Source organism: Lysinibacillus sp. NPDC093712, assembly GCF_050280025.1.
GTDB lineage: Bacteria > Bacillota > Bacilli > Bacillales_A > Planococcaceae > Lysinibacillus.
The window spans coordinates 167661-629033 of record NZ_JBNNUU010000002.1; the positions used below are offsets into that span (position 1 = coordinate 167661).

Consider the following 461373-nt stretch of genomic DNA (forward strand, 5'->3'; position numbering starts at 1 on the left):
ATGGTAAGGTTTATGGTAAATCGGCTTTTAATTCATCGGGAGCTGATTACGCTGAATATTTCGAATGGTTAGATAGAAATTTTAAAAATGAAGATAGAGTAGGATATGTTGTAACTTTAGATGGTGATAAAATAAGAAAAGCAAGGAATTCAGACGATTATATATTAGGTATAATATCAGTAAATCCATCTGTTGTAGGAGACTCCTATGATGACGAATGGCAAAATAAATATATTACTGATGAATTTGGCAGAATTCAATACCATCATATTGATGTTGAATACGAAGAGTTACTAGGAATTGAAGAAAATGAAAGTGATGAAGAGTTATCTTCTTCAATTTATCAATCTAAAATAAGACAAGATTATGTACCTCAATTAAACCCTAACTGGGATAAAAAAGTACAATATATACCAAGAAGTATTCGTGCTGAATGGGATGCTGTAGGACTGGTTGGTAAACTATTAGTTCGTGATGATGGTACATGTCAAATTAATAGCTTTGCTAAGGTAAGCGATATTGATGGTGTGCTTACAATCTCCTCAGAGCATACGAAAATGCGTGTAATTGAACGTACTGCATCTAATATTGTCCGTGTACTGTTAAATTAATAAATATTATAAAAATTACATAAAACAAGAATATTATTAAATATCACATTAATAAATATACACAATAGATGAATAAACTAGTTATATTATACAGTTTTCAGTATATAAATTAACTCCCCTTCCCTACTTCTTGATTGAGGTAGGGATTATTTATTTTAAGGAGGTGAATTGATGACAATACAGGTGGATTACACTAATTATGACGAAAATATTCAATCAGTAAAATTACCAATCGAAAAAGACATTTACCAACTAATCACTCCTATTGTAAAAAAGGTTGAGATTAATAATCAAACTGAAATTGAACGCTATGTTGAAATTGCTATTTATGATGAACGATTGAGTAACGTGATTACTAAACAGTACTCTCAAAAAGAAATTTTAGAAGTGATTCGCATCCTTCAAAGAATGGTGAAAGAGATTATGTCTGATGAGATATCAGGTAATTCAAGTTGCAAATAATAACAAAAACGAAAAGAGGATTTTATTTATGAAATTGAATATTGTACGTAATTTGGAAAACGGTATCTATAATGTGGAGGTTAAGTCAGTAACTCTAGATACAAGTGAACAAGAACTAATTAAAGATGCTGTACCTCAAAAGTTAGATATTGCAGGTGATATTACAAAAACTTCTATTATTAATGTGATTACTAAAGAACCTATTGTAGATGAACTAGGTGTACCTGTTTTAGATGAACTTGATCAGCCTACTTTTAAAGAAATTACAACTCCTACAGAAAAAGTAGAAGTGTTGTTACGCTTAGGATCAAAATTTAAAACATTTCCTATTGATATCCCCTTCTCTCGTAGCTTTAGCGTAGTTGATTTTGGAGAAATAAAAGCACAAGAACTAGCTGAATCTTATGCCGATACTATTCAGAAACGTATTGAAGAAATCATGACAAAACTACGTGCAAAACCAGATACATATAGTCGTGATGAAGAAATTATCATTTAAAAACATAATTTAAACGAATCAGGAAAATTCGGTTTAGAGTAGGTCTGAGTTCGATTCTCGCCTGCTCTTTTCTTATTTTTATAAGAAAGAGGAAAACATATGGATGCAAAATTTTTAAGTGACATTGCAACTTCGCAAGCAGTTTGGGCTATATGTTGCATCTTGTTAGTGGGATTCATTCTAAAAAAAGTTTATGAAAAGAATGATAAACAAGAAGATAGATTAATTGTCTTACATGATGAATATCGAACTGAATCTAAGGAACGTGAAAATAAATTGATGGAGCATTTAAAACGTTCGGATGAGGCACAAGAGAGGACAGCAAACTCACTGGAGGGTATTAATAATAGCTTGAATAAGTTAGAAGTTCGAGTAGATAGAATTGAAAAGAATAGTTTTAAGAATGGAGATGTGTAAATATGAAAATTAATTGGAAAGTACGATTAAAAAATCCTCAATTTTGGATTGCGATTGTAGTAGTATTTTTTGCTAACTTATTTGCTATGTCAGGAGTAACTTTTGAAGAAATAAATAGTTGGGATCAACTAGGAGTTCTACTATTAAGTGCATTAAAGAATCCGTATACGTTTATTACACTAGGAGCTTTTGTATATGCTACAGTTATAGATTTTACGACACCTAAAATTGGAGATAGCCCCCTAGTCTTAGATAAAAAGACTATAAAAAAGTAAGGAGGAATTGTAATGTCTTATATCTATAAACAACAACACGTATCTACAACAAAATATTCTATTAAATGTCCATTCACTATGAGTGCAGAGTATTTAACAGTACACAATACCTACAATGACGCTCCTGCTAAAAACGAAGCATCATACCATAACTCTAATAACAATCAAGTATCCTTTCATATTGCTATTGACGATGTAGAAGCTATCGAAGTAGTTCCGTTAAATCGTAACGCTTGGCATTGTGGAGATGGATCAGGTAAGGGTAATCGTGCATCAATAGGGATTGAAATTTGCTACTCTAAATCAGGTGGGGACAAATATAACAAGGCTGAAGCAAATGCTGTTATATTAATTGCTAAGATGCTCAAAGAACGTGGATGGGGAATCGACAGAGTTAAAAAGCACCAAGATTGGTCAGGTAAATATTGCCCTCATCGTATCCTAGATAACAAGTCTTGGGGAACTTTCTTAAATAGAGTTCAAAATGAGTTAGATATATTAAATGGTAAAAATAAAGGAGAATTAACTATGACACAATATAATGAGTTAGATGCTAAAATTACAGCTTTACAAAAAGAGTTAGATAAAAAGCAGGATAAATATGTTGAACGACAAGTAAGTGATTCTCATAAAGTTGCTTGGGAATTTTTAAAATCAGAAGGTATTACCGATGGCAGTAATCCACAAAATTTTATTACTAGAGAACAATTTGCAACAATGCTCAAACGTTACCATGATAAGTTTGTAAAATGATCAATACATACCTCACTCCTCTAGCTTAATTGTTAGAGGAGTTTTTATTATACTCAGGATTAATTCTATATCCACTTTGGCGTGTCTCTGGATGTATAAGCATTCCTTCATCTGCTAACTGCTTCATTATTTCGTTCAATTTATTGATGTTCATCTTAACTATTCCTCTTAACTCCCCTACTTTACATATCCCTGTTTCAAGAATAATTTTTCTTACTCGATCTAATTCAGTTTCTACTTCTTCGATTTCAGGTAACTCAACTGATACTTTTTCATTTTTAGATTGATTAGCTATATTTTTTATCAATCTATTTTCTAGATTCTCGTCATTTGGATCATCTACGATTAAACACCCCTGAAACCTTATATGCTCTTCAGATTGTCCCTCAAAGTCCATTATTCCATCACCATTACCTAATAAATCAAATTTAGGTGCGGTATTTAAGAATGTTAAATAACTACGCTTATTAGCACATCTAAAGCCGATTTTACTAGGTAGATTAGATTTAATGACTCCAGAAATGATGTCTACTGATGGACGTTGTGTAGCTAGTATTAAATGTATTCCACTTGCTCTTGATAGTTGAGTTAAAGATTGGACATATTCATCTATATCACTATTTCTATTTTTAAGTTCCGCATACTCATCAATAACACACACAATATATGGAAGCTTATATTTAACTCTCTTATTGTAGAGAGCAATATTTTTTACGTCTATGCTTTTAAACAATTCATATCGTCTATCCATTTCTTTAATTAATTGTTTTAATAAATGAGTCGCTTCATCTGCATTAGTTACTACTTTCTGAACTTGCTCAAATGATGAGAATTGAACCAACTCTACTTGTTTAATATCTATCATGACCATTTGCAATTCTGATGAATTTTTGACTATCAGCAACGTTAGAATTAATTGATTCAACCATACACTCTTTCCAGACCCAGTTGAACCTGCTACAAGTAAGTGCTTTATTTTACTTATACATTGATAAATAGGATTTCCTATTTCATCTACCCCAACTAGGAATGGTAAAGGATTATTGTTTACGAACTCCTTGAAAGGTTCAGTATCGATGTAATTTCTCAAGAACACTTTCTGTCTCTTATCTAAAGGTAAAATCACATCAACTTCACCTACATCTTCTCCTTGTTTTATTTGTAGCTGTTTAACTCCCATCTTCATCTGTACATCATTTATCACACTTACTTTGCTTATTTCTGAAAACTTTAATTGCTTTGGTAAATTAAATGTAATTTTTAATGTAGTTGATCCAGATTGATATCTAACTAGTTTCATTTCATTTCTAAAAGGCTTAATTTCCTTTAATGCATATACAAATTTATTAGCAATATCAGTACCATCAAATAAATCAATTTCATTTCCCTTTGGTAACAGTTCCATTAAACTACCATCTACTGATTCAAGGGACAGCCTTTTATCTTCAACGATATCTGAAACATTTTTTCTTGATACTTCGCTAACACTTTCTTGCAATGTTTGATTAATAGTAATGAACGGTAGTATTTCAGATGTTGATAAAACATAATTTTTGGACGGAAAATCTAATTTTCTCTTATTGAATAGTTCAGACATATCGTCAAAGTCTAATTTACTATCGGCTATCCAATGATTTGTGTATGAGAACTCGTTAATTCTTTCCGTTACTTTGTCAATTAAACTTATCCTTTCCTTCTTAGTACCCCCAATTAAAACTAAGCGTATATTAAAACGATACCCGTTCTCCTCTAACTTCTTCCCGACTTCCTTTATTTCAGAATGCTTTTGTTCCCATCTTAATAATTCATCCATCTTTTCTGTAAATGATCTCTGTACCTTTCTAAACATCCCATTATCAGAGGGATTTTGTACTCCATTTAAGTAATCATCATATTGATCAATTATTCGTTTTCTCCAATTATCTTGTCTGTATACAAGGAGTAATTGATACTTAATATTGATATGAGAAGGAATAATGTCAGTCAATAATTTCCAAAACGATTCTGTACAATTCATTTCAATTGGAAACATTGATGATTTTCTTAAATAGAATTGGGCGTAAATTGAATTATCTTTATTTATATTTATATAAAGACTGGATGTACTCTTATGTTTTGTGCCTTTTAATTGAAAAGGAGGAGGACAAAAAAATTTTATAGTTTGCTTATTTGCTATTCTAAAAAACTCAACCCCAAAAACTCCATCGATAAAGTTGGATGAAAGTATATCTTTTACTTGCTCAGGAGGCATTAAAGAAACGTCATAATTAGCATACTTCTCATTCTCCACAACACTAGGTTGAAAAATTCTCAATATACTCAATTAGCACTCACACCTTTAGATTTCTTTTTGAACAAGTTAGACTTTAATTTAAACGGTCTTAAAACTCTATATGCACCGTTCCACATAGTTTTTATATCACTACCTTTATCGCTGTATCGAGACATGATAGATGGTGGAGTATTCATACGCCATAGTCCTCCAATCACTATCCCCATTTGAATCATAATATCCCAACCGTTGTTAGGTAATTTTGTTCCAAATAACAAGGTACCGATTAAAAGTAGAAATATTGCATATACAATCTGGACTGAAGCACACTTCTTAATGTGATTCCACCACATGTCAAATAAATGCTCACATGAATCAAATACCCAACATGCCAATGCTAGAGGAGTCAATGCACCTAATGCGAGTAGATCAAACCAACGTCTAAAGTTTTGGAGGAGTATTGGGATTAAAATAGAAATTAGCGCAATATCGAACCCTACAAATCCCACTACCTGTAATAATGAAATATCATTTATATCTAATTGACTCATACCTTTATCCATCTGATGCTTTCCAAAATCAATTATTATGTCTGTTAGCTTATTAAGTCCTTTAAATACGTAGTAGAACAGGCTTGGTGCTAATGCAGAGCCAATTATAACTAAAGGAAACCTCTTTATGATTTTTTTAATGTCGGTAACTGTTTTATTTTTTATCAATTGACCAGACATTCTTTTAAAACCTTCATACATCGATAACACAATTACCATTGCAATTGACAGACCTGTAAACGTTACTATGTTACTTTTAAACCAATCAGAATCGAATAAAAAAGAAGGCGTATGTAGTACAACTTTTGTTAAGGTTTCGAAAATCCAAATCAATAAGTCTGTTGATAGTTCGATTATGTTTTCTTTTATGTTCTTGAACCATTCAAAGATTTTATAAACTTGATTAACTATACTTTCGTATTTGCTAACTGTTTCTTCAGATATTGGATTAAATCTGTCATACCATTTTGCTGAAGCTTCCATCTGATTAATCGTAAGTACAGAAAAGGGTACAGCGAACCTTAGAAGAATGCCTCTAAGATAGGAGTGTTTTTGAATATTAAACTTACTAGTTTTACTAATAACAGAATCGATACCGGAGCAAGTATTACTAACCCCAATCCCTTGATTATATCCTCTGTCCACTGCTTTGATTTTGTTTTGTTTCCCATCATCCAATAAATCCCTGATATCATGAGAAGAATGCAAGCTAGTGATACTGAAACTGTTCCGCAAGCTAATATTATTTGTTTCAGAATATCCGTTATTTCGGGTGGTAACAATTCTGATGTTGGCGGATTCTCCATTAACGGATACCCTTGTAAGTTCTGTGCTTGCACCTTCTCTGTAATGTGGAGCATAGGGATTAGTGAAATGCATATCACTTGTAAGTGCTTGATTATTTTCTTTTGATTGTTCTTTGTTTGACACTTCACCTCCTCCATCATATTTCTCATAAAAGGAATAATATTGTCATGCTCGATATTTTTAAATTCACTACCTAAAGGTACCCCATCTATCGACATGTTGCGGACTCCATTATCATAATTGAATTTTATTATTGATCTTGTCATTCTTCTTTCTACCTCCCCCATGATACCAATTAAGTAATTTTGACATCCCTACAAACCCACCTAATGCAACTCCAATTTGACCAACTAAAACAACAATTCCACTCATAATAAATTCCTCCTCTAAATTCAATTGAAGTATGAAAACAAATTTAATGGACAGATTGATAACAAAACATATAAGGAGAGATGTTCAATGATTAGGTCTTTCTACGAATGGTTACATCAACCAGAACCTGATTGGAAGATTAATTTAGAAAATTGTGATCCTAGAGTTTTTCGTGAATTAAAAATGGACAGAAGACAAGTTGAAGAAATATTAGAAGTACTACATGAGCATGGGGTATTTGAAAAAGTTTCAACTACAAGTGATTAAATCAAATTATCAAAATAGCAGTGTTAATATTTCGTGATAAATAGCTAATTATCGGGGATAATTTGATTATTTGATAATTAGGAAAGATAAAGTTTTTACATTGTTATTGCCATGTTATATAAAATAAATTAAAAATATACCTTAACTTTTAAAAACAGTTTTGAGTTTTTATCCTTTCTCATCGTTATTCGTTGGTTGCCGTAATCTTATCGTATTTGATTTATTTTAAATACTTTTGAACTTTTTTAAAGCTTACTTGTAATCTATGCAAATACCTAATGATAATTACAAATACTTTTAAATTTTTTAAAATAAATCAAACATAACTTGTCCACTCAAACATACAATATTATATGAAGGGAGTGGTATGTCTTGGCAATAGTCAGATCAGAAGAAGAAGCTGAAAAGATAATTGAAGAACTGATGCATAAAGGAAACGGAAAATACATCACTCAAAGCGTATTATTTAAGAAGGATAGCCCCCAACAAATTGAATTATTAAAGAATGTATTGATGCGGTCTACCTCTTTTGGCGAATATGTAAGAAGGGTTTTAATTAATAATCTTAGTAATGAAAGTAATAATTAAATAAATTAACTTTAAACCATCATCAACCTTTCAATTTTACCGTGGGTTATTGATGGTTTTATTATTCCCTTCCCTATTCAAAACAATATAAAATAATTTAAACCATTCACTGTCCTATTTTAAAAAGTTCAAAACAATATAAAATACATCAAAGTTTATTTAAAATTTTATTCATTTTTTAAAATGACGAACATAAATTGAATCATAATCAATTAAAATTGCACCAAAGAAAGGGGATATTTTTGACTGAAGGAATCTTAAGTGTTGCAGGTGTAGTTGCGATAGATGACGGAGGCTCTTCAACTTGTGTGGTGACTAAAGACATTAAAGAAAACTTTCCTAGTGTAAAAGGGTATTATGGGAAGCGCAATTTAACTGAAATAACACATAAGCACGATTTTATTGTTGAGTATAAAGGTCATTCTTATGTAGCAGGAATGTTAGCCAAATACGATTGTACAATGCCTCTTCAAATGCATACGGAATCTAAGCAACACGATTTTTATGATTTATCAGTTTTAATAGCGATTCATCAATACGGGTATGCTTCGAATAGTATCGTAGTGTCTACCCCTATCAAAAGTTACTCAATACAGGAAAGAGATGGTCGCCTGAAGAGATTAAAGGGATCTCATACTATTTCTGTAAACGGTGTATCTAAAACATTTGCAATTGCTGATGTAAAGGTCGCTCCTGAAACTGCTTCGGCTTTTTGGATTAATGAACCACAAGGAAAAACTAGATATATAGATTTTGGCTCAAGGACTATCGGAGTTGCCACGACTTTAAAAGAAAACGACATAGTTAGATTTATCGATACTGAAAGTGACACATTCTTCGGTAAAGGGATCGAAGCTTTAGAGGAAGATTACAACCCTAGAGGATTAGCTGATTAGGTATGTGGAAGGTTAACAAAAATGTGGGAAAGAGAAGATAAAGTGAATTTGCTTGGTGGCGGAGCTTTGGATATACAGTTAGTCACACATGTAAAAGAGTACTTTCCGAATGCAGAAGTAATGGTTAATCCAACAATGTGTAATGCAATCGGTATGTACAATTCTGGGAGGTCTGCTTATGGGTTATCTTAGATCAGAAGAAGAAGTTGAAGCAATGATTGAGGAAATGAAGAAGAAATCGAAAGGTAAATACATTACTCAAGGCGTAACCTTTAACAAGGAAAGTGAACGACATATGGAGTTATTAAAATATGCATTAATGTACACAACTTCTTTTAGCGGATTAGGTAAGGAATTGTTGGCAGATAAATTTGAAAAAGATATAAGTAAAAATAAATCGATTAACAAATCAGTTCAGGATTACAATTCAGCTATTGATACGGTAGAAAAGAAAAACACAGGTAACTTTCTTTTATAAAGTTTAAATATGATTAATACATTTTCAAACAAGATCATATACTACGAATAAAATTTAAAAGATATTCAAATTATTTAGAGTAATTTATACTAGGCTTCTTGTATAAATGCAAGGGGTCTTCCCATTTTAATTAGCTGTAAAATATGATATAATTCTTATGGTTGCTAAACTACACTACATAGAAATAACCCATTAACAAAACATGCTTTCTAAAAATAAGCATTGTATGGTTAATGGGTTATTTTTCATAAATTGGCTATTTTACAATTCCACTAATAAATTCTTTATTAGGATAGTACATATTTTTAACAATAATATTTGAGCCAAGACACTTAACAGATGGACAATGACAGTTGATACTATTAGAAATATTAGTATTTAGCCACTTGTCATATATGTCAGTTAGCTGACTTTCTTGAATATTACCCAATGATGCGCCGTCATCAGTAAAATCAGATACCGAAATATCGCCTGTAAAGATATTCAAGTTCATACGAGATCGACCATCTACGTCATTTCTTACTGTTATATTTGGTGTATTTTTAATTCTTTGCAATAATTCTAAATCACGTTTATCTGAACTGCAAGCATAAAATGGTAATGTACCGAATAGTATCCAAATGTCTTTATTTCTGATGTCGAGTATCTTATTAACTGTGTCTCTATATTCATCTAAACCTATAGTTTCCAAATTTTCAGCAAAATCACTTGAATACATAGGGTGAATTTCATGCCTTTTACATAACATTTCATTAGCTACTTCATTATGAATCTTTTCAAAGTAAGGAACTGTATTTTTATTTAACATCGTTTCCGCTGAAACAAACATTCCGCCTTTTGAAAGCTCTCTAGCATTATCTAAAATGTTTCTATATAATTCTGCTCTCTTTTGTACAGGTGGTTTTCTGTCCATCATTACAAATCCTGTTTCAACAAATTCCTCTTCATTACACCAATTATGTGAAATATGCATTACATCTAGATATGGAGCAACTAATTCATAATGATCCATAGGCAATGTTAAATTAGAATTAATTTGCGTTTTGATGTTTCTGCTTTTAGCATATTTAAGTAGTGGTAAAAGATTATCTCTAATCCCCTTCTTAGTCATTAAAGGTTCGCCACCAGTAAAGCTCATTGTACGCAGAGTTTCAACTTTATCTAATTGTCTTAGAATATTATCTATTGGAAGTGAATTAGCTTCTTTATTTGTTAGAGCATATCCAACTGCACAATGGGCACATCTCATGTTGCATAAATTAGTAGTTGTAAATTCAATGTTTGATAATGTAAGTTTACCGTATTTTTCAATGTCATGGTAACTTTCCCATTCATCATATGGTTTGTATATAGTATTCATGAATATAAAAAACTCCTTTTCTATATTGTATTTTCGCATAGGTAAAGGAGAATTTAAAGTACTAATCACTTATAATAAATATCAAAATCATTCTTACTTCTGTATACAATTTTTTCAATCAGCTTAAAAGCTTCGTTTCTACTAGTAATTTTAACTCCTTTTTGTTCGAACACCGCATCAATTAACAATTGTTCCTGTGGAGATTTAAATTTACACTTCTTTAAATTATACTGATTTCGTCTAGTTTTACATTCATAAGTTATCGGACAGGTACGGTTGATTTTCCTATATGATTTTTGACCACAAGCACAGTATATTAAGTCTTTAAATATTACATGTTGAAACTTATCTTCCTTACTGGTTTTAATTCTACTCGAATAAGTGTAAAGGATAGATTCTAACGCTTCAATATTTGTACATACAAGGTCGTTATCTTGATCGACTAAATATCTTAAATACTCATGAATGTCTGTGTCTGCAACCTTTAATATATCCCCTACGACTTCTAGTTTCATACTATCACCACAATAAAAGGCTTTATATGTCTTTTCACTGTAACCTACATTTTCCATAAAGTGTGCTCTTGTAATGTGTTTTCGTATTAATTCTTTGTCTTTAAATTTCTTTAAATTAACACCCTTCAATTCTGATAAATCTACCTCAAAGGCATAATCTGGATTAAATTTAGGATTGTAATCATAGACATATTGCTTTAAATTCTTAAAGAAGAATTTTGCTATCTCATTTTGGTATTCAAAATAGTTAAAGGATATTGTAAGAGCTTTAATCGTACTTCTTACAGATGTTATATTATTCATAACCATAGGTGAGCCAATGATGTCTAAGAAATCAGTTCAAAATTATGTACTACCCCTATTAAAATATGCACATGCTAGAGGAGTCCGCACACAAATCAACTCTAACTTAACTATCGAGCCAGAACGTTATTTACTCATTGCACCTTATTTAGATGTTTTACATATTTCTCATAACTGGGGTACGGTTGATGAATTTGTTGAAACAGGCTTTGCAATGATGGCGCGTAAGCCTACCTATGAGCAACGTGCAGCTCTTTTCCAACGCATGATTGATAATGCGCGAATGCTTGCCGAGCATGGCGTGATGGTCTCTGCTGAAACAATGCTCAACAAAAAAACATTGCCTTACTTAGAACACATCCACAACCAGATTATAAATGAGATGCAATGTGCTCGACATGAAGTACACCCTATGTATCCGTCTGACTTCGCAAGTTCGCTAACATCTCTTTCTCTAGAGGAAACACGCGCAGCTATCCATCATTTGCTTGATGTACGCGATGAAAATACTTGGATGCTCTTTGGTACATTGCCGTTTTATCCTTGTAGCACTAATGAGGAAGATCAAAAACTATTAAAACGGTTACGAGAGACCAAAAACGTCACAATGCGTAATGATCCAGATGGTCGTTCACGACTAAATGTCAATATCTTTACAGGTGATGTCATCGTTACAGACTTTGGTGATGCATCAGCTCTCGGTAATATCGTTCATGATAAACTTCCTGCAATTTTTGACAAATGGATGGCTACAGATTTAGCAAAATCTTTAAACTGCCACTGTCCAGCTGTGAAATGCCTAGGTCCGAATGTGTTAGTTAAAAATATGTATTATCAAGACACTACTTTTATGAGCGGCTCGGCGAAACTTTAACTATAAAAAATGTCCAATGCAACTGAATGCATTGGACATTTCTGCTGTAGATAAACTTTCATAAAATCGTTGATTTGCGTTCCATCCCCATCCTTTTTCGCAGACACATACAGGACGTAAGACGCTGGCACCTCGCAAGTTAGCGAGCGTTGCGATTTCCTGTATTGTGCGGACAACAACAGTACAGCAAAAAAGTGTTAGATTGATAGCAGTCAATCTAACACTTTTTCTCTTTTGTCTCAATTTATTTCTTAATATAGCTATTTGTTAAATCAATTCATTTGCCAGTAGTTTATAGCAATTCAAGCGACTTTCCTGCGCATATTGATTGCAGTTTAGCATCACTTCATCAAAGCCATATTGTTCCTGCTCTGCTACTAAAAATGCTGCAACGTCCTTCGGTGTGCCTACAATATTTGCTTTGCGGTTGTTAGCAATCATCATTTTATCCATCTCTGTTAAAGGATAATCCTTCGCCTCTTCTGGAGACATCGCCTGAATAATTTGCCCCTTCATAAGCTGAAGGCGTGTAATATCGATTGGCTTAGCTAAGTATTCCGCTTCCTCTAACGTATCAGCAACCGTTGTTGCATAGGTAACGATAATTTGCGGTTTTTCCATATAATAAGAAGGTGTAAAATAAGATTTATACGTATCAAAAATATCCTTGGACATATTGCCCGTAAAGAACTGAGCATACGAATAACCTACACCACGTTGCCCTGCCTGCATGGCACTTTGACCACTTGAACCGAGCAGCCACGCTTCTGGTAATTGTATGTTAGTAGGCGAAGCAATAACTTGATCATAGACAGACTCGCCCGTTTTTTGATTATTCATCAATTTTAAAATGATATCGAGCTTATCATATTGTTCATTAAAATGTTGTCTGCGTCCCTCTGCTAATGCATAGATTGATGCATGGTCTCCACCAGGAGCACGGCCAACACCAAAGTCAATGCGATTCGGTGCTAGTGCACTTAATGTTTTAAATACTTCTGCCAGCTTGTAGGGAGAATAATGCATCATCATGACGCCCCCTGTGCCAATCCGCAGACGTTTTGTTTTCGCCGCTAAAAAGGCTGCTGTAATTTCAGGTGCTGAGCTTGCTAGTGATTCGCTATTATGATGTTCTGCTAACCACATGCGATTGAAGCCCAGTTCTTCCCCTAAAAGCGCTAATTGTTCTGTACGCAAAAAGGCCTGTTCAGCAGTATGACCTTTCGGTACAGGAATTTGATCTAAAATACTTAATTTCAATGAAAACACCCTCTCTGTCTGTATGCTCTCCTTTCTACTGTAATATAGTCATCCCTTTTTACAAAGCAAAAGCACTTACTGATAAGCGAGCTGTTTCATTTTCCAAGTTTCATAAACAATGCCAACAAGCGTTCCTTTTTGTTCTGAATCGAGTACAACATCGTTAAACTTCATTGCAAAAAGCTTAAATTCAGTAGCTTCCTCATTCACGATGAATTGCAATATGGCATGTCCTTTTTCATCTGAAAATAGAATATCCCCTGAAAGCTCCACGACATGTTGACCCGTTTTCGCCTTATAATAACGCCAATATGGCTCTGTAAAAGCATAATTAAAGGCATTACGGACTTTCACGTCTGCAAAATCAACCAAATATCCTTCCTTTACTGTATCGATATATACATTATCCGTAATATCTTTTTTCGCATTATACACATAGCCTACGAGCACACCCATAAACACAACACAAACAAACACTCGAAAATGATTTCCTAAAGACAAATGTCATCACGTCCCCTTTACGCAAAAACACCATTTCCTTCATAATACATTAAAATAATTACATAAAGTAGAATATTTTTGTATTTTGTAGATTTTTATATTTCACAACAAATGATGCATACTAAACGTGGCTGTTAAAAATTATTACAGGCTATTTACAGTTACCCCGTGTTCCGCTAATATCAGATTATTATTTAGAGAAAAGAGATGACGTTAGTGCCCTTCGATTTAGACCCAAATATATTATTAATTCTTATTATTTTTGGCTTTTTGGCCGCATTTATCGACTCTGTAGTTGGTGGTGGTGGGCTCATTTCATTGCCTGCTCTCCTATTTGTAGGATTACCACCTTCCGCAGCTGTCGCAACAAATAAACTAGCTGGTACAATGGGATCTTTAACTAGTACCATTACGTTTTACCGCTCAGGGAAGTTAGATATTAAATCTGTCTATAAGCTGTTTCCTTTTGTTTTTTTCGGCTCCATGGTTGGTGCATGGATTGTCCATTTAATTGATCCAAGTGTTTTAAAGCCTTTAATGTTAATCATGCTAGCCGCTGTAGCCGTTTATACGATTTTCAAAAAAGATTGGGGTAGTATTTCCACATATAAAAAGCTAACACCTAAACGATATGCATTTTTCGTCCTTATTATTACTTTAATTGGCTTCTATGATGGTTTCTTAGGCCCTGGTACAGGATCCTTCTTACTGTTTGCCTTTTTAATCGTTGGCTTTGACTTTTTAAAATCAGCCGGCAATGCCAAGTTTTTAAACTTTGGAAGCAATATAGCAGCGCTTCTCATGTTTATATACTTAGGTCAGGTTCATTATACTTACGGCTTCGCTATGGGACTAGCTCAAATTGCTGGTGCGATAGTCGGTTCAAAATTTGCCATTAAACGCGGGAGTAGTTATGTGCGTAAACTATTTATCGTTGTAACCATCCTATTACTGCTGAAAAATACATACGACTATTTTTCGTGAAACAATTCTTATCTCTATTATGAGGTAAGTTTTTTTCATTCCTTCAACTTTTTCCCCACTTTCATACGTCTAGTAGTTGTATACAAATTGAAAATGTTAAAAAGGAGCTTCTTTGGACATGAAAAAAAGAAATGCATTTCAACATGAAGAGGTGTTTGTCCAGTTAATTCGTGAACAGAAAGAACGATTTTATTTGCTTGCCTACAGCTATACGAAAAATGAGCAAGATGCACTTGATATAGTACAAGACAGTATTCAAAAAGCGATGCTTTCTCTCGATCGATTAGAGCATGTGGATAACATGAAAAGCTGGTTTTACAAAATTGTTGTACGGACAGCTATTGATTTTTTGCGCAAGCATAATCGATTACAAGTGACGGACGATAACACTTTGCAATATTTAACTCCTGCTCAAGAAGATATTTACGAGAACATCGATTTAGAGCATGCTTTAGAGGAATTACCTCAAATGTACCGTGAAGTCGTGATTTTACATTATTTCGAAGATTTAAAGCTAGCTGATGTTGCCAACATACTGGACATAAAGCTAAGCACAGCTAAATCACGCCTATATAAAGCTTTAAAACTGTTAAAAATACAACTCCAAGATGTGAAGGGAGAAACAGCACATGGATAAAAAATTAGAAGAGTTAAAAAAACATTATAATGACGTTCCAATACCAAAGGAGCTTGACTTTGTAGTTGAAAGTGTACTAAGACAAGGGAAAAGGAAGAAAAAAAATCGAGGACCGCAATGGTTACTTGGAACAGCGGCAGCGGCTATGCTATTTACAGCTAGTTTAAATATCAGCCCTGCAATGGCACGTACATTGTCTGATATCCCTGTTGTAGGGAGTGTCATAAAAGTACTGACATGGACAGAATATGAAGTAGCTGAAGACACATATGACGCTACTATTAAAGTACCTTCAATTGAGCATTTAGAAAATACAGATCTTGCAAATGCTTTAAATGAAAAATATCGTTCAGAAGGAAAAGCACTTTATGATGACTTTATTGCAGAAGTTGGCGATTTGAAAGCAAATGGCGGTGGTCACTATGGAATAGATAGCGGCTATGACATTAAAACGGATAACGACCAGATTTTATCGATAGGACGTTATATTGTCAATACAGTTGGGTCATCATCAACCGTTATGCATTATGATACGATTGATAAACAAAACGAAATTTTAATTACGCTGCCAAGTCTATTTAAAGATGACAGCTATATTCATGCTATTAGTGAGAACATTAAAGAACAAATGCGTGAACAAATTGCTGCAACAAACGAAGATAAAGTTTATTGGGTTAAAGGAGCGGGCTTGCCCGATGAAGATCTAATGGAAGTGTTTACTACGATCAATAAGGAACAACAATTCTACATTTCTGAAAAAGGAAAACTCGTTATTTCATTCGATAAATATGAAGTGGCACCTGGCTATATGGGTGTAGTGGAATTTGAAATTCCAACAGACGTTCTTCAAAATAGTCTTGTAAGTAATAAATATATTCATTAATCGATGGCACTATCTCATTTAATGTGAGATAGTGCTTTTTTATGACTTATAATCTTTCAATTTTTTGTCAAAGCTAACTTGTATCAAAACATGTTAGAGGGTTTTCAAATGAAAGGTGTAGGATCAATTAGTATTTTACATGTTGTCTTCCTAGCAATGACCGTTATTGGCTTAAAAAATCACGTTACAATTATGCCTCCGTTATTGGAAACTGCAGAAAGAGATAGCTGGCTATCTGTAATTTTTACATCAATTTTAATGTTTCCTTGGCTCTTTCTTTTAGTTTATATTCATATAAAATCAAATCAAGAGCCATTAAAAGATTGGCTGCCACAAAAAATCGGAAAAATCGGTTCTAATATCGTCATTTATACTATCGCAATTTTTCTTATCATTATTGCAGCTTTTACAATGATTGAAACTTTACAGTGGGTAAATACCACTTTTTTACCTAAAACGCCAAGGTTAATCTTGCTTGCTATATATGTCGTTCTTTGTATCCTACTTGTTACAACTAGCTTACAAACAATCGTCATCGTCAATGTATTCGTTTTATTAGCTGTAGTCGTTTTTGGATTTTTTGTTGCCTTTACAAACTTACAAGTCAAGGACTATGACTTACTACGTCCTTTTTTTGAACATGGATTTACGCCTGTTTTACAGGGGCTCGTCTTCCCCGCCTCGGGATTTTCGGAATTAATTTTATTTTTACTCATACAACACCAAATTAAAGATCGTATGCGTTGGTATCACTTCGCCATTATGCTCCTAATTTTAGCAGGGCTAACAATGGGTCCCCTTGTTGGTGCCATTACAGAGTTTGGACCAGCAGAAGCCTCAAAACAACGCTATCCAGCTTACGAAGAATGGGGCTTAGTAACAATAGGGCGCTATGTGGAGCATCTAGACTTTCTTTCAATTTATCAATGGTTAACTGGCACATTTATTCGAGTCGGATTTATTTTATACATCGTAACAGATTTATTGGGCATGGTAGGAAACCACCAACGTATTTGGAAATTTATTGCATTCCCATTCTTTTTTATATGTCTACCACTAATGTTATTAAATGAACACATATTTCTACAACTTAAAGGAAATTATATGTTAGCAGGTACATTTATTTTCTTTTTCTTACTATCCATATTTTTAGTGATTGTAGCTTTCATGTCAGGAAAAAAAGGAAAAAAATCTAAAGCTGATACCCAAGACCCGGAAAGTGGTGACACTTGATGCCCTCAACAGAAAAGCCCTTAGAATTATCAACCTTAAAGCAGTTATTTGAAAAGTCTGCTGATATTCATTTTCAAGAATATGCATTTCAGCAACATAAGGTACAATTTGTCATCTGTGAGGCGATGATCGATCAACAACTTCTCAATGACGTCATTGTCATGCGTGTTCAAGCTCTTTTTGACAATTTAAAGGACGCATCACTGCAAGATGCTATTAATAAACAGTTACACATCCCTGGCCTAGAACAAGTTACAGATATGTCAGAAGCCATTACACTCATTTATAATGGCCATTTACTTCTTTTTTTTGAAACGGATGCGTTACTATATGCCAGTAATATTGCCAGAAAGCCTAATCGTAATCCTGAAGAAACTAGGATGGAAGTACTCGTTAAAGGACCTAGAGATAATTTTATTGAAGATATCTCTGTCAATATTGCATTAATACGAAAACGACTGCCTACGAATTCCTTATGTGTAGAAAAAATGGAACTTGGGAAACGCTCAAAGACAACCGTTGCTATACTTTATTTTGGCGACATTGCGAACTTGGAAATTTTAAATAGTATAAAAGTACAATTACAATCAGTCGATACGGATATTGTATTTAGCGGTGATTTACTAATGGAGCGTGTAAACAAAAATACAAGGTTCTTCCCAAAAACTGATTATACAGGACGGCCAGATTTTGCAATTCAAGCATTGATACGAGGACGTTTTTTAATTTTTGTAGATGGCGTAGCTTATGCTGTCATTACCCCTGTTAATTTATTTTTACTGTTAAAGTCAGGGGAAGATAATGAATACCCGATTGTTTTTAGTTCACTTGAACGTTTACTGCGTATATCTGGTATTTTTATCGGCCTGCTGTTACCTGCTTTTTGGCTTGCGTTAACAACCTATCACCAAAATCAATTACCGTTATTGCTTTTAGCAACTGTTGTCCAAGGTCGAACCGGCCTACCCTTCCCCTCTTCGCTTGAAATGCTATTGATGCTATTGATGTTTGAGCTGTTTAGAGAAGCAGGCTTACGTCTCCCATCCGTAATCGGTGGAACGATAAGTGTCGTTGGTGGTTTAATTATTGGCGATGCAGCAATACGTGCAGGTGTTACAAGTCCAGAGATGATCGTGATTATTGCCGTTTCTACCATTGCCTCCTTTACACTCGTTAATCAATCACTCGTTACGACGATCAGTATTTTCCGCGTTGGCTTCATTTTATTAAGCGGCTTTTTAGGTTTATTCGGCTTTTTTATTGCACTATACGTAACCCTTCTTTACTTATGTAATATTAGAATATTTGGTAACTCTTATATGCAAATTGGCGCTGATTTAGATTGGTCAACCATTAAAAAAACACTATTTCGCTTATCTCCAAAAGGTTATACCAAGCGTCCGAACTATATTGCACCACAAGATCAAACCCGTACGAGTGAGGATAAAAATGAATAAAAAAATACTCAGTATATTGTTGTTAGTATTCACTACGCTGCTCTCGGGGTGTTGGGATGTCACCGAACCACAAAGAATGTACTATGTCCATGCGCTTGGTATAGATTTTAAAGATGGCAATTATGAAACTTACATGCAAATTATTGATTTTGCCAATATAGCCAAATCCGAACAGCCAAATAATCCGCAAGTTCAACAGGCTGAAATTGGACATGCAAAAGGTAAAACAATTGAAGATTCTCTTTTCGATTTATATCATTCCATTGACCAAAAAGCGTTTTGGGGACATATCACCTATATTATACTTTCAGAAGAAGTAATGAAGAGCAACAAGGTAAATCAAGTGCTCGATTTTTTAACTCGTTATCGTGAAACAAGATATCAAATTTGGATATATGGCACAAAAGAGCCACTCGATAAATTACTTGTCGTAACACCGATCAATAATAAAGCTCTAACATTATCTAAACTCGGAGATCCGATAAATTCGTTTAAGCAAGAATCTTTTGTAAGACCGATTGATCTTCGAAAATTAGTGATAGGTCTAAATGAGCCTAGCCATGAAGTTTATCTTCCATTAGTATCAATTGATAGAGGATGGGTATCTTCCAAAGGACAGTCAGAATCAGTGGAAATAAAAGGTATTACACTACTATCTAAAGAAGGATTAAAAGGATTTCTCACCGAAGAAAACGCAAATGGTATTAAATGGATGAACAATGAAACAATTCGCAGTGAAATAACCGGGCAAATTGGAGAGCATAAACAATTCGTAACCGTTACATTAGATCATATAAAAGTTCTTATTTCTCCAGTCGTAAAAAACGAACACGTACAATTTGATATCGAAATAAAAATGGAAGCTAACGTTCTTGGTATTACAGAAGAAATTACGACCCATGAAATTCGTCAATTGGTCAAAAAACAGGTAGAAAAAGAAGTAAGGGAAACATTTAATGAATCCTTAGCATTGAATACAGATATTTACCGTTTATCTGAACAGCTATATCGCAAAGACGTTAAGACATGGAAAAAATTAGAGAATAACGGTAAAATCGACTTAACGGAAGATTCTATTCGCAACATAAAAATAAACGTAGTCAAAGTAAATCCTGGTAGAGAATCTTTTATTGAAACAATTGAAGAATAGCAAGTAAAATAAAACAAAGGCATCGAGTATTGAATTTACTCGATGCCTTTTGAATATGTTTAACATTATTGCATTACTTTTTCATTTTCTGTTTTACGAAATTGAATATGATGTAATTTTGCGAAAATACCTTCTTGTGCCACTAGTTCCGCATACGTTCCATCCTCTTCAATACCATTTTGTGTGACAACAAGTACCCGATCCGCATTACGGATTGTCGCTAGTCGATGCGCAATGATGAGTGTTGTTCGATTTTCAGCAAGTTCAGCTAACGATTGTTGAATAATCATTTCCGTTTCTGTATCTAGCGCAGAAGTTGCCTCATCCAAAATTAAAATCGGTGGATTTTTCAAGAACATACGTGCAATGGCAATACGTTGCTTTTGCCCACCAGATAGCTTTAAGCCACGTTCACCAATCTGTGTCTCATAACCATCCGGAAGCTCTGCAATAAATGATTCTAAATGCGCCCTTTTAGCTGCTTTTACAACGTCTTCATCACTTGCACCTAAACGACCATAGGCAATATTTTCTCGAATTGTCCCTGTAAATAAAAAGACATCTTGTTGTACAATGCCAATTTGTGCTCGTAGAGAGGCTTGTGTCATATTACGTACATCCAAGCCATCGATTGTAATCGCCCCTTTTGTGACATCATAAAACCTTGGAATTAAAGAACAAATTGTTGTTTTTCCAGCTCCAGATGGTCCAACAAAGGCAATTGTTTGTCCTGCATGCACATCAAACGAAATACCTTGTAAAACAGCTTTTGACGAATCATAATTAAAATCAACATCATTAAACGAGATGTCTCCACATAAATGTGTTACTTGCTTTGCTCCCTCACGATCCTGAATTTCTGGCTCCTGCTCTATCAACTCACGGAAACGCTTAAAGCCTGCCATCCCTTTCGGATACAGCTCTAACAACGCACTAATTTTATCGATTGGTTTAATAAGAACATTTGTATACAATACAAAGCTTACAAGCCCTCCATACGATAATTTCCCATTAAAACTTAACCAGGCTCCTACTACTAGGACAACTAACGTTAACAAACGCGTCATCATATAAATACTTGAATGTGCACCTGCCATAATCTTATAGGCGTATAGTTTTGCCGAACGGAAAAACCCATTTTGCTCCTTAAAACGTTCCATTTCATACGCTTCATTTGTAAAAGATTTCACAACGCGCACGCCAGAAACGCTATCCTCCACACGACCGTTTACATCTGCAATTTTAACGTACAACGTTTTCCATGCATTGTTCATTTTAATGTTACTAACAGTCACAAGCCACATTAAGAACGGCACCATAATCGCTGCAATTAATGCAAGTGTAGGATTGACATTAAACATAATGACGAAAGCACCCACAAACGTCATAATGGCAATGAATAAATCTTCTGGCCCGTGATGGGCAAATTCACCAATATCAAATAAATCATTCGTAATTCTGCTCATAATATGACCGGTTTTCGTATTATCAAAGAAACGGAATGATTGACGCTGGACATGATTAAACAGTTCTTGTCGCATATCGGTTTCAATATTTATCCCAAGTTTATGCCCTAAATAATTGACAATAAAGTTTAGTACGGTGCTAAGTACGTATACTAGCAATAGCAAAATACTTACTTTGACAATCATGCTCCACTCCCCTGTAGGCAGTAGTTTGTCAATAAACCATTGCACAGCTAATGGAAAGGCCAGCTCTAGAATTGCTACAACAATCGCACTAGAAAAATCGACAACGAATAATCGTTTATGTGGTTTGTAGTATGAAAAAAACTTTTTATACATATATGACTCCCTTCTAATGCTAAAAAATTTCACTTATCACCAATAGTACCACTTGTAATAATAATTCGGAAAATAATTTTTAAATATAAGATTACTTTTGATTTGCATTTAGTTCACTACATGCTATAATCTTTGTAAGAAGAATTGAATAGCTTTTGACATTTTTGTCAAAGGGGAGTAGCTAGCAGATGTGAGCGATACATCTGATTTCACATTCGTCATTACATGGCAGTCGCCATCGGGTGTGATAGCAAACTCATCTAATAGATGAGTGCTGTACCGATAACTTTCGGTACAAATTATTATTTGGAGCTTCCAAATAGTTGTGCTTAGCAAGACCTTTGCCTATTTTTTAGGCATGGGTCTTTTTCTTTTGCCTAAAATTAATAATAGGAAAGAGCATCATATTCATTTCTGTCCAAAATAAAGGAGGAAACACATTTGGAAGCCATTTTATTAGAATACGCATGGGTATTAGTTGTATTAATTGTACTAGAAGGACTTTTAGCAGCAGACAATGCAGTCGTTATGGCAGTGATGGTTAAACATTTACCAAAAGCGCAACAACAAAAAGCATTATTATACGGATTAGTAGGTGCATTCGTTTTCCGTTTTGCCGCTTTATTCTTAATTACTATACTTGTTAATTTTTGGCAAATTCAAGCTATAGGTGCTGCTTACTTGTTATTTATGTCGATTAAGCATATTTACGATTCAAGGAAAGCTGCAGGAGACTCAGATGAAATTAAAGAGCCTAAAAAACAATCTGGTTTCTGGATGACCGTTATTAAAGTTGAGCTTGCTGACATCGCCTTTGCAGTAGACTCCATTTTAGCAGCAGTTGCAATTGCGGTTACACTACCGCATATAGGGAATTTCGATGTTGGTGGCATTAACGCTGGACAATTCGCCGTGATGTTCCTTGGTGGTATTATTGGGGTCATAATGATGCGATTTGCAGCACGCTGGTTCGTACGTGTACTCGAAAAATTCCCGTCACTTGAAACGGCTGCCTTCCTTATCGTTGGTTGGGTTGGTGTGAAGTTGGCTGTCTTAACTTTAGCGCATGAAAAATTAGGGGTTATTCCGCATGAATTCCCACACTCAACAATTTGGAAAGCTACATTCTGGATTGTATTAGTTGCAATCGCGCTAAGTGGCTACTTAGTAGGTGTAAAAAACCAAAAGAAGGCAGCATAAACGCTTATAATAAAATTCGCCTAGACATAATGTCTTGGCGAATTTTTTATAATAGTTAATGGCGATTCGCTCGGGTTTAGTGGCGATTTGTCATAGTTTAGTGGCGATTTCATTTGATTTAGTGGCGATTCCCCTACTCTATCAGTGTTTGCTACTGTATTGAAGTGATTTGGCGATTAAAAAATGAATTTGACTAAATTTTCTAATTGAGAACGAATATCAATTTATTTTTGCACTATTTATGGCGAAAAAAATATTTTTCTGTATGATGGCCATCTTTCGCTATATACTATGAGAAGTAGTAGGTATTTACTGCAAAGGGAGGAACATTTATGTTATCTGAAAAACTACACACAGCGCTAAACGAACAAATGAATTTTGAATTTTACTCCGCTCATGCTTATATGGCGATGGCTGCATTTTGCACAGACCAAGATTACGATGGCTTTGCGAATTTCTTTTTAGTGCAAGCTGAAGAAGAACGTTTTCATGCAATGAAATTTTATAATTTCTTAAGTGATATGGGCTATCGTGCATCAATACACGGATTTGACAGTCCTGAAAACCATTTCGACTCTATTTTGCATGCCTTTAAAACGGCTATGTCTCATGAAAAAGAAGTGACTCGTCGTATTTACAACTTATCTGATATTGCATTAGATGAACGTGAGCACGCAACTATGGCATTTTTAAAATGGTTTATCGATGAGCAAGTTGAGGAAGAATCAACATTTGATACATTAATACGTAAAATTGAACGTATTGAAAATGATTCGAATGCTATCTTTATGTTAGATGCTGAATTAGCGAATCGCTCTTTCTCACCGGATACTGAAGCTTAATAAAAAAAGGGCTGTATCAAATAATATTTGATACAGCCCTTTTCATTTTCAAGATGTTTTCCCTACAACGGTCAGTTTGGCTCACGGATTTCGCCATCAAATGCAGCGCGGTAAATAGCAAAAATATCATCCCGATTTAATGGCATCGGACTTCGAGCTAAAATTCTTGTTTGCTTTGTTGCATCATCAGTTAATTGTTCAAGTGCAGTTTCTGGTATGTTAAAACCTTTCAAAGTCGAAGGAATATTTACATCGCATACTATTTGTTGCAATGCATCAACACACTTATAGGAAGCAGCTTCTTGCGATAAATACATAGAGGAAAGACCCATCGCATCTAATATATCTTTCATGCGTTTTTCACAACTTTGGCGAATATAGCCCATTACGTATGGCAATAGTACAGCGTTTGAATCTCCATGTGCAATATGGTACTGACCTCCAAGCGGATAAGCTAAAGCATGTACCCCTGCTACACCTGCATTAAAAAATGCTAAACCTGCTAAGTAACTACCATAACTCATATCCGAGCGTGCTTGCTTGTTATTACCATCGTGTACCGCTGTACGAATTGAGTTACTAATCAATCTAATCGCTTGCAGTGCAAGTCCATCTGTCACTTCATTTGCATTGATAGAAACATACGCTTCAATTGCATGTGTTAAAGCGTCTACGCCCGTAGCGGCAGTTACTTTCGAAGGCAAGGAAATCGTTAATTGTGGATCCACAATTGCTACATCAGCCAGTAAATAATCATGCGTCACGACATCCTTAGTTGTTTCTAACGATAAAACAGAAATATTTGTAACCTCTGAGCCTGTACCCGAAGTTGTCGGAATTAAAATTTTCGGAAGTCCTTTATTATCAAGTGTTTTCGTACCTGTTAAATTTAAATAGTCAGCCACCTGACCATCATGAGTAGCTAATACAGCAGCTAGCTTAGCTAAATCTAATGCACTTCCCCCACCTAATCCAATAACTAAATCAAATTGATGGTTTCGTGTATAGTCCACTAGTTTTTCACCAATTGCAAGAGGTGGCTCAGGAGCAATGTCAGTATAAATTGTCGTCTTATAGCCATTGTCCTGCAATGGCTTTTTAACCTGATTCACTAAACCTAAGTCTTGTAAAAATGGGTCCGTTACTATTAATATATTATTTACTTGGAATTTTTTTACTTCTACAAGAAGCTGTTGCAAACAACCCCAACCTGTATAACTTGTAGGAGTAAAGGTTAATTTATTCATTTTCAATCTACTCCTATCTATTCATAATAGCCTTCTGTGGATTTTCTAAATGATTTAAATTGTACAGGATCATGACCAAACCAAACTTGTGAATTCGTTTCATTTGCTAAGCGTCGAATTCGTTCAACTGTTGAATTATAGCCGACTGAATCATAAATAATACCAGGAGGCTTCACAGGAGGTCCAAAGCTTTCGGCTGTGTAAATGGCATCTGACGCTAAAATTATTCCCCCAGTTTCCGGCATATTAATGTGCAAGCCAAGCATACCCCAAGCATGGCCACTACCAAAATTCAATATATTAATGCCTTCTGCAAGTTTCACATTATCTTCACCACGTTTGATTAATCGCCACTGTAAATTGTTTTTAATCCACATATCAATATCACCCCAAACATAAGCGCCATCCTTAACATTTCTCGCATATGTTTGTAATGTGCCATTAAATTCATCTTCCTGCACAATAATCGTAGCATTCGTAAAAAGTTCTAAACAACCTGCATGATCTAAATGAAGATGTGAAGCAACAACATATTTAATATCTTCTGGGCGAACATTTAATTCTTCTAAGCGATGGTGTAAATAGCATTCTTCTGGCATATTAATAGGAAATGCTTTTTGTGTAAATTCACCCCAGCGTCCTTCAGGTCCCATTGAGTTCGGATTACATGCTGTATCAAATAAAATTTTTCCTTCTGGATGATCTATTAAAACTGTATAAACAGGAAATTCAACAAATTCATTAGGTTGATTTGGATGATCGATTGTTGCCGGATTATGCATTGCAATCATATAATTTTTATCCATCCGCATCGTGCCATTATCCATAACAAAAAGCTTAGCATGCTGATTTATCATCTTCATTTACAAACATCCCCATTTCATGATTAGTTGTTATTCCAAATAACCAGTTTCATCTCGGTCATTTCTTCTATTGCATATTTAATTCCTTCTCTTCCTGTCCCACTTTCTTTTACTCCACCATACGGCATATGATCTACACGATATGTAGGAACATCATTAATAATGACACCACCCACTTGCAATTTTTTTGAAGCTTTAAAGGCCGTTTCAATAGAAGGTGTAAAGATGCCAGCTTGTAAGCCGTAATTAGAATCATTTATTGCTTCGATCGCTTCATCTATTGTGGACACTTTGTTGACGATAACTACTGGAGCAAAAATTTCTTCACAAGAAACACGGCTATAGGATGGTACATTGTAAAGCACTGTAGGTAATAAAATATTGTTTTCAATGCGACCACCAGTAATTATTTGTGCCCCATTCTTCAATGCCTCTTGAATCCAAGTGAGGGCACGCTGTTGCTCCGTTTCTGAAATCATCGTTGTAAGATCTGTCGTTGGATCAAGTGGATTCCCTAGCGTCAGTTGCTTAATTTTTGCTGTTAATTGTTCTAAAAATTGGTCCATTACATTGTCCTTGACATAAATTCGTTGTAGTGAAATACAAACTTGACCTTGGTTTGAGAACGCTCCCATTACAATGCGGTCCATAATTTTATCTAATTGAACCCCTTCATCGACAATAACACCTGCATTGGAGCCAAGTTCTAACGTTACCTTTTTCAGACCTGCTCTATTCCGAAGTGAAATACCTACTGCTGGACTGCCTGTAAAAGTAATCATTTTCACATGTGGATGTGCTAAAAATGTATCTCCTATGAGCTTGCCTTGCCCTGTGATTAAATTAAAGGCACCTGCTGGCAAATCTGTTTGGGCTATTAATTTTGCAAGAAAGTGTGCTGATAAGGCAGTTTGTGTTGCCGGTTTTAAAACAATGGTATTTCCTGCTGCTAATGCTGGTCCGACTTTATGTGCGACAAGATTTTGAGGGAAATTAAATGGTGTAATTGCCGCTATTACCCCAATTGGTTCACGCAATGTGTAGGCAAAGCGTCCTTCTCCACTTTTTGCAGCGTCCATAGGAATTAACTCTCCTGCAAGTCGCTTCGCTTCCTCTGCTGCAAACTTATAGGTTTCAATTGTTCGGTCGATTTCTGCAATTGCATACTTTAGTGGCTTAGCTGATTCTAATGAAATGATGGAAGCAGCCTCATCTCGATGCTCAGCAAATAAATTCGATAATTGTTCCAAAATTTGTGCTCTCTGTAATGCTGTTAAAGATGCCATTTTTGAAGTAGCTTCTTGCGCACTTTCAATTGCATCTTGCACGTCAACCTCAGTTGCCATAGCGAATTTAGAAATTAATTCTTTTGAATATGGAGCATACACATCGGTATACCCTTCTGTCATACGCCATTCATCGTTAATCAATAATTCTTTCTTCAAGTCATCCTCCTCCTCTCTTATATGGTTACGTATTCATTTCTGAAAATAAAGAAATGAATACGTAACCATTTATCTAGTAAAAAAATAAACTGACGAATATCAGTTCATTTTTTACCTGTTGTGTTTCTTGGGAAAAGTTTAACAGATTCAGTTTGCTTGATGCAAGCACTTTTTTTCTCCATAACATCAAATAATTTTTCAATCGCTAGAAATCCCAGATTTTTTTCCGATTCAATGCCCACAGTAGTCAAAGAAATTGAATGGTGTTTACTTAACTCTACATTATCAATACCAATCACATTAAAATCGTTAGGAATAGCATATCCTTGCTCTAAACATTGGTTTAGAATTTCAATAGCAATAGCGTCTGTTGCAGCACAAATCGCTGTCGGTCTTGGGTTTACTAGCAAAAGATCTTCAAATGCTTGCTTAATATCGTCTTTGCTCGTATTTGTAAAAAATGTTGGCACAATATTTGTGTCAATTCCTGCCTCTGCTAACGCTCTTTTGAAGCCCTCATATCTACCAAAAAAAGTACTCATTTCATGTGGTCCACCAATCCAGCAAAGATCCCTATGACCTAAAGAAAGCATATGTTTAGTCGCTAAATAACCAGCCTCCACATTATTAATTTCTACAAAATGCTTATTTTCCTTATGCTTACGATTAAACATTATAAAGGGTATATCCAATTTTTCGAGCTTATAAAATAATGGATCCGTATACCCGATAGAAGATAAAATAATTGCATCCACTTTCGTTTCTAACACGGAATTATAAATTGTATGTAAATTTTCTTCCGTTCCAAAATGCACATTAACTTTATAGCCCCTGGCGTTTGCATAATTTACAATTGCAGTTGTTGTATCGACAAAAAAAGGATTATGCAAAGGTCCAGAAATTAAAGTAATAATCCCTGTCTTTTGTTGTACCAGTGATCTTGCAATATCGTTTGGAATATAGTTTAATTCTTCAATTGCCTCCATCACTTTTTTTATTGTTTTCGGCTTTACTAAGTCAGGTGTATTTAACACTCTTGAAACAGTCGTCTGAGAGACACCGGCAAACTTTGCTACATCTTTAGAAGAAACCAAAAAAACCCCCCACTTCATCTTTTATGCCTATTTTATATCATCAAAAGGATATTGTTAATAGGATAAATCTCTAGTTAAGCCATTATCGAAGTTGTTCCCATACATCCACACTTTCATGCTATATAAATAAAACAAAGCCCTAAAAGAATCCATCACTTTTAGGACTTTGACTAATAAATATTATGATTCATATTGTACTTCTAATTTATTTGGTATTGCTGGAATATCGTTAGACTTAACATCCGTCTCTGCAAGGCGTAAGGCTTGTAATGGATATTTACTGTCAACCTCAAAAGGAATCTCTATACTTTCCATTCTATTATTCATCTGACTTCTAGCAAGTAAGCCATTTTTCGATAAATCGATGTCAATGATACTGTCGATTGTTTCCTCCAGCATTTGTTGATCTTTTATGCGAAGTGGCATTTTATCTTCCATTAAAAATGGCTTTATATTATCTTTAATAAATCCTTGCGCTTCAATTAAACATGAAAACTCATTTAATTTAGCTGCATATAATTTTAGTTGCTTTTTCTCTTTTGCACGTTGCTGGTTAAGCTCTTTCACCCTTTTCTCTATTCGAGCTAAACGTTTATTCGATAACTCTATCAAATAGCTTTGAATTGATTGTATTTCTTCAATAATTGAGGCTTCCGCTTCTCTTACTTTCGTATACTGAGTAACACATTCCTCTTGCTGTTCATTTAAGCGAAGAACACGTTCTTTGAAAAATTCATTTTGGGTATGTTGACCAAAGATGGCTTTCATAAGTCCTTTGCCATGAATTTTTTTGTGCTGTGCATCTAGGCGCTCATATTCTCGCATATATTCGTTGTGCATATTTCGATATTCTCGTAGGGCTTGCTGATAGATTATCGCCTTTTCAGTAAACTGTTCTACTTGATCATCCTGTAAATAATCATTTTGGGAAATCGTTTGTAAGAGCTGATACAATGTTTGTACATTTTTGAATACATTCGCTACCTGTTCATACTCTTGTTCGTATTCTTGCACAATTGCTAAATCACGTTGGTAACGTGAAAATTCATATTGTGTATCGCCAGCAAATTTTTCTATATTTTCAACTGCTGATTGGAATGGGTCACGTTGTGGTATAACTGTTAATTCAAAACGGAAACGTTCTAGCCATTGTAAAAAACGAATAATAATTGCATACGTTTTTTTATCACTATTCATCGCAACACGTTGAATTTGCGCAATTAAATTATCATATTGGCTCTGGTGCCATAACTCTTTATTTTCTGTTTGTTGTGCTTCGAGGGCATCGATTGCCGAAACAGGAACAAAGTCGCTAATTAGATGACCAATTCGCTCTTTTTCAGAACTTATAAACGCTTCTGTATTATTATCTGTATCAATTGCATTGACAATACAAAGAGGCACAACCCCTTTATTTTTCAAAGCATCCATTAACAAAATTTCTGCGTCGATAGCCATTGATTGAGCGCGTAGCACCCAGAAAATTTCATCAACTCGATTTATCAATGATTCAGAGAAATAGGCCATTTCACCCCCGCCTGCTTCCAATGATACCGAGTCGATAATTGTAACAGATTTCAATAAATCATGTTTTATATATACTTCTAGATAGTCTAAATGTTCACGTAAAATTTGTGATGCAAATGTATCTCCTGTTGTGAGTAATTCTAGCTTACTCATATCAAATATTGCCACCATACCATCTAAAAAATAAGCTTTTACTTCCTCATTTTCCCCGTAACGTAAAAACGTGTTAACCCCTGTCGGATTTTGATCGCTAACATGTAAAATAGAACGACCAAGAAGTCCATTCACAAGGGTTGTTTTTCCTACACGTTGTTTCCCGACTATCAGTACCATTGTTTCATTGTTTGCATCTTGGATTATACGATTTAAGTGCTTAGCTGTATCTTTTACATATGTATTTTGTACAATAATGCTGTGCAGTTGACGTAAACGATCCACAAACTGTGGCAAAATATTATTCGCTGAGGCTGTATAGTCGATTGGCGTAGTGTCAATATTCGTCATCCTCAAAACCTCTTTCCTATGTATCTATAGTTTCATTATAAATGAAACTATTCTATTTCTTATACATAGTTGAAAATTAATAACAAAAAAGGACAAACTACTTAGTTTGGGATGTCACAAATAGGATTTACTTCTTAGTTAAATTTTCTATATTTTCTTTATTTATTGCATAACTAGGTAAATGAAATGAGATTTTCGTGCTAACATATTACGAACTTAAAACTAATCTTGAAGCGAAATATTTTCTATTCGTCAAAACCAGCCATTCGCGCATACACTTGGCTAAACGTTGGCATACCGCCTTGTGCGCCTAATTTCTCGACAGAAAGCGAGGCTGCTATATTTGCAAAATAAACAGCTTCATCCAATGATTGCCCCTCTGTTAATGCATACGCAAGCGCACCGTTAAATGTGTCGCCTGCTCCTGTTGTATCTAATGCTTTTGTCATATAGCCTGGAACATGAATAGGGTATTGTCCATCAAAATAACGAGCGCCATCACTTCCTAATGTAATAATCATTTTATTCGGATATTTTTCTAGTATACTGTCGAAATCGTCTCCAAATAACTGGGCACACTCTATCTCATTAGGTGTGATGTATGTTATATCCTTCATCCACTGCATATCAAAATTCGCCGTTGGTGCAGGGTTTAATAGCACGGGCACATTAGCATCCTTACATAATTTTAATGCATATGCCGTCGTTTCTTTAGGAATTTCTAGCTGTAAAATTACTATTTTGCTCTGCTCTATCACGTCTTTTACCGCATCTAAATGGGACGGTTCCAATGTATAATTTGCCCCCGGTACTACAATAATCCGATTATCATTATGATGAACTAAAATATTGGCTACTCCCGTCGGTACTGAAGCTGACATAAGCGTTTTCGTATTAACATGCTCTTGCTCTAAAACTGTTCGCAATGTATTACCAAAGTTATCATTGCCTACGCAACCAACCATTGTTACTTGACTACCGAGACGTGCAGCGGCAATAGCCTGATTTGCGCCTTTTCCACCAGGACTTGTTCGAAACGCTTCACCAAGCACTGTTTCTCCTTGCTGTGGAAAATTAGCCATTTGTATTACTAAATCCATATTTAAACTACCGATTACTGTTATCATTTGAATCATCCTTTCCAATCTTCCTTACCATTTTACCGAGTCCACAATAGAAAGACAAAGGCTTACTTGTTCTCATTCTTACGATGTATCGGCGATTCCACTAGGTTTATCAGCGATTTCTTACGATGTTCCGGCGATTCCACTAGGTTTATCGGCGATTTCTTACGATGTTCCGGCGATTCCACTAGGTTTATCAGCGATTTCTCGCCATGTTCCGGCGATTCCACTAGGTTTATCGGCGATTTCTTACGATGTTCCGGCGATTCCACCAGGTTTATCGGCGATTTCTCGCCATGTTCCGGCGATTCACCTGTTTCACCTGTGATGGCAAGCGTCCGATGTAATGGACAACAACGTTTACAGCAAAAAAGTGTTAGATTGAACGCAGTCAATCTAACACTTTTTTCTAAGCCACTTTTGCTAATTAGTAGGCTATTCGTTGCGCTTCATATGCAGCAATTTGATCTTCGTACTTAATTGTTAGGGCAATTTCATCCCAGCCATTTAATAATGTTTCTTTATAATAAGAATCGATATTAAATGTATAGACTTTACCATCTTCGCCCGTTACAGTTTGTGCTTCAAGATTTACTTCTACATGGTAAGGTTTGGCTAAACCCTTTTCTAAAATTTCATCGCACTCTGCTTCTGTTAGCTTGACTGGTAAAATACCATTTTTAAAGCAGTTATTGTGGAAAATATCTGCGAACGATGGCGCAATGACTACATTGAATCCATAATCTAGAATGGCCCATGGTGCATGCTCACGAGAAGAGCCACAACCAAAATTATCTTGTGCTACTAAAATTTTAGAGTCTTTAAATTCAGCTTTATTTAATACAAAGTCTTGCACTTCATTTCCTTGTGCATCATAGCGCCAGTGGTAAAACAAATATTGACCAAAGCCTGTGCGTTCGATTCGTTTTAAAAATTCTTTCGATATAATTTGATCTGTATCTACATTTTTACGATCAAGTGGTGTAATAACACTATTTACAATATTAATTGGTTCCATGTCAATCATCCCTTCCGTGTAAATTTAGCTTTTACACAGTTTCCTTCACGAATTCCCGTACATCAACGAAATGTCCTGCAATCGCTGCAGCTGCTGCCATTGGCGGTGATACTAAATGCGTGCGCGCGCCTGTACCTTGACGACCTTCGAAGTTACGGTTTGATGTTGATGCACAGCGTTTACCAGCTGGTACAACATCATCATTCATTGCCAAGCACATCGAGCAACCTGATTCGCGCCATTCAAAACCAGCATCAATGAAAATTTTATCCAAACCTTCAGCCTCTGCTTGTTTTTTTGTAGTATGTGAACCCGGAACAACGATTGCTGTAACGTTTTCATGTACTTTGCGGCCTTGAATAACGTTTGCCGCAGCACGTAAATCGCTTAAGCGTGAGTTCGTGCATGAGCCAATAAAGACGTATTGGATGTCGATTGAAGTTAATGGCTGGCCCTCTTCTAAGCCCATATAAGCAAGTGCTTTACGAAGAGCCGCTTTGTCAGACTCATCTTTATAATCTGCCTGCGTCGGAACATTTTGCGATACACCAGAACCCATCGAAGGATTCGTACCCCATGTAATAATTGGCTCAATTTCCTCAGCCTTAATGATGCGGACTTCATCATATGTAGCATCCTCATCTGATGCTAAACTTAACCAATAAGCTGTAGCTTCTTCAAATCTGTCACCTTGTGGTGCATATTTGCGGCCACGAATATAATCTACTGTAATTTGGTCTGGTGATACAAGACCAGCCTTTGCTCCCGCTTCGATTGACATATTACAGATTGTCATCCGTTCTTCCATTGACAGTTTGTGGATTGCCTCTCCAGTGAATTCCACAATATGCCCTGTACCAACGCCAATGCCAAATTTCGAGATGATTGCCAAAATAATATCCTTTGCCGCAACGCCAACAGGAAGCTCGCCTTCAACACGGATTTCCATTGTTTTAGGCTTGTTTTGCCATAACGTTTGTGTGGACATTACGTGCTCTACTTCTGATGTACCGATACCAAATGCAATGGCACCAAATGCACCATGTGTAGAAGTATGGGAATCTCCACAAACAATTGTTTTACCAGGTTGTGTTAAACCCAATTCTGGTCCAATAACGTGTACAATTCCTTGATCTGGGTGACCCATACCTGCAAGTTCAATCCCAAATTCAGCAGCATTTTTCGCTAATGTTTCGATCTGATTGCGTGCAATTGGATCATTAATAGTCGGTAAATTTTTCGTTGGAACGTTATGATCCATCGTTGCAAAACTTAAATCAGGACGACGCACTTTACGTCCGTTCATGCGTAAACCTTCAAATGCTTGCGGAGAAGTTACTTCATGAATTAAATGAAGATCAATATATAACAGGTCCGGTTTGCCCTCTTCCTGATAAACAACATGTTTATCCCAAATCTTTTCAATTATATTTTTTCCCATTGTCTTCACCTATTTCTTAAATATATGTTGTCATAATACTTTCCGATACAAAACTTGTATCAATTTCGTTTATTACTTTATCTGTCCATTCATTTGTAGATAACGTACGCCCACCATCGCGTGAAAGGTCAGCTGTAAAGTAACCATCATCAAACACAGCACTAACAGCACGTTCAATTTCAGCTGCTTCTTCTGCTAGGCCGAATGAATATTGTAACATCATAGCGACCGAAAGAATTGTTGCTGCTGGATTGGCAACACCTTGCCCTGCAATCTCTGGTGCTGAACCGTGTACTGGTTCATAAAGACCAAAACTATCACCACGGATGGATGCGGATGGTAATACACCTAGAGACCCTGTTATAACAGATGCTTCATCACTTAAAATATCACCAAACATGTTTTCTGTAACAACGACATCATAGTGAGCTGGATTTGTAATTAATTTCATAGCTACTGAATCTACTAAGTTGTGCTCGACTTGCACATCTGGATAATCCTTTTTCTTCGCTTCTACAACTTCACGCCATAAACGGCTTGTTTCAAGTACATTTGCTTTATCGACAGAACATAATTTGCCTCCACGTAAACGTGCTAATTCAAAGGCATTTTCAACGATACGCTCTACTTCTGCTGTTGAGTAAACTGTAGTATCAATTGCGCCATTTTCAGTACGCATACGTGGTTCCCCGAAGTATACGCCGCCTGTAAGTTCACGTACGATCATTAAATCGACGTTTTCGGCTACTTCACGTTTTAAAGGTGAAGCATCTAGTAAACTCGGGAACGCCTTTACTGGACGTAAATTTGCGAATAAGTCAAAGTGCTTGCGAATACGTAACAATCCTTTTTCCGGACGTAGTTCTGGAGGGTTATTGTCCCATTTTGGACCCCCTACTGCTCCTAATAAAATGGCATCACTGCCCTCACACATTTCAATTGTTTCATCGGGTAGTGGATTATTGTGTTGATCGATGGCAGCGCCTCCAATCGTTCCATAACCTAAATGGAATGTATGGTTAAATCGTTTGCCGATTACTTGTAATACACGTATAGCTGACGCAACCACTTCTGGCCCAATTCCGTCGCCAGGAAGTACTGTAATTTTTTTCTCCATTTATAAAACACCTTTCTTTTTATAGAGTATGGTTACGCTATTTTAGGAAAGACTCTCACCTATTAGGCAGGTGAGAGCCAAATCAAATTAAACGAGTTGACCTTGAGCTCGAAGACTTACTTGGATTAAATGTCGATTAATCGCATTTAAATAAGCTTTCGCAGATGCTTCTAATACATCTTGAGATGAGTTTCGTCCTGTTGTTGATACACCGTCGTAACGAATATTAATGACAGCTTCACCAAGTGCATCGCGCCCTTTGCCGACAGATTTCACACGGTAATCAATAACATTGATGTTACCTGGCACAAGCTGTTCTAACGTATTAAAAATAGCTTCTACTGAGCCTGAGCCCGTTGCCACTACATTTTTCACCTGGCCTTCTGGCGTCACAACAGTTGCAGTGGATGTCGGAATATTTTCTGTACCATATTGCACCTGAACCATTTTCAGTTCAAATAAAGGCACATCTTCAATTTGTACTTGTTGCTCCGTAAGAAGTGTTAGTAAGTCTTCTTCCGTAATTTCCTTTTTACGATCTGCGAGCTGTTTAAATTCAACAAAAGCTTTGTTTAGCTTTTCATCTGACAGTGTGAAGCCCATTGTTACTGCACGATCTCGGAAGGCAGCACGTCCAGAATGTTTTCCAAGGACAAGTGGCACTTCACCTTCGCCAATTAATGCAGGCGAAATAATTTCGTAAGTTTCAGGATTTTTTAGCACGCCGTCTTGATGAATACCTGACTCATGGGCAAATGCATTTTTACCAACGATTGCTTTGTTCGGCTGAATAACGACATTCGTTAGTTTACTTACTAATTGAGATGTACGCTTAATTTCTTGTAAATTCATGCCTGTTTCCACAGGGTAAATATCTTTTCGGATATGAAGAGCAACAGCAATTTCTTCTAGTGCAACATTCCCTGCACGCTCTCCGATACCGTTAATTGTTCCTTCTATTTGTGAAGCACCATTCTCGATAGCCGCGATTGTATTCGCCGTCGCCATCCCTAAGTCATCATGGCAATGTGCTGAGAATTTAACTTTTTCAGCACCTTTCACATTTTCTAGTAAAAATTTAAATAATGCTCCATATTCTTGTGGAGAAGCATAGCCAACTGTATCAGGCACGTTAATCGTCGTTGCACCAGCGGCAATAACATCATTCATAATACGTACTAAAAATTCGCGATCTGAACGGAAAGCATCCTCTGCAGACCATTGCACAAGAGGGAAGTATTTTTTCGCATACTTCACAGCTTCAATTGCTTGCTCTACTACTTGCTCTGGTGATTTTTTCAGCTTGTATTCCATATGAATTGGAGAAGTTGCTAAAAAAATATGAATATGTGGTTGCTCTGCTATTTTAATAGCTTCCCATGTTGTATCTATATCTTTTTGGACGCAACGAGCTAGCCCTGTAACGATTGAATTTTTCACAGTACCGGCAATTCGGTTAACCGCCTCAAAATCACCAGGAGATGAAGCAGGAAAACCTGCTTCAATAATTGATACACCTAGTCGTTCAAGTTGTTTAGCAATTTCAATTTTCTCTGCTGTATTTAAGTTAATACCTGCAGATTGTTCGCCATCGCGAAGTGTTGTATCGAAAATATCAATTTTTCGCACTTGTAGCCACTTCTCTCACAACTTTTTCCTTACCTTCATTAATGAATGGCATCATTGCACGTAATTTTGCACCAACTTCTTCAATTTGGTGGTTCGCTCCAGCTTCTTTGAACTTCGTATAGTCTGGACGACCGTTTTCATTTTCTTGAATCCAACGGCGAGCAAATGTACCATCTTGGATATCTGTTAATACATCCTTCATACGACCTTTAACAGATTCATCAATGATACGTGGACCTGCAACATAATCACCCCACTCAGCAGTATCTGATACTGAGTAACGCATTGTTGCCATACCACCTTCAAACATTAAGTCCACGATTAATTTTAATTCGTGTAATGTTTCGAAGTAAGCAAGTTCTGGTTGGTAGCCAGCCTCTACTAATGTTTCGAATCCTGCTTTTACTAATTGAGTTGCCCCACCACAAAGTACTGCTTGCTCACCGAATAGGTCTGTTTCTGTTTCCTCTTTGAATGATGTTTCAAGTAAACCGCCGCGTGCTGCGCCAATACCTTTACCGTACGCAAGAGCTAAATCTTTTGCTTGACCAGTTGCATCTTGATGGATTGCGAATAAACCAGGTACACCCGCACCTTGTTGGAATTGACGACGAACTAGATGCCCTGGACCTTTTGGTGCTACTAAAAATACGTCAACATCTGCAGGTGGTGTAATTTGACCGAAGTGAATATTGAAACCATGAGCGAACATAAGAGCTTTACCAGCTTCTAAATATGGAGCAATTTCAGCTTCATAAACTGCTTTTTGACGCTCGTCTGGAAGTAAGATTTGAATTACATCTGCTTGTTGAGCTGCTTCAGCAACTGTTTTAACATCTAAGCCATCAGCCTTTGCTGCGTCGAAAGATCCGCCTGGACGAACACCTACTACTACATCGAAACCTGATTCTTTAAGATTTAATGCATGTGCGTGACCTTGTGATCCGTAACCGATAATTGCGATTTTTTTCCCTTTTAATACGTCCTCGTTGATGTTTTGTTCATAGTACATAGTAGCCATTGTTTGTTTCCTCCTAATAGTGGGTTTATTTTTTTGCTTGTGATGATTACTACTTATTCAGTATGACAAATCACAAGTTTCAATTTTATATGCAAACTATTTTAAAATAGAGAGCTGTGTATTCATGATTTTTTGCGTTTCACGAACAGATGCTGTAGCACCCGTACGCGTTAATTCTTTAATACCATAGGGGCGAATAAGCTCAATAAAGGCATCAATTTTTTCTGGATGTCCTACCACTTGATATGTCACAACGTTTTTCGCTGTATCAATAATTTGTGGGCGGAACGGTTCAACAATTGAGTTCATTTCCAGACGTAAATTTGGTGGTGAAATAACCTTCACAAGTGCTAGCTCACGAAGCACGATAGATTTGTCTGTAATATCATTGACTTTTAGCACATCAATTTGCTTCGATAGTTGCTTCACAAGTTGTTCAATTTTTCGCTCATCTTCTACATTTACAACAAAAGTCATTTTAGAGAAGTTTGGCTGTTCTGTATGACCAACTGTGATCGATTCGATATTGAATTGACGCTTCATAAGTAAACCTGTTACACGGTTTAGTACACCACTTTGATTAATCACTGTTACGGTAATTACTCGTTTCAATTCTTTTTCACCCCAATCATTTCATGTAGCCCTTTACCTGGTGCAACCATTGGGTATACACATTCAAGCTGCTTTACGCGGCAATCGATTAACGCTGGCTCGTCATTAAGAAGAGCCTCACGGAAAATACTTTCCGCTTCGTCAATGGTGTTAATTCGATAGCCTTTAATGCCGTATGCATCCGCTAATTTTACAAAGTCTGGCTGAATCGGCATAAGTGAAGATGAATAACGCTCTTCATAGAATGTTTGTTGCCATTGGCGTACCATTCCTAAACAGCTGTTATTTAAAATCACAATTTTTACTGGTAAGTTGAATTCTTGTAATAATGAAAGCTCTTGTGCAGTCATTTGGAATCCTGCATCGCCTACAATCGAAACAACTTTTTTGTCTGGCTTCGCAAACTGGGCTCCAATTGCGGCCGGGAAGCCGAAGCCCATCGTACCAAGTCCACCAGACGTTACCCATCCATGATCATTGTTTAAGCGGTAATATTGCGCAGCCCACATTTGATGCTGCCCTACATCCGTCGTAACAATGGCATCTCCTTCAGTAATTTTATGCACAAGCTCTAGCGCTTCCTGCGGTAAAACTTCTGAGTCGCCAGCTTCTTTTGTATACCAAAGCGGATATTCATTTGCGTGATTATTTAAAAATTCTAGCCATTGTGCAGTATCTGGACCATCAAAGTCTTTTTTCAATAAAGATTTTAGCGCCTCTTTCGCATCCGCAACGATTGGGATATCAGTTGGTACGTTTTTACCGATTTCAGCCGGATCGATATCGATATGGACAATTGTCGCATTCGGTGCGAACGTAGCTAAATTCCCTGTTAAGCGATCATCAAAGCGAGCACCGATATTTAAAAGTAAATCCGATTTCGTAATGGCAATATTCGCTGTTACCGTTCCATGCATCCCTGCCATACCAATGAATAATTCATGGTCACCATGGATGGAGCCAAGACCTAATAATGTATTAGCCACAGGAATTCGATACTTTTCAGCGAATGTCGTTAATTCTTCACGTGCATCTGCAAATAGTACACCAGCTCCTGCTAAAATTACTGGATTTTTAGCTAATGAAATTGCTTGAATAGCCTTTTGAATTTGTAAATAGTTCGGCTTATAAGTTGGCTGATATCCTGGTAAATAGATTTCTTCTGGTTCTTTCGGTGGATTATCTACATCAAACAGCATTTGAGAGACGTTTTTTGGGAAATCCACAACAACTGGTCCTTTACGGCCTGTGTTGGCAATATGGAAAGCTTCTTTCACAATGCGTGGAATATCATTAACATCCTGCACTTGATAGTTATGCTTTGTAATCGGTGTTGTAATGCCCATAATATCTGCCTCTTGGAATGCATCTGTTCCAATAACAGATGTTGCTACCTGACCAGTGAAAACAACTAATGGAATCGAATCAATCATCGCATCCGCAATACCTGTTACTAGATTCGTTGCACCTGGACCACTTGTTGCGATAACAACTCCCGGTTTATTCGATACACGTGCATAGCCTTCAGCTGCGTGAATGGCACCTTGCTCGTGACGTGTTAAAATATGACGAATTGGGTTTTTGTACATTGCATCGTATATTTGAAGTACTGCCCCACCCGGATAACCAAAAATTATCTCTACATCTTGATCATGTAGCGCTTGGACTAAAACGTCTGCACCGTCTTTCGCTTGAAAAGTTTGCGCTACTTCTTCTGTCGCCAATTGTTCTTTTTCATTAATTGAAACATTCGTACTCATCAAAATATGCCTCCTTCTTGTCTTTCGATTCACAACAGCATACGACTACCTGTTCTAGTTAATGAACACTTTAATGATTTAACGTCGAAAAGGTTAAGCAATTTATGCTGGAAAACATAAAATAGAATATACTGTTTTTTTGAAAAAAAAATAAAAAGCCCTTTTCTCCGAACGCAAATAACTACCTTGCGTAGGGATGAAAAAGACTTTTCATGGTACCACCCTTGTTTATAGCAATAAAAATTGCTACCTCGCGAATAAATGAAAGCATTTATGCACCAATGTAAGTAAACTTACATCCAATACGGTGTCATAAATCATTTATTCATTAATAACGAGCACTTCGATTATGCCCGGAACTATCTAATGGCGATCACGCGTTTAATAGTTCACTCCGAGGGGATGTCGGATCTAGTTGTATCGCCGGCTTCCAGCACGACCGGCTCTCTGGTAGATACAAGGCTCTAGAACCTTTAACCTCATCAACGTTTTAACTTATTTATTTTTTAGTACTAAATCTTCATAACGCCACCAGTTGATGCACTTGTCACTAATTTTGAATACCTTGCTAACCAGCCACGTTTGATTTTTGGTTCAAAAATCGGCAGTTTAGCACGACGTTCTGCTAATACTTCATCGGAAACTTCTAAATTGATTGTGCGATTCGGTAAATCAATAGTAATAATGTCACCATCTTCAACTAAAGCGATTGGACCGCCCTCTGCTGCTTCTGGCGAAATATGCCCTATTGAAATACCGCGAGATGCACCTGAGAATCGACCATCAGTAATTAACGCCACTTTGGTACCAAGACCACGACCTTGAATCGCTGATGTTGGTGCTAACATTTCAGGCATCCCTGGGCCACCTTTTGGTCCTTCATAACGAATGACGACTACATGGCCTTCCTTAACAGTACCGTTATCAATATTTTCTTGTGCTGCCTCTTGTGATTCGAAGACAATAGCTTCCCCTGTAAATACTTTAATAGAAGGATCTACAGCACCAACTTTAATAACAGAACCATCTGGTGCAATATTGCCAAATAACACCGATAAACCACCGACTGGACTATAAGGATTGTCTTTTGTACGAATGACTTGATCATTCGTAATCTGATAATCTTTTACTAGTTCACCCATTGTTACACCTGCAACAGTAGGACGATTTGGATGAATAGCACCTGGAATAGATGTTAATTCATTGATGATGGCACTTACACCACCTGCTTTATTAATATCATCCATAGAAACATCTGAAGCTGGCATAATTTTTGCTAAATATGGTACTCGCTCTGCAACTTTATTAATATCTTCAATGTTATAGTCAATTTCAGCTTCATTTGCGATTGCTAATGTATGTAGAACCGTATTAGTGGAACCACCCATTGCCATATCTAGTGCAAATGCATCGTCAATTGCTTCTTTTGTAATAATGTCACGCGGCTTAATGTCTTCTTTAACCATTCGCACTAGTTGTTTAGCGGCTTCCTTAATAAGTTTATGTCGTTCCTCAGAAGTAGCAACGATTGTTCCGTTGCCTGGAAGTGCTACACCTAGCATTTCCATTAAACAGTTCATAGAGTTCGCTGTGAACATCCCTGAACATGATCCACATGTTGGACATGCATTATTTTCAATATCTAACAGCTCTTCAGCTGACATGTTGCCTGATTTATGAGCCCCTACCCCTTCAAAAACTGAAGTTAAAGAAAGCTGTTTTCCTGTAGCAGATGTTCCCGCCTCCATTGGGCCACCAGATACAAAAATCGATGGTACGTTTGTACGCACCGCTGCCATTAACATTCCTGGTGTGATTTTGTCACAGTTTGGAATGTAAAATACTCCATCAAACCAGTGTGCATTAATAACGGTTTCTGCTGAATCTGCTATAATTTCACGGCTAGGTAAGGAGTAGCGCATACCAATATGCCCCATTGCAATACCATCATCAACACCGATTGTATTAAATTCGAATGGAATACCACCCGCTTCAATTATTGCTTCTTTCACTACATCAGCAAATGTACGTAAATGAACGTGACCTGGAATAATGTCAATATAAGAGTTACAAACCCCAATAAATGGTTTCCCTAAATCTTTTGCTTTTACTTTGCCTGTTGCATATAAAAGACTTCGATGTGGCGCACGATCTACGCCTACTTTAATCATGTCACTTCTCATATTAAACGCCCCTCATTTATTGCTATGTTCGTTGATATATACAAAATGTTCTGTCTATTTTGTTTTTGCCTTAGCATATTGCCTTTGTTGGCAGCTAATTGTTGTAACGAACGTATTAAATTGTTGTTATCATAGTACGAATAACTATACTAAGTCAACAGTGTTTTTTGAATTGTTTAAAAAATTCAAATACTCTGCTAAATATGAAATCGTTTACATGCTGATTAAGCATCACTTTTATCTCGAATTGATAAATATTTTGACATTTCGTTCAAATTTTAATTTTTTTATTATAAACAATATTCAGTATGAATTAATTGTAAAAGTACTTATTGTTTTCCATCCCTTTTGGCAAGTAAATTTACGATTAATTCAAAATTTTATAATATAAATAATTGTTCTAGGTAATGTGTGAGAAATACTTTGTCAGGATCATATTGTGCACGTATTGCTAAAAATTTATCTACATTTGGATACAATGTATGGACATGTGCAGCAGTTAAATGATTTTGTTTTCCCCAATGTGGCCGTCCCTGATATTTTTGCATTAGCGTATGGATCCATTTAAAATAAGGCTCCTCCGACATTCCTTTATACATATGAAATGCAATAAACGCCGATTCCTGTCCCTGAGTTGGACTTAAATAACCGGATTCACCAGCTGTTGTTCGGCATTCCAGTGGAAAATGCACATTCAAATGTCCTTTTTTAAACGTTGCATGAATCTCTTCCATACATGCTTCAAATTGCGTTAAAGCTATCGCGTACTCGCTTTCTTGGAATTTCACACTGCGAGGAGAGGGAAAAATTTCATAGCTTATACCTATTTTCTCAGCCTCCACCACATTTGCCGCAGCTAATTTGCTCATCGCACTACTTAAGGCTGGCTTCCACTTACATAATTCCGAAATGGCAAAAAACGCACCATTTTCTACTATTTGAAGTTTTATATTTTCTACGACCTTACTCCATTGACTCTGATATACAGGAGCCATGGCATTCATCCGTTTAATTTGAATCGTCTCACTGCCTGGGAAGTAAAACCATTCAACATGACGATGCTGTCGTATATCTTTGGCGAATGTCGCAAGCCCATTTGTTAATGTATCCCTAGCACCAATATAGTGTAAACTATATAGCGGTAACACTTTAATTGTTACTTTTACAAGTACACCAAGCATGCCGAGTGAGACATGAAGCGTCTCGGATAATTCATCAGCATCTCTATTATGTTCGTGATATGTTCCATTTCCATCGACAAAACACCAGCGTGTCACTGCTGACGATAGCGAGCCTAACGTAACACCTGTCCCATGTGTACCTGTGGATACTGCACCAGCAATCGTTTGTTCTTGAATATCGCCCATATTAATGAGACCAAAACCATGTTTTGCGAGCTGTGGACCAATTTCGTATAAATATGTACCTGCCCATAATGTCGCCTCTTGTTTTTCCGCATCAATCGAAATAAGCCCTCGCATATTATGTAATGAAAGTGCAATATGCTCTGGCATTGCAACAGCACTAAAAGAATGAGCTGCACCTGTGACACGAATCGTTTTTTTTGTATCACGCGCATGCTTCACTACGTTTACGACTTCTTCTATAGAACGAGGCAAATACATCTCACTTGGATAAGAAATAATATTGCCTGCCCAATTCGTCCATTTTTCTCCACTTTTCCACTTCTCTATAGAAAACATTGGCCATCCCCCCTATATGTCGCAAAGCTTCCTTCATATTTGTCTCCCCTTATTCCATGTAATGCTTGGAATCTTTCGCATAGCTCCCCGGCTTTTGCATGACGAAAATAAATTGTGTCACCAATTGCGATTGTTTTGCCTTTTACTTTAATAGGTGTCTGCACCTCTCCAGCTCCTTCTAAACCGAGAAATGAAAAATAAGCAGGCTCATAAAATGTTGGATATCGATCAACTGCCATCGCTCCAGATGCTGGATAGCCACCACCATGACAAACAACAATATAATTTGTCGGTTTTCGCGTAACACGGAGTGCAAAACCTGCTGCTTTGTCAAGTTGCAAATGGGAAAACTGATCAAAAAGCGCTGGTGCATAAAATGCTGAACCAACTGTGATTTCCGTCACTTCTTTCTGTTCAGCCGTATACGTCATACTTCCTGTCCCACCACCATTGACAAAACGTAATTTTGGAAAATATGCTTTAATATGTGCAACTGCTAATCTACGAAACTGCGTCACTTGCTTTTTTGCTTGTGTTTGCATTAAATCGATTAATCTACCTTTTATAGCATTTGCAGGCCGATTACCTACACCCGCTATTTGCGCTTCATAGCCCATGACACCTACAACTTCTATATGCGATTGCTCTTTTATATATAATAAGAATGGTGTTATCGACTCCAACGAATGGAGAGAGGAGCGCTTCGTTCCAAAATAGAGCACTTTAAAATCAGTCGACAAATTGATATCAATACAAATAGATACTTTAATATCAAGCTCCGATCCTATTTTCTCTAAAAATGCTACATGTTCAAGTCTATCAACCATAAATGTGACCGTTCTTCCTTCTTTCACAAACTGTAACAGCTGTCGAACTGCTATTTCTTCCATAATTGGATAGCCAAGAAGGACATCATCAAAATGTTGTTCTAGTAAATATAATGTTTCTGCTGCAGTAAAAGTCATGAAGCCTACTACGTTTGAAAGGTTTTGCTGTACATAATGCAGCACCTCTACAGAACGGATTGATTTTGTGGCAACGCGGATTTTTTTTTGCCCGCATGCTTGTTGAACCTTTTTAATATTTTCATCTAGTGCGTCAAGGTCAAGCCATGCAAATGGTCGCTCTAGCCCATTGAATGCTTGCTGAAATCTTGTAGTCATCAAATCCCCCCCATATGCTTTATATATTTAACAATAGAAAGAAAAATTCACCTTTTAAAATAAAATGCTTGTCTACTTCCTCCTTGCAATACCAACCGAGCATGTCATGGTCTTGCATTCTAGCATTGCAATATATAGAGACAACAAAAAACAACCGTGGACTACGACGAAATTGCCTTCACGGTTGTTTTAGTATAGGTCAAGCATTGTACTCACCTTTCTATTGTATTTTTAATTACGAAGCAAATAAAAACTCCGCAGCTAAATTTAACACCACTACTAAATGTAACGCAGCGATTAAGAATCCTTGGCGATCTAAACGTTTCATAACAGACATATTCATAAACTATCACCTCTCCTTTTTTCACATTATACGCTCACATTCTCCAATTTTCAAACTATTCTTAATATTAAAATATGACTATTTTTCTGACAACCAAAACCAAATATGGCATGATAAAGAGTGAAATCATGCCTAAAGGAGTGGAGAAAATTTTGAAAAAAGCATTACTTGTCATTGATTACACAAATGATTTTGTAGCGGCGGACGGCAAACTATCTTGTGGAGAACCAGGACAATTACTAGATACGCCGATTGCCACATTAATTGAGCAATTTATTGCTGAGAAAAATTTAGTGGTCTTTGCAAATGACTTACATGAAGAAAACGATCCGTTTCATCCTGAAACAAAGCTTTTTCCTCCTCATAATATTCGGGACACGCTTGGGCGCAATCTATACGGACATGTTGGTAAAGTTTATGACTTGCATAAAGAAGAAGTAATTTGGCTCGATAAAACACGCTATAGTGCGTTTGCAGGAACAAATTTAGCCATTTTACTAAAAGAACGTGGCATAGAGGAAATTCATTTAGTGGGTGTTTGCACAGATATTTGCATTTTGCATACTGCTGTAGATGCTTATAATTTGGGCATTTCTACAGTTATTTATGCAAATGCTGTAGCTAGCTTTGACGCAGCTGGTCATCATTGGGCTTTACGTCATTTTGAACATACATTAGGTGCAAACGTTGTGAAATAATATAATGAAATCATAAAAAAAGAAGCTGTTTAGGTTTAATTATCTCCAAAAAGGTTATAACTAAGTAATGCCATTATAGAAATGCCATTATATCTTAACTTTAAGGAGATGGATAATTTTGATTAGTTTCATTTGGTTTTTAATTATCGGAGGAATTTTAGGTTGGTTAGCTGGAGTCATTTTAGGAAAAGATGTTCCTGGAGGCATTATTGGTAATATTATTGCCGGGATTGTCGGTTCTTGGATAGGTAGTATGGTTTTAGGAAATTGGGGTTGGAGAGTTAGTGATTTTTATGTATTCCCAGCATTAATCGGTGCAATCGTACTTATCTTCATTGTAAGTCTTATTTTAAAGGGTATGCGTAAAGCAGCCTAATTATGTACAAAAGAGCCATTCAAAAGAATGGCTCTTTTCGTTATTTTGAATTCATAAGAACTGCTGTTTTTAATTCATCATGGTAATCATTATACAAATTATAGTAATGTAATACATTGCTAACGTATTCCTCGCTATGATTATAATTAAAAACTGCCCGTTTTACATCACCTTTAGCAGCACCATACTTTGATAAATAATTTGCTGCACTAAACACTGCATCTTCAATATCATATGGATCGGCTACGCCATCACCATTTGCATCAACTCCGTAGCCACCATATTTTTTTATAAGAGCTGGATCCATTAGCTCTGCTTTTGAAATATTGCCCTTGCCCAGTCCAGAGCAGGTTGGATGCTTCCAACCTACAAATGTGCAGGGCATAAATTGCATATGACCTACAGCACCAGCCGGTGATACAAGAGATTTCATGGAGGAAAATCGTGTTTCAATGCGATGATGGGCTGCTAACAATGTCCAAGGCACTCCATATTTTTCTTCAGCGGCAACATATACAGGAATATATTGTTCTGGAATGTTCATATCAAAATTTTGCTGTATTTCTTCAATTGCCTTTTGTTGCGCAAGTTTTTCAAAGATAGGAAATGTTTGAAGTTCCCTCCACGCAAAAAAGGCGAGTACATACACAGTAATCGCTACGGGGATTAATAATGCTATCATCCCCATCTTTACAGTTGGTGATAGCAGTGGTTTCTTTTGTTTTTTTTTCGCCATATGTCACACCTAATCATTCTTTGTCTACTTCCATATTACCAAATTTACCGTTTTATGTTGTAGATTTTTTCTATTTTTATTTTTACTTTGTTATAATGAGCCAAATATAGTAAAATACAATTCGATTGTTTTATTGGATATTAGTAGGAGGATTTTTTTATGTGGAAAGACTTTAAGGAATTTGCTATGAAAGGCAACATCATTGATTTAGCGATTGCGGTTGTAATCGGTGGTGCTTTCGGTAAAATTGTTACATCTTTAGTAGAAAATATTATTATGCCATTAGTCGGTGTTTTAACGGGTGGCATTGATTTAACAAAAAGCTTTATGTTTGGTTCAGGTACAGCCCAAGTCAAGCTAGGCGTATTTTTACAGTCCATCATTGACTTTTTAATTATTGCTTTTGCCATCTTTTTAGCTTTGCGTCTAATGACTAAATTTACTAGAAAAAAAGAGGAAACTGTTGTAGAGGAGCCTACACCAGAGCTCGATGCAAAAGAGGAACTTTTAAAAGAAATTCGCGATTTATTAAAAAAACAACAAGCATAATAAACAAGGCTATAGAACAGTTCGTTAATTTCGAATGCTCTATAGCCTTTTTGTATGTGTTTACAGTTCCGTCCTCGACAATTAATCCCCTACTATTCCTACATGATTTAATTTCAATAATCTATGTAATTTTCTGAAATCATCTTGTCCTTCTGGACTATACATGTTAAATTGGTAACAATTATAGAGAATCTTGAAGATACTAATCAAATTATTCTATTAAGAAATAGAGTCCTAATTGGGCTCTTTCTATATTATTGATGAAGAAAAGAGTGACGATATGACAAACAATAGAACGATTGAAACAAAACTTGTACAGCTAGGAAATTTAAGTGACCCGAGTACTGGCGCTGTCAGCCCTCCAATTCATTTATCGACTGCTTATAAACATGCAGGTATTGGTGAATCTACAGGTTTTGACTATGCACGTACAAAAAATCCAACACGTGCCATTTTAGAGGCAGGAATTGCTGATTTAGAAGGTGGCGATGCTGGCTTTGCCTGTAGTTCAGGTATGGCTGCGATTCAACTTATTATGTCTCTGTTTAAGCCTGGTGATGAATTAATCGTACCGGATGATTTGTATGGTGGTACATATCGACTTTTTAACTTTTTTAAAGAAACATACAATATTAAACCGATCTATTCAAAATTTGAGTCTGTTGAGCAAGTAGAGGCTTTAATTAATGAAAATACTCGTGCCCTCTTTATCGAAACACCAACAAATCCACTTATGCAGGAATTTGATCTCAAAGTGTATGCTGAGCTTGCACATCAACATGGTGCATTGTTAATCGTTGATAATACATTTTACACGCCATATTTCCAACGACCAATTGAATTAGGTGCAGATATTGTGTTACATTCTGCTACAAAGTATATTGGTGGCCATAATGATGTTTTAGCTGGTCTAGTTGTCTCAAAAGGCGCTGAGCTGTCAGAACGTATCGGCTATATTCATAATGGTAGTGGAATGGTATTAGGTGCGATGGATTCTTGGTTATTGATTCGTGGATTAAAAACGTTGCATCTTCGCTTAAAACAACATGATGCAAATGCGAAGGCAATAGCTGCTTATTTAGAAGAAGAAGAACTTGTGACAGACGTACTTTATACAGGCAAAGGTGGTATGCTGTCATTCCGACTTCAAAAGCCTGAATGGATTGACCCATTCCTTCGAAACTTACAGTTAATTATTTTTGCGGAAAGCCTTGGTGGCGTTGAGAGCTTTATCACATATCCTGCTACACAAACACATGCTGATATGCCTTACGAAGAACGTGTAGAACGCGGTGTTTGCGATCGTTTACTGCGCTTCTCTGTCGGCATTGAAGAAGCTGAAGATTTAATAGCAGATTTAAAACAAGTGTTTGATACGCTGAGAAAAGAGGCATAAAAAATGAAGCAACATATTGAAACAGCCCTTATCCACGCAGGTGTGCGTGATGGCTATGAAAATAAAAAAGGGGCAGTAAATGTTCCTATGTATGTATCTTCAACATTTCATCAAGAGAGCATTGATGAGTTCGGCGAGTATGATTATGCACGTTCTGGTAATCCAACACGTGATGCATTAGAAAAAGCCGTTGCAGAGCTTGAAGGTGGCGTTCGTGCGCACGCCTTCTCTTCAGGAATTGCAGCTGTTTCCGCAGCATTAATGCTATTATCTCAAGGAGATCACATCGTAATTACTGAAGACGTTTATGGTGGCACATATCGCTTTGTTTCGAAAGTATTACCTCGTTTTGGTATCTCTCATACATTCGTTGATTTTACAGATTTAGCGGCGATTGAAGCAGCTATTACACCTGCGACAAAGCTTCTTTATATGGAGACACCATCAAATCCAACATTAGGGATTACAGATATTCGCGGAGTAGTTTCGATAGCTAAACAATATCAATGCTTAACGTTTTTAGATAATACGTTTATGACACCTTTGCATCAACGACCTCTTGACTTAGGTGTAGATGTAGTCATTCATAGTGCAACGAAATTTTTATCTGGTCACTCTGATATTATTGCAGGACTAACAATTACAGCCGATGAGCAACTAGGAAACGACCTTTATTTTATCCAAAATTCTTTTGGAAATATTTTAGGTGTACAGGATTGCTTCACATTACTGCAAAATATGAAAACAACGGATGTGCGCTTTAGTCGCTCGGCGGCATCAGCACAAAAGATTGCGCAGTTTTTAGATGCGAACCCACTCGTTGAACAAGTATACTATCCAGGTCTTGCGTCACATCCTGGTTACGAAATTCATCATAGCCAATGTACAAGTCCAGGAGCTGTATTGTCCTTCCGCCTACCTAACTATGCTGCCGCAAAAGCATTAGTGGAAGCAATGAAAATTCCTGTTTTTGCTGTATCTCTTGGTGGTGTGGAATCCATTCTTTCCTACCCAGCTAAAATGAGTCATGCTGCGATGGAGCCTGAAGAACGTACAAAACGTGGTATTACAGATGGCCTATTACGATTTTCAGTAGGGCTGGAGCATGTTGATGATCTAATTGCTGACTTCGCCCAAGCATTAGAAATTACTGCAAAAGCTTAAAATGTCAGAATTGTTTGAGTGACTGGCACTTCAAACCCACTTCGCTTTCCTGCGGGCAACGTGTAATCCGCGGGAGTATAGTGGGTTTTTACGTTGTTATTCAAAATTTAACAGCCTGAAGAAAATTCAGAATTGTTTGGGTGACTGGCACTCAGCCAATTGTCTATTATTTCATTAAAAAGAGCTGGATTTGCTAATGAAATACCATGTCCAATATCGGCTACTACCATTCCTTTACAATTAGCATTGCTTTTCACCAAGTCATTTGCAGATTTTTTCATGATTGATTTTTCTTTATTCCCAACGAGCACAAGCATTGAAGTTTTTACATGCTTAAAGTTTTCTGGGATTGAGAATGATAAATTTTCCATAAGTACAGTTGTTAACGTTCGTTGTGACATGCGACAACTTTCTTCATAATATTGCGCAAACTTTTCTTTAGGGATATAAAGCGTTTTAGCTTGCATTTTTGAAAATGTTCGATTCGAAATAAGTGGAGAAGTGAGTTTTATTGTAGGGGCAATCCATTTTTGTAAAGCAGGCATCGGCCTCACTAAAGCGCTATTTATGACAGCCATATCAATTAAATTGGGTCTCATACTTACCAATTGTACAATAATTTGAGCCCCTAATGAAAAACCGATAATCGTTATTTTTCGATTATTAGAAACCTGTTCTATAAGATCAATTATTTTCTGTGCAGCTTGTTTCATTGAAAAATATGTATCTTCACTATTTTTTCCATGTCCAGGTAAATCAGGAACTATACAATGATAATGTTGAGCAAAATATATTATTTGTTTTTCCCACATCCAGCCACTGACACCTCCCCCATGTAAAAACACGATAAGTGGTGCATTTTTGCCTCCATGTTCTTCATAATAAAGCGTCAAAATTCCTTCCTCCTTTTCATCTTCAACTAGTTGCACCTTTGTCTTTATAATAAAAATCCCTTCATCTAATGAAGAGGGATTTTATCGTTCATTCATAACACTTCCAAAAATCCGATATAAATAATCGCCATGGCCTTTCGCTAGCACAACAGCATCTTTATCTTCAATCCAATAAAATGTAAATTGTAAGTTACCTTCGTTTACGCCTGTCGGATTGTGTTGCCATGTCGGACGTGGATCATTTGATATTAAATGGTAAAAATAACGTTTTTGTAAGGCTCCTGAATAATGTTCGGCAAAATCCTGTGCGATTAAGCCTTTTACTTCTAAATTTGTTAAACCTGTTTCCTCCACCATCTCTCGTATTACTGCTTCAAGAGGCGTTTCTCCTTCTTCAACTGTCCCCTTTGGAATTTGGATACCAGCTCCAGCTGTATTTTGTTCAAATACAAGCACTTGGATTCGCCCCTCGTATTCCCTTGTAATATACCCAAATGCTTTTTCCAAAACTTGCATTAATTCATCCCCCTTTTGTAGAATTAAATGTTACAATATATAGAAATTATTGAAATTATAGGTGATAAGTGTTGACACTCATTATACGACAAATGAAAGAAGAAGACATCCCTTTTGTACAAGAAATTGCCAAAACAAGTTGGTATGTAACATATGAAGGAATCATTCCGATGCATATTCAGAATCGTTATCTGAAAGCTGCCTATAGCGAAGAACGGTTAATAACACGTCTTCAAACGAGCCCATTTTTAGTTGCCGAGTTAGATGAATCACTTGTTGGCTTTGCTAATTTTTCAACTGTTAATGACGATGGACAAGCAGAGCTATTCGCTATTTATTTACTTCCAGATGTCCAAAACAAAGGCATCGGCTCAGCGCTATTAGAAAGTGGGATTCAAAAATTACAGGGGATAACTTCACTAACTGTATGTGTTGAGAAGGACAATACAATTGGAAGTCAATTCTACAAGGCAAAAAACTTCCAACATGTTGAAGAATTCGATGATTTATTTGATGGGCATATTTTAAAAACGTTACGCTTGGAGCTTAGCTTAGCAAAAAAATAACGGAGTCACTTGCACCCCGTTATTTGCTCGTTTTATTCAAGCAAATCAATTTGCGTAGATTGAATAACGAGGGCTGTTAACCCTGTGTCACTTCCTGATTCATGTGCTTCTCCCTCTTGCCAAAAAACCCCCTCCCCTTGTTTTACAAGTAATTTCTCCCTATCTTTTCCACAGACCCATCCTTCTCCCTGAATAACAATGAATAGCTGTGGTACTGGTGCTTCATGTAATCCAACTACACCACCCGCTTCTATGTATATAAAACCAATATTTGTTGTCTCTACTGTTTTCATTATTTTAGTATAAAATGAATAAAGTGAGTTGTAATTGTGAATTGCATTGCCACTATCCTTTGAGAACTGATAAATTTTCATAGAAAATCCCTCTTCTTTTTCAAACGTTTTATAAAATTGCTCTTAAAAACTTAAACCATTTTGTACATTAACACATCATCAACATACTCATTATCCCTTACTTTAATTTCCTTAATCTTTCTACCTTCTTCAATAAAGCCCATTTTTCGATAAAGAGCAATGGCGCCTACATTTGTTGAAAATACACCTAAGCAAACTTTTTCAATTACTGGATTGGCAACCGCCCATGTCAGTAATTCCCCTACTAAACGTTTACCAATTCCTTGCCCCCGTTGATCTTTTCGAACCATCATGCCAAAACTACCAGTATGGGCTAAACGTTTTCGATTTGGCGACTGAAATACTAGCCAGCCAACGACTTCATTATTGCGTTCTGCAATTAAAATTGTTTCATGGTCATTTGCTAATTTTGACTGTATCCATGCTTGTTGTCCTTCGATCGTTTGCTGAAATTCTTCAGTTGTCGTTATTAAAAATAGTTCTTCCGCTATAACTTCTTGTTGGATCTCAAGCATTTTTTTTGCATCGGCAAGACGCGCAACACGAATGTTAATTTGATTGTCCATTTCCAATCCTCCTTCTAGTTCCCTATTACTTTTATTTTACTATAAATCAATTTCTTGTATATTCATTAATTTCCTTATAAAAAATACAAAAAAAAGCCCAGATAAAATATCTGAGCTTGATAACACTTATTGCTTCTAGCATGATTAAAACTGTCGGGCTTTCGCTTCACTTCTCAAGATACGGTTATGGAGAGTAATCTCCGTTTCACCATTTACTTGAGATTTCGAACGCTTAATCCTTGTCCAGTTACGGTGGATTTTTTGAGATTTCGGGTCTAGTTGTTCAGGCCTACTCATTTTACATCCTCCTCATCATTATAGACTTCATAAGTGAATCTATGTTAGTATGACCATTTTTTAAAATACTACACGTACATAGCCGTTATTGTGAAAATTTTATATGCCTGACACCGTTACCGCATAACAAAGTTATTTGCACCGTCATATACTCTTAGCATATTTCGACCACTTTCCTTAGCAACGTAAAGTGCCTGATCTGCCTTATCAATCAAATCGTAAAAGGTCGAAATGTCCTTACTATTGGAAAATTCTGCAATGCCAACACTCACTGTCATAGGAATACACTGTTCACCTATAGTAAAAGGATACTCTTCAACATTTTTTCTTATTCTTTCTGCTATTTTCACTGCACTTTCCAACGTCGTCACTGGAGATAAAATTACAAATTCCTCACCACCATATCTCGTAGTGATATCTTTTATTCGTACGGATTCTTTAATAATCTTTGCAACATGCTTTAATACCTCATCCCCAGTCAGATGCCCATATGTATCATTAACTTTTTTAAAAAAATCGATATCAATCGCTATACAAGAACAATGATACTCATTGTTTTTACAGTCTTGAAAAACAAGCTCTCCCTGCTCAATTAAATAACGGCGATTATATAGTTTCGTGAGTTGGCAAGTAACAGATAACTCCTTAAGTAATATCGTATCTTCTTTCACTTTCGCGCTCATCTCATTAAAAGAGGAACAAAGCTCCTGAAACTCTTTGGCATACGGTGCTAACTGTTTTTCATTAATTTTATAATCGTAGTGACCTTGCTCCACCTTACCAACACCTTTTAGTAACTGCTGAATCGGCTCTTCAATTTTTTTCGTTATCATTAACATAACTTTAATGGTTAAAAATGTGCCTACTAAAATACAAATCGCTAACAAACCAAATCTTTTAAGTAATGATGTATACGCTTCCAATAAATTGACTTCAGAAATAAAATACCATTTGCCTTGATTAATTGGCTTACTTTTTGCTAACACCCATTCGCCGTTTGCGTCCTTATAGGAGTTTATTGGTGATTGCATTTTATTAGATTGAGCAATCATCAAAATTCGTTCATCAATGTTATAATTTTGCGACAATATGTTTTGACTAGCTAAAGCCACTTCTTTCTTCTTGGAAACTAATTCTGTTAACAATGTTCCATCTTGATTGACTATATAAGCATGTCCCTTAAAACCCACTCTTGATTCATTTAAAAGCAAATCCACAGTATTAAAATTCACAGTGCCAAAAACAACACCATTAAATTGTTGTTGCTCATCAAGTATAGGAGATGCGAAAGCAATGATTGGCTCCTTTGTTACTTTACTAATTAATACATCTGTAATATATTGTTGCTTCGTTTTTTGGGCGACTTGGAAATACTCACGATTTTTTACATCAATGCCAATCCCGTTATGTTGATATTCTGTCACTGTATCGAACTGTACTATTCCTTCTTTGTTAACAAAGACTAAATCAGTAAAAACAGTTTGTTTTTTATATTCTTGAAAAAATGCTTGCGCTTGTTCATACTGATAGCCTTTAACAAAAGCTAAATTTGATATTGTATGTATATCCTCGGAACGCTCCTTTAACCAGCTTTCAAAAAAATAGGTTTGAGCATCTAAGTAATTGGTCATTTCTTCTTTTTGATGGTTAATTGTTTGCTGATATTCGATAAAAATTGTCGGAATAAAAATACATAAACTAATGATAAAAATAATAACAATATGCCCTCTTCGAAGCAAATTTCTTATCTTATTTTGCCATAAAACCTTTTTAATTATGTTCAAAACCTTTCCCTCCACAAAAATTAAATGGAAATTTTTTATTTTTCATATCAAAAATACCACAAGAAATAGATTGTGGCAGTGAGAAATTTAATAGTTGAAAGGTAAAATATAAGAATTCACGGATTTTTGTTACAATTCCCTAACAAAATGTTTAGTATAATATGTATATTAATTCAATTTGGAGGAACTTATGGAAATCAGAGAGTATCAATTAGAAGATGAAATAGGTTGGGTTCGTTGTAGAGTGTTATCATTTTTAAATACTTCTTATTTTGACAATGTTCTTCAGAAAAAGGAAACATATGCTAACCCAGCCATTGAATTAGTAGCAATTAAAGATCATCAAGTCATTGGTTTAATAGATGTTGAATACGAAGTGCAACCGCAAACTGTTTGTTCTCGAGGCGATGGGTTGGGAGGAATGATTTGGCACATTGCTGTTCATCCTGACTATCAAAAAATGGGAGTCGGTCATCAACTATTACAAGCTGCTGAAAAAAGAGCGAAAGGAAAAAAATTAAACCGTTTGGAAGCTTGGACAAGAGATGATAAGTGGGTAAACGATTGGTACATAAACAATAAGTTTTCAATTGTAGATTCCTATTTACACGTATTTATTGAAGGTGAAAAGGAAATGAAGCAAACGTTAACATCCGAAATACGAGAACTATACCCCGTTCAAGCGTTTGCGCACTATGTAGGAAAGGAAAAGGAGATGATAAAGAATCGCTATACTAGGGTTCATGAATGTTTTTGTTTTGAGAAAAAGTTGTTGTGAATAGCATAATAGAACAAAGTGCGACGCTCATGTAACGAGAGTCGCACTTATGTTGTGACCGTTTCTTAATCCTTTACTTTTTAAAGCGAGTTGCTGTGTTTACAAATATGAGTGTAAATACAGTGAGCCCTATAAATAGGAGGAGACTAACTATAAAGAGCCATTCGCTTTGGAATACCCCATCGAGTGCCCATAATAGTATACAAAAACAGTATCCATACATGATTTTGCCCATAAATTTAGCAAGTGCTTTTTCATTATAGGTCTCTTTCTCACTTTGAGCCATCGTGTGAAAGCCCGCAAGTAAAAATGTACCTTTGCCTTGCGATAAAACAATTGCAAATATTAAAAATGGAATCATAATGATCAAACATACAATGGCTTCCACGATAAATTTTCCTCCCATGTTGTGGCTCGCAACGACATTTTTAAAGAGCAACCGCGACTAACAACATACTAAAAGTTTGCGTCATACTGCTAGTCATTTACGATAAACTTGTGAATCGCAGGTAATAAGTTCGGATGCAGTGGTAATGTTGGGTCTGCATAGGTAGCTATATTCCCCTCTCGATTCTCAGGTGCGTTTTTGAGAATATGGTTCATGCCATCCATATAAATAAGCTCCGCTTTTTCATTGCTTTGCTTTAATGCTTCTGCATCTGTAGCTTTCACTTGGATATCTGTTGTTCCTTGAATAATTAATACGCGACCTTTCACTTTTTGAAGTTCATTAGCTGGATTATATTTAAGCCAAGATATCATATATGGCTGCACAGAAGGTCTAAATAATGCTTGTAGCTCAGGAGAGACATTTTTCACTTGCTCTCCTTTTTTGAGTGTTGCAAGAATTGTTGTTGCCTCAGTTGTTAGGGCAGGTGTTAATTGTCCTGTTAATTGCTCTAGCAGTAATGTATCAGCAGCTCTACCTGCACCTGCTATTGAAACAAATGATTCCACATTGGCTTTTTGTGCAGCGAGCATGCCTATTAAAGAACCTTCACTATGGCCAATAATATGGACACTTGAATAGTCCTTATTTGCTGCAAGTGCCTTGAGTATTTGAACTGCATCGTCAACATATAAATCGATGGAGATATCATCCTCTTTCGTTAACAAAGACGTATTATCACCGATGCCTCGTTTATCGTATCGAACACTTGCAACACCTTCTTGCGCTAATCCTTCTGCAAGCATTTTCAAGCTATTATTTTTTCCAGCAATTGCAGAATTACCATCTTTATCGGTCGGTCCTGAACCCGCAATAATGAGGACGACTGGTGACGGCTCCTTACTACTCTTTTGAAGTGCGACTGTTAAATCGCCATCCTTTACAGGAACTGTTAATGTTTCATAGGATACTGGCTCTGCAGGCTGTTCTTCATACGGTTTTAATAGCAAACGGAATTTCCCACCATTTTGATTAAACGTTGCTTCGATTTGTTCTCCCTTTAACGTTCCATTCACCTCAATAAGAGAACCATTTAAGTTAATGATAATTTGTATTTCATTCTCATCATACGTTACGCTTTTAAATGGATAATTACTTAAGCCTTGTGCAGGAACAGATAAAGATCCACCCTCTTTTTGTAAATCTACAATAATTGGTAGCGAGCCATTTGGAATTTCAATATCGCCTGCCCATTTTCCAATTAGTTGTTCATTCATAACTTGCCCCTCCTTTTTCGTGTCCACCTTTGTTGCCTTTTCTTTTTGTGAACAAGCAACTAATAATATTGCGATACAGCATAATACAAATAGTTTTTTCATCAAAGTCCCTCCTTATAAAAAATAGCGATCGTATAAGTATTATCCTGAATATTCAGGACCGTTCGTCGCTACTGTTTCATTTGTATGTAAATGCTCAAAACGTTAAGGATTTTCCAAATTAGGATTTGGAGTCCTCCATCTGTCATACTCAGAGTATAACAGTTGTGTTTGAAAATCAACTAAAAACAAAAAAGACCCAGAAAAATTCTGGGTCCGTGGACACTTATACCTTCTATTTGATTGTACAGTTGTGGTTTCTACTTCATCCTAAGATACAGTAACACAGAGAATTCTCTCATTACCTAACTCTTAAGATATGTGAAGTATCAACCTTATTCAGCTGTGGCGGACTTTCCTGAGATTCATTGTCTACTGGTGTTGAACTTGAACTACTCATTATGCATCCTCCTCATCAATTTCGATGATTAAGTGTATCCTTTAACAGTATGGGACACTTTGCAAAAATCTATACATGTTATTCAAAACTTTTTTTAATTGATGCTCGACTATCATGCAATTTAAACAAAAGTCTAATTTCGAAGCAATAGGTAATACTAAACCCCATATTAGATTGGACTATTCTACACTTCATTGCATGTCCTGAAATACTTGCTGAGCAACAGTTAACGCGTTTTGCACACGTGGAAAACCAATATAGGGCACTAATTGTAAAAGGGCTTCTACAATTTCTGTAGGTGTTAACCCTGCATGCAAGCCTCGTGTAATATGTGTTTTCGTTTGAGGAACGGCACCTTGTGTAACAACCGCTGTTATTACGACGAGTGCACGGCTTTTAGCATCAAGACCTGGCCGTGAATAAACATCACCATAGGCAAACTCGATTATCATTTTGCGCAAATCGGGTGCTATATCAGCCAGTGCATCGGCGTCGACCATGCGAGCTGCCTCTTCTTCCGTGACATATTGCTTTATCGTTTGTAACCCCTTTGTAAAACGATCCGTCAACTAACATTCCTCCCATTTAGAATATTTTATAGTTCTTATACAAAAACCCCAATTTCGCGTCTCCGAAAATTGGGGATTGTCCTTCATTTATGTCAGGTACTCTTTTTAGTTTCACCCTCTGGCTCCACAGAAAAAGGAATAATAAGGTTTTCATAGTGCCTCACTGGACAGCTTTAATGAATATCTATGCAAATGTCACTTAGGACTTGCACGCAAAATAGTTAAGAAAGACAAGCTTTTGCTTTCTCGATTTGAATAATGACTTGATCGAAACCTGTACCACCTAGTGAATGTCTACGACGTACAGCTGCTTCAGGTGCCAATACACCATAAATATCTGCTTCGATAAGCTCACTTTCTTTTTTCATGTCTTCAATTGGTAAATCTAATAAATAAATGCCCTTTTGAATACATGTAAAGACTAATTTACCTGTTACTTCATGTGCTTCACGGAATGGCATCCCTTTCGTCGCAAGGTAGTCTGCCAATTCCGTCGCATTAGAGAAGTCAGAGTGTACTGCCTTGTGCAAACGCTCTGTATTTACTGTCATCGTGCGCACCATACCTTCAAATATTTTTAAAGATCCAAGAATCGTATGCACTGTATCGAACATACCTTCTTTGTCTTCTTGCATATCCTTGTTGTAAGTTAACGGTGTTCCTTTTAGTACAGTTAATAAGCCCATAAGGTTACCGTAGACACGACCAGTTTTTCCGCGAATTAGCTCTGCCATATCGGGATTTTTCTTTTGTGGCATAATAGAAGACCCAGTTGAGAAGGCATCATCCAATTCAATAAATTTAAATTCATCTGTGGACCATAAAATAATTTCTTCGGCAAAACGAGATAAATGCGCCATTAACAATGATGAATTACTTAAAAACTCGACGATAAAATCACGGTCACTTACCGCATCCATGGAATTTGCATATACGTCACTAAAGCCAAGTAGCTCTGCTGATTTTAGACGGTCAATCGGGAAGGTTGTCCCTGCCATTGCACCAGCACCTAGTGGTAATATATCAATGCGTTTCATGGATTCTGTAAAACGTTGTTTATCGCGCTCAAGCATCCAAAAATAGGCCATTAAATGATGTGCAAAAGAAATCGGTTGCGCACGTTGTAAATGCGTATAGCCTGGCGCAATTGTTTCAACATGCTCCTCAGCTTTTTCTACTAACGTTTTTTGGAATGTCTCGATTAAATCGATTGCTTCCTTTACACGTTTTTTCAAGAAAATATGCATATCTGTTGCTACTTGGTCATTACGGCTACGACCTGTATGAAGTTTACCTCCAACTGGGCCGATGCAATCAATTAGCATTTTTTCAAGGTTTAAGTGAATATCTTCATTCGCAACAGTAAATTCTAGCTCACCTGCAATTGCTTTTTCTTGTAATTGTGCAAGACCGCCAAGAATCGCTTCTACATCAGCTGCTGGTAAAATTCCTGTAGCACCAAGCATCGTGACATGTGCGACACTACCTTCTAGGTCTTCCAAAACAAGTTGTTGGTCAAAGCCAATCGATGCGCCAAACTCATCAACCCATGCTTCTGCTGATTTTTGGAAACGTCCGCCCCAAAGTTTTGTCATAACAGCTCACCTTTTTCTACATTTCTTATCGAAAAGGTGCAGTACAGCGTCCATGCTACACTACACCCTAATTTAATAATTATTTTTTATTAACTGAAGAGTTAACCACTGTTGGCAGACCCCATAATTCGATGAAGCCTACTGCTGATGCGTGATTGAATTGGTCTTCTTTAGAGTATGTTGCTAATTTTTCATTGTATAGTGAATTTGGTGATTTACGTCCTTCTACAATCGCATGACCTTTATAAAGTTTCACACGTACTGTACCATTTACATATTGTTGTGATTCTGCAAGGAATGCTAGTAATGCATCACGTAAAGGAGAGAACCATAAACCATCATAAATTAGTTCTGATAATTTTTTCTCAATAACTGGTTTGAAGTGTGCTAATTCTTTCACAAGCGTTAAGTCTTCAAGCTCCTTATGCGCAGTTAAAAGTACTTTTGCACCTGGAATTTCGTATACTTCACGAGATTTAATACCAACTAAACGGTTTTCAACATGGTCGATACGGCCAACACCGTGCGCACCTGCTACTGCATTCAGTTCTTGAATTAAATCAGCAAGCTTCATTTCTTTACCGTTTAATGATACTGGTTTACCAGCAATGAATTCGATTTCTACATATTCAGCTTCGTTTGGTGCGTTTTCTACAGAAACTGTTAAGCCATAAGCTTCTTCTGGTGGTGATACCCAAGGATCTTCCATTACGCCCGCTTCATTTGCACGACCCCATAAGTTTTGGTCAATCGAAAATGGTGAATCTAATGTTGCAGGAATTGGAACATTATGTTGCATTGCATATTCAATTTCTTCATCACGGCTCCAGCCCCAATCACGTACAGGTGCTAAAACTTCTAAATCTGGATTTAGTGCTTTAATTGAAACTTCAAAACGAACTTGGTCATTTCCTTTACCTGTGCAACCGTGAGCTACTGCGTCCGCACCCACTTCGTTAGCGATTTCCACTAACTTTTTAGAAATTAAAGGACGAGATAGTGCTGATACTAATGGGTATTTTTGTTCGTACCAAGTATGCGCCTGTAACGAAATAAGTGCATATTGTTCAGCGAATTCATCCTTTGCATCTACCATATAAGATTCAATTGCACCAACTTGAAGTGCTTTATTTTTTACAAATTCAAGATCTTTACCTTCACCAACGTCTAGACAAACTGCAATTACGTCCCAACCTTGTTCTTTTAACCACGGAATTGCTACAGAAGTATCAAGACCGCCTGAGTATGCTAATACTACTTTTTTATTTGCCATACGAAATGCGCCTCCAATTGCTCTATATGATATGTATGTTTATACACTCACTTAAAAGTTTATACACGAATAGTAACATGTTATAAAAATAAATACAAGTGCATTTTTATAAAATAATGCACTTTTGTGAAGAATGTTAAAAGTCTGCAATAGCAATAATTATTACTAGTATTCGAACAGTGAATATTTTCACTCGGAAATACGACTTATTCCTATTTAGATGAATGTATACGATATTAAAAGGCGCTGGCTCATAAAACGAAAAAAACCACTGCGCTTTCTGCAGTTACATCGTAAGCCGCAGGAGTCTTAGTGGGTTTTCACTTGAATATTTATAAATTGTTTGAGTGAATGGCACTCAGCAAATGTACGTTTCTGTAGGAGTCTCTGTTGGTTTTAGCTTGAATATTTATAAATTGTTTGGGTGACTGGCACTGAAATTATTTTTTATTGAATAATGGTTTTGCTAAAAATTCGATGGTAGCTGGCGCTAATGCATAAAGCTTACTCGTCAACCCCATCATTCGTGGCAAGTTCACTTCTCGGACTGGACGTTCAATTGTTTTTACCGTCGCTTGCGCCACCTCTTCTGGTGTTAATAACAATCTACCTAAGGACTCTCGATAACCACTTTCATCATTTACTTTATCTAAAAATGGTGTATCAATTGGTCCAGGATGAATCGCTGTTACTTTAATATTGTATGGAGCTAGCTCCATACGCAGGCCATTTGTAAAGCCTACAATGGCGTGTTTTGTCGCAGCATATACACTTGCTTTAGGCGTTGCTACCTTACCGGCCTGTGAACCGATAAATATTAGTTGTCCTTGCTCACGCGCAATCATGGGCTTCGCTAGTCTCTTTGCTAAATACATCGGAACACGAATATTAAGCTCCACCATTTCGGTAATATCTTCATCCGATAACATCGGTGCAATAGCGAACTTTCCTACTCCAGCAGAAAAAATGGCTACATCAAGCTTAGGTAGTTGCGCACATACTTCATCAATTGCTGTTAGTGAAGTTAAATCCGCTTGTATCACGTTGGCACCTAAACGTTGTAATGTTTTTAAAGCTACTTCATTACGCCCTGTGGCATATACGATATGGCCTTGTGCAACTAACAATTCAGCAATTTTCAAGCCAACTCCACTCGTTGCACCTGTTACAAAGATTGTCTTTTTATTCATTTTCATGTATAAAACCTACTTTCTTTTAAACAAATAGACACCCTCATTATTCTTCTCTGAAACCACTAGGTTATTTGCCTCTAAATAGTCTAAATGTCCAAGTGTTTTTGATAATGTCAAGCCAAGCTGATGCTGATAAATCGATGGATATAGACGTTTTGTCATTTGTACGACTGTTAGCTCATCACGGCCAAATAACTCATACACCTTCATAGATTGATGATGTTGCCGTTCAAGACGTTTATCAATTAAATCTGGTATGTCTTCTAAATTTGCTCCATGCCCTGTGTACATAATGTTTACAGGCAATTGACGTAATATTTCAAGCGATGCATTATATTGCAACAATGATTTCGGGCGACTTTGAGAACGGTCTAAAGGTGGTTCGATTAATGGATTAGGTGTAATTTTTTCTAACAATAAATCTCCACCAATAACATTATGCGTTTTTTCATTCCAAAAAATGAAATGACTTTGTGCATGTCCTAATGTTTCTATTGCCTTTAAACCCGGATGACCGGGTACTTCATCCCCATCATGTAAAATTTGTGTCAATGGTCGTTCTCCAACTAGCTCTAATTCTCGACGAACATGGACACTCTGTTGAATATATTCTAGTGGGACGCCATGTTCGAACAAACGCTCACTGTAAAACTGCTCATGATAAAGTAAAAACTCTTCATCATGACGTAACCATTTATCGTTATAGGCATGACCTAAAATTTCTGCATGTGGAAAAGCATCAACCCATCCCGCATGATCAGGATGGTGATGGGTTAATACAACCTGTTCAATATCTCGTAAATCAAAGCCAGCTGCTCGAATACCCCATTTGAGTGCATCATAAGCTTCCATTGTTTTTGGACCAACATCAAATATTGTTAATGCATCACCTTTGACAACAAATGCATTGACGTCTCCTACTGCATAGGGTGTTGGAATTTCTATTTTATGTATCGACAAAGCTGTCTCCCCCTTTTTTGCACAACTAATGAATACTGATTCATCTATTCTACAAGTTTTTCTTTCTTAAGTCACCCCTCCTGTTGACAGCTAGACATATTATCAATATAATTTTGAATAATCAAATTATTTATGTGCGTTGAGGAAGCCAAGTATGTAGTTGGTGAAGGTGTCTAGAGAGTGTTACATTTGCTGCAAGTAACATCACCCACTCCCAATACAGAACCTACTTCTGAGCAGTTATGACAACATAACCGTCCCCCTTGCGATAAAAGGGCTAAGAGTTGTGCCAATTGGCAAACAAAGGTGGTACCGCGGAAACGAGAGCGTTTTCGTCCTTCTATGTAAGGACGAGAGCGCTTTTTTATTTTGAATCGGAGGTTTTTCCTATGAAAAAAATACTTTTTATTGGTGCAGGCTCGATGGCAGAAGCATTGATACAAGGCTGGATTAAGCAAAATGTATTTAAGCCACAAGAAATTTATGTCACCAATCGCTCAGATAAGCAACGGTTACAATTTTTACACGACACGTACGGCATTAATTGTAACGTTGAAGAGACGATTTATCAGCAAGCAGATCTCATCATTTTAGCAATGAAACCAAAGGATGCCATTAAAGCAATGCTAGAACTACAATCGAAAATAACAGAGCATACTGCGATTCTATCCATTTTAGCTGGTATTGCTATTAGCACTATAACAGAACAGTTAGGATTGCGCCCTGTAGCTCGAGTAATGCCGAATACATCTGCAACGATCGGTATGTCCGCAAGTGGTATAGCATTTAATGGGCAAGTATCAGCGACACAACGTACAATGTTTTTACAATTATTAGAAGCTGTTGGATTTGTGATCGAAGTTGAGGAAGACCAGTTGCATGCGGTTACAGCGCTATCTGGCAGTGGCCCTGCATATATTTATTATTTAATGGAAGCATTTGAACGAGTAGGAATCGAGGTAGGGCTTTCAAAAGATACTGTAAGATTACTTATGACGCAAACCCTCGCAGGTACAGCAGAAATGTTAAAGCAATCCGTTGATGAGCCTGATGTGCTTCGGCAAAAAGTTACTAGTCCAGGTGGTACAACAGAAGCTGGTATTAAAGCGCTCGAACAATATCAATTTAATGAAGCGATTGAAGCATGCATAAAAGAAGCTGAAGCTCGATCTCGCGCACTTGCAAAAAGTAAATAATCCATGCAAAATAGAGGTATTAACTAGGAATTAGGAGGGCTTTGCATTGACTAAATTATTTGAACCATATCAATTACAAACGATTTCGTTAAAAAACCGCATTGTCATGGCCCCAATGTGTATGTATTCTGCTAAGGATGACGGGTTGGTTACACCTTTCCACCTAGTGCATTATGCAACACGTGCCGCTGGACAAATTGGATTAATACTATTGGAGGCTACTGCTGTAGTACCCGAGGGGCGAATCTCTAGCAACGACCTTGGTATTTGGGATGACGCGCATATCGAAGGTTTGCAACAATTAGTAACAAATATGCAAGCTTACGGAGCTAAAACAGGCATTCAGCTTGCCCATGCTGGAAGGAAAGCGACTGTAGATGGTGAAATTTTCGCTCCTTCAGCCATTGCTTTTAGTGATGATTATAAAACACCGTCTGAAATGACACTTGACGATATTGAATATGTCATTGAAGCTTTTAAAAAGGCTGCCGTTCGCGCCCGTCAAGCAGGTTTTGATGTGCTTGAGATTCACGGTGCACACGGCTATTTAATTAGTGAATTTTTATCACCAGCAACGAATAAACGAAGTGATTTATACGGTGGTTGTCAGGAGAATCGCTATCGCTTGCTACGTCAAGTAATTGATGCAATTCGAAGCGTTTGGGAAGGCCCTTTACTCGTTCGTGTTTCTGCGGAAGACTACGCACAAGATGGCACAACGATGGAGGACTTTATCGTATTTAGTCGTTGGATGAAAACGCAGGGCGTAGATTTAGTCGATGTCTCAACTGGCGGTGTCGTACAGGCACATATTCATCCGTTCCCTGGCTATCAAGTTCCACATGCTGAAACGATAAAACTTGGGGCAAATATTCCTACTGGTGCAGTTGGTCTAATTACAACAGCGCAGCATGCAGAAGAGATTTTGCAAAATAATCGCGCTGACTTAATTTTCTTAGGTCGTGTTTTATTACGTGATCCTTATTGGCCACTCCATGCTGCAAAGGAACTTGGCGAAAAAATCGAACCACCTGTGCAATATGTTCGAGGTTGGTAACTCACTTCTCCTATAAGCACTTTTACACACGCTGATAGCTTGGTAACTTTTGAGCTATCAGCGATTTTTTGCATTTATCGGCGATTTGGCACGGGTTATCGGCGATTTAAGGCGTTCTATCGGCGATTTCCCTCGAGTTATCGGCGATTCATGCATTTCTATCGGCGATTGCTCATGTGTTATCACCTTTAAAAGAGCGGGTTTTGCTTGATTTCTTCATCAACCGCTTGTACTAGTGAAGGTGCGTCAGATGCCGTAATAATCTCGCCATTAACAATGGCAAAAATGCCTTGCTCGCAAATTTCACAGTGGGAAGTACAACCTGATTCTTCTATTTCTATATCTGATCGCTCTGCTAAAACATCGTAGGCATCAGCTGCACCAAGCGATAAATTTGTTATGCAAAACTCTACTCTATTGGTCATTTGCTGAGGCTTTTTATTTTTCTTAAACAATGAAAATACCATAAAATCTCCACTCCTTTTATCTACATTCTCCCAGTTTCTAGTGCACAGGTCCAATCCAAACGTCCATTTTCTTTACTTTTGTTGATGACCCCTAGCCGATTATAGCCAATAAGTACTTGCTCAATTAGCCAATGCTTTTGTTCTTTGCTAAAGATTGTGTAATTAGCGAATGGAGAACCAGACTCCATTTTGTGATAGATTGGTACCTCCTCTTCATAAGCTGGGAGACCGACGCTGCCAGGGTTAATAATTATTTTATTATTTGGAAGGTAGACGACTCTAGGGATATGGGTATGTGCACAAAAGATAATTTCTTGTTTAATATCCTGCACATATTTCATAATTTCTTCGGTTTTTTTCAACGTTGCACCATTAGCTCCAATGTTCTCTAACATATATGTTTCATCACTTGAAGGTGTCCCATGACAAAAATAAACATCATCTGTTTCGATTACTGCAGGTAAATTCGTTATCCATTGTAGATGCTTTTCCTCTAATAGATTTTGTACATAACGCACTGTTCCATTTTGTGTGTTTTCTAATAACATTCTATCGCAATTTCCCATTATACTTTTGACCTTCGACTCTACTAGCAAGTCGTATGTTTCTATCGGAAATAGCGGACCATACAAACTATCCCCTAAATTATAGATTGTTTCAATTCCCCTTCTGTGAATATCCGTAAGGACAGCTTGTAATGCATCCTTATTACCGTGAATATCCGCAATAACTGCCATTTTCATTATAATGTCGCTCCTTTCTATAAATAGTCCCTTGTCATAAATAATTGTAATAATTTCTGTGGAACTTGGACGGAATCTTTGTAAAAAAGGTAGACGGGGACGCTAGGTAATGCAAACTCTGTAAAAGGGACAATATTAAAGCGCCCCTCCATTCGCTCTCTTCTAACTATCATTCGAGGTAAAAATGACATACCTAAACCATCCTTGATTAATCGTTTTACAACATACGATTGTGAAATCGACACTTGTTTTGAATAGACATATTTATGATTAATTTGGTGTAATAAATCTTCCCAAATAGTTGGATGGTGATGGGTAAATAGTGTATATGTTTGGAATAATTCTTCATAATCAATATAAGCGCCTGTTTCGTCATCAAATGCATCTAATGGAATGACCAATTCTAACGGACTGTCTACTAGCAGTTCTTGACACCAATGTCGATAGCGGGTTGGAAATAAAGAAATACCGATATGTGCTTTGCCATTATGAATTATTTCCTCTATTTTGGATGATTCTTCTACAAGAATTGAAATTTCAATTGTCGGATTTTCATTTATAAACTGGTAAATTACATGTGGTAAAATCGTTTCCACCATTAACGGTGTCATCGCAATGATGATTTTTTCTTGAACTCCCTTCGTCACTAATTGAAAGCGCTCGATACTTTTCTCCCACTGTTGCCTGATTTGCAACGCTTCCGTTAAAAATAACTGCCCTGCCTCCGTTAATTGCACACGATTTTTCTCTCGATAAAATAATGAGACATTCAGAAACTCTTCTAACAGATGAATATGTACTGTAATACTGGGTTGTGATACATGTAATTCTTCAGCAGCCATTCGAAAATTACAGGACTTCGCTGCTACAATAAACGTTTTTATCCATTTATAATCCATACCGCCACCTACTTCAATTAAAAATTTTAATTAAATTCATTAAATATATTTAATTTACTAAATTGTATAACAATACTAAACTCAAGGCTAGATAGTTCATTTTAAAACAAAGGGGAGAAATAGAATGTTAGATCAATTTGGCAATCAGTTCCGCTCTTTCGCAAAAAATGAATGTAATAACTCAAGCCCACTATATGAACATTTAGCCTATCAAATTGCAGAAGATGAAGAATTATTGCTGATTGCAAAGGATGCTGCTAACGGACAGCCTGTGCCTAATTTATTATTTGCTGCTGTACATTATTTGCTATTGACGTATAAGGATGACGACTTAGCGGATTTTTATCCTTCGTTCACGACTACACCGAAGCCGCAAGACAGTGTATATCCGTTTTTTAAAAAGTTTGTTTTGTCCCATGCACATGAAGTAAAGACAATTCTTCAAGAATGGCTCGTACAAACAAACGAAATCCGTCGTTGTGCTTATCTTTATCCGATGATGACTGAAATTTATCAAAAGCATCGGATGCCATTAGCTTTTATTGAGATTGGAGCAAGTGCAGGACTACAACTTGCAATGGATCAATATAATTACTGCTATAACCAAACGTTGTCAGTTCGCAATTCCCCTACTAAACTAGTTTTAGCATCGGAGAACATGGGTGTTGCATTACCACCTTCCGTTACCCAGCAATTTGTTGTATCACAACGAATTGGTATTGATTTAAATCCAATGGACGTTACAAATGAAAAAGATGTTGCATGGCTTCAAGCATTAATTTGGCCCGAACATCATGAACGACGCACACTTTTAAATACAGCTATTCCAATCTTACAACAGCTTGATGTACAACTTTATAAAGGGGATGCAATAGAATGTCTAGCAAAGATTAGTAGGCAAATCGATCAAGATTTGATGATAGTTATCTATCATACCCATGTAGCTAATCAAATTCCTCTTAAGTTAAAGCATGCCTTAATCGAACGTTTAAAGGAAATTAGTTTGGAAAGGCCACTTTATCATTGTTATAATAATTTATTTGATTTGCAATTACATCAGGACTTTCTACACCAAGGAGAAATCAAATCCATTCGAACAATCGATCAACCAGATGGTCATGCAAAATGGTTTAAATGGGCAAATGAATAGGTTGACTACTGCCGTTGATTTCCATGCTAAGTGCCAGGCACTCAAACAATTTGCATGCTAAGCATGTATTTTATGATTGACCAAGTAAAAATCCACGTAGACTCCCGCGGGAATGCACGCAATGTCAGACGCAACAAGACTCGCGTTAGCGAAGGTTGCGGCTTACGTGTGCCCGCGGAAAGCGAATTGGATTTTTACGATTTAGGAGCCGATATTATGCTGGTACCCATGCTAAGTGCCAGGCACAAAAGCATTCACACTAGTTGATTGGAGTGAAGGGCGGCGACTCCTGCGGGAACAGCATAGAATGGAAGACGCAACAAGACGCGCATTAGCGAGGGTTGCGGCTTACGCTGTGCCCGCGGAAAGCGTCCGCCTGTAACGGAAATCAACAGGCAGTAGACTTCTAAATTTATTTAATGATGGAAGCAGACAACTATCCTATTTATTCATAAGTGCGATAATTGTACTGTATTTTAACTTCCCTCCGAAAGAGAGTATTGACACTTGTTGATTGGAGTGGAGGGTGGCGACTCCTGCGGGAACAGCACAGAACGTAAGACGCAACAATCCGCACGTTAGCGAGGGTTGCGGCTTACGCTGTGCCCGCGGAAAGCGTCCGCCTGTAACGGAAATCAATGGCAGAAGTTATCTATATAAAAAAAACACTGCATGATTACCATGCAGTGTTCCTATTATCCTCTTAGATTAGTAGTTTTCCCCTTAAAATTTGTGTTAAAAATCATACTCCGCATCTTTTTTAGCACGGATTTCAGCGAAGGCATCTGCTACCATAACTGTATCTTCTGCTAAACGCTCTAAGCGGAAAAGAACATCGTCATTGACAATTTCCTTGCGTAAGAAATCCTTTTCTTCTATAAAAACGTAGGTCGGTACAATATGAGCTTTCATATAAGCAAGAATTGGCTTTAATTGTTGTTCTACCATTAAGTAATGTTTAGATGTCCCCGCTGTTACTATTGCGCTGACCGTTTTATCACGAAAAGCATTAACAGGAAGTAAATCGAAAATATTTTTTAATGTTGCTGGAATCGAAGCTTGAAATGTTGGTGTACCAATCACTAATGCATCAGCAGTCATAATAGTTTCTGCCACATACTTCGTATCACCCTCGTAATCTACGTAATTACGGCCATCACTAAATGCAATAGTATACTGAGCTAGGTCAAGAATTGTTACCTCATGCTCTGGGTATTTTTCATTTAGTAGTTCAACAATTTTATGAATGGCTATTTTGGTTTTAGAGCCGACGATTGAACCTGCTAGTGCTACAATTTTCATGCTGCTCGCTCCTTATTTCGCTGTATATTTTTTAATTGCTGGTAAGATGTCATTGCCAATTATTTCGATATTCTTCATCAATTTATCGAAAGGCACCCCACCAAAATCAATTTGTGCCATAAAACGTTGCATGCCATAAAGTTCATATTGATACAGCAACTTTTCAATAATTTGTTCCTTACTTCCGACCATTAAGGCATCACGTGGATCAACTGCTTGGGCAAATTGTTGTTTTGGATAACCACCACCACGAATAGCTTGGAAGCCCCCATTTAGATGAGGATACATATTTTGCAAAGCTTCTTTTGATGTATCTGCTACATAAAACAAACTTGTAGTAGCAATTGGTAACTGCTCTGCATCAAAACCGCTTCTATCAGCTGCCTCACGATATGCATCAACTGAAGGTTTAAAGTTGATTGCTGGGCCACCTAATGTTGTTAACATCATTGGAATGCCCATATACCCTGCTTTTATAGCACTTGCCGGCGGACCTCCAACTGCGCGCCAAATTGGTAGTGAGCCATTTTTAGGCTGTGGTAAAATTTGCGCATTGTGTAAAGGTGCTCTATACTGCCCTTCCCACGTAACAAGCTCTTCTTCATTAATTTTTTTTAGTAGCTCTAATTTTTCCTCAAAAATTTCTTCATAGTCCTGTAAATCGACGCCAAGTAAATGATAGGCGCCAACGCGCGAACCTCGCCCTGCTACAATTTCAGCACGCCCATCTGAAATTAAATCAAGTGTTGCAAAGTCCTCATACACTCTTACTGGGTCTGATACACTCAACACGGTTGCAGAACTTGCTATTTTAATTTTTTTCGTTGCTTGTGCAATTGCGCCTAAAACAACCGTATGTGCCTGTGTTGTAAAATACGATTGATGACTTTCACCTACTCCAAATACATTGATGCCAGCTTGCTCCGCTAATTGGCTCATTTCAATTAGCTCCTGTATTCGCTGTTGGGCAGATATCCGTTCACCTGTTAATGGGTTTGGAATATGATCTCCCAGTGAATAAAGTCCAAATTCTAAACCTTGTGATTGATCGATACGATAATTTTCCATTGTGCTCTCTCCTTTAATCAAGTGGTTCTAAAATCGCTTCAATTTCTGCGCGTTTTGCTTCTAAAAATGGTGGCAGATCAAGTTCATTCCCCAAATCCTCAATAGCGGAATCTACTGTAAATCCAGGTCCATCTGTCGCCATCTCAAAAAGAATACCGTTACGATCTCTAAAATAGAGGCTTTGGAAGTAATAACGATTGACAACACCTGAGCTGTCTAAACCACGCGCTTTAATTAATTCATCCCATTTTTGAAGTTCTTCTACCGTCGCTACACGTAATGCAAGGTGATGAATACTGCCTCGACCGGGCTTTTCACTCGGTCCCTCCAATTCCTTAACGATGACTTCTCCGAACGTTTCTCCAGCAATTGATTGAAGTCGTACTTCTTTGTCATCTTCAGTGACTAATGTATAGTCAAAAAGTTCTTGTAATAAATTCACTGTACGCTGTAAATAACGAACGGTAATTTCAACGGTGCCCATGCCTAAAATACGATGCTCTGCTGCAATATCGGTACCATCCCATACTTGCCATTCGGCTGGTGTCGGCTGTCCATCGTGATTTATAAGCACCATGCGTAGGCCTTCATGATCCTCAAAAAATAAAGCATCTTTGCCCGCATATGTCGCTATGTCGCTATGTTTCACTTGTAAAAGCTCAAAGCGCTTTTTCCAATATAATAAACTATCATAGCTTTGTACTAATAAGCCTATTCGCGTAATCGCATTTGTTCCACGTACTGTTCGTCCTGCTACAGGCATTTCAAAAAATGTTAATTCTGTTCCAGCTGCTCCTGTACGATCACCATAAAATAAATGGTACATGGAAGGTGAATCTTGATTAACTGTTTTTTTCACTCGACGTAAACCAAGGATTTTTGTATAAAACTCATTATTCCGTTTGCCATTTTTTGTTAGCATTGAAATATGATGATGTCCGCTTAATTTATTCATGTAGAGTCCTCCTAATTCTCACTTGACTAAGCAAGTGATGTCGTAAAAAAAATCACGCCTAAGGTAATTTTTTTTCTCGGCTATGCTTTTCTAGTTTTGACATAAGTGTATATAAAGATTTCATTTCTTCCTCTGATAAAACTTCTTCAAAAAATGAGGATTGAAAGTGAAGCTGACTAGGTGTAGCCGCATCAATCAATTGCTCACCTTTTACAGTTAGTGATATTGTTTTTGTTTTCCAGTTTTGCTTACGCTCTATTAGTCCTTCTTTTTCAAGACGGGCAAGCATTCGTGATATACCACCTTGCGTTACTGTAACTTTTTCCGCTAGCTGTGACTGTGTTAACGGTGCGTATGTTTTAATTTGAATTAATACATCAAACTGTGCAGTTGTTAAGTTAAAACGCTTTAAAAATTCATTCGATAGCTGATTACTTTGATTGGTAAAGCGCATCATTCGTAGCCATGTTAGCGAGCCTAGTGTATGTTTTTCCATCACTTTGCCCTCCCTTCCTCGAACTGTATCATCACTTTACCACGCAAGTGACAAAGTTGCAAGGAAAATATCTCGAATTTGAGATATTTTAAATAGAGCCTATTTTATACTATAAAATCCCATCTGAAGTAATTGGGTGTAAGCTTCCATTAAAAGCAAAAGAAATTCTTCCGGTTTCTTCTGATATAACCATAATTAAAGCATCACTGAGCTCACTTAAACCTATCGCAGCTCGATGTCTCGTTCCAAGTTTTTTTTCGCCTGTATAAATGTCTGAAAGAGGTAGTACATTTGCTGCTGAGATAATTCGATTACTCTTAACTAACACAGCACCATCATGGAGAGGATTGCCTGGGTAAAAAATAGATTCTAGCAAAGAATGTGTTAATTCCGCTCCAATATGAATCCCCGGCTTTATAAGATGTTCAATTGGACTCTCTCTTTCAAAAACAATTAATCCACCATGACGTCTTTTTGACATATTTTGTACGCAAATCGATAGCTCAGGATATTTTTCAGTGAACGGAGACAAATAGCAATTTAAATAAAACGTGGCTGCCTGCATTTCAATCGTTACAAATTGTTCTTTAATTTTTTCTAAATCTGCAAGTAAGCAATCTTCTAGCGAATCCATTGCGGTTAAACTTTGCTGTAAAGACAAAATAACTTGACTAAGTTCTTCTTTGATTGTTTGTTTTAATGGAGCAGAATCACAATTTGGTTGATTCATAAACGGCACCTCAGTTCTTTACACTTTGTATTTTTAGTTTTCCTATATGATATTTTTTTATTCTCTTTCCATGCAATTCAACAATTTTCCGAGCTAGGTTTTACTTTCTTTCTAAAAAAAAACTCGTTGCATCCTTTAAAAGATGCAACGTGTTACTTTGTACGCTATTAAATCTGTTACATATGACCAGCGCGAATTTTTTTAACAATACTAAAGGTTGTATAGGCTGCTGCTGGTGCAAGGACTGCGATAAAAATTAGCCAAACCTTTAAGCTCTCTGTTGATTTTAACAAATCATAATTTGAAGTAACATAAATAATGAGTCCGCCTAATAATAAATAGCTTAACACGTTTGGAAAGATAACAAGTAAACGTAAAACAGCTGGTGGCATCTTTTGTTGATCCATACAACCACTCCCCTTTTACTTAATTATACGGAAATCATCTACTAATCGCACTATATTTCTACAAACGCCCTAACTTTTAACAATTCCACTTTATACTTACTAGTAGATTACGCTAGCTTTTCAACAGTACCCTATAACATATCAATAATGGCAGTCAGTTCATTTATCGCTGTTTGCTGTTAGCCTTTTGTGAAAGCATCTAAACGAGTTAAAGTGATCACTTGTTGGTCAATTATAATAATTTATCATGACCCCAATTAAATACCGAGTGGTCTGATGTGAGGAATGTTTGTGGAAAGATTGCTTGGGCTTCTGCTAAAAATACTGGTAAATCATGTGGTAAAAAACGTGCACTTAAATGATTAAGAAGTAAATATTTTGCACCTGCTCTACTTGCTACCATTGCCGCTTCGATATTTGTCGAATGACCATAGCTAGCAGCTAAATCCGTTGTGCTCCCATCAAATGTTGCCTCATGTACAATTACATCTGATTGCTTGGCCAATGAAATCGCTTCTTCACAATATTTTGTATCCCCTAAAATAGTGAGTGTAAAGCCTTTTTTAGGAGGGGCAACAACATCCTTTGCTCTAATAATTGTACCATTTTCAAGCTCGATGTCTTGTCCTCTTTTCAACTGACCAAGCAAAGGTCCTTTTGGTACGCCGAAAGATTGAACTTTCTCCATCAGTAACTCGCCAGGTAAATCCTTTTGCTCTATACGGTAGCCAAAACATGGGACAACATGACGTAATTCACTAGCATGCACTGTAAACTTTTCATCTTCGTAAATAATACCTTCGCGTACTTCTACAAATTGTAATGGGTAAGTTAAATGTGTTTTTGATAATGCAAAAGTCTGCTCTACCCATTGCTGTAAGCCTGCTGGACCAAAAATAGTTAGCGGCTCATCACCACCTTGAAATGAACGTGAGCTCAAAAATCCTGGTAAACCGAAAATATGATCGCCATGTAAATGTGTAATAAATATTTTCGACACTTTACGTGGCTTTAAGGATGTATGCAAAATTTGGTGTTGTGTTGCCTCTCCACAATCAAATAGCCACATTTCACCATTTTCATCTAGTAGTTTTACCATTAATGCGCTCGTATTACGTTCCTTTGAAGGCATGCCTGCGCCTGTTCCTAAAAAATGTAGTTGCACAACTGCCACCTCAATTCTTTTTCTGTCGTTCTATTGTACCCTATTGCTATACAGAAGAAAAACCTTTGGTGAAAGCTATCACCAAAGGTTTTTCTGTTACTTAGGTTCCCACGATACGAGTGCAGCATGGAAATCATGACGATAGTAATACCGACCGTTTTTTTCCTCTATAAACGGGGCAAGTGCTACCTCAACATGTGATCTATTAAAATCAGCACTCAATATTTTTTTGCTTTGTGTTGTCACTAACTGATCGTATGAGTCGTATTCATACGTTCGCTTTAACGGAATAATGTCACAATCTGCATATATATCCATTTCATATAGTAAATTCAGAAATTCTATATAATCTCTTCGTGGATATTTAATGTCATAACCGAACTTGTCATGTAAAACTTCATAATGTGGCTGAATTGGCCCCGTTGTCATGCCGATAATCGCTCGTTTTTTAGCAAGTCGATTCATGTGATAAAGTGCCGATTTAATTTCGTACATACGATAAAAACAATTTACGCCAATTACAATGTCATGTGCTTGTAGCTCATTTTCATCAAGCTTCTCCCACTTCGCATGAACATAGGATACACGGCTCTTTTCTTGCAAACAATGTTGTAAGTAATCAAGTATGCTGTCTGAGCTATCTACACACGTTAGGTCACGCACATATTCTGCAAGCGGAAACGTATAATTGCCCCACCCTGGACCAATTTCAACTACAGAATGTTCCGGTCGAATATATTTCTTTATTTCTTGAAAAATAAGGGCTGCATAAGGATCGGTTTGGCCAATTTTTTTGCGCGCTATCGATTGAGACCAAAACTGTTCCTCTAATTGATCATTGACCATGCGCTCTGGCATTAGACCTTGCCAATCCTTCATGCCTTCCTGCCATAATGCTTCATAATTAATAGCTAACGGTCCTTTTCTAGTCATCCATGTACCTCAATTTTTAACATCTCATATATTTTTTCCATATTTAAATTAGCACGCACATGTGATGCTAGCATATTGTAGGCATCTTCCCTGCGCTCAGCATCGCTTTTAACATCTGTCGGCAATGTTGCCAACCCTTTTGAAATGCGAATATTATTAACAAGCTGACGTGTAAAGTTACGATTATGGAATAAACCATGGAAGTATGTACCAATTACTTGCTCGTCCGCACTTACTGCTCCATCAACACGACCATCTGCTAATTGTAAAAATGGTGATACTTCATCTCGTAAAATTTTTGTACGACCAAGATGGATTTCATAGCCTGTCAGTGTCTCAGTTCCGCGCGTCCCCGACATTTGTACGGTTTTTTTATCTCCTACAAACACCGTTTCCATCGGTAATAAGCCGAGACCCTGTGCAGAGTCGCCATTTCCTTCAACTGCATCTGGATCGAGCAACACTTCACCGAGCATTTGAAATCCGCCACATATGCCAATGATTTTAGTTCCACGTGCACGTAAGTTCGAAATTGCTTGAGCAAAGCCTTGTGCCTTAAGCCATGCTAAATCATCCATTGTGCTTTTAGTGCCCGGTAGTATAAGCAAATCCGGTGTGCCAAGCTCTGCCACATTGCCGATTAAACGTACACCTACCTCTGGCTCGTCAAAAAATGGATCAATATCTGTGAAATTCGATATGCGAGGTAAACGAATCATCGCCACATCAACAGAAAACTCACCAGGCTTTGGTTTTTTAAATCGTAGTGCAGACAGCGCTAATGAATCTTCAGCTTCAATATTCACATCTACATAAGGCACAACACCTAAAACAGGGATGCCTGTCTCACGCTCTACCCATTCAATGCCATCATCTAGAAGCTCGCGCATACCGCGGAATTTATTAATAATGAGTCCTTTTACACGTGCACGCTCTGCGTCATCAAGCAAAGCTAGCGTCCCAATAATGGATGCAAACACACCACCGCGGTCAATATCAGCTACTAACACAACTGCCGCATCTGCTAAATGTGCCATACGCATATTGGCGATATCGCGATTCTTTAAATTAATTTCTGCCGGGCTTCCCGCACCTTCAAGCACAATGACATCATATGTATTTTGTAAAGTACGTACAGACTTCTCAACAATCGGCATTGCTTGTTGTACAAATTGATTGCGATAGCTCTTGGCATCCATATTTAAAAAATGCTTGCCATGTACAATAACTTCAGATACCATATCCTGCTTGGGCTTTAATAAAATTGGGTTCATATCTGTTGTCGCTACAACGCGGGCTGCTTCCGCCTGTACCCCTTGCGCACGGCCAATTTCTCCGCCATCTTCGGTTACAAATGAATTAAGCGCCATATTTTGCGACTTAAAAGGTACCACTTTTAGTCCATCATCTGAAAAAATGCGACATAATGCCGTACATATCATGCTTTTACCAACGTCAGAGGCTGTTCCTTGAATCATAATTGACTTTGCTGGCATTCTGATTTCCCTCCTTGATACTTAGGAAGGTAGCTTATATTCAGTGAATTTAATCATTCCTGAATATCCCCCCATTGAATATAAAATCGAAAATTGGACAGATGGATTTAGAATTCAAGTCCTTTGACAGCAGGAATTCCCTCTTCGTAATAATGTTTCGTTGCATCAATTGTTGAAACTAAATCAGCCATGGCAACAAGGGCAGGATTGGCACTGCGTCCTGTTACGACAAGATGCATTGTAGGAGGACGTTGTGCAATGGCTTCAAGCACTTCAGCTAATGGGAGAACGTCATCAATTGGGAATTTTGTAATTGCCAATGCATTATTAAGCTCATCTAAAACGAGTAAATCAATGCTATCATCTTGTAAGGCTTCCTTTGTTTTTTGCCAAGCTTTTGCTAATGCAACACGATGCTCCTCTGGTGTTTTTGTCCATGTAAACCCTATGCCCATTTGCTCCATTTCTACCCCCAGTTTCGATAGGGCAATTTGTTCACCGTACGTACGCTCTGGCGATTTTATAAACTGCATATAACGCACATTTAAACCACGTCCTACTGCGCGCAATGTCACACCAAGGGAAGCTGTCGTTTTCCCCTTGCCATCACCTGTGTATACTAAAAACAAGCCTTTTCTAGCCATTTTTCCTACCTCCTTAAAGCCAAGTTGTTTTCTCTTCAAATGATGTTCGTTTTTTGTCTTTAAGCTCTTGCTCTTCTGGGTAACCAATGAAAATAGTGCCGACAACCTTTTGATTTTCACTTGCACCGATAAATGTATGCATGCGTGCATCATGAACAAGTCCAACGCCTCGCGTACGCCATACGAATCCAAGCCCTAGCTCCTCTGCAGCTAGCCACATGGACATAATCGCACTGCATACAGCAAAAATATTATCTTCTGTTGCATCTTCATCATCTTCCACAATATCGGCTGTCACAACAATTGCAACAGGTGTTGTTTGAACAACCTTTAATGAACTTTCTACTAGATTAGGCTTCGTTGGAAAACGTTCTTGCAAATATGTACTAGCCATTGCTTCATAACGTTTCATCGCGTCACCTTGTATTACATAAAAATGCCAAGGTTCACGCATCCGGTCGTTAGGTGCATACGTTGCGGCTTGTAAAATTTGTGCTATTTTTTCCTTTTCAATAGGCTCGGTTGTATAGTTGCGAATTGCACGACGTTTTTTTAATGCTTCCATTACTGTCATGAAGTTATCCTCCTTTAAGTACATCTCTTTTGTCATTTGCCTGTCTATCTATTTAAATAAGAGAATAGCAAGGTGCCATAGCAACATTAGCTAAAAGCGAGCCCTTGCTCTTCAAACCATTGAATTTTTTCACGTACATTGACAACATCCCCTACGACTATCATAGAAGGATTATGATAACCTTCACGTTCAATAATACTAGCAATGTCGTTTAGTGGTCCTGTTATCGTACGCTGTTGGTCAGTTGTACCCCATTCAATTACGGCAACGGGCGTAGTCGCTGGGCGACCATTGTCAATGAGTTTTTTCGCGATATATGCAATATTGCCTACACTCATATAAAATGCGACAGTATCAATACCAGTTGCCAGTGCTGGCCAATTTAAAAAATCTTGTCCTTTTTCCTCTCGACCGTGACCTGTAACTAGTGCAAAACTTGTGGCAAAATCTCTATGTGTAACAGGAATACCTGCATACGCAGGAGCTGCAATTCCAGCTGTTATACCTGGTACCACTTCATAACGTATATCGTGATTTTTCAATATTTCCGCCTCTTCAGCACCACGACCAAAAACAAAAGGGTCACCACCCTTTAAACGAGTTACAACTTTACCTTCTTGCGCCCGCTCAACAAGCAATGCATTAATTTCGTCTTGAATTAGATGGTGCTTACCAGGCAATTTACCACAGTACACAAGCTCTGCATCTTTTTTTGCAAAATCTAATAATTTCGGATTCACTAGACGATCGTATGCAATGACATCGGCCTTTTGAATACATTCTAGCCCATACACTGTAATGAGCTTCGGATCTCCCGGGCCAGCCCCTACTAAATATACAATTCCCTCTTTCATCGCGTTTCTCCCGTCAATAGTTGTTGTAAATACGCCTCTCGTCGGTCAATCTCTCCACTACGTGTCCATGCTAATAAGTTTGGCTCAAGTAGTGCTTGTAACGCGGCACGTCTTTGATCACCCTTATCAAATTTTGCAGTAACCATTAGACGAGCTTGCTGTAAAAAGCATACGTAATCTTCATATACAGCATCAAATTGCTCTGTTAAATCTTCTTTTATTTTGCGTGCAAGTGCTGGGCTTGCACCAGATGTAGAAACCGTCAACACTAAAGGACCACGACGAACTGTTGCAGGTGTTATAAAGTCGCTTTCCCCCTGTGCATCTGCTCGATTTAAGAGCTGCCAATGTTGCGCCGCTTCTTGTACAGCATTGTTGACGTTTGTATCGTTCGTCGCTGCAATAATAAGTGTTGCATCATCTAAATCACGTGGCTCAAATTCTTTTTCACGCCATGTTATTTGCCCTGATTGTGCAAGTGGCTTTAATGTGTCGTGTAACGTCGGGCTCACTACGACAATGTTTGCTTTTGCCGGTAGCAATGAAGTAACCTTTTGCGTCGCTACATGACCTCCACCAACAATAACAACAGTTTTATATTCGATATTTAAGTGGATAGGAAAGTAATTAGTCATTTGTTTTCACCTTCTTACATGCTGTTAACCAGTTTTCAACAAGCTTAGGATTAGAAACAAAATGAAAATGCGTATAGCCTGCTACTAAATTCCCTGTTTGGTAACCTTCTTCTTTATTGCCAAAACGCCCTTTCGTTTCGTAAGCAGGAGTGTCATGGGTACCACTATATGATGAATAATGGAATTCATGGCCCTTTGCTTGTTCGTCCTTACCGATTAAAAAGTTAGACGCTGTCCCAAAAATTTCACGATAGCCAAGTGCCGCAAGCTTTGTTTGCATTGCTACTTCACCAGGAATAACTCCTAGCATTTCATGGCGTTCACCTTGACTATTCGTAATCGCCTCAGTCAAATACATAAAGCCACCGCATTCAGCTAATGTCGGTAAACCTTTCGCGATTGCTTCACGAATGGATGTTTTCACGTCAGTATTTTTTGCTAGCGTATCAGCAAATTCCTCTGGGAAGCCTCCACCAATATATAAACCATCTGCTTCGGCTGGCACAGGTTCATTTGCAAGTGGTGAGAAAAATTGCAATGTTGCTCCTTTTGCTCGTAAAAGTGCTAAATTTTCCTCGTAATAGAAGTTGAATGCAGCATCTTTTGCTACCGCAATACAAATATTTTTTGCAGGTTGTTCAGCAAATAGTTGACCTGTCTCTTGTAGAACTGGTGCCTTTGTTAATGACAGTAATAAATCCAATTCAATCGTCTCGGCCATTAAAGCACCTAGCTTGTCAAAAAATGAATCGAGCTCACCTCGTTCAATCGCAGGAATAAGCCCTAAATGGCGACTTGGAATATCAATGCCTGTTTCACGCTTTAAATAACCGATAACTGGAATACCACATTCCTGCTCAATCGCAGCTTTGGCAATTTCATAATGGCCTACACTACCTACTTGGTTCGCAATAACGCCGACAATGTTTGGCTGGTCAGATAGTAGCTGAAAGCCTTTTACAACTGCCGCTACGCTGCGAGCCATACTTGCACAATTAACGATTAAAATAACCGGACTTTCTGTCACAACACTAATGTCCGCTGCCGAGCCCTCGTCAGATAACGGACTTTTGCCATCATAAAAGCCCATTACGCCTTCTATAATCGAAACGTCTGCATCCATGCTCGCACGCGCAACAATATCACGTACCGCATCATGCGAAAACATCCAGCTATCAATATTACGCGACACACGTCCTGTCACAGCAGTATGGTAGCTAGGGTCAATATAATCAGGACCACATTTAAAGCCTTGCACGACTTTACCTTTTTCCTGCAATGCTTTCATAAGACCAATTGTGAATGTTGTCTTGCCAACACCACTACCTGTTCCTGCAAGTACAAAGCGATTTGTTTGCATAGGCTCCCTCCTTAAAATACTAATCTTGCTACAGAAATCGTAGCATTGCCTGACTTTTTCTTTGGTAATACGAGTGATTCGACCTGTGCATAGCGCATTGCAGCTGGTTCACTTACCCCATATGCCCCTGTATATTTAAATACCGTTTCAGATGGTGATGGGAAATTGATTTCATTTAACTGTTCTGGGGTATATGTTACAAACTCCCAATCATATTTTTTTGTTATTTCAATAAAACAAGTTTCGTCTTTTTTCAAATCAATTGTACAAAGTGCTTTTACACTTTTTTTCGATAGCTTCAGCTCCGCTAACGTTTCATCAATGACTTGTTCAATTTCTTCAACAGCCGTCCCGCGATTACACCCCATGCCAAGTACAATTGATTTTGGTCGATAAATAACGCCATTCTCTAGCAGCATTTCTTCCTCAGGTTCAATTATACGGTCGGTAATGAACAGCGTAGCATGAGGTTTCGCTTCAATCGCTTCGTGTGCTGATGCGTAAATTTTTATTTGCTCAGGCATTGGTGTATCACGCATCCACCAATCACGTTCCCCAGCCTCCTGTACAATTGCAACGTGTTCCTCATTGACAACAGAGGCACTAACAGGTGTTAGTTTATCTGCACTGTCCCAAACCCAGCCAAAACGTGCTCCAAATAAATCAACAGGAATTGTTTTTTGAACGTCAGAAGCTGTTGTAATAATAGGGTTTGCTCCTAGCGCCGCTGCAACCTCATGCGTTAGCTCATTCGCGCCACCTAAATGGCCCGATAGCACACTTATGACATTTTCCCCACGGTCATCAATGACAACCACACCAGGATCGGTCTTCTTATCCTGTAAAATTGGTGCAATCATGCGCACAACCGCACCAAGTGAAATAATTAAAATTAATCCTTTATACTGCTTAAAAAGCGTTGGCAGTAATAAGCGTACCGTACCTGTAAAAAGCTGAATATGCTTTTCATCTTCGTCGCCATGTTCAAATTTACTCATATAATATAAATCGCTTGCCGCAAATGTTTGCTGTAGTTTGCGTCCTATTTGAACACCATGCTTCGTAATGGCCACAACTGCATAAGGATTACGCTGATCAACTTCAGGAAGTACACCTTCTTGTAATTTAATCACTTGTCTTCACACCTTTTCGGAAGCCATGTGTAAAGGTCGCATCATATAATTTTGAACGATACTCATCTTTATCATGAATATTCGGGTCCAATGCCCAACCTGCTAAAATCATTGCATGCTTACGTATACCATTGACACGCATCGCCTCATCAAGTTCAACTAAAGTCGTACGAACAATTTTTTGATCGGGCCAAGTTGCACGCTGAATTACGGCAACTGGTGTATCATCAGACCATCCCGCACTTTGCAATTCTTTGACGATTTTCTTTGTTAGCGTTGCACTTAAGAACAGCGCAATCGTACAATGATGGCTAGCAAGATCACGTAGCTTTTCAAACTCAGGCACAGGTGTACGTCCTTCCGCACGAGTTAAAATAAGCGTTTGTGTTAAATCGGGAATTGTTAACTCTGCACCGATTGCTGCCGCTGAAGCAAAAACTGAGCTAACGCCAGGGATGACCTCATAGCCAATCCCTTCTTTCTTCAATAAGGAAATTTGCTCCATAATTGCACCATACATCGCAGGGTCGCCTGTATGCATACGTGCTACTACTTTACCAGCATTGACACGCTCTACCATGACCGCAACCATTTCTTCTAAATGCATGCCGGCCGTACGAATTACTTCCGCGTCTGGCTTTGCCTTTGCAATAAGATCTTCATTGACTAACGAATCTGTATACATAACAACATCCGCTGTTTGTAGCATATGTAAACCTTTGACAGTAATTAAATCCGGATCACCTGGGCCTGCACCGACAATATAAATTTTCTTCATTTATTTACGCACCACCATTAACGTTAAATATTCTAAATCTACACCGTCTAGTTCACGTACATCCCAAATAATTTCCTCATCAGATGTAACCTTTGTGACAACGGAAGCTTTATCAAGTAAGTCTAAATCACGCAGTACTTCTAGCATTAAATCAATAACCTTTGCTACTTTTATAAATACGACTGCATCATGACTTTCAATTGCCTCACGCATTGCATCATAATTATCATGAGCTGGAATAATTGCAACACGATCATCTCCATCAGCAAGAGCAATGCCTAGACGTGATGCAGAACCATTGAATGATGAAATACCAGGTACTGTACGTATTTCTACGTCTGGATGCATGTCCTGCATTAGCTTCATCATATGGATAAAAGTACTGTATAAAAGAGGATCACCTTCTGTCACAAATGCAACATCCTTGCCTTCTTTTAATTTACCATAAACAAGTTCAACAGATTTCGTCCATTCACGTTCTAATACTGCCTCATCCTTCGTCATTGGGAAAACAAGACCAAGCATATCTTTTTCCTCTGGATTAATGTAAACGTCTACGATGCGGTGTGCATAGCTTTTGCTACCCTTTAATTTTTTAGGGTAGGCAATAACTGGTGACTCCTGGATAACACGGAATGCTTTTACTGTAATTAATTCTGGATCGCCAGGGCCTACGCCTAAGCCATATAAAATACCAAGATTACTCATGATTTTCTTCCTTTCGATATGCCGAAATAATAAATATCGGGTTTAATGGGACAAAGCGAGTCATATCTAAAATTGGTTTACTACGTGCAAGTTGCGCCTGTAAAATTTCTACTGCAAAGCCACAAGCTTTAAACGCCTCAACTGCCTTATATAAATTTTCGATTGTAGCTGCATTTAAGACAATGCGACCATTGGGCTTTAAGCGCGCACAGCACAGCTGTAATAACTCCACCATTTCCCCACCTGTTCCGCCGATAAAAATCGCATCTGGGTCTGGAAAATGCTCTAGTCCTGCAGGAGCTTTACTATGAATAGCTGTTACATCGACACGGAACTTCTGTTGATTTTGTAGGCAATTTTCTAAATCAGGAGCATTTTTTTCCACTGCATACACTTGACCTTCTGGTGCCAATTTACCAGCTTCAATTGCCATGGATCCTGTGCATGTGCCGACATCCCAAATCGTGCTGTCCTTTTGAAGCTGCATTGCTTGCAAACTTAATACACGAATTTCCTTTTTCGTAATCAGTCCTTTATCTGGCTTACGTTGCGAAAACTCTTCATCATCAATACCAAGTGCATAGCGCTTTGGAGCTGATGTTTGCTGTAGGATGACAACATTGAGAGATGAAAATTCTACTTCTTCTAATTCATCAAGAGAATACCAGCCATATTTTTCATCAATACCTTGTATATTTTCTGCCACAAAAGCACGGTATTCTGTCATACCAAAATGCTTTAAATAACGTGCCAGCGCATTTGGATTATTGTCTGCATCTGTTAGTAATGCCACTTTCTTTTTACCATCAATACGTTGCGCTAAGCCTTTCATTGGTCGCCCGTGAATACTAGTTACATAGGCATCCTGCCAGCTTTCGCCCATTTTTGAAAACGCAAGCTGTACCGAGCTCATATACGGATATACTTCGATATTTAGCTTCTTTGCTAAATATCCCCCGATGCCGTAAAATAGTGGATCACCAGATGCTAAAATAACTGTCTTACGCGTTTCTTCGGATAGTTTTTCAACAAGCGTCGAAAGACCACCTTTAATGACTATTTTTTCTCCTGTAAAGCTTGGGAAAAAATCAAGGACACGCTCACCACCTACGAGCACCTCGCAGTCTTCAATCCACTGTCTATACTGTGGTAGTAAACTTTCCTGTCCGTTATCCCCGATCCCAATCAATTTCATCGATTGATGCAATGTCATCAGCCCTTCCTAATAATTGTCCCTGCATCGAATAAATCGATGTGGAGAGCGTCAAGCCCCCTCTAGTATGGTGTAAAGATGAATAACAGCATGCCTCGCATAGGTGATGAAAAAAAGCATCATAGCCTTTTTCAGCCATTATCTCACCAACTTGTGATGCGGTATTTGCCTCTCTTACTTGCGTTACTGTTTCTTCATCTGCCCCAATATCTATAGCTAACTGCGCTAAAAAATTAAAATCAATGGCTGCGCTTTTGGAGTGCACCATCATTACCCCTTGAGCCACCTTTGAAAATTTTCCCATCATCCCAACGAGCGATACTTTCTTAATGCCAAGTCGTTTACAATGCTTTAATGTAAAGCCGACAAAATCACCCATTTCAATAAACGCTTCCTCTGGTAATGTAGGATATTGGGCCATCCCAAACTTTTCACTACGCCCACCTGTTGTTACAACTACATGTTCACAGCCAGCTGCCCTTGCGACACTAATAGCTTGAACAATACTTGCCATATAAGCAGAACTCGAAAAAGGCACGACGGTTCCCCTTGTGCCTAAAATGGAAATGCCGCCAATAATGCCAAGCCGTCCATTTAATGTTTTTTTTGCAATTTCCTCGCCCTCTGGTACAGAAATAACAACATTAACGCCGCGATTAATTTGAAACTCTTCTAGCACATCTTGCACGGTACTATGTATCATTTTACGTGGTACAGGGTTAATCGCTGCTTCTCCAACAGCAACAGGTAAGCCGGGCTTTGTTACTCGCCCGACGCCAATGCCACCATCTAAATGTATCCCCGGTGTATCAGCCCAACTTACCGTGCCAATAATAAGGGCTTTGTGTGTTGCATCTGGATCATCACCAGCATCCTTAATCGTCTCACAGCTTACTTCGTTATTACCAAACGTACATTTTTCAATTGTAAAAGTTGCATCTCGCCCTATCGGCAAATGAATTGTACTCGTTTCTTGCTCTTCATTTGTTATGAGTGCTAGTAATGCCGCTTTCGTTACTGCAGTTGCACAGGCTCCCGTTGTATAACCGTGACGCATGTCTTTAGGATCCTTTTTTGGCTTCCGCTCCATTATTTTTTCGCCTGTTCGTCCGCTAGTAATGAAACGGCATTTAAAGCAGCAACCGTCACTGTACTACCGCCTTTACGTCCAACATTTGTAATATAAGGAATCCCCTCTAGCTTTAAAAGCTCTTCTTTCGACTCCGCTGCTGACACAAAGCCTACTGGCATACCAATAATTAAGTCCGGTTTTGCTAAGCCTTCTTTAATTAAGCGAATTAACTCTAGTAAGGCTGTCGGTGCATTACCAATCGCATAAATGCCACCTTCGTGTAATTTTGTCGCTTTTTGCATTGAGATAATAGCACGCGTTGTATTTTGTTTTTTCGCTTCAATAGAAACGTCTTCATCTGCGATATAGCAGTGTAAATCCCCACCATGCTTTTGGAAACGTTTTTTCCCTGATCCACTTTCAATCATTTGCACATCAGCAACGACATGACGACCTGCAAGAATCGACTTAATGCCCGCTTCAATTGCTCCTGGTGTAATAATGACACTACGTCCTAATTCGAAGTCAGCAGAAGCATGGATAATACGACGGACAATTTTCCACTCATCTTCTGTAAAATCATGTTCGCCCATTTCCTCTGCAATTATCGAGAAACTATAATCATAAATTTTGTCTGGGTCTACTGTTAATGGTTTGAAATCTGTTTTGAAATCCATGTGGAATGCCCCCTAAAGTATGTGTTGTACAGCTTGTAGTACTTCCTCAAATGAGGAGTATTGTTGGCCATATTGAATATTTGGTCGTGCGATTAAAATCGTTTCAATGCCACAGGCAAGTGCAGCGTCTAGCTTTTCATCGACTGAGCCCACCTTGCCACTTTCTTTTGTAATCATCAATGTAACATCGTATTGACGAAATAGTGCTTCGTTTAATTCTTTTGAAAAGGGACCTTGAATAGCAACAATATCTCTTTGTGCCACACCAAGTGCTTCACATTTTTCCATATTATCAAGGCGAGGAAGCATACGTGCAATAACACGTGTATTTTCTAAGCCTTGTAGTACCTTTGTAAACGTTGCAAGTGTTTTACTGCCAGTTGTCAGCATAATCACGCCTCGTTTTACAGCAGCTAACTGTGCTGCTTCCTCATAATCTTTAACAACTGTAATAAGAGGGTGTTCGTAATGTTCATTTGCGCGTTCATAACGAATGTATGGAACACCGGCACTCTTTGCTGCTGCCATCGCATTTTTAGAAGCTTCCTCTGCAAATGGATGTGAGGCATCGACAACTAAGCGATACCCTTGTTCTGTAAGTATTGCTGCCATCTCCTCAGCAGTTAGTCTACCAACTAAATGTGGTAGACCTGCCTGTGCAAGGCTTGTTGCAGCCGAATCTGTTACAACTGTAGCCGTAATAGCATAGCCCACTGATTGCAATTCAAGTGCTAGATTCCTTGCATCGCTCGTACCTGCTAACATGAAAATCATTTTACTAGCTCCTCGTCATGGTGATGGTCGTGCTCATGCTCGTGGTCGTGGTCATGATCATGGTCGTGCTCATGCTCGTGATCATGGTCATGCTCATGCTCGTGATCATGGTCGTGGTCGTGGTCGTGATGGTGATGATGATGCGCATGTCCATGTACCTCAGCATAAGCACGATAATTTTCTAAATCCTGCATACCTGTTGATGTACCATTCACAGCTTGTTCAATACGGTTTAACAACACATTTTGTAAACGATCATGGTAGCCAAAATAGTTAGCAATTTGAATATCACAGTCAGGATATTGCTCATTAAATTGCTTGCACATGCCATTCATACGTTCCATTAAAATACCTGTGAATAAAAAGTACGGTAGCATAATAATTTTTTTAGCACCGAGCTTGACACAGCGTTCAATGCCTTCATCAACACGCGGATCTGTCACACCCATAAATGCGCTTTCCACATACTGAACGTTTAGTTTTTCCCATAACAAACGTGTAATTTTATAAAAATCACCATTTGCAGCTGGGTCACTGCCACCTCGTGCAATTAATAAAATAGCAGTATCTTTATGTTCTTCCTCAGTATTGAAGTCGATTTCTGCTAAGCGGTCTTCTAAAATAGCAAAAATTTCGTCATGAATACCGATTGTTTGTCCATACGTGAACGTAATATTTGGATAATGCTCACGTGCATGTTCGATTTCTGCTGGAATATGCATTTTTGAATGACCAGCATGAAGTAAAATAATCGGGATTACATGTACTTCTGTAGCACCCTTCTTCACACAGTTCGTTATACCATCTTCAATGTTTGGCGAGGCAAACTCTAAAAAACATGTTTCTACTAAAAAGCTTTCATCGATACGTGGCGTCATTTGCTCTATAAACGTTCGTACCTCGTCATTTCCTGCTGCTAAACGGCTACCATGGCCAACAAATAAAATTGCTTTCATCTTTTATCTCCTCACTAGTCGCCGCACGGAGCTGGCTCTACTTTTATTTTTGACGACATATCTTGATACGTAAAATGCAATATTTTTTTCACCCGTTTGAAGTACTTAAATAAGCGTTCATTTGGATGTGCATTTGCCTTATATTCTTCAATAATGTCTGTAATAAGTGGAATAAGCTGTTCTGGCTCTAGCCCCTCTACAACTGGCTGTGCCGCATGTGCTGTACGCCCTACTGGTTTCGCACCGATAAAAACATCAAATTTACTTTTTCGATAGACGATACCTATATCGTCAAATACTGCACGATAACACGCCATGCCACAGCCATTAAAGCCAATATTCAGTGTTTTAGGCAACGACAACCCACCAAGCTTTGCTTGAATCTCCTCTGCATACGGAATTGAATCTGCCTTCTCGCCATAACAGAAGTCACAAGCCTTTAATGACAGCACATCCCCAATTGGTGCGAGTAAAAAGCCTACTTCTCTTAACTTTTCAGTAATAATTTCTGGCTCTGTCGTTGGAATTTTTAAATGAATTTGATGGTCTGGTGTATATTCCATCGTGCCTTCTTCTCCCACAACTTCAGCTAACGTCATCATTTGCTGTGGAGTGAAAAATTTATTTGCTACCCCAGGACTGACAGCAAGTTCAAAAATCGACTCCATTTTTTGCTGAACTAACTTCGTTGTTGCCTTTGTGACAGTTGTTCCTTTCACCATGGCTAGTGCAGTTGCTGCCATTTCTAGAGATGATTTTTCTTGTACCGATACAGGCGTAGGTGCTATCGCGTTACTACTTTTCAGACGTCCTGCATTTGGATCTGCAGCAAAGTCATGGCTAGCAGTACCTGTTTCTTGATTCATTGCCCACGGTTCATTTTCTTCTCTTAAACGCTGGTGTGGACGTAAAGGCTGTTTTTCTTCTCCAAGTGTATATTTGCGCTGATAGCCACGCGGTGTAATCATTTTATTGTCATAGAAAAATGTTGATGAATTACCAATAATAACTGTAGTTAACATGCCGATATCATGCTCAAGCATCTCTGCTAAAGTTGTCATCGTGATTTCCTGGCGATCTCGGTAGGCACTTTTCACAAGTCCTACAGGTGTATCAGGTGATCGATATTCTAGTAAAATCCGTTGGGCTTCTACAATTTGACGTGTACGGCGACCACTTTTGGGGTTATATAACGCAATGACAAAATCGGCCATCGCCGCAGCTTCCACACGCTTTGCAATTAAATTCCAAGGTGTTAAATGATCACTTAAACTAATCGTGCAAGAATCATGCATAATCGGAGCGCCTAGCAAACTTGCACACGAATTAATAGCAGAAATCCCTGGCACAATTTCGACTTCAACACCTGTTGCTTCCGTCCATCCAAGCTCAATTAGTACTTCATATACAAGTCCAGCCATCCCGTATACGCCGGAGTCACCACTCGAAATAACAGAAACGATATTTCCAGCCTCCGCTTGACGTACCGCTTCTTGTGCTCGTGACACTTCTTCTGTCATACCAGTACTAACAATCGACTTCGCACTTACTAAATCTTGAATGAGCTCAACATACGTTTTATAACCGATAATAAATTCACTTTGTTGTAATGCCTCTACAGCACGTGTCGTAATATGCTTGAAGTCCCCAGGTCCAAAGCCTACAACAAAAATCTTTCCTTTTTGCGCCATTTTTTACCCCTCTTTCACCTTGTCGATGCCTTTAATGGCTGTTGTTTGTGGAGTACGTTGCAACGTACCTTCTGTCAGTGTAAAAACATGCTCGCTATGTAAAGAATCATGGTTTAAATCTTGTACAAGTGTTCTACCATGCTCAACTGTTGGTACACGATACCAATTTCCCTGTGGATACGCGATCACAACACAAGCATCTTTACATCTGCCATTACAACGCGTTCTTGTCGTATGTATTTCCTTATCGAGTGCTAATTTCTCTATTTCGTCTCGTATTGCAAGCGTAATTTCCTCAGCTTCTTTTTTCATGCAACTACTACCATTACAAATAAAAAGATGGGTTTTCATGCCCTCTAAATTCCAAGTTGTCATTGCTTTTCTCCCCTCATTCTACTTTTAGGAAAAAGAAAAAACCTTTACTCGATATCGAAGAGTAAAGGTTTTATAGAAGCCAAAATAAAAACGAATATACACGTATCCGCTCTCGCTTCACTTCTCCCTCCGAAAAGTTTGCATGTCATCAACTAAGCAGGTTTCCTGACTTAAGCTTCCTCTTACTTTCGCGCCTTCCCAAATCTTCAGTGGCATTGCGATTTCATCAGCTATTACAGTAGCGGGGGCTGTACCGGGTTTACACCGATTTCCCTATTATCTCGAAGCATTTCGAGCACTTAATGATGGATTTATATTTAAATTTTGAAATGAAATGTTAATAAAACGAATATAAAACTGTTTCTATCATAGCCTATCATTTTTATATTTTTCAACATTTCTTTTTTATTTATTAGATTTTTAATAAAATTTCAACAAATATTTCATTGAAATTGATTGATTTTCTCTGACGTTTATCTGAATTTTCTAGATTTTTATTCTATAAAAAAATTTTTTACAAAAAAAGGATAGCTTATGATTAGAAAAACATGTTACACTTCTTCGTGAAAACTCACAACTTCATCTTTTTTCGGTGCGAAGTGTATACATTTTGCTTAAAAGGGAAGCCGGTTCAAGTCCGGCGCGGTCCCGCCACTGTACTAGGGAATTTTATAGAAAATGTCACTGTCCATAGGACGGGAAGACCTATAAAATGTTGAACTAAAGCCAGGAGACCTGCCGAGGAAATCGTGATCGTTTCAACCTACGAGGATAGGTGTGCGGCTTGGCAAATGACAATTCTATTTGCTTTTTCAGCTATGCACTTTTCCGAAACGGAGAAGTGCTTTTTTATTGCGCACGCTACATTCGAAATTTACTGTTGAGGAGGAAAGGTTTTGAAATTTTCTTTTTGGAAACTTAGTTATTTCTTAGTGGCTTTTTTACTAGTACCAAAACGAGCGTTTGCCATGCATATCATGGAAGGATTTTTGCCGATTGAATGGGCGATTTTTTGGTGGGTCATTTCGATTCCATTTATTATTTTAGGATTACGTTCTATTCGTAAAACAATAGACGAAAATCCTGAAACGAAAATGATATTAGGCTTATCAGGTGCATTTGCATTCGTCTTGTCGGCACTGAAAATTCCATCAGTAACAGGAAGTTGCTCACATCCTACTGGTGTTGGCCTTGGTACAGTTCTTTTCGGACCATTAGCCATGAGTGTCATTGGAACAATCGTTTTATTATTCCAATCATTACTTTTAGCGCATGGTGGTATTACAACTTTAGGTGCAAATGCTTTCTCTATGGCGATTGTAGGACCAATTATTGCGTACTATGTCTTTAAAGGTTCTCAAAAAATCGGTCTATCATTCTCTATTGCTGTCTTTTTTGCAGCGATGCTTGGGGACTTAGGTACATATGTTGTCACTTCAGTTCAATTAGCACTGGCTTTCCCTTCTGAAGTAGGAGGCTTTATGGCTTCATTCACAAAATTTGCAGGGATTTTTGCTTTAACGCAAATCCCTCTAGCAATTAGTGAAGGGATTTTAACAGTTATCGTTATGAATTTCTTAAAAAAATACAATGTGAGCGAATTAAAGGCACTACGTGTTTTCTCAGCAAAGGAGGCACATTAGGATGAAGAAAAATTTACTGCTACTAGCTGTCGTTGTACTTTTAGCAATTATCCCTCTTTTCGTACAAAAAGGTGCAGAATTCGGTGGTGCAGACGGAGAAGCTGAAGCTGCAATCGGGGAAATTAATGCAGAATATGAACCGTGGTTTGAAAGCTTATGGGAGCCACCAAGTGGTGAAATCGAAAGCTTATTATTTGTATTACAGGCTGCTATTGGTGCTGGCTTTATTGGCTATTTCGTAGGCTATATGCGCGGCAAGCATAAGGAAGGTTAAACGATGTTACTCATTGATAAGTATGCTTATATGAATAAACTAGCGTCCGTTCATCCGTTAGAAAAAATGACGTTTTCCTTAGGGTTACTGCTATTGTCGCTTATCGTGAGAGATGAACTTATTTCACTCATTACATTTATTGTAATGAGTGCTTTTATCATTTTAGGCGCAAAAATCCCTTTCCAATATTATGCGAAATTACTATTGTTACCAGGATTTTTTCTGCTATCCAGTTTACTATCTATTTTGATTTCAATTGCACCAAATTCAAGTAACCTCCCAGCACATTTCTGGGCATTTTCTCTTAGTAATTGGACTTTTTTCATCGGAAATGAAAGCTTGATCACAGCACAGCAGCTATTGTTCTCTGTATTAGGCAGTATTAGCTGTTTATACTTTTTAATTTTAACGACATCGGTCCAATCTATTTGTCACGTCTTACGTCAATGGCGTCTGCCTGCTTTATTTGTAGAATTAGTAGAGCTAACGTATCGATTTATTTTCATCTTTTTAAATAGCATGCAAAAAATTCATCTTGCTCAACAATCACGCCTTGGCTATCAATCACCTATGCAATGGCTACGGTCAATTTCCATGCTTATTGCAGCATTATTTGCGGAAATGTTTCAACGTAGTCGTGAATTAAATAATGCGATGCAAGCACGTGGTGGCGAATCTGTCTATTGGCAAGACAGTGTATGTTATAGCAAGAAAAACTGGTTTGGAATTGTTTTTACTTTTTTATTCCTCATATTATATGGAGGTTTTTTCTCATGACAGAGCTTTATTTTGATCTTAAACATTTATCATATGCCTATGCAGATGGTACCGAGGCACTTACAGATATTTCATTGCAAATTCCAAAGGGGAAAAAAATCGCCCTACTAGGTCATAATGGTGCTGGCAAATCAACACTATTTCAGCATCTAAATGGAATTTTAAAACCGACCGATGGCAGCATTTCGTTTTGCAACGAAGCGCTTAGCTATTCTAGAAAAGCATTATCAGCATTACGTCAACAGGTCGGCATCGTATTCCAAGATGCTGACAATCAACTTTTTTCAGGCACAGTAAAGCAAGATATCGCTTTCGGGCCATTAAATCTTGGCTGGTCTCAAGAAAAAATCGAGGAAAAAATCGCCTGGGCTGTCGCGCAAACAGAGGTTGAGTCATTACTTGATAAGCCCATACATTTTTTAAGCGTCGGACAGAAAAAACGTGTAGCCATGGCAGGTGTGCTGGCAATGGAACCTTCTGTATTACTATTAGATGAACCGACTGCTGGACTAGACAATTATTATGCTGCACAACTTTTACATTACTTAGCTAAATTAGAAAATGGAGAACGAACTTTTTTATTGGCGACCCATGATATCGCTTTGGCTTATGAATGGGCGGATCAATTAATTGTTATGGAGGCTGGGAAAATCATTTACAATGGGGATCCGGTTGAATTGTTCTATCAAGAGAAGTTACTTGAACTAGCCCATCTTGAACGACCTTGGGTTTTTGAAATAACGCTCGCCTTACAAAACAAAAAGCTATTTGACGGTAATATGTCGATGCCTCGATCAAAAGAAGACTTACAAAGACTTATCGAGCAGCTCTAAATTGTTTGGGTGCCAGGCACTCAAACAATTTTAAAACAATTGAAAAAAATTTATTGAGATATGAAACTTTTCTATTTTCCATCCGTTATAAATAGTGAAATGTCATATTTTACTCAAGGAGGAAAAACAATTGAAAAACTGGGTGATGAAATCAATCGCTGTCGTAGCATGTTCTGCACTAATGGTTCCTGCTGCTTCTGCCTTTGCCGAAGCACCACAGAACCCAGAATTGGTGACAAGTATGCTCGCTAGCAACAAAAGGCAAGCATTAAAGCAGTTCAACTATCAAACAGGAGGAAACGAATGGATTAGTGCCGATACTATTATCGTCAAACATTCGGGTCTTGCGAAGACCGTACATAGTAAAATTGGTTCAAAAGTAATTCGATCGATTCCTTCATTAGGTTACGAAGTAATCCAACTAAAAAAAGGCATAACATTAACAGAGGCTGTTTCGTATTATGCCAAGCAAAACGGAGTCAAAAGTGTATCTCCAAGCTACAAGTACCAATCCTTTAATAATGTAGTAGATCCAAAGAAAAAGGATATGTATCATTTAAATCTACTGCAAATTGATAGGGCTTTATCATTAGCAGGAAATCATGAGGTCAAAGTAGCAGTTATCGATTCTGGTGTAGATTATAAACATCCAGATTTGAAGTCTCAAATTCTTCCACCATATAATGCTGCAACACCTGCCAACACTACCTTTTCTGATCCACATGGGACGCATGTAGCAGGCATTATTGCAGCTACTAAAGATAATGGGCTTGGTGGACATGGTATTTTTCCGTCAGCAAAGATTCTTCCAATAGATGTCTTTAACGGCAAACAAACTGCAAATGATTTCGTTATTGCACAAGGTATACTTTACGCTATTGAACAAAACGCTGACGTTATTAATATGAGTCTCGGTGGCTACGGAGAATCTCCCCTAATGCAGGAAGCCGTTAAAAAAGCAATCGATAAAGGCATTACGATCGTAGCCGCTGCAGGGAATGATTCAACAGATCAATACTCCTTCCCCGCTTCTTTCGAAGGTGTCATTAGCGTTGGTTCTACAAATGAACGCAATAAACTATCAAGCTATTCCAACTATGGGCCATCAGTGGATATAGTAGCGCCAGGAGAAGAAATTTATAGTACCGTTTATGATGGAAAAAAGGGATCCTCCTTCACAGCATTTAGCGGGACTTCAATGGCATCACCTGTAGTTGCAGGTGTAGCAGCCTTACTAAAATCAAAATATCCTACTTTAAAGCCTCATGAAATAGAGGCTATACTCGAAATGACCGCAAAGGATTTAGGTGAAAGAGGCTACGACCTCATCTATGGACATGGCCTCGTCGACCCATTAAAAGCATTACACTTCGATTTAAACAACCTACCAAAGCGCTATTCTGAAACAAAAGATGAGCGCCTAACTAATGCCAAAGTGCTTAATAAAAATAGTATGAATACCGAAAAAGGCGAATTCAAGCTACCAGATGAAAAGAAATGGTATAAGATTGAATTAGATGCAGGGGAATATGTACAACTGTCATTAACAGGTGCTAACAACTATGATTATGCATTTGACTTATACTTCTACCCTACAGGTCAAAAAGATGAGTCTGAAACTATCAATGTCAATGATGTCCGCGCAGGAAAACAAGAAGGCTACCTTTATAAAGCAGAACAAGCAGGAACGCTTCTTATAGGCGTTAAAGATTATAATGGAAGCTATAGCTTAAAAGGTGCATCTAACTTCATTTTCACAGCTGAAACGACGAAGGAATTACCTATCGATTCATTAGCAATAGACAGTGCATACAATATTCAACAGTTCCCATTTAGTACGGCAGGGGAAAATTATACGTTACTTTCAGAGGATCAACAGATTGACAAAGATTACTTTACTTTTTTAGTAACTGAACCATCTACATTAAAATTTGATTTATCAGGTATACCAGGTGTTACAGCGGCAATGGAAATCTATCTAAAAAGTGATTTGGATAGCATCTCAACAGAACAAGTAGAGGATGAAGAACAGGATGAAAATGCCCCCTACCCAATACAATCATCTTTCAGCTCAGAAAAAGGTGAAAATGTAAGTATCGTATTTGATGCAATCCCTGAGGAAGAGTATGTATTAAGTGTATCCAATGACAACAGTGGCGTAATCTCAATCGATATTCTCCTTAGTGGCGGTATTGATAATGAGGAAAAGTCGACCATTAATGAATCCATTATTCCCTACACGTTAAAAGGAGAAATTGTTCATCTTCCTGAAGATGAAGACGGACTTCCTTTGAATGAGCCAATTGGTGAAGACGTTGTACAAAACAGTGAAAACGCGCCAGCTCCATTAAAAGGAAAGAAACGGGAACGAGTAAATAATTTTTTAAATATAACTATAGGTTCAGATTTTGAGGAAAATGGTATAGATGCTGACCTTATTATGAAAAATGCGATTCCTTACAATATCGGTGAAAGTCAAAAAGCATACTTTCAAACGGAATATGATGAAGATTATTTCGTATTTACCGCTCCAGAAGATGCGATTTATGGTTTCCAAATTAAAAAAGGATATAATCATATGCCATCCGCTACTTTATTAGAATATGACGAGGAAAAGAATGAATTGCTACCACTTTCTTCATTAACGAATGATCCAGGGCTAATAGGTCTACTTTACGGCATAACAATTGATGAAAACGATGCAAAAGCAATAGCATTGAAAAAAGATAAAACTTATGTTGTTAAAATTGTTAATTTTGGTGGCCGTTCCATCGAACCATATTCACTTACATCAAGTAAAATGGCAGCTATACCTGAAAACAAAAACAATGAAATTAATACAGACATCAATGCTCAAACAATTGAACCAGGTATCGATTATCAAAATCATCTCCTCTATAATGATGATAAAGATTACTACTACTATAAACATCGGGGCGAGGATACAGTGTTGAGTCTGCTGTTATCTTCCGTTCCATATACAAATAAACAACTCAATCAAATACCAAAGGAACTACAATTTGACTTGAAATTTTCTGGTTCAATTATTGAGGATACAAACGGCAATATGCAAATCGATGACGAAGAACTAGCGACAGAAATACCGTTTGGACAAGGTGAAAGTTTATTTGAAATATTTCTTGGTCTCTCAGGTACTTCAGAGGTCAACACATCTTTCCTAGCGAAAAGAAATCGCGGTTATTTTATTACACTTAACGGCACGGACATTGGGCTCTTATCGCTTCAACCATACACATTATCTGTATTTAATCATAAAAATGTGGATGAAGATGCAGATTCCACATTAGTGCATGGTGTGCCAACAAAACCAACGAAGCTAACGAAAAACGGCGATAAATATGTGGCTAACCAATATTTAAATGCTAGTGTGCCATTTGGCGATAAAGACTATTTCGAATTCTACAATGACCGCAGACGCGATGTGTTCTTCTCCTTACAAACTGAAAAAGGTTTAGATGGTGTAATTCGTATTATTGATGCAAATGGAAAAACGGTTGAAACATTAGATCTATACGGAGCCAAAGATACTGAAGTAGGTTCCGTTGAACTAGATAAAGGAACATACTATATAGAGGTTAGTGAAGTAAACGGCAAAGCTAGTACACAACCATATACGCTCGAAGTACAGTAACTAGCGACTGCTAAAGTAAAAAAAGGGCGAAAGGCATCGAGTTGAACTTTCTCGATGCCTTTTGTCTTTATGCCCAATAACTTCGTTCGAAAAATAGCTTTCATCTTAATCAAATAATGTTTTCTTTTCTGGTGTCCGTAAAAATTCAAAGAGTATATCTATTTGTGCCATAGTATTTCTATTAGTAGAAAGCGGCGGTAAATTGTGTTGCGAAAAAAATTGAACGTTATTCGTTTCAATACCTATAGTAGCTTCCCCTCCAATAATCTCACACAAAATAAATATCTTATAGTAATGATATGGTTCAGGAGGGTGCTGGTGTTTATTTTTGTCGAATAACGCAAGAAGTCTTACTGGCATTACATCATAACCAGACTCTTCTTTAATTTCCTTTACTACATTCTCTGAAGGAGATAATCCAATATCACAAAACCCTCCTGGTAATGCCCATTTATTATCAATATTCTCTTTTACCATTAATATTTGATTATTTTTAAAAACTACACCACGAACATCAACTTTTGGCGTTTGATATCCTGTTTCATTCGTAAATAAATCTTTAATTTTGGTCATTTCAAGTTCAGTGTGTTGTGACATAATCTCTGCACTAATGTTACGTAATTCCTCATAACGCTCGATATCATAGATATCCTTAGAAAAAGTTAAGCCCGCTTGAGATAATGCTTGTATTTTTTTTGCCCATTCCAACCATTGGTAACTCATAAAATGCCTACTTTTAAGGACTGCTTGAATTCTGTGACACTTTTTATGATTGAATTTGGTTGTTCGTTGAACTCTTCTGTTTGGTATTCGGGTAACCATTGTACGCCAATCGTATAGACATTCGCTTGAAAACCTGCAACGATATCAGCATCACTATCTCCTATATAAACCGCCTCAAAATTTTCAACCTCTAAAAGAGATAATGCTTTTACTAAACCCTCTGGATCGGGTTTAGGTTTTAATACATCATCACCAGTTATAATGACATCAAACAACCCTTCCATATCTAATGCTTTTAGAGAGATATCCAAGCTTCTTTTTGCCTTTCCCGTGAAAATTCCTATTTTTATATTTGACTCTTTCAAAGAGGTCAATAATTCACGAATTTCAGGATTAACTTCTACCAAACTTTTATGTAATTCGGAATATTGAGCATAGTAATATTCGATAGCTTCTTCCTTGTTAGGATCTGAGAGATTATTTCTAATAATACCTGTTTCAGAAGGACCAAACATTTCCTTAATCTCATTTGAAGTAAGATCCTTATTATCATAGTCTTTAAATACTTTTTGAAAAGCAGAATAACAAATTGGTAAAGTATTCGCCAATGTTCCATCAAAATCAAATACGATAGCTTTCATATTTTGCTCCTTTTAGTTTAAATAAGTTAGTAATTCCAAGCACATTGTATAAATAGTTGGAATCCCTTAATCCCTCTAGTTCTTATTATGATTGTTTGCCCTCCTTTAAAGTTATTAATATATATATTTTACAAATGTTTCTAAAACCCTTTTAATTATTTGAGACTTGCGTCTTTAAACCTATTACTCTATCGTAAATACAATACAAAAAAGCATCTTCATCCAAAATGGATGAGATGCTTATTCTTAATTAAAATACTTAACATAATTACAATATTGATCTTGTTTCATATTAAGATTTTCATATAACTTTCGTGCATGAACATTATCTGTAGCCGTTTGAAGTGTAACATACCGTGCATCTTGTTGCTCACAATATTGAAACACCTTCTCCATCAATGCTTTGCCCACCCCTTGGCCTCTAGCATCGTCAGTTACATATATATCATTTAATATATATGCACGCTGTAATGCGATAGATGAAAAAGTTGGATATAATTGTGCGAAGCCAATCGTTTTCCCATTTACTACAGCAATAAAAATAATGGATTCTTTCAAAGCCATTCGTAATTGGATAAATGCTTTAGCACTACTTCTATCTGATTCAAGTCCATAAAACTGGCGGTATTCATCAAATAGCACTGTTACTTCTTCTAATTCATCCATAGTCGCGTGAAGTATTTCCATTTCATTTTCTCTCCCCTTATGTCTACCCATGATTGTTAAAAATATGTAGCTATTGTTAATTATAAAGGAAATGCTGTTATAAAGATATTATGAATAGTACTTCAGAAATGAAATTAGCTAGCTTCTTTTGGAAATTAAAAGGCGCCGCTCTGAAGTCATTTCAGACTTCAAAACCAGCACCTATTGCCATATTTAGTGGAAATAATGATCTACACGTTGTATTACTTCATCAGCAGAAAGCCCAGCCGCATCGATAACAGGTCCTGCCATAATAGGATCGCTAATTCCCATAACATCTCTGTCTTGCCCTGTAATTACGCAAGCATCGCATTTTTTTGCATCCTCTTCATTACGAAGCTGAATCACTTCATAACCTTTTGCTTTTAAAGCATTTTCAACATTTGATAATGATTGTTCCACACCGATAATTTTAGACATTTTTCTTCCACCTCCTATATGTTAATGTGCCATATAGGTTTGCTAATTATTCACTTATTTCATTTTTTGTTATGAACAAAACGACATTATCGGAACAAAGATGTTAATTGTTCTAACAATTATTTTCTAGTAAAATACAAATTTAATTACCTAAAATATACAAAATAACCATTATACGTGTTATACTACTTTTTCATAGCATTAAATAACTGGAAGAATAGGAGGAATAACATGATTTATAGTAAAACTGAAAAAACACTAGAAACAGATCGTCTACTGCTACGTCTTTTTAAAGAAACGGATGCGCAAGAAGTCAGTAATTATTGCAACAATTACAATATCTACAAAAGCACGTTGAATTTACCATATCCATATTCATTAGATTGTGCTCTTACATGGATTGCAAATCATGAAAAGCACTATGACTTAGATAAAATGTATGAATTTGCAATTACAGACAAACAAAGTGGTCAGTTATATGGGGCAATCGGTATTTCAAATAATCAACAATACAAAAATGGAGAAATCGCCTATTGGATTGGTGAAGAGCATTGGGGCAATGGCTATGCAACAGAAGCAGCCAAGGCACTAATCGATTTTGTGTTTTCAGAGAAAAACTATCATCGTGTTTACGCTCGCTATTTTAAATCAAATCCCGCTTCTGGAAAGATTATGGGGAAATGTGGTATGCACTATGAAGGTACGCTTAAAGACCACATTTATAAAAATGACTCATTTGAAGATATTGTTTTTTACGGAATTATTAATCCGATGAAATAAAAGGCGCAGGTGGGGGCTTACGTACGTAATACCCCTTTCGGTCTTAGGTCCACTCCTATTCGTGATCGTCTAAAAAATCTTTGCTAAAGCTTGTTTGTGATTGATAAGAAGATCGTTTACCTATATCAACACCTCGTTTAATGATGCCTTTCCCAAAGCGCCCTTCAATCTCATCTACTACCTTTAAAATAGGCTCGTCTTTTACATGCTCTTCAAAATTGAAAATAGACAGCTGTTGACTATAATCTTTTCGATCAACTACATTCGAAACAGTTACACCGAGTAACCGAACAGGCGACTCGTCCCAATGTTTATCAAAGAGCGCACAGGCAATCTCAAAAATATCTTCAAAGCGATAAATTACATTCGTCATCGACTTTGAGCGAGTATGATTATGCCAATCAGAACCCCGTATTTGAATACTAACTGTGGAACCTGCTAGTCGTTTCGCATCGAGTCGTTCTGCTACTTTTTTGCACAGCCCATCAATGGTTTTATGCAGGAGTCGAATATCTGTTACATCTTGCGGTAACGTCGTAGAATTGCCGACACTTTTTGTATCATAAATGGCATTTGGGTCAACTTCTCTTGTATCGATTCCATTTGCTCTTGCACGCAGTCTAACTCCATTCTTACCTAAAGTATGCTTGATTTTATGTTCCTCAACCATAGCCAAATTGCCGATTGTAAAAATACCCTGGTCATTTAACTTTTTGGCTGTACTTTCACCAATACCATGCATTTTGACTACTTCAAGTGGCCAAAGCACTTGTTCTATATCCCGTAGTCTTAGCACTGTAATACCCATCGGTTTTTTCATATCTGATGCTGTTTTGGCTAAAAACTTATTAGGGGCAATACCAATAGAGCAAGGTAAATCCAACTCTGTTAATAATCGAGTTTGTATTTCCTGGGCAATTTGAAGTGCATGGCGTTCCTTACTTAATAGTGTAACATCCATATAGCCTTCATCAATTGATACTGGCTCCACCAGTTCCGTATAGCTTCGTAAAATAGCAAACATTGCTTTAGAAGCCTCACGATATTTTTGAAAATCTGGTGGTAGCAACAATAGATCTGGACATTTTCGTTTCGCTTCATGTACCGTCATTGTCGTATAAACGCCAAGCGCCCTCGCCTCATATGAACATGTCACTAATATTCCCCGACGCTCCTTTGGGTTGCCTGCAATTGCGATCGGTTTCCCTTTTAAACTAGGGTCATGCGCCTGCTCAACAGATGCATAAAAACTATTCATATCAACATGAAAAATAATCCGTCCTTTATGTTCCATCATTTCACCACACATACCATTATTATGTACTATCTATTTTAATCTATAAATGTATAGTCACCATCACTTTCGAGCAATTCCTTTAACACCGTTAAGGCTTGCTCTAGCTGCATGCTATTTTCAGGTGCAGTAATTGCCAAGCGGACTGCATTTACAGGTTTTGTATTGCCTACCGCAAAACGCTCTGCAGCATACACTTGTACGCCCGCTTTCGATGCAAGTAATTCAAACTGCACACCAGTAAATTTTCCAGGCAATATAAGCCACCTAAAAATGCATTCATCATTGCCTAAAATGTTGTATTCACCTAAATATTGATTAACTAGGGCATTTTGCTGTTTAGCATATAATCGGTGTTTCTCTAAGATTGTTTGTGCAACACCATCTTGAATTAATCTAGCAGTAAGTTCTACCATGACTGGTGATACAGATATATTAATATTATATAATGTTTCAATAATTTTCTTTCTTAAAGCACTAGGCGTTACAACAAAAGATAGCCTTAACCCAGGTGAAATTGTTTTGGACACACTTGCAATATAAACTACCTTTTCTGGTGCATAAAATGCGATAGGCGCAAGTGGCTGTTCCTGTAAAAAACTATAAATCGCATCCTCAATAACGATTAAATCTTTTTGCCTTGCCACTTCTGCAATCATTTTCCTAGTGTCGATTGACATTGTATGGGTAGTTGGATTATGAAAATCAGGAATAACATAAAGTCCTTTTATATGTTCATTTTTGCAAGCATATAAGAGCCCTTCTTTTGTCATCTCTCCATCTTTTTGCTGAATAGCCACTAGCTGTATGCCAAGCATATTGGCCGCCGTTTTTATCCCAGCATATGTAATCGGATCTGTTCCGATACGATCTCCTGGATGAAACAATGCTGCTAGTGTACCGACAATTGCATTTTGCCCCCCTGTCCCAAACAATATCGGCTGATCTGTTTGAAAGCCGACTTTTTCCAAAAGCTTTGCTACAGCCTCTGTTTGCCAGGCATTCGCCTCAGGTCGCCCATATTGAAATAACTTACTAAAATTAGAATCATTCAGCATTTTTTTCATATAGCGCGTTATTTCCTCATTGGCATAAGTTGCAGGCAATACTGAGCCCAACTCAATCATATGAGCAGAATGACTTGTAGGTAATAAAATTTTATTCGTGGCGGCATCAGATGAAACAAATGTACCGCTCCCTATTGAAGCATAAATGAGCCCTTTTTGTCCGCAAAGCTTAAACGCACGAGTAATGGTGCTTAAATTTACATCTAAAAAATCAGCAAGCTCTCGTTGTGGTGGCAACTTTGTACCTGGCAATAAAATGCCTTCTTTAATATCCTGTTCAAGCTGCTCAGCAATTGCAATATATATCGGCCCTGAAATATTGCGGATATTCGGCTTCCAGCTCATTGGGTATTCCTCAAATGAATTGAATGGCATTTTTCAAGCCCCTTTCTTTCGCATTTGCATACAATATTTTAATTGTCTTGCATACAATCATAATATTGTATGCAAATGATTACAATGATATAATTTTTAAAAAATCAGAAAAAAGGACCGATAAAATTATGCAATATTCTGAAAGAATCTTAAACACCCCATCTTCATTCATCCGTAATATTTTGAAAGTAACGGATGCCGAGGATGTCATTTCCTTTGCAGGAGGGCTTCCAAATCCAATCTCTTTCCCAATCGATGCATTAAAAGCATCTGTAGATCATGCCATCAGTGAAAATGGCAGTCGATTATTCCAATATTCATCTACACAAGGATATGCGCCTCTACGTGAATACATTGCTGCAAAATATCGCCGTGTTCATGGGCTAGATATCCATGCGGATGATATATTAATAACAACTGGTTCACAGCAAGCACTTGAACTCATTGGGAAAGTACTTATTAATAAAGGTGATGGCATTGTGATTGAGGAGCCAGGCTACTTAGGTGCTATTCAAGCCTTCACATTAAGTGAGCCTACTTTTTATGGTGTAACACTTGAAAACGATGGTCTCAACTTAGAAGAGTTAGAGAAAGCTTTACAGCAGCCTAACGTTAAATTCATCTATACTGTTCCAAATTTCCAAAATCCAACGGGACTAACGTATTCAAAGGAAAAACGTCAACAAATTTATGACATCATTTCTAAATATGACATAGCACTAATTGAAGATGATCCGTACGGAGAATTACGCTTCCAAGGTGAGCCATTACCTTATATCGGTGCCGGAAAACTCGAAAATAGTATTTTACTAGGTTCTTTCTCTAAAACAGTTACACCAGGTATGCGCCTTGGCTTTGTCATTACAAAAAACAAAGAGTTAATGAAACATATTGAAACAGCAAAGCAAGCGACTGACTTGCACACAAACATTTTCTCTCAATATGTCATTTATGATTATTTAGCGAATAATGACTATACAGAGCACGTGAAAAAAATTGTCTCATTATATAAAAATCAATCTGATGCAATGCTAGACGCGATGCAAAAATTTTTCCCTGCACATGTTGAATACACAAAACCCGATGGTGGGATGTTCATCTGGGCTACGATGAATAACGGAGCTTCCGCATTAGACGTTTTCAATAAAGCAATGGAACAAAAAGTCGCTTTCGTACCTGGTGACCCATTTTATACATCTAAAACAGGCGTAAACACATTGCGTCTAAACTATACAAATGCTACTCCTGAAATTATCCGTGAAGGGATTAAACGTTTAGGAAGTATTTTATAAAACAAAAAGAACCGTATAAGCGCTCTCGATAAGCACTTATACGGCTTTTATTTTTCATTAGGATAATAAATTGTCATACCTAACTTAGTCAATGTATTACTGGTATTACGATAGAAGTGAGGACGGTCCGCTTTAAATCGGATAGAATCGCCATTTTTTAATATATACTCATTGTCGTTAACCCGAATCATTAATTCGCCTTCAAAAACGGTAATAAACTCTTCTGTTCCTTCTTTATGAGCCTCTGCGCTTAATTTCCCATCTTTATCAATTTCAATCGTATAAATTTCAAATCGACTATCCTCTTGAAATGGAAAATTCGGATATACTCTATATTTTCCATTATCCTCTGACAATACTTGAATATCCTTTTTTAAAACGACTTCAGTATCCGTCTGCGGTTGATGGATTAGGGAAGTAAAAGATACTTTTAGCCCATTTGCAATTTTCCATATTGTTGTAAGCGTCGGACTGGACTCTCCTCTTTCAATTTGTCCAATCATTGTTTTACTAACACCGCATAGCTGAGAAACTTTTTCTAAGCTTAATTTTTCTTTTTCTCGAATTGCTTTTAAATTCCTTGCAAAAATAAGATGAATTTCCTCCATTACGATCACCTCTTATAATATGTACAATATAACGTACATTATGTATAATAAAAAGAACGACGTTATACTGTTTATTTCCGACATTATAACATACAAAATACAAGGAGGACTCAAATGCCTTACATATCTTTTTTAGTATTCGTTGTCATCACTAGCTTTACACCAGGTCCGAACAACATTATGGCCATGGCATTTGCCAATCAATATGGTTTGGGAAAAACGATTCAGTTTTGTCTAGGTGTTGGAATTGGTTTTTGCACAATAACTGCATTAAGCTGTTTTTTTAATATTGTCCTCATCAGCGTCATGCCCATAATTACCCTCCCATTAACCATTTTAGGGGTAGGCTATATGTTCTATTTAGCATATAAAATATTAACTTCTAAAGAGAATGATGAAAATAATCACCATTCTAAGGACAATAGACGTAACTTTTTGCTACTCGGAGCCTTCCTGCAATTTGTTAATCCAAAAGGTATCCTATTTGGCATTACAGTCGTTGCAACCTATATTCTTCCATATTATTCATCGTTTACGAGCTACATTTTTTTCGCCCTATTTTTAGGATTTGTTGGCATTACAAGTACATTTAGCTGGGCACTATGCGGTTCAGCTTTTCGTAAATTGCTCATTAAATATCGTCAACCATTTAACATTTTAATGGCTCTTTTATTACTTTATAGTGCCTTTTCAATACTCGTACACTAATAAAAATAAAGAGACCTCATCGTACGTTATTACGTACAACGAGGTTTCTTTAAACGTATTAAAGTATTATTTTGTATATGTTAAAACGGCATTCTTCTTAAATTTCGCTAACGCTGCTGTTGCCTCGTTTTTGTTTGTATATTCGAAAATACGAATATTTTTATTCTCAAATACTGTTACAACCCACATCCTAATCGCTCCTTTCTATTTTATTTTTGTAATATAACAATCACCGGAAATGTGATAAAAAGAACTAACTGTCTTATAACAACTTCTTGCTGATTCTTATTTTACGCTTTTTTTTAAAAAAATAAAGCTTTATGTGAAGCCCTTCACAAACTGTTCAATTTCAAAACGCTTACATTGAACAATTTGTGAAAACCTTCATATTTTAGGTATAAATGATGAACCATTTACTTGCCTACGATAACTTTACACAAACATTAGAAAAACCGTCTGTACGCCTTTTCCACGATGTACAGACAGTATTCCAATTTCAATCATCATTTAGTAGTAGTAGATTTTATTTTATAAAGATGATGAATTAACAAAGCACTTCTTCTTGCTTTTGTGTAAGTTCTATTTCAAAGCCCAAATCTTCGAGCATGCGATAATCACTATTCACTTCCTGCCCTGCAGTCGTTAAATAATCGCCGACAAAGATACTATTTGCTGCATACATTCCGAATGGCTGAAGAGAGCCTAAATTTACTTCGCGCCCTCCAGAAATGCGAATTTCCTTCGTTGGATTTATATAACGGAATAACGCTAAAACTTTTAAACAATAGCGAGGATTTAACTCCTGTGTTCCTTCTAGCTTCGTACCATCAATCGCATGTAGGAAGTTTACCGGAATCGAATCCGCATCCAATTGGTGCAGGGCACGAGCAATCTCCACGACATCCTCTTTTGTTTCTTTCATCCCAATAATGGCCCCTGAGCATGGAGAAATACCATGTTTTTTCACAACTTCAACCGTATTTACACGATCTTCATACGTGTGTGTAGTCGTAATATAAGAATGATGGCGTGCGGATGTATTTAAATTATGGTTGTATCGATCCACACCCGCTTCTTTTAGTTGTTGTGCCTGCTCTTCTTTCAGTAATCCAAGACATGCACAAACTTTTAAGCCGTATTGTGCTTTAATTTCTTCAACTGCTTCACTCACTACATTGACATCTTTACGAGTCGGTCCACGTCCGCTTGCTACGATGCAGTAGGTACCTATTTTATTTTCAAACGCGCGTTTTGCCCCTGCTAATATTTCCTCTTTTGTAATGAATGGATATTTGTCAATAGGCGCTGTCGACTTAGACGACTGCGAGCAATACCCACAATCTTCTGGACAATAGCCACTCTTTGCATTCATGATCATATTTAACTTTACTTTTTTCCCGTAATAATGCTTACGAATGGCAAAGGCACCATCCATTAGCTTTAAAATGTCATCGTCATCACTATTTAAAATGGCAAGCGCCTCGTCATTACTAATCATTTTGCCCGCAATCACTTCATTTGCTAACTGTAACCAATTCATTGAACATTCTCCTTTTCAACTCGCACAAGTTTTAAAGTTCTAGCGGAACGAAATACTTTATATAATCGTTCTGCTAAAAGGGCAGAGGCAATCGCTAGGCAAAAGTCTGCCACAATACTATTAAGAAAACCTACTAAGAAAACATGAGACCAGCTTGATTTCATGTTTAACCATACATTCAATGCCATATATAAATAAGGCACAGCTACAGCATAAATAATGATAAGCCCTACAATATTTGCACCGATGAAGTGTTTTTTCGTTGGCGCCTCTACTCGATTAATTAGAAAACCAATCACTAATGCTGCAAGTGCGAAGCCTATTAAGTAACCAAAAGTCGGTTGCAATACATATGTAATGCCTCCTCCTTGTGTAAAAACTGGCATGCCTGCTAAACCAATTCCTATGTAAACGAGCTGACTTAAAAATCCATTGCGACCTCCAAGTAAGCAACCTGCCAAAAAAACAAAAACAATTTGTAATGTAAACGGCACTACAGGAAGTGGTATTTTAATAAATGCACCAACAGCTGTTAAAGCAGCAAACATCGCTATCATTACAAGTGAGAGCGTTGATTGTCGTTGAAACATGCATTATTCCCCCGTTCTTCAAAAAATTGAACAATTGTTTCTTTTGTTGTTTGAATCATAAATTGCATTTCTTCGTCCGTTATAATATAAGGTGGCATAAAGTACAAAACATTCCCTAGTGGACGAATAAGTAATCCTTTTGTTAATGCTCTTTTATATATTTGATAGCCAATACGCTCCTCACTCGGTAATGGCTCTTTCATTTCGCGATTCGCCACTAACTCTATTGCCCCGACAAAGCCTACTTGCCGATATTCGCCAACAAAAGGCAAATCACTAAAAGCCTCTACTGCTAGCTTACGCATGCGTTCACCTTTTTCTTGCACAATGTCTATGTAATGCTCTTCTTCAAACATCGACAATACTTCGAGTGCAACACGACAAGCAAGTGTATTCCCCGTATAACTATGTGAATGTAAAAATGCTTTCATCGTCGCATAATCATCATAAAATGCTTGATACACTTCATTTGTTGTTAACACGACAGAAAGCGGTAAATAACCACCTGTTAAGCCCTTTGACAAGCACATAAAATCTGGCGAAATTTCAGCTTGTTCGCAGGCAAAAAGAGTACCTGTTCGACCGAAGCCAACCGCAATTTCATCTGCTATTAGATGGACATCGTATGTTGTACATAACTCCCGTAAACGCCGTAAATAAATAACTGGATACATTTTCATGCCTGCCGCCGCTTGAATAAGCGGCTCAATTATGACCGCTGTAATTTCCTTATGATGCATAATCAGCTCTTCTTCAACGAATTGAATACATTGGGCATCACAACTTTGCGAATTTTTATTGAAAGGGCAACGAAAACAATCTGGTCCCTGTGCTCGCACTGTATCCAATAAAAGTGGTTGATACACCTCATTATAAAGATCGACACCACCGACTGATAAAGCGCCAAGTGTTTCGCCGTGATAAGCATCTGTTAATGCTAGAAATCGCTTTTTCGTCGTTTTTCCTATTTGCATGTGATACTGAAAACTCATTTTTAATGCGATTTCTATAGCGGCTGAGCCATTATCTGCAAAAAATACTTTTTGCAAACTATGTGGCGTTAAAGCTACTAATTTTTGCGCGAGCTTAATCGCTGGAACATGTGAGAAATTTGCAAAGATTACATGCTCCAAAGTAAATGCTTGTTCACTTAAAGCTTGACTAATACGTGGATTGGCATGTCCAAATAAATTCACCCACCAGGAGGAAACAGCATCTAAATAGCGATGATTCTTTTCGTCATACAACCATACACCTTGCCCTTTTTTAATAACAATTGGCGGGAAGTCTTCATAATCCTTCATTTGTGAGCATGGATGCCAGACATGTTGCAAATCGGTTTCTTGTAACTCAGTTAATACTTGTTTCATGTTTTGACAGCCTTTCAAACAATGATGTATCCGTAATAGCTAAGTCAATAATATGCGATATATCTTTTAGCTTCGGTATAGTCGCAAACGGTAATGGGTGAAGCCGTAAAATCGTTTTAATATTGTCTTGCTCCATCCCACTACCCATGTCACCGTTAAATACAATGCCAAACACTTCAATTTTACGTTTACTTAATGCTTCTAACGTTAAAAGCGTGTGATTTATCGTACCGAGTGTTGTGCGAGTAACAACGACGACTGGTAATTTACTTTGCACAATAACATCCAAAAGTGTCGTTTCGCCATAAGAATCTAATGGTACAAAAAGCCCTCCTGCCCCTTCACAAATAACAGCATCCCATTTTTGTTGCAATAGCTGCATTTGACTCAATAATCGCTGTGTATTTATTTGTTGCCCCTCCAGCTGAGCCGCAAAATGTGGTGAAGCCGCTTCTTTGAACGAATAGCCATTTAAATTTTCTCGGTCAAGCAATTGTAAAGAATATTTTTCATACATAGCCGTATCGTAGTAATAGGATTGCTCACCGTCATGTACTTCACCAGTTTGTACCGGTTTATAAGGCGTCACGTGTAAGCCCTGTTTTTGCAAATTTCGCATTAATAATGTGGTAACAAATGTTTTACCAACATCCGTATCTGTGCCAACAACCCAAAAATGTTGCATCTTAACCTCCCCTTCTTTTGTGTTAACCAATAATAAATATTAAGTTAACACATATATTTTCATTTTGTAAATGCTCTTTTTTATTTTTTTACGAAAAATCATGCTTTGTTAATAGCAATTAAGGAGCGTTCTAATAGCGATTTGAATGGGTTTATCAGCGATTCGTCAATTACTCAAAAATTAAAAAGGATTTTAATACTATTCTGTAGTATTAAACAAGACAGGGGGTGGCAAAATGTTTGGATTATTTAAAGAATCTGAGAAAATCATTGAACCATATGAACAAGTGAGCAGTATTTTAAATTCAATGCTTACTTATGAAATAAGGGATTTACCGCTGCGTTATGAATTTTGGTACCGCTTGGCCATACGTCAGGAAGAATATCGTACATTACAAGCTGAGCATCGTGCAAAAATCTCTATGCATACAGCAGTAGGTCGTTTTCATCAAGTCCAATATGAGGCGACAAAACAAAAGTGTGCTAAGCTCGAACGGCTAGCGGATATTTATAAGATTTTTTGTATCGAAGAAGAACGACTAGCATTAAATCATCGCCTACATTTTCACAAGGAAACAATTGCTGAGATTTATGGACACGTACAAAATAAAGAGCTATATACATATAATGATTTAGTACAGCAACAATTTTGGGAGGCTGTTAGCGAGGACATACTTAAAGCAATTGCCCATCTAGATTAATACTAGATGGGCAATTTACTTATGTATTACATTGAAACATATGGTAAATTTAATTAAATACAACTGCATCAAATAAGGAGAATATTTTATGATTGCTTGGATTATTACAGCAGAAATAGCCTTTTGGATTGTCATCTTAATAGGACTGGTTTGTAGATACCGTTTTAAAAAGCCTAAACTTAGCATTATCTTTTTTGCTCTTACACCTGTTATTGACCTACTATTAGTATTACTAACTGCCATGGACTTGCGAGCCGGTACACCGGCATCCATTTCTCACGGTATCGCTGCTGTTTATATAGGTGTCTCAATAGCATATGGTAAAACAATGATTACTTGGGCAGATGAAAAGTTTCAACAGTGGTTTTTAAAACTGCCCATTGAAAAGAAACGATTAACTGGACTAGCAAAAGGTATTCATGAAATAAAAATGCTTGGTCTACATGTCATTGCCTACGTAATTAGTGCTAGTTTATTATATGCTATGATCGTATTTATCGGTCAACTTACTGATACATCTTCCCTTTTACAAGTAATGAAAGTTTGGGGCATCATTTTAATAATTGATGCTATTATTAGCTTTTCGTATATAATTTTCCCTAATAAAAAGTAATAACATAATGAACATTGATAAAACAGAAAATGAGCAATTTTTTACAGACATACAATTTCCTTTAAGCGTATTCAAAAAAAAGCCTCGCACAAATGTATGCGAGGCGCTTGCTGGTCAACATCATCCTTCATTATTTTCCATTCCCTGCTGTAGGAGTTCTTTTAATTCATGTACTTGATCGGCTTTAATCGCCACGTTGTTATAACTTTTTTTAAATCCTAACATAAACGTTACTTCCACAGGTTCTTTCATCCTCAGCATGACTTGTGGATATGCTTCTCCAAAATCACGTGCGATAAAATCAATAGTATCCTTCGATAATTTTTCTTTTAACAGTTCTGGGTCTTCTTCTATTTTTTCGATATTAGCAAAGCAAATAGTCGCTCGTTTCATTAAACCTAAAGATACATAAAGGGAGTCATTTGTTGCATAGATAGGATTTAGGCGAACTGCCTGCATATCTGCAATGAAAAATAGGACCGAGTATACATTAAGTATTAACAATAGAATAGATAATATTATTGATTTGTCATGAAGCCACCAATGTATACCGATTGTTTCTATGACTATTGCATGAATCATCATCATGTGAAAGGCAATATAGCTGGAGTTTTTATGCAAAGATAATCCGCCGCGTTCTCTCCTCTTCCAACTTGCAAACCCGTAATAAAGAACGAGTAAATCTGTACAGAGCAATTGAATAATAGAGTACTTAGGTGCATGTTTTTCAACAGCTTCCGGAAAAGAGAAAATATCTGGTAGTGCGCTTACCCGTACATCTCTTAAAATTTTAGGCATATAGTAGACAAGCGTTGTAACAAATACAACCTCAATAACGATGAGTGCCCCCTCAACCGCAAATCCAGCCCATGTTACTGCAACAAACGGCTGCAAATGATCTATTGGAATAATAAACCGTGCAGCAATACAGCCTGAAGCGGATAAAACAATCGCTTGCTTGACAGAAAACTTTCGTTTATAAAGCATAAATAACACCGGTATAACAATTATAAAATCGAGTAATGAACCGACTACAACGCCTGCTGTTTCGGCTGGTAAAATCGACAAACCAAGTCCTGTGTTATAAAGCGAGTAGTTGCTAATGAATACAACTACTAAAAACACAAGCCAAATATTTTGCTTCTTTTTTAAGGCTATCATGTCGTATCTCTCCTTTTAGATTACCATCGCTTCTAATTCTACTTTTAACTATATAAATAACTTTAAAACATTTGGTATAATTTGCAAACCCTTTCACATAACAAACTACATATAATTCGCAAACTTGGCATTGATTGTTCACTGATTTGTCCAGTCATTCCACAGTAGGTTGTTTTGCTAGAAATTTTTTACGATACACATGTGGTGAATAGCCCGTATACTCCTTAAACCGTTCAATATAGTAGCTCACCGTACTAAAGCCGGTTATTGACGCAATAAAAGTGATGGAATGCTCACTATCTCGCAAAAGTTCTATACTCTTTCGTAAACGATAATGTAAAAGATACGTAAAAGGTGTGATGCCAACAATTTTTTTAAAGAAACGACTACATTCTGCCCTGCTTATAAAAACATGTGCAGCTAACATTTCTAGCGTTATTTTTTCTTGATAATGGCAATGGATAAAATCAAGCATTTCTTTTGCACGCTCGTGTTGAACAATTATAGATGACTGCATTGTTTCCACTGTAAGTTTTGATTGTATTAATATCGATTCCCATATCAATAATAATGTTCTCCACACCTGAATTTCAAAATAGGCATTTCGGTCTTTTAATAGTTGAGCCGTTCTTTCAACAGCCTGCGCAAGCTCTCCAGAAAGTTTCACAAATGGCAGTCTATTATTTTCTACATATGGACTCACATATTTAGCTGTTAATATACTCCCTTCATGGCCTCCCAATAATTTAGGGTCGACATTAATACAAAAGAGCTTCGACTGTTCAACGTTATAAGGCTGCGCTTCATGCAAACATGCTGCGTTGACAAACAAGCCATCTCCCTCCTCAAGTACTAATACATCAGCACCTACACGATATTTGACACGCCCACTTACTACATAGACAAATTGAATTTCCTTATGCCAATGTAATGGTAAAAAATCACGCCGATCTAACCGCAAATACGTTTCATATAATGCGACTGGAAATGCATTCGAGCCATGTAACGTTAATTCCTGTAAATCCTTCGCTACTTTAATGTGCGTTAGTGCCATTGAAATCACCTCAATATATTGATATTTTTAACCATATAATTCGATATTTCACCATGTAATAAGTGTTTATAATAACTTTATATTGATAGTTTAGGAGATGCTATAGTGATGAATCAACAAAATAAAAAAAAACATATCTTTGGTTTTATTCTTGTCATTCTCGGTGCAAGCTTTTGGGGAATTGGTGGAACAGTCGCCCAAAAACTTTTCCAACAAGAACAAATTGAGGTTGGTTGGCTCGTTTCGAGTAGACTTCTGCTAGCAGGTATCCTGTTAATTGCCATATACAAGATTACACATCGCCAACAATCCATCTTTGTCATGTGGCGGACAAAGAAAGATGCTTTTAGACAAATTCTGTTTAGTTTACTCGGCATGCTTGCTGTACAATACACTTACATGATGTCGATTGCTATCGGCAATTCTGCTGTAGCGACTTTACTGCAATATTTAGCCCCTCTTTTCATCATCGCTTTTTATATCATACAAAGACATAGCAAATTAACGAAGCAGGATGGAATTGCAGTAACACTTACACTTACAGGTACTACTTTATTGCTGACAAATGGCTCTTTTTCCACACTTTCCGTTCCAATGATGAGCGTAATTTGGGGTGTGTTATCGGGGCTTTCAGTCGCTTTTTATACTTTGTATGCTGTGCCACTTTTACAGCAATTTCATTCTTTACTTGTGGTCGGTTGGGCAATGTTAATTGGAGGTTCAGTAATGAGCATTTTTTATCAGCCTTGGCATATCGATCTATCCACGTGGACCATTGCAACGAGCGCTTACTTTTTCTTTATCATTATTTTTGGGACAATGCTTGCCTTCTGGTTCTATATTGCCAGCTTGCATTATTTATCTCCAAAAGAAACAAGTTTACTTGGTAGCCTGGAACCCTTAACGGCCGTTTTAACAAGTGTGCTTTGGCTACAAATTCCCTTTGGGAGCTTCCAAATGCTTGGTACTTTACTTATTCTATGCATGATTTTATATCTTACTGTATTTCAGAAAAAACAACTTAATTTGGGATAAAAAACCAATTAGTTAGTAGATTACTTTAAAATTAGATAATTCCAAAAATTATTAGTCACAAACTACTAGATTGAAAATTTCAACTACGAATTTATATATAAATTTTACATATTTCATATATCTTTTCTCCTTGTTTGTCCAGTATACTAAAAAATATCATGAAAATAAGGAGGTATGTATATGAATAGAAAAGTAATTTTCTTCGAAGTACACGGAGGCACTGATAAGGGACCCGATGGCTTCAGACAAGATACGATGCCGATGGTAAATGCACTTAAACAACGTGGGCAAGATGCGGAAGTAGTGTTCTTTGATATAACAAAAAAAGACGAAATTTTTGAGTACGTCAAAGAACATGGCATTGCCTATGTATCCCGTATTAACCCTGGTAATCTAGAACACGAGGAAGAATATTTTGAGATGCTTCGTGATTTATGTGCAACTGGTGTCATTGGCATGCCACATCCTGATGCAATGATTGGCTACGGTTCGAAAGATGTATTATCGAAATTAGTCTCTACAAATTTAGTACCCGATGATACATTTGCTTATTACACAATTGACGCATTTAAGGCACAATTCCCTACCTCCCTTGCGATCACTGAGCGTGTATTAAAGCAAAACAGAGGCTCAACTGGCGAAGGTATATGGCGAGTAAAGTTAGTTGAACCGCTTGCTGCTGGTACGACAGAAGTACCACTTGATGCCAAAATTAAATGTACCGAGGCAAGAGATAATCATGTTGAATTTTGGAAGCTTGGCGAATTCATGACATTTTGCGAGCAGTACATCACTGGCACAAATGGAATGCTAATTGATATGCGTTTCCTTCCACGTATTACTGAAGGTGAAATCCGCTTATTTATGTTGCGTGACAAACCAGTTCACGTGGTACATAAAAAACCAGCTGATAGTGAAGATGCCTTTAGTGCAACACTTTTCTCTGGTGCTCAATATCGCTACGACAAACCAGAGGATTGGGAAGAACTTGTACAAAACTTTTTAACACAACTACCTCTTGTCACTAACTTATTAGGCAATTACGACCTACCACTTATTTGGACAGCTGATTTCATGCTTGATACAAGTGAAACAGGTGAAGATTGTTACATTTTAGGGGAAATGAATTGTTCATGTGTAGGCTTTACTTCTGAACTAACTTTGGCCCATCAAGTAGCAGAAGAAATATTAGCTTGTATTCATGAACATCGTGAAATAACTGCATAACTATTAAGACTATAGACGATTTGTTTATAGTCTTTTTTATTCTTAAGATAGTGTTTTGTTGCAACATAAAAGGCATTGAGAAACCCCCTTCTCAATGCCTTTTGTCGATGCTTATCTTTTTATCTGTACATTTTAATTCCTTGAATAAACTCATAAATGAAATAACCTGCGAAACCAATTAATAAGACTCCTGATATCATTGTAAGTGTTTTAATCATCTTACGACTCATCGCCTTACGTGTAACCGAAACAATTGTCATTAAACCTATGTCGTGCAGTAAAATACCACTAAGTATTCCAGCAGCTATTACTAGGAAGCTTGCCGATTCACCTTGATTATACGATTTTGCTAAAACTACACCGAATACATTTACCCAAAAAACGAGGTTTCCTGGCGAAATGGCCACTAGAAGCCCATTTAGATACGATGCGAAAAATGATTTTGTCACCTTTTCACCCGCAAGCGTAATATCCTTGTCGGCATTTTTAATAGAATCTAGCCCAAGTAAAAACAAAAAACCGGCTCCAATAATCCACATTGGCAGTTGAATTATCGGCATGGCTAATATAGAAGCAAGTCCCATATAAAGGGCAAAAACTAATACTACATCTACCGTCATACCACCAAGCCCTACCGCCCAGCCATGTATAAAGCCATTTTTTAACCCCTGCTTTGTCATTTCGACAGTAATGGCTCCAACAGGCATTGCAATAGCCAGTCCAACTAATACATACGCAACATATAAACTCAAACAAACACTTCTTTCATGCTATAAAATAAGCTTCTTACGTCCGTTTATATAAATATTCTAGCATAAAAATACAGAAATAGCTTATTTTTTTATATTTATTCATTACTTCGTGCCAGTCACTCAAACAATTTATAAATATACATAGCGTGCTTTGCATAAAAATTGAAGTGGTTTTTATCGTGTAGAATTATTTCCTGCTTACAACATCTGTTTCTTCCATTGAGCTAGAAGATCCTTAGACTTAGCAATTTCAATCTTTAACTCAACTTGCTTAGCAGAGCAACGTTTTTGCGCTTTTTGCCAAGCTTCCTCCAATGCAGGTATGTAGCTTAAATTTTTTGTGGATGCCACTAGCTGGAAAAAGATATTTCCTTGAATATAGTACCAACGAGGATTCATACTATCTAGCTGAATCGCCTCTTCAATGAGACGAAGTGCCAAATATGGGCTCGCTTCCAGACGGTTAATAAATTGTGCAAATGCTCCCCAGTAAAGTGCTAGATTGGGCTGTAGTTTAATAGCCTCCGCATATTGCACCATCGCTTTATCAGGATCTTCTGCAAGTACAAAATATTCAGCCATTGTATAGTATGCATTCGCCTGTGCTTCAATAGACCCCGCTAATAGTTCATCAACTACTTTGCCAAATTGCTCATCGTCCTGACTTCCTATATATGCGGCGAGGACATCACGCTCAGGATACGATCCATCAACACGTTCAACACTTTGCTTCATTTTTTCTGCCTTAGGAGTTGGCATATTGCCATATCCGTTTGCCTCTAAAAGTGCCACATGCTGTTGAATAGTTGGAAACGAAGCATCTGCTTCAAATGATTCATCCACTAATAATGCTTTAGCCAAATTATAGCTTTCTTTTACTTGACCATTTACAAATAATTCATTTACTTGTTGTACTTGTTCATTAAATTGTTTTATCACTATATAATCCTCACCTTCACAAAAAGAAAAGTCTTATAGGTAGTTTACCATCTTTAGAGAGAAAAACAGTAATTATCATGAAAACCAATGCATGAATAACCCGTTTTTTTAATATACATATTGTCACCCTATTGTTACTGCTCAAAAACATTCAGTTTCCGACATGCTAATTATTGAAACAAAATAATTAGCAAATTGGCTAGTTTGGGAGTAAATACGATCGTCTAATTTTTATTTCTAGTTTTTCATCATGATAATAGTTATTATTTGGATATTTTTCTGAATTATGAGATAATTGAAGTAAAATTTCTTTATCTTTGGGGCTAGTAAATTTCATTTTAGGAGGGCTTGCTATGAATCGACGTTTTCATCTGTTATTACTAATAATGGGCAATTTACTTATACTAGGAGCCATTTTCATTTATGCTTTGCAAAGTCAAGTGCAAGTGGCCTTCAGCACCTATGGCCTCGTGATGGGATTATTAAGTACGCTACTGATCATTATTTTTTACTTATGGGGGGACGTAGAGCGTCAAGTTTAAGTGCCAGTCACTCACACAATTCTCAAACAATTTATAAATATCCAAGTAAGAATCCACTAAGACCTAGCGAGAACGCACGTTACGTAAGACGTATCAAGCCATGCGTAACGAGCGTTGTGGCTTAAAACGTGCGCACGCAAAGCGCTGTGAATTCCAGTGCCAGTCACTCATACAATTTAGGGTTTCCCCCCTGAGTGTGCCTAATAAATGTAGAAAAAAAAATTTTTTTGTAGAATTTTAAAAACAATGATTGAGTAGTATATCAATTTTCTGTATAATCAGCTTGTTTGACAATACTTTATATGAACTTGGGGGTAGACAATTGGGTAAAGCATTGATTATAGGAGCTGGCGGAGTAGCCAGTGTTGTGGTACACAAGTGTGTTCAGAATTCGGACGTATTTGAGGAAATTTGTATCGCAAGCAGAACTGTTTCAAAATGTGACGCTCTAAAAGAAAAACTAGACGGCGGAAAAACAAAGATTCATACTGCACAGGTAGACGCTGACAATACTGAAGAATTAATCGAGCTTATTAAAAGCTTCGGACCAGATGTTGTTATTAACGTAGCGTTACCTTATCAAGACTTAACGATTATGGATGCTTGCTTAGCGACAGGTGTGCACTATGTGGATACTGCAAACTACGAGCCACCTGAAACGGCAAAATTTGAATATAAATGGCAATGGGCTTATAAAGAAAAGTTTGAAAAAGCTGGCTTAACTGCACTACTTGGTAGTGGATTTGATCCAGGTGTAACAGGCGTTTTCACTGCGCATGCTCAAAAACATGAATTCGACGAAATCCACTATATCGATATCGTAGATGCCAACGCTGGTGACCATGGTTATCATTTCGCAACAAACTTTAATCCAGAAATCAACATTCGTGAAATTACAGCGAATGGTCGTTACTGGAAAGAAGGCGAGTGGATTGAAACAGCACCACTTGAGAAAAAAGAAGTTTACAACTTACCGGAAATTGGACCAAAAGATATTTACTTGCTGTATCATGAAGAATTAGAATCAATTGCTAAAAACATTAAAGGTTTAAAGCAAATTCGATTCTGGATGACATTCTCTGAAAAATACTTAACACACTTAAAAGTACTAGAAAATGTAGGCATGACTTCAATTGAACCTATCGAATTCGAAGGTCAAATGATTCAGCCAATCCACTTCTTAAAAGCAGTATTACCAGATCCAGCATCACTAGGACCACGCACAAAAGGTAAAACAAATATCGGCTGTATTTTCCGTGGTTTAAAAGATGGCAAGGAAAAGACTTACTACGTATATAACGTATGTGACCACGAAGAGTGCTATAACGAAGTTGGTTCACAAGCGATTTCTTACACTACAGGCGTACCAGCAATGATTGGTGCAATGCTTGTAATGAACGGTCAATGGCAAAAGCCTGGCGTTTGGAACGTAGAAGAATTCGATCCAGATCCATACATGGATGCTTTAAATAAATGGGGTCTTCCATGGCAAGAAAGTCATAATCCAGAATTACTTGACCTTGAGATAGATGCGAAGGAACATAGCCGATGAAACCAATTGATTTCACAAAAGTTCCATCACCTTCTTATGTAGTGGATGAACGACTTTTAACAAAAAATCTTGAGCTTTTAAAGTCTATACAAAATCGTACTGGTTGCCGTATTTTACTTGCACTTAAAGGGTTTTCGATGCATTCAACATTCCCTTTAGTTGGTGAATACTTAGCTGGTATTACATCAAGCTCTCTATTTGAAGCGCGTCTTGGTTATGAAAAAATGGGTAAAGAAGTTCACGTTTATGCACCTGCTTACGTAGAGCATGAAATGGACGAGCTTCTTGGCTATGTGGATCACATCGTCTTTAACTCTTTCAACCAATGGGCTCAATACAAGGACAAAGTAAAAGCTGCTGGTAAAACAATTGAATGCGGTATTCGCGTAAATCCTGAGTACTCTGAAATTGAAACAGCACTATACGATCCTTGCTATACGAACTCTCGTCTTGGTACAACATTAGCTAACTTCGACAAATCTCAACTAGACGGTATTGATGGCTTACACTTCCATGCGATGTGTGAGCAAAACTCTGATACTTTAGAGCGCATCATTGAAGTTGTCGAAGAAAAATTTGGTGATGTTTTACACCAAATGAAATGGCTAAACTTCGGCGGTGGTCACCATATCACGCGTGAAGATTATGATGTTGAAAAATTAGTGAATATCATTAATTATATTCAAGATAAATACAATCTCCTTGTTTATTTAGAGCCTGGTGAAGCTGTGGCACTAAATACAGGATACCTAGTAGCAACGGTTCTAGATATTCAGAAAAACGGAATGGACTTAGCTATTTTAGACACTTCTGCAACTTGTCATATGCCAGACGTGCTTGAAATGCCCTACCGTCCAATGATTATCGGTTCAGGACAAGCAAATGAGCTAGCACACACGTATCGCTTAGGCGGGCTTACATGCCTTGCTGGTGATGTTATTGGTGATTACTCATTTGACGAACCATTAAAACCAGGAGATCGCCTTGTTTTCACGGATATGGCGCACTACTCAATGGTAAAAAATCATATGTTTAACGGTGTAAACCTGCCATCTATCGTTTCTTATAACGATGAAGAAGGCATAAAAGTAATTCGTGAATTTAAGTTTGAAGACTATAGTGGTCGACTTTCTTAATTCCAATGAAAACCCCCTCCACATTGTTAGTTGGAGGGGGTTTTTGCCTTTCGTCGTATATTACTTAGGCTTCTACGTTTTCTTTCTCATTCTCAAGCATTTTGTGTAAATAATTGATAATTTCTCGAATGCCCTCTAAGGAATTCACGAGTATTTTTGGGTCTACATAAGTAATCATACGATTTTCTAAATTCGCCACTGCTGTAAAATAGCGTGTTTTTGAATAATTTACAAGACCCATTTGCTTTAAAACAGATTCATCTAAATCGAGAATTTCCCTAGCTTCTGTCACGAGCAGCCCGTAGTTCACTACATCTGTATTTAACACAATAACACGCGCTGTCGGTGCATTTGACGTACGGTTATAGAGAATACGTTCAAAATCTAATACCGGAATAAGTTCTCCTCGATTTCTAGTAAAACCTAGTAAATAATTTGGTAAATGCGGAATCGGGGTTACTTGCTCTAATTTTTCAATGGATATTGCTTGCTCCACCGGTACAGCATATTCCTCTGTACCACATGCAAATACTACTGCCTTTACACTTTCCATGAGGTCACTTCCTTCTATTTTAGCGCTCGTGTTTAGCTGTTTCTTTAACGATTTCAACTAACAAATCTGCCAGCTTTTCTAATTCTTCTACAGGAATCTTTTCATTTGTTGTATGAATATCTTCATACCCAACTGATAGGTTCACCGTAGGGATACCAAAACCTGCAATAATATTCGCATCAGAGCCGCCACCAGAGATACCTAATTGAGGTGTTCTGTCAATATTACGCGCTGCCGCCATAGCTATCTGTACGACTTTATCTGACTCTGTTACACGGAAGCCTGGATACATTAGTTTTACTTCTACTTCAGCACGTGCACCCATTGAAGCTGCAACTTGCTCAAATGTATCTTGCATATGCTTTGTTTGGGCATCTAGCTTCGTCTTATCAATTGAACGTGCTTCTGCTAAAATATTCACTTCATCGCACACGATGTTTGTAGCTTGCCCACCTTCAAAGCGGCCAATATTTGCTGTTGTTTCTTCATCCAATCGCCCAAGCTTCATTTGTGCAATACATTTTGAAGCAACAGTAATTGCGGATACCCCTTTCTCAGGAGCAACACCTGCATGCGCTGTTTTACCGATAATTTTCGAGAAAATTTTCGCTTGGAACGGCGCTGCTGTCACGATTCCACCAACTTTGCCATCACTGTCCACTGCAAAGCCGTATTTTGCGATAATAGCAGTAGGATTCAATTCTTTCGCTCCTACTAGACCACTCTCTTCTCCTGCAGTAATGATGAACTGGATATCACCATGTTCAATTTGTTGCTCTTTTAAACGTTTTGCCATTTCAAACATAGCTGCTAGACCCGCTTTATCGTCAGCACCTAAAATCGTTGTGCCGTCAGAAACGATATAGCCATCTTCCCGAAGAGAAGGTTTAATACCTTTCCCTGGTACAACCGTATCCATATGGGAAGTGAAATAGATTGGCTCTATATTTAAAGAACCTTTTAATGTCGCGATAATATTTCCAGCACCGTGACCATTGCGCGTATGTGCATCATCTTGCACTACAGAAAAACCAAGTGCTGTTAATTTTTCAATTAGAACTGGTGCAATAAGCTGTTCGTGTTTTGTCTCTGAATCGATTTGTACGAGCTCAAAAAACTCTTCTACTAAACGACTTGTCATGTTGTAAAACTCCCTTGATTTACGTGTTTTTCCACGTCATAATATATGTATTAGTTTAGCACATTGACTGAAGAGTTGGAATAATACGCTAGTAGTAACTTCTTTAATTTGTATGATAAATCACTAAAAACCTGTGAAAAGAGTATGCGTCACTCTTTCCACAGGCTTTTTTATAGTTGTAATATTACTTTCTTCTCTGTTTGTAAAGTTTCCAAATATTCAAGTGCTTTACTATGTTTTTCCTGTAAACGTCTTATTGTATTATGTACATCATCCTGTACACGTGATACTTGTTCTCTTGCCGTAGAAATTTTTGAATGGACTGACCAAGCTGAAAAAATATCATCAAAGAAATAATCTGCAAATTTTACGAAGCCATCTGTTTCAACTTGCAAAGATTTAGTAGACATATCTTGTACATCAAGTAATTCATTATGAAATCGTTGCAAGGCAATTTGTGCATTATGAAGGTAGCTTTCGGTTTTATCAAGCGCATCATGCTTTAAATGTGTGGCGATAAGCCCACCGCCAAAAAACGTATCCCATGTCGAATACCCACTCGCTGAGTGCAGTGATGCAGCAGCCTGCCCAAGTTTAGTAAGCGCAATGTCACCCGCATCCTCCGCTTCTTTTATTTCGGAAATTAACTGCTTCGTTATAAGCTCTTCATTTGCAAGCTGTTCTATTTTCTGAGCGACTTCGGGTTCATGTAATTGGAGATAACTTTTCTTTTTTATATGTAGTATGTCTAATGCTTCTTGAAGTTGTTTTTTATTAATTTGCTTGAGCTTTTGATTAACCTGCTCAAAATCAATTGTTAAATCTTTCAGCATTTTTTTCGCTTCATTGATTTTTAATTCCAAAATGGCTGCCTCATCGACTTTTTCTGCACGCAACTCGTCTTGTTGTCCAGTCCATGTACGAATCATATTCATAAACGAAAAACCTTCTAGCTTATCAAGTTTCATACGAATTTGATTGTGTTCAATAGAATGCTTATTAATTTCCTGCTGTGCATGCTCGATTTGTCCTTCAATTAAAAACCTTTGCTCTCTTAATCGATTAGCATTTCTTAGCTGTCCTTGAAGTTTTTCCTGCTCAGTCTGTAAATGTTGCCATTCCATTCATCTCAACTCCTCTTATGTATTTGTACGGATGAGCGAAAGAAATGTTTCAATTATCTGCCATTTTATAAATTTCTTTTTTTGACTATTGTTTTATCATTCATACAAAAACCCAGCAACCAAATGGCTCCTGGGTTTGTCCACTATTAAAGCGGAATGTTTCCGTGTTTTTTCTCTGGACGTGTTTCGTGTTTGTTTGACAGCATATCTAAAGCTTGGATAAGTTTAATACGTGTATCGCGTGGATCGATAACATCATCCACCATACCACGAGATGCTGCCACGTAAGGATTGGCAAATTTCTCTTTGTACTCTTCAATTTTCGCAGCACGCGTTGCTTCTGGATCTTCAGACTTCGCAATTTCACGCGCGAAGATAATATTTGCCGCACCCGCTGCACCCATTACAGCAATCTCAGCATTTGGCCAAGAGAACACTAGGTCAGCGCCAATTGATTTAGAGTTAAGTGCAACGTAGGCACCACCATATGCTTTACGTAAAATTACTGTAATTTTTGGTACAGTTGCTTCTGAATATGCATAAAGAATTTTAGCACCGTGACGGATAATTCCACCGTGCTCTTGTTTTACGCCTGGGAAGAATCCAGAAACGTCTTCAAATGTGATAATTGGTACATTGTATGCATCACAAGTACGGATGAAGCGAGCTGCCTTATCAGAAGAATCGATATCAAGACCACCAGCTAAAACTTTAGGTTGGTTACATACAAGCCCTACTGATTCACCTGCAATACGCGCAAAGCCTACGACTACATTTTTCGCAAATTCAGCGTGAACTTCCATGAATGAACCTTCATCTACTACTTGTTCCACTACTTTACGCACATCGTATGGGCGAGTTGTTTCGATTGGAACAGTATCCACGATTTCTGGACGGTAATCGTCACCTTCAGGACGTGCTTGACGAGGTGCTTTTTCTTTATTGTTTTGTGGTAAGTAACTTAATAATTGTTTAATTTGATCAATGGCTGCTTCTTCAGATGGTGCACGGAAGTGAGCGTTACCACTTACTGCATTATTCACTTTAGAGCCACCAAGGTCTTCAGCAGAGATTTTTTCACCTGTTACTGTTTCAATAACTTTTGGTCCAGTAATGAACATTTGAGATGTTTTATCAACCATTAGGATAAAGTCTGTGATAGCCGGAGAATAAACTGCTCCACCTGCACAAGGCCCCATAATTACTGAGATTTGCGGAATAACACCAGAGTAAATCGCATTACGGTAGAAGATATGTCCGTAACCATCTAGAGAAAGTACACCCTCTTGAATACGTGCGCCGCCTGAATCGTTAATGCCGATGAACGGCGTGCCATTTTTAGCAGCAAGATCCATTACTGTCGCCATTTTTTTAGCGTGCATTTCACCAAGTGCTCCACCAAATACAGTGAAATCTTGAGAGAATAAGTAAACTGGACGTCCGTTAATTTTACCAAAACCCGTTACTACGCCGTCGCCAGGACCTTCCATTTTGTCCATCCCGAAATCTACTGTACGGTGTGTAATGAATGGGTTAATTTCGAAAAACGTACCTTCGTCTAGTAATAATTCAATACGCTCACGAGCAGTTAGCTTACCTTTTTCATGTTGCTTTTCGATGCGTTCATAGCCACCGCCAAGCTCAATTACCGTCTTACGATCATATAAGTCATTAATTTTATCGAACATATCCATACTAATCACTTTTCCCCTTTTCCACTTTTATCACATAATTCATATAGCACACCGAAAGATGATTTAGGATGCAAGAAAGCAACCTCCGCACCACCAGCACCTGGTCCTGGCTCTTCTGATAAAAGGCGCACACCTTTTTCACGAAGTTCTGCCATACGCTCACGAATTCCTGTTACACCGAAAGCAACATGGTGAATACCTTCCCCACGCTTTTCGATGAATCCGTGAATAGTACTTTTTTCGCTCATCGGTTCTAGTAATTCTAGTTTCACGTTGCCAGCGTCGATAAATGCAACACGAACTTGCTGAGATTCAACATCTTCCACTTTCAGTAACTTTAAACCTAAAGTTTCTGTATAATATGTAATGCGTTCATCAAGATCGCGCACTGCAATCCCAATATGGTCTACTTTCTCCATGGTGACATCTCCTTCTGTTATGGTACATACCCTATTTTACAGATTTTTTTGTCAAAACTCTACTACTTGAGAAATTTTTCAGATTTGCTAAACTATTTATAAGAAAAGAAGGAGCGAACGAGCATATGAGTAATAAAAAATTTCAGAAAATCGTTGTTTATACTATGATTGCAATTATGATCATCTCATCTCTTGCATTTGGTTTATCAATGCTAGTTTAAGAAAGTGCGAAGCGTCCACACTACTGTGGGCGCTTTCCTTTTACCTTTAAACCCTTGAATGATTGCTTTATCTCTAAATAACGATCCATTTCTTCAATGAATTGATAGAGCGCAGCCTGAGCAACAAACTCTTGATGATTTGTCGGTAACGGTAATTCGGCAAAATCTCTCTTTGCTAGCTCTAATTTCTCCCTAAAATGACCTGCAGTATTTCCTGAATGGACATGCTCTCCAAGATCTTGTAGGAAGTCCGCAACGATTTCAGCCTCTTGTACTATAACAGGTAGTGCAGTTATTTTCGGGAGTACTCGTTCAATTATTTCAAGCTGTTGTTCACGCATATCAAAATATACATAGTAATCATTTTGTCTTCGAGTAAAATGATTTTCAACATCTTTAAAAGCTAATGATTTGGCATCATTCAACGTTTTGATAGCTTGAATAATTTCCTGCCCATCCCACAATGTATCGCCTTGTCTTAAATAGCTGGCAATTTCTAAAAAAATCTTGCTGTATAGTTCCTCTATTTTAACTCTATAGTAATTTAATTCCTTTTGAATGTCCGGCATATACATATTTATCGCTATTCCAGTACCATAACCGATAGCCATCAAAGCAAACTCATTAGTAACAAGTGCTAACGAAAAGCCCTTAGCAGCGTATATATGCATAATAATGACCGCACTTGATACAAAACCATCTGCTACCTTTAACGACACAATAGTCGGTATAAACAATACAAGCATTCCAGCCAAAGTTAGCGGGTGATAAGAAAATAGCTCAAAGCTTAAAAATGCATACAGCATACCAACTATGCTTGCGACAAAGCGGGTATAAGCAGCATGAAGTGATTTTTTCTTTGTTGGCTGCACACATAGGATCGTTAGAATACCAGCTGAAGCATAAGAAGCCAATTCAAAATACTGCGCAATCGCAATGGCAATAGCTGCCCCGATTGCTGTTTTTAATGTACGATAGCCGATTGAAAATTTCTTCAAGTCGACTGCCTCCCATCCTGCAACTTTCATAACGAATAGTTATTCATTAGAAGCTTATCTTATCTAATAAAAATTTTTAGTCAGCAAGACATTTATTTAGCCAATATTACAAAAATTCCAAAAGGATTTGACTAAAGTGCACAAGTCACTCTAGCCAAATGAATAAAAGCTAAACCCTATTTTTATCTCACCATGCATAGGTATGGAGATTATTGAAAAATATTAAAGCTCTTCACAATATTCTTCAAAATTTGCTTGTAAGTTTGTCACGACTGACATTGGATCATGGCCTTCAATTTCATAACGGCCAACTTCCGCTACTACTTGTCCATCTTTTAAAAGAACAAATGATGGAGAAGATGGTAGGTGGTCTTCACCGAAGTGATAACGAGCAGCTGCTGTAGCTTCTTTATCTTGACCTGCAAATACAGTAACTAAATGATCTGGTCGTTTATCGTAATGCACGCATTGAGCTGCTGCTGGTCGAGCAATGCCTCCCGCACAGCCACATACTGAATTTACCATAACTAATGTGATACCTGGACGAGCAAACGCCTCTTCAACAGCTTCTGGTGTGCGTAATTGCTCATAACCTGCAGCCTCAATTTCTGCACGTGCTGTTTTTAAAATTTCTTGCATAAATAAATCGTAATCCATATTCATAAAGCGATAGCTCCTTTCAATTTCGCGCTCGTCTTTAAGCTTTGTATGCTTTAGATAGCGCTCATACATCTCCTATCATAGCAGTAAGTGATAGTTTTGTGCACCTACATGCTCATATAAAAGCGTACATTATTTCTGTGCTTGCTCATCGCTAAATAAACGATCTACACCTTGCGTTACCGTCAATTGCCCATTAAGAATTTGGCGCTCTAGTAACTGCACCTGTTCTTTACGGTTTGGATCCCCATAAAATGCATCGATTAGATGATCAGTAATCATTGATTGGAACCAATCTTTCGTTTGATTTTGACGGCGAATAGACCAGTAATTATTCGCTTCTACAGTTTGTCTAAAGTCACCGATCGTATTCCATACTTTGTCTAGTCCTTTTTTTTCCCACGAACTAACTGGCATAGCAGTAGACATCCATCCTGGCGTTGCAGGTTGAAGGAAATGCAAAATTTGCTTGTATTCGGATACTGTTTTTTTCGCTAGTCGCACATTATCACCATCAGCCTTATGCACAACAATTGCATCCGCTAATTCCATAATGCCCTTTTTCATGCCTTGAAGTTCATCTCCTGCACCTGTTAACACTAACAATAAGAAGAAATCAACCATACCTCGGACGTACGTTTCACTTTGCCCAACACCAACAGTCTCTATTAAAATCACATCATACCCTGCTGCTTCACAGACAAGCATCGTTTCACGCGTCTTTTTATGAACACCCCCCAGGGTACCAGCAGACGGTGACGGGCGAACGAATGCATTAGGCTTTTTCACTAGTTCTTCCATGCGTGTTTTATCACCTAAAATGCTGCCCCCTGATAAAGAAGAACTCGGGTCTATTGCCAGGACTGCTACTTTTTTCCCCATCTCACATAACATCGTTCCGAAAGCTTCAATGAAAGAGCTTTTCCCGGCCCCTGGTACTCCCGTAATACCAATACGGACGCTGTTGCCTGTATGCGGTAAAAGCTCCTGTAATAGCTCCTGAGCCTGTACCTTATGTGTCATATTTGAGCTTTCAATGAGCGTAATTGCTTTTGACAGTTGTACACGTGAGCCCGCACGGACATTTCGTGCAAGCTCCTGTATATCAAGTTTGTCAGCTTTTTTCTTTCGGAATTTCTTTGGTACGCCATATTGCATACCATCGTGAGATGCCTCCACGCCATCCATAACAAATAGAGCACTTTCCTGCATCTCTTTGTTTTTGTCCATTATTTAGACACTTCCTCGTAACCTAAACGTTTATAAATTTCCTCAATAATTTTAATTGCTGAAACAGGTATAACTGTACCAGGACCAAAGATTGCTACTGCCCCTGCTTCGTAAAGGAATTCATAATCTTGTGCCGGAATAACGCCGCCAACGATAATGATAATATCTTCACGACCTAACTTTGTCAGTTCAGAAACTAACGCAGGTACTAATGTTTTGTGACCTGCTGCTAGTGACGATACGCCGATACAATGTACGTCATTTTCAACTGCCATTTGCGCTGTTTCTTCTGGTGTCATGAATAGTGGTGAAATATCTACATCGAATCCTAAGTCAGCATAGCCTGTTGCAATTACTTTAGCACCACGATCATGCCCATCTTGCCCCATTTTCGCTACTAAAATACGAGGGCGACGACCTTCATTTTCAAGGAACTCATCTGTCATATTTTTTACTTCTGTAATTTGCTCTGCGTCAGAGAAATTTGCAGAATAAACGCCTGAGATTGAGCGGATGATCGCTTTATGACGACCAGATACTACTTCGATTGCATCAGAGATTTCTCCAAGTGATGCACGAGCACGAGCAGCATCTACCGCTATTGCAAGTAAGTTTTCTTCTCCATCTTGTGCAGCTTTCGTTAAACGAGCAAGATGTTTTTGAACTTCTGCCTCGTCACGAGATGCTTTCATCGCATCTAAACGCTCAATTTGTTTTTGACGAACAAGTGTGTTGTCTATGTCAAGAATATCGATAGGTTCTTCTTTTTCTAGACGATATTTGTTCACACCAACAATAGTTTCAGTTTTAGAGTCGATTTTCGCTTGACGCTTAGCCGCAGCTTCTTCAACCTTCATTTTTGGAAGACCCGTTTCAATTGCTTTTGCCATACCACCAAGTTCTTCAATTTCTTCGATTAACGCCCATGCAGATTTTGTGATTTCATCTGTTAATTTCTCAACATAATACGAGCCACCCCATGGGTCAATCACTTTTGTCATAGCCGTTTCTTCTTGTAAGAATAGTTGCGTATTACGTGCAATACGTGCAGAGAAGTCGGTTGGTAATGCAATTGCTTCGTCAAGTGCGTTCGTATGAAGTGATTGCGTATGCCCCATAGATGAAGCATTCGCCTCGATTAATGTACGCGTTACATTATTGAATGGATCTTGCTCTGTTAAAGACCATCCAGATGTTTGAGAGTGTGTACGTAATGCCAAAGTCTTTGGGTTCTTCGGATTGAACGTAGACATCATTTGTGCCCAAATACGACGAGCAGCACGCATTTTCGCAACTTCCATATAATAGTTCATACCGATAGCCCAGAAGAATGATAAACGTGGTGCAAAGGCATCGATATCAATACCAGCTTTTAAGCCAGTACGAACATATTCAAGACCGTCCGCTAATGTATAAGCAAGCTCGATGTCATTTGTAGCACCCGCTTCCTGTATATGGTAACCCGAGATAGAAATAGAGTTAAATTTCGGCATGAATTTAGCCGTAAATTCAAAGATGTCTGCAATAATTTTCATCGACATTGCTGGTGGATAAATATAAGTGTTACGTACCATATATTCTTTTAAAATATCATTTTGGATTGTCCCAGCGAGCTGTTCCGGTGTTACTCCTTGTTCTTCAGCCGCAACGATATAGAACGCAAGTACCGGTAGTACGGCACCATTCATCGTCATTGACACAGACATTTGATCTAAAGGAATTTGATCAAATAAAATTTTCATATCTTCTACTGAGTCAATCGCTACCCCTGCTTTACCAACATCACCTGTTACGCGTGGATGATCAGAATCGTAGCCACGGTGTGTTGCTAAGTCAAAGGCTACTGAAAGACCTTTTTGACCCATTGCAAGGTTTCGTTTGTAAAACGCATTAGATTCTTCAGCAGTGGAGAATCCTGCATACTGACGAACTGTCCAAGGACGAGCTACATACATAGTAGGGTATGGTCCACGTGTATTTGGTGCAATACCAGCAACATCATCTAAGTGTTTTACATCTTTAATATCATCTTTTGTATATATATCTTTAATTTCAATACCTTCATTTGTCAGGAATTTTTCATCTGAAGCAGCAGGAGCTTCAGATGTTAATACTTTTTCGATTTCAATCGCACTAAAATTTGGCTTGCTCATCGTTGGACCTCCTTCATGCTAGCGAACACCGAATTTAATTTTTCAATGATGTTCTGTCCTGCGAAAATAAAGCCGTTTAAGCCATTTGCTAACCAAGCTTCTTCTTCGTCTTTAAATTTACCTGCAACGTCGACAATAACGTGTGCTGGTTTTTCAGCTAAAATCGCTGGAATCATATCTTTTGTAGCATCATCATTACCTGCGATTACAACATATTTTGCGTCTGTTGCTTTTAACCAAGCAAGCGCTTCCTCAGCTGATACAGCTGGTTCGCTTTTTTCTGGTACAAGACCAACAGTGTTTAAGAAACCAGACACAAAATCAGCCCGAGGTTTTGAGCTTTTTAGTGAACCTAATGCTAAGATGCCAGTTTTTACATTGGCTGCAGTCATTTGTGCACGCAGTTGCTCGAACGGAATAGTAATGCGCTTAATATTTGCAAATAGTGGGTTTGTTTCGCTATCAAGTACATCTGCAGGATTTGCATAAATGTTTGTACCAATAACTGATTGTTTGCGTGTTTGTGCAGCTTTAATGCGCGCTTGGTAAGATGCTTCTAACTCTTCAGCTAATTTACCTGAAGCAGTATAAGCGTCGATACCACCAGCAGCCTCAATTTCTAAAAATAATGCCCAAGCTTCTTTTACGAAATCAGCTGTTAATGATTCAATAAAGTATGAACCACCAGCGGGATCTGTAATTTTTAACACATTTGTTTCTTCTTTTAATACTAAAGATACATTGCGTGCAATACGTACAGATTGTTCTGTCGGTTTCGTTAATGCATCATGTGGGTGAACTGTAAAGACATCCGCTCCGCCAATTAATCCAGAAAGTGCTTCATTTGCAGCGCGAAGTAAATTTACGTAAACATCCAATTTCGAGAAGCTTCGAAGTGAAGTTTCAGCAAGCGTTGGAATTTTCACGTTTTCTGTCACACCATAAGCTGATGAGAACGCTTTCCAAAGTACTTTAAAAGCACGCAGTTTAGCGATTTCTGTGAAGAATTGCGTATCGATGGCAAATGAAACATAAAATTTTTGTGCAAAAGCTTCAAAGCTTTCTTCTTGCTCTGCATATTTTGCTGCAATAGCAAGTGCATATGCTAATTCTTGCACAGCATTGGCGCCTTCATTATGAAAAACGACTGTGTCTGCACTTAACGTACGTACATTTGGCAATCCTACAAGCTTGATTGGATTGTTAGAAAAAATGAAGCCGTTTACATCTTCACGTTGTTCAGTCGGAATGTTGTCGAATACTGCCAATAATGGGTCATTTTCATTTTTCACTGTCATTTTAAACGAATATTCAGAGAAATAAGTAGCTAATTGTGCCAATATTTCTTTGGTCCATTCAAAGTTTACACGACTATCAACTGTTACAACCTCATTACCACGGGCTAAGCTATCATCAAGCTGTGCGAAGAATGCTTCACTTGTTTCTGCATACACTTGCTGTGCCACACGAAATACTTCGCTATTTTGTAGGGAACGGATTGTGGCAACTTGTTTATCTAGCTCATCTCCTAGTTTTGCTACTAAACTTTCTTGCGTGTAAAGAGGTTCTAACGTAACACCCTCATTTGTTTTCGTTAAAAGAGACTCGAATGGTTTTCCCTTTAAAGCTTTGATTGCTGCATCTTGCCATTCTGAATAGGACGGCTTTTCAAATTCAATATTTTTCATGTTGTTTGACATGCGGACGCTTAATCAGCTTCCCCCCTTAGTAGTTTCTATTTGTTATTCTACATGACAATTTGCTACTCGAAAAGCAAAAAAAAATCGGAAACCGTTATACAACAGGTTTCCGACAAGTCATCAGTAGACTGACGTCGAAGATTTATTTGTATTTTCGAGTATTTCTTTTACTCTATTTAGGAATTTACCACAAACTAATCCATCTAGTACGCGATGATCTAAAGATAAACATAAATTTACGATATCGCGTGCAGCAAACATTCCGCCAGGTAAAACGACTGGTTTTTTTACAATACTTTCCACTTGCAAAATAGCAGCTTGCGGATAATTAATAATGCCCATTGACTGCATAGAGCCGAAAGCACCCGTATTATTAACCGTAAACGTACCACCTTTAATATTGTCCATTGTTAGTTTGCCTGTGCGAACTTTTTGAGCAAGCTCATGAATCTCTTTAGCAATCCCTTTAATTGATTTTTCATCAGCGTGTTTTATAACAGGGACAAAAAGTGCATCATCTGTTGCTACCGCAATGGAAATATTTATGTCATGCTTTTGGATAATTTTATCTCCTGCCCACATAGAATTCATCATTGGGAACTCTTTAAGTGCTTGTGCAACAGCCTTAACAAAGAACGCAAAGTAGGTAATATTAAACCCTTCTTTTTGTTTAAATTCCGTCTTAATGCTATCTCGGTAAGCAACTAATTCCGTTACATCAACTTCCATCATCATCCATGCATGTGGCACTTCTTGAGCACTACGCACCATGTTATTAGCAATGGCACGGCGCACATTTGTAACCGGTATTTCAATATCACCCGCTTGTGTCTCTTGCACAGATACTCCTGGTTTTGCAGCTGTTTCTGGTGTAGTGACTTGTTCGTTACTAGCAGCGGCAACTGGCTCAGAAGATGGTGCATCTGTTGTCGTCGGTACATTGCCAGCATCAATTAATTGTTGAAGGTCTTTTCTTGTAATACGGCCACCCTCTCCTGTACCAACAACTTGCTCGAGTGCAATATCATGCTCTTGTGCTAGTCTAAGTACGGCTGGTGAGTAGCGCGCTTTTTGCTGTCTTACTGGTTTTTCTGATGAAATTGCAACAGTAGTTTCCTTTGGCGTCTCTTGTTTTTTCTGAATACCAGCATTGAGAATAGCTGAACTTACTGTTGATTTTTTCGCAGGTGGAGCTTCAGGTAACTCACTGTCACCTGCTATTTCGATTGAACAAACAACCGCTCCAACAGGTAACGTCTGCCCTTCCTCAGCAAGTAGCTCTGTAATTACCCCTTCAAAAGAGGATGGGATTTCTGCATTTACTTTATCTGTCACAACTTCTGCTAATGGATCATATTTTTTTACTGTATCACCTGGTTGCACGAGCCATTTTTCGATTGTACCTTCTGTTACGCTTTCACCGAGCTGTGGCATCGTAATGTTTTGAATCGCCATTATCTATTCCTCCCATCAATTACGCCTCGGTAGTAACCTTAGCCAAGATTTTGCGTTTACAAAGCAAGCTAGTTTAAAATCTATGACAACCGCCGGAGGCTTTAGCTTTTTTTGAGTAAGCGCCCCTAACGCTTACTCAAAAAGAGATTACAATTACAATTAAGTATTTATCTCCAAGATATAGGAGATTCATTTGTCTAAGTTAAAAAGCAGCTAAATCTCTCAAAGCACGTTCTACTTTTTCAGGATTTATCATGAAAAACTTTTCCATCGTCGGTGCATATGGCATCGCAGGTACATCTGGACCAGCTAATCGTTGAATAGGCGCATCAAGATCAAATAAGCAATTCTCTGCAATAATAGCTGCTACCTCACTAATAATGCTACCTTCTTTGTTATCTTCTGTAACTAGTAATACTTTACCTGTTTTACTTGCCGCTTCAATGATTGCTTCTTTATCTAACGGATACACTGTACGTAAATCCAAAATATGCGTTGAAATACCATCTGCTGCTAAACGCTCTGCTGCTTGTAAAGCGAAATGAACTGCTAAACCATACGTTATCACTGTAACGTCTTCACCTTCGCGTTTAACATCTGCTTTGCCTATTGGTAATGTATAATCGTCTAATGGGACTTCACCCTTAATTAGTCGATACGCACGCTTATGTTCAAAAAATAATACCGGATCTTCATCTCGAATCGCTGCTTTTAACAATCCTTTTGCATCATATGGTGTAGAAGGAATGACAATTTTCAACCCTGGCGTACCAGCAAAAAGTGCTTCAACCGATTGTGAATGATACAGTGCGCCGTGAATTCCACCGCCGAAAGGAGCACGCACTACAATAGGACAAGTCCAGTCATTATTAGAACGATAACGGATTTTCGCAGCCTCGGATACGATTTGGTTCACAGCCGGCATAATAAAATCTGCAAACTGCATTTCAGCAATTGGGCGCATCCCATACATTGCCGCACCAATACCGACCCCTGCAATAGCACTTTCAGCAAGTGGTGTATCTAACACACGATACTCACCAAACTGCTCGTAAAGACCAGTAGTTGCTTTAAAAACGCCACCTTTTCGTCCCACATCTTCTCCTAAGATGAAAACGCGGTCGTCTCGTTCCATTTCTTCCTTCATCGCTAATGTAATCGCATCAATATAAGACATAACTGCCATTACACGTCACCTCCGTCCACTGGTGCATATACGTATTTCAAGGCATCCTCTGCTTGGGCATACGGAGCTGCTTCTGCATAATCCGTCGCTTCATTCACCTCAGCCATGACACGCTCTTCTATTTCATTTCGAAGAGATTCAGTCATAATTCCAGCATCTTGTAAATATTTCTCGAATGATACAATCGGATCCTTCGCTTTGCCTTCTGCAATATCTTCAGCTGTTCGATATTGACGATCATCATCATCTGAAGAATGGGCAGTTAAACGGAATGTCACCGTTTCTATTAGACTTGGACCAGCACCGCTACGAGCACGTTCTGCTGCCTCTTTAACAACCTTATAAACCTGTAATGGACATTTACCATCAACTGTTACTCCTGGCATACCATAGCCAATACCACGATCGGAAACTTTTGCACAACCTAACTGACGTTCTACTGGTACTGAAATTGCATATTGATTATTTTCTACCATTATGATTACTGGCAACTTATGCACACCTGCAAAATTCGCCCCTTCATGAAAATCACCTTGGTTGGAAGAGCCTTCTCCTAATGTGACAAAGGTAATGAAATCCTCTTTTTGCAAACGTCCTGCAAGCGCCACACCTACAGCATGTGGAACTTGTGTTGTCACTGGCGAAGAACCAGTCAAAATACGATTTTTCTTTTGTCCGAAGTGTCCTGGCATTTGGCGACCGCCCGAATTCGGGTCTTCAGCCTTTGCAAATGCGGATAACATTAACTCTTTTGGCGTCATTCCAAAATGCAATACAACACCCATATCTCGGTAATACGGTGCAATATAATCTATATCCTTATTTAATGCAAATGCTGCTCCAACTTGAGCAGCCTCCTGTCCTTGACAAGAAATAACAAATGGAATTTTACCTGAACGGTTTAATAGCCACATGCGCTCATCTAGTCTTCTTGCCATTAACATCGTTTCGAACATAGCAAGGACATCTTCAGTCGATAAACCTAAATCTTCATGTTTTATTTGAACGTCTTGCATATGAACACCCCTTTCGCATTAGAAAAAATGCTAAAGCGCCTGCAATACTTGCACAAGCAACTCTAGTATTTAATTTATGACAGTATTTTCTCGCCTCGGCATCATTGGGTCCGATTTTTTCGAGCCTACTCGAAAAGCTTCTCTATAAAATCTGCGACACAATCCGTGACTGTTCACTTGGATCAACAGGGATTTGTGCCCCTATTGAATTCAAGTATGTTTGCCTGCATCGCCCACTACTAGAAGTGGATGACAGCTGCTCTATTTAAGTTAAAAATGAATAGCCCGCTTATCAACAGCTAGGGCAGATTCTACTAATACTTCATTGAGTGATGGGTGTGGATGGATTGCTTGACTAATTTCCCAAGGAGTTGCGTCTAATAATTTTGCTAATGACGCTTCTCCAATTAAATCCGTTACATGCGGTCCTACCATATGAATACCCAAAATATCATCTGTTTCTTCATCTGCTATTATTTTTACAAAGCCATCTGAATCTCCATTGACAAGTGCTTTACCTATAGCTTTAAATGGGAATTTGCCTACTTTTAATGCATATCCTTGCTCACGGGCAGCACTTTCCGTTAAACCAATACTAGCTACTTCGGGGAAGGAATAAACACATTTCGGTACCTTCAAAACATCTAGCGGCGCTATTTTCCCAGTCGCAATATGTTCAATAGCAGACAAACCTTCATGAGACGCAACATGTGCTAACTGTAAACCGCCTATAACATCTCCAATGGCATACATATGTGATTCCTTCGTTTGATAAGAATCGCCTACTTTGATAAAACCGTTGTCTATTTCAATATCTGTGTTTTCTAAACCAATACCATGGATATTTGCTTCACGTCCTACACACAGCAACAATTTATCAGCCACGAAACTTTCTTCCTTATCCTGAAGCTTAGCAGAAATGAAAACGTTATCATTTTCTATTTTGAATGTATCTGAATCTAAGCGTGCATTCGTTACAATGCGTACGCCACGACTTTCAAGTTGTTTTGTCACTTCTTTTACAACATCAGCATCTTCTGCTGGTAAAATTGATGGGCCATATTCAACTACAGTTACAGACACCCCAAAATCACAAAGCATCGATGCCCACTCAATACCGATTACACCGCCACCGACAATCAGTAATGACGTTGGCAATTCCTCCATTTGCAAAGCGTGATCAGAATTCATGACGTATTTGCCATCCACTGTTAACCCTGCCATTCCTCTAGGTTTCGAACCTGTTGCAACGACAACATTAGTCGGAACAAGCATTTCATTTTCTTCCCCATTAAGCATCTCTACAGAAATCGTACCTGGCATTGGTGAGAAAATAGATGGACCTAAAATTCTTCCCGTTCCTTCATATACATCAATCTTGCCTTTTTTCATCAGTGTATTCACACCTTGGCTTAATTGCTCTACAATGGCTTGCTTACGGGCTTGCACTTTATTGAATTGCAATGTAACTCCTGAAATGTCTACTCCAAATTCACTCGCTGTTTTATTGGCCATACGATACACTTCTGCACTGCGAAGTAACGCCTTACTAGGAATACAGCCTTTATGTAGACAGGTACCACCAAGTCGTTCACGTTCCACAATAGCTGTTTTTAAGCCTAATTGTGCTGCACGAATTGCTGCTACGTAGCCTCCTGTCCCTCCTCCTAAAATAACAACATCATAATTTTGAGCCATATTTTATTCCTCCTTATGAGAAAAGTGCTAAAGCCCCTCTATCCAAACATGTGTGACAGTGAAATCCATCGAGGAAATAGCTGTATCGCCACAAGCAAATATCTCTATACATAGAAATATTGAAATGAAAGGTGCACCTTATTACGTTCACTTGAAGTTACTGCGCTATCTTTTCTTGTGACTATTTATATTTAAAATCCTTTATTTACCATTATTTAAAGAGAAGAAGTCGACTATGCGACTTCTTTTAACGAATAGACGTTGTTAACGACCGTTCAAAATATTTTTTTCATTTTTTAAAAACTGGCTACGCGATTTCGATACACGAGCAATGCGTTCTTCTGCTAAACGATTAGCTGCTACATAAGTAGGAATGCCATCTCGTTTTGAAATTTCAAAGATTTTTTCAATGCTATCGTAAATCCCATCTACACGTTTCATCGCACGTTCACGATTATAGCCGTATAATTCATCAGCAACATTTATAACGCCACCCGCATTAATAACATAGTCAGGTGCATAGACAATACCTAGCTCATGTAAATAATCCCCATGTCGTGAATCCTGTAATTGGTTATTAGCAGAACCAGCGATAACTTTTGCTTTTAATTGCGGAATTGTCTCGTCATTTAAAATAGCTCCTAATGCACAAGGTGAGAAAATATCAACTTCTTGGGAATAGATTTCTTCCGGAGCAACAGCTCTGGCACCAAAATCATTGACAACACGATCAATCGCAGCTTGATTAATATCAGTTACTACAAGTTTTGCACCTTCGTTATGTAAGTACTCGCAAAGCTTGTATGCAACATTCCCCAGCCCTTGAACCGAAATTGTGCGACCTTCTAGCGACTCCGTACCAAATGCTTCTTTTGCAGCAGCTTTCATACCACGATAAACGCCGTAAGCAGTTACTGGTGACGGATTACCTGATGAACCGAACGCTGGTGAGATTCCTGTAACATAATTCGTTTCTTCATGGATTAAATCCATATCTGTTACTGTTGTTCCAACATCCTCAGCTGTAATATAGCGACCGTTAAGCCCTTGAATGAAACGCCCTAAAGCCCTGAACATTTCTTCATTTTTATCTTTAAATGGGTCCCCAATAATGACCGTTTTTCCACCGCCAAGGTTTAAACCAGCAGCCGCATTTTTATATGTCATCCCACGTGCTAGTCTCAATGCATCCTCTATCGCATTCTCTTCTGTCGCGTAGGTCCACATACGAGCACCACCTAATGCTGGTCCAAGTGTTGTGTCATGGATAGCGATAATCGCTTTTAACCCAGATGCTTCGTCTTGGCAAAATACCAATTGTTCATAATCATACTTTTCCATATACTTGAAGATTTCCATGAAAACTCGCCCCTTTGCTTTGGAAAGTGCAACCCCTAATGCCCATCCCAATCAAATTTAAAAACTAATGATACATATGTTTTGCAATGGATAATATCGCACCATTTAATTTTACAATACTGACAAATTCACAATTTCGCAACTATTATTACACTTTTCCTACTAAGTAAGAATTTTCTAAAAATTCAGTTACAGCCAATAGTTTTTGAACTTCTTCCTAGACTTCTAAGATTCATAGGGTTTCTTGACATTCCCATATCCGCAGGTACAATTATATTTAGGTATGAGGAGGGACATGCATGGCTCGATTTGCTGCGTTTATTGTAATGCTTATTCCAGGTCTAATGGCTGCAGGTGGCATTAAATTTATGCGTGATACATTATTCGGTAAGCTCATCTCACCTTTCCCATTTTTATGGCTGCAATTTGTTGTTGGCATCATTTTCTTTGTTGTCGGCTTTGGCTTTTTCGCAGGCTTTTTACTACACCGCGATCGAAAAAACGGAAAAGTGGCTCCGCGCTTCCAAAAAAAATAAAAATAGCTATCCAAATAAGTCACTTCATTGTGACTTACTGGATAGCTATTTTTATTGACGCTGCTGTACGGTGATCACTTTATCAGGAAAATCTGTAATCCACCCAATTACTGATGAATGTGGATTCGTCAAGAAGTTTTCACTACCGTCAATCGCATAAAAGCGACATGTTTTAGAACTAGTTACACAAGCCTCTAAATAACGAGGCTTATAATATCTTTTATGCATATGGACACAATCAATTGCCTTATAATCACATAGCAAATCCCATTTCAATTTTTTAGTAGCGATAAGTGCTGTTTCAAACTGCGGCGCATGACGTTTCACAACCTCTAAAAGCTCGTAATGAAATGAGGAAAAATGACTTCCTTTAGGTAATATAAGTCCTTGAAGCATTTGAATGAGTGCATCCTTATTGTCAAGAATGGTCGATTTTAATTCGATATTAAGAGGTAGCTGGTGTTTATTTGCCCATGCTAAAACTGCATCAAATGTTGGAATTCGATACGCAGAAAAAAATCTTCTCAAAGGCTTTCCTAATTTAAAACTTTGTAGTTCCGCTATCGTGCATTCATTTACCAGTTTATTAGAGCCTACTAATCTTGATAACTGCGGATCGTGGTAGACAACTGGAATTCCTTCTTTGGATAGCTGAATATCTAATTCAATTCCATCTGCACCTAGCTCTAACGCTTTCTCAAAAGCTTTGAAACTGTTTTCGAGAGCATAGGCTGACGCCCCTCGATGCGCAAACACAGGGATGAACGATTCCTTATACATTTAACTCACCGAACTCAAGCAGAAATTTACCATTCGTCATGTTATTTAATAACGAGGATTTCTTACCAATTTGAATATACGTACCTGGATAGGCTTCTTTTGTTACGATGATTTCTTCCTTTCCAGCATGACGCATTTCGTCCATCATTAACTTAATTTCACGATCCATTGTAACCGCTTCAGCCTTCAATTTTGACAATCGTTGTTTTGTTTCTTCAAATGAGGCAATTTGCTGTGTTGACATTTGCTTAAGAAGTGGTAATAAACTCGTAATCTTTGCTTCGAGTTCCGAAATTTCAGATTGCTGTTGTTTTAACTGTGTGGCTTTGCTTTGCATCAATGCATAACTTTCCTGTTTGTTGACACTTTCAATGATTAGATCTGTTCTACGCTCTAGTCGATTTCCAGAGATTGCTGTGACGATTGTATTTTTAGCAACAGCACGTCCGCCAATAATTTTACCTTTTCGCTCATCTACAAATATAGAATGCGCAGTAAGTTGGGAACCAAGTGAGTAAAAGCCGATATGAATACTATCATCTGCTACTAAATTAGCTTCATTTACGTGCTTAACGAAAATATTTCCACCCGCTTCTACAAGTGTTGAGCCCAAACCAAAAATACCTCCTCGAATGTAAACATCACCTTCGATTGATTTAATCAGTTTAGCGCCGCTTACACCTTCTGCTCCTTCGATTGATATATCTCCAGTCGCAATAACTGTATAGCCATTTGTAACGGTTCCTTTAATACTTAAAGAGCCATTAAACTCTAAATTGCCTGTCTCAACGCCCACATCTCCATGTATTGGTAGATGTCGGTTAACACCAATCATACCTTTGACGTCATCTAACACGCCAGCAATTTTTGAACGAATGACAATTTTATCGTCTTCTTCTACTTCATAGGCTGACTTTTTATCGTATCGAATTGGAAAATCACGACCTGGTGCTGCCGCAATCATTTCACCGAGTACATTTTGACCAGGCTTGCCCAACGTTGCAGGAATTTTCTCCCCAAGCCAAGAACCTTCAGAAATTTCTGATATAAAATTCATGTCATAGTAATCAGCTTTTCCATCTTCACGAATGACAGGTTTTCTCTCTGGTTTTGGTAAGTATGTAATTTGAGCATCCATGCCTGCGACAGGCGATGTTCCCTGTGCAATTAAAAATGCTTTTCCTGGCTCAATTTTTAAAATATCAAACTCTAAAATGCCATAGGTAATCCCTTGGCCCGCTAGTGTGTCTGTAATTTGACCTGTTAATTTCTCTTTATTCTTTTGAATATAATCATGTGTTTCATATATAAATATAGAGGCAGACATTTTATCTCGTGCAATTTCAGCTTCAACATTAGGAAGCCAGCGTCCAATTTCAACAGGACTTGTGCTTTCTGTCGCTAGTACAGATTTTAATATAGAAAAATTAGATAACTTTAGTCGTGGATGACTACGTAAGATACCATCAAATTGTTTTAATGGAAATCCCGCACTGTATGTAAGCATAAATACCTTTCCGTTTTCTTCAGATATTTCGAAGTTATCATTTCGAACTAGAATCACGCTACCTCCTCCTTCCCTCTATATGTAAGTATATACAATCTATTTACATTTGTTTAGAGACAATTGTCACTACTCATAAAGAAAATACCCCTACTTTATCAGTAAGCCTTACATATAGCTCATACATTTTTCCTCTAAAAAATAGACGATATATCCTATAAAAAAACACCTTTTCCTTCATTTCAAAAGTGCAAATGCTTTTAATGCATAAAATTACAGTAGCATTTTAGGTAATCCGCAAAAAAGTAAATGGCTATTTCCACTTAGCTACAATTTTATGTTTTAGGTCTTGCCTACTAAAAAAAACGCCCCCTTCAGAAAGTGGCGTTTGATTTGCAGAGCTATAAATGAAATGTCCATGCTTATAGGGTTTGTTTTATTTATTATCCGGAAAAAAGTCACTAACTAATCGCTTTTGCATAGCTTCAATTCGGTTATCAGAGCCCAGTTGTTCGCGCGTCATATAAAAAATACTAATACGGCCATTCATTTCAAGTCGTACCTCAAATAACTGATCATCTATTTGTGTTAATTCTAATGAATTATGATGGTCTAGTTGAAAGTTTACACTTTTCATTTATATCACCCCGTTAGATTATAAACCATCAATGATATCTCGGTATAATTGCGACCATATTTTATTCGAGCCTTCTCGATAAGCTCCACTAAAAATCTTTGACATTCGCTGGAAACAAGTTAATACAAATAAAGACGATTAACAGCTTAAATACTGTTAACCGTCAAAATTGAATACTATCCTAACACGTATTCCGCTAATACACTTTGAACTTTGTAAATGTTAGTAGATTTATTGAAATTTTTCTGAATAGGTAGCTGACTACCTGAAACCCAAATTTTCAGCTCTGCATCATAATCAAATGTCCCTGCCGTTTCAACTGAAAAATGTAGAATATTTTTATAAGGAATCGAATGATATTCCGTTTTCTTACCAGTTACGCCTTGTTTATCAATTAAAATCAGTCGCTTATTTGTAAAGATAAATGTATCTCTAATAATTTTATAAGCATTTTGAATTGTCTCAGTCGGTATTAAAATCTCTTTCATTTCTTCCTGTAAATTATCCAGATTAATCTCACTTGCATTTCCCATCAATCCATCAAATAGTCCCATTTATATTCCCCTCCACTTATTCAACCTTTATATAGTATATATTACATTTTACTACAATATTACAGACTAAAGTATTAATAGAATCAATCTGATATAGCCAATTATTGAATATTTATAACTTTCCATAAATTTCACACATAACGCCGTTTTCTTTACACTTTATCCATTTACGAGCGTTTTATCTATAAATATACATTTAGACATAAAAAATACGCCCCCTCAAACAGTCGACGCAAACTGTCTAAAAAAGGCGTTACGATTCGCTATATAAGCGTTATCTATAATAGATAGAAGGTTCATTCCCCATTAAGCCAAATGCCCTTAAAACCGTTAGCTCGCCATCATATCAATACGAATCTTGTCCGCAATCATGGCAATGAATTCGCTATTTGTTGGTTTAGACTTTAAATGATGGACTGTGTAGCCAAACATCGACGAAATGGACTCATAATTGCCACGATTCCATGCGACTTCAATGGCATGACGAATTGCACGTTCTACACGTGATGGTGTTGTGTTGAATTTTTTTGCAATTTCAGGATAAAGAATTTTCGTCACAGATCCTAATAACTCGATATCTTCAAACACCATTTGTATAGCTTCACGTAAATAAGAGTAACCTTTAATATGTGCAGGAACTCCGATTTCTTTAATAATAGCTGTAATGGTGCTATCAAGTTGATGCTGATTTAATTTTTGAGGAGTTGTCGGCTGTAATATACTTGACTTTTTCGGTATAGCTGCCTTTTGGCCAGCACAATGTAATATTTTTTGAACGAGCTGATCAAATTCAAACGGCTTTAGCATAAAATATGAAGCCCCTAAATCCACCGCTTGTTTCATGACATCCTCTTGACCAAATGCTGTTAGCATGATGACTTGTATTGAAGACATTCGATCATTTTGATACATCGCCTCTAAAACAGCTAACCCATCTAGATGAGGCATAATAATATCCAGTAATAAAATATCAGGAGAAAACTCTTCAAGCATTTGAAGACATACTTTCCCGTTTGAGGCAGTTGCAATTATTTCAATTTCGGGATGACCTTGAAAATACTGCTCCATTGTTTTTAATAATTCACGATTATCATCTGCTATCGCCACTTTTACCTTTGTCATTTCTATTCCTCCTTCTGGACTTTGCTTTGACTGTTCAAAGCACAAAACCTTTTACCCCTAATGTCTATTTTGACACACTGTGGAATTTTCGACATTTTTGCTTAAAAACCTTTTCTATTTCCAAAAATGAGTATGTAGTCCGATACTTTCTTTTTTTATCGACAAGTTACGATACTTAACAGCAAATTGTCGAATGCGCTTACCACTTATTTTAGTGAAAAAACTGAGATAAAACTACACTTTTTTTTAAGTATCGCTAAAGTGTTCAGTAATAAGCATGAAATACTTCGGGAAAGAGCTAGTTTAACCTATTTTTTCCAAGAAAGAACGAACGGAGCTACCAGAGGCAGCCCCACCCATTCATGATGATTTTCTTAACATTTCAGCCACTGTAATAGCTGCCCCTTTTTTTGGCTCTTCTACAAACATATGTGTGACAGCACCAACGAAACGCCCGTCCTGTATGATTGGACTACCACTCATACCTTGTAAAATTCCACCTGTTTTTTCAATGAGCTTTTCGTCAGAAACAATAAATTCCAGCCGTTCATTTTCTACTTTTGTAATTTCAATGGAAAACGTTTCCACTTTACTGCCTTCAATAGCTGTGTAAATTTCAGCATGTCCCATTTTTATATCTTTTGCATGCATAATTTCGATGGCTTTTGGCAATCTTTGTTGATAACTATCTTCCCAACGGCCAAAAATTCCATAAACCGTATTTTTATCGATACTACCTAATCGTTCCTGATGTTTTTCAATTGAGGATATTTTATAGCCGGGTTGACCAGGTAGGCTTTTACGGATTTGCTGGATGGATGCTAAAAAAATGGAGCCTGCTCTGAAGACAGGTGCTTCTTGAAGAGTTGAATCGACAATTTGATGGCCTAACGCTCCGTAATTTTGTGTCTCTGGATCAATGTATGTCAATGTCCCTACTCCATCTGTTTCATCCTTTAAAAAAGAGATGACATGTTCTGCTTCTTGTTCTTGTAAGTCAACTGTTACTTCTTTTCCTTCACTTTTTATCGTCCATTTTTGTTGCCCTTGTCGAGCAATTGCTTGCTTGGCCTCAGCGAGTGTTTTTACTGCTGTATCATTTATTTTTTCAATAACAGCGCCTCCTTTCATCCATTGATTGGAAGCTAACAACACATCATGAGCAACAAAGACATGTGATAACTGAAGCTGAATTCCAATTGCTTCGCCCATCGGTATTAATTTTTTGGCCGCAAAAGCCTGTATGGGCATAAATAACAAAACGATGAGCATAGGCAAAATGACAAATTGACGCCAACGACGATTCATACGACACCTCCTTTTGAATTTTGTCTTTATACTATGTGTTGTTGTACCGTTCTTATAAGCGGTAAATATTTGCGCAAAATGAAAAAAACCCAGAAACAGTTGACCTGCCTCCGGATTCCTCATAAAATTAACGCATTTGTTTTTTTCGTTCATTAGCCATTTTTAACAATTCTGTCGCATGCTGTAAAGTTAATTCGGTAATTTCTGCACCTGACATCATTCTGCTCACTTCCTCAATACGTGCATGGGTATCAATTTCAGCTAATGATGTAAATGTACGATCATGTTCAACCTCTTTTTTAATAAAGTAATGATGGTCGGCCATTGCTGCCACTTGCGGAAGATGCGAAATACACAACACTTGTGAATTAACAGAAATAGCTGCAATTTTTTCTGCAATTGCTTGCGCCACACGACCACTTACTCCGGTATCCACTTCATCAAAAATAATGGACGTAACACCATTTGAAGAAGAGAAAATCGTTTTTAGTGCTAACATCATACGTGATAGTTCTCCACCAGAAGCAATTTTCGGTAAAGATTTTGGCGGTTCACCGACATTTGTTGAAATATAAAAAACAACTTGATCTTTACCATTTACATCAAAATAATGTAAAACATCAAAATTTACGATAAATTTCGCTTTTTCCATATGTAATTCACGGAGCTCTGCCATAATAGCTTCACTTAAGTCATTTGCTGCTTCTTTTCGAACATGTGAAAGTTCTTCAGCAAGCTCGCCTAATATGACTTCCATCTCAAGTACTTTTCGTTCTTTTACTTGTAAAATTTCATCGCGATTTAAAAGCTCGCTTAGTTCTGCTTTAATTTTTTCGTAATAGGCAATCATTTCCTCGACTGTTGAGCCATATTTACGCTTTAAGTTTTGGAACAGCGCCAGACGTTGCTCTACTTCATTTAACCGTGCTGGATCAAATTCTAGCTCATCTAAAACATTTTTCACTTGATATGCTGCATCCTGCAATGCGTAAAAGGCTGTTGTTACCGACTCAGAAGCCTCTTTAAACTGCTCGTCAATCATCGCAGCATCATCTAGCGCTCCCATGGCTGTACCTATCCAGTCAAGACCCTTTGTTTCACCTTGAATCGCTTCATAAGCAGCACTTGAACGTTCAAAAATTTTATTAAAATTCATAAGACGGCGACGTTCATCAAGAAGCTCATCTTCTTCACCTAGCTTTAAATTTGCATCTTCGAGTTCTTTCATTTGGAACTGATACAAATCAATACGCTGGGCCATTAACTGCTCATCTATAGAAATTGTAGCTAATTCTTTTTTCAATGCACGATATTCGTTATATTGTTTACTGTATTTTTCAAGAATTGGTGTTAGTTGCTCTTCTGCGAATTGATCGAGTAAATGAATATGTTGCTTTTCATCCATAAGTTCTTGGTTTTCATGTTGTCCATGAATATCAATAAGACTTGCTCCAATGTCACGTAAAACTGATAAAGGCACTAATTTGCCATTAACGCGACATACACTTTTGCCAGAATCATTTAAGTCCCGACGCAAAATAATGGAATCTTCTTCTATTTCAATGCCTGCTTCCTCTAGCTTCTTATATACAGGATGTGCAGTACTTGAAATTTGAAATAGCCCACCTAACTCAGCTTTTTTAGCACCATGACGTATAAATTCCGAATTGCCTCTACCACCAGCAAGTAAATGTACCGCATCAATAATTATGGATTTACCAGCACCGGTTTCTCCTGTTAACACAGTTAGACCATCTGAAAAACTAACCGTTAAATCTTCAATGATGGCAAAATTTCGAATACTAAGCTCTCTTAACACAAAATGTCACCTCTGAATTAAATTCAACTGCTATTGAAATTCGGACTAACAGATGCAAAAAGACCCACCCAAACAACAATAACGGGAAAAATCAAGCATCTGGTAGCAATCAAATTCGTTCGATTAAAGTTACAATTTTATAGCATATCTAACAAGCGATTTTTTGTATTTTCTCGTTCACCTTCATCGCGACAAATAATTAAAATTGTATCATCTCCAGAAATTGTGCCTAAAATTTCTGGCCAATCTAAATGATCAAGTAATGAAGCAATTGCATTTGCATTACCCGGAAGTGCTTTCATGACTAAAAAATGCGATGCACCGTCAATGCTCACAAAAGCATCAGCTAGCGCACGATGTAATTTTTGAACTGGATTGAAACGTTGGTCTGCGGGTAAGCTATATTTATAGCGTCCATCCTGCAAAGGCACTTTAACTAAGTGCAGTTCTTTAATATCTCGCGATACGGTTGCTTGTGTCACATTATAGCCCGCATCCTTTAAAAAATCGACTAAATCATCTTGCGTTTCGATTTCATGATTCGCAATAATATCTCGAATACGTATATGTCTTTGTCCTTTATTCATATCGTTCACCTCTTATAAATAGTTAAATATTTGTATAATTACACTACCATCTCCAGCATAAAAGCACAAGAAAAAACACGGCTCTACTTACTGAGCACGTGTTATTTTAGTGCACTATGCGCTTCTTCGACGAGTGCATTAAAAGCTGTATATGGCGGGATAACTTCATCAGCTACTGGATTCACTAGATGGAATAAAAATTCAATATTTCCTTCTCCACCTGTAATCGGAGAATAAGAAGCATCTTTCACCACAAAGCCAACTTTCGTTGCCATAGCAGCTGTTTTTTCTAAAACATCGAGATGTACCTTTTTATCACGGACAATGCCTTTTTTACCTACATTTTCTTTACCTGCTTCAAACTGAGGTTTAACAAGTGCCATTACATCGCCACCTGGCATTAATACCGTTTTTAGTACTGGTAAAATCAATGATAAAGAGATAAAGCTGACATCAATCGTTGCAAACTCTGGTAATCCTTCTGTTAAATCAGCAGCAGTTGTGTAACGAAAATTTGTTTTTTCCATAACCGTTACACGATCATCTGAACGAATTTTCCATGCTAACTGATTGGAACCTACGTCTAGGGCATAACAATGTTTAGCACCATTTTGTAAGGCGCAGTCTGTAAATCCACCTGTAGAAGAGCCGATGTCAAGCATCAGCTTCCCCTCTACAGACATATCAAAAATTTGTAAAGCTTTTTCTAACTTCAAGCCACCACGGCTTACATATTTTAAATCAGAACCTTTTACTTGAAGCGGCGCATCGATTGCGATCTTTTCTCCTGCTTTGTCGATACGTATCTCGTTGGAAAAGACAAGACCTGCCATAATAGATCTTTTTGCCTTTTCACGTGTTTCACATAGACCACGCTCAACAAGTAAAATGTCTACACGTTCTTTCGGTTGTTTTGTCATTATTTGTTTAAACCTACTTGCTGTTTTTGTTGTAGTAGCACTTGCATGCGTGCCACTGTATCTTCTGCTGTCATATGAATTTCTTCAAGCAGTTGGTCTACATTTCCATGCTCGATAAATTGATCAGGTATGCCCATTCGATCGATTATTGCATTTAAATAACTATGGTCATGTGCAAATTCTAATACACCACTACCAAAGCCACCTTGTAATACTGCCTCTTCAATCGTTAGCACTGGCTTATTGCTAGTAAATATGCGATGCAGCATATCCACATCCATTGGCTTAATAAAACGTGCATTCACTACTTCGATTTCTATGCCTTGTTGAGCTAGCATATGTGCTGCTTTCATTGCCATAGGAATGGTTGTACCGAATGTTAAAATGGTAGCTTCTTTCCCCTCACGTAATACTTCCCAGCTTCCAATTGGTAAAGCCATAAGCTCATCATCCAACGGGACACCTATCCCATTTCCACGTGGATAGCGAAGAGCAATCGGACCTCCATTATAATCAATGGCTGTTTTCACCATATGCTGACCTTCATTTTCATCCTTTGGCATCATAATCGTCATGTTTGGAATATGACGAAGGAATGCAATATCAAAGACGCCTTGATGTGTTTCACCATCTGCACCAACTAAGCCGGCACGGTCAATTCCGATAAAAACATTCAAATTTGGACGGGCAATGTCATGAAGTACTTGGTCATAAGCACGTTGTAAAAATGTTGAGTAAATAGCTAAAAACGGCTTCATTTTTTGAGTAGCAAGACCTGCAGACATTGTCGCAGCATGTTGTTCAGCTATGCCCACATCAAAAAAGCGTTTTGGGAAATCTTTTTGAATGCCTTGTAATTTTGAACCAACAGGCATTGCAGGTGTGATTGTCACAACTCGTTCATCTTCATGCGCAATTTTACGCACAGTTTCAGCGATTAAACTACTCCAAGCAGGACCTTTTGTTTCTGATTTTACAAATGCACCAGTCTCCATTTTATATGGACCTGTTCCGTGCCAGTTGCCGATTGTATCGTCTTCAGCTGGTTTGTAGCCTTTACCTTTTTTCGTAATGACATGAACAAGAACTGGACCTTTTACTTTTTTAGCATATGATAATGTTGTTTCAAGCGCTTCAAAGTCGTGCCCATCAATAGGACCTAAATATTTAAAACCTAATTCCTCAAAAAAGACACCAGAAACTACTAAGTATTTCAAACTGTCTTTCACTCGTTCAGCTGTAGAAGCAAGCTTGCCACCTAGAACAGGAATTTTATTGATTAACGATTCTAGCTCTTCTTTTGCTTTTGAATATTCTTTAGCAGTACGTAAACGTCCTAATACGTTGTGTAATGCTCCAACGTTCGGAGCTATGGACATTTCATTATCATTTAAAATGACAATCATATTTGTTTTTGCATGCCCAATATGATTTAAAGCTTCAAGCGCCATACCGCCTGTTAAAGCACCGTCCCCAATAATCGGTATGACGAAGTTTTTTTCGTTTTTTATATCACGTGCTGCTGCCATACCCATGGCTGCTGACAAAGATGTCGAGCTATGACCTGTTTCCCATTCATCATGTTCACTCTCCACAAGCTTTGGAAAACCACAAAGCCCTTTGAACTGACGTAATGTGTCAAATTGACTCGCGCGACCTGTCAAAATTTTATGCACGTAAGCTTGGTGGCCAACATCCCATAAAAACTTATCTTTTGGACTGTCAAACATTTTATGAAGCATAATTGTAAGCTCCACAACGCCTAGGTTCGGTCCGATATGACCACCTGTGACAGAACATTTTTCGATTAAGAAAGTTCGAATCTCTTTTGCAAGCTGTTCAAGCTCTCTCTTATCTAAGTTTTTTAAAAAGGATGGACTAGAAATGTTGTTTAAATCCACCTTTCTCACACACCTTTTCAATAAATTATTCACCGCAATCGTGTTTCCACCATTATAACAGTGTTATCCATATGCTAAAAGTACGAACACTTTTTTGTTTGCCTATTGGCAAACGTCCCCACCTATTCTAGCATATTCTTAGCCTGTAAAGCCCATTTTTTCTCTCAGTTTTTACGATGAACAATATAGGCCGCAAACTCACGCAGTAAGCTAACATCTACTTGTAACTTATCAAGCGCTGCTATTGCGAGCTGATAATGGTCAGCAAGTTTTTCTTTAGCACCCGTTAAGGTTAATAATGCAGGGTATGTGCTTTTATCACTAGCCACATCCTTACCTGCCGTTTTCCCTAATTCCTCCGTTGTTCCTTCTATATCTAAAATATCGTCTTGAATTTGGAAGGCGAGGCCGATGTGATGCGCATATTCCTTTAAAGTAGCTCGATCTTCTTGTGATACATTGGCTAGAACTGCACCTGATTCAATACTAAATCTTAAAAGTGCACCCGTCTTATTGACATGAACATGCTCTAGTTCAGTTAGGTTAAGCTGACGTTGCTCACCTTCCATATCCAATACTTGACCGCCAACCATCCCTTCGGCACCAGCTGCGATGCTTAGAAGATTTACAAGTTCAATTCGTTGCTCTGCAGAAAGCTCCATGCGTGCTAAAATGCCAAAGGCAAGTGTATTTAATGCGTCACCTGCAAGTGTTGCCAGCGCCTCTCCAAATACTTTATGATTGGTCGGTTTGCCACGACGGAAATCATCGTTATCCATGCTTGGTAGGTCATCATGGATTAAAGAATACGTATGAATCATTTCAATAACGGCACCAACTGTAAGCCCTGCTTTTATGTCTTTACCGTATTGTTCTAAAACTGCTAATACAAACAGTGGGCGAATACGCTTGCCTCCTGCTTTTAATGAATATAGCATCGACTCCTTTAAATTGGTCGGTGCATCAATTTTTTCAACAAGTGCAAACATTTCAGCTTCTACTTGTGGTGTGTTGCTTTGAATAAAATGTTTTAATTGTTCGTTCATTTTAACTAGTTCTCTCCCTTTAGCGGATCAAATGCTGTTGTTTCACCTGTCTCTTGGACAATTGAAATTAATTGTTCTTCGGCATGCTGTAGTTTACTATGGCAAAATTGCGAAAGTTCCATGCCCTGTTTATATAAATCAATCGCATTTTCTAATGGTACATCACCTTGCTCTAATTGGCGGACTATTTCTTCAAGTGCCGTCATTGCTTCTGCGAAGGTTTGTTGTTTTTTCGCCATTTCTATTCCTCCTTATTATTTGGCAAGACATTTGTCACTTCGGCAATTACTTTCCCATCGTGGAAGGACAGTGTTAATTGATCCTGCCGCTTTAAGTCAGTTGACGATTTCAACACTTTGTCATCTTTGTAGGCTACTGTAAATCCTCTAGTTAAAATAGCAAGTGGATTTAAAGCTTCAAGTGTTCGCACAGACGCCTCAAATTGTTGTTTTTGCTTTGTTACATATTGTGAAGCTGAACGTGTTAACTGCTGAACGCGGTGTTCCAACTCCCTTTGATGAAAAACAAGTGCTTTTTTTGGTGATTGCTGCTCCACAGCGCTATGCAATTTTTGAAGCTGAGCTTCTTTTTTCAACAAATCAACCTGCATTGCTTTTTGTAAAGTCGTCTCAAGCTGTGCTAATCGTTCTGTAAATGGACGATACAATCTATCTGGCATCGATAAAGGGTAAGATTGCTGTAGCTTATTTAGACGTTGTCGCTCTGTTATGAGTTGCGCCCTTACAATTTGGTGAAGCTGTGATTTTTGCGTCAGTACGCGTTGATATAACTCCTGCTGATCCGGAACAGCCATTTCAGCTGCTGCAGTAGGAGTAGGAGCACGCAAATCTGCCACAAAATCTGCAATCGTCGTATCCGTTTCATGCCCTACTGCGCTAATAATTGGAATCCGACTTTCAAAAATGGCGCGTGCAACAACTTCTTCATTAAACGCCCATAAATCTTCAATAGATCCTCCACCCCGTCCAACTAACAATACGTCACAAAAAGCATCTTGATTTGCACGTTCAATATTTTGTACGATGCTCGGTGCAGCTTGTGCTCCCTGTACAAGTGTTGGATAAATAATAATTTCAGCAAGTGGATAACGGCGTTTTAATGTTGTACAAATATCACGAATGGCAGCGCCAGTAGTGGATGTTAAGACACCTATTTTTTCAGGAAACTTTGGAATTGCCTGTTTCCATTCAGGTTTAAAAAGCCCTTCTTTTTGAAGCTGTTCTTTCAATTGGTTAAAGGCAACAAACAAGCTACCGATACCATCCGGCTGCATTTCCTGCACATATAATTGATATGTACCATAGCCTTCGTAAACGTTTACATCGCCTCTGATAAATACCTGCATGCCATCTTTTGGCTCGAACGCTAATTTTGTTGCTGCGGTTTTAAACATAGTTGCAGCAATACGTGCCCCGTCGTCTTTTAAAGTAAAGTAAATATGCCCAGATTGGTGGATTTTAACATTCGATAACTCACCTTTGACATAAACTTCACGCAGATGTGGATCTGCATCGAATTTTCGTTTAATATATTTTGTTAACGCTTTTACAGTTAAATAAGAAGCTGATGACATAATTTTCGGCTCCTTTACTAAAATCAAGTTTTTCACAAAACTACACTTATCATAACATTTTTTATTGCGCTTGACGTGAGAAAATACAGTTTCACTAGAAAAAACGACTGTCTTTCATACTACTTGAAAACTATACTGTACCATATTTATTCCCATCATGGCGCGTATGAAAGTCGCTAGTATGTGTCGGTTTATCAGCGTGATTTTATTCTATCGGCAATTTCACCTGTTTTACCGGCGATTTGATTCCTTCTATCGGCGATTCAATTCGCTCTAGCGAAATTTTCTCTTATTGAAAACTAGCCAACTATGTACTTTGCAAAAAGAGAGCCACCTCAAAAGTACTGAGATGGCTCTCTAAGCAAACGAAAGATTCTATTCAATTTATTACTTCATTTTATGTGCAAGTTTTATTTCTGCCGCTTGCACTGTGTTGAAGAGTAACATTGTGATTGTCATCGGTCCTACACCGCCTGGAACTGGTGTAATGTGAGATGCAATACCGTCAACCTCTGTAAAGTTTACATCTCCGCAAAGTTTGTTGTTTTCATCACGGTTAATACCGACATCAATAACAACAGCCCCTTCTTTGACATGCTCTTTTGTAATAAAATTAGCACGACCAACCGCTGCAATTAAAATATCCGCTTGTTTTGTGAATGAAGGTAAATCCGGTGTCTTTGAATGTGTATATGTCACTGTTGCATCTTTTTGTAATAATAGTTGGCCCATCGGTTTGCCAACAATATGACTTCTACCAACAATTACTGCATGCTTACCTGCGATTTCAATTCCTGAATATTCAAGAAGCTTCATCACGCCAAACGGTGTACATGGTAAAAATGTTTCCTGGCCAAGCATCATCTTCCCAACGCTTATGGGCGAGAAGCCATCAACGTCTTTTTCAACAGCGATTGTAGCTATAACAATATTCTCATCAATATGTTTTGGCAGTGGTAATTGTACTAAAATCCCATGAATATCTTCACGATTATTTAATAATTCAATTTGCACTAAAAGCTCTTCTTGTGTAGTTTCCTCAGGTAGCTTAATTAGCTCTGAAAACATCCCGATTGCTTCACAAGATTTTTGCTTATTTCTCACATATGTAGCCGAAGCTTGGTTGTCCCCAACTAGAACAACTGCTAAGCCTGGTGTTAATCCTTGCTCTTTTAATCGAGCAACGCGCTCTGCTACTGAATTACGAATTTCTTGACCAATCTCTTTACCATTAATAATTGCACTTGACATAAACCTTAGTTACTCCTTCCAATTCAACACGTTTTTATTGTTCTGTAAATTTAGAAAGTACGCCATTGACAAATTTTGACGATCCATCGTCTCCAAATGTTTTGCATAACTCGATTGCTTCATTAAGTACTACTCTTTTTGGTGTTTCTTGCATGTATAAAAGTTCGTATACAGCTAGTCTTAAAACTGTTCTCTCAATTTTTGGTAGACGGGCAAGTGACCACTTTTCTAGATGCTGCGTTAATACGGCATCAATTTCCTCTAAATGTTCAGCTGTTCCATTTACAATCTTTTCGTAGAAAGCATTAGTTGGTTGACCTATAATATGTTCTTTTGCTTCTTCGACTGTAAGATCAGTATTGTCTAGCTGAAACAAAACTTGCAACGCTTTTTCACGTGCTTCATGTCGTTTCATGTAAAGCTCTCCTTCTTAAGTGGCATTAAGGTTTATAATAGCATAAATTCATACGAGAAACACGAATTCAAGCAAGTTTTCAATAATCTGAAACCTTTTTCAAGCAACTTTCTACTTATTTTTACTTTCAGCTTTATTGATATTTTAAAAAAGAAATGCTACCTTTATTTTTCCTATGATAAATCTATCAATTAGTTATACGGAAAAACGCCATTTAAAGTTCCCCAAAATCGAAGAATATCTTAGATTTCCCGTAATTTTTTCTACATGTCGAAAGCAATCTGCTTAAAATTTAAAACATTGTACCATCTGACTAAACCATTTTAATTTTCAGCCGAAAATATTTAAAACTGTGTCTACATTATTCATCATAATTATTGACTTCCTTATTATTAGATCTTACATAAAATATTGTAATTTGATACAGGAACAAAACGTTTTGTCATCTTCAAAGATCATTAAACTAAAAGCAAATGCAATATTATTCACTAGTGGAGGCCAACTATGAAAGAACATTATTATACTATTGGTGAGGTCGCAAAATTAGCAAATCTCTCTGTGCAGACACTCCGATACTATGACCAAATAGATTTGTTTAAACCTGCTTATACGGATTCCGCTAGCAATTACCGTTACTATAAAGATAGTCAGATTTTTTATTTGGATATAATTAAATCGCTAAAATATATCGGTACTTCGCTTGAGGACATAAAAAAGGCACTAATGCTGACATCTGAAGAGCTACTTGCCTTTTTAGAACAACAAGAGCAACGTTTAGAAGAAAAAATTTCACGACTCAACGAAGTGAAATATACCCTGCTGAAAACGAAAAAACAGATGCAAGAGCAAATTGAAATTCCTATATTCGGAGAGGTCTACACACGTTTTGAGGAAGAAATGCCAATTTTACAGGTCACTACGACTGAACTTACACCAACATCTAGCACCAATACGTACTATGGAACATTAACAAAAATTATTGAAAATGAAGGAAGTGTTTTAAATAGTCGTTATGGATGTATCTATCCGCTCGCTCATTACACAGATGTGAACGATATTATTTATGATGCAATATTTACACCACTATTAACTGAACGAACTTTTTCTAAACTTTCTTCTAATGTAATGCAAACGATTGTTCAGGAAGGCAAATATGCATGTATCGCTTTTATTTATCACCCTGATACATATTTCTCTTTTTATGAAAAGCTTAAAAAATATGTTGATTCACAACAAGCATCATTTGAATCAACTGTTTATGAATTATATATGCCTGCAACAATCTCTTCTGAGCGTGAAAAGAAATTTATTGTCGAATTAAAAATTAGACAAAATGCTTCATAGTAGTTTTTTATTTAGCAATCTTTCTTGCGCTTAAACCCCTCTTTTAACAGGAATTTAATTAATGTACGCGGTATAACTATTTCGTTTTACTTCCACACTAATAGCGCATTGAATATAAATACAAAAATAAAAACAAATCTTTTGACCCTATAGTTACTATAGGGTTTATTGTATTAGATGGAAATCATCTAGTAGATTATCAATCTCATGTATCGTGAACTGTTGAAGGAGAGAAAAATGAACAAGAAACAAGCTTTAACCTTAACTATTTTGTTATCCAATTTATTCATTGCCTTTTTAGGGATAGGATTGGTTATTCCCGTACTGCCAACTATCATGAATGAACTGAATATTACAGGCTCTGTCGTTGGCTATATGGTTGCAGCATTTGCCATTACTCAACTTATTGTATCGCCTATCGCAGGAAGACTAGTCGATCGAGTTGGTCGAAAAGTTATGATTGTTATTGGTCTAATTATTTTCGGACTTTCGGAACTATTATTCGGTATGGGTCGTTCAATTGAAATTTTATTTTTATCACGCATGCTTGGTGGTGTTAGTGCTGCTTTTATCATGCCTGCAGTAACTGCTTTTATCGCTGATATCACTACAATGGCACAGCGTCCAAAGGCACTTGGCTACATGAGTGCAGCCATTAGTACTGGCTTTATTATCGGACCAGGTATCGGTGGATTTTTAGCGGAATACGGTACACGTGTACCCTTTTACGCAGCAGGTGTACTTGGTTTCATAGCAGCACTATTATCATTTACATTTTTAAAAGAACCTACGCGTGCAATGGATGATACAGAAGCTGCACCTTCTATTTTAAGCAGTGCCAAGCGTATTTTTAGCCCTTTGTATTTCATTGCATTTGTGCTTATTTTTGTCCTTTCATTTGGTCTTGCAGCATTCGAATCACTTTTTAGTTTATTCGTCGATCATAAATTTGCATTTACACCGTCAGATATTGCCATTATCATTACCGGAAGTGGTATTATTGGGGCGCTTGCTCAGTTATTATTATTTGATTGGCTTACTAAGAAAATGGGTGAAATCAACGTTATCCGATACTCACTCATACTTTCTGCCGCTCTGACCTTTGCGATGACAATGGTTAGTCATTATTTCGCTATATTATTTGTTACATTCTTTATTTTTGTCGGCTTCGATTTAATCCGACCTGCTGTAACCTCCTATTTATCAAAAATCGCAGGGAATGAGCAAGGCTTTGTCGGAGGCATGAACTCAATGTTCACAAGTCTCGGAAATATTTTTGGACCAATCATTGGCGGCATGTTATTCGACATTGATTTAAACTATCCATATTATTTCGCTACAATCGTCTTAGTTCTCGGTGTTATCCTTGCATTTTTCTGGAAGAAACCAAAAGATATCGCTTTATAACCCGTTTGCGTAGTTATACACAACATAAAAAGGAGTTGCCTACTATGGTGAAATGTTCACCAAGCTGGCAACTCCTTTTTTTCTTAATGAATTACTACTTCCTCTTTTTCGAAGTGAATACCTGTAATATGTACATTCACCTCTGCTGTTTCAAGTGCAGTCATATTTAAAATTGCTTGGCGAATTTGCGTTTGTACATCCTTTGCTACTTTCGGAATCGAATAGCCATATTTTACAGAACAAAATACATCAATTGCGATTTCACCATGTTCTGTGACCCCTGATTTAATGCCTTTATTGTGTACTTTCTTGCCGAAGCGTTCAACGACGCCTGTTGCAATATTGCCACGAGTTGCTGCGATACCCTCTACCTCGTTAACCGCGATTCCAGCTACAATTTCGATTACTTCTGCAGCTACTTCAATTTTCCCAAGCTCTTCTTTACCAGAAGGTGTTGGTTGTACGAAAGATTGTCCTACTTTCTCTGCCATACAATATCATCCTTTCCACTACGCATCGCAAGCAAATGCTGTTGTTACGCTTATTATACTATAAAAAGGAAGGTTTGGCTTAGGAAAGACGCTTTTCATTTTTTGTGTACAACTGGACCATTGCTATTATCGTTCTTTTCAAAGTGAAGCTTGAAACATTAAAAGGAGAAGTGCATTATCAATTGCTTATTTTTTTGCAAACATATATTAATTCATAACTATCATTCGTTGCCGGCGTTTCATCCCAATCCTGATAAACAGTAACGATTTCAAATCCATTGTCGAGCAACATTCTCTCCATTTCTTTCGGAAACACATATCTTAAACTAATTTTGGTGCTTTTTTCATCTATAATTTGACCATCGCTATTTTTATACTTTCTAATCGTCGTATAATGTTGAATTTGATTTAATGAATCATAATGACTAACACCCGAACGTTGACCTTTTCTAACCATGAAAAAACCCTCTAACAATTATTCGTTAGAGGGTAAAACATATAGGATATTCCGTTTTGTTTTATATTTTATTCTACAATCAAATACATATCGGTAAGTGGATTTCACATACTTCTCCGCTCAAAGAACAGTTAGAATAGCTCTTATCAAGCTACGATTATTTGTTTGTTCCTAATACGTCGTTCTCTTCCAAGAATTTCGTGTTGAATTGCGCAGATTTGAAAACGTCGTTGTTCATTAATGCTTGGTGGAATGGAATTGTTGTATTGATACCAGGACCAGCAACTTCAAATTCACTAAGCGCACGATTCATTTTTGCAATTGCTTCTTCACGAGTATCTGCATGAACGATAAGTTTTGCTACCATTGAATCGTAGTATGGAGGAATTGTATAACCTGCATAAACAGCAGAATCGATACGTACACCATAGCCACCTGGTGTAATATAAGTGTCTACAGTACCAGCTGATGGCATGAAGTTTTTGTATGCATTTTCTGCGTTAATACGGCATTCAATTGCCCAACCATTTATTTTAATGTCCTCTTGTGTGAATGGAAGTTTCTCACCAGATGCAATTTTTAATTGTTGTTGAACAAGATCGACACCAGAAATCATTTCTGTTACTGGGTGTTCTACTTGAATACGAGTATTCATTTCCATGAAGTAGAACTTGTCCTCTTGATAGTCGTAGATGAACTCGATTGTACCAGCACCTTCATAGTTACATGCTTCTGCTGCTTTCACCGCTGCTGCACCCATTTCTGCACGACGTTCAGGTGATAGTGCAGGAGATGGAGCTTCCTCTACTAACTTCTGCATACGACGTTGAACTGTACAATCACGCTCGCCTAAATGTACGACATTACCGAAACTATCAGCTAACACTTGAATTTCACAGTGACGGAAGTATTCGATGAATTTTTCTAAATATACGCCAGGATTACCGAACGCTGCAGCAGCCTCTTTTTGCGTAATATCAATACCTTTTATCAGGTCTTCTTCTGTACGAGCTACACGGATACCTTTACCGCCACCCCCAGCGGTTGCTTTAATGATAACAGGGTAACCGATTTTCGCAGCCCACTCTTTACCTGTTTCGATATCTGGAACAATACCAGTACCTGGAACAAGTGGAACACCTGCTGCTTCCATTGTTGTACGAGCAACGTCTTTAATCCCCATGATTTTAATTGAATCAGATGAAGGACCAATAAATTTAATGCCCGCATTTTCACACGCTTCAGCAAAATCAGCATTTTCAGATACGAAACCGTAACCTGGGTGGATACCGTCTGCTCCTGTTTTTTCTGCTACGCTTAGTAATGCTGGGAAGCTTAAATAAGAATCTTTTGATAACTTCGGACCGATACAATAAGCTTCGTCTGCTAACTTCACATGTAATGCATCTGCGTCAGCTTCAGAAAAGACGGCAACTGATTTGATGCCTAATTCTTTACAAGCACGAATAATACGAACAGCGATTTCGCCGCGGTTTGCGATTAAAACTTTTTTCATGGTTTGCACTCCTTACTCAGCTTTTACAAGGAATAATGGTTGACCGTATTCTACTAAATCGCCATCTTTAGCAAGTACTTCAACGATTTCACCTTTAACTTCTGCTTCGATTTCGTTGAATAGCTTCATTGCTTCTACGATACAAACGATTGTTTCGTCGCCTACTTTGTCACCCACTTTTACGTATGCTGGTGAATCTGGGTTTGGTGCTGCATAGAAAGTACCTACCATCGGTGATACAATTTTATGTAACGATGGGTCGTTACTTGCAGGTGTTGCGGGAGCTGGTGCTTCTTCAACTTTGGCTGGAGCTGCTACAGGTGCTGCTGGTGCAGATTGTTGTACAACAGGGGCTGTTTCTTCTTTTTTAGGTGCCACAGTTTCAGTAACAACAACACCATTCTTTTTTAATTTAACTTTTGCGCCATCTACTTCATAAACGAACTCGTCGATTGAAGAAGAATCTACTAATTTAATAATTTCACGAATTTCTTGAATTTTGAACATTTCTAACTCTCCTTATGAAATAAAATCTACTACAATCACTATTCTATATTTTTTTGACACAATTTGAAACACTTAAATGAAAATTAAGTAAATATAAACATAATAAAAGGCTTTCTTTTACTAAACGAAAGCCTTTTCATTATGCTGATATATAACAACTACAAGTTAATTAACGGAATATTCCTTTTTTTCTTTAAATTTTTTAATAGTTGTTTGCGCTGAATTTAACTTGGACGTCATTTGCGCCTTCCCACTCTGTTTTCACTAAATAAATAATCTCATTTGCTTGTGATTTTGATAACTCTTCTGCCATAACTGTGACAGAAACTTTCTCACCTTCCGCTCTAACAAAAGCATCGGAATAGCCTAAAGATTTAATAAGCATTTCAAGCATTGCCTCTGTCGATTCCTGTTTAATCAAACCGTCTATTTCATTATAAGCCTCATTTTTTTCTTCAGCAGTATATTCTTCTGAACCAATTTTTTGTGTTAGTTGTTGACGTAATTGACTTCTTTCATCACTAACTTGCATACGCATTTCTTCAAATAAGTGACTCGGAGACAATACTTCTTGTGTTGCATCTTTATTAGTTGCCTCCTGATCTGTAACACCCGTAATTGCTGTTTGCTGTAATGTATCATCTGTAAAAATCGTTAAGCCATTAAATTGTTTTGCAGGATCAACCAAATAATAAACTGAAATTACTGCTACAAGACTTAATAATGTCATAAACCAAACTGTTCTTCTACGTACGCGCATTTACTTTTCCTCCTTATTTTCCATTGGAACGATAATAATTCGATGAATAGGTAATTGCATCACTTGACTGACGACAGCACGTATTTCATTTTTGACAAAAATATCTGATGCACCTTCTGAAACAATTAGCATTCCTGTTACATCTTTCGTACTTTCGTCAGTCCCTCGAAAATACTGGCTAAATAGTTTATTTTCATCCTTCGCATCTGTCATCTCTCCGTAATAAAAATATACTTTTACCTCCCCAACTCCTTGCATAGCCTTAAGCGTTTGCTCAAGTTTTTCTTCATTCGTATTCGGTGTTACTCGTTCATTTGTTGAATTCGTTTGATACATTGGAAACACGATGAAAATTCCTATGGAGGCAGCAATAAGCATTAAGACGATAAATGACGTTGTTTTTTTTCGAACCTTTTCCACATCACTTCTACATTGCCTCCTTTCATCTTCTCTTTTTCAAGTGTATGTACGCTTGTTTCCTCCTATGAATTGATAAATGGAATCTTTAATAGCATTTGCAAAAATACTAACGTAATGACGAGTTTTGTTAGTGAAATTATTTGTTGGTCATCAGTTAGAAATACGAATAATTGACAAATAAAGAGCAACGCCAATAAAAGAATCAATCTATCTCCCCCCAACCATCACTTGCACGAAAACGATAAGGAAAAAACAAGAAAACATAAATGAAAAAGCAATTAGAAATGATACTGCACATAAAGTGAATAGAGATTTACTAACATGATCGAGTAATTTACAAATATCATCAAAAGCAATCGGTTCTAAAATAGCTGCTAATAGTTTCAACGAATACGCACTAACTACTAGCTGGACAGTTGGTATAAACGATACCGTGATAACCGCGATAAAGGCACTTATACTACTAATCGAAGTAGAAAATTGTGTCATATGCTGAAACATCGAAAAACTATCAACGATAAAGGAACCGACTACTGGAATATTTTCTTCTATTAATTTTTTTACCGGTTCTGCAACAGCTTTATTAACACTAAATGCAGCAACTCCACTTGCTGACATTAAAATGATATAGCAAATGACGGAAGCTGAAACAATACTCATAATGGTAAAACGAATCAATTCTGCAATTCTTGTAAAAGATATTTCTTTGACAATGACACTACATACATCGAATACAATGGCAAAAAGCACACCTGGGATAAGCCATTTACTACTAATAATCGTTAGGACTTGTACAAAAAAAAGCAAAAAAGGCTGCCAAGAAGCAATAGCTGTTATGCTACTAGATAACAAAAAACTAGAAGTGAGAATAGGGTAAAATGCCGTGAATATATGTGAAAGCCCTTGTGCAATTTCATCAATTAGTTGAAATGAATTGACGACTACAGGCCCTATAGTTGCTAATACAATGAGAAAAAAAAGTATTCTTGTCCCTTTTTCAAATTCTGGTAATATCATGTTGACAATCAAAAAAATGATGACGTAGCCACACAATATAAGCGTCATTTTGAGCAAAAGAAAAAATGGATCGATGAAAAACGAAATGAGTTGCTCCTGCAACGGCCTCGCCCCTTAATTTAACCTTTGTAAAATAGCTGACACCCCCTGTAAAACATCTAAAAATTCTTTAAACCAATACAACAAAATAACAATTTTCACAGCATCGAAAACAATGCTGCCGAGAACTTTATAGCTATTCTCCACTAGTAACATAGACACCCATTGCCCTACATAAAAAAGGCTAGCACTTATTACAATGGCTTTTGCATAAGGCAAAAATGTAAGCATTCCGAGTAATTGTTTGACGAATGGCAACAGGAGTGTCGTAAACAAAAGACTGAACAGCAAAAACGAGAACATAACACTTATTAGCGCGTGGAGTGGCTGTATGACTTCTTTTATAAGCAACAATAAAAGCAGCATGACAATAGCAACAATGACAATTTCCATTTACTTACCCAGATGAGGTCAACCACTGAAAGAATGTTAATATTTCAGTGAAAAATAGACGCAAAAATCGGAGTAATTCTGCTGTCATATATAAGTAGGCGATAAAAAATAAGAAAAATGAAAATTCTTTCTTCCCTGTTTGATCAAAAAAAACATGAAGAAGCGCTACTACTAGTCCCACTCCAGCGACTCTTAATACGTCTTGTAATTCCATTCATACGCCCCCTCGTGTACAGCAATATATGTTGCTCCCCAATAAAAAAGACCTCTATACAATATGTATAGAGGTCTCTTCTTATCGACAAAAGTTGGTAATAGTAAAAATAGCATTATTGTTTGAGTGCCTGGCACCTTGCATATGAAACTTAGCGAGATTCCCAATATATTATCAGGCTATTAAAACGTAAAAATCCACTTCGCTTTCCGCGCGCACAGTGTAAGCCGCAACCCTCGCTGTCGCGCGGTTTGTTGCGTCTTACAACTGGTGCTGTTCCCGCAGGAGTCTTCGTCAATTTTTACTCTGCTAGCTCTAGTTGCAGTGCGCCATAACAATTCAGAATTGTTTGAGTGCCTGGCACCTAGATTAATTTTTCAATGATGCTTTTTACTGTTCCTGGTTGCACTAGATGACTATTTTCACCCATCCACATCGATAAATATTGTGCATTTCCTTGCAATGTACTTTCTTTACGAATAGTAGACGTTAAATAATGTTGTAATGGATAAGGAGCTACGACAGCGTCCTTCATATGTTCTGTAAAGTGATTAGCTAATCCACGAGCCGCTTTGCCAGTAAATGCATACGTAATGGTCGTCTGTTGTGCTTTCGACTGTAATATAGCATTTTTGTATAGCGGTGATATTTCACACTCATCTGCTACTAACAAAGCTGTACCTATTTGTACCGCCTGTGCACCACTAGAAAGAGCACGATCCACATCCGCTTTTGAGACAATTCCACCAGCTGCAATGATTGGGATGGAAATTTTGCCCGCTACTTGCTGTAATAAATCTTCTCGAGCAATTAATTGCAGTGGTTCAATAAAAGATCCGCGATGACCACCAGCCTCGCCACCTTGTAATACGACTGCATCCATACCTGATTGCTCAATATGAATAGCTTCTTCTAACGTAGTAGCTGTGCCAATGACATAAACATCGTTGTCCTTTAGACGTTGAATGACCTCTGAGGAAGGTATGCCAAATGTGAACGAGCAAACGGCTACCTGCTCTTCCAGTACTGCCTGTAATTGCCCTTCAAACACTTCATTAGACGTCACACTTTGTACAGGCGATAATCCTAGTTCATCATAGTAAGGCTGCAACGCCATACGCGCTTGTTGAAGGACATCAATATCAATACGCGGCTCTTCCTGCACAAATAAATTGACCGCAAATGGTTTGTCAGTAAGCTTTTTAACTTCTTTTATAAAGCTTCTAGTTTGCTCTCCATCTAAATAACCCGCTCCAATAGATCCTAGAATACCTATCTCCGCGCAGGCTGCAACAAATTTTGGTGTAGTAACTCCAGCCATCGGTGCTTGAATTATTGGATATTGCATCTCTAATTTTTGTAACATTGCATTCACTCCTTACTTGTATTGTAAACGTTATTTCGCCATTCTACCTGCAAAATTTTAACATATTTTTGTATTTTGCGATATATGTATGAAAAAAGAGAAAAAGTGTGAGATTGACTGCAATCAATCTCACACTTTTTTGTTATGCCGTTGATGTCCACTACGGCGGATGCTTTCTGCGGGCACACACGTAAGAGGAAACCCTCGCAAACGCGCGGTTTGTTGCGCCTTACGTTGCGTGGATTCCCGCAGGAGTCACCGCCTCCGCTACCATCAACTAGTACTATCTGCTATTTTTTTCTAATCCCAAAGAGTCGCAGCCTCTTTTCGTCATTGCTTATGCGCGTGAAACGTATGAAGCTTCTGAAGTGTTGATAATTAACATATCACCTTGGTTAACGAAGAATGGCACTTGAACAATAAGACCAGTTTGAAGTGTTGCAGGTTTTGTACCACCTGAAGCTGTATCACCTTTAATACCTGGTTCTGTTTCTGCTACTTCTAATTCAACAGTGTTTGGTAATTCTACACCTAGCATTTCGCCTTGGTAAGATTGGATGTGTACTTCCATGTTTTCTTTTAGGAATTTTAATTCATATTCAATAGCTGCTGAAGCTAGTTCAGTTTGCTCATATGATTCTAAATCCATAAATACATGCTCATCACCTTGAGCATATAAATATTGCATTTTACGGTTATCAATTTGTGCTTTTTCTACTTTTTCACCAGCACGGAATGTTTTTTCATTCACAGAACCGTTACGTAGGTTACGTAATTTAGAACGTACGAATGCAGCACCTTTACCTGGTTTAACGTGTTGGAAATCTAACACGCGATATAATTGGCCATCAACAATAATTGTTAGACCTGTACGGAAATCGTTTACTGAAATCATTTGTGTTCCTCCATTGTTTATAAGATGATGAGTTCTTTAGTCGAATGTGTTAGCAGTTCATTACCTGACTCAGTGATTAAAATATCGTCTTCGATACGAACACCACCGACTCCTGGCACATAAACACCTGGTTCAATCGTAACGGCCATACCCGGTTCTAATACCGTTTCAGAGCGCTTCGATAAGCCAGGGCCTTCATGTACTTCAAGACCAATACCATGTCCTAAAGAATGCCCAAATGCCTCACCATAGCCTTTTTCTGTTAAATAGTCACGCGCAATTGCATCGGCCTGAATACCCGTTAAACCAGGACCAACTTTTTCAAGTGATAAAAGTTGTGATGCAAGTACTGTATTATACATTTCTACTAATTTTTCAGATGGCTCACCCACTGCCACTGTACGTGTTATATCCGAAATGTAGCCATTGTATAGTGCTCCAAAATCTAGCGTGACAAAGTCGCCTTTTTCAATAACCTTATTCGTAGCAACACCATGTGGTAGTGCTGAGCGAAGACCAGACGCTACAATCGTATCAAATGAGGACTGTGTTGCTCCTTGTTGTCGCATGAAAAACTCTAATTCATTCGAAACTTCAAGCTCTGTTTTACCTGGCTTGATGAAGTCTAAAATATGTGTAAATGCGTGATCAGCAATTTCACACGCAACCTTAATAATATTAATCTCTTGTTCAGTCTTAATCAAGCGAATTTTTTCAATTAATCCAGAAACGGGCACTAAATCAGCTTGAATCACACTTTTATATAACTCATATGTGCCAAAGCTTACAGTATCTTTCTCAAATCCCAATGATTTAATACCCATTGCTTTGACTTGTGTCGCAATTTCTTCTAAAAGCGTTACTTCGTGCTGTACAATTTGGAAATCCTTAATTTGCGCAGCTGCTTGCTCTGTATATCGGAAGTCAGTAATGAATACAGCATCATTTTGTGACACGATTGCCGCACCTGCTGTACCTGTAAACCCTGTCATATATCGACGGTTGTACCCATTTGTAATTAAAATGCCATCGATGTTTTGTTCTTGAAGTGTTTTACGAAGCTTTTGTAATTTCAACATAATTATTTCTCCTTCTCAATAAAAGTGCGTAGTGCTAGTTCATAGCCTTTCGTACCAAGACCACTAATTTGGCCAAGGCAGGCTGGTGCAAGATAGGAATGATGGCGAAAAGCCTCACGTTTGTGAATATTGGAAATATGTACTTCAATAACTGGTACGGCAACTCCTGCAATTGCATCATGTAATGCTACGCTTGTATGGGTATATGCACCTGGATTAAAGATAATACCATCATACTTTTCATCTTCTGCTTCGTGTACCCAATCAACAAGGACACCCTCATGATTTGATTGACGAAACTCGATTGTAGCGCCAAGAGAAGCCGCGAGATTTTGAACATTATTCTTTACATCTTCTAGTGTTTCATGTCCATATATATGGGGCTCCCGTTTCCCTAGTCGATTTAAGTTTGGTCCATTCAAACATAATAACTTCACGCAGTATTCGCCTCTTTCTATGTACTTGCTTTTTATTTTATCATACCAATTGCATACAGCAACTAATTTCCTTTTTGTGCTGTATGCTCTTTTTGATGAAAATTAGCTGTTTCAAGTAAAAAACGCAGTAGGCAAATAACGACAACGATAAAAGGAATTGATAGTTTTTTAAACGATGTCGATTGTAATGGTAAATCCAACACGAACCATTCTAATGTAATCGTTACAATAAGTCCTATCAATAGAGAAGTCAACACTGCCGGTATAATATGCGTATATCGCAAAGTCATATATAAAAAGAAACCTACTATAAATAGCGCTAATGTTAGAAAACTCCAATGAAATAATTTAGAGCTATCCTCGAATAAGTCCCACTTTTTATAAAAGCCAATTGGATTCCAAGAAATTAAATGAAAATAATGAAGTCCTTTTAAACAAAATGCTAAAACAATCGCATAAACGACTGCAGTAATTAAGCCTACCTTCATATTTATCCCTCCTATTTTGACCATTATGCATACAAGCATTGCAGCAGTATCGATATCACAACTGCTTAAAGTCTTACAACGCTGCTTAATAGCAAATCTCTCTTTCTGACAATACAAAATTACACAATAAGTGTAACCATATAGAAAATTTACTATGCGTACCTCTAGAGGTTTTTCGCTAAATTTAGTACAATGGTACAGTTGAAATATATAAAGAGAGTGGTGTTAGCCTTGAGCAATTCACCTGTTTACGGGGGACAAGCACAATTAGAAGGTGTGATGTTCGGAGGAAAGGAACATACGATTACTGCCATTCGCCGTAACGATGATTCCATTGATTATTATCATTTTAAAAAGGTACAAAAACCAATCCTGCAGAAGCTAAAAAAAATTCCATTCGTTCGTGGCGTTATTGCCCTTATTGAATCAGCAGGTTTAGGTTCACGTCATATGCAATTTTCAGGAGATCGTTATGACGTTACACCAGGCGAGGAAGCAGAAAATATAGAAGAAGGCGGCTCGAAGCTACAAATGATTTTAGGAGTAGCTGTTGTCGGAATCCTTTCCTTTTTATTGGGAAAATTCGCCTTTACCTTAATCCCAGTATTTATTGCGGATTTCTTCTCGAGATGGATAGATGGTAAAGTAGGTCAAGTCCTTCTTGAAAGTGGCATTAAGCTCCTTTTACTGCTTACCTATTTATATTTTATTTCTTTAACACCGATTATTAAACGCGTTTTCCAATATCACGGTGCCGAGCATAAAGTGATCAATTGCTATGAGGCTGGTCTGGATATTACTGTAGAAAATGTACAAGCGCAATCTCGTTTACATTATCGATGTGGTAGTAGCTTTATGTTATTCACTGTGTTCGTTGGTATGTTTTTGTATTTCTTCGTGCCAACAGATCCACTATGGTTACGAATTGTAGACCGTATATTATTAATCCCTGTTGTACTAGGGATATCATTTGAAGTATTACAGGCAACAAATGCATGCCGTAACATTCCTCTGTTACGCTACTTAGGCTACCCTGGTCTTTGGCTTCAATTATTAACAACAAGAGAGCCTCTTGACGAACAAGTAGAAGTAGCGATTGCATCATTCAATATGTTACTTCAAGTCGAACAGCAGCCAGAAATTGCTGCAACATTAAATCACGACTAAAAATTTTTCAATATAAAAACGCACAATGTGTTGATTGAATCGCATTGTGCGTTTTACTTTCTTTCATAATATACTTGCCTTATAAAGACTGAACAGCATTCAATTGCTGCTTGGCACTTTCATATTCCTCATGTAATGTCGTAATAATTTCAAGGACCGATTCGCGTTTTTCAATATTTGTGACACCATGCCCTGCTGACCATATATCACGCCAAGCTTTCACATTAACGAGGTGCGTTAAATCAATGTCCTCTCTTGGCTTTAAGGACGTCGGGTCGATACCTTTCTTTAATAAAGAGGGAATTAGCACATTCACATGAACCCCACTAAATGCATCTGTATATAAAACATCATCTGTTTTACTGTCGATGACCATCTTTTTATAATCCTCTGGAGCATTCCCTTCATGACAAGCGATAAAACGTGTGCCTAAATAAGCATAGTCTGCACCAATAATTTGCGCTGCTAAGACGTCTGCACCACTTGAAAGAGAGCCCGATAAAATAATCGTTCCATTAAAGAATTTTTTGACTGCGGATACAAAGCCAAATGGATTTAGTTGTCCACCATGTCCACCTGCCCCTGCACAAACAAGAATCAAGCCGTCTACACCCGTTGCGGCTGATTTTGCAGCATGCTTAACGTTTGCGACATCCGCATAGACTTTACCCCCATAGCCATGGACAATGTCAATGACCCGCTTCGGGTTACCGAGCGATGTGATAACGATTGGTGGCTCATACTCTTCAATTAACTGCAAATCTTCCTCAAAACGTGCATTCGCTACTGGATGACAAATAAAATTAACCGCCCACGGCTCTGTTGGTAATGCTTCTTTAATCTCTCGAAGCCACTCTGCACAAGTTGATGCAGGCCTTGCATTTAATAATGGAAACGAGCCAATAGCTCCCGCTCGACTTGCCTCAATAACCATCGCAGGATTCGAAACTAAAAACATCGGCGCTAGAATAATTGGTATACGTGACATATACTCTCCCCCTTTTTAATAAAGATTCTAGCAAGATTACAAAATCCCTACTTTATGAAAAATATTAATTTATCTGCAAATGGTTTCGTGACGACTGGTCGCATTTAGAAGATAAGTGGTTTACATAAAAAAAGTGTCTATCCGTTTTTTTGACGAATAGACATTTTTATTCATTTCCTATTTAATTAAATGTTGTTAACTCTTCTGCAACAGATTTTAAATAATCTTTCTCAAACATTACAAAATATTTCCCATCTATCATATCATCTCTAATTCCGCCACTTAAAGATAACGGTTTTATCGAATTAATTTCTATTTTTTTCTCTAACAATTGATCGAGTGATAAATTGGTTTCAATTTGAGACATAAGTTCTTTTAATTGTTTTTGCGGCATTTCGTTTTCGGTTTTATTAATAACAGCAAGAATGAGGTTTAATAGATTTTCTTCACTTAAATTTCGTCCATCTGTAGCAGCCATCATTAATGCCACAACCTCTTCCCCATTCAAACCATTCGTCCCTTTATTGAAATCAAATACCACTCTCGTTATAGCTCTTACTCGCGTATCTTCTTGCAAGTCATAATCTATACCATTCACAGAATCAATCAATGTAGAAAAGGTTTCTAAATCTATAACTGCATAATAATCAATTGGTAAATTAAATAGTTTTGAAACTGTAGTTCTTACATTTTCAGCTCCTCCCGAACCAAAGGCATAAGCAAATAACAATTTATCGTACGAGGTCGTTCCATCATTGTTATAAATGGTGCCCTGAAATTTAACAAAGAAAAAAGAGCTGCATACGCAACTCAATGTTCTTTATTCAATCACCAAAAGCAAATAGTATTTCTGCTTCGCAAGCTAACTCTCCGTCCACTGTAGCGATACCTTTCCCTTTTCCAATAGGACCTTTTAATCGAGTGATTTCAACCTCAAGACGGAGTTGGTCTCCGGGCTTTACTTGTCGTTTAAAACGACAGTTGTCTATCCCTGCTAATAGCCCTAATCGTCCTTGATTCCCTTCTTTCGTTAACATTACAACAGCACTCACCTGAGCTAATGCCTCTACAATTAATACACCCGGCATAACTGGGTAATGAGGAAAGTGCCCGTTAAAAAATTCCTCATTTACAGTCACGTTTTTAATGCCAACTGCGCGTTTTCCTTCTTCTAATTCCAAAATCTTATCCACTAAAAGAAATGGATACCGATGTTTAATTATTTCTTTAATTTTTTGAGTATCTAACATAATTAATTCCCCCATAACAAATTAATTAAAATCCTAATGATTAATTTTACCACCTGATACTAGTAGTTGATACTACAACATTTTTTTCTTCTACTTTTCCGCCTCGTCCGTTTAAGAAGAACCGCGATGTTAGCCTATTGTTGAAGATCACAAAATAAAAAGTAACGACTGCATACATATGTTGTAATGAAGTAAACTAAACTAATAAAGCACCGATGATTTTATGCTTTATCATTTGTTTGGCTCTTCAACAATTGGGTAATTTTAAAATATAGGTAGGAATTATTAAGTAAGGGAGGAGAGTTAAGATGTTCGACCAAGTTGCGTATTATATTTTTAGAGGCCTGTTAATTCTAACGGTTTTGGTTGTTGTTGTAGGAATCCCTCTTGGGGATACACTGATTAGAAAAAAATAAGACTGCCTCCAAATGGAAGCAGTTTTTTTGATGTAGATTTGTAAGAAATAGTGGCAGTTAGTTTTAAACCTCTTAATTTTGTCCGTAATATTCAGCAGGATTCGTGATTTCATTGTCAATAAAAAATCGCGCTGAACTTTGGACCATTTCTATAAACTCAGCTTCAGTTAATACAATCTTACTTTTTAACAAACGATTTAATTTTAATGCTTCGATACTTCCATTTACTTTTGTTTCTTCGGTTAAAACATTATATTGAATACGCATATATGTCTTTCCTTTATAAGTAACATAGGCAGTGACCTCACTAGTTTCCAGATTTATAAGAGGGTAATCCACTTTTATACCATTAGAAATAAAAAGAGCTTTTCCAGACATACATTTTCGAATATAAAGCAGTGAATGCAATACCTATTATTTTAGTTACATTACACGACGAACGCTTCAATACTTTGCCCCCAATTTTTTTGAAAAAACCTAGTTTGATAGTTAAAGTATTTCTTCATAATCTTTACAATGATAGCAACATAAATATCCAACAAAAAAATCATCCCACCCCTAATAATGTATAGAGGTGAGATGATTCAACTATGCTTTATTTCAATTCTTCACTTTACAAACCACATTTTAATTGTGCACCACAGTTTGTACATGTGTTACAGCCACCCATTTCTTCGACTGTTCCTTTACGACATACTGGGCATGTGTTCCCTACATCTGAGCCAATTACAGTTGTAGACTCAAGCGCTTGAATCGTATCAACTAATACGACTGGACGTTTTGTGTGCTCTTCTACTAATTCTTCTTCAAATGATAACTGATCCATATCATTTTCTTCTGCTTTTAGTGTAAGCACTTGTGAATCACGGCTACCATCAACATAGACCGTACCACCTTTAGCGCCACCTTTATATAGGCGCTCGTATACTTTTTCTACTTGTCCAACTGTATAGCCTTTTGGTGCATTCACCGTTTTAGAAATCGACGAGTCAATCCATTTTTGAATGATACATTGCACATCTGCATGCGCTTCTGGTTTTAATTCCATTGCAGTCACAAACCATTCAGGCAGTTTATCTTCTGTAGCTTCTGGATGACGGTCTAAGTATTCCTGAACGATTTCCGCTTTTACTTCAATAAATTTACCTAAACGGCCAGAACGATAATAAGTAAATGAGAAGTACGGTTCTAGACCTGTTGCTACGCCTACCATCGTTCCTGTAGAACCTGTTGGCGCAACAGTTAGTAGATGCGAATTACGGATACCTGTTTCTAAAATTTGTTTTTTAATATGTGCAGGCATTTTTTGCATGAAGCCTGTTTCGGTAAATGCTTTGCGTAAACGTGCCGTTTCTTCCTCTGTCGCTCCAACTAGGAATGGGAAGCTGCCACGTTCTTTTGCTAGCTCTGTAGAAGACTCATAGGCTGTTTCTGCAATTGTTTTAAAGATTTCATCTACAAGTTCATTGCCCGCTTCTGAACCATATTCTTTTTCACAATAAATAAGTAAATCCGCTAAGCCCATTACCCCTAAACCAACACGGCGCTCACCAAGAGCTTGTACACGGTTTTCTTCTAGGAAGTAAGGTGTTGCATCGATTACATTGTCCTGCATACGGACACCAACACGGACCGTTTCACGTAATGCTTCATAATCAACTGTTTGGTTTTCTTTATTTGCAAACTGTGCTAAGTTGACAGCTGCTAAGTTACAAACTGAATATGGTGCAAGTGGTTGTTCCCCACATGGGTTTGTCGCAACAACGCTTTGACCATAAGCTTTAGCATTTGTCATATCGTTAGCATTGTCGATAAAGAAAATACCTGGCTCTGCAGAGTATGTTGCACAGACGTTGATGAGATTCCAAAGCTCTTTTGCTTTAATCGTACGATATGTTCGAACTTTGTAGCCCATCTTCTCCCATTCACGTACATCTCCAACTTTATGCCATTCACTATTATATATAGCCATTTCTTCTTTTGAATATTCTTCAACGGCTGGGAAACGAAGCTCAAAGTCAGCATCTGCTTCAACAGCTTCCATAAATTCTTTTGTTAACGTTACAGAGATGTTCGCACCTGTTAAAAACTCTGAGTTATGAACTGTGTACGTACCACCGTCACGTAATTTATTTTCTGCTTCACGGATAATCCCATTGTCGAATCCGCCTAATCCCTCGATACCTTTATAATTAACAATGCCTTGATACATTGCTTCTTCTTGCATTGAAAGTGGCTTAAAGTTTAATTTTTCTTTTGCTAGACGAATAATCGTCTCATCTTCTGTATTTTCCATTAAGTATCGTAGAATACGTGGATTTTGCATTTTTGAAATAATAAATTCCACGATATCAGGATGCCAATCTGCCAGCATAATCATTTGTGCCGATTCACCTTACGCGGGTTCGTTACACCCACTCTCTATGTCACCATAGAAGTTGAGACCATATCTTACATCTGATTAGATGTCCTCGCACTTCGGAGTGACTTCACTCCTACTCTACTCACTTCCGCTATCCTAGCGTGTTTTCGATGGTCGTTGAACCTTCCTCATTAATAGAGGCTTGGCTGCTGATTGTCTTTATCCCACTACTATTTTTAAGCATTCACGCTTACCGTTTCCAGTTACGTTGTAGCTAGCAGTGCATTTATAATGCGCTTTTTAACATTTTCAAAATCATTTTTTATGTCATCTTCCCAGAAACGGAGTAATCTGAAACCATTAGCTGCTGCAATTTGATTCTTTTCAATATCCCTAGCTTTTATCCGCTTTTGAACTGAATAAAAGGTTGAATAGAATTTTGGATTTCCATGCCAAAAATCCCCATCACACTCAATAAGAATATTTGTCCCTACTATGTGAAAATCAAATTGTGCTCCATCTAGTATAAAGGAATATTTATAAGGAATAGATTCTTCAAGCAGGAAAGACTCAATCGTTCTTTCAATGCTAGTTTTTCTATATGTCGCTCCCTCTATTTGTTTCAAAGCAGCTTGTCGAATTTTTTCTATAGTTTCTTGGCTATATATCCCTGTCTTGCCGCTATTCCAAGATGGGGTTCCATTCAACTTTCTCGTTTTGGCTGTTTTAGAAATAATCCTTTTAAAATGAATCTTCTTTTGGTCTAAGGACATTTTTTTATGCCACTTGCCTGTGTTTTGTGATCTTAGTTTACTCGCACACTCTTTACTGCAAGTTTTTGTCTGCCGATGTTTTTCATCGAACAGTTTTCCACATATTACACAGGTTAAGGGTTCACCTTTTCCTCGACAGCTTCTACTACAAAATTTATTTGGAACGCCTCGCCTTAGTTTAACTACGTTATTACATAAAACATATTGGCAAGTTACCATTTCTTTTGGATAAAAATGAGATATTAAATAATTGTCTAATGTTAAATTATGCTCATTTTTTAAATGAGTCGTAAACCATCCTTGTTTATTATGATTAATTTTAAATCCACATATTAAACAAGTTTGGGGTTGCTTCGCATCATAAACTTCCATATTTTTCACCTCGATTAAAGCGATAATATTTCAGTCAAAGAGATCCCAGCAATTCACGAGGTTTGTTTACGCAGAAGCACCCAAATTATACATACCTCTGCGCGAACCACCTTGCTCGACAAGGTGAGTCAGTTTTGCAATGTCATCTAGCCATGAAACCGAACCTGAAGATTTACCGTTAACACCACGTGCTAACGTATTGCGTGGACGAAGTGTTGAACCATTCGTTCCTACACCACCGCCACGGCTCATAATTTCCATTACTTGCTTACGGTGATCACTAATACCTTCACGTGAATCCGCAACAAACGGCATTACATAGCAGTTAAAGAAGGTTACATCTGTTTCAGAACCTGCTCCATAAATGACACGGCCAGCCGGTACAAATTTCAATGATACAAGCTGTTTATAAAATTTCTCAAACCATTCTTGGCGTTTTTCGGCTGTTTTTTCAACTGAAGCAAGCCCTGTTGCATTTCGTTTTGCGATTTGCTCATAAAATATTTCAAGAGGCTTTTCTAGCACGTCAATTGAACGTGTGATCACACCTGTTTCTTGCTCTTTTGGATCATCTAATGCGCTACGGTAGTCTTCCTCAATCAAAATGTCTGCTGTTTTTGTAGACATATCGATATGTTGTATTGTTCCTAAACCACGTGCAGGGAATTTTGGATCTGCCTTAACTGTTAATACGACGAAATCACCAGCTTTTAGCGTTTTCTTCTCCGTATCCTTAAACGAGTAGCGATCGATCATCACAAGTCTTGATACACCTTTATGCGTTATGTGCATATCGGGCGTAACAGGGTGAACCTGTGGGAATTGCTCAATATCTTTGTTTAACTGTTCAATTTGTTTGTTTACATCGGGTTGATGATTTGTGAGTACCATCGTTTTGCCTCCCTTATTTTAAGCCTTACAATAATAAATACACAATATCATGTGTCGATAAACACTACATATTGTGTATGTTGCTTTTAAAAAGATACTATATATAGTTTTTTAATTCAACTCTTGCAATTTGAAGTAGATTGGTTACTGCTTGCCATTACAAGGTTTAAACGGTGAAAAATTATTTTTCTTATACCATATTTTACTTTTTAAAGTTCCAATCATCATGTGCGTATTTTTTTTCTTCTAAATCGCGCACATATTTTAATTGCTCCTCAGAAAGTGTAAATGGTTTTAATTCAATTTGCAACGATTTTGCAAAGCCATCTCGAAAAGCAGTTACACATTGTTCGATAGAAACAGGTTCTTTAACAAGACTATTAATAGCAACCGCCTTCTCTGGTAGTTTTTTGCGCATACGCTCTTTTGCCTCTTCACTCGAAAAATTAAATACAGATAATAATTTCTCTTCATCTAGATCAAGTAAAATCGCACCATGCTGTAAAATAACACCTTTTTGACGTGTTTGTGCACTACCTGCTATTTTTTTGCCTTCTACGACAAGCTCATACCAACTCGGTGCATCAAAACATACGGCACTTTTTGGCTGTTTCAAATCTGCCTTTTTTTCTTCCGTGTCAGGTACGCTAAAATAAGCATCCATCCCTAAATTATGAAAGCCTTGTAATATACCTTCACTTAATATGCGATACGCCTCAGTCACTGATTCAGGCATATTAGGATAGCTTTCAGTAACAATCACGCTATATGTCAATTCATGTTCATGTAAAACTGCTCGACCACCTGTTGGTCGACGAACAAAACCTATTCCTTGTTCACGTAACGCTTCTAAATTAATATCTCTTTTCGCTTGTTGAAAATAACCAATCGACAATGTCGCTGGCTTCCACTCGTAAAAACGAATGACTGGGGGAATTAAACCCTCACTATGCCAATCAAGCAATGCCTCATCTAGTGCCATATTAAAAGAAGGACTACATTTTCCTGAATTTAGAAAATACCAAGTTGTCATTACGTCATCTCCTACATTTATAGATCATTTCTAGCCACAATCTAGTTAATTTTATCAAACTCATTGGACTATCGCTAGCGCATCTTTTATAATAATAAAGAAGATAGAAAGGGGTAAGAAGAAATTGGATATACTTATCACAATTGGCGTTATTTTAGTGGTTCTAATTGCATATATCGGTATTAATGCAATGCGTCTAAAAAAAGCCGTAACCAACTTAACACAAGAACAATTTATTGAAGGCTACCGTAAAGCACAGTTAATCGATGTGCGTGAACAAAAAGAATTTGATGCAGGTCATATTCTTGGAGCTCGTAACGTTCCTTCTACAGCATTACGTCAACGTCATAAAGAAATCCGCCCAGATTTACCAGTATACTTATACTGTCAAAATACAGGCCGTAGCGCGCGTGCTGCTCTTTACCTAAAAAAACGTGGTTACAATCAAATCTACCAGCTTGATGGCGGCTTCCGTAATTGGACTGGTAAAATTAAAACAAAAAAATAACAATCAAAGCGAACTTAATAAGGCAAAAGCGACTATTTCAAATAGTACTTTTCACAATAAAGCATGTATTTCGAAAAATCGACACCAATGCTTATTTTCGCGCAAAAAGAATCCATTCCAACTGCTTTGGTAATGGATTCTTTTTGCTAAAATTCAGAGTTTCTTCTATATAATAGTAGTTGTCTAACGACTAGCCATTTCGTTTGAATTTAACTTATTCTTCCTCATACAGTGGACAGTAAAATGTCAAGCTGCTCCGAAGTATTGTTGAGCCGATTTACCAAAAAGATCTTTTTGTCGTAAATGTGAATTTTCCACTACCTCCATACTTGATCTAATTCTACTCTCATACTTCCTTGTAAGCCATCTCCCATTGCTAGAAAAACAATATGTCTAAAATAACTATTTTTCGTAACAAATACATCTGCATGAACCGAATTCTTCTTTTTTGCTGAAAACAATAGAATTTTACCCTTGAATTATTTGCTAGGCATTGATAGGATAAATAATATCTTAAAATAATGTATAGATTAAAGCTATGAATGCTATGGATCAAACTATAGCAGGAGCATTTCTGGAGAGAGCGCAATTTGCGTCGCCGAAGGGTTCACTATCTCAGGCAAAAGGACAGAGGAGTAATATAAACTTTCATCACGAAAGCTATACCACACGAATGTTGAATTTATTTTTAACTAACCGAACTTTCGAACATGGTAATTGTTATTCTGACGTTTACGAGACTAGTGTCGCTACTAGTCTCTTTTTATTTTCCAGTCACAGCTTCTACGCATCTTATGGGGGAATGAACGTGGAACAACAACAATTAAAACGTGATTTAAAAAATCGCCATGTGCAGCTTATTGCGATTGGCGGAACTATTGGTACCGGATTGTTTTTAGGAGCGGGTAAAGCAATTGCTTTAGCAGGACCTTCTATTATATTGGCTTACCTTATTGTCGGAACCGCCTTATTTTTCGTTATGCGGGCGCTTGGGGAACTATTATTATCGAACGCTGGCTATACTTCATTCACAGATTTTGCTACAGAGTACATCGGCTCTTGGGCAGGATACGTCACTGGCTGGACCTATTGGTTTTGTTGGATTATGACCGCAATGGCTGATATTATTGCCGTCGGTGTCTACACACAATATTGGTTTAATATCCCGCAATGGGTACCTGCAATTGGCTGTCTAGTACTTTTATTATTTTTGAATTTATTGACAGTAAAACTATTTGGGGAACTCGAATTTTGGTTTGCTCTCATTAAAGTTGTAACAATCGTTGCACTTATAATTATTGGATTATTCATGCTATTCACTGGATTCCAAACAAGCTCTGGAACAGTATCAGTGGAAAACCTCTGGGCACATGGTGGGCTCTTCCCCAACGGCATATACGGTTTCCTGATGGCGTTCCAAATGGTTGTCTTCGCTTTTGTTGGAGTTGAATTAGTCGGTGTTTCTGCTGCAGAAACCGCAGATCCAAAAAAAAATATCCCATCTGCGATTAACAAAATTCCACTACGAATTTTATTATTTTATGTTGGGGCATTAGTAATCATTTTATGCATCAACCCTTGGTATGAAATGTCTGGTGCAAACAGTCCGTTCGTACAAGTATTTACATTAGCTGGCATACCTATCGCAGCCGGTATTATTAATTTTGTAGTACTGACATCTGCCGCATCAGCAGGCAATAGTGGTTTATTTTCGACAAGTCGCATGCTGTATAATCTTGGTCGCAATAAACAAGCATCCACTTCATTTGCAAAGCTAAATAAAAATAGTGTACCAAGTAATGCACTTATCATCTCTGCAATCGTTGTATCAGTGGGGGCATTACTTAGTAAGCTAATGCCTGAAAATGCCTTTAGCGTCGTGACAACAATTAGTGCAATCTGTTTTATTTGGGTATGGAGTATTATTTTAATCTCGCATATCATTTATAAACGTAAAAACCGTGCCTTACATGAAGCATCGATTTTCAAAGCACCATTAACACCGTTTGTGAACTATTTAATACTCACTTTCTTCGCGTTTTTATTAGTTGTTATGTTGATTTCCGAAGAAACAAGAACGGCTCTTTTACTAACACCAATCTGGTTTATCGGACTTTTCCTTCTATACAAACGCAAAAATCGTCAACAATAAACCACATATCCACAGCAAAGACGCATTCACTAAGCATTGCGTCTTGTTTTTCATTATTATAGTTGATTACACTGACTGCCTACCTTTCTCCAATTATCCAACAGTACAATGTGCAGCTGTAGAATTGATGTTGCTATCTCAGCCATAACCCATTCTCTTACTGACTGTACATTTAACTTTGTATCTCCTTTTTAATGCTAAACTAGCGTTATACGTTCTAGATGACAGGCGATAATTGTTATAACAAATAAAATTTTTTCAACAACAGGCTCCCCTCTCGCATACTTAATGTTTACCAATGCAAACATATTATTAATCAGAAAAGTAACTTCCTTTTTAGACGGATTAATAGGAAGAAGAAATAGTGTAATTTCATTTATTTTTATATTGAAAATTTTTAGTTATTTTTTTATAATTTCACTAAGAAATTGGTAGCACATGTTTGAATAGTTGGTTTATGTAGGTTTGGTGCAAAATTATGCGAATTTGATATTCAAACATCCACTATTAATACAAAGGGGTAAAGACAATGAAAATGAAAAATCTATTGATTACATTAGTTAGTGTTGTCATTGTATTTTTCATAATAAGCTTAGTCCAAGCAAGAATAACATGGCCATTACTACAAGTATTAATGATCATCGGTTTTATTATCAATCTATGTATGTCTTTATTGTCTGAAAAGAAAAAAATACAGTAAATATTAAAGGGTGTTTATAAAGTTTCATATTAATAGTCCATTCATTTTGTAGTGAGTATTAATTTAAGTAAAATTATTTCATGAATAGGGGAGATTTTAATGTTGAAGAAAAGACTATCTTTTATATTAACTACTTTACTATTAATGTTTAATATAATAATTTTGCCACACAATACTGCACTAGCTGCAAATTTAACATTAGACGAAGTAAGTTCTATAGTTACTGAATATTTAAAACTAGATGAAATTAGCGAAACAGTTTTCATTGAAAAAGACCAAGAATTAAAAGCACGAATCGGTGATGATTATTTTAATGAATTGATTCAAACAATGGAAAAACTAAATCAAGTTATCGCTAGTCCAGAAGGTAAAAAGCTGAAGGATGATATTCTAAATCAAGCAAATACAACTGTTGTGATGGCAAGAATTAGTGGATGTGGAGCAGCTGCTCTTGCAGCTACAGCACATACAACAGCATTTACAGGGCTTATGACACTTGCAGGTGTAAGCGGTCCAGTAGGATGGGCTCTTGGTGCTGCTATTGGAGGAGTGTGGTTAGGAGCTTCCGCAGCAGGAGGATGTTTAAATTAATATAATAGCCTTTTAGCAGATTGTGAAACTATGTTTCAATTCTGGTGCTTTTTAGTGAAAACTTTCACTCCGCAAGCATTCAAATCAAGCTTGGTATAACTCAATGAAACACTACAAAAGAAACACCATCCCTCTAGTACAACTAACAAGTACGGAGATTCCTTTCTATTGTTAATCAATTAAAGCTATTTTCAAAAAAATAGACTCTTGCGCCTTACTTGTGTGACCGCGGAAAGCGCCCGAACGTAACTGAAATTAATGGCAGTAGTTCTTTACTTTTAAATTTTATAAAAAAAGACTGTAGATAAGGCTTCATGCTAATCTACAGTCTTTTATCATTAAAAAATATTCATGTTCCACTCTGTCGCAACATGCTTTAGTAATTTTACTCCCGCGACACTATTTCCGATTTCATCTATAGCCGGTCCATAAATACCTATACCACAACCAGCAGGGAAAGGTGAACCTAAACTTGCGTGACTTGGAACTGCCGCAACAATGGCGCCCGAGACACCACTTTTAGCAGGTAAACCAATAAATGCAGCAAATTTACCTGATGCATTATACATACCGCACGTCACCATTAATGCCTTTGCTAGTTTTGCCACTTGCTTTGGAAAAAGCTGTGTTTGTAATAAAGGATGATAACCATCATTGGCGATAACTAAACCGATCATCGCTAAATCTGAAACATTTACTTCAATTGCACATTGCTTCAAATACACTTCCAATGCCTCTTCTACAGGGCAATCTAAAAAGCCCGAATCCATTAAATAGTAAGCTAATGACCGATTGCGATTGGCAGTGTGCCATTCAGATTGAAAAACCTCTTCATTCACCTTTAATTTCTTCCCAACAATTTTCTCTAAAAAATAAAGGATTTTTGAAACTTTCTCCTGTGGAGAATTACCCGCAAGCATCGAGGAAACTGTAATTGCTCCTGCATTAATCATCGGATTAAAAGGTTTTCCAGGCTGATGACTTTCAAGGCGAATAATTGAATTGAAGGTATCACCTGTAGGTTCCACATCTACTCGCTCTAAAACATAAGATAATCCTCGATCCATACATGCTAAAATAAACGTTACAACTTTCGAAACACTTTGAAGGGTAAAAAGTTCAGTTATATCCCCTCCATTAATTTCGTCATTATTTGGTCCGATAATCGAAATGGCCAATTGATGAGGATCTTTTTGAGCTAATGCTGGAATATAGCTTGCACATTTACCTTCTTGTGCAAATGGTCGAAACTCCTTCACCCATTCAGCTACAAGAAGTTGATGCGGATTATCATATTTGTTGTTTGTATGATTTGTAAGCATTTTGCTATTCTCCTCTCTTGGATGAATGCTATCATCCTTTCCCTAACTAGGGAAAAACAGAGCCTTCTTAGTAAATTTACGAAGACTCTATTTTCTATTTAACGCTTTGGAGGATTTGTTCCTTCAGGGATTAACGAAACATACGTTTCCCCATCTAGGCGTTCCATCCATTCTTTTTTAGCTTCTGCAATAAGCGCAGGATTATTTATTAATTCAACTGCTGTGCAAGCCATAATTTTGGCAGCCTGTAGCATTCCTTTATGAGCAATCGGCATGACGCCTTGTGATACAACCTGCCAAGTATGAAGCGGTGTACCTAGTGCCATACAGACAGTTGTACATTGAACAGTTGGAACAATCCAGCTAACATCTCCTACATCAGTTGATCCGCCCATGATAAATTCTGGTAGGACACTTGGGATGTAATCAGCAATCACTTTATCTTTTAACTGCATCACATCTTCTTTTTTTAGACCAACTAATGATGATGCTTGAATTTCAGGGCTAAACGTATTAAAAATAGCTTGCGCATGCTGCTCATCTTCTATTGTATAAGTTGGCATACCAATTTCAAGTATTTGTTTTTGCATTGCGTCATACAGCGTTTTGTTTGAAATAAGATTGGATGCAGCTCCCTCAAAGGCAATCTCCACCGAAGTTCCTGTCATCAACGTTGCGCCTTTCGCAATATTTTCAACACGTTGATAAATCTCTTGTACTTGTTGTTTTTTAGGGGCTCTTACTAAGTATGTTACCTCCGCATATGGTTGGACAACATTCGGAGACGTGCCGCCTGAATCTGTAATCGCATAATGTAAGCGCGCCTCTGGAATAATATGCTCACGTAAATAGTTTACCCCAACATTCATTAGCTCAACAGCGTCTAACGCACTTCTGCCAAGATGAGGTGCAGCGGCAGCATGTGCACTTTTCCCAGTAAACTTAAAAGTTACTGCATAGTTTGCTAGAGAGCTACAAGTCATGACCGATGAAAAAGTACCCGGGTGCCAAGATATCGCAATATCGACATCATCGAAAATACCAGCCTTCGCCATATAAGCTTTACCTGAACCATTTTCCTCTGCTGGACAACCATAGAATCGAATTGTCGCCGATTGATTATTTTGCTCTAAGTAATCCTTCACTGCAACAGCAGCAGCAAATGCACCTGTTCCTAATAAGTTATGTCCACAACCATGACCACTTCCACCATTCTCTAGTGGCTCATAATGTGTAGCCCCACCCTTTTGACTCAAGCCTGGGAGTGCATCATATTCACCTAGAAATGCAATAACAGGCTTTCCAGAACCGAATGTTCCAACGAGTGCCGTTTCAAGCCCAGCAACGCCAGCTTCTGTGGCAAAGCCCTCTTGTTCTAATGCAGCTTTCATATACTGAGCAGATTTTTTCTCTTGAAAGTGCAGTTCAGGCACCGCCCAAATCGCATTGCTCAATGCTACACTAGCTTCACTTTTTGCTTCAATTAACGAAGATATTTTTTCATGAATACTCATATTTTCTCCTCCAAGACGTTTATAAATTTAATAGTTTTCCTTTTTGATCATTTAATGTAAGTAGTGAAATAATACAAATACCCGCAAATGCTATTAGCATCCAAAAGGCTGCGTCAAAAGAACCGTCAAACGCATCGACCATAAAGCCGATAGCCATCGGAGTTACAAATCCTGCCAATTGACCGCCAGTATTGGCAACCCCCATTGCTGAACCTGTAATAGATGATGGTAATTTTTTCAATACAATGGCAGGTAGTAATGTAATAACAAATGCAATAAATATCGACACAACAGTTTGATAGCCAATAAATAATGCCACGGACTCTGCTGTAAACATTAAATACAATAAAATTCCAATAACTGCACAAGAGATAGATCCTAAAATTTTGTCCATCCCACGTGGTAGCTTATCAATAATAAAACCACTACCATAAACACCAATAATTGTTGTAATCGCTGGAATTGTTTGTGCCCAACCAATCGACATCAAATCAAGTCCACGATTTTTTTGAAGATAAGTTGGAATCCATGATACTAATCCCCAGTTCACTGCGTAAATACAAAAATAAGCAATAATTAAATTCCACATAAGTGGCGTTTTAAATAGCTCCTTAAAGCTAACTTTAGTAGTAACTTTCCCATCATCAACACTACCTGTTGATATAGTTTGCTCTTGTGGAAGTTTAATATATTTCCAGTACAGAAAGGCGATAAATGCTCCTATTAAACCGATAATAATGAACATCATACGCCAGCCAATTGTTCCTAATAAATATGCAGAAAGAAGTGGAACGATTAGCGATACAATGCCTCCAGAGGTAAGCATAATCGACATTGCTCTCCCTCTTTCTTCTTTAGGGAAAACAGTTGCAATGATTTTAGAGCTAGCTGGCTGGAACCCACCTTCTCCAATTCCGAATAAAAATCGAATAACAATCATTGCTGCTAAAGACCATGCAATAGCAGTTAAGCCCGTAAAGATAGACCACATAATGACAGCTATTAATAAAATTCGTTTCGCACCAAATTTATCTGCTAACCAACCACCAGGAATTTGCATAATCGCATAGCCTAAAAAGAAAGCGCTTAAAATAATTCCTGTAGAAGACGCATCTAAGCTTAAATCCCCTGTAATTGCTACAACTGCGTAGTTCATAATGTAACGATCTAAATTCCCCAACGACCATCCTAAAAATAATAGCGCCAGTATAATATTTCTAGATTTCTTTGTCATTTCATTTGTTGTCATCCATATCCCTCCTATGTTTCACGTAACATCTCTAACCAAATATTGCTGCAATCGATAGTATAGGGCATAAGTTGTGTATTTTTTATTTTTCCCATGTTACAATCTTTTGCAAACTTTCAACACTACTTTTCCACCTCTCCCTATCTAGTAAAAAATGTATCCCCTTTATATAGCGACATTTTCGTTATATATTCGTATAATAATCAAATTATTAAGATCTGACAATATTTTTTTGAAAATTTTTAATAGATAGTCTAGAGGGAAATCGGTTCAACATGTATTTGTCAAAACAAAGAAACCGTTGATTTATCTATATTTTCAGCATGATTAGCGGAAACAAAAATCATTAAAAATTTTCATTTTAAATTTACTTGTAGTATCTATCCTCAAAATAAAAAATGTCCCAAAAACCATTTATAGGTTTGGGACATTGTTAAACTTAATTTGCAGACTGTTGCATAACAAGCTGATAGATTTTAATCGGTCTGCCACGTGTATGTTGTAATTCCTCACCGCACATTTTTGCTAAACCGACATTACACAAATCAGCAACGATACGCTGCGCATTTCGTTCACTCATTTGCAGGTGTGTAGCTAAATCCTTTGTCGTAAAATGCTTCCATCGCATTTTCTGGACGAGTGCCAGTATTTTTGTATAGGTTTTAATGCCGACACCACCCCTTTTTAATTTTTCGAGTATTTCAGGATCATCTGCTCGATAGGAATAGGTAAGCTCTTCTGTATTTCCAACGGATTCAATCATAGTACCATCTTCTTGAATCATCACAATATCGATGGAATCATTTTCTTTCGTTTGTCGTACAGCTCGATGCGCATTTAATTCCGCATTAAAGACAGTCTGTGCAAAACCTATCCCCGCTGTAACCTTGGCATCCAATTCAATAGACAATTGATACATTTTCTCTGTAATAAATTGAATATGCCCTTCAATTGCTCCCCTTGTACTAAAGATTGTATACCTTCCATTCCCTTCCTCAATTAGAGAGCCGTCAATCTGTTCACATAATTGCAGAAAGTTTTCCTTCATCCGTAATTCTAGATACTGTATACGATAGCCTTGCTTCATTCGTTCCTTCAATGAATCGAAATCTTTTATTTCGAGCATCACAGCACCAATTTGTGTTTCTTTATAATAGGACGTTTTGATTTTTTCAGTAAACAACTGTACTGTATGATAAATTTCAGTCTTTGTTGGTGAAACCCAATGTGAAGGAACGCCCATTTTTTGCAATTGTTCATCCACCGATGGGTAACATGTAATCGCAAAATCAATTTTTCCATCTTGCCATAGCTCATAATGGAAATTAAATAATTCCTTTGGATCTATAGCGACATCAAATTCTTTTAAATACATTTTTTTTACGCTTTTTTCAATTTCAGCTAACCCTTCTGATGCCATTTGTGCAGGCGAAGGGATAATATCAACACTTACACGCTCAATAAATTTCTTCATTTTATAAGTTTGCTCTAAAAAGCCTTTATAGATGGCCGCCTCAGAAAAGATAATATGCGCAAGCTTATCCTTTGAAATGCTTGTCTGATTCGCAATTGTATAAGGTATGTATCCTGAAAATAGCCAAAAATCAACATCTTGATTATGAGTCTCTACAATGTGCTTTGTTTCAGTAGCAACGCCGTAAATATATGGAATAAACTCCATATCCTGCTCTATTTCTTGTGCCATTTCGATGATTTTTTCAACAGATTTAATTGGTCCAACAACACCTATTTTATACATCATAACTTCCTACCTTCTATTATCAAACTGCACTTTTTCTTAAGGAATTCTCACTTCTTAAATCAATTAACTATAAATAGTATAGCGAAAATTAGTTTGTCTGACCAAATGATAGCGATATTTTTAGTATAATAAGCAGATTTTCAACTATATGAAAACCCCGAATAATAGGAAATTATTCGGGGAAATAGTTATTATTTATCAGTTGTATATATTTTATTATAAAGGATTTCTAATTTCTTTGAAAGCTTAGCATATGCATTTTTCCAAGCTTTACGTGCCGTTTCATTGCCTTCTGTATCAGGAACATAGAGCGCATGAACATCAGCGACTTTTTTCAAGTCACTCTCTGCTTGTGTTAGCTTCGAATAATTTTTTACAACATTTTTTTCAGAAGTACCCAAACCGTCATATATTGTACGAATTTCTTTTACCTTTGTATCTAAATCATCGATATATTCGCCATTTATAAGCAGAGAATTAATGGATTCAATTAATTTCAACGCAATTTCATTGGATTGTTGTTGTCCTTGTTGCTTGTCAATAATGGATTGTCGTATGTCTGAACTAACTAAACTCATTTGTTTTGAAGATAGCTTCGCAAAAGCATTAATCACAGTTGATGGATTGCTAATAAATGATTTTTCATACTGCTTCAGGAATGTCTCTACTTTTTTCACATCTGAAACTGCCGCAGTTAAAATCGAAGCATTGGTAATACGTTTTTTATCATTAGCACTTAACTTATTATATTGAGCGGAAAGCTCCGTGATTTTTTCTTTTGAAACTGTATACATATCATTAGAGATGATATTAGCAATTGCTTTATTCAAATCCACTATGTCTGGTGCATTGCCATCGATTAACCGATTGTTAAGTAGATCTTCATATTGCTGTTTCGCTAAATGCTGCTGGTTGGCAGGTAGTTTAGCGTAAGCAGTTTGTACGGTTTGAATTTTTTTAGCTTGTTTTGTAACATCTGTTTCTTCTCGTGCTGCTTGGACTTTTTTATGGAATGACTTTACTCCAGAAAGATCTTTGCTTGCAGCTGTTAATAAATAATAGTTTGTTACATACTTTCGTGCTGGTGAAGTAAGGCTTTTATATGTTACTGTCGCTGTATTAACAGCATTTTCGAATTGTGTAAATGTAAAATTTGTTACGTCAGCAAGCTTTGCAACATTTGCTTTCAAAGTTTCTGCAGCAGCTTTATCAGCAGGCACTTTACCGTTTCCATCCACTGTCACATTCGGCGGATTCAATAAAAAATCATTTGCACTGTAAACTAGTGATTGTTGCAAGCTAGTTAACTTATTATAAGCTTTCAACGTACTAGAATAGCTTGAATTAAGCTTGTTTTCTGCCACACCAGAAACCTCGGATAGCTTTTTATATGCATCCATTTCTTTTATTACTTTTTCCGCTGTTTTTAAATCTTTTTGCAACGTAACAATGTGGTCATATCCGATAATTTTAGTAGCCGAAGTTTTCGTTAGCCCTTTATATTCATTAATAATTCTGTTTACATTCGTAACATGACTTTGCCAAGTTTGGACTGACGGATCTATTGGATACATGTCTTCTGCATCACCAACATAGCTGTCGATCTCAGCATTTAATCTATCAATTTGACTGTCTTCTGCATTTTCTGCTTCAAGTAATGTAGTGACATAATTGGCTGGTACTAATTGTAATTGTTTATATGTTAGCTTTTCATATGCCGTACGTATCGATTTCGCTGTCGTCACTTGTTTGCTAGGTGTATTATTTGATGACAACTTATCGAAAAGTTTAATAAATTGCTCAACCTTTTTAATATCTTGCTTAGCATCACTTAAAATTGTTTGATTTTGAACAGTTGTTCGGTAATTTTGAGATAATTTTGAGATATCATTTTCAATTGCTTCAACTGCTGTTTGTAACGATTTTATGTTAGTTGGTACATACTTAACAAGAGAATTTTCATATGCTAATAATGCAACAATTTCCTGATTTAATCTTCTAACTTCCTTAAAATCATCGATATCAGTTGGATTTTTCAATATGTTTTTAATACTATTATATAAAGCATCATTGATGTCTAAACTGCGTTGTAATAAATCCAACTTATCATAAGTCTCTTCAATTTCTTTTAAATATTGTGTTAGGTTCTTTTCATCAACCTCTTTCACCTTATCTACTTTCTCATTTAACTTGCTCAATAGATCTATATCAACAAGTGCTCGCTTCAAAACATCATAATTTGTCACATTAGCCTTTGCAGGTGCTGTTAATGCCTGATACTTAGCCTCTAACGCCGTAACATCCGCTTTAAATGAAGCTAGACTTGAGATATTATATTGATGGTCATTTTTAAGCACTGTTTTAATTTCATCAATCATTGTGTTTGTTGGTTCATTTGATACTGTAATCTCTTCTGAAAAATCTGATTCTACAATAGCAGTACCAACTTTCGCTTTTACCCTAACCATAATATCTTTTATATTTTCTTCTAAAGCATTTTTTGGGACTGTATATGTACCGCTAGTTGCTCCATCAATAATTGTGAAGGAATCACCAACTTTGTAAAACCATTGGTAGCTATATGTAATTTGACCACTTTGTAATTTTGCTCCTGCACTATCAGTAACATCGGTTGTAACTTTTACTTCTTCCCCAGGCACGATATATTTTGAAGCATTTAAAAATTCTGGTTTTGTAATCGCAAGTTGTAACGTATTAATTGTTCGTGTTGCACTCTTATATCGATTATCTGTCGTTGTTATAGCTTCAACATATAGTGTTTTCCCTGCAGCATCTACTGGCACTGTGAAAGTAGATGTAGTTGCGCCAGAAATCGGTTTATTTGTGACCTCACTTGACCCATTTTCGTTCGCAACATTTTCAACATAATACCATTGATAACCTTTAACAATTGTATTGGCTGGTAAATTTTCTATAGAAGCTTTTAAAATTTCATTTACCATATTTTGACCTGTCACTGTCACTTCTGATTCCGCTGCTCCCGCAACTGTTGGGACAATAAGAACTGCAGGAATAGCAGCTACTGTAATAAATAATTTTTTATTCAATTTTTGTACCTCCTTCATATATCTATTGTTTATATCGGTTATATTTCTATAATTTCTTTCGTTTTATAGAATATTTCAAAAAGGTGTAAATTCTCCTTATTGTAAAATATAAAATAGTAATATATTGATATTGCATTACTTTTTATTTCTTTTTGCAATCATACTTAAGTATATAAGATTGGCATGATGCAAATTTCTCGCCTATTCAGTAGTTAGAAAATGTGCTTGCTTTCCTCCCTCAATTGTTGCGTGATCTAAAAATCATTGATTTGAAAAGAAGAATGTTAAATAATATTACAAAAGGCCCCTACTATATGAACCTTCAATTCAAATAGTAGGAGCCCTCTTTATCATTAAAAGTAGAGCTTTGCATAATAGTCGGTTAATTTTAAAAAAGAGCAAGTAAATGCTTGCTCTTTTCCTATTGGTTATTGTAAAAATTTCTCTTCAAAGAAATCTAATTGATAATCTAATGTTTTTGCATCGTTAAAGTAAAATGCGCTTGCATTCGCTTTATATAAATGTCCGTTTTTCACAGCATCTATATCTTTAAACCATGAAGTATTCATAAATGAAGAATCTTGGTCATCTGGTACACTTAAAATAATATAGTCACCAGTGTATTCTCCTAATACTTCTTGTGAAATTGCGAAATATCCTGGCTCTAAGGCAACCTCTTTCACTTTTTCAGGCATTTTTAAGCCCATTTCTTGATACAAAATTTCAGTTCCACGAGCCCAGTTATCACCAAACAAATATAATTGTTTATCAAAGCTTTCTGCAACAGTAACTGTGGCATCTTCACCGATTTTTTCTTTAATTTTCTTACCTACTTCTGCAGCACGTGCTTTAAAATCTTCTACCCATTTTTCTGCTTCTTTTTCTTTATTAACCACTTTACCGATTTCAATAAATTGTTGTAAATAATCCGCTTTGCCATAAGTGAATAATACGGTTGGAGCAATTTCTGCTAATTTATCAGCATTTTCAATATTATTTAACCCAATAATTAAATCTGGATCAAGCTCAATAATTTTTTCAATATCCGTATTTTCAACTACCACTGCATTTTTAATGTCATCTTGGAAGTTAGGATTATTCGCTTCCCAAGCATCCACACCTACAACATTTACACCAAGTTGTAGCAAATCCCCAGTATATGATGATAACACTACCACACGCTTTGGATTTGCTGGTACTTCAATTGGACCTGTTTCAGATTGATAGGTAATTGTTTCCGACGAAGATGCCTCTTTAACTGCTTCCTCATCTTTCTTCGAATTTTCTTCCTTATTGCCATTGCCGCACGCCGCAAGTACTAATACAACCATCATAAACATTGGTAATAACCATTTTTTCATTACTAAATCCCCTTTTAAACACTTTGTAATATAATTATATTTTTTTGCATATTGGCTTTTTTGTACACAAAATATTACCAATAGCTTGTTCAATATGAAAACGATTGTGGGGATACAAAGACTTTTAATTATTCTTTCTCACAGCCACTACCAATCGATTCAGTTGTATATAAAATGCAACCTCACTTTCTAAGCCTCATCTAAAATAACAACTACACGATAATGATAATCATTATCACTAAAATTAGTCTAGTTATCCTACGAGGTTTTGTCAATCACTTTTTTATTATTTTTATAAAAGTTATTCCTTTGTGTTTCCGATGAATAAGAAAAGGTTTTACTTTTGAAGAGAAATAGGAATAAACTAGATTCATGCTAATAAGATTATTTATCAAGTGATACATTAAAATTAATTTTAGTGACGCTATCTTTTGCTTTACTTTTTCACTGCTAGAAATAAACATAGACAATAAAAACAAGCAAAAGATTTATTACCTCTTGCTTGTTTTCTATATGCCTATATACAAAAATAATTTGTTCACGTCTTCTTTTAATTTGCTACACCAATTATTGAACTGCCATAATTTTTTAAATGTAGCCACTATTGAGATAAAAATCAGAATGCACATGTTTATTTTCAAGACCAGAAATACCATCTTCAAGAACAAATCTAATTTTTAGATGAATATAGTCATATATTGTAAAAATGAAAAAACACTTGTTGCGTTATTATTGCAATCAAGTGCATTATTTGGGTTTTTTTCTTTAAGTGAAATTTGTTTAATCGTCCGAGTGATATATCAATAGCCTTTTGAAAAGGTCAAAAACATAGAAAAAGAAAGAGTGGTTTTCCATTTTTTTGTATTTCACCAATCTCTTTCTCTTAAAGCTTCTTCAATATCTATATCAACCTCAAAATATTGTAAAATTTCTTCTACTGTTATTGCGATTGAATCTCGTGCAACAGTTTCAATTTCACTATCATTTTGATAAAACTCATCCTGGAGTTCATTGATTGCTACAGTCATTTCATCTAACTTTTCCTGAACCTCCTCAACCGAATGATTGCCTTCTTCCATAAAATGAACTACTTTAATAATGTTTGATTTAATTTTATCTACTAAAAACGATGGATAATAAGAATCTTCGTACATATCCAATAAATATTTAAATTCAGCGTCAAGTTTTTTCACAATGGTTCCTCCTTTGATTTTGTTTATGAAAGATTGATGCTACTCTTTCCAAGTATGATACACAAATTAAAATTACTACAATTCTAGGTACAATTTTTGTAAATAGTTCAGCACTTAGATAAGCAGCGCTGTGCTCCCTTCTGATTTACCCCTCTCTTATGATAGTTTGAAAATGACTATGGATTTCATGTGCTTCAATGTTTCTTCCTGTTCTAGTGATTAAAGGTATCGACTTAAAATTTAATATCATTTATCCTCCGATTAAAAGTGGAACCGTAGTTGGTCTCGCGAGCTATTAGGACTTATTTTCGATTTTCCCAATGTAAATGCTCATCAATCATTATTTTTAATAACATGGAGCTGTCATCATAATAAAGACTGAAATCCATTTGTTTATACCAACTTGTAGCGTATGTTGATATTTTTTCAATTTTATTATCTTGCATGCAATCCACTCTAACATACCAGTTATGGGGTGGTGTTATAGAAACATAGAACACTAACCCTTTTTTCTCATAAACATGGCAAAGAGAAGATAATCTAGAGCTAGTAGGATTAGACTCATAAATATGCGCATTAACAATTACTTTTTCGCCGTTTATATAATCTACATATCTAATGTTTTCTCCAAATTTCGTGGTATCTTTATTATATTTTCTACTCTCTAAAAGAACATTACCGTCATTATCCATGCCATAGGTAACTAAATTTTTCGACTCAAAGTTAGCCCTACTTGGTTTTGGAAGAGGCTTCCCTTTCTTCGTAGAAATAACTGAAGGGATTAATTCCTCATATGGCATTAAATCTTCAGTAACACCTAAAGAATACGACCAATTAGTAATCGTGCTCTTTAACTTAAGATAATGTTGATAAATATCATTTGAATAACCTGTAAAGTGTTTCGATAGCTCTGATCTCTTCAATTCGATTTCTTTATTATTACATATATCCATTATTTACCTCCTTCACTTTAATGCTATTTCATTATTTGGATTACATCCTATCAGAAAGAACCTGCTTTAAATCTAACCCTCATTTATCAGCAATTGCTAAAGGAAATTCTATTATTTCATTTCAGTTATTTTCTAAAGTTGATACATTTAAAATTCTTATCAAGAGTTTGTTCTCGTTACTAATACATAATTCTATTGTTATATAAAGTCAAAATGTATGAGCTTATACATAGATTTTTTTTAAAAAAGAAGTTGTAAATCCAATAAAAATTTCCCTTTATAGAGTGTTAGTGCTAACAAAACAAAATCAATTATATAACTGGAGGAATTTAATTATGGCAACAGCTAAATATTCACGTTATGAGTACAATGCAACTACTTCTATTTCTCGAGCAAATGTTACTGATATGCATCGAGCTCAAGAGGCATTCATCAATTATTGGAACGGTAAGGTTTCATCGGCAGCTACAACAACATTCCTAGGTGGACTTGCTACTGCTGCTTTAGAAAAGGTTTTTAATAAATCAGCTTATACAGCTATTCCATCCCTTCTTGTATCTGCATTAACAAGTGCGAATGAGTGGGAGAAAAATGAAGTCTTACGAGTAGCAGAAGAAGGCTATGATCAAATAACTAAACTATTACGAATTTTCATTGATAATAAAACTTATGTTTCTATTGAATTTAGTGTTAACTATTTGGCATTCAAAAACCTTGCGACAGGGAACACAGACTTCACTATTATTCAAGGTAATATTATTCCTAAAAAAATTTTTACATCAAGTGGCGGTTCTATTCCTTTGTAAAAAAAGCACCCTTTAGTGGGTGCTTTTTACTATTTCAAAGAATTTGTCAAATGCCTGTTTATTTTGTATTTCATAATTTTTGTGATTAAAAGTTAATTGTCCGTTTTCACTGAGATAAATAACATGCAAATCGTTGTTGTGATAAATAATCATAGAGAACCCTGTGTAAGTAAAATTAGAGCTAGTTCGTTTTATTTCTAGTTGTTCAAGTGAATTTATGAAAGTTGTAAATACAGTACTATCTTTTTTGATAGTTTTAACGTTGCGCTCTGTATCTATGATACTAATATCATGGGTTTCTTCTGCTAAAGAATTTGTATCGAAAAAATCTTGTACAAGATTTTTTGTTTTGTATTCATTAAAAAAATATAGTGAGACCATTGCTATTAAAAAGAAAGCCATAGTAAAATTTATTTTTTTCTTCATTTGTAACAACCTCCTATAATAAAATTTTAAAATTTTAAGGTTTTTTTGTCAAAGTAGGTTGTTAATTTTCTTCGTTTTCATATTTCTACTATCAAAGTGGTGTTTATTTTACAGGCGTTCCTAGATAATCACTAATAATGCTGTAGTTGCCTTCATTCGTGATTTTTGCAGAAGGCACAAAGCCATCATTGAATACCCATGTCACTAGATTTTCTGCGATATCGGCTTCTGTCTGTGAGGCATTCTCCACTGAATTATCCTGCGAGAAATACTCATGCAGAATCGTATTGCCATCCCATACAAAATGAGTAGCTTTACCTTCCGAACACTTCTCTATTCGCCTACCTAGCGAATCATACTTGAACGTAACTTCTGTCATATCTGGCTTCATGACCAAGTGTGCATAATGCTCAGGACGTGTTTCTATGCGTAGTGTATACATATGCCCTGTTATTTCATTAAAATTCCTATAATATATGTGCATGTATACCTTTTCATCTTTCTTTATGTGCAACTCATTTACGTATAATGCTCCCTCGTATCCGTACTTCATCTTCACTTTATGTCCCATTTTTACCATAATCATCATATAAAGCCGTAAAAATGCTCCGTGTGGTACATCTTTATAATCCATCGTAAACTTGTCAATCGACACATTCAGTTTCATCATTTGCTTCTCTCTTATCCTTTCTCCTTTTTTAACACTTATTGTACTTATTAATAATCTGCTCCTTTTAACTTCAACAAGCACTCGTCACCTTATCAAAGGCAATCAAATGCTCAACGTTTAGAAAGTAGTTATTCATTAGGTAGGTCTATACCATCTTTCTTATTCTGTCGTTTCTCTTTTGCTTTTTTTACACTTCTTCCTTTTTTTGCACCAACCTATCAATTTCTGCCCATTTCAATTCTTCTACTTCTTTGAAAAGCAATCGCTGAAGCCACGTTACTTTATCACCTTCAATTATTGTTCCCGGAAGATGCTTTCGTATTAACTGATTTCTATAGCTCTCAATACTTTTGCTCAATTTGTTTCCACCTTCGTTAATTTGTTTAGTCAAATTATTTCCTCTCCCTTTTTCATTTTTGTCTTACACAGTAATATATAATTTCGAGTTGAAGTTTTTTAAGTTGGCAACTAAAATTACACAAAAAAACATCTGTTGCCCTCCTTATTTTCTTACATAAAAATATACTGTAAAATGGGGCATTTTTTTAAATGAAGCCTTAAAATAAAATACAAAAAAAGCATCTCATTCAGCTCTAAGTGAATTAGCTAATCAAAAACGGCAAAATATTAATTTTAATCATCTTGAAAAAATTGCAGAAACTTTAGAGCTAGATGACATTAGAGAAATAGTTGATTTTATAGAAATTGAAAACAAGTAAAAGTCGCTTCTTCTATTTTCAAAGAGCGACTTTTTCTACATGAATAAAGCTATTATACTGTCAGTTTAAACTTCCTTTTTACGGTTACTTGTAGTACCGTCTCATTTAGGCTAAGGCAGAGCCGAAATACCTTTTTAAGTTTCCCGTTGTTTATCGCCACAAGCTTTGTCATTATCGTTTATTTAGTCACTATTCCATACAAGACTACCTCCTGCATGTAAAATGTCATCTCACCTAATTCTCACACTTTTCTTCCTAGACCAATGTTTACATGGTACTCCTTGATGGTCCGCCTTCATGAGCTCTCGATTCTCAAACAAATCTTTTTCTTAATGTCTCACTCAAATATCAGCTAATTTAATATAAATTAAAGTAACAATTTACGTATTTAAACATGCAAAAAAGCACTTGTCGTCTGTTATTGACAATCAAGTGCTTTAAGTTTATATATTTTCTAAATTTATTAATATTTGCAAGTTTTATAAGTTATTTTAGTATTGACAGTATGACATCTTTTTACCACATGGCAAGTGGAACGTTTAAACCCTTTAGCTTGTTTAATCTCGTGTGTTTGTTTGCTTATGACATCTATAGTGGTCCTTGTAAGTAAAATGTCATCTCGCCTATTCTCGCTCTTATTACATTAGTATTAAAAAAACATTTCTTGATGGCTTGCCTTCATGAGTTATTAATTCAAATTCAAGGATATCTTTAACTGTAAACCAGTCACTTTTTCATTGCCAACAAATATTCTTAATCCGAAGTCGAGTAAAATTCCTCTAAAGAGAGTGCTTCAATAGAACTACAATAAAATTCAATGAAATTATATCCATCATTTTCTCCATAACCGCTATCATCATGAACATGGTATCTTTTATCACTATCCCATCCTAACTCTTTTTTATCATGGATAATTAAACTATTTGTTAAATATAGATTTGTTACCTTGTCTAAAGAAAAATTAGTAACATTGTAATATCTTTTCTTCAATTTAAACCATTGCTTTGTTTTTATTACCTCTACTTTGAAAGTAAGATCAAGTACCGTTATATAATTATCCTCATAATCTTGTTCAATATTGTATTTAATTTCAACTATTTCTTCATAAGCCCATGAGCCCATACAATTCAACTTTTCTATCATATTTTGGTAATTCTTAATATGCAACTTAAATTTCCCTCCTATTAATCAATAAATTCAATACGGTTTGTTTCTATGTTTGTTTTCCCTTTTCTTAATCTTCCATTTTCTGGATCAATGAAATACTTAATTTCTCTAGCACTTTTTCCACCATCTTGCCAAATATATTCATGCATATGTGGGTTTGTATGATGTAACGAGTTTCCATGATCTGAATAATCAATTCTAAACTTTTGTTTTCCTGCTTGGTCATAAATAACCCTTGAATTCTCAATCTGTCCACTTGAACCTAAACGACTAAAATCAAATCTAGCTCCCGGAGTCCCATCATCAGGAACATAATTATTTTTGTAGTACTTATCAGGCAAGAATGGTTCTTTAGCAAAATCATCACCTTTACCCGTACCCTATGTTGTAATCTTAAAATCCGCTAATAAAAAAACAATCTATCTTAAACCTTATTAAACTACTTCTTCCTCCTTTATTATCGGTAATTCATATGCTGTTTTGTGCTTCATCATACCGTAAATAATGTTTACAAGCCGTCTCATGATACAAACCAAAGCTTGTCCCTTTGTTTTGCCTTCTTTTAGCTTCCGGTGATAGTAATCATGGAATACGGGATTCCTTGGTAGCTTACTTCCTTTTGCCACTTGTACTTGCTGTACGGCTAAGTTGTAAAATAAAGCGTGTAGCGCCCGATTTCCCTGCTTGCTTTTTTGTTCCCTTCCTTTCCCACCAGAACCAAAGTAAACAGGCGCAATGCCCGCAAATCGTGCTAATTTGTTGGCATTCGGAAAACGGCGTACATCGCCTATTTCTGCAATTAAAGCCGAAGCTGTAACGAGATCTATGCCTAGCATCGTATCTAATTGAAAGTCTAGTAAACTCATTAACCCTTTTAATTCTCGTTCCACATAGCGCATTTCCTGCTTCTTAAATGAAATGTCTCGGACGATGCTCTTTACTAGAAAGTCTCGTGTTTCTTGGTGTTCTCTTATTGTGTTTCCATCCTCTTTCACCAACTTTAAAATTTCACTCGCTTTTTTCACCGAACATGTATTACTACTGGCTTCTAATAAAAATATGGTCAATTGCTTTACACTTACCCCATCTAAACACGGTGGAGACGGGTATCGTTCCCAAAATGCCAATGCTGTTTTTCCATCTACTTCTGAAAAAAACTTTTTATAACTTGGATAGTTGTGACTTAATTGAATATGCAGTTGGTTCTTTAAAGCCCCTTGTGCCTTTACTAATGCATTTCTTCTAGTGACCAGTTGTTGTATCGACCAGTATAAATCATGTGGTTTAGCATCTGGTAACTGTTCTAGTTTGTTCACCAAAATTCTGGCTACACATTCTGCATCCCAGCTGTCACTTTTTTGTGTCGTCATATGACTTTTTCGTTCAGCATATGAAAGTGCTGGATTTACTTCTTTTACAACCTGTCCATGGTCGGTTAAAAACTGTGCCAATGCCCTTCCATAGCCCCCAACATCTTCTAAACCAAAAATTGGTGTCAACCCATCTTTAATATGTTTATAAATATCTAGTAAAATCGTTGAAAAAGCAGAAGAAATAATCGTAATCTTTTCAATTTACGTATTTAAATATTTAAAAAAGCACTTGTCGCCTGTTATAGACAATCAAGTGCTTTAAGTTCATATATTTTCTAAGTTTAAGTTTATTAATATTCGCAAGTTTTATAAGTAATTTTAGTATGGCAACTTTATTAACACTTGGCAAATGTAACATTTAAACCCGTTTGCTCGTCTAATCTCGTGTGTTAGGTGCTTATGGCATCCAAAAGTGGTACTTGTAAGTAAAGTGTCATCTCGCCTATTCTCGCTCTTATTGCTTTATTGTTAAAATAGCACTCTTTGATGGTCTAGCCTTCATGAGTTATTATTCAAATTCAAGGATACCTTTAATTGTATACAATTTAAAAACTATTATATCCTTGTTTATCTCCATGAGCTTTGTCATTCTCGCTAGTTTGTTAGCCATTCCATATCATAATTACATCCGCCATGTCACTCTAACCTAGTATTAGTACCAAATTCCATGATGGTATTACCTTCATTTGTATCAAATATTTATTAAAAAAACCTTGAAGGGCTTATAGCCTTTCAAGGAATAAATAGTATGTCAATCAAATATTTAATCAACTAATAAATCAATGTAATATTTATCATTTTTTTCTATTCTCATTAAAAATTCGGTAAGAGAAGTTGCTATTTGAATATCATAATAGTAAATTGGATTCTCATTATTATCATTCAATTCGATTGACATTAAAGCTGACTCACTGCCTTCAAAAAATATTAATTTGTTTTTCTCAAATTCTTCATATATTTCTATGTCTGGATAAAATTCAAAATCATTCATTCTCAACCGAAAGTCTCTTACAGAATATGGGTCCATAATACGATTAATATTAAACTCTGATCCTTTAATAAACCCATAGCCAACTTGTAAATATAAATTAACTAACTCATTAGGAATTTTTAAATTCAAGATTTTTTCAACCTCTTCTATTTCACTTTCAGTCACTGGATAAAAACTATTATCTTTGTTTGCTTTTATAAAATCATAGCTCTTCATTTTTTACCTCCTTTAAATAATTCATTGGCTGGTGAACCTTTTCCATGAATACCAGATTGGTGCTCATTTGGGAACTTTGCTGGATGCATATTCCACCACTCATGTTCTCCTCCAAAAGAATTTTCAATGATATGGTGAGCATCATACTTATCTCCTTCTTTTCTAATAATTTTACCTGTTTTTTCTGATACAACATTATCCTTATAAACTGGCCATTCTTGACCGGTATTTTCCTCCCATTCTTTTATTACTTTATTTTTTACTTTATCAAATTCAGCCCTATGTTTTGCAGTCTCTTTTGGTGACATTTTTATATATTCTTTATCTCTTAACGCTTCCTTCAATTTTTCTATTTGAATTTTAGGTAACTCTCTGCCTGTACGTTGCTCTATATCTCTAACATATTTTTTTATTAAGTCAGAATCGATTTTATTTACAGGCCCACTCACACCATTAACAACTTTACCCGTACCCTTAAATTACGGAACTAAGACTCACTAAAAATGGTGGTATTTGGATTATCCAAATACCACCATTTTATCATTCACTCAATTTAACTTACACACACTTTTATCTTTAGATCCTTAACAATACTCGATTTAGTCAAAATTATTGTTTAAGTCACTAAAGTAGATTTTCCACTGATTTCTGATCAATAAATTTACTTTACATCTTTAACAGTAACTTCATACATTTCTTTAACATTTTCATTTACTGGTATCAATGCGAAATAATTCTGATCATTATTTAATATAAATTGAACTAACTTTGTTTTTGTGTTCCACTCATTTTTCATACTCGAAAAGTAATCATCCAACTCTTCTTTATAATCCAATTGCACTATATATCCTTTTTCCACCATTGCAAAAACAATTAAACTTCCCAAGAGATTTTTTTGCTTATTTTCTTCTTTATAATCTTGAATTAAGAACCAAATTTGATCTAACCCTATCGTTTGTTTGTATTTTTTGTAGAAACTACTATCATCCATAACCTCATAATCATGTATCAATTCATTGACAAATGAGTGCCATATTGGTGGAATAACCTTTTCCAATAAAGGATTATTTTCAATTCCTTCTATTATTTCAAGTTCCTCAATCTCTTGTTCATTGTCGTAGTCACTGAGGGAAATCTGCTTGAATTTCATTTCATTCTTGTAATGTGCCAAGTCATATGGATAGTGATTATTATTTATTAGGCTTGTATCATCAAGTTCGAGTATCTTCGCTAGCGCTGCTGTTTCAAAGCTCCAAAACCCTACATATCCAGGCTCCTTGTGTGCATTTTTCCATTCGTAATCGTAATGACCTTTAAACCATTCTTTATCCATATACGTTTGTAATCTTTTAGAAGCTTTTTTCTTATCGGTTTGCGCAAGTTCTATAATTTCTTTTGTTTTTGCATATGGATTTTCTTTATAATAATCATTAGTGATTTTAGTATGTCCGATATTACTAGCATATAATAAAAAATCAATCACTGAATCGCTTATTTCTTTTTTCTCAACCACCTTACTTAATCTTTCTATATTCTTTTTATCCGTTTCTAATAGGATTCCTAAAGAAATCGTCCAAAGAATACTTAAATATCCAACTTCCCTAGTCCCTGTATGCTCTAAATCATAAATTGCATTATGAAAGTCTTCTTCTATTGCACTAATATCTTCTCCTAAAGAATATTTCGTCCTAATATCTTCCATCTCATATTTAAAAGTCCTTAAATAACTCGCTTCTATACGACTTTTATTGTCTTTGGTTTTTCTTTGAATACCATTTTTGGTATCCTCCTCTAAATTTCTGATATCCTCCCTATTTTCAGCTATAAATTCTTTATGATATTCAATTCCTTCTCTACATTTTTCTTCTATACATAGATGATCCCTCATTATTTTCATTTCCTCCTTGCCTCTAAATCAAGGCCATTCTCCAATTATTTCACCCTTAGCATTTAACCTATATGTTATTACATTCCCACTACTATCGACTTTTGATAATACTCTTTCAACTTCATCTTCATCCAATGCTTTGGTGATTTTATTTGCTAGTTTTTGATCACCACCAACAGCTTTCAAAATTCTACTTTTTTCAGTTTTCGCACCTGTCAACCATTCGTTTGACATTTGTGGTCCATCTTTTGTTTTGCCTAATTGGGAACTACCAAACTTCGCTTCATCAATTACATATTTAATTTTTGATTCTGTATTTGCATTTTCATATAATCCGACTATCCCTTTTACTATTTTATCATTAATGCTTGTTGGTGCCCCTCTGCCTATTGGATTTAAATCATATCCTGCGGCTTTTATACTTTGGTTGTTTAATAAATTATCACTTGAAATTATTTCACCAAAATTACCTTTTTGTTTGTTAGTAGCTTTATCTGCATTAAATTCGTCGACACTTACTTTTTTAGGTTCACCGTTGGAACTATTCGATGGCTTCGGATTAAGACGATTGTGTATTTTTCCCAACTGTTCCCGTATCCGTTATTCGACCGACGTTCACACCGGCATCTCCAACGGCGGTGTTCCAAGCTGACGAAGCTGGTTCTTTACTTCGTCTACTTTTGTGTGTAACTTATCTTTTACGGTGTCTAGGTGTTTATTGGCTTTTTCTTTTAGTTGACCTATAGCACCATTATTAGCGACGGTTTTAACACCATATACTATACCATCTACTGAATTAGTGATATTTGTGTAACTATTTAATTTTCAGGTTATGTAAATGACCTTCTGTTTCTCTAAAGTTTTTAAAATATATACATCTTCATCTTTCCGCACGTGCAATTCATAGCTATCCAATGGTCATTTTGCCATTCCTTGATGACTTGCCCAGATGGGTCTCGCTTTGTTGGTCTACTCGTGAATTAAAAGGGCAATAAAATCCTTTTTAATGGATTTATTGCCCTTTAAAATAAATGATTTAAAATAGTAATAATCTTTTTTGTATAAAATGATACCCTTAAATATTCCTTGCTGCGGGGTTGTTGAACTCAGAAAATGTTAGTAGGGAATTCTTGAAAAATCTCGTTTTACCATTTATGTACTAGAAATATTATTACTTTTTGTTAAGAAAATAACAAAAAATATAAATACAACTTTAATAATTAAATATACAATAAAAAAACATATGTAAAGAAAAAGCTAAAGACAATTTCTTTACATATGTTGCGACAACTTAATTAAAGCAGTAATTAGAAAATTCAATATCATAACTAATTTTGCTCATAATAATAAGTACTATATATTCTTAGGAATACACTACATTTCAACAAATTCCGGTCGTTGGGTACTTCCCTCTTTGACAAACATTACACCTTTAATCTTCTGCACTTTACATGCTTTTATAAATACATCATCAACAATAATATAGCCCTTATATTCTTTCATTCTTACAATATGATGTCCATCTAAGGAGTTTGGTACATACTTTACAGACAAAACTTCGATTGGTCCATTAGGTAAAGACTTTAATAACGGTTTATATTCCGATTTCTCCATATCTAAACAAGGTACTAGATTTAATACATTCATGACAAAAAATGTTTCATTACTTTCGCCGCTTTTTGTAGACTTTATTACCGCAGGGATAAACTGACAATCTGATCCTAATTGCTCTATTAGTTTTTTCAATTTTATACTTACCAAAACACCACCAATTGTTGGCAGAATATCATATTCGTTTAAATAGGGATCAAATTTATCTACTGAATAATAAAGTTTTTCATCTAAAGGATAGACAAGACCTTTTCTTAAGTCAGATTGATCATAAGTGTTTTTTTCTGTGTAAGAAAAAAAAACGTCTCGTTCGTAATTGCTAAATAACTGATAGTAACTCATATATATCACCCTTCACAATGTAGTTTTGTTTTACCTTTTCTTAAATTTTTCCGTTGTTCGTTAATTAAATCTTGCATAGCATGATGATATTGTTTAGGGGACCACTTTTCGCCTTTACCGTAATCAACTAACTCATTTAATTTTTCTCTCATTTCTTCATTATATTTTTTATGGAAACTATTATATCCTCTATGAATAGACCTGGTTGGGTGATTATCTCTACTAGTAGGTAGATATAGCGTATTACGTATATTATTTACATCATATCCACTTAGTTTAAAAATTTCATGAGGATTTGCTCCATCATATAATGATTTCGGAATAATATGATGTAATTGATACTCTTTAGGTTTAGGCATATTTCCATAATTCCAACCACTTGACGGCATAGACTTACCAAACGCTAATCCAAATGGATCTATTTCAACCATTGGATTATACACATACCCATAAAGCGTAGGATTCCCACCAGCCAGCCCAATCGGGTCAACCTGCGTATAATTCCCTTGCTCTGGGTCGTAGTATCGGAATCGGTTATAATACAAGCCTATTTCAATATCTTCATACTGCCCTTGATACCTAAACGGAATGAAATCTTTCTCACCCGTAAACTCTTTTACTCGTCCATACACATCAAGCTCAGCCGACCAAACCTTATGACCTTGTTCATCATAAGCTTCGACAGGCGTTCCTAGATAATCACTAATAATACTGTAGCTACCGTCATTCGTGATTTTTGCAGAAGGGACAAAGCCATCATTGAATACCCATGTCACTAGATTATCTGCGATATCGGCTTCTATCTGTGAGCCATTCTCCACAGAATTTTCCTGCGAGAAATACTCATGCAAAATCGTATTGCCATCCCATACAAAATGAGTAGCTCTACCTTCAGAACACTTCTCTACCCGCCTACCTAGTGCGTCATACTTGAACGTAACTTCTGTGAGATCTGGACCGATGACTTTTGACATCATACCATTGCCATAGTACTCGTACTTCCATGTATCTCCATTATTTTCAACTTTCTCTACGAGATTTCCTTCTTCGTCATAGGAGAATTTGGCATCTTTCGTTTCTAGTAATCTACTGCCAGCTCCATAGACACGGTCTTTTTTGTCTTTTGTTTCATATAGATTGCCGACATCATCGACACTGCGGTATAAGAAATCAAATTGGCGACTATCTTGATTGGCCCACACAAGGTTACTAAATTCGTCGTAACCATAAGTCACTTTTACACCTGTTAACTCGTTGACCATACTCCGTAATTGATGATTGACGTCCCAATTGTAGGCACGTCTTCGTGCATCTCGGCTTTGGCTACTTACTCTATGATGTGTTGGTCTACCTGTAATATCATATTGCCATTTACTAATAACATCCCCTGGTAGGATTCTTTCAATCTCTTGACCGAGTTCATTGTATTCCATCAAGGCTGTCCACTGGGCTTGCTCGGAGCGAGTGGCGGTCATTTGCAAGACATTGCCCAGCTCATTACGTATGACATCGATTTTAGCACCGAGGCTACTTGTCATTTGGGAGCGATTGCCTAGCTCGTCATAGCTACTAGCAATCCAATGGTCGTTTTGCCATTCTTTGATGACTTGTCCTGATGGGTCTCGTTCTAGCTTGACGGTTACATGCTCATTTTCCGTTTCTTGTAATGAGCCGTTTTTGTCATAGCTAAATGTTTCCCACGTGCCGTCATAGTAGTCAGAGCGGATGACATTTCCTAACGCATCGTGCTGATACGCTGTCCAACGATTACCTGGGCGTTGAATGTGCTGCACGAAACCTGCGAGGCTTCGCTCATACGCTTTTTCCATGTCATCAAAGCCGATTTCCTTAAAGATATTGCCTTTTGTATCGCGTTCAAACGTGTACGCTTCGCCTTTTTCATTGATAACAGCGGTTAATTGCTCCTCTGTATCGTAGGTGAACTGTACTTTCTTGCCCCCTTGTTTGCGGGAGGTTAAGCTACCAAGAATCGTGTAGTCAAAGGCGACTTGTGTATGGTTATCCTTTGCAAAAACAATATCGTCATAGGCATTGTACTTTAGTTGAACGTCGTTACCATCGGATAGATTTGCGCGCACTAGGCGATTTAATTGGTCATAACGGAACTTTTCCGTGGCACCGAGTGGATTGGTTGTGCTTGTGCAGTTCCCACGAAGGTCGTATGTCCATGTTGAACTTGTCCCATCTGGCAATGCTATTCTGCTTAAATTTAGGTCAGCGTCATATGTTAAGGTTACCATATGGCCTTGCGCATTTGTCACCGTGTCAATTAAACGATGTTCATTATAGGAAAATTCAGTCTTTGTACCATCTTCTAAAATCGTTGCCTGTAATGTTCCGTCTTCATTATAAATCCACTGACGACTGCCGCCCTCTGGATTAACTGCCTGAATCAGCCGATCTTTGTCATCATGCTGAGAGGATAACGTACTGCCATCTGCCAGCGTCATCGTGACTGGGTTTGCCCATTCATCATAGCTGAAAGTTGTTACACGACCATCTTCATCTACTTCTTGCAGTAATTCAAAGTCCTCATTATAGTCATAGCTGACCTCACTACTATCTGGATAAATAATTTTCGTGCATAGGTTATCTTCATTAAAATAGTAAGTACTTGTATGCCCTAAACTATTGGTAATTTCGTTATAGCCATCGTAATAGGCAAGCTCACCCGCAAGGACATTGCCATCTCCCCATGTTTTAATGACGCGTGCACCTGTCGTTGGCCCATCATAACGCCAGAAGAAACTATTTTTATTACGGTCTATTTTTTGCATCATTAAGTGGTTCACATATTGGATATGTGTACTTTGCCCTAATGCATCTTGGATTTCGATTAAATCTTGAACATCATTGTAAACATAGCGCACTAACACTTCACGACTTGTTTGGTTACGTAAAGCGACTTCTGTCATTCTGCCCGCTTCATTTGTCGTAACATCTAGTACGCGCCCTACGCTATCCGTTACTTGTGATAAGAAGCCTTTCAGGTTATACGTAAATTGAATATGGTGGTCTTGCTCATTTCTTAGTTCTTTTAATCGGTATGTTGTCTCGGTTGTTTGTTCAAATACATAAAGCAAGCGTGTATCATGCTCAAACAAATGGTATTCCACACCTGTATTCTTCAGGGTCATTCTATCTTTTTTATTAAAATATGGTAAATTAATTGGTAAAATTGGAAACCCTACTGCGCGACCATCCGTCACCACAATGCCGATTAGCTCTTCTTCTTCAAATATTTCTAAGGCTAGATCGTATGTAAAGTGCATACCATGCCCAGTTAATCCAACTCGACTACTATCACTGTACCACGCACGTTCCCATGCAAGGGGGATAGGGCCAGGTAGTTCAAAGTCGACACCTTCATAGACCATGCGCCCGGTAATTAAATCAACCGGTTCAAAGCCTTTTTTACAGAATTTATCACTTAATCCTTTTGTACAGTTAAATTTCTTTAATACTTGATGATTGAGTTTAGTTAGCTCCGTTTTGGCCATCGTCTTCATACCGTCGACAGCTTTTGACACAGCTAGCACTTCATCCATCGAGGCGATCACTTTATCGGCTGCTGTTTTCATACTTTTTGTGCCTTTGTTAGCTACTGCCGAAACCGTATCGAGTGTTTGCGACACTTTGGAGTAAGCGGCTTTCATCCCCTTTACTGCCTTGGAAGCATCCACTGCCTTATCCGCAGCCTTGGCGGTTTTACTTGCTGCCTCTGCTACTTTTGCCGCTTTATTGACTTTGTAGGCTGTTTTTGCGGCATCCCCAACGATTGGCACTGCACCGACTATGTTCATCGCTGCGCCCATAAAGTCTCCTCTTACCAAGCTAATACCTGCATTTGCAATATCCGCGATGGTTCCGATACCCGGAATAAATCCAGCAACATCTAACGCTAAACTAACATTATCAAGCAACTTACTAAAGAAGCTTTTTTTCTCCTTTTTCTGCTCTGCTTTTTGTGGGAAGATGACATCCACTTTTGATGTAGCTTCGATTGCTTCTTCATTTAACTTCGGTGGTTGGCTTTTTTTCTCTATCCCCTCTTGTTCAATTAGCGTACTAATTAACTGTGTGTCACCAGCAAGAATAATATGACTTTGCTCCTGCGCTGAAATGGCAATCCATTCCTCGGCTTCTACGGATAGCTCGTTCATCCCACTTATTTCAAGTGTTTCATCTGCCGCTAGCATGATGGTACTGTTACTTTGAAATATTACGCCTTCTCCATCATCCATCTTAAGGTCCAATACACCATCTACTGCACTAAAGGTAATATCTCCAGCCCCTAGTGTCATATCTTTCCCCGCATTGGTCGCTAATGATTTCACGGTCGTGTCTGCCATTTTTTTCGTTTGTTTTTGTCCACCCTCTGGTGTAGCAGGCGAAACACGTACCGAGCTAATGACAATGGCATCTTGTTCTACAGCACTTGGAAAATGCAATTGGGCACGTGCCCCTTTTTGCGGCATTAAATACATGACACCATTTGCATCTGCTGAATAAGCAAACCAATGTGCTTTTTCTTTCTCTTGTTTTTTATCGATATCTAAATGTATTTTAACGGTATTTTGGGTAACATCAATGATTTTCCCTGTAAAGGCTGCGCCAATCAAATCTAAATTGCGTACTAATCGTTGACGAATACTTTTTTCTGGTTGGGCAGTATATTGAAACTTTAGTACACCCGCTTCGAGATGAATTTCCCGAACCGTGATAACATAGGATCTTCCCTTTAATTGTACCGATGTACCCAACTCGTACGCTTCTGTGCTTTCAAACGCACAAAATGTATAATCGGTTTCACTTACATCTGTACCATCGTTTTCAGTAATTAACCGATATGTATCTACATCCATATGTAATACTGAAGGTAGATGGTCGATTGTTACGCTTTTCTTACTTTCTGGTATGCCAAACCAAAATCGTGGTCCCTTTCCTTGTAAATCAGGAAAAACGACCGCCTGTAGGTTGGAAGCCATTCTTTTAATAAATTCCCAATCTGTCTCCATGTATTGAATTGAGATATGACCAATGGCCTGACCGTTCGAAACATGGTCGATGTAATCCCCTTGAGGATAAGCACCCACAATGGTATCTAGTAACGCCATATAGGTCATATTCGCATCTTGAAAAGAACGTGAGCGTTTTGCAACATCCATATTGGCTGTAAACGATACTGCCTCAACTGAGACATAATGCACCCCTTGGGCAGCCTGCAACTCTGCATTTTCAATTCTACCTGAGAATAAGATGTCTTGTTGTTGGCCAAATTTTACAACGACTTCATCTGAATGACTGACACGTTGAATATATTTCTGCGCTTGCTCTTCCGCAATCATTCCTGTAAAGGACAATCTCGCATGGTCATTGCCTTGATGTTTTATCGTTAGTTTATCTATATGAATAAGAGGATAAGGCCATTCGAGCACAAGATCCTCATACGTCGTTATCATGCTGACTTCCTTTTCTCCTAGTGTTTTCATTACTTACCTCCTTTCACTCCATCCTTTCTTTTAAAAGCCTTGTTTCGGTATTTCTAATTCCTCTTGCCCATCATGCACAATATCAATTTTGCCTCCCCCTGCTGAGCATTGCGTATGACAACAGGATAATAATGCTTGCTTGCCCTCGATATTGACATTTTCCATCCCTTCCATCCAGTCGATGGAACATGTGGGCGTACACGGTTTTTGTAACTTCAAGCAGACGCCAAAGGTCTGAATGTTGTCGGGGTTTCGATCGCCTACATTCAATACGGCTTTATCTTTAATATAAACACCATGATCCTGTGGTAAATTTAAATAATTAAGGTGGCTACCATGCTCACAGGAAATAATTGCCCCATGGACCACGTAACTAAATTGCTCTTGTTCCGAACCTTCTGTCTCCAAATTTTCTACAACTTGAGCCATTCGGTACCCTTCCCTTCGTATATGTTTCAAATTGCTCTTTTGATTTGATTTCCATTTGAACGCTTTTTAATATCGTTCTAGTTTGACGCGCTGCAACTGAAATCCAAGAATTGGCCGTCTTAATATACTTTCTGCGACATCTAAATGAACGATAGTAAAAGATTCTCTTTGACTATTGACTTGAAAAATACAGTCCAAATCAACCTTCCTATGGTTTATTACGAGCTCCTTTATACGTCCGTCTGGATAATAAGTCGTTTCCTGGGAAATACAGTTTTTCTCCACCATGTCCATTAGCCAATACAAGCGCTGTGTCCCTTTTTTTACATCTGTAAATACGATGGCTGTAAATGCTAAGTGATCCTCAAATTTTACGAATAACTTTTTTAATTGATCAGACACAATTGTCCGAGGCTTTTCTAAATAATCCAAATATACTGCATGCTCTTTTTCCACTACTTCTGCAAATACCGACGAACAAACAAAATCATCTTCAAGGTCTGTCTTCAAAGGAAGAATCGGATTTGTAATAGTGGAGTCTTGGCGAACAATAAAGTATTCCATCTTGACCTCCTGTAAGCTTCATACCTATCTTCCCGTACGGACGTCATTACTGAATCCAATGAATATCTTGTATTTGGGCTTGGCTGAATTGATACTTTCCTTGATCGCGTTGAAAGAATGTTGCTCCTTTTAAATTAGCACCCGTAAAGTTTGCACCTACTATTTGGGCGAAATCAAATCTTGCCTGTTCTAAATTTGCATGGCTGAAATCAGTACCAAGGTAGCAGGGAACTTCATTACGAGAGAACTTCAAGGATTTTCCTTGCGCATGCGTAAAATTAGCACCTGCTAAATTGGCATTTCGAAAATCAGCATCTTGAATCATTGCATACGAAAAATCCACATTCGCTAATTGACCATTTACAAAATTCGTACCGATGCAAACACTTCGTTGCATTGTAGCTCCTGCTAAATCACTGTCTTGGAAATTCGCATAGGAAAAGTCCAACTGATTGAAATCTTTGTGCTGTAAAGGTAGATTTGAATAGTTTCCAAACGTATACGATTGATCCGTCTCTTTTGTCACTAACGTTAACAAGACATCTTTTTCTACTCGTTGTCGTTTGTCTATAATTGCGACATCTTCACTAAACCCTTTATATTCACCGACTCGAAATCGTAAGCACGTCGCTCGTTGAAAATGGAGTTTAGGGACGCGTTGTTGTTGATAACGAAAAAGATAACGTAGTAATTGGATAATATATTGATGAAACAGTAAGACTGTCTGCTGCATAATAACGCGGACGTCCGCTGCTTGAATGTTAATATACGGTTTTCTTTCTTTCTCAAGCGTTTTTTGTAATTCGAACATCGCCTCACAAAGCCAATCCGCTTCATACTGTGCTGTGCATTGTGTCCAATCGCAATACCATGTATCTCCATATGCTTCTAGTAAATACGTAAACTTGTTTTCTAGTAATGATGTTCGAAGCAATGATAGATGAATAAAAGCAACTGGCGCTAACTTTCCTTGTTCTTGCTGTTCATGAATATTCGCAAATAGCTGTTCAAGTGCATGAATGATTGGTTGAAGTAAAACTTCCTTATCGTTGCGAAACTGTCGATCCACTTTCTCCTGCAAACGGTGAACATGAACTGACACGCATTCATCTATAAAATGCTGTAATGCTTCTTCTCGTTTCATGTATCTACATCCTCACTAATTTGCACGTACTTCAGTTCCTTTAATCTCCATTTTGTCTTCCATCTTGATGGAATTGTCTTTACATGTCATCTCAATTTTCTCATTAGCATTTATCATAATTTGCTTGGCATTTATAACGACTTTATCTGTTGCTTTTAAGTTAATATTTTTATCACTAATAATTGAAATACCATTATCATCCATCAGTGTAATCATTAATCCACCACCAGATATGACAATGCGATCAGGTGCGAGTAGAATTTGTTTACCATGCTTTGTTCTAAGGGTTTTTACATCGGGATCAGCCATGCGCCCCGGATCTTGGCGGCTATCTTCTGGTGGTGAAGCACCGCCCCCTCCCCCCTGACTAGAAGGATTGCTTGCTGATAACATTGCCCCAGATTGTGGTGGTGCTTTGGACACTGAGCTAATGGCAATTCCTTCATCCTCACGATTGCCTGGGAAGTAAATCCTAACATTGTCAGATAACTCTGGCATAAAATACCAACCTGTGTTATCCTCTGATGCATAGATCGTTGAGTATGGAAACCAATAAGCCTTATTTTTTTCTTGCCCCTCATCGAAATCAACATGTATACGAATTTTGTCCCCTGCCACATCAATGACTTTTCCTTGAATAGATGCGCCAATAATCGCTTGATTATAAGTCGTATGAACACTGAAGCCGTTCTGAGGTGTGAGCGTATAAATATGTTTTAATAAGCCATTTTTAAGCTTGGAGACAATTTTAAAAACATATAGTTTTTTCAATTGAAACGTAACTTCATTACCGATTTTGAATAGTTGCGGCGATTCTACTTCATAGTACATGTAGTCACTATCGGTAATACTGTCGATATGATTTTTACTTGAGATGAGAAAATTACCAATTGCTTTTTTAACACGGTAATTCATTGCATCCATTTTCTGCACTGCACCCGCTTGGAATGGTACGCCGAAGTAAAACTTTGCTGCACTATGAATTGTATCTGGCACTAAGCCCGTATGAAATCTCGATGCCATGCGTTTCAGAAACTCCCAGTCCGTCTCTAAATATTGCATCGTAAAGTTGCCAATACTAGCACCTTTTGTGACATGATCCATAAAGTCTGCACCTGGCTGGTCGGCAATACATTCATTTATTAGTTCTGTATAAGCCATCTTTGCATTTTGGTACGTTTGGTTTTTCTTCTTCACATCTAGCACATACGTATGCGAAACCGCCATAACCTCCAAATAATACGTACCCATTACCGATTTCACTTGCACATCTAATGCTAGTCCATTAAAAATAGGTGTCGATTGTCCCGTACTAGCAATTTGCAGTACTTCAATTGCCGTTTCTGCGTCAGTCATATAAACGTAAGAGTCTTCCAGTTCATCTGGAATGACGCCTGTTAAACGCAATGTTGCATGCTCATTCATTTGTTGTGTCATTTCGATTTCACTCACGCGGATATTGTAAGGCATCACAATCATATCTTTATACGTCAAAGCTGTTTCCTTTGTCATCACACAACACCTTCTCCATTGAATGATTTGTTTTCGATTGCGATTGTTTCCAACATGCCATAAGCAACCGGTTGCCAAATATTCATTTCTTTTTTCAAGCAATTAAATGAACCTGTTGCCACATTGTCGCCTGCTATAAACAAAAACATTAAATTATAAATCTTGTTATCGATTGCCTTCGAAATAAAATCAAAATAGCCAATTTGTAGTCCATTCACTTCTTTCATGCCGATATCCAACATTTCTGCATCTGGCTGTAATTTTTGCAGGATAGTCATCATCGTTTCTGTAAAATCCTCTAATTCCTCTTCTTGTAGCTGTTGCTCCATTATTTTCATCGTGACGTTAATGGACGTACTTACACTTGTATAGATGTAATCGGGTCTACGGCTTGAAGGATATTTAATATCTTTTAAATCCGTTTCCATCTCTTCAAAGGCTGTAGGAATAGACATCCGTATTTGATTGTCGTAAAAACGAAGCTCTGCAAATTCAATTATTTCATCGTCAATCGTTAGCTGACCCGCTTGAATTCCTTTCACAACGTCCGTTTGCAATAATTGGTTTTCAATGTTCTCCGTTCGTTTCTTTTGCCTTGCGTGTTTCGTCATTTCAATAATTTCTTCATCCATGAATTTCATTTTGTTCGCCCCCTTTGTTTTTTTAGTCTTGTGAGTATACTTTGTTGTTTTGTTGTGACAAAAACCTTCTGATTTAATGCTGTAAAAATGCTTGCAGACTACTAGCTAGTCAACAATCACACGCTTCGGTCGCCCTTGACTGAGTCCTTTCATACGACCACCACCTTTCGCTTCCATTAAAATACGGTTCAAGTATTTATGAATTTGACTATTCGGTAGCGATTGATCGTCTAGCTCTAGCCGATTGCAAATATAGAAATTAATCACATCCCGTTGCACCCTATCCTGATTTAGGCACTCCATGGCAAAGGCGATATCATATGGATTGGATGGTCGATTTTTTAACAGCTCGCGTGCAAAATATTGCAAAATAAGTGGGTGGTATGTGCTTTTTTGTAAGCCTGCATACTGGCAGTGAAGATAATTCACTGTATTGAATTCAGTGGCAAAGTCGAAAAAATCGATATGCTGTGAGCGCAGTTTAGCACCTAACTTTAATTTAAAGCGTGCTAATTCTAGCTCATTATGTGCAAGCTCAAGCGAATCGTCTAAGACAATCTGTGATTTGTGTTTTCTAAAATCTAAGTCATTTACTTCTTCAGCAAATCGTACTTTTAAGATTGTTTCATTTCCTGTTGCTTCATAAGGAAGCTCAAAGCTATTCGTTAGCATATAAAGTCTGCCATTATGCTTCATAATGCCGTTTGAAATGATTAGCAGTGTATCCGCTACAATGATATTGACCCCAGCAATAATGCCATTTGAATAATCTTGGAAATAGATATCTAAAAACTCTCTTGGGTAATCTCGTAAATTTTCCAGCATTTCTCGCTTTAAAATGCGACCTTTTTGAAAATGTGGATATTGATTGGCAAACAAGCTGTCATCCACCTCTATTCTTGTTTTTCACTTTTGAGCGCTTTCTTTACTTTAAGCCGTCAAAGAAATCCAACTCAGATAGATCCGTTTCAAAGGCAAAGAATTCCTTTTTGCCGATTAATAGTTGTTCTTCCGTTCTAGCTACAGGGACGACATGGAAACCCCAGTGATCCTCTCCTGCAAAGACAAAAAATTTTACTTCTCCATTCATAATGGAATCTGTCTCGTCCTGTGGAATTTTATGTTCATAATTAGCTGCTATATTGTCATAAAAAACAGGCACATACTCTTCATGGCGATTAACATACGTGCATTTATAGGATGTTTGATTGTCGGTGCCTGTTAGGAAAAATTCAACTTCCGTTACACCCCATGGACGGGAAATCGTACCGTGAATTTGATTGAGTCTTTCTAAGCTACTAATAAGTAATTTTTCTTGACGATTATGTGTAAAGGCACTTACCGCATAAGGTACGACAGGCGCATGATTCGTTACTGTTGTTTCAATCATGCCTATCTTCTTGGCATTTAAATAGCGCAGTGCCCCTCTTAGGCAAGCTAGCTTTAACTCTGGCACTTTCCCAATATTTTCAGCCTTCTGTCTAAATTCAATGCTTCGTCCTGGTACAAACTCCTTTAAAGCCTCGCGAAAAGCATCAATTTTACACGATTGGCCTGTCAGCTTAATAATGGAATATTCGCTGAGTAGTCCGTTCTCATAAAACTCTTCCAAAAACTCTCGTACAATATCATAAATATCAGCTTTAATCAGATGGTTAATTTCCTTAATATTAAAAAAGACGTTCGGATAATCATAAACATCTTTGAATTGATTGTTTTCTACTAGTGATAGGCACCATCGATCAACTGCCGTTACATTCAAGTCACTGTCCTGATGAAGATCGTTTTCTGAATAAAAACGGCTCCGTAAAATGCCTGTTTTGCGGAAAAACTCTTTCTTCATTTCTTCTGCCATTTCCCATAAGAAATAATAATTATTGCGTACACGTAGGTATTCATCACGTGTGCGATTTTCATATTCCTTAAAGCGCGTCGGAATAATATACTCAGCTTCTGAAAAAGCTTTTTCAAATTGCTCGTAAACGGCTTCCACACCGTGATCGTCTACATATCGATAAATATCCTTGCCTGGAATATCAATTAATGCATCAATGTCATAAGCATTTTTCCCTCGGCTATAATAGTTTGCAAAAACAATCTTCATAAATTGGAAAATACGATATGTAATATTATTGCCGCCAAAATTGGTATCACCATTTTCATAAGTTGTATGAATATCGATTTTGTATGAAATATGCCCGTCCTCGATTCGGAACTTACAGGAGGAAAGATCTGTTGTTCCACCACCACAATCAATGACGAGTGCTTTATATTCCTTTTCATCCAAAAAGCTATTATTCTCTATTTGATTGGCGATAGTATTATAAAGAACCGCCATCCCTTCATCGAGTGCTTGCTCTGTTTCGATAGTGTATTCAGGTAAAATAGCCTGGAACATATCTAAAAATTGTGTTTTCAGCTTTACAGGACTGGAAATATGCAAATGCTCAAAGCGACATTTAAATTGATGCTCTGCCATTCGAATAATATAAAGCATAAATTCTCTTAAAATTTGGCTTCGTGGTACAAGTGCTGTATTGCCATTTGCATCCATTATCTCTTCTGATTTTGTATAGTTACTCACCCACCGTTTTATGCCTTGGAATTTCGTTGCTAATGACGTATAGCTATTTTTTTTCATCATTTTTAATGCTTCATAGCCGTAGTAATAGCTCACTTGGTCTTGATTCGAACAATCTGCCACTGTCATAACTGTCGGAACAACTTCAATCCATTCATTTTGGTGTAGCGGGTCTAGAAATTGCACAAAATTGATGCTGTTTAGCTGAATTCTGTTATTTAATAAATCATGGCTACAAGGTGAGGAGACATAATCACTTTCTAAATAGACACCAGCGGTTGTATTCGTCGTGCCAAAGTCAATAGCAAGAATAGCATTGGTTGTTTCTAGCTGTTTAATCTCTAAATCTTGTATTGGTACTTTATAGTAGTGAAGGTTAATTGGCGGAAGTGGGGTCTCCTGGTAGTAAGTTTTATAGATATACTCTGAATCTTGCTTTCTAAAAAAAATAAAGCTGTAGTTTTTATTTTTTGTCTTCTGAATCCCTATTGCTTCATCTGCAACAAAGTAATATTTGTTAGGGCGCTGGTCATCTTTAATGACATTCAGGATGGCGCAAAGATCCATTTGATCATTGACGAGCAGTACATTTGATTCAACAAGAAAACCACCTGTTTCAACATAATACTGATCTGGCTTATCCATTTTCATACCGCTATATAAGCTCATTTTGGCAGGGATTTTTATTTCACCATTGTCAGACATCGGTGTTTTCAAATAGTTTTGCATAGCTGCTTCGACTCTTTCAAAGCCCCCATCTTTGCTTTCTTTAATAAGAAGGTTTTCTTCAGCCCCACGATATCTTATAATCTTGTCGATTAACTCATCTCTCGTTAGTGTATTAATAAGCCCTGTCACAAGCTTTTCCTTATAACAAATATTTCGCAGCTGGAATGTGGTCATCTCCATTAACTCTACACGTGTAAATGTCATATACTTCTTTTCTGCGAAGCGATTAGTAACATTCAGCTTATATGAATATTTAGTCGTCATTCCGAAGCCCTCCTTTTGCTCTGTTTAGTAAAGAGCTATCCGATCTAGCTGCATCGTTTGCTCAGCGTCAATAATGCCGAAGTGATATTGCCAAAAAACCTCTAACTGAAAACCGATTGGTAAAAAGATTTCTTGTATGAGCTGCACTTTCTGCTCATTTTGTTGTGTCTTCTTTTGATTTATATAAATAAGGAGCTCATCGTGTTCCTCCGATTTTATATAGATCAAGCAACCTTTAAATAGCCTTTTAAACGTGTCCTTTAATAAGTAAATTTCTTCACCTGTCTGGTACAGCTTTAGCATGTTTAGTACAACTATTTCTTGCTCATTTTTTGAAAAGGCATGAATATTACGGCGTACCTCATTGCCAAATACATTGGCTTCGATATCTCTTAATATAAATCGAATGTAAAACTCTTTTGTGTTCATCCCTTGCATCCGATCAATTTCAGCTAAGAAATGCAAGACGATGTCGAAAAAGTATTCTCTAAACTCTATGTCTTTACGATTATCTGGGTGAAAAAGGTTGTTAAAAATGCCAAAATAGCGGTAATACGGATTCACATCAACGCGCTGTTCAACAAACTGAGCATTTAATAATGGAAGACTAAGCTCCATATAGGGCGAATACGTTTCAGCAAGGTAAAAATAGATATCCTTTTTTGAAAGCCCTTCATCCTCTGCTTTTATAAGCAAATCCCAAATATAATTCATTGCCATACACCTACGCATTTAAATTCGAAGAAATGTCGTTGTACTTCTGATACTAAGAAGCTCAAAATATCATTTGCAATAAAGTCCTTTTCCACTTTCGCCTTAAACTTTAAAAGCATTATTTTTTTGTAGCTATTCTCACCTATCATTTCTGTTATGAAAGGATTCGCAGAGTAAGTAAAGCTTGCTTCTAAAAACGAATCTACTATTTCAACATCAACAAGCTCCAATCTATTTGCCGCCTCGAAGGTGTTAACCATCCGGATAATTTCCCCCTTCGTTTTGACATTGGCAGAATGCTTCCGAGCGAATTTGGACATAAAATGCTCTATTCGTCGATTGGATACAAGCTCATAATGTAGCTTGCCAATCTTCTCTTCTTCCATTTTTACAATTTTTATTAGCTTCCAAACCCCTGACTTATCTTGTGGCGAAACAACTGCTAATTCATTGTCTGTCCGTTTGATATAGCGAACATTCTCCTCATCAGCTTCTACAAGATAGCCATGTTCACTTCCCATTTTCCGAATGGAAAGGACATGCTCATAATTGACCTTATCGATAGCAGGAACAGGGAATCCAACATTTTTGACCTCATGACGTTCGATATTCCATAGTGGCACCATATTCAGTCGTTTTTTTGGCTCATATTCTTGTAAATCAACAATAATATCAGTGATTTCAACTTCCTCGTTTAGAGGTGGACATTTCTCTAAATTCACATTAAAAAACTTATAGGCGAATGGATGATTAATCGTTTTCCATGGCAATCCATTTACTTGAAAGATCGGATATAGCTTGTTGATTTCTTGCAAGTAGTCCGTATTTCTTGTAAGACTAACCTGAATCTCTATCGGTCCTTCTGTCGTAACAAGGGTTCCATTAAACAGTCGTTCCTCAGCTAGTAACTGCTGAATTTGTACCGAATCACACGCGAGAAATAATGTATACAGTACGGCTTGTTCATTGCGTTCTAGCGATTGAAGCAATTTATTTATTTGGATAGTTTTACTTTCTAAATCAACTGGTCGCATTGGAAATAAACATTGATGAATCGGATCAATATCCTCCTTAGAACTAAGTGTTACATATATATCAAACCGATTCTCCACATCTTCAATTTCATTAAAAACACGCTCTTCAAGCCTTTTATTCATTTCCTCTTGATAGTCGATTAAATTTACAAAAACGCCACTTACAATGTCTTTTAGTAATTGACGTTGCTCCAAATCCTCAATTTTGCGTAACCGTTCAATCATGAGCTCTTTTATCAATTTATTTTCCCTCTTTCATCACTTCAGCATCAGTTGGCTCACCGCTTGCTGCCCCTCCCTCCATAGGAAGTGCTGCTTCAAATGACGGGTCGATACCTGCAGCCTGAGGAGTAGGGTTTAATTTATCATTGGCATTCATAATTTTTCGCTCTAGCCCTAAAACCTTTGCGATTAGTTCTGTTTCCTGATAAATTTCCTGAGCCAAGGTGTAGGATTCAATTGCTTTCTCGTAATCTAGACGCGCATAGCTTTGATCGCCATTTTTTTCTAAGCCTTCAGCCTGTAATTCTTTCTGTGCTTTTTTCAATTCGGCAATTTTAGCTTCTGTTTCTTCAATTTTTGACTTTATTTGAGGCTCGCCAGTAAAAGCGATTGTAAGAGCTTTTTTCCTTGCTTTTTGATAGTTTGCAAGGGCTCCATTGTAATCTTCTGCATCAAATTGAAAATCTCCATCCTTCACTGTTTCAGCAATTTGTACAATGGTATCCATATTGGCTATTCGTTGTTCAGTTACTTCTTTTCCAAAGTTTTTAATGAGCTTGCCTTCTTTTTTAGCCTTTTCGTATTGCTCAAGGGCTTCAGTAAATTTCCCCGCTTCGGCTGATTTATCTCCATTAATGATTAGGTCCGTAATTCTTAATTTTTTAGCAAGTAAATTTCTATGTATTGTATCCTTCAATTTTTTGGCCGCATTTCTACCCTCACTGTATTCCAGAAGCGCCTTTTCATAGTTAGCGTCTTGGAAATAAAGGTTTCCACTCTTTTCATGGTCCTTCATCTCAACGGTTAATTCCGCCATTTTTTTCACTTGCTTTGCCTGATAAAAAATAGTACCGCCACCAACAACTAAAGCTACGACTAATGCAGCAGCAATCGTTTTAATGTATTTCATTTTTTTCTTATTTGTTTCCTGATAAACCTTGTTCACAAATATAGCTGCGATTGTGTAATTATTTACTACTTTCCTTTGCCTACTTAAAAGCACCTCTTCTAATAAATCAGTGTATTGCTCAGGATCTTTCGTTTCCTCTAGAGCATCTGCCATTTCAACCTCACCGACATCTTCCCAAAAGCCTGCTGTACTAAGCACAAATACATCGCCATCCATTAACTTCATTTTCTTAGAGACAAATGGCGTAAAATCATTCGGCTTACCAAGATAATTGAGTAAGTTGCTTCTTTCCTCATGCTGGCTTATATCGAGCGAACGATCCCTTCTATTGACGATTTCCTGTGCTAAACTTTGATCAGTGCTTTTATAAGATAAGGTGCCATTACGAAAATGATAAAGCCGCGAATTTCCTGCAACTGCAACGATCATTTTTGAATAATCTGATACAACCATTACGATACTAGCCTTCAATCTTACCCTTAAGCTTTGAGCTTGAAGGATAGCTTGAGCATTTTTCAAATACTTATTAATAGCTCTTTTGGACATTGAAGGCTTTTCCATAAATTTTTCGAGAATACCTTTGACCGCTAGTTCTGCACTATTGATTTCTTGATCTGAATCCAACCCTTTTACCGCAACCCAACAAGCAACATCATCCAGCTCAGCATAGGCAAAGTAATCTTTATTTTGCATAAATGAACCCGCTTCCGAGAGAAAGCTTGTTTTAAAGTCGCTGTTTTCCTTTCTCATCATTCCACCTCCTTAACACGAACGGATTACCATGTTTTTTCTAAAATCACGATTGTTGCATTGTCTTGATTTTTTAAACGCTTTTGTTCAACAGCTTTAATAATATTTTGAGCTATATCATAGGGAGGGGCATGCTGAGAGAGCATTTTTTCCATTTCTACTTCTGTTAAAGTATCGTAGACACCATCACTAAATAGACAGACCTTGTCACCATTTCTTAGCTGGATAGGTTTCTCCCCAGTATCTAGATTTTTGAACCCTTCATATCCTAAATAGTTGATTAGTCTCTTTTTCAGTGGGTTTTCTTGCACCTCTAGCTGAGAAATTTCTCCTGAAATATAGCGTTCCTTTAATACCGATTCAAAAATATGCTTTTGATTGATTGCGATGAATTCGCCATTTCGAAATATCGAAATAATGCTATCTCCAACAGCTCCCCAATGTAAGTAACCATGCTCATCAATAACGGCTGCTACTAATGTAGTTCCGCCATTAGAACCATTTAAATTTTCTAGGATCATTCCATTGCTTGTTAAAGCGGTTTCCTTAAAATAGGACAGGATATTCGCTATACTAGTAAGCTTCATAAATTTATGAATAAATGTCGTAACAGCAACCGTACTGGCCATTCTGCCATTTGCTAATCCACTGATGCCATCAGCAAGAACGGCCATCGTGCCAACCGTTGTTTCCACAGTCGAAAAATAATCATCCTGTTCGTCTCGTCTGCCAATCGTTTGCCCATTTCCTATTGCAATCTTGCTCGTTTCTTTTTTTTGCATAAGTATTTTACGCAATACGAGCAAAGCGATGATAACAATAATGAAAGCAAGTACAATCATGTAAGATAGTAGTGTCTGATCCATTTTTCATCATTCCTCGCTTTGGTTGTTTTCCCATTCAAAATGAACACCACATAGAGGAATAAACAAAAACATACTTGAACCTAGTTGGATAACATCGTATGCTGCTAATTCTGTTGGTGTATAAACCGCTTCATTATTTAGATAAGCTAAACCTGATGCATCTCCTGGTAACAAATAAAAGTTTCTTTTTTTAGGATCATATACAATGACTGCATGATTGCGTTTTGAAATGCTATTATCGCCAATGATACGGATATGCATATCTTCTGCTCGTCCAATAAAGTTCTTTTCAGATAAAATTCGATAATCTCGTCCCATTGGAGGACCTTCGATGCAAACTAACCATCCTGTTACAGGGTCAATCCCATCCATTTCCCCAAGATAGGGCATCGTTTTATCATCTACTTCTGCAACAGCAGTAGCCGTACCCGTTAATCTTGTTTCCTGCTCCACCATGACATTACAATAGGGACAAATATTTCTATGTCTTCTCGAACTAAACATGTGACCATTCGTACATCTAATCAAACTCATATTGTTATCCTCCGTCTTCGTTACGAATCAAGCTTCTCTTTATTTCGCTAAAATTCTAGTATTTGCTATGTATATAATATCTCCACTATTTAAACGATAAGGGCTTTCCTGTTTTAAACTACTTTTCACACGCTTATGCGCTTTTTTAACGCCTACCCCATTAACAGAGTCAATGTCCTCTATGTACCACATACCGGATACACAATTTAAAACAGCATGCTCATAATTAATGAGCGATTCGTATTCAGTGCCATTTAAATCTATATCTACCTCTTGTTCAGTTGAGCTTTTCCCAATGAGCAATGAAGTTTTCCCTTCTAGCAGCCATTCTTCTATTTCTGCGCCACGTTCATTGAGTAATACAATTTTCCGAATGTTCGTATCTGTAAATTCATAGATTGTCTCTTTTGCTTCATATTTTATTAATCCATAAACAAGGGCAAAGATGACTATCATCGTCCCAATAATCGTTTTCAAAAGAAAATTCTGATTCATAACAAATACATATAAAATAAAAAAGAAGGCGATTATCACAATGATGATATCGATAATTTTTATCATCATTTGTTTTTTTGCATTGTGCGTGTTTACTTCCATTGCATTTTTTATGTCATTCACGAAAGCATTCTCCTCCTCACTAACTTGCTTTACTTGTTAAAAAATCGTTCGAATAAATCAGTCGTATCTATTGGATTTTTCTTTGCCGTTTTATGAAGTGTTGACGACGTTTCCTTCGTTTTTGGATTAAATCCAAAAAAGTGCTCAAAGTTTTTTTCGATATCGTTCATATTAAACTCTTGCTTATTGGTAGTTGTTCGATCTTTCGTTTTAGTTGCCTGTTCAAATGATTGCCCACCACTTTGTGCTGCACTACCAAGACGTGCATCATATGCTTCTCTAGAAGATGTGTCCTTTAATACTTTATAGGCCTCTTGCACTTCTAAAAAAATGTGCTCTGACTCTTTATTGCCTCCACTTACGTCAGGATGATGCTTTTTAGATAATTTTCTGTATGCGAGCTTAATTTGATCTTGCGTTGCTTGTCTGCTGACACCTAAAATTTCATAATGATTTTTCACTAATTTCATCCCCTGTATTAGGATTATTCAAAATTATCTAAGGAACTATATAGTCCCTTAGATAATGTGGTGTGACCTATCAAATTTCTACTTAAACAGCATAGCCGCCTTCGATCTTCGCTAGATCTGTTTTGTCTTTCTTCTGCTTAATGAATAAGTAGAATTCTCCGATACCTTCTGTGTCGCCATATCTTTCTGAATAGTCAACAACGAAGGCATTTGGGAAATGGATTTTTCTTACTACTTGATCAGCTGAAATAACTTCTAGTGTTACTTTACGGTAACAGTCTGCCTTTTCAGCAGGTACTAGTGACCATAAACCTAATTTCATCGTATCATCCGAATTATCGCCATCTGTAGCAGTAAGGATTTTTCCCTTTACTTTTAAAGTTGCTCCTACATCTGTTGAGCGAGCGTTCGAGTCATTTGGTGTATCTGTTTCATACTCAACTGTAATAATGCTCTCTAATCCTAATTCAATTGCTTCTGATCCTTCTACTTTTAATACAAAACCCATTCTTATTACCTCCTAATATTTTTTGAACGCACTCGTCATACTGAACTTGATAAAAATGACCATGTTTCTAGCTGACTTCATTTCTCGTGTAAATTTTGAAAGAATTTCAATGAGAAATATGTATTTATTTCATCAAGTCAGTACGTGAAGGTTGTTCATATTTATGTTAAAAGATTTATTTAAAAACAAATCTTAAACATTCAATTATAAAATCGTTGTATGCAGTCTGTTATTGGTACTTTTTAAGCTTTCACAGCACTTGTTCCTTTAGTAATCATTACTTCAAGATTCTTCACATTGCCGTTAAATACGAGATCAATTTGGCATAAGCTTGTTTTTTCATCAATAATGTAGCCAATGTCATCACCATCATGGATAACGGAGTTTACATAGCCTTTATCATTAAGCCACTTACTTTTTTGACTACTTGGATTATTACTAAAGAATCGAACAATGTTTTCGTGCTTAAAGTCCCCTGATTGGAATCTTAAAATTCTTTCAATATACGTACTCACTTGTGTTTTGTAGATTGAATCAAATCCATCCTCTTCCATTGCTAAGCTTCTTGCTTTGTACACTGTAATGCGTTTAATATCTTTATCCTGTAGCTGTGCATTTTCTGATGAAAATACAAAACCAAAGCTTCTGCTATTAATCGCATCTTTAATATTATTCGTGAACCCAGAAATTTCTTTAGCCATCGTTGTCACAGCTCTTAATGAGTTATCGCCTGCTTCAATGTCAAAGCGTACACCTGGATAACTTCTCTTTACATTTCGGAATGATTCCTTTAAGTACTCAGGACATTGATAAGCAGATACAATACCTGCTGCTACATAGCTCGCTCCTACATATACGCCTTCTATCCAAAGCTTGAGAATATCTTCTTTTTCTTTCGATAGGCGCGCACCATTTTCAGTTGTTTGCATCCTCGTATCAATAACTACTCCTGACTTGTCTTTCGGGATAATTGTAAAATTTGGTAAGCAAGGGATCGCAAATTCACTATAATCTTTTCGAAGGAGAATCGAACATTTATCGATGAGACGGTCAATGCCGGCTGTTGCAATGCCATTGAAAGTAGTTTCTTCTTCGGTCATAAAATTAAAGAATATTTGGACTTTATAATCTTTTACTGTATCTAGTAGACTAGATAAGGATTCCATTGTGTTGCCTTCTTGCTTTGCAACCTTTTCATTTCCTTTGAATCGAGATCTGCTCACTTTCATCTTTCCTGATGCTTCAAGCTCAAGTGCTGGAACGATCCCATACCATACTGTATCTGAGAAATCATTTTTCGAATTGACTGTATTTAAATACGTTCGTAATCTTGGTAGATTATTACTTTTAACGAGCATGTCTAATTTTGCATTTGTTACTAGTAACGAAGGTTGCATACCTTTATTTTTTGTCGCATATTGATCGAAATACATTTTGACACCTAGTAGCTTTTCTACTAATGGCTTCACTGTCTTTACAAATTCATCCTTTGCATCCTTATAGAATTCTAGGTATGTATTGTAATTTTGAACCTCTGTTTCCAGGTCAAAATCTGCTTTTATAGAAGGTAATGGCGAGAATGTTCTTACTACTAAATCCTTTACATAGGAAGATGGTGATTCTGTAATCGCTTCATAGTCTTCCTCAAAAACAGTACTTAAACCATAGTTACTATTCTCCTCAATAACCATCAACTCAGAAGTATTCGTTTGAGGTGCCTCAATAATTTTTAATTCACCCGTGTCACCAATTGTAAGTGTCCCAATTTGCAGTTTTTCGGATTCGTTTTCCTCTTGATTAGCACCTAGTAGCAGTCTCGTTTTAATATCTTCGATTGCTAACGGCAACATAGCCATAACATTGTTATAATTTCGGCTAGCAACTTCGAACATGAGATTTAACTTATCACCTGTGTCCAGCTTTTTTGGATCCCCTTCATCTAGCTTGTCATATTCACCATACAAGTAATGAATCTCTTTTCTTACTTGGCGAATATCATCCATCACCTTTTTAGGAGAGATCATATCTAGTAAATTTTCAAATTTGAAGTCTACATTCGTAATTCCTTGGCTTCGTTTTGTATCAATGAGGGTAAATAGCATCTTTAAAAAATCATTGTTTTGATCAATTGCTATTTCGGAAATACAATCTTCTTGAATGCCTTCAGGTTTTTTAAGCGTATACATTACTTTCTGATTCGCAGCATTGTAGAACGAATAGACCGTTGGAGAGAACTTATCTAAAAATTCGTCAAAGCTTTTTACAAGAAGGTATTGATTTATTTCTTTCACTTTCTCATCACTTAAACTGTCAATTCCTTTTACATCCCCCACTAGTGTAATCAAATCCAGCTTTTCTGGATTGATTTCCTCAAAGAGCATTGTCCTGTTTGTTTGATTAATAATCTCCATTTATTCGGCTGTAAAACCTACAGCCATCCCTCCTTTTTATTTCGAGTAAGCATAATCATTAGTGAATACAAACTTTTAATTTACTTTTAAGTAATAAAATTCCAACTAAAGTAAAATAAAATACAGTTTAGGTAAAACTGAAGTTGTAATTTCATAACCCTTTTATCTACATCACAAATGACATTATGTATCACAAAATAACTATACAATATATAATTTTATTGTCAATATTTACTATAGAATATTTTGTAAATTATAGGACACTAATGGATTTATGATAAAAAAGCGACATTATAATTTTTATGATATTTCAATAAAAAAAGGGTAGATATTCACTTTTTTTTATTAAAAAAAACAGCCTAAGATGTATTTTAAATACGCCTTTAGCTGTTTGGTTCGCTCTTAGCTACATTGTAAAATGATAGCATCGGATTACACATCCTAATTTATTGGTTATTTTGTATTATTTACCTTAAAGTAGTTCTTTATTCTATTGACAAATTCTTCAAACTGAATAATGCATTTCATAACTTTTAAAGAAGGGCATCTTTTTTTTGCCTGTAAAGCCATTCCCCACCTAATCGTATGGGCTAAAAGCATAGTTACCCTTTTATTATATTTTCTTATATTATCAATATTATCCTCAATTAGCCTCTGTGAAATATCAGGTGGAATCATATTTGTTAATAAATAATAAAAAGTTGCTGCTAAGCTATATATATCTGTATAAACTCCTTGGGCGGATACGTTCGAATATTGCTCAAGAGGGGTGTAACCAGGACTTATAAAAATTTGATATTCTTTAGCATTTTTATAAAATATCGCTGATCCAAAGTCTAGTAAAAATGGCTTACCCTCTAAATTTATCATAATATTACTTGGCTTAATGTCTCGATGTAAAATACCCTTTTTATGTATATAGCTTAATGCATCAATTAACGGCAGAAATATACTAGTGTATAAATCGTCCCTATTGTTAAGAGGAATATCCTTTAAATATTGATCTAATAACTTGCCTTCATAATAATCCATTATAATATATAGCGTTCCATTTTCCTCTAAATGATCCACATAATTGACAATATTGAGATGATTTATTTGCTTCATTATAAATGCTTCATTTAGAAATGTTGCTTTTAAATCCTCAAATTTTGACTTTATAGATGGCAAACGATTTATCACTGCTCTATTATCTAAATCCCGTAACGCAAGTTCCTGTGGGAAAAACTCTTTAATCGTTACCTGCCTGCCTTCATTGAGTGTTTCCGCCAAATAAACAATAGATAATTTACTAGTAGCAATTACTTCTTTTATTTTATAAGTATCATTGAGCATACTATTTACCGGTAAGCTCACTTCATATTGAGCTACATCCATTTTTACTTTTCCTCCCTTTTATCAAATCTTGTTTCTCTTAAAACTATTATCATTACGTAGAATGCAATCTCAATATGTAATAATTTTAACTAAAAAACAAATTAAAGCAATTATAGAAAAATATAGCTTATAATAAATAATCATGTGATGTGAAACTTCCAACCAAAATTACATGCCTTTTCTATCCTTCAGAAATCATAAAAAACGTCCGATAAGTAACGATCGGACGCTTTTTATTCAATTCATTATTTTCGCTATCGAATCTAATTTTCATTGTTTGCTTATCTCTCCAAATTATTTTGCCCTTACCATAGCTTCTAATGCGGCTAATCCTTGGCTCAATAACTTAAAGTTTGGACGTTTCATATTGTTTGGCTCTTTTGCTACCATCGCCTGTAAATATCGTTTCAGCGCCTTTGTATAAGCCTTCGTAAATTCCATAAAATCAAATGTATATTGCCATTCTTGTGAATCCGAAAACGCATCAAAATTTGTAATGACTATATTTTTCCCCTCTTTTTTATAAGTATAGACATTCGCATTACCAAAAGTATCAAGAACTCGCTCTTCGCCCGTTTGATATAAATCAAATAACAGGTGATTAAATTCAATCACTATTGTACTGTGCAACGTTGTGGAGAAGAGTAAAATTTCTTTATTATTTTCAAGTACAAATACTTCTAAATAGCTGTCGAGATAATAATCTGCATGGACGGTTTTATTTTGAAGAACCGATACATCATCTTCTTCTAGATCAAATCTAATTTTCATTTTATAGTACCTCTCCAATTTATTTCTCTTGTAGAATAGCGTCTAGTTCGTTTAATCCTTGTCTAAGTAGAACAAAGTTTGGACGTTTTATAATATTCGCATCTTTTACTACCAAATTTCCCAAATGTCGTCGTAATGCTTTCGTATAAGCTTTCACAAATGCCTTAAAATCAAAGGTATATTCCCATTCTTCTGAATTAGAAAAGACATCAAAATTTGTGATCACCATATAATTCCCTACTTTTTTAAAGGTATAGACATTCGCATTTCCAAAAGTATCAAGAACCTGTTTCTTACTCGTTCGATGTAACTCAATTAATTGTCGACTAAATGTAATAATGATTGTACTATGCAACGTTGTGGAGAAGAGAAAAATATTCTTATTATTTTCAAGTGCAAATACTTCTAAATAGCTATCAAGATAATAATCTGCACGAACATTTTTATTTTTTAGGACCGATACATCATTTTCAAAATCATATCTAATTTTCATTATTCTCTCTATATTATTTCCCGTGGACAACCTCTTCTAAGTTCATTAATTTTTCCCTCAATAAGATAAAGTCTGGACGTTTTACAATATTCCCATCTTTTCCTATTAAATTTTGTAAATGTTGACGTAACCCTTTCGTATAAGCCTTCAAAAATGCTTTAAACTCAAACGTATATTGCCATTCTTCTGAATTAGAAAATACACTAAAATTCGTAATAATTACATTATTTCCAGCTTTTTTAAAGGTATAGACGTTCGCATTACCAAAAGTATCAAGAATGAGTTTCTTACCTGTTTGATATAACTCTAGTAATTGTCGACTGAATGTTATAATAATTGTACTGTGTATCGTTGTGGAGAAGAGTAAAGTTTCTTTATTATTTTCAAGTACAAATACTTCTAAATAGCTGTCGAGATAAAAATCTGCATGGACGTTCTTATTGTGAAGAACCGATACATCATCTTCTTCAAGATCAAATCTAATTTTCATATTTAAGCTGCTCCTTTATTTTATTATTACCGATGTTCCACCATTAGGATAAGATGTTTTGATAATATTATCCTTTGTGACAACTGTTGTCATCTCGGAAATACCATATTTTCTTGGACGATATGTGTAAATTTTCATACCATTCTCATGGGTACTTTTTAAAGTTCCTTTTTCTAATGCTTCCATAATTAAATTTTTAATCTGTGCATCTCCGAGTGCTCTAGGGAATAATGTTGTACCTCTATTTGCAGTAGTGCCCGCAACATGTCTTTTGTAAATGTGCTCCCAACCTGTACCGCTATTTCCATCTAATTAAATCCCTTTAGCATTAAACTTCTGAATTTTACCTAAACCTGCAAAGGCTTCAATTTCAGCGGATTTCCCTGCTTTCTTCAATAGTGCGAATAATTTACCTGATTTAACCACTTTTCCCGCTGGAAAGAGAGAAACTAAAGCTATTCCTTTTTCTGTAATACCAGCATTCGGGTTAAAAATCGTTCTAACATCATCCAGTACTAAGAAGTCTATGCCTTCTTTAGCTGCATCTACTGCAAATTGACCAGCTCTTTTAAGCCAATTAACAGTAGATTTTGCCCAGTTCAAAGCTGTATCCACCCATGAGGTAGGTTTTGCAGAAGCACGAGCTGCCAGGAGCATATTTCTTGCTTCACTGGAAATAGCAACGGTGTCACGCTGTGGCATGGCAAAATTTTTAATGCTTTTATCATTGTTTTGGTTTGATGTAGCAATTAATGGATTAGTGCTACTAAATCTTTTCACAGATACATGAGTAGAATGTTGCTGATTAAAGTTAGTATTAATTGATATATTGACCTCCCAATGAAAGTATTAAATTTTACGTATATTATACAATGGTGGTTTTTTCTATAAAATAATAAAATTTTTTCGAAATTTCACTACTGCCGAGATATTTTTATCAGAATATTCTATTAGAATACTTTTCAAAGGATTAATATTTTTCTCTTTTTCAAGTAACTATAATTTTCCTCAAACAAAAAAAATGCCCGATCAGTATAGTAAAATACTGGTCGGGCATTGCGTATTATTATGCTTTTTGATAGCGAAGCACTGGTGTACGAGCAGCGCGTGTTTCGTCTAAACGAGTAACGACTGTTGTATGTGGTGCTTCTTGTACGATAGAAGGATTTTCTTCTGCTTCTTTCGCAATTTGAATCATAATGTCGCAGAATGCATCTAATGTTTCTTTTGATTCTGTTTCTGTAGGCTCAATCATTAACGCCTCTTCCACGTTTAGCGGGAAGTACGTTGTTGGTGGATGGTAGCCAAAGTCTAACAGGCGTTTTGCAATATCAAGTGTACGAACGCCAAGTTTCTTCTGACGACGACCAGATAGAACAAATTCATGCTTACAATGACGGTTATATGGTAAATCGTAGAATGGCTCTAAACGACGCATCATATAGTTTGCGTTTAGTACAGCATATTCTGTTACAGCTTTTAAGCCATCTGGACCCATCGTACGAATGTACGTATATGCACGTACGTTAATACCAAAGTTACCATAGTAAGGTTTAACACGACCGATTGATTGCGGACGCTCGTAATCGAAGTGGTATGAACCATCTTCTGTTCTTACAAGTACTGGTTTTGGTAGGAACGGAATTAAATCAGCTTTTACGCCTACTGGACCAGAACCTGGACCACCGCCACCGTGTGGACCTGTAAACGTTTTGTGTAAGTTTAAGTGAACACAGTCAAAGCCCATATCGCCAGGACGTGCTTTACTCATGACCGCATTTAAGTTAGCGCCGTCATAGTATACTTTACCGCCAACTTCATGAATAAGCTCTGCCATTTCGATAATATTTTCTTCAAATAGACCAAGTGTATTTGGGTTTGTTAGCATTAACGCAGCTGTATCTGAACCTACTACTTTGCGTAAATCTTCGATGTCTACTAAACCATTTTCATCGGATTTTACCGTAATTGTTTCAAAGCCTGCAACAGTTGCCGACGCTGGATTTGTACCATGAGCTGAGTCAGGAACGATCACTTTATTACGATGTCCCTCTCCATTTGCTTCATGGAATGCACGAATCATCATTAATGCTGTCCATTCACCATGGGCACCTGCAGCGGGTTGTAATGTCACTTCATCCATACCTGTAATTTCTACTAATGATGTTTGTAGTTCATAAAGAAGCTCCATTGCACCTTGTACAGTTGATTCATCTTGTAATGGATGAACATTAGCAAAACCAGAAAAACGTGCAACTGACTCATTAATTTTCGGGTTGTACTTCATCGTACATGAGCCTAGTGGGTAGAATCCAGAGTCTACACCATGGTTACGACGAGATAGCGCTGTATAATGACGCATAATATCAAGTTCCGAAACTTCTGGTAACTCAGCTGCTTCTTCACGAATACAGTTTGCAGGAAGTAAATCTGCAAGATCAACTTCTGGTACATCTAAAGCTTCTAAGCTATACCCTACGCGACCTTCTTTTGTAATTTCAAAAATGAGTGATTGATTTTCGTTATGCATTGAGAGCCCCCATTTCTGCAACAAGTGCATCAATTTCTTCCTTCGTGCGTAATTCTGTTACAGCGATTAGTACGTGTTGCTTAAGTGAATCGTAAGTTTGACCTAATGGATAACCACCGATAATGCCTTTTTTAAGTAAACCTTTGTTGATTTCTTTCACGCATTTATTTGTTTTCACAACGATTTCATTAAAGTGTGCACCTTGGAATGCAACAGTAAATCCTGCCGCTTCAAAGGCATTTTTTGCATAGCGTGTTTTCGCAATATTTTGCGTAGCCATTTCTCGAACGCCTTGCTTCCCTAAAGCTGTCATTGCAACAGAAGCTGCAAGTGCTAAAAGTGCTTGGTTTGAACAAATGTTAGATGTAGCTTTATCACGACGGATATGCTGCTCACGTGCTTGTAGCGTTAATACATAACCACGGCGACCTTCACCATCTACCGTTTCACCAACAAGACGGCCAGGAACTTTACGCATTAATTTTGTTGTTACCGCGAAGAAACCACAGTGTGGACCACCGAAGCTTTCAGCAATACCAAAAACTTGTGCATCACCAACACAAATATCAGCACCAAGCTTACCTGGAGGTGTTAAAATACCAAGCGCAAGTGGGTTAGATGATACAACAAATAAACTTTTTGCATCATGTGCAATATCACCGATTACTTGTAAATCCTCTACTTGACCAAAGAAGTTTGGATATTGTGCAATAACAGCCGCTGTATTATCATCAATCAGCTCTTTTAAAGCTTCAACATCTGTCACACCATCTTTATGAGGGATTGTTAAGATGTCAATTGATTGACCGTATGCATATGTAGCAACGACATCACGATATTCAGGGTGAACCGTTTCAGATACTAAAATTTTCTTACGACGTGTATGTCCTGCAGCTAGCATACCTGCTTCAGCTAGTGCCGTTCCACCATCATACATAGAGGAGTTTGCAAGATCCATTCCTGTAAGCTCAGCAATCATCGTTTGGAATTCAAAAATCGCTTGTAGTTCCCCTTGCGAGATTTCAGGTTGGTACGGTGTATACGCAGTGTAAAACTCTGAACGAGAAATTACATGGTCTACAATAATTGGTTTATAGTGATTATAGATACCTGCGCCTAAGAAGGATACGTTCGCATTCGTATCATTGTTTTTTGCAGCAAGTGCAGATAACTCTTTTAAAAGTGCTGATTCTGATTTTGCTGCTTTAATATCATAAAGGCCTTTGAAACGTACTTTTTCAGGAATATCCTCGAATAGCTCATCGACTGATGACACACCAACTACGTCTAACATTTCTTTTTTATCTTGCTCCGTCATTGGTAAATAACGATGTTTCATAAATGTAGGTCCCTCTTTTCAAATTTTATTTTGAACGTTTGTAAAACGGTGTTTCAACTGTCACTACTTTTAAGTGCTTGCCACGAATTTCAATTTCCAATTCAGTTCCGATTGTTGCGAATTGGCTGTCAATTAATGCGTTACCAACATTACGTTTTGAAGAAGGAAGCTGTGTACCTGTTGTCACTTCACCGATTTCTTTACCATCTTTGAACACTTTGTAGCCATGTCGTGGAATCCCTTTATCGATCATTTCAATACCTACGATTTTACGCGCTAATCCATTTTCTTTTTGCTCTGCTAACGCGCCATGACCAATGAAGTCTTCTTTATTCAATTTCACAGCAAAGCCAATGCCCGCTTCAAGTGGTGAAATTGTTGCTGAAAGTTCTTGCCCATAAAGAGGAAGTCCTGCTTCAAAGCGTAGTGTATCACGGCAGCCCAAGCCAGCTGGCACAACGCCTTTGTCTTTTCCAGCTTCTAGGATGATATCCCATAATGCTTTAATGTCCGCTGGAGCCCCATATAATTCAAAACCATCTTCACCCGTATAACCACTGCGAGAAACTAATGCTTTATGCCCTGCAATGTCAACATCATCTTGGAAGCGGAAATATTTAATTGCAGTTAAATCCGTTGCTGTTAATGATTGAAGAAGTTCTTCAGCTAATGGTCCTTGAAGAGCGATTTGCGCATATGAATCGGATTGATTGTCAATTGTCACATCATATTGATGTTGATTTTCCATCATCCAGTCATAATCTTTTTCAATATTTGCCGCATTGACACATAGTAAATAATGGTTGTCTGCTAGTTTATAAGTTAATAAATCATCGACAACGCCACCATCTTCGTAGCACATCGCATTGTATTGCGCTTGACCTGTAGCAATTTTCGAAATGTCATTTGACAACAAATTTTGTATAAAATCTAAAGCCTCAGGACCAGTTACTAAAATTTCACCCATATGTGACACATCAAATAAGCCTGCACGATTACGCACTGCATCATGTTCTTCTTTAATAGAAGTGAATTGTACTGGTAATTCCCAACCACCGAAGTCAATTGTTTTACCACCATACTTTGCATATTCGTCAAATAGAGGTGTACGTTTTAATTCATTCGTCATTACTATTGCCTCCTTATTGTTAGTATCATTTTTACTGGTAGTAGTTCGCCTGCCTTTTCGACATCGTAAAGCGCATAAGTCTATATACGTAGCAAGCATTAATACTGCCCGATTGTACTTTTGACAAATGTCTAGTCATAAAAAAAGACAGACGAACCCCTTTTCGGGATTCTCTGTCCTTGCACCTGAAAGTTACACCAAACTAACTCGCATTACGAAAATGCCAGTTAGTAGGCTTTCCCCTTTGGTGGCTGTTGTATTACAGCTCTCTCCAGAGTTGCGTCTTGTACGAGTCCTTTTACCTGAGAGATTCATAGCCCTTTGCTACTTGCTCCTTCGGTGGCGTCTACACGCGCTCTCCCCGTACAATCATCCGCCCAAGAATACTCTTGGTACTATTTAGTATTCAATGTACAAAAAGTTACCTTATTAGTCTATATCCTAACATTGATTGTATTGAAAAGGCAAACATTTTTTAAATTAACTTAAAAGACGAACATTGATGTCATTTAATATCACTATCGTTCGTTTTTCAATCTTTTTACTTGAAATACTAAATACTCGAGAATATGTCGAATTGTTCTACCTTCTGTAAGCACTTGAATATGTCCTGCGTCACGATAGAATTTTCTTCTGTAATGATACAGCTCCTCTAGTTCTTCCTTTGTTGATCTTTGTACAATTGGTCTATTTGGATCATGCTGTATTCTTTTATAAATATCTTCGAATGTCGCATCTAAAAAGAATACAAGTCCACTGCGTCTCATAATTTTCCGGTTTTCCCCATTTACAGCTACACCGCCACCTGTAGAGATAATACATGCCTCGTCGCGGAAATTTTTCAAAAATTCCGTTTCTATTTCTCGGAAACGAGCCTCTCCATATTTCTCAAAAATCTGTGGAATCGTCATCCCCTGCTGTCTGACAATTTCATGATCCATATCATAATACGGTAACTTTAATAAATAGCTTAACCTTCTTCCTAACGCACTTTTCCCGCAGCCCATAAAGCCAACTAAATATATTTTTCGCATTCGAATCACCTTCTTACTACGATTCTACACTGTCTGACAAAATTTGTCCTAATAAATTTATCGTAGCTCGAACATTCATTTTTTCCAACCCATCATATGTTCGAAACTGAATCTCATAAGACATGCAATACGCAAGAACAAAAGTAGTTACAAAAAATAATAATGCAATTGCGATTAAAAATACAGTCCCTCTATCATTTTTCAAAAATTGGTACATAATAGGTCCGCTCCTTTTTTAAACCGCTTGGAAATTCGACAGCTATTGTGAGCTCATTTTTGTTAACTTGGAACTGACATTTATTAATCCCAATTAGCATTGGGACATGGCCACCATTAACTTGATCTCGAATCATATTACGATAGCAATCAAAATGATGAAGTGTATTTAATGTTTGCAGCGTAATTCTTTTTTGATCTCTCCTGATCGTTATTGGTGTTGTAGCATTTGTTAAATACGTATTCATTTCGAAAACAAATAACTCCCATTTTGTTTGTTCATCCGTCATCATAGTAGTTTTCATATTAGCAGCCCAAAGGATAATCAATATTAATACATGACAAACTAGCACAAATACGATTAATTGAAACAATGCTTCCAATAATGTATAGCCTTTTTCATTCATCGAATTTCACCTGTTTGTTGGATACACTTTTGTCGTTGTTCTTTTGTGTTTTGAAACGTTACACATATCCCCTGTCCATCAAACAGCCAGTGATAGTTTACCTCATCGACTGTCCTTATCCCTTCGACTTGCTGTAAAAACAAATATTGCTTTAATCCTTCATAAGCTGTTTCAGCTGCAGCAACTTCTAGCTTTTGATTGTATAAATTTGTTTTCATCGTGTAGCTAATAGGAATTAATGTTGAGCAGAGTATCATGATAATGAAAACCGATACCATTGTTTCGACAAATGAGTAGCCTGTTTCATTCATCAACTCTTGCTCTCCCTCGCCCTAGAGTAACGACAACCTTTTTAGTCCCCTGTGGTGTTTTAAAATAAACTGTTCCTGGGGTCATGACATTCCCTTTAAAATTAAACCGTATCGTTTGGACGGTACTCCGATCAGACAATAATTCAACCCCCTTCGGAAAAGGGCGAATATAAACATTTGTATAAAAATCCTTTTTTATACTATAACTATGTGATGAACTTTCAAATTTCATAAATATATATTCTTTTTGCTGCATGCTATACGTTTGCAAATATTGAATATCTAATTGAATTTGGCTAAAAAAGCGTTCGATTTCTTTTGCTTCTGCTACTTTTAACGAAAATTGTGCCACAATAGCTATTAACGTCATCACAACAAACAATACAATTATTATTTCGATTAATGTATAGCCTCGCTCATTTTGTTGACAATTCATTGGCCATCAGCCTCTGATATGGAAGGCTGTTTAGCTAACCGAACCTCTCCTTTATTCGTAATAATAATTTCTTCTTTATTCGGACAAGTCTTCCCCTGCTCTTTTAAATAACCTTTCGATACCAAATCTTCTAAAGTAGGATACGCCATAAAATCTACTCGGTATGCCTCTACTTGTCCTTGCACCATAGCTATATAGGCAGCGCAGCCCTTTTCATCAATTGTTGCAAAATGTTTTGTTACATTTGGAATTGTTATTAGTATAAGTAGTGAAATAATCAACAAGACGATTAACATTTCAATTAGTGTAAATCCAGCTTCTTGTTTAAAAAGCTTCATCGAAGGTCCTCCTCCTATACTAGTTCTATCATGTGATATATCGGCAATAATAAACTTACATAGGCAGCAACTATACATAACGCAATAAAAACAAAAAACGAAGGTTGTACAAAAGCAAGCATTCTCTGTAACAGGACTTCCTGTTTTTCTAACAACAGTTCACTATATAGTGTTAATTCTTTCCCTAAATAACCACTTTGCTCACCATGTTCTACGAAAGTTGAAAAATCATTTTGCCACGCTGTTATAAACATAACAGCCTGTGTTAACGTATCACCATATGTAACTCTTTCCTTTATACGACTCGCCAAATATTGAACATATGGTTGAAATCGTTGCTCTTCTAAAATTTGCAGGCTAGCTTGCAGAGAAAAGCCACTTTGAAGCAGGCTACCCAAATATGCAGTAAATTGCCTTGTTATCGTTAACCGAAAATAACGATTAACAAAAGGAATTTTCAATATGACGTAGAGCCTACGAGCAACCGATTGCCTTAATAGCAACCGCTGAAAAACAATGCTACTACATGTCATGACAAAAACGATTATCACAAATGCGTCGGGCACATGTAATAAAAGTTTTGATAGTGCAATACTTACCTCTTCCTCTGTTCCAATGTTACGGCTTATAACCATTGTTTCTATGTTCGGAAAGAAAACTGTACGAAATACTAAAAACAGTAGAAGCAAAAATACAATGAGTACTACTGGATACAAAAGTAGCTTTATAAATTTTTTCTTTGTCTTCTGGCTTATAGCCATTTGCTTTGCAACAGCTTTTAATGCTTCAATCATATGTCCATTATTTTCAGCAATAGAAATGGCTATTAAATAATGCTTTGCTAGTTGTAATGATTCAAATACACCTATAACTCCTTTACCTTGCCTAAGTGCTTCATCTACAAACTGTTGTACCTCCTCATGCTTGGCTACATGATGTGGTAATAGCATTGAAACTGCTTGTGAAAACAAATAACCTTCCTGTATTAATACACTTAAGCGACTGATAAACTGAGCTTGTTCCTTTAGTCGCCATATTGTAGCTCTTTTGTAATCCAGTATAAGCCTATTAATAAACGTTCTGAGCTTTGGCATAGTGTTGCCTCACAATTTCTTCTTTTTGTCCAGCAAGCGTTAGATCATAAGGCAATTCATAGACAGCATTTTGCTTTAGCGCACCTATAGCTCTATCAAGATGGTCATCACTTAATATTTCAAACAATGCTCGCCGTTCCTCCTGCTGTTGTGGTATTTGGATAAGAACTTGAGCCACAATACCGATTACTGTTTGACGAAGCTCTTCTTGAGTAACACCTAAATCAATGAGCCGATAGAGACAGCTTACAGAATCTTTAGCATGAATGGTAGAAAGTACTAAATGACCGGTTAATGCCGCTTGAATTGCAATTTTAGCCGTTTCTTGATCGCGAATTTCACCGATCATAATAACATCTGGGGAATGACGTAAAATTGCTTTTAAGCCTGTGGCATAGGTAATACCTGCTCGTTCATTTACTTGTATTTGTAGAAGATTGACCTGATTATTCTCCACTGGATCTTCTAATGAAATCACATGGCGATGAAGGACGGTAGTACAATAGTGAATTAAAGAGTACAGAGACGTAGTTTTACCAGAACCCGTTGCACCGCAAAATAATAAAATTCCTTGCTGATTTTCAACAAGCTTTGTTAACTTATGTGCTGCACATTCGGAATAACTTAAAGAAGTAAGTGGAAAAGCGTGGTTTTGAAGTAGAAGCCGAATAATAAGGCTTTCTTTTAAATAAGCGGAAGGAAGTGTAGAAACTCGAAAAGCAAAATGGTTTTGCTCGACTATTTTTTGAAATGAGCCGCTTTGAGGTTTACGACGCTCACTAATATCTAATGCTGCTAAATATTTATAATATGACACGATTCGCTCAGCAAGCTCGTTCGGGAGTTCCCCTGCCTGCAGCAACTTATCATATTTACGAAAATAGATGATATATCGATTTTCTTCCGGTATAAGTAATAAATCGGAAGCACCAAAATGATAGGCCTTTACTAAAAGATGCTCACTTTTTTGTTCTACAACAGATTCAAAAGTTTGCATAATGACACCTTCTTTCTAGTTCATTCGAATATGACCGCTCTATTCGTTATTTCCTAGTATAAGGCTGTCTGCGTTACGAGAAAAGCCCTTTTTCTAAAATAAAATCTTAAAAGCCATTTCACTATGAAATCTAGATTTTTCATAAAAAGTTGTGGATAACATACATTTTTTCACAAAATATGAACAAAACACATGAAAAAGATGATAATTATGCCTAAAGAAACTGTAACTTTTCCAATAATACAATATAATAGAATCAACATGATTTTTTTCCTAGCTTTTGACCAACTACAATTTTCCAAAAAATTAAATTGAGGTGATGTAAATGATCCATCCATTAAAAATTACTAGTACATTAGCCGATGAAACAAGATACTCCATTTATGAGTATATTTTAAAAGAGAAAAAAACAGTAACGGTACAAAATATCGCTGATAAATTTAGCATTCATCCTAACGTTGCTCGCCTTCACTTAACAAAGCTCTCTGAAATTAATATTATCTCGGCAGATTTCGCAAAAACTGGTAAAGGCGGAAGACCTGGCCGTGTTTATAAGGCTTCTGAAAAAGGAGTTTCACTAACTTTCCCAAGACGTGACGAAGAGCGCTTATTAAAATGGACAATTCAGCTAGTAGAAGAATTAGGGCCATCCGCACTAACAAAATGTCAGGAAATTAGTTATCAAGATGGTTATCAGCAAATGAAAAATTATGTTAACGCGGAATTAAAACTAAATAATATGCTATCCTTTGAACAAAAGCTTCAGTTATTAACTGATAATGCCGCATTAATTGGCTATATTCCACAAATACAGCAGTCGGAAAAAGGTAAAAAAGTAATCTTCTCCATCTTTAACTGCCCGTTCCAAGAACAGCTTAATACCCATTCTGATATTGTTTGTACATTACATGAATCTTATTTAAAAGGGCAATTAAACGCATTATTCTCCAATAATGAATTTGTTCAAATCGAAAGTATGGTACATAACTGCGATTTATGCAAATATGAAATTAACGTGACAGAAATCGATAGCTAAATCAAAAATCCATTTGTTTGTCACAAAGAAGCAGAAGTTCCAGTTTACAGACACCTTTCATATCATTTATAATGAGTAAGAGATTATTGTGTCGTGGGCAAAAGGAGGGGAAATCTTCATGGATAATATGTATAAAGTTATGGCATTCTGGACAGGTATTTTTGCAGTTATGTTCTACCTTGGTGGTATGAACGAGGTATCGCTATTATTCTTAGGTAATACAGGTTTATTCTTATTATTAGGCTTCTTAAACCTTTCAGAGCGTATGTACATGTACATTTTCGGAGCATATTTAACTGTATTCTTCGCTGGCTTCACGTACTATACAACATTCATACACGTACCTGGCGGCGGTCACTAATACAAAAAATCGCGTGTCTCAAAAAAATTTTGAGACACGCTTTTTTTAATTCGTATACATACTCATGTCACTTTAACACTATTGTAAAACACACATCATCTCATGTCGATAACAATTAAAATCCATTTAAAAATGGGTTTGTTTCCATTTCTGCACCAATTGTAGTGTAATTACCATGGCCTGGGTAAACAATAGTATCTTCAGGTAATGATAATAATTTATCATGAATGGATGTAAGTAATAGTTTTGTCGAACCTCCAAGCAAATCCGTACGCCCTACACCTTGCTCAAATAGTGTATCTCCAACAATAGCAAATCCATCCTGTTCAAAAATATAGGAAATACTCCCTGGTGAATGTCCAGGTGTAAATACTGCTTTAAAAACGAAATTACTTATTTCAAAAAGTTGTTCTTGTTTAATAATATGTTCTTCCATAGGAGCTGCAACTGTATAATCTGGTAGCGCCGCATATTTACTAGAGCCATTTTTCGCTGGATCACTTAGCCAGCTTACCTCTTTTTCGTGAATCCATAGTGGGATATTAAAAGTCTCCCTTACTTCATCCACTGCACCGATATGATCAAAATGGGCATGTGTTAAAAAAATGCCTACTGGCTTCAGTCCGTTACTGCGAATAGCTTTCATAATTTTTGTAGCTTCTTCACCTGGGTCAAAAATTAAACATTCTTTCTCTTTATTCGATACGATATAACAATTCGTTTGGACTGGTCCAAGGGAATAGCTTCGTATGTTCATCATACTTATCACCTCAACTTCATATTATACATTCTTTGCCACAATTTGACGATAAAAGTTCATACTTTGCTCTATAATAGTCCTCGACAAAAACAGGTAGAACGTTTACAATTAAGGAGGAATATTGTTTACGACATTCATTTTCTGATGTCGAAAGGAGTGTCTTTTTTAATGAACTTATTAATGGTTATTTTTGGTCTAGTAGCGATTTTTGCTGTCGTTGGTACATTCCAAGCAATTAAAGAAAAGAACTTACTAAGTATTGTTTTCAACTTAGCGAGTGCTGGAGTATTCGGCTGGTTCGTCATTATGACAATCATTCATAGCGGATATCCACCAATGTTACACTAAAATTTAGACAGAAAAGGAGCAGTCTCTATGTGAGACTGCTCTTTTTTATGGCGTAAACTGTATGTTGTAATGTTTAAAATTAGGAGGCATCTTTTAAAAAATTACGCTATGATATAAGTAAGGATTTTGAAAAAATGGAATTACTATTTCAAAAATCCTTTATCATATACATAAAGGAGATTATCATGAAACGGAAAAATATTTATATCGTTATTTCATTATTAGTTGTCATATCACTAATTGGCATTACTGTGAAGAATGAAATATTCAAAGAGGACGCACCAAAATTGATTGTAGATAAACAAAGTGGTTCCAAATCAATAAACTTTAATACGTCATTAACTCGTTTAGATGAATCAACGACGACGTTCAATGACTATAAAGGAAAAATTGTTGTCATAAATTTTTGGGCTTCTTGGTGTGGTCCTTGTCAGGATGAAGCACCAGATCTCAATACTTTTTATGAGCAAAAGCCCGCGAATGTTGAGCTACTAGCGATTAATGCAACTTCTAATGACAGTCGTGAAAATGCTATCAAGTTTCAGCAATTATACGATTTGAAGTTCCCAATTTTTTTAGATCATGATAGATTGCTTGGTAAATCCTTTGAAGTTATGGCCTACCCAACAACTTTTATTATTGATACTGAAGGTGTATTAAAGCATACAATTAAGGGGCAATTAACACAACAACAATTAGAGCAATTAATAACGAATCTTTAAATTACTAAATATTACGCCCACCACTACATATTGTAAAAATCTATTAAGCAGTGTCAGAAGTATTTAAGAGATTTGCTATCTCATTGGGTGCTTTCTTCCATAGCATCTATCTTTCTAAAGCGTAAAAATCCACTTCGCTTTCCACGCGTACAAATGTAAGCCGTAACCCTCGCTTTCGCGTGGCCTGTTGCGTCTTACTTTTTGTATGTTCCCGCAGGAGTCTACGTGGATTTTTACTTAGATATAAAATATATCTACATGCAGTGTCATAAGGAATTTTAGGGATTTGCTATGGCATTCGGTCGACCTTTCTTCCATAGTGACTATCTTTCTTTAGCGTAAAAATCCACTTCGCTTTCCGCGAGTACAAATGTAAGCCACAGGAGTCTACGTAGCTTTTCAGCTGGAAATATAGAAATAATTTACTAGCAGTGCCTATTAGATTTATAAATTATCAGAATTGTTTGGGTGACTGGCACATCATAATTTAAAAAAATGGTGTACTAGAAATATTACTAGTACACCATTTATCATTTTACTTTACAGCATTTTGTTTTAAATTGCCTGTTTTTTCATCATAGAATCGGAGCAAGTCTCCATTGATGATGGCATCCGAATTTTCCAATTCGGTTGTTGCACGATCTGCATAAGGTTGGCAAGGCTCAACATCAATTTGTTCACCTGTTGCTTTGTCATAGCATGCTTCACCAGCATAAACATATTTATCTGTAATGAATCGTCCGTCACGGAAAATAACGAAATCCTCATGCTCTGGTGAGAATAAATCTGCACCAAGCTGCATATCTTTTGACGTTTCAACACCTAGTAAATGTAAAATTGTTGGACGTAAGTCTATTTGGCCAGAAACCTCTTCCATTTCTTTCCCTTCCCCATCGCCAGGGATGTGGATGAATAAAGGTACTTCTTGTAACAATGCATTATCATATGGTGTTATGCCATCTTTACCTAAATATTGTGCCATTGCTTTATTATGATTTTCAGAAATACCGTAATGGTCACCATACATAACGATAATCGAATTATCGTAAACACCTTGATCTTTTAAATCTTGGAAGAAGTCTTTTAAAGCTTCATCCATGTAACGAACTGTTTGGAAGTAACGATTTAATGTTCCTGAGTTTGACGTATATTCAGGAATCATTACGTCTTCTGGGTCCAAAGTGAATGGATAGTGGTTCGTTAACGTAATTAAACGAGAGTAGAATGGCTGTGGCATGTCTTTCATCAATGCAGCTGATTGCTCCATAAATGGAATGTCTTTCAATCCCCAATTGACAGCTTGCCCTTCTTCTACAGTATATGAATCTACATCATAGAATTTATTGATTTTTAAAGATTGATACATCATGTCACGATTCCAAAACGATTTGTTGTTCGGGTGCATAACATTTGTAAAGTAACCATTTTCCCCAAGACGTTCTGCCATTGAGTTATACGTATTACCGCCATGTGTGAAGAATACTGCACCACGACCAAGCCCGAACATAGAGTTTTCTAAAATAAACTCTGAGTCAGATGTTTTTCCTAAACCTGTTTGGTGATAGAAATTACTGAAATAATACGTATCTGAATCTTTAGTTAAAGAATTTAAGAACGGCGTAATTTCGTGACCGTCCATATCATTATTAATTACAAAGTTTTGTAACGATTCAAGTGAAACAACAATTAAGTTACGATCTTTGTATTTACCAAACATTTTTTCGTCGATAGCTGCTTGGTTAGAGCGAATGTAGTTGTTCACTTCTACTAATTCGCTGCCATCCGCTAATGCGCGTTGTGCAGATGATTTAGACTGAATATAAATATCATATAAATGATAGTTGTACGTACCGATGTTTTTTACAAGAAGTTCACGGTCAAAGCTTCGTGTTAACAATTGTGGACGCTCAGTTTCAGCTAAACCTAAGTTTAAGAAAGTCATTGCAATCGCTAAAACGAAAAATGCTCGACGGAATTCAACGTTTACTTTTACCGCTTCTTTCATTCTTGGTAAATATTTATTTGCAATAATTAATATAAATACATCTGCAAAATATAAAAGATCCCAAGGGTTGATAATAGCTGCAGCTGATGTTCCTAAATCACTGAAGTTACTTGTTTGGAATAATACCGGTAATGTAATAAAGTCATTGTAGAATCGATAGAACGCAACATTTCCATATAAAACAATAGATAATAATACACTAATAGTAATTATATAACGATTTCGTATTTTTGGTGTTTTAAAGAATAACGATAATCCATAAATAAACAGCACAAAACTTAATGAATTGATAAACAATATGAATTGTTGCATCGCATTTTCTAACTTCAACTCAAAGCTTGTGTGGTAAACAATGACCGTTTTTATCCAAGTTGCTACAATTGCTAGTATCATAAATGAATGTTTAGGCCACTTTGTTAATTTCATTCCTAACATCCTCCCTATTCCTTACAAAAAAATAATAAAATTAATTAAACTGTTACAAATTGTTACTGAAACAAAATATATCTTAATCCTTTTTTTACAGATAATCAACAGATATATTTTTTTGGAAGCCCTCACGACTACCCAATTATACACTTAACATTAATATATACGTTCTTGATTGTAAAAAGTTTCGTAAAATCATAAAAACAGTGGAAAACCACTGTTTTTGATAATTTTACATACATATTACAATATTTTTACGATACCCAAAATATTCGCAATTAAAACATTATTGCTTATTTTGTTCAACCCGAAGTCTTGTAGCTTCTTGTCGAATTAATAACAAAGCCATTTGGTAATCTTTAATGTCCAGGACATTCGCCTTATATAACTCACGAATTTCATCCTCCATTAACATCAAATCACCGATTGGATCCCGAGTATAAATATAAGTGCCATATGTTTTTAACAATTCATAAATATCTAACATTTTATCCATTTTATTTCGCTCCTCGTTGCGCTACACAATCAATACGTTTTGTCGGTGTTATAATAAGATCCACTGGGCAATCATGCGTCTCAATAGGCACTTGTTCATAAAGTTGCTCATCAAAAAGTAGAGACATCAGTTTACCTTTTTTATAGTGTAATACATAGCGATCGTAATAACCACCACCGTAGCCAATTCGGTAACCATTTGTATCAAAAACAACACCCGGAACAAGTATGATATCCATTTCATTTGCGTCAACCAACTCACATACTGCAGGAATTGGTTCACGCAAATGCATATAAACAGTTTCTAGCTGCGCAAATGACTCTATGGCATAAAATGACATTTCTCTCGTTTTTGCATTACATTTAGGGACTGCCACTTTTTTTCCTAATTGCCAAAGTGCTTCTATTAAATGAATAGTGTCAACTTCTGGCATATTGGAAATTGTGATGCCAATCGTATTTGCTTCTATTATATATGGTTCCTGTAGCACTTTTTTTGCTACAGCAAATGATTGATCACGATACGTTGTTGCATTCATATTTGCAAGTGCTTCACGTACTTCGTTGCGCAATGTTGTTTTATCCAAAATAAGTTACCTCCTATTAAAATGTAGAAAGCCAAAACCACATGTGGTTTTGGCCTAATGAGCGATTACTTCGTTTCACGGTGAAGAGTGTATTTCTTCTCGCGAGAGCAATATTTTTTAAGTTCAAGACGCTCTGGATTGTTACGCTTGTTCTTTTTAGAAATGTAGTTACGTTCGCCGCAATCTGTGCAAGCTAAAGTAATGTTTACGCGCATCATTAACCCTCCCACTCTATATCAAGAATTAAAATTTTAAATTTGAGCATGATTTATACGACTAACCTATTATAACATAAACTGAAAAAAAATCTACCTTCATTTCATATTAAGTTTGCATGTGGTAAAATACCTTATAATTACATAATTTAACGGGGTGAAACTATTGGATTTATCCATCATACTTATGATTGTCGGTATCGTTCTTATCGTTTTATCGTTCTTTTTCAAAAATAGCGCGAAAAAAGTCGAACAAGATGTCGAAGAATTATCAATCTCTATTTTCCAAGAAACAAATAATTTAAAGCGTCGGCTAAAAATTGTGGAAGAGGAGCTATTACTAGAACCAGAATTCCAAGTTAAATCACCAGCAACTAAAAATCCAACGCTACACAATCCAAAGGTTCAACAGGTTATGCAGGCTGTTCAACAAGCAACACAAGCAAAAAGGTCAGAGCCGATGCCTAACAATCTTAAACCAATTCACGATATTATTATTAGTCAAGTGCTTGAATTGAACAAACAAGGTCTTTCTATTGCGGATATTAGTATTCGCTCCAATTTAACAGAAGAGCAAGTACAACAAGTGATTGCAAACGGAGGTCGGTGATTATGAACAAATCCTCTATCCGTGCATTTGGGGTCGCCCTTTTTCTAGTCGGTGCGCTACTATCCGTAGCCGACCGCTTTGATCTCAATATTGGTCTGCCAACAGTTGCCTCTACAAATGATAAGGCTGTGGAGGAGCTACAAAAAAAGTTTGAACAGGCTACGAAAGAAATTGCTTCATTAAAAGCACAAACTACTAAAGAAACTGTTACACAAAATACGAAGGAAGAAAATGCAACTGATGCTACTGCTGAGCGTGAGCATGCTGAGAGTAGTACACCTGATTCCGACGATGAAGTAACGATGACACTTCAAATATATAGCGGAATAACGCCTTATATTGTGGCACAGAAGCTAGAGGATGGTGGCATTATTACAAATAGTGTCGAAATGGAACTACTCCTTGCCAATGCAAAATATGCTCGAAGCTTACAAATTGGCTCCTATGAGGTCAATTCTTCTATGACATTAGAGGAAATCGCTAAGTTAATTACAGGTAAAAAACAATAAAATACACGAGTAAAATTCAGAATTGTTTTAGTGACTGTCACTCGTAAATCAAAAAAATCCACTTCGCCTTCTGCGGTAACTTGTAAACCGCAGGAGCCTTAGTGGATTTTTTACTTAGTTGTTAAATTATCAGAATTGTTTTAGTGACAGGCACTATATTGATTTAGAAAGGCTTGCACGATATTGTTACCTGCTTCAGTGCCTATTGACTCTGGATGGAATTGTAATCCCACTAGTGGATGGTGTTTATGCTGAATAGCCATAATTTCCCCGTCATCTTTAGATGTTGCAGTAATAATAAAATCCTCATGTAATGTAGTCGGCTCTATTATTAACGAATGATAGCGCATCACTTCAACTTCGCCATCTAATTGTGCGAAAACCCCTGTTTGTTTGTAGCTTAATGCTGATAATTTGCCATGCATAATGTTTTTTGCTTGTTCAATGGAGCCCCCGAATGCCTGCCCTATCGACTGATGCCCTAAGCAAATTCCTAAAATCGGGTACTTTTTATATAGCTCTTGTACAACTTGCACTGTAATTCCAGCCTCATTCGGCGTCCCTGGACCTGGCGATAAAATAATCGCTTCTGGCTCCATATTTTTTATTTCTTCAATTGTTATTTCATCATTCCGTACTACTCTTACTTCCTTACCAAGCATACTAACTTGCTGAAATAAATTATATGTGAATGAGTCATAATTATCGATTAATAAAATCATTTTTTTACCTCCAGTAGCGCACGAGCTTTATTAAGTGTTTCTTCATATTCTGATAATGGGATTGAATCATAAACGACTCCGGCACCTGCCTGCACATGTGCATGCCCATCCTTAATAACCATTGTACGAATCGCTAGCGCTAAGTCCATATCTCCTGTAGCCGAAACATAGCCTACTGCACCTGCATAAACACCGCGCTTAACTGGTTCCATCTCATTAATTAGCTGCATCGCTCGAATTTTTGGTGCTCCTGATACTGTCCCAGCTGGCAAACATGCTCTGAGGACGTCTAATACGTGCACTTCATCTCGAAGCTCACCTACTACCTCTGATACGATATGCATGACATGCTTATAGCGTTCAATGTTCATATATTTAGAAACCTTTACTGTGCCTACCTTGGATATCCGACCTATATCATTCCGTCCTAAATCAACTAACATTCGATGCTCAGCGATTTCTTTCTCATCCGATAATAAGCTTTCTGCAATCGCTTCATCCTGCTGTTGCGTTGTACCACGGGGCTTCGTTCCAGCAATTGGATTTGTCGTGACTTTCCGATTTTTGACCTTTACAAGACTCTCAGGAGAAGTTCCTAAAATAGTGTAAGCCTCAAAATCCATATAAAACATATATGGCGATGGATTGGATGTTCTTAGCTGACGATACAAGGCAAATGGATTGCCCGCAAATGGGGAAGTAAAACGTTGGGATAATACAATTTGGAAAATATCTCCCTTTACAATATGTTCTTTTGCGCGGTCCACAAGAGTAATAAACTCTTCCTTCGGTATCATTGGCTGGAAATCTACTGTACTTATATCCATCGAACCAAACGTAGTACCAGCGCATAGCTGATTTTCCAATTCAGCGATTTCGGCTTCCATCGTTTCAAGTGTGCGTCCTTCATTAAATAAATCAATTGCCGCTAATGTAACCTCTTGCTTTAAATGATCGAATACGATAAATGTATCATAGAAAAAAACATGGACATCTGGCATATTTAAATTATCATGTAAATACTCACCAATTTTTTCTGCATAAAAGGCCGTTTCATAACCAAAATAACCAATAGCGCCCCCTAAAAAAGCAAATGGATAGGCCGCTTCATGGAATGGCATGACCTCTTTTAATTTCTTTAACACATTATCGCTAGACTTATGAAGCTCGTCACCCTTTGTAAATTGATACCCATTTCTATCCCCGATAAGTTCAGCTATTGGGTTCACGGCAATAAAGGAATAACGACCACTTTCCTCATGCTTGGCTGATGATTCAAATAGCATCTTATGCTTTCCTGCAAGGGATTGATACACCGAAATTGGCGTCATCATGTCCCCTTGTAATACCTTCATGGCAAATCTTCTAAGCTCAACTGTCATACTTAATCTCTCCTTCGCTCTGCTCTACTCTGCTCTGCTACACCAAAAATCAATATAAAAAGGCCTTTCCATCACAAAAGGACGGAAAAGCCGTGGTGCCACCTTCATTGGTCTTGTTACAAAGACCCTCTCAAATGCCTTGTAACGTAGGCAAACGCTAATCCATACTACTCTTTTCTGAATTAGAGCTCCGAAGTCCATTCACTATTTTTTTGTACTAGCTTCCACCAACCGCTAGCTCTCTAAAACAAATCATAATAGTTACTACTCTTCATCTAAGCTGATTACTAGTTTACATTGTAATGTAAAGTATCAAACAATTCAAATTATATTTTACCATATCCTCAACAATCGTCGTCCGTTTCCTCAGCAAGGACAATGTCATAGTCACTTACAACCTGACGGATAGCAAATAAAATATCCTGTCGGACACTTAGCATAACTGCCGTATCATTTGTAGCAACATAGAAGCGAACAAGAACACGATATGATGTTTGGTGAAACTCATCAATATAAACATGAATCATTTCTTTTTCAGTATTAGCATGCAAATAAATTTGCTGATGAATTGTACTTAAAGCACTGCGCAATTGTTCTTCTTTGTTTTCTGCGGTTACATATAAAAACAGTTCACATTTTCGTTTTTCTCGTTTTGAAAAATTATAAATCGGACGATTAACTAAATAAGAGTTTGGCACATATACAAGCCCTTTGTCGCCTGTTTGAATGAGCGTACTACGAAGGTTGATATCTTCAATTGTGCCTTCTATTTTTTGGTCCTCTGTTGCAATCCAGTCACCAATTTGAAAAGGATTGTCAAGTGCAACCGACATCCCACCAAAAACATGTGACAACGTATCACGTATACCAAAGGCAATCGCTACTCCTGTTAGACCAATCCCTGTTAAGAAGCCATTTATATTAAAGTCCCAAAATGAAGCTATTGTAAACATGGCTAATATCATCACAAGCACTTTACCGATACGAAGGAAGAACGGAAGAAGAACATTTTGCTCTTCATCGTTATTTAACTGTAATGGTTGCTTCGTATAATAATGAAAGACATCATATATACCTTTAAATGCAAAAAACACCATGATAGATAATACGAAATTTTTTGTTGCAAAATGTGTAAATAAAAATATTTTAAGTAAATTTGATAAACTAAGTACAACTACTGCAGACATAAATGCATAACGGATTGCGTTATTAAATTGTGCAAGCACAGTCGCTTGAAAATTACGTTGTCTCTTTTTTAAAAACGTTACACTGCTCGTAATTATTTTCTTCAGCACAAAATGCTGTAATAGCCAACCAAATACACAAAACGCGACTGCAATTGTAATGTCCATCCATGTTGGCGCAGTCAAGTTCGGTAATAACCATTTCATTGAATCCATGTAATTCTCCTTTTACTTACCTATGTACATTTTTGTAAATGATTTTATACTGACAAAAACGGTATGACCGTTCAGTAAAAATAAGCCGACCAAAAGCTTTCTGGTCAGCTGTACATTTTATTGAATCGCATTGTCTGCAAAAATAGCCTTATTTGCAAACCAAAAATGATGCTCATTAAAACGTTGTTCATTCATTGCAATTACTGAAAATTCGGCATGATAACGCTGCTTCATTTCCTCTATCATAGTCTTTGCACGCTTCCCTAATAAATATTGCCCATCAACAGGATTACCTTCAGTAAAAATAATAACATCTGTTTCTGCACATTGCTGATTTTCCTGTAGCAATCCTTTCACAAACTGTAGAACAGGCAAAATCGCCGCTTCCCCTTTTGCCTTATATTCGATAAAATCTTTAAAATCAGATAGATTTAAATGTCCATTTTCAAAGCGATAATGGACATGAATTTGACAATCATATGGCACGATATATAAATCTCTTTGCTCCTGATGGGCATCCATAAATAAAGACAAAATCATGCTTTTACACAGCTCTGAATATTTGGCCATTCCAGATGTTTGTTCAAGACATATAACCATTGGGCCTTGCTCTTCCTTGTAGTCAACAAATGGAACGTATAGAATATTTCCACTTTTTGTCGTTTGTTGCTTTAGTTTTTGGCGTCTAGCTTCTTGCCACTTTTGCTCATAATACAAGCGTTGCTCTTTTCCATTCGCTAACTGCTCTGCCTGTTCAATAGTTGGAACATTTTCACGAATCTCATGCATGACATCCGCTAGCTCAAGTGCAAATGCTGCCATATTTCGTAGTGTCTCACTCTTGTAAAAATAGTCAATAAAAAAATGTTGTTCCTTATCACTTAACTCTTCTAGATGTAAATTTTCATATAGAAAACCTAAGTATTTGCGTTGTTCTATTGAAATTTCTAGACCAAATTTCTTCATAAGTGATTCTACACTGTCTTTCATGCAGCAGCACCTCCTAAGCACCTATTTTTCGGGATAATGTCTATAGTATAACCAAATTATTTTTTTGACAATACAATAACACCCTACAGTATTTGACGCATCGGCAGAGTGCAATGTTGCTGCAATTTCGTTTATGTAGTTATTTAATGCAGAAAGCAGCCCAAAGTGCCAGGCACTCAAACAATTTTGATGACTTGCCAACTTGGATTCATGGGGGAACTGTAAAAATAGTAAGATGTAACATTTCGATTGTTAGCTTCATTAGTAACCGAATATTTTACAAAGTGCCAGGCACTCAAACAATTTAATGCTCCATATGCAATTATAATAGATAGCCGTAAAGATTTATTTTATTTAAAATGAAAAAGACTATAGCCCATTCGAAGTTTTTCGAGTTAGCTATAGTCTGAAGGGCCTCACAATACAGCCCTCTTTTAATTATTCAATTCATAATGTTTACCTTTGATTAAGTAAAATAAATGTTCAGCAATATTAGTTGCATGATCAGCTGAACGTTCAAGATAACGACAAACAAACGTTAAATGCGTTATTTGCGAAATATGTGCTGGATTTTCAGCACCCGCACGAAGCAATAATGTAACGGTCGCTCCATATAAATCATCTACGTAATCGTCCAAATCAGCAATTTCCTTGGCACGAACTGTATCTTCGTCCTTAAATGCGGTAATAATGCTCTCAAGCATTTCTACTGTTTTATTGCACATTGTTTGTAAATTTGTTGTCGGAAAGACCAATGGTTCTTTGCCTATACGGATTGTCTCTTTAGCAATATTGACCGCATAATCGCCCACTCTTTCCATATCAGATGCCGCTTTTACAAGCACCATAAGACGACGTAAATCTGTTGCAACGGGCTGCTGCTTGGCAATCATTAAAATAACTCGATCATTAATTTCTTCTTCAAGGCGATTAATAATTAAATCATCCTCAAGAATTTTTAACGCCTTCTCCAAATCTTGCTCTTGCAATGCCTCAAATGAAATTTTTAATGCATTAATACTACTTGTTGCAATTTCCACAAACTGTTCTTGAATTTCTTTAAGCTCTTGCTCAAAGCGCTCACGTACTGCCATCTATCGTTCCTCCTATGCTTAGCCGAAGCGTCCTGAAATATAATCTTCTGTACGTTGATCAGCAGGTGTTTGGAAAATCACATCTGTTTTGTCATATTCAACGACTTCGCCGCTAAGGAAAAATGCTGTACGGTCCGAAATACGTGCTGCCTGTTGCATGTTATGTGTAACGATAATAATCGAATAATCCTTTTTAAGCTCTTGTACTAGCTCTTCTACCTTTAATGTAGAAATTGGGTCAAGTGCAGATGTTGGCTCATCCATTAAAATAACATCTGGCTCTATTGCTAAACAGCGTGCGATACAAATACGTTGTTGCTGACCACCTGATAGACCGTATGCATTTTGATGTAAACGATCTTTTACTTCATCCCAAATCGCTGCACCTCGTAGAGACTTTTCAACAATTTCGTCCAGAATCTTTTTGTTTTTTATGCCATGGATACGAGGGCCATAAGCAATATTATCATAAATAGATTTTGGGAATGGATTTGGCTTTTGGAAAACCATCCCCACACGAGTACGTAATTCCTCTACTGTATAGCTTTTATCTAAAATATTGCGTTCACGATACAAAATCTCTCCCGAAGTGCGGACAGTTGGTACTAGCTCTACCATTCTGTTCAACGTTTTTAAATAAGTTGATTTCCCGCAACCTGAAGGGCCGATAATAGCTGTTACTTCATTTTCATAAATACTTAAATTAATGTCTTTTAAACCATGATGATCTCCGTACCATAAATTTAAGTTACGCGTATCATACACTACTTTTTTCGCAGCTTCAGCGCCAGCCTTTACATTTACATTAATCGATTTAACAACTGATTTTTCCTCTTTAAAATCTAGTACCATAAGGTCACCTCATTAATAACGTTTTTGGAATTTATTTCGGATAAAGATGGCAATCGAATTCATCAGTAACAGCACAATCATCAGCACTAAAATACCCGCTGCCGCTACATATTGAAATGCCTCTTGCGGACGTTTTGCCCAATCGTAAATTTGCATTGGCAATGCAGTAAACTGACTTAAAAGATCATTAGGTAAAAATTGTAAAATAACTGGAATCCCAAGTACTACTAACGGAGCTGTTTCACCAATCGCACGGGACAACGCTAAAATACTACCTGTTAAAATCCCCGGTATAGCTGCTGGTAAAACGACTCGTAAAATCGTTTGCCATTTTGTCGCACCCATACCGTAGGATGCTTCACGTTGTTCATTCGGTACCGCACGAATTGCTTCCTGCGCTGCCACGATAATTACAGGTAAAATTAGCAAACTCATTGTTAAACCTGCAGCTAGAATACTTTTACCAAGACCCATCATACGAACAAAAATTGTTAAGCCAAGTAATCCAAAAACAATTGAAGGTACACCTGCTAAGTTTGAAATATTCATACGAATAAAATCGTTTATTCTATTTTTCTTTGCATATTCTTCTAGATAAATGGCTGTTCCTACACCTAGAATGATTGATACGGGAGCTACAACCGCCATCAACCACAGCGAGCCGACTAATGCCGCTTTAATTCCCGCCTTATTCGCAAAACGAGAAGCAAAATTTGTTAAGAAATCAAAATTTAAATAGCCAATTCCTTGCGTCACAATCCGGTAGAGCAAAATAGCTAGCATCACAAGTGCAAATGTAGTTGCCAAGAAAAATAAGAACTTCCACACTTTATTGAATGTAATACGCTTTGTCATTCGTTTCTTGACGACTGTATCATCGATATAGCGCATGCTAGTAAACCTCCCTGAAGCGTTTCGAAATATAATGAGCAATTAGATTCATTACTAAAGTAAAGATAAATAAAGTGAATCCTACTGAGTAAATCGAATAATAAATCGTCGTTCCATAACCAGCATCACCAGTTGACACTTGTACAATATAAGCAGTCATTGTTTGGATGGAATCTGTAACATCAAGATCAAATTTCGGTGTTGATCCACCAGCAAGTGATACAATCATCGTCTCCCCAATTGCCCGGGAAATAGCGAGTACTACCGATGCTATAATTCCTGACAAAGCTGCTGGTAACACGACTTTTATAGCAACTTCAAACTTCGTTGCACCTAAGGCTAAAGCCCCCTCACGCATACTGTTTGGTACAGATGACATCGCGTCCTCTGATAGAGATGTAATCATTGGCAATATCATAATGCCCACTACAATCCCTGGACTAAGTGCATTAAACAGCTTAAGTTGTGGAATGATTCCTTGTAGCAAAGGTGTTACAAACGTCAATGCAAAGAAACCATAGACAATTGTTGGAACACCTGCTAATACTTCTAATATTGGTTTAACCGTACGTCGTATTTTCTCGCTTGCATATTCACTCAAATAGATTGCTGAAGCAATTCCAAATGGTACAGCTACGGCAACTGCAATAAATGTTACTTTAAGTGTCCCTGCGATAAGTGGTAATATCCCAAATAAAGGCTCCTTCCCAGAAAACGGTAGCCACTGTGTACCAAATAGAAAATCCGTAATCGAAACACGTTTAAAGAACTCAAACGTTTCAAAAATAAGGGTGAAAACAATGCCAAATGTCGTCAAAATCGAGATAAGCGCTGCAGAAAATAATAAAGCTGGCATAGCTTTTTCCACTATTTTCTTAGTTTTATGATTGCGCGAATTTGCAATTAATTGTTGCACAGATGATGTCTTATTTTCTTTATGAGAAACCATTGGGTACTCCTTTCCATTAAGCAAGGGAAAGAGCATACATCTCTTTCCCTCTATGCATGTTTGCTTATTTTAAACCTTCTAAAGTTTTTAAGCCTTCAGCATATTTTTCTTCAGGTAGACTAACATAACCTACTGCCTCTGCCATATCCCCTGCATTTTCAAGAGTGAATTTGATGAAATCATATGCTGCAGCATTATCTTTAATTGCACTGTTTTTCACATATGTGAATAACGGACGTGAAAGTGGCGTATACTCCCCAGCTTCAATTGTGTCATGTGTTGGTTCAATGCCATTTACTTTCACAATGTTTAATTTATCTTTATTTTCTAAGTAGTAAGCGAAGCCGAAGAAACCAATTGCATTTTTGTCACCAGCAACACCTTGGACTAGCATATTATCATCCTCTGATAATGTTGCTGCACTTGCTAGATCAGCACCATCTAAAACTACTTCATCAAAGTAATCATACGTACCTGAGTCAGTACCTGGTGAATAGAATACGATTTTCTCAGCTGGCCATGATGGGTCGATATCTGACCATTTTTTCTCTGTGCCATCTTCAGTCCAAATTTTCTTTAATTGATCTATCGTTAAATCCTTTGCCCAATCGTTTTCAGGGTTCACCACTACAGATAAACCATCATATGCTAAAGCTAACTCAGTGTAAGCAATTCCTGCTTGCTCTAGTTTTTCTTTCTCTTCAGTTTTTATAAAACGAGATGCATTTGAAAAGTCTGTCTCACCTGCGATGAATTTTTCAAAGCCGCCACCAGTACCAGAAACACCTACCGATACTTTGACATCCGGTTGTGCACCTGCATACTCTTCAACAACTGCTTCAATGATTGGTGCTACTGTTGATGAACCATCTCCAGCAACTGAACCTTGCAGTTTCTCGTCAGCAGCTTCTTGTCCTGAGTTCGCTGGTGCATTCGTTTCTGCATTGTTACCATTTTGCGCTGAGTTGTCTCCACTACATGCACCTAGCATTAATGCTGAACCCATTACCGCTGTCATCGTTAAGTACTTCCACTTTTTCATCTCATTTGCCTCCGTCACTAACTTTTTTATTTGTTGTTTGCCTTACAATCTTTACTATAATGACTTATTGTTGAATTCGTATAAATCGTTCGTAAAAGACACGTAAAGGAATGTAATGCTTTGTAAACGATTGTAAAGAATCATTTACAATCGCATTCATACTTGCTTCCTCTAGGAAAAATGCTATAATAAGCATTTGTGTCAGGAAATACTATAAGAGGAGTTTGACTTTGTGATTAATCATGCAAAAGTACAAAATGCCGATTACTTTAAAACATATTTAACACTTATCATGGATCATCGAGAGTTTTCTTTACAGGAGGCTATTGATTTTATGGTGTCATCTTATTTCTTTAATAATATAGAGCTCTATGGAAAAAAACCGAAGCAACAGTTTGAATTAGCAATTCAACAACTTTCTATATAGTGTATCGCCGATAGGGGTCTAGTAATCGCCGATAGACATGAAGAAATCGCCGATAAGCACTCAAAAACCGACGATAAAAGCCCTAGAATCGCCGCATACCTAGACATAATCGCCGAAAGAAACCCAAACACTTTGACTATAAACAAAATAAAACCGCTAGGCATTTAACATGCGCTAGCGGTTTTTTTATTCTTGTTCATCCTCACCAATTTTATCATTTGTAATAGCAGGTAAAATTGGTTGCACTACTTTATTATCTGTCACTTTTGTCGTATCATACTTTTCTTTTAGCTCATAGTATTTATCTAAAGCGCGCCTTGCAATAACGTTATTGTTTGATAAATGTTGCTCTATGTTAGTAGTTGCCCACGGAATCACAACAGCATAGGCAATTTCAGGATTTTCATATGGCGCATAGCCAACATGCGTTAAATTAATTGTATTTGTACCATAACGCTCTTTTAACGGACCATAATATACAACTTCGGCTGTTCCCGTTTTTCCGGCAGCTGTATACGGCGCATTCGCAAATGCTGATCGTGCAGTACCACGAGAGCCTGTGTAAACACGACGCAATCCTTGTTTAACATAATTAATTTCATCATCAGTATTATCGATTTGATTTAAAATTCTCGGTCCTACTTCTGTCACTAGTTGCCCTAGTTGCTGACCATCTTTTGATGGATCACGCACTTCTTTCACGACATGGGGCTGAATACGGTAGCCGCCATTCGCTATTGTTGAAATGTATTGTGCTAGTTGTAGCGGTGTATACGTATCATACTGTCCAATAGCTAAGTCAAGTGTTTTACCACCCATCGTCGGACCTGAAGGACCTTCCACACCACTAAATTCATTTGGTAAATCAATACCTGTATTAACACCTAAGCCAAATTGTGCATAGGAATTACGCATATTCGGGAATGTTTGATCATTTAATCGTAATGGCATCATATAACTATATGGTGTGCCATTGATAAGCATTGCTGTTTTAAACATATAAACGTTAGAAGATTGTTCAAGTGCACTTAAGCCGTCCATTGATATATACCCATTACGGTTAAAGATCGATTTTTTTACTGGTGTACCAAGTAAATGGATCGGTTCATCTCCCAATACTGTGCTCGGTGAAATTGCCCCCAGTTTATAACCTGTCAGCAAAGTGGCTGCTTTTACGACAGACCCTGCCTCATAAGCTGTTGTGAACGATCCGTATGCATAATCCACAACTACATTTTTTCCAGTTTCTGAATCTTTTTCGATTTTTTTACCAACCATTGATAAAATGTCACCAGTGTTTGGATCCATCATGACTAAGAAAGCGCGGTCTAATAAACTAGATCCTGACATCGCTTTTAAATTTAGCAGTTCTTCCTCTACAATTTTTTCATTAGCTGCCTGTAACTCACTATCAAATGTTAATACTAAATCTTTTCCAGGCTCACCTTCATATGTCGTAATGGTATCGACAACTTGCCCTTTTTTATTCGTAATATTTTTGACAACTGTTTTTTGCCCTTGTAACAGCTCTTCATATTGCGCTTCAATATAACTTTCTCCTACGCGGTCATTACGTGAATAATCCCGTGCCAAATAATAATTCAGCTTATCTTTTGGAATCCCCTTCGTTGGAACAGTTGTACGGCCTAAAACAGAAAGTGAAGATAGCTTGACACGCTTCCAGTCTGTCGTTGTGTTGACTCCTGGTAACTCCGTTAAACGCTCAGAAACACGTGCAAATTCATCAGCTGTTACATTTTCACTTTTAATGATTTGTGGTGATAAATTATAGCCTGATACCATCTCTCGGTAAATTGCTAGTACTTCTAAATCATCATCAGTTAATTGTGCTAATTCTTCGTCGGTAATGCGCTCACGCACAACCTTATCAATCTCTGCATTTGCTTGACTTGTCGTAATATTTTCTTGGGTTTTAATTTTAGTTTGCTCTGCATCAGAAATTTTTGCGTATGCCGCATCATGATTTTTTAAAATCCAAAAATCATACTTATCACGTAGTGTGATACGGTCTATCGGCTGTTCAATCAGCTGCGCAAGCTTTTCAGCTATTGCTAGCATATCCTCAGTTTTTGTCGTCTGCATTTTCGTATATGTAATTGCATTTTCCGGTTGGTTATCAACTAAAATTCGTCCATAACGATCATACATTCTACCCCTTGGTACACTTGTATTAACAGGTACTTCCTCTGTCCGCTCTAAAATACGAACATAATCTTCCCCTTTTACAATTTGCATATAACCAAGCCTAAAAATTAACATCGAAAATACGATAAATATTGCAAAGAAAAGGACATTCATACGAAATGTTAAATTAGAGTGATGCTTTGCTTTAACACTCGCTGCGCGATTTTTCCCCGGTGCTTTGCGCATATGTATTACCCTCCTCATCTAATAACTGTTTAAATACACGATACCTAGTATACCATTCGAAGTTAAGTCAGAAAAGCATACACTTGAATCAATTTCACAATTGTTATTTTCCATTAAAAGAAAATATTGAAAAAATATAGAACTGGATTGTGTGCATCATTATGCAACAGGCAAACGCTTTCCCTGGCAAGTACTAAGCCTCTTCCCTCGCCAGCTCAGTCCAGTCTTGCTTATCCCGCTGGAATCTTCTCCCTTGGCTCCATTGAAATTCGTTATTTTCCCTAGAAAAACTACTTATGAAATTAACTCACTTTATAATTCCTTACTAATAGCTTCATTTATTTGACGGTACTTTGCAAGAAAAGTTTCCTTCAAAACATTTCGATTTCTTTAAATCAGTAAACTACATTGGAAAGTTATCACTTTAATGCAATAATTCATTTAAAAAGGGCTATGCAAGGTGTTTTTCACCCTTTGCATAGCCCCTCTACTCGAAAATTAATTTTTATAGTTCCACTTCACTGACGTCAGCTTCGCAGAAACATAATTGTTTTCTCGCAAATGATTATTTTGCAGCTTGGAATTTAGCTTCTACTACATCCCAGTTTACTACGTTCCAGAAAGCACCGATATAATCTGGACGACGGTTTTGGTAGTTTAAGTAGTAAGCGTGCTCCCAAACATCTAATCCTAAGATTGGTGTTTTACCTTCCATAATTGGAGAGTCTTGGTTTGGTGTAGAAGTAACTGCTACTGAATCACCATCAACGATTAACCAAGCCCAACCTGAACCGAATCGAGTTGTTGCAGCTTTAGCAAACTCTTCTTTGAAAGCATCGAAAGAACCAAATTTAGCATCGATTGCTTTTGCTACTTCACCAACTGGAGTTTTTGAACCGCCTGGAGCGATTAATTCCCAGAATAATGTGTGGTTAGCATGTCCGCCACCGTTGTTACGAACTGCAGTTTGCTTGTCAGCTGGAAGTGCGTCGATGTTTGCGATTAAGTCATTAATGTCTTTTTCAGCAAATTCAGTACCTTCTACTGCTGCGTTTAAATTTGTTACATAAGTATTGTGATGTTTAGAATGGTGAATCTCCATTGTTTTTGCATCAATATTTGGTTCTAATGCGTCATAAGCATAAGTTAATTGTGGTAATTCGTAAGCCATTTTTAAGTTCCTCCCTAAAATAAAGAAATAATTAGTACATCCTTAGATTATCAAAATTGGTCAAACCATTCAATGAAAAATACCTCAAATCAAAGATTTCAGCCTTTTGACCGAAAAAACAATCCAATCTCTATCATACCCACTTCTTTATTTTGTTAAACTTTATAATTACCCCCACAAAAATGCACGAACAAATTATAGGGCAATAAAGAAAATAACAATCATTACAATTTGAATAACCGCTTTCGCTACAGTTGATGTTAAAAAGCCGATGAGGGAACCAACACCACTTTTCACAGCTTCCCCAACTGTTCTTCGCTCCACTAGAAGCTCCGCAATAACCGCTCCTAAAAATGGACCTACTAATATTCCTGCAACTGGAATAACAAATGGGCCAATCAATAAGCCAATTGTACTTCCCCACATTCCTGCATTTGAACCGCCAAATTTTTTAATGCCAAAAGCATTTGCAACGGTGTCAGCACCAAATAGCAGGACAACAAATAATATTTCAATAGCCCAGAACCACCAGCTTAAATCGGCGAATGTGAAAAATAATCCATACAGTAAAAACCCACCGAGTAAAAATAAAACGCCAGGGATTATCGGATACACTAAACCTACAAATGAAATGATAAAGCAGGCAATTACTAGGATCCAGCCAACGACTTCCATAAACATTCTCTCCTTTTGTCGTGCATTGCCTTTAATACAAAACATATTGCCAAAAGTTACATAGCTAATGACGAATACCTAATATAGAATCTGCAATATTAACAGCATGATCCCCTATTCTCTCCAAGTTACTCACAATATCCGTATAAACGATACCCGCAGCGCCACTACATTCATTAGTATTTAAGCGTGCGATATGCTTTTGTCTTAGTTTATCCTCCATATCATCAATTAAACTCTCGAGCTCTGTTACTTCCTGTGCCAAACTAAGACTAGCTGTATCAAGCGCTTCTATGCTTTTACGTACTGCCTCAATTGCGAGACTAAACATACCAATTAAATCTTGTCGCGCTGATTTACTTAAACTTACTTCATGGTGATCTTTATATTGTAAAAGCTCTAATATATTTTCAAAATGGTCGCCGATACGCTCAATATCGCGTACATTTGTTAAAAGAGTATGGTGACGAACCGAATCAGCATGAGAAAGTGGCTGCTTTGAGACCATAACTAAATAATTTGTTATTTCTTTATCTAAGTGATTGAGTCCAACTTCCAATTGTAATACTGTCGGAATATGTGCAGATTCCCCAGTTTTCATATATAAAAACGTTTCTTCTAATCCCCTAAGTGCATGCTCGCCCATCCGTAAAACTTCCTCTTTTGCCTGCCCTAGCGCAATGGCAGGAGAAGAATCGATAAATGCTGGATCTAAATGCTTCGTCGTAACATCAATATTGCCATCATTGCCAGGTAATAATTTTGTTACTAGCAACGTTAACCCCGCAATAAATGGTAGCTGAATCATCATATTAAAAACATTAAATGAGCCATGTGCGACAGCAATTTGCATACGCGGCTCTAAGTGAAACAGACCACTAATCCACTGTACATAGTTTATAAATGGGGTAAAAAGCAACATAAAAATAACTGTCCCAATAACATTAAACAACACATGTGCTGCCGCAGCACGCTTTGCATAGATTGAAGCACCTAACGAAGCTAAAACAGCTGTAATCGTCGTCCCTATATTTTCGCCAAATAAAATCGGTAGCGCACTATCTAAGCCAATTAAATTCTCGGCATATAAGCCTTGAAGTACCCCGACTGTCGCTGTCGAACTTTGTACGAGCAATGTAAAAATAGTACCTAGAAATATTCCAATTACCGGCTGGTTACTTAGATGAATGGTTAATGATTCGAAATCCGCTAATTGATGCAGTGACTGCATACTTGCACTCATTAACTCTAGCCCTAAAAACAAACCACCAAAGCCAAATAAAATTTGCCCAATATGATGATAGATTGCTTTTTTAAAGAAAAACAAACATGCTGCACCAATCGCAAGTAGTGGATAAAAATAAATACCAATATTAATACCGATAATAAATGCGGTTATTGTTGTACCAATATTAGCCCCCATAATAACGCCAATAGCTTGACGAAGTGTTAAGAAGCCTGCACTTACTAGGCCAACAGCAATCACTGTTGTTGCTGAGCTTGACTGGATACAAACCGTTACGATTATCCCAACTAACACACCCATTAGCGGATTTGTCGTAAATCGATTTAGCCATTCTCGAAGTCTATCATCTGCCGATTTTTGTAAACCTTCCCCCATGTATTTTATGGAAAATAAAAAGACCCCTAATCCGCCTAAAAATTGAAATAATATGCTTTGCCAATCTATTGTCAATGGTTTTCGCTCCAATTCCTACGTCTCTACTACTCTATTCCTAATCATTAAATGAAATTGTACAAAAAGTAAAGAATACCTTTAACTTCTTTACACAATGTTAACATTTTAGCATTGTATTCACAGATAAAATTACTAATGTCCATATCTAGTCATTCCTGAACATGTTAGAATATCGTTTGGAGGAGATATAAATGAAACACTCACAATTATTTATCGATAGCTTAATACATCCTAAAAAACTAGCAGCCTATCGTTTACTACCTATTGGGAAAGTTATTCAATATACCTTTCTATTAATTACGATAGTTACAGTATTTTCTTTTGGGCGTTTTTCCGCTGATATGTCTATCAATACGATTGACATTAGCGGTATAACAGAATACATAGAACAAATAAAGTGGCTCTTATACCCTGTCACATTTATTATGCTGTTTGTAATGACAACAATGTTGATTTTTGGGCAAATTGCTCTCTATGCGTTAGCAGGATTATTTATTTTAAAAATCATGAAACGCCGTGGTGAATACCGCCATATTTGGCGCACAACAACATTCGCTATTACATGGGCCACTATTTTAAGTATGCTAGCAGAATACATTCCAAATGCCGCTACGATTATCTCGATCTTGTCTTTACTTTTAACTATAACTCTATTAATCGTAGCCTTTACAAAATATCCAAAACAACCAATTTCAAAATAATAGGCATGATTCCCCTCTCTTCTCAATATAGTGTAGAAAAAGGAGGGGATTTTTTGCGTGCATTCTTATTAACCGTTGCAATCGTGCTTATCGCTTTTGTCGTTAAAGTAGATTTAACAGAGGGAACATTATCTCTTGCTGCTTTCTATCCTAAAGAAAGTCAAAATGCATTTTGTGAAAACCAACGCGAACCTACTTACATCAGTGTACAAACGATTCAAGGCGATACGATACATAGCTTATTTGCACTACATCCTGCAAAAGTGCCGATGACCTTTCCAGAACGACTAGAGCTTTTTTATCAATTAAATCCACATTTACAATTACAAGCACTTGTACCAGGCGAAAATATTAAGCTTCCCCTCTCTTTTGAATTCGAAAATAAATGCGGAAAATGAAAAGTTAACGTTTCTTCCTTGTCCTTATTTTCTTACACTGATAAAATAAGTGTCAGTGACGGCTGAAAGTAGTGGCCCGAAAAGGAGAGAAAGTTAATGAGTGAAATATGTCACCGTTCAAAAACACGTCCAGTACGTGTCGGTAATTTAACAATTGGTGGTAGTAATGAATTATTCATTCAAAGTATGTGTACAACAAAAACACATGATGTCGAAGCAACAGTAGCAGAAATTCTTCGACTTGAAGAAGCAGGCTGTCAAATCGTTCGCGTTGCAGTCCCAGATGAACGTGCGGCTGATGCAATTGCAGAAATAAAGAAACGTATCCATATTCCATTAGTAGCTGATATTCACTTTGACTATAAATTAGCTTTAAAAGCAATTGAAAATGGTATTGATAAAGTTCGTATTAACCCAGGTAATATTGGGCGTAAAGAAAAAGTAGAAGCAGTAGTTACAGCTGCAAAAGCAAAAGGCATTCCTATTCGTATTGGCGTAAATGCTGGTTCATTAGAACGTCATATTCTTGAAAAATATGGCTATCCAACTGCAGATGGCATGGTAGAATCTGCATTACACCATATTAAAATTTTGGAAGACTTAGATTTCCACGATATTATCGTGTCAATGAAGGCATCGGACGTCAATTTAGCCATTGAAGCATATGAAAAAGCTGCAAAAGCTTTTGATTATCCTCTACATTTAGGGATTACAGAATCAGGTACTCTTTTTGCAGGTACTGTAAAATCAGCTGCTGGCCTTGGCGCCATTTTGTCAAAAGGCATTGGTAATACGCTACGTATTTCTCTTTCAGCCGATCCTGTGGAGGAAATAAAAGTCGCACGTGAGCTATTAAAATCATTTGGCTTAGCGTCTAATATGGCGACACTGATTTCATGTCCTACATGTGGACGTATTGAAATCGACCTTATCTCTATTGCAAATGAAGTAGAGGAATACATTTCAAAATTGAGTGTGCCATTAAAAGTAGCGGTTCTAGGCTGTGCCGTTAATGGTCCTGGTGAAGCGCGTGAAGCAGATATCGGTATCGCTGGTGCACGTGGTGAGGGTCTCTTATTCATGAAAGGCAAAACTGTCCGTAAAGTGCCAGAAGAAACAATGGTAGAAGAGTTGAAAAAAGAAATCGATAAGCTAGCTGCTGAAATGGCAGAAAAACGTGCGGCTGAAGAAGCAGCAAAAGCGAACGCCTAAGGAGGTGCTTGCATGACAAAGCCTCGTTTTGGAATCGATATTGACGGAACAGTAACATGTCCGAGTACACTCATTCCTCACATCAATAAGCAGTATAATGTGAATATTACGCTTGATGATGTATGCGAATATGATTTTTTATCAGCTTTCCCACATCCAGTAGATCGCACAGCATTCAACGCGTGGTTTAAGGAAAATGAGCCTTATATGTATGAAGTTTCTGAGGCTGCAAAAGATGCCAAAGAAATTTTAAGTGCTTGGCAAAATACTTATGAGCTATATTACATTTCTGCACGCGGTCAAAATGTATCAGATATTACGATGAACTGGTTTAAATCACAGGCTATCCCATTTGATCATATTGAGCTTATAGGAAGTCATGACAAATTAGCTTCAGCGAAAAAGCATAGTGTAGCAGCTTTCTTTGAGGATAAACATGATAATGCTGTGATGCTCGCTGAAGAATTAAAAATACCTGTGGTGTTATTCGACACACCATACAATCGACTTGCTGTACCTGACAATGTTGTGCGCGTGTATAATTGGCAAGAAGCAAATCAATTTATCACAAATTACTTTAAGTGAAACTTATAAAAAATTAAACAAAAGAGTCGTGTTTCCTTTGTGGAACACGACTCTTTTCAGATTGTTACAATACAGAACTTGTCTAAAAATCGCCCATGGTAACACAACTGGTGCGACAAAGAAATTTATTACACTTTAAACTTCAAGAATCCCCCGTAACCAACGCTCCACAAAATTTTCAAAAGTTATCCCATAATTATCATATACTGCGTGATACACAAAATATGTTCCTAATCGGTCGAGTATTTCATCATTAATTTTCATTCCAAAATGCTCCCCTTTCAAGTGATAATTATTTAAAAATTCAGTCTATTAATTCTTTGCAATCAAGCATACTTTGGAAAAAGGCCGTATCGTTGAAAAAACGTCACAATCTGCCTCTTACATACCCTTCCTTCATAATTTTCTTTTCGTTAATATAGTAGTAACAACTAGTGGAACTGGGGGGTACTCCTTGTGAAATGGATGACAAAACTTGCTATTGTTACATGCCTGTCGGTCTTACTTGCCGGCTGTGGTGATAGACTAACTGAAATTAAAGATGCCTTTTCGGGCATTAACTCAGCAGCTGATGCAGCAGCTAGCGCAGTTAGCCAAGATGTGCATGCAATAAGAGCACTTACAATTAATTACAACGACGAATCCTTTACTATTAATGACCTATTTAAAACTATTTTACGTGACATACGCTGGGAATATGACGGCGAAAAAAATGAGCTTCATGTACAAGGCACTTGGCAAGCACCGTTATTCTCTGATCAAGCTTGGGATGATCATATGCAAAAACAGCTTGCTGAGACGGGTTTGGTAAACGTTATTTGTGTAATCCAAGACGATCAAATTGATAGCTCACAGACAGAAGTAACGCTTGTATTCAATCAAGAGAAGATACTACAATTAAGTGGTGATGATGCCCTTCATCATCTATATGATACATATTTAAAAAAATAATTCTTATAGCTTTTCTGACGATTATCGTTACGAAAAGCTATTTTTATGTAGATTAACTCCATTTGAACGACCTTACCTTACAATTTAGAAATATCAAAGCTTATTATTTGAATGCTAGTAAACCATCACGTTATAATCAAAGTATCACGTGATGGTTGGGAGGTCATTGCATTGGGACAGAAAAACTAAAAATTGGTGAGCTTGCTCAAAAAACAGGCATTACAAAAAGAACAATTGATTATTATACAAATTTAGGCCTGTTGGAGGCAGAACGTTCCGAGTCAAACTATCGCTATTACGACCCTGCCATGATTGATCGACTTTATTTTATTGAACAACGTAAACAAGAAGGGCTTTCACTGGGAGAAATACAAAACGCACTCAATATTCCTAGTTATGAAGAAATCGATGTTCAAATGCTACGTTTAAAAATGCAAGATTTAGAACATGATGTATCATCTTTACTTGAACAAATGAACAATCAAGACAATAAAAATATTCAATCAATTAAAAAAAATGTTTCACCTGAAAGTATTGCACTTATGCACTCTTTATTATTACTTATTAATACCTAGGAGGTGACGTTCTGTTTTGCAGAACGACTATTTGGAGACCATACTGAATTTATCAATTTTCACGATTTTATTAGCGTTAACCGCGTTTTTCGTCGCAACGGAATTTTCAATTGTTAAAATGCGTTCCTCTAAGCTTGACCAATTAATCGCCGAGGGCAATAAAAATGCCATTCCCGCGAAGCATGTTGTCAACCACTTAGATGAATACCTATCCGCCTGTCAGCTTGGCATCACGATAACAGCACTTGGTATCGGGATGGTAGGAGAAAAAACCTTTGAATTTATGCTGCACCCATTATTTGAAATGATGGGAATTGCTGATAAGTATATACCGATTTTCACAATTGGTACCGCTTTCGCTATCGCTACTTTTTTACATGTTGTCGTCGGTGAATTGGCACCAAAAACAGCAGCTATCCAAAAGACGGAAAAGATTGCATTACTTTTTGCTAAACCGATTATCGCTTTCTATAAATTGATGTACCCATTCATTTGGTTTTTGAACGGATCAGCACGTATTCTTCTAGGCTTCTTCGGCATGAAGCCAGCAAATGAGCACGAGATATCGCATACGGAGGAAGAATTGCGCTCATTGCTATCTGAGAGTTTTAAAAGCGGTGAAATTAATAAAACTGAGTTAAAATTCGTTAATAATGTCTTTGAATTTGACGAGCGTATTGCTAGAGAAATTATGGTTCCCCGCACAGAAATTGCAGGCATTGAAAAAAATGAAACCTTCACCAATATTATTCATTTTATCGCCGCTGAAAAATATACTCGCTATCCTATTTATGATGGTGACCGAGATAATATTTTAGGGTTTATAAATGCAAAAGAGTTATTTACCCATGGTCTACTTGAACAATTAACGGATGATTCTTTTGTGCTTGAAGATTTTATTAACCCTGTTATTCGTGTAATAGAAACGACACCTATTCAACAATTACTTGGCCGTATGCAAAAGGAACGTATTCATATGGCGATTTTAATGGACGAATATGGTGGTACTTGTGGACTTGTCACGGTTGAGGATATTTTAGAAGAAATCGTTGGCGAGATTCGTGATGAATTTGACGATGATGAAATTGCTGAAATTCGAAAAATAGGTGACAATCATTATATTTTGAATGCCAAAATGCTTGTAGAAGATGTAGAAAATTTACTACAAATTTCACTAGATACAGATGATGTAGAAACACTCGGTGGTTGGTTCTTAACCGTGAATAATGGCATTAGGGCTAGTAAAAACATCGAGCTGGAACAATATGTATTTAGCATTTATGAACAACGTGGTCATCAGCTTCACTATATCGAAGTACGTCCGCTCCATAAAGTTGCCCCTGTTACAACAGAAAGTTAACTGGACAATTTTCCTTCGTTAGAAGCATCAAATGGCAATCAAAACTTAAGATAAATAAGGCTATACTAGTATTTCTATATACTTTTCGACTCATTCCATTATTAGCCATATTTATATATAATGTTTATATAAATGATTTTATTTTCAGGGGGCAATATTATGAAACTTTTTAAACTTTATCATTCAGACGGTATCCACATTATTACCGATGTCAAAAAACATAAGACAAATATTGAATTAAAAACGATTACAGGAGAAATTTTATATATTATCGTTGTAACTGACGAAAACTATACAGTATACGATGACCGCTTCGCCGGCGCTTCAAAGCAGTTAAATTCTGTTGAGGCATTTGATATTGATGGAAGCTTCAGAAGCCTTGACTTTGATAATATGCGCTCATTATTCAAAGAAGCATTTACGAAACTATTACAGGAAATCGCTGAGTGTGTAAATGATGGAGACGAGCTAGTCGATCTTGATACATTACGCCATAAAGTAAGTGCTCAAATTAAAGGAATTCATTTCCGTGTTATTTCTGACACAAAAAAATATGAATATTAATTGCCTGTTATCACAAACAACAGACTGCTCAATGAGTAAGATTCTTTTTTGAGCAGTCTTTTTCTTTCGCTCCGTATACTATTACCTTTTCAAATGCTAGCTCCCCAAATCTTCGCACTACTAATTTGTCTTTCATGTATAATGGAGCTTAACAACCTGATGAAAGGATGTTTGCATGAATCGTGAACAACTAATTTCCCTCGTTTCAGAGAAACTAAAATTAATTCGAACAGAAAAAACATTAACGCAAGATCAAATGAGCAACCTAATAGGACTTTCCAAAAAAACACTCGTGCAAATTGAAAAAGGTCGAATTCAAACTGGTTGGACTACTGCAGTTGCAATATGCGCACTATGTCGTGAAAGTTCAATTTTACAGCATGAGCTAGGCGGTGATCCCCTTGAGGTTGTTGACTTAATCGCCAATAATGGCACATTACAACCAAAAGAAAAAACGATGGGCGGATACATATGGTGGAAAAATGTAAATGAGTGGAAAGGCTATCGTTTACAACAAAATGTGATTAGTCAACATTATCGAATTTTAGATACCGATAACTACCGCTTGCTTTCAAGCTTTGACGAAAGTATCGCGGAGCAAGAATGGAACAAAATTATAAATAGTTAAATTCTAATTTGAATATAAATCCCTATTCCAAGGAGGTTTATATTCAAATTATTTATTTCACAACAAAAATCTAAGGAACATCTCGAATACTTCTTATTTGCCATCAGCGCTTACTCTACCACAACTCCCCCTCTTTTCTTGCAAATCTATAGACAAACGATTAAATGCTCACACTCTCTCTGACATAAGATAAAAGACGGCGATAATTTGTAGAAATGCTTTATCGTATGAACAAAATTCTCTAAAATGGTTACTTATCTAAAAATATTTCAGGTATTTTTGCCGTCATAAACAAATGAGAAAAGTCGAATTTTGTAAGATTATTCTCTATAATGAAAAGTAACGCCTGTTATACTGGAAAGGATGCTTTTTATGACACGTATACTAGCTATTAGTGATATACATGGGGAACTAGAACTTTTGGAAGAATTATTGCTAAAGGTAAAGTTCGATGCAACACAAGATGAACTATTTTTACTTGGGGATTATATTGATCGAGGTCCTGCTTCTTGTGGCGTTTTAAATATAGTTGCGGAACTACAAGCAACTGGGGCACGGGTTTTACTAGGAAATCATGAAGCTATTATGCTAAAAGCCTGTCGTTCAGGGACTCCAAAAGCTTGGAATCATTGGACTTCGCTCTGTGGCGGAGATGCAACACTTACCAGCTATGGCTATCATGTGGAAGATTTTGAAGATGCTATTGTCAACAATACATTACCTAATTACATTCAAACATTACCGAAGCTCGAAGAACACTTACAGCTTATAGAAACTTTTGAAACGTATATAGAGTTAGAAGATGCAATTTTTGTCCATGGCGGCGTTGTACCTGGCATAGCATTAACTGACACAGACCCTTTACAACTGATATGGATTCGAGAAGAATTTCATACAGGCTATGATGGAGAGAAAACGGTGATATTTGGGCATACCCCTACTTATAAGTTGCATCAGGACCCAACAAATTACGATGTTTATTTTGGTGACAATAATATTATCGGTATAGATGGTGGTGCTGTATTTGGAGGGAAGCTTCACGCTTTCGAATGGCCGCATCGTCAATTTACATCTGTTGAAAGTGAAAAGCCAACAAGCTTAGAGTAACTTGTTGGCTTTTCTATTTAGTTTCACCTATAACAACAGTTAATATAGTTTAAATATAACCCCAGCTAGCGAATAAATAATAACCGTTGAGAAGAGGATTGTCATATGCAAAAGTGAGAACACAAACATTTTTGTCGCCCACTTCTCTTGATTTTTATTGCTATGATAACCGTATATACTCATTGCAAGCCATGCGACACTTAATATTAGTGCGACAAGCATAATACCCTTACTTAACGAACCAAATAAAAAGCTAGATAATATTAGCAATATTAAATAAAAGTTCGTTTGGTAATAAGTACGGCGCATCCCTTTTATTACAGGTAACATCGGAACACTTGCCGCTTCATAATCTGCATGCTTTCGAATAGCAATCGCATAAAAGTGTGGCATTTGCCATATGACCATGACAAAAAAGAGACCCATTAAAGCTGGGTGTGTAATATCTGAAGATACAGCCGCCCAACCGATTAAAGGTGGTACAGCGCCTGAAATACTCCCTACTTCGGTATTATAAATTGTGCGACGTTTTGTCCACATTGTATACGGTACAACATATAAAAAGACACCAATAAAACCAAATAATGCAGCTAGTGGTGAAGCTAATGCTAATACACCTATTCCAACAATTAACATAACAATTGCTAAAATCATCGTTGTTTTTGCTGACATTTCTCCTGTTACTGTAGGACGATTTTTTGTACGTGGCATAATGGCATCAATATCACGGTCATACACATTATTAAACGCACCGGCAGCACCGATAACAAGTGCTGAACCAACTGTTGCAAAAATGATTTCTGGTATATTGTCCAAAAGCGTCATTTTATTTTTATACATCCCTAGCGTCAAGCCAGCCCACATAGGAATTAAATTGGATTTTATAATACCTGTTTTAACTGTTTGTGCTAAAACATTAAAGAGCGAGTGTTTCTCTATTGTCTTTTCTACAGTCTGTGGATTTTGATCCGTTTTTAGATTTTGTTCCATTCCTCTTAATTCCTTTTCTATTATAATTTCTATATGCGTCCTTCGATAGAAAGAGACATTTTTTGCATTCAACATATCAAATTATTATTTTACCCCTTTTAGGGCAGCTATGTCTCAAAGTTCACATAAAGTACATGATTTCATGAATGAAATAGGTTTAAGCCAAATCACAACTTCTTCTATGATACCACCGACTAGCATGAATTTGAACCTAATTGCCTTCTTTCCTGCATAATGCTATTCAAGAAAAACAATCTGCTCTATACTAATAGGTATGTTCTATATAATTGAAGGAGTGTCTAACACGTGAAATACGGATTTATTGGTCTAGGTAATATGACCACAGCCATTATAAAAGGAATGTGCAATAGCGGAGATTTTGATTCCTCTTATATATATGGCTATAATCGTACAAAATCTAAAACAACTAAACTAGCTACCTCTTATGGCATACAAGCGACAACTTCCATCGAGGAACTGATGGTAAATTGTGATGTCATTATTTTAGGTGTAAAACCACAAATGCTGCCTGATGTTTTGCCAGAAGTTAAAAACCATTTACAAGAAAAGCACATGATCGTATCCATTGCTGCTGGGAAAAATCTCAACTACTTCCAAGGCTACCTTTCAGAGTCCACACCAATTATTCGCGTTATGCCAAATATCAATGCCCTAATTGGCGCATCAACAAGTTGCTACACTACAAATGAGCAGGTGACAGATTCTCAACTTCGACTCATTACGACATTATTTGAAACAATTGGCACGATTATTGAGGTACCTGAACACTTATTCTCCATCTTTACAACAATTGGTGGGGCTTCACCCGCTTTCACCTATATGTATATTGATGCATTAGCTCGAGCAGCTGTGCGCGAAGGTATGCCTAAAAATATGGCACTTGATATAGCTGCGAACGCTGTATTAGGCAGTGCCAAAATGATCTTACAATCAAAAGAACACCCATGGGCACTTGTCGATCAAGTATGCTCTCCAGGTGGAACGACAATTCAAGGCGTATCTTCCCTGCAAAGCAATCATTTCGAAACGACAATCCACGATGCAGTAGCGGCTGTAACGGATAAGGACCGCAGTCTTTCTAAATAAAGCATAAATTTTAAAAGGCATCGAGAAATTTATTCCCGATGCCTTTTATTTTCTATCGTTACTGCATGTTCTCTTGTAATTGTTGAGTTAAAAACATCACTAAATCTTGTCTATTTTCCGGCGTAACACCATGTCCATCTGGATATTGTTTGAATGTAACAGATGCACCGAATTGCTCAAATAGTTCCTTGCTTTCAACGCCCCATTGAGATGGAATAACATAATCATAATCGCCATGAGAAATAAAGGCATGTAGATGATTAACTGTACGAATTGCATACTCCTCAGTAACAAATTTTGGCGTGTATCCGCTTAATGCTACAATGCCCGTAATTAAATTGCCCATAACAAAAGCTAATGACTGTGCCAAAACTGCACCTTGACTAAATCCAAGTACATATACTTTGTGAGGGTCAATTTGAAACTCTTCAATAGCTTCTAACATAAAGCGTTGCAGAGCGATTAACACTTTGTCAAAAATAGCTCGATCTGGTTTTCCAACTTCCTGAATTGTGAAAAAGGCATAACCAGGCTTTTGTGTGATAGGACCTCTTATGCTAATTATATGACATTGATCTTGAAATTCTTGTACTAGTTGCGGTAGATCATCCTCATTACTACCCATGCCATGCAATAGAAAAATAGCTGGATATTTTTTAGTCGGGTCCATATTTGTTGGTTGTGTATGTTTATATGTGAATGGTGTAATCATGAACATAATTCCTTTCAAGTAAACTCAGTCCTATTTTATCATATTACGCGATTATCCTGCACAGATGTTGTTTTTATCTAGTATTGAATTGTTTGAGTGACTGGCACTCCTTATAAATAGGAAAATCCACTTCGCTTTCTGCGGGGCACGACGTAAGCCGCAAACCTCGCGAAAACGTGGCTTGTTGCGTCTTACATTGCGTGGGTTCCCGCAAGAGTCAAAGTGGATTTTCACTTAGATTTCCGTAAAATTTACAGAGCCAATTAATTTCAGAATTGTTTGAGTGACTGGCACTTTATTTTAAGTTTGTTTTTGAAATAAGCCCGTCCGTATGATAGGCTATATAACCGTTAATGATGCGCAGTGTTTCCTGTGGATTAGCGTCAAATAATACTTTCGATTGCGCAGGCGTGGATACAAGTACTGTTAGTAAATCCATGCGCATCGAATGTCCCGCAGAGCTATATGCGTAATCATAGATAATATCTTCTTCTGATAAGCCATCTGTTTCATATTGTTGATGAAATAACTCTTTTGCCATCTCCATCCGTTCAGCTACTTGCTGACGAATCCGCATTTGATGCATGAGCAATTCCTCTTCCAATACTGCAGGTTTTAACCATTGTTTTTGCTCTAGCATATTGATTAGCTCATTTTCCCAAACTTGTTCATTATCAGTGAAATACAGCATATTCACCATTAACATATCCCAAAAATCCGTTTTAGATAATGCTGATTGACGTTGCATCTCAATCGTCTGATTAAAGTGCTGCTCGACCTTTTCAATGTTCATATTACGTACTAAATGATGACATACATTTTCAATAAATTTATTCGCTACTTCTTGTGCCATGATAAAAACCCGTCCTTATCTCAACAAATCATTTCTTCCCTATCATACCATGATTGTTGAATAGAAAGAAATGGACAGCGTTTAGGTTTGACAATGAGGTTATTGGAATAATACTGATACGCCTGACTCAATTGCTGCATCACTAACAGCTTTTGCGACAATACTTGCATGTAATTTCTCTAAAATATTTTGCGCATTATGTTGAAGCTTAGTTTTCTTGTAAAAAGGCTGGCTGTAATGGCTTGCTAAAAAAAGCCTTATAAGGTGTCGTTAACCACTGTATTGCAATTGTCATTGTTACAACAATAATAAGAATTTCCATTAACAAATGAATTGAAACAAATTATGCTTTCCGAAAATCGCGTAAAATTTTTAACTCCAGTAAGCGATGATTAGCAAAATAACAATGGAGTATATAATGTATTGAATCCCTTGCCTCAAAAAAGAATATTGTTTATTTAATTCCCACAAGATGACCCCTACCTCCTTTTGCCCATAAGTAATTCATTATTTATATATAATTTAAAGCTAATATTCTACTAATAGATTACCATTATATACCTAAATTTCAATCAAAAGTCTTTATTAAGTAACGATGAAAAATTAATGAAATCACTAAATTCCTATTATAACCCTTTTCAATAATAGTATTTTCCCATTAAAAATAGAAAGACCGAAGGCAACTCGAATTTTCCGAGTTTGTCTTCAGTCTTAAAAAAGAATGTTATTATGCATCAGTTTATGAAAACACATAACTATCCATATTATCAATTGTATTTTGAATAGCATCTTTTAAAGAACGCTGTTGCTCGTCGCAAGTAGCAATCGCTTCTTCTAATGCAATCGCTGCATTGGCCATAAAGGGAGCCATCTGTAAATCTTTTGCAAGTTGAATAAGGACAAGTGCTTTATTCCACTTCCAGCGCGCATTCATTGGATCTAAATAAATGGCTTGTTCCAAATAACCAAGCGCATCAAAAGGCATCCAGCCAAAACGATGCATTGTTTGACCTGTTATTCCCCAGTATAAAGCTTTGTTCGGATTTTCTTTAACTGCCTGTTTGAAGCAATGGACACTTTCATTATAATGATGTGCAAATAAAAATAGCTCACCCTGTGTAAAAAATGATTGTGCTTTTTCAATTGCTGTCCCCGTTTTAGCTATTTCCTCAAGTTCTTTAACACGCTTCGAAAATGCAGCTTCATCCTTTAGAGCACGTATTTCTACAACGGCATCAGATTCAGGGTAACTTTCATTCGCACGTTCTTTATGCTGTAATTCTACTAAAAGTGTCGGCTTGGGGAATGTGGCAAAGTCGTACTCCTCTAGCAAAGTTATATATTTAATAGCTAAGGCTTTTTCTGGTCCTTCTGCTACTTGCAAAGCAGCTTCATAACATTTCATCAGCTCTCCATTATAAAAGTAATCATCCATTGTCATACAAATTTCCTCCAGTTTAAAACTTTACAGTCTTTATAATATACATTATACATATTCCGTATCGTAAACAAACTATGTTTTATTTAATTTGCCCCACTACCATCACTAAGCGTGTTCGTGAGCTCACTTTATATTATAATGTACCAATTCTAAAAAAAAGAGACTGGCCAATTTTCTCTTTGGATCAGTCTCTTTTATGCATTATTTTTTTAACACTTCTTTATCGAAGAAAGAGCGTAAATCTTGTTCTGGTAAAGCACCTACAAAGCGTGCTGCTTCCTTGCCATCTTCAAAACGAATGAAAGTTGGTGTTGCTTCAATACCATACTTTTCCCAAAGATTATCATATTCATAGACATTTAATTGAGCAATGTTTACCCCAAGTTCATCTGCAATCGGCATTAATACAGGTGTAAATGCTTGGCAGTGAACACAAACTGGACTAAAGAAGTATGCGTTCACATCTTCTCCTGCTTTAATTTTCTTTTCTAGCTCATCAGGTAACATAATATTTTGGTAATTTTCATCATCTAATTGATCGATTGTTTCTTGTGTTAACTCTTTGTCACCATACGGATTATTTGCACTAGCAAGTTTGTTTTTGTTCGATACATTTGTAAGCACAATGATTGCTGCAAATAATACAACAATAACCGAACCAATAATTAGTAATTTTTTCAATTAAACTCCTCCATTTTCACACAAAAATGCCCTACTTTTAGTGTATTTGGGATTGATTATAAAGTGTTTTTAGAACCTAGTAAACTAATTAGTCTTTCATATTAAATTTTCCAACTATTCGAACATAATTCAGTGCATTTATGGAAACATACTACTATAAGCTCAAAATGAATTTGGAGTGAAATTTAACTATGAAACACACTTTCCAACATGTCTTTCGAATTTACAAAAGTGATATCCTTAATATTTTATCAAACTGGGTAGTTGCTGTTATCGTTGGTGGTCTTATTTTTTTACCTTCACTTTATGCATGGCTTAATATTTACGCTTCCATGGATCCATACGCTCACACTGCCAATATGAAAATTGCTGTTGTAAACGAAGATACCGGGACAACCGTTAAAGGAGAAGATCTAAATATAGGAAAGGAATTAATGACTAATTTAAAAGAAAATAATAATTTTTCCTGGTATTTTACCCCTAGGCAAGAAGCGCTCGATTCATTAAAAAATGGTGACTATTTCGCAGTACTGATCGTTCCTAGTGACTTTTCCCAGAAGCTAACATCCATTCTGTCAGATGAACCAACAAAAGCGCATATTGACTATTATGTAAACGAAAAAATAAATCCCATTGCCCCTAAAATTACGAGTAAAGGCGCTGGCGTTATTACCCAACAAGTTTCTAGTGAATTCATATCAACAGTAAATGGCACCCTTTTCTCGATGTTCAATACAATTGGTATTGAAATAGAGCATGAACTTCCAGACTTCAAAAAATTTGAACAGTATATTTTTACAATTGAACAACATTTACCTGATATTGAGTCCTTTTTAGCAAAAACTGCAACAGGTGGAAAAGATGCCGAGAAATTACTAGACACTACTATTAGTGAAATTCCAGAAATAGAGAAAATTACGAATAACGGTCTTACAACTATTCAAAGTGGATTAAAGCTAATTAATGAAGCAGATACACTGTTCAATCAGCTTTCACCAATCGTTCAAAAGGATTTAGAAAGTGCGCAAACAATTGCACAGCAATTCACAAATCTTTTAGAAAAATTGCAAAATGCTACTTCCGATACTTCGACATTAGCGCAATCAAAAGACGAACTGCAACAACAATTAACATCTTCGCTAGACAAAGTAAACAGTAGTATTCAGACTTTAGAGGCTTTACAAAAACTCACACAGGCAGATGCAACATCTCGTAAGCAACTTGAAAATTCGCTCCAAAATGTTATTACATCACTTCAACAAAACAGCTCTAACGATAATAATAAAGACATTATTCAGCAATTGGAGTCTATACAAGGAGCGCTACGAGCTAATCCTACAATTACCGACTCTTCGACGGGTGCGCTCTCGTCATTACGTCAACTAAATGCTTTATTAACGGATACAACAAGTAAAGTTCAGCAAATAAACAATATCGATGAGGAAAAGATAAAAAAGGATATTGCTGAAGTCCAAAAAATTGCCCAAGATGCTGCCGACAATTTAAAACAATTTCTTAGCTACTATTCAGAAAATCTGGAGCCGCAAATTCATACAACTTTGAATGCTGCCAAAGATACTTTAACGAATGCATCGACAATGCTAACAAAGGTTCAAAGCTCAATTCCACAGGCGCAACAACGGTTAAATAATGCTAAAAATACGCTAGTATCAGCCAATAAGGCAATTTCTACAATTCAGTCAGACTTCCCAACGCTAAGCAAAAAAATAACCAATCTTGCTAATAAGCTTCGAACACTAGAAAATGAAACCGATATTTCTGAAATTGTTCAATTATTAAAGAACGATGTCGATGCTGAACGGAATTTCTTTGAAGAACCTGTACAACTAGAAGAACATAGAATGTTCCCAATCGCGAATTACGGTACAGCAATGACTCCTTTTTATACGGTGCTATCTATTTGGGTAGGTTGTTTGTTACTTATCTCACTACTTGCGGTAAATATACACGACAACCAACAATATAGTATTCGTGAAATTTACTTTGGGCGATTACTGACATTTGCAACAATCTCATTAATCCAAACTTTAATTATTACACTTGGTGATGCTTTATTATTAGATGTTTCTATTAGTGCGCCCTACTTCTTTATAATTTTTGGTCTAATCATTAGCTTTGTTTTTATAACTGTTGTCTACACGCTAGTATCCGTATTCGGAAATGTTGGAAAGGCGCTAGCAATCGTTATGTTGGTCTTACAAATTGCTGGTTCTGGAGGCACCTATCCCGTAGAGTTATTGCCAAAGTTTTTCCAAGTAATCAATCCGTTTTTACCGTTTACCTATGCAATTGAAATGATGCGAGAGGCAGTTGGTGGCATCATTTGGCAAAAGGTATGGGTAGACCTCGCATTTTTGTTAGGCTTTTGGCTAATTTTTATACTGTTTGGCTTTTTCTTAAAAAAATTACTAGGCGAAAAAATGGAACTTTTAATGAACAAAACACGAGGTTTAGATATATTTCATTGAAAACCGTCCTTGTCTGCTATAAATATTGACAGGGACAATGTTATAATGGAAATATTGTAAACATGTAGGAGGCGTTTGTTTTGAAAAAACTTGTATCCATTTTTACGTTGTTGTTACTCGTACTAAGTGCTTGCGGGACAGATAAAGCAATTAAAGAAAATCCGAATGATTCACAAGATGAGGCTTCACATGATGGACATGCTCATGTTTCAGGAGACATTCAGGAAGAAACAGCAGGTGCCGATGTATTACCATCATTTTTAGATAGCCAAACTGAAAATATTCGCTTAGTTTACCAAATTGCCGGGCAATCAACAGACATTTTAGAGTGGATGCCATGCTACTGTGGCTGTGGAGAATCCGCAGGACATAAAAGCAACTTAAACTGCTTCATTCAGGAAAAGCGTGAAGATGGCACAATCGTCTGGGACGACCATGGTACACGTTGTGGCGTTTGCTTGGAAATTGCACTACAATCAGCAAAAATGCATAAAGATGGCATGAGCTTGAAAGAAATCCGTCAAACTATTGATAAGACGTACAAAAATGGTTATGCGAAACCAACACCAACGGAAATGCCTGCTTAAGTATTTAGAGGCTGCGATAAAAGGGAAAAAGTGTTAGCTTGACTAAGAATCAATCTAACACTTTTTGCTGCGCCATCGATGTCCACTACGGCAGATTGTTGCGTCTTACGCTGCGTGCGTTCCCGCAGCAGTCACCGCCTCCGCTACCATCAACTATTATTTGCAAAATATAATCGATTAAATTTAGCTAAGTCTTCTTCATTATAAATAGCAAACTTACAAACACCTTTGCCCCTGATTTCACCCTAACCTATTATCGACACTGTGAAACACATCGTCTTGTTGTGTTTTTTGTTATTTAACAAGTTGCAGTACTGTTTTAAAATGCGTATGATCTGCTCTTTGTAAAAGCTCATATAAAATCATCTCCGTGCTCGTTGGCAAAATGCCTAATGCCTTCATTTTATCTAACCCTATTTCCTTATTGGCTTTTGTACGAGAAGATACGGCATCAACGACTACCTCTACTTCAAACCCCTGCTCCTTCAATTGTCTTGCTGTTTGATAGACACAAATATGTGTTTCAATACCCGTTACAATAAATTGCGTACGTCCACTCGCTTTAACTGCGTCAATAAACTCTTCTTCTTGGCATGCACTAAAAGCCATTTTAGCAATTGGATTCCCTTGAAGATGCTTTGCAATTTCTAGCGCAGTACCACCTAATCGGCTTGGATTTTGTTCCAGCCATAATACAGGAACATCTAGTGCTTGCATACCTTGTACAAGTTTTGACACATTTTGAATAACTGTTTCGCTATCATCTACAATCGTTGCCAATTTCCCTTGCACATCTACGACAATCAGACTTGCTTGATCTACTGTAAACATAAAAACACCCCTTTTCATTACTTAACGATAGTATACCGAAATTTCTTTGTCTATGTTGTATTTCAGAAAAATGCATCAAGCCAAACATGAATTGTGTGCGAATTGTGTGCGTGCCTGACACTAAAATGCTCATTTTCATCCTACATAAATAAAATATTGAGAATTTTGTTTTTTCTCTTGAAAATTAAGTTATAATCCAGTAAAGTGCTTTTATTAAACAAAACGAGGAGTGTACCACTTTGACACAACGTGCATACAATTTTAACGCAGGGCCTTCTGCACTACCGCTAGAAGTTTTAGAAAACGCTCAACAACAATTAGTAAACTTCCGTAATTCAGGTATGTCTATTATGGAAATGAGCCACCGTAGTGCAATATTTGACGAAGTACATAATGAAGCAATTGCTCTATTAAAAAAACTTTATGCAATTCCAGAAAACTATGAGGTACTATTTTTACAAGGTGGGGCAAGCCTGCAATTCACAATGGTGCCGATGAACTTCCTTCAAGCAGATAAAAAAGCAAGTTACGTTTTATCTGGTTCATGGGCTGAAAAAGCATTCAAAGAGGCAAAATTATTCGGTACTCCTGTTGAAGCAGCAAGCACAAAGGAAAATAAATATCGCAACATTCCAGCATTATCAGATATTCAGTTTAATGAAGATGATGCATACGTGCACATTACATCAAACAATACGATTTACGGTACTCAATGGAAGGAATTCCCTGAAACAGGCAATGTTCCTTTAGTAGCAGATATGTCGAGTGACATTTTATCTAAACCTGTTGACATCAGTAAATTTGGTATCATTTATGCTGGTGCGCAAAAAAACCTTGGCCCTTCTGGTGTAACTGTCGTTATTATTCGTAAGGACTTATTAGAAAAAGCGAACAAAGACATTCCAACAATGTTAAAATATACAACGCATACTGATGGTAACTCGTTATACAATACGCCACCAACATTTGGTATTTATATGTTAGGTGAAGTATTAAAATGGGTAGATGCTAAAGGTGGCGTTGAAGCAATAGCTAAACTTAATGAAGCAAAAGCACAAGTAATTTACGATGCGATTGATAACAGTAATGGCTTTTTCACTGGTCACGCAACGCCTGAAAGTCGTTCATTAATGAACATCACATTCCGCGTCGCTGATGAAGAACTTGAAAAACAATTCCTTGCAGAAGCAAAAGCAGCTGGATTTATTGGACTAAATGGTCACCGTTCAGTAGGTGGTTGCCGTGCATCAACATATAATGCTGTTCCATTAGAAACTTGTGAAGCACTTCGCGACTTTATGGTAGCATTCCAACAAAAACACCAATAATAAAATTCAAAGACGAATGATTGCTTAAAATAGCATCATTCGTCGTTTGTTTTTTTGAAGCAATGGCATGGTTGCTTCCCTCTATAATTTATATGCACTGTCTTCATCTAAAAATTCTTCCTATTTTCCTAATGATAGACTTCTATCTCTATGACACCCTATTGGTACAAACATACATTTACAAAATAAAATAAACTTTAACAGCATTTTTTTAAAGAAAAAAATAGTTTTTTTAGTGTCTATCGGACATATTACCAACCTCCTTCCTTTTAAAAAACATAGATTATAAGTGTAAGGCAATAGCTTTACATTAATTATAGAGAAAGGAGGTAGTATCAATGGAAGATAGAAGATATGTTACGCATATGAATTGGGACCCTTGTAAATGTCACAAACCTTGCAACTGTCACCATAAAAAAGAACATGAATGTAAATGCAAAGAAGAAAAATGCCACAAACCAGTTAACAACTGTAGAAGCTGCATCTGTGAGCAATTAAGAAGATTAGAAGTTGGAACGGTAGTTGATGTTTTCTTAACAGGCGGTCTTAGTTTCCTAGGTTTGACTTTCGTGAGCTTTAATGCACGAAATTGCTGTGCTTATTTCCTAGAAGTAGGTTCAACAACACCACTTATTATTGACTGTAAAAAGATAGATGCTATCCGTATTGTAAGAAGATAGTAGTAGTCTTCTTATGCCCTTTCCTTCTAACATTACTCCTTCACAATAAATAAGGAAACCCTGTCAAATATTAATTTGACAGGGTTTCATGTTTACAATCTGGACATTTACCGTATATTTCAAATTTATGATTTTCAATTTCATAATCAGGAAGCTTTTCGCCAAGCATCTCCATCGGGCAAAGATTGAGCTCTTTCACATTGCCACAATCCATACATATGAAATGATGGTGATGATGTTCAGACTCACAATGCATGCGAAAATTTCGTTCGCCGGATAACTCAGTTTCTTCTAATATGCCAAGCTGTACAAACGTTGAGAGATTACGATAGATCGTATCAAAACTCATACCTGGGAAATCTTTTTTTAGCACATCTAATAAATCTCGAGCGGTTAAATATTTATCCGTCTCTGCAAACATATTTAAAATTAACTCACGTTTATCTGTTTTTTTATAGCCGTTTTCTTTTAAAATTTCCCACGCTCTTGAAATATTCACTGTGCTGCCTCCCCTTGTTTTGCTGATAGCTTTAACATCGTTTTCTTACCTATGATTACAAGTAATAAAATAAGAATTGATGTCACAACAATTGTACCACCTGGTGCTAAATCTAAGTAAAATGCACTTACTAAACCGATTAATACCGCTACCTCGCCAAATACAATTGCATAGATAATCGTTTGCTTAAAGCCCTTTGCCAAACGCATTGCTGCAGCAACTGGCAATGTCATTAAAGAAGATACTAGTAAAATACCAACGATACGCATACTTGCTGCAATCACAAGCGCTGTCACAATCATAAATAAAAGATGAACCCATCGTGCGGGTAGTCCACTAGCTTTCGCATATTCCTCATCAAATGATAGCACAAAAAGTTCTTTAAAGAATAAAAATAAAAAGACAATAACTACAATGGCAATTCCAATAACAACCAATAAATCCTGCCTTGAGACTGCCGAAACCGAGCCAAATAAATAACTCATTAAATCGGTACTAAAGCCACTCGCGAGTGAGATGAAAATCGCGCTAATTCCAATTCCACCAGACATAATAATCGGTATGGCAAGCTCTTCATAGTGCTTATACAGTCGACGTAAGCGCTCAATTAATATTGAACCACTAACTGAGGCAACAATGCCAAGGTAAATAGGGTTGAGCATTGCAAATGCAGAAATAGACTGACTTACATACAAGCTACCAGCAATACCCGCAAGTGTAACATGGGATAAAGCATCTGCAATTAGTGATAGCCTGCGAACTACAATAAATACACCTAGAAGTGGTGCGATGATGCCAATCAATAAGCCAGAGAAAAAGGCATTTTGTAAAAACTCATAGTGTAAAATTGCTTCAATCATTGTGCCTTCTCCTTCTAATGAATCTTTCTCACCGAATGGCCATACCAAGCGTCTAGCGCATCCTGAGAAATAGAATCAAATTCGTCTTTGTAACCGTGGAAATGAATGGTTTGGTTAAGGCAAGCAACATGGCTAATTCGGTTTGAAACTGTATCCACATCATGTGTGACAAGAATCATCGTAATTCCTTGTTCCCTATTCAAATTCGCCAGCATATCATAAAAGGACTGCACATTCTCGTGATCGATGCCGACAGTCGGTTCATCCAGAATCAGTAATCTTGGCTCACTTACTAAAGCTCGTGCAATAAAGACACGCTGTTGTTGTCCACCAGATAGCTCACCAATATTTTGATTCATAAAGGCGTCCATTCCTACTGCCTTTAATGCATCATACACTTTGTTTTTGACTTCTTTTGTAGGACGTTTAAACAGCCCTAATTTTTTTGTTAATCCACTGATGACTACCTCTTGTACAGTTGCTGGAAAACCTGAATTGAAGGCATTGGATTTTTGGGAAACGTAGCCTATCCATTCACGATGTTTAAATGTTGCACTCGGCTCTCCAAACAACTTAATTTCACCAGACATTGGTTTCAATAAACCTAAAATAATTTTTAATAATGTTGATTTTCCTGAACCATTTGGACCGAGGAGTGCTAAAAAATCTCCTTCTTCCACACGGAATGAGATATTTTTCAATACTTGTGTATAGTCATATTGAAATGACACATTATCGATGTCAATTAATGTTTTTTTCATGCATGATCGCTTCTTTCTAATTCAAAATCATTACGATTTACAAGTTGTAAGTATAAATGAATGTTCCATATTTGTAAAGAAAACAAAACTTAAAAGGAGGGATTGGTTGTGAGTATTCATTTTTTGCAGCAATTATCTCAAAGTACTGATAAAGAAGTAGTTGCCATTGCGCGTGCCGAAGGTTTTGAAATTAGCACTTCAGAAGTGAAAAAGCTTCGACCTTATCTTGAGCAATTCTCATTTTCTTGGCTCTTTTTAGGTATTCCAAAAGAAGTACTGAGTGAAGTGGAAGCCGTTCTAGGAAGAAAACGTTCCCGCCAGCTTATTGCACTATTTACTAAATAATCGTAAGGCAAAAGCCCGAAAGTCAGTTTTGACTTTCGGGCTTTTTTTATGTATTAATATCGTTTCGACTTATCCTAACACGGACTAACCCTCTCCAAAATCTACCTATATTTTAAATTTTTTTTGAACTTTTTAGTAAATTACAATAGATTTTTCGTTACAAAAATATTGAAAGTAGAAAGTTTGGAATTTTATAATAATTGATAAAGAGAATACAATGCTCTTCGTTCTCTTTGAATATGTTTTTTGTTGCTTAGTTGCTTAGTTGTTTTGTTGCTTTTGGTTTATTCTCATCAAAATACAAAGAAGGAGTTGGATTGACATGAAGAAAAGACTAGCAACAACAGTTTGTGCTTTAGGATTATTGCTTAGTGCCGGTGTAGCAAGTGCAGGGACGGATGCTATCACCTATGCGAAGGAACTGCCTGGGTTTAAAAGGAACATATATTTAGCGACCGGAACAAAAGACAATAACAGTGACTCAAAAGTTGAAAATTCTATAGTTGGTCAAAATTACGAGGCAACAATGTGGATTGTGGATGCTAGTGGGAAAAAGGTTTCTAATACTGCAAAAGATGTAACTGATAATGATATACGCTTCTTTACAGTAGATGATAGTGCAGTCGGCGGCAATGTAACTCTTGTAGCAGAAAATGATAAAATAACTCGTGTAAGTGTGGAAATTTCCGGGAGATTTTATCCAGATTTAAAATAAAATAAAAGAATGTAAGTATAGATAGATGATTAATCCTATCGAATTTCCGTAAAGACAATCTTTTTTGTTGCAAAATTGTTGTGTTGCTTTCAGTTTATTTTCAGCCAAATACAATGAAGGAGTTGGTTTTTTATGAAGAAAAGACTAGCAACAACAGTTTGTGCTTTAGGTTTATTGGTTAGTGCAGGTATAGCAAGTGCAGGGACGAGTGCTATCACCTATGCGAAGGAACTGCCGAAATTTTCAGGTGATATTAGTTTAGCAACCGGAACAAAAGACAATACTAGTCAATCAAAAGTAGAAAACGCTATAGTTGATAAAAATTATACGGCAAATATGTGGATTGTGGATGCTAAAGGAGCAAAAGTATCTCCAACAACTACAAGAGTAATGGATAATGATACACGGCTGTTTACAGTAGATCAAAGTGCTGTTGGCGGCAATGTAACTCTTGTAGCAGAAAATTCAAAATTCGCCCTTTTTGAAGTAAGTATTTCAGGAAGTTTTTATCCAGACACACGATAATATAGCATGCACAATTTATACTTTAACAACATTGATAGTAATTCTTTTATTAGCATTATTGATAGGGTTGTCTCTGCTGGACGGCCCTATTCTTTGAATAGGAGGATATCAATGCTTATTGAATATAAAAAAATGTTTAAAAATAAAAACTTTTATCTTAGCTTTTGTGCCTTATTATTAGTTGTTGTAATTGCTGTGCTTATAGGTGTAAAAGAACATAAAGAAGAATATTTATTAACAGAGAGACTTTTTAATCAACGATATGAAAAACCTATTGTTGATGATGTGCTCAATTTTGTATCTCCGCATAAACAATGGCTCGGTTTTACTAATAATTTTCCATCTGATTTGTATTATTTTCTTTATCCATTGTTGATTTCAATTGCACTCGTGGATTCCCTTTATCGTGAAAGAAAAAGTGGCTATCAACATTTTATTTTTATGCGCATGGATAGACGGAAATATTACACTGCAAAGTTTGCTACTACTTTTCTAACTGCCTTTTTTATGTTCGTACTGCCACTATGTTTTGGTGTAGTACTTGTTAATCTATTTACAAATCATTGGGACTATACGGCCTATGCTAATATTTATAAAAGGTTTGTAGACGGAACATTGGCAATACCCGATAATGCATTAAGTGTTTTTAAAGGCGATATTCAACCTCTTTTTTCGGATTTACTAAGCATGTCTCCATATGCATATGTTGCTGTATTTTATATTATCGGAGGATTGTTTGCTAGTGCGTATGTTGCAATGGGACTAGCACTTTCTATGTTTATTAAGAATTATTATTTAATAATTTTTATGCCACAAATTTTTTATACAAGCATTTGGTTTTTAGCTGCCAATAACCCAAAATGGGTTCCATTTTACTTTTTAGCTCCGGAAGGTATACATGGAGACAACTCCATCTCTATTATGATTATCGAGTTTCTGTTGCAAATTTTCATTACATTTGTCATTTACTTGATTGGGATGAAAAAACATGAAGATGTTTTATAAGTACTACACCTATTGTCTAAAGGATATTCGCTTAAAATGGATGCTTTTTTGGATTGTAGCCATTTTTATGATAATGCTACAGATGATTGCAGTATTCCCAATCACGTCAGTAGTAACCACATGGCATACGCTGAAAGACTTTATATTAGCCTCTCGTTATGAAAATTTCTATACCCTATTATTTTTAATATTATTAGCGCCTTTTTCATCTAAAGACAATGATTGGCTATTGCTTAGAAGATATCGTCACCGACAGCAATTTGCCACTTATAAAATTTGCTTCGTTTTTATCGTGACTGCGTTTTTTTCAGCGATTGTTTTTGGAAGTAGTATGTTGAGCACAGCGCTAGCAAAGTGGCTATTCTACCCCTATATCACAAATTACAGTGCCCTATTATTATATGTGCCTGAACCTAAAGAAAACGGTTCATTGCTTTACTTTATGTATATGTTTTATTGTGTTACGGTTATTTGTGGTTTGCTATACATAGTGCTCCAACAGCTACTTAGAAATAATTTTATTAGTGCGATTTTAGTTATGGTGCTTTTTATGGTTGATAAAATCACAATACACATTGTACCTATTTTCTTTTATAAAAGTGAATTAACGTCACCTATAAGTACATTCTTTATACTAATTGCCGTTATGGTATTGTTAATCAATACCATTCATTATTTAGTCAATAAACTAGACTTTTACGTGCGAGATGATGATTCATGAGGACATTTTCGTTAGAGTGGAAACTACTGCGAGAAGATGCTCTGAAAATTAGTTGTATTTGTATTGTCTACCCATTGTTAACTACTCTATTGCTACTCTATATGACATCACTTTTTGATGGCATGACATTACGCCAAGCATTTACTGCCCTTTTGGGACAAGTGGAGAAACTTACTTGGATGTACTGGACTTTGCTATGGTTTGGTTATGTGCTTTTAATTCAAATTATTTGGAAGCCTCGCTCCACTTCTTTTTCATACAACATGCTATTACGCTATCCAAAAAAAAGCTGGTTTTGGCTTAATCGGCTGCTAATCCTACTTATATTCACTGCATGCTATGTCGCAATGACTTATATCATGAGCTTTTTCCTTTTTTTAAAAGCTCATGTGGCGCTACAATTTGATTTCTTAATTGTTCTACAGGCATTGTTTCTGTGCATCAATATGTACTGCCATGCATTGCTATGGAAAATCGTCGAATTATTGCTATCAGCAAAAATAGCCGCTATTTCGCTAATTGTCCTATTTTTTGCAGGTATTAAACAATCCGTTCCCTATATTCCTTTCTATTATGGGCTAATGGGAAATTTCGAGGCAAATATGTTCGCTGTCATTTTAGTTATGGAAGGTCTATTTATTTGTCTTTTGAGTTTATTCATAGTTCGAATCGGGTTAAAAAATGATTACGATTAGGGAGGTTACGATATGTCGATTGAAGTATCAAACGTTTCTAAGGTGATTAAAGGAAGGACTGTGCTACAAAATATAAACTTTCAGCTAGAACGAGGGAAAATCTATGGCTTCGTTGGCCATAACGGTTCAGGGAAATCGATGTTATTTCGCGTTATTTGTGGCTTAGTAAAACCGACTGTCGGAACCGTTAAATTATTTGGAGATGTGTTACATCAGGATATTTCGTTTCCTAAAAGTGCAAGTGTAATCCTTGAAAAGCCTGGATTTTTAGAGCATTATTCAGGGTTCTCCAACTTAAAATTTTTAGCATCGATACGCAATCAAATTACCGACCAGGATATAAAAGCTACGATAACAAAAGTAGGTTTAGACCCCGAAGATAAACGACCAGTTAAAGCATACTCACTTGGGATGAAGCAAAAACTAGCGATTGCTCAAAGCATTATGGAAGCACCCGAATTAATTTTACTAGACGAGCCAATGAATGCTTTGGATGAAGATTCTGTCCAAAATGTTTATAACATTATTAACGCGGAAAAACAGCGAGGTGCTACCATATTATTAACTTCACATAATAAAATCGATATTGAGTCTCTATGTGATCAAGTATATAAGCTGCGTGAAGGTGTGTTAACGGAAATCCCCGTCTGACTTAATCTTTCGTATTCAGTTGATTGAGCGGAAAGCGCCCGCCCGTAACGGAATTCCCCCTTCGTTCCGCGGAATTAGCTCCTCGCATCGCGGAATTCTCACCCTGTTCCGCGGAATCACCTTCTCGCGCCACGGGTAAATCTCTTTTGCGCGAATGAATCACCATACCATTAGTACGAATAGTTATTTGAAGCGAAGGGCGGGCGACTCCTGCGGGAACGCACAGAACGTAAGACGCAACAGACCGCGCGATAGCGAGGGTTGCGGCTTACAGTGTGCCCGCGGAAAGCGCTCGCCCGTAGAGGAAATCAACCGCAGTATTTAAGGCTGTAATTTTTCTTTTCTTTCATAACAAATACCGTAATTTAAACTTTTGATTTCCCTCAAATATAGTAAACCTCCACTTTGACAAAGTTCAAAATGGAGGTTTTCTTTAACTTACTCTTCCCAAAACAATTCATCCAACGTTTTATTTAACGTTTTACAGATTGCAATACATAAGTTTAATGTCGGATTATATTTACCTACTTCAATTAAACCAATCGTTTGTCGAGTTACCCCTACTTTTTGTGCTAAATCTTCTTGTGACAGATCATGTTCTATTCGAGCCATTTTTAAACGGATATTTTTCATGCTTATCACCACTTGTTAATCTTCTAAATTTTTTTGTACGACTTGATCACTTTTCTTTTTAGCAGCCATATACGATAATCCCAAAAACCCTGCAAAAAATGGCACATATATAAGTAGAGATACTAAAAAGACAACGAAGAAATATTCTATTGCTTGTTGTGTGCTGTCAGCATAATTGAAAGCACTGTTAAGTCCTAACATAATTGCAAAAACTAAACCAAATGCAACACCAAAAAGTACATTTTTTGTTCCTAATTTGACTTTGCTATTACTATCGTGAACCTCTATTTCATCAGTCAATATGCCAAGATAAGCCGTTCTAACATAATAATAGACAGATGATATAAATATAATCAACCACTCTGTTATTACATTATCCAAGGACACACCCATTTTAAAGAATTTAATTAAGATTGATATTGAACATACAATCATGATCAATACATAAACTTCTTTGTATATTTTATTTTGTAAATTTTTCACACGTTCATCAACTTGCTTCTTCTGTCTTTCAGCCATAATTTGCCTCCATTCGTTTTATTAATTTTATTATATAAAACAACATTGCTTTTTGCAATATATAAATTGCATTAAGTTAATTATAATTTACAAAATGCAAAATGGGTTCTTCTAAAGACATGAAAAAGGCACATCCTCTTGTGGAAAATGTGCCTTAAAAATTCATTTTTTAAAAATGTCCATGTTGCCTGTTAACGTTAGGAATTTCTATTCGTTTACTTCTCCCATAGCTCAATTCGTCTGCCCTCTGGATCTTCAATCCAAATGAAATTTCCAAATTCACTAACCTCTTTTTCCTTTACAAAAGGAACACCCAATTTTTCTAGATGTTTAATACTGTCATCTAAATTTTCAACTTGGAAGTTTAACATCACTTGTTGATCTAATGGAAAATAGCGATCCTCTTGGGTAAAGAAAGAAAAAATCGTTTCATTGTCTGCTTGTGGTGTAATAATGGCACCATTCCAACCTTCAATTTCTATGTTTAAAACTTTACTGTACCATTGTTTAATATCCTCTAAATTTTTAGTTCTCCAAAAGATTCCTCCAAAGCCCTTTATATTCATAAAAGTCACCTTCCTATCCAATCATTATTCATTTAAATTCTCGTTTTAAAAGTGAATTCCTTCTTAGCGATTAAGTAATAAGCTTCGCAAACCAAGCAACATAATGTGCCCCAGGTATAAATAAAGCTTGCGCCAAAATGGTTCCTAAAAATCTGGATGTCATCATCATAACAGACGCTCTTTTTAAATCTAAATAGCTACCTCGCTTGTTAATCACATCATCAGCAAGTATTGAAATTTTAGGATCAATAAAAATAATTAACAAAATCGTCGCCATACCATTGATTAGTCCAGACGCCATAACAGCAGTGTTACTTAATTCGGGTACTAATAACCCAGCATATAAAGCTGATAAAACACCAATCGTATAAATGGCTGTAATGACAATGTTAGTGACAAATAATTTTACTGGAATATCTCGTAAGCCAATTCCCTTTAAATACGAAAAACTTGGCTTACGAATATGTTTAATTCCACGTCTTACATATTCAAGCGTAAATCCTTTTTTCAATAAAGCTGGGATTGACCCTCTTTCCTCAGCCAAATGGATGATCCCTCGCGAAAAGATGGCTACGAACGTTGGCAGTAATAATATCCCTAGTAGAGTTCCTACCGATGCCGCTCCAATAATAATACGATACTGGTTTTCTACATAGGCTAACGCATTGTCAGCAGGAGCTGTATCCACCAAACTTCCTGTAAATGGTTGCTGCATCATATTCGCTAGCCTCGAAACCATTACCATTACATTAAAAAGCGATAAAGCTGAAGCTAGCAACCTTACACGTGCTCCTGATAAACGGACTGCATACGCAAGGGTTTCGATTGAATGAATGATGAGAATAAATAAAGCAATCATCATTAATTTTTCTGTTACAATTTCCACTCTCTATACCTACTCTTAACTTTCCAATTATTTTACATGTAGACGTTTGATGACCAAAATGGTTCCGCCTTCTGCACGCTACTGATAAAAAATCAATATGTCTCTTCAGGAGTAAAGTGGCCAATGCCTTTTAATTCAAAGTCAAAAAAGTTAAGAATGAGTTCATTTTCAGTTTCAATTGCGTAATATTTATCAATGTCCGCTTTTCCACCTTGCAACATATTTGCAAGTATAGGAGAGAAAAGTGGTAAATCAGTTAAGCTTAAATGTTTTGCTCCTTGAAAATGAACTGTATATGCATCTTTAAAATGGATATTGGCAGGTTTGTTCGCTATATAAATCGAGTTGCTGTCGAGTTGCTTCCAAACATCGTCCGAATAAATATTAAGTAGTGGTGTTGTATAGTCTTCCCCTCTTGCCACAAAATCATCAATTTCTTTCTTATAAACTAGCTCACTGAAGAATGGGGCATCGATATTGACAACTGCCTGAACATCTTTACGTTCTCCGCCAAGCCAAACGCTTGCAGCACCCCCCATTGAATGGCCGAATACACCTATTTTCTCTATATCGATAGCTTGATAAAGGGGATCATTGTCACCTTTAGTTTCTAAACGTATTGTATCAATGACAAAATTCATATCGTCTGTTCGAAGCTTCATCCATTTTTGAATAAGACCATAAACTTCTTCCTTCGTGTATATGCCTTCTTTATTTGAATTACTTACTTCACTGTTAAAACCTTTATCAATAAGTACCTTTGTTCCATCATCTGAAACAGTATAAAAAGAATGGTACGGATGATCAATTGAAGCGACTACATATCCATGGCTTGCAAGTTCAGTATAGGTAGACGTATTGCTTGATCTTATACCGTTTGCACCATGTGAGAACACAAGGAGTGGGTATGATTTATCGGCATTTTTTGGATACCAAAACTCCACATTAACAAATCGGTTGTCACCCTTATCAGTAAATTCCTCAATACGATTTTTGTCTTTATATGTGTAAGTAGCTGTTGCAACTTGATATGTGCCAGTCACTTTTGGTGATTTATATTGAGGAAAAACAATTGCAGGTGCACTTGCTATGCACAGTACCAATATCGTTACAATAGTGTTCCATATTATAAATGAAGTTTTGTATTGCCTATTTCTCTTGTTATACAACAGAGAAATTATTCCCATCACTGCAAAAATGAAAAGTACAATTGTAAGCATCGCCCAGCTGAAATTCCATTCAATTACCGATGAAGGGAGAAGCATTACAAAAGTAATGAATACAGCAACCCTTACCCAATTCTTCATTTTTTTATGGTTTTGCTTTGTCACCATACAGTAAATAGCAAACGCAATCTCGAAAATTAACATGATTAATAATAATAAAGTCCCCATAGTCGTTACCCCTTCTTCCGATTAATTTTTCATGAACTCATCATAAGAAATCGATGAAGGGAAGTATATAGAAAAACAGTAAGTTGTATCTACAAGCAAATAAGATGTAAAAAAGCGGTAAGCTATATGCTTACCGCTAACTATTTTTTGTAGGAATACTGCTAATTTATTATTTTATTGGGCAATGTCTTTTTTAAATGCCTTTAGTTTTTCGTTGATTTTTTGGGCTTCTTTTTTATCATTATTCCATGACAGTAGACGAACAAAAATATAGATGAATGCAATTTGTAGTGCCAAAATAATGACCTCTGTTGCAGTGTTTACAATATCCAAGCCACAAGCGAGGGCAATTAATAATAGTTCCAGTGTAAAAAAATGAAGAACAATTCTTATACGCATTTTCGTCTCACTTATATCATGAGCTAGATACAACATTAATCCTAATAATGCACTTAAAAATGAAAATGCCATAATAATATAGATTGATATTAAATCAAACGCTAATTCAGGATAAAAGATTTGACGTAAAATAGTAATAATAATGATGATGGATGCGAAGATGATTAAGAAATCTTTAACGATCTTTTGCACAATTTCGAAAAACTTCATATTAACCTCCTATTACAATCCTAGCATTTTTTTAAGGACAGGCACATACTGCCTTGATACAACAAGACGTTCCCCATTATCAAGTACCGCTACGAATCGGCCACTTATAGACGGGTGAATAGATGCAATTTTAGCTATGTTTACTATTGTTGATTTGGATGCCCGAAAACAATGAACTTCTTTGCATACCTCTTCTAATTCATATAGCTTATGTTTTACCTCAAAAATATTATCCTTGCAGTAACTAAAAACCTTTCCATCAACTGCTTCGAAATAATAGATGTCTCTAACATTAATTCGGTGAACGCCATCATTTTGATATCCAAGTATGAGGGGGGTTCAGTTTTCAGCTTGTTAACAATTTCGAGTATTTCTTCATCTACCTCATGGCACCTAATAAGTATTTCTTCTATCAGTTCTTTGCTTATTTCTTCTATTGAAATTTTCATAAGATCATCCTCTAAAAGTGCTGTCTTTCAGATTGTCTCATTTTAATATATCAATTTACAATACAATATTAACGAATACCTTCCTACATTTAACAATTCAAAGAATATGTCTCGTTTTTGCAAGATATTTTTCGGATGAATTTGGACTCTTAGAAAGTGGAAAGTGCTTATTTCCATGTTTCATTACTAAAAAAAACCGTAGACAAACACAAATCTCTCTGCGTTTGTCTACGGTTTGATTATCCTCGTAAGGCGTCAATAAGTTCAGGTTTATATTCGCCACTACGTAACATTTCAATTTCATATTTATACGGTGCTGTTTTTGATTTAGCATCACTGTTTAATGCAACAAATGGTGTTTCTAATATTTTGGGCACGTCCATCAATTGAGGATGGTGGACTACGTAATTTAAAGCATCAAATCCGATATGCCCAAAGCCAATATTTTCGTGACGGTCTTTCCCTGCGCCACGAACGTTTTTTGAATCATTTATATGAAGGACCTTAATACGATCCACACCAATAATCTTATCGAACTCGTTTAACACACCATCAAAATCTTCGACAATATTGTAGCCAGCATCATGCGTATGGCATGTATCAAAGCAAACAGAAAGTCGTTCATTATGTGTAACACCATCAATAATTTTGGCAAGTTCATCGAAAGAACGCCCACACTCTGTTCCCTTACCTGCCATTGTTTCTAATGCAATTTGCACGGGAAAGTCTTGTGAAAGCACTTCATTTAAACCTTCAATAATTTTGGCAATACCTGCATCTGCTCCTGCGCCTACATGTGCACCAGGATGTAAAACAATTTGTGTTGCTTCCAATGCAGCAGTGCGCTCAATTTCTGATTGTAGGAAATCTACACCAAGACGGAAGGTTTCAGGTTTTTCAGTGTTTGCAATATTTATAATATATGGGGCGTGCACGACAATATTTGTCATGCCATGCTCTTTCATGTGTAATAGACCATTCATAATATTAAGATCTGCAATTGGTTTTCGACGCGTGTTTTGTGGAGCACCCGTATAAATCATAAAGGTATTCGCACCATAAGAAAGAGCTTCTTTACTAGAGCCGAGTAGCATTTCTTTACCGCTCATTGAAACATGTGAGCCAAGTAACATATATATGCCTCCTTATTTTTTGCCGCGTGCTTTTATGCGACGTTCGCGTTTTTTAATCTTTTCCATTTCCCATTTCATATTACGTTTGTAGCCTGGTTTTACTTTTTTCGGCTTACGCACTAAAGATTTTGCTTTTACATCAATTTCATTTTCGTGCTTCACTCGGTTTTTACGCGCATGACGTTCTTTTAGTTCAGACCATTCACCATCTTTGACATCTTTTTGTTCAAACGGAATACCCATTTTCTCAATGCGCGCTAATGCGTCCTCGTCTGAAGGCTCAAATAATGTAATCGCCGTTCCTTTATTGCCTGCACGTGCTGTTCGTCCAACACGGTGAATAAAGAATTCTAGATCTTCTGGAATTTCATAGTTAATGACATGTGAAATTCCTTGAATGTCGATACCACGCGCAGCAAGATCTGTTGCCACGATATATTGAAACTCTAAATCGCGAACTTGCTTCATCATTTTTTTACGATCACGAGGGGTTAAATCACCATGAATTTGACCACAGCGAATTCCTTGCTCGTTTAAATAGCCAGCAACATGCTCTGCATTTTTACGTGTATTCGTAAAAATGACCGCTAAAAATGGGTTAATGCCTTCAATGACATCTAGTAAACGTTTGTTGCGTGATTTCGAACGAACAGGCACAAGCACAAAATCAATACCTTCTGCTACTGGACGTTTATCGTTCATATGAATGTGTACAGGTGCATCCATGTATTTTTTTAGGAATGGCTGTAAACGTTCTGGAATTGTTGCAGAGAACACGAACATTTCAAGCTTTTCTGGCATTTGAGAAGCAAAGCCATCAATCTCTTCGATAAAGCCCATATCGAACGCTAGGTCCGCTTCATCCACAACTAAAATTGGTGCCGTATGCACAAATAACGCTTGAGCTGAAACAAGGTCACGAATACGTCCTGGTGTACCAACAACGATTTGTGGTTGCGTTTTTAACTTATCAATGGAGCGTTGTTTGTCCGTACCCCCAATAAATAATTTCGCTTGAATCTCTGTTCCTTCTATTAATTGATTTAACGCATCAAAAATTTGTTGAGCAAGCTCTCGTGTTGGTGAAGTAATAACAGCTTGTACTTCTTGCTTGTCAACTTGAATGCGTTGCACGATTGGAATAAGGAAACTATGCGTTTTCCCTGTCCCTGTATGTGCTTGACCAATCGCACTTTTCCCTTTAAGTATTAGCGGAATAATTTCCTTTTGTATTGGTGTTGGTTCTGTGAAGCCAAGCTTTGCAATTGCGTCCTGCAAAAATGGCTGAAAATTATAATCAGTATATTTTGACATAATTCGTTCCTCCTTACATCTTTCCCATTGTACCATGATTCGGCCTTTTAGGTATGTTTCCGTACCATTAACATAAGCATTTACAATATTCTCTTGTTTTTTTCATCGATGCAACGCTAACCCTTAACAAACTTACTTTAATTGCGGCTATTATGCAATGAAAAATGTAAAGTGTGAATAATGAAAAAGATTTAATGGACTTTTTGAATTTTTTATGTCAATTTTTATCCAACTAATAATTTGAATAGTTTCCACAGGCTGAAATAGAAGAGGAGGTTGATAGATGATGAAAGCAGCAAGATGGTATAAAGCAAGAGATATCCTTGTAGAAAATATTGAAGAGCCTGCCATTGCACATGGAAAAGCAAAAATGAAAGTACATTGGACAGGAATTTGTGGGGTGATTTACATGGGTATGCAGCTTGGCCAATCTTTATTGCATTCGAACAACCCCTTTATTTAAGTAAAAGCGTTAATGCAAGAGAAAAATCATATTAAAATTCTTGTTAACTCACAAGGATAGAGCTTCGCTTCATTTCTTTTACAAGCAGATAGAGAAAATTACGCTATGCCCTTTTCTCTATCTGCCCGTTTAAATAAATGCTTCGTATCTCCTATTCGTATTGCTTCATCTTTTTGAAAATATCTAAATTCGCCATTAAAAAGTTTACTTTCTCTTCTCCAAATACACCGAGCGCGCGTCCTTCTGTATTAACATCTACAATTTCTTCAATTTCCTTTACTGACAGCCCACTTGCATGTGCAATTCGGTTAATTTGAATTTGTGCTGCTTGCACACTAATATGCGGATCTAAACCCGACCCTGAGGCTGTCATTAAATCAGCAGGAATCTCTTGTCGTTTTACTGTTGGATTCGCCTCTAAAAATGATTGAATGTCATCATCTATTCGTTTTATTAATTCTGGATTGGACGGTGCATAGTTGAAGGTTCCTGAGCTAACTCCTCCATAAGCAGTTGCGCCATATTCATCTGGTACAATATCTTCCTTTGCATATACATTATAATTAATAGAAGAAACACGCCCCAAAAAAAATGCTGGTGATGTAAAGGCTTGCCCTAGCAGTTCTGAACCAACAGCTTTGCCATCAACTTCAACAATGCTACCATTTGCCTGCTCATTAAATAGCCCTTGTGCAATGCCAGTCACAGTAAAAGGATAAATCAAACCACATAATACAAACATTGTTAATGATACAAATAATGCTTGCTTTGCGCTGTTCCAAAATCTATTCATGTCATTTTCCTCCTATAGTCCAAGCATGGTTAACAGTGGCCCTACTAGTAAATCAATCACCTTTATCCCGATAAAGGGGGCAAAGATGCCTCCGAGTCCATAAATGAACAAGTTTTTCTGTAATAATTTTGCAGCGCTCATCGGCTTATACTTTACACCCTTTATCGCTATAGGAATTAATAACGGAATAATAACCGCGTTAAAAATTAAAGCAGAAATGATGGCACTTGTCGGTGAATAGAGTTGCATAATATTAAGCGAGCTCATTTCTGGTACTGCCACCATCAGCATGGCAGGGATAATCGCAAAGTATTTCGCAACATCATTTGCAATACTAAATGTAGTAAGTGCGCCACGCGTCATCAATAATTGTTTCCCAATCTCAACAACTTCGATTATTTTAGTTGGATTTGAATCTAAATCTACCATGTTTGCAGCCTCTTTTGCTGCATTCGTCCCTGAATTCATGGCAAGACCAACATTTGCCTGCGCCAAAGCAGGTGCATCATTCGTTCCGTCTCCTGTCATCGCAACAACTTTCCCAAGTGCCTGTTCATCTTTTATGACCTTTATTTTGTCCTCAGGCTTACTTTCTGCAATAAAGCTATCCACACCAGATTCTTTGGCTATAGCCGCTGCTGTTAGTGGATTATCACCTGTACACATAATTGTTTTAATGCCCATTGCCCGCAACTGTTCAAATCGTTCTTTTAAACCGGATTTCACAACATCTTTAAGATGGATTACACCTAAAATATTATTATTCATCGACACAACAAGTGGTGTACCTCCAACAGATGATACTTGATGGACTAACTGCTCCAAATTTCGAGGGATAGGATGCCCTGCAGCAATGCTTTCTTGCTTAATCGTATCGTAAGCTCCTTTACGAATAATTGTGCCATCCTTCAAATTTAATCCGCTCATCCGTGTTTGTGCAGAAAATGGCATATGTTCACTTGCTTTAATGATTTGTTGTTCATCTGTCGTATTCACACCTAAATCGCATGCCAACGATAATATAGATTTTCCTTCAGGTGTGTCATCGGTTAAGGAACTAAGCCAAGCAGCTTGCATCAATGTTAGATGTGCTACTCCCTTTACAGGTAAAAACTCAGATGCCATGCGATTGCCATAAGTGATTGTTCCTGTTTTATCTAATATTAGTGTGTCTACGTCACCGCAGGCTTCCACAGCTCTTCCCGACATCGCAATGACATTAAACTGTGTCACACGGTCCATCCCAGCAATACCAATAGCGGAAAGTAAGCCACCAATTGTAGTGGGAATTAAACAAACCGTTAGTGCAATTAATGTTGCAATGGAGATATGCACATTTAAATAAGTCGTCATAGGATATAATGTCACGACAACTAATAAGAAAATCATCGTCAAACTTACTAACAATGTATTTAACGCAATTTCATTGGGTGTTTTTTTTCGACTTGCCCCTTCAATTAGCGTAATCATTTTATCTAAAAATGACTCTCCTGGTAGTGAAGTAATTTCAATTATAAGCCAATCACTTGTGACAGTCGTACCACCTGTAACAGATGAAAAGTCACCACTTCGTTCTTTCACAACAGGTGCTGACTCACCCGTAATAGCCGATTCATCGACTGTTGCAATCCCTTCAATTACCTCGCCGTCGTTTGGAATGACCTCCCCTGCTTGAACTAACACAACATCTCCCTTTTTCAGCTCATGTGCCTGTTTCATTATTTCTGAGCCATCCGCTAAAAGAACTCGTGCCTGTGTAATTGTTTTTGTATTTTTTAACGTTTGTACTTGAGCCTTACCTCGCCCTTCTGCTATAGACTCTGCAAAATTAGCAAATAATATCGTCACAAAGAGAATAATAGCTACAATAGCATTATAGAGTCGATCATGCTCGCCTCCCCCATTCCCAAGCAAATTGGGGAAAAACGATAACAATAGCACAAAGATAAATCCGACCTCTACAACGAACATTACGGGATTTTTGATCATATAAAATGGATTAAATTTTTTCAACGCGCCAATCATGGATTGCTTCATCATTTCGCTCGAAATAAAGCTTTTTCTTACAGTTTCCATTTATTTCTCTCCTCATTAGGAATGTATTTGTAAATGCTCTGTAATTGGACCAAGTGCCAATGCTGGTAAGAATGTCAATGCGCCAATCATCAGTACAATTCCAACAAGCAAAAATGTAAACATCGATGTATCTGTTTTCAATGTTCCAATTGAATCGCTATGCAACATTTTCTTAGCAAGTAACGAAGCAATTGCCAATTGAATTATGATGGTTAAATAGCGTCCGAAAAACATCGCTAGCCCTGTTGATACATTCCAAAATGTCGAGTTATCGGCTAATCCTTCAAAGCCAGAGCCATTGTTGGCAGATGCTGAAGCAAATTCATATAACACCTGCGATAAACCATGTGCCCCTGGATTTGTTATGCCCGCCACTCCTGCTGTCGTAGCAACAGCGAGGCCAGTAAATAGCAAGATGATGGCAGGATGAATTAAAATACAAAGCGCTATAAGCTTCATTTCCTTTTCCTCAATTTTCTTTCCTAAAAATTGTGGGGTGCGGCCTATCATTAAACACGCAATAAAAATCGTCAGTAGCACATACATCATCATGTTCATTAGCCCAACGCCTTTACCACCGAATACAACGTTTACCATCATGTTAAACATCGGCACAAGACCACCAAGCGGTGTTAAAGTATCATGCATATTATTGACAGAGCCAGTTGTAAAAGCCGTTGTGACAGCAGTGAAAAGAGCCGATTGTGCTATACCAAAACGCATTTCTTTTCCTTCCATACTGCCAAGTTCCTGTGTAAGACCTAGCTCACTAATAAGTGGATTTCCAGCACGCTCAGCTATGTACACTGTAACAAGTCCAATTAGAAACAGCATACTCATGGCACCAAAGATTGCTAGCCCTTGCTTACCAACTATCGCCCTCTTTTTTCTATAAGCAACCATCAAGCCAAATGCTATAACACAAGCCCCAGGCAGCAACATCATAGATAGCATTTCTACGATGTTGGATATAACTGAAGGATTTTCAAAAGGAGTCGTCGAATTGGCTCCATTAAAGCCCCCTCCATTTGTACCAACATGTTTAATCGATTCAAGCGATGCAACAGGTCCAAGTGCAATATCTTGCATCTTTCCTTCGATTGTTTGGACGGTTTTATTCGCACTTAATGTTTGAGGTGAACCTTGCGATACTAAAATAATGGCAACTACAATTGAAATTGGCATTAATACACGTGTGATAACACGTACAAAATCTACATAAAAATTGCCCAAAGTATCACTTTTTGCCACTAAACGTCGGCAGAACGCCATACAAGCTGCATAGCCTGTCGCTGCTGATGTGAACATCATAAAAATTATAACGAGCATTTGTGACAAATAACTTAAACCCGATTCACCACTATAATGCTGCAGATTTGTGTTTGTCATAAACGAAATAATCGTATTAAAGGATAGCGTTGCCTCCATATTTTCAATTTCATTAGGGTTTAACAACAAAAAAGATTGAATGCGCAACAGCATATAGCCAATGAACACCATAAAAGCATTCGACATAATTAACGACAGTACATATTGTCTTCCGGTCATATCCACTTGCTTTATGCCACATAATTTATAAATGACATCATCTACTTTATCCATCACTGGATCGAGCCATGTTTTTTTATGCATCGTTACATGAAAAAGATAATGGCCCGTTAGGATAACAAGCGGTAAATAAATCATACAAACAATGGCTATTTGCCACATACTCTATTCCTCCTACATCCTATTAATCATTTTCTGGATATAAGAGGGCGTACCCTAAATATCCAAAAAGTAAGATAAGTATAATTCCAATAACAATCCCCATATTCATTCCCCCTACTCTTCGACTAACTTATAGCACCAAATTGTTAACGCATATAGACTGGCGAAACTAATGATTAATAAGCCAATCATATAAAAGTCCATCAATTTACATCACCATTCCCTCCATTTGATGTTTTCATCATACTTACTTTGAAATTAATGTAGTGTTAGGAAATCGCTTTTTATATTAAGAAACGATAAAGGGGTTAAATCTTTACACTTTCTTAATGTCAGATAACGCTATAATACAAATGAGGTGAAGGATGATGGAAAATGAGCGCCCCACTCCAGAAGAGTTTTTAGCAAGGATTCATCAGGAGCAAGCAACTGTAGGTAGACTGAAAATTTTTATCGGTTATGCTGCTGGTGTAGGTAAAACGTATGCCATGTTAGATGCAGCTCATCTAGCAAAAAAACTCGGCAAAGACGTAGTAATTGGCTATATAGAGCCACATCCACGTCCAGAAACATTAGCCTTACTTGACGGACTTGAGCAAATACCGACTAGAAATATTCATTATAAAGGGAGAGACTTTCAAGAATTAGATATAGATGCCGTATTGAAACGCAAACCAGAAATTGTGCTAATCGATGAGTTGGCACATACAAATGTTCCACTTATGCGACATACAAAAAGGTTTGGGGATGTAGAAGAATTACTTGCAAAAGGTATCCATGTATATACAACTGTAAATATTCAACATATTGAAAGTCTTCATGATGTGGTAGAAGAGATTACGGGGGTACAAGTGCGAGAACGCATTCCAGATTATTTAATTGATCAAGCAGCACTTATTAAAATTGTGGACATCGAACCTGATGAGTTAATTCAACGCTTAAAAGAAGGCAAAATCTATCACAAGCAACAAGCTGAAAAAGCATTAGCATCTTTTTTTCGCAAACAAAATTTAGTTGCACTTCGGGAAATTGCCCTTCGCAGGACTGCAGATACGATTAATTACAAACACGTAAACGATTGTGAATCAATTAGGCAAACGAAACAAATCGAAGAGCATATTTTAGTTGGTATTAGTAGCTCTCCAACAAATGCAAAAGTTATTCGCACTGCCGCAAGACTTGCCCAAGCATTACATGGTAAATTCACTGCGCTTTATGTGCAAAAGGTGCAAGAAAGTAGTTTTAATGAAGCGAATGCTGAACGATTGCAACAGCATATTAAATTGACCGAGCAACTTGGAGGCCATGTCGTAATCGTTCAAGAGAATGATGTTGCAGCTGCCCTAGCAAATTATGCACAATTAAGCGGGGTCACAAAGCTAGTACTAGGCAGAACTGCACTGAAAAAGAAATGGTGGCTGCCGCATCCGAAAATCAGTGACCGGCTCAATGAATTCGCGCCAAATTTAACTATTCATATTGTTCCAGATCAAGAAAATGAACAATTGTATTTTCCTACTGGCGTTCGAAATCGACTAACGATTGAATGGTTGGATTTATTAAAAATGGCAGTAGTGTTTATCTTGGGTTCTTTTTTAGCTTTATTTTTCTTTACAATAGGAGTCAGTGAATCCAATATTATTACGATTTATATTCTCACTGTGTTAATCCTTGCAATATGGTCGTCCGGATGGCTGATGAACATTGTTAGCTCTGCAGTGGCTGTACTTCTATTCAACTTTTTATTCACTGAGCCACGATTTTCCCTTGAAGCATATCATCGGGACTATCCTATTACTTTTCTGATTATGTTTTTCTCTGGCATAATCACAAGCAGCTTAACAAAAAAGATAAAAGAGCAGGCCATCGTTGCAGTTCGTAAATCTTATCGGATGGAAGTTTTACTAGAAACAAATCGCAAGCTACAACATGCCAAATCTATCGAAGAAATCATTACTGAAGGCATGACACAAATTGTTAAATTAGTAGAAAAACCTGTTCAATTTTTTGAAATAGAACAGAAACTAATTACCAACACTATTTTTTTCCCAACTACAAGTCTATCTAATATGGAGAACACTAACGTAGCATCACTCTTTAAAGATACAAATGAATTAGGTGTAATACATTGGGTTATTAATAATAAACATTTTGCTGGTGTATCAACAGATATATTTCCTGAAGTGAACGGCTATTATTTACCTGTTATTTCAAATGGAAGCGTTAAGGGTATTGTGGGAATTGCTCTTTCTAAGCAAGCACCTCTACCCGCATTTGAGCGCGATATTTTACATGCCATTATGAATGATTTTTCATTTGCTCTCGATAAATGGTATTTGCAAAATTTAAATGCGCAAGTTGCAAGAGAAGCGGAACTTGAACAAATGAGAGCTAATCTTTTGCGTGCCATCTCACACGATTTGCGAACACCGCTTACAACTATTTCAGGGAATGCAGATATACTATTAACAAATAAAGCTCATATACCTGAAATCGAAAAAACACGATTATACGAAGATATATATAAGAACTCGAAATGGCTTGTTCAGATGGTTGAAAACTTACTGGCAGTTTCAATGTTAGAAGATGGGCAATTTGCATTAGAGATGCAGTTAGAGCTAGTGGAGGATATTATTCAAGAGGCGTTACTACATGTTACTCCACGTGACAATACACATAATATTTCTTATCATGTAGAGCCTGATTTAGTCATGGCATTGATGGATGCACGCCTGATGATTCAAGTAATTATAAATATTATAGATAATGCACTAACCTATACACCAGCAGGTAGTGATATCTCTTTCATAGCAAAAGATAGCGGCCATTTTGTTGACATTAGTATCACTGATAATGGACCAGGTATTGACGATTCATTAAAAGAAAAACTGTTTGAGCCGTTTATAACGGGCAAAGTACAGCGTAGTGATAGTCGAAGGGGCTTAGGCTTAGGGTTAGCATTATGTCAAACAATTTTAACATTACATGATAGTGAATTAGAAGTTGCAGATAACTACCCGACTGGAACCATCTTTCGTTTTACTTTAAAAAAAGGAGTTGTCAGTATAAATGAATAAACGGATTTTAGTCGTAGAAGATGATGTAGCAATCGGCAATTTAATTAGAATGACCTTAACTACTCAGCACTATGAATTTGATATTGCACAGGATGGTTCTAGTGCCTTGCAAAAAGCTATTTCGTTGAAGCCTCATGTCATTATCCTCGATTTAGGCTTACCAGATATGGACGGGATAGATTTTATCAATAAAATACGCGGTTGGACCCAAACACCCATTATTGTTGTTAGTGCACGTGGTGAAGAATTCGATAAAATTAACGCCTTAGATGCGGGTGCAGACGACTATGTCACAAAACCTTTTAGCGTGGAGGAGCTCCTTGCCCGTATCCGTGTTGCATTACGAAGAACTAGTAGCGAACATCAGCTTGAAGCTGAGTCCGCATTGTTTGTTAACGGTCATTTAGAAATTCATTATTTGGCAAACACCGTGTTTGTTAACTGTGTAGAAGTGCACTTGACTCCTATCGAGTATAAACTTTTAGTCGTGCTATCCAAGCACGTTGGCAAAGTACTTACACATAATTTTTTATTGAAAGAGATTTGGCAAAATGCTCTTCAGTCAGATGTTCCAAGTCTTCGTGTATTTATGGCGACTCTTCGAAAAAAAATAGAAGAAAATCCATCACAACCAAAATATATTCAGACTCACGTTCGTGTTGGATATAGAATGCTACGAGTTCATGATGATGAATAATGAAAGTACAAAAGGCACTGTCGAATAAGCCATTAAACTATAACAACTACATTTCTATACCGTAAAAATCTGTACGCATGGCTCCTATTCTATGGAAACATGCCTTTACTCAATTGTAGAAGGCAATTCGACTATTCAATAACAGAAAACATTTCATATACCGATGCAGAACAATTCTTTTACACAAATAAGCTCAAATACACAAAATATTATACAATGTTTTGTGTATTTTTTTAGAATTTTCTTTACCCCATAATCCATTCTATCGTGACTTACATAACCTAATATGAAAGAGCACATAGGAGCCCTTTCTATTGTTCATTTATTAGCATTTGTCGAACGCTAACATCAGCGTCTGCATATCATATCTATAATCAGGTATGTCATCAATGAAAAGCATACAATGAAAGGAGATCATTATGGTATTTAGACCACCTTATCAATACCCGATGTATCCGGGTGGCATGCAAATGCCTGCGCAGATGCCAGCGCAAATGCCTGCGCAAATGCGGATGCCAACACCTCCTCAGATGCCACCGCAGTCCTTTTATCCGCCTGGAGGTTTTCCTCAACCACGAATTCCAGGTGGCTTTCCAATGTCTGGTGGAATGAGGGGGGCATTCGGAGGGCAAATGCCGACGCCACCCGTACAGGAACCTTCCAAAATCGGTTCATTTTTACAACAAGCAAATAGTTTATTTAACTCTGCCAAAACGTATACCCCTTATATACAACAAGCAATGCCAATGGTGAAAAACATCCCTTCACTTTTAAAACTGTATAAAGGTTTTCAGGGACTCCCAGCAGCTGGAGCGGCAGCAGGGGTTGCAGCTGCTGCAACTGATGCAGTGGCAAGTAAAGCAGCAGGCTCCTCTAAAGGTAAACGTTCAACACAAAAAAATGTGACGCCTACCCCACGAGAACCAATTCCATCCAAGCCGCGTATTTTCCAGCCACCTCTGGAGTGAAGGTTTCTTTGTATTCGCCGTGCCTGTCCGTTATAATGTAGGTAGGTAAGCTTGAAAGGAGTCACAACCATGCAAGTATTAAAAATTAATCCACGTGGCTATTGCTACGGTGTTGTTGATGCGATGGTCATTGCACGTAACGCCGCTCTCGATAAAACATTACCAAGACCTATCTACATTTTAGGGATGATTGTGCACAATAAACATGTTACAGATGCCTTTGAAGAAGATGGTATCATTACACTAGACGGCGATAATCGCTTAGAAATTATTGAACAGGTTGAAACGGGCACTGTTATTTTCACGGCGCATGGTGTTTCACCTGAAATTCGTGAAATTGCGAAACGCAAAGGCCTAGTATCCATTGATGCTACATGTCCTGACGTAACAGTAACACACGATTTAATTCGTGAAAAATCAGCTGAAGGCTACGATATTATTTATATTGGTAAGAAAGGTCATCCTGAGCCAGAGGGTGCAATCGGTGTTGCTCCAGACCATGTTCATTTAGTACAATCTTCAACGGATATTGATGCATTAAACTTAACAAATGATAAATTGCTAGTAACGAACCAGACGACTATGAGTCAATGGGATGTTGCTCATTTAATGGATAGCTTAGAAGAAAAATTCCCACATATTGAAGTGCATAAAGAAATTTGTTTAGCAACACAAGTTCGTCAAGAAGCCGTTGCGAAGCAAGCAGGGGAAGCTGATTTATTAATTGTTGTTGGCGATCCAAAATCTAATAACTCGAACCGCCTAACACAAGTATCAGTAGAAATTGCAGGTACGCCTTCTTATCGTATTGCAGATGTTTCTGAGCTTAAAATTGATTGGTTAAAAGGAATTAATACGGTTGCAGTCACTGCAGGTGCATCCACACCAACACCTATTGTCAAAGAGGTTATTAATTTCCTTGAGCAATTTGACGAAAATGACGAAACGACGCACAGTATCCAACGCACAGTTACGCTTGATAAAATTTTACCAAAAATAAAAACGCCTAATCCTGTCGATAAAATTATGCCTTATTAATTTCAACCGACTTAAGGCAATGTGAAAGTACTCGATTGTTCATCAGACAATCGAGTCAGTATACGACAAAATGCATCAAGATGTTTAACTTGATGCATTTTGTCATTTATATATATATTTCATAGCAATCAACTGTCGGGAATCATTCAACGTAAGACGTGGGCGTTCCACGTGCTTAATGAGGATTGCAGCTTTATTCCACATGTAACGGACATTAACTATAGCATTTACCTATATTCATTATTTACTAAAATAATAATTAATAGGACGACCAATGCCACCGTAATGTACATCCATCGTTATTTCCTTTTGTTTTTCTAGAAAATCTAAGTATCGTCTTGCTGTCACTCGTGCAATACCTACCCCACTTGCAACATCTTCTGCTGATGCACCATCTACCGTTTGCAAATAATGCACCACTTTCTCTAGTGTCGCTCGATTAAAACCCTTAGGCAAACTTTTTTCAGTTTTCTCATCAAATGCTGCTACAGCCTTACCTTCTCCACTATGATAATGGAATAACTGATCGAGCTCTCCTTGCGTTAGCTCCCGTTCTGTTTGCATTTGTTGCTTGAATCGAATGTAGTTTTCTAACGTTCCTTGCACTCGCTCAAATGAAAATGGTTTCATTATATAATCAAAGACACCAAGATGCAAAACTTGTTTTACCGTTTCCATATCATTGGCTGCTGTTACAGTAATAACATCAACAGGAATTTTGAATTCGCGGATTTTTCGCAAGCTTGTTATACCATCTTGCTCAGGCATGAAGATATCCATAAACACTAAATCAGGTCGTAGTGTACGAATTTTGTCTATTCCCTCTACACCGTTGGATGCTTGCCCTATTACATTAAATGCTGCAACTTTTTCAATGAATTGACGATTTACCTCCCGCACCATTGGATCATCCTCTATTAATAACACGTTAATTTGCGTCACTGTCTAGCCCTCCATACATTCGATTACAACTCTCCTCTAAAATGTGAATGAACCCCACTTGTTGCTAATGAGATACGAAGTGGATGTTTTCGTACCATGTCCATTATAGAGTGAAAAATCCGAACACTAAGGATGATAAAATGTTAATAAAAAGCTTGTCCCTTTACTTGGTTCACTCATTACCTCAATTTCACCTTGACCCTTTTGTACGATTTCTTTTATTAAATACAGCCCGATACCTCGACCCTTTTTTTCTTTTGTTGAATAGCCATTATCAAAAATTTGTGCCTTTACCGCTTCCGTCATGCCGACTCCGTTATCTGTTACTAAAATAGCAAGTACATCATCATCTTCATCTACGGAAATATGAACAGTCTTCTCTTCAACTGGACTATCTTTTAATGCATCAAATGCATTCTCGATTAAATTCCCAAATAAGATGACAAAATCATGATGATCTAAATTTTTGGGGAATGTTGTGAGACGACTAGCTCGGTCTATTTCTAATGTAATCCCATGTTCTTTCGCATGTGCAATTTTACTAAGTAATAACCCCGAAATATTTTCATTTTTAATGCGCTCATTTAAAAAATTCGTGATTTCATCATGTTCTTCCTTAACTTGTGTTAAATAGGATAGTGCTTGATCATGATGTCCAAGCTGTAAAAGACCAGCGATCGTATGCAATTTATTTTTATGTTCATGCGTTTGTACACGTAATGCCTGAACAAACGCCTTCACACCGGTTAATTCCTCGGCTAATTTCTTCACCTCTGTGCGATCCTTAAACATCGCTACAGCACCAACCGTTTCACCATTGACCTGTATAGGAATACGATTACTCATAATGCTATGATCATTTATATAGAGTTCACGATTATAGATAGGACGATCTAGCGCTAATATTTCTGGTAACCGGGTATCTGGTAACACCTCGAAAATTTTCTTGCCAATTAACGAAGACGGCCGTTCTGCTACACCTAAAATATCACATGCTTTTTCATTAAAAATTGTAATCGTCAATTCAGTATCTATTGCGATAATCCCTTCATGCATAGCGTTAAAAGTTTCAGTGCGTTCCACATACATTTTAGCAATTTCATGTGGCTCTAATCCAAACATTTGCTTTTTCATATGACGGCCTAATGTGTGTGCACCCCATGCACTAAATAATAGAGATAAAGCTACTGTAATCATTAGCTCTTTTTGGATAGATAATAGAAGCTCGCTAACAGTTAATACACTATAGCCTACGATCACAACGCCAATTTGACGTCCATTGTCAGTCATCATTGGTACAAAGGCGCGTACCATATCCCCACGTTCACCATGTGCAATGGATGTATAATAATGCTCAGAAAATGCAGCGTTTAAGTCCCCTGATTGTGAAATTGTGCCGATTTCCTCCGTATTTGGATGGGAATACTTTCGTCGCTGCATATCGAGCACAACTATATACTGCGCCCCATTAATATCACGTATTTCTTCAACAACAGGATTAATATGTTTGGTCGCTTCTGTGAAGTCACGATTGGCAATAGCAGTTTTCATTTCTGGTAGTTGTGAGACAGTTTTTGCAACTAGTAATGCCTGTTCTGCCAGCTTTTCTTTTTGTTCATTCATGACAAACCCAAGCAAAAACGTTCCACCTATACTAAAAGACAACAAAAGTATAAAAAAAGTAAGAGACATGATTTTGCCCTTCATCGATAACTTTTGAAATTTCAAGATCATTGCCTCCCTCTTACTATATTTTAGCTTACTCCTTATGTTAGAATAACAAAAACATGTGAAAATACGAATCAATTGGGTGTAGAATATGAAAAAATTTATTATTGGGACGATTGCAACCGTTTTGATCTTAACCATTGTATTTAGTATACAGCAAGGAATATTATTTTCGAAAACGCTCCCCTATGATGATGAACAAAATGGCCTTGATACACAAATTACGATACATTTAAGTCATGTTGTAGCTGAAAATACGCCAAAAGGTCAAGCTGCAACGAAATTTGCTGAACTTGTAGAGGAAAAAACAAACGGCAAGGTAAAAGTCCATGTTTATCCAAATGCCTCGTTATTTAACGATGAAAATGAATTCAAAGCTTTACAAGATGGAAAAGTCGAAATCATCATTCCTACTTTTTCTAAAATGACTTCCTATGTACCAGATTGGCAAGTGCTTGACCTACCGTATCTTTTTCATACAGATGATGAAGTTCATGAGGTACTAACAGGACAAATCGGTGAACAATTATTGGATGAGTTAAAGCCTTTTAATGTACGGGGTCTCGGCTTTTGGCACAATGGCTTTAAACAGTTAACGGCTGAGCATCCAATTCATGCGTTTGAAGATTTACAAGGGTTACGCATACGCACAATGCCAAGTAAAACGCTTGAAAAGCAATTTAGCTTAGTCGGGGCTACACCTGTCCCAATTTCCTTTAGCGAAGTTTTTACTGACTTAGAAACACATGCTATCGATGCACAAGAAAATACCGCCTCTAATATTTTTTCGAAGGGCTTTTACAAAGTACAAAAAAATATGACGTTAACCAACCATGGGATTTTAGGCTATTCAGTTTTAATGAATGAAGACTTTTGGGAAAATTTACCGTTAAAAGTTCAAAAGCAGCTAACGGATGCCATGAAAGAAACAACTGAATGGCAATTTAAGCAGGCTGTGTTAATGAACGACAATGATTTACGAAAACTACAACAAGAAGCCGATTTTGAAATTTATACGATGAGTGACGAGGAGCGTCAACGCCTTCAAGAAAAACTTGCACCTGTCTATGATTTCTATCGTGCCAATGTCAAACAGCATAATGTATTACCTGAAATCCAAAAGATTGTATCTCCTTAGAACTTTTGGTCATTAAAAATACATCCTCACATTATGTGGGGATTTTTTCTTTTGTATTATAATAGTTTAGAGAAATTGCATTCTACTATAAAACAGCCTCAAACCATTGATATTACTAGCTTTCTATCTAATCAAATGAAAAATGAACAAAATGAACAATAGAAACTTTACGGCCATAAATCCTATTGTCGGAAAATTTCAGCTATGATAACCACATGAAAGCGTTCACAAAGTTCACATTTTTTTAGGGGGAAGTATTATGCGGATAAATTTTAAAAACTTAACGGTACAAGTGCTGATTGCCATTATACTCGGTATTATTGTTGGTGCTGCGTTCCCAGAGTTCGGTGCTAGCTTAAAAATATTAGCTGATATTTTTATTAAATTAATTAAAATGTTAATTGCACCTATTATTTTCTTAACTGTTGTTATCGGGATTGGTAGCATGGGTGATGTAAAAAAGGTCGGTAAAATTGGTGGTAAGGCATTAATTTATTTTGAAATTGTCTCGACGTTCGCACTTGCGATTGGCTTACTTGTTGTAAATATCATTCAACCTGGTAAAGGATTTAATACAGATGCAGCAAATGCTGCGGATGTTTCACAATATACAGAGCAAGCTGCTGCTGCTGAGCATGGTTTTGGGGCATTTATAATGCAAATTATCCCAGATAATGTTGTCGGTGCACTTGCGAATGGTGAGTTATTACCTGTTTTATTTTCAGCTGTATTATTCGGTTTAGCAGCAGCGGCTATTGGAGAACCGGCTAAACCTGTTATCAAATTTTTCGAGCAAGTAGCAGATATTTTCTTTAAAATTGTTAATATGGTGATGAAAATTTCCCCAATTGGTGCATTTGGTGCTATGAGTTACACAATCGGGAACTTCGGTATAAAATCACTTGGTAACTTAGGTTTCTTAATGTTATCTGTCTATATTACAATGTTCATATTTATCGTTGTCGTTATTGGTTTAATTACACGCTTCTTTGGCTTTAGTATTTTTAAATTCATTAAATATATTAAAGATGAAATTTTTATCGTTATCGGTACATCATCTTCTGAATCTGCACTTCCTTCGATGATGCGCAAATTAGAAAATTACGGCTGTTCGAAACAAGTTGTAGGTCTTGTTATTCCAACAGGTTATTCCTTTAATCTGGACGGCACTTCCATTTATCTATCAATGGCGGCTATCTTTATCGCACAAGCTTATGGGGTTGATTTAGATATTTGGCATCAGCTTACTTTACTTGCTATTTTAATGTTAACTTCAAAAGGAGCTGCTGGTGTAACAGGCTCAGGCTTTATTACGCTTGCTGCAACACTCGCTGCATTCCCTATGATTCCTGTAGAAGGGATTGCGCTGTTAATCGGTGTCGATCGTTTTATGTCAGAGGCACGCGCTGTTACTAACTTAATTGGTAACGGTGTAGCGACAGTAGTTGTATCTAAGATGGAAAATGAATTCGATACGGAGCAAGAAAAACGTGCATTATCCGGTAAAATCATTTCAAACTAATAATAATGAAACCTCCAGTCTACTCGATTAGTAAGTAGATTGGAGGTTTTTTACATACCTAAAAGCATTTAATAGACTTCAATTTCTAATGCTAGGCATTCAAAAATTGAGCGTTCGAACCTCAGAAATATGCTCAACGCAGCCGCTCTATTATCGACTTGCAGTTTCCAATATGCAACTTTGTCCACGACACTAAAAATCCTTCATCGCATTCACTTATTTCCCCTCTAATACTTCAATAATTTCTTTGAGCGTGTTAGTTGTGCCGACATTGCCAGGGAAGAGAATGAAAGAAGAACGAGGAAACTTGCTTTCTTCTCCTGTTTTCCACACTGGAACGCCCGGTTTAATTTGACCGGCTACTTCAGCACGCTTGACTGATAGTCCCACTGTTCCAACACTGGAAGAAGTAATTCCACCTTTTGCAACTATGTACTTCGGTCGTACCTTTAAGTCAGTGACAATACTAGTCACAGCTTGTGATATTTTAACAGATAGTTGAAGTTCACTTTCTCCTTGATTCTCTCCTAAGTCCAATCTCTCCCGACGAGTGTAATAAACTACGGATTTTCCAGAAGTAATCAGCTCTTCGCAAGTAATACGGACACGATTGATTTCCTGTTGGAATTTCTCATCATCGTGCACAAGATGAACATTAAACTCTACTCCTATTACAAGACCACTATCAAGAAGAGCATACAATTGATCTGTTGTCTTTTGAACGTGCGAGCCAACTACGATAAGTCCTCCATTTGAAGTCTCTTCCGTAATAAGCTCTACTCTTGATAAAAATGGCTTATCAGAAATGCCTCCAAGTACTTTCGTAAAGGAAGCGGCACTTCGGAAAATAAACGTTTTTCCCGCTTTCATAACTTGGAGCAAGGCAATTACAAACACTTCAACATCGCTGTAAACAGCTGCATTTACAACGACCTTCTTGAAGTTTTTAGCTTCCATTAATTGCGCTTTGATTGCTTCAATATTTTGTGAACGTAAATCTTCAATGCTGATATAAATAGTATCTTCTTTTGGATAAACACCATTTGTTTTTTCTTCAATCCATTCGCCTAGATGTGAAGAACTAAAGCTGAAAGTACGGTCTTTAGCGAACTCTGTTTCACTAGCCGGAACAAGTTCTTCTCCATACTGAACATAATGAATATTGTCGATTGTTAAACGGCCGCCTTCTTTAAAAAATGGAATAAGTATTTCCCCGTCAAACTTAGTATTAGAAATTTCTTCGATTGTGTTTTTCATTGTTTCCGTTTCTAGCGGGTAATGACCACGCAATGTAGAATCCCCGCGACTAACTAGCAGATAAGGAATTCCTTCTTGTAAGGAAACCTCATGCACTCGGCGAGCTATATCCTGATGAACAACCGCTGTTTCCTCCGCAGTAAAACTACGAGAGTTTGTTAGCAGAAAAAAAATTTGATTTTGTTCACGGAATCCTTGCCTAATGCTTTCTTCAGTCCAATCCGTATAAACAGAAACACCGTGAACGGTTTGTACACCTGTTGGGTCATCATCAAGAATAACGATTTTATCGTTAAACCCTTTTCGCGCATCCTTCAATTTCATCTGAATTTGCTCGCAACTTGGTTCAATAAGGCCTGATAATAGTTCCGATGCTTTTCTCGCTACCATCTATCGCACCTCTCTTGAAACTTCAACATTTGCTAATTTCTCATAGTGTTGGACAATGCTTGCATGATCAAGGGTTTCCATTCCATTAGCTTTTAAAGAATAGAAAATTTCTAAGAGCTGAGCTGATAACGGAAGTGGCACAGCTAGCTCGTGAGCAGTATGCATCACATTATTTATATCTTTAAGATTAATGTCGACACGCCCACCTGCTTTAAAATTCCGGTCAAGAATCATTGGAATTTTTGCATCCATTACGGTACTTCCTGCAAGACCACCGCGAATTGCCTGATACATTTTCTCCACATTAATACCTGCTTTTGTCGCAAACACAAGTGCTTCAGATATTGCCGCAATATTTAAGTTTACGATAATTTGATTTGCAAGCTTTGCAGTAGATCCGCTGCCTGAGTCACCGACTAGAACAATGTTATTGCCCATATCGCCAAGAATGTCTTTTACACTTTCAAACACATCTTCTTTTCCACCAACCATGATTGTCAGTGAACCATCAATTGCTTTGGGCTCACCACCACTGACTGGTGCATCAAGAAAATGTACCCCTTGTTTTACAGAAAGCTCGTACATTTCTTTTGATTCAACTGGTGTGACAGAGCTCATGTCGATGATGACCATACCCTCACGAGCACCTTCCATAACCCCATGTTCACCAAAGATAGCTTGCTGGACATGTCTCCCTTCCGGCAACATTGTAATTACGACATCACTTGTTAATGCTACACCCTTTCCTGAGGTAGCTGTCTTTGCACCTTCTTTTGCAAGCATTTCAACCGCTATTGTATTTAGGTCGAATACAGTAACCTCGTTACCCTTTTTCAAAAGATTGCGTACCATCGGCGCCCCCATAATGCCAAGTCCAATAAATCCAATTTTCTTCTTCAATTTAACTTCAGCTCCAATCTAGTTGTTCATTAACTGATATAAAGTACCCTACTCATACTTAATCAACTATATATAGCAGTGGATTAGCCATCCACCTATTAAACAAATAAATTACAAACCTGGTAAAATTCCTTGGAACATACTTAGGACGTAGACGAAAATTAATACGGTCACCCCTGATAAGAAGCCCCCAATTGACCAAACTTTAATTGTTTCTGTCATCGATAAACGTCCAAATTTGCTTACTACCCAGAAACCGGAATCATTAGGTAGTGATAAGCCGATTCCACCAGCGCAAATAGCAAGACCTAACACGACTGGTGATACGCCAAGTTCTGCAGCTAACGGTCCCATAATTGCAGATGTTGTAACAAGAGCAACTGTTGCAGATCCGAGCGAAGCACGTAAAATTTGCGCAAATAAAAAAGCAAGTAATAAAACAGGAATGTTCAGCCCTTGCATTATGCTAATAATTAAATCTCCTATGCCGGTTTCTTGAACAACTTTACCAAAAGCACCCCCTGCACCTGTAATAAGAATGACCGCTCCACTTTGATCTAACGCCTTGGCAAAAACGGTTTTAGTATCTTCCTTGATGTATGGCTTTAAGGCAAACATTGCAACAAGCACACTGATTAACAACGCAACATTTTTATCTCCAATAACTGAGAAAAGTGTCGGAACGAATTGTTCTGTGTTGTCTCTGAATAGTAAATTTATTAGCGTATTCGATAAAATCAAGATGATTGGTAAAGCGAGCATCCCAAAAGAAAGAGCGGTTGAAATTTCTTTTCTTCCAGAAAGCGTGCTGTCTGCTTCTGCTATGTCAGATTCATCAAGACGTCCCTCATTTGTAATTCGCTTTCCAATAAACTTTCCATAGATCACACCGCCAACTAGTACTCCAGGAATTGAAACTAGCAATCCATAAATAAAGAACATACCTATATCTGATCCTGTTTGGTCGGCAACAACTAAAGGTCCTGGTGTCGGGATAATTACACTATGAGCTGTGATTAACCCAATCGAAAGAATCGCAACAAAAGTAGTAAGTGAGATTTTTGTTTTAAAAGAAAGATTTTGAATTAATTTATGTAAAATAATAAACGCTGCGTCAAAGAATACAGGAATTGAAACAGTAATCGAGGTCATTGCAATTGCGTATGGAGATTTTTTGACCCCAAAAACGCGTAGCATTCCAGTAGCAATTTTATTAATGGCACCGGATGATGCTAAAAATTGACCAAATATAATTCCAAGCCCAATCAAAATACCGACGCCAGCTAGTGTGTTGCCAAATCCTGTGGCAATTATGCCAGGAACTTCTTTCGTCGGAATGCTTGATAATAAGCCGATGCCAAGGGCAACTACTAAAAGAGAGACGAAAGCATCCCACTTGAATCTCATAATAAGGACAAATAAAACAATTAGAGCAAGAACAAACCCGATAATGAGTATATTACCTGTTAACATTGTAATGTATCCTCCTTAAATATAATTATCTCTAAGGTGACAACGCATACACTTTTATTAAAAGATTATTTTTTCATTCTAGTAACGGCTAACCGTGAAATATTTATAGATTTTTTTACATGGCTACCCCCTATTGCAACAACCCTAGTAAATAATGTGTCAATTAAAGCAAGTTGTACAAGGCGGCTAACCATCGCATCCGACCGCTTTTCAGTCTCTTGCGCCTGTGTAAGGAGTAGTGTATCAGCCATTTTGGCAAGCGTTGTATTTGAATTCGATGTAATAACAATGACAAATGCTCCACTTTTCCGGCTCATTTTAACGACTTCTATAATATTGACCGTCTCTCCAGAATGAGAAATGACAATGACAACATCTTCATTGTTCATATGATTGGCGTATATCGCTTGATAATGCGGATCCTGAACAGCGATAGTTGTACCGCCCATTCTCATAAATTTATGAGCGCCATCTTCTGCAATCGTACCCGAGAGACCTTGTCCGAAGAAAAAAAGCCTTTCTGCTTTTGATATAATTTGAACAGCTTCTTCCATCTGAGTAATATTTAATTTCTCTTTAGTCATCGACATAGCTATAGAAAGCTGATCTGCTATTTTATCAAATACAACATTAGCAAGATCCTCATCCATAATCTCATTTTGGTCTGATGTTGATGAGTAGCTGTTATTCACTTGCTCTTGAGCGAGTGCCACTTTTAACTCTTGGTAACTAGCATATCCAAGCTTTCTGTATAAACGAACAACACTCGGTTCACTTACTTTGCTTAATGTTGAGAGTTCGTTCATTGATAACAAAAAAGGTTGTTTATGCATTTTCAGCTGTTCGACAACTTTTCTCTCAGAAATTGTTAGCGAATTCACCTTACTATTTATCCGTTCTTCGAAACTTAACAAGAAATCACCTCCTAATTTCAATTGTAATTTTACTACAATGATAATTTCCTCACAAGTTTATTTTTCGAAAAAGACATAATATTGTTACTTATTCACTTTTTTTCTCATAATTCCATTACAGTTTTGTAGTGAAATTACAATCAAATGTAGTTTTATTACATTGAACGAATTTTAATAATTCCGAACAAGAAAACATAATGGTTAGGGAAATTCATGGACAACTAATAATAGTGAAACCTCCAGTCTAGCTAACTCGTATAGTAAGGAGATCGGAGGTTTTTTATGGCAACATTTACACTTACATATCCAAAAGCATTTGATAGACTTTCAAAATTACCAATCCTAAACAGTCAAAATGAAACAGTTTGCATACTCCAAAAAATTGAGCGCTCAAATATCGGAAAAGTACTTAATGCTGCCTCTCTAGTAACATCACAGCAACCGTTACCGCACCGTTATGAAACAAGGACAACTCATGGAGAACCCCTTTTTCAAGTGCGTTCTACGCTGCTCGCAAAAGGGGTCAGTCATGAAATAATCATGCCTGATGGGAGTATCATACCTGTTCAAAGAAAAACTGTTCAATTATTAGAATCTTCCTATTCCTTTACGATGGATGGTCTTGTCTTTCGCTTTGAGAAAGATTTCACATCGACTGCTTATTTATATTGTAATGATGAAAAAATTGCGAGTGCAAACTACGTAGAAAATGGGATAGTACGGGAAGGCATCATTTATAAGCTATTCCATTCGGAGGATACTTTATTTGTTGCTTTACTAGCCTCATTGTTTCAATCTCTATTTGCAATAGGTAACTAACAGCACTTATGCTATAATTTGAATCATTCTATATATATGTGAGGTTAAGTATGAACGGTCAAAATAGAAAAGATATTCACCCAGGGCTTGAAGTCAATATTATTCTCAAAAAAGATCAGCGAACAGGCGTTAAAACAAAAGGGATTGTGAAAGATATTTTAACCAATTCCTCACACCATCCACATGGCATTAAAGTTCGTTTAACGGATGGTCAAATAGGTAGAGTATGTGATATTTTACAAAAATAATGAAAGAGACTGTTCTAGCGATGAACAGTCTCTTTTGTTTAAAATTGTGTGAGTGCCTGGCACTTATATTTGCACTTTCAATTCCGTGACATAGACAGCCGTTCCAGTAATCGAAATATCCAAGTTTTTGTCCACTTCGTTCACATGGACATAAACACGACCATCTCGATCAAGCTCTTGTCCTTGCTCAACAATTAGTGTTTTCGGGTATGTTACATTACTATCAACATACTTCGCATAATATGCCCCCATCACACCTGAAGCCGTTCCCGTTACTATATCTTGAATTGTGCCAGAGTATGGTGAAGAAAAATGTCTTGCATGCATATCTGCCGTTTCATCTAATGCCTCTAAACAAAATGGATGCAAGGAAGCTGTTGGCATTTCATTTAAGATAGACGGAAATTTAGCGGTTTGTGGATTCATCTTTTTGAAAGAGCTTAATTTTTGGACAGGTATTAGTAAGGTCCACAATCCTGTGCTACCATAGACAATTGGTAAATCTGAATGTAATTCATCCTCGTCAATGCCTATTGACTCAGCAAGCGCAGCTCTAGAGCCATTAAATGCTTCAAATTGTGGTGCAGCATGCTGCATTGTTATGTATAGCTTTTCATCTTTTTCTTCCAGACGAATTGGTAATATCCCTGCCTTTGTTTCGATCGTAATAGTCGTTTTGTTCGCTAGTAAACCTTGTGTTTGTAGTGCATAAATGGTTGCCATTGTAGCGTGACCACATAAATCGACTTCATGCCCTGGTGTGAAATAACGAATGCGTATATCGGCTGTTTCAGACGTCATAGCAAAAGCTGTTTCATTAAAGCCAACCATTTTCGCAATTTCTTGCATCTCTTGCTCACTATATTGATTTCCTTCCACTACAACGCCAGCTGGATTGCCCATATTCGGGACATGGCTAAATGCATCATAATGTTGAACAGTTATTGTTTTCATATACTTCCCCACTTTTTTGTTAGAATACTATTCTGGTTCTGATGGCAGAACTGTCAAATGATCCATTCTGCTTTCATTAGCATAACGCATAATATTACCCAATGGTAAAGTTTCTTTAGAGTTTATTAAACTATCTTTAATGCATAGTATTCAAATTCTTATTTCGTAATAATCCAGTTCGCTTTACGTGCGTTCCCACAGGAGTCTTCGTGGATTTTTACTTGAATAGCCATAAAATTTTCAAAATTGTTTGAGTGCCTGGCACTTTTACAGGCTCTTTTACGGAACTAAAAATAGCATACTGGACATACGCCAGCATGCTATATGCAATCTATTATTTCGCCGTTTATTAGCGAATTGTTTTTAAAGCTGTTGCCCATGGAATGACTTGATCTAACATTTGGTTTACTGAATCAGCTTGCACATCTTTTGGTTTAAACACATTGCCATTCTCGAAATCAGTAAATAAAGACAATGCAGGGTGTACACGTACATCCGCAACCGATAATTCTCCAAGAATACCACGTAAATGTTCCGCCGCACGTGCCCCACCTACAGAACCGTATGACACAATACCTGCTGCTTTATTATTCCATTCCTCACGTAAATAATCTAAAGCATTTTTAAGCGCTCCTGAAATAGAGTGATTATATTCTTGCACAATAAAAACAAACCCATCACATGCAGCAACTTTTTGTGACCATGCTGCGGCTCCAGAAGCATCGCCTCCTGGTTCTCCTAAAAGCGGTAACTTGAATTCGGCAATATCGATAATTTCATATTCAGCATCACGACGTTTTTCTGCTAATTCCTTTACCCACTGACCAACTTGTGGACTTACGCGCCCTTCACGTGTACTACCTAAAATAATCCCAATTTTCAACATCTCTATTCCTCCTTATTCGTACCCAAAAAGTGTTTTTCTGATTGCTTTTTCTTTGCTGAATTTCAAAAAATTTGCGCTCTTACTCATGGTGTTCAAATAAACAGTACCTTATTCAATCAAAAATCATAAAGCAACCTTCACTTCTCGATTACTTTGAATTCATGTATCTTTATTTCGAGATAAAATTAACATATTTACATTGTCCTTGTCAATTGTTTAGCTGTTATTTTTTGTTTTTAAACTAAAGTATACCAATAAAGGTTGTTTTCACTAAAAAAAGAGAAACAATTTTCTAGTAATCGTTTCTCTTTTCGTTATCATTTTAATTTTATTGGACGTTCTAGAGCCACTAGCTCATCTTCAATAGCAGATAATTGATTATCCACTACATATTTTGCATCTGAAATCGCTGCATTATAAATATATGGAGCAATATTTTCTTTCACAAAATCAAATACTCTTTCCGCTTCAAAATCGGAAATATCTTCATCTCGTTGATTATAGAAAAAGCGTTGTATATCGGCGATGATTTGCTCTTGTTGCTCTGTTGTTAAACGGATAAACATATTTCGCCACTCCCTTCTGCATTACATTAAATCAAGTATAGACCAATGCTTAATTTTTCTATAGTGACCATTTTTATTATTTTTCACATTCCTACTTATAATTGTCATCCGCCTCGAACCCAAATCAATCACCGATGATAACTTGCCATTTCCCTTCACTTAGACAAATTAAACTAAATCAATGCGTCTATCGCAGACAGTTACAAGTCTTTCATCGTGCGTTGCAATAATCACACTCGCACCGTTTTGACTGCATTTTCTTAATAAATTAATAATAATCTCTCTATTATTTTTATCAAGCGATGCTGTTGGTTCATCCGCATATATAATTGTTGCCTTCTTAAATATTGCCCGTGCAACACCTAGACGCTGTTTTTCCCCCCCTGATAAAACAGCCGCCATTTCTTGACTCCTTCCTTCAAGTCCAACGGTCTGTAGGATTTCTTCAACAAACTTTGACTTTGCTTGCCGCTTATTTAATGTCACATTATAACAGACGTTTTCATCTTCAATGATGCCATAGTCTTGATAAATAAATGCCGCACTTTTTTTCCAAAAATTCGTTTTTTCTTTTTCATTCCAGTTGCTAGCTTTTTGATTTTCTATCATAATTTCTCCATTGCTTACTGATTGAATAAGACCTAGGCAATTTAAAAGGGTTGTTTTGCCACTACCAGATGGACCAGTAATGGCAATCATTTCGTTACGATTAATATTAAGTGACATATTAGAAAAAATCTTTTTCCCACTAATTTCAATGCCAATATTTTTTGTTTGAATTACCATATAAATTACCCCTTTAGTTCATTTAATTGTACCGATGACTAGTACGATAAAATGCTTGCTTTGCGGATCTCTTAAAGGAAAGATAACTTCCTATCCAATATAAAATTCCGACAAGCAAAGCAGATGAAAGTAATATGCTAAGTTGTACATAATGTATGAAATACGCAATAATGGAACCAATTATTGTTGTTATAATGATTGTAAATAGTTGTCTTTTTAAAACTGGTCCAATAATAGAAGTGTATGGTAAACCAAATGTGTGCAAAGTGAAAATACGTTTTACATTCGTGCCAGCCCAAAGCCTACCATTCAATACACCTGTCAAAAACATTGTTACGAAAATAAGCATACCCGCTACAATATAATAGACGTATTGTTGTTTAAACCTTTGAGCAGTTTCCAAAGCAACGTCCGCAATTCCATTAATCGACGTGATTTGCGGTTTCATGACGGAATTAGCTAAAGCTGCTTGTAAATGATCTGCATCAAAAAAAACGATATTTCCACTAGAAACTAAAGATATTAAAAAGCTTTTCGTCTTCACGATGTCTGTTAGATGACCATCTATCAATAGAACTAACGGATTTTTTGCTTGCACTGTTTCACCACCCAACCCAACATTTGGTGGTAATGCGAGAAATTTTTTTCCCTCGTATTCGTAAAAATTCAAACCGTTTGGTGGATACACTTCGTTTTGTTTAGTCCATAGCGGAATTTGTCCTTCTAAAAACGATGACAGTTCATATGGTAAATTTTCAAGATTTTTTACAATGAGTTTTCCGCCTTTACCTTCAGTTTCCACACCTATTTCTAGCAAATCAATCCAAGCACGATCCGTCATAATAATGTGATCATAGCCACCCATTTGAGATGGCTCTAATGAAATTGCTTTATCGATAACTAAAGAAAGACTTAAATTATTAGCCTCTTGCATTTTAGAGAAAAAAGCTTCTACATCGGGAAGTACCGCCTCTTGTTCTAATGAATCCAATCCAGTCATTGTTATTCGAACGACATTTTGCATTTTGTCCCAAAGCGAATATTCTTTTGACAATTGATTGGTTATTAGTAAAGATGTAATGATAGTCGGTAGTACAATTAGCGATAAAATCATGACAAGAACATAACTTAGCTTTCCCATTATGGAAAACCGCTTCAACGGTATTTGTCTTTTGGCTATATGGGCAGCTTTTGGGCCAGCAATTCGCGAGAGCAATACTGTGATGATGCCAACGACAAGCAAGAATAGCAATAGACATAGTATTAGACGATTGAATACCAATGGAATTTGTCGAATGTCCTTTATGACACCTACATAGCCTAATGAAATAAACAAACCTAGTAAAAAACCGACAAAGATAAAAGATACTATTGTCGTTGTATCCTCCACATGAATTTTCCATGCTTTTACACCGCCTAATAATCGAATAGACCTTGCTTTTGCATGTTGAAATATCCACGTTATAATTGTCGTTACTAATAACAACAAGGAAGCGAGCACTGCATTTCCTATACCATTTTGAAATAAGTATGCATAAACTATTGTAAGTATAGATGGTTCTTGAACAAATAAAATCCTAATTTGATGCTGTTGCGCCCATTGTTTAAGTGCTTCTTGAAATTCTTTTCCACCGTTAGAAGCATAGGTGCCTGATAAAGAACGGGTGCCTATTTCTGCAGCAGAAAGCAACTCACCTCTTAAAGTAGAATCGAACCACTTAATTTCTTTATGCGCTATAAGCAAGCCTTGAAATGCTGGTTTAGCAGTCCCAAAATAAATAATATCTTTTTTGTTGTCATAATTTTCTGGATCAACAGAAGTTTTTACTACAATCGCTTTATATTGATCTGTTAGTCGATTAAGGTCTAAAACCAATTTATCTTTTGCAATCGTGGTTTCAGCAAGATTTAAATCAAATTGATTTGTAGTATCTAATGGCAGCCGCTGTTGGACAAGTGACGTATATTGAAAAATAAGCAGAGACAGCATAATTACCGAAATCAAAGATGTCAGTTGTACTGCTCTTTTAAGCATGTCCACTCCCCCTAAATCTTTAATTGAGAAGCTTGGAAAGCCTACTGCTAAAGACATTCCAAGCCTCTAAAGTATGAAAGCTATAGTACTTAATCACATACTCGATAGTAATACCGATCAACGTGGGTAGGATACTGCACTGCAAATAGTTCAGCAATTGATGTTTTCCCTGCTACAGTATCAACTGATCTTGATTGATTACCATTTAACTCTACTGTGCTTCCATGACAGCGATCCACTGTGTAGTATGAACGAACTTTAGCATTCCAAAATCCATACTGCCAAGTGCCGCCTTCATTTGGATATTGTGTGATTGGTCCTGGTGCTAGCCATTTACGAGAAACACCTTCTTGGTTGAATGTTACAACCGTTGATGTTGCAGCAATTAAAGGATCCTGAATAGCATTATGAGATACTGCCAAAACCCCAGATGGCAATAACAATATTGCCACCAACGCTAACACTACTATTTTCACCCTCCCAGTTTTTTTGGCTGACATATTGCTCACCTCCTTTCATTTGACAAGGAAAAATTATGTTTAATGGCTATTATTATGTAATGGATAAAAATTTGATAGAGCTCTTTACCTTTTGAAAAATTTATCTCTCTCCAAATATGTGAGTACGGAAAATCCTAAAATGCCAAATATCCCAAAAACCTTTATCCAAATAGGCTGACTTTCATAATCCCTGATTAATGATAATAACGAAATAAATATTAGCATTAGATAAACATTTGGTGCTGGAATCTTTTTAATTTTCACCGCCTCTTTTCATAAAACACCCTTCCTATTTCTAGTATTATTGTTGTCGCCAACACTTTTCTACATTAGTTCAATTAACATTCTCAATCGATTCTCATTTAATTAATTTTTATATACTATAAATTAATAGAAAAATCAATATTTTTTAAATATTGATTAACATGGTAACAATATGCATCTTCACCCTTGATGTCCTTTGGCAATTATTTTTGATAGTTATTAATTCGAATTCCCCTACCTACAGGATTAGTCTATTGTAGAGGAATTCAACGGCAATAGTCATCTAGGAATGTGATACTAGTTGATTGTAGCGGAGGGAGGCGACTCCTGCGGGAACAGCACACAACGAAAGACGCAACAGACCGCGCGTTAGCGAGGGTTACGGCTTACGGTGTGCCCGCGGAAAGCGTCCTCACGTAGCGGAAATCAACAGCAGTTAAATAAAAATTGGCTATAGACAATAGTTCATTTACAACAAAAAACGCAACTTTCAAAGGAATTCCCTCTAAAAGTTGCGTTTATTCACATACTATTTTTTACATTCAAACGAATAGTTCGTTGATAAAAAATTCTTTTCTTTCGATACAATGGCTTTGCCCCCATCGTCTTCACATTGCTCGGTCATTGCATCTATCTTTTTCTCATTCATCATATTCGTCATGATTGTCATGCCGCCTCCGAACACAGCAATTAGTAAACCAATTATAATCCATAACTTGCCGGCACTATTGCCAGCAGGCCTCCCATTTGCCACTCCCATTCCCCTCTCTTAAACAAATAAAAACGGTTCCGTATGAATAGTAGATTGAACAAATTCTACTGCATATTTTTTTGTGTCACACATCGTCGCCATTTTTTTCGCAACCCCTGCAATCATTACTTTTTCTACATGATGACCTGGGTCTACAATTTGTAAACCAATTGCTTGTGCATCTTGAGCAGTATGGAAATACATATCACCTGTTAAAAACACATCCGCTCCAGCACGCTTTGCTGTATAAATATACTTATTTCCGTCTCCACCAACTACGGCAATCTTTCTTACCTTTGATTGCAAATCTCCGACAACACGAACAGCTGGCACATCTAGTTGTTTCTTTACAAATTCTGCGAAGCCTTTTAACGTCATTTCTTCGGGTAAATAGCCAACACGTCCTAAACCCATAATGTTCGTTTGCTGATCTAAGCGTATCACATCATATGCAGGCTCCTCATATGGATGGGCATTTAACATCGCCTTTAAAACGCGATTTTTAATGGGCGTTGGGAATACCACTTCCACTTTGACTTCTTCTTCCACATGTAACTCACCAACCGAACCAACATATGGATTAGCCCCTTGTAGCGCTCGGAATCGTCCTTCCCCACTCGTTGTATAGCTACATGCCTCATAAGAACCTATACGGCCAGCGCCAGCCTTTGCTAATGCCTCACGTAACGTATCCGCATTTGCAGTCGGTACGAACACAGCAAGCTTAAGAACATCCTCAGCATACGTTTCTTCTAAAATAGAACGATTTTCAAGCAGCAATGCATCAGCCAATAAATCATTGACACCACCCTCAGCCACATCTAAATTTGTATGTGCGGCATAAACAGCAATATCATGTTTGATAAGCTTTTCGTATAATTGTCCTGCAGGATTATCCGTACGAATATTGGCTAGGCGGCGGAAAATTGGTGGATGATGCGCGATAATCAATTCACATCCTTGAGCGATAGCCTCATCTGCTACAGCTTCATTGACATCCAGTGTGATTAAAACTTTACTTACAGGTTTATTTAGTGTTCCAATGGCAAGCCCAATTGGATCATTTTCCATACATGCAAGATTTTTCGGCGACCATGATTCGAATAATTGAATAATTTCCTGACCGTTAACAGATTTCATGCTATAAAACTCCTTCCACTAAATCAAGTAGCGCTTTTAATTCTGCACGTTTTTCCTCAATTTCAAGTGTTGGCTCGGCCCCTTCAATAGATTGTAAAACGCGTTGCCAATTTTCCTTTTCTCGATTCCATTTTTTCATAAATGCTGGTGATTGACGAAGCAATAATTTAGGTCCAAATAAGATATCTGCTGCAGTTAGCTCCATCGGCCCTCGTTGTAAGACAAGAATTTCATATATCTTTTCGTCTTCCTCTAAAATATCTTCATCGAGGATTGCCCAATTATTTTTTAAAGCCCATTCCCGAATGACTTTTGCATGAATATTTGGCTGCAAAATTAGACGTGTAACACCTTGTAAGCTTTGTGGATGCTTCTCTAATATCGACACAATAAGAGGTCCGCCCATTCCAGCAATTGTAATAGTATCTACATGGTCTGTTTCTTCCACTGCAGCTAAGCCGTCTGCCAGTCTAACCGTGATTTGTTCTGTTAATCCTTCTTTTTTCACTTGTCCAACCGCTGAATCATAGGGGCCTTTTACAACTTCTCCTGCTACTGCGCTAGTAGCTATTCCCTTATGAATTAAATAGCATGGTAAATAAGCATGATCACTGCCAATATCCGCCACAACCGCACCTGTTGGAACAAATTTTGCCACTGTTTCTAATCGCTTTGATAATTTTTGTGCGTTCATTTTTAACCGCCTACCTTATATAGAGTCCATTCTAGTATGTATGATGTTGAACAAAAAAACAAATGGAGTTGTCTCATATATTGAGCAACTCCATTATAATAATAGAAGCTGTACTAAAAGCGTAAATACACTTTTAGTACAGCCACTTTTCAAAACTATTCTAGAGTAGAAATGTACTCAGCGATTGCTTTTGCTTCCGCTTCGTTTTTCATTCCTGGTGTCATTGGAGTTCCTGGAATACCGTTTGTTAACACGTCTACGATATGAGCTTCATCTAAACCATGTAGGTTTGGACCAACACTACCAGTTAAGTCACCACCGTGACAACCGATACAAGTTTGTACTAATGCAGAACCATCATCATTAGCTTCTGTAGTTTCGCCACCACCCTCATGTTCAGCAGCAATTTCTTTCTTGTTATCTGCGCCTTGTAAAGACATGAAGAAAATAAGACCAATACCAAATGCCAGAATCAAGATGTAAGGAACGACTGGATTGTTTTTCATATGTTTCCCCTCCTCATTAATAAATCTACTTCTATTATAATATAGAATCAGTCAACATCTAATATTGTACTGCATTAAACATGAAACGAAAAGCCCCATTCGCTAAGTTTTCCTTTGTTTGTAACAATTTCGACATTTCTGTATCAATTGGATAAATTATGTCTTGTTAAAACCAATATTTAGATTTATGGAGAACCCTTTCCAAACGAAAATCGTATTACTTCTCGCAAATATTTTGCCACTTCAATTGCATTCATATACGTCTAACGATGAAAATTAATTGCTCCTTTCTCGTTAAACCTTTGGGCTTTATTAAGCTGACTATATATATATTGACATTTGCATAAATAGGCTATACTATTATTTCAATATATTATTATTCGCTATTTTTTTTATTGAATTTCTTTTAAAATTACTTTTCCAATAAAGCCATACTGCTATATTAGAAAAATAAATACCCTTCTATGAACAATATTAGTCATAGAAGGGTGTTGAAATTTACATAAAATTATACAAGTAATAACCAATTAGTGCCACTAGCCCTAGAACACCAGAGACTGTAAAATAAAGTAGTTTCATTTTTAATCCTGAAAATAACCAGACGCCACAATTTGCCGCTATAAAGGCAAATAACGCTATATTATTTCCACTAAAATATGTAGTATACATGCGAATCGATAAACTAAATAACAGTATAGCAGCAATAATATGCAAAGCAGGCGCTAATAAGTTATTTTTGCTCGCAAACCGGAAAGCTATTATGAATAATGTAATTGTAGCGATTGCTACAATGCCCGTTAAAAAAAGCAACAAAGAAGTTACTGTAAAATAAAAATACAAGAGCACCATCATACCCAAGGATAATCCCACAATGAAGAACATCATTTTTCTTTTTTCTAAAGGCAATACAGCCTGTTTATGAGTTGCTGACTCTATCTCCTCTATATCATTTCCCTCTGCATAAAGAGTCGCTAAAAAGTCACAGTAGTGCTCTGGTAATAGCTTATTTTGCTTCCAAAACAATATCTCATTTAAAATAATTTTTTTCCGTGGATTTGTCATCATATATTCTCCAAACATTGCTTAATAATGGTTGTAATACAATTTTATCTCACAATTCATGAAAGAGCATCTGTAAAAAGTCGCAAAAATGGAACGACTACACCGTTCAAATTATATATTTTTACATCACTTTAGCAATTATTTAAAGTTTCTTCCGATAATATATATTGATTACATCGAGGGGTTGCTGTTTTCTAGTTGCGTTTCAATTGCTAATACAAGGCAAACCCCGCCATAAATAGTGATGGCGGGGTTTGCATTTATAGTAAAAGTATTGAGTTTGTTTATTATTCCAAGAAATCTTTTAATCGTTTGCTGCGAGAAGGGTGGCGTAACTTACGAAGTGCCTTTGCTTCAATTTGGCGAATACGTTCACGTGTTACACCAAATACTTTCCCTACCTCTTCTAATGTACGTGTGCGACCATCATCTAAACCAAAACGTAAACGAAGTACGTTTTCTTCACGGTCTGTTAATGTATCTAATACATCTTCTAGTTGCTCTTTTAACAATTCATATGCTGCATGGTCAGAAGGAGATTGTGCCTCAGAGTCCTCAATGAAGTCCCCTAAGTGTGAATCATCTTCTTCACCGATTGGCGTTTCAAGAGATACAGGTTCTTGCGCAATTTTTAAAATTTCACGTACTTTTTCAGGTGTTAAATCCATTTCCTCACCAATTTCTTCTGGAGACGGCTCACGACCTAAGTCTTGTAACAATTGACGTTGTACACGGATTAGTTTATTAATCGTTTCTACCATGTGTACAGGAATACGAATTGTACGTGCTTGGTCGGCAATTGCACGTGTGATTGCTTGACGAATCCACCATGTTGCATATGTCGAGAATTTAAAGCCTTTGCGGTAGTCGAACTTCTCAACTGCCTTAATAAGCCCCATGTTCCCCTCTTGAATTAAATCAAGGAATAGCATTCCACGACCAACATAACGTTTTGCAATCGATACTACAAGACGTAAATTCGCCTCTGCTAAACGTTTACGTGCTTCTTCATCACCTTGTTCAATACGTTCTGCTAAAGCAATTTCCTGCTCTGCAGAAAGTAAATCAACACGGCCAATCTCTTTCAAATACATACGTACAGGATCATTAATTTTTACGCCTGGTGGTACGCTCAAATCGTTTAAATCGAACGTTTCTTCGCTTGCTTCTTCTTTCATTAAGCTCTCTTCTTCAAATTCTTCTTTACCTATAATTTGAATGTCTTTATTTTTTTCAAGATCTTCAGCGAAGTGGAAAACTTCTTCATTTTCCAATTCATAAGGCAATAATTTCTCTGAAATTTCCTTCATCGAAATTTCACCTTCAGTTTTCGCCTTTTCTTGTAGTAATTTTTTTGCTTCATCTAATGTAATTTCTACTTCTACCTCTTTTGAACGTTCAGACTTGTCCGCCATAAACCTTCCTCCTTCTAAACAACCGAATCGGGTTAAATCGCCGATAACGATTTTCTTAAATGAATAATCTGTTGGGCGATTTCAAGAGCACGCGCATACTCGTGCATCTTCTCCGCTTCCTTTGACTCATGCATCTTTTGATGAATTTCTTGCTCAATTCTATATTTTTGAAGCTGTCGGATAGAATCTGCGATTTCTGATTCTGCCTGGTCAGGATCACGTTCTACTAAAGCAGCTTCCATAACAATTTTGCGTAATTCAGCGTCATCTAAGATTTCTACAAAGCGCTGATAATCTGGATGACCATATTCCTCATAAAATCCTACCAATCGAACAAAAACAGCCATATATGCATCTCTTACAAAAGGCTCTGTTTGCTCACTACGTAATACCCTGTCCACTACATCTATATTATGAAGCATATGTGCAAGTAATAAACGTTCGGCACGTTCGGCTGCGTCCATAGGCTTTTGTTGCTGCGTGACTGGCATCGAAGGTGTATGCGTTGGCATTTCCACTTTCGCAGAGCGTACTTGATTTGCCTCTAGTTTTCGGAATTGGGCATAAATAGCTTCTTCCGAAATCGTCGTTTCATTTGATAGCTGTCGGATATACAAATCTCGCTCAATTGGTGAGGAGCTACCCACTAATTGTTCGAGTACTTCTTGAATATATTGAAGCGTATCATTTTCAAATTGAAAATTCTTATTTCGTCTAGCATGCATCATCATAAAAGCAATATACGTATGTGGGTTTTCCAAAATTTGTTCCTTAAAAGCCTGTCCACCTAAACTTTGAATATACTCATCAGGATCGAGCTTATCAGGTATCACCGCAATATTAACTTTCATGCGCTCCGTTTGTAGTAACTGTGCCGCTCTTTTCGCCGCATCAAATCCAGCATTATCACCGTCATAGCAAACCGTAACTTGCTCTACTAAGCGTTTTAGCTTTGTGATATGCTGATTCGTAAGCGAGGTTCCCATTGTTGCTACGGCATTTGTTACACCAACTGAGGTTGCAGCCAAAACATCCATAAAACCTTCCATCAACACTACTTGACGATTTTTTCTAATAGAGGTTCGTGCCTTATCTAGGTTATATAACACTTCACTCTTTTGAAAAATTGGTGATTCTGGACTATTTAAATACTTTGCCTCTTCACCTGTCGATGACAATATTCGTCCTGAGAAGGCAATAATTTTACCATTCTCATCACGAATCGGGAACATAATACGTCCTCGAAAACGATCAAAATAGCGTTCTTCCCCTTCACGTTTGATTACTAGACCACTATCTGCGATTTCTTGTAAGTTATAACCTTTTCTTTCAAGCAATATCGTTAATGCATCAAAGCTTGGGAGAGACCATCCAATGCTATTAGATTCTATAAGTTCCCTTGTAAATCCTCTTTCTAGCAAATAATTTAAAGGCTCTTCCCCATCTTCTGTGTTTAGCAGTAAATGATGAAAAAAATCTGCCGCAAAAGCATGCGCTTCCTTCATCCTCTCTTCCGCTTTAGAAATCTTTGTCGTCGCCTCTGGTAAGCTTGGGCCTACATCTAAATGCATACCAACACGTTCACCAAGTTTTACGACGGCGTCTGGGAAAGAAATCCCTTCGATATCCATGACGAAAGTAATAGCATTACCACCTGCTCCGCAACCAAAGCAGTGAAAAATCTGTTTGTCTGTTGACACAGAAAAAGATGGCGTTTGTTCTCCATGAAAAGGACAGAGACCAAACCAATTGCGCCCACGCTTTGTCAGCTGCATGTATTCGCTTATGACATCCACAATATCTGATTGTGTACGAATCTGCTCAATCACTTCTTCTGGTATTTTTCCTGCCAAACTCATCACCATCTTTAATTTACGTTCTAGAACACAATTCGATATCCATTTTAAAAATCCTTTATTTCTCGACAAAAAAATAGGATTTTTCTCATTTTAAATATTTTTACCACAATTTTATTATTATAAAACAAATTTTAGTATTTATCTATACAATTTTAAAAACCGACTCAAAAAAACCGCCTCTACTAACCCGAGGTGGTTTACTAAATTTGGTTTCTTATTTACGGCTTGAAAGATATTCAATAATAACGTTAGCTGTTTCCTCTACCGCTTTGTTCGTTACATCAATTACTTTGCAACCTATTTCCTCAACTACTTTTTCAAAATGTTGTATTTCCTCTAAAATACGTACATGTTGCGCATAGATGGCGTCATCATTTAAACCTAATGTCATTAATCTTTCTTTTCTTATCGAATTTAATTTATCAGGAGAAATAACTAAGCCAAAACATTTTTTCGCATCAATTTTTAATAATTCTTCTGGTGGTGCTACCTCCGGGACTAATGGTACATTTGCCACCTTATAACGTTTATGTGCTAAATACTGTGAAAGCGGCGTTTTTGAAGTGCGTGACACGCCAACAAGTACAATGTCAGCTTGCAATAAGCCTCGTGGATCTCTGCCATCATCATATTTCACGGCAAATTCAATCGCCTCAATTTTTTTAAAGTAGTCATCATCCAGTTGATGCACAATGCCCGGAGTTTCTAAAGGCATTTCTTCCATAAAGGTTGCCATTGATTTTAATGCTGGTCCCAATATATCTACAGCATGAACTTTTTCTTTTTCGCATAGATCATGCAATAATGCACGCATGTCTTGTCGAACAAGTGTATAAACTACAAATGCCTTCTGTTTCGCAGCGAGGCAGACTATTTTTCGAACAAGCTCTTCTGTTTGAATATGCGGAAAGCGCCGAATAATCGTATTTTCTAAGCCTGGTCGGAATTGGCTAATAACTGCCTTAGCTACTTGATCACCAGTTTCGCCGACAGAATCAGATATAACAAAAACGCGTAATCTCTTCATGCTGTTCCCCTTCAACTGTTAGACATTTTGCGCAAGAGATAAGAAAGCGCGTGTAATGGTCGTTTTCGTTAAACGGCCAACTATCGTCAATCCACCCTCTTGAGGTTCGATTACCGGTAACGAATCTACTTCTCGTTCTATTAACTTATTTGCTGCAACAACTAACGAATCTGATCTTTCACAGTACGAGATATTTGGCATTCGTGTCATAATAATATGTACAGGAATTTTATTTAAATCCTGCGTGCCAATACTTGTACGCAGTAAATCTTTACGAGAGAGAACCCCAGTTAAAAATTCGTTCTTATCAACGACAAAAAGGGTTCCGACATCCTCTGAAAACATGAAACAAATGGCATCATATACAGTCATTGTTTCAGGTACAACAACAGGCCCCGAGTGAAAATCTTTTACTTTTAAATTGTTAATGCTATCCATTAAAGTTACGGATGTTTTTTTCCCAGAATAGAAATAACCAACTCGTGGTCTAGCATCTAGAAAGCCAGCCATCGTCAAAATTGCTAAGTCTGGTCTTAAAGTCGCTCTTGTCAGATTGAGACGTTCTGCAATATGCTCCCCTGTTATCGGGCCGTTCTCTTTCACAATTTGTAAAATGTCTTCCTGACGTTTGTTGAGTTCGATTGGACTCACCGCCTCAAATCTAATAGTGTTATACTTATGCTCAATTATTATATACTATTTTAATGGTTATTGCGAAGAAAAGAACTACATGCTACAATATTGACACATACGCTTGCTCTAAATGTATTTTCGAGCAAACTTGCGTTATACAGGCGATGATAGGAAAAAAGTATCTGTTCAATTTTTAGCGAGTAGAAAATGGTGAAAGTCTACAATGTGGCAGAGAAAAGGCACTCCTTGAGCTAACTTTTTGAAAAGAGGTTTTAAACAGTTCGTTTAAAACAATCAGGGTGGAACCGCGGGTATTAGCACTCGTCCCTGGGCATTATTTGTGCCCGGAGACGGGTGCTATTTTTAATTTAGCTCGTGCTAAATTTAAAATCATGCAATATGCGCATGTGGCGAATTAGATTTGAAAATGACAAGGTTGTACTGGTCATTCCTCCAATTCGTCATGTAACACAATTACTTTTCACTCTTGTGCAAGTAAAAATTATGAAGGAGGCTATTATAATGGCTAACAAATCAATGGAAACAATTGTATCTTTAGCAAAGCATCGAGGCTTTGTCTTCCCAGGTTCTGAAATCTACGGAGGCTTAGCAAACACTTGGGATTACGGTCCACTTGGTGTTGAATTAAAAAATAATGTTAAAAAAGCTTGGTGGCTAAAGTTCGTTCAAGAATCAGAACATAATGTTGGGATTGATGCGGCAATTCTTATGAATCCAAAAGCATGGGTCGCATCTGGTCACGTTGGCAACTTTAATGACCCAATGGTAGACTGTAAAGCTTGTAAAGCGCGTCACCGTGCAGATAAAATCATCGAGGATGCTGCACTAGCAAAAGGTGATGAAATTATTGTAGACGGTATGACTTTCGATCAAATGAAAGAAACTATGGTGAAATACGATGTTGTTTGTCCTGATTGTGGGAAAGCAGATTTCACTGATATCCGTCAATTCAATTTAATGTTTAAAACATTCCAAGGTGTTACAGAATCTTCTACTAACGAAATCTACCTACGTCCTGAAACTGCACAAGGAATTTTCGTAAACTTTAAAAACGTTCAACGTTCTATGCGTAAACGTACACCATTCGGTATTGCACAAATCGGTAAATCTTTCCGTAACGAAATTACACCAGGGAACTTCACATTCCGTACACGTGAATTTGAACAAATGGAGCTTGAATTTTTCTGTAAACCAGGTGAGGATCTTGAATGGCATGCATACTGGAAAGAATTCTGTAAAAACTGGTTACTGAACTTAGGGATGAAAGAAGATTCGATGCGTTTACGTGACCACGAGGATGACGAATTATCGCATTACTCTAACGCAACAACAGATATCGAATTTAAATTCCCATTCGGTTGGGGTGAGCTTTGGGGTGTAGCTGATCGTACAGACTACGACTTAAAACAACATATGGAGCATTCAGGTGAAGATTTCACTTATATTGATCCTGTGTCAAACGAACGCTATGTACCTTACTGCATCGAGCCATCTTTAGGTGCTGACCGTGTTACATTAGCATTTTTATGTGACGCTTATGATGAAGAAGAGCTTGAGGGTGATGACAAACGTACAGTATTACGCTTCCACCCTGCTTTAGCACCGTTTAAAGCAGCAGTACTTCCACTTTCTAAAAAGTTATCGGATGAAGCTGCAGATGTATGGTCAGAGCTACGTAAATCGTTCCCAGTTGATTTTGATGAATCTCAATCAATTGGTAAACGTTACCGACGTCAAGATGAAATCGGTACACCATTCTGTATCACATTCGATTTCGATTCTAAAGAAGACGGTCAAGTAACTGTTCGTCACCGTGATTCAATGGAACAAGTTCGTATGCCAATCGCTGATGTAAAAGCGTATATCGAAAAGCATCTTCAATTTTAATTTGAATTAAATTTGTCTAAAGTCAAACGGCTGTGACAAAAGAAATAAGTGTTAGATTGACTGCAATCAATCTGACACTTTTTTCTATGCCGTTGATGTCTGCTACTGAGGTTGCTTTTCGAAGGTTTACAGGCGATTCGCGAACTTTTACCGGCGATTTCTTCTGTCTCACAAGCGATTCATGGAATTTTATCAGCTGTTTCTCTAGGTTTACCGGCGATTCGCGGACTCTTACCGGCGATTTCTTTCGTCACACCAGTGATTCATGGACTTTTATCGGCTGTTTCTCTAAGTTTACCGGCGATTTATGGACTTCTCTCTGCGTAATTGCGTCCAGATTTATTATTTTCATCTACAATCTCACTGCTAAAATGTACGTAACTCTTTTAAACGTTTCATCGCTGAATGGACAGTAAGTCTGTGAAAAGCTATTAATTTACCTTTATAGATGACTCCATAGATACCATAGGGTGTTGGAGAAAATCTCAACAATTCTTCCCTATTTTGCAAATCAATTAATTGTGCCTGAATGCCAAGTTTTTTTGCGCCCTCCACAACATTGTCCGTTGCAATATCTACAAATGGGCATTGAGGAGTACGGAAAATCGTTAACTCTTGAAAGGAAGATAGCCTCTCATCCCAATCATTCGGAAAATATGGATCAGGCGCATTTCCAAATTTACAAACTAACAACTCAAAATATGGCGCGTGAGCTATTTCTTTGAAATTATGCTTTAAAAAAATATGCTTACTTGGAGTCCAAGAAGTATCTACGTTTGTGATAACAAGTACCCCTGCCTTATTTTGTTCCTTAGCATCTAATAGACATTTATTAATCAATTTAGAGGCATAGCCCTTTCCCGTAATACCTACCCATAAACAATGAATCACCATATAGTTTTCACCAAACACAACTCTTGAAGATGACTCAATTGGTGTATATTCAATAAATCCTGCCTGCTTATTATTCTCCATTATTTTTATATACTTTAAACCTTCGTGAAATCGTTCAAGAAGCCATTTATTTTTATTTATGTATCCAGTAGCATTCGTTTTACTACGTTGACAAAAGCAACCACTTTGAGAAATATTATGTTCATTTAATTCTATTACATACTCAATAACCACTATTACGCCCTCCTATAACTAGCTTCATATACTTATTATTTTCAATACTTACCTAACAATCCCTTTTTATAGATACAAAAATAAAAACCAAATCAAGTTTTGATTTGGCCATGTGCTATGCTTTTAACGATATAAATAAACGCTCCTGCATTTTTTCCTCAAATAAAAACTTTTTCATACTCATTCCAACTAAGTTTACTAATAGTTCCTCAATATCACTTAAAGAATAATATAAAAATGTGCCTTCACGCATAGGGCGAACTCTTTTGTCTATCGTTAGTTCTTCCTCGATAAAGTAGGCAACATTGACCCCGCAATGCTCCATCAGTTGTGTAATACGTTGATCGTCGCCAGGATTAATAAAGAACGGCACAATCTTATCAATATACAAAATACTCTGAACAAGTTTAATAAAAAAGTTCTCACGCATAGAAGTTTCAACAACTAAAATTGTTGTTTGCTCATGCTGATAATCCATGTACAAAACACTTAATTGCTCTTCCAATAGTTTCTTTAATATATGAATAGAATTTTTAAATTTCTTCATATCTGTTTGAATTTCTCGAGTTAGTAGCCGTAGAATACGATAGGCAGGTAGGAAGATTTTTAAAACAATTTCTTTTGGATGTAAATGATCGATTAATTTATTGAAATATACTTTTAAAGTATTTTCATCATTTCGTATCAACTGTTCGATAAATAAGTTGAAAATTTCTTCAAAACTATTTGCACGATAATCAATCATTTTAACAATCTTTATACTATAATTCAGGGGTAAATTCATGGACGTTTGCTCATCTAATAATTTTACTTTCGGTAACGTTGGAAATAAATCATAGACAAGCTCTACTTGCGCACTACGATTATCAGATAATAACACAACTGAGTTTACAGGATAAATGCCAAGACACTCTACAAATTTATGCATAAACTTTTCATTATATAAATGTCGATCTCGATATAATACAGCTAAAGCATCTGTTGCGTTATACCCCGAATGATATACACGCTTTGAGGTCATCGCCGAATAGACATCAATAATTTGTAATAGTTGAACGCCATCACTCATCTTATCTGCACATAGTTGATTTGGATACCCTTTTCCCGCAAAACGTTCGTGGTGATCACGTGCTAAATAAGCGATATCCGCTTCACCATTTTCTAGAAGTAGCTCATAGCCTTTTGTTGTATGTGTTTTGACAATATCAAATTCGTCTTCTGACAGCTTTCTTTTTAAACTTAGTATCTCTTGTGGAATAAATACTTTTCCAATATCATGAAATAAATAACCACGTGCTAGCATCTCTATGTCCGCTAAGCCTAATTGCCGCGCAAAAATAGTTCCCAGTACAAAGGCATCAAATGAATGGACAAACGAGTACTCATCCCATTCTCTTAAACGTATTAGTAAATCGTAGCGCTGTTTTTTTTCTAAAATTCGCTCAAACACGCCTCTGACAAATGCTGTGTCTTGTGTACTTTTTAAAATTTGGCCATAACGCAATTCGTGCACAACACTTTCTAATGTTGTCATAAATAGATTGTTGACCGCTACTTTATATTCATCTATTTCCTCTTTTTGTTCTAAAAGCGGTGCAAATACATCCTCATACTCTCTTGTACGCTGTAAACTTAAATCATGAACAACCCTTACTGAATCAGAAGATAAAAAAACTGATAATTCTTCTACTTTTCTCAGTTTAAGTAATGCAATAATTCTCTCAGTTAGCACTAAATCTTTTTTAGCCAATAGGCGATACTCGGAAAAAATATCTTCTGCTAAAATATCGTTCGCTTCTACTTCGTCAATACTTAATGTCACTTTTCTTAGCATTTATTCAGCCACACACGCGTCTTTACAGCATTATGTGACCTCCCTCCCTTTTCCATAGGACTGCATTCATCTAATAACGCACTATTGTACGTTTTGCTGATAGAGGCACGGTTTTCATATATATGTGTTAAATTAAATAATCCAAACTAGTTTTCCAAGTAATTAATTAGTATAATTATACAAAAATAACTAATATATATTTTCTTTATCTTTACAATATCATAGGTTAAAATGCCTTTTCAACTAGTATATGGGATTGAAATGATTAGTTAATACTATGTATATATTATAAACTATTTAAAAATTAGTTCTTTTTATTCATTAATTTATTAAATTCCAGTATTTCACCCAATTAATTTCCCGTTCATTTGACCTATTTTTATAAAATGCAAAGTTTTTATTTACAAAAAATAACTATTTTTTTATTAATGTAACATATAGCTAAAAAAACAAATTTTTTCTCACTAATTCATTCAGTGGACGTTCTACTAATCTTATTTTCCTAATAATGAGAAGATTTCATATCAATGTACACCACATAATTCCCATTTTATAGTGGATAATATTCCCTCTATTCTCACCTTCAACAATTTGATATAAATATATTATTATAGTTAATCTTTTATGTTAAAGTTCGTTTTTTTAACAATACATAGTAATACCAACCATTCACAATCAATCGTCCGGAAGTTTGAAACTGTACATAGGAAGGATTCTTACTAAAAAGAAAATCGCTATAAATGTATATCTATTCATTGGAGGAAACAAATTGAATACTCATCGTTTTTATCAAATGGCTTTGGCCGCAACTTTAGCAACAAGTGCTATTGTTATAGCCCCCCCAGCAGCTAATGCCGCTTCCTTATTTCCCGATATTAATCCATCTACAGAGGAAGGCAAAGCAATTATTAACTTAGCCGATCGTGGTATAATTTCTGGTTATCCTGATGGCACGTTCAAACCCGCAAATTTTATTACTCGTACACAGGCAGCTAAAATTTTAGCAGGCATTTTACATCTAGATACTGTTCATGTAAAAAATCCTCACTTTAAGGATATTACCCCTGATAACGAAAACTATGGTGCAATCGCTGCACTTGCAGAGGCAGGGATCATTAGTGGCTCTAATGGTTATTTTAATCCGACAAAACAAATTACACGTGGTCAACTATCCAAAATGCTTGTAAAAGGCTTCGATTTAACAATCACTGACGATATAGATACACCTTTTACAGATGTAAAGGCTGGCAGTGAATATGAGCCGTATATTCAAACATTATTTGCTAATAACATTACAAAAGGTACGACGCCTACTACCTTTGGACCTCAAAGCTATGTAAAACGTTCTCAACTAGCCTCTTTTGTAGTGCGCGCTGAAAACACTCAAAATAATGCGATGATTCATGCAGATCATTATAATCAGGACTTTATTTTTGCATCATATGGCGGGATAGAACCAGCGGAGGATATTTTCACTTGGGATGACGAACAAGCGATAACAAATACCATTACAATCAAGCCATTAAAAGAAGGCACTGGTAAATTGGTTATCACTGGTTTTAACGAAGATACAGAGGAATTTACAGATATCTTTTTCTTAGTTCATGTGAAATCCGTAAATGGTAAGCTGCAAGCTACGCTAGAAGAAGTAAATGAAGGAGATTATTTAGAAAATCTACCGCTTAATCTAAATGAAACGGATTTAACGTTCACACCAACAGAAGTAAGTATTCAAACAGCTGATGGCCAAGCGCTATCTTCAGATTCCTTTGCATTCGATACTAAAGATAACATCGCAACATTATCCATATTTAAAGATGGACAATACTTATTAACTTTTACAAATGGTACACAACAACAAACAATGGCGGCTGATGTGTATACGTATGATTTTGTACGTAGTATTGACCTTTACGAAATTACAAATGAATTAACGTTTACAAGCGATTACTTTACTTTTGAGCCTGTGCAAGTTGCATTAGAAGATTTAGATGATAGCTCTGATCCAACACACAAAGTACCAGTCAAAGCAGTAATCGATGGCAACAAATTGATTGTCACGCCATTAGCAGAAGGCAATGCCGTGTTACACGTAACTGGAAAAAATGGAGAAACTGCATATTTAAATGTTGAATTTATGAAAATTGCAGGTAAATGGGCTACTTATTACGGTTTATACGATGATTCCGATGACTATTAATACATTAGAATTTTAAAAAATGCCAGAGGACATATTAGTTGTCCTCTGGCATTTCTGTTTTGTCATTAGATGGTCTTAACTGTAATTCAGGTGTTCTTTCTAATTGCTCTATGAATTTCTTTGTCTTAAAGCGGATACCGGTTTGTTCCTCATAAATGGTTGTAATAATTTTTTTAATGAAATATTTTGTTTCTTTTTTTAATTCTAGTTTGCCGATTTGATCTATTGGAACTGTATAAAACATGCGAATCAGCTTTAGCTGTGTTGGTGTTAGTCGAATAATATATGGATCGTGCTGATAACAACGATGACATAGGAAGCCCCCTTGTGCAAAGGAAAAGGCAAATTCCCCATCAACTGCTCCACATGATGCACAAGCATGGAGTATTGGTTGTACACCTGTGTAGGGCAACATCTTCCACTCTACAAAAAGTGTAATGGCTTCCGGATCATAGCCATCTTCAATTGCTTGTAATGCTTGTAGGAGTACTTCAAATGCAAAAGGCTCAGCCTTCCCTTCTTCCACAACACGTTCGATTAGTTCCATTATATAGCTTGCATAAGCAGTTGCTACAATATCCTCACGTATATGACGCATTGAATTTAGATGCTCTCCTTGTTGCAATGTGCCCATACCTGTATGATGCTGTACCATAAACATCCCATATGTAAATGGCTGTGTCACCGCAGATAATCTGCTTGAAGGCTTTTTCGCACCTCGCGCCATTGTTGCCACTTTACCGGCTTCTCTCGTTAATAGCGTCACAATTTTATTTGATTCTCCGTATGCACGAACCTTTAACACAATGCCTTCCCATTTATAAAGCATCAATCCTCCTCCTTCCTGCAAGTTTTCAAAGAAAATAGAGCTCTCCAAACAGTATTTGGACAGCTCTTTTTTACTATTTCCTGTATAGCTAAAAGCATCCCTTCAGCTGACGCTTTGTCCACTTCAGAAATCGAAAAAATTTATAATCTCAACTAAGCAATTAAGCCACGCGAAGAAAATTAATATTCATCATCGCGGAATCCAAAATCACGAAGATGCGTCGATTTATTACGCCAATCTTTTTGCACTTTTACCCAAAGCTCTAAATACACTTTAGATCCAAGTAGCATTTCTATATCTTTACGAGCACGGATACCTACTTCTTTCAGTAGTGCACCATGTTTACCTATAACAATACCTTTTTGAGAATCACGTTCTACAATAATTGTCGCCGCTACACGGATTTTACCTTCTGTTTCTTCATCACGACGAATTTTATCAATGACTACCGCTATAGAATGTGGTATTTCCTCACGCGTTAAGTGTAACACTTTTTCACGAATCAACTCTGAAATAATAAAGCGTTCTGGGTGGTCTGTTATTTGATCGGCAGGATAATATTGTGGACCTTCGGGTAAATATTTTGTTAAAGTTGCTAGTAAGTTTTCAACGTTATTACCTTGAAGTGCGGAGATCGGCACTATTTCTGCAAAGTCATAACGCTCCTTATAGCTGTCGATAATACTCATTAATTCATCTGGGTGAATTTGATCGATTTTATTAATTACTAAAAATACAGGTGTTGGATTGCCTTCAAGCATTTCTAAAATAAACTCGTCACCTTTACCGAGCTTTTGCTCAGCGTTTACCATAAACATAATAACGTCTACTTCACGTAATGTATTTTTCGATACTTTTAACATGAAATCGCCTAGCTTATGTTTTGGCTTATGGATACCTGGTGTATCAATAAAGATCATTTGGCTATCGTCTGTTGTAAGTACGCCTTGTACTTTATTTCGTGTTGTTTGTGGCTTATCGCTCATAATGGCAATTTTTTGACCAATGACTCTGTTTAAAAAGGTAGACTTCCCGACATTTGGTCGTCCAATAATTGAGATAAAGCCTGACTTATAGCCAGTATTATTTTCCAGCATTCTCTAAATCCTCCGTTGTAAATGCAAACGGTAGTAACTCGCCAACTGACGTTACCGTGACATCACCATTTAAATTTGTTAAATATACAGGCATAGATGGCTCACAAAACTCCATCATTACTTGGCGACACGCACCACAAGGGGCACAAGGGCCGTCCGTATCAGCTACAATAGCAATCGCCTCAAAATCATAAACACCTTCTGAGACTGCTTTGAAAAACGCCGTACGCTCTGCACAATTCGTCATACTATACCCTGCATTTTCAATATTACAGCCATGGATGACATCCCCGTTTTTTGTTAAAAGCGCAGCACCCACTTTAAATTTTGAATAAGGCACATATGCCTTCTCGCGTGCTTTTTTAGATTCTTCTAGTAACGCATGCATATCCATCTTCATCTATGCTAATTCTCCTCTACATAAAAATCAATTATGCCTTTATTAACTAGGCACTCTTTAATGAATTAGGCTAACGCGTAATTCCGTCCAGATTTTTTCGAGTGTACTCGAAATGCCACCCTAAAATCTGTGACATGCTCCTCGCCTTTATATAGCCAAAGTTAAAACTCTCTCTAAATTTAGTGCACAATTGGCATTCATTCCCCACTTTTAAAGGTGATGGACTTTTGCTAAAAACAAGTTAAAACCATTTTGGTATAAAGATTAGTAAACCGATTATAGCACTGAATACCGCAAATACAAGCACCGCACCTGCTGCAATATCTTTTGCTTGCTTAGCAAGTGGGTGAATGTCTGTTGAAGCTAAGTCTACAACTCGTTCAATCGCGGTATTCATCATTTCAAGCGCAAACATCAGTGCTATTAATAATAGCACAATAAACCATTCTACTCGTGATAAACCTGTGAAATAACCAGCAATTAAAACAATGCCCGCACTAAGCAAATGTGATTGAAAATTTTGCTCTTTACATGCTGTGATTATCCCTTCAAAAGCATATCCAAACGAACGTAAATATTTGCGTAAGTCCATTTAGTCACGTCCTAAGCCATAAGATTGTAAAATCTCCTCTTGCTTACCGAACATCACCTTTTCATCCTCTGGTACCATATGGTCATAACCTAATAAGTGCAAGAAGCCATGGACAGCTAAAAAGCCCAATTCTCGCTCAAATGAATGTCCATATTCCTCAGCTTGCTCCTTTGTGCGATCCGTTGAAATGATAATATCACCTAAAATACGTGGCATTCCTTCAAATGTTACTTCCATTTCACCTTCGCCTAATTCTTCTAAGGCGAATGAAATAACATCCGTTGGTTGATCTTTACCGCGATAGTCTCTATTAATTTCTTGGATAGCTTCGTTTGTCACAAAGGTTACTGATACCTCTGTTTCAGGTTCAATCTTTTCTACTTTTGCAGCATGTTGTATAAGCTTCTCCACGAGCTCCATATGTTGTGCAGTTACTTCATTTGTTTCATCTGTAAAATCAATCGTTAAAATCATGAGTGCCTCCTACTTATCTGCCTTTGGATATTCAATACGTGAATGGAAAATCCCATTTAACGTCTCACAAAGTACTTGCTCTATACATTTTAACTCTTTTATCGAAATATCGCATTCATCAAACTGATGGTCCTGTACACGATCATCAATAATAGCACGCACGAGCTTGTGAATTTTCTCAGCATTTGGTTCCTTCATTGAACGAACCGCCGCTTCCACACTGTCTGCTACACTAATTACGGCAGCCTCTTTCGTTTGTGGTTTCGGTCCTGGATAACGGAACTTTGCCTCATCAATCACTTTTCCCTCTTCCTTTGCTTTGTAAAGGAAAAATTTAAGTAGGCTTGTCCCATGGTGTTGTAGCGCTATATCGATGATTTCTTGCGGCATTTTATACCGTCTTAGCATTTCAGCTCCATCAGTAGTATGTGCAATAATTATTTCTGCACTAGTTTCTGGAGGCATTGAATCGTGTGGATTTATACTTGACATTTGATTTTCAATAAAGAAAGCTGGACGCTTTGTCTTGCCAATATCATGATAATAACAGCCGACTCTAGCTAGTAATCCGTCTGCCCCAATAGCTTCGCATGCAGCTTCAGCTAAATTTGCCACCATTACACTATGATGATATGTGCCAGGTGTTTCCATTAGTAGTTTTTTCAACAACGGATGATTTGGATTGGACAGCTCGATTAAACGCAATGTCGATAGTAAACTAAATGCCGACTCAAAAAATGGTAATAGACCCATTGTAAGTGCACCTGATAAAAGTGCCGATAATATTGCGGCTATAAAATAGAACAGCAGCTCAGACAGCCCGTACGATGATTGTGTCATCAGTAAATAAAATGCGATAAAGCCCATATTTACAAGTGATATAACAGCAACAGCCTGCAAAATATGTGAGCGCTTTTCTACACTGCGCATAAAGAATAAACTCGCAAAACCACCAAATATAATATACAAGGTAATTTCCATCTGCATCACTGATGAATATCCTTCTTGGAAAATAACCCCTGCTGAAGCAGCAGTCATAACGGTAATTAATACCGCCGCCCGATCATCTGCTAACAATCTGACAAGCATTGTAGCTAGTGCAGTTGGGAATAAAAATGCAACCGTCACATCAAATCCATCTGCCACTAAGCTTATAAACTTCATTAGAAGAATTGAAAAACTATACACAATAACCGTTACGAGCAATGCATTGCGCTTTTTGGGTTCTTCGATTTCCCAGCGATCAAATAATATATACATGAATATCAGTTGAAGGAAGGTTAAAATAATCAACCCTGCAATCGGCTTCATTGATGCTTTATTACTCACCATTCCGAGTAGCTCTAATTGCCTAAATGTTTCATTATCAATAATCTGACCTTCCTGTACAATAATTTGACCTTGGAGTATACGCGTTGGTTCAACTGCTTCCTTAGCTTGCTCTATTCTAACTTTTGTTTGTTCCTCATTGATTGTTTCGTTCTCAACAATACTTGCACGTCCAATTAATATGACTGTGCTTAAAATCTTATCAGGATAGCCACGCTGTCCACGAATTTTTGTTTCAAAATCATTTTGAGCAGCTAACACATTTTCTTTACGAATTGATTTTTGTAAATATTCTTGTACAAGTTTTGAAAGTTGTACGCTTGTTCGCTTTAAATCCGTTTCACTTTGTTGTAATAAGCCTTCAAGCTGTGCATCTGTAAAAATGACAGGCATTTGATCAACATCAATAGATTCTAATTTTTTGCGGAGCTTTGCCACTTGGTCGACTTCTGCATCGGGATCTTTATTGCTATCAACAGCCTTTTTCACTTCAAGCACATAATCAAATAGAGACGTCACGATCGCTACACGTTGTTTTGCAACGTCTTCTGAAAATTGATAGACGGGCGAAACTGCATTGGCAGCCTTTTCTCGTTCCTGCTGAGTCTTAACTGTATCTTCAATTGTTTTCGTAGACCTTACTGTTTCTGATGCAAGTTGCAATGGTTTAAAATCGTATGTAACACCCTTTACATTGCCATACATAAATGTAAACTGTAATGCCCCTGTAAGGATGAGAACGACAATCAAAAAGTAGCGAAACCCAATAAGCTCCGTAATTTTTCGAAGTTGTTTCTCCATTTGGCACCTCCTCTATCTATCTCCTATCATACCAATTCAAAAAACATTTTTCCCGAAAAATGTATAAGAAAGCAAAAAAACAGCTATACGCATTTGTATAGCCGTCACATTTTTCATTTTTCAACCTTAAATATGCATAAATCGCTGGATTTGTCGCTTCATTTTTGGTATAGGTTATTGCAGTTAATTTCCGCTGCGGGCGGGCGCTTTCCGCGGGCACACTGTAAGCCACAACCGTCGCTGTCGCGCCGTCTGTTGCGTCTTACATTTTGTGCTGTTCCCGCAGGAGTCGCCCACCCTCCGCTCTAATCAACAAGTATTAGTTTCTATTACAGATAACTAAGGTTAGGATTAAGCACAATATCGTTCTTCTGTTGTACCTGTCGCTTCGCTTTCGGTACAGACTTTAAAATAACCGCCTTAGGCGGTTATTTTAAAGCTGTTGATCCTCATAAGCTTTAATGATTTTTGCTACGACTGGATGGCGGACTACATCGCCTTGTTCTAGAATTTGGAAATGTATTGAATTGACATATTTTAATGTGCGTTCAGCAACAATTAATCCAGACTCTGTATTTTTAGGAAGGTCAATTTGCGTTTTGTCGCCAGTAATAACCATTTTCGAACCAAATCCAAGTCGTGTTAAAAACATTTTCATTTGCATATGTGTTGTATTTTGTGCTTCATCTAGAATGACAAAGGCATCATCTAATGTACGTCCACGCATATAGGCTAAAGGCGCGATTTCAATCGTTCCTCGCTCAATTAGGCGTTGCGTTTGTTCCGTGCCATATATATCGTTTAACGCATCGTAGAGCGGTCGTAAATATGGATCGACCTTTTCCTTTAAATCACCTGGAAGGAAGCCTAGAGACTCTCCTGCCTCCACTGCAGGACGTGTTAAAATAATACGCTTTACATGCCCATTTTTAAGTGCTTGCGTAGCCATTACTACCGCTAAATACGTTTTTCCGGTACCGGCTGGACCAATACCAAAAACAACGTCTTTGTGACGAATCGCTTGTATGTATTCTCGTTGACCTATTGTTTTTGCACGTATCGGTTTCCCTTTTGTCGTGCGTGCAATTTCTTCATCATAAAGTTCTGCAAAATATTCAATTGTCCCTTTTTGTGTCATTTCAATTGCCGTTGCTACATCACGCTGATCAATATTAATTCCTTTGCGAATAACTTTTAATAATGCGTGTAGAAGATATGTTGCCTGTTCTTTTGCCTCTTCTTCACCTGTAAGCTGGATTTGCTCACCGCGTGTAATGATATGGACATGAAGAGCCTCTTCAATTAATTTCATATTAGCATCGGAAATACCTAGCAGCATCACCGCTTCATTTGGATTATCCACTTGTAATACAGTTAAATGTTCTGACATAATCATTCTCCTTGTGGCCCTTGTATTGGACTTGCAATGTTTTCGTTGACTAAAAATAGAACTTTCCCTTCAACTGTACCATTCCCCCACTTCGCCTGTAAAAGGTTTTCTTTTTTAATAACTGTTTTTGCAGGGAGTGATTGAAGCATTTTTTCATGTAGCAGTGGCATTAACAAAGTATCTATTTTTGATTCATCTAATTTAATTTCCACTGTTTTTGTTTGCTGTTCTTCCACAATCGAAACATAAGGATCTAGCCAATTTGGTAAGTCTTTCTTTTGTACGTAATCAATCGCTTCTTTATGAATACCCTTAACTACTACACGCCACTGCTTTTGTTGCATAGATTCAAGTGTTAGCTTTGTTGGAATTTTAAATGTGCATTCAAGCCAATAGTCCGCAAAAACCTCTCCCTTTGCCCCAACAAAGACATGATCGTCACCACTGTCAATTACACCACTTACGAGGACGTCACCTTCATAAGCTGTATCATTGACAGAAATTTTCCGTTCACCATGTTGAATGTTAAAGTTTGTGATGACACCGCTTTTAGTAGCAACTAAATGTGTTGCAAGTTTTTCAGTTGTCAATTCTGTAGTTTTTGGAGATTCCTGTGGTCTTAGCGTAATACGACCACCGTGTTTTTCAATATGCACCCACGCTAGATCGCGATGTTTTTCTAACAGACTCTGCCGAATTACAGCATCAGAAGGTAATACTTTTTTAGTCATCGGTGTTTCTAGTTGAAAAGTTTCTTGAAACGTTTTCTCGATTTGTTGCTGTAGCTCTGGTGTAGCCGCTTCAATATCAACGCGCCAAATTACTTGCGCACAAAGTAATGGTATTAAAATCATGACAAACAGCCCGAGCAGTGTCCAAAGTTGTGCCCGAAAAACTTGAAGCTCATCTGCATAATGAACAGTCATTTTTAGCCGATACCGACTACGTATACGGCGAATTTTTGGCAAATAACCCATATTCGTTTCAAATGTAACTTCTTGATCTCGAAAGACAACACGCTTTAAAGGTACTTGTTGCGCATGTAATGCTTGAATAAAAGGATGAACATTTTCATGGCGCTTTATACGTATTATAATTGGTCGATTATTCCACATTCTTGCTCACACCCATATCTTTAGTCATTTTTACATGTAATTCTTGTAAATCCTCTACTGAAAGATGGAGCATTTCTTCCTTTATTGCATTTATTGCAACCGATTTTCCACGCACGATAATATGATAATCAGCATAAATAAACGAGCACGATGTAGCGTCAGCATGTAAAAAGCGATAAGGGCCTATAATTTTTAATGTTTCATACTGTGTTAATTCAAGTAGTGGCGTTAATTGAAATAATTTTTTCATAAAAAAATGCCTCCTTCTTCGGCAATATATGCGCCAAAAAAGGAGGACATGCTAGTTATTTTCGTTTTGCTTTTGGTGGGCCTAAAATTTCAGCCATCACCACTGCTTGCACCAATGCTTTTTGAGAATTCGGTAGCTGAAATCCATTATTTGTAGTTGCAACTGAGATGTCTTTTTTCCCAGCAGCCATACGCCCAAGACTAGGACGATCGGTTTTACGACTCGACTGCTCAGTTGGAATAAGCGGTGGGGCAACATAGCTAGGAATATGCTCCTTCACTTTTTCTCTTACTGGCTCCAGTCGTTTTTCTGTGTCATTTTCTGTCGCAAATTCCGTTTTTAGCTCCCCTACAAATTCACGCGCAAAGTCTTCAAAGCTTTGCCTTTTAGTAGTTGGGCGACGATGCGTTGGCTCATCTACTTCCATTTGAGAGGAAGGTTGCGATGGAGCAGTTTTATTGAAAGGGGGCATTGGTTTTTGTTCTTTTTTATTTTTAGATTTTCCGAAAAGAGAGCTGACTATGGCAATAATTGCAATTATAATAAGTTGTTCCATTTGTTAGCACTCGCTCCTTTCCGTTATTTATACTTTTGGTTCATTTGGGTCTGATTTATCTGTACTTACTTTTGAAATGGAGTCACGCATAGCCGTATCAGCTTGTATATTACGGTAATTCATATAGTCCATAATACCAAGGTTACCAGAACGTAAAGCTTCTGCCATCGCTTGTGGTACTTCTGCTTCTGCTTCTACTACTTTCGCCTTCATTTCTTGAACGCGGGCAATCATTTCTTGCTCATTTGCTACAGCCATTGCACGACGTTCTTCTGCTTTCGCTTGGGCAATGTTTTTATCTGCTTGCGCTTGTTCAATTTGTAATTCTGCACCAATATTTTTACCGATATCCACATCCGCAATGTCAATGGATAAGATTTCGAATGCTGTCCCAGAGTCTAGGCCTTTAGATAACACTGTTTGGGAAATCATATCTGGATTTTCAAGGACTGTTGTATGGCTTGATGCACTACCGATTGTCGAAACGATACCTTCACCTACACGGGCAATAACTGTTTCCTCACCTGCACCACCGACTAAACGTTCGATGTTTGCACGTACAGTTATACGTGCCTTCGCTTTTACTTCAATCCCGTTCATTGCAACACCTGCAATAAATGGTGTTTCAATTACTTTTGGGTTAACAGACATTTGTACCGCTTCTAATACATCACGCCCTGCAAGGTCAATTGCAGCACAACGTTCAAACGTTAATTCAATATTAGCACGGTGAGCAGCAATCAGCGCATTTACGACACGGTCTACATTACCACCTGCTAAATAGTGACTTTCTAATTGGTTAATCGTCACTGGTAAGCCTGCTTTATGTGCTTTGATTAACGGATTAACGATACGTGATGGAATTACACGACGTAAGCGCATCCCGATTAATGTGAAAATACTAACGCGGACACCTGCAGCAAGTGCGGAAATCCACAACGCCACTGGTACAAAAGTAAAGAATACAGCGACGACAATAAATAATAGGACTAGCCCGACTATTGGACCAATTAAAGCTAAATCAAATCCCATGTTGTTATTCCTCCATCTCTTTTTCTGTTTGTCTCACGACAATGCGTGAGCCTTCTACTTTAATTACTTCTACATTCTTACCTACATCAACGTAGCCACCTTCTGACACAACGTCAATTCGTTCACTCACAAATCGAATTGTGCCAGCTGGACGAAGTGGTGTTAGCGTTATTCCCACTTTCCCTAACAACTCAGTGCGATTAACGTTTGACACATAGCCCTCTTCCGTTGTAGTAGCATCCATTAGCACTAACTTGTTTAAAACATGCATTTTTTTTCCGAAAAATTTCATCAGAATCACCATTCCTATTATGGCTACTACAAGCGCAATAAAAATCGCCATGACCATTTGCATCATGTTTGCACCTGCCAGCAGCAAGCTAAGTAATATAAGCACGCCACCTAAAATACCAACAATGCCTCCGGGGACAAAAAATTCTGCAATGACTAAAGCTAAACCTGCAATGAAAATTAACAATGTTTCATAGCCTGCAAAGCCTGCCACCATATGACCGAAGAAAAATAATCCCAGGGCTGATAACCCCATTATACCTGGAACACCGAACCCAGGCGAATACAGCTCCAACACAAGCCCTAAACTGGCAACAGACAATAAAATCGGCACAATAAGTGGATTCGTAATAAAACGAGCAATTTTTTCTGCAAAGGTTGGCTCAATTGATACAATATCACTGCCCTTTAAACCTGTCTTCGCCAAAAGTTCTTGAAAATTAGCAACAGTACCTTCAGAATATTTTACCTTTTCAGCCTCTGAAGCAGATAATGTTAATAGATTATCGCCTCCAGCTCGAAATTCTGGCAAATCAATTGTCGAATCTGCCATTGCTAATGCATATTTCGGGTCACGTCCTGATGTTTCGGCAGCTGCCTGCATTTGAGCTAGCCACGCGCTATGAGCCTTATTATCTGCTGCATTGCCAGCAGAATCAATTACTGCTGCTGCCCCAATTGTTCCATTTGGGACCATATAAATTTCATCTGCATGTAAGGCTAAAAAAGCACCGGCTGAATGGGCATCTTTGTTAATAAAAGCAATAGTGGGTATCGTAGTGGCATCCATAAGCATGGCGATATCACTTGCTGCATTGACAAAACCGCCAGGCGTATGTATATCCAGTACAATCGCTTCTGCATAGTTTTCTTCTGCCTCTTTAAAAGCTCGTTCTAAAAATGCGTGTAGTCCACGTTCAACTTCATCGTGAATCGGTACGTGGTAAACCTTGCTACTTGCGAATGCTGTAGTCAATGGAAACGCTACCATAACAGTCATCCAGATGACAATGATATAGCTAAGGATTCTCCTTTTCCGCATCTTTTTCCCTCCCTTCTAACATGCTTCTCTACTGTATATACGACTGACCTTGTAAAAAGTTTCACAAAATCAAGTTTATTTTTATTATACAGTATGATGTTTGTTTTTTCCCTTCAGTCGATTATCAAAGTTATTATTTTTCTTTGTAAAAAAAAAGCCGAATGAAATCTTTAGTGATTTCATTCGGCTTTTTCGAATATGTACCGCAAAAAGAGCATCATGCAAAATACCTGGAATTAATCGCAATTGCAACTAATTCCAGGTATATCATTGTCTGCTCAGTGAATCATACAATTGCGTGTTTTGAACGTAGGGATTTTTAATGGGAAATTAAATTACCACTTACGTTTACGTGCAGCTTCTGATTTCTTTTTACGTTTAACGCTAGGTTTTTCGTAGAACTCGCGCTTTCTAACTTCTTGAATTGTACCACTTTTTGATACAGTACGTTTGAAGCGGCGAAGAGCATCTTCAAGCGATTCGTTTTTGCGAACGACAGTTTTTGACATCTCTCTTTCCCTCCCTCCGAACACACGTCAATACACAATACAATTAGGCTAATAACCAACTGTTGTGTACTAAAAAATTATACCGTATTGTCTTATAACGGTCAATAGAAAGTATTCGAAATCACGAAGAGAATTTTTAAAATCCATTTTAACCGTATTTTAATCGGTTCTTCAGATAACAATAAGAGTCGGTATTGTGTATGAAGAGTAGGGCTGGCGCAGAATAATCTACCCTAAATGGAGATCTAGTACCAAAAATTTTTTCGTAATTTCGTTAGAGAGAGGGACATATCGAAATCTCTCCGTCATCACAAAAACTTTCATGCAGTTCGAACAGAAAAAGGTCAAACTGCGATAACGATTCAATAAGCAGTATATTGGTTAAAATATCTTCTTTGTATTGCCATCCTCTATTAAAATTTCTACAGCCTCTCTAAAGCGTTGCGAATGGATAATTTCTCGTTCTCTCAAAAAAATCAAACTATCATTTAAATCTGGGTCATCCGATAAGTCAATAATCCATTGGTATGTGGCACGTGCTTTTTCTTCCGCCGCAATATCCTCGTATAAATCAGCAATTGGATCCCCTTTTGCCTGTATATAGGATGCGGTAAATGGTACACCCGATGCATTTTGATAAAACAGCGCTTTATCATGGTTAACATAGTGATCAGCAAGTCCTGCTTCTTTAATTTGCTGAGGGGTTGCATCTTTCGTTAGCTTATAAATCATTGTTGCAATCATTTCGAGATGAGAAAATTCTTCCGTTGCTATATCCGTTAACAGGCCAACTACTTTATCTGGGATTGTGTAACGTTGGTTCATATAGCGAAGTGCTGCAGCGAGCTCTCCATCTGCACCACCATATTGCTCTACTAAATACTTTGCTAGCATCGGGTTACAAGTACTAACTTTTACTGGATATTGGAGCTTTTTTTCATAATACCACAAACATCCTTCCCCCTACCCCAAATGTATTTAAACTTGCCAAGGCCATGGCGTATCGATCCAATTAAACGGATAATTTGAATAGCTTCTACCAAAATTCATAAGCGGGCCAAATTTTTGTTCAAAATCTATTTTTAATCGCATACTTTTTTCGGTATTCTCATTAAATTGTGTAATTGCAGCATAATCATGTGGATGAGTATCTAAATAAAGATTTAATTCAACGATAACAAAATCAATAGCTTGAATTTCCTCGAGAAGCTGATAAAATTCTGGTGGCATTTGTTTACTCACCTTTCATCCCACCTCTCTCTGGATTTGGATAGGGACTAAAAAAATCGGGCCATAGTGTACCAAACTTTAACGCTTCCCTCGCCGTCTGAAATTGTGGTAGACCAGGCGGTTGAAAGCCTATATACAATTGTGGAGGTGTTGCAAAGCTTTTGACCTCTATCGGTTTACAAGGATCAAAAGGACTGATAAAAGGTCGCCAATACTTATATTGCGTAAACATTAAATCCTCCCTTCTAAAGGCAATTCCATCATTCGAGTATATGAGGTCGGAAAAATAATTATTCTGATGAAAAAAATTGGCATAACAGCGTTTACTATGTAGTTGTTTTTCACACACGATTTAATAGTTGAAAACAAAAAAATAGCATACTAGAAATTATCCAGTACACTATTTTTCCTATTGAGCAATATTAATTTATTCGTTCGAATTAGTAATTAGAGTCTGCAATTAAGCCCTTCATAATAGCTACGCCTGAGCTTGCACCAATGCGAGTAGCACCTGCTTCAACCATTTTTTGCATATCTTCCAAGCTACGAACACCACCAGAAGCTTTTACACCTAGCTCTGGTCCTACTGTTTTGCGCATTAAAGCGATGTCCTCTGCTGTAGCTCCACCAGTAGAGAAGCCTGTTGATGTTTTCACGTAATCTGCACCAGCTGCTACTGAAAGTTCACATGCTTTTACTTTTTCTTCCTCAGTTAGTAGGCAAGCTTCGATAATTACTTTAACAATCGCACTACCTTTTGCCGCTTCTACTACTGCTGAAATATCTGCTTGTACTTGTTCGAAGTTTTGATCTTTTAAAGCGCCAATATTGATGACCATATCCACTTCTTGTGCACCATTGGCAATCGCATCTTTTGCCTCAAATGCTTTTACAGCTGGTGTATTAGCGCCTAATGGGAAGCCAATAACCGTACAAACTAACACCTCTGAGTTTTGTAATAGCTCGCTGCAATATTTCACCCAAGTTGGATTTACGCAAACAGATGCAAAACCAAATTCTTTGGCCTCTGCACATAACTTTTCAATTTGTTCTTTTGTAGCCTCAGCCTTTAATAATGTGTGATCAATCATACTTGCATAATTTGTTTTCATTTAACAAGCGCTCCTTCTAACATAAGTTGTCCGTACCTCTCTGGAATAATAACATGTTTTTACGTTTCCGTCTAATTTATTAAGTCACTACCCACTGGTTTTTAACTTGTCATAATTTTTATCTTGCCCGTTCAAGGTTAATATTATCAATAAAAAAAGGATTGTCCATCATCAACAGATAGACAATCCTTTAGCAATTATTTTACAGTTTCAAGTAAGCGTACGAACTGTCCTTTAGAATGAGGGTAGCCTGCTTGCGTAATTTTCACCTTTACAAGTTGGCCAATAAGGTTTTCTGGGCCTTCAAAAACTATTTTTAAGTAGTTGTCTGTATAACCAGTTAATAAGCCTTCTTCCTCACTACCATCGTGAACAAATTCTTCTGGAATTACTTCTAACACTTCATTTTCAAAACGAGAAGCATATTCCTTAGCAAGTTGGTCATTTAAAGCGATTAGGCGGTGAACGCGCTCATTTTTAATGTCCTCATCGATTTGGTCTTCCATACGAGCTGCTGGTGTACCTGTACGAGGAGAGAATGGGAACACATGTAATTCTGAAAATTTATGGTCACGAATAAAGTTATACGTTTCCATAAATTCTTCCTCAGTCTCACCTGGGAAACCAACGATAACGTCAGAAGTAACAGCTAAGTTCGGCAATGCTTCATGTAATTTTGTTAAGCGTTCTCCGAAAAATTCCATCGTGTATTTACGGCGCATACGTTTTAATACGGTATCCGAACCTGATTGAATCGGAATGTGTAGATGGTTAACAACAATGTTTGACTCGCGTAAAACATCTATTACCTCATCTGTCAGTTGGCTTGCTTCAATAGAAGAAATACGTAAACGCTTTAAACCTTTTACATTCGCCTCTAAATCGCGTAACAACTGGGCAAGGTTATAATCTTTTAAGTCTTGTCCATAGCCACCCGTATGAATACCTGTTAGTACTATTTCAAGGTAACCAGCATCAACTAATTGTTGCGCTTGGTTTAGTACTTCCTGTGGATCACGCGAGCGCATTAAACCACGCGCCCAAGGAATAATACAAAACGTACAGAAGTTATTACAGCCTTCTTGGATTTTTAATGATGCGCGTGTTCGGTCTGTAAATGCTGGCACATCTAATTCTTCATATACACGGTTTTTCATAATGTTGCGTACAGCATTAATTGGTTGACGCTCGTTACGATATTGCTCGATATAGCCAAGTAATTTTGTACGATCCTGTGTCCCTACAACAATATCAACACCAGGAATCGCCATAATTTCAGCTGGCGACGTTTGAGCATAACAGCCTGTAACACAAATAACAGCATCTGGATTTTGACGCACAGCTCGACGAATAACTTGTCGCGATTTTTTATCGCCCGTATTTGTTACTGTACAAGTATTAATAACATAAACGTCCGCTTGATGATCAAATTCCGTACGGTCATAACCGTCTTCTTTAAACAGTTGCCAAATAGCCTCTGTTTCATAGTGATTCACTTTACAGCCAAGTGTGTGAAAAGCCACTTTTGACAAGGCTAAACACCTCTTTCATTCAAATTCATATGATATTGCAGATAGCGCATAAAGTGGCGCTGTTTCTGCACGTAAAATTCTTGGACCAAGAGACATCGTTTGCGCGCCAGCTTGCTTCAGTGTATCTGCTTCTTTACGTGCAATTCCACCTTCTGGACCGAAGATAATAAGGATTGATTTCGACTCCTTATCATACACGTTTTTTAGCTTATCCGCAAACCTTGTGCGTTTTTCTGCCTTTGCATCCTCTTCATCTGCAATGAATACAGCGTCAAATTCACCCATACGCGATACAAGCTGCGAAAATTTTATTGGTTCGTATATTTTTGGAATGTGTGTGCGATGTGATTGCTCCGCTGCTTCTTTGGCAATTTTTTGCAAGCGCTCTTGTTTTTTCGCACCTTTTTTACCATCCCATTTTACAATGGATCGCTCCGCTTCAAATGGTAATAAGGCGTACATGCCAAGCTCTGTTGCTTTTTGTGTAATGAGTTCTAGTTTATCACCTTTAGGCAACCCACAAGCAACTGTTACACGAATAGGGAGCTCTGGAGATGGAATTGTTCGTCCCGTCGCATTCACAAGAACATCATCCTCTTCAAATGCAGCAATTGTGCAAATATAAGCGGTGTCCTGTGCCACGACGATGATTTCAGCACCTTCCTTCATACGCATAACACGCATAATATGGCGCGCATCTTCACCTGAAATGCGGGCTGAATCAATAGTTGTGTCAATGAAATAACGTTGCATAGCTCACACTCCTTTCTAATAAAGAAAACGCCAAACCGTAAGCACTCGGCTCACGATTTGGCGCTTCCTTGGTCAATTTATTGTGGTCGACGTGCGATTATCGCTACCCAATCTTCCATTAATAATACTTCTTCTATAACAAAACCTGAAGCTTCAAGTGCTGCTTTCACATCATCTCGTTTCGCCCCAATGATGCCTGAAGTGACATATAATCCACCTGGTTTGACAATTGTAAATGCATCGTCAGTAAAGGATATAATTATCTCTGCTAAAATGTTTGCGACTACAACATCAGCTGGCTCTTTCACAGTATCTAATAAGTTCCCGTGGAAAACTTCAACTTTATCGCTTACTTTGTTTAACGCAACATTTTCTTTAGCAGAACGTACAGCTACTTCATCCAAATCAAGCGCATGCACACTTTTTGCACCAAGCATTGCTGCACCAATCGAAAGAACCCCAGAGCCAGTACCAATGTCGACAACCGAGTCGCCTTCTTTCACGACTTTCTCAAGACCTTGTAAGCACATAACCGTTGTTGGGTGTGTTCCTGTACCAAATGCCATACCAGGATCTAACTCAATGATTAATTCATCCGTTGAAACTGGTGTATAGTCTTCCCATGTCGGTACAATTGTAAAACGTTCTGAAATTTTAACAGGGTGATAATATTGCTTCCACGCTGTCGCCCAATCTTCCTCGTTCACTTCTACAATAGACACAACATTTTCTCCGATATCAATGTTGAAATTCGTTAAATTCGTAATTGCCGCCTTGATTTCTTCGACTGTTTCATTTAAAAAGCTAGACTCTGATAAGTAAGCTTTAACGATAACACCCTCTTTTGGGAAATCTTCTTCATTTAGCGCGTAAATTTCACCATACTGATCTTCACGTGGCTTCGCATATTCAGCTGAATCCTCAATAACAACCCCGCTAGCTCCTGCTTCATGCAAAATATTTGAAATTGCTTCCACCGCTTCATTTTTTGTATGAATGGATAATTCTGACCACTTCACGTAGCTCTTCAGCTCCTCTAATTATTCACCTTGGAATTTTTTCTTGATTTTATCAAATAGTGAGCTTCCTTGTTCTTCTGGAATATCTCCACTAATTTCTGCAAATTCACGTAGTAATTGTTTTTGTTTCTCGGTTAATTTTTCTGGCGTAAAAACCCTAACTGTTACATATTGGTTACCTGTTCCATAACCATGCACATTTTTTACACCTTTATCTTTCAAGCGGAATTGTGCACCTGATTGTGTACCAGCTGGAATACGTAATTTCACTTTACCATGTACAGTAGGTACCTCAATTTCATCCCCTAATGCTGCCTGAGGGAATGTTAATTTTAATTCGTAGTAAATATCATCGCCATCGCGTTCGAATTCATTGTGCCCTTGAACGCGGAACATAATATATAAGTCACCAGCCGGACCACCATTAATACCTGGTTCACCTTGACCTGTTACACGAATTTGTTGACCATCATCAACCCCTGCTGGAATGGACACTTTAATTTTTTTACGTTTTTGAACTTTACCTTCGCCACGACAAGTTGAACATTTTTCTTTAATGATTTTACCTGTTCCTTGACATGTCGTACAAGTACGACGATTCATCATGCGGCCAAATGGTGTATCAACAGCCTGATTAATTTGTCCTGCACCTTTACAAGTAGAACATGTTTCAGGAGTTGTACCTGGTTTTGCACCCGAGCCATGACATGTTTCACATGTTTCGTCTTTAGGAATTTCAATTTCTGTTTCTTTCCCAAAAATCGCTTCCTCAAATTTAATATTCATGCGGTATTGCAGATCGTCACCTTTACGTGGTGCATTCGGGTCTTGTCGGCGTCCACCACCGCCAAAGAATGAACTGAAAATATCCTCGAAGCCGCCAAAGCCGCCGCCTCCGAAACCGCCACCACCAAAACCTGCATTTGGATCTTCGTGTCCAAATTGGTCGTAGCGCGCTTTTTTCTGATCGTCACTTAATACTTCATAAGCTTCAGCAATTTCTTTGAATTTTTCATCTGCACCTGGCTCTTTATTTAGATCAGGATGGTATTGTTTTGATAATTTACGGTATGCCTTTTTAATGTCATCTTTAGAAGCCGATTTCGTTAAACCAAGCACCTCGTAATAATCGCGTTTCTCCATGATTCACACTCCGCTCTTTTTGCATAAAATCTATTGTAACATGCAGTCTAAAAAACTGCCTCTATTTTCGCCATAATTTTCACTTTTCTATCCATATTTCTAAGCTTCATAGTCGAATTGACAAGCCCTTGACACTTCAATTTCGTCTATTCAAACATCAAGAAACAATTGTATAGAAAGAGAAAAGCCAAAGCCGCAAGCGGTCTTTGGCTTCTTCACTTTACTGTGCTGTTGAGAATTTCTTATTTGTCGTCTTTTACTTCTTCAAAGTCAGCGTCTACGATGTCGTCTTTTTTATCAGCTCCAGCATCTGGACCTGCCTCGCCACCTTGAGCCGCTTGTGCTGCAGCTGCAGCTTGTTCGTATACTTTCATTACTAGAGGCTGTAATACGCCTTCTAATTTTTCTTTCGCTGATTTAATACCTTCTAATTCGCCAGCTTCAAGCGCTTTTTTAAGCTCATCACGAGCATCCTCTACAGATTTCTTCTCATCTTCTGTAATTTGCTCACCTAAGTCAGCGATTGTTTTATCAACTTGGAATACTAATTGATCTGCTTCGTTGCGAAGATCTGCTTCTTCTTTACGTTTTGCATCCGCTTCTGCATTCGCTTCAGCGTCTTTTACCATGCGTTCAATTTCATCGTCTGATAAACCAGAATCAGATTGAATTACAATTGTTTGTTCTTTATTTGTACCTAAATCTTTCGCTTTAACGGAAACGATACCATTTTTGTCGATATCAAATGTTACTTCGATTTGTGGAATACCACGTGGTGCTGGTGGGATATCCGCTAATTGGAAGCGACCTAATGTTTTATTATCCGCTGCCATAGAACGTTCACCTTGCAGTACGTGAATATCTACTGCTGGTTGGTTATCAGCCGCAGTTGAGAATACTTGTGATTTAGATGTTGGAATTGTTGTGTTACGATCGATTAATTTTGTGAACACGCCACCCATTGTTTCAATACCTAAAGAAAGAGGTGTTACGTCAAGAAGTACTACGTCTTTCACATCACCAGTTAATACGCCACCTTGAACTGCAGCACCCATCGCTACTACTTCGTCAGGGTTAACTCCACGGTGAGGCTCTTTACTAGTTTCTTTACGTACAGCTTCTTGTACTGCTGGAATACGAGTAGATCCACCAACTAAAATAACTTGATCAATTTCTGAAGTTGATAGGCCTGCATCAGATAAAGCTTGACGTACTGGACCTACTGTACGGTTTACTAATGGTAATGTAATTTCATCGAATTTCGCACGAGTTAAAGAGATTTCTAAGTGTAATGGACCTGCTTCACCAGCTGTAATGAATGGTAAAGAAATTTGTGTAGAAGTTACACCTGATAAATCTTTTTTCGCTTTCTCAGCAGCATCTTTCAGACGTTGCATAGCCATTTTATCTTTAGAAAGGTCGATGCCGTTTTCTTTTTTGAATTCAGCTACTAAATATTCGATAACCGCGTCATCGAAATCGTCCCCACCAAGTTTGTTATCGCCAGCAGTCGCTAATACTTCGAATACACCGTCACCTAATTCAAGGATTGATACGTCGAATGTACCACCACCAAGGTCAAATACTAATACTTTTTGGTCTACATCTTGTTTGTCTAAACCATAAGCAAGTGCAGCAGCTGTTGGTTCATTGATGATACGCTCTACTTCAAGACCAGCGATTTTACCAGCGTCTTTTGTCGCTTGACGTTGCGCATCGTTAAAGTAAGCAGGAACAGTAATTACTGCTTTAGTTACTTTTTCACCTAAGTAATCTTCTGCATAGCCTTTTAAGTATTGAAGAATCATTGCCGAAACTTCTTGTGGAGTGTATTCCTTATCTTCCACTTTCACTTTTTCAGCTGTACCCATTTTTGATTTGATTGAAATAATTGTGTTTGGATTTGTCACTGATTGGCGTTTTGCTACTTCACCAACTTGTTTTTCACCATTTTTGAATGCTACTACAGATGGAGTAGTGCGATTTCCTTCTGGATTTGGGATAACTTTTGGTTCTCCGCCTTCAAGTACAGATACACAAGAGTTTGTTGTTCCTAAGTCAATACCGATAATTTTGCTCATAGTAAAATTTCCTCCTATTATTAAAACGCAAAGCTGCGTTAATTAACTAAAATATTTTTTCTAAATGATGCTTTGACTATTCGTTTACAGATACCATCGTTGGGCGTAATACGCGATCCTTTAAAATATAGCCTTTTTGCAACTCACGTAATACTACACCTTGTTCTTTTTCACTATCTTGTTCTTGCATGACAGCTTGGTGGATGTTTGGATCAAACTGCTCCCCTTCTGCTTTAATAACTTGCAAGCCTTCTTTTTCAGTTGCTTCCAATAGTGAACGGTAGACCATTTCGATGCCCTTTACAATTGATATTGCTTCATCAGAAGTTGGTTCAATTTGCAAAGCACGTTCAAAATTATCTAATACCGGCAGTAAATCCGATAATAGGTTTTGTGCACGATATTTTTCGGCAGCCTCACGATCAAGCTGTGAACGACGACGTAAATTATCAAAGTCTGCACGCAAACGTAGGTGACGATTTTCCTCGTCATCTAGCTTCGCTTGCAACTCTGCCAGCTTTGCTTCATACTGCTCTTCCACTGTTAGTTCTACTTCTTGCGTTTCTGTTTGCTCTACAGTTGACTCGTTTTCAGCTTGTACATTTTCTTGTACAAGGTCTTTGTTTTCAGTTGTTTCAGTCACTTAAATCCTCCTCATTATCAATCACTACGATTCTTCGTAAAGGCTTGCGATAAATCCAAACGCATTACTTCAAGCAAAGCAACCACACGCTTGTAATCCATGCGTGTTGGACCAATAATTGCAATGGCTCCTTGTTGATCTTCACCTAATGAATAAGTCGTTGTTATGACACTACAGTTTTCCATTTCTAACTGCTTATTTTCCGAGCCAATACGAATATGAATACCCGATTCGTTCGGATGGAAAAGCGACTGCACTTGGCTAGTCGTTTCCATTAAGTCCAGAATCATTCGGACCTTATTTAAATCGTGGAATTCCGGCTGGTTGAACATATTTGTCTTGCCACCGTAGAAAATTTTACTTTCCGAATTTTGCATTGTAGCTGAAACGAGCGAATGGATAAAATCATCCGCAGATCGCACATGTTGTTGTAAAATGGCGAGAATTTCAATTTCCAACTTTTTATGGATTTCATCTAATGAAACACCAACTAAGCGTTCATTTAAGATGTTAACCATTTTTTCTAGTTCAGCAGCGGTAAAATTAGGTGGTAAACTAAACATGCGATTCTCAACATGACCGTTATTCGTTACGATAATCGCTACTGCAGCATCACTTGAGAGTGGCACAATAGAAAAACGTTTTACTCGATGCCTTTGGACATCTGGTCCTAAAAGAATCGATGTATACGATGTTAGCTCAGATAAAATATTGGCTGACTTTCGGATAATGTGCTCTACTTCTACTAGACGTTCATTGAATATCGATTGAATCTGCTGAATATCCCGAGAATTAATGCCCTGTGGATTCAACAAATGATCTACATAAAATCTATACCCCTTTTCCGAAGGCACTCGACCAGAGGAAGTATGTGTTTTTTCTAAAAAACCTAATTCCTCTAAATCCGCCATTTCGTTTCTAATAGTGGCTGGACTAAATGTAATCTCATGTTTTTTTGAGATTTGGCGAGAACCTACCGGCTGTGCAGACATAATAAAATCATCTACGATTACTTGCAATATCTGTAATTGCCGATTTGTTAGCATGATTATCACCTCTGTTAGCACTCAACTAAGAGGAGTGCTAATACTATTAATAAGTTATCAAATCCCACATTTTCTGTCAACGATATCGCTCAATCTTCTAGTAAAAATTGTTGAAAAACTTCATTTCCGACAAAACGCCCCTTGCGCGTAAGACGAATGCCCACTGTATCATGCTCTAAAAGACCTTCTGAAACTAGTTTATCAATGACTTGACCATAGCGGTGCATCATCGGCTCCTTAAATCTTTCTTCATATATAGCGTGTGCAATCCCTTCCGTTTTACGCAGTCCTAAAAACATTTGCTCTTCTCGCTGTTCCGTTTCCGTCACGACGTGCTCGTGCATAATCGGCAAATCCCCTGCACTTACAGCATCCATATATTTTTTTAAAGGGCCATGATTTGAATAGCGTATACCATTTATATAGCCATGTGCGCCTGCACCAAAACCAGCATATTCATCATTTTCCCAATATATTTTATTATGGGTAGAAGCAAAATCAGTTTTGGCAAAATTGCTAATTTCATATTGCAAAAGACCATGCGATTGCATTTCTTGCATGAGCACCTCATACATATCCGCTTCTAAATCTTCCGTCGGTAAGCTCAGTTTGCCTTTTGCATATTGGTTATAAAAAATCGTTTTTGGTTCAACTATAAGGGAGTACGCTGAAAAATGCGGTAGGTCAAGCGCAAACGCTTTTTCAAGTGAATCCTTCCATTGCTCCATTGTTTGACCTGGCAAACCATACATTAAATCGATACTTAAATTTTTAAACCCAACCTTTTTAGCAAGGGCAATGGTGTCATAGACATGTGCATTGCTATGTGTGCGGCCAATTTTTTTTAATAATTCTTGGTTGAACGATTGCACTCCCATACTTAGACGATTGACGCCGCCATCAAACAGAGCATGCATCTTTGCCTCTGATAACTCATCTGGATTCGCCTCTGATGTAAATTCTGTCACACTGTCCATCGGAATATACGTGCGAATCAGTTTGAGCAATGTCGTCAATTGTTCTGGAGATAGAGCAGTAGGTGTGCCACCTCCAAGAAAAATTGTTTCAATTTGTTTAAAACTATGCGGAAATTTTTCAGTAGCAAGCGCCATCTCCTTGCCGAGTGTTTCTATATATTCATCTACAGGTTGATTTTTAAAGTAAAACTTGTTGAAATCGCAATAGTTGCAGATTTGATGACAAAAAGGAATATGAATGTAAACACCTCGTGCCATAGCTATCCCTTCTTTCTAGTTGAGTTTTTCCATTTCCCCATTATAAACAAACGTTATAGAGAACGCCATGAATCCATCCAGATATATGAACGAACTGTAAAAATTAGTTTGTATAATGTTGATATAAACCTTCATTCATATGAAAAAACATGAACATCGAATTGATAGTATAAAAGAATCCATTAATGGTGACTTATTAGATCATTCAAATAAAAGAAAATAGCCACTGGCAAAAGGTCTAGAAATAAAATTTTATTTAAGAAGATCAATTAACTGATCCGTCATTTCTTCTGAAATGGTATAAGTGATGTGTGTATCATTGACCTTCATTATGGTACTTTTTTGTCCTTTTTCCCCTAGCCATAGATGATAACCTTGCATATTTGCTTCCGTAAAACTGACTTCTAAATCAAACTCAGGCTCAGCCATATCCGCTATTCCCTCTCTCTTAACAGCGGTTGAGATGGCATTGTTAAATATATCGAGACTTTCTTTGTCTTTATATACAGTAAAAAAATTAGCATTCACTTTACCAAACCCACTTGATTTAGAGATACTGACCTTTGAAATATTTACACTTTCATTTGATTGGCAAGCTATAACAATGACAGACAGGATACATAATGATAAAACAAATAATATAAATTTCTTCATATACACTCCCTTATTCCCATTATTTTACTATCAATTTTATACGAAACAAACCTTTTTACATTTATAAGTATTACTTTTTTAATTCATAGCATCAATATTGACCAAATTTAGCGAACAGCGTAAAATATAAATAGATTATTTCACCTATTCTGATATTTTAGGAGGGGTTTTAATAGCTTAGTTCCTTTAAAACTGGGGAACTTGGTAAAGCTATGATGATTTAATCGCTATTTTGTTTTTCTAAATTCTCATCATAACTTGAATTCTCCGTGCTCCATGTTCTATAGAACTTTCATTTACCCCTCTTCTGTCCAACAAATATATTCTAATAACAAACTGATATAGAATTACATATTTTCAAGTCTAATTGTATATAGCCTATAAATATTGTTACGAAGTGAGTAATGTATATACAACTTAATAGGTGAATTTTTCCTTACATCAGCATATGGATACATCTAGCAAAAGGAGGATGAAAGCATGAAACGTCTTATTTGTAGTATAATTGCTCTTACTTTTATTGGTGTAGTGAATGTGTTTAGTGTATCAACGTCCGCCGCTGAACTTGCTTTATCACAAGAACAAAAAGAAAAATACTACCAGCAATATTTAAATGATTTACAAGACTTACAAAGTCACTATATAGGACAAGAAGTTCTAAATGTCACTGTTGCTAACGTTGAATATTTTGAAAAAAACGGATGGATTGAGCCATCACAATTCAAAACAATTTTAAATGAAGTGATGACAAGTAAAATTGTCGTATCAAATGAAGCGCATTCAAATAGTCTTGCACGAAAAATTGTCACAAGTATTACAAAATCATTTAATATAACAAATACAACTGGCCATATTATTGGAAGAATCAATGCGATAGTTACGCCACAATCAGCATATGATAGTGACCGTGATGGAATGGTACTTACAAGTCCAGGCACAATTACAACTGCTAAAGGTTGGGGTGCGGGTTCTTGGAGCCAAACACATGCAGGCGTATCGCATTGGCCTCAAGGTCAGCCTTATACTCATTTCGGCTATAGTATTGCTGGCAACTACACTTACCAAGGTGTCGTTATCCCATTTACGACTAATTTTACAGTAAGCATCTCCAAAAACGGTGCTTTATATTAAATGAAAATTATTTTACAGAACGGCATTACGCCGTTCTTTTTTATGTAAATTAATCTTCTATAAAAATCTTTGTATAAAAGTAATACAGCAAAAACTAGTATAAAGTTGATATTTATCTGAAAATTCACTTAGTTTTATGATATGCTAATAAAAAGTGATAGACAGGAGGATTCATGATGGAGCCGATTTTAAAACTACAACAGCAACAGAAAATGATGATGACACCTCAATTACAACAGTCTATTGAATTACTACAATATAATACCCATGAGCTAGAGGAATTTTTATATGAACAACAATTAGAAAATCCGCTTATCGACCTACAAGCACCTACTTTTCAGGAGAGAGTTTTTAGTACTACCTATAACTCTGCTTCAACTATGCCCAACGAATTTTATACAAAGAGGGCGGAACCAAACTATCGTGAGGAGTTATTACAATTAGCTGCACTAACTTTTGAGGAGGAAGATATACGACTTACCCAAACCGTAATTATGCACTTAGATCATAAAGGGTATTCGCCACTACAGATTGGCCATCTTTCAGCACAACAGCATGATCGTGCAATTCAACTATTACAGCAAATTGGACCTCCTGGAGTGGGTGCACGTAATTTGCAAGAATGTCTTTTGTTGCAAATTGGAGAGAAAGACCATGATTTGCAACAGCTTATCCAAAGCGGTTTATCTCTGTTAGCTGAACGGAAATTCCTAGCTCTACAGAAATCGCTGCAGCTATCAAAAGAACAATTATCAAATTGCATTAATCGGCTACAACAACTAACTCCCATACCATGTACGATGAGCCAAGAGAATGATACGTTGTATGTAACACCTGACATTATCGTTTTTATGGAAGACGGGACATTCCATTTCAGCTTAAATGATGGCTCATTGCCGACAGTTCAACTCAATGATAGTTATAAAAACATTGCTTCTTACTTACCTAAATCTGAGCAAAAATATGTAAAACAACATTTTAAGCAATATAACTGGCTTATACATAGCTTACAGCAACGGCGACAAACAATTATTGCAATAATGTCCGTAGTTCTACAGCACCAGCAAGCATTTTTCGTTCATGGCCTACCTTCTTTGAAATCGCTTACCTTACAAGATGTTGCTACACAAATTGACATGCATGTTTCAACCGTAAGTCGAGCCATTCGCAATAAACACATACAAACGCCTGTTGGAACCTATCTTTGGAAAGATTTATTTTCTTCTAAAATAGACAATACGCATGCACAACATTCTCAAACGTCGATTTTGGAAATGATTAAAAATATTATTACAGCAGAAAATAAACAAAAACCGTTATCCGATCAAAAGATTGCAGAAATACTCGCGACCTCCCATCAAATTCAAATTGCGCGACGCACTATTAGCAAGTATCGGGAAGAACTAGGAATACAAGCAGCGAGCAAACGAAAGGAATTATAATTGACCACTCTAAATCGTATATTCAAAGTCTTTCGGAACGAGTGAGAGAGTACGAGAACGAAGACGTCCCTGTACTCTCTTTTTCTTAGATGACTTGATTTCTATTCCTGCAGTAGTCGTTCGAGGGGATAGCTTTAGTTAATTATTTGCATTCAAAAAATCCCGCTGATTACGGTAACCAGGTGCCTACGCGGAGTGCCAGTCACTCAAACAATTCCAACAATTCAAACATCTTTAGACAATTTCTAAAATATCATTACTATTCAATAAATAGTTTGCCAGTGCCTCTGTTTCTTCTCCAATCGCTTTATCCCCTTTTAAAGGTGGACAGAATGACCGTACGATATCTAAATACTTACGTGTAGTTGGTGCTAGTTGGTGCTCTGCTTGTTCTAAATAAATAGCTTGAGAAGCAGCGATTAATTCGATTGCAAGCACACGTGCACTATTATGCACAATCTGTCGCGCTTGCCTTGCCGCAGTTGTGCCCATACTCACATGATCCTCCTGATTGCCTGAGGTAGGAATGGAATCGACACTTGAAGGATGCGCAAGTACTTTGTTCTCAGAAACAAGTGATGCCGCAACATATTGCACAACCATTAACCCACATTCAAGCCCTGGATCGGTTGCTAAAAATGGCGATAGCCCACTTAATTGAGGGTTTACTAAACGTTCCGTTCTTCGCTCTGAAATATTCGCCCACTCGGCTACGCCTACCTTTAAAAAGTCCATGGCAAGCGCAATAGGTTGACCGTGGAAATGCCCACCAGATAACACTTCACCATTTTCTAACACAATCGGGTTATCTGTCGTCGCATTAATCTCTGTCTGCAAGCGTTGTTGAACATAATCAAAACATTGCCAAGATGCACCGTGAACTTGTGGCACGCAACGTAACGAATAGGCATCTTGCATACGAATGGCACCTTGTGTTGTTATCCTTTGGCTACCATTTAGCCACTGACGAATTCGATCACCAACTGTAGCAATTTCAGCATGTGGACGCACCGCTAATAAATCCGCATCAAATGCAGAAATAATGCCCTGTAACGCTTCCATTGTCAGACAAGCCGCCATATCCGCTACATAGCCAAGACGTTCTGCTTCATTAATTGTTATAACCCCAATGCCCGTCATCGCCTGTGTACCATTGATTAACGCCAGTCCTTCTTTCGCTTGCAGTCGAACTGCTGTTAAACCAACTTTTGATAATGCTTCCTGTCCAGACATCACTTCCCCATCTAACTCTGCCTTGCCTTCACCAATCAATACTAAAGCGATATGCGACAGTGGCGCTAAATCACCACTTGCGCCTACAGACCCTTGGGATGGTACAATTGGATGGACATGATGATTGATTAAATCTACTAATAATTGAAGCGTTTCTTGCCGAATGCCCGAGTATCCTTTGGCTAACGCATTGGCACGTAAAACCATCATCCCTCGAACAATTGTCGTTTCCAATGGCACACCAACCCCAACTGCGTCAGCACGTAGCAAATTCAATTGCAGTAATTCATTATCCTCTTCGGCAATTTGGACATCGCTTAGTTTCCCAAAGCCTGTATTTACTCCATAAATCGTATGTCCATCCGTTAATCTTTTTTCGATGCGTGCACGACTTGCTTGCACTCTTTCTAAAGCACTTGGTGCAATTGCAACTCGGGCATGCCCCTTCGCTATTCGATCAATTTGAACCCTCGTTAATGTATGACCGTCCAACTGAATCATTTCCATCTAACACCACACCCCTTTGCTTGTTACGTACCTTCCTATAAAACCATTGCAGCGATAATACCAAATATAAATAAAGGGATATTATAATGTAGGAATGTCGGTACACATGTATCCCAAATGTGATTGTGTTGTCCATCTGCATTTAATCCTGATGTCGGGCCTAGCGTACTATCCGAGGCAGGCGAACCTGCATCTCCTAAAGCACCCGCCGTTCCTATAAGGGCAGCTGTTGCAAGCGCACTAAAGCCAACTGCAGCACATAGTGGCACGAACACTACTGCCAAAATCGGGATTGTACCGAAGGACGTTCCAATACCCATCGTTACAAGTAAACCAATAAATAATAAGAGGATAGCCGTAATAAGTTTACTTTGCCCTGTCATACCAGTCATCGCTTCGACAAGCTCCGTAATGGCATTTGTTTCTTTTAAAATCGTTGCATAGCCTGAGGCAATGAGCATAATAAAGGCAATAACCCCCATTAACTTAACACCATTTTGAACTACGTCTTCACTATCTTTTATAAAGACGACACGGCCAACAAACATAATGATAATGCCAGATAGCGCGCCTAATACTAACGAGCTTAATGATAATTGAATGGCCAATGCCGCAAAAATGGCAACGATTGCTACCCAACCTTTCGCATCCAATGTTGCCTTTTTATTTTCTTTCTTTGCTTCTTCATAATCTTTAATATCTTCCTCAAGCTGTTGATATTCTCGAGGCTTACGATAAGAAATAAAGACAGCAATCGCTAATCCAACGAACATACCAATGGCGGGTATAACCATCGCTTTCGGTATTTGACTTTGTACAATGGCCATGCCGTTTGCTGTCATTTCATTGGCAATAATCCCTTGAAATATTAATCCATAGCCAACAGGAATCCATAAGTAAGGCATCTTTAAGCCAAACGTTAGGGCAGATGCCAATGCACGACGATCCATTTTTAATTGATTAAAGAAAAATAATAGTGGCGGTATTAATATTGGAATAAAGGCAATATGTACGGGGATCAGTGTACCTGATAAACACGCAATAATTGCCAATGCAAAAATTAAAATGTATTTATTCGGTTTTTCAAGTGACAATAATTTTTGTATCAGAATGTTTGCTAAGCCTGAATGCGCGATTAAAGCCGCAAAAATCCCTAACAATATATAACTTAAAGCCGTCTCAGACTGTCCGCCCATGCCACCAATAAAAATAGAAATCGTTTCAGCAGGCGATAAATTAGCAACAAGCCCTGCGACAATTGCCGCAATTAATAAAGCAAATAACACGTGTATGCCACATAAACTTAAAATGGACAACACAATGACTGAGATTAAAACAGGATTATCTAACATCTACATCCCCACTGTCTGTTTTATATTGTTTTAATCAAAATACTTGCAATAATAACACTTCCCAAGGTTACCGTCGTAAACCCTCCAACGAGCATTGGCGTTAAAATCTCATTAAAGATTTTTCTCTGCTCTTCTTCTGTTTTCCCAATGCTCCTACTTACTTCCTCACATACAATGTAATCACCTGGAAAGCCGAATGTAGACGTTAATGCGACAGGAATCCCGAGAAAAGGATTCACCTTCAATAACTTAGATCCTAATAATCCCCCTAACAAAATACCAAGTACCCCTACGAAAAGAATCGTTAAGACAGCAGGTAACTTATCAATAAACATCTCAAAAGTAATATCGTTCATCATCCCAATAATGATGAAGATAATGCCCGCCATCCCAACTGTAAAACTATTAGACTTTTCCATAACCCGTTCCGGATAAAATTTCACTAAGCGGCCTATAATGCCTATCGCCAACGCCCATAAGCTATACGGAATACCAGTATATTTGGCTAATACTACTGCAATCGCACCACCAATGAACAACATAAATAGTAATACTAAAGGAGTTTGATATTTTTTAGGTATTAATAAGTTTTCATCATTTTCTTGATTAAACGCAACATTATCAGAGGCTACAAATGAACCGTTTTTCATTTGCTCACTAATCGCTGTAGCATGTTTTCGCAATATTAAGTTAGCTAAAGGAATGCCAATTAACGATTGCAAAGCCATAATTAATGCAGGGATAGTCAGTAAGCTTGCAAACCCCAATTCTTTTAATCCCTCTGAAGTAATTAAAACAGCTATAATCCCCCCATTTAGAGGACCAGTCCCCGCAACAGCTGTTTGATAGTCAAAAAGAACCGTCACAATCGTCAAAATAAAGAGCGAAGCGAAAAACATGCCCATAATAGCAATTAATACAGCCCGCCATTGCGATCGAATCATACGTAAAGGTATTAAAGTACCCATATGAACTAAAATAGGAGCCGTTCCTAATAAAGCGCCAACTGTTAAAAATGTCGAGTTTTCAAGCAAATCTTTCGGAAATATTCCAAGCCACAATAAAATCAAATAGCCCATCATCGCCACAAAAAGCATTGGCACTCTTGCTTTACTAATAACAGAAATGATTTCTCCTAGCGCAACGAGCCCTAAAATAATCATCGCTGCAATAACAGGTTCTTGAACCATTTAATCTCCCCTTTAACTATTCAATGTTAAAGCTGTATGAACAAAAAGTTTTAAGCCAATTGCTAATGAATCCTCATTAACTGCAAACTTAGGGTGATGATGAGGATAGTTTAATGTTTCATCGTTAAAAGCTGCTCCAATAGCGATAAATACACCAGGCACTTTTGTTAAAAAAGCCGAAAAATCTTCTCCACCCATAAACGGGCCTATGTGTAAAATGGTCTCTGGAGTAAAATGCTGTTGTATAACCTCTTCCACTACGGTAGTTAATTGTTCATCGTTTATAACTGATGAATAACCGTCATGATAAGTTAATTTATAATCAGCACCATGTGCAGCAACGGTATGTTGAACTAGCATTTCTATTTGTTGGGCAATGCTTTCTCTCACTTGCTGCGAGAATGTTCGCACACTCCCACCTATTACTAAGCGATCTGGAATAATATTTTTCGCACTGCCCGCATGAAACTCTGTTACCGCTAGTACCGCTCGCTCTTGCGCATCAATTTTTTGCGGAATAATTTGATGTAATACATTTGTAATTTGCGACCCTATTAAAATCGGATTAATAGAATCTTGAGGTTGAGAAGAGTGCCCTCCCTTTCCGATTATTTCTAAGTCAAATGTATCTGAATTGGCTGTAAAAGGTCCTGCACAAATGCCTATATTACCTGTCGGAAGTGTTGAAAATAAATGCAATCCTATAACGTGATCTGCACCATCTACTACACCAGCTGCCACCATTTCTTTCGCGCCACCTGGAAATAATTCCTCTGCATGCTGAAAGATGAATCGAATTTCTCCTTTTAATGATTGCTTCAACGTAGATAAAATTTTAGCAGTGCCTAGTAACATAGCGGTATGTCCATCATGTCCACAAGCATGCATAACACCTGCAACTTTAGAAGCGAATGGTAAATCTGTTTCTTCTTGAATCGGTAAAGCATCCATATCTGCTCTTAACGCTATACAATTTCCTGGTAAATTCCCCTTTAAAACAGCTAACACACTTGTCTTTGTCGGCCTCGTTACGACTAAATTACCAAATGAAATTAACTGATTGTAAACAAAATCTGCGGTAGCATATTCTTCATACGACAGTTCAGGATTTTCATGTAAATATCTTCTCCACTGTAAAATTTGCGGTACCACTTGCTCTATTTCTTTCGCTACATTTAAAGTGCTTGACATGTAACACTCTCCTCCTTTAATTTTTATGGCGCTCATACCACTGCTCAATTAATGCCGCTGTTAATCTACCAGTATTGACTAAGTTTTCTATACTAATATTCTCTTTAAAAGAGTGAATATTCCGAAATCCATTCCCGAGCGTAATACACGTCAATCCATGTTCATTTAATACATTCGTATCTGCACCTCCCAATGTTTTCGTTAAATAGGATGAAACACAAATATTATTAGCTGCCTTTTTTACAGTTTTAACGAGATCATCTTCCTCAGAAATATTAAATCCAAGATACTTTTCTTCAATGCGCACCTCGACAGTACCTTGATGTTTCTGTGCTGCTCTTTCCATCGCTTGTTGCATATGTTTCAATTGTGCATCCAATTTCTCCTTTGAAAAACTTCTTACTTCGCCACCAAGAGTGACTGAACCTGGTATTATCGACGTAAGCTCTCCACCACTTATAATCCCTATATTTGCCAATGTTTCACTATCAATTTCCCCCAGCTCCATTGATAACAGCCCTTCGGAGGCAATGATAAATGCATTATTTCCTGCTTCTGCATTGAGCGCTATATGAGCGGCATTACCTTTAACAGTGAACCAAATTCTGCTACTGTATGGACCTTGTAAAATGATTTGGCCAACATCCCCGCTACTATCAAAGATATAGCCCTTTTTACTTTTAATCTTGTTATAATCCATATATTTTGCACCTACTAAACCTGCTTGTTCATTTACAGTTAAAATGAATTCAATCGGTCCATGTGGGACACTACTTTCATTAATCGCACGCATCGCTTCGATATAAGAAGCAAGTGCCGCTCGATCATCCGCCCCTAAAATCGTCGTACCATCTGAATAAATAATCCCATCCTCAATGATAGGCTTGAGGTTTTCTGTTGGTAACACCGTGTCCATATGCGTAGAAAAGAATAAAGGTGGAATCGCATCATCTGTTCCTGGATGCCAAGCAATTAGATTTCCAACTTCACCATTAAAATGTTCATGTGCTTCATCAAATGTTAATTGAAAGCCAAGCTTCGGTAACTCTTCCTTTAAATACGCCGCTACTAGACTTTCCTTGCTACTAGGACCATTAATTTGAGCCATTTCTAAAAACAATTGCACTAATTTATCCTCATCTACATGTGACGCCGCTTTCGATGCAAATTCAATTGTCATTACTAGTTCTCCCTTCTAACTGAATGTACTTTCCATTGCCCATGACCCTTTACTGATGACAACTTGCCCTCTTTTAATAACCGTATCAACAATATTCGTCCCAAGTTCATATGCTACATGCTTATAATTTGGCACATCCCATATTTGAATATCTGCCATTTTTCCAATTTCTAATGTCCCTCTATCTGTAAGATTGAGAGCCTTTGCAGCCATTTTTGTCGCTGCCTTAATGGCTTCCTCTACCGAAAATTGATAAAGTCGACATGCTAGATTTATAACAAAGGACATAGAAGTTGTATAACAAGCAGGGCACATATCTGTTGCTAGCGCTATATGCATACCATTATCGAGCATTTTCCGAGCATCAAATGGTTTGTTATGGGCAACGGCAAAATCTAATGCCGGCATTAATACACCTACGACTCCCTCTTGCGCTAGTTGTGCCATAACGGTCTCCGGTGTGTAATTGAGATGGTCAATGGAAATCATTTTCATACGTGCAGCTAAATCTGAACCACCGATATACGAATAGGCATCCGCATGAATTTTTGGTAATAATCCATGTGCTAAGCCCGCTTGTAAAATACGCTCGGATTCAAAATCAGTAAAATAGCCTTCATCACACCAAACATCACAAAACTCTGCTAAATGATGTTGAGCTACTTGCGGAATCATAACATCAACAATTTCATTCACATACTGTTCCTTTGTTAAATGATCTGGAATACCGTGCGCACCTAAAAATGTATTGACTACATCAATGGCTGTCTGGTCATTTAAACGTCGACCTACACGTAAAATTTTTAGCTCACTTTCTAGTGTTAAACCGTAGCCACTTTTACTCTCTACTGTTGTTGTCCCATGTTTGAGCATCGTCATTATTCGTTTTTTCGCTTGTTTAAAAAGCTCTTCCTCAGAAGTATCTCGCGTAAGTTCGATTGTTCGATTTGGTCCAGTCGTTATAGCAAGCTTTTTTAAATTATCTGCAATGTCACCAGTGAGTTTAGCAGCATACTCCTCTACTCGACTACCATGAAATACGAGATGTGTATGTGCATCAATATAGCCAGGCGCCACTACTTTCCCACTTGCGTCAATACTGTTATTGTTATCAACTACATAGCGTTGTACAAGCTGTTGATGGCTACAAATATCGATGATTTTTTGACCGTCTATAACGACTGCTTGATCTGTTAAAACCTGAAAGTCTTGCATGTTGTCACCAGTACAAGGCAATATTTGTGCTGCATTTTGAATTATCATGTCTGGTCTTTTTAACACATGACCACTCCTTTACAATAGTAAATAGGCGATAGGCGTGACGATAATGAGCGTTAAAACTGTTCGTACAAACCATACCGCAATCATTTTGCCTAAAGAAATGGGAATTTCCGTTGATAGAATACAAGGAATTAATGCAGAGAAGAAGAGAATAGCAGATATCGATAACGTTCCAACAATAAATCGCGTTTCTATTGCACTATCAACAGCAACAAGTGAAGGTAAAAACATATCGATTAAGTTAATGACGGCCGCTTTTGCCACAATTAGTGGCTCAGCCATTTGCAGCAAATAAGTAATAGGTACAAACAAATAGGCTGCATAATCAAATATAGGCGTGTTATTGACAAGCCATAGACCGATTAACCCTATGGACATAATTGTTGGCAAAATTCCCATTGCCATCACTAAGCCGTCTTTCACATTGTCCTTCATACTTTGCCACAGATTCGGCGCATTTTCAGCCGTCTGTAACGCCTCTCTCCATGCACATTGCAAGCGCTTCTCCTTTACAATTTTCTCCACATCCCCATCCATCTGGTTGTAATAGTCCGTACTCATATTACGAATAGGCCAAATCCTAACACTAATGGCTGTTACTAAAAAGGTCACGAGGAAGGTCACCCAAAAATAAAGATTCCAAATATCCATTAATCCAAGAGTTTTTGCAACAACAATCATAAAGGTAACTGAAACTGTCGAAAATCCTGTAGCTATAATGACCGCTTCTTTTGTTGTATACTTTCCTTCCTTATAAATGCGGTTCGTAATTAATAAACCGATGGAATAGCTCCCGACAAAGGAAGCAACTGCATCAATAGCGGAGCGACCAGGTGTTTTCCAAATTGGTCGCATAATCGGCTGCACTAAAATACCGATAAACTCCAGCAAGCCATAACCGACCAACATAGCTAAAAATATGGCACCAATTGGAACTAAAACACCGATTGGCGTAAGTAATGAATTGTACCAATAGGGTCCCATATCTGCTGCTAACAGCCAGCTCGGACCAATTTTGAAAACAACTAAAACGGAAGCGATAGCCCCCACTATTTTCAATGTAGAAATGACTATTTCGACCACGGATCGATTCCACGTTTTTTTATAAAAAGGGTAAACAGCACCAGCAACAACAATGACTAAAATATAATAAACAATGACTGACGAAAACTGCGTCCGGATAAAGGTTACTAAATGATCGAGCGGTATTGTCCTCTTACCATTTAAGGTAATAGAGATAAAGAACATGAAAATGCCTAACAAGCTAAAAGCAAAAAATTTGTAGATGGCTGATTTCTTATAATTAGGAGCTACGTCAACTAGAAGACTATCAAAATCCACAGGTGTCATATCTGCTTTTTTCATGTACATTCCTCCTTTTTAATGAACAAGAGGCCAGCGTTTCTCATTAGTTATTGCACCAGCCTCTTTTCCACAAATACATTACACTTTTTCTTTTACTAAATCTTTCGGACCAAATGTAGCAGTTGGCTCCCACCATAATGGGATTTGAATGCTTTCATCGGTTAATTTCCCTTTACCATTCGCTACATCTTTTGCTGTTTCATAGCCCGCTTGTGCATGACGTACAACCCCTATACCAGAATCTACTGTCATCGCTACTTCTAAGCGCATATCCGATTCCTCTGTTCCATCAGCAATCATCGTCACACCTGTATGAACGGCCTCTCCCATTGAATAGTTAGCTTGAAGAGCAATTAAATCACACATACCCACTGCATTTAATAAGCCATTTAAAACTGGCCAGTCAGAAATTAAATCTCCGCCATCCTTCATATTTTCAGATTCAAACGTTGGATTGACTATGGAACCAGAATCTAAATTATCGCGAGAGAAAGCAACAGGTCCACTTAACTCCCCTCGACGAATCATATCGTTAACTTCCAATGCGAACTTTTTACGCTGTCCAAAGCCCATATAACAAATACGAGCAGGTAAAGCCTCTATCGGAATATGCTCCTTCGCTAGCTTTATCCAGCGCGTAACAAGTAAATCATCACTAAATTTTGCTAAAATCATATCGTCAATTTTACGTAAATCCTCTGCCTCGCCTGACATGCAAATCCAACGAAATGGCCCACGTCCCTCGCAGAATAATGGACGAATATATTCTGCTACAAATCCAGGTAAACGCTTCGCCTCTTTCTCATCAAATCCAGCATCAATACATTCTTTACGAATACTTGTGCCATATTCAAACGAGTGTACACCTTTATCAAGTAATGCTATTAATGCCTTCAGCTCGCGAATCATCGTATGGCGTGCTTTTTCTAAGTATGCTAGACGATCTTTATCACGTAGCGCGTCTGCCTCTTCGACACTGTAGCCAGCTGGTAAATAAGCGATCGGGTCATGTGCAGGTGTCATAGATGTTGCAATATGTGGTAGGAAGCCAAGTTCTAATGTTTTTTCGAAAACATCTGCAGCATTACCTACTACCGCTATGCCAAGCGCTTCTCCAGCAGCTGCTTTCGTTTTTGCTAGTTCAATAGCCTCTTCTAATGAATCTACAACAACATCAATAAAGCCCTTTTCAATACGGCGTTTAATAATGTCGATATTGGAATCACATAAAATAGCTACACCACCATGCATTGTCATCGCACGTGTCTGGTTGCCACCCATTCCGCCTGCACCAGCAGTCAATAAAATTTTCCCAACAAGTGAATCGTTATAGTGCAATCGCGCAATTGCCGAAAGTGTTTCAAATGTCCCTTGAATGACACCTTGTGTACCGATATATTCCCAAGGTGCCGCTGTATAATTGGCATACATCGTTAAGTTCTTTTCTTGTAAATCATAAAATGTTGGCCAATCTGCCTTCATAATATTTGTCGTCGCCATAACAACAGTTGGTGCATATTTATGAGTTTTAAAAACAGCAACTGGCATCCCAGACTGCACAACAAGTGTTTCATCATCTTCTAAATTTTTTAAGGAATCTACAATGGCATGATAGGACTCCCAGTTACGAGCTGCCTTCCCAATACCGCCGTATATCACGAGTTCTTCAGGTTTTTCAGCATTTTCCATATTATTTTCTAGCATTCTTAAAATAACTTCTTGACGCCAACCTTTGCATCGTAATGTATTTCCTCGCTGAGCCTTTACTGAATATAAAATTTCTGGTTTTGTCATTGAAAATTCCTCCTTTTTTGTGACTACACACTTTAATAATGCAAATAGCGTGCCAACTTTTAAAAACACAAAAAAATTTTTATAAATTGTGATATTCATAGCGTTTCTAAACTGTAGTACATAAACATTCGGCTATGGTTATTGTAACGAAATGGAAAGTGACTGCAGATAATTTTTGCACCTCAACAATATTCTGTATATTGTTTTTATTCAGAAAATATTTATGATACGATAAAGGACAAAGCAGATAAATTTTGCATGCAAAATAACGAGAGAAAGTAGGTTTTTGTATGATTAAGGAATTGCAGCGTTATACAGCATTTTTAGGCGCGAATATCATTGCACTAGACAACTCATTCAAGGTGAAATGGTGGCATTTCAATGAAAGTATCTCGTTACATATTCAAGCTGATATGCCAATAGAAACCTTTGCTGCCATTGATGTGACAAGCTTGCATCAGCCGCAACAATTGCAAATACAAGACCAGCTTCTATCTTTTACAATAGAGCCTTTTTGTTTTCCAGAGCAATTTTTTATTGTTTCCGTAGAAAATTTAGTAGAATTCCAGTATTCATTACAAAATAAAGTTTTTGTCCTAGAGGAAATTATTGAGCATTTAGATGAAGGGATTATTGTGAGCAATGAAGATGGGGACATTATTTATTACAATGAGGCACTTGCTAAAATGGAGGAGCATAAAAAAGAGGACATGCTTGGCAAGAAGCTGTGGGATGCATACAACTATCAAGATCGTAGACTATCAGAGCATAATCATATTTTAAAAACAGCGAAACCAATTTATACGAAATACAGAGCCCATGCCTATTCAGAAAATGAACCTAAATTTGTAGGCTACAGTTCGTTCCCTATTCAAAAGGATAATAAAACAATTGGTGTTTTTTCAATTACACATACGGAAAAAAGCTTACGCAATCAATTACAACAAACATTGGATTCCAAACGTGAAACAATGGAGGTACCAGAAGAGGTCAAACGTAATAACGGTACGATTTACACATTCCAAGATATAAAAGGAAACAGTCAAGAGCTCCTTCAAACAATATCTGAAGCTAAAAATATTGCAAATTATAATACAGATACATTAATTGTTGGTGAAACTGGTACAGGTAAAGAATTATTTGCTCAAAGTATGCATAATTTAAGCCCTCGCGTAACAAAGCCCTTCGTTGCGATAAATTGTGCCGCCATCCCTGTTACGCTGTTGGAGAGCACGCTTTTCGGCTCGGTTAAAGGGGCATTTACTGGTGCTACAAATCAAGAAGGTCTTTTTGAATATGCAAAAGATGGGACACTTTTTCTAGACGAAATCAATTCACTACCAATGGAGCTTCAACCAAAATTAATGCGTGTCTTACAAGAACGTGCTGTTCGACGTGTTGGCAGTAATACACTTATCCCTATTGAATGTACTGTGTTTAGCGCATCCAATGAAGATCCTGAGCTACTTACTGTTGGCGAGCGAATGCGACTTGACCTATTTTATCGCATTGCTCATTCAAGTATATATATCCCCCCACTGCGTGAGAGACCAGAGGATATACTTTTCTTCATCCAGCATTTTTTACATAAAAACGTGCTGAAATATATGAAGGCAAATATCACCATTAAACCTGAACTTTATCAGATACTTATTGCCTACGATTGGCCAGGTAATGTACGTGAACTGGAGCATTTAATAGAAAACCTCGTAATACAAGCAAGCTCTGACAGCGAAATTACAGAAGATATGCTGCCACGATATTTGAAAAATAAAATATCCATAAAAGGAGCCCCTTCAAAAAAACGCCCTTTTAAAGCACTTATGCATACAAATGAAGAGCAATACATTCGAAAAGTGCTGCAACAGTGCGATGGAAATATATCAGCTGCCGCGAAACAATTAAATATTTCCCGACAATCTTTGCAGTACCATATGAAAAAACTTGCAATTCAAAAAGAAGAGCTCATATAAAACAAAAAGAGACTGGGACAAAGAGAAAGTGTTAGATTGATTGCATTCAATCTAACACTTTTTGCTGCGCCTGATGTCCGCTACGGCGGTTGCTTTCTGCGGACACACTAAATTGTTTGAGTGCCTGGCACCGCCCTCCCAGGAATCGCCGGTTAGACATGAGAAATCGCCTGTGTAAACCCTGGAATCGCCGGTTAGACTGGAGAATCGCCGGTGAATGTAAAATTCATTTCCCACGAATTTTGATAGCTGGCCCAAGTTCAATATCCCCTGTCGTAACAGGAATTAACTTATATGTTTTATCTGATAAATATTGTGCATCAAAGCGAACTCCCCACTTTGTATGCGCTTCATTCAATGTATATGAAGAGTCAGGACGCCATATTTTTCCAGACTCAGTTAAAATTTTAAAGTCAATGGTTTCATTCAATATTTCCTTAGTTTCAAAATATACCGTAGTAGAAATCGGTGTAGAAACAACATTCCCTACTTTAATTTCTTGTCCGTCATTCAGCTTAATAGTTTTATTAACAGCGATTACTTTTCGATCCTCTTGCAATTGCTTTTGGGAAGCTTCGATTTCAAATGTCCAAGGCTCCTCGATTGGTTTTTCCCAATTCCAATCGTTATAAAGAATTTTAAGTTGCAGTATTTCATCTTTCGGTAAATCACGCATCTTTACGCTGCTATAGATTGTATAGGTTGATGCTGACTGTGCAATGGTCTGGCCCCCATTTCGAACCATATAATCTTGACCATTCACTAGTACTTGTGGAAAGAAAAATACTTGATAGTTGAAATTCATTCCTTTTGCTGGCTCAAATGTTGCATTTAGTAAGAGTTGATTATCATCAATCATCACCTCATTTAAGGTCAATTGCCCATAATCATTTTTAGTTGTTTTACCTACAAGTGTTTTATAGGCCGAAAAATCCGACTTATCATTTTTACTAAAAATAGAGGAGACGAACCGAGTACTTGCCAACATTACACCGGCAACTACTAAAACACTTACTACAATAATCACCCATCTTTTACGTTTTCCACTTTTTCCAAGATAGTCGACTTCATGTACTTGTGGCTCAACTGGCAATTAAACACCTCCCATTTCAAAATCTATCGACGTTTTCTCCTATTATTTATTGTAATAACGAGTTATGCATTATATAACCAACAACCCGCATTACAAAAAATTAGAGGTTTCTCAGATAGTCTAAAAAGCATCTATGACAATAAAAAATAAGTAAAAAGTCTCATAAGAAAAACAGTAATTTATTATGTTATTTTTTCATAGCTAAAAGTATCTATTTTACATTTAATTATATTAAGAAAATATTAATAAATCATTTTGGCAGGACCTTCGTTGGACTATATATTAATAAAAGTTAAAAAACAACGTAATCTTCTGTTAGTAAATCATTCTTCAAATATAATAAAAATGTTTTCAAATAATTTCAAATAGTAGAATTTTAATATCCTAGTCAAATATGAATATATTTTCCATAAGAATATGTTATTATGGCTTTAGTAAATTGTACTATTATTATCTAAATAATGGTGAAATATGAACTAATAAAGGATGATGCAAAATGAAGAAAATTCAACAACTATTTCAAAGTGAAGATGGGAACAGCTTACAAAGGGAAAACTTTTTATCACTAATAGAGCAAATTGTAACTTCATTAGATCAATTAAAAGACCCAAAGAAAACAACGCTTGGACCAATGCAAGAACGTTCAGCTACTTTCTATAAAGATCTTATGCAAGAAAATCAAGTTCCCACATCAGGCGTTGGTCTTGATCAGGTCGTTCAAGACTTAACACAATTAATGCAAGGTCATCCTTATCATACACGCAACTTTGTCACAAATGTTTTACCAATGGCTAGTATCCCTGGTGTATTGGGACAGTTTACAAATGCCTTACTTAATGGCAACAATCTGTGGGATGTATATGGACCTGCAGCAGCGGAAAGTGAAGTAAAAGTAATCGCAATGATGTCAAAATTAGTTGGCTATGATTTCACAGAAAGCTTCGGTTATACAACATGGGGAGGACAAGGAGCGGTTTTTAGTGGTTTACGTCTTGCCATTGCTAAACAATTCCCTCACGCTAAAGAGGAAGGTGTCCCAAATAATTTATATTGCTTTGCTTCTGAAAATGCCCACTATAGCTTATTAAAATCAATTGAAGCAGTTGGTATTGGAAGTAATCACTTAGTACGTGTAAAAGCAGGAAAAGACCAATCGATGGACATAGAAGATTTAAGAAAACGCATGACGGAAGTAATCGAGAATGGTGGTATTCCAGTTTACATCGTAGCGACTACAGGTGCCACAGATCAATTTGCTATTGATGATGTGCAAGCAATTAAGGAAGTTGCAACAACACTTGAACAAAAATACGATCTAAAACAAATACATATCCATGCTGACTCTGCTTTAGGGGGTTTTTACGCATTTTTCAATGACTATGACTTTAAGGCAAACTCACTGCAATTCGAGGATGATGTATTACAAGGCTTAGAACAAATTCACCAACGTATGCAACATCTTGCAATAGCTGATAGTCTTTGCTTCGATTTCCAAAAACTTGGTCAAACACCGTATTTAACAAGCCTTTTCTTAATAAAAGATGGGAAAAGTTTACAACTGTTAGATATTGACGATTTTGATACACCATATGTAGGCAATAGAGGCTATGGCTCATATCATACTGGTTATACTTTAGAATGTTCTCGAATGGGTAGTTCAATTGCTATTTATGCTGCCTTACAAGCTTTTGGTAAAGAAGGTTATCAACAAATATTAGCTAACTATGTCCGTGTAAATTTAGCATTCCGTACACAATTAGCTGAGAAATTACCAATGCTACAAGTAGTGAATGAAGCAAATATCGGGCCAGTAACAGCCTATAGACTATATCCAAAAGGCTTTGATTGGGCATCTGAACAAGTTGGAAACTACACACAAGATCAAATCGAGTACATTAATGGCTTAAATGCTTCTTTCTTTGAGATTTTAGGTGAAGATCGCGATGAAGTATTTTTTGGTGACACAACACGTGTCTGCACTGTTAGCGCGAGCGATACAAAACAACAAGTTCCTGTGGCAGCAGCTAAATTCTTTTCAATTTCACCGTACACAGAGACAGAACATATTAGTGATATGATTCATTTCCTACAACAAAAAGTTGTAGTATTGGAGGATTTACAAGTTGAGTATATTAAGTAAATTTAAGAGTTCTTTACTCTATAAATATATTGCAAGTTTAACGATCCCAATCGTTATTATTTCAGTAATATTTAGTATCATGTTATTTACGGTTTCCTATAAAATCATCGATAATTTTGTTATCAAGCAGTTTGAGACATCGTTAGAGGTGATTTCTAGTAATATTTTCGAGGATATCGATAAAAATAAAATAAAAGCAGCAGATAACGGTATTAAAGACCAATATGAAAAATTATTAAAACAATTAAATGGTACAACTAAAAAGTTTGATATTGAAAATGCCTATATACTTTCACGTGCTAATGGCAAGGAGCATATTGTGGCATTAAGTAATAGTGATAATTATCAGCAAGACTACGTTTTCGATCCAAAAATGCATGCTGCATTAGATACAGGTCGAACACAAATTAGTGATATTTATGAAGATGAATATGGTATTCATAAATCAGTTTTTATCCCATTCAACAATACTGATATACTTTTCGGCTTAGATATGGATGCATCATTTATATCTGAGCTACAAACTCAAATTATTTGGGTTTGCATCATCATGACAATTATTTTTGTGTTATTTGGTGTCGTTGTGGCTTATTTCATTAGTAAAAGTATTATAAAGCCAATTAAAAATATGACGAGTTATGTTGATAAGGTTGCAAAGGGAGATTTAGCTGTTGAGCCACTGCCAATCAAAGGCACGAATGAAATCGCCCAACTTTCAGATGGCATCCAAAATATGACGGCTGATTTACGTACGCTCATTCAGCAAATTGCGGAAAATGCAGAGCAAGTTGCCGCCATGTCAGAAGAATTAACTGCCAGCTCCGAGCAAACGAGCGCATCTATTCAACAAATTACATCTTCTATGCAGGAAGTGGCTGCGGGCTCAGAAAAACAAACATCTTCCATTGAAGAAGTGGAAAATCATATTACAATGATTTCGACGAAGATGTCCGATGTTGTTGATAGTGTCAATGATGTAACAACGAAGGCATTTAGCGCATCCACTATTGCCGAAAAGGGCAATACCACAATTCAAAGTGCTACAGAAAAAATGGCGATTACATCTGAGGCCATTCATAATACTGCAGATGTTGTAAAACGCTTAAGCACTTATACGAATGAGATTGGTGATATCGTTTCACTTATAAATGAAATTACAGACCAAACCAATTTACTTGCATTAAATGCATCTATTGAAGCAGCACGTGCTGGTGAACATGGTAAAGGCTTTGCGGTTGTAGCTGAAGAGGTACGTAAATTAGCAGACCAATCACTTACAGCAACCAATAGTATTCGAACACGCATTGAAACAATTAAAGAAGAAACTGCTCAAGCAGTGAAATCAATGGCGATTAGCAGTAATAACCTTGCTGAAAGTTCTACTACTTTTAACGCTTCAGGGGAAGCCTTTGGCGACATCTATTCACATATTACAGAACTTACGCAAGAAATGAATCAGGTTAACAGCATCATTACGAACATGAATGAAGGAGTTAGCAATATCGCTAATTCTGTTGAGCAGGTTGGTGTTGTAGCCGTTCAAGCATCTGGAAACATTCAAAATGTCGCAGCTGCTTCCGAAGAACAATCAGCAAGCATCGAAGAAATTACTGCTTCTTCAAATAATTTAGCTGAAATGGCTCAACAACTACGAAACATCATCCAAAAATTCAATCTTTGAGTGCCTTCTTTGAGTGCCTGGCACTGAAACAATTCTGAATTCTTCCATAAGAAGTCAGTGGTAGAACGCCAACGGCATTTAATAAATAAAATAAAGGATAGCTGACGAAACTACCACGTCAGCTATCCTTTTATTCCAATGTTAAATTAAACTTTTTACAACTTTAGAAATAACAGCACCTTCAGCTTGACCATTTAACAATGGTTTTGCAATTTTCATTGCGTCACCCATATTCATGCCTTTAGAAACTCCTGCTGCTGCTAATTTTTCAGCAATTTCTTCTTCAGTTAATTGTTTAGGGAGGAATGATTTTAATAGCACTAATTTTGCTTCCTCTTTTTCAATTAAATCCGCACGATCAGCATTTTGCGCACCTTCTAAAGCTTGATTCGTTTGCTTGACTTCACGATTAATAATAGCAATCTCCTCAGCTTGGGTTAAAGCTTCCCCCTTTTCCTTCTCCGCTGAATCTAAAGCTGATTTGACAAGTGTTAAAACACCTTTTGCCAAGACATCTTTTTCTTTCATTGCTTTTTTTAGTTGTTCAAATACTTCTGTTTTTAACATCAAGCTCACTCCTCAGTTATGGTCACGAATTGTCTATGATTATTGCACATAGTGACGACCGACACAATTTATTTTGCTTTCTTTAATTTTAACACATCAGCCTTAGTTTCTAATATTTCTAGGTTTAGCACATCCATCTTAGCATCCACTTTATCGATTATTTCACTAAGATTTTTTTCAATTGTGTCGATTTTTCCTTCTAATTTTTCCTCAACTGATTCAATTCTCTTCTCTAATCTTTTTTCAACCGAATCTAGTCTTGTTTCAACTGCCCCTAATCTTGTCTCAACCGAATCTAGTCTTGTTTCAACTGCCCCTAATCTTGTCTCAACCGAATCTAGTCTTGTTTCAACTGCCTCTAATCTTGTTTCAACCGAATCTAGTCTTGTTTCAACTGCCTCTAATCTTGTCTCAACCGAATCTAGTCTTGTTTCAACTGCCTCTAATCTTATTTCAACCGAATCTAGTCTTGTTTCTAGCGCCTCGATTTTTTGTAGAATCTCTGTTTTCACGCCTTGTACTTGTGTAGAAAGCTCCCAAATTGCTTGAAGAATCGCATTTTGATTGATTTCAGGATTCATTGTCAACTTCCTTTCTTTTAATTAATCTATTAATGCAATCTTTATATTCACTGATAAGTGTTACTAACTTGCGAGAGTCATTCTAACTCTTCTACAATATTTTAGCTATGCTTTTTAATGAAGTCAAAACTTCAAAAATTTAGATCTGTCAAGAAATTGTCTAGTAATTTCACTTCATAAAAACGCATCGCCTTTAAATCACCTCTATACGAAAAAACCCCTTGCTTAATTAGACATCTTACCCGATATTCAATCCATTCGTCTCCGGTATATTGCTGCATATGTCCAATCACTTCACCAATTAATCGTGCAGCCTTCTTATATTCCACTTTGCCATCTTCTTGAGACAAGCGAATTGCACATGCAATAATAAAATCATCATCTCGATGTTCGTTACCGCTGTTTAATAACTTTTCGCAAGCCCACGTTCGAATGATATGGACATCGTCTGATAATAAACGTTTACCTTCGTCACATAATTTTTGTTTTTTGACGTTATTTATTGGCTCCATCCCAAACTGCTCGTAAAAATTAAGAAGCGTTTCTCCATTTAATTCACCAGTTGTTCTTGGATAGTTATCTTCCGCTAAGCGCGGGGATATATTTTTTTCATGAAAAGCAGTGAACGTATCAATTACACGCACTGTATTCAATTTACCTTCTAGCATAGCTAGCACAAGTCGTAACCCTGTTTGCTCATGTGCATTTTGACATGTCCAAATCACAATATTCTGATGCGGTAAAATAAGGTTTATTTTTTCAACAGCAGTTAGCATACGTTGTCTATTATGTTCAAGACCATCATCTTCAGTATTGTATCGTTTCTGAAACCACGCAAGTCGTGCTTCAATACCCGACGCATTATGTAAATCTTTAATTGGCCCGATGGATAAATTATCTGGCAACACAATGATATCCTCTGTCTTTTGATAGCTCGTATTTCTGAATGCAGCTTTTAAACTTCCTCCTGGTGAATCACCAAATAGTATATGAACGGTTTGTGCTTGAATAGTTTTCATTTTATCCTCTGACATTTGCAGGATAACTTGTTGAATATCCTCACTCGATTTGCCATTTAATAAGGCTAAGAAAAGCATTGACTTCGCTTCGGCTTCACTCAATGTTTTTATTGCTTCTTTCATTCGAATAAAATTCTCGGGCATTTTCATTGCTCCTTTCTGTGACTCAATCTTTATTTCCTTGCGTTCACCCAATAGACAATGCCGATGATCGCACCGCCAATAATATTACCAATTGTGACAGGAACTAAATTTGCCACCGCACCACCAAGCGAAACAAGATCACCGTGTGGAATAAAGAGCGCGAGGCTAAAAAGTGTCATATTGGCAATGCTGTGCTCAAATCCCGATGTAATAAAGGGGAAAATACAACAGAAAATCATCGCTAATTTTGCTATTTCTGTTTTTAATTTATAAGTACACCATACAGCTAAGCAGACAAGAAGATTACATAAAATGCCACGACATAGCAGCGCGACAAAGCTTGCATTCATCTTGGACGTTGCACTTTTCTCGATATAAGTAGCTATATCGCCAACAGCAAGCCCTGCATAGAAGAACAACATTGCACCAAGTAATGATCCAAAAAAATTACCAATGTAGCTAAATAACCAAACACCGACCATTTCAAGTGGGGAAGATTTTTTCTCTAATGTACTTACCGATAATACGAAGTTATCACCCGTAAATAAATTCGCACCAGCCATCATGACCATACTAAGTGCTACACCAAATGCTAACCCCTGTACTACTTTCATACTTGGTGCACCCACAGGATCATATAATCCTCCAATTGTAACGATTAACAAAATACCAAAACCAATAAAAAGACCACCAGCAATCGCTTGCAATAAATAGTTAAAGGGTCTTTTCTTCATCATCGTTATTTTCATATTAGCTATCAAACAAACTGTTGCAATTGTTTCTTTCATCATGCTCATCCCCTGAATAAACATTAACTACATTTATCATATCGCATTTCGGAGTTCTGCCAAATTATCAATGTGACGATTTTTTAAAAAATGCTAAGTTTTGCACTACCTCTTTGCCTTACCAAAAATAAAGGGTTCCGTTTTAAATTGATTATTTTTTTCTATTAGTCAAACCATTCTTTCTATCAGGAAATGCATTGCTCATTTGCTCTTATAATGCTAAGATGCCACTAATTCCTATAAAACTAATTTGTTAAGTAGGTAAAAGAAAGGGGATGATTGAATGAGTCAAATTATTACCAATAAAATAAAGCAATCTATTACAGAATTAGTAGGTCATACACCGCTATTGGCGCTTAATCAGTACACGAAAGAACTACAACTTGAAGCAGAAATTATTGCGAAGCTAGAGTATTTTAATCCTGCCAATAGTGTAAAAGATCGTATTGCTAAAGCAATGATTGAGGATGCTGAAGCACGGGGTCTATTAACAAAAGACAAAACCATTATTGAAACGACAAGTGGAAATACTGGTATTGGGCTTGCAGCCATCGCAGCAGCGAAGGGCTATAAATTACGTATTTATATGCAAGATGGTGTAAGTGAAGAACGAACAAAAGTTGTGAAGGCATATGGAACTGAGGTTGTTCCATTTTCAGATGTGCCGGAGATGGTAGCGGCCTTTGAAGAAACAAATGGTGATTTTGTTGAAACAAGTAAAGTTTTTAGAGAAACTGTCGTTGATCAGGAGGAAAATGTAGTCTTTCTAAATCAGTTGGGCAACGAAGTAAATCCAAATATTCACGAACGCACAACCGGACCAGAAATTTGGGAGGATACAGATGGACAAATTGATATTTTCGTTGCGTCAATTGGTACAGGTGGCACAATTAGTGGTGTAAGTGCTTTTTTAAAATCCAAAAATCCTGCCATTCAAATTATTGGAGTAGAACCTGCTATTAACTCCATTGCTACAGTTGACAACCCTGATATTATTGAAATTACAGGTGTACATCGCTTTTCTGATGCGGAAGAAGCACGAGTGCCAGCAAATGTTCACCTTAATCGGATTGATGAAGTGCTAGAAGTAGAAACAGCTGATGCCTATGAAGCCGCTCGTACCGTTGCGAAGACGGATGGCATTTTAGTAGGTACCTCCTCTGGTGCTGCACTATTTGTTGCAACAACTCTTGCTAGACGACCCGAAAACAAAGGGAAGCGTATAGTCGTACTCTTTCCTGACACAGGACTGCGCTATTTATCTACCGATTTATTTTAATGCTAAAATGAAGGATGGAATCGTCATCTATCCTTCATTTTTATAAAGAAGTCTAGGAAAGCTCTCTTTGTCCACATATTACTCAAAAAATAACATCATTCCTGGAGCATCAACATCTCGTTCTGTAAATCCAAGTTTTTGATAAAAAGGTTGTTTGCCCTTAGCACAAGATAATTGAATCCATTTAATATTTTCTTTTTTACAATGTGCTAATAGAGCTTCCATAACAGTTGTACCAATTCCATTTCGTTGATACTCGGGATGCACCATTACATCGCAAATAAATGTTTGATAAATACCATCTGAAATAATTCTGCCATAGCCAACTAATGTTTGCTCAACATAAATTGACACACTATACCAGCTATTGCAAATGGCTTGAAATAATTGTTCGTACGTATACAGCCCCTTCGCATTCCAGCCGGTAGTTTGATGTAATGCCTGATACTCTTCAAACGTAGGGTTCGTTTCACTTATTATATACACCATCACTATTTCCCCCTAGATCATTTTGAATAAATATACAATAAATATCTTATTTATTCAATTAAAAGTTAGGAAATAATGATGGATTTATTAAGGTTGTGATATAGCGAAATCGCCCTTAGCATTTATGTATAGTTGTAGATGATTATCGACAATGATATCAATAGGACTGACAATTGCTTTTTTAGTAGAGAAATACCAAATTCGTTCACTAGGGCCGATTAATAAATGCACACCATCCTCGTAATTCCCCATAAATGTAAGCGCGTCTGTACGAATTTCTTCTCCCTTTAATGGCGTGATACCATATTCCTTTAAACAATCTGCCACAGTATGAATCGTATCCGTCGTTAAATTAATTTCAGCAATATCTAATACATGTTTAATTGAAAATGCATCGGTATGAACGCATGGATTTATCCCATGTCTAGCGATAAACTCTATTACATTACCTTCTGGATCATAAAAATAGCATGAATTCGCATCTAACGTTTTAAAATATACTTCATCGTGTTCATCTAAGCGTAATAATTGTACGCGAGCTTGTGCCCAACTTTTCGCTTGCTGAAACAAATTACTTGGAATATTGAGCGCAAAATGATATTGCTTTGCTACAGAAGCATCCATTGTTTCGAATTGGATGACGCTTTCCCCGGCTGCTATTTCAAAATAATGCTCCGCTTCTTCTAATAATTCAAAACCTAATATGTCACAGTAAAATGCCTTCAATTTATGTAAATCATGCGCGTATAGCTTCACTTTTGATATTTTCATCTTCCAGACATCCCCTTTGCATTTAATACATTTACTGTACTAAATAAATACTTAATGTACCTCATGCAAAAGAATGAACAATTTGAAAAGCAATTAAGGCTTAAAAACTTCATACCCCTATACGGGTATACGATCCCCTCTACTATTCGGTTGAGAGATTACCAAAAACTCTACATCTTCCTGTGAGTCATTACGCATTTGATGCGAATGAAGAGGGGGCACTTCAATTCCTTCATTCGCCTGCAATATAATCTGTTTTCCGTCTATTTCCATTGTTGCCTTACCGGAAAGCACAAAAAAGAATTGTTGGGCTTCATGATGATAATGACAAACTTCCTCTGTATTGGCCGGCATTCGTTCATGAATAACACTCAATTTATTATTTTTAACTAAATGCCAACCATTACACTGATTTCCCCAATGATAATGTTCTGCATGTTCTTTACTAATTTTCAACTACAACTACCCTCCTTCATTTTTCACTTAATAAAAAAGTCACGCTCATTTTTCGTGACATACTATCATTTAACTTTTATTTTTTCAACTGTAGCAACATATATAGATTCTTCATGCAATTTAATATATTGATACTTCGATTCCTTATAATACCCTTCATTTCTCAAATACGCTTTTAGCTCAGATTTTTTCTCGAAAACTTTTTCTTCATTCATTTCCCCACATTCTAAGTCATCTGTTTTTTTACTAATGTTCATCATAAAAAACTTCGTCATTTGTAAACCTCCTCCATTATAGTAGGATTAAATTGTTAACAAACTATTTCCAAACTTTATCTAATTGATTTGCATAGAAATTAATCGCATTTTTATAACTAAGTATTTCAGGGTCTGTTGTAGTTTCTGTCAGACATTGTAGTAAGAGCTCCATCGCTTTGTTATGTTTGTTTAAATTATATAAAGTCATTGCATAAAACACTTGTAACGCTTTATTAGTTGGGAATAATGTTATTCCTTCCAAAAAAACCTTTTCGGATTTTTCATATTCCCCTAACGTTCTATATGTACTGCCAAGTCCCAAGAACGCTCCCTCTAAATCTGTTCCAGATAACCCTTGCGTAATTGCCTTTTCATAGTAGGGAACGGCTTGTAATTCTTCTCCTAAAACATCAAAGCTCCATGCACATTGGTAATTCACGAATGCATCGTCAGGATATTCCTTTACCAGCTTTAAAAGTAATTGATTTGATTCTAACTTCTTATTATCTTTTCGTAATTGAATGGCTTTTGCTAGTTGTTCTTCGTACAATGTTCTTAGCTCCTTTAGCTGATCTACTCTTCTAGTCGTCGTTAGTGCACTTCAAATTAAATTGGTAATTTTAATAAACTTCTGAACATCTTCGCAGATTGACTTTCTGGTAAAATCCCACTTTGTGAATTTGATGTGAACGGTAACCACTGCCAATCTTCCCCTCCTGCAAATGCAACTCTTGACCATTTCTCCAAAAAATCAATAAAGTTGTCCCCTAATTTATAGCCATGGCCTTCACCATCATCATGGCTTAAATAAACGACACAAGCATCAGGACTATTATCAACAAGGTCAAATGCAAAATAATCTCCATTGCCTACCTCATAAAAGGCTAATGTATGATGCCACACTTTGTCATACTCATTATTTGGATTTGAAAAAACTTCTGTAACCCATCCATTTTTATCGTCATTGAGCTCTTTCAATAATCCTAAATCCCAGTGGAGCATCCCGCTAAAGATTCCATCCAATTCATCATCTAGTTGATAATCATCAGGAAAAACCCATCGAAAGTTACATGTTGATGAAAACTCTAACAGTACCTTTTTAAAACTTTCAGGAAGTTGGAACCCTAATTGGTTTTCACATTCTGCTATTAGTTGTAAAGACGCAGGAGCACCAATCATTACTTGCGATACATCTCCACCTATTGTATTCATTCGTTCCGCTATATTCGCAATTCGATGCTCGAACATACGATAATCCATGTTCATTCCCCTCTTTCCCTATTATCCAAGGACTGCAAAACTTTCCTATTCTTTTATCATAATACACTATTTGTAATTTCGGCAGTTACTATTTCTTCCATTATTTTGTATTGTGTTTACGATTTATTTTAGCAATAAAAAATGACCAGTTCACTATTTTTGTGCTAGTCTCTGGTCATATTTTTGATTTGAACATGTAGTCTTCTTACTTTTTTCGACGCCAATAATTAATTTTATGATCCAAATGGTCATTTTTAATTATGTTGTCTTTATACTTTTTTAAGCTGATAAACAATGCCAAAAATCAAATTAAACTGGATTGACAAAGGAAACCACCGTTTTCTATGCCAACATTCCTAAAAAATACCTATTAATATTTAGTCTCATGTTTGTATTCTTTGTAATCTTTATAGCCCAAAGGTATAGAAATAATTACTAACAAAGCCGCAATTAGATAAATAATCGTTTTTGTATTTGAAGATATAGTTAAATATGATGCAATACAGCTTATACTGACTGGGATTATCACTAAATAATGATATGGTCTTAATCTCATATCAACTTGCCCCCTTTACAAAAATCTTACCTTCTTCAAAGTTTGTAGTTAGGTTAACTCTCGACTTATAATAGCTCTCTTAACGATACAATACTATCATTGGTTAACTCTAAGCGACATAATCCTATAATAGAGCAATATAGCCTGATATTATTAGTATTTAAATTTAATAGTGAACTTAGTTATTAAATAGCTATACCTATACTACCTCGAGTTACCAATAATTTATCATTGATAACGATTCTCATTCAATAGTTAAATCACCTCATTTTTTATAAAATTTCGAAAATTTTTCAGTGAAATTTTGAGTATTATGTATCAAAACATTATCCTTTTATTAGCTTTTATTTAATCTTTTTTGTAAATATTCAGCTCTCCACCATTTTAAATAATTAATTTTATAGTTTAAAAATTTAATAAACAACAAAGAAGACCACCCAACATAAGTGGCCCTTTCCTGTCTTATTCAATTATTGCGCGCTAACTTGAAGCTTCCGTTGTATTATCCACTGTGCAACAATGAGATTAGGCACCCAACATAACCAAGAAATAATAGGATAACTAATTATAAAATTATCAAATCCAAATAATACAGTAAAGACTAAAAGCCAAATTCTCAATGTTACAGCAGCAAAAGTTAATGAATAATTTCGTACCATCCATTTTTGATGATCATAAATTTTTTGTTCTTTAATTTTAACAAGTGCTTGATAGCCAGTGATCATCCACAATATAGACAGTGCGCTAAAACCGAGCTGTGATACGAATCCCCCAGTAGCGTAAAATGCTAAATAAAGACCTGAAACACTGCCGAATAATATGCCAATTATATAAATTTTCCCTAAAATCCGATGTCGCTTTATATCCTTTTCTCTAAACTTTGAGAATAATGTAAAGGGACCTATAACTAATGCTAGTACACTAAATATAATATGGATATAAAGCATGGTAAACCAAAGCGAATCTAATGTATCTATAAACATATGTTTCATACTAACAAATCCTGCTTGATGTGCATCCAATATTAAATATTGAACAATGGAATAACTTGCTATACCAATAGCTAAACAACAAAAAATAAGCCAAGTTTTTTTATTCATTTTGCGGTCCCCTAAAATTAAATTTATCAAAGCAATTTCGTTTCTCAGTCCATAATGTAACATTAAATTTTAGATTGGTTGTTTTTAACATAGTAAGTGGTAATAAAATGTATATAAGAGGGCTTATATTATACATATCATTATGTTGGATTTAGTTACTATATGTAAAAAAGATTTATATATAAAGGTTTGCCGGTTGTTTTAAATTGTATCTGAGGAAAAGACTACCCATCACTGAGTAGTCTTTTCCTCGTTTATTCAACTTCTTTACAGCACTCAGTCCCTCCCCGCCTCGTAAAACTTCTGTGCTAACATAGCAGGTCTTGTACGTGTGTCCGTAAAGTGGTCACCATCGCCTACTATCAGGCGGAACTGTCCGAGTCGTCCAGACATATTCGGATGCCATCCGTAGCCCTCCCCTTGTGGCAAAGCATTGTCTTGGTAGAAATAAACGTAACTTTTTGGTATAGAGAGTGTGTAGAAGGCTTTAAGATCCAGCTTCTCGAATAGTGGCTTAGCAGGTTCTGGGGTGATGACCGCATACATCCTTTTGGCTTCTTGCAAAGTGGCAGTATTGACGAATGAATCCCGAAACAACGGAAATGGGAGCATGATTGTATCGTCGTTCGAAGCGATTCTGAGCTGCTCGAAACCTTGCCTCATTTGTGGAGGGAATGCGTCGGCAACGGATTCGCCATCTTGCAGTACAAACGCGTCCCAGAAAACGAGATGCTTTATGCGATCCGGTATCTGCTCTGCAACCTTTTGGATAACTGTTCCACCAAAGCTGTGCCCGACAAGAACAAAATTGCGTATATTCAACTGCTTAATAAAATCAACGATAGACTTTGTAATCATTGCATGTGTAACATTCTTGTTCGGGTCATTGCCGTGACCTGCATATTCCGGTGTATAAACGACATGTCCTCGACTACGAAGTATCATGGCTACACCGTCCCAAAAGTGAGCATCAGCCCAAGAACCATGGACAAGTACGAAAATCAGCCGTTGTTGTGCGTGTGAATAGGTGCTTGCATCCGATTCACACGCACAATTCCATTCATCTGAATAAGAGGAGGAATAATACCCCCAAGGCATTAAACTATAATTAGGATAGGAAAATGGATAATTTCCTTTTGGATACGGAAACATATACTAGACATCCTTTCAAATCGACATATAGTGTCAGCATATGCCCAACGTGAACGATAAGTTCCCGCACTCAAGCTGTCAAAACCAGCTTACTATTTGAGAATTATAGGCTTTCAAACAATAGTCTTTTGTAATAAAAACCCAGGCTCAAAATTACTTGAGAACCTGGGCTATTTTTAATTCTAAATTGGCGCTAAAACTATATAATTGTTGAATTACTTCCTTCGTCTAAGCTTATTCAGCTCAACATTAATAATCCGTTTGTGATTCCTTAAGCTCTTCGTTTTCATGCATAGTAGCTAAAGAATTTTCATCATTTAGTTCATTATCATCCGTATTCTGGATTTCTTCAGCAACTTGTTCTTGAACTGTTTGAATACGATCCTCTAAATCCGAAAGTTTTTCATATTTACTATCGATAAAAATCCCTCGGTCTGCATCCATCTCTAATTCACTGGAAAGACGATTTTGCTCTCGTCCTAATGAATTCTTTGTCAACTCTAGTGTTTTCACTTGTTCTAGTGAAACAGATTTTTCTAAAAGATTTTCCATTGAGTTGGATGGCTTTTCGTTTTTCAAATCCTGTTCATTTTGGTTTGTCGTTTTCTTTTGCTCATCCGTTTGCTGTTCAGCTATTTGCGCATCAATATCAGCTATTTGCTTTTCAAAATCTTTTAGTTGTTCTTTAATAGATGATAAGTCGCCGCCACTTTCTAACGTACGTTCACTCAGGTCACTTTTCATCTTTTGAATATTCTCACGTTGTTTCAGTAAACTTTCGATAAGACTTGTTTTAGCTTGCTGCCCTTTAAACAAATTACGAGCTTGTTGTCCAATTGTAAATGTATCTTTATGTACTATAAGATTTTGCTGAACCAATTTAGGCTTACTTGCTGATACATTTGACAGCTTCATGAAATTAGAAGAATTTACTTCATTCGTAAGTTTCATATTACATCACCTCTTGTAAATATATCGACCATTTATTGGCATTTTAAAGTAAAGAAAAATGAACTCTTCGATATGGCTTTTACATTTCAAATAAATAACCAGCTCCGCTATACATAGCTTTGCTGGTCATCATGCCATTGTTAAATGGTAATATTCAATCCAATATTAGGAGGAATTGATAGGGAACCTGAATCCTTACCATTTTGAAATTCCTTCAATCCTTAAAAGCTTTTATATCAATGTTACTTCGCATCTTCCATCTTCAGTACAGCCAATTAACACCACCTATCATGGAGTGGTCATAATAGAAAAATTTGTAAATTTGTAGTTGAAATAACCAAGGATAATTTATTGAGATAAGTTAAATAATATCTTTAGGAGGTGTTGAAATGAAAAGGGATAAAAAAGATACAGAATTTGCAACAGACGAGCCAACAAAACAATCAAATATTAAAAAACCTAATGAGCGTGACGGACATACTGAAACCACTCGCCCACCTGGAGACGTTAGAAATGCGAAAAAAAGTAAATCCACATCGTTATAATCTCTAAAGCTCGAAAAAGAAGGTAAGCTAAAAGTAGCTAAAGAACAGCCTAAAATGTTTTTAAAAAGTGTACTGCTTGAGAAAAAAGATGAACTTGAATCGCTTCGTAAAAAATAGAGACCTTACGATGAATAAACAAAAAGACCAGGTACTCACTAAACAATGAGCGCCTGGTTATTTATTACTTCAGGTATATATTAAAGTGTTTATCGATATAATTCTTTTTGATTCCATCGCAAATTGCTGGCACAATTTAATAACGTTGGCAAATCGATAGCATCCTACATACCCTAAAGGATATAAAATTACTTGTTTACCCTCTTTATACGTTGTTATTACTTCTAATCATCCATCTTCAGTACAGCCATGAAAGCCTCTTGACGCAAGGCTAGATTATAATAGATTATTTTATATCTTTTTCTATCCAGCAAACCTTTTATTATCAAGGGTTTGTCGGTTTATATTTACCGTATTGTATTTTTCTTTATCTCCTAGTATGTCATGTTTATTCTTTGAACACGGTGGCATGGAGGTGGCAAAAAACATTAAGATCACCCATCACGGAGTGGTCTTTACTTTTTAGTTCACACGAACTTATAGAATTATTTTATCACCAGGATTATCTAAATCCCTTTTTATATTTATGATAATAAGTATACGGTGTGACTCTTCAGTAACTCTCCCAATATCAACAATTTGTTGTATTTCTGCAATATCGTTTGTATATTGTTTTTGGGAATCTCTTACTTCCATAACTTTTTGTCCTAAATCAGTATCTCCCCAGCGAACCACGTTGAGTTCTATCACTAGTTGGTAACTTTGTAAATTCAATTCAATCGCCCCTTTAGTTTATTACTGTGCATTTTTACCAATCTGTTTTAATAATACCTTCAAACAACTAATATTTGATAACTTTTTACACTTGAATTTAAACAGCCTTACCAATCGTTCTTAGTATCTCAAGGAATAATGGTGACATCTGAATTAATTCATATCCTAATCCAGCATTCATAATCGTATCCCATTCTCTTTCTTTATTTCCTATCATAAAGAAGAAACATGCACCTACCATGATAATCGAAGCTACCTGAAAACTAATTTTAAAGCATTTACAGATATTATAGCTACTGAATATACATCAGTAAATGATGTAGCAGGCACTACAGTCTAAGAGATAGATTGTTGAATACTGTATAAAGTGGCTTCTTCAGTAATATTGAATGGATGGCATCCAGCCATTTTAAATCACCAGATATTCTGCATCCAATTTATTATATTAATATTGAAGGTAATAAAAAAAGGCAATAATAATGCTGATAAATACACATACTACTAAGTTTTTAAACAATACTTTTTTATTTATTGTAGTATTATTTATTATTTTTTCAGTCACTAAGTTTACTACTAAAACTATTAAAAATACGACAATAAAATTATACAAAAATACCATAAAAACCATCCTTTATGTTTATTTTTCCAAAAATTACTTGAAATTAATGTTTTTTTATAATAACATTGGTAATTGAAACAGACAATAGAAAGGAAGAAATTATTATGAAAAAATTAAAATTAGGTGTTGCTTTTATTGCTAGCTTTTTGCTACTTTTTGCTTTTAGTTTAATTAATAGTGAAAATGCAAAAGCTCAATCGGTAGAAAATGCTTTAGATCAAAATCAACAAGATGCTGTTAATTTAGCTTTAGATGAAATAATAGAAGAAGTGAATAAACAAATCGAAGAAGGAAAAAATGATATTGTTGAATATCGTTATGTTCCTGAAGTTAATGATTTTGTTAGTATTAAATTTTCTACTGAAAATGTTTCAGATGATGAAGATTTAGAGACAAATAAACTAACAAGAGCTACATCAAGCGGAATTCAATCATATAAAGCTGATGTAAATGGGGTATCATTTACACATACATTATTAGGAGACTTTACATATGCTGGTGGTAAAGTGACACAAGCTTCAAAAGATGTATTAGCGAGTGGATTTCTTTTTTCTCATGATAAATCTTCAAAAATTACTAAACTAGATCCTAGCGTTTGGCAAGTTTCTAGTACAGTTGCACATAAATATTTAGGTGTCGTAGGTGGAATTACTGGCACAGGATATACAAGCTATATAGTAATTAATTTATATGGTAGTGGTAATGCAACTTTAGTTCGTGCTAACTATAGTTCTGGTGTGTAAAATTATTATTCATAAAAGAGAGTAGCAATTGCTACTCTTTTTTTAGTTAGAATAGAAATAAATTTATTTTTTGACGTCAGTCATTAAAGAGTAGAATTTCAACAGTATTCTATTTACCTGTATATTCACTGATAATTTAAACAAAGGCTACCTCAATCAGCGAGGAAGCCTTTTCCTTTTTTGGCGAAAATGTTATTATTAACATTAATCAATAATAAATAATATTAGGAGGAATTATTAATGAAAAACTTGATACTTAGCTTTTTAAGTTTAGCAATCGGTTTAACAGTAGGAATTTTAATTATTAATAATAATCTCGATATAACTAATACAATCGTCCTATTATTAATTTTAATATTAGCAATTGCATTATTGATTGCTGTATTATTTAGAAATTATAACTTAAAAAAAAATAAAAAAAAACCAGGCTCAATTTAATTGAGTACCTGATTTTTTTTATTTACTACGTCGTTGTTGTATTGTAATGTATAAACCAATCAAGCAATCCGTTGTCATCACACCATTTTGTAAATCCTTCAAGTGTGAAGCTTGAATAATTCCTTCCTTTACCGCCTGAGCAATAAAGTTTTCTGTCTCAGTTTTCATAGCTGGTGAACCCGGATTCTAATTTGTATTTGCCACTGTAATTTCCTCCTTCTTGTCTTCCACAATTAATTGTACTTGCCCTTTGCTATTAGTCGGAACAGTTACTTGTCCTTCTAATTTGTAGCCTTTAGGCATTAACCAAGTTGGTTTCACTTCAAAATGCGATCGGCCAATACTGCCTATCCAATCACCGCCCCAAGTAATGCCTAGTTTTCGTGCAATAGCCCCTACTCGATTTAATGTAACGACATCATACAATGACTGTGGAGGACCAACCGCAATATCCCATGCTAGTCGTAATTCATGATTACTATTTAGTGTCGACGTAACAATCTGTCCGGGTCGCGTTCTCCCTTGTGCATACAAATAATTTTGCCGTTCCTGTGAGCAATATGATTCAGTATTGAAGATGTTTTTAATGCCAGCCTTGTAGCACTCCTGAAATAGTAAACAGGCTATTTGAGCTGCAGGCAATAGTTCAAATAAGTCTCGGCATGTAGTTGTTACGCTTGTCATCACTTCTCACCATCTTTCAATTCACTATCTTCCCTGCTAATTCCTCTAAAATTTCAGTACCAAAGCTCTCTTTTTGCTGCTTCTCGCCTTCAATCACTTTTAACTTTTCAGCAAGGTTTGTCGGCACTAGGACACCTAATTCAGCCATATTTTCAGTTATGGATAATGCTTCATTCACAATGTAGAATAGCACCGTCGCAAACGTTAGCGTGCCGTTTAAAGCTAGTACTTGGTCAACAATGTTCGCTGTGATAATAACAATTAAGACTAACAACTTACGCGCATAACCAAAGAGGCTTTTACGACTCTATAAGTTACCGTTTTTCGTTACCTTGAAAAGCCCTGTTATGATGTATAACCCCATTAATAAAAGTAATAGGTGTAGAAATTTAACCCCACCAAATAAATATAAATGTGCTACTTCTAAATATTGCAAATCCCATAAGCTCACGCTCCTTTTTTGCATAATAAAAGCCCTCCACAATTATCTGTGGAAGGCATAAAATCAATGGTTATTTATTTGACTACAAGCAACTGTTAGCCAAAAGCTAATTGTACTAATAAATATGTTAATCGGATGTTCATATACAACTTGTATTTCCTCACCTCGTTTTTGTCATAAAAAATAACGCTAAGCTATGCTTGCGTTTTCTGTGCGTCCACATAGTCGAGCTGCCGTAACAGAAGATCGCTATGTCCATCTCACTGAGAAAATGGCCAGAGATGCTGCGAACATCTTTGATTCATTTGCTCAAGATATATAAAAATTATTAACGTATTTTTTTATGGTGGGGAAATGGTGGGGAGCCCCACCATTTAACCCTAAATTAAATTATCTAAATACGTTATAAACCCTTACCACTACTGAGTTACTTCGAATCATCCATCTTCAGGACAGCCATGAATGCTTCTTGTGGTACTTCGACTGAACCGACTTGTTTCATACGTTTTTTACCTTCTTTTTGTTTATCAAGAAGTTTACGTTTACGGGAAATATCCCCACCGTAACATTTTGCTAAAACGTTTTTACGCATCGCTTTAATCGTCGAACGAGCAACAATTTTTTGTCCAACAGCGGCTTGAATCGGTACTTCAAATTGTTGACGTGGAATTAATTCTTTTAGTTTTTCTACAATGATTTTGCCACGCTCATAAGCAAAGTCGCGGTGAACGATAAAGCTTAGTGCATCGACTTGCTCAGCATTTAATAGGATATCCATCTTCACTAGTTTTGAAGGCTGGTAACCGATAAGCTCATAGTCAAATGATGCATAGCCTTTCGTATTTGATTTTAAATAATCGAAAAAGTCATAGACAATTTCAGATAATGGCATTTCATAAATGATGCTGACACGTGAAGTATCAATATAATCCATCGTCATGAAATTACCACGCTTAATTTGGCAAAGCTCCATTACCGCACCAACATAATCATTTGGCACCATAATTGTCGCTTTTACATATGGTTCTTCTACACGGTCAATTTTTTGTGGATCTGGCATGAAAGATGGGTTATCAACTTTAATAGACGTACCATCTGTCATATGCACATCGTAAATTACAGATGGAGCTGTTGTAATTAAATCAATGTTAAATTCACGTTCAATACGCTCTTGAATAATTTCCATATGAAGTAGTCCTAAGAAGCCGCAACGGAAACCGAAGCCAAGCGCTTGCGATGTTTCAGGTTCATATTGTAATGCAGAGTCATTCAGTTCTAATTTTTCTAATGCATCACGTAAGTCATTATATTTAGCAGTATCGATTGGATATAAACCACAGTACACCATTGGATTTAAACGGCGGTAACCTGCTAACGGCTCTGTCGCTGGTCGATTCGCAAATGTTACCGTATCCCCAACGCGCGTATCCCCAACGTTTTTAATAGACGCTGTTAAGTAGCCAACATCTCCAACTGTTAACTCCTCTTGTGGTACACTTTTCGGAGTATGTACGCCGACTTCAATAACATCAAATTCTGCACCTGTCGCCATCATGCGAATTTTATCGCCCTGTTTAACCGTACCATTCATAATTCGAATGGAAATGATAACTCCTTTATAAGCATCATATACAGAATCAAAAATAAGTGCTTGTAATGGTGCCTCTGGATCACCTGTTGGTGCAGGAACCTTTTCAACAATTTGTTCTAAAATATCTTCAATGCCGATACCAGCTTTGGCAGAAGCTAATACCGCATCAGAAGCATCTAAGCCAATTACGTCTTCGATTTCTTGGCGAACACGTTCTGGATCTGCTGCTGGTAAATCGATTTTATTGATGACTGGCATAATTTCTAGGTCGTTATCAAGTGCTAGGTAAACGTTAGCCAGTGTTTGTGCTTCGATGCCTTGTGCTGCATCCACAACTAAAATAGCGCCCTCACATGCAGCTAAACTACGTGATACTTCATATGTGAAATCGACATGTCCCGGTGTGTCGATTAAATGGAATGTATACACTTCGCCATTTTTGGCTTCATATTTTAATTGGACTGCATTTAACTTAATTGTTATGCCTCGCTCACGCTCTAAATCCATTGAGTCGAGTAGCTGTGCTTTCATTTCACGGGATGTCAATGATTTCGTTTGCTCTAAAATACGGTCAGCAAGCGTTGATTTCCCGTGGTCAATATGTGCAATAATAGAGAAATTTCGAATATTCTCTTGTCTTTTTAATCGTGCTTCTGGGTTCATCTCTTCCACTCCTAATTAAACTATAATGAATTATACTATGAACCATATACAAACCACAACATTAGAACGGCATAAATGCTGTTAAATCAATGGTTACTCTTATTTATGTTTGTTATTTTCTGCGAATCAATGCATAAAAAAGCACCATATTGAGGCAATTAAGCTAAAAATGGCTCTCTATAAAGAACACATAAAATATGGCGAGTGTGTGTACAAAATTGGTCATTATTAAATTAGTTATTAGAAAATGAGAGCAAAACATTCCTACTATTTTATATTTAAAAACAAAAGAGAGACCAGCAACTATATTTTAAGCTGCTGGTCTCTTTGTATCTTATCATTACCTGAAAGTTAATCTACTTGAAGTAGATATATGGAGGCTAAATTGGCAGTTAACATTAAACATCATTCTTATGTGCATCGACTGCTTGCTGAATAAGGCTAGATAAAGCCTCTACCCCTTTTGGTTCTAAATGTACACCGTCCGGAGCAAAATACTCGGGGTGGTTAAGCGCTGTTGAATGCCAATCAATTAATGTAATATTGTTATACTCATGTGCTTTATTTGCTAAAGCATTATTCACTTTTGTTTCCCATGGACGTGGTACACGTGTATTCACTAAGTAAATTTGCGCTTGTGAAAACGCGCCAAGGAGAGTATCAATCTGGTTATTTGTAAAATAACCATTTGTGCCTAGTTGAATAATGACTGCTTTATTTGGTTGATTGAAACGAGTGTAACTAGGAACTAATTTAACTGCTTGTGAGACTTGTCTCCCGATTTTCCCATCGATTGTAATGTTAGGGTATAGCGTATGTAAACGCGTAGCAATATCAATCATAACTGAATCCCCGATAGCTAAAAGTTCTTTATACGGTTCTTTCATAGGATTTACACTTGGCTCGTCTTTTTCTAGTTGAGACGTTTCGTCGTTATTTTCCACAGACGTTCCTACTTCTTCCTCGGCCTTATTTTTTTCTTGCGTATCTTTAGCAGAATGCTGTTCTTCACCATTTATTTTAATATTTGTAGGATAATTCTCCTTTGTATCCTGTTGTGCTTCCCCTACTACCCCTGTAATACCAGTAAAGAATACTAAAATGAATAGCGGAATAACAGCAGTTGCTATTTTTCTTGCAATCGAAAAATTTTGCCACTTGCTCGGATTGATGACCCAATATTTTCGGAAATATGTTCGGAATCCTTGTTTACGAATCGGCATTTCAATAAAACGATACGATAATTCTGCGACGATTAATATTAACACAAGCTGTAAAGCGACACGCCAATACACTGGATTTCCTATTTCATGAACAGGAGTGGTTAGCACTATAATTGGGTAATGCCAAAGATAAATTCCATATGATCTAGAACCAATCCAGCAAAGTGGTTTCCAAGAGAGTAGTTTCCCTAAGAAACTAGCTGGATGACAAACACAGGCAATTAATAGCGCGGCATTAATACAAAATAGGAACATGCCTCCTCTATATAAAAATGCTTGGTATTCATCTACATACAAAATACTGGCAATAGAAATAATAAAGGTGATGACACCAATACTATTGAGCTCATAAACATGCTTGGCAGAAAGCTTTTTAGTAGAAAGTCTTTTCATCGGCCAAACGAAGGCAAGCCAACAACCGATTAGTAATTCAAATGAACGTGTATCTGTCCCATAATAAATACGACTTGGATCAGCTCCAGGCTGAAATAGGATAGCCATGAGTAATGCTGAACAAATTGCGCCAATAAAAATAATGTTAGAAAATTTACTTTGTTTTTTAAATATAGACAAACCAATGATTAATACAATTGGCCAAATAACATAAAATTGTTCCTCAATTGCTAAAGACCATAAATTTTTCAAAGGGGAAGGCGACCCAAAACTATCAAAATAGGATAGTTTGTGATAAATAAACCACCAATTACTAGAATAAAAAATGGAGGATAGGGCATCTCCTCGCAACGTATTTAAAAGCTCTTTATGAAATAACATCACCCACACGAAAGTGGTCATTATCATGACATATGCAGCTGGAACTAGGCGTCGAAAGCGTCCAATCCAAAATTTACGCAAATTGATTGTTAATTGCTCACCTTGCATCGGTAAAATCGTTGAGGTGATTAAGTAACCTGATAATACAAAAAATATATCAACTCCGAGGAATCCTCCACTGGCCCATCGAAAGTTAAAATGATAAGCAATTACAGCTAATACTGCTAATGCTCTAATCCCATCTAATCCCGGGATGTAACGATGATTCAATGTCTTGCCTAACATACTGTTTCCTCCAATAAAATGTAAAACCCTTTTAACATTATTTAGTTTAAAAAATAGTGTGTATGCTGCCTAGCCTCTGCCCCTTTTCTTTTATTTCCATTACTATTATTAAAGACGAATGAGCTACCTAAAAAGGTTAACCATTTTCTAAAACAAAAAAATTTTCACTGAGAATTTTTATCTCTGTGATTTGTATAAATACCCCAAAAACTACAAATGTATGTATAAAATACTTTACTTTTACATTAAAATTCGTAATATTAACCAACGAAAAAAAGCATCTGCCCATAATGGTAGATGCTTTTGAAGCGGTTTTTTCCATTGATGTACACCATCGAAAATTGCCCGATTCAATAAGGCGTATGAGCTGACTTGAAAAGTATAATGCAAGGTAAAAACAATTGAAAGACCTCTGAAACAAAAAATTTTAGGTAATTTTTTCAATAGTCACCCTCACTTACCATTCATTCCCCTACATGGATTACATCAACTCATTTTCATAACAGTGACAACGACGAAGGCATCGCATGGATATGATTATTTCATTAATAACTAGCTATCTCAAATGTTTCTAAAATATAGAATGACAAGACGCTAGCTTTTAACTTTTTGATTCAGTCACAAAGCTTTTAGCAATTGCTTTTCCAATTACAGCAATTGTACGATTTAATTCTTCTTCTGTATTATCTATTCCACCTAATTCAATTAAAATCATTTCTTTGGCTAAATCTTGATTGTAACGACCATCTACATTGTCACCACTTTTAGATATAACCCCTCTTGAAACCTTCGGCACAATTTCATTCATAGCAGCAGAGAGACTTTCTGCATAAGCAGTATTCCATCTGTAATTTTTATGTTCTGCCCCCACAACAATGGCAATACGTGCATAACTTTCATTGTTATGTGTAATAGTTGTCGTATCATGCTTGGCTGAATCTCGATGCAAATCAATCACTAAATTATAAGATTGTTCCTTTAAACGATTTGCTAAATATGGACGTACTGTGTTGTAAGCTTGCGGAAAGGTTTTGCCTTCAGATTTCATTACCTTCATGACATCAACATCTAATACATCTGTCTGTATTCCGTTCATGCTAAAATGCTTGGCAATCGCACCTTGTAAATTATAAATATTTGTCTTCTCATCATAAACGTCTGCTTTCCCGCTTACCGCTTTCACCATTGGTTGGTAGGCTTCTTGTGAATGCGTAAATAACAATAATACTTTAAAAGGATCCTGCTGTTCTTCCGTCTGCTCTTTCGTCAACTCTAGTGCTGTTTGTTCAGGCAAATTAGTAGCGGCAAACACGACTTGTTTATCCTCTGGTTGCTTGATCGGAGTCGATGCTTGCTTGTTGAACGGAAGTTGCCCAGCAATGACTGGTAATACGAAAAAGAACAATAATAGACCAATTGACCATTGTAGTTTTTTTAGCAAAGTCACACCCTCCTCCCCTTATCGTATGGAGGGGATGTGTCTTTTAGAACGATGATTTTATAGATCGTTTGCCCAATTCATAAGCATAGTTGAAATGATTGTTGCATACTTATCTATCCAATAATCTGCTTCTTTTGGTGTCACCATTAACTGTGCATGTGAAGCGGCAAATGTCTCTTCAAAAAGCTGTTGACGCTCCTCTTTTGTCCAAGTTGCCCATTCACCAAAAATCGGTGTTACAAGGGACATATCTAGTTCTTTATTAATGTCTGGTCGCCAAGAAGATAAGGATAATTTAGAAGAAGGTTTTCCACGTTCCGCAACACGTGCAGCAATAGAGCGTAGCATCACCTCTACTGCATCAGCAATTAAGACTGGCGCATCAACGACTGTTGGAATTCCAATAGCAGTAACCGGGATACCTAGCATCTCATAAGAAATTTCCTTGCGCTGATTGCCGACACCTGAGCCAGGATGAATACCTGTATCAGTAAGTTGAATTGTTTTACATAAGCGATCACTTGCTCTCGTTGCGAGTGCATCTACTACTATAATTAATTTTGGTTGCAGGCGTTCTGCCAATGCTGCTACAAATTCACCTGTTTCATATCCTGTTTGTCCTGTTACCCCAGGTGCGTACATGACAAATTTGTCATCGATTTGCTCTAGACTATGCAAGTGATCAATAACATAAGGTCCAATGGCATCTGGCGTAATCGTTCTATTGCCAAGACCTATAATTAATATTTTGTCATCTTCCTTCCAGGCAATTGATTCATGCATTGTTTTAAAATTTTCCAACAATGCTTTCTCAAGCTGTTCGAATCCATCTTCATCCTCTAAAGTAAGCGTTGGGACGGAAAGGGTTATATATTTCCCTTCCTTTTTGCCTATTTGTTTTTTGCCCTCAGCATTTACTTGGACATCGGTAATTTTCACACGCCCTGCAGTTTTGTCTTCAATTTGAACCCCACTTGATTGTTCAAGTGTATCTTTTTGTTCCTTCGTTTGATGTAAAACTACCTCTTCAGATTCATCAATTAAATCAGTACGCTGCCAATTTAAGTTTTGCATTCAGTTCACCTCAAATTGTAGTTTGTTCAAACTGTCAAGTAAATATTCTTTGCATTTATCTATTGCAATTTAGCCTAGCGTTTGTTAAAATGATTTTTGTTGTATTGACACAAGAAATCAATGAGAAGATATCATCTCGTACCTATTTTAGGAGGTGAAAGATATGCCAAACATTAAATCTGCGATTAAACGCGTAAAAGTTAACGAAAAAGCTAACGCTGCTAACACTCAAGCTAAATCTGCAATGCGTACTACAGTGAAAAAAGCTGAAAACGCTGTTGCTGCAAACGCTGAAAACGCACAAGAACTTTTACAAGCAGCTTACAAATCTTTAGATAAAGCAGCTTCAAAAGGACTTATCCACAAAAACGCGGCGGCTCGTAAAAAGTCTCGCCTAGCTAAAAAAGCGTAAGTGTTTATTAAGGATCAGTTTACTCTTATGAGTAACTGGTCTTTTTTCATTTCTAATTTTTTATCAGTAATTATAAACAAATAAAATCCGCCTTGCTACTGCGGGATAAGTAAAAGCACGAAACATTCGTGCCTTACTCACCCGCTAAAAAGCAAAGCGGATTTTTAAACGTTCAGAAATATTCGTTTATCTGTTCGATTTTCCCTACTAAATCAGCCTTTTTAACAATGGTATTTTCTGTATAATCCACACGATAATTGTAGATAACACTAAAATGATTACTACCTGCAACGGAATCGCCATAAGCGGCTTTACAAAGAGCTCATTTCCTTCAAAAAAGTGCGGACGGACTTTATCTAGAATCATCGCATGTACTAAGTAAACACCAAAGCTTGTTTGTCCAATTAGCTTGACTATCCCACTTGTTTCATAGCTTCCTCTTGCAACTTTTCGATTGACCCAATATTTCACAAAAACAAAAAGTGCAACACTCATCGCAATAACATTAGGGCTGGAATACGAAAATGCATAGCCTGAAAATTGTCCTTGCTGCTCTGTCAATGTATTTGTGCTCCAAATCGTTTCAAGCGCACCAATTATCCCTAACATGTAAATTCCGACACGCCATTTTTTCGATAGCTCAAATTTCGCTAAATAATAGCCTAGTAAAAAGAAGCCGATATACTCACTTAAAGGGAAAAACAGTGTAAATTCATTACTCACGATATATGAATAATAACGGAATACCCCATAAAATAACATCCACAGAACAATCACATAGCCTATCATTTGTTTAGAGGCATGATTAACAAAAATATTAAAAACCGGCGCTAGTAGATAAATACCAATAAGCGCATAAAAATACCACAAATGATAGTATATCTGATTATTAAAAAACATGATTAGAAATTCTTTTAACGAATATCCTGGATTCCACATATATGTTGCCCAGGCATAATAAATAATCGACCAAGCAATGAAAGGTAATAAAATTTTATTGGCACGTTTTTTAAAAAAAGTGCTTAAAGATTCTTCCTTTCGACCAAGTAAAAGCGCCCCACTAATCATTAAAAAAATGGGCACACACCATCGTGATAAAGCATTGTATACAATGCCTGTTTGCCAATCAAAACTAGATATTTTGTCATAAAGTACGACATAAGGAGTCGCAGCATGTAAAAGTAATACGCCTATAATTGCAATGGCACGTAGGCTATCCATGTACTGAATTCGTGTTTGCACGTTCAAAAACCCCCCACGACATTATATAACCATTCATGCCCAACTAGTAAATATTTTTTACAGTCTGCGCAGTAAAAATAGTTCTAAATAACGCTCGCGGTTCCCACCTGCTGTTTTTAGCTGTAAATCAACCTCAGCTAATTGGTACAAAGCCCTCAATAAGCTCTCTTCAGATGGACGGTTTCGCTGCTCAACCATTAGCTTTACACGATAAGGGTGGATTTTTAAATTTTTTGCAATTTGCTGTGGATGGTAGCCTTTTTTCAGCAAGTAAAAAACATTCGACATCGTTCGCACATTTGAGGCAAGAAGACCGACTAGCATAATTGGCTCCTGTTTTTGTCTCAATAAATCATGGTAAATTGTCAATGCTGCTACTGGGTCGTTTGCCAAATACGCGTTTAACATTTTAAAGGCATCTTGTTCTAGTGTTTTCGCTACTAAATCCTCCACTAGCATCGTTGTAATTTCTCCACCATCGCCTACGTATAATGCAAGTTTTTCTATTTCCATCTGAAGTTGTAGCATATTTGATCCAACCATTGAGACAAGCTGCTCAATAGCACTTTGAGTAATTGTATTGCCCTGCGCTTTTACAAGCCCTTGAATCCACACTGCTAAATCTTGTTCTTTCGGTGTTTCTGCTTGGACGATGAACGCATGCTCTTTCATCATTTTCGTCACTTTTTTTCGTTCATCCAGCTTTTCATATGGGGCAATAAAGACCGTCACCGAAAAATCTGAAGGGTTTGCAAGCCATGACTCTAATCGTTTAACATCGTGATCTATTTTTTCCTTACCTTTTTCAGTTGCCTTTAAAAACGACGCATTTTTAGCAATTACAAGCTTCCGTTCTGAAAAAAACGGGATTGTATCCGCCTCATCTATAACAACATCAACCGGCAACTCTTCCAAATCAAAAGTGCTCATTTCAATCTCTTCTTCATTACCAAGTGCTTCTTTTAAACGTTTTACAGTTTCATCTATAAAATAGCTTTCTTCACCAATAATCAAATACACTGGCGAAAGCTCACCTTTTTTTATTTTGTTCCAAACCGTCGAAATCATAATATTTTTACCTCCATATAGCAATACTACTAGTATACATGATTTAGTTTCGGTTGTGACTTTGAGCTAAATTGTGTCCATTCGTTGCCACAGTTGGGAATTCATCTTTTCGATATAGCTTTTATGAAAACGATGTCTTATAATTAGTAACAGAATTGGAGGGATGACAATGAATCCATTTGAAGGTAATAATATACAATGCAAACGTAACGATGCTATCGATTCAGGCGTTGGCTTCGGCGTATCATTTGGGGTCTTCACTATTATGTTCATCATCGCAGTAATAGTAGACTACGCAAGCATGTAATCTACCTCTTATACCAATGGAAAAGACCTTGTTCAGTTTCGGACAAGGTCTTTTTCTGTGCGAACAATCCATTTATCACGATATATAGTGACTTCGATTGTCCCATCTATACTGGTCGTTTTTGTCGCTAATCGCCGCTTCTTAAAACGCTCGACTACAATGTCATGTGGATGTTGGTAGCGATTATTACGTCCTGCACTAAAAACCGTTAATGCAGGCTGTAGAAGCTCTACAAATGGCTCTATACTTGATGTTTTACTACCATGATGACCTGCTTTTAACAGCGTTATGTTTGCTAGTTGTTGACCATATAGCTTTATCAGCTGGCGTTCTCCGGCTTCTTCTAAATCACCAGTTAACAATGCACGAAACGATTGCTGCTGTATAAATAATACAAGGGAATCGTTATTGCCTTCATAAAGCGTATCGCGGGGTGATAAATAGTGAAAACTTGTAGAACCTACATGCCATGACGAACCTTCCATCTTTTCCTTCACAGGTACTTTTTGTTTCGTTGCTTCCACCAATAAATCTTGCATCGCAGGTGTATTTAATGAGCCTGGTGTTACATGAATTTCACGCATCGTTATTTCCTCAAGCACTTCCTCTGCTCCCTCTACATGGTCGGCATCAGGATGCGTTAAAATCAAAATATCCACCTCCCGAATACCTTTTCCTTTTAAAAATGGTACAACAACCTGTCTACCAACCTCATAGGGGCTGTTTGAGAGCTTCCAAGACTCTTGCCTAAACCGAAGGACGCCTCCTGCATCAACCACGTATACGGCCCTTCTAAACGGCAATTCAATGATGGTACAATCACCCTGACCTACATTCAAAAACGTAATCTTTGTTTCCTTAAATAATATAGGCGCAAGATGTATACAAAAAGCAGGAATAAGAAGGACAATGGCGACTTTGCTATAGTGCTTTACTTCTAAAAAATATAAACTAATAAGCACGCTGACAAAAGCAATGCAGACTAACCAGAAGGCAGGTTTCCCCGGCGACCAAAGTTGCAATGGCAAAGCTTGTAAAAACAAGATCGTCTCCGTTAGCCATTGACGCATTGGCTCATATACTTCAAATAATAGCTTTGCTAAAGGCGTCGAGAGGAATGTAGCGAAAAGCATCAAAATATTTATTGGTAAAATTATAAATGAGAATAATGGTACAAAGATAATATTTGCTAAAAACGAAGATATGGATAGTTCATAAAAATGATACAGTAATAGCGGATAAACAAGTAGTTGGCATACAAACGTGATTAAAAATGATTTTTGTAACCAATTCCTGTCCTGAAAAATACCCCACGAGTATATAAGACTAGCTGTTGCTAAATAGGATAGTTGAAAACCAATTTGAAAAATAACACCTGGCTCTAGTAAAACAAAGCTAATAAAGCTGATGGCTAGTGCATCATCAACTGACATATGCCACCTCGTAAAGCGCAATAACATGCTCAGTTCTACAACAGAAACTGCACGGATTACTGAAGGTGCTCCACCCGCTACTACACCATAAACAGGTAACATGATGAGTAAGACAATTATGGCCATTTCTTTGCGAAGCCCCAATCGTAATAACCCCTCATAAAACAACCATGATACAAGCGCTACATGTAAGCCGGAAATGGCAAATAAATGCGTAATGCCGAGCTTTTGATATGCTCGTTGGAGCTCATCATCCATATGATCTCGAAAACCAATAAGCAGCGCCTGTGCCTCTGCGATAAGCGATGGTGGAAAGGATGTCTCAATATGTTTTTTTAGGTGAAATCTATACTTAGCAAGAACAGAGCTAATTGTTTTTTTCTCCGACATTAACGTCCATTTCTTCACTTCAAATACGCCCCTTGCACCTTTGCTCACTAAATATTTCTCAAAGGAAAAATTGTAAGTATGTGCAGGTGGATTTGGCTCTACAATTTCTCCTTGCACGACATAGGTAAAGCCTGTAATTGATGTAGTTTCATAAAAATGCTTTTCAAGCTGTGAGGATAACGTATACGTGACATAAAGTTTTTCACCTGTTTCCGTCCTCGCAAAACCACTAAGCCGCTGTCCGTTAATTTTATAATCGCTCGTCCATGTTAATTGAAAAGTTGACGGTAAAGGGGAAGGTTCCGTCATTCGAAAAGTTGTAATAAAGAAGAAAGAAAGAAGTCCAGCACCTACTACGAGTGCGGAGACGATAAAAGTTTCACCTTTTAAAGTAAGCCAAGTTGCTACTATAAGTAAACTAGCAAGTAGCCAAGCTGACTTGTGTGCTGCTAGTGAGGCCACAAGTACAGCAAGTGCTACATATATCCATTTATGCTTTATAGTATTTTGCCAAATAATGCACTCACCTTCTGTTCATAAGGGAGTAATTTTTCAGCAGGCACACCACTTTCACGTAGCTCATTCAGCATATCTATGTACAAAGCCAATTTTTCATTTCTTAAAAAGTCAATTTTGCGTTCATCAAAAGGTACATGCAATACCTCTACGCCTGCTTTTCCAAATAATTCCTGCACATATGAATTGTTTTTATAGTCCGTTGCATAATAAACTCGTTCAATTCCTGCTTGAATAATTGATTTTGTACATGGTAGACAAGGGAAATGTGTAACATAAAGGTCTGCTCCTTTTGTCGGCGTTCCGTATTTTGCGCATTGTAGGAGTGCATTCATCTCTGCATGCACTGTACGTACACAATGATTATCCACAACATAGCAGCCTTCTTCAATACAATGTTCATCACCTGTAATCGAACCGTTGTATCCTCCTGCTATAATACGCTTATCACGTACGACCGTCGCTCCGACTGCCAGTCTTGTACAAGTACTACGTAACGCGAGTAAATGGCTTTGTGCCATGAAAAATTGATCCCAAGTAATACGCTCCATATGACTACCTCCAATTTACTATCATTGATTATGGACTGTGCATCACTGTCCCAGTCACTTTTCTACTATAGTGTAGCCCTTTTCGAAAAGGGTCGTCAACTTGATACTATATAACCAATTAGTTGACAGTAATTGAATCTTTAAGCATTTCAAAAGTTTTTTCGCCGATTCCAGTCACTTTTTTTATATCTTCTATTGTTTGAAAGCGTCCGTTTTCCTCACGATACGCAATAATGCTCTGCGCCTTAGACGGGCCAATACCTGCTAAAGTTGTCAGTTCCGTATTATCTGCCTTATTAACATTCACCTTATTATTTGTTGACGTTTGGCCTCCAGCAGCGAAGGTGGCATTATCGAAACTGGCCATCACTTCATCAAGCTGCTCACCTTTTACAGGTATATATATAACCATTTCATCTTGCAACTTCTGGGCATGATTAATAAGTCGTGTATCCGCATCTTCGCTATAACCGCCAGCAAGCTGGATTGCGTCGATAATTCGTTGTTCAGAATTTAGCTCATAAACACCTGGATGTAAGACAGCGCCCTTTATATCAATAAACACCTGCTGTAAGACCGCTTCTTCTGCAGGTTCTGTTACTGCTAATTGTTCTGTAGATTGGATTGTTTCGATGAGCTCTTCTTGGGGAGGTGAAGAGTCAAAACTTGAAAAAAAGAAGTAACAAAGTCCACTGATACCAAGTATGCTGGGGAGCAACATACTTTTTCTATACTTTTGCCATAAAGATTGGATCATACATACCATCCTTTCTATGCAAAAGGCAATCATATGGAGTCAATTTCATCATATACTATCATTTTCGTGTTGAAAAGTGGATTGATGCTATATCCCAAAATGTGAATTGTTCTTGCCCTATGTGTCCAAAAAGTTATATTTAAGTAAAAAAAGTTCGGTATAATACCGAACTTTTTTTTACTTAAAACTAATATAGGGGATGACTACTGCCGTTGATTTCCGCTACGGGCGGGCGCTTTCCGCGGGCACACCGTAAGCCGTAAACCTCGCTACGCGCGGTCTGTTGCGTCTTACGTACTGTGCGTTCTGAGCAGGAGTCGCCCGTCCTCCGCTCCAATCAATTTTATATGTATTGCTAGCAGTCTACTTAGACATAGCAAACAGCTGGGGATGTTCGAAGAGTATGGCAAGACGAAAGAGAACCCATTTTTTACAATAAAAATAACAAAAGGGATTAAGATTTCTAATCTTAATCCCTTTTTTGAGTCACTCTTTTTTTACTTCACTGCACGAATAAAAATGCGTTCGCTTTCGTATTCAGGTGCTTCATCTGTAAAATCTGCTGTAACTTCTACATCTGTAAAGCCAATTTCACGAAGCCATGTCATATATTGCTCAATTGGGAATGTGCGCTGGAAATGCTCCTCATCAAAACGTTCGTACAAATTACTCGCTACATCTCGTACATAAAACGTCATTTGATGAACAACAGAATGTTCATAATCGCCAGGCTCTGTATGCCATACATAGCTAATCTCTCCATTATCATACGTAAATGGTCCGTCTAAAAAAATCTCATTCATTTTAAATAATGAATGGACATCAAAAAACAGTTGACCACCTTCACGTAAAGCATGGAAAATACGTTCTAGCGTCGAATAAACATCTGGTTGTTCCACAACATAGTTAAGCGAATCAATTGCAATTGTTACAACATCCAGTGCCTCAAAACCATCTAATTCATGCATCGACATACAGAATAGCGGTGCTTGTAGACCCGCCTCTGTAAAACGCTCAGCCGCTATAGCAAGCATATCTTCTGACAAATCGATGCCACTTACACTATAGCCAGTATTGGCTAACATAAGGCCAAGAACACCGGTCCCACAGCCAATATCTAAAAGCCTCGGGAAATGTTTGCTCGGTGCATGTTGCTCAATCCATTCCACATAGCTATTATATGGAATATCAGTTTGGAGCTCATCGTATACATGAGCAAAACGTTCGTAGCTACTCACTTACGCCTCTGGTACGTCTAATTGTGGTGCATCGCCCCATAGACGCTCTAAGTTATAGTAAGCACGCTCATCCTTGTGGAATACGTGTGCTACAACATCCCCTAGGTCTACTAAAATCCATCGTGCGCCATCGAAGCCTTCTACGCGACGAATTTCATGTCCTTCTTTGACTGCTACATCTTGTAATTCACGTGCAATCGCTTGTACTTGGCGATCTGAGTTCCCGTGTGCAATGATGAAGTAATCTGCTAATAGTGAAATACCTTGCATATTTAAAACGACAATATCCTCACCATGTTTGTCGTCGATTGCTTTGTAAGCTGCTTGTAATAAAGTTGAAGTCATCCTTCACTTTCCTCTCTTTTCATCATATCGTTATAACATGCTATAGATAATGGGTAAATTGCCTGCTTTGAATCAATTAAAAACGCTAATGTATGGCGTATACAGGCACTCATTGCCTTATCCAAATTTTTTTGAGCTTTTTTTCGCAGTCGTTCAACACCTTCAAAGTTTCGATTCGGTTCAATCATATCTGCGACAAAAAGTATTTTTTCTAAACGACTCATTGCTACACGTCCTGTCGTATGAAAGCGGATAGCATTTAATATATCTTCATCCGTAATGCCGAATTCACTTTCAGCAATATATGCCCCAACTGGACCATGTAGTAATTCACTGCCCCAGCCAATGAGTTGTTGATCTAATTTTTCGTTTTGAACGATGCGCTCCATCCATTCGATCTCTGCATACTTTGCAATATCATGGAGAATGGCTGCTATTTCAGCTTTCTTCTCGTTCTCACCATAAATTTTTGCTAACGCGATGGCTGTTTCCATTACACCCAGTGTGTGGATATAACGCTTTTCAGGCATACGTGGTTTAATCGCTGCTAAATACTGTTCGCGTTCCATAAAGACCTTCCTCTCGTATAAACGTCTCTACCGCTTCTGGCAGTAAAAAGGTTACCGTTCTACCAGTGGCAAGGCGTTCACGAATCAGTGTAGACGATAAATCGATTTGCGGTACTTCCACCATCAAGACAGGATACTCCGTACGCGCCTCAGTACTTGGACGCTTTACGCCGACGAATTGAACGAGCTCCACTAGCTCATCAATGCGATACCACGTATGGAGTGAATCAATCATATCCCCACCAATGATAAAGTAAAATTTTACAGTCGGCTCTCTTTCACATAATGCAGCAAGTGTGTTATATGAATAGGATACGCCTCCCTTATCAACCTCATACGACTCCACACGAAAATGCGGATATGGTTGAATAGCACGTTCAACCATTTCTAATCGTTTTGCATCACTCGCATCATGAGGAGCTTGTTTATGAGGTGGTAATGCATTCGGCAAAAAACGTACCTCATCTAATTCCAATGCATGAAATACTTCGTTTGCCATCATTAGATGTCCGATATGTGGTGGATTAAACGTACCTCCAAGTAAACCGACCTTCTTCATCGTTTCACCTTATTTCGCTACTTTTGGTAACACAATTTTTTTGTTGTTACGTGATTCTTTATATAAAACAACTGTTAATCCGATTAATTGAACAAGCTCAGCATGTGCACCTTTTGCAAGAGCTTCAGCTACTTCTTGCTTATCATCTTCACAGTTATCTAAAATACGCACTTTAATTAGCTCACGTACTTCTAATGCTTCACGAATTTGCTTTGTCATTTCGTCATTCACGCCGCCTTTTCCTACTTGGAAAATCGGTGTTAAATGATGTGCTTCTGCACGTAAAAAACGCTTTTGTTTACCTGTTAACATAAAAATTATTGTCCTCCTAATTGCGCCTTCAATCGCGCAATCATTGAATTTGTTTTTGGATATTCGTCGAGCCAGCATTGGAACGCAATCGCACCTTGATGTACGAACATGCCAAGACCAGTAACTACAGTTGCACCTTTTTCCTCAGCCGCTTGTAAAAAAGGCGTCATTAATGGATTATACACAATATCTGCAACAATTGCGCCTTTCATTAGTCGATTCAGTGAAAATGGCATTGAAAAATCACCCGCAACAAGTCCCGCTGACGTCATTTGTACTAAAATGCCATAGTCAGCCAACGTTTCCTCAGCTTGCGCTAATGAAATCGCTCGACCTGTTCCAAGTTCATCGATAATTGCCTGGGCATTGGCAACAGTACGATTGGCAATTGTTAAATTCGTATAGCCTTGTTGTTGCATCGCAAAGGCTATGCCACGAGCTGCCCCTCCTGCTCCGATAAGAAGCACTGGCTTTTCTTTATGTGACTTGCCTACAGCCTCTTCCAACGAGCGAACAAAACCAAGCCCATCCGTATTGTATCCTTTTAACTTACCATCTTTTGTACGTACAACCGTATTTACCGCACCCATTTTTTCTGCTAACTCATCTAACTCATCTAAAAAGGGAATGATTGCTGTCTTATGGGGAATAGTAACATTCCAACCACTTGCACCTAATGTTTTAAAACCAGCAACCGCCGCTTCTAACTGATCTGGTGTCACATGTACTGGAATATAAGTTGCATCGATTGCCATTTCTTCAAACCAAACATTATGCATGGCTGGTGATTTTGAATGCTCGATTGGATCACCAATTACTGCAAACCACTTCTTCATGTCCTAGTTCCTCTTCTCTTCTTTACTAATGATTAAATGAGTGATGGACGAATTGAAACTTGTACACCTTTTGGGGCATAAGCAGCAATAACTACATTAGCATGCTGTACCGTAATCCAACCAAGCCCTGAAAAGACGACATCTGTTTTTGCTTCTTTTATTGAAAACTCATGACGGATTAACTCAGGTAGCTTGTCAATAAAGTTTGCAGTCGGTGGTGCAAGTAATTCGCCCTTATGCTCAGCGTATAAATCATCTGCCTTTTCTAACTTCGTACGGTGGATTGGCAGATCATTTGCCACATGAATTGTGAATGCCGAACGTTCACCTTGAATAAAATCAAAACGTGCCAGTGCACCAATGAATAATGATTGACCTGGATTTTGCTGATACACTTTCGGCTTAATTTCTTTTTTGGGCATAATATATTTTAATTCACTCGCATCAATGTAATGCGCCATTTGGTGGTGATTAATAATCCCTGGGGTATCATATAATGCACTACCATCATCGAGTGGAATTTCAATCATATCCAATGTAGTTCCTGGGAAATGAGAAGTTGTGATGACTTCCCCTTCACCTGTAGCCTGCTTAATAACGCGGTTTATAAACGTGGACTTCCCAACATTTGTACAACCTACTACGTAAACATTTTGGCCTTTGCGATACTCGTCAATCGCTTCCATCGCCTCAGTCATTCCTTGTCCTTTATGTGCACTCACTAAAAGCACATCAATTGGTTGTAGGCCGAGTGCCTTTGCTTCACGTTTGAGCCAGTTGATAACCTTTTTAGGCTTCACTGATTTTGGAAGCAAATCAGCTTTATTCGCTACTAATAGCACTGGATTTTTGCCAACAAAGCGATGAAGCCCTGGCAACCAGCTACCATTGAAGTCAAAAATATCAACGATTTTCACGATTAAGCCTTGCTGTGTTCCAAGACCATTTAAAATACGTAGAAAGTCGTCATCTGTTAATGACACAGGTTGAATTTCATTGTAATTTTTCAAACGGAAGCAACGTTGGCAAATAACCACGTCTTTTTCTAATGATGATGGGGGTGCGTACCCTACTGCTGTTTTATCTTCTGTTTGAATTGTCGTACCGCAGCCAATACAATTTGGCATTTCGTTCATTCTTTTTCCTCCCAAGTAATTATTCCTTTTCGTTTTAAATCATTGAACACACGACGCTCAACGAAACGATTAAATTTTGTTACGAGCCCATCTGATTGTGCAACTGGTTTTACTAAAATAGTATGCAGTCCTAAACGATTGGCACCCATTACATCTGTTAGTAGCTGGTCTCCTACCATTACTACTTCATTTGGACGTAATCCTAATTGAATTACGGCACTATAAAAGGCATTTCGAAGTGGTTTTTTTGCTTTATGAATATACGGAATATTGAGCGGATCAGCAAAATGCTTTACACGCGCCTCTTTATTATTCGACGCGATGATAACGCGAATACCCGATTCCTTCATAATACGTAGCCAAATAATAAGCTCTTCCGTTGCATCTGCACGGTCCCATTCCACAAGCGTATTATCTAAATCTGTAATAATCCCTTTAATGCCTAATTCTTGAAGCTTTTCTGGTGTAATTTCAAAAATGCTTGTCACAAATTCATCTGGTAATAAAAAATTATACAAAATAGCGACCCCTAATCTAAACGTATTATTCGACCATTATAGCATATTTGCAAAGGCTTCACCCATGCGAATTGGACTTCCTTGTACAACATTGTCCGTAAATGTAATAGTATCTTTTTCAAATAGCATGACCACTGTCGAACCAAATGAAAAATAACCGACTTCCTCACCTTTTTCCCAATGTACTGTTGTATTTGTCAGCACAATGGAGTTGACAAAAGTAGCACCAACTTTAATAAATGCTATTTGCTGGCCATTTGCTACTTTTAACTCCGTTACAAGACGATAGTTATGAGAAATTGGTTTTTTACCATATGTGAGGCCAAGCTGATTGACAGGGAAAGACGTTTGTCCAAGTGTATATTGTCTTAACACAGTGCCATCAATCGGGCTATGGATTCGATGATAATCAGCGGGACTTAAATAAAATACTATATAATGTCCATCGGCATATTGTGCAGCGCGATCTTTATTACCTAGTAAATCCTGTAAGGAATAAGGCTTGCCTTTCACAAGGAAAGTCATATCCCATTCAATGCGCCCAAATGATTCGACTTTTGCATCTACGGGACTCGTATAAACGAAAGGACTTTGATCGATTGGTCGTGCATCCGTTAAAAGTTCCCTTGTAAAAAAATCATGTAAACTTGAAAATTGTTGTTGTTTTTTTGAAACTTCTTTAAGGTTAATATCGTATATTTTCATATAGCTTGGAATTATTCGCTTACTCCACTTCGCTTTAGCAATAGTTTGTAAAAGCTGGGAAGATTGTTTGCCATTCGTTAATTCTATTAAGCGTTGGTAAAGTTTCTCTTTCATAAAGCAAAACCCCTATCGATTAAATTAGACTGTCAATTTTTTCGCATCCGAAGTATAATGGTACAATATCTTAAGTGCAAAGGAGTGATCCGCCTTGTTTTTTTATCACAAGTTGGTGGATACGACGGTTAAGAAAATGAAATCGCACGCAGCAAACTTCATAACAATTAGTAATATGTCCTTTGGTGGCGCGGCCATAATGGCCACTTTACATGAATATTATAGCTATAGTGTCTTGTTTATCTTTATTGCTGCTCTTCTCGATCGCTATGATGGGAAAGTGGCACGTGCACTCGGACAGGTATCCGAGTTAGGTAAGCAATTAGATTCTATGAGTGATATTATATCATTTGGTGTAGCCCCTGCATTATTAATGTATGAAGTTGTCCTAGTTGATTTTGGTTTCGCGGGCATGATGATGACCGTTCTTTATATCGTCTGCGGTGCGATGCGATTAGCTCGCTTCAATATTAGTGAAGCAAACGGTTATTTCACAGGACTACCGATTACAGCGGCTGGTACGCTATTAACATTAACGTATTTTGCGTCTAATACGTTCCACCCAGCTTTTTATCTTTTCCTACTTCCCATTTTAGCTTTACTAATGATTAGTACATTTACGTTAAAAAAAGTGTAACAGCGCATTTGCTGTTGCACTTTTTTTCATTGAACGCCTTTTCTTAACATATACTGTCGAAAAATGGGGAAAGGATGAAATCATTCAATGAGCGGAATTTTTACTTCTATGTTGCAGTTATGGTTTGAAATTCCTGCGTTATTCGGTTATTTAAAAGGGCAAACATTCCATAAACCCTTTTCTAAAGAAGAGGAAGCTGCTTGTATTGAACGATTTTTAGGTGGAGATGAGCAAGCGCGTCTTGATTTAATCGAGCGCAATATGCGACTTGTTGCACATGTCGTAAAAAAATTCCATCCAAAGCACGAGCAACTTGATGACTATATTTCCATCGGTACAATCGGTCTAATGAAAGCCGTTGAAAGCTATACCCCTGATAAAAAGACGCGCCTTGCTACGTACGCAGCGCGCTGTATTGAAAATGAAATTTTAATGCACTTACGAACACAGAAAAAAGTACAAAAGGATGTATCCCTGTTTGAACCAATCGGTACAGACAAAGATGGAAACGCACTGCAAATTCGCGATTTACTACAATGTGATGAAGAAAGTGCGACAGAAAAATTAGAACATAAAGAGCATGTCGCTCAGTTGTATCATTATTTGCATATGCTTGATGAACGAGAGCTTGAAATTGTCACACTCCGCTATGGATTAAATCAACACGACGCGCTTACCCAAAAAGAAATTGCTGCCCGCTTGAGCATTTCTCGTAGTTATGTATCTCGCATAGAAAAGCGAGCACTCATTAAACTCTATCAATTTTACAAAAGAGATCAAAAGTCTATTGAGTAATTTATTGTAATGTGTTATTCATAAAAATTCAATCAAGAATATTACCCACTTGTTTTCAAAAATTACATTGAAGAGCTTATTTTGATTTAGCAGTTACTTGTTCCATATAAAAAGCTCCTTTAGGCTTAACAGCCACAAAGGAGCTTTCTATAAAGTTTTAATGAGTCGTTTCAGTAAGGTCGGCCGAAATAAGCGTGCCGATTAACATCGTAATGATGACGACACCTGCTGTCAAAAATAGCATAATGAATACCTCCCATCTAACTATGAAAAGAATTAATTAATGCCATTGTAGCATTGAAGACTCATTACGACTGTGATTTTTCTCACTATTAAACTGTTCATTTTGTCTATTTCGTGTAGATTTATAGAGACGAAATTGCCTTTAATACAATTTGTGTAGAGTGTTTAGCAGCTACTGGTAGGAACTCATCAAAGCTGATGTTCGATTCTTTTCCAGCAATATCCGATAAAGCACGAATGACAACGAATGGTATACCGAATTGATAGCACACTTGTGCAACAGCTGCCGCTTCCATTTCAACAGCTTTCATTTGTGGAAAATGCTGACGAACTGCTTCTACCCTTACAGGATCATTCATAAAAGCATCACCTGAGCAAATTAGGCCAATACCGTATTGGTGTTCACCTACTGCTTTTACAGCTTCTTCAGCTACTTTCATGAGCTTTGCATCCGATTGGAAAGCAGCAGGCATTCCTGCCATTTGACCAATTTCATAACCGAAGATTGTCACATCAACATCATGATGGCGTACTTCATCAGAAATAACAACTGCTCCTACTTCAAGTGCCTCATCGTAGCCCCCAGCAGAACCCGTATTAATTACTACATCTGGCTTGAATTCATGCAATAAAATTGTTGTAGACATTGCTGCATTGACTTTACCAATACCGCTTTTTAATAATACTACTTCTTTTCCTTCATAAGTCCCTGTTGTATACTCACTGCCAGCAATTGTTGTACTTTTAGCATCCTCTAAAGATGCCCGTAGCAGTTCTACTTCTTCTTCCATTGCACCGATAACTGCGATTTTCATGAATCCAATACTTCCCTTCTACTATTCAACTCTAATTCTGTCTATGCCTAGTCGGCATCTGCATTTTGATGAACTTTATCCAATCAAAATCGAAAATGTTCGCTAGACACTTCTCTAACCGATTGTTCCACTTTCATTAAAGCTAAGAACGAATCCGTATTTCTTTGACCATCTTTAAAAATAATCAAAACAACAACTTTCGTCAATAGGCACCTTCTAATGTATTCAACTGTTCTAGCTTCACTGGTAGCCAGCCTTCGTTATCGATCCATTCCATACTGACACGATACTTTTCACTCTTATCTTTCGTAGAAACTGTTGCAATTGCTTTATTCGCACCACCATTATTTTGTAAACGCCAAACAATCATATTATCATTTGTAATACCTGTAACAGCTGTAATCGTAGCGATTTTCTCTGCCCAATCGACAGATTGATCATCATACGACGATACATGCACTCCTGTTTGCGTTGTAGGCGTTGCTTTCCAGTTTTTATCTGTCACAACACGATCAACAATCGGATCGTCTGACGTCGTTTCCTCAGCCGTATTTTGTTCTGGCTGTTGTTCTTCCTCTTTAGGCTGTTCTTCGTCTTTAGACTGTTCTTCTTTCCCAGAGACGTCTTCCTCTTTCAGAGGTTCTTTCTCACCTTCATCGTTCTTTTGCTCCTGTACTGGGTCCTCTTTAACTGTTTCTTGTTCGTCATCCTGCCATTTAAACACATACGTTGCCGTTATAACAATCAGTATAATGACAATACCAATTAAAACATTCAACATTTTATCTAGCTTTTTATTGCGAGATGGCTGCAAATGACGACTGCTTCGTGTTTTTCGTTCACTCATGAAGTCTCCCCCTCTCTAGCCAATATTCTATCAAGTTCCACAGCGCTTGCAAAATAAAAACAGCTAGCTTCTCTTAGAAAGAAAAGCTAACTGCTTGTACATCAGTGATTATTTAATTGAAATAATTTTCACTTTCATTTCGCCACCAGGTGTTTGTACAACTACTTCTTCACCTTCTGCTTTTCCAAGTAAGCCTTTTGCAATTGGTGATTCGTTCGAGATTCTGAATTCCATTGGATCTGCCTCTGCTGAACCTACGATTGTATAAGATTCTTTATCAGAAGATGGCTTACCGTTAATAATTTCAACGAATGTAACCGTTTTCCCAAGTGAAACTACACTGTTGTCTGTTTCGTCTTCAGAAATAATAACTGCGTTACGAATCATTGATTTTAATGTAGAAATGCGGCCCTCTAAAAAGGCTTGTTCTTCTTTTGCTGAATCGTACTCAGCGTTTTCAGAAAGGTCACCGAAGTCGCGTGCGATTTTAATACGCTCAACGATTTCTTTACGTGTTTCTGTTTCTAATTTCACTAATTCTTCTTCTAATTTTCGTTTACCCTCTGCTGTCATTGGGTACTGTTTTTCATTTGACAAAGTACTTCACTCCTTATTTCATCAATATAAAAACATAAAACTCGACCAAATGCTTTAGAAAGTGCATTTAATCGAATTTTATTATTTTTAATCTCATTTCAAAATACGCTTTGACCTAATAGTATGCATGCGTTACAAAAATATGCTTTGAAATTCATGTAAATATTGTCAATACCACTCTATCTTATTACAATACGTTGTCAGTTTCAAGAATAGTTTTAATTTTCGTTACCATTAAATCAATTGCTACTCCATTTTCCCCACCTTCGGGAATAATAATATCAGCATAACGTTTAGTTGGTTCAATGAACATATTATGCATTGGGCGCACCGCAGATAAATACTGCTCTATAACGGAATCCGTTGTACGTCCACGCTCTTTAATGTCTCGGAGAATACGACGAATAATACGTAAATCTGAATCCGTATCTACAAACAATTTTATGTCCATTAAACTACGTAAGTCCGCATCCTCTAATACTAAAATTCCTTCTAGTATAATAACATCTACTGGCTCAACATGGATAACTTCATTGGCACGTGTATGCTGTACATAGTCATATACAGGCTTCTCGATAGACTGACGCTTTAATAAACTTTTAATATGATCAATTAATAAATCATTATCAAACGCTAGAGGATGGTCATAATTCGTTCCTAAACGTTCTTCAAATGTTAAATGACTTTGATCTTTGTAGTAATAGTCTTGCTCAATTACAACAACAGAATGCTCACGGAAAACATCATAAATAGCACGTGTCACACTCGTTTTACCTGAGCATGAACCACCAGCGATTCCGATGACAACTGGACGCTTTATTGCCATTAATTATTCTCCTTTCGCATCATGTTATGCGGTTGAAGCAACGTATCACATTTAAATTTAACAATTTGTAATGGATGACGTGCCGCATCTAAGCTATTGCCGTCCTCATCCCAGATCTCTCCCATCGTAATGCTGAAGTTTTCGATTTCTGGACCGAAAAATTCAACTTCATCACCGGGTTTAAAATAGTTACGTTGTTGCATTGTAACGATTTTCGTCTCTGGATCATGATTTAAAATAAGTCCCGCAAATTCGTATGTTGTTTTACGGCCATGAACACCAAACATTTGCTCTTCGTGTCCTGGTGCATCATGGAAAAATGCCTCAGCTGTATCACGGTTTGCACATTTATCTAACTCTTCTAGCCATTCACGTTTAATTTTAAAATTATCTGGATCGGCACAGTAAGCATCAATCACTTTACGATACACAGAAACAACTGTAGCCACATAGTGAATTGATTTCATACGACCTTCTACTTTTAATGAATCAATACCAAGCTCAATCATATGCGGAATCGCTTCAATTAACTTTAAATCTTTCGGACTCATCGCAAATGGTGCATGGTTATCATCGAAAAGTGCTTTTTCCTCACCGTCTTCTAGCTCGTATAGGTCATAGTCCCAACGACAAGATTGGCAGCAGCCACCACGATTGGAGTCTCGCGCTGTCATATGATTTGATAGTACACAACGACCCGAATATGCGATACACATCGCCCCATGAACGAATGCTTCAATTTCGATATCAACTTTTTCTTTCATTAGCTTCATCTCTTCGCCGCCAACTTCACGAGCTAACACTACACGATGTAAGCCTTCTTCTTTCCAGTACTGCACAGCTTTCCAATTGGATAGTGATTGTTGTGTAGAAAGATGAATTTCAAGCTTCGGCGCAGCAGTACGACATGTTTCGATAATTAGTGGGTCGGCTACAATAATGCCGGTCACTCCTGCAGATTCAATATCCTTCAAGTACTGCTCTAAACCATCCATATTTTCGTTATGAGCGAAAATATTTGTTGTTACGTAAATTTTTGCTCCGTATTGATTAGCGAAATCTACACCTTCACGCATATCATCGATAGAAAAATTATCTGCGTTTGAACGAAGACCGAATTCACGACCGCCAATAAATACTGCGTCTGCACCATAATGAACAGCTACTTTTAGTTTTTCTAAGCTACCTGCAGGGGCAAGTAGTTCAGGTTTTTTTGTAATGACGCGCTTGCCGTTAACAACTTCACGAATTTTGTCATTTTGTTCTAATGCCAATGCCATATTCTTGCCACCTCCTAGTACACTGTTTCTTTGAAGATAAAGCCAGTATCGAGTGGTCGAATAGCAGGCTGGATATCTTCAATTTTAGCCAGTAAATCATCTTTAATATCGTCATATGCGTCCTCAGATTCGTCAAAATATGTGTCAATTGCTTGACGATATGCTTCCGTTACTGTGACAACATATTCTGGCGAGTGTAAAACACCTTCGATTTTGAATGCATCGATGCCTGCTTCAAATAATTCGCCAAGCTCATCGATAATGCACATATCGTTTGGACTGAAAATATGCGTACCGTTGTTATCCTCATAAATTGGATATTTATTGTTACGTTCATCATCGTGTAGGAACATATTACGGTTTTCCTGATGATTTTCTATCGCCATTACTTTATCCTGATATTGGAAATAATGACCTAGTAAAGGACGTTTTGATTGGAACATACAAGTCATACCGTGCACTTGTACTTCAACTTCTACTTCCGCATTTTCCTTAATTTCTAGTACTTCATCTAGCGAAAGCTCACGTGCAAGAACAGCTCTTGTTGCGCCACGTTTACCCCAATAATTTGCAGTAAACCAGTTTGTCGCTGTTGTTTCAGGATTCCAATGTAACGGAATAGTAACACCTTGCTCACGACGCACAATAATAACAGCAGGGTCGCCGTAAATTAAGCGATCTACACCTATACGTTGCATTTCTTTTAAGTATTCACCTAGTGCATCTAGTTTTTCGTTATGAAATAGCGCATTCACTGCAACATAAACCTTTTTGCCTGCTTCGTGAATTAGCTTCGTTGCTTCTTCCACTTCGCTCACAGAGAATTCTCCTGCAAGACGAAGACCAAATTGTTGTTCTCCAATGACAAAAGCATCTGCTCCAGCTGTTAAAAGTGCTTTTACATGGTCCACTGATTGCGGTGTGACAAGCAATTCAGGTTTTTTCATAGTCGTCACCTCTTCAAACATAATAATAAGCCATCCCCGACTGGCAAAAATGCACTTGTATAGTCAGGATGGTGCATAATCCAATCGGTGAAATTTTTTAAATTTCGAATCATTGTCCGCTTGCGACGTGGCACGTCCTTTAAGTCCAAATCCGACAATCCGTGCATATACATATTATCGATATACAAGACTCCTCCTGATTTTACAAGTGGGGCATATTTTTCGAAAAACCGTTGATATTGTCCCTTCGCTGCATCAATAAAAATCGCATCGAAAGTTGTATGAATTGCCTCATCGTCTACCTCTAAGGCATCTCCCTCAATGACCGTAATACGGTTTGAAACAGACGAACGTGCAATATAATCTCTCGCTCGAGCTACACGCTCTTCATCGCGTTCAATCGTCACAATATGCACATTTGGCAAAGCGTCTGCCATACGGATTGCTGAGTAACCAATCGCCGTGCCAATTTCTAATATTTTTGACGGATTTTGAATACGAAGCAACTGATTTAGCGCATCTATCCCAGCTAGTTGCATAATCGGTACATGATTTTCTTCCGCATATGCTTCCATTTCTAAAAGCAACTCATTACGTGGTTGAATAAATGATTGTATATATGCATCCGATAATTCCATTATAAAATTCACCCTCATTTAAAAGGAAACGAGCACATTCCCGTTGTCCAAACTTCATCATCACTTTGCTACAAAAAGAAAAAGACCAAACGTGATGTCTTGGTACTTTGCCATACAAAAATGAGCAATTGTTTGTCTATATGCACGAAACAATTGCCACCACGTATTAATTGATTAAAAATCACAATTTATAATAGCACGAAAATAGAAGGAAAGCTATTTTTCTTTCCTTCTATTCATTTTATTGCGCTATATTCGTTTTTACTTACTAGAAACTACTCTGCTTGACGTAAATATTTTTCTACCTTTTGCAAATGTTCATCATAAGTTTTCGAGAAGTGGTTGACACCTTCTTTATCTGCTAGGAAATAGAAATAATCTGTTTTGCTCGGATTTAACGCGGCTTCAATCGAAGTTTTTCCAGCACCAGCAATTGGACCTGGCGGCAACCCTTTATTTTTGTAAGTATTATAAGCATTTTCTACTTCTAAATCTTCATATAAAACGCGGTCTTTATGTGAGCCAAGTGCATATAAAACAGTTGGGTCAGTTTGTAGAGGCATGCCTTCCTCAATACGATTATAGAATACACTTGCAATCGTTTCACGATCGGTTTGTGCTGTTGCTTCTTCCTCTAATAATGAGGCAAAAGTTAGTAGTTGATGTACTGACATTTGTTTTTCTACTAGAACTTCACTGTAATTTTTCACAACATTATTCATAGCACCGATCATTTCTTCAGCGATTGCTTCTAACGAAGGTTTCTCTTCAAAATATGAATATGTTGCAGGGTATAAATAACCTTCTAAATCATAGCGAATATTGTCTGCTAATACCGCATCTGTAATAAGCTCTGGATAGTTAGCCATCATTTTTTGAACAAATGCTTCACTTGTCACTAAATCCATAAACTCTTTTTGTGTATAAGGCGTTTTCTTTTCAACGATTTTTCCTATCTGATCAAGTGTTAAACCTTCTGGAATCGTCATCGTAAAGACAGGCTCACGATACACCTTCCCTGTTTTTAAGCTCTCAATTAGCTCGTCCAATGTCATGGATTGTGTTAAATCATAATTCCCTGCTTGGAATTGGGATTCATTTTTAAATTTTGCATAGTATTTAAAAACTTTTGCATCTTTAATAATGCCCTTTTTCTCTAGTAAAGCCGAAATCGAGCTTAAACTTGAACCAATTGGTACTTCAACAGCAATTGTTTTTGTTGCATCCGGATCTACCGGTTTTAAAGCACTTTTTACGTAGTTGTAACCCATCAAACCGATAATCCCAAATACTAATACAAATGTAATGGCTATAATAGCTACTATTTTTCTCACAATTTTTACCTCAGTCTTTTTTTCCTGCATTTTTGAAAACATTTCTTGTTTTTTAGAACCGTTATCCACGGGTTTCCCCCCTATCACTATTCAATATCATACTAGAAATCAACTTTTACGACAAACAGAAATGGACAAATCAGGTGAAATTGCACACATAAAAAAATCTGCTAACACATTCTTTAGCAGATTTGATACTTTATAATTGCAAGGCTCCTTGCTTTTCTTTTACTAACAAGCCTTGTGCTAACTGGGAAATGACCACATCATCAGCTGGTGGATTAAAGCGGCTACATTGGACGTCTCGAAATAGACGTTGCAATTTATTAGATTTCGACAAACTGCGACCACCAACGATTTGCATCGCCTTTGTCACAATGTCAATGGCATGATGGCAAATAACATACTTAGCTATACTAACATCAGACGCTAGTTGCTCCTTCAATGCCGGATGCTGTTCTACTTGTGCAGCAATGCTATAAAGTGTTCGTCGTGCTGTTTGATACAACACCTCTATTTCCCCAATCTTTTGTTGCACATGACTAGCATGGGCAATCGTATTTTCCAAACTATAGGAATACGTATTTTTCGCAAACTCGATTACATAATCCCTAGCTGCTCCTGCAATCCCTAAATATACAGCAGGAATTTCTAACGAATAAACCCGCCCATCTGCTAAAAACCGATTTACTTCATTCGGACGATGACGATATAATAATGCGTCATCCTGTACAAAGGTGTCATGAAATATAATATCATGACTGCCTGTCGCGCGCATGCCCATGGTATCCCATGTATTAACAACTTCTACTTGTTCATTTTTCTCAATGAGAAACTCAGCAGTTAGATTTTCATCTTCTACATAGGCGATAATAGTAAATTGCTTTAAAATTGGAGCTAATGAAGCAAACGCCTTTTCACCAGAAATAATATACCCACCCGAAACCTTTTTAGCTGTCGTTCCTGGCATACTTCCACGTGAAATATTGCCCTTTCCCCGTTCGCTATTAATAATATTTAATAGAGATCCTTCCTCTACCGCCTTACGACTCAATTCTGCAAATACATGCTCTGGCCACGCCTTCGCCTCTCGGACATTTAAAAAGGTTAACAAGTGCCAACCAACAGCTAAAGCAGTTGACCCATCTCCTTTAGCAAGCTGTTCTTGCACTAAAAGCATTTCATAGAGAGTGATTTCATCACCACCGTATTTCTTAGGTACAGTCAATCGGAAATAACCTGCATCCTCTAAAATTTTAAAATGTTCGAACGGAAACGCACCACTTTCATCATAAACAGCAGCAGTTTCTTCAATTTGTTCAGCAAGTTTGCGCGCATATTGAACAAGCTGTTGCTCTCGCTCATTGCGAATAAATACATCACTCATCAATGGCTCACCTTACTTTTGACAAAGCGATTTTGTGGTTTTTTCAACCCTAAATGCTCACGTAATGTTGACCCCGTATAATCTTCACGATAGATTCCACGTTCCTGCAAAATTGGTACCACTTTTTCCACAAAGCTTTCTAAATCACGCGGTAACAACGGGAATTGAAGCATAAATCCATCCGCTGCCTTTTCCGTTAACCAACGTTCCATCTCATCAGCAATTTGCACAGCTGTTCCAACAAAAGCATCACGTCTTGCTGGACCAAAAAGACGGGCATATAAATCGCCGACTTTTAAATTTTCTTTTTTGATAATTTCTAATTGCTCATAAAAATGACTTTGTATACTGTTAACGACTGGAAAATCAACTTCAATCGCAGGTGTATCAAGCGAATACTTCGAAAAATCAACATTGCCCATATAACCTGAAACAAACTTTAAGCTCTCATACGGATCTACCAAGGATTGTAACTCATTATATTTACGTATTGCCTCTTCTTCTGTTTCACCAACAATTGGAGATATGCCTTGAAAAACAAGCAGTTCGTCCTCAGTGCGACCAAAAGGCACTAGCTGTGCCTTTAAATCGCGATAATGCACCTTTGATTTTTCGATATCATCCCAGTGCACAAAAACAACTTCAGCTGTCCGTGCAGCTAATTTTTGCCCTGGCTTAGATGCACCTGCCTCCACAATGACAGGCTGCCCTTGTATGGAACGCGCAATGTTTAACGGACCCTTAACAGATAAATATTTACCTTTGAATGCTGTTTCATGTACTTTTTGTTGGTCATAAAAAATATTGTTTTCGCGATCATAGACAAATGCGTCATCCTCCCACGAATCCCATAACGACTGTACAACGTCAATAAATTCTTCCGCACGCTCATAGCGATGATCGTGCTCCCAATGTTTATCACGACTAAAGTTTAGAGCAGTTTGACCTGTTGCATCTGCCGTTGTTACTAAGTTCCATGCGACACGTCCATTACTTATATGATCGATGGACATTAATTGTCTTGCTAACACATACGGCTCACTATAAGTAGTCGAGGCTGTTGCACCAAGGCCTATTTTTGACGTAGCCGCTGCCAGCGCTGTAATTTGGATTAAAGGGTCAAAACGATTTAAAATATGTGGGTGGGATTCGTGATTGATTGCTAAGCTATCAGCAACGAAGGCAATGTCAAACTTCCCTTTTTCGGCAAGCTGTGCTGCTCTCTGTAAAGCCTTTATATCGATGCTTGCATCGACCTGCGCTAAAGGATGCTTCCATGCCGCAACATGCATTCCTGCCCCAATTAAATATAAAGCAAGCTTCAATTGTTTTTTCTCTGTCATTTTTCATCATCTCTCCTTTTAATATGAATAAAATGCTTTCCATGTTGCTAATTCATCCATTGACATCTTGACAGGAATATAGTTACCCTTGGAAACCTCAGAGACAAAATCTGCCGTTTCTTTACGCTGATATATTTCAACAATTGCTTTCAATATGTCCTTGTCCTTGTCTTCGGGCTTTGCCACAATGACATTGATAAAAGGCTTCGCTGTTTCATTTTCATGAATAATGGCGTCCTTTAAAAGTAAGCCTGCTTCGACAGCTACCCCGTTATTAATAACCGCAAAATCAGTGTCTTCCATTACACGAGGAGTCGTCGCTCCATCCACAGGCACAATCGTTAAATTTTTAGGGTTATCTTTTATTCGGTCTTCTCCACCACTGCCATCAAAATTATCCGTGACCGTTAACAGGTCATATTCTTGCAGAAGTAACAATGCTCGACCCCAGTTGGAAGGATCATTTGGCACAGCAATTTTAGCACCATCTTTTATATCTTCTATTCGATTGTATTTGTTCGAATAAAGACCGATAGGCGCCATAATCGTTGTACCAATCGCCTGTAAATCTGTATCGTTATTCGTATTAAACAAATTTAAGTAAGCTACGTGCTGAAAGGCATTGATATCAACTTCTCCCTCAGCCAATGCTTGATTGGGATCATATTGTGCCGAAAATGTCACAAGTTCTAATTGTATATCTTCCTTCGCAGCTTGCTCTTTCATATATTCCCACGTCTTTATTTCCGAACTACGAATGCCGACCTTCACAACATCTTTTCCTTCTGATTTTGAACATGCTACAAGTAAAAATAATAATGAAATGAGTCCTATTAGATAATGTATTTTCTTCATGGCAAGCTCTCCTTTATGCTACTCTTCGTAACTTTCTTTCTATGGTATTGCCGATACTCTGGATAATTTGAACAAGTATTACTAAAATAACAACTGTTACTAAAATGGTAACATTATCAAAACGTTGATAGCCGTAAGTAATGGCTACATCCCCAAGACCGCCTCCACCTACTGCACCTGCCATTGCCGTTGCACCGATCAGTCCAATTGTTGCTGTCGTAACACTTAATATTAATGATGGGAAGGCTTCAGGAAGTAAAAACTTATGAATAATTTGAAATGGAGATGCCCCCATTGCTTTGGCAGCTTCAATAATGCCTTCATCTACTTCAAGAAGAGAATTTTCAATTAATCTTGAAATATATGGTCCAATATGCAAGACCAGTGGAACGATAGCAGCTGTTGTACCAATAGCTGTTCCAACAAGTAAACGTGTAAATGGAATGATGGCAACTAATAAAATAATGAACGGAATGGATCGAAATGTATTTACAATCGGATTTACAACTGAGAAGATGATTTTACTTTCAAGAATGTGCCCTTTTCGTGTAACAACTAAAACAACACCTAATATAAACCCTAAAATAGCGCCAAAAAATAATGAAATACTAACCATGTACAGCGTATCCAGCACTGCGTCGATAATAATTTGCGTGCTCACCTTCATGTGCAACGACCTCCTCAATATGAATATTTTTGCGTTGAATATATAAAAATGCCTTCTGAATTTCAGTTGCTGTACCAACTAGCTCTACAATTAAATGTCCGAATGGAATGCCTTGAAGCTCCGTAATATTGCCGAATAAAACATTAACATCAACAGCGAATTTTTTAGCTACTTGTGATACAACGGGTTGGCCAACATCCACCCCGATAAACTTGATATTATAAATACGCTTCGTTCCATCGATTACCTTCAGTTGGTCGTAAATAGATTGAGGAATTTCGTTTCGCACAACCGATTGCACAAAGTTTTTCGTCGTTTCTTCCTTCGGTGCAGAAAAAATGTGTAGTATATTGTCTTCTTCAATAATTTTTCCATTTTCCATTACTGCTACTCGATTACAAATATCACGAATGACTTCCATTTCATGTGTAATCATTAAAATCGTAATGCCATACTCAATATTGACACGCTTTAGTAATACTAATATTGATTTTGTCGTTTGCGGATCAAGAGCAGACGTCGCCTCATCACATAATAGAATCGTTGGCTTTGTTATTAGTGCTCTTGCAATACCTACTCGTTGCTTTTGTCCACCTGATAATTCATCAATATAACGGTGTGCCTTATCTTCTAAGCCGACAAAAGTTAAGACCTCTTGAACTTGCACTGCTATTTTCGATTTTTTAGCTCCACTTAACACTAACGGCATCGCCACATTATCGAAAACCGTTTTTGAATGGAGAAGATTAAAGTGTTGAAAAATCATACCGATATTTTTCTTTTCCTCACGTAATTGTCTTTTGCTTAATTTTGTTAAATTTTTCCCATTTACAAGTACTTGGCCAGATGTCGGCTCCTCTAATAAATTCACAGTCCGAATTAAAGTACTTTTTCCAGCTCCGCTAAACCCAATTACGCCAAAAATATCACCCTTTTGAATAGTCAAATTAATGTGATTTAACGCCTTTACAGTAGATTGCCCAACATGGAATTCCTTCGTCGTCTCAATAAATTCAATCATCCACTTACCCCCTGTTCACTTAAGTTCGACCTAATAAAATTCACTTTAAAAACTAAAATACCGGAACGACAGCTCCCTTATATTGGTCTTCAAAAAACTTACAAGCCTTTTCACTAGTCAGCCATTTCACAACTTTTTGGATAGCAGCATCTTCCTGTTTTTCTTTTGTCGTTGCGATAATATTGACATAAGGAGAATCTGATCCTTCAATAATGAGTGCATCCTCATGTGGGTTATAGCCACCTTCTAAAGCATAGTTCGTATTGATAGCAGATGCATCCACATCATCTAAGGAGCGAACTAACAGCAATGAATCGACACCGATAAATTGAATGTTCTTTTCATTTTTTGTAATATCCTCAACTGTGTAATCATTTTTCTTCGCATCGTCTAATTCGATAAGGTTATTATTTTTAAACAATAATAATGCACGCGAAAAATTGACAACGTCATTTGGTACAGCTACTTTTGCATTTTGTGGTAAATCTTTAATATCGTTAATTGTTTTTGAATAAACACCAAATGGCTCTATATGAATTCCTTTGACACTTACTAAATCTAAATTACTTTCTTTGTTCGTCTGTTCTAAAAAAGGGATATGCTGAAAATAATTGAAATCAAGTTCACCATCTGCCGTTTGTTGATTGGTTTGTACAGCATCTTTTAATATTGAAATATTTAGTTTGACACCTTCTTTTGCAAGATCATCTGCTAAATACTCTAAAATTTCCGCATGTGGCACACTCGCTGCTCCTACTTTTAATGTCACTGTTTCCTCTTTTTTTGCCTGACCTGAATCTGTACAGCCTGCTAATACAATAAATAATGTGCTGATAAGCAATAACCATATTTTTTTCACATCATATCCTCCTTAATTTATTAATTTACTTGGTTTTATAAGCAATAAAAACAGAGAATTTCATGTGCAATTGAATTGGTCTCTTTAAAAATAAAGTATTTGAAATTTTCTATTTTTATTACAACAAATCTTATCTGTTTACTAATAATTGGTCAATGTCTTTTTTTCTTATTTTTTCCACTTATCTTTAAATAGACAAGTTCCTACAAAGCATTTTCCCTATTTTACGTACTTAAATAGCTGTTTTTTCTCTAAAATACAAAATAGTCATCATCAGATAGAATACTTTTAAGGCTCATATAGAAATTTTCTATTTGACCTATCGTTGTATACTATCTAGCCTTCTAAATCGTAAAAATCCACTTCGAATTCCGTAACTGTGTTATAAACCGAAACACTAATCGCTAATAAAACTCCAGTATCGCCGATAGCGCACGGCGTAAGCCGTAGTTGGCTAGTTAATTGTTTGAGTGCCTGGCACAAAAAAAAAAAACATACTCGAAGTACGACTTCGAGTATGTTTTTTCATTATAATTCATTTAAAACATCTTCTACAAATTCCCATTCTTCATCCGTTTCGATTGGTAATAAATCCTCAATCGATCCATCTGCTCCAGGTACATACTGCGCAGCGAAAATATCTCGCTCCTCCATTGGCTCATCTGAGACAGCTACATAAAGCACGTAAGATTTACCAAATTGGTCTGAGGCGAATGTATGAATCACCTCGCACACTTGATCCGTATCATCCTCATTCGTTACCGTAATAAGCTGTGGCTCTTCTTGGAATTCATCAAGAAGCGTTAATACAACTTCATTAATCATTTCCCATTCTGCTTCTGTTTCCACAGGTTGTAAATTGGTCATTTCTCCGCTGTTATCATCATAATCGAATGTCATAGCTGAAATATCACCCGGAATTTCCTGCCCGTTTTCATCAATTAGGGAAAACAGTACATACGATTTTTCCTCTGCATCGAATGTAAAAACAACACGGCATGTTTGCTCTTTGCCATTGTCACCTATTATTATGAATTCTTGTGTTTCCTCGTTCATTTTTATTCCTCCTTACAATGATTACTTATTGTCTTAGTTTCTATGTGCGCTATCATTACTACCACTTCTTCGGAACAACAAGTTGATGGCGTAAAAAAAGAACAAGGACCGCTTGTGCCATCCTTGTTCCTTACACTCTAAAAAGAAAACAATTATTCTTCGTCTTCGTCCTCTAAAGCGTTTAAAACGTCTTCTACCATGTCCCACTCTGCTTCTGTTTCAATCGGTGTTAATTCGCCATCTTCACCGTTTTCAGATGGTACAAATGAAGATACGAAGATTTCTACAGAGCCATCTTCATCTTCTTCAGCGCCTACCATTGAGTAAAATACGTAAGATTTGCCGAACTCAGGAGACTCGTGTACGTGAATCACTTCGCAAAGCTGCTCGTTTCCGTTTTCGTCAATCACTGTAATGTGTTGTACATGTAATTCTTCTTCATGGTTATGCTCGTGTGCCATGTTTGCCACCTCATTAATTAGTTTTTGCTATCTAAATAGCCTTGTAAAATCATCACAGCCGCCATTTTATCAATGACTTGCTTGCGTTTTTTGCGACTTACGTCCGCTTCGATTAGCATGCGCTCGGCAGCCATCGTCGTTAAACGCTCATCCCAAAGTTTAACCGGCAGCGAAAATGTATCTTCTAATAACTTTTTATAGTTTTCAGAAGCTTCACCACGCGGTCCTACCGTATTATTCATGTTTTTCGGGAATCCTACAACAAATTCAGTGATAGTATATTCCTTCACTAGCTCAGCAATACGGTCGATGCCGAATTCGCCATTTGCTTCATCAATTTTTACGGTTTCAATACCTTGGGCCGTCCAGCCAAGTGCGTCGCTAATTGCAACACCTACTGTTTTCGACCCAACGTCCAATCCCATAATTCTCATTTCTAGCCCTCGTTATTCTTTTTGATATAAAATTTAACAAGCTCTTCTAGAATTTCGTCACGCTCTAGCTTGCGAATTAAATTACGAGCATCCTGATGGCGAGGAATATACGCCGGATCACCAGAAAGTAAGTAACCGACAATCTGATTGATAGGATTATATCCCTTTTCCTCTAATGAAGAATGTACTTTCAACATTACCTGCTTGACTTCCTGTTCCATTGATTCTTCTGGAAAATTAAATTTCATCGTTTGATCAAATGAACTCATGACCAGCACCTCGCTTTCAGAAATAAGGAGATGTGCAAAAGAAGCTCATCTCCGATTTCTCTTTATTATAACCGATTTGATGTATTAATTAAATGGATTTAACGTAATCATACACAGAAAGTAGCGCTTCATCAAGTTTTGTTGCATCTTTTGCACCCGCCATCGCCATATCTGGACGACCGCCACCTTTACCGCCACAAGCTTCCGCAACCATTTTCACAATATTTCCTGCATGGTAATTGCCACCAACTAAATCTTTCGTGACACCTGCACATAACATCACTTTATCGCCATCAACAGCACCTAATACAACAACGGCTTTCGTCATTTTGCCTTTTAAGTCATCCATCATTTGACGCAATTGGTTGTTGTCTTTTGCTTCCACTTTAGTTGAAAGTATAGTTACATCACCAAAAGTTTGTGCTGCATCTACGATAGCGCCTGCTTGAGCATTCGCAACTTTTTGTGACAACCCTTCATTTTCACGTTGTAATTCTTTGTAGTCTGCTTGTAATGCATGGACTTTTGTCACAATATCTTTCGGATTTGCTTTTAATAGTGCTGCTGCATCATTTAAAAGCGCCTCTTCTTCTTTAACTGCCTCATATGCCACTTTACCAGTTACAGCCTCGATACGACGAGTTCCCGCGCCAATACCACCTTCTGAAACAATTTTAAAGAAGCCTATTTCAGAAGAACGTTTTACATGGATACCACCGCAAAGTTCGATAGAATAATCGCCAATCGATACGACGCGAACGATATCTCCGTATTTCTCACCGAATAATGCCATTGCTCCCATTGCTCTCGCTTCATCAATCGCTTTTTCTTCAATCACGACTTCAATATCTTCCCACACTTTTTCATTAACGATACGTTCAATTTGTTGTAATTCTTCTTTTGTTACTTGACCGAAGTGCGAGAAGTCAAAACGCAAACGATCTGGACCAACATATGATCCTGCTTGGTTCACATGATCACCTAATATATCTTTTAATGCACGTTGCATAATGTGCGTTGCTGTATGGTTTTTAATGATTAGATTACGTTCCTCACGATTAACAACCGCTTTTACCGCATCTTCAACATGCATTTCGCCTGATTCCACAAGAACCGTGTGTAACGGTTGTCCATTTGGTGCTTTTTGAACATCCTTAACGATTGCTGTAAAGCCATCATTAGCAATTACACCGCTATCCGCAATTTGTCCACCCATTTCAGCATAGAATGGTGTTTTTGCTAATACAACTAGCGCTTCTTGACCTTCTGAAGCTACTTTCGTTACTTGTCCATTTACAATCATCGCTGCAATTTCAGTTTCAACCGATAATTTATCATACCCAACAAATTCACTTGCTACTGTTAAGTTTGCTAGAACTTCATTTTGTACTTGCATTGAATCAACATCCTGGCGAGCAGCACGCGCACGCTCACGTTGCTCGTTCATTGCAACTTCAAATCCTTCGTGATCAACCTTCATGCCTACTTCTTCCGCATATTCTTCTGTTAATTCAATTGGGAAGCCGTACGTGTCATAAAGACGGAATGCATCTGCTCCAGGGATATAATCATGGCCTGCTGCTTTTTGAGCTTCCACAACCTCGTTAAAGATTGCAAGACCGCCATCTAATGTTTCATGGAAACGAATTTCCTCGTTTTTAATAACACGTTGGATAAATTCGCATTTCTCCGTAACTTCTGGGTAGAAATCAACCATAATTTCGCCAACTGTAGGTACTAATTCAAACATGAATGGTTTTTCAATACCAATTTGCTTAGCGTAACGCACTGCACGACGCAGTAAACGACGTAATACGTACCCACGGCCTTCATTGGAAGGAAGTGCACCGTCACCGATAGCAAATGCTACAGTACGGATATGGTCTGCAATCACCTTGAAAGGCGTATTAATGTCTTCTTCTGAGCCGAAGATTTCGCTTAACGCAACTTCACCTGGACGTTTGTATTTTCGATTTGCAAACTGTTCAATTTTTTCAATGATTGGCATGAATAAATCCGTATCAAAGTTCGTTGGCACATTTTGCACAACTGAAACAATACGTTCTAGACCCATCCCAGTATCAATATTTTGCTTTGGTAATGGTGTATAAGTACCGTCTGGATTGTGGTTAAATTGAGAGAACACTAAGTTCCAAACTTCTAAATAACGCTCGTTTTCACCGCCAGGATACATTTCTGGATCATTTTGATCTGAACCATATTCTTCTCCTCGGTCGTAGAAAATTTCTGAGTTTGGACCAGATGGACCTTCACCGATATCCCAGAAGTTTCCTTCTAAACGAATTAAGCGCTCTTCAGGAATACCAATTTCGTTATGCCAAACATCATATGCTTCTTGGTCTTCTGGATGTATTGTAATCGATAAAAGTTCAGGGTCAAAGCCCATCCACTTTTTGTCGGTTAAAAATTCCCATGCATAATGAATTGCCTCTTTTTTGAAGTAATCGCCAATAGAAAAGTTTCCTAGCATTTCAAAGAATGTATGGTGACGTGCAGTCTTCCCTACATTTTCAATGTCGTTCGTACGAATTGATTTTTGCGCATTTGTAATACGTGGATTGTCAGGAATAATACGACCGTCAAAATATGGTTTTAATGTTGCAACACCTGAGTTAATCCAAAGTAATGAAGGGTCATTAATTGGCACAAGTGGTGCTGATGGTTCATGATGATGTCCTTTTTCTTTAAAGAATTCTAAATACAAACGGCGAATTTCTGCTGCTTTCATATGAAAAGTTCCTCCTCTAATTGTGTAAAATTACGATATGAATCCGCTTGTACGCATAAAAAAGCCCTCATCCCAAAAAAGGGACGAGGACTTTGTGTATTGTCTCGCGGTACCACCCTAGTTGTAAGCATATGATACATACTTACCTCTTTAGCACTTGTAACGTAAGTGAACGGCAGGGATTAGCTGCACTCTGGAGTAGCTTTCGGCACTTGTTGACGTGAGGATTTTTTCAGCCTAGAAATCCCTTTCTTCACACGCACAAATACGTACTTGTTCCATCATCGTTTTTTCTATTTTCTAACGCACATTATAAAAAAATTATGTTCTTCTGTCAATCATTGCATTTCTATTCTATACAAAATTATCGAATTCTTCAAACATAAGTCGTTATTTTAAAGTTATCTTTTTAAGAAATTTTCTACTCTTTGCATAAATGGCTCGCGATTATAAGTTTGGTAGAGCAGGCTCGATAAGCGAACAGGATCTCCAAAGAAGTATCGCTCATAAAGTGTTTGCCTTGTGCCAAAAGTACTCATCGTTAAATCCCACGCTAGGCGGAATTTTTTTACACGGTCCTCTCCACCATCTCTAAATGACTGTAAATAATGCTCTAAATCCCCATTATCTGCGGCAAATGCTTTTTCACTTGGAATAGACATTAATCCACTTGCTCCAAGTAATTGAATAATTTCTGTAAAGGTTGGATAAACCTTTGGAAAAACTTGAATGGCAACTTGTAATGTTGGTAAATCTGGTCTTATAAAGCCAAAGTCATCCCTTTTTGCTTCTATTTCTGACTTAAGTAATAAAGCCTTCATAGTTTCTAGCGTCACAATAATTTCAACTACTTTTTGTTGCACATGCTGATAACTTCCAATGTTTATCGTATCAACAATTGATTGTACAACGCCTAATACAAATTCAGTTTTAGCAATTTGTCGCGACAATACTTGATGTAAAGAATATGCTTGGAAACCACTCACATTCATGAAACTATTCGCTACTTCTGTATTTTCATAATAAAATACGCGATCCCACGGTACTACGACATCATCAAATACAACAATCGCATCCATTTCCTCAAATCGAGCGCTTAATGGATAATCGAACGTGGATTCACCGCCAACAAATGACTGTCTACATAAAAATTTCAATCCTTTAGTATTACTAGGAATGGAGAAACCAAATCCTTTTTCCTTATCAAAACCATTTGTTGATAATACAAGGAGTTCATCAGTAATGCCCCCCTGTGTTGCAAGCAATCTCGCACCTTTAATGACTAACCCTTCATTCGTCTTTCCTACAATTTTAGCAGCAATGATGACATCATCATCTTCATAATGATAACTATGACGGTTTACTTGAGGCTCAATAAACGTATGTGTCATCGTTAAATCATTTTCACGTGCATATTCATAATAATTCAGCAGATGATCCGGAAAACAATTCGGCTTATCTTTTAAGTATTCGGCTGCTGAAGCCAATGCCATTAAAGTAGTGTTCATATAATCAGGACTTCTTCCCATAAATCCATGATTAGATAAAGCCCACTCTCGAGCAGCTTGACGTCTTTTCACCAAATCTTCGTCCTTTGTCACTTGTAGATAAGACATCCCGACCCGCTGGTTACTCGTTGGTGACACATAAGTCATACTATCATGTAAATTTTCATCATGCTGCAAATCAAAAAGTTTAGCCTGACTTTGTATAACGCCTTTAAATGCCGGATGTTCTGAAACATTTCCCGTAACGACTTCACCATCTATCGATATATACGTTTGCAATGCGTCAATGCGTTTAATATATTGCTGGCCTGTAATTGCTGGCATACATTCACCCCTAATATGGACCTATGTTTTTAATTCTCATGTATTATATGACCTATTAGGCTGAATCGTTCCTCGCCTCTTATCTGTATGATAAACGCCGAATGGTTCTATTTTGTTGAGACACAATAAATTTGATTGAGTAAGCACCTACAAAACAAACCCGCAGCTTCAATGAAGATGCGGGTTTGTTTTGTATAGTCGAAGAAGGCAATTAGAAGCCCTCCTCTGTTATTGTGCATATGGCGAGACCATTTTTTTGAACTGTGTGAAGGACGTTTGTTGATCGCTGTATAAGCGTTTAATTTGGTAAACATCATCATACGGATTGTTGTAGCCAGGCTTTGTTGAAAAGGCCATTGCAAATCCTGCTTCTTTTACAGCATAAATTGTATTGGTATTATATTGACCAAATGGATAAGCAAATGCTTTTGCCCCCGGAATTATTGTTAAACTACGCTTTAAATCTTGTACAACTTCATGATATGGAATCAGTAGCATTTTCCCTTTATTCCCGATCATATCATGTAAATTGTAAGTATGAGACTCATACGTAAAGACATCTTGCATAAGTTCCATATCTTGTCTTGAAAGTGCTTGTAAATCATTATAATTAAATTGTTGCTCTGCAGGAGAATATTCATTTCGATACGTAATTAAAAATTGTGTTGCTTGAAAACCATGTTTTTTTAATATTGGATAAGCATATTCCCTTGTGGATAATAAGCCATCATCAAATGTTAGGACGATTGAATAAGCAGGCAATGTAATTTCATTACGCATAAACCGTAATAAATCATCAGCACTAACCGTTTCGAATTTTTTATCTTTCAAATACTTCATTTCATTAGCGAATTGAGTATCAGTCATTGTAGTACTTACATTTTTAAAGCGCCCTAGCTCATACACCTTCAATAAATGGTGGTACATCATAACAGGAACACCACGATCTAAAGCTACCTTAGAACTGTGAATATAGCCTTCACGACCACCAATTGTCGTTACATACCAATTGGCTTCTTTTCGTAAAATAGGATATCGTCGATTAGTATCAAGCTTTGCAAATGGCATTAGTTTGTTAGCTGTTCGATCATAAACTTCACTATTCCCTGATATCGGAATGAAATATTGATTTATTACTGCATTATCCTTACCAATATTTTTATACGTTGGCGTATTCACAAACTTCACTTTCGATTTTTCAGCATAGACAAACGTCTTGCCCCAACGAACTTGAACATACGTTTCATCACCCATACCTGCCACTTCCAATTGTTGACCTTTTAAAAGCGTCGCTATAGACATTGGTTGTTCTCTACGAAGGTCGTATAGCACAATGTTTTCTAATGCTTCAATGTAGCCATTTTGCTTACTCGGTGGTGTTGGGGTTGGACTTGGAGGTGGGGTTGGCTTTCCAATCGGCTTTGTTGATGTATCCGTTGTCTCCTGACCTTTTTCTTCCGTAACAAAATTACTATGTACATAACCGAGTCGTCCGTTCACAGCAATTCCGTACCAACTACCCATTCTACTATAAATGGGGAATTGAACACCTTCCGACAATGTTGCAAATTGCACCAACTTATTGCTTGTATTATCATAAATAGGCGTTACCTTCGTTGCTACAATATAATCTTTTATCTTTGCAACTGAAGGAACGATATTTTTATATGTTGTAGATGGGACAACGGTTGTGTAACGTTTATCGACGTAACCGTAACTACCGCCCCAACGAATTTGCCACCAATTTGCCCCATAATCTTTTGTCACTTCAAAAGTTTGTCCTCCAGATAATGTTCCTACTTGTTCAAGTTTGCCTGAACGATTATCAAAGACAGTTGCTTCCTCATTCACTAGAATAACGACATTACTGGCATGTACCTTCTGTGCGAACGGTAATAACAGCATGAATAGAAGCAATATCACGATGCGTTTCACTTTCTTCACCTCATAAAACTTATTTTCAATTTTTATTTATCCATAAAATCATATGGCGAAATGCCATCCATTCCAATCATTGGATGTATATATGGAACCGTATCTACTGTTAGCTGAAGAACAGTTATAGGTTCCTCTTGTCGGTCTTCTTCGACAATTGTCTCCACTGATGTCTCCTTCACTTCAATAACTTCATTGGAGGATGCATCCATTGGGTTAAGTCGTGCTCGCAGAGACGTGAACCGTTGTAAATCGTCTGTACGCTGTAAGCCATTAGCTAGCACATCTGGCTCACCACATAAAATTAAGAAATTTTTCGCTCGCGTAATTCCAGTATATAACAAATTACGACGGAGCATTTTAGAATAGCCACGAACAACCGGCATAATGACCGTTTGAAACTCCGAGCCTTGCGATTTATGGATAGAACAACAATACGCAAGGGTTAACTGATTAAGATCGCTCCGTTGGTAAGTTACTTCAATACCATCAAATGACACGACAAGCAAATCCTGCTTTTCAATCGTTTCCTTTGCTTTAATAATACTAATGACTTCCCCCATATCTCCGTTAAAGACATTGCTTTCTGGCTGGTTTACAAGCTGTAGCACCTTGTCCTTAATTCGATACGTTACATCACCAAAGATAAGCTCTTTTCTTGAGCCTGTATCATTCGGATTAACAAGGTCTTGAATCATTTTATTTAAATTATCGATTCCAGCAGGCCCTTTATACATCGGTGCTAAAACTTGTATATTACGAATTTCCTGACCTTTCGATACAGCACTTTTTACAACTTGTGTTACGACATTTGCCACTTGATCTGGTGATGCTTTAATAAATGAACGATCAGACGTTTTCATCGACAAATCATTAGGAATTGTACCACGCTTAATTTGATGGGCAAGTTCAATAATTGTTGAACCTTCCGCCTGACGATAAACATCAGTCAGTTCAACTGTCGGAATTTGTTTCGAAGCGAGTAAATCTTTGAGTACTTGTCCTGGACCTACTGGTGGTAACTGATCCTGGTCACCTACAAAAACAACTTGAACATCCTCATGTAATGATTTTAATAATTGATGGGCAAGCCATGTATCAACCATTGACATTTCGTCGACAATTATAAGTTTTCCAGTAACTTCTCGCTCGGTTTCTTCTTCCTTCTCCTGACCAGTAAAACCTAGCAAACGGTGAATTGTCATAGCAGGTAGCTCTGTGGACTCTGATAATCGTTTAGCTGCACGTCCTGTTGGTGCACATAAAATGATAGGAAACGGCTCTTCTTTTTGCGCATATTCCTTAGGATTTAATGAAAGACCATGAAGCTTTGCATATACTTCTACAATACCTCTGACAACAGTTGTTTTTCCTGTACCAGGACCACCCGTCAAAATCATCACAGCTGAATTAAGAGCCTGTTCAATCGCATATGCTTGTGTTTCTGCATATGTGACGTTTAAAAAAGCTTCCGTATCCCCGATAGCCTTGCGAATTTCGTCTTTACTAAAATGCTTAGCCTGACTATTTCGTTCGGTTAACGCAATAATTTTTGAAGCAATTCCAATTTCAGAAAAATATAGGGATGGTAAATAAAGCCTTGTTTCTTCACCATATATTTTATTTTCCTCACGCATCTCGATACAAGCCTTAGAGATTGCTTCATACGGAATTTCTTGGCGTTGACTTTGCTCGAGCATATCTTTCACTTGTGGTAAAACGTGCTCCGCATCTAAAAATACATGGCCGTCTGATAATGCAGCTGTATTTAGAGTATGTAAAATTGCAGCCTTAATACGGTCAGGATGATTACCAGTAATGCCTAATTTTGCACCAAGCTCATCTGCCCGAAAAAAGCCGACACCATCCACATCTTCAATGAGGCGATAAGGATTTACAGTTAATAAATCAATCGTTTCTGTACGATACGTTTGATAAATTTTCATTCCGAGCTGCGGGCCAAATCCCCATTCATTCAATTGAATCATGACACGCTCTAATCCAAGATTTTGCTCAATTGTGCGATGGATGACTTCCTTTTTTTCAGCCGATAATCGAGGTACAACATCGAGCACATTTGGATCTTCTAATATAAGACGGATTGTATTTGCACCAAGCTTTTCAACAATTGTTTCAGCGGTTTTCTTTCCTATTCCAACAAATAAGTCACTTGATAAGTAATGAACAATTCCTTGCTCAGTTGCGGGCACTTCCTTTGTAAACGTCTCAACTTGAAATTGTACACCATATTTTGGATGTTGTCTCATACTACCTGTAAAACGATATTGTTCGTCCATTTGCAATTGTGGGAAATAACCAACTACAATAATTTCCTTATCGTCATATTGCAAATTTGTTTCTTGAATTTTCACACGTACAATCGAATACATATTTTGAGTATTATGGAAAATAGATACAATAGGACGTCCGAGAATAAATAGCTTATTCAACTCAAATAAATCTAGATTTTCTGTCATTATCGATTCGTCCCCTTCTCGTTTATTTCAATTTTATTATTTTACCACAGCACGTTAAGAAATATCGTTTTAACAAGAAAAACCTAAAAATTTTTAACATTATTTTGACAAATGACAAATTACGGCTAATTTACCTCTAACCATGCTATGATAGATACAATGAATGAACTTGTTGTTTGGAAGGATTGTGAAGCTATTGGAATTTAGACCTTGCATCGATTTACATGATGGCAAAGTGAAACAAATTGTTGGAAGTACACTTGGACATACAGATCAAGAAGTTATCGAAAATTTCATTTCAGATTATGACTCTAGCTATTATGCGAACATGTTTGCAGAGGATCAATTAGTAGGCGGTCATGTCATTATGCTTGGCAGTGGAAATGAACATGCCGCAATAGCAGCATTAACAGCATATCCAGGAGGCCTACAAGTCGGAGGCGGCATTACTTCAGAAAACGCAAAAAAGTACATAGATGCAGGTGCCTCGCATGTTATCGTGACATCCTATATCTTTCATGATGGAAAACTCGATATTAATCGCTTAGAACAACTAGTTCATACCATCGGGAAAAAACATCTCGTAATTGACCTAAGCTGCAGAATGCGCGATAATAAATGGTTTGTAGTAACTGATAAATGGACCAAGTTTAGTGATTTTGAAGTGAATGCAAAGACCATTGCCTATATTGAGAGATTTTGTGATGAATTACTGATTCACGCGGTCGATGTTGAAGGAAAAAAAGGTGGGATGCAGGAAAGCTTGGTACGGGATTTAGCTGCTTGGACATCCATTCCAACAACCTATGCTGGTGGAGTTCGTTCTTTAGAAGACTTAGAAAAATTCAAAGCAATTTCAAATGGTAAGCTTCATCTCACAATTGGTAGCTCCCTTTCTATTTTTGGTGGAGAATTACCTTATGTTGAAGTTGTGAATTATTGTAAAAAAGGCGGGGTACTGTGAAACTAATATATAATGATTTTGTTTTTCCATTTGAAGAGACAAATTTAGAACGCATTATTGATAGAAAATATTTTAAGGTGAATACGTTAGATGATTCGTTATCAATACAGATTCAACTTGATAACGAACAAATGTTACTTGAGTTTTCTAAATCGTTAAAAGCAACTTGCGGCTTCCTTCGTGATCAAGAAACCGAACCATATATCGGTACTTATATTGACTTACAACTATTCGTTGACGAATTCAATAAGCGTTACAATTTAAATGCTAAAATTATCGTTTAAAACAATAAAAATGCAGACAAAATACTTCGAGGGTCATGCCTTTCGAAGTATTTTTCGTTTTTAGAAACAGATTGTGTCCTTCAAAAACAAAGACACTAAAATGAATTGTTGCCGTGCCTATGGAATAGGAACGCTTGGAACGAGAATGAACGGTGTCTTACCGTGTGTTGCATGCATTTTTTTGTAGAGCACAAATTTCTATTTTCCCCTTCTTTTTGTTAAGCTTGAAAGAGGGAATACTAATTTTGTTGCCCTATCATCCGATAAGGAGCTCAACTTGCATCCTATCACGGATAGAACGATTTTTTTCAGAAGAAAGGATTTATTTTATTATGAAAAACGAACTCGAAGCCACAACTTTAAAATCTTTCCAAACAGAGCTTACCCGCTTTTTCCTAGCATATAAATTTGCATTAAATGAAGTTGAAACGAAAATCAATATTTTACAAGAAGAATTTAAGCTTATTCATGAATATAATCCAATTGAACATGTCTCAACCCGAGTGAAATCACCGAAAAGTATATTATTGAAGATGTCAAAAAAAGAGCTAACACCCGCCATTGATAGTATTCGCGAACATATTCGTGATATAGCAGGCGTCCGTATTACATGCTCTTTTGTAGAAGATATTTACAAAGTAAGTGCGATGCTTCAAGCACAAAATGATATTGAAGTTGTTGACGTAAAAGATTATATTGCTTATCCAAAAGACAATGGCTACCAAAGCCTACACCTTATTATTAAAATTCCAATCTTTATGTCCGATCGAATGGAAAAAGTATATACAGAAATTCAAATTCGTACGATTGCAATGGATTTTTGGGCAAGTCTCGAACATAAAATTTATTATAAATATAATAAAGAAGTGCCTGCACATATTCGTCATGAACTTAAAGATGCGGCATTACAAGCAGCAGAATTAGATCGTAAAATGGAGCGGCTGAATAAAGAAATAAATATTTTAAAGGAAAATGAAGCAGAATCTTCACTTTTAGATACAACTCCGGTTGCACATTTAGCGCAATACTTATCGCAACTCACATTTGACAGTAAAGATAGTAAATAATTGACCGAAAGATCAAGCTAGGACAACTTATAGAAGGAAGAGCACTAGTTGTTGGTAGCGAAGGTGGCGACTCCTGCGGGAACGCACGCAGCGTAAGACGTGGGCATTCCGCGCGTTAGCGAGGGTTGCGGCTTACGGTGTGCCCTCGGAAAGAGCGCCCGCACGTAGCGGAAATCAACGATATAGCAAAAAAGTGTTAGATTGATGGCAGTCAATCTAACACTTTTTCACTTTTATCCCAACCTCTTTAGTTAAATCGTTGGGCAATCATATCGTAAATATAGCGCGCTTGATCATATTCTGGTTGAATCGTAAATGCCTGCTTCAAATGATACATAGCATCCTCTGTTTGTTCTGTAGATACCGCATACAGAACACCTAAATTATAATGAGCATCTGCATTATTCCAATCCAGCTCAATTAAATAATCCAATTCCTTCTTACCTTCTTCGAACATTTCTAATGCACATAGCACGATAGCATACGCAAGTCGAATTTGTGTATCTTCAGGCGCAATCTCTGCCGCACGTTGTAAATATGGCAATGCGAGCTTTGGATTTTCCATTCGTTCAAAGCATTTCCCCATCATATAATAAACATCTGCACCTGCAATTTTATGCTTTACCGCTTGCTCATAAAGTTTTAACGCTTCTGCATAGCGTTCCGCATTATAATATAAATTGGCTAAACCATAATAAGCAGTAGCTGCCGTTTCGTCTACAGTAATCGCCTTTTGAAAAAAGCGTTCTGCTCGTTCTGTATCTTCTAGTACAGCCAATAAATTCCCAAAATTCACGTAGCCAATTGCATTATCAGGCTCTGCTTCAATCGCTTGGGTAAATAGTTGTGCAGCATCCTCATAACGTTTCTCTTGGAATGCTAGTATGCCCTGCTCGTTAAAATCCAAATCATTTCACCTCTATGTAGCGAAAAGACTGCAAATCCTATCGCTTATTCGTTTACACTGAGTGACTATATTCACTCAATGCATTTCCTTATTTCCTAAGAAATCAACTGAAATAAGTATATTTTGCAGCCCTTTTGCAAGTTATCCAACATATGTTAGTTTTTCATTACTTTTAAAGACTTCATCAATTGTACCGCCACCTAAGCAAACTTCACCGTCATATAAAACAACAGCCTGTCCTGGTGTAATGGCACGAACTGGTTCCGCAAACTCAATGTGTGCGCGACCATCTTCTAAAATTTCTACCTCAACAGGTGTGTCTGTTTGACGGTAGCGGAATTTCGCAGTACAAGAAAATTTCCCGGGCAATTTTTTTGTCGAAGTATAGCCCATTTTCACGGCTGTCAGCGAAGTTGAATATAAAGCATCGTGGTCGAACCCTTGGCCAACAAGTAACACATTACGCGCTAAATCTTTTCCAAGTACGAACCAAGGCTCACCGTCTCCACCTATACCAAGACCATGACGTTGACCTAATGTATAATACATTAAACCATCATGTTGCCCCATAACTACACCATCCATTGTTTCCATTTTGCCTGGTTGAGCCGGTAAGTATTGACTTAAAAACTCTTTAAAATTACGCTCTCCAATAAAGCAAATTCCAGTGGAATCCTTTTTCTTGGCAGTAGCAAGACCTGCTTCTTCTGCAATTTTACGCACTTCTTTTTTCTCAATATCTCCTATTGGGAACATTACATGCGCTAGTTGCTCTTGCGATAATTGATTAAGGAAATAAGTTTGGTCCTTATTATCATCAACACCACGAAGCATACGTACTTCCCCATCACCACTGCGATCAATGCGTGCATAATGTCCTGTTGCCAAGTAATCTGCACCAAGATCCATTGCATGTTCTAGGAATGCTTTAAACTTAATTTCCTTATTGCACATTACATCAGGGTTAGGTGTACGTCCTGCTTTATATTCTTCTAAAAAGTATGTGAAAACTTTATCCCAATATTGCTTTTCAAAATTCACAGCATAATAGGGAATGCCGATTTGATTACATACTTTAATTACATCTTCATAATCTTCTGTTGCTGTACAAACGCCATTTTCGTCTGTATCATCCCAGTTTTTCATAAAAATACCAATTACTTCATACCCTTGTTGCTTTAGCATATATGCAGCAACTGAAGAGTCTACCCCACCTGACATGCCGACGACGACACGAATTTCCGATGGGTCACGTGTTTCGATCATTGTGGTCACCTTTTCTTTTATTCAATTCATATAAACCGAACTCTAAGGCTTTGCAAATATACATAGCGTTTAATTCATTCGGTTTAAATTGATAGTAATTAACAAATTATTTTGCCAGCTTTTTCACAATCGCTGCTGTTTTTTCTGCCGCTTGGCGGACAGCTTCTTCTGTTAGACCTTGGCCAAAGCTAAAGCGAATAGAATTTCGTAACTCCTCTGCCCCTTTGCCGTACATAGCAACTAACACATGTGAAGGATCAATTGTACCAGCAGTACATGCTGAACCACTAGATGCACAAATGCCAGCCATATCAAGATTCACTAAAAATGACTCTACCTCCATATTCGCAAAGCTAACGTTTAAGACGTGTGGTAGAACATTTTGTGTATCGCCATTGACATGAAATACTAATTTTTCATGTGTAAAAACTTCAAGCATAATTTGTTTAAAGCGATTGTACAGTGTTCGCTTACTTTCACGCAACTGACTTGCATTTTCAGCAGCAGTAGCAAAGCCTATAACAGCCGGTATATTTTCAGTACCAGCACGACGTTTTTTCTCCTGGTCACCGCCTAACGCGTAGCTAGCAAGTGGTGTACCAGTTTTCTGATAAAGGAAGCCAATCCCTTTTGGCCCATTAATCTTATGTGCAGACACACTTAATAAATCAACTTGCAAAGCTTCCACATCTATTGTCTCTAAACCATAAGCCTGAACAGCATCTGTATGGAACGTCGCTTTATGCTCGCGTAACAACTCACCTATTTCAGCAATTGGCTGAATTGAACCAACTTCATTATTGCCATACATAATTGTTACGAGAATCGTATCGTCACGTAATGCCTCTTGTACCGCTTCGACAGTTATGCGACCAAGCGCATCAACTGGTAAATACGTCACTTCAAAGCCTTCTCGTTCTAGCTTCTCACAAGTATGTAACACCGCATGATGTTCGATTTGAGTTGTAATAATGTGCTTCCCTTCAGCAGCTCGCGCAGTAACAGTTCCAATAATTGCCGTATTATCCGCTTCCGTACCGCCACTTGTTAAAATAATTTCTCCTGGCTTTGCACCTATTGATTGTGCTAGGACATCACGTGCATTATCTAAATGTTTGCGCGCCTCTCGTCCAGCTCCGTGAATACTCGATGCATTTCCAAATACATCGCGCATCGCTAAAGTCATCGCGTCTATTACCTTGTCATTCATCGGGGACGTTGCCGCATGATCAAGATAGATATATGAATTCATGTTGAAAACTCCTTTATACGAAAACACTAAAGCACTGTTCATTCCCGAGTGGTAAAAACCTAACAGCGTTTCTACCTTTGGAGGTGCTTTAGCCTAGAAATATTAAATATAGAACATATAGCCGTCTGCTACATTTTCCTCTGTATACTGTGCTAAATCTTCAATAGACGTTGTATCTAATACATTTTTCACAGCATCACGGATTCGTAACCATAGCTCACGTTGAGGTGCTTCCTCATTTTCGATACCCTCTACAGGCTGAATCGGACCTTCTAGTACACTAATTACATTCGCTGCAGAAATCTCACTAGGTGGGTTTGCAAGCATGTAACCTCCATAAGCGCCGCGAACACTTTTTACCAAGCCCGAATTGCGCAATGGTGATACGAGTTGCTCTAAGTACGCTTCAGAAAGCTCCTTTTCAGCAGCAATTTTGCGTAATGGAATTGGCCCTTCACCATAATGCTTTGCCAATTCAATCATAATCGTGAGACCGTAACGGCCCTTTGTAGAAATTTTCATTTTATCACCCTCAATTAGTCTAGTCAAAATACTACCAACAGTATATCATAATCTCCTCTTGAAGAACTCGGAAATACTCTTGGAAGGTTATGATATACTATGAATTAGAACAAATGTACGAAAGGGGATATTCTTTTGCATAATGAACCACTTGCATATCGGATGCGCCCATTAACGCTAGATGAAATCATTGGTCAACAAGATTTCGTCGGTCCTGATACTGCTCTATACAAAATGATTCAAAATGGGCACGTTCCTTCCATGTTATTATACGGAGAGCCAGGCATAGGTAAAACATCGATAGCAAATGCCATCGCAGGAAGCTCTAAATTACCCTTTTTCGCTCTTAATGCGACTCGTGCTGGGAAAAAAGACGTTGAAGATATTGTACAAGAAGCAAGAATTTCTGGGAAAGTTATACTGTTTCTAGATGAGATACATCGTTTCAATAAATTACAGCAAGATACATTACTACCACATGTGGAAAACGGCTCTATTGTTTTAATAGGTGCGACAACTGAAAATCCATATCATGATGTAAACCCTGCTATTCGCTCACGTTGCGGAGAAATTCATCAGTTAAAAAAATTAACAACAGCAAATTTAGTAGAACTTATTCAAAAGGCACTTACTGATGACAAACGTGGACTAGGAAAGTATCATTTTGCACTGACAGATCCACAAATTGAACAAATTGCGACAGCAGCAAATGGTGATGCGCGCAAGGCACTAACATTGCTCGAATCGATTTATTATGCAAGTGATGAAGTGAACGGACAAACAATAGCTTCTGACCATATTCTAGAACATCTTATTGGCAGAATTGGCGTGTACGGTGATAAAAATGGCTCACACTTTTATAACTTGCTGTCAGCATTACAAAAATCGGTACGTGGGAGCGATACGAATGCGGCGTTGTATTATTTAGCACATTTACTGGAAACAGGTGATTTGGTTGCAGTTAGTCGACGTTTACTCGTCATGGCCTATGAGGATATTGGTCTTGCCAACCCACAAGTAGGGGCTCACATGCTTGCCGCTGTCCAGGCAGCAGAACGTTTAGGGTTACCTGAAGCACGGATTCCGCTAGCAAGTGCTGTAATTGAAATGTGCCTTGCTTCAAAATCAAATTCTGCAATAGCTGCTATTGATGCTGCTATCGCTAGTATCCACGCAGGTAAAACGGGAGATATTCCACACCATTTACGTGATGCACATTATGAAGGGGCCAAAGATTTAGGTCATGTTGGTTATCAATATCCGCATAACAGCCCTATCGGTACTTTTGGTGGCTGGGTAGATCAACAATATTTACCGGACGAGCTTGTTGGTACAGAATTTTATAAACCAGTTATTGCAGGGGAAGAGAAACGGATGGCAAGTATATACGATAAGCTTAAATCATTCCGTCACAAGTAAAGTGCCAGGCACTCAAACAATTTACCATGCTGCTAAAGAACGCACACAACGTAAGACGCAACAGACCGCACTACAGCGGGGGTTGCGTCTTATAACTTATGCTGCGCGGAAAGCATAAAGGAGTGCCAGGCACATAAACAATTTCAGCTACATATCCCTTACAAAAAAAAGAAAAACCATTGTCGTTATGCTTTTCGACAATGGTACTAGTTTATTTCTTATTAATTTATGGATTCCTTCTCAACAAACAATTTAAATTGCTGTAAACATTGCTTGACGTCACCTTTTTGGGCAAGTACTTCTTCTCTTAAAGCAGCTACCTGATCACTATCTTCTATTACATCACCATATAGGGCGATAATAGCAGTTAAAAGCTCCTTATTCTCTTCCTGCTCAATACTTGGTAAAGAACGGGCGGCAATCGTTAATAAACTTGCTACTTTTTCAGGCGTTTTTTGTAGCTCATTTGAAGAATAATAGATGGATGCTGCTAAAAAATAACAAAGCTTGGCACTACAATCTATATACAAATGCCAATATGTATTGGCTTTCGGTAGTTCACCTGCTCTTGCAACTAAATATTCCTTATAAAATGTTGTAGCTTGTGTATATAAAGGCGTTAAAGCTCTCATGGCTTTTGTGTAATTATTAGACGTATCTAAATAATCAAATACAATACTATTCATTTTCTCTTGAAGTTTTACGATATCTAAATGTTCACGAATTACTTGTATTTCCATTTTCCCACTCTCCCATGTTCTCATTTGTTTTAGCAAACGCCATTTCCACTTCCCCTAAGTAGATTTGAACATTCCAAACAAGCTGACCTAATATCTACATATATTGGAATTATTCAAATTATAGCAATAAACCAAAAGAAGAAGTGAGGACATGAAAAAAATAAGGCAATTTCGTGAATTATTAGCATTTTGTGCACGTTAAATTAATTATTTTGGTAAAATTAAACTCTTTGTATATAGTAATCAAACAAAAATTGTTCCTTTTCTTGATTTATTATTTCGACGATGCTTCCGTTTACATATTTTTTAATTCTTTGTTTTGGACTATAAAAATACGCATTATTCGTAATTAGCCATTGGCTTAACGTCAGCTCTGTCGCTGGTTGCTGTTCAGTTAAAATTCGTTTATGCCGAAGTATATCCGCCATTTTGTAAAAGCCATCTGATAATTCATAAGCAGATACATCAAAATTAAAAACAGGTGTCACAACCTGTTCAACATCAAAAATATGTATCGTCTTTCTCTCCTCATCAATCGCTAATTCCACTGTGCTAATTTCATCGAATAGATTCAATCCTCTATATTCCATTTGATAAATTTGCTCCATTATTAATGAATGCCCCCTCTTTTATAACAGCCCTATTGTAACATAGAAAAAGTGAACGTCTGTTGCATAAGTAACATAAGGGAGCATTTTTAGTCATTTCTCCTACTGATTTTCTTGTCATAAAAGAAAAGAATCTACAAGTCATCTATGAAAAAGGAAGCATGCGCAGGCACAAACTTACAACTTCCCCAAGGAAAACTTTGCAGATTCTTCTTTTAATTAACATATGAACATTTTCAATTTCAATGTGCTAGTTACTGCTAAATACAAGACAAATGGCTTAGCCTTGTACTCGAGTAATTTTCACATCTTCTACAATTTTATTGACTACCCAACTTGCTGCGATTAAACCTGCAACAGAAGGGACAAATGCGTTAGAAGAAGGTGGCATTTTCGCCTTGCGGATAGCAGCATCTGGTTTTCCCACATGCTCTACGACATCCGGACGTACGACAATTGGACTTTCATCAGAGAATACAACTGTTACCCCTTTATGAATACCATCTTTTCGTAATTTTGTACGAATAACTTTTGCTAATGGATCTGTATGCGTTTTCGAAATATCCGCGATTTTAAAGCGGGTTGGGTCCATTTTATTGGCAGCACCCATACTTGAAATAATTGGGATGTTACGTTTTAAGCATTCTTTCATAATGTGAATTTTATAAATTACAGTATCGCTCGCGTCAATAACATAGTCGATTCCTTGTGCAAAAAATTCCTCATATGTTTCTTCCGTATAAAACATATGCATATCAATTACTTCACATTCTGGATTAATATCAGCAATACGCTCTTTCATAACGCCAGATTTGGATTTTCCTACTGTTGAAAGATACGCTACTAATTGACGGTTAACGTTCGTAATATCTACATTATCTTTATCAACTAAAATAATGCGACCAATACCACTACGAGCACATGCCTCTGCAGCAAATGAGCCGACGCCACCGACACCTAGAATGGCTACTGTTGTATTTTTTAATTTTTCGAGTCCCTCAGTACCTATCGCGAGCTCGTTACGAGAAAATTGATGTAACATCCTTACACTCTCCATCTATCCAATTTTTATTAGTAAACCTAGTTATATACTAAGATAAAATCAAACCTATATTACATTCTATCATGATATTGTTCAAGTGGAAATTCTCAAAAAGAACTCGCACAGTTGTTGTACTAAAAAATTTCGCATAGATGGTTGTTTTTTGCCTATTTAGTCATTTTCATTTTCCCATTTCTCAAAATTTGCTTGAAACGCTTCAATAAATGACACATCTAGTTGAACGTGCGCTTGTTTAAAGGCTCCGACAACCGCCCCACCTATCGGCTCTAAATCAGGTAAAATAAATTGCATCGGCAACTGATCTGCTAATGCTAATTGTTCAAGGTGTGAAACAATAGTAGGATTATTCGAAAATACACCGCCTGCTAATACTACGGGTACATTTTCTCTCCCCCATGACATGCTGGCATAACATGTTTTTATCGCCGTATAGTATTTGACACAAGCGTCTTGCACAATTTGTTTGGCTATACGATCTCCTTTTTCTGCAACTTGAAAAACATATTTGCCAATTGGTGCAATTACAGTTCTTGGGTGCTCCACTCCATAAATATGTTCAATTAATTGCGGAACACAATCAACAGAGAAATGTTGTAGTACTATATCTGTTAAAACGGTTGGCTGGGCACGCTGATCATAGCTTTGAAAAACAGCCTTTAGCACATGAATACCTAAATCATAACCACTACCTTCATCATCAAATAAGTACCCCCAGCCACCAACACGATTAACCATGTGCTGATGGTTGAACCCCATCGTAATCGCACCCGTACCAGCAATTTGGACAATCCCTTCTTGTCCCATCGTACCAGCATATAGCGCAATTAAAGCATCATTTTCTATTACAACGGTCGTCGTCTTATCAACATATTGACGAATAATACTTTCTACTATGCCTTCAGATTGCCTTTCCTTCACCCCTGCCATACCAGCAAAGCAACTATGTATTGCTGTCAATATTTGTGGCGTTTGCTCCTGCAATTTCTGTAACAATCCGTGAATTGTTGCCTCAAAATCAAGTGCATCCATTGCAGTTGGGTTACTA

At 37.1% G+C, this 461373-nt stretch carries 458 protein-coding genes, 7 pseudogenes, 4 riboswitches and 2 other annotated features (2 of these 471 running past the window's edge); of the genes and pseudogenes, 113 read left to right on the forward strand and 352 right to left on the reverse strand.

Annotation, left to right across the window (positions count from 1 at the left end):
- The 6 genes from ACQKNX_RS08305 to ACQKNX_RS08330 all read left to right on the forward strand — a co-directional run.
- A protein-coding gene (locus ACQKNX_RS08305) for a peptidase G2 autoproteolytic cleavage domain-containing protein (RefSeq protein ID WP_427428486.1) crosses the window boundary here: on the forward strand, positions 1 to 611 show its final stretch. It extends 1111 nt beyond the left edge of the window; the window shows 611 of its 1722 coding nt (coding positions 1112-1722); the start codon falls outside the window, past its left edge; the stop codon is at positions 609 to 611.
- Between the two features lie 171 nt (positions 612 to 782).
- On the forward strand, positions 783 to 1073 hold the full coding sequence (locus tag ACQKNX_RS08310) for a hypothetical protein (protein ID WP_427428487.1): 291 nt from the start codon (positions 783 to 785) through the stop codon (positions 1071 to 1073).
- Positions 1074 to 1101: 28 nt separating this feature from the next.
- Positions 1102 to 1572 carry a hypothetical protein gene (locus ACQKNX_RS08315; protein ID WP_427428488.1) on the forward strand — a complete coding sequence of 157 codons (471 nt, stop codon included), beginning with the start codon at positions 1102 to 1104 and terminating at the stop codon, positions 1570 to 1572.
- Positions 1573 to 1671: 99 nt separating this feature from the next.
- The gene (locus tag ACQKNX_RS08320; protein ID WP_427428489.1) at positions 1672 to 1989 is read left to right on the forward strand and encodes a BhlA/UviB family holin-like peptide; all 318 of its coding nucleotides are present in this window, start codon (positions 1672 to 1674) and stop codon (positions 1987 to 1989) included.
- A gap of 2 nt (positions 1990 to 1991) precedes the next feature.
- Positions 1992 to 2264: a phage holin gene (locus ACQKNX_RS08325; protein WP_427428490.1), complete on the forward strand. Its 273-nt coding sequence runs from the start codon at positions 1992 to 1994 to the stop codon at positions 2262 to 2264.
- A 12-nt stretch (positions 2265 to 2276) separates the two neighbouring features.
- A complete protein-coding gene (locus ACQKNX_RS08330) occupies positions 2277 to 3017 on the forward strand; it encodes a peptidoglycan recognition protein family protein (RefSeq protein WP_427428491.1) in 741 nt (246 codons plus the stop codon).
- A gap of 25 nt (positions 3018 to 3042) precedes the next feature.
- Here ACQKNX_RS08330 and ACQKNX_RS08335 read toward each other — a convergent pair whose 3' ends face one another.
- From ACQKNX_RS08335 to ACQKNX_RS08345, 3 genes are all read right to left on the reverse strand, one after another.
- Positions 3043 to 5340, reverse strand: a complete 2298-nt coding sequence (locus tag ACQKNX_RS08335; RefSeq protein WP_427428492.1) for an FtsK/SpoIIIE domain-containing protein — start codon at positions 5338 to 5340, stop codon at positions 3043 to 3045.
- Positions 5337 to 6770 (reverse strand): hypothetical protein, encoded by a 1434-nt coding sequence (locus tag ACQKNX_RS08340; protein WP_427428493.1) that lies wholly within the window; start codon positions 6768 to 6770, stop codon positions 5337 to 5339. Before ACQKNX_RS08340 ends, ACQKNX_RS08335 begins: the two co-directional genes overlap by 4 nt.
- A gap of 111 nt (positions 6771 to 6881) precedes the next feature.
- Positions 6882 to 7019: a hypothetical protein gene (locus ACQKNX_RS08345; RefSeq protein WP_427428494.1), complete on the reverse strand. Its 138-nt coding sequence runs from the start codon at positions 7017 to 7019 to the stop codon at positions 6882 to 6884.
- Positions 7020 to 7106: 87 nt separating this feature from the next.
- Here ACQKNX_RS08345 and ACQKNX_RS08350 point away from each other — a divergent pair, with 87 nt between their 5' ends.
- The 5 genes from ACQKNX_RS08350 to ACQKNX_RS08370 all read left to right on the forward strand — a co-directional run bounded on the left by ACQKNX_RS08350 (position 7107) and on the right by ACQKNX_RS08370 (position 9248).
- Positions 7107 to 7286: a hypothetical protein gene (locus ACQKNX_RS08350; RefSeq protein ID WP_427428495.1), complete on the forward strand. Its 180-nt coding sequence runs from the start codon at positions 7107 to 7109 to the stop codon at positions 7284 to 7286.
- 372 nt (positions 7287 to 7658) lie between these two features.
- Positions 7659 to 7874, forward strand: a complete 216-nt coding sequence (locus ACQKNX_RS08355) for a hypothetical protein (protein WP_427428496.1) — start codon at positions 7659 to 7661, stop codon at positions 7872 to 7874.
- A gap of 242 nt (positions 7875 to 8116) precedes the next feature.
- Positions 8117 to 8770: a ParM/StbA family protein gene (locus tag ACQKNX_RS08360; RefSeq protein ID WP_427428497.1), complete on the forward strand. Its 654-nt coding sequence runs from the start codon at positions 8117 to 8119 to the stop codon at positions 8768 to 8770.
- Positions 8771 to 8791: 21 nt separating this feature from the next.
- Positions 8792 to 8962 (forward strand): hypothetical protein, encoded by a 171-nt coding sequence (locus tag ACQKNX_RS08365; RefSeq protein WP_427428498.1) that lies wholly within the window; start codon positions 8792 to 8794, stop codon positions 8960 to 8962.
- On the forward strand, positions 8949 to 9248 hold the full coding sequence (locus ACQKNX_RS08370) for a hypothetical protein (protein ID WP_427428499.1): 300 nt from the start codon (positions 8949 to 8951) through the stop codon (positions 9246 to 9248). The genes ACQKNX_RS08365 and ACQKNX_RS08370 overlap by 14 nt, the downstream gene beginning before the upstream one ends.
- Positions 9249 to 9504: 256 nt before the next feature.
- On the opposite strand, the gene yfkAB (ACQKNX_RS08375) is transcribed toward ACQKNX_RS08370, so the two are convergent.
- Positions 9505 to 10608: a radical SAM/CxCxxxxC motif protein YfkAB gene (yfkAB, locus tag ACQKNX_RS08375; protein ID WP_427428500.1), complete on the reverse strand. Its 1104-nt coding sequence runs from the start codon at positions 10606 to 10608 to the stop codon at positions 9505 to 9507.
- A 65-nt stretch (positions 10609 to 10673) separates the two neighbouring features.
- Positions 10674 to 11432 carry a hypothetical protein gene (locus ACQKNX_RS08380; RefSeq protein WP_427428501.1) on the reverse strand — a complete coding sequence of 253 codons (759 nt, stop codon included), beginning with the start codon at positions 11430 to 11432 and terminating at the stop codon, positions 10674 to 10676.
- Between ACQKNX_RS08380 and yfkAB (ACQKNX_RS08385) the strand changes: the two are divergent.
- Positions 11419 to 12300 (forward strand): annotated as a pseudogene (yfkAB, locus tag ACQKNX_RS08385) (radical SAM/CxCxxxxC motif protein YfkAB); the annotation flags it as partial. The gene ACQKNX_RS08380 and the pseudogene yfkAB (ACQKNX_RS08385) sit on opposite strands and share 14 nt — an antisense overlap.
- A gap of 267 nt (positions 12301 to 12567) precedes the next feature.
- Here the strand turns inward: yfkAB (ACQKNX_RS08385) and ACQKNX_RS08390 are convergent.
- Together ACQKNX_RS08390 and ACQKNX_RS08395 are read right to left on the reverse strand one after the other, a co-directional pair.
- The gene (locus ACQKNX_RS08390) at positions 12568 to 13560 is read right to left on the reverse strand and encodes an LLM class flavin-dependent oxidoreductase (protein ID WP_427428502.1); all 993 of its coding nucleotides are present in this window, start codon (positions 13558 to 13560) and stop codon (positions 12568 to 12570) included.
- Positions 13561 to 13635: 75 nt separating this feature from the next.
- The gene (locus tag ACQKNX_RS08395; RefSeq protein WP_427428503.1) at positions 13636 to 14061 is read right to left on the reverse strand and encodes a hypothetical protein; all 426 of its coding nucleotides are present in this window, start codon (positions 14059 to 14061) and stop codon (positions 13636 to 13638) included.
- A gap of 216 nt (positions 14062 to 14277) precedes the next feature.
- Between ACQKNX_RS08395 and ACQKNX_RS08400 the strand changes: the two genes are divergently transcribed.
- The 6 genes from ACQKNX_RS08400 to ACQKNX_RS08425 all read left to right on the forward strand — a co-directional run bounded on the left by ACQKNX_RS08400 (position 14278) and on the right by ACQKNX_RS08425 (position 20405).
- Positions 14278 to 15045, forward strand: a complete 768-nt coding sequence (locus ACQKNX_RS08400; protein ID WP_427428504.1) for a TSUP family transporter — start codon at positions 14278 to 14280, stop codon at positions 15043 to 15045.
- Positions 15046 to 15163: 118 nt separating this feature from the next.
- Positions 15164 to 15682 carry an RNA polymerase sigma factor gene (locus ACQKNX_RS08405; protein ID WP_427428505.1) on the forward strand — a complete coding sequence of 173 codons (519 nt, stop codon included), beginning with the start codon at positions 15164 to 15166 and terminating at the stop codon, positions 15680 to 15682.
- Positions 15675 to 16565, forward strand: coding sequence for an RsiV family protein (locus ACQKNX_RS08410; RefSeq protein ID WP_427428506.1), 891 nt, complete (start codon positions 15675 to 15677; stop codon positions 16563 to 16565). Before ACQKNX_RS08405 ends, ACQKNX_RS08410 begins: the two co-directional genes overlap by 8 nt.
- Before the next feature lie 108 nt (positions 16566 to 16673).
- Positions 16674 to 17798 carry an endospore germination permease gene (locus tag ACQKNX_RS08415; RefSeq protein WP_427428507.1) on the forward strand — a complete coding sequence of 375 codons (1125 nt, stop codon included), beginning with the start codon at positions 16674 to 16676 and terminating at the stop codon, positions 17796 to 17798.
- A complete protein-coding gene (locus ACQKNX_RS08420) occupies positions 17798 to 19255 on the forward strand; it encodes a spore germination protein (protein WP_427428508.1) in 1458 nt (485 codons plus the stop codon). The genes ACQKNX_RS08415 and ACQKNX_RS08420 overlap by 1 nt, the downstream gene beginning before the upstream one ends.
- Entirely contained in the window at positions 19248 to 20405 is a 1158-nt protein-coding gene (locus tag ACQKNX_RS08425; protein WP_427428509.1) for a Ger(x)C family spore germination protein, read from the forward strand. The genes ACQKNX_RS08420 and ACQKNX_RS08425 overlap by 8 nt, the downstream gene beginning before the upstream one ends.
- 65 nt (positions 20406 to 20470) lie before the next feature.
- Here the strand turns inward: ACQKNX_RS08425 and ACQKNX_RS08430 are convergent, their stop codons facing one another.
- Positions 20471 to 22210: an ABC transporter ATP-binding protein gene (locus tag ACQKNX_RS08430; RefSeq protein ID WP_427428510.1), complete on the reverse strand. Its 1740-nt coding sequence runs from the start codon at positions 22208 to 22210 to the stop codon at positions 20471 to 20473.
- Between the two features lie 441 nt (positions 22211 to 22651).
- On the opposite strand from ACQKNX_RS08430, the gene ACQKNX_RS08435 reads away from it, so the two are divergent.
- Both ACQKNX_RS08435 and ACQKNX_RS08440 read left to right on the forward strand, forming a co-directional pair.
- Positions 22652 to 23410 (forward strand): TerC family protein, encoded by a 759-nt coding sequence (locus ACQKNX_RS08435; protein WP_427428511.1) that lies wholly within the window; start codon positions 22652 to 22654, stop codon positions 23408 to 23410.
- 332 nt (positions 23411 to 23742) lie between these two features.
- Positions 23743 to 24252, forward strand: coding sequence for a ferritin (locus ACQKNX_RS08440; RefSeq protein WP_427428512.1), 510 nt, complete (start codon positions 23743 to 23745; stop codon positions 24250 to 24252).
- 71 nt (positions 24253 to 24323) lie between these two features.
- Here ACQKNX_RS08440 and ACQKNX_RS08445 read toward each other — a convergent pair whose 3' ends face one another.
- The 16 genes from ACQKNX_RS08445 to ACQKNX_RS08520 all read right to left on the reverse strand — a co-directional run bounded on the left by ACQKNX_RS08445 (position 24324) and on the right by ACQKNX_RS08520 (position 45703).
- Positions 24324 to 25499 carry an iron-containing alcohol dehydrogenase gene (locus tag ACQKNX_RS08445; RefSeq protein ID WP_427428513.1) on the reverse strand — a complete coding sequence of 392 codons (1176 nt, stop codon included), beginning with the start codon at positions 25497 to 25499 and terminating at the stop codon, positions 24324 to 24326.
- Between the two features lie 17 nt (positions 25500 to 25516).
- Positions 25517 to 26362 carry an AhlS family quorum-quenching N-acyl homoserine lactonase gene (gene ahlS, locus ACQKNX_RS08450; RefSeq protein ID WP_340824032.1) on the reverse strand — a complete coding sequence of 282 codons (846 nt, stop codon included), beginning with the start codon at positions 26360 to 26362 and terminating at the stop codon, positions 25517 to 25519.
- Between the two features lie 23 nt (positions 26363 to 26385).
- Positions 26386 to 27807 carry an aldehyde dehydrogenase family protein gene (locus ACQKNX_RS08455; RefSeq protein ID WP_427428514.1) on the reverse strand — a complete coding sequence of 474 codons (1422 nt, stop codon included), beginning with the start codon at positions 27805 to 27807 and terminating at the stop codon, positions 26386 to 26388.
- Positions 27808 to 27911: 104 nt separating this feature from the next.
- Positions 27912 to 28901: a LacI family DNA-binding transcriptional regulator gene (locus ACQKNX_RS08460; RefSeq protein ID WP_427428515.1), complete on the reverse strand. Its 990-nt coding sequence runs from the start codon at positions 28899 to 28901 to the stop codon at positions 27912 to 27914.
- A gap of 180 nt (positions 28902 to 29081) precedes the next feature.
- The gene (locus ACQKNX_RS08465) at positions 29082 to 30932 is read right to left on the reverse strand and encodes a dynamin family protein (protein ID WP_427428516.1); all 1851 of its coding nucleotides are present in this window, start codon (positions 30930 to 30932) and stop codon (positions 29082 to 29084) included.
- 245 nt (positions 30933 to 31177) lie between these two features.
- Positions 31178 to 32059, reverse strand: a complete 882-nt coding sequence (gene rbsK, locus ACQKNX_RS08470) for a ribokinase (protein ID WP_427429173.1) — start codon at positions 32057 to 32059, stop codon at positions 31178 to 31180.
- A 424-nt stretch (positions 32060 to 32483) separates the two neighbouring features.
- Positions 32484 to 33074 (reverse strand): 3-isopropylmalate dehydratase small subunit, encoded by a 591-nt coding sequence (gene leuD / locus ACQKNX_RS08475; RefSeq protein WP_427428517.1) that lies wholly within the window; start codon positions 33072 to 33074, stop codon positions 32484 to 32486.
- 31 nt (positions 33075 to 33105) lie between these two features.
- Entirely contained in the window at positions 33106 to 34515 is a 1410-nt protein-coding gene (gene leuC, locus ACQKNX_RS08480; RefSeq protein WP_427428518.1) for a 3-isopropylmalate dehydratase large subunit, read from the reverse strand.
- A 16-nt stretch (positions 34516 to 34531) separates the two neighbouring features.
- Positions 34532 to 35632 carry a 3-isopropylmalate dehydrogenase gene (gene leuB / locus ACQKNX_RS08485; protein WP_427428519.1) on the reverse strand — a complete coding sequence of 367 codons (1101 nt, stop codon included), beginning with the start codon at positions 35630 to 35632 and terminating at the stop codon, positions 34532 to 34534.
- Between the two features lie 87 nt (positions 35633 to 35719).
- Entirely contained in the window at positions 35720 to 37261 is a 1542-nt protein-coding gene (locus ACQKNX_RS08490; protein ID WP_427428520.1) for a 2-isopropylmalate synthase, read from the reverse strand.
- Complete coding sequence (ilvC, locus tag ACQKNX_RS08495; RefSeq protein WP_401010082.1) at positions 37248 to 38282, reverse strand: ketol-acid reductoisomerase; 1035 nt, start codon at positions 38280 to 38282, stop codon at positions 37248 to 37250. The genes ACQKNX_RS08490 and ilvC overlap by 14 nt, the downstream gene beginning before the upstream one ends.
- Positions 38283 to 38378: 96 nt before the next feature.
- Positions 38379 to 38894 carry an acetolactate synthase small subunit gene (ilvN, locus tag ACQKNX_RS08500; protein WP_173478925.1) on the reverse strand — a complete coding sequence of 172 codons (516 nt, stop codon included), beginning with the start codon at positions 38892 to 38894 and terminating at the stop codon, positions 38379 to 38381.
- The gene (gene ilvB, locus ACQKNX_RS08505) at positions 38891 to 40654 is read right to left on the reverse strand and encodes a biosynthetic-type acetolactate synthase large subunit (protein WP_427428521.1); all 1764 of its coding nucleotides are present in this window, start codon (positions 40652 to 40654) and stop codon (positions 38891 to 38893) included. Before ilvB ends, ilvN begins: the two co-directional genes overlap by 4 nt.
- A gap of 512 nt (positions 40655 to 41166) precedes the next feature.
- Complete coding sequence (gene ilvD / locus ACQKNX_RS08510) at positions 41167 to 42837, reverse strand: dihydroxy-acid dehydratase (RefSeq protein ID WP_427428522.1); 1671 nt, start codon at positions 42835 to 42837, stop codon at positions 41167 to 41169.
- 380 nt (positions 42838 to 43217) lie between these two features.
- Positions 43218 to 44540, reverse strand: a complete 1323-nt coding sequence (locus ACQKNX_RS08515; protein ID WP_427428523.1) for a D-arabinono-1,4-lactone oxidase — start codon at positions 44538 to 44540, stop codon at positions 43218 to 43220.
- On the reverse strand, positions 44528 to 45703 hold the full coding sequence (locus ACQKNX_RS08520) for an amino acid deaminase/aldolase (RefSeq protein ID WP_427428524.1): 1176 nt from the start codon (positions 45701 to 45703) through the stop codon (positions 44528 to 44530). The genes ACQKNX_RS08515 and ACQKNX_RS08520 overlap by 13 nt, the downstream gene beginning before the upstream one ends.
- Before the next feature lie 495 nt (positions 45704 to 46198).
- Between ACQKNX_RS08520 and ACQKNX_RS08525 the strand changes: the two genes are divergently transcribed.
- On the forward strand, positions 46199 to 46744 hold the full coding sequence (locus ACQKNX_RS08525) for a cysteine hydrolase family protein (protein WP_427428525.1): 546 nt from the start codon (positions 46199 to 46201) through the stop codon (positions 46742 to 46744).
- A 118-nt stretch (positions 46745 to 46862) separates the two neighbouring features.
- On the forward strand, positions 46863 to 47120 hold the full coding sequence (locus ACQKNX_RS08530) for a GlsB/YeaQ/YmgE family stress response membrane protein (RefSeq protein ID WP_340824015.1): 258 nt from the start codon (positions 46863 to 46865) through the stop codon (positions 47118 to 47120).
- Positions 47121 to 47160: 40 nt separating this feature from the next.
- Here ACQKNX_RS08530 and ACQKNX_RS08535 read toward each other — a convergent pair whose 3' ends face one another.
- Positions 47161 to 47856 (reverse strand): lytic transglycosylase domain-containing protein, encoded by a 696-nt coding sequence (locus ACQKNX_RS08535; protein ID WP_427428526.1) that lies wholly within the window; start codon positions 47854 to 47856, stop codon positions 47161 to 47163.
- A 159-nt stretch (positions 47857 to 48015) separates the two neighbouring features.
- Here ACQKNX_RS08535 and mscL point away from each other — a divergent pair, with 159 nt between their 5' ends.
- The 3 genes from mscL (at position 48016) to ACQKNX_RS08550 (ending at position 50965) form a co-directional block, all read left to right on the forward strand.
- The gene (gene mscL / locus ACQKNX_RS08540) at positions 48016 to 48405 is read left to right on the forward strand and encodes a large conductance mechanosensitive channel protein MscL (protein WP_403050525.1); all 390 of its coding nucleotides are present in this window, start codon (positions 48016 to 48018) and stop codon (positions 48403 to 48405) included.
- Between the two features lie 280 nt (positions 48406 to 48685).
- Entirely contained in the window at positions 48686 to 49801 is a 1116-nt protein-coding gene (locus ACQKNX_RS08545) for a methionine biosynthesis PLP-dependent protein (RefSeq protein ID WP_427428527.1), read from the forward strand.
- Between the two features lie 3 nt (positions 49802 to 49804).
- Positions 49805 to 50965: an aminotransferase class I/II-fold pyridoxal phosphate-dependent enzyme gene (locus ACQKNX_RS08550; protein ID WP_427428528.1), complete on the forward strand. Its 1161-nt coding sequence runs from the start codon at positions 49805 to 49807 to the stop codon at positions 50963 to 50965.
- 107 nt (positions 50966 to 51072) lie between these two features.
- Here ACQKNX_RS08550 and ACQKNX_RS08555 read toward each other — a convergent pair whose 3' ends face one another.
- Entirely contained in the window at positions 51073 to 51858 is a 786-nt protein-coding gene (locus ACQKNX_RS08555; protein ID WP_427428529.1) for an alpha/beta fold hydrolase, read from the reverse strand.
- Positions 51859 to 51939: 81 nt separating this feature from the next.
- Complete coding sequence (locus ACQKNX_RS08560) at positions 51940 to 52374, reverse strand: NUDIX hydrolase (protein ID WP_427428530.1); 435 nt, start codon at positions 52372 to 52374, stop codon at positions 51940 to 51942.
- Between the two features lie 92 nt (positions 52375 to 52466).
- Here ACQKNX_RS08560 and ACQKNX_RS08565 point away from each other — a divergent pair, with 92 nt between their 5' ends.
- On the forward strand, positions 52467 to 52940 hold the full coding sequence (locus tag ACQKNX_RS08565; protein ID WP_427429174.1) for an N-acetyltransferase family protein: 474 nt from the start codon (positions 52467 to 52469) through the stop codon (positions 52938 to 52940).
- A gap of 32 nt (positions 52941 to 52972) precedes the next feature.
- Here ACQKNX_RS08565 and ACQKNX_RS08570 read toward each other — a convergent pair whose 3' ends face one another.
- The 4 genes from ACQKNX_RS08570 to ACQKNX_RS08585 form a co-directional block, all read right to left on the reverse strand.
- Positions 52973 to 53314 (reverse strand): cupin domain-containing protein, encoded by a 342-nt coding sequence (locus ACQKNX_RS08570; RefSeq protein ID WP_427428531.1) that lies wholly within the window; start codon positions 53312 to 53314, stop codon positions 52973 to 52975.
- A gap of 50 nt (positions 53315 to 53364) precedes the next feature.
- Complete coding sequence (locus ACQKNX_RS08575; protein ID WP_427428532.1) at positions 53365 to 53880, reverse strand: N-acetyltransferase family protein; 516 nt, start codon at positions 53878 to 53880, stop codon at positions 53365 to 53367.
- Positions 53881 to 54024: 144 nt separating this feature from the next.
- Positions 54025 to 54177 carry a YpzG family protein gene (locus ACQKNX_RS08580; RefSeq protein ID WP_069513162.1) on the reverse strand — a complete coding sequence of 51 codons (153 nt, stop codon included), beginning with the start codon at positions 54175 to 54177 and terminating at the stop codon, positions 54025 to 54027.
- Between the two features lie 116 nt (positions 54178 to 54293).
- Positions 54294 to 55961, reverse strand: coding sequence for a sensor domain-containing diguanylate cyclase (locus tag ACQKNX_RS08585; RefSeq protein ID WP_427428533.1), 1668 nt, complete (start codon positions 55959 to 55961; stop codon positions 54294 to 54296).
- Positions 55962 to 56151: 190 nt separating this feature from the next.
- Here ACQKNX_RS08585 and ACQKNX_RS08590 point away from each other — a divergent pair, with 190 nt between their 5' ends.
- On the forward strand, positions 56152 to 56739 hold the full coding sequence (locus ACQKNX_RS08590) for a GNAT family N-acetyltransferase (RefSeq protein ID WP_427428534.1): 588 nt from the start codon (positions 56152 to 56154) through the stop codon (positions 56737 to 56739).
- 73 nt (positions 56740 to 56812) lie between these two features.
- On the opposite strand, the gene ACQKNX_RS08595 is transcribed toward ACQKNX_RS08590, so the two are convergent.
- From ACQKNX_RS08595 to ACQKNX_RS08625, 7 genes are all read right to left on the reverse strand, one after another.
- The gene (locus ACQKNX_RS08595; protein ID WP_427428535.1) at positions 56813 to 57127 is read right to left on the reverse strand and encodes a DUF3784 domain-containing protein; all 315 of its coding nucleotides are present in this window, start codon (positions 57125 to 57127) and stop codon (positions 56813 to 56815) included.
- An 89-nt stretch (positions 57128 to 57216) separates the two neighbouring features.
- Positions 57217 to 58506: an alpha/beta hydrolase gene (locus ACQKNX_RS08600; protein ID WP_427428536.1), complete on the reverse strand. Its 1290-nt coding sequence runs from the start codon at positions 58504 to 58506 to the stop codon at positions 57217 to 57219.
- Between the two features lie 588 nt (positions 58507 to 59094).
- Complete coding sequence (locus tag ACQKNX_RS08605) at positions 59095 to 59472, reverse strand: carboxymuconolactone decarboxylase family protein (RefSeq protein WP_427428537.1); 378 nt, start codon at positions 59470 to 59472, stop codon at positions 59095 to 59097.
- A gap of 221 nt (positions 59473 to 59693) precedes the next feature.
- A complete protein-coding gene (gene argH / locus ACQKNX_RS08610) occupies positions 59694 to 61067 on the reverse strand; it encodes an argininosuccinate lyase (RefSeq protein WP_427428538.1) in 1374 nt (457 codons plus the stop codon).
- Between the two features lie 79 nt (positions 61068 to 61146).
- Positions 61147 to 62340 (reverse strand): argininosuccinate synthase, encoded by a 1194-nt coding sequence (locus ACQKNX_RS08615; RefSeq protein WP_427428539.1) that lies wholly within the window; start codon positions 62338 to 62340, stop codon positions 61147 to 61149.
- A gap of 440 nt (positions 62341 to 62780) precedes the next feature.
- Positions 62781 to 63536: an SDR family NAD(P)-dependent oxidoreductase gene (locus tag ACQKNX_RS08620; RefSeq protein ID WP_427428540.1), complete on the reverse strand. Its 756-nt coding sequence runs from the start codon at positions 63534 to 63536 to the stop codon at positions 62781 to 62783.
- Between the two features lie 9 nt (positions 63537 to 63545).
- Entirely contained in the window at positions 63546 to 64493 is a 948-nt protein-coding gene (locus ACQKNX_RS08625; RefSeq protein WP_427428541.1) for an MBL fold metallo-hydrolase, read from the reverse strand.
- A 389-nt stretch (positions 64494 to 64882) separates the two neighbouring features.
- Here ACQKNX_RS08625 and proC (ACQKNX_RS08630) point away from each other — a divergent pair, with 389 nt between their 5' ends.
- Complete coding sequence (gene proC / locus ACQKNX_RS08630; protein ID WP_427428542.1) at positions 64883 to 65689, forward strand: pyrroline-5-carboxylate reductase; 807 nt, start codon at positions 64883 to 64885, stop codon at positions 65687 to 65689.
- A 46-nt stretch (positions 65690 to 65735) separates the two neighbouring features.
- Positions 65736 to 66746, forward strand: coding sequence for an NADPH dehydrogenase NamA (gene namA / locus ACQKNX_RS08635; protein ID WP_427428543.1), 1011 nt, complete (start codon positions 65736 to 65738; stop codon positions 66744 to 66746).
- A gap of 188 nt (positions 66747 to 66934) precedes the next feature.
- On the opposite strand, the gene ACQKNX_RS08640 is transcribed toward namA, so the two are convergent.
- From ACQKNX_RS08640 to ACQKNX_RS08650, 3 genes are read right to left on the reverse strand one after another with little or no spacing between them, the layout of a single operon-like run.
- A complete protein-coding gene (locus tag ACQKNX_RS08640; RefSeq protein WP_401017368.1) occupies positions 66935 to 67213 on the reverse strand; it encodes a DUF1450 domain-containing protein in 279 nt (92 codons plus the stop codon).
- Positions 67214 to 67233: 20 nt separating this feature from the next.
- Complete coding sequence (locus ACQKNX_RS08645) at positions 67234 to 67956, reverse strand: metallophosphoesterase family protein (protein ID WP_427428544.1); 723 nt, start codon at positions 67954 to 67956, stop codon at positions 67234 to 67236.
- 17 nt (positions 67957 to 67973) lie between these two features.
- Positions 67974 to 68855 carry a LysR family transcriptional regulator gene (locus ACQKNX_RS08650; protein ID WP_427428545.1) on the reverse strand — a complete coding sequence of 294 codons (882 nt, stop codon included), beginning with the start codon at positions 68853 to 68855 and terminating at the stop codon, positions 67974 to 67976.
- Between the two features lie 124 nt (positions 68856 to 68979).
- On the opposite strand from ACQKNX_RS08650, the gene ACQKNX_RS08655 reads away from it, so the two are divergent.
- Entirely contained in the window at positions 68980 to 70005 is a 1026-nt protein-coding gene (locus tag ACQKNX_RS08655; protein WP_427428546.1) for a DUF2332 domain-containing protein, read from the forward strand.
- A gap of 735 nt (positions 70006 to 70740) precedes the next feature.
- Here ACQKNX_RS08655 and ACQKNX_RS08660 read toward each other — a convergent pair.
- The 24 genes from ACQKNX_RS08660 to ACQKNX_RS08775 all read right to left on the reverse strand — a co-directional run bounded on the left by ACQKNX_RS08660 (position 70741) and on the right by ACQKNX_RS08775 (position 92001).
- Positions 70741 to 71307: an NADPH-dependent FMN reductase gene (locus tag ACQKNX_RS08660; RefSeq protein ID WP_427428547.1), complete on the reverse strand. Its 567-nt coding sequence runs from the start codon at positions 71305 to 71307 to the stop codon at positions 70741 to 70743.
- 12 nt (positions 71308 to 71319) lie between these two features.
- Positions 71320 to 72375, reverse strand: coding sequence for an LLM class flavin-dependent oxidoreductase (locus tag ACQKNX_RS08665; protein ID WP_427428548.1), 1056 nt, complete (start codon positions 72373 to 72375; stop codon positions 71320 to 71322).
- A 13-nt stretch (positions 72376 to 72388) separates the two neighbouring features.
- Positions 72389 to 73330 carry a ring-cleaving dioxygenase gene (locus ACQKNX_RS08670; protein ID WP_427428549.1) on the reverse strand — a complete coding sequence of 314 codons (942 nt, stop codon included), beginning with the start codon at positions 73328 to 73330 and terminating at the stop codon, positions 72389 to 72391.
- A gap of 58 nt (positions 73331 to 73388) precedes the next feature.
- Positions 73389 to 73826 (reverse strand): MarR family winged helix-turn-helix transcriptional regulator, encoded by a 438-nt coding sequence (locus ACQKNX_RS08675; protein ID WP_427428550.1) that lies wholly within the window; start codon positions 73824 to 73826, stop codon positions 73389 to 73391.
- 109 nt (positions 73827 to 73935) lie between these two features.
- Complete coding sequence (gene cdaS, locus ACQKNX_RS08680; protein ID WP_427428551.1) at positions 73936 to 74556, reverse strand: sporulation-specific diadenylate cyclase CdaS; 621 nt, start codon at positions 74554 to 74556, stop codon at positions 73936 to 73938.
- 176 nt (positions 74557 to 74732) lie between these two features.
- A complete protein-coding gene (locus ACQKNX_RS08685) occupies positions 74733 to 74963 on the reverse strand; it encodes an acyl-phosphate glycerol 3-phosphate acyltransferase (RefSeq protein WP_340823974.1) in 231 nt (76 codons plus the stop codon).
- A gap of 232 nt (positions 74964 to 75195) precedes the next feature.
- Positions 75196 to 76128: a ribonuclease Z gene (gene rnz, locus ACQKNX_RS08690; RefSeq protein WP_427428552.1), complete on the reverse strand. Its 933-nt coding sequence runs from the start codon at positions 76126 to 76128 to the stop codon at positions 75196 to 75198.
- A 96-nt stretch (positions 76129 to 76224) separates the two neighbouring features.
- Positions 76225 to 77061 carry a class I SAM-dependent methyltransferase gene (locus ACQKNX_RS08695; RefSeq protein ID WP_427428553.1) on the reverse strand — a complete coding sequence of 279 codons (837 nt, stop codon included), beginning with the start codon at positions 77059 to 77061 and terminating at the stop codon, positions 76225 to 76227.
- A complete protein-coding gene (locus ACQKNX_RS08700; protein WP_427428554.1) occupies positions 77058 to 78557 on the reverse strand; it encodes a cobyric acid synthase in 1500 nt (499 codons plus the stop codon). Before ACQKNX_RS08700 ends, ACQKNX_RS08695 begins: the two co-directional genes overlap by 4 nt.
- Before the next feature lie 107 nt (positions 78558 to 78664).
- Entirely contained in the window at positions 78665 to 79201 is a 537-nt protein-coding gene (locus ACQKNX_RS08705) for a cob(I)yrinic acid a,c-diamide adenosyltransferase (RefSeq protein WP_427428555.1), read from the reverse strand.
- A gap of 13 nt (positions 79202 to 79214) precedes the next feature.
- Positions 79215 to 79775, reverse strand: coding sequence for a nitroreductase family protein (locus ACQKNX_RS08710; protein ID WP_427428556.1), 561 nt, complete (start codon positions 79773 to 79775; stop codon positions 79215 to 79217).
- Between the two features lie 86 nt (positions 79776 to 79861).
- The gene (gene cobA / locus ACQKNX_RS08715; protein ID WP_427428557.1) at positions 79862 to 80629 is read right to left on the reverse strand and encodes a uroporphyrinogen-III C-methyltransferase; all 768 of its coding nucleotides are present in this window, start codon (positions 80627 to 80629) and stop codon (positions 79862 to 79864) included.
- A complete protein-coding gene (locus ACQKNX_RS08720) occupies positions 80626 to 81264 on the reverse strand; it encodes a precorrin-2 dehydrogenase/sirohydrochlorin ferrochelatase family protein (protein ID WP_427428558.1) in 639 nt (212 codons plus the stop codon). Before ACQKNX_RS08720 ends, cobA begins: the two co-directional genes overlap by 4 nt.
- Entirely contained in the window at positions 81257 to 82624 is a 1368-nt protein-coding gene (locus ACQKNX_RS08725) for a cobyrinate a,c-diamide synthase (protein WP_427428559.1), read from the reverse strand. Before ACQKNX_RS08725 ends, ACQKNX_RS08720 begins: the two co-directional genes overlap by 8 nt.
- 11 nt (positions 82625 to 82635) lie before the next feature.
- Complete coding sequence (locus tag ACQKNX_RS08730) at positions 82636 to 83757, reverse strand: cobalt-precorrin 5A hydrolase (RefSeq protein WP_427428560.1); 1122 nt, start codon at positions 83755 to 83757, stop codon at positions 82636 to 82638.
- The gene (cobM, locus tag ACQKNX_RS08735) at positions 83750 to 84535 is read right to left on the reverse strand and encodes a precorrin-4 C(11)-methyltransferase (protein WP_427428561.1); all 786 of its coding nucleotides are present in this window, start codon (positions 84533 to 84535) and stop codon (positions 83750 to 83752) included. The genes ACQKNX_RS08730 and cobM overlap by 8 nt, the downstream gene beginning before the upstream one ends.
- On the reverse strand, positions 84536 to 85243 hold the full coding sequence (gene cobI / locus ACQKNX_RS08740; RefSeq protein ID WP_401017400.1) for a precorrin-2 C(20)-methyltransferase: 708 nt from the start codon (positions 85241 to 85243) through the stop codon (positions 84536 to 84538). It lies immediately after the preceding gene.
- Positions 85236 to 86456: a precorrin-6y C5,15-methyltransferase (decarboxylating) subunit CbiE gene (cbiE, locus tag ACQKNX_RS08745; protein WP_427428562.1), complete on the reverse strand. Its 1221-nt coding sequence runs from the start codon at positions 86454 to 86456 to the stop codon at positions 85236 to 85238. The genes cobI and cbiE overlap by 8 nt, the downstream gene beginning before the upstream one ends.
- Positions 86413 to 87546 (reverse strand): cobalt-precorrin-5B (C(1))-methyltransferase, encoded by a 1134-nt coding sequence (locus ACQKNX_RS08750; protein ID WP_427428563.1) that lies wholly within the window; start codon positions 87544 to 87546, stop codon positions 86413 to 86415. The genes cbiE and ACQKNX_RS08750 overlap by 44 nt, the downstream gene beginning before the upstream one ends.
- Complete coding sequence (locus tag ACQKNX_RS08755) at positions 87546 to 88205, reverse strand: precorrin-8X methylmutase (RefSeq protein WP_427428564.1); 660 nt, start codon at positions 88203 to 88205, stop codon at positions 87546 to 87548. Before ACQKNX_RS08755 ends, ACQKNX_RS08750 begins: the two co-directional genes overlap by 1 nt.
- Positions 88206 to 88217: 12 nt before the next feature.
- Positions 88218 to 88979, reverse strand: coding sequence for a precorrin-6A reductase (gene cobK / locus ACQKNX_RS08760; RefSeq protein ID WP_427428565.1), 762 nt, complete (start codon positions 88977 to 88979; stop codon positions 88218 to 88220).
- Positions 88976 to 89935, reverse strand: a complete 960-nt coding sequence (locus tag ACQKNX_RS08765; RefSeq protein WP_427428566.1) for a sirohydrochlorin chelatase — start codon at positions 89933 to 89935, stop codon at positions 88976 to 88978. Before ACQKNX_RS08765 ends, cobK begins: the two co-directional genes overlap by 4 nt.
- A gap of 14 nt (positions 89936 to 89949) precedes the next feature.
- Positions 89950 to 91626: a precorrin-3B C(17)-methyltransferase gene (gene cobJ / locus ACQKNX_RS08770; RefSeq protein ID WP_427428567.1), complete on the reverse strand. Its 1677-nt coding sequence runs from the start codon at positions 91624 to 91626 to the stop codon at positions 89950 to 89952.
- Positions 91627 to 91629: 3 nt separating this feature from the next.
- On the reverse strand, positions 91630 to 92001 hold the full coding sequence (locus tag ACQKNX_RS08775) for a (2Fe-2S) ferredoxin domain-containing protein (protein WP_401010180.1): 372 nt from the start codon (positions 91999 to 92001) through the stop codon (positions 91630 to 91632).
- A 138-nt stretch (positions 92002 to 92139) separates the two neighbouring features.
- A riboswitch (cobalamin riboswitch) is annotated at positions 92140 to 92319 on the reverse strand.
- A 255-nt stretch (positions 92320 to 92574) separates the two neighbouring features.
- A riboswitch (cobalamin riboswitch) is annotated at positions 92575 to 92758 on the forward strand.
- A 139-nt stretch (positions 92759 to 92897) separates the two neighbouring features.
- Between ACQKNX_RS08775 and ACQKNX_RS08780 the strand changes: the two genes are divergently transcribed.
- From ACQKNX_RS08780 to ACQKNX_RS08800, 5 genes are all read left to right on the forward strand, one after another.
- Positions 92898 to 93644, forward strand: coding sequence for an energy-coupling factor ABC transporter permease (locus ACQKNX_RS08780; protein WP_401010182.1), 747 nt, complete (start codon positions 92898 to 92900; stop codon positions 93642 to 93644).
- A gap of 1 nt (position 93645) precedes the next feature.
- Positions 93646 to 93918 (forward strand): energy-coupling factor ABC transporter substrate-binding protein, encoded by a 273-nt coding sequence (locus ACQKNX_RS08785; RefSeq protein ID WP_173478982.1) that lies wholly within the window; start codon positions 93646 to 93648, stop codon positions 93916 to 93918.
- 3 nt (positions 93919 to 93921) lie between these two features.
- Positions 93922 to 94695: a cobalt ECF transporter T component CbiQ gene (cbiQ, locus tag ACQKNX_RS08790; protein WP_427428568.1), complete on the forward strand. Its 774-nt coding sequence runs from the start codon at positions 93922 to 93924 to the stop codon at positions 94693 to 94695.
- A complete protein-coding gene (locus tag ACQKNX_RS08795) occupies positions 94692 to 95528 on the forward strand; it encodes an energy-coupling factor ABC transporter ATP-binding protein (protein WP_427428569.1) in 837 nt (278 codons plus the stop codon). The genes cbiQ and ACQKNX_RS08795 overlap by 4 nt, the downstream gene beginning before the upstream one ends.
- A 130-nt stretch (positions 95529 to 95658) precedes the next feature.
- Positions 95659 to 99180: a S8 family peptidase gene (locus ACQKNX_RS08800; protein ID WP_427428570.1), complete on the forward strand. Its 3522-nt coding sequence runs from the start codon at positions 95659 to 95661 to the stop codon at positions 99178 to 99180.
- 105 nt (positions 99181 to 99285) lie between these two features.
- Here the strand turns inward: ACQKNX_RS08800 and ACQKNX_RS08805 are convergent, their stop codons facing one another.
- From ACQKNX_RS08805 to ACQKNX_RS08820, 4 genes are all read right to left on the reverse strand, one after another.
- Positions 99286 to 99903 (reverse strand): NUDIX hydrolase, encoded by a 618-nt coding sequence (locus ACQKNX_RS08805; RefSeq protein ID WP_427428571.1) that lies wholly within the window; start codon positions 99901 to 99903, stop codon positions 99286 to 99288.
- Positions 99900 to 100544, reverse strand: a complete 645-nt coding sequence (locus ACQKNX_RS08810) for an HAD family hydrolase (protein ID WP_427428572.1) — start codon at positions 100542 to 100544, stop codon at positions 99900 to 99902. Before ACQKNX_RS08810 ends, ACQKNX_RS08805 begins: the two co-directional genes overlap by 4 nt.
- A gap of 246 nt (positions 100545 to 100790) precedes the next feature.
- Positions 100791 to 101231: a GNAT family N-acetyltransferase gene (locus ACQKNX_RS08815; RefSeq protein WP_401017424.1), complete on the reverse strand. Its 441-nt coding sequence runs from the start codon at positions 101229 to 101231 to the stop codon at positions 100791 to 100793.
- 192 nt (positions 101232 to 101423) lie between these two features.
- Complete coding sequence (locus ACQKNX_RS08820) at positions 101424 to 101669, reverse strand: YkuS family protein (protein ID WP_401017425.1); 246 nt, start codon at positions 101667 to 101669, stop codon at positions 101424 to 101426.
- Between the two features lie 231 nt (positions 101670 to 101900).
- Here ACQKNX_RS08820 and ACQKNX_RS08825 point away from each other — a divergent pair, with 231 nt between their 5' ends.
- Positions 101901 to 102449 carry a GNAT family N-acetyltransferase gene (locus ACQKNX_RS08825; RefSeq protein ID WP_427428573.1) on the forward strand — a complete coding sequence of 183 codons (549 nt, stop codon included), beginning with the start codon at positions 101901 to 101903 and terminating at the stop codon, positions 102447 to 102449.
- Between the two features lie 55 nt (positions 102450 to 102504).
- On the opposite strand, the gene ACQKNX_RS08830 is transcribed toward ACQKNX_RS08825, so the two are convergent.
- Together ACQKNX_RS08830 and ACQKNX_RS08835 are read right to left on the reverse strand one after the other, a co-directional pair.
- Complete coding sequence (locus tag ACQKNX_RS08830; RefSeq protein WP_427429175.1) at positions 102505 to 103743, reverse strand: DNA polymerase IV; 1239 nt, start codon at positions 103741 to 103743, stop codon at positions 102505 to 102507.
- A 38-nt stretch (positions 103744 to 103781) separates the two neighbouring features.
- A complete protein-coding gene (locus ACQKNX_RS08835; protein WP_427428574.1) occupies positions 103782 to 105185 on the reverse strand; it encodes a PLP-dependent aminotransferase family protein in 1404 nt (467 codons plus the stop codon).
- Positions 105186 to 105313: 128 nt separating this feature from the next.
- Between ACQKNX_RS08835 and ACQKNX_RS08840 the strand changes: the two genes are divergently transcribed.
- A complete protein-coding gene (locus ACQKNX_RS08840; RefSeq protein ID WP_427428575.1) occupies positions 105314 to 106477 on the forward strand; it encodes a PLP-dependent aminotransferase family protein in 1164 nt (387 codons plus the stop codon).
- Between the two features lie 47 nt (positions 106478 to 106524).
- On the opposite strand, the gene ACQKNX_RS08845 is transcribed toward ACQKNX_RS08840, so the two are convergent.
- Positions 106525 to 107085 (reverse strand): helix-turn-helix domain-containing protein, encoded by a 561-nt coding sequence (locus tag ACQKNX_RS08845; protein ID WP_427428576.1) that lies wholly within the window; start codon positions 107083 to 107085, stop codon positions 106525 to 106527.
- 114 nt (positions 107086 to 107199) lie between these two features.
- Between ACQKNX_RS08845 and ACQKNX_RS08850 the strand changes: the two genes are divergently transcribed.
- The gene (locus ACQKNX_RS08850) at positions 107200 to 107793 is read left to right on the forward strand and encodes a LysE family translocator (protein WP_427428577.1); all 594 of its coding nucleotides are present in this window, start codon (positions 107200 to 107202) and stop codon (positions 107791 to 107793) included.
- 66 nt (positions 107794 to 107859) lie between these two features.
- Here ACQKNX_RS08850 and ACQKNX_RS08855 read toward each other — a convergent pair whose 3' ends face one another.
- From ACQKNX_RS08855 to bioD, 5 genes are all read right to left on the reverse strand, one after another.
- Entirely contained in the window at positions 107860 to 107982 is a 123-nt protein-coding gene (locus ACQKNX_RS08855) for a hypothetical protein (RefSeq protein ID WP_340823925.1), read from the reverse strand.
- Between the two features lie 355 nt (positions 107983 to 108337).
- Positions 108338 to 109333 (reverse strand): biotin synthase BioB, encoded by a 996-nt coding sequence (gene bioB, locus ACQKNX_RS08860; RefSeq protein WP_427428578.1) that lies wholly within the window; start codon positions 109331 to 109333, stop codon positions 108338 to 108340.
- A complete protein-coding gene (locus ACQKNX_RS08865) occupies positions 109330 to 109923 on the reverse strand; it encodes a biotin transporter BioY (protein ID WP_427428579.1) in 594 nt (197 codons plus the stop codon). Before ACQKNX_RS08865 ends, bioB begins: the two co-directional genes overlap by 4 nt.
- Entirely contained in the window at positions 109890 to 111293 is a 1404-nt protein-coding gene (bioA, locus tag ACQKNX_RS08870) for an adenosylmethionine--8-amino-7-oxononanoate transaminase (RefSeq protein ID WP_427428580.1), read from the reverse strand. Before bioA ends, ACQKNX_RS08865 begins: the two co-directional genes overlap by 34 nt.
- Positions 111274 to 111978 (reverse strand): dethiobiotin synthase, encoded by a 705-nt coding sequence (gene bioD, locus ACQKNX_RS08875; RefSeq protein ID WP_427428581.1) that lies wholly within the window; start codon positions 111976 to 111978, stop codon positions 111274 to 111276. The genes bioA and bioD overlap by 20 nt, the downstream gene beginning before the upstream one ends.
- A gap of 235 nt (positions 111979 to 112213) precedes the next feature.
- Between bioD and ACQKNX_RS08880 the strand changes: the two genes are divergently transcribed.
- Complete coding sequence (locus tag ACQKNX_RS08880) at positions 112214 to 112678, forward strand: hypothetical protein (RefSeq protein ID WP_427428582.1); 465 nt, start codon at positions 112214 to 112216, stop codon at positions 112676 to 112678.
- An 88-nt stretch (positions 112679 to 112766) separates the two neighbouring features.
- The gene (locus ACQKNX_RS08885) at positions 112767 to 113291 is read left to right on the forward strand and encodes a hypothetical protein (protein WP_427428583.1); all 525 of its coding nucleotides are present in this window, start codon (positions 112767 to 112769) and stop codon (positions 113289 to 113291) included.
- A 120-nt stretch (positions 113292 to 113411) separates the two neighbouring features.
- Here the strand turns inward: ACQKNX_RS08885 and ACQKNX_RS08890 are convergent, their stop codons facing one another.
- Both ACQKNX_RS08890 and ACQKNX_RS08895 read right to left on the reverse strand, forming a co-directional pair.
- Entirely contained in the window at positions 113412 to 114452 is a 1041-nt protein-coding gene (locus ACQKNX_RS08890; RefSeq protein WP_427428584.1) for a beta-carotene 15,15'-monooxygenase, read from the reverse strand.
- 154 nt (positions 114453 to 114606) lie between these two features.
- Entirely contained in the window at positions 114607 to 115506 is a 900-nt protein-coding gene (locus ACQKNX_RS08895; protein WP_427428585.1) for an AraC family transcriptional regulator, read from the reverse strand.
- 108 nt (positions 115507 to 115614) lie between these two features.
- On the opposite strand from ACQKNX_RS08895, the gene ACQKNX_RS08900 reads away from it, so the two are divergent.
- Together ACQKNX_RS08900 and ACQKNX_RS08905 are read left to right on the forward strand one after the other, a co-directional pair.
- Positions 115615 to 116541: a DMT family transporter gene (locus ACQKNX_RS08900; RefSeq protein WP_427429176.1), complete on the forward strand. Its 927-nt coding sequence runs from the start codon at positions 115615 to 115617 to the stop codon at positions 116539 to 116541.
- A 180-nt stretch (positions 116542 to 116721) separates the two neighbouring features.
- Positions 116722 to 117768, forward strand: a complete 1047-nt coding sequence (locus ACQKNX_RS08905; protein WP_427428586.1) for a Cj0069 family protein — start codon at positions 116722 to 116724, stop codon at positions 117766 to 117768.
- A gap of 119 nt (positions 117769 to 117887) precedes the next feature.
- Here ACQKNX_RS08905 and ACQKNX_RS08910 read toward each other — a convergent pair whose 3' ends face one another.
- Both ACQKNX_RS08910 and ACQKNX_RS08915 read right to left on the reverse strand, forming a co-directional pair.
- Positions 117888 to 118520, reverse strand: coding sequence for a LysE family transporter (locus ACQKNX_RS08910; RefSeq protein WP_340823910.1), 633 nt, complete (start codon positions 118518 to 118520; stop codon positions 117888 to 117890).
- A gap of 198 nt (positions 118521 to 118718) precedes the next feature.
- A complete protein-coding gene (locus ACQKNX_RS08915) occupies positions 118719 to 119459 on the reverse strand; it encodes a tetratricopeptide repeat protein (protein ID WP_427428587.1) in 741 nt (246 codons plus the stop codon).
- 353 nt (positions 119460 to 119812) lie between these two features.
- On the opposite strand from ACQKNX_RS08915, the gene ACQKNX_RS08920 reads away from it, so the two are divergent.
- The 3 genes from ACQKNX_RS08920 to nspC all read left to right on the forward strand — a co-directional run bounded on the left by ACQKNX_RS08920 (position 119813) and on the right by nspC (position 122689).
- Positions 119813 to 120001, forward strand: coding sequence for a hypothetical protein (locus ACQKNX_RS08920; RefSeq protein ID WP_401010229.1), 189 nt, complete (start codon positions 119813 to 119815; stop codon positions 119999 to 120001).
- A gap of 322 nt (positions 120002 to 120323) precedes the next feature.
- Complete coding sequence (locus tag ACQKNX_RS08925; protein ID WP_340823905.1) at positions 120324 to 121553, forward strand: saccharopine dehydrogenase family protein; 1230 nt, start codon at positions 120324 to 120326, stop codon at positions 121551 to 121553.
- Positions 121550 to 122689, forward strand: coding sequence for a carboxynorspermidine decarboxylase (gene nspC / locus ACQKNX_RS08930; protein ID WP_427428588.1), 1140 nt, complete (start codon positions 121550 to 121552; stop codon positions 122687 to 122689). Before ACQKNX_RS08925 ends, nspC begins: the two co-directional genes overlap by 4 nt.
- 64 nt (positions 122690 to 122753) lie before the next feature.
- Here the strand turns inward: nspC and ACQKNX_RS08935 are convergent, their stop codons facing one another.
- From ACQKNX_RS08935 to mce, 5 genes are all read right to left on the reverse strand, one after another.
- Positions 122754 to 123242, reverse strand: a complete 489-nt coding sequence (locus ACQKNX_RS08935; RefSeq protein ID WP_340823902.1) for a chemotaxis protein CheW — start codon at positions 123240 to 123242, stop codon at positions 122754 to 122756.
- A 19-nt stretch (positions 123243 to 123261) separates the two neighbouring features.
- Positions 123262 to 124383: a M20/M25/M40 family metallo-hydrolase gene (locus tag ACQKNX_RS08940; RefSeq protein ID WP_427428589.1), complete on the reverse strand. Its 1122-nt coding sequence runs from the start codon at positions 124381 to 124383 to the stop codon at positions 123262 to 123264.
- A 170-nt stretch (positions 124384 to 124553) separates the two neighbouring features.
- On the reverse strand, positions 124554 to 125507 hold the full coding sequence (locus ACQKNX_RS08945) for a hypothetical protein (protein ID WP_427428590.1): 954 nt from the start codon (positions 125505 to 125507) through the stop codon (positions 124554 to 124556).
- A gap of 146 nt (positions 125508 to 125653) precedes the next feature.
- Positions 125654 to 127201 (reverse strand): acyl-CoA carboxylase subunit beta, encoded by a 1548-nt coding sequence (locus ACQKNX_RS08950; protein ID WP_427428591.1) that lies wholly within the window; start codon positions 127199 to 127201, stop codon positions 125654 to 125656.
- A 5-nt stretch (positions 127202 to 127206) separates the two neighbouring features.
- On the reverse strand, positions 127207 to 127620 hold the full coding sequence (gene mce / locus ACQKNX_RS08955; RefSeq protein ID WP_427428592.1) for a methylmalonyl-CoA epimerase: 414 nt from the start codon (positions 127618 to 127620) through the stop codon (positions 127207 to 127209).
- Between the two features lie 125 nt (positions 127621 to 127745).
- Here mce and prli42 point away from each other — a divergent pair, with 125 nt between their 5' ends.
- The gene (gene prli42, locus ACQKNX_RS08960) at positions 127746 to 127841 is read left to right on the forward strand and encodes a stressosome-associated protein Prli42 (protein WP_340823895.1); all 96 of its coding nucleotides are present in this window, start codon (positions 127746 to 127748) and stop codon (positions 127839 to 127841) included.
- Positions 127842 to 127861: 20 nt separating this feature from the next.
- Here the strand turns inward: prli42 and ACQKNX_RS08965 are convergent, their stop codons facing one another.
- The 10 genes from ACQKNX_RS08965 to ACQKNX_RS09010 all read right to left on the reverse strand — a co-directional run bounded on the left by ACQKNX_RS08965 (position 127862) and on the right by ACQKNX_RS09010 (position 141296).
- The gene (locus ACQKNX_RS08965) at positions 127862 to 128869 is read right to left on the reverse strand and encodes an aromatic acid exporter family protein (protein WP_427428593.1); all 1008 of its coding nucleotides are present in this window, start codon (positions 128867 to 128869) and stop codon (positions 127862 to 127864) included.
- A 192-nt stretch (positions 128870 to 129061) separates the two neighbouring features.
- The gene (locus ACQKNX_RS08970) at positions 129062 to 129502 is read right to left on the reverse strand and encodes a BrxA/BrxB family bacilliredoxin (protein ID WP_340823892.1); all 441 of its coding nucleotides are present in this window, start codon (positions 129500 to 129502) and stop codon (positions 129062 to 129064) included.
- A gap of 129 nt (positions 129503 to 129631) precedes the next feature.
- Positions 129632 to 130729, reverse strand: coding sequence for a methylmalonyl Co-A mutase-associated GTPase MeaB (meaB, locus tag ACQKNX_RS08975; protein WP_340823890.1), 1098 nt, complete (start codon positions 130727 to 130729; stop codon positions 129632 to 129634).
- Positions 130729 to 132882, reverse strand: a complete 2154-nt coding sequence (scpA, locus tag ACQKNX_RS08980) for a methylmalonyl-CoA mutase (RefSeq protein WP_427428594.1) — start codon at positions 132880 to 132882, stop codon at positions 130729 to 130731. Before scpA ends, meaB begins: the two co-directional genes overlap by 1 nt.
- The gene (locus ACQKNX_RS08985) at positions 132879 to 134570 is read right to left on the reverse strand and encodes a methylmalonyl-CoA mutase family protein (protein ID WP_427428595.1); all 1692 of its coding nucleotides are present in this window, start codon (positions 134568 to 134570) and stop codon (positions 132879 to 132881) included. Before ACQKNX_RS08985 ends, scpA begins: the two co-directional genes overlap by 4 nt.
- 132 nt (positions 134571 to 134702) lie before the next feature.
- Positions 134703 to 136037: a dihydrolipoamide acetyltransferase family protein gene (locus ACQKNX_RS08990; RefSeq protein ID WP_427428596.1), complete on the reverse strand. Its 1335-nt coding sequence runs from the start codon at positions 136035 to 136037 to the stop codon at positions 134703 to 134705.
- Between the two features lie 202 nt (positions 136038 to 136239).
- Positions 136240 to 137223 (reverse strand): alpha-ketoacid dehydrogenase subunit beta, encoded by a 984-nt coding sequence (locus ACQKNX_RS08995; protein ID WP_401017462.1) that lies wholly within the window; start codon positions 137221 to 137223, stop codon positions 136240 to 136242.
- A complete protein-coding gene (locus ACQKNX_RS09000; RefSeq protein ID WP_427428597.1) occupies positions 137223 to 138239 on the reverse strand; it encodes a thiamine pyrophosphate-dependent dehydrogenase E1 component subunit alpha in 1017 nt (338 codons plus the stop codon). Before ACQKNX_RS09000 ends, ACQKNX_RS08995 begins: the two co-directional genes overlap by 1 nt.
- A 270-nt stretch (positions 138240 to 138509) precedes the next feature.
- The gene (gene lpdA, locus ACQKNX_RS09005; RefSeq protein WP_427428598.1) at positions 138510 to 139937 is read right to left on the reverse strand and encodes a dihydrolipoyl dehydrogenase; all 1428 of its coding nucleotides are present in this window, start codon (positions 139935 to 139937) and stop codon (positions 138510 to 138512) included.
- A gap of 264 nt (positions 139938 to 140201) precedes the next feature.
- A complete protein-coding gene (locus tag ACQKNX_RS09010; RefSeq protein WP_340823879.1) occupies positions 140202 to 141296 on the reverse strand; it encodes a Leu/Phe/Val dehydrogenase in 1095 nt (364 codons plus the stop codon).
- A gap of 299 nt (positions 141297 to 141595) precedes the next feature.
- Here ACQKNX_RS09010 and ACQKNX_RS09015 point away from each other — a divergent pair, with 299 nt between their 5' ends.
- Positions 141596 to 141832, forward strand: coding sequence for a DUF2627 domain-containing protein (locus ACQKNX_RS09015; RefSeq protein ID WP_340823878.1), 237 nt, complete (start codon positions 141596 to 141598; stop codon positions 141830 to 141832).
- A 51-nt stretch (positions 141833 to 141883) separates the two neighbouring features.
- Here the strand turns inward: ACQKNX_RS09015 and ACQKNX_RS09020 are convergent, their stop codons facing one another.
- From ACQKNX_RS09020 to nusB, 15 genes are all read right to left on the reverse strand, one after another.
- Positions 141884 to 142612 carry a glycerophosphodiester phosphodiesterase gene (locus tag ACQKNX_RS09020; RefSeq protein WP_427428599.1) on the reverse strand — a complete coding sequence of 243 codons (729 nt, stop codon included), beginning with the start codon at positions 142610 to 142612 and terminating at the stop codon, positions 141884 to 141886.
- Complete coding sequence (locus ACQKNX_RS09025; RefSeq protein ID WP_427428600.1) at positions 142605 to 144176, reverse strand: DUF342 domain-containing protein; 1572 nt, start codon at positions 144174 to 144176, stop codon at positions 142605 to 142607. Before ACQKNX_RS09025 ends, ACQKNX_RS09020 begins: the two co-directional genes overlap by 8 nt.
- 376 nt (positions 144177 to 144552) lie before the next feature.
- Positions 144553 to 144753 (reverse strand): hypothetical protein, encoded by a 201-nt coding sequence (locus ACQKNX_RS09030; protein WP_402761605.1) that lies wholly within the window; start codon positions 144751 to 144753, stop codon positions 144553 to 144555.
- A gap of 176 nt (positions 144754 to 144929) precedes the next feature.
- The gene (locus ACQKNX_RS09035) at positions 144930 to 145307 is read right to left on the reverse strand and encodes a PH domain-containing protein (RefSeq protein WP_401017470.1); all 378 of its coding nucleotides are present in this window, start codon (positions 145305 to 145307) and stop codon (positions 144930 to 144932) included.
- 330 nt (positions 145308 to 145637) lie between these two features.
- The gene (gene spo0A, locus ACQKNX_RS09040; RefSeq protein ID WP_427428601.1) at positions 145638 to 146429 is read right to left on the reverse strand and encodes a sporulation transcription factor Spo0A; all 792 of its coding nucleotides are present in this window, start codon (positions 146427 to 146429) and stop codon (positions 145638 to 145640) included.
- A 360-nt stretch (positions 146430 to 146789) separates the two neighbouring features.
- Positions 146790 to 147737, reverse strand: coding sequence for a SpoIVB peptidase S55 domain-containing protein (locus tag ACQKNX_RS09045; protein WP_427428602.1), 948 nt, complete (start codon positions 147735 to 147737; stop codon positions 146790 to 146792).
- A 127-nt stretch (positions 147738 to 147864) separates the two neighbouring features.
- On the reverse strand, positions 147865 to 149556 hold the full coding sequence (recN, locus tag ACQKNX_RS09050; RefSeq protein WP_427428603.1) for a DNA repair protein RecN: 1692 nt from the start codon (positions 149554 to 149556) through the stop codon (positions 147865 to 147867).
- 137 nt (positions 149557 to 149693) lie between these two features.
- Positions 149694 to 150143, reverse strand: coding sequence for a transcriptional regulator AhrC/ArgR (gene ahrC, locus ACQKNX_RS09055; RefSeq protein WP_173479026.1), 450 nt, complete (start codon positions 150141 to 150143; stop codon positions 149694 to 149696).
- A 101-nt stretch (positions 150144 to 150244) separates the two neighbouring features.
- Positions 150245 to 151063 (reverse strand): TlyA family RNA methyltransferase, encoded by an 819-nt coding sequence (locus ACQKNX_RS09060; RefSeq protein WP_427428604.1) that lies wholly within the window; start codon positions 151061 to 151063, stop codon positions 150245 to 150247.
- The gene (dxs, locus tag ACQKNX_RS09065) at positions 151063 to 152964 is read right to left on the reverse strand and encodes a 1-deoxy-D-xylulose-5-phosphate synthase (RefSeq protein ID WP_427428605.1); all 1902 of its coding nucleotides are present in this window, start codon (positions 152962 to 152964) and stop codon (positions 151063 to 151065) included. The genes ACQKNX_RS09060 and dxs overlap by 1 nt, the downstream gene beginning before the upstream one ends.
- A gap of 164 nt (positions 152965 to 153128) precedes the next feature.
- The gene (locus ACQKNX_RS09070; RefSeq protein WP_427428606.1) at positions 153129 to 154010 is read right to left on the reverse strand and encodes a polyprenyl synthetase family protein; all 882 of its coding nucleotides are present in this window, start codon (positions 154008 to 154010) and stop codon (positions 153129 to 153131) included.
- A gap of 5 nt (positions 154011 to 154015) precedes the next feature.
- A complete protein-coding gene (gene xseB / locus ACQKNX_RS09075) occupies positions 154016 to 154249 on the reverse strand; it encodes an exodeoxyribonuclease VII small subunit (protein WP_173479030.1) in 234 nt (77 codons plus the stop codon).
- Between the two features lie 2 nt (positions 154250 to 154251).
- The gene (gene xseA / locus ACQKNX_RS09080) at positions 154252 to 155604 is read right to left on the reverse strand and encodes an exodeoxyribonuclease VII large subunit (RefSeq protein ID WP_427428607.1); all 1353 of its coding nucleotides are present in this window, start codon (positions 155602 to 155604) and stop codon (positions 154252 to 154254) included.
- Positions 155605 to 155991: 387 nt separating this feature from the next.
- Entirely contained in the window at positions 155992 to 156855 is an 864-nt protein-coding gene (folD, locus tag ACQKNX_RS09085) for a bifunctional methylenetetrahydrofolate dehydrogenase/methenyltetrahydrofolate cyclohydrolase FolD (protein ID WP_427428608.1), read from the reverse strand.
- A 34-nt stretch (positions 156856 to 156889) separates the two neighbouring features.
- Entirely contained in the window at positions 156890 to 157270 is a 381-nt protein-coding gene (nusB, locus tag ACQKNX_RS09090) for a transcription antitermination factor NusB (RefSeq protein WP_427428609.1), read from the reverse strand.
- 504 nt (positions 157271 to 157774) lie between these two features.
- Here nusB and ACQKNX_RS09095 point away from each other — a divergent pair.
- Positions 157775 to 158614 carry a MerR family transcriptional regulator gene (locus ACQKNX_RS09095; protein WP_427428610.1) on the forward strand — a complete coding sequence of 280 codons (840 nt, stop codon included), beginning with the start codon at positions 157775 to 157777 and terminating at the stop codon, positions 158612 to 158614.
- Between the two features lie 237 nt (positions 158615 to 158851).
- Positions 158852 to 160021 carry an MFS transporter gene (locus ACQKNX_RS09100; RefSeq protein ID WP_427428611.1) on the forward strand — a complete coding sequence of 390 codons (1170 nt, stop codon included), beginning with the start codon at positions 158852 to 158854 and terminating at the stop codon, positions 160019 to 160021.
- A gap of 83 nt (positions 160022 to 160104) precedes the next feature.
- Here the strand turns inward: ACQKNX_RS09100 and ACQKNX_RS09105 are convergent, their stop codons facing one another.
- The 15 genes from ACQKNX_RS09105 to ACQKNX_RS09175 all read right to left on the reverse strand — a co-directional run bounded on the left by ACQKNX_RS09105 (position 160105) and on the right by ACQKNX_RS09175 (position 170160).
- The gene (locus tag ACQKNX_RS09105; RefSeq protein ID WP_340823860.1) at positions 160105 to 160512 is read right to left on the reverse strand and encodes an Asp23/Gls24 family envelope stress response protein; all 408 of its coding nucleotides are present in this window, start codon (positions 160510 to 160512) and stop codon (positions 160105 to 160107) included.
- Positions 160513 to 160690: 178 nt separating this feature from the next.
- Entirely contained in the window at positions 160691 to 160969 is a 279-nt protein-coding gene (locus ACQKNX_RS09110; RefSeq protein ID WP_427428612.1) for a hypothetical protein, read from the reverse strand.
- Positions 160970 to 161126: 157 nt separating this feature from the next.
- Complete coding sequence (gene accC, locus ACQKNX_RS09115) at positions 161127 to 162485, reverse strand: acetyl-CoA carboxylase biotin carboxylase subunit (protein ID WP_427428613.1); 1359 nt, start codon at positions 162483 to 162485, stop codon at positions 161127 to 161129.
- Between the two features lie 12 nt (positions 162486 to 162497).
- Positions 162498 to 162992, reverse strand: coding sequence for an acetyl-CoA carboxylase biotin carboxyl carrier protein (gene accB, locus ACQKNX_RS09120; protein ID WP_340823855.1), 495 nt, complete (start codon positions 162990 to 162992; stop codon positions 162498 to 162500).
- Between the two features lie 202 nt (positions 162993 to 163194).
- The gene (locus ACQKNX_RS09125; RefSeq protein WP_340823854.1) at positions 163195 to 163752 is read right to left on the reverse strand and encodes a SpoIIIAH-like family protein; all 558 of its coding nucleotides are present in this window, start codon (positions 163750 to 163752) and stop codon (positions 163195 to 163197) included.
- Positions 163753 to 164172, reverse strand: coding sequence for a hypothetical protein (locus ACQKNX_RS09130; RefSeq protein ID WP_427428614.1), 420 nt, complete (start codon positions 164170 to 164172; stop codon positions 163753 to 163755).
- Positions 164173 to 164234: 62 nt separating this feature from the next.
- Complete coding sequence (locus tag ACQKNX_RS09135) at positions 164235 to 164378, reverse strand: hypothetical protein (protein WP_173479065.1); 144 nt, start codon at positions 164376 to 164378, stop codon at positions 164235 to 164237.
- A 1-nt stretch (position 164379) separates the two neighbouring features.
- Positions 164380 to 165291, reverse strand: a complete 912-nt coding sequence (locus ACQKNX_RS09140) for a stage III sporulation protein AE (protein WP_427428615.1) — start codon at positions 165289 to 165291, stop codon at positions 164380 to 164382.
- A gap of 12 nt (positions 165292 to 165303) precedes the next feature.
- Positions 165304 to 165681: a hypothetical protein gene (locus ACQKNX_RS09145; protein ID WP_427428616.1), complete on the reverse strand. Its 378-nt coding sequence runs from the start codon at positions 165679 to 165681 to the stop codon at positions 165304 to 165306.
- Positions 165682 to 165685: 4 nt separating this feature from the next.
- Positions 165686 to 165895, reverse strand: coding sequence for a hypothetical protein (locus ACQKNX_RS09150; protein WP_008179863.1), 210 nt, complete (start codon positions 165893 to 165895; stop codon positions 165686 to 165688).
- Positions 165896 to 166259: 364 nt separating this feature from the next.
- Positions 166260 to 167261, reverse strand: a complete 1002-nt coding sequence (locus ACQKNX_RS09155) for an NAD(P)H-dependent flavin oxidoreductase (protein WP_427428617.1) — start codon at positions 167259 to 167261, stop codon at positions 166260 to 166262.
- A gap of 337 nt (positions 167262 to 167598) precedes the next feature.
- Positions 167599 to 168156, reverse strand: a complete 558-nt coding sequence (gene efp / locus ACQKNX_RS09160; protein ID WP_427428618.1) for an elongation factor P — start codon at positions 168154 to 168156, stop codon at positions 167599 to 167601.
- 17 nt (positions 168157 to 168173) lie between these two features.
- Positions 168174 to 169235, reverse strand: a complete 1062-nt coding sequence (locus ACQKNX_RS09165; RefSeq protein ID WP_427428619.1) for a M24 family metallopeptidase — start codon at positions 169233 to 169235, stop codon at positions 168174 to 168176.
- A gap of 2 nt (positions 169236 to 169237) precedes the next feature.
- Positions 169238 to 169672 carry a type II 3-dehydroquinate dehydratase gene (aroQ, locus tag ACQKNX_RS09170; RefSeq protein WP_427428620.1) on the reverse strand — a complete coding sequence of 145 codons (435 nt, stop codon included), beginning with the start codon at positions 169670 to 169672 and terminating at the stop codon, positions 169238 to 169240.
- A gap of 62 nt (positions 169673 to 169734) precedes the next feature.
- Entirely contained in the window at positions 169735 to 170160 is a 426-nt protein-coding gene (locus tag ACQKNX_RS09175; protein ID WP_427428621.1) for a hypothetical protein, read from the reverse strand.
- Between the two features lie 192 nt (positions 170161 to 170352).
- Between ACQKNX_RS09175 and ACQKNX_RS09180 the strand changes: the two genes are divergently transcribed.
- On the forward strand, positions 170353 to 171327 hold the full coding sequence (locus tag ACQKNX_RS09180) for a DUF1385 domain-containing protein (RefSeq protein WP_427428622.1): 975 nt from the start codon (positions 170353 to 170355) through the stop codon (positions 171325 to 171327).
- Between the two features lie 79 nt (positions 171328 to 171406).
- On the opposite strand, the gene ACQKNX_RS09185 is transcribed toward ACQKNX_RS09180, so the two are convergent.
- The 8 genes and pseudogenes from ACQKNX_RS09185 to ACQKNX_RS09220 all read right to left on the reverse strand — a co-directional run bounded on the left by ACQKNX_RS09185 (position 171407) and on the right by ACQKNX_RS09220 (position 179412).
- Positions 171407 to 172315: an NAD(P)H-dependent flavin oxidoreductase gene (locus tag ACQKNX_RS09185; protein ID WP_427428623.1), complete on the reverse strand. Its 909-nt coding sequence runs from the start codon at positions 172313 to 172315 to the stop codon at positions 171407 to 171409.
- A 181-nt stretch (positions 172316 to 172496) separates the two neighbouring features.
- Positions 172497 to 173129 carry an LCP family protein gene (locus ACQKNX_RS09190; RefSeq protein ID WP_427428624.1) on the reverse strand — a complete coding sequence of 211 codons (633 nt, stop codon included), beginning with the start codon at positions 173127 to 173129 and terminating at the stop codon, positions 172497 to 172499.
- A 10-nt stretch (positions 173130 to 173139) separates the two neighbouring features.
- Entirely contained in the window at positions 173140 to 173565 is a 426-nt protein-coding gene (gene fabZ, locus ACQKNX_RS09195; protein ID WP_427428625.1) for a 3-hydroxyacyl-ACP dehydratase FabZ, read from the reverse strand.
- A gap of 488 nt (positions 173566 to 174053) precedes the next feature.
- On the reverse strand, positions 174054 to 174248 hold the full coding sequence (locus tag ACQKNX_RS09200) for a hypothetical protein (protein WP_427428626.1): 195 nt from the start codon (positions 174246 to 174248) through the stop codon (positions 174054 to 174056).
- Positions 174249 to 174594: 346 nt separating this feature from the next.
- Positions 174595 to 176367 (reverse strand): annotated as a pseudogene (locus ACQKNX_RS09205) (vitamin B12-dependent ribonucleotide reductase); the annotation flags it as partial.
- Between the two features lie 239 nt (positions 176368 to 176606).
- Positions 176607 to 177488, reverse strand: a complete 882-nt coding sequence (locus ACQKNX_RS09210) for a DUF559 domain-containing protein (protein WP_401017504.1) — start codon at positions 177486 to 177488, stop codon at positions 176607 to 176609.
- A gap of 93 nt (positions 177489 to 177581) precedes the next feature.
- A pseudogene (locus tag ACQKNX_RS09215) lies at positions 177582 to 178379 on the reverse strand (ribonucleotide reductase N-terminal alpha domain-containing protein); the annotation flags it as partial.
- A gap of 202 nt (positions 178380 to 178581) precedes the next feature.
- On the reverse strand, positions 178582 to 179412 hold the full coding sequence (locus tag ACQKNX_RS09220; protein WP_427428627.1) for a lipoate--protein ligase family protein: 831 nt from the start codon (positions 179410 to 179412) through the stop codon (positions 178582 to 178584).
- Positions 179413 to 179536: 124 nt separating this feature from the next.
- On the opposite strand from ACQKNX_RS09220, the gene ACQKNX_RS09225 reads away from it, so the two are divergent.
- The 4 genes from ACQKNX_RS09225 to ACQKNX_RS09240 all read left to right on the forward strand — a co-directional run bounded on the left by ACQKNX_RS09225 (position 179537) and on the right by ACQKNX_RS09240 (position 183363).
- Entirely contained in the window at positions 179537 to 179920 is a 384-nt protein-coding gene (locus ACQKNX_RS09225) for a rhodanese-like domain-containing protein (protein WP_340823831.1), read from the forward strand.
- Positions 179921 to 180484: 564 nt separating this feature from the next.
- Positions 180485 to 180561, forward strand: a riboswitch (glycine riboswitch).
- A 167-nt stretch (positions 180562 to 180728) separates the two neighbouring features.
- Positions 180729 to 182072: an amino acid permease gene (locus ACQKNX_RS09230; protein ID WP_427428628.1), complete on the forward strand. Its 1344-nt coding sequence runs from the start codon at positions 180729 to 180731 to the stop codon at positions 182070 to 182072.
- Between the two features lie 535 nt (positions 182073 to 182607).
- Positions 182608 to 182772 (forward strand): hypothetical protein, encoded by a 165-nt coding sequence (locus ACQKNX_RS09235; RefSeq protein WP_427428629.1) that lies wholly within the window; start codon positions 182608 to 182610, stop codon positions 182770 to 182772.
- A gap of 99 nt (positions 182773 to 182871) precedes the next feature.
- The gene (locus ACQKNX_RS09240; RefSeq protein ID WP_427428630.1) at positions 182872 to 183363 is read left to right on the forward strand and encodes a hypothetical protein; all 492 of its coding nucleotides are present in this window, start codon (positions 182872 to 182874) and stop codon (positions 183361 to 183363) included.
- Positions 183364 to 183701: 338 nt separating this feature from the next.
- Here ACQKNX_RS09240 and ACQKNX_RS09245 read toward each other — a convergent pair whose 3' ends face one another.
- The 8 genes from ACQKNX_RS09245 to ACQKNX_RS09280 form a co-directional block, all read right to left on the reverse strand.
- Positions 183702 to 184685 (reverse strand): glutaminase, encoded by a 984-nt coding sequence (locus ACQKNX_RS09245; protein ID WP_427428631.1) that lies wholly within the window; start codon positions 184683 to 184685, stop codon positions 183702 to 183704.
- Between the two features lie 98 nt (positions 184686 to 184783).
- Complete coding sequence (locus ACQKNX_RS09250; protein WP_427428632.1) at positions 184784 to 186199, reverse strand: M20 family metallopeptidase; 1416 nt, start codon at positions 186197 to 186199, stop codon at positions 184784 to 184786.
- A 19-nt stretch (positions 186200 to 186218) separates the two neighbouring features.
- Positions 186219 to 187448 carry an MFS transporter gene (locus ACQKNX_RS09255; RefSeq protein WP_427428633.1) on the reverse strand — a complete coding sequence of 410 codons (1230 nt, stop codon included), beginning with the start codon at positions 187446 to 187448 and terminating at the stop codon, positions 186219 to 186221.
- Positions 187449 to 187887: 439 nt separating this feature from the next.
- A complete protein-coding gene (locus ACQKNX_RS09260) occupies positions 187888 to 189210 on the reverse strand; it encodes a hypothetical protein (RefSeq protein WP_427428634.1) in 1323 nt (440 codons plus the stop codon).
- Positions 189211 to 189401: 191 nt separating this feature from the next.
- Positions 189402 to 192278 carry a hypothetical protein gene (locus tag ACQKNX_RS09265; RefSeq protein WP_427428635.1) on the reverse strand — a complete coding sequence of 959 codons (2877 nt, stop codon included), beginning with the start codon at positions 192276 to 192278 and terminating at the stop codon, positions 189402 to 189404.
- Positions 192279 to 192706: 428 nt separating this feature from the next.
- On the reverse strand, positions 192707 to 193639 hold the full coding sequence (locus tag ACQKNX_RS09270; RefSeq protein WP_427428636.1) for an iron-hydroxamate ABC transporter substrate-binding protein: 933 nt from the start codon (positions 193637 to 193639) through the stop codon (positions 192707 to 192709).
- Positions 193640 to 194505: 866 nt separating this feature from the next.
- Complete coding sequence (locus tag ACQKNX_RS09275) at positions 194506 to 194832, reverse strand: DUF5713 family protein (RefSeq protein ID WP_427428637.1); 327 nt, start codon at positions 194830 to 194832, stop codon at positions 194506 to 194508.
- A gap of 302 nt (positions 194833 to 195134) precedes the next feature.
- Positions 195135 to 195785, reverse strand: a complete 651-nt coding sequence (locus tag ACQKNX_RS09280) for a hypothetical protein (protein ID WP_427428638.1) — start codon at positions 195783 to 195785, stop codon at positions 195135 to 195137.
- Positions 195786 to 196120: 335 nt separating this feature from the next.
- Here ACQKNX_RS09280 and ACQKNX_RS09285 point away from each other — a divergent pair, with 335 nt between their 5' ends.
- On the forward strand, positions 196121 to 196591 hold the full coding sequence (locus ACQKNX_RS09285; protein ID WP_427428639.1) for a hypothetical protein: 471 nt from the start codon (positions 196121 to 196123) through the stop codon (positions 196589 to 196591).
- 12 nt (positions 196592 to 196603) lie between these two features.
- Here the strand turns inward: ACQKNX_RS09285 and ACQKNX_RS09290 are convergent, their stop codons facing one another.
- The 3 genes from ACQKNX_RS09290 to ACQKNX_RS09300 all read right to left on the reverse strand — a co-directional run bounded on the left by ACQKNX_RS09290 (position 196604) and on the right by ACQKNX_RS09300 (position 198078).
- Positions 196604 to 197017, reverse strand: a complete 414-nt coding sequence (locus ACQKNX_RS09290; RefSeq protein ID WP_427428640.1) for a hypothetical protein — start codon at positions 197015 to 197017, stop codon at positions 196604 to 196606.
- A 103-nt stretch (positions 197018 to 197120) separates the two neighbouring features.
- Positions 197121 to 197687 carry a hypothetical protein gene (locus ACQKNX_RS09295; protein WP_427428641.1) on the reverse strand — a complete coding sequence of 189 codons (567 nt, stop codon included), beginning with the start codon at positions 197685 to 197687 and terminating at the stop codon, positions 197121 to 197123.
- 187 nt (positions 197688 to 197874) lie between these two features.
- Positions 197875 to 198078 (reverse strand): hypothetical protein, encoded by a 204-nt coding sequence (locus tag ACQKNX_RS09300; RefSeq protein WP_427428642.1) that lies wholly within the window; start codon positions 198076 to 198078, stop codon positions 197875 to 197877.
- A 193-nt stretch (positions 198079 to 198271) separates the two neighbouring features.
- On the opposite strand from ACQKNX_RS09300, the pseudogene ACQKNX_RS09305 reads away from it, so the two are divergent.
- Positions 198272 to 198406 (forward strand): annotated as a pseudogene (locus tag ACQKNX_RS09305) (helix-turn-helix domain-containing protein); the annotation flags it as partial.
- Between the two features lie 753 nt (positions 198407 to 199159).
- On the opposite strand, the gene ACQKNX_RS09310 reads toward ACQKNX_RS09305, so the two are convergent.
- The 41 genes and pseudogenes from ACQKNX_RS09310 to comGA form a co-directional block, all read right to left on the reverse strand.
- The gene (locus ACQKNX_RS09310; protein ID WP_427428643.1) at positions 199160 to 199573 is read right to left on the reverse strand and encodes a hypothetical protein; all 414 of its coding nucleotides are present in this window, start codon (positions 199571 to 199573) and stop codon (positions 199160 to 199162) included.
- Positions 199574 to 199590: 17 nt separating this feature from the next.
- Positions 199591 to 199914, reverse strand: coding sequence for a hypothetical protein (locus ACQKNX_RS09315; RefSeq protein ID WP_427428644.1), 324 nt, complete (start codon positions 199912 to 199914; stop codon positions 199591 to 199593).
- A 93-nt stretch (positions 199915 to 200007) separates the two neighbouring features.
- Positions 200008 to 201123: pseudogene (locus ACQKNX_RS09320) on the reverse strand (IS110 family transposase); the annotation flags it as partial.
- Between the two features lie 586 nt (positions 201124 to 201709).
- Positions 201710 to 202153, reverse strand: coding sequence for an SMI1/KNR4 family protein (locus ACQKNX_RS09325; protein ID WP_427428645.1), 444 nt, complete (start codon positions 202151 to 202153; stop codon positions 201710 to 201712).
- Positions 202150 to 202629: pseudogene (locus ACQKNX_RS09330) on the reverse strand (HNH endonuclease signature motif containing protein); the annotation flags it as partial. The pseudogene ACQKNX_RS09330 and the gene ACQKNX_RS09325, both read right to left, overlap by 4 nt.
- A 185-nt stretch (positions 202630 to 202814) precedes the next feature.
- A complete protein-coding gene (locus ACQKNX_RS09335) occupies positions 202815 to 204041 on the reverse strand; it encodes a PoNi-like cognate immunity protein (RefSeq protein ID WP_427428646.1) in 1227 nt (408 codons plus the stop codon).
- A 27-nt stretch (positions 204042 to 204068) separates the two neighbouring features.
- Positions 204069 to 204626 (reverse strand): hypothetical protein, encoded by a 558-nt coding sequence (locus tag ACQKNX_RS09340; protein WP_427428647.1) that lies wholly within the window; start codon positions 204624 to 204626, stop codon positions 204069 to 204071.
- A 789-nt stretch (positions 204627 to 205415) separates the two neighbouring features.
- Complete coding sequence (locus ACQKNX_RS09345; RefSeq protein ID WP_427428648.1) at positions 205416 to 205994, reverse strand: imm11 family protein; 579 nt, start codon at positions 205992 to 205994, stop codon at positions 205416 to 205418.
- Positions 205995 to 205999: 5 nt separating this feature from the next.
- Positions 206000 to 211507, reverse strand: coding sequence for a DUF6531 domain-containing protein (locus tag ACQKNX_RS09350; protein ID WP_427428649.1), 5508 nt, complete (start codon positions 211505 to 211507; stop codon positions 206000 to 206002).
- Between the two features lie 30 nt (positions 211508 to 211537).
- A complete protein-coding gene (locus ACQKNX_RS09355) occupies positions 211538 to 211936 on the reverse strand; it encodes a DUF4280 domain-containing protein (protein WP_427428650.1) in 399 nt (132 codons plus the stop codon).
- Positions 211937 to 212002: 66 nt separating this feature from the next.
- Entirely contained in the window at positions 212003 to 212500 is a 498-nt protein-coding gene (locus ACQKNX_RS09360) for a hypothetical protein (RefSeq protein WP_427428651.1), read from the reverse strand.
- 46 nt (positions 212501 to 212546) lie between these two features.
- Positions 212547 to 213644, reverse strand: a complete 1098-nt coding sequence (locus ACQKNX_RS09365) for a pentapeptide repeat-containing protein (RefSeq protein WP_427428652.1) — start codon at positions 213642 to 213644, stop codon at positions 212547 to 212549.
- A gap of 15 nt (positions 213645 to 213659) precedes the next feature.
- Positions 213660 to 215156 carry a phage baseplate assembly protein V gene (locus tag ACQKNX_RS09370; protein ID WP_427428653.1) on the reverse strand — a complete coding sequence of 499 codons (1497 nt, stop codon included), beginning with the start codon at positions 215154 to 215156 and terminating at the stop codon, positions 213660 to 213662.
- Positions 215156 to 215797: a hypothetical protein gene (locus tag ACQKNX_RS09375; protein WP_427428654.1), complete on the reverse strand. Its 642-nt coding sequence runs from the start codon at positions 215795 to 215797 to the stop codon at positions 215156 to 215158. Before ACQKNX_RS09375 ends, ACQKNX_RS09370 begins: the two co-directional genes overlap by 1 nt.
- A 105-nt stretch (positions 215798 to 215902) precedes the next feature.
- A complete protein-coding gene (locus ACQKNX_RS09380; RefSeq protein ID WP_427428655.1) occupies positions 215903 to 216676 on the reverse strand; it encodes a DNA and RNA helicase in 774 nt (257 codons plus the stop codon).
- Positions 216677 to 216722: 46 nt separating this feature from the next.
- Positions 216723 to 219371, reverse strand: coding sequence for a molecular chaperone (locus ACQKNX_RS09385; protein ID WP_427428656.1), 2649 nt, complete (start codon positions 219369 to 219371; stop codon positions 216723 to 216725).
- A gap of 24 nt (positions 219372 to 219395) precedes the next feature.
- Positions 219396 to 220091, reverse strand: coding sequence for an iron-dependent peroxidase (locus ACQKNX_RS09390; RefSeq protein WP_427428657.1), 696 nt, complete (start codon positions 220089 to 220091; stop codon positions 219396 to 219398).
- Positions 220082 to 221359 carry a normocyte-binding protein gene (locus ACQKNX_RS09395; RefSeq protein ID WP_427428658.1) on the reverse strand — a complete coding sequence of 426 codons (1278 nt, stop codon included), beginning with the start codon at positions 221357 to 221359 and terminating at the stop codon, positions 220082 to 220084. Before ACQKNX_RS09395 ends, ACQKNX_RS09390 begins: the two co-directional genes overlap by 10 nt.
- Before the next feature lies 1 nt (position 221360).
- Entirely contained in the window at positions 221361 to 223004 is a 1644-nt protein-coding gene (locus ACQKNX_RS09400; RefSeq protein WP_427428659.1) for a serine/threonine protein phosphatase, read from the reverse strand.
- 23 nt (positions 223005 to 223027) lie between these two features.
- Positions 223028 to 223867 (reverse strand): PP2C family protein-serine/threonine phosphatase, encoded by an 840-nt coding sequence (locus ACQKNX_RS09405; protein ID WP_427428660.1) that lies wholly within the window; start codon positions 223865 to 223867, stop codon positions 223028 to 223030.
- A 6-nt stretch (positions 223868 to 223873) separates the two neighbouring features.
- Positions 223874 to 224401, reverse strand: coding sequence for an FHA domain-containing protein (locus ACQKNX_RS09410; protein ID WP_427428661.1), 528 nt, complete (start codon positions 224399 to 224401; stop codon positions 223874 to 223876).
- A gap of 39 nt (positions 224402 to 224440) precedes the next feature.
- A complete protein-coding gene (locus ACQKNX_RS09415; protein ID WP_427428662.1) occupies positions 224441 to 225019 on the reverse strand; it encodes an FHA domain-containing protein in 579 nt (192 codons plus the stop codon).
- A gap of 29 nt (positions 225020 to 225048) precedes the next feature.
- On the reverse strand, positions 225049 to 225480 hold the full coding sequence (locus ACQKNX_RS09420; RefSeq protein ID WP_427428663.1) for a J domain-containing protein: 432 nt from the start codon (positions 225478 to 225480) through the stop codon (positions 225049 to 225051).
- A 91-nt stretch (positions 225481 to 225571) separates the two neighbouring features.
- Positions 225572 to 225997, reverse strand: a complete 426-nt coding sequence (locus ACQKNX_RS09425) for a membrane-associated protease 1 (protein ID WP_427428664.1) — start codon at positions 225995 to 225997, stop codon at positions 225572 to 225574.
- A gap of 242 nt (positions 225998 to 226239) precedes the next feature.
- The gene (locus ACQKNX_RS09430) at positions 226240 to 228408 is read right to left on the reverse strand and encodes a transcriptional regulator (RefSeq protein WP_427428665.1); all 2169 of its coding nucleotides are present in this window, start codon (positions 228406 to 228408) and stop codon (positions 226240 to 226242) included.
- A 453-nt stretch (positions 228409 to 228861) separates the two neighbouring features.
- Complete coding sequence (locus tag ACQKNX_RS09435; protein WP_427428666.1) at positions 228862 to 229785, reverse strand: serine/threonine-protein kinase; 924 nt, start codon at positions 229783 to 229785, stop codon at positions 228862 to 228864.
- A 294-nt stretch (positions 229786 to 230079) separates the two neighbouring features.
- Positions 230080 to 230556: a hypothetical protein gene (locus ACQKNX_RS09440; RefSeq protein ID WP_427428667.1), complete on the reverse strand. Its 477-nt coding sequence runs from the start codon at positions 230554 to 230556 to the stop codon at positions 230080 to 230082.
- 19 nt (positions 230557 to 230575) lie between these two features.
- Positions 230576 to 231049, reverse strand: a complete 474-nt coding sequence (locus ACQKNX_RS09445) for a hypothetical protein (protein ID WP_427428668.1) — start codon at positions 231047 to 231049, stop codon at positions 230576 to 230578.
- A 13-nt stretch (positions 231050 to 231062) separates the two neighbouring features.
- Entirely contained in the window at positions 231063 to 231539 is a 477-nt protein-coding gene (locus ACQKNX_RS09450) for a hypothetical protein (protein ID WP_427428669.1), read from the reverse strand.
- A gap of 312 nt (positions 231540 to 231851) precedes the next feature.
- Complete coding sequence (locus ACQKNX_RS09455; protein WP_427428670.1) at positions 231852 to 232319, reverse strand: hypothetical protein; 468 nt, start codon at positions 232317 to 232319, stop codon at positions 231852 to 231854.
- 286 nt (positions 232320 to 232605) lie between these two features.
- Positions 232606 to 234069: an aminomethyl-transferring glycine dehydrogenase subunit GcvPB gene (gcvPB, locus tag ACQKNX_RS09460; protein ID WP_340823774.1), complete on the reverse strand. Its 1464-nt coding sequence runs from the start codon at positions 234067 to 234069 to the stop codon at positions 232606 to 232608.
- Positions 234062 to 235408 carry an aminomethyl-transferring glycine dehydrogenase subunit GcvPA gene (gene gcvPA / locus ACQKNX_RS09465; protein ID WP_427428671.1) on the reverse strand — a complete coding sequence of 449 codons (1347 nt, stop codon included), beginning with the start codon at positions 235406 to 235408 and terminating at the stop codon, positions 234062 to 234064. Before gcvPA ends, gcvPB begins: the two co-directional genes overlap by 8 nt.
- Before the next feature lie 25 nt (positions 235409 to 235433).
- Complete coding sequence (gene gcvT / locus ACQKNX_RS09470) at positions 235434 to 236537, reverse strand: glycine cleavage system aminomethyltransferase GcvT (protein WP_427428672.1); 1104 nt, start codon at positions 236535 to 236537, stop codon at positions 235434 to 235436.
- 280 nt (positions 236538 to 236817) lie between these two features.
- Positions 236818 to 236910: riboswitch (glycine riboswitch) on the reverse strand.
- Between the two features lie 145 nt (positions 236911 to 237055).
- Entirely contained in the window at positions 237056 to 237571 is a 516-nt protein-coding gene (locus ACQKNX_RS09475; RefSeq protein ID WP_427428673.1) for a shikimate kinase, read from the reverse strand.
- A gap of 16 nt (positions 237572 to 237587) precedes the next feature.
- Positions 237588 to 237788: a hypothetical protein gene (locus ACQKNX_RS09480; protein WP_340823769.1), complete on the reverse strand. Its 201-nt coding sequence runs from the start codon at positions 237786 to 237788 to the stop codon at positions 237588 to 237590.
- Positions 237766 to 238194 carry a competence type IV pilus minor pilin ComGF gene (gene comGF / locus ACQKNX_RS09485; protein WP_427428674.1) on the reverse strand — a complete coding sequence of 143 codons (429 nt, stop codon included), beginning with the start codon at positions 238192 to 238194 and terminating at the stop codon, positions 237766 to 237768. The genes ACQKNX_RS09480 and comGF overlap by 23 nt, the downstream gene beginning before the upstream one ends.
- Positions 238191 to 238505, reverse strand: a complete 315-nt coding sequence (locus ACQKNX_RS09490; RefSeq protein ID WP_427429177.1) for a hypothetical protein — start codon at positions 238503 to 238505, stop codon at positions 238191 to 238193. Before ACQKNX_RS09490 ends, comGF begins: the two co-directional genes overlap by 4 nt.
- Positions 238498 to 238941, reverse strand: a complete 444-nt coding sequence (comGD, locus tag ACQKNX_RS09495; protein WP_427428675.1) for a competence type IV pilus minor pilin ComGD — start codon at positions 238939 to 238941, stop codon at positions 238498 to 238500. Before comGD ends, ACQKNX_RS09490 begins: the two co-directional genes overlap by 8 nt.
- Positions 238938 to 239279, reverse strand: coding sequence for a competence type IV pilus major pilin ComGC (gene comGC / locus ACQKNX_RS09500; RefSeq protein WP_427428676.1), 342 nt, complete (start codon positions 239277 to 239279; stop codon positions 238938 to 238940). Before comGC ends, comGD begins: the two co-directional genes overlap by 4 nt.
- Positions 239280 to 239293: 14 nt before the next feature.
- Positions 239294 to 240373 (reverse strand): competence type IV pilus assembly protein ComGB, encoded by a 1080-nt coding sequence (gene comGB, locus ACQKNX_RS09505; RefSeq protein WP_427428677.1) that lies wholly within the window; start codon positions 240371 to 240373, stop codon positions 239294 to 239296.
- On the reverse strand, positions 240348 to 241370 hold the full coding sequence (gene comGA, locus ACQKNX_RS09510) for a competence type IV pilus ATPase ComGA (RefSeq protein WP_427428678.1): 1023 nt from the start codon (positions 241368 to 241370) through the stop codon (positions 240348 to 240350). Before comGA ends, comGB begins: the two co-directional genes overlap by 26 nt.
- Before the next feature lie 325 nt (positions 241371 to 241695).
- Between comGA and ACQKNX_RS09515 the strand changes: the two genes are divergently transcribed.
- Both ACQKNX_RS09515 and ACQKNX_RS09520 read left to right on the forward strand, forming a co-directional pair.
- Positions 241696 to 242406: a helix-turn-helix transcriptional regulator gene (locus ACQKNX_RS09515; protein WP_340823757.1), complete on the forward strand. Its 711-nt coding sequence runs from the start codon at positions 241696 to 241698 to the stop codon at positions 242404 to 242406.
- A 118-nt stretch (positions 242407 to 242524) separates the two neighbouring features.
- Positions 242525 to 242767, forward strand: coding sequence for a DUF2626 family protein (locus ACQKNX_RS09520; RefSeq protein ID WP_004231035.1), 243 nt, complete (start codon positions 242525 to 242527; stop codon positions 242765 to 242767).
- A gap of 115 nt (positions 242768 to 242882) precedes the next feature.
- Here ACQKNX_RS09520 and ACQKNX_RS09525 read toward each other — a convergent pair whose 3' ends face one another.
- The gene (locus ACQKNX_RS09525; protein WP_427428679.1) at positions 242883 to 243527 is read right to left on the reverse strand and encodes an MBL fold metallo-hydrolase; all 645 of its coding nucleotides are present in this window, start codon (positions 243525 to 243527) and stop codon (positions 242883 to 242885) included.
- Between the two features lie 168 nt (positions 243528 to 243695).
- On the opposite strand from ACQKNX_RS09525, the gene ACQKNX_RS09530 reads away from it, so the two are divergent.
- The gene (locus ACQKNX_RS09530) at positions 243696 to 243875 is read left to right on the forward strand and encodes a DUF2759 domain-containing protein (protein WP_427428680.1); all 180 of its coding nucleotides are present in this window, start codon (positions 243696 to 243698) and stop codon (positions 243873 to 243875) included.
- Between the two features lie 185 nt (positions 243876 to 244060).
- Positions 244061 to 244597 carry a TlpA disulfide reductase family protein gene (locus ACQKNX_RS09535; protein WP_427428681.1) on the forward strand — a complete coding sequence of 179 codons (537 nt, stop codon included), beginning with the start codon at positions 244061 to 244063 and terminating at the stop codon, positions 244595 to 244597.
- Positions 244598 to 245132: 535 nt separating this feature from the next.
- Here the strand turns inward: ACQKNX_RS09535 and ACQKNX_RS09540 are convergent.
- The 4 genes from ACQKNX_RS09540 to rpmG all read right to left on the reverse strand — a co-directional run bounded on the left by ACQKNX_RS09540 (position 245133) and on the right by rpmG (position 248328).
- On the reverse strand, positions 245133 to 247028 hold the full coding sequence (locus ACQKNX_RS09540) for an LTA synthase family protein (RefSeq protein WP_427428682.1): 1896 nt from the start codon (positions 247026 to 247028) through the stop codon (positions 245133 to 245135).
- Positions 247029 to 247317: 289 nt separating this feature from the next.
- The gene (locus ACQKNX_RS09545; protein WP_340823752.1) at positions 247318 to 247527 is read right to left on the reverse strand and encodes a YqgQ family protein; all 210 of its coding nucleotides are present in this window, start codon (positions 247525 to 247527) and stop codon (positions 247318 to 247320) included.
- A gap of 1 nt (position 247528) precedes the next feature.
- Positions 247529 to 248113 carry a 5-formyltetrahydrofolate cyclo-ligase gene (locus tag ACQKNX_RS09550; protein ID WP_427428683.1) on the reverse strand — a complete coding sequence of 195 codons (585 nt, stop codon included), beginning with the start codon at positions 248111 to 248113 and terminating at the stop codon, positions 247529 to 247531.
- Between the two features lie 65 nt (positions 248114 to 248178).
- Positions 248179 to 248328 (reverse strand): 50S ribosomal protein L33, encoded by a 150-nt coding sequence (gene rpmG / locus ACQKNX_RS09555; RefSeq protein ID WP_008408521.1) that lies wholly within the window; start codon positions 248326 to 248328, stop codon positions 248179 to 248181.
- A 157-nt stretch (positions 248329 to 248485) separates the two neighbouring features.
- Here rpmG and ACQKNX_RS09560 point away from each other — a divergent pair, with 157 nt between their 5' ends.
- Positions 248486 to 248938 (forward strand): hypothetical protein, encoded by a 453-nt coding sequence (locus ACQKNX_RS09560; RefSeq protein WP_427428684.1) that lies wholly within the window; start codon positions 248486 to 248488, stop codon positions 248936 to 248938.
- 2 nt (positions 248939 to 248940) lie between these two features.
- Positions 248941 to 249447, forward strand: a complete 507-nt coding sequence (locus ACQKNX_RS09565) for a hypothetical protein (protein ID WP_427428685.1) — start codon at positions 248941 to 248943, stop codon at positions 249445 to 249447.
- A gap of 140 nt (positions 249448 to 249587) precedes the next feature.
- On the opposite strand, the gene ACQKNX_RS09570 is transcribed toward ACQKNX_RS09565, so the two are convergent.
- The 9 genes from ACQKNX_RS09570 to ACQKNX_RS09610 form a co-directional block, all read right to left on the reverse strand.
- Positions 249588 to 250169, reverse strand: coding sequence for an anthranilate synthase component II (locus tag ACQKNX_RS09570; protein ID WP_427428686.1), 582 nt, complete (start codon positions 250167 to 250169; stop codon positions 249588 to 249590).
- Positions 250166 to 251551 (reverse strand): anthranilate synthase component I, encoded by a 1386-nt coding sequence (gene trpE / locus ACQKNX_RS09575; RefSeq protein WP_427428687.1) that lies wholly within the window; start codon positions 251549 to 251551, stop codon positions 250166 to 250168. The genes ACQKNX_RS09570 and trpE overlap by 4 nt, the downstream gene beginning before the upstream one ends.
- 74 nt (positions 251552 to 251625) lie before the next feature.
- Positions 251626 to 251838: a binding site (T-box leader), on the reverse strand.
- Positions 251839 to 251895: 57 nt separating this feature from the next.
- Entirely contained in the window at positions 251896 to 252951 is a 1056-nt protein-coding gene (locus ACQKNX_RS09580) for a mechanosensitive ion channel family protein (RefSeq protein ID WP_427428688.1), read from the reverse strand.
- Between the two features lie 117 nt (positions 252952 to 253068).
- On the reverse strand, positions 253069 to 253941 hold the full coding sequence (locus ACQKNX_RS09585) for a hypothetical protein (RefSeq protein ID WP_427428689.1): 873 nt from the start codon (positions 253939 to 253941) through the stop codon (positions 253069 to 253071).
- A gap of 434 nt (positions 253942 to 254375) precedes the next feature.
- Entirely contained in the window at positions 254376 to 255035 is a 660-nt protein-coding gene (phoU, locus tag ACQKNX_RS09590; RefSeq protein ID WP_427428690.1) for a phosphate signaling complex protein PhoU, read from the reverse strand.
- Positions 255036 to 255053: 18 nt separating this feature from the next.
- Positions 255054 to 255887, reverse strand: a complete 834-nt coding sequence (gene pstB / locus ACQKNX_RS09595; RefSeq protein ID WP_427428691.1) for a phosphate ABC transporter ATP-binding protein PstB — start codon at positions 255885 to 255887, stop codon at positions 255054 to 255056.
- 12 nt (positions 255888 to 255899) lie between these two features.
- The gene (pstA, locus tag ACQKNX_RS09600; protein WP_427428692.1) at positions 255900 to 256778 is read right to left on the reverse strand and encodes a phosphate ABC transporter permease PstA; all 879 of its coding nucleotides are present in this window, start codon (positions 256776 to 256778) and stop codon (positions 255900 to 255902) included.
- Position 256779: 1 nt separating this feature from the next.
- Positions 256780 to 257727, reverse strand: coding sequence for a phosphate ABC transporter permease subunit PstC (pstC, locus tag ACQKNX_RS09605; protein ID WP_340823738.1), 948 nt, complete (start codon positions 257725 to 257727; stop codon positions 256780 to 256782).
- A 64-nt stretch (positions 257728 to 257791) separates the two neighbouring features.
- Complete coding sequence (locus ACQKNX_RS09610) at positions 257792 to 258769, reverse strand: PstS family phosphate ABC transporter substrate-binding protein (protein WP_427428693.1); 978 nt, start codon at positions 258767 to 258769, stop codon at positions 257792 to 257794.
- A 232-nt stretch (positions 258770 to 259001) separates the two neighbouring features.
- On the opposite strand from ACQKNX_RS09610, the gene ACQKNX_RS09615 reads away from it, so the two are divergent.
- Entirely contained in the window at positions 259002 to 259196 is a 195-nt protein-coding gene (locus ACQKNX_RS09615) for a hypothetical protein (protein WP_427428694.1), read from the forward strand.
- Positions 259197 to 259382: 186 nt separating this feature from the next.
- Here the strand turns inward: ACQKNX_RS09615 and ACQKNX_RS09620 are convergent, their stop codons facing one another.
- The 4 genes from ACQKNX_RS09620 to ACQKNX_RS09635 form a co-directional block, all read right to left on the reverse strand.
- A complete protein-coding gene (locus tag ACQKNX_RS09620) occupies positions 259383 to 261587 on the reverse strand; it encodes a peptidoglycan D,D-transpeptidase FtsI family protein (protein ID WP_427428695.1) in 2205 nt (734 codons plus the stop codon).
- Between the two features lie 565 nt (positions 261588 to 262152).
- Positions 262153 to 262758: a superoxide dismutase gene (locus tag ACQKNX_RS09625; RefSeq protein ID WP_401017688.1), complete on the reverse strand. Its 606-nt coding sequence runs from the start codon at positions 262756 to 262758 to the stop codon at positions 262153 to 262155.
- Between the two features lie 195 nt (positions 262759 to 262953).
- Positions 262954 to 263433 carry a DUF456 domain-containing protein gene (locus tag ACQKNX_RS09630; protein ID WP_427428696.1) on the reverse strand — a complete coding sequence of 160 codons (480 nt, stop codon included), beginning with the start codon at positions 263431 to 263433 and terminating at the stop codon, positions 262954 to 262956.
- Between the two features lie 64 nt (positions 263434 to 263497).
- The gene (locus tag ACQKNX_RS09635) at positions 263498 to 265129 is read right to left on the reverse strand and encodes a Na/Pi cotransporter family protein (RefSeq protein ID WP_427428697.1); all 1632 of its coding nucleotides are present in this window, start codon (positions 265127 to 265129) and stop codon (positions 263498 to 263500) included.
- Between the two features lie 194 nt (positions 265130 to 265323).
- On the opposite strand from ACQKNX_RS09635, the gene ACQKNX_RS09640 reads away from it, so the two are divergent.
- The 4 genes from ACQKNX_RS09640 to ACQKNX_RS09655 all read left to right on the forward strand — a co-directional run bounded on the left by ACQKNX_RS09640 (position 265324) and on the right by ACQKNX_RS09655 (position 268028).
- Positions 265324 to 265833, forward strand: a complete 510-nt coding sequence (locus tag ACQKNX_RS09640; protein WP_340823728.1) for a DUF1189 family protein — start codon at positions 265324 to 265326, stop codon at positions 265831 to 265833.
- Between the two features lie 53 nt (positions 265834 to 265886).
- On the forward strand, positions 265887 to 266231 hold the full coding sequence (locus tag ACQKNX_RS09645; RefSeq protein WP_340823726.1) for a hypothetical protein: 345 nt from the start codon (positions 265887 to 265889) through the stop codon (positions 266229 to 266231).
- Positions 266232 to 266327: 96 nt separating this feature from the next.
- Entirely contained in the window at positions 266328 to 267443 is a 1116-nt protein-coding gene (gene ispG / locus ACQKNX_RS09650; RefSeq protein ID WP_427428698.1) for a flavodoxin-dependent (E)-4-hydroxy-3-methylbut-2-enyl-diphosphate synthase, read from the forward strand.
- Positions 267444 to 267455: 12 nt separating this feature from the next.
- Positions 267456 to 268028, forward strand: coding sequence for a 5' nucleotidase, NT5C type (locus tag ACQKNX_RS09655; protein WP_401017701.1), 573 nt, complete (start codon positions 267456 to 267458; stop codon positions 268026 to 268028).
- Positions 268029 to 268163: 135 nt separating this feature from the next.
- Here ACQKNX_RS09655 and ACQKNX_RS09660 read toward each other — a convergent pair whose 3' ends face one another.
- Positions 268164 to 268292, reverse strand: a complete 129-nt coding sequence (locus ACQKNX_RS09660; RefSeq protein ID WP_255313805.1) for a hypothetical protein — start codon at positions 268290 to 268292, stop codon at positions 268164 to 268166.
- Positions 268293 to 268493: 201 nt separating this feature from the next.
- On the opposite strand from ACQKNX_RS09660, the gene ACQKNX_RS09665 reads away from it, so the two are divergent.
- The 6 genes from ACQKNX_RS09665 to ACQKNX_RS09690 all read left to right on the forward strand — a co-directional run bounded on the left by ACQKNX_RS09665 (position 268494) and on the right by ACQKNX_RS09690 (position 273213).
- Positions 268494 to 268979, forward strand: a complete 486-nt coding sequence (locus tag ACQKNX_RS09665) for a hypothetical protein (protein WP_427429178.1) — start codon at positions 268494 to 268496, stop codon at positions 268977 to 268979.
- A gap of 155 nt (positions 268980 to 269134) precedes the next feature.
- A complete protein-coding gene (locus ACQKNX_RS09670; protein WP_427428699.1) occupies positions 269135 to 269554 on the forward strand; it encodes a MerR family transcriptional regulator in 420 nt (139 codons plus the stop codon).
- A 31-nt stretch (positions 269555 to 269585) separates the two neighbouring features.
- Complete coding sequence (locus ACQKNX_RS09675; RefSeq protein ID WP_427429179.1) at positions 269586 to 270914, forward strand: hemolysin family protein; 1329 nt, start codon at positions 269586 to 269588, stop codon at positions 270912 to 270914.
- 159 nt (positions 270915 to 271073) lie between these two features.
- Entirely contained in the window at positions 271074 to 271478 is a 405-nt protein-coding gene (locus ACQKNX_RS09680) for a hypothetical protein (RefSeq protein WP_172772022.1), read from the forward strand.
- A 175-nt stretch (positions 271479 to 271653) separates the two neighbouring features.
- A complete protein-coding gene (locus ACQKNX_RS09685; protein ID WP_427428700.1) occupies positions 271654 to 272106 on the forward strand; it encodes a helix-turn-helix transcriptional regulator in 453 nt (150 codons plus the stop codon).
- Positions 272107 to 272478: 372 nt separating this feature from the next.
- Positions 272479 to 273213, forward strand: coding sequence for a metallophosphoesterase (locus tag ACQKNX_RS09690; protein ID WP_427428701.1), 735 nt, complete (start codon positions 272479 to 272481; stop codon positions 273211 to 273213).
- Positions 273214 to 273252: 39 nt separating this feature from the next.
- Here ACQKNX_RS09690 and cyoE read toward each other — a convergent pair whose 3' ends face one another.
- A complete protein-coding gene (cyoE, locus tag ACQKNX_RS09695; RefSeq protein ID WP_427428702.1) occupies positions 273253 to 274203 on the reverse strand; it encodes a heme o synthase in 951 nt (316 codons plus the stop codon).
- Positions 274204 to 274509: 306 nt separating this feature from the next.
- Between cyoE and proC (ACQKNX_RS09700) the strand changes: the two genes are divergently transcribed.
- A complete protein-coding gene (proC, locus tag ACQKNX_RS09700) occupies positions 274510 to 275310 on the forward strand; it encodes a pyrroline-5-carboxylate reductase (RefSeq protein WP_340823716.1) in 801 nt (266 codons plus the stop codon).
- A 58-nt stretch (positions 275311 to 275368) separates the two neighbouring features.
- On the opposite strand, the gene ACQKNX_RS09705 is transcribed toward proC (ACQKNX_RS09700), so the two are convergent.
- The 4 genes from ACQKNX_RS09705 to ACQKNX_RS09720 form a co-directional block, all read right to left on the reverse strand.
- Positions 275369 to 276022, reverse strand: a complete 654-nt coding sequence (locus ACQKNX_RS09705; protein ID WP_427429180.1) for an alpha/beta hydrolase — start codon at positions 276020 to 276022, stop codon at positions 275369 to 275371.
- A 295-nt stretch (positions 276023 to 276317) separates the two neighbouring features.
- Positions 276318 to 276875 (reverse strand): hypothetical protein, encoded by a 558-nt coding sequence (locus tag ACQKNX_RS09710; RefSeq protein ID WP_427428703.1) that lies wholly within the window; start codon positions 276873 to 276875, stop codon positions 276318 to 276320.
- 739 nt (positions 276876 to 277614) lie between these two features.
- Complete coding sequence (locus tag ACQKNX_RS09715; RefSeq protein WP_427428704.1) at positions 277615 to 278316, reverse strand: O-linked GlcNAc transferase; 702 nt, start codon at positions 278314 to 278316, stop codon at positions 277615 to 277617.
- A gap of 201 nt (positions 278317 to 278517) precedes the next feature.
- Positions 278518 to 278997, reverse strand: coding sequence for a thioredoxin family protein (locus ACQKNX_RS09720; RefSeq protein WP_427428705.1), 480 nt, complete (start codon positions 278995 to 278997; stop codon positions 278518 to 278520).
- A gap of 191 nt (positions 278998 to 279188) precedes the next feature.
- On the opposite strand from ACQKNX_RS09720, the gene ACQKNX_RS09725 reads away from it, so the two are divergent.
- Together ACQKNX_RS09725 and ACQKNX_RS09730 are read left to right on the forward strand one after the other, a co-directional pair.
- A complete protein-coding gene (locus ACQKNX_RS09725) occupies positions 279189 to 281486 on the forward strand; it encodes a YhgE/Pip family protein (RefSeq protein ID WP_427428706.1) in 2298 nt (765 codons plus the stop codon).
- A gap of 80 nt (positions 281487 to 281566) precedes the next feature.
- Positions 281567 to 282073: a PCYCGC motif-containing (lipo)protein gene (locus tag ACQKNX_RS09730; RefSeq protein WP_427428707.1), complete on the forward strand. Its 507-nt coding sequence runs from the start codon at positions 281567 to 281569 to the stop codon at positions 282071 to 282073.
- Between the two features lie 294 nt (positions 282074 to 282367).
- Here the strand turns inward: ACQKNX_RS09730 and ACQKNX_RS09735 are convergent, their stop codons facing one another.
- Positions 282368 to 282904, reverse strand: a complete 537-nt coding sequence (locus ACQKNX_RS09735) for a hydrolase (RefSeq protein ID WP_427428708.1) — start codon at positions 282902 to 282904, stop codon at positions 282368 to 282370.
- A gap of 239 nt (positions 282905 to 283143) precedes the next feature.
- On the opposite strand from ACQKNX_RS09735, the gene serC reads away from it, so the two are divergent.
- Positions 283144 to 284232, forward strand: a complete 1089-nt coding sequence (serC, locus tag ACQKNX_RS09740) for a 3-phosphoserine/phosphohydroxythreonine transaminase (protein ID WP_427428709.1) — start codon at positions 283144 to 283146, stop codon at positions 284230 to 284232.
- Positions 284233 to 284570: 338 nt separating this feature from the next.
- Positions 284571 to 284912: a hypothetical protein gene (locus ACQKNX_RS09745; RefSeq protein WP_427428710.1), complete on the forward strand. Its 342-nt coding sequence runs from the start codon at positions 284571 to 284573 to the stop codon at positions 284910 to 284912.
- A 70-nt stretch (positions 284913 to 284982) separates the two neighbouring features.
- Here ACQKNX_RS09745 and ACQKNX_RS09750 read toward each other — a convergent pair whose 3' ends face one another.
- Genes ACQKNX_RS09750 through ACQKNX_RS09760 form a run of 3 tightly spaced genes read right to left on the reverse strand, consistent with a single transcriptional unit; the run spans position 284983 to position 287032 of the window.
- Positions 284983 to 285411, reverse strand: coding sequence for a Fur family transcriptional regulator (locus ACQKNX_RS09750; protein ID WP_427428711.1), 429 nt, complete (start codon positions 285409 to 285411; stop codon positions 284983 to 284985).
- A complete protein-coding gene (locus tag ACQKNX_RS09755) occupies positions 285408 to 286271 on the reverse strand; it encodes a metal ABC transporter permease (RefSeq protein WP_427429181.1) in 864 nt (287 codons plus the stop codon). The genes ACQKNX_RS09750 and ACQKNX_RS09755 overlap by 4 nt, the downstream gene beginning before the upstream one ends.
- A gap of 14 nt (positions 286272 to 286285) precedes the next feature.
- Positions 286286 to 287032, reverse strand: a complete 747-nt coding sequence (locus ACQKNX_RS09760) for a metal ABC transporter ATP-binding protein (RefSeq protein ID WP_427428712.1) — start codon at positions 287030 to 287032, stop codon at positions 286286 to 286288.
- Between the two features lie 108 nt (positions 287033 to 287140).
- Here ACQKNX_RS09760 and ACQKNX_RS09765 point away from each other — a divergent pair, with 108 nt between their 5' ends.
- The 7 genes from ACQKNX_RS09765 (at position 287141) to ACQKNX_RS09795 (ending at position 291689) form a co-directional block, all read left to right on the forward strand.
- The gene (locus ACQKNX_RS09765) at positions 287141 to 287377 is read left to right on the forward strand and encodes an endonuclease IV (RefSeq protein WP_172772040.1); all 237 of its coding nucleotides are present in this window, start codon (positions 287141 to 287143) and stop codon (positions 287375 to 287377) included.
- Positions 287378 to 287699: 322 nt separating this feature from the next.
- The gene (locus tag ACQKNX_RS09770; protein ID WP_427428713.1) at positions 287700 to 288092 is read left to right on the forward strand and encodes a hypothetical protein; all 393 of its coding nucleotides are present in this window, start codon (positions 287700 to 287702) and stop codon (positions 288090 to 288092) included.
- A gap of 132 nt (positions 288093 to 288224) precedes the next feature.
- A complete protein-coding gene (locus ACQKNX_RS09775) occupies positions 288225 to 288617 on the forward strand; it encodes a hypothetical protein (protein WP_427428714.1) in 393 nt (130 codons plus the stop codon).
- Positions 288618 to 288728: 111 nt separating this feature from the next.
- Positions 288729 to 289622, forward strand: coding sequence for an NADH dehydrogenase FAD-containing subunit (locus ACQKNX_RS09780; RefSeq protein WP_427428715.1), 894 nt, complete (start codon positions 288729 to 288731; stop codon positions 289620 to 289622).
- The gene (locus tag ACQKNX_RS09785; RefSeq protein WP_427428716.1) at positions 289606 to 290343 is read left to right on the forward strand and encodes a hypothetical protein; all 738 of its coding nucleotides are present in this window, start codon (positions 289606 to 289608) and stop codon (positions 290341 to 290343) included. The genes ACQKNX_RS09780 and ACQKNX_RS09785 overlap by 17 nt, the downstream gene beginning before the upstream one ends.
- Positions 290340 to 291038 carry a hypothetical protein gene (locus ACQKNX_RS09790; protein ID WP_427428717.1) on the forward strand — a complete coding sequence of 233 codons (699 nt, stop codon included), beginning with the start codon at positions 290340 to 290342 and terminating at the stop codon, positions 291036 to 291038. The genes ACQKNX_RS09785 and ACQKNX_RS09790 overlap by 4 nt, the downstream gene beginning before the upstream one ends.
- 12 nt (positions 291039 to 291050) lie before the next feature.
- Positions 291051 to 291689, forward strand: a complete 639-nt coding sequence (locus ACQKNX_RS09795) for an ABC transporter ATP-binding protein (RefSeq protein WP_427428718.1) — start codon at positions 291051 to 291053, stop codon at positions 291687 to 291689.
- A gap of 438 nt (positions 291690 to 292127) precedes the next feature.
- Here the strand turns inward: ACQKNX_RS09795 and ACQKNX_RS09800 are convergent, their stop codons facing one another.
- From ACQKNX_RS09800 to ACQKNX_RS09845, 10 genes are all read right to left on the reverse strand, one after another.
- Positions 292128 to 292322, reverse strand: coding sequence for a helix-turn-helix transcriptional regulator (locus tag ACQKNX_RS09800; RefSeq protein WP_024362980.1), 195 nt, complete (start codon positions 292320 to 292322; stop codon positions 292128 to 292130).
- A 15-nt stretch (positions 292323 to 292337) separates the two neighbouring features.
- Positions 292338 to 292841, reverse strand: coding sequence for a DUF6773 family protein (locus ACQKNX_RS09805; RefSeq protein WP_427428719.1), 504 nt, complete (start codon positions 292839 to 292841; stop codon positions 292338 to 292340).
- A gap of 215 nt (positions 292842 to 293056) precedes the next feature.
- Complete coding sequence (locus tag ACQKNX_RS09810) at positions 293057 to 293407, reverse strand: VOC family protein (RefSeq protein ID WP_427428720.1); 351 nt, start codon at positions 293405 to 293407, stop codon at positions 293057 to 293059.
- A gap of 70 nt (positions 293408 to 293477) precedes the next feature.
- Positions 293478 to 294266: a lipid II flippase Amj family protein gene (locus ACQKNX_RS09815; protein WP_427429182.1), complete on the reverse strand. Its 789-nt coding sequence runs from the start codon at positions 294264 to 294266 to the stop codon at positions 293478 to 293480.
- A gap of 119 nt (positions 294267 to 294385) precedes the next feature.
- Entirely contained in the window at positions 294386 to 295687 is a 1302-nt protein-coding gene (locus ACQKNX_RS09820) for an alpha/beta hydrolase family protein (protein ID WP_427428721.1), read from the reverse strand.
- A gap of 174 nt (positions 295688 to 295861) precedes the next feature.
- Entirely contained in the window at positions 295862 to 296296 is a 435-nt protein-coding gene (locus ACQKNX_RS09825; RefSeq protein WP_427428722.1) for a DUF3021 family protein, read from the reverse strand.
- Between the two features lie 12 nt (positions 296297 to 296308).
- Positions 296309 to 296593 (reverse strand): LytTR family DNA-binding domain-containing protein, encoded by a 285-nt coding sequence (locus ACQKNX_RS09830; RefSeq protein ID WP_427429183.1) that lies wholly within the window; start codon positions 296591 to 296593, stop codon positions 296309 to 296311.
- Positions 296512 to 296745, reverse strand: a complete 234-nt coding sequence (locus ACQKNX_RS09835) for a hypothetical protein (protein WP_427428723.1) — start codon at positions 296743 to 296745, stop codon at positions 296512 to 296514. Before ACQKNX_RS09835 ends, ACQKNX_RS09830 begins: the two co-directional genes overlap by 82 nt.
- 239 nt (positions 296746 to 296984) lie before the next feature.
- Complete coding sequence (locus tag ACQKNX_RS09840; protein WP_427428724.1) at positions 296985 to 297878, reverse strand: deoxyribonuclease IV; 894 nt, start codon at positions 297876 to 297878, stop codon at positions 296985 to 296987.
- A gap of 12 nt (positions 297879 to 297890) precedes the next feature.
- Positions 297891 to 299192, reverse strand: coding sequence for a DEAD/DEAH box helicase (locus ACQKNX_RS09845; protein WP_427428725.1), 1302 nt, complete (start codon positions 299190 to 299192; stop codon positions 297891 to 297893).
- Positions 299193 to 299475: 283 nt separating this feature from the next.
- Between ACQKNX_RS09845 and ACQKNX_RS09850 the strand changes: the two genes are divergently transcribed.
- On the forward strand, positions 299476 to 299655 hold the full coding sequence (locus ACQKNX_RS09850; RefSeq protein ID WP_427428726.1) for a hypothetical protein: 180 nt from the start codon (positions 299476 to 299478) through the stop codon (positions 299653 to 299655).
- A gap of 151 nt (positions 299656 to 299806) precedes the next feature.
- Here ACQKNX_RS09850 and kdpC read toward each other — a convergent pair whose 3' ends face one another.
- The 3 genes from kdpC to kdpA are packed head-to-tail and all read right to left on the reverse strand — an operon-like array spanning position 299807 to position 304234.
- Entirely contained in the window at positions 299807 to 300448 is a 642-nt protein-coding gene (kdpC, locus tag ACQKNX_RS09855) for a K(+)-transporting ATPase subunit C (RefSeq protein ID WP_427428727.1), read from the reverse strand.
- Positions 300449 to 300460: 12 nt separating this feature from the next.
- Positions 300461 to 302524 carry a potassium-transporting ATPase subunit KdpB gene (gene kdpB / locus ACQKNX_RS09860; protein ID WP_427428728.1) on the reverse strand — a complete coding sequence of 688 codons (2064 nt, stop codon included), beginning with the start codon at positions 302522 to 302524 and terminating at the stop codon, positions 300461 to 300463.
- A gap of 15 nt (positions 302525 to 302539) precedes the next feature.
- Positions 302540 to 304234: a potassium-transporting ATPase subunit KdpA gene (kdpA, locus tag ACQKNX_RS09865; protein WP_427428729.1), complete on the reverse strand. Its 1695-nt coding sequence runs from the start codon at positions 304232 to 304234 to the stop codon at positions 302540 to 302542.
- A gap of 365 nt (positions 304235 to 304599) precedes the next feature.
- Here kdpA and ACQKNX_RS09870 point away from each other — a divergent pair, with 365 nt between their 5' ends.
- The 4 genes from ACQKNX_RS09870 (at position 304600) to ACQKNX_RS09885 (ending at position 310014) form a co-directional block, all read left to right on the forward strand.
- Complete coding sequence (locus ACQKNX_RS09870; protein WP_427428730.1) at positions 304600 to 307311, forward strand: DUF4118 domain-containing protein; 2712 nt, start codon at positions 304600 to 304602, stop codon at positions 307309 to 307311.
- Positions 307304 to 308008, forward strand: coding sequence for a response regulator (locus ACQKNX_RS09875; protein WP_427428731.1), 705 nt, complete (start codon positions 307304 to 307306; stop codon positions 308006 to 308008). The genes ACQKNX_RS09870 and ACQKNX_RS09875 overlap by 8 nt, the downstream gene beginning before the upstream one ends.
- 419 nt (positions 308009 to 308427) lie before the next feature.
- Complete coding sequence (gene vrrA / locus ACQKNX_RS09880) at positions 308428 to 308976, forward strand: VrrA/YqfQ family protein (RefSeq protein WP_427428732.1); 549 nt, start codon at positions 308428 to 308430, stop codon at positions 308974 to 308976.
- Between the two features lie 69 nt (positions 308977 to 309045).
- The gene (locus tag ACQKNX_RS09885) at positions 309046 to 310014 is read left to right on the forward strand and encodes a 4-hydroxy-3-methylbut-2-enyl diphosphate reductase (RefSeq protein ID WP_427428733.1); all 969 of its coding nucleotides are present in this window, start codon (positions 309046 to 309048) and stop codon (positions 310012 to 310014) included.
- Positions 310015 to 310254: 240 nt separating this feature from the next.
- On the opposite strand, the gene ACQKNX_RS09890 is transcribed toward ACQKNX_RS09885, so the two are convergent.
- Complete coding sequence (locus ACQKNX_RS09890) at positions 310255 to 310956, reverse strand: response regulator (RefSeq protein WP_427428734.1); 702 nt, start codon at positions 310954 to 310956, stop codon at positions 310255 to 310257.
- Positions 310957 to 311082: 126 nt separating this feature from the next.
- Positions 311083 to 312663: an ATP-binding protein gene (locus ACQKNX_RS09895; RefSeq protein WP_427429184.1), complete on the reverse strand. Its 1581-nt coding sequence runs from the start codon at positions 312661 to 312663 to the stop codon at positions 311083 to 311085.
- A gap of 112 nt (positions 312664 to 312775) precedes the next feature.
- On the opposite strand from ACQKNX_RS09895, the gene ACQKNX_RS09900 reads away from it, so the two are divergent.
- Together ACQKNX_RS09900 and ACQKNX_RS09905 are read left to right on the forward strand one after the other, a co-directional pair.
- Positions 312776 to 313822: a TRAP transporter substrate-binding protein gene (locus ACQKNX_RS09900; protein WP_427428735.1), complete on the forward strand. Its 1047-nt coding sequence runs from the start codon at positions 312776 to 312778 to the stop codon at positions 313820 to 313822.
- A gap of 259 nt (positions 313823 to 314081) precedes the next feature.
- A complete protein-coding gene (locus tag ACQKNX_RS09905) occupies positions 314082 to 315344 on the forward strand; it encodes a dicarboxylate/amino acid:cation symporter (protein ID WP_401017772.1) in 1263 nt (420 codons plus the stop codon).
- A gap of 216 nt (positions 315345 to 315560) precedes the next feature.
- Here ACQKNX_RS09905 and ACQKNX_RS09910 read toward each other — a convergent pair whose 3' ends face one another.
- The 4 genes from ACQKNX_RS09910 to ACQKNX_RS09925 all read right to left on the reverse strand — a co-directional run bounded on the left by ACQKNX_RS09910 (position 315561) and on the right by ACQKNX_RS09925 (position 320278).
- Positions 315561 to 316991, reverse strand: a complete 1431-nt coding sequence (locus ACQKNX_RS09910) for a four-carbon acid sugar kinase family protein (RefSeq protein ID WP_427428736.1) — start codon at positions 316989 to 316991, stop codon at positions 315561 to 315563.
- Positions 316992 to 317891, reverse strand: coding sequence for a 2-hydroxy-3-oxopropionate reductase (gene garR, locus ACQKNX_RS09915; RefSeq protein ID WP_427428737.1), 900 nt, complete (start codon positions 317889 to 317891; stop codon positions 316992 to 316994).
- Between the two features lie 111 nt (positions 317892 to 318002).
- Positions 318003 to 319364 (reverse strand): GntP family permease, encoded by a 1362-nt coding sequence (locus ACQKNX_RS09920; protein WP_427428738.1) that lies wholly within the window; start codon positions 319362 to 319364, stop codon positions 318003 to 318005.
- A gap of 65 nt (positions 319365 to 319429) precedes the next feature.
- Positions 319430 to 320278, reverse strand: coding sequence for a MurR/RpiR family transcriptional regulator (locus tag ACQKNX_RS09925; protein ID WP_427428739.1), 849 nt, complete (start codon positions 320276 to 320278; stop codon positions 319430 to 319432).
- A gap of 282 nt (positions 320279 to 320560) precedes the next feature.
- Between ACQKNX_RS09925 and ACQKNX_RS09930 the strand changes: the two genes are divergently transcribed.
- Complete coding sequence (locus ACQKNX_RS09930; RefSeq protein WP_427428740.1) at positions 320561 to 321097, forward strand: tubby C-terminal domain-like protein; 537 nt, start codon at positions 320561 to 320563, stop codon at positions 321095 to 321097.
- A gap of 50 nt (positions 321098 to 321147) precedes the next feature.
- The gene (locus ACQKNX_RS09935; protein WP_340823655.1) at positions 321148 to 321345 is read left to right on the forward strand and encodes a YwbE family protein; all 198 of its coding nucleotides are present in this window, start codon (positions 321148 to 321150) and stop codon (positions 321343 to 321345) included.
- Between the two features lie 63 nt (positions 321346 to 321408).
- On the opposite strand, the gene ACQKNX_RS09940 is transcribed toward ACQKNX_RS09935, so the two are convergent.
- From ACQKNX_RS09940 to ACQKNX_RS10010, 15 genes are all read right to left on the reverse strand, one after another.
- Positions 321409 to 322299, reverse strand: a complete 891-nt coding sequence (locus ACQKNX_RS09940; RefSeq protein WP_427428741.1) for a PhzF family phenazine biosynthesis isomerase — start codon at positions 322297 to 322299, stop codon at positions 321409 to 321411.
- A 349-nt stretch (positions 322300 to 322648) separates the two neighbouring features.
- Positions 322649 to 323185: an NADPH-dependent FMN reductase gene (locus tag ACQKNX_RS09945; RefSeq protein WP_427428742.1), complete on the reverse strand. Its 537-nt coding sequence runs from the start codon at positions 323183 to 323185 to the stop codon at positions 322649 to 322651.
- Positions 323186 to 323502: 317 nt separating this feature from the next.
- Positions 323503 to 323751, reverse strand: a complete 249-nt coding sequence (locus ACQKNX_RS09950; protein WP_427428743.1) for a DUF2164 domain-containing protein — start codon at positions 323749 to 323751, stop codon at positions 323503 to 323505.
- A gap of 168 nt (positions 323752 to 323919) precedes the next feature.
- Positions 323920 to 324537, reverse strand: a complete 618-nt coding sequence (locus tag ACQKNX_RS09955) for an ABC transporter ATP-binding protein (RefSeq protein WP_427428744.1) — start codon at positions 324535 to 324537, stop codon at positions 323920 to 323922.
- A gap of 22 nt (positions 324538 to 324559) precedes the next feature.
- Entirely contained in the window at positions 324560 to 326629 is a 2070-nt protein-coding gene (locus ACQKNX_RS09960) for a hypothetical protein (RefSeq protein ID WP_427428745.1), read from the reverse strand.
- Positions 326630 to 326661: 32 nt separating this feature from the next.
- Entirely contained in the window at positions 326662 to 327072 is a 411-nt protein-coding gene (locus tag ACQKNX_RS09965) for a lactococcin 972 family bacteriocin (RefSeq protein ID WP_427428746.1), read from the reverse strand.
- 793 nt (positions 327073 to 327865) lie between these two features.
- A complete protein-coding gene (locus ACQKNX_RS09970) occupies positions 327866 to 328090 on the reverse strand; it encodes a hypothetical protein (RefSeq protein ID WP_401010520.1) in 225 nt (74 codons plus the stop codon).
- A 15-nt stretch (positions 328091 to 328105) separates the two neighbouring features.
- On the reverse strand, positions 328106 to 329227 hold the full coding sequence (locus tag ACQKNX_RS09975) for a Nif3-like dinuclear metal center hexameric protein (RefSeq protein ID WP_427428747.1): 1122 nt from the start codon (positions 329225 to 329227) through the stop codon (positions 328106 to 328108).
- 1 nt (position 329228) lies between these two features.
- Positions 329229 to 329921: a tRNA (adenine(22)-N(1))-methyltransferase gene (locus tag ACQKNX_RS09980; protein WP_427428748.1), complete on the reverse strand. Its 693-nt coding sequence runs from the start codon at positions 329919 to 329921 to the stop codon at positions 329229 to 329231.
- 155 nt (positions 329922 to 330076) lie between these two features.
- Positions 330077 to 330427 carry a cytochrome c550 gene (cccA, locus tag ACQKNX_RS09985; protein ID WP_172772070.1) on the reverse strand — a complete coding sequence of 117 codons (351 nt, stop codon included), beginning with the start codon at positions 330425 to 330427 and terminating at the stop codon, positions 330077 to 330079.
- Positions 330428 to 330925: 498 nt separating this feature from the next.
- Entirely contained in the window at positions 330926 to 331492 is a 567-nt protein-coding gene (locus ACQKNX_RS09990; RefSeq protein ID WP_427428749.1) for a hypothetical protein, read from the reverse strand.
- Positions 331493 to 331776: 284 nt separating this feature from the next.
- Positions 331777 to 332904, reverse strand: coding sequence for an RNA polymerase sigma factor RpoD (rpoD, locus tag ACQKNX_RS09995; RefSeq protein ID WP_340823637.1), 1128 nt, complete (start codon positions 332902 to 332904; stop codon positions 331777 to 331779).
- 32 nt (positions 332905 to 332936) lie between these two features.
- Positions 332937 to 334769 (reverse strand): DNA primase, encoded by a 1833-nt coding sequence (gene dnaG, locus ACQKNX_RS10000; RefSeq protein WP_427428750.1) that lies wholly within the window; start codon positions 334767 to 334769, stop codon positions 332937 to 332939.
- A 208-nt stretch (positions 334770 to 334977) separates the two neighbouring features.
- A complete protein-coding gene (locus ACQKNX_RS10005; protein ID WP_427428751.1) occupies positions 334978 to 335790 on the reverse strand; it encodes a pyruvate, water dikinase regulatory protein in 813 nt (270 codons plus the stop codon).
- Positions 335791 to 335808: 18 nt separating this feature from the next.
- Positions 335809 to 336441 (reverse strand): helix-turn-helix transcriptional regulator, encoded by a 633-nt coding sequence (locus tag ACQKNX_RS10010; protein WP_172772074.1) that lies wholly within the window; start codon positions 336439 to 336441, stop codon positions 335809 to 335811.
- A gap of 504 nt (positions 336442 to 336945) precedes the next feature.
- Between ACQKNX_RS10010 and ACQKNX_RS10015 the strand changes: the two genes are divergently transcribed.
- Positions 336946 to 338331, forward strand: coding sequence for a glycine--tRNA ligase (locus tag ACQKNX_RS10015; RefSeq protein ID WP_401010533.1), 1386 nt, complete (start codon positions 336946 to 336948; stop codon positions 338329 to 338331).
- A 366-nt stretch (positions 338332 to 338697) separates the two neighbouring features.
- On the opposite strand, the gene ACQKNX_RS10020 is transcribed toward ACQKNX_RS10015, so the two are convergent.
- Together ACQKNX_RS10020 and ACQKNX_RS10025 are read right to left on the reverse strand one after the other, a co-directional pair.
- Entirely contained in the window at positions 338698 to 339459 is a 762-nt protein-coding gene (locus ACQKNX_RS10020; protein ID WP_427428752.1) for a GNAT family N-acetyltransferase, read from the reverse strand.
- Positions 339460 to 339574: 115 nt separating this feature from the next.
- Entirely contained in the window at positions 339575 to 341293 is a 1719-nt protein-coding gene (locus ACQKNX_RS10025; RefSeq protein WP_427428753.1) for an HD-GYP domain-containing protein, read from the reverse strand.
- Positions 341294 to 342062: 769 nt separating this feature from the next.
- Between ACQKNX_RS10025 and ACQKNX_RS10030 the strand changes: the two genes are divergently transcribed.
- Positions 342063 to 343493 carry an S-layer homology domain-containing protein gene (locus ACQKNX_RS10030; protein WP_427428754.1) on the forward strand — a complete coding sequence of 477 codons (1431 nt, stop codon included), beginning with the start codon at positions 342063 to 342065 and terminating at the stop codon, positions 343491 to 343493.
- A gap of 34 nt (positions 343494 to 343527) precedes the next feature.
- Here ACQKNX_RS10030 and recO read toward each other — a convergent pair whose 3' ends face one another.
- From recO to ACQKNX_RS10160, 26 genes are all read right to left on the reverse strand, one after another.
- Complete coding sequence (gene recO, locus ACQKNX_RS10035; protein ID WP_427428755.1) at positions 343528 to 344322, reverse strand: DNA repair protein RecO; 795 nt, start codon at positions 344320 to 344322, stop codon at positions 343528 to 343530.
- Positions 344323 to 344501: 179 nt separating this feature from the next.
- Positions 344502 to 345419 (reverse strand): GTPase Era, encoded by a 918-nt coding sequence (gene era / locus ACQKNX_RS10040; RefSeq protein ID WP_427428756.1) that lies wholly within the window; start codon positions 345417 to 345419, stop codon positions 344502 to 344504.
- Positions 345406 to 345819 (reverse strand): cytidine deaminase, encoded by a 414-nt coding sequence (locus ACQKNX_RS10045; protein ID WP_340823628.1) that lies wholly within the window; start codon positions 345817 to 345819, stop codon positions 345406 to 345408. The genes era and ACQKNX_RS10045 overlap by 14 nt, the downstream gene beginning before the upstream one ends.
- A gap of 241 nt (positions 345820 to 346060) precedes the next feature.
- Complete coding sequence (locus tag ACQKNX_RS10050) at positions 346061 to 346411, reverse strand: diacylglycerol kinase family protein (RefSeq protein WP_340823627.1); 351 nt, start codon at positions 346409 to 346411, stop codon at positions 346061 to 346063.
- The gene (ybeY, locus tag ACQKNX_RS10055) at positions 346412 to 346885 is read right to left on the reverse strand and encodes an rRNA maturation RNase YbeY (RefSeq protein WP_427428757.1); all 474 of its coding nucleotides are present in this window, start codon (positions 346883 to 346885) and stop codon (positions 346412 to 346414) included.
- Positions 346886 to 346894: 9 nt separating this feature from the next.
- Complete coding sequence (locus ACQKNX_RS10060) at positions 346895 to 349015, reverse strand: HD family phosphohydrolase (RefSeq protein ID WP_427428758.1); 2121 nt, start codon at positions 349013 to 349015, stop codon at positions 346895 to 346897.
- Positions 349016 to 349448: 433 nt separating this feature from the next.
- Complete coding sequence (locus tag ACQKNX_RS10065; RefSeq protein WP_172772085.1) at positions 349449 to 350405, reverse strand: PhoH family protein; 957 nt, start codon at positions 350403 to 350405, stop codon at positions 349449 to 349451.
- Positions 350406 to 350407: 2 nt separating this feature from the next.
- Positions 350408 to 351520, reverse strand: a complete 1113-nt coding sequence (locus tag ACQKNX_RS10070) for a sporulation protein YqfD (RefSeq protein ID WP_427428759.1) — start codon at positions 351518 to 351520, stop codon at positions 350408 to 350410.
- Positions 351510 to 351770, reverse strand: coding sequence for a hypothetical protein (locus ACQKNX_RS10075; protein WP_401010553.1), 261 nt, complete (start codon positions 351768 to 351770; stop codon positions 351510 to 351512). The genes ACQKNX_RS10070 and ACQKNX_RS10075 overlap by 11 nt, the downstream gene beginning before the upstream one ends.
- Before the next feature lie 55 nt (positions 351771 to 351825).
- On the reverse strand, positions 351826 to 352326 hold the full coding sequence (locus ACQKNX_RS10080; RefSeq protein WP_427428760.1) for a hypothetical protein: 501 nt from the start codon (positions 352324 to 352326) through the stop codon (positions 351826 to 351828).
- 27 nt (positions 352327 to 352353) lie between these two features.
- Positions 352354 to 353358: a flotillin-like protein FloA gene (gene floA, locus ACQKNX_RS10085; protein WP_340823620.1), complete on the reverse strand. Its 1005-nt coding sequence runs from the start codon at positions 353356 to 353358 to the stop codon at positions 352354 to 352356.
- 4 nt (positions 353359 to 353362) lie between these two features.
- Entirely contained in the window at positions 353363 to 354691 is a 1329-nt protein-coding gene (locus ACQKNX_RS10090) for an NfeD family protein (RefSeq protein WP_427428761.1), read from the reverse strand.
- 335 nt (positions 354692 to 355026) lie between these two features.
- Positions 355027 to 355200, reverse strand: a complete 174-nt coding sequence (rpsU, locus tag ACQKNX_RS10095; RefSeq protein ID WP_004227078.1) for a 30S ribosomal protein S21 — start codon at positions 355198 to 355200, stop codon at positions 355027 to 355029.
- 381 nt (positions 355201 to 355581) lie between these two features.
- The gene (locus ACQKNX_RS10100) at positions 355582 to 356151 is read right to left on the reverse strand and encodes a manganese catalase family protein (protein ID WP_340823617.1); all 570 of its coding nucleotides are present in this window, start codon (positions 356149 to 356151) and stop codon (positions 355582 to 355584) included.
- Between the two features lie 27 nt (positions 356152 to 356178).
- The gene (locus ACQKNX_RS10105; protein ID WP_340823615.1) at positions 356179 to 356442 is read right to left on the reverse strand and encodes a spore coat protein CotJB; all 264 of its coding nucleotides are present in this window, start codon (positions 356440 to 356442) and stop codon (positions 356179 to 356181) included.
- Positions 356435 to 356662: a spore coat associated protein CotJA gene (locus ACQKNX_RS10110; protein WP_401010563.1), complete on the reverse strand. Its 228-nt coding sequence runs from the start codon at positions 356660 to 356662 to the stop codon at positions 356435 to 356437. The genes ACQKNX_RS10105 and ACQKNX_RS10110 overlap by 8 nt, the downstream gene beginning before the upstream one ends.
- A 208-nt stretch (positions 356663 to 356870) precedes the next feature.
- Positions 356871 to 357542, reverse strand: a complete 672-nt coding sequence (gene deoC, locus ACQKNX_RS10115) for a deoxyribose-phosphate aldolase (RefSeq protein WP_427428762.1) — start codon at positions 357540 to 357542, stop codon at positions 356871 to 356873.
- Positions 357543 to 357739: 197 nt separating this feature from the next.
- Complete coding sequence (mtaB, locus tag ACQKNX_RS10120; protein ID WP_427428763.1) at positions 357740 to 359074, reverse strand: tRNA (N(6)-L-threonylcarbamoyladenosine(37)-C(2))-methylthiotransferase MtaB; 1335 nt, start codon at positions 359072 to 359074, stop codon at positions 357740 to 357742.
- 15 nt (positions 359075 to 359089) lie between these two features.
- Positions 359090 to 359827: a 16S rRNA (uracil(1498)-N(3))-methyltransferase gene (locus tag ACQKNX_RS10125; RefSeq protein ID WP_427428764.1), complete on the reverse strand. Its 738-nt coding sequence runs from the start codon at positions 359825 to 359827 to the stop codon at positions 359090 to 359092.
- Between the two features lie 77 nt (positions 359828 to 359904).
- Positions 359905 to 360846: a 50S ribosomal protein L11 methyltransferase gene (gene prmA, locus ACQKNX_RS10130; RefSeq protein ID WP_427428765.1), complete on the reverse strand. Its 942-nt coding sequence runs from the start codon at positions 360844 to 360846 to the stop codon at positions 359905 to 359907.
- A 21-nt stretch (positions 360847 to 360867) separates the two neighbouring features.
- Complete coding sequence (gene dnaJ, locus ACQKNX_RS10135) at positions 360868 to 361989, reverse strand: molecular chaperone DnaJ (protein ID WP_427428766.1); 1122 nt, start codon at positions 361987 to 361989, stop codon at positions 360868 to 360870.
- Between the two features lie 242 nt (positions 361990 to 362231).
- Positions 362232 to 364070 (reverse strand): molecular chaperone DnaK, encoded by a 1839-nt coding sequence (dnaK, locus tag ACQKNX_RS10140; RefSeq protein WP_427428767.1) that lies wholly within the window; start codon positions 364068 to 364070, stop codon positions 362232 to 362234.
- A 76-nt stretch (positions 364071 to 364146) separates the two neighbouring features.
- Positions 364147 to 364713, reverse strand: a complete 567-nt coding sequence (gene grpE / locus ACQKNX_RS10145; protein WP_427428768.1) for a nucleotide exchange factor GrpE — start codon at positions 364711 to 364713, stop codon at positions 364147 to 364149.
- Positions 364714 to 364730: 17 nt separating this feature from the next.
- The gene (gene hrcA / locus ACQKNX_RS10150; protein ID WP_427428769.1) at positions 364731 to 365759 is read right to left on the reverse strand and encodes a heat-inducible transcriptional repressor HrcA; all 1029 of its coding nucleotides are present in this window, start codon (positions 365757 to 365759) and stop codon (positions 364731 to 364733) included.
- A gap of 89 nt (positions 365760 to 365848) precedes the next feature.
- Positions 365849 to 366994 carry a radical SAM family heme chaperone HemW gene (gene hemW, locus ACQKNX_RS10155; RefSeq protein ID WP_427428770.1) on the reverse strand — a complete coding sequence of 382 codons (1146 nt, stop codon included), beginning with the start codon at positions 366992 to 366994 and terminating at the stop codon, positions 365849 to 365851.
- Positions 366995 to 367246: 252 nt separating this feature from the next.
- Complete coding sequence (locus tag ACQKNX_RS10160; RefSeq protein WP_427428771.1) at positions 367247 to 367648, reverse strand: hypothetical protein; 402 nt, start codon at positions 367646 to 367648, stop codon at positions 367247 to 367249.
- 480 nt (positions 367649 to 368128) lie between these two features.
- On the opposite strand from ACQKNX_RS10160, the gene ACQKNX_RS10165 reads away from it, so the two are divergent.
- On the forward strand, positions 368129 to 368779 hold the full coding sequence (locus ACQKNX_RS10165) for a hypothetical protein (protein ID WP_427428772.1): 651 nt from the start codon (positions 368129 to 368131) through the stop codon (positions 368777 to 368779).
- Between the two features lie 173 nt (positions 368780 to 368952).
- Complete coding sequence (gene rpoN, locus ACQKNX_RS10170; protein ID WP_427428773.1) at positions 368953 to 370221, forward strand: RNA polymerase factor sigma-54; 1269 nt, start codon at positions 368953 to 368955, stop codon at positions 370219 to 370221.
- A gap of 234 nt (positions 370222 to 370455) precedes the next feature.
- Here the strand turns inward: rpoN and hutH are convergent, their stop codons facing one another.
- The 8 genes from hutH to hutU all read right to left on the reverse strand — a co-directional run bounded on the left by hutH (position 370456) and on the right by hutU (position 381314).
- Positions 370456 to 371961 carry a histidine ammonia-lyase gene (gene hutH / locus ACQKNX_RS10175; RefSeq protein ID WP_427428774.1) on the reverse strand — a complete coding sequence of 502 codons (1506 nt, stop codon included), beginning with the start codon at positions 371959 to 371961 and terminating at the stop codon, positions 370456 to 370458.
- Between the two features lie 35 nt (positions 371962 to 371996).
- Positions 371997 to 373313, reverse strand: a complete 1317-nt coding sequence (locus tag ACQKNX_RS10180) for a Na+/H+ antiporter family protein (RefSeq protein ID WP_427428775.1) — start codon at positions 373311 to 373313, stop codon at positions 371997 to 371999.
- 20 nt (positions 373314 to 373333) lie between these two features.
- Positions 373334 to 374503 (reverse strand): hypothetical protein, encoded by a 1170-nt coding sequence (locus ACQKNX_RS10185; RefSeq protein WP_427428776.1) that lies wholly within the window; start codon positions 374501 to 374503, stop codon positions 373334 to 373336.
- Positions 374504 to 374515: 12 nt separating this feature from the next.
- Entirely contained in the window at positions 374516 to 375694 is a 1179-nt protein-coding gene (locus ACQKNX_RS10190) for a M20 metallopeptidase family protein (protein WP_427428777.1), read from the reverse strand.
- A 16-nt stretch (positions 375695 to 375710) separates the two neighbouring features.
- Positions 375711 to 376874 (reverse strand): M20/M25/M40 family metallo-hydrolase, encoded by a 1164-nt coding sequence (locus ACQKNX_RS10195; RefSeq protein WP_427428778.1) that lies wholly within the window; start codon positions 376872 to 376874, stop codon positions 375711 to 375713.
- Between the two features lie 15 nt (positions 376875 to 376889).
- Complete coding sequence (gene hutI, locus ACQKNX_RS10200) at positions 376890 to 378155, reverse strand: imidazolonepropionase (RefSeq protein ID WP_427428779.1); 1266 nt, start codon at positions 378153 to 378155, stop codon at positions 376890 to 376892.
- A 12-nt stretch (positions 378156 to 378167) separates the two neighbouring features.
- Entirely contained in the window at positions 378168 to 379505 is a 1338-nt protein-coding gene (locus tag ACQKNX_RS10205; protein ID WP_427429185.1) for a YjiH family protein, read from the reverse strand.
- A gap of 93 nt (positions 379506 to 379598) precedes the next feature.
- Entirely contained in the window at positions 379599 to 381314 is a 1716-nt protein-coding gene (hutU, locus tag ACQKNX_RS10210; protein ID WP_427428780.1) for a urocanate hydratase, read from the reverse strand.
- A gap of 290 nt (positions 381315 to 381604) precedes the next feature.
- On the opposite strand from hutU, the gene ACQKNX_RS10215 reads away from it, so the two are divergent.
- The gene (locus tag ACQKNX_RS10215) at positions 381605 to 383287 is read left to right on the forward strand and encodes a sigma-54 interaction domain-containing protein (RefSeq protein ID WP_427428781.1); all 1683 of its coding nucleotides are present in this window, start codon (positions 381605 to 381607) and stop codon (positions 383285 to 383287) included.
- 226 nt (positions 383288 to 383513) lie between these two features.
- On the opposite strand, the gene ACQKNX_RS10220 is transcribed toward ACQKNX_RS10215, so the two are convergent.
- Positions 383514 to 384380: a DUF5643 domain-containing protein gene (locus tag ACQKNX_RS10220; protein ID WP_427428782.1), complete on the reverse strand. Its 867-nt coding sequence runs from the start codon at positions 384378 to 384380 to the stop codon at positions 383514 to 383516.
- Positions 384381 to 384876: 496 nt separating this feature from the next.
- On the opposite strand from ACQKNX_RS10220, the gene ACQKNX_RS10225 reads away from it, so the two are divergent.
- Both ACQKNX_RS10225 and ACQKNX_RS10230 read left to right on the forward strand, forming a co-directional pair.
- Positions 384877 to 386520 carry a pyridoxal phosphate-dependent decarboxylase family protein gene (locus ACQKNX_RS10225; RefSeq protein WP_427428783.1) on the forward strand — a complete coding sequence of 548 codons (1644 nt, stop codon included), beginning with the start codon at positions 384877 to 384879 and terminating at the stop codon, positions 386518 to 386520.
- On the forward strand, positions 386504 to 388201 hold the full coding sequence (locus tag ACQKNX_RS10230) for a methyl-accepting chemotaxis protein (RefSeq protein ID WP_427428784.1): 1698 nt from the start codon (positions 386504 to 386506) through the stop codon (positions 388199 to 388201). Before ACQKNX_RS10225 ends, ACQKNX_RS10230 begins: the two co-directional genes overlap by 17 nt.
- Before the next feature lie 141 nt (positions 388202 to 388342).
- Here ACQKNX_RS10230 and ACQKNX_RS10235 read toward each other — a convergent pair whose 3' ends face one another.
- The 4 genes from ACQKNX_RS10235 to ACQKNX_RS10250 form a co-directional block, all read right to left on the reverse strand.
- A complete protein-coding gene (locus ACQKNX_RS10235; protein WP_427428785.1) occupies positions 388343 to 388768 on the reverse strand; it encodes a GatB/YqeY domain-containing protein in 426 nt (141 codons plus the stop codon).
- A gap of 68 nt (positions 388769 to 388836) precedes the next feature.
- Positions 388837 to 389349 carry a hypothetical protein gene (locus ACQKNX_RS10240; RefSeq protein ID WP_427428786.1) on the reverse strand — a complete coding sequence of 171 codons (513 nt, stop codon included), beginning with the start codon at positions 389347 to 389349 and terminating at the stop codon, positions 388837 to 388839.
- A gap of 131 nt (positions 389350 to 389480) precedes the next feature.
- Positions 389481 to 390512: a DUF1835 domain-containing protein gene (locus ACQKNX_RS10245; RefSeq protein WP_427428787.1), complete on the reverse strand. Its 1032-nt coding sequence runs from the start codon at positions 390510 to 390512 to the stop codon at positions 389481 to 389483.
- Positions 390513 to 390541: 29 nt separating this feature from the next.
- Positions 390542 to 391303, reverse strand: coding sequence for a formate/nitrite transporter family protein (locus ACQKNX_RS10250; RefSeq protein WP_427428788.1), 762 nt, complete (start codon positions 391301 to 391303; stop codon positions 390542 to 390544).
- A gap of 280 nt (positions 391304 to 391583) precedes the next feature.
- Between ACQKNX_RS10250 and ACQKNX_RS10255 the strand changes: the two genes are divergently transcribed.
- Entirely contained in the window at positions 391584 to 392579 is a 996-nt protein-coding gene (locus ACQKNX_RS10255) for a PLP-dependent cysteine synthase family protein (RefSeq protein WP_427428789.1), read from the forward strand.
- Positions 392580 to 392657: 78 nt separating this feature from the next.
- On the opposite strand, the gene ACQKNX_RS10260 is transcribed toward ACQKNX_RS10255, so the two are convergent.
- The 10 genes from ACQKNX_RS10260 to ACQKNX_RS10305 all read right to left on the reverse strand — a co-directional run bounded on the left by ACQKNX_RS10260 (position 392658) and on the right by ACQKNX_RS10305 (position 399571).
- A complete protein-coding gene (locus tag ACQKNX_RS10260; protein WP_427428790.1) occupies positions 392658 to 393068 on the reverse strand; it encodes a GNAT family N-acetyltransferase in 411 nt (136 codons plus the stop codon).
- Between the two features lie 87 nt (positions 393069 to 393155).
- On the reverse strand, positions 393156 to 393839 hold the full coding sequence (locus ACQKNX_RS10265; RefSeq protein ID WP_427428791.1) for a VOC family protein: 684 nt from the start codon (positions 393837 to 393839) through the stop codon (positions 393156 to 393158).
- 117 nt (positions 393840 to 393956) lie between these two features.
- Complete coding sequence (locus ACQKNX_RS10270; protein ID WP_427428792.1) at positions 393957 to 394295, reverse strand: cupin domain-containing protein; 339 nt, start codon at positions 394293 to 394295, stop codon at positions 393957 to 393959.
- A gap of 65 nt (positions 394296 to 394360) precedes the next feature.
- Complete coding sequence (locus ACQKNX_RS10275; protein WP_427428793.1) at positions 394361 to 394570, reverse strand: hypothetical protein; 210 nt, start codon at positions 394568 to 394570, stop codon at positions 394361 to 394363.
- A gap of 43 nt (positions 394571 to 394613) precedes the next feature.
- Positions 394614 to 395102, reverse strand: a complete 489-nt coding sequence (locus tag ACQKNX_RS10280) for a tetratricopeptide repeat protein (RefSeq protein ID WP_427428794.1) — start codon at positions 395100 to 395102, stop codon at positions 394614 to 394616.
- Between the two features lie 56 nt (positions 395103 to 395158).
- Positions 395159 to 395812, reverse strand: coding sequence for an SMI1/KNR4 family protein (locus tag ACQKNX_RS10285; protein WP_427428795.1), 654 nt, complete (start codon positions 395810 to 395812; stop codon positions 395159 to 395161).
- A 370-nt stretch (positions 395813 to 396182) separates the two neighbouring features.
- Positions 396183 to 396368 carry a hypothetical protein gene (locus tag ACQKNX_RS10290; RefSeq protein ID WP_427428796.1) on the reverse strand — a complete coding sequence of 62 codons (186 nt, stop codon included), beginning with the start codon at positions 396366 to 396368 and terminating at the stop codon, positions 396183 to 396185.
- Positions 396369 to 396838: 470 nt separating this feature from the next.
- Positions 396839 to 397468 (reverse strand): DUF2306 domain-containing protein, encoded by a 630-nt coding sequence (locus tag ACQKNX_RS10295; RefSeq protein ID WP_427428797.1) that lies wholly within the window; start codon positions 397466 to 397468, stop codon positions 396839 to 396841.
- Between the two features lie 276 nt (positions 397469 to 397744).
- Positions 397745 to 398620, reverse strand: coding sequence for an alpha/beta fold hydrolase (locus ACQKNX_RS10300; protein ID WP_427428798.1), 876 nt, complete (start codon positions 398618 to 398620; stop codon positions 397745 to 397747).
- Positions 398621 to 398869: 249 nt separating this feature from the next.
- The gene (locus ACQKNX_RS10305; protein ID WP_427428799.1) at positions 398870 to 399571 is read right to left on the reverse strand and encodes a hypothetical protein; all 702 of its coding nucleotides are present in this window, start codon (positions 399569 to 399571) and stop codon (positions 398870 to 398872) included.
- A 389-nt stretch (positions 399572 to 399960) separates the two neighbouring features.
- Between ACQKNX_RS10305 and ACQKNX_RS10310 the strand changes: the two genes are divergently transcribed.
- Positions 399961 to 400116, forward strand: a complete 156-nt coding sequence (locus ACQKNX_RS10310; protein WP_427428800.1) for a hypothetical protein — start codon at positions 399961 to 399963, stop codon at positions 400114 to 400116.
- Positions 400117 to 400710: 594 nt separating this feature from the next.
- Here ACQKNX_RS10310 and ACQKNX_RS10315 read toward each other — a convergent pair.
- Together ACQKNX_RS10315 and ACQKNX_RS10320 are read right to left on the reverse strand one after the other, a co-directional pair.
- Entirely contained in the window at positions 400711 to 400947 is a 237-nt protein-coding gene (locus ACQKNX_RS10315) for a hypothetical protein (protein WP_172771587.1), read from the reverse strand.
- 97 nt (positions 400948 to 401044) lie between these two features.
- The gene (locus tag ACQKNX_RS10320; protein WP_427428801.1) at positions 401045 to 401188 is read right to left on the reverse strand and encodes a hypothetical protein; all 144 of its coding nucleotides are present in this window, start codon (positions 401186 to 401188) and stop codon (positions 401045 to 401047) included.
- Between the two features lie 482 nt (positions 401189 to 401670).
- Between ACQKNX_RS10320 and ACQKNX_RS10325 the strand changes: the two genes are divergently transcribed.
- Both ACQKNX_RS10325 and ACQKNX_RS10330 read left to right on the forward strand, forming a co-directional pair.
- Entirely contained in the window at positions 401671 to 402309 is a 639-nt protein-coding gene (locus ACQKNX_RS10325; RefSeq protein WP_427428802.1) for a hypothetical protein, read from the forward strand.
- 240 nt (positions 402310 to 402549) lie between these two features.
- Positions 402550 to 402747: a hypothetical protein gene (locus ACQKNX_RS10330; RefSeq protein ID WP_427428803.1), complete on the forward strand. Its 198-nt coding sequence runs from the start codon at positions 402550 to 402552 to the stop codon at positions 402745 to 402747.
- Between the two features lie 18 nt (positions 402748 to 402765).
- Here ACQKNX_RS10330 and ACQKNX_RS10335 read toward each other — a convergent pair whose 3' ends face one another.
- From ACQKNX_RS10335 to gpr, 7 genes and pseudogenes are all read right to left on the reverse strand, one after another.
- Positions 402766 to 402915, reverse strand: a complete 150-nt coding sequence (locus ACQKNX_RS10335; RefSeq protein WP_427428804.1) for a hypothetical protein — start codon at positions 402913 to 402915, stop codon at positions 402766 to 402768.
- An 18-nt stretch (positions 402916 to 402933) separates the two neighbouring features.
- Complete coding sequence (locus ACQKNX_RS10340) at positions 402934 to 403431, reverse strand: M15 family metallopeptidase (RefSeq protein WP_427428805.1); 498 nt, start codon at positions 403429 to 403431, stop codon at positions 402934 to 402936.
- A 16-nt stretch (positions 403432 to 403447) separates the two neighbouring features.
- Positions 403448 to 403897 (reverse strand): annotated as a pseudogene (locus ACQKNX_RS10345) (phage holin family protein).
- Between the two features lie 403 nt (positions 403898 to 404300).
- Complete coding sequence (lepA, locus tag ACQKNX_RS10350) at positions 404301 to 406127, reverse strand: translation elongation factor 4 (protein WP_427428806.1); 1827 nt, start codon at positions 406125 to 406127, stop codon at positions 404301 to 404303.
- A 398-nt stretch (positions 406128 to 406525) separates the two neighbouring features.
- The gene (locus ACQKNX_RS10355) at positions 406526 to 408409 is read right to left on the reverse strand and encodes an acyltransferase family protein (protein WP_427428807.1); all 1884 of its coding nucleotides are present in this window, start codon (positions 408407 to 408409) and stop codon (positions 406526 to 406528) included.
- Between the two features lie 601 nt (positions 408410 to 409010).
- Positions 409011 to 409856, reverse strand: coding sequence for a stage II sporulation protein P (gene spoIIP, locus ACQKNX_RS10360; protein WP_427428808.1), 846 nt, complete (start codon positions 409854 to 409856; stop codon positions 409011 to 409013).
- Positions 409857 to 409907: 51 nt separating this feature from the next.
- Positions 409908 to 410924, reverse strand: a complete 1017-nt coding sequence (gene gpr / locus ACQKNX_RS10365; protein ID WP_427428809.1) for a GPR endopeptidase — start codon at positions 410922 to 410924, stop codon at positions 409908 to 409910.
- A 163-nt stretch (positions 410925 to 411087) separates the two neighbouring features.
- Here gpr and rpsT point away from each other — a divergent pair, with 163 nt between their 5' ends.
- Complete coding sequence (rpsT, locus tag ACQKNX_RS10370) at positions 411088 to 411336, forward strand: 30S ribosomal protein S20 (protein WP_172772128.1); 249 nt, start codon at positions 411088 to 411090, stop codon at positions 411334 to 411336.
- Positions 411337 to 411543: 207 nt separating this feature from the next.
- On the opposite strand, the gene ACQKNX_RS10375 is transcribed toward rpsT, so the two are convergent.
- Positions 411544 to 412578: an acyltransferase gene (locus tag ACQKNX_RS10375; RefSeq protein ID WP_427428810.1), complete on the reverse strand. Its 1035-nt coding sequence runs from the start codon at positions 412576 to 412578 to the stop codon at positions 411544 to 411546.
- Between the two features lie 57 nt (positions 412579 to 412635).
- Positions 412636 to 413646 carry a DNA polymerase III subunit delta gene (holA, locus tag ACQKNX_RS10380; RefSeq protein WP_427428811.1) on the reverse strand — a complete coding sequence of 337 codons (1011 nt, stop codon included), beginning with the start codon at positions 413644 to 413646 and terminating at the stop codon, positions 412636 to 412638.
- A 169-nt stretch (positions 413647 to 413815) separates the two neighbouring features.
- Here holA and ACQKNX_RS10385 point away from each other — a divergent pair, with 169 nt between their 5' ends.
- The gene (locus ACQKNX_RS10385) at positions 413816 to 413953 is read left to right on the forward strand and encodes a YqzM family protein (RefSeq protein ID WP_340826450.1); all 138 of its coding nucleotides are present in this window, start codon (positions 413816 to 413818) and stop codon (positions 413951 to 413953) included.
- A gap of 32 nt (positions 413954 to 413985) precedes the next feature.
- Here the strand turns inward: ACQKNX_RS10385 and ACQKNX_RS10390 are convergent, their stop codons facing one another.
- The 12 genes from ACQKNX_RS10390 to ACQKNX_RS10445 all read right to left on the reverse strand — a co-directional run bounded on the left by ACQKNX_RS10390 (position 413986) and on the right by ACQKNX_RS10445 (position 423932).
- Positions 413986 to 416238: a DNA internalization-related competence protein ComEC/Rec2 gene (locus ACQKNX_RS10390; RefSeq protein ID WP_427428812.1), complete on the reverse strand. Its 2253-nt coding sequence runs from the start codon at positions 416236 to 416238 to the stop codon at positions 413986 to 413988.
- Positions 416239 to 416273: 35 nt separating this feature from the next.
- On the reverse strand, positions 416274 to 416843 hold the full coding sequence (locus tag ACQKNX_RS10395; protein WP_427428813.1) for a ComE operon protein 2: 570 nt from the start codon (positions 416841 to 416843) through the stop codon (positions 416274 to 416276).
- Between the two features lie 118 nt (positions 416844 to 416961).
- A complete protein-coding gene (locus ACQKNX_RS10400; RefSeq protein ID WP_427428814.1) occupies positions 416962 to 417600 on the reverse strand; it encodes a helix-hairpin-helix domain-containing protein in 639 nt (212 codons plus the stop codon).
- A 497-nt stretch (positions 417601 to 418097) separates the two neighbouring features.
- Positions 418098 to 418838 (reverse strand): class I SAM-dependent DNA methyltransferase, encoded by a 741-nt coding sequence (locus ACQKNX_RS10405; protein WP_427428815.1) that lies wholly within the window; start codon positions 418836 to 418838, stop codon positions 418098 to 418100.
- Positions 418839 to 419183, reverse strand: a complete 345-nt coding sequence (gene rsfS, locus ACQKNX_RS10410; RefSeq protein WP_340823538.1) for a ribosome silencing factor — start codon at positions 419181 to 419183, stop codon at positions 418839 to 418841.
- Positions 419180 to 419752 carry a bis(5'-nucleosyl)-tetraphosphatase (symmetrical) YqeK gene (gene yqeK, locus ACQKNX_RS10415; RefSeq protein WP_427428816.1) on the reverse strand — a complete coding sequence of 191 codons (573 nt, stop codon included), beginning with the start codon at positions 419750 to 419752 and terminating at the stop codon, positions 419180 to 419182. Before yqeK ends, rsfS begins: the two co-directional genes overlap by 4 nt.
- Entirely contained in the window at positions 419721 to 420311 is a 591-nt protein-coding gene (locus tag ACQKNX_RS10420; RefSeq protein WP_427428817.1) for a nicotinate-nucleotide adenylyltransferase, read from the reverse strand. Before ACQKNX_RS10420 ends, yqeK begins: the two co-directional genes overlap by 32 nt.
- A gap of 9 nt (positions 420312 to 420320) precedes the next feature.
- Positions 420321 to 420623 carry a ribosome assembly RNA-binding protein YhbY gene (gene yhbY / locus ACQKNX_RS10425; protein ID WP_139860444.1) on the reverse strand — a complete coding sequence of 101 codons (303 nt, stop codon included), beginning with the start codon at positions 420621 to 420623 and terminating at the stop codon, positions 420321 to 420323.
- 5 nt (positions 420624 to 420628) lie between these two features.
- Positions 420629 to 421459 carry a shikimate dehydrogenase gene (gene aroE / locus ACQKNX_RS10430; protein WP_427428818.1) on the reverse strand — a complete coding sequence of 277 codons (831 nt, stop codon included), beginning with the start codon at positions 421457 to 421459 and terminating at the stop codon, positions 420629 to 420631.
- Positions 421460 to 421491: 32 nt separating this feature from the next.
- Complete coding sequence (yqeH, locus tag ACQKNX_RS10435; RefSeq protein WP_401017933.1) at positions 421492 to 422595, reverse strand: ribosome biogenesis GTPase YqeH; 1104 nt, start codon at positions 422593 to 422595, stop codon at positions 421492 to 421494.
- Positions 422592 to 423113 (reverse strand): YqeG family HAD IIIA-type phosphatase, encoded by a 522-nt coding sequence (locus ACQKNX_RS10440; RefSeq protein WP_172772137.1) that lies wholly within the window; start codon positions 423111 to 423113, stop codon positions 422592 to 422594. The genes yqeH and ACQKNX_RS10440 overlap by 4 nt, the downstream gene beginning before the upstream one ends.
- Before the next feature lie 36 nt (positions 423114 to 423149).
- Complete coding sequence (locus ACQKNX_RS10445; protein ID WP_427428819.1) at positions 423150 to 423932, reverse strand: phosphatidylserine decarboxylase; 783 nt, start codon at positions 423930 to 423932, stop codon at positions 423150 to 423152.
- Positions 423933 to 424068: 136 nt separating this feature from the next.
- Between ACQKNX_RS10445 and pssA the strand changes: the two genes are divergently transcribed.
- Both pssA and sigK read left to right on the forward strand, forming a co-directional pair.
- Positions 424069 to 424569 (forward strand): CDP-diacylglycerol--serine O-phosphatidyltransferase, encoded by a 501-nt coding sequence (gene pssA, locus ACQKNX_RS10450; protein WP_173477657.1) that lies wholly within the window; start codon positions 424069 to 424071, stop codon positions 424567 to 424569.
- An 87-nt stretch (positions 424570 to 424656) separates the two neighbouring features.
- Complete coding sequence (gene sigK / locus ACQKNX_RS10455) at positions 424657 to 425364, forward strand: RNA polymerase sporulation sigma factor SigK (protein ID WP_340823529.1); 708 nt, start codon at positions 424657 to 424659, stop codon at positions 425362 to 425364.
- Positions 425365 to 425729: 365 nt separating this feature from the next.
- Here sigK and mtnN read toward each other — a convergent pair whose 3' ends face one another.
- The 22 genes from mtnN to recD2 all read right to left on the reverse strand — a co-directional run bounded on the left by mtnN (position 425730) and on the right by recD2 (position 450236).
- Positions 425730 to 426422, reverse strand: a complete 693-nt coding sequence (gene mtnN, locus ACQKNX_RS10460; protein ID WP_340823528.1) for a 5'-methylthioadenosine/S-adenosylhomocysteine nucleosidase — start codon at positions 426420 to 426422, stop codon at positions 425730 to 425732.
- Positions 426423 to 426624: 202 nt separating this feature from the next.
- Positions 426625 to 427269: a YrrS family protein gene (locus ACQKNX_RS10465; RefSeq protein WP_427428820.1), complete on the reverse strand. Its 645-nt coding sequence runs from the start codon at positions 427267 to 427269 to the stop codon at positions 426625 to 426627.
- 108 nt (positions 427270 to 427377) lie between these two features.
- Positions 427378 to 427866 carry a transcription elongation factor GreA gene (greA, locus tag ACQKNX_RS10470; RefSeq protein WP_340823525.1) on the reverse strand — a complete coding sequence of 163 codons (489 nt, stop codon included), beginning with the start codon at positions 427864 to 427866 and terminating at the stop codon, positions 427378 to 427380.
- A 187-nt stretch (positions 427867 to 428053) separates the two neighbouring features.
- Complete coding sequence (udk, locus tag ACQKNX_RS10475; RefSeq protein WP_427428821.1) at positions 428054 to 428692, reverse strand: uridine kinase; 639 nt, start codon at positions 428690 to 428692, stop codon at positions 428054 to 428056.
- On the reverse strand, positions 428692 to 429972 hold the full coding sequence (locus ACQKNX_RS10480) for a peptidase U32 family protein (protein WP_427428822.1): 1281 nt from the start codon (positions 429970 to 429972) through the stop codon (positions 428692 to 428694). The genes udk and ACQKNX_RS10480 overlap by 1 nt, the downstream gene beginning before the upstream one ends.
- A gap of 14 nt (positions 429973 to 429986) precedes the next feature.
- Positions 429987 to 430919, reverse strand: a complete 933-nt coding sequence (locus ACQKNX_RS10485; RefSeq protein WP_427428823.1) for a peptidase U32 family protein — start codon at positions 430917 to 430919, stop codon at positions 429987 to 429989.
- A 5-nt stretch (positions 430920 to 430924) separates the two neighbouring features.
- Positions 430925 to 431557, reverse strand: coding sequence for an O-methyltransferase (locus tag ACQKNX_RS10490; RefSeq protein WP_427428824.1), 633 nt, complete (start codon positions 431555 to 431557; stop codon positions 430925 to 430927).
- 275 nt (positions 431558 to 431832) lie between these two features.
- A complete protein-coding gene (gene mltG / locus ACQKNX_RS10495; protein WP_340823518.1) occupies positions 431833 to 432960 on the reverse strand; it encodes an endolytic transglycosylase MltG in 1128 nt (375 codons plus the stop codon).
- A gap of 130 nt (positions 432961 to 433090) precedes the next feature.
- Positions 433091 to 434278 (reverse strand): acyl-CoA dehydrogenase family protein, encoded by a 1188-nt coding sequence (locus tag ACQKNX_RS10500; protein ID WP_427428825.1) that lies wholly within the window; start codon positions 434276 to 434278, stop codon positions 433091 to 433093.
- On the reverse strand, positions 434278 to 435621 hold the full coding sequence (locus tag ACQKNX_RS10505) for an LLM class flavin-dependent oxidoreductase (protein WP_427428826.1): 1344 nt from the start codon (positions 435619 to 435621) through the stop codon (positions 434278 to 434280). The genes ACQKNX_RS10500 and ACQKNX_RS10505 overlap by 1 nt, the downstream gene beginning before the upstream one ends.
- 18 nt (positions 435622 to 435639) lie before the next feature.
- Positions 435640 to 436476 (reverse strand): MetQ/NlpA family ABC transporter substrate-binding protein, encoded by an 837-nt coding sequence (locus ACQKNX_RS10510; RefSeq protein WP_427428827.1) that lies wholly within the window; start codon positions 436474 to 436476, stop codon positions 435640 to 435642.
- 13 nt (positions 436477 to 436489) lie between these two features.
- Positions 436490 to 437143: a methionine ABC transporter permease gene (locus ACQKNX_RS10515; RefSeq protein ID WP_427428828.1), complete on the reverse strand. Its 654-nt coding sequence runs from the start codon at positions 437141 to 437143 to the stop codon at positions 436490 to 436492.
- On the reverse strand, positions 437085 to 438164 hold the full coding sequence (locus tag ACQKNX_RS10520; RefSeq protein ID WP_427428829.1) for a methionine ABC transporter ATP-binding protein: 1080 nt from the start codon (positions 438162 to 438164) through the stop codon (positions 437085 to 437087). The genes ACQKNX_RS10515 and ACQKNX_RS10520 overlap by 59 nt, the downstream gene beginning before the upstream one ends.
- Before the next feature lie 52 nt (positions 438165 to 438216).
- Positions 438217 to 439023 carry a MetQ/NlpA family ABC transporter substrate-binding protein gene (locus ACQKNX_RS10525; protein ID WP_427428830.1) on the reverse strand — a complete coding sequence of 269 codons (807 nt, stop codon included), beginning with the start codon at positions 439021 to 439023 and terminating at the stop codon, positions 438217 to 438219.
- A 528-nt stretch (positions 439024 to 439551) separates the two neighbouring features.
- Positions 439552 to 440079 (reverse strand): DUF1292 domain-containing protein, encoded by a 528-nt coding sequence (locus ACQKNX_RS10530; RefSeq protein ID WP_427428831.1) that lies wholly within the window; start codon positions 440077 to 440079, stop codon positions 439552 to 439554.
- Between the two features lie 152 nt (positions 440080 to 440231).
- A complete protein-coding gene (locus ACQKNX_RS10535; protein ID WP_024363115.1) occupies positions 440232 to 440540 on the reverse strand; it encodes a DUF1292 domain-containing protein in 309 nt (102 codons plus the stop codon).
- 17 nt (positions 440541 to 440557) lie between these two features.
- Positions 440558 to 440974, reverse strand: a complete 417-nt coding sequence (gene ruvX / locus ACQKNX_RS10540) for a Holliday junction resolvase RuvX (RefSeq protein WP_340823504.1) — start codon at positions 440972 to 440974, stop codon at positions 440558 to 440560.
- A gap of 2 nt (positions 440975 to 440976) precedes the next feature.
- Positions 440977 to 441243, reverse strand: a complete 267-nt coding sequence (locus ACQKNX_RS10545) for an IreB family regulatory phosphoprotein (protein WP_024363117.1) — start codon at positions 441241 to 441243, stop codon at positions 440977 to 440979.
- Positions 441244 to 441331: 88 nt separating this feature from the next.
- Positions 441332 to 443992, reverse strand: a complete 2661-nt coding sequence (gene alaS, locus ACQKNX_RS10550) for an alanine--tRNA ligase (RefSeq protein WP_427428832.1) — start codon at positions 443990 to 443992, stop codon at positions 441332 to 441334.
- A 76-nt stretch (positions 443993 to 444068) separates the two neighbouring features.
- Positions 444069 to 444286 (reverse strand) — a binding site (T-box leader).
- 107 nt (positions 444287 to 444393) lie between these two features.
- A complete protein-coding gene (gene hpaB, locus ACQKNX_RS10555; RefSeq protein ID WP_427428833.1) occupies positions 444394 to 445824 on the reverse strand; it encodes a 4-hydroxyphenylacetate 3-monooxygenase, oxygenase component in 1431 nt (476 codons plus the stop codon).
- A gap of 228 nt (positions 445825 to 446052) precedes the next feature.
- A complete protein-coding gene (locus ACQKNX_RS10560) occupies positions 446053 to 447759 on the reverse strand; it encodes a polysaccharide deacetylase family protein (protein ID WP_427428834.1) in 1707 nt (568 codons plus the stop codon).
- A gap of 32 nt (positions 447760 to 447791) precedes the next feature.
- The gene (gene recD2 / locus ACQKNX_RS10565) at positions 447792 to 450236 is read right to left on the reverse strand and encodes an SF1B family DNA helicase RecD2 (RefSeq protein WP_427428835.1); all 2445 of its coding nucleotides are present in this window, start codon (positions 450234 to 450236) and stop codon (positions 447792 to 447794) included.
- Positions 450237 to 450432: 196 nt separating this feature from the next.
- Here recD2 and hisA point away from each other — a divergent pair, with 196 nt between their 5' ends.
- From hisA to ACQKNX_RS10580, 3 genes are all read left to right on the forward strand, one after another.
- Positions 450433 to 451200, forward strand: coding sequence for a phosphoribosylformimino-5-aminoimidazole carboxamide ribotide isomerase (hisA, locus tag ACQKNX_RS10570; RefSeq protein WP_427428836.1), 768 nt, complete (start codon positions 450433 to 450435; stop codon positions 451198 to 451200).
- Positions 451197 to 451484 carry a hypothetical protein gene (locus tag ACQKNX_RS10575; protein ID WP_427428837.1) on the forward strand — a complete coding sequence of 96 codons (288 nt, stop codon included), beginning with the start codon at positions 451197 to 451199 and terminating at the stop codon, positions 451482 to 451484. The genes hisA and ACQKNX_RS10575 overlap by 4 nt, the downstream gene beginning before the upstream one ends.
- 332 nt (positions 451485 to 451816) lie before the next feature.
- Positions 451817 to 452551: a GTP pyrophosphokinase gene (locus ACQKNX_RS10580; RefSeq protein WP_427428838.1), complete on the forward strand. Its 735-nt coding sequence runs from the start codon at positions 451817 to 451819 to the stop codon at positions 452549 to 452551.
- Between the two features lie 247 nt (positions 452552 to 452798).
- On the opposite strand, the gene ACQKNX_RS10585 is transcribed toward ACQKNX_RS10580, so the two are convergent.
- From ACQKNX_RS10585 to cymR, 4 genes are all read right to left on the reverse strand, one after another.
- The gene (locus ACQKNX_RS10585; protein ID WP_427428839.1) at positions 452799 to 453458 is read right to left on the reverse strand and encodes a tetratricopeptide repeat protein; all 660 of its coding nucleotides are present in this window, start codon (positions 453456 to 453458) and stop codon (positions 452799 to 452801) included.
- 141 nt (positions 453459 to 453599) lie between these two features.
- On the reverse strand, positions 453600 to 454724 hold the full coding sequence (gene mnmA, locus ACQKNX_RS10590) for a tRNA 2-thiouridine(34) synthase MnmA (RefSeq protein WP_340823493.1): 1125 nt from the start codon (positions 454722 to 454724) through the stop codon (positions 453600 to 453602).
- A 106-nt stretch (positions 454725 to 454830) separates the two neighbouring features.
- Positions 454831 to 455976: a cysteine desulfurase family protein gene (locus tag ACQKNX_RS10595; RefSeq protein ID WP_427428840.1), complete on the reverse strand. Its 1146-nt coding sequence runs from the start codon at positions 455974 to 455976 to the stop codon at positions 454831 to 454833.
- Positions 455977 to 456078: 102 nt separating this feature from the next.
- Positions 456079 to 456498 carry a cysteine metabolism transcriptional regulator CymR gene (cymR, locus tag ACQKNX_RS10600; RefSeq protein ID WP_427428841.1) on the reverse strand — a complete coding sequence of 140 codons (420 nt, stop codon included), beginning with the start codon at positions 456496 to 456498 and terminating at the stop codon, positions 456079 to 456081.
- Between the two features lie 135 nt (positions 456499 to 456633).
- Between cymR and ACQKNX_RS10605 the strand changes: the two genes are divergently transcribed.
- Entirely contained in the window at positions 456634 to 457917 is a 1284-nt protein-coding gene (locus ACQKNX_RS10605; RefSeq protein WP_427428842.1) for a replication-associated recombination protein A, read from the forward strand.
- Positions 457918 to 458138: 221 nt separating this feature from the next.
- On the opposite strand, the gene ACQKNX_RS10610 is transcribed toward ACQKNX_RS10605, so the two are convergent.
- The 4 genes from ACQKNX_RS10610 to ACQKNX_RS10625 all read right to left on the reverse strand — a co-directional run.
- Entirely contained in the window at positions 458139 to 458657 is a 519-nt protein-coding gene (locus ACQKNX_RS10610; RefSeq protein WP_427428843.1) for a hypothetical protein, read from the reverse strand.
- A 221-nt stretch (positions 458658 to 458878) separates the two neighbouring features.
- A complete protein-coding gene (locus tag ACQKNX_RS10615) occupies positions 458879 to 459265 on the reverse strand; it encodes a hypothetical protein (protein WP_427428844.1) in 387 nt (128 codons plus the stop codon).
- 280 nt (positions 459266 to 459545) lie between these two features.
- Entirely contained in the window at positions 459546 to 460307 is a 762-nt protein-coding gene (locus ACQKNX_RS10620) for a tRNA threonylcarbamoyladenosine dehydratase (protein WP_172772163.1), read from the reverse strand.
- Between the two features lie 171 nt (positions 460308 to 460478).
- Positions 460479 to 461373: the 3' portion of an N-acetylglucosamine kinase gene (locus ACQKNX_RS10625; RefSeq protein ID WP_427428845.1), read on the reverse strand. Its footprint extends 95 nt past the window's final position; the window shows 895 of its 990 coding nt (coding positions 96-990); the start codon falls outside the window, past its right edge; the stop codon is at positions 460479 to 460481.

Bases quoted from the DNA above. Each gene is read 5' to 3' on its own strand.
- ACQKNX_RS08310 (WP_427428487.1), top strand. From the start codon at position 783: ATGACAATACAGGTGGATTACACTAATTATGACGAAAATATTCAATCA.
- ACQKNX_RS08315 (WP_427428488.1), top strand. From the start codon at position 1,102: ATGAAATTGAATATTGTACGTAATTTGGAAAACGGTATCTATAATGTG.
- ACQKNX_RS08320 (WP_427428489.1), top strand. From the start codon at position 1,672: ATGGATGCAAAATTTTTAAGTGACATTGCAACTTCGCAAGCAGTTTGG.
- ACQKNX_RS08325 (WP_427428490.1), top strand. From the start codon at position 1,992: ATGAAAATTAATTGGAAAGTACGATTAAAAAATCCTCAATTTTGGATT.
- ACQKNX_RS08330 (WP_427428491.1), top strand. From the start codon at position 2,277: ATGTCTTATATCTATAAACAACAACACGTATCTACAACAAAATATTCT.
- ACQKNX_RS08345 (WP_427428494.1), bottom strand. From the start codon at position 7,019: ATGAGTGGAATTGTTGTTTTAGTTGGTCAAATTGGAGTTGCATTAGGT.
- ACQKNX_RS08350 (WP_427428495.1), top strand. From the start codon at position 7,107: ATGATTAGGTCTTTCTACGAATGGTTACATCAACCAGAACCTGATTGG.
- ACQKNX_RS08365 (WP_427428498.1), top strand. From the start codon at position 8,792: ATGTGGGAAAGAGAAGATAAAGTGAATTTGCTTGGTGGCGGAGCTTTG.
- ACQKNX_RS08370 (WP_427428499.1), top strand. From the start codon at position 8,949: ATGGGTTATCTTAGATCAGAAGAAGAAGTTGAAGCAATGATTGAGGAA.
- yfkAB (WP_427428500.1), bottom strand. From the start codon at position 10,608: ATGAATACTATATACAAACCATATGATGAATGGGAAAGTTACCATGAC.
- ACQKNX_RS08380 (WP_427428501.1), bottom strand. From the start codon at position 11,432: ATGGTTATGAATAATATAACATCTGTAAGAAGTACGATTAAAGCTCTT.
- ACQKNX_RS08405 (WP_427428505.1), top strand. From the start codon at position 15,164: ATGAAAAAAAGAAATGCATTTCAACATGAAGAGGTGTTTGTCCAGTTA.
- ACQKNX_RS08410 (WP_427428506.1), top strand. From the start codon at position 15,675: ATGGATAAAAAATTAGAAGAGTTAAAAAAACATTATAATGACGTTCCA.
- ACQKNX_RS08415 (WP_427428507.1), top strand. From the start codon at position 16,674: ATGAAAGGTGTAGGATCAATTAGTATTTTACATGTTGTCTTCCTAGCA.
- ACQKNX_RS08420 (WP_427428508.1), top strand. From the start codon at position 17,798: ATGCCCTCAACAGAAAAGCCCTTAGAATTATCAACCTTAAAGCAGTTA.
- ACQKNX_RS08425 (WP_427428509.1), top strand. From the start codon at position 19,248: ATGAATAAAAAAATACTCAGTATATTGTTGTTAGTATTCACTACGCTG.
- ACQKNX_RS08430 (WP_427428510.1), bottom strand. From the start codon at position 22,210: ATGTATAAAAAGTTTTTTTCATACTACAAACCACATAAACGATTATTC.
- ACQKNX_RS08440 (WP_427428512.1), top strand. From the start codon at position 23,743: ATGTTATCTGAAAAACTACACACAGCGCTAAACGAACAAATGAATTTT.
- ACQKNX_RS08445 (WP_427428513.1), bottom strand. From the start codon at position 25,499: ATGAATAAATTAACCTTTACTCCTACAAGTTATACAGGTTGGGGTTGT.
- ahlS (WP_340824032.1), bottom strand. From the start codon at position 26,362: ATGAAGATGATAAATCAGCATGCTAAGCTTTTTGTTATGGATAATGGC.
- ACQKNX_RS08465 (WP_427428516.1), bottom strand. From the start codon at position 30,932: ATGACGAATATTGACACTACGCCAATCGACTATACAGCCTCAGCGAAT.
- rbsK (WP_427429173.1), bottom strand. From the start codon at position 32,059: ATGATAACAGTAATCGGTAGTTTAAATATGGATTTAGTAATACAAATG.
- leuD (WP_427428517.1), bottom strand. From the start codon at position 33,074: ATGGAACCAATTAATATTGTAAATAGTGTTATTACACCACTTGATCGT.
- leuC (WP_427428518.1), bottom strand. From the start codon at position 34,515: ATGGGAAAAAATATAATTGAAAAGATTTGGGATAAACATGTTGTTTAT.
- leuB (WP_427428519.1), bottom strand. From the start codon at position 35,632: ATGGAGAAAAAAATTACAGTACTTCCTGGCGACGGAATTGGGCCAGAA.
- ilvC (WP_401010082.1), bottom strand. From the start codon at position 38,282: ATGGCTACTATGTACTATGAACAAAACATCAACGAGGACGTATTAAAA.
- ilvB (WP_427428521.1), bottom strand. From the start codon at position 40,654: ATGAGTACGAATGTTTCAATTAATGAAAAAGAACAATTGGCGACAGAA.
- ilvD (WP_427428522.1), bottom strand. From the start codon at position 42,837: ATGAGAAGTGACATGATTAAAGTAGGCGTAGATCGTGCGCCACATCGA.
- ACQKNX_RS08515 (WP_427428523.1), bottom strand. From the start codon at position 44,540: ATGTTTTCTATAGAGAAGTGGAAAAGTGGAGAAAAATGGACGAATTGG.
- ACQKNX_RS08520 (WP_427428524.1), bottom strand. From the start codon at position 45,703: ATGACTACAAGATTTCAGCAAGCATTCAATGGGCTAGAGCGACCATTT.
- ACQKNX_RS08535 (WP_427428526.1), bottom strand. From the start codon at position 47,856: ATGGCGAAAAAAAAACAAAAGAAACCACTGCTATCACCAACTGTAAAG.
- mscL (WP_403050525.1), top strand. From the start codon at position 48,016: ATGTGGAAAGACTTTAAGGAATTTGCTATGAAAGGCAACATCATTGAT.
- ACQKNX_RS08545 (WP_427428527.1), top strand. From the start codon at position 48,686: ATGACAAACAATAGAACGATTGAAACAAAACTTGTACAGCTAGGAAAT.
- ACQKNX_RS08550 (WP_427428528.1), top strand. From the start codon at position 49,805: ATGAAGCAACATATTGAAACAGCCCTTATCCACGCAGGTGTGCGTGAT.
- ACQKNX_RS08560 (WP_427428530.1), bottom strand. From the start codon at position 52,374: ATGCAAGTTTTGGAAAAAGCATTTGGGTATATTACAAGGGAATACGAG.
- ACQKNX_RS08565 (WP_427429174.1), top strand. From the start codon at position 52,467: ATGAAAGAAGAAGACATCCCTTTTGTACAAGAAATTGCCAAAACAAGT.
- ACQKNX_RS08570 (WP_427428531.1), bottom strand. From the start codon at position 53,314: ATGAAAATTTATCAGTTCTCAAAGGATAGTGGCAATGCAATTCACAAT.
- ACQKNX_RS08575 (WP_427428532.1), bottom strand. From the start codon at position 53,880: ATGGACAATCAAATTAACATTCGTGTTGCGCGTCTTGCCGATGCAAAA.
- ACQKNX_RS08580 (WP_069513162.1), bottom strand. From the start codon at position 54,177: ATGAGTAGGCCTGAACAACTAGACCCGAAATCTCAAAAAATCCACCGT.
- ACQKNX_RS08590 (WP_427428534.1), top strand. From the start codon at position 56,152: ATGGAAATCAGAGAGTATCAATTAGAAGATGAAATAGGTTGGGTTCGT.
- ACQKNX_RS08600 (WP_427428536.1), bottom strand. From the start codon at position 58,506: ATGAAAAAACTATTTGTATTATGCTGTATCGCAATATTATTAGTTGCT.
- argH (WP_427428538.1), bottom strand. From the start codon at position 61,067: ATGACAAAACTTTGGGGCGGACGTTTCCAAAAATCAGCAGAAGCATGG.
- ACQKNX_RS08615 (WP_427428539.1), bottom strand. From the start codon at position 62,340: ATGGCAAATAAAAAAGTAGTATTAGCATACTCAGGCGGTCTTGATACT.
- ACQKNX_RS08620 (WP_427428540.1), bottom strand. From the start codon at position 63,536: ATGAAAATGAATAAAAAGACAATCTTTGTAACAGGTGCAACGAGTGGA.
- proC (WP_427428542.1), top strand. From the start codon at position 64,883: ATGAAAAAAATACTTTTTATTGGTGCAGGCTCGATGGCAGAAGCATTG.
- ACQKNX_RS08640 (WP_401017368.1), bottom strand. From the start codon at position 67,213: ATGGTATTTTCATTGTTTAAGAAAAATAAAAAGCCTCAGCAAATGACC.
- ACQKNX_RS08645 (WP_427428544.1), bottom strand. From the start codon at position 67,956: ATGAAAATGGCAGTTATTGCGGATATTCACGGTAATAAGGATGCATTA.
- ACQKNX_RS08650 (WP_427428545.1), bottom strand. From the start codon at position 68,855: ATGGATTATAAATGGATAAAAACGTTTATTGTAGCAGCGAAGTCCTGT.
- ACQKNX_RS08655 (WP_427428546.1), top strand. From the start codon at position 68,980: ATGTTAGATCAATTTGGCAATCAGTTCCGCTCTTTCGCAAAAAATGAA.
- ACQKNX_RS08660 (WP_427428547.1), bottom strand. From the start codon at position 71,307: ATGAAAATTGTAGCACTAGCAGGTTCAATCGTCGGCTCTAAAACCAAA.
- ACQKNX_RS08665 (WP_427428548.1), bottom strand. From the start codon at position 72,375: ATGGAAAATTATCGTATCGATCAATCACAAGGTTTAGAATTTGGACTT.
- ACQKNX_RS08670 (WP_427428549.1), bottom strand. From the start codon at position 73,330: ATGAATAAATTAAGCGGACATCATCATATTTCAATGCTAACAAAAAAT.
- ACQKNX_RS08675 (WP_427428550.1), bottom strand. From the start codon at position 73,826: ATGGAAAAACATACACTAGGCTCGCTAACATGGCTACGAATGATGCGC.
- cdaS (WP_427428551.1), bottom strand. From the start codon at position 74,556: ATGAATCAACCAAATTGTGATTCTGCTCCATTAAAACAAACAATCAAA.
- ACQKNX_RS08685 (WP_340823974.1), bottom strand. From the start codon at position 74,963: ATGGATCAACAAAAGATGCCACCAGCTGTTTTACGTTTACTTGTTATC.
- ACQKNX_RS08695 (WP_427428553.1), bottom strand. From the start codon at position 77,061: ATGACTAGAAAAGGACCGTTAGCTATTAATTATGAAGCATTATGGCAG.
- ACQKNX_RS08700 (WP_427428554.1), bottom strand. From the start codon at position 78,557: ATGCCAGCAAAGTCAATTATGATTCAAGGAACAGCCTCTGACGTTGGT.
- ACQKNX_RS08705 (WP_427428555.1), bottom strand. From the start codon at position 79,201: ATGGCTAGAAAAGGCTTGTTTTTAGTATACACAGGTGATGGCAAGGGG.
- ACQKNX_RS08710 (WP_427428556.1), bottom strand. From the start codon at position 79,775: ATGACAGTAATGGAAGCATTAAAAAAACGTCGTGCAATTCGCAACTAT.
- cobA (WP_427428557.1), bottom strand. From the start codon at position 80,629: ATGAAAGAGGGAATTGTATATTTAGTAGGGGCTGGCCCGGGAGATCCG.
- ACQKNX_RS08720 (WP_427428558.1), bottom strand. From the start codon at position 81,264: ATGACTAATTACTTTCCTATCCACTTAAATATCGAATATAAAACTGTT.
- ACQKNX_RS08725 (WP_427428559.1), bottom strand. From the start codon at position 82,624: ATGCAAACAAATCGCTTTGTACTTGCAGGAACAGGTAGTGGTGTTGGC.
- cobM (WP_427428561.1), bottom strand. From the start codon at position 84,535: ATGAAGAAAATTTATATTGTCGGTGCAGGCCCAGGTGATCCGGATTTA.
- cobI (WP_401017400.1), bottom strand. From the start codon at position 85,243: ATGAGTAATCTTGGTATTTTATATGGCTTAGGCGTAGGCCCTGGCGAT.
- cbiE (WP_427428562.1), bottom strand. From the start codon at position 86,456: ATGACATTGCATCAATCGATGAAATTGATTGGGATCGGGGATAACGGA.
- ACQKNX_RS08750 (WP_427428563.1), bottom strand. From the start codon at position 87,546: ATGGAGCGGAAGCCAAAAAAGGATCCTAAAGACATGCGTCACGGTTAT.
- ACQKNX_RS08755 (WP_427428564.1), bottom strand. From the start codon at position 88,205: ATGGATTTCAAAACAGATTTCAAACCATTAACAGTAGACCCAGACAAA.
- cobK (WP_427428565.1), bottom strand. From the start codon at position 88,979: ATGATTTTCATGTTAGCAGGTACGAGCGATGCAAGGAATCTAGCACTT.
- ACQKNX_RS08765 (WP_427428566.1), bottom strand. From the start codon at position 89,935: ATGAAAGCAATTTTATTTGTTGGCCATGGTAGCCGTTTAGCAGCAGGA.
- cobJ (WP_427428567.1), bottom strand. From the start codon at position 91,626: ATGGCGCAAAAAGGAAAGATTTTTGTTGTAGGCTTTGGACCTGGGGAC.
- ACQKNX_RS08775 (WP_401010180.1), bottom strand. From the start codon at position 92,001: ATGACAACTTGGAATTTAGAGGGCATGAAAACCCATCTTTTTATTTGT.
- ACQKNX_RS08785 (WP_173478982.1), top strand. From the start codon at position 93,646: ATGAAGAAAAATTTACTGCTACTAGCTGTCGTTGTACTTTTAGCAATT.
- cbiQ (WP_427428568.1), top strand. From the start codon at position 93,922: ATGTTACTCATTGATAAGTATGCTTATATGAATAAACTAGCGTCCGTT.
- ACQKNX_RS08795 (WP_427428569.1), top strand. From the start codon at position 94,692: ATGACAGAGCTTTATTTTGATCTTAAACATTTATCATATGCCTATGCA.
- ACQKNX_RS08805 (WP_427428571.1), bottom strand. From the start codon at position 99,903: ATGAGTTACCAATGGTTGGAATGGGCAAAAAAAATACAAGCATTATCT.
- ACQKNX_RS08810 (WP_427428572.1), bottom strand. From the start codon at position 100,544: ATGAAAGCTATCGTATTTGATTTTGATGGAACATTGGCGAATACTTTA.
- ACQKNX_RS08815 (WP_401017424.1), bottom strand. From the start codon at position 101,231: ATGGAAATACTTCACGCGACTATGGATGAATTAGAAGAAGTAACAGTG.
- ACQKNX_RS08820 (WP_401017425.1), bottom strand. From the start codon at position 101,669: ATGTCTAAAATTATCGGTGTGGAACAATCATTATCAAATGTTGAAAAT.
- ACQKNX_RS08825 (WP_427428573.1), top strand. From the start codon at position 101,901: ATGATTTATAGTAAAACTGAAAAAACACTAGAAACAGATCGTCTACTG.
- ACQKNX_RS08830 (WP_427429175.1), bottom strand. From the start codon at position 103,743: ATGGAACATAAAGGACGGATTATTTTTCATGTTGATATGAATAGTTTT.
- ACQKNX_RS08835 (WP_427428574.1), bottom strand. From the start codon at position 105,185: ATGCCATTCAATTCATTTGAGGAATACCCAATGAGCTGGAAGCCGAAT.
- ACQKNX_RS08840 (WP_427428575.1), top strand. From the start codon at position 105,314: ATGCAATATTCTGAAAGAATCTTAAACACCCCATCTTCATTCATCCGT.
- ACQKNX_RS08845 (WP_427428576.1), bottom strand. From the start codon at position 107,085: ATGGAGGAAATTCATCTTATTTTTGCAAGGAATTTAAAAGCAATTCGA.
- ACQKNX_RS08850 (WP_427428577.1), top strand. From the start codon at position 107,200: ATGCCTTACATATCTTTTTTAGTATTCGTTGTCATCACTAGCTTTACA.
- ACQKNX_RS08855 (WP_340823925.1), bottom strand. From the start codon at position 107,982: ATGTGGGTTGTAACAGTATTTGAGAATAAAAATATTCGTATTTTCGAA.
- bioB (WP_427428578.1), bottom strand. From the start codon at position 109,333: ATGAATTGGTTACAGTTAGCAAATGAAGTGATTGCGGGCAAAATGATT.
- ACQKNX_RS08865 (WP_427428579.1), bottom strand. From the start codon at position 109,923: ATGTTTCAACGACAATCAACGCTCTCACTTGTAATGATAGCGATGTTT.
- bioA (WP_427428580.1), bottom strand. From the start codon at position 111,293: ATGAAACAAGTATTAACTGAGTTACAAGAAACCGATTTGCAACATGTC.
- bioD (WP_427428581.1), bottom strand. From the start codon at position 111,978: ATGCAACATTTTTGGGTTGTTGGCACAGATACGGATGTTGGTAAAACA.
- ACQKNX_RS08880 (WP_427428582.1), top strand. From the start codon at position 112,214: ATGTTTGGATTATTTAAAGAATCTGAGAAAATCATTGAACCATATGAA.
- ACQKNX_RS08885 (WP_427428583.1), top strand. From the start codon at position 112,767: ATGATTGCTTGGATTATTACAGCAGAAATAGCCTTTTGGATTGTCATC.
- ACQKNX_RS08890 (WP_427428584.1), bottom strand. From the start codon at position 114,452: ATGATAGCCTTAAAAAAGAAGCAAAATATTTGGCTTGTGTTTTTAGTA.
- ACQKNX_RS08895 (WP_427428585.1), bottom strand. From the start codon at position 115,506: ATGGCACTAACGCACATTAAAGTAGCGAAGGATTTACAGGAATTAACG.
- ACQKNX_RS08900 (WP_427429176.1), top strand. From the start codon at position 115,615: ATGAATCAACAAAATAAAAAAAAACATATCTTTGGTTTTATTCTTGTC.
- ACQKNX_RS08905 (WP_427428586.1), top strand. From the start codon at position 116,722: ATGAATAGAAAAGTAATTTTCTTCGAAGTACACGGAGGCACTGATAAG.
- ACQKNX_RS08920 (WP_401010229.1), top strand. From the start codon at position 119,813: ATGAATCGACGTTTTCATCTGTTATTACTAATAATGGGCAATTTACTT.
- nspC (WP_427428588.1), top strand. From the start codon at position 121,550: ATGAAACCAATTGATTTCACAAAAGTTCCATCACCTTCTTATGTAGTG.
- ACQKNX_RS08935 (WP_340823902.1), bottom strand. From the start codon at position 123,242: ATGGAAAGTGTAAAGGCAGTAGTATTTGCATGTGGTACAGAGGAATAT.
- ACQKNX_RS08940 (WP_427428589.1), bottom strand. From the start codon at position 124,383: ATGACAAGTCGTTTAGTAGAAGAGTTTTTTGAGCTCGTACAAATCGAT.
- ACQKNX_RS08945 (WP_427428590.1), bottom strand. From the start codon at position 125,507: ATGGAATGGCAACATTTACAGACTGAGCAGGAAAAACTTCAAGGACAG.
- ACQKNX_RS08950 (WP_427428591.1), bottom strand. From the start codon at position 127,201: ATGGATATGTTCGATAAAATTAATGACTTATATGATCGTAAGACGGTA.
- mce (WP_427428592.1), bottom strand. From the start codon at position 127,620: ATGGAGAAAGTAGACCATATTGGGATTGCAGTGCGCGATCTTGATGAA.
- prli42 (WP_340823895.1), top strand. From the start codon at position 127,746: ATGAGTAATAAAAAATTTCAGAAAATCGTTGTTTATACTATGATTGCA.
- ACQKNX_RS08965 (WP_427428593.1), bottom strand. From the start codon at position 128,869: ATGAAAGTTGCAGGATGGGAGGCAGTCGACTTGAAGAAATTTTCAATC.
- ACQKNX_RS08970 (WP_340823892.1), bottom strand. From the start codon at position 129,502: ATGAATATGGATTACGATTTATTTATGCAAGAAATTTTAAAAACAGCA.
- meaB (WP_340823890.1), bottom strand. From the start codon at position 130,729: ATGGACAAAAACAAAGAGATGCAGGAAAGTGCTCTATTTGTTATGGAT.
- scpA (WP_427428594.1), bottom strand. From the start codon at position 132,882: ATGAGCAAGCCAAATTTTAGTGCGATTGAAATCGAAAAAGTATTAACA.
- ACQKNX_RS08985 (WP_427428595.1), bottom strand. From the start codon at position 134,570: ATGAAAAATATTGAATTTGAAAAGCCGTCCTATTCAGAATGGCAAGAT.
- ACQKNX_RS08990 (WP_427428596.1), bottom strand. From the start codon at position 136,037: ATGGCGATTCAAAACATTACGATGCCACAGCTCGGTGAAAGCGTAACA.
- ACQKNX_RS08995 (WP_401017462.1), bottom strand. From the start codon at position 137,223: ATGGCAGTTATGTCTTATATTGATGCGATTACATTAGCGATGAAGGAA.
- ACQKNX_RS09000 (WP_427428597.1), bottom strand. From the start codon at position 138,239: ATGCAAGACGTTCAAATAAAACATGAAGATTTAGGTTTATCGACTGAA.
- lpdA (WP_427428598.1), bottom strand. From the start codon at position 139,937: ATGGCTCAAAATTATGATGTTGTTATTTTAGGAGGAGGGACAGGAGGC.
- ACQKNX_RS09010 (WP_340823879.1), bottom strand. From the start codon at position 141,296: ATGGAAATCTTCAAGTATATGGAAAAGTATGATTATGAACAATTGGTA.
- ACQKNX_RS09015 (WP_340823878.1), top strand. From the start codon at position 141,596: ATGGCTCGATTTGCTGCGTTTATTGTAATGCTTATTCCAGGTCTAATG.
- ACQKNX_RS09020 (WP_427428599.1), bottom strand. From the start codon at position 142,612: ATGTATAAGGAATCGTTCATCCCTGTGTTTGCGCATCGAGGGGCGTCA.
- ACQKNX_RS09030 (WP_402761605.1), bottom strand. From the start codon at position 144,753: ATGAAAAGTGTAAACTTTCAACTAGACCATCATAATTCATTAGAATTA.
- ACQKNX_RS09035 (WP_401017470.1), bottom strand. From the start codon at position 145,307: ATGGGACTATTTGATGGATTGATGGGAAATGCAAGTGAGATTAATCTG.
- spo0A (WP_427428601.1), bottom strand. From the start codon at position 146,429: ATGACAAAGGTAAAAGTGGCGATAGCAGATGATAATCGTGAATTATTA.
- ACQKNX_RS09045 (WP_427428602.1), bottom strand. From the start codon at position 147,737: ATGAATCGTCGTTGGCGTCAATTTGTCATTTTGCCTATGCTCATCGTT.
- ahrC (WP_173479026.1), bottom strand. From the start codon at position 150,143: ATGAATAAAGGACAAAGACATATACGTATTCGAGATATTATTGCGAAT.
- ACQKNX_RS09060 (WP_427428604.1), bottom strand. From the start codon at position 151,063: ATGACAAAACAACCGAAAGAACGTGTAGACATTTTACTTGTTGAGCGT.
- ACQKNX_RS09070 (WP_427428606.1), bottom strand. From the start codon at position 154,010: ATGAACGAACAATTAAAACATTTTATTCAAAGCAACACACCACAAGTA.
- xseB (WP_173479030.1), bottom strand. From the start codon at position 154,249: ATGGCGAAAAAACAACAAACCTTCGCAGAAGCAATGACGGCACTTGAA.
- xseA (WP_427428607.1), bottom strand. From the start codon at position 155,604: ATGTCATCAGCTTCTTATTTAACTGTAAAAGCGTTAACAAAATATATT.
- folD (WP_427428608.1), bottom strand. From the start codon at position 156,855: ATGTCAAGTGCAATTATTAATGGTAAAGAGATTGGTCAAGAAATTCGT.
- nusB (WP_427428609.1), bottom strand. From the start codon at position 157,270: ATGAAACGACATGAAGCACGTGAAAAAGCGTTGCAAGTTTTGTTTCAG.
- ACQKNX_RS09095 (WP_427428610.1), top strand. From the start codon at position 157,775: ATGAAAGAACATTATTATACTATTGGTGAGGTCGCAAAATTAGCAAAT.
- ACQKNX_RS09100 (WP_427428611.1), top strand. From the start codon at position 158,852: ATGAACAAGAAACAAGCTTTAACCTTAACTATTTTGTTATCCAATTTA.
- ACQKNX_RS09105 (WP_340823860.1), bottom strand. From the start codon at position 160,512: ATGGCAGAGAAAGTAGGACAATCTTTCGTACAACCAACACCTTCTGGT.
- ACQKNX_RS09110 (WP_427428612.1), bottom strand. From the start codon at position 160,969: ATGGTTAGAAAAGGTCAACGTTCGGGTGTTAGTCATTATGATTCATTA.
- accC (WP_427428613.1), bottom strand. From the start codon at position 162,485: ATGAAAAAAGTTTTAATCGCAAACCGCGGCGAAATCGCTGTTCGTATT.
- accB (WP_340823855.1), bottom strand. From the start codon at position 162,992: ATGTTCAAAATTCAAGAAATTCGTGAAATTATTAAATTAGTAGATTCT.
- ACQKNX_RS09125 (WP_340823854.1), bottom strand. From the start codon at position 163,752: ATGCGCGTACGTAGAAGAACAGTTTGGTTTATGACATTATTAAGTCTT.
- ACQKNX_RS09145 (WP_427428616.1), bottom strand. From the start codon at position 165,681: ATGGAAATTGTCATTGTTGCTATTGTCATGCTGCTTTTATTGTTGCTT.
- ACQKNX_RS09150 (WP_008179863.1), bottom strand. From the start codon at position 165,895: ATGGAATTACAAGACGTATTAAGAGTCGCTGGAGTGGGACTAGTAGTA.
- ACQKNX_RS09155 (WP_427428617.1), bottom strand. From the start codon at position 167,261: ATGTTACAAAAATTAGAGATGCAATATCCAATAATTCAAGCACCGATG.
- efp (WP_427428618.1), bottom strand. From the start codon at position 168,156: ATGATTTCAGTAAACGATTTCCGTACAGGTCTAACAATTATTGTTGAT.
- ACQKNX_RS09165 (WP_427428619.1), bottom strand. From the start codon at position 169,235: ATGTTGAAATTACAAAAGCTTCGTAAAACACTTCAAGAACAAAACATC.
- ACQKNX_RS09175 (WP_427428621.1), bottom strand. From the start codon at position 170,160: ATGAAGGTAGGCTTAATTACTGCAGTCGTTTATGCGATTGTTTTAGCA.
- ACQKNX_RS09180 (WP_427428622.1), top strand. From the start codon at position 170,353: ATGGTACAGTTGAAATATATAAAGAGAGTGGTGTTAGCCTTGAGCAAT.
- ACQKNX_RS09185 (WP_427428623.1), bottom strand. From the start codon at position 172,315: ATGTCACGTATACCAATTATTCTAGCGCCGATGTTTTTAGTTTCGAAT.
- fabZ (WP_427428625.1), bottom strand. From the start codon at position 173,565: ATGTTAGATACTCAAAAAATTAAAGAAATAATTAAACATCGGTATCCA.
- ACQKNX_RS09200 (WP_427428626.1), bottom strand. From the start codon at position 174,248: ATGCGTATTCAATATAATGTTTTAACCGAAGAAACAAAAGTAAATGGA.
- ACQKNX_RS09210 (WP_401017504.1), bottom strand. From the start codon at position 177,488: ATGGAAGTTTATGATGCGAAGCAACCCCAAACTTGTTTAATATGTGGA.
- ACQKNX_RS09220 (WP_427428627.1), bottom strand. From the start codon at position 179,412: ATGACAACTTGGTATTTTCTAAATTCAGGAAAATGTAGTCCTTCTTTT.
- ACQKNX_RS09235 (WP_427428629.1), top strand. From the start codon at position 182,608: ATGAAAAATCTATTGATTACATTAGTTAGTGTTGTCATTGTATTTTTC.
- ACQKNX_RS09240 (WP_427428630.1), top strand. From the start codon at position 182,872: ATGTTGAAGAAAAGACTATCTTTTATATTAACTACTTTACTATTAATG.
- ACQKNX_RS09245 (WP_427428631.1), bottom strand. From the start codon at position 184,685: ATGCTTACAAATCATACAAACAACAAATATGATAATCCGCATCAACTT.
- ACQKNX_RS09250 (WP_427428632.1), bottom strand. From the start codon at position 186,199: ATGAGTATTCATGAAAAAATATCTTCGTTAATTGAAGCAAAAAGTGAA.
- ACQKNX_RS09255 (WP_427428633.1), bottom strand. From the start codon at position 187,448: ATGACAACAAATGAAATGACAAAGAAATCTAGAAATATTATACTGGCG.
- ACQKNX_RS09260 (WP_427428634.1), bottom strand. From the start codon at position 189,210: ATGATGTATAAAATAGGTGTTGTTGGACCAATTAAATCTGTTGAAAAA.
- ACQKNX_RS09270 (WP_427428636.1), bottom strand. From the start codon at position 193,639: ATGAAAAAATGGTTATTACCAATGTTTATGATGGTTGTATTAGTACTT.
- ACQKNX_RS09280 (WP_427428638.1), bottom strand. From the start codon at position 195,785: ATGGATATATGTAATAATAAAGAAATCGAATTGAAGAGATCAGAGCTA.
- ACQKNX_RS09285 (WP_427428639.1), top strand. From the start codon at position 196,121: ATGGCAACAGCTAAATATTCACGTTATGAGTACAATGCAACTACTTCT.
- ACQKNX_RS09290 (WP_427428640.1), bottom strand. From the start codon at position 197,017: ATGAAGAAAAAAATAAATTTTACTATGGCTTTCTTTTTAATAGCAATG.
- ACQKNX_RS09295 (WP_427428641.1), bottom strand. From the start codon at position 197,687: ATGATGAAACTGAATGTGTCGATTGACAAGTTTACGATGGATTATAAA.
- ACQKNX_RS09325 (WP_427428645.1), bottom strand. From the start codon at position 202,153: ATGAAGAGCTATGATTTTATAAAAGCAAACAAAGATAATAGTTTTTAT.
- ACQKNX_RS09335 (WP_427428646.1), bottom strand. From the start codon at position 204,041: ATGAGGGATCATCTATGTATAGAAGAAAAATGTAGAGAAGGAATTGAA.
- ACQKNX_RS09345 (WP_427428648.1), bottom strand. From the start codon at position 205,994: ATGAGTTACTATCAGTTATTTAGCAATTACGAACGAGACGTTTTTTTT.
- ACQKNX_RS09350 (WP_427428649.1), bottom strand. From the start codon at position 211,507: ATGAAAACACTAGGAGAAAAGGAAGTCAGCATGATAACGACGTATGAG.
- ACQKNX_RS09355 (WP_427428650.1), bottom strand. From the start codon at position 211,936: ATGGCTCAAGTTGTAGAAAATTTGGAGACAGAAGGTTCGGAACAAGAG.
- ACQKNX_RS09360 (WP_427428651.1), bottom strand. From the start codon at position 212,500: ATGGAATACTTTATTGTTCGCCAAGACTCCACTATTACAAATCCGATT.
- ACQKNX_RS09365 (WP_427428652.1), bottom strand. From the start codon at position 213,644: ATGAAACGAGAAGAAGCATTACAGCATTTTATAGATGAATGCGTGTCA.
- ACQKNX_RS09370 (WP_427428653.1), bottom strand. From the start codon at position 215,156: ATGACAAAGGAAACAGCTTTGACGTATAAAGATATGATTGTGATGCCT.
- ACQKNX_RS09375 (WP_427428654.1), bottom strand. From the start codon at position 215,797: ATGAAATTCATGGATGAAGAAATTATTGAAATGACGAAACACGCAAGG.
- ACQKNX_RS09385 (WP_427428656.1), bottom strand. From the start codon at position 219,371: ATGACGACTAAATATTCATATAAGCTGAATGTTACTAATCGCTTCGCA.
- ACQKNX_RS09390 (WP_427428657.1), bottom strand. From the start codon at position 220,091: ATGGCAATGAATTATATTTGGGATTTGCTTATAAAAGCAGAGGATGAA.
- ACQKNX_RS09400 (WP_427428659.1), bottom strand. From the start codon at position 223,004: ATGATGAGAAAGGAAAACAGCGACTTTAAAACAAGCTTTCTCTCGGAA.
- ACQKNX_RS09405 (WP_427428660.1), bottom strand. From the start codon at position 223,867: ATGGATCAGACACTACTATCTTACATGATTGTACTTGCTTTCATTATT.
- ACQKNX_RS09410 (WP_427428661.1), bottom strand. From the start codon at position 224,401: ATGAGTTTGATTAGATGTACGAATGGTCACATGTTTAGTTCGAGAAGA.
- ACQKNX_RS09425 (WP_427428664.1), bottom strand. From the start codon at position 225,997: ATGGGTTTTGTATTAAAAGTAGAAGGATCAGAAGCAATTGAATTAGGA.
- ACQKNX_RS09430 (WP_427428665.1), bottom strand. From the start codon at position 228,408: ATGGAGATTATTAATCAAACAAACAGGACAATGCTCTTTGAGGAAATC.
- ACQKNX_RS09435 (WP_427428666.1), bottom strand. From the start codon at position 229,785: ATGGATGTAGCTCAATATGAAGTGAGCTTACCGGTAAATAGTATGCTC.
- ACQKNX_RS09440 (WP_427428667.1), bottom strand. From the start codon at position 230,556: ATGAAAATTAGATTTGATCTAGAAGAAGATGATGTATCGGTTCTTCAA.
- ACQKNX_RS09445 (WP_427428668.1), bottom strand. From the start codon at position 231,049: ATGAAAATTAGATATGATTTTGAAAATGATGTATCGGTCCTAAAAAAT.
- ACQKNX_RS09450 (WP_427428669.1), bottom strand. From the start codon at position 231,539: ATGAAAATTAGATTTGATCTTGAAGAAGATGATGTATCGGTTCTTCAC.
- gcvPB (WP_340823774.1), bottom strand. From the start codon at position 234,069: ATGCATAACGAAAATCAATCACTCATTTTTGAAATTACAAAAGAAGGT.
- gcvPA (WP_427428671.1), bottom strand. From the start codon at position 235,408: ATGAAACATCGTTATTTACCAATGACGGAGCAAGATAAAAAAGAAATG.
- gcvT (WP_427428672.1), bottom strand. From the start codon at position 236,537: ATGACGAATGAATTAAAACGTACACCTCTATTTGACGAATATGCAAAG.
- ACQKNX_RS09475 (WP_427428673.1), bottom strand. From the start codon at position 237,571: ATGCGAAAAATATATTTAGTTGGCTTTATGGGCTGCGGGAAAAGTGCG.
- ACQKNX_RS09480 (WP_340823769.1), bottom strand. From the start codon at position 237,788: ATGTACCAATTTTTGAAAAATGATAGAGGGACTGTATTTTTAATCGCA.
- comGF (WP_427428674.1), bottom strand. From the start codon at position 238,194: ATGAATGAAAAAGGCTATACATTATTGGAAGCATTGTTTCAATTAATC.
- ACQKNX_RS09490 (WP_427429177.1), bottom strand. From the start codon at position 238,505: ATGAATGAAACAGGCTACTCATTTGTCGAAACAATGGTATCGGTTTTC.
- comGD (WP_427428675.1), bottom strand. From the start codon at position 238,941: ATGAATTGTCAACAAAATGAGCGAGGCTATACATTAATCGAAATAATA.
- comGC (WP_427428676.1), bottom strand. From the start codon at position 239,279: ATGAAGCTTTTTAAACAAGAAGCTGGATTTACACTAATTGAAATGTTA.
- comGB (WP_427428677.1), bottom strand. From the start codon at position 240,373: ATGCCAAAGCTCAGAACGTTTATTAATAGGCTTATACTGGATTACAAA.
- comGA (WP_427428678.1), bottom strand. From the start codon at position 241,370: ATGCAAACTTTTGAATCTGTTGTAGAACAAAAAAGTGAGCATCTTTTA.
- ACQKNX_RS09515 (WP_340823757.1), top strand. From the start codon at position 241,696: ATGATCCATCCATTAAAAATTACTAGTACATTAGCCGATGAAACAAGA.
- ACQKNX_RS09520 (WP_004231035.1), top strand. From the start codon at position 242,525: ATGGATAATATGTATAAAGTTATGGCATTCTGGACAGGTATTTTTGCA.
- ACQKNX_RS09525 (WP_427428679.1), bottom strand. From the start codon at position 243,527: ATGATGAACATACGAAGCTATTCCCTTGGACCAGTCCAAACGAATTGT.
- ACQKNX_RS09530 (WP_427428680.1), top strand. From the start codon at position 243,696: ATGAACTTATTAATGGTTATTTTTGGTCTAGTAGCGATTTTTGCTGTC.
- ACQKNX_RS09535 (WP_427428681.1), top strand. From the start codon at position 244,061: ATGAAACGGAAAAATATTTATATCGTTATTTCATTATTAGTTGTCATA.
- ACQKNX_RS09540 (WP_427428682.1), bottom strand. From the start codon at position 247,028: ATGAAATTAACAAAGTGGCCTAAACATTCATTTATGATACTAGCAATT.
- ACQKNX_RS09545 (WP_340823752.1), bottom strand. From the start codon at position 247,527: ATGGATAAAATGTTAGATATTTATGAATTGTTAAAAACATATGGCACT.
- rpmG (WP_008408521.1), bottom strand. From the start codon at position 248,328: ATGCGCGTAAACATTACTTTAGCTTGCACAGATTGCGGCGAACGTAAC.
- ACQKNX_RS09565 (WP_427428685.1), top strand. From the start codon at position 248,941: ATGAACAAATCCTCTATCCGTGCATTTGGGGTCGCCCTTTTTCTAGTC.
- ACQKNX_RS09570 (WP_427428686.1), bottom strand. From the start codon at position 250,169: ATGATTTTATTAATCGATAATTATGACTCATTCACATATAATTTATTT.
- trpE (WP_427428687.1), bottom strand. From the start codon at position 251,551: ATGACAGTTGAGCTTAGAAGATTTGCCATGAAGGTATTACAAGGGGAC.
- ACQKNX_RS09580 (WP_427428688.1), bottom strand. From the start codon at position 252,951: ATGGATTCAATGAAATGGTTATTACCGAACTTGACTGCGCCAACATGG.
- ACQKNX_RS09585 (WP_427428689.1), bottom strand. From the start codon at position 253,941: ATGAAAGACAGTGTAGAATCACTTATGAAGAAATTTGGTCTAGAAATT.
- phoU (WP_427428690.1), bottom strand. From the start codon at position 255,035: ATGGCAGTACGTGAGCGCTTTGAGCAAGAGCTTAAAGAAATTCAAGAA.
- pstB (WP_427428691.1), bottom strand. From the start codon at position 255,887: ATGGTACTAGATTTTAAAGAGGAAAAATCAGTTGTTAAATCGATTAAT.
- pstA (WP_427428692.1), bottom strand. From the start codon at position 256,778: ATGCGCTATATCGATGATACAGTCGTCAAGAAACGAATGACAAAGCGT.
- pstC (WP_340823738.1), bottom strand. From the start codon at position 257,727: ATGGTTTCTCATAAAGAAAATAAGACATCATCTGTGCAACAATTAATT.
- ACQKNX_RS09610 (WP_427428693.1), bottom strand. From the start codon at position 258,769: ATGAAAAAGTGGAAGTACTTAACGATGACAGCGGTAATGGGTTCAGCA.
- ACQKNX_RS09620 (WP_427428695.1), bottom strand. From the start codon at position 261,587: ATGCGCAAAGCACCGGGGAAAAATCGCGCAGCGAGTGTTAAAGCAAAG.
- ACQKNX_RS09625 (WP_401017688.1), bottom strand. From the start codon at position 262,758: ATGGCTTACGAATTACCACAATTAACTTATGCTTATGACGCATTAGAA.
- ACQKNX_RS09630 (WP_427428696.1), bottom strand. From the start codon at position 263,433: ATGGAAGTCGTTGGCTGGATCCTAGTAATTGCCTGCTTTATCATTTCA.
- ACQKNX_RS09640 (WP_340823728.1), top strand. From the start codon at position 265,324: ATGAAACACTCACAATTATTTATCGATAGCTTAATACATCCTAAAAAA.
- ispG (WP_427428698.1), top strand. From the start codon at position 266,328: ATGAGTGAAATATGTCACCGTTCAAAAACACGTCCAGTACGTGTCGGT.
- ACQKNX_RS09655 (WP_401017701.1), top strand. From the start codon at position 267,456: ATGACAAAGCCTCGTTTTGGAATCGATATTGACGGAACAGTAACATGT.
- ACQKNX_RS09660 (WP_255313805.1), bottom strand. From the start codon at position 268,292: ATGAAAATTAATGATGAAATACTCGACCGATTAGGAACATATTTTGTG.
- ACQKNX_RS09665 (WP_427429178.1), top strand. From the start codon at position 268,494: ATGACAAAACTTGCTATTGTTACATGCCTGTCGGTCTTACTTGCCGGC.
- ACQKNX_RS09680 (WP_172772022.1), top strand. From the start codon at position 271,074: ATGAAACTTTTTAAACTTTATCATTCAGACGGTATCCACATTATTACC.
- ACQKNX_RS09685 (WP_427428700.1), top strand. From the start codon at position 271,654: ATGAATCGTGAACAACTAATTTCCCTCGTTTCAGAGAAACTAAAATTA.
- ACQKNX_RS09690 (WP_427428701.1), top strand. From the start codon at position 272,479: ATGACACGTATACTAGCTATTAGTGATATACATGGGGAACTAGAACTT.
- cyoE (WP_427428702.1), bottom strand. From the start codon at position 274,203: ATGGAACAAAATCTAAAAACGGATCAAAATCCACAGACTGTAGAAAAG.
- ACQKNX_RS09705 (WP_427429180.1), bottom strand. From the start codon at position 276,022: ATGATTACACCATTCACATATAAACATACACAACCAACAAATATGGAC.
- ACQKNX_RS09710 (WP_427428703.1), bottom strand. From the start codon at position 276,875: ATGGCACAAGAAGTAGCGAATAAATTTATTGAAAATGTATGTCATCAT.
- ACQKNX_RS09715 (WP_427428704.1), bottom strand. From the start codon at position 278,316: ATGACAATGGATGATTACTTTTATAATGGAGAGCTGATGAAATGTTAT.
- ACQKNX_RS09725 (WP_427428706.1), top strand. From the start codon at position 279,189: ATGAAACACACTTTCCAACATGTCTTTCGAATTTACAAAAGTGATATC.
- ACQKNX_RS09735 (WP_427428708.1), bottom strand. From the start codon at position 282,904: ATGTTTACAGTAGATCAAGCAAGTCTGATTGTCGTAGATGTGCAAGGG.
- ACQKNX_RS09745 (WP_427428710.1), top strand. From the start codon at position 284,571: ATGGAAGATAGAAGATATGTTACGCATATGAATTGGGACCCTTGTAAA.
- ACQKNX_RS09755 (WP_427429181.1), bottom strand. From the start codon at position 286,271: ATGATTGAAGCAATTTTACACTATGAGTTTTTACAAAATGCCTTTTTC.
- ACQKNX_RS09760 (WP_427428712.1), bottom strand. From the start codon at position 287,032: ATGAAAAAAACATTAATTGACATCGATAATGTGTCATTTCAATATGAC.
- ACQKNX_RS09770 (WP_427428713.1), top strand. From the start codon at position 287,700: ATGAAGAAAAGACTAGCAACAACAGTTTGTGCTTTAGGATTATTGCTT.
- ACQKNX_RS09775 (WP_427428714.1), top strand. From the start codon at position 288,225: ATGAAGAAAAGACTAGCAACAACAGTTTGTGCTTTAGGTTTATTGGTT.
- ACQKNX_RS09780 (WP_427428715.1), top strand. From the start codon at position 288,729: ATGCTTATTGAATATAAAAAAATGTTTAAAAATAAAAACTTTTATCTT.
- ACQKNX_RS09785 (WP_427428716.1), top strand. From the start codon at position 289,606: ATGAAGATGTTTTATAAGTACTACACCTATTGTCTAAAGGATATTCGC.
- ACQKNX_RS09790 (WP_427428717.1), top strand. From the start codon at position 290,340: ATGAGGACATTTTCGTTAGAGTGGAAACTACTGCGAGAAGATGCTCTG.
- ACQKNX_RS09795 (WP_427428718.1), top strand. From the start codon at position 291,051: ATGTCGATTGAAGTATCAAACGTTTCTAAGGTGATTAAAGGAAGGACT.
- ACQKNX_RS09800 (WP_024362980.1), bottom strand. From the start codon at position 292,322: ATGAAAAATATCCGTTTAAAAATGGCTCGAATAGAACATGATCTGTCA.
- ACQKNX_RS09805 (WP_427428719.1), bottom strand. From the start codon at position 292,841: ATGGCTGAAAGACAGAAGAAGCAAGTTGATGAACGTGTGAAAAATTTA.
- ACQKNX_RS09810 (WP_427428720.1), bottom strand. From the start codon at position 293,407: ATGAATATAAAGGGCTTTGGAGGAATCTTTTGGAGAACTAAAAATTTA.
- ACQKNX_RS09815 (WP_427429182.1), bottom strand. From the start codon at position 294,266: ATGATTGCTTTATTTATTCTCATCATTCATTCAATCGAAACCCTTGCG.
- ACQKNX_RS09820 (WP_427428721.1), bottom strand. From the start codon at position 295,687: ATGGGGACTTTATTATTATTAATCATGTTAATTTTCGAGATTGCGTTT.
- ACQKNX_RS09825 (WP_427428722.1), bottom strand. From the start codon at position 296,296: ATGAAGTTTTTCGAAATTGTGCAAAAGATCGTTAAAGATTTCTTAATC.
- ACQKNX_RS09835 (WP_427428723.1), bottom strand. From the start codon at position 296,745: ATGAAAATTTCAATAGAAGAAATAAGCAAAGAACTGATAGAAGAAATA.
- ACQKNX_RS09840 (WP_427428724.1), bottom strand. From the start codon at position 297,878: ATGTTACTTGGCTCACATGTTTCAATGAGCGGTAAAGAAATGCTACTC.
- ACQKNX_RS09845 (WP_427428725.1), bottom strand. From the start codon at position 299,192: ATGTCAAAATATACTGATTATAATTTTCAGCCATTTTTGCAGGACGCA.
- ACQKNX_RS09850 (WP_427428726.1), top strand. From the start codon at position 299,476: ATGATGAAAGCAGCAAGATGGTATAAAGCAAGAGATATCCTTGTAGAA.
- kdpC (WP_427428727.1), bottom strand. From the start codon at position 300,448: ATGAATAGATTTTGGAACAGCGCAAAGCAAGCATTATTTGTATCATTA.
- kdpB (WP_427428728.1), bottom strand. From the start codon at position 302,524: ATGGAAACTGTAAGAAAAAGCTTTATTTCGAGCGAAATGATGAAGCAA.
- kdpA (WP_427428729.1), bottom strand. From the start codon at position 304,234: ATGTGGCAAATAGCCATTGTTTGTATGATTTATTTACCGCTTGTTATC.
- ACQKNX_RS09870 (WP_427428730.1), top strand. From the start codon at position 304,600: ATGATGGAAAATGAGCGCCCCACTCCAGAAGAGTTTTTAGCAAGGATT.
- ACQKNX_RS09875 (WP_427428731.1), top strand. From the start codon at position 307,304: ATGAATAAACGGATTTTAGTCGTAGAAGATGATGTAGCAATCGGCAAT.
- vrrA (WP_427428732.1), top strand. From the start codon at position 308,428: ATGGTATTTAGACCACCTTATCAATACCCGATGTATCCGGGTGGCATG.
- ACQKNX_RS09885 (WP_427428733.1), top strand. From the start codon at position 309,046: ATGCAAGTATTAAAAATTAATCCACGTGGCTATTGCTACGGTGTTGTT.
- ACQKNX_RS09895 (WP_427429184.1), bottom strand. From the start codon at position 312,663: ATGAAGGGCAAAATCATGTCTCTTACTTTTTTTATACTTTTGTTGTCT.
- ACQKNX_RS09900 (WP_427428735.1), top strand. From the start codon at position 312,776: ATGAAAAAATTTATTATTGGGACGATTGCAACCGTTTTGATCTTAACC.
- ACQKNX_RS09905 (WP_401017772.1), top strand. From the start codon at position 314,082: ATGCGGATAAATTTTAAAAACTTAACGGTACAAGTGCTGATTGCCATT.
- ACQKNX_RS09910 (WP_427428736.1), bottom strand. From the start codon at position 316,991: ATGGTAGCGAGAAAAGCATCGGAACTATTATCAGGCCTTATTGAACCA.
- ACQKNX_RS09920 (WP_427428738.1), bottom strand. From the start codon at position 319,364: ATGTTAACAGGTAATATACTCATTATCGGGTTTGTTCTTGCTCTAATT.
- ACQKNX_RS09930 (WP_427428740.1), top strand. From the start codon at position 320,561: ATGGCAACATTTACACTTACATATCCAAAAGCATTTGATAGACTTTCA.
- ACQKNX_RS09935 (WP_340823655.1), top strand. From the start codon at position 321,148: ATGAACGGTCAAAATAGAAAAGATATTCACCCAGGGCTTGAAGTCAAT.
- ACQKNX_RS09940 (WP_427428741.1), bottom strand. From the start codon at position 322,299: ATGAAAACAATAACTGTTCAACATTATGATGCATTTAGCCATGTCCCG.
- ACQKNX_RS09945 (WP_427428742.1), bottom strand. From the start codon at position 323,185: ATGTTGAAAATTGGGATTATTTTAGGTAGTACACGTGAAGGGCGCGTA.
- ACQKNX_RS09950 (WP_427428743.1), bottom strand. From the start codon at position 323,751: ATGTTTATCCGTTTAACAACAGAGCAACAAGAGCAAATCATCGCCGAT.
- ACQKNX_RS09955 (WP_427428744.1), bottom strand. From the start codon at position 324,537: ATGGTAATTCAAACAAAAAATATTGGCATTGAAATTAGTGGGAAAAAG.
- ACQKNX_RS09960 (WP_427428745.1), bottom strand. From the start codon at position 326,629: ATGTCTTTAGCAGTAGGCTTTCCAAGCTTCTCAATTAAAGATTTAGGG.
- ACQKNX_RS09965 (WP_427428746.1), bottom strand. From the start codon at position 327,072: ATGTCAGCCAAAAAAACTGGGAGGGTGAAAATAGTAGTGTTAGCGTTG.
- ACQKNX_RS09975 (WP_427428747.1), bottom strand. From the start codon at position 329,227: ATGAAATCTGTTAACGGTCAGGAAATTATTCAATTATTCGAATCATGG.
- ACQKNX_RS09980 (WP_427428748.1), bottom strand. From the start codon at position 329,921: ATGAACGCACAAAAATTATCAAAGCGATTAGAAACAGTGGCAAAATTT.
- cccA (WP_172772070.1), bottom strand. From the start codon at position 330,427: ATGAAAAACAATCCAGTCGTTCCTTACATCTTGATTCTGGCATTTGGT.
- ACQKNX_RS09990 (WP_427428749.1), bottom strand. From the start codon at position 331,492: ATGATGACAAATCCACGGAAAAAAATTATTTTAAATGAGATATTGTTT.
- rpoD (WP_340823637.1), bottom strand. From the start codon at position 332,904: ATGGCGGACAAGTCTGAACGTTCAAAAGAGGTAGAAGTAGAAATTACA.
- dnaG (WP_427428750.1), bottom strand. From the start codon at position 334,769: ATGGTGATGAGTTTGGCAGGAAAAATACCAGAAGAAGTGATTGAGCAG.
- ACQKNX_RS10005 (WP_427428751.1), bottom strand. From the start codon at position 335,790: ATGAAGAGATTACGCGTTTTTGTTATATCTGATTCTGTCGGCGAAACT.
- ACQKNX_RS10015 (WP_401010533.1), top strand. From the start codon at position 336,946: ATGGCTAACAAATCAATGGAAACAATTGTATCTTTAGCAAAGCATCGA.
- ACQKNX_RS10025 (WP_427428753.1), bottom strand. From the start codon at position 341,293: ATGCTAAGAAAAGTGACATTAAGTATTGACGAAGTAGAAGCGAACGAT.
- recO (WP_427428755.1), bottom strand. From the start codon at position 344,322: ATGCTTTATAAATGGGAAGGCATTGTGTTAAAGGTTCGTGCATACGGA.
- era (WP_427428756.1), bottom strand. From the start codon at position 345,419: ATGCTGGAAAATAATACTGGCTATAAGTCAGGCTTTATCTCAATTATT.
- ACQKNX_RS10045 (WP_340823628.1), bottom strand. From the start codon at position 345,819: ATGAAGATGGATATGCATGCGTTACTAGAAGAATCTAAAAAAGCACGC.
- ACQKNX_RS10050 (WP_340823627.1), bottom strand. From the start codon at position 346,411: ATGGACTTACGCAAATATTTACGTTCGTTTGGATATGCTTTTGAAGGG.
- ybeY (WP_427428757.1), bottom strand. From the start codon at position 346,885: ATGATTTTAACGATTGATTTTACAGATGAAACAAATGAAGTAACTGCA.
- ACQKNX_RS10060 (WP_427428758.1), bottom strand. From the start codon at position 349,015: ATGGAGAAACAACTTCGAAAAATTACGGAGCTTATTGGGTTTCGCTAC.
- ACQKNX_RS10065 (WP_172772085.1), bottom strand. From the start codon at position 350,405: ATGTCAGAACATTTAACTGTATTACAAGTGGATAATCCAAATGAAGCG.
- ACQKNX_RS10070 (WP_427428759.1), bottom strand. From the start codon at position 351,520: ATGTGGAATAATCGACCAATTATAATACGTATAAAGCGCCATGAAAAT.
- ACQKNX_RS10075 (WP_401010553.1), bottom strand. From the start codon at position 351,770: ATGAAAAAATTATTTCAATTAACGCCACTACTTGAATTAACACAGTAT.
- ACQKNX_RS10080 (WP_427428760.1), bottom strand. From the start codon at position 352,326: ATGGAACAACTTATTATAATTGCAATTATTGCCATAGTCAGCTCTCTT.
- floA (WP_340823620.1), bottom strand. From the start codon at position 353,358: ATGGGATTTGATTTAGCTTTAATTGGTCCAATAGTCGGGCTAGTCCTA.
- ACQKNX_RS10090 (WP_427428761.1), bottom strand. From the start codon at position 354,691: ATGCGGAAAAGGAGAATCCTTAGCTATATCATTGTCATCTGGATGACT.
- rpsU (WP_004227078.1), bottom strand. From the start codon at position 355,200: ATGTCAAAAACTGTCGTTCGCAAAAACGAATCGCTTGAAGATGCTCTT.
- ACQKNX_RS10110 (WP_401010563.1), bottom strand. From the start codon at position 356,662: ATGTTTACGCAATATAAGTATTGGCGACCTTTTATCAGTCCTTTTGAT.
- deoC (WP_427428762.1), bottom strand. From the start codon at position 357,542: ATGAAAACAAATTATGCAAGTATGATTGATCACACATTATTAAAGGCT.
- ACQKNX_RS10125 (WP_427428764.1), bottom strand. From the start codon at position 359,827: ATGCAACGTTATTTCATTGACACAACTATTGATTCAGCCCGCATTTCA.
- dnaJ (WP_427428766.1), bottom strand. From the start codon at position 361,989: ATGGAGAAACGCGATTATTACGAGGTGCTTGGTTTAACGAAATCGGCT.
- dnaK (WP_427428767.1), bottom strand. From the start codon at position 364,070: ATGAGCAAAATTATCGGTATTGACTTAGGAACAACAAACTCTTGTGTA.
- hrcA (WP_427428769.1), bottom strand. From the start codon at position 365,759: ATGCTAACAAATCGGCAATTACAGATATTGCAAGTAATCGTAGATGAT.
- hemW (WP_427428770.1), bottom strand. From the start codon at position 366,994: ATGGCACGAGGTGTTTACATTCATATTCCTTTTTGTCATCAAATCTGC.
- ACQKNX_RS10160 (WP_427428771.1), bottom strand. From the start codon at position 367,648: ATGAAGAAATTTATATTATTTGTTTTATCATTATGTATCCTGTCTGTC.
- ACQKNX_RS10165 (WP_427428772.1), top strand. From the start codon at position 368,129: ATGAAACGTCTTATTTGTAGTATAATTGCTCTTACTTTTATTGGTGTA.
- rpoN (WP_427428773.1), top strand. From the start codon at position 368,953: ATGATGGAGCCGATTTTAAAACTACAACAGCAACAGAAAATGATGATG.
- hutH (WP_427428774.1), bottom strand. From the start codon at position 371,961: ATGGAAATGATTCAGTTGGACGGTCATACATTAACGAGGGTTCAAATT.
- ACQKNX_RS10180 (WP_427428775.1), bottom strand. From the start codon at position 373,313: ATGTTAGATAATCCTGTTTTAATCTCAGTCATTGTGTTGTCCATTTTA.
- ACQKNX_RS10185 (WP_427428776.1), bottom strand. From the start codon at position 374,503: ATGGTTCAAGAACCTGTTATTGCAGCGATGATTATTTTAGGGCTCGTT.
- ACQKNX_RS10190 (WP_427428777.1), bottom strand. From the start codon at position 375,694: ATGTCAAGCACTTTAAATGTAGCGAAAGAAATAGAGCAAGTGGTACCG.
- ACQKNX_RS10195 (WP_427428778.1), bottom strand. From the start codon at position 376,874: ATGACAATTGAATTTGCATCGAAAGCGGCGTCACATGTAGATGAGGAT.
- ACQKNX_RS10205 (WP_427429185.1), bottom strand. From the start codon at position 379,505: ATGACACCTGTGGATTTTGATAGTCTTCTAGTTGACGTAGCTCCTAAT.
- hutU (WP_427428780.1), bottom strand. From the start codon at position 381,314: ATGACAAAACCAGAAATTTTATATTCAGTAAAGGCTCAGCGAGGAAAT.
- ACQKNX_RS10215 (WP_427428781.1), top strand. From the start codon at position 381,605: ATGATTAAGGAATTGCAGCGTTATACAGCATTTTTAGGCGCGAATATC.
- ACQKNX_RS10225 (WP_427428783.1), top strand. From the start codon at position 384,877: ATGAAGAAAATTCAACAACTATTTCAAAGTGAAGATGGGAACAGCTTA.
- ACQKNX_RS10235 (WP_427428785.1), bottom strand. From the start codon at position 388,768: ATGTTAAAAACAGAAGTATTTGAACAACTAAAAAAAGCAATGAAAGAA.
- ACQKNX_RS10240 (WP_427428786.1), bottom strand. From the start codon at position 389,349: ATGAATCCTGAAATCAATCAAAATGCGATTCTTCAAGCAATTTGGGAG.
- ACQKNX_RS10245 (WP_427428787.1), bottom strand. From the start codon at position 390,512: ATGCCCGAGAATTTTATTCGAATGAAAGAAGCAATAAAAACATTGAGT.
- ACQKNX_RS10250 (WP_427428788.1), bottom strand. From the start codon at position 391,303: ATGATGAAAGAAACAATTGCAACAGTTTGTTTGATAGCTAATATGAAA.
- ACQKNX_RS10255 (WP_427428789.1), top strand. From the start codon at position 391,584: ATGAGTCAAATTATTACCAATAAAATAAAGCAATCTATTACAGAATTA.
- ACQKNX_RS10260 (WP_427428790.1), bottom strand. From the start codon at position 393,068: ATGGTGTATATAATAAGTGAAACGAACCCTACGTTTGAAGAGTATCAG.
- ACQKNX_RS10265 (WP_427428791.1), bottom strand. From the start codon at position 393,839: ATGAAAATATCAAAAGTGAAGCTATACGCGCATGATTTACATAAATTG.
- ACQKNX_RS10275 (WP_427428793.1), bottom strand. From the start codon at position 394,570: ATGACGAAGTTTTTTATGATGAACATTAGTAAAAAAACAGATGACTTA.
- ACQKNX_RS10285 (WP_427428795.1), bottom strand. From the start codon at position 395,812: ATGGATTATCGTATGTTCGAGCATCGAATTGCGAATATAGCGGAACGA.
- ACQKNX_RS10290 (WP_427428796.1), bottom strand. From the start codon at position 396,368: ATGAGATTAAGACCATATCATTATTTAGTGATAATCCCAGTCAGTATA.
- ACQKNX_RS10295 (WP_427428797.1), bottom strand. From the start codon at position 397,468: ATGAATAAAAAAACTTGGCTTATTTTTTGTTGTTTAGCTATTGGTATA.
- ACQKNX_RS10300 (WP_427428798.1), bottom strand. From the start codon at position 398,620: ATGTTTCCGTATCCAAAAGGAAATTATCCATTTTCCTATCCTAATTAT.
- ACQKNX_RS10305 (WP_427428799.1), bottom strand. From the start codon at position 399,571: ATGAAACTTACGAATGAAGTAAATTCTTCTAATTTCATGAAGCTGTCA.
- ACQKNX_RS10310 (WP_427428800.1), top strand. From the start codon at position 399,961: ATGAAAAGGGATAAAAAAGATACAGAATTTGCAACAGACGAGCCAACA.
- ACQKNX_RS10320 (WP_427428801.1), bottom strand. From the start codon at position 401,188: ATGGTAGGTGCATGTTTCTTCTTTATGATAGGAAATAAAGAAAGAGAA.
- ACQKNX_RS10325 (WP_427428802.1), top strand. From the start codon at position 401,671: ATGAAAAAATTAAAATTAGGTGTTGCTTTTATTGCTAGCTTTTTGCTA.
- ACQKNX_RS10330 (WP_427428803.1), top strand. From the start codon at position 402,550: ATGAAAAACTTGATACTTAGCTTTTTAAGTTTAGCAATCGGTTTAACA.
- ACQKNX_RS10335 (WP_427428804.1), bottom strand. From the start codon at position 402,915: ATGAAAACTGAGACAGAAAACTTTATTGCTCAGGCGGTAAAGGAAGGA.
- ACQKNX_RS10340 (WP_427428805.1), bottom strand. From the start codon at position 403,431: ATGACAAGCGTAACAACTACATGCCGAGACTTATTTGAACTATTGCCT.
- lepA (WP_427428806.1), bottom strand. From the start codon at position 406,127: ATGAACCCAGAAGCACGATTAAAAAGACAAGAGAATATTCGAAATTTC.
- ACQKNX_RS10355 (WP_427428807.1), bottom strand. From the start codon at position 408,409: ATGTTAGGCAAGACATTGAATCATCGTTACATCCCGGGATTAGATGGG.
- gpr (WP_427428809.1), bottom strand. From the start codon at position 410,924: ATGCAAAACTTAAATTGGCAGCGTACTGATTTAATTGATGAATCTGAA.
- rpsT (WP_172772128.1), top strand. From the start codon at position 411,088: ATGCCAAACATTAAATCTGCGATTAAACGCGTAAAAGTTAACGAAAAA.
- holA (WP_427428811.1), bottom strand. From the start codon at position 413,646: ATGATTTCGACGGTTTGGAACAAAATAAAAAAAGGTGAGCTTTCGCCA.
- ACQKNX_RS10385 (WP_340826450.1), top strand. From the start codon at position 413,816: ATGAATCCATTTGAAGGTAATAATATACAATGCAAACGTAACGATGCT.
- ACQKNX_RS10395 (WP_427428813.1), bottom strand. From the start codon at position 416,843: ATGGAGCGTATTACTTGGGATCAATTTTTCATGGCACAAAGCCATTTA.
- ACQKNX_RS10400 (WP_427428814.1), bottom strand. From the start codon at position 417,600: ATGATCCAATCTTTATGGCAAAAGTATAGAAAAAGTATGTTGCTCCCC.
- rsfS (WP_340823538.1), bottom strand. From the start codon at position 419,183: ATGACTTCAACTTTATTACAAGCAGCTTACAAAGCAATCGACGACAAA.
- yqeK (WP_427428816.1), bottom strand. From the start codon at position 419,752: ATGGAACGCGAACAGTATTTAGCAGCGATTAAACCACGTATGCCTGAA.
- ACQKNX_RS10420 (WP_427428817.1), bottom strand. From the start codon at position 420,311: ATGAAGAAGGTCGGTTTACTTGGAGGTACGTTTAATCCACCACATATC.
- yhbY (WP_139860444.1), bottom strand. From the start codon at position 420,623: ATGTTAACAGGTAAACAAAAGCGTTTTTTACGTGCAGAAGCACATCAT.
- aroE (WP_427428818.1), bottom strand. From the start codon at position 421,459: ATGAAGAAGTGGTTTGCAGTAATTGGTGATCCAATCGAGCATTCAAAA.
- yqeH (WP_401017933.1), bottom strand. From the start codon at position 422,595: ATGAACGAAATGCCAAATTGTATTGGCTGCGGTACGACAATTCAAACA.
- ACQKNX_RS10445 (WP_427428819.1), bottom strand. From the start codon at position 423,932: ATGAAAGAGAAACTTTACCAACGCTTAATAGAATTAACGAATGGCAAA.
- pssA (WP_173477657.1), top strand. From the start codon at position 424,069: ATGAAATCGCACGCAGCAAACTTCATAACAATTAGTAATATGTCCTTT.
- sigK (WP_340823529.1), top strand. From the start codon at position 424,657: ATGAGCGGAATTTTTACTTCTATGTTGCAGTTATGGTTTGAAATTCCT.
- mtnN (WP_340823528.1), bottom strand. From the start codon at position 426,422: ATGAAAATCGCAGTTATCGGTGCAATGGAAGAAGAAGTAGAACTGCTA.
- ACQKNX_RS10465 (WP_427428820.1), bottom strand. From the start codon at position 427,269: ATGAGTGAACGAAAAACACGAAGCAGTCGTCATTTGCAGCCATCTCGC.
- udk (WP_427428821.1), bottom strand. From the start codon at position 428,692: ATGGCAATAAAGCGTCCAGTTGTCATCGGAATCGCTGGTGGTTCATGC.
- ACQKNX_RS10480 (WP_427428822.1), bottom strand. From the start codon at position 429,972: ATGGCATTGGCATTAGAACAAAATGACAAAATTCGTGAAGTTGTTAAC.
- ACQKNX_RS10485 (WP_427428823.1), bottom strand. From the start codon at position 430,919: ATGAAAAAACCTGAATTGCTTGTCACACCGCAATCAGTGGACCATGTA.
- ACQKNX_RS10490 (WP_427428824.1), bottom strand. From the start codon at position 431,557: ATGGAATTATCGGATGCATATATACAATCATTTATTCAACCACGTAAT.
- ACQKNX_RS10500 (WP_427428825.1), bottom strand. From the start codon at position 434,278: ATGAGTGATGTATTTATTCGCAATGAGCGAGAGCAACAGCTTGTTCAA.
- ACQKNX_RS10505 (WP_427428826.1), bottom strand. From the start codon at position 435,621: ATGACAGAGAAAAAACAATTGAAGCTTGCTTTATATTTAATTGGGGCA.
- ACQKNX_RS10510 (WP_427428827.1), bottom strand. From the start codon at position 436,476: ATGAAGAAAATACATTATCTAATAGGACTCATTTCATTATTATTTTTA.
- ACQKNX_RS10515 (WP_427428828.1), bottom strand. From the start codon at position 437,143: ATGAAGGTGAGCACGCAAATTATTATCGACGCAGTGCTGGATACGCTG.
- ACQKNX_RS10520 (WP_427428829.1), bottom strand. From the start codon at position 438,164: ATGATTGAATTTATTGAGACGACGAAGGAATTCCATGTTGGGCAATCT.
- ACQKNX_RS10530 (WP_427428831.1), bottom strand. From the start codon at position 440,079: ATGAACGAGGAAACACAAGAATTCATAATAATAGGTGACAATGGCAAA.
- ACQKNX_RS10535 (WP_024363115.1), bottom strand. From the start codon at position 440,540: ATGGCACACGAGCATAACCATGAAGAAGAATTACATGTACAACACATT.
- ruvX (WP_340823504.1), bottom strand. From the start codon at position 440,974: ATGAGAATTATGGGATTGGACGTTGGGTCGAAAACAGTAGGTGTTGCA.
- ACQKNX_RS10545 (WP_024363117.1), bottom strand. From the start codon at position 441,243: ATGAGTTCATTTGATCAAACGATGAAATTTAATTTTCCAGAAGAATCA.
- alaS (WP_427428832.1), bottom strand. From the start codon at position 443,992: ATGAAAGCAGCAGAAATTCGCCGTTTGTATTTAGAATTCTTTAAAGAA.
- hpaB (WP_427428833.1), bottom strand. From the start codon at position 445,824: ATGCCAGCAATTACAGGCCAGCAATATATTAAACGCATTGACGCATTG.
- recD2 (WP_427428835.1), bottom strand. From the start codon at position 450,236: ATGACAGAAAATCTAGATTTATTTGAGTTGAATAAGCTATTTATTCTC.
- ACQKNX_RS10580 (WP_427428838.1), top strand. From the start codon at position 451,817: ATGAAAAACGAACTCGAAGCCACAACTTTAAAATCTTTCCAAACAGAG.
- mnmA (WP_340823493.1), bottom strand. From the start codon at position 454,724: ATGATCGAAACACGTGACCCATCGGAAATTCGTGTCGTCGTCGGCATG.
- ACQKNX_RS10595 (WP_427428840.1), bottom strand. From the start codon at position 455,976: ATGAATTCATATATCTATCTTGATCATGCGGCAACGTCCCCGATGAAT.
- cymR (WP_427428841.1), bottom strand. From the start codon at position 456,498: ATGAAAATTTCTACAAAGGGCCGTTACGGTCTCACGATTATGATTGAA.
- ACQKNX_RS10610 (WP_427428843.1), bottom strand. From the start codon at position 458,657: ATGGAAATACAAGTAATTCGTGAACATTTAGATATCGTAAAACTTCAA.
- ACQKNX_RS10615 (WP_427428844.1), bottom strand. From the start codon at position 459,265: ATGGAGCAAATTTATCAAATGGAATATAGAGGATTGAATCTATTCGAT.
- ACQKNX_RS10620 (WP_172772163.1), bottom strand. From the start codon at position 460,307: ATGTTACATCAATTTTCTCGTAACGAGCTCGCGATAGGTACTGAGGGA.